This is a genomic window from Mycolicibacterium madagascariense, from assembly GCF_010729665.1.
GTDB classification, from domain to species: domain Bacteria; phylum Actinomycetota; class Actinomycetes; order Mycobacteriales; family Mycobacteriaceae; genus Mycobacterium; species Mycobacterium madagascariense.
In genome coordinates this window covers 2795831-3257203 of sequence record NZ_AP022610.1, presented here as the reverse complement: position 1 = coordinate 3257203, position 461373 = coordinate 2795831, and the positions used below count along the sequence as shown (strand labels likewise).

Here is a 461373-nt window from a genome sequence, read left to right as displayed (position 1 = left end):
CTGCGCGAATTTCCCGAGATCGACCGCGTCGCTTGGTATTCGGTGGCCGAGGCGCGGGTGAAGCTGCTCAAGGGTCAACGGCCGCTGCTCGACGCCCTCATCGCCCATCTCGAAGGCGTTTGACGGGGCGGGTCTCGATCGCGTTGATCGTCAACCTGCGCCCGTGGATGCGCCAGCCCACCGGCGTCTGCTGGTATTCGTCGTCGTAGCGCAGATGCCACACGACGTCGGTGGCGCCGTCGGCGGTCCCCGTGAAGTGGTGGGCGACGCACGTGATGCGGCCGAGGGCATAGCCGGGTTCGGGCCCTTCGGCATACACCTCGCCGACGATCGCGTGCTCGGTGCGCTGTACCGCGCGCAGCGCCGCCATGGCCTCGGCGACCCCGGCCCGCCCCTGCTTGACGATCACCGGCTCCAGGACGTGCGGCGGGTCGGGTAGGCGCAATTCCGCTGTCTCGCTGAACAATTCGACGACGTCCTCGAACCGGCGGTCGTCGACGGCGGCGGCGTAGACGTGCACGAGGTCGGCCACCGCGAGCCGGTCGGTCGCGGGCAGCGTCATGGCAATCCGTTGCTGCGATGGATGTCCAGACGGCACCGCAGTCGACTCTCACCGGTCTGCTGCATGCACACCCGAATTGGCGTCTCCTCGTCGGTCGGCAGCGCTGCCTCGGTCGGGTCGACCGGCACCGTCGGGCTCGGCACCTGCCCTTGGGTCGACGACCAGATGGTCGCGGTGCTGCCCTGCAGCGTCGAGCAGTACGCCGTCGCGCCGGTAGCCGTAACGGCGGTGCTGCCCGCGGGGGTGCATGCCGCGCCGATCACGGCGACGGGTGGGGGCGGCGCGGGGGTCACGGGGTTGGGCGTGGCGGTGGGCGTGGCCGCGTCGGTCGGCGTGGCGACGGCGGACGGCGGCGGGGGCGGCGGTGGCACGGGCGAGGCCGCCGACCGGCTGGTCGTGGGGGGTGCCGGGGTCGCGACGCGTTCGTGGTCGGCGCGCGTCGCCTCGAACACCCCGAACGCGACGGCGACCACCAGCAACAGACCCAGCACCGCCGGGACGAGGACGCCGGCGCGCCGGCGGGAGCGGTCACGCGAGGCCGGGGGAGTCACCGCGGTGGACGGCCGCGTCTCGTCGAGGTCGCCGCCGCCGAGGCGGTGCCGCAGGGCGCGGGCGAAGTCGGTGCACCGCTCGTACCGGTCGCCGGGGTCCTTGGCCAGCGCCTTGGCGAAGACCGGGTCCAGTGCCGCCAGCTCGGGGCGCCGTGCGCCGATCACCGGAGGGGCGGACGACAGATGCTGGCTGATGACGACGGCGGGGTTGGAGTGCGCAAACGGCGGCGCCCCGGTCAGGAGGTGGTACGCCGTCGCCGCCAGCGCGTACTGATTGGCCCGGCCGTCGAGCTGCCCACCCATCAGCTGCTCGGGGGCGGCGTAGGAGAGGGTGCCGACGGTCGTGTTGGTGGCCGTCAACCCGTTGGGATCGTCGACCCAGCGAGCGATGCCGAAGTCTGCCAACAGGATTCGGCTGTCCGTCGCGCCGGGATCGGTCAGCAGGACGTTGGCGGGCTTGACGTCGCGGTGCAGCAGCAGCCGCTGGTGGGCATAGTCCAGTGCGTCGGCGACGGCCGCCACGATGTCGGCGACGTAGGCGCCGGGCAGACCGTCCGGATACCGCTCGCGCAGCAGCGCGCCGGCGTCGGTGCCCTCGACGTAGTCCATGTCGATCCATAGCTGACCGTCGGACTCGCCCCTGTCGTGCACGCCGACGATGTGCGGATTCCACAGGGACGCAGCGATGTCGGCCTCGCGGTTGAACCGCTCGCGGTACTCGGCGTCGGCCGACACCTCGGGCCGCAGGACCTTCAGCGCGTCCCGACGCGGCAACCGCGGATGGTCGACGAGGTACACCTCGCCCATGCCGCCCGAGCCGAGGCGCCGGATCACGGTGTAGCCCGCGAACGTGCTCCCCTCCTCCAACGGCATGGGCAAATGGTAGACGGACGCCGCCGGCTACAGGTCGAGAAGGAGTCCGTCGGCGTCGCCCGCGCGGGAGACGCAGATCAGCATCATGCCCGCGTCGCGTTCGGGGTCGGTGAGCAAGGTGTCGCGGTGGTCGACGGCGCCCGCGAGCACCCGCGTGCGGCACGTCCCGCAGAAGCCTTGCCGGCACGAGTACGGCGCCCGAACCTCCTCGCGGACGAGCGCGGACAGCAGCGTCTCGTCGGCGCCCACCCGCACCGTCCGGCCGCTCGACGCGACGGACACCGAGAAGGCGGTCCCGTCGACGACCGGGGGAGCGGCGAACCGTTCGAAGTGCAGCTCGACGTCGTCGCGCCCGGCCAGCGCCGTGCGCAGGGCCGTCAGCACCGGGGCGGGCCCGCACGCGTACACCGTCGTGCCGCCGGGGCAATCGCCCAGGAGGTCGGCCGCCGTCGGCAGGCCCGACTCGTCGTCGGTGCGGATCTCGATGCGGTCCCCGAACGCCGCCAGCTCGTCGAGGAACGGCAGCGTGTCGCGACGGCGGCCGGTGTACACCATCGACCAGTCCACGCCGAGCCGCTCGGCCTGCGCGAGCATCGGCAGGATGGGCGTGATCCCGATCCCGCCGGCGATGAAGCGGAACCGCTGGGCGGGCGATCCGTAGCCCGGCACCGTCAGCGGGAACGCGTTGCGCGGGCCGCTGGTGGTGATCGAGGCGCCGACGGGCAGATCGTCGTGGACCTCGACCGACCCGCCGCCTCCGGTGGGGATGCGCCGCACCGCGATTCGGTAGGAGTCGACCACGTCCGGGTCACCGCACAGCGAGTACTGCCGCACCCGGCCGCTCGGCAGTTGGACGTCGACGTGGGCGCCGGGGCGCCAGCGCGGCAGCGGACCACCCTGCGGTGCGGCCAGCGTCAGCGCGATCACGTCCTGATCGTGGGCGACGACCCGGCGGTCGGCCACCCGCAGGGTGAAGCGCCGCTCGACCCCCGGTGGCGGGACCGGGTTCCTGACGGCGGCCGACAGCGAGAACAGCCCGCTCAGGACGCTGGCGGCAAACCCGAGGGAGGGATCGTGACGGATGCGTCCCGACGGACTCGGAGGCGCCTCGCGGAAGCGCGCGAACATCACAGGTGTGCCGCGCGGGCCGCGGGCGAACTCGCGAGGTAGGCGACGGCCTGCGCCGTCGAGCCCATCCGCTCCGGTGTGAATCCCGGCCGGAAGTACGTGAACGTGTTGGCGCCGAACAACTTTCGATACTTGGGCAGCAGTCCCAGTTTGGAGTCTCGCATGCGCAGCCGCTGCATGTGGAACCAGCCGAGCGACACGGTGGGGTCGTTCTTCGACAGGTACCACGCCCCGCGCTGGAAGAACGTCGCGATCATCACGACCGCGACCGTCATCGCCCGGATGCGATCGAGATAGCTGTCGTGGAAGTAGTGCGCGACGTCGTGGGCGACCATCCGGTGTTCGACCTCCTCGCTGCCGTGCCAGCGGAACAGGTCGACCATCGTGGGGTCGGCGCCGTGGTCGTCCCACGCGCAGTTGAGGGAGAAGTCACCGAGCACCGCGGTGTAGTGCTCGATCGCGGCGATCAGCCACAGTCGGTCGCACAGGTGGTTCATCCGGCGCTTGGGATCGGTGATCGACGGGTCGGGTGCGAGCACCTTCTCGAAGACGTACTCGATCTGATCGAGGATCGGCGCGACGTCGACGCCGTGGTCGACCATGAACTCGCGCAGCACCTGGTCGTGCACGTCGGCGTGGGTGGCCTCCTGACCGATGAAACCGCGCATGTCCTCGGCGAGCTTGGGGTCCTTCACCATCGGCAGGGCCTCGTCGTAGGCCGCGACGAACCAGCGCTCGGCGGCGGGCAGCACGACGTTGAGCAGGCTGATCATGTTCGAGGCCACCGGATGGTCGGGAATCCAGTGCAGGGGAACGTCGTCCACCCGGAACTGCACCCGGCGAGCCTGGATCTGCACCGGGCCCGGATCGATCTCCGTGTCGAAACGCCGTGGTCGCATGGTCGTCGCCCCCTCGTCGCCGGTCGTCGGGAGAGGAGTCTGCGGGATTTCGCGGCTTAGCTGGGAACGCGGGTACCAGGTAGCTGGGGCCTAGCCGACGGGAACGGGCACCCCGATGGGTCCGCCATAGGTGCCCTGACCTGCGCCGGGGGCCGGTGCCCCCGGGGCGGCGGGCGCACCCGGAGCACCAGGAGCGCTGCCGGTGGCGGCGGTGGCAGGCGCCGAATCGGTGGCGTGGGCCGCGGCGGCCTGGGTGCAGTCGAGGTTCAGCACCATCCGGCCCTGCGACGTGACGCGCTGCTGGCTGACGATGCACTGCGACTGCGGCAGGTCGCTGCCGAACGAGCCGCCGAAGGTCGCCCTGGCGCCCTGGCTCTTCAGGATCTGCACGGCCTTGTAGTACGGCTCCCCGACGACGTTCATCGCGGACGGGCCGGAGTCGGCGGCTGCCACGGCAGACCCGAACAGCGCCGTCGACGCCACGGTCGACGCAATGGCAGCGGGAACGAACAGCCCGGCGGCTGCGAGCCCAAGGATCTTCTTCACGTGCCCTCCGAAAGTCGCGGGTGCAAGGCGAACATAGCGCAATTGCACCTCGCGAGAAACTTCGTTCACTCCCGCGCGGGCGTTACCTGGGTGCGCATGACGTTCGCCAACGCTGCTGCCCGCGGGTCGGTGAAGACGTCCTCCAGCAGCACTTCCCTGCCGTCCGGGCCGGCCAGCTTGACCCTCCAGTTCGGATATTCGTCGGTCGTGCCCGGCTGGTTCTGCGCGCGGACGTCCCCCACGGCGTCGGGCAGCGCGAGCGCCAGCAGCCGCGACGGCGTCCGACCGAGGTAGGCGTACAGCGCGCTGACGATCTGCTCGACGGTCGGGTCGTCGCCGAGCAACCCCTCGGTGCGCAACGCCGCCAGCCAGGCCTCCTGCTCGGCCCTGTCGTGGGCCAGTTCCTCGTCGGCGGGCCGGGTCAGCAGTCCCAACTCCTCGCGGATGCGGACGTGCTCACCGGCCAGGTATCCCGCCGTGGGCGGCAGGTCGTGCGTGGTCACCGACGACAGGCAGTACTCCCGCCAGCGTCGGGCGGGCAGCGGGCCGCCGTCGCCGTCGCGATCGAGCTCGAACCACAGGATCGACGTGCCGAGCAGGCCCCGGTCCCGCAGGTGATCGCGCACCCACGGCTCGACGGTGCCGAGGTCCTCTCCGACGACCACGGCCCCCGCACGCTGGGCCTCCAGCGCCACGATGCCGATCATCGCCTCGTGGTCGTAGCGGACGTACGTGCCCTCCGTCGGCGCGGCACCCCGGGGAATCCACCACAGCCGGAACAGCCCGATGACGTGATCGATGCGCACCCCGCCCGCGTGCCGCAGCACCGCGCCCACCAGCGCGCGGAACGGGTCGTACCCCTGCTCGACGAGCCGGTCGGGGCGCCACGGCGGCTGCGACCAGTCCTGGCCCAGCTGGTTGTAGTCGTCCGGCGGTGCGCCGGCGCTGACGCCGAGGGCCAGGACGTCCTGCAGGGCCCAGGCGTCCGCACCGTTCGGATCGACCCCGACGGCCAGGTCGTGCATGATGCCCAGCGACATCCCGGCCTGGATGGCCGTGGCCTGCGCACCCACGAGCTGGTCGTCGAGCTGCCACTGCAGCCACCGGTGGAAGTCGACGATCTCGGCGCGCTTGGCCGCGAACGCCGCCACGGCCTCGCCGCCGGGGTGATGGAACTCCGCGGGCCAGCGGTGCCAGTCGTCGCCGTACTTCTCGGCCAGCGCGCACCAGGTGGCGAAGTGGTCGAGGGCCACGCCCTCGCGCCTGCGGTACGCCGCGTAGGCGAGGTCGCGCCCGGCCGAGCGAGGGACGCGGAACACCGCCTTGAGCGCCGCGCGCTTGACCTTCCACACCGCGTCGCGGTCGACGAGCGCGGACTTGCGGGCGCGGCTCTGCGCGATCGATCGCGCCTTGCGTAGCTCGCGACGGTTGGCCACGTAGGCGAACTCCGGGATCGCCTCGACGCGGAGGTAGATGGGGTTGACGAAGCGGCGCGACGTGGGCAGGTAGGGAGACGGCTCCATCGGCGCCACCGGCGCCGCCGCATGCAGCGGGTTGACGAGGAGGAAGCCAGCGCCGTGCTGAGCGGCGGACCACACCGCGAGATCGGCCAGATCCGTGAGATCGCCGATGCCGCATGACTTCTCGGAACGGACGCTGTAGAGCTGGGTGGCCAGCCCCCAGGTCCGGCCGCCTCCGAGTGACGCCGGCAGTCCGAGGTAGTCCGGGGCGACGACGAGCGCCGCGGTGGCGTCGACCCCGCCGGCGTCGACGTGCAGCCGGTGATAGCCCGTGGGCAGGTCGGCAGGCACCTCCAAGGTGGCCTCGCCGACGAGGCGGCCGTCGAGGTCGTAGGGCGGTCGGTCGTTGACCAGCTGGCGCAGACCGGTGCGCACGGTGCCGTCCTCGAGACGGATCCAGGCGTCGATGGGCTCGCCGTGGGTCACGTGCACCCAGAAGGGCGTCGCCCGGCCCGACCTCGCGACGACGGTCGGGGTCACGGTGGTCCGCCAGTACGCCCTGTCGTGCGCGAGCAATGCGGCCACCCGGTCGTCCTCGCTGCCCGCCGCCACGCCCAGGGCAGCGAGCACCGCGACCAGCGTGGACTCGGCGACCTCCCGGCGCCCGCCGGTCCAGTCGTCGTAGTCGGTCGCCACGCCATGCCGACGGGCGAGTTCGACCAGCGACGCAGCCAGTTCAGTCATGCCGACGATCTTGCCGTGCGCCGCGGCATGGGGCGAGGGCGCCGGCGGACGGGTCAGTGCGCGGCGCCGACCAGTTCGATGGTCGACACCCCGGCGATGATCAACCCGATGCCGATCAGCATGCGCACGGTCAACGGATCCCCGAACACATAGCGGGCGATCACGGCGACGAGCGCGACACCGCAGGCCGACCACACGCCGTAGGCGATGCCGACCGGCATGCCGAGCCGCAGCGTCAGCCACAGCAGATAGAACGACAGCAGGTAGGCCACGACGATGGGCAGGATCCACCTCCTCCTGCGGAACCCCTCTGACGCGCGCAGGCCCAGCGTCGCGAAGACCTCGACGCCGATCGCGGTCGCCAGCGCCAACCAACTCACGTCAACCAACTCACTGGGTGAGATCCGTTGGCCGCGAACCGAACTCGACGAACAGCACGCCGGCGATGATCAGCCCGATGCCCAGCGCGATCGGCCACGTGAACGGGTCGCCGAAGAGGACCGCGGCGAGCACCGCGGTGAGGGCCGTGCCCGTGGCGCCCCAGATGCCGTAGGTGACGCCGACGGGCATGCCCTCACGCAGGACCATGGTGAGCATCGCGAACGCCATCGCGTACCCGGCCGCCACGACGATCAGCCAGCCGGAGTGGTCCTGCGAGGCGCGCAGGGCCAACGTCGCCGCGACCTCGGTGAGGATCGCCGCCGCGAGGTAGGCCCATCTTCGCACCGGCTCAACCTAGACGAGCCTGACCCGCGCCGAGAGCGTCAGGCCGCGGTCCGCGTGGCGGACGGTTCGTCCGGCCGCGTTCGCTCCCCAACGGCGCGAACACTGGGAAGGTGTCTCTTCGACGTTTGCTGTATCCGCCGGACCTCGCACGGGGCCGACGTGTCGGTGGGCGCGAGTAGCCTGTCCATCACGATGTTCCACCGATGCGCCAAGGAGCTCTCATGACGGATCCTCAGCTCACGCTGATTGCCGTACTGCTCGACCGGTCCGGCTCGATGGAGGCCATCAAGTCCGACACCGAGGGCGGATTCGACGCGTTCGTCCGGGAGCAGCGCACGCAGCCGGGGGAGGCGCGGGTGACGCTGGCGCAATTCGACACGGAGTACGAGGTGGTCTACGCGAACCGCCCGATCGCCGACGTGCCGCCGCTGGTCCTGCAGCCCCGCGGTGGGACGGCTCTACTCGACGGGATCGGTCGTCTCGTCACCGACGTCGGCGCCGAACTCGCCGGCCAGGCCGAGGCGGAGCGGCCCGGTCACGTGATCGTCGTCGTCATGACCGACGGCTACGAGAATTCGAGCCGGGAGTGGACCCTGGAGGCGGTGCGGGCGGTCATCGAGCGTCAGGAACGCGACTACTCCTGGGACTTCGTGTTCCTCGGGGCCAACATCGATGCGGTCGCCGTGGGCCAGGGCCTGGGCTTCGCGGCGGACAGGTCGCTGACGTATGCCGCCACCGACGGCGGGGTGGCGTCGGCGATGGAGTCGACGACCTCGTACGTCTCGCGCAGGAGGGCCGCCCCCGTGGCGGCGTCGGTGCCCGGCTTCTCCGACGCGGACCGGGCCGGGGCGGCGCGGGGAGGCCGCCGATGACGGCGGAGCCGAGTACCGGTCGGTCGCTCGACGCCCCGGTCGTCGACACCGCCTACGGACCCGTCCGGGGCATGGACGACGGAACGGTGAAGTCGTGGCGGGGCGTGCGCTATGCCCGGCCGCCGGTGGGCGAATTGCGCTGGCGCGCACCGCAACCGCCCGAACCCTGGACCGACGTCGCCGACGCCACCCGGGTGGGACCCGCCTGTCCCCAGCCGACCGACCCGCGGATACCGCTGGACCTCGGGGCGCCGCAGGGCGAGGACTCGCTGGTGCTCAACGTGTGGGCGTCGTCGGGCACCGAGCCGGGGGCCGGCAAACCGGTCATGGTGTGGGCGCACGGCGGCGCCTACGTGCTCGGGTCGGCGGCCCAATCGCTGTACCGCGGTCGGGCGCTGGCGCGCGGCGGGGACGCCCTCATCGTGACCGTGAACTACCGCCTCGGCGCGTTCGGCTTCCTGGACCTGTCATCGTTCAGCACCCAGCGGACCCGGTTCGAGAGCAACCTCGGTCTGCGTGACGTGCTGTTCGCGCTCGAGTGGGTGCGCGACAACATCGCGGCCTTCGGCGGAGATCCCGCCCGCGTCACGCTGTTCGGGGAATCCGCGGGCGCCGGAATCGTCACGACGCTGCTCGCCAGCCCCGCTGCCGCCGGCCTGTTCTCGAGCGCGATCGCCCAGAGTTCGCCCGCGACGTCGGTCTACGACGCGCGTCGCTCGGCCGGCATGGCGCGGCAGTACCTCGACACGCTGGGCGTCGGCGTGGACGACGTCGACCGGCTCGCCTCGGCACCGCTGAGCGAGCTGCTGGCGGCATCGAAGCGGTTGTTCGACGAGGTGCCGGTGCGGACGCCCGGCACGCTGGCCTACGCACCCATCGTCGACGGTGACGTGGTGCCGGACTATCCCGTCGCGGTGGCGCGGGCGGGCGGCACCCACCCCGTGCCGCTCATCATCGGCACGAACAAGCACGAGGCGGCGCTGTTCCGCTTCATGAAGTCGCCCCTGATGCCCATCACGCCGATGGCCATCAAGGCCATGTTCGAGGGAATCGCCGCGGAGCAACCCGACCTCCGGTTGCCCAGCGAAGCCCAGCTCGGCTCGGCCTACCGGGGCCGCGGCAAGACGCCCGGCATGGGCGTCGCCCGCGACATCGGCTTCCGGATGCCGACGATTTGGTTCGCCGAGGGCCACGGGGCCGTGGCGCCGGTGTACACCTATCGCTTCGACTGGGCGACGCCGATGTTGCGCCTGCTCCGACTCGGCGCCGCCCATGCAACCGAATTGCCCTACGTGTGGGGCAATCTCGTTGCCGGAAGCAAGGATCCGACGTTCAAGCTGGGTGGGCTCAAGACGGGCACCGCGGTGTCCGAACGCATTCGGGCCCGCTGGCTGGCGTTCGCCGCCACCGGAGAACCCACCGGCCTGACCGGTGAGCCCCGTTGGCGGCCCTACCGCCGCGAGGACCGCGCGACGCTGATGATCGACCGCAGGGACACCGTGGTCGTCGATCCGGACGAGCCGTTGCGCGCCGCGTGGGGGGACGACGTGTTGAGCTTCCGCTGACGGCCCGGCTCTTGGGGTTCGGCGCCCCCGTCCGGCGCTCGACCCGCTGAGTAATGTCGACGCGATGGACACCGTCTTCGATGCCCCCGTCGATCCCGCGTTGGTCAAACGCTCCCTTGCCGGCAGCGCATTCGGCTCGGTGTGGCTCGACGGTGAGCGGCCCGAGTATCCGACCCTGACGCGGCCCGTCAGCTGCGATCTGCTCGTGGTCGGTGGCGGTTATGCCGGACTGTGGACGGCACTGCACGCCGCGCAGCGCCATCCCGACCGGCGCATCGTGCTCATCGATGCGCACCGGATCGGCTGGGCGGCGTCCGGGCGCAACGGCGGCTTCGTCGAAGCCAGCCTGACGCACGGCAGGGAGAACGGAAAGACGCGGTGGCCCAACGAGATCGAGCAGCTCGATGCCATGGGCCTGGAGAACCTGGACGGCATGGAAGCCGAACTCTCGCGGCTCGGGCTCGACGTGCAGTGGCAGCGCACGGGCATGTTGGCCGTCGCGACCGAGCCGCATCAGGTGGGCTGGCTGGAGGAGTCCGCGGCCGAGGGCGACGGCACGTTCCTCGACGAATGCGCCATCCGCGCCGAAGTGCATTCACCGACCTTCCTGGCCGGCCTGCTGCACGCGAACACGTGCGCCATCGTGCACCCCGGCAAGCTGGCGTTCGAGCTGGCGCGCGCCTGCACCGACGCGGGCGTGGTGATCTACGAACACACCAACGCCAGGGCGCTCGACTCGGGCACGGCCTCGATCCAGGTCGACGCCGGGCCGGCGACCATCTCGGCCAAGCAGGTGGTGCTGGCCACCAATGTCTTCCGGCATCTGTTGCGGCGCAACCGTTTTCACACGGTGCCCGTCTACGACTACGTGCTGGCCACCGAGCCGCTGACCGAGGCGCAGGTGCAGAGCATCGGGTGGCGCAACCGGCAGGGCATCGGCGACTCCGCCAACCAGTTCCACTACTACCGGATGACCGAGGACGACAGGATCGTGTTCGGCGGATATGACGCGGTGTACCACTTCGGCCGCCGGGTGGACCCCGCCTACGAGGATCGCGACGAGACCTACCGGCGGCTGGCCGCCCACTTCTTCATCACCTTCCCGCAGTTGGCCGGTGTCCGATTCAGCCACCGCTGGGCCGGTGCGATCGACACGAACACCAGGTTCTGCGCGCACTGGGGACTGGCCCGCGAGGGCCGGGTCGCCTACGTCAACGGGTTCACCGGTCTCGGCGTCGGCGCCGCGCGGTTCGCCTCGGACGTTTGCCTGGATCTGCTGGAGGGGGTGCCGACGCCGCGGACGCAGTTGGAGATGGTGCGCACGAAACCGCTTCCGTTCCCGCCGGAGCCCTTCGCCAGCGCCGGCATCCAGGCGACCAAGTGGTCGCTGGACCGCGCGGATCACGCTGCCGGTCACCGCAACGTGCTGCTGCGGACCCTCGACGCGCTCGGCCTCGGGTTCGATTCGTGAGAGTCGTGTGTGGAGGTCGTGACAACTGGTGCGGGAGAGCTTTGCCGTCGGTACTCTGAGCGTCTCTTTCCACCTAGCGATCGGAGACCACGTTGCGCCGATTGGGTGTGCGCGCGGTCGTGACGATCGGCGCCGCGGCCCTGCTGGCGGCCGCCACCGCCGCGGGTCCGGTCGCCGGTGCGGCTCCCGGCGCGGTGGTCGCCCCCGGGATGGAGATTCGCCAGGACACCACGAAGTGCACGCTCGGCTTCGTCGACGTACAGACCCGCACCGCGTTCACGGCGGGCCACTGCCGCGGTAACGGCGTCGTGGGCGACAAGGACGGCAACGTCGTGGGCCATCAGACGGACTTCCGCGATGACACGCCCAACGGAGCCACCATCTCCACCGACCACATGATCTCGGACTGGGAGACCATCGCCCTGGCGCCCGACGCACAGGTCACCGACGTCCTGCCCGGCGGCCGGGCCCTGGTGTTCGACCCGAGCGTGACGCTGCAGCAGGGGGAGCGCGTCTGCCACTTCGGGGTCGCGACCGGCGAAAGCTGTGGCACTGTGGACGCCGTCAATAACGGCTGGTTCACGATGACGAACGGCGTGGTCAGCCAGAGAGGTGATTCGGGTGGCCCCGTCTACGTGCTCACCGACGACGGTCGCGCCGTCATCGTGGGGATGTTCAACAGCACCTGGGGTCAGTACCCCGCCGCGGTGTCGTGGACGAGCACCGAGACGCAGATCCACCAGGACGTGTACACGCCCGCAGCTGCCACGGTGGCACCCCCGCCGCCTGCGTAGGCAGTGATGCGGTTCCGCGGCGGCCCGGGGTGGACGCCGAAGCGCGTCATGCTCGCGGTGCTGGCGTCGATCGGCATCCTCGCCATGGTCGGCACCATCGTGGTGGGCGTCGCGATGGCCTTTCTGCAGGGTGATGCCGCCCCGGTCGCCCAGCGTGCGACCCCCACGACGCCGGTGACGCGGACGCCCCCGATCATCGGGATCCCGTTGGCGGTGCGGCCCGTCGTGTCGCAGCCGTTGGTCGCCAATCCCGGTGACTGCCCGCCGGTGCCGCCGCCCATGCCGCCGGACGCGCCCGTCAAGGTGTGCGACGTCGACAAGGCCGCGGTGTATCAACTGGGCCCGGTCGCGTTGGCGCTCAACCTGACCGGAGCCACCGAGACCAAGTTGCCGACGAGTGACTTCCACACCGTGCAGATGTCGATGGACCCGGCGTCGAGCGCGGCGTTCGCGCAGTACACCGCGGCGAACATCGGCAAACAGCTCGCCTTCGTCCGCAACGGTGTCGTCCTGGCCGCCCCGGCCATCGGCCAGGCCATCGATGGCCAGTCGATCCAGATCTCCGGGGACCTCAGCGCCGCGACCGCCGCGACGATCACGCAGATGCTGCGTGACGGGTCCTGACGCGGCTAGGGGTCAGACGAGTTCGAACACCGGTATCGACGCCGCCGCCGCGCGGACTTCGTCGTCGGTCGACGTGGGGGTCAGACCCGCGACGTGTCCCTTGACCTCCCAGTACCAGCGGTCGAGGTAGCGCCGGAGCAACGCGGGCTTGTCGTCGTCGGCGACCTCGACGGCGCGCACCTCGTGGCGGCGCCAGCGCGGGCCCAGTTCGACGCGCCCGGCCGCCCGGGTGTTGCGAGCCCACTGCGTGTTGCCCCGCGGGGACACGACGTAGCGGCGCCCGTCGACGGTCATCAGGTTGACGACGACGGTGCGGAGCGTGCCGGTCGTGCGGCCGCGCACGCGCAGGGCGTGCGTGCCGGCGATGCTGATGCCGGCCTCTGCGAGCCAGCGGAAGACCTCGTTGAAAGTCCGTGCCAGGCGGTGGGGTTCGTCGTATCGGGTGGTCATGGGGGTCTCCTTCGGCGGGTATGAAACGAGAGCATTGCTCTCAGAAGAAGCGTGACACGACTGGGGTCGGATTGCAAGAGCATTGCTCTCGTTTCGTGCGAGACTGGGCGCATGGGCAAGCGACAGGACAGCCGAGAGCGCATCGAACGCGAGATCGTCGAGGTCGGCCGCAGGCACCTGGTGACCGACGGCGCGGCCGGACTGTCCCTGCGCGCCATCGCCCGCGACCTCGGGATGGTCTCCTCTGCGGTGTACCGCTACGTCGCCAGCCGCGACGACCTGCTGACGCTGTTGATCGTCGACGCCTACACCGACCTGGCGGACGCCGTCGACGACGCGCGCGCGGCCGGTACCGGCACCTGGCGGGACCGCATCGCCGCGATGGCCAGGGCCGCGCGCGCGTGGGCGATCGCCCATCCCGCCAGTTGGGCCCTGATGTACGGCAGTCCCGTGCCGGGCTATCACGCGCCCGCCGATGCCACCGTCGGTCCCGGCACGCGCGTCATCGCAGCGCTGTTCGCGCTGGTGGCCGAGGGTGTCGCGGCCGGTGACGTGCCCGAGTCCGGACCCGTGCCGACCGCGGCCACCACCGCCGACTTCGACGCCCTGCGAACGGAGTTCGGCTTTCCCGGCGGGGACGCGACGGTGCTGCGGTGCTTTCTGGTGTGGGCGACGCTCGTCGGCGCCATCAGCCTGGAGGTCTTCGGGCAGTACGGCGCGGACACGCTGTCGGATCCCGCCGACGTCTTCGACGGCCAGATCCACCTCGTCCTCGCCGCGCTGACGACGAACTAGAACACGTTCTAGCCAGGGCTGCCCACCGGCGATATCCTCGAGACGATGCTTGACCAGACACCTGTCCAGATCGCTGGGGCGGCGCACGTCCGACCGGATTGCGCCCGCCTCGCCCACGTGATGCGGGAGCACCAGTGCCATCGATGATCCACGTCCCCGAAACCGTTGCCGCACAAGACGTCTCGGACTGGTCGGACGACGTCGACGTCCTCGTCGTCGGATTCGGCATCGCCGGCGGATGTGCCGCGGTCAGTGCCGCCGCCGCGGGCGCCCGCGTCCTGGTGCTCGAACGCGCTGCGGCGGCGGGTGGCACGACCGCCATGGCCGGCGGCCACTTCTATCTCGGTGGAGGTACCGAGGTGCAGCGCGCCACCGGTCACGACGACACCGCCGACGCGATGTACGACTACCTCGTCGCCGTGTCCCGCGAGCCCGAACTCGACAAGATCAGGGCCTACGCGGACGGCAGCGTCGAGCACTTCACCTGGTTGGAGGACCTGGGCTTTCAGTTCGAGCGCAGCTTCTATCCCGGAAAGGTCGTCGTCCCACCGGGAACCGAGGGCCTGTCCTACACGGGCAATGAAAAGGTCTGGCCGTTCTGCAACCAGGCCACCCCGGCGCCACGCGGACACTCCGTGCCCGTGCCCGGTGAGCTCGGCGGTGCCGGGATGGTCATCGACCTGCTGGTCAAGCGCGCCGCCGACCTCGGCGTGAGCGTCCTCTACGAAACCGGGGTCACCAACCTGGTGGTCGAGGACGGTGCCGTGGTCGGCGTTCGGTGGAAGAGGTTCACCGAGACCGGCGCCATCCGCGCGGCGTCCGTCGTCATCGCCGCCGGCGGCTTCGCAATGAATCCCGAGATGGTCGCCGAATACACCCCCGAACTCGGCAAGCCACGCAAGACCAAGCACCACGGGCTGGTCGAGCCCTACATCCTCGGCAACCCCTTCGACGACGGGCTCGGCATCCGCATGGGCGTCTCGGCGGGCGGCGTCGCGAAGAACCTCGACGAGAAGTTCATCACCGCGGCCGCCTACCCGCCCGAGATCCTGCTGACCGGCATCATCGTCAACAAGGACGGGCAGCGGTTCGTCGCCGAGGACTCCTACCACTCGCGGACGTCGGCGTTCGTGCTCGAACAGCCGGAGCAGTCCGCCTACCTGATCGTCGACGAGGCCCACATGGAGATGCCGGCCATGCCGCTGATCAAGTTCCTCGACGGGTTCGAGACCGTCGCGGAGATCGAGCAGACCCTCGGCATCCCATCGGGCAAGCTCGCCGCCACCCTCGACCGCTACAACGAGCACGCCGCGCGGGGGGAGGACCCCGACTTCCACAAGCAGTCCGATTACGTCGAGCCGCAGGACAACGGCCCGTGGGCGGTGTTCGACCTGTCACTGGGCGTCGCGATGTACTCCGGGTTCACGATGGGCGGTCTGGCCGTGACGCTCGACGGTGAGGTCCTGCGCGAGGACGGCAGCGTCGTGCCCGGTTTGTACGCCGCAGGCGCGTGCGCATCCAACATCGCGCAGGACGGCAAGGGCTACGCCAGCGGAACCCAGCTCGGCGAGGGGTCGTTCTTCGGGCGTCGCGCGGGCACGCATGCGGCCACGGCCGCACGCCACTAGACCGGGACGGATTGCTCCCCGACGTTCGTGAGCTGCCACTCGCCGTCGCCGAGCAGTCGCAGTTCCTTGTTGTGGTGCTGCTCGACGGTCTTGCGGTGGCTGACGCTGATCAGGATGGTGTTGGGCAGCTCGGCCCGCACCAGTGAGTAGAGCGTCATTTCCAGGCCCTCGTCCAACGCCGACGTCGCCTCGTCGAGGAACACGGCCTTGGGCTTGGTCAGCAGGATGCGGGCGAACGCGATGCGCTGCTGCTCGCCGGGGGAGAGCACCTTGGCCCAGTCCAGCACCTCGTCGAGGCGATCCTTCAGGTGCGGTAGGGCGACCCGGGTGAGGACGTCGTGCAGCTCGGAATCGGCGAGCGTGCCCTCCTCGCAGGGGTAGGAGACGACCGCGCGCAGATCGCCCAGCGGGACGTAGGGCATCTGCGACAGGAACATCGTCTCGTTCGGCCCGCAGGGTCGGGTCAGGGTGCCCGAGGCGAATGGCCAGAGTTCGGCGAGGCTGCGCAGCAGGGTGGTCTTGCCGCTGCCCGACTTGCCCGTGACGACCATGGTGTCGCCGATCTCCAGCCGCATGTCGAGCGGCTTGACCAGCTGCTTGCCGTCGGGCGTGCGGACCTCGACGTCGTCGAGCTGCACGGTGCCGTCGACGCACGGTGCGGTCGAGACGATCGGCAGGACGCGGCCCTCTTCGTTGGCCACCACCAGGCCGTGCAGACGGATGATGGCCGCGCGGTAGCCGGCGAACTGGTCGTAGGCGTTGCGGAAGAACGACAGCCCGTCCTGGATGCTGCCGAACGCCGACGAGGACTGGGTCATCGCGCCGAGGGTGATCTCACCGGCCAGGAACCGGGGGAACTGCAGCACGTAGGGCAGCGGCACGATGACCTGGCTGAGCGAGAGGTTCCAGCCGTAGAAGCCGATCATCCGGTTGATGTAACGCTTGTAGTTGGCGACGACGGAGGCGAAGCGCGAGCGCAACCCGGTGCGCTCGGCGAGTTCGCCGCGGTAGAAGGCGACGGCCTCCGAGGCGTCCCGCAGGCGCACCAGTGCATACCGGAACGCGGCGTTGGTCTTCTCGTTGTCGAACGCGAACCAGATGATGGGCTTGCCGATCCAGAACGCGATGATCGACGCGAAGACGACGTACCCGAGGCCGATCCAGAACATCGCCCGCGGCAGGGTCACGCCGAACAGGGTCAGCGGACCCGACAGGCTCCACAGGATCCCGACGAAGGCGATCATCGTCACGATCGAACTGATGGCGCCGAAGAGCAGCGTCGAGCCGCTGGTGTTGTTCGGCGTGTTGGGCGTCGGTCCGACGCCCGTGGTGAAGATGTCGATGTCGTACTGGATGCGCTGGTCCGGGTTGTCGATGGTGTCGTCGATGAACCGGGCCCGGTAGTAGGCCTTGCCGTCCAGCCAGTCCCCGGTGAGGCGGTCGGTGAGCCAGGCACGCCACCGCAGGATGAACCGCTGCATGAGGAACAGATCGAGCATCGTGCGCGCGACGTAGACGACGGCCATGATGCTGAACACCGTGATCGACAGCCAGAAGCCGTCCTTGCCGGACTGCTTGATGGCGTCGTCGTTGCCGCCGATTCCCGAGGCCACCACCTGGAAGCTGGTCAGCATGTCGTTGCTCTGATAGCTGAACAGGACGGTCAGCCGCGCGCCGACGATCACCGACAGCAGCAGGCCGGCCAGCCAGAACCACACCTTGATGCTCGAGCGCCCACTGAAGTACGCGCCCGTCACCTTCCAGAACTGCCGACCCCAGCTGGTGAAGAACCGCAGCAGCACGAGGACGATCATGGTGGCGACGGCGGCCATGACCCAGGCCTTCGCGATCCACCACAGCGACGACAGCCACTCGGCGCTCCAGTCCAGCGTCGGGGTGAACTTTTCCATTCCGGCAAGGTACCCCGGGTAACTGGCGGTAGCCGGGTCTAGGGGTCAGCTGTTAGCCGAGGGCTGAACCCGCCCCCGCAGGTCGCCGCGGGGCACGCCGAGCTGCCGGTCATGACGTGCGCGTGGATGCTCGCGGCGGCGTCCGGGCGCCGCGTACCGTGAATGCGTGCCGAAGACGAAAGACCGCTCCGGGCGGCTGAGCAACAGGTTCTGGAAACTGCTCGGTGCCAGCACCGACAAGGATCAGGCCCAGTCGTTGGATTTGGTGAAGACCTCCTCTGAATACGATGAGAAGGCCGCCGACCTCGACGACGAGCAGCTGCGCAAGGCGGCGCAGCTGCTCGACCTCGGTGAGCTCGCCGAGTCGGCCGACATCCCGCAGTTCCTGGCGATCGCCCGGGAGGCGTCCGAACGCTCGACGACGTTGCGGCCGTTCGACGTTCAGCTGCTCGGCGCGTTGCGGATGCTGGCGGGCGACGTCGTGGAGATGGCGACCGGTGAGGGCAAGACGCTCGCCGGTGCGATCGCCGCGGCGGGGTACGCGATCGCCGGGCGCAGCGTCCACGTCATCTCCGTCAACGACTACCTGGCTCGCCGCGACGCCGAGTGGATGGGCCCGCTGCTGGAGGCCATGGGTCTGACGGTCGGCTGGATCACCGCCGAGTCGACCGCCGACGAACGCCGCGCCGCCTACGCCTGCAACGTCACCTACGCCTCGGTCAACGAGATCGGCTTCGACGTGCTGCGCGACCAGCTCGTCACCGACGTCGAGGACCTGGTCTCCCCGGACCCCGACGTCGCGCTGATCGACGAGGCCGACTCGGTGCTCGTCGACGAGGCGCTCGTGCCGCTGGTGCTGGCCGGGACCACCCACCGCGAGCAGCCGCGACTGGAGATCATCCGGATGGTCGGCGAGCTCGTCCCCGGCAAGGACTACGACACCGACGCCGACCGCCGCAACGTCCACCTCACCGACGAGGGCGCCCGCAAGCTCGAGAAGGAACTCGGCGTCGACATCTACTCCGAGGAGTCCGTCAGCACCACGCTGACCGAGATCAACGTCGCGCTGCACGCGCACGTCCTGTTGCAGCGCGACGTGCACTACATCGTCCGCGACGGGCGGGTGCAGCTGATCAACGCCTCCCGCGGCCGGATCGCGCAGCTACAGCGCTGGCCCGACGGGTTGCAGGCCGCGGTCGAGGCCAAGGAGGGCATCGAGACCACCGAGACCGGCGAGGTGCTCGACACCATCACGGTCCAGGCGCTGATCAACCGCTATCCCACGGTGTGCGGGATGACGGGCACGGCGCTCGCCGCCGGTGAACAGCTGCGGCAGTTCTACAAGCTCGGCGTGTCCCCGATTCCACCGAACACGCCCAACGTCCGGGTCGACGAGACCGACCGCGTGTACATCACCGCCGCGGCCAAGATCGACGCCGTCATCGAGCACATCAAGACCATCCACGACACCGGGCAGCCGGTGCTGGTGGGCACCCGCGACGTCGCCGAGTCCGAGGAACTGCACGAACGGCTCGTCAAGGCCGGCGTGCCCGCGGTCGTGCTGAACGCCAAGAACGACGAGGAGGAGGCGCTCGTCATCGCCGAGGCCGGCAAGCTCAAGGCGGTGACCGTCTCGACGCAGATCGCGGGCCGCGGCACCGACATTCGGCTCGGCGGGTCCGACGAGGGCAGCCACGACGAGGTCGCCGAACTCGGGGGGCTGCACGTCATCGGTACCGGCCGCCACCACACCGAGCGGCTGGACAATCAGTTGCGCGGGCGCGCGGGCCGACAGGGTGACCCCGGCTCGTCGGTGTTCTTCTCCAGCTGGGAGGACGACGTGGTCGTCGCTCACCTCGAGCCGGAGAAGCTGCCGATGGCGACCGACGAGGACGGTCGCATCACCAGCGACAAGGCAGCGCAGCTGCTCGAGCATGCCCAACGCGTCGCCGAGGGCCGGTTGCTCGACGTGCACGCCAACACCTGGCGCTACAACCAGCTCGTCGCCCAGCAGCGCGCCATCCTGGTCGAGCGGCGAAACACCTTGCTGCGCACCGCAACCGCGCGCGAGGAGCTGGCCGCCCGGGCGCCGGAGCGCTACGAGGAGCTGGTGAAGGAGATCGGCGAGGAGCGGCTGGAGACGATCAGCCGCCAGATCATGCTGTATCACCTGGACCGCGGCTGGGCCGACCACCAGGCGTACCTGTCGGACATCCGCGAGAGCATCCACCTGCGGGCGCTCGGCAGGCAGAACCCGCTCGACGAGTTCCACCGCCTGGCCGTCGACGCGTTCGCCTCCCTGGCCGCCGACGCCATCGAGGCGGCGCAGCAGACCTTCGAGACCGCCAACGTCGTCGAGGACGAGCAGGGCCTGGACCTGTCCAAACTCGCCCGTCCGACCTCGACGTGGACCTACATGATCCACGACAATCCGCTGGCCGACGACACCATGTCCGCACTGAGCCTGCCCGGGGTGTTCCGCTAGGTTCATCGCATGGAGCCGGAGCCGGGCGATCGTGTGCTGACGATCCCCAACGCGCTCAGCGTGCTGCGGCTCGTCCTCGTCCCGGTCTTCATCTATCTGCTGATGGTGCACGCCGACGGGTGGGCGGTCGGGGTCCTGATGTTCAGCGGGTTCTCCGACTGGGCCGACGGCAAGATCGCCAGGATGGTCGACAACCAGTCCTCGCGGCTGGGCGCGCTCTTGGATCCCGCCGTCGACCGCATCTACATGGTGGTCGTTCCGGTCGCCCTGGCCGTCGTGCACGTCGTGCCCTGGTGGTTCGTCGTGGTGCTGCTGGCCCGCGACGTCGTCCTGGCGCTGACGCTGCCGGTCCTGCGGTCCCGCGGCCTGACCGCGCTGACGGTCACCTACGTCGGCAAGGCCGCGACCTTCGCACTCATGTCGGGTTTTCCGCTCGTCCTGCTCGGCCAGTGGGAGGCGTTGTGGAGCAGGGTGATCCTGGCGATCGGATGGGCGTTCCTGGGGTGGGGGATGGCCATGTATCTGTGGTCGGGCGTCCTCTATCTCCTTCAGGTCCGTCTCGTCGTCGCGCAGCTGCCCCGGCGCACGCCCGGGTAGGGACATGGCTGAGGACGAACGCGCGCTCGGCGGCTACAGCCCGGAGGCCGGACGCAACGCCCACGAAGCGGGCGCGCCGACGCTGATCCCGGTGCCGTCGCTGCTGCGGTCCCTGCTGTCGGAGCACCTCGACCCCGGATACGCCGCGGCCGCCCGGCGGCGGGAGGGCAGCGGCCCCCGGCGCAGGTCGTCCGCGCTGGCCTGGCAGATCGTCGCCGGCCTGCTGGTCGCGACGGTGTTCGCCGCGGCCGCCGCGCAGGCGCAGTCCGTCGCCCCCGCCGCGCAGGACGGCAGGCACGTGCTGGCCGATGGCGTGCGGGCTGCGCAACGCGCCACCAACGACGCCATCGCGCGACGCCGCGACCTCACCGGCCAGGTCGAAGCCGAACGACGCCACCGGCTGGCCGGCGACGAGCAGGGCCGACGGCTGCTGAGCGGCCTCGACGCCGCGGAGTTCACCGCCGCCGAGACCGCGGTCCGCGGCCCTGGTCTGTCGGTCACCGTCACCGAGCCCAGCGGCGCCCGCGATCTGAGCGACGTCTCCAAGCAGCGGGTGCAGGGCAGTCCGCAGGTGATCCTCGACCGCGACCTCCAACTGGTCGTCAACTCCCTGTGGGCCAGTGGCGCCGAGGCGATCGCGGTCGGCGGCGTGCGCATCGGACCGGGTGTCACCGTGCGCCAGGCCGGCGGTCGCCTCCTCGTCGACAACCAACCCATCGCCAACCCCTACGTCGTGCTCGCGGTGGGACCACCGCACGCGATGTCGGACGCGTTCGGCGAGAGCCCGGCCGCCCAGCGCCTGCAGATACTGGAGTCCGCCTACGGGGTGACGGTCGCCGTCGGTCAGGCAGACGCGCTGACGCTGCCCGCCGGTTCGGTGCGGGACGTCCACTTCGCCACGGTGATGGGGCCTCGATGACGACTGGGGGAGTGCGCATGACACCGAACGGAGCGACACGGATCGGAGAGACATGGTCGGAATAGCCGCACTGGTCGTCGGCATCGTGCTGGGCCTGGTGTTCCACCCCAGCGTTCCCGAGGCCATTCAGCCCTACCTCCCGATCGCGGTGGTGGCCGCGCTCGACGCGGTGTTCGGCGGTTTGCGCGCCTACCTGGAGCGCATCTTCGACGCCAAGGTGTTCGTGGTCTCGTTCGTGTTCAACGTGCTCGTCGCCGCGCTCATCGTGTTCGTCGGCGACCAGCTGGGGGTGGGGACGCAGCTGTCCACGGCCATCATCGTCGTGCTCGGCATCAGGATCTTCGGCAACGCCGCCGCACTGCGCCGTCGGCTCTTCGGGGCCTGAGCCGGTGAGCGAGGATCCCGCACCGGCACACGGCAGGCACGAGCTGCCCGACGGCACAGCCCACGTCGGGGGCCGTAGCCGCACGCAGCTCGTCTTCGGCGCGTTGGCCGTCGTGCTGTGCCTGGTGCTGGGTGTGGCCATCGTCACGCAGGTGCGGCAGACCGAGTCCGGCGATTCCCTGGATACGGCCCGGCCCGCCGATCTGCTAGTCCTGCTGGACTCCCTGCAGCAACGCGAGGCCGCGCTCAACACCGAGGTGAGCGATCTGCAGCGCACGCTCGAATCGCTGCAGTCCTCCGGGAGCAACGACGAGGCCGCCATCGAGAACGCCAGGGCCCGGCTGGCGGCCCTGTCGATCCTCATCGGAACGGTCGCGGCGACCGGACCAGGCGTCGCGCTGACCATCACCGACGTCGCTCCCGGCGTGTCGCCCGAGACCATGCTCGACGTGGTCAACGAGCTGCGGGCCGCCGGCGCGGAGGCCATGCAGCTCGGCGGTCCCGGCCAGGCGCCGGTCCGAGTCGGCGTCGACACCTGGGTGGTGGGTCAGCCCGGTGCGCTCGTCGTGGACGGCACCACGCTGAGCCCGCCGTATTCGGTTCTGGCCATTGGTGATTCGGCCACGCTCGCTGCGGCGCTGAACATCCCGGGCGGCGCCGTGGACAGCGTCGAACGGGTGGGCGGCACGATGTCGGTGCAGCAGCAGGGCGTCGTGAACGTGACCGCCTTGCGGCAAGCGAAACCCCGCCAATACGCTCAGCCTGTCAAGTGAGTACGCGACGTCCGCGTCTGCGAAGAATCTAGGAGCCCCGTGAGCGAGATTCCGTCCGATCTCTACTACACCGAGGATCACGAGTGGGTGCGTCGCACCGGTGACGACACGGTTCGCGTCGGCATCACCGACTACGCCCAGGCCGCACTCGGTGACGTGGTCTTCGTCGAGCTCCCCGACGTCGACGCAGCCGTCGACGCGGGCAGCGAGTTCGGGACCGTGGAGTCAACTAAGTCGAACTCGGACCTCTATGCCCCCATCACGGCGAAAGTCGTTGCCGTCAACGGCGACGTGACCGACTCGCCGGAGTTGGTGAACTCCGATCCGTACGGCGCCGGTTGGCTCATCGACCTGCAGCTCGACGCCGCGACGCTGACCGAGGCGCTCGAAGGTCTGCTGGACGCCGACGCCTACGGTGCGACGCTCGACGAATGAGAAATCGGGCCGTGATCCGGTGGTGGTGGGTACGGCGACCACCGGCGCGCGGTACGGTCGTCACGAGACGCATGACGCGGCGGCGTCCCTCTTGAATGTCTCGAGCGGGAGTCGGCGCATCTGCCCACCATTGCCACAGCAGCCAGTGAGGAGCACCGGGTGACGGAGAACGACACCAGTTCGGGAGCTGATCAGTCCGAAGAAGTGACGGTCGAGACCACCTCGGTCTTTCGATCGGACTTCCTCAACGAGTTGGACGCACCGCCAGCAACGGGCAACGACAACGCGGTGTCGGGCGTCGAGGGGCTCCCGGCCGGATCGGCGCTCCTCGTCGTCAAGCGCGGCCCGAACGCGGGGTCGCGGTTCCTGCTGGACCAGGCCAGGACGTCGGCCGGTCGTCATCCCGATAGCGACATCTTCCTCGACGACGTCACGGTCAGCCGCCGGCACGCCGAGTTCCGGCTCGAGACCGGCGAGTTCCAGGTCGTCGACGTCGGCAGCCTCAACGGCACCTACGTCAACCGCGAGCCCGTCGACTCGGCGGTGCTGGCAAACGGCGACGAGGTGCAGATCGGCAAGTTCCGATTGGTCTTCCTGACGGGCCCCAAGGGCGACGACGGCGGTTCACCGAGCTGATGACCGCCCCCGACACCCCTGCGCTCGCCGGGATGTCGATCGGAGCGGTCCTGGACTCGCTACGACCCGACTTTCCGGACGTGACCATCTCCAAGATCCGCTTCCTGGAGGCGGAGGGTCTGGTCACGCCGCAGCGGTCGGGCTCGGGTTATCGACGGTTCACCGCCTACGACTGTGCGCGGCTGCGCTTCATCCTCACCGCGCAGCGGGACCACTATCTGCCGTTGAAGGTCATCAAGGCACAGCTCGACGCGCAACCCGACGGCGAGCTGCCGCCGACGGCATCTGCCTACGGCGTACCGAGATTGGTGCAGGTGTCCGCCGACGACGACGGGGTCGCCGGGTACGACACGGCCGCGGTGGCGCCCGCCCAGGTCCGCCTGAGCCGCGAGGATCTACTGACCCGCTCGGGGGTCGACGAGGAGCTCCTCGGGGCCCTGATCAAGGCCGGCGTCATCACCTCGGGACCGGGCGGCTTCTTCGACGAGCACTCGGTCGTGATCGCGCAGTGCGCGAAGGCGCTGGCCGACTACGGGGTGGAACCCCGACACCTGCGGGCCTTCCGCTCGGCGGCGGACCGGCAGTCGGATCTGATCGCCCAGATCGCCGGGCCCGCGATGAAGGCGGGTGCCCGCGACCGTGCCGACGACATGGCGCGCGAGGTCGCGGCTCTCGCGATCACGTTGCATACCTCGCTCATCAAGTCCGCGGTGCGCGACGTTCTCGATCGCTGAGGATTAGACTTCCCCAAGACGGCTTGCGGCGCGGAGGGCAGACACAGATGGGCGAAGTTCGAGTGATCGGCATTCGCGTTGAACAGCCCCAGAACCAGCCGGTTCTGTTGCTGCGGGAATCCAACGGAGATCGCTACCTACCGATCTGGATCGGTCAGACGGAGGCGCAGGCCATCGCGTTGGAGCAGCAGGGCGTGGAACCCGCGCGGCCGCTCACCCACGATCTGATCCGGGATCTGATTACCGCCCTTGGACATTCGTTGAAGGAAGTGCGCATCGTCGATCTGCAGGAGGGCACCTTCTACGCCGACCTGATCTTCGACCGCGACATCAAGGTCTCGGCACGCCCCTCGGACTCCGTGGCGATCGCGATGCGCGTCGGGGTGCCCATCTACGTCGAGGAGGCCGTGCTCGCGGAGGCGGGGCTGCTGATCCCCGACGAATCTGACGAGGAGACGACGGGCGCGGTCCGCGAGGACGAGGTCGAGAAGTTCAAGGAGTTCCTCGACAGCGTGTCGCCCGACGACTTCAAGGCCACCTGAATTTCAAACGTCACGGATGCATCTCACGCTCTCGACACGCGGAGCGGGTTTCTCCCATCCATGCCGTCGGCAGCCATACTTTCCTCACTACGAAGGCAGTCAGTCCCGAGCTGGGAGCGTATGCTCGACATACTCGAGAGCTCGGAGCAAACGTGTGTGGCCGTCCCCGACGGCCTGTGAACACGGATCCAGTTCGATCGGCGAGAGGATGGCCAGTGGGCGACACGCCACGTCAGGAGCAGTTGGATCTCTTATCCAACGGCACGCCGGAACGCGTGGTGTCGGCAGCGCCGACCGAACCGGTGCAGGCTGGCTTGTTCCCCGATGACTCCGTCCCCGACGAGTTGGTCGGCTACCGCGGACCCAGTGCCTGCCAGATCGCGGGCATCACCTACCGGCAGCTGGACTACTGGGCGCGGACGTCTCTGGTGGTTCCGTCGATCCGCGGGGCGGCAGGCTCCGGCAGCCAGCGGCTGTACTCGTTCAAGGACATTCTGGTCCTGAAGATCGTGAAACGGCTTCTGGACACCGGCATCTCGCTGCACAACATCAGGGTCGCGGTCGATCACCTGCGGCAGCGCGGCGTCAAGGATCTGGCGAACATCACGCTGTTCTCCGACGGCACCACGGTCTACGAGTGCACGTCGGCCGAGGAGGTCGTGGACCTCCTGCAGGGCGGTCAGGGTGTCTTCGGCATCGCCGTCTCGGGCGCCATGCGCGAACTGACCGGCGCCATCGCCGACTTCCCCGGCGAACGCGCCGACGGTGGGGAGTCGATCCCGAGCCCCGAGGACGAACTGGCCTCGCGCCGCAAGACCCGCGACCGCAAGATCGGCTGACCGGGCGCCGTCGTACCCGTTGGGTAGACTCGGACCTGCATCGCCTCTGCGCGGGAGAGTTCCGTGGCCGCCAGCCACGGACGCCGAAGGAGCAACACCTCTCCGTCAACCTCTCAGGCCCCAGGACCGCGTGGAGCCACGGTGCCTCTGGAAAGTGGCGAACACGTTCTTCGCCCGCCCATGGGGAAAGGCACAGCCGGGACGATCCGGTCGCGCTGAATCTCTCAGGCACCCGCGACGGGTCGACGACAGAGGGAGAGGACCGCTAGCGGTTCTGCGCTTCGACGTGTGAGAGGCCCTCTCTTGTCCGGTACTCCTTCCCATCCCCTCGGCGAGCACCACCTGCCGCGCTTCGCCGACCGTCACATCGGCCCCGACCCCGATGCCGTGGCCACGATGCTGGGCGTCATCGGCGTCGAGAACCTCGATCAGTTGGCCGAGAAGGCGCTGCCCGCCGGCATTCTCGACGGGCTGGGCGCCGCGGGCGTCGCTCCCGGGCTGGATCAGCTGCCGCCGCCGGCGTCCGAAGAGCAGTCGCTGGCCGAGTTGCGGGCAATGGCCGATGCCAACACCGTCGCGGTCTCGATGATCGGCCAGGGGTACTTCGACACGCTGACCCCACCGGTGCTGCGCCGCAACATCCTCGAGAACCCCGCCTGGTACACGGCCTACACGCCGTATCAGCCGGAGATCAGCCAGGGCAGGCTCGAGGCGCTGCTGAACTTCCAGACCATGGTCGAAGACCTCACCGGCCTCGAGGTGGCCAACGCCTCGATGCTCGACGAGGGCACCGCCGCGGCCGAGGCCATGACCCTGATGCACCGCGCGGTGAAGGGCTCGGCGAACCAGCTGGCCGTCGACGCCGACGTGTACGCCCAGACCGCGGCCATCATCGAGACGCGCGCCAAGCCGCTCGGCATCGAGATCGTCACCGCCGACCTCCGCGACGGCCTGCCCGACGGCGACTTCTTCGGCGTCATCGTCCAACTGCCCGGCGCCAGCGGATGCGTCAACGACTGGTCGGACCTGATCGCCGCCGCGCACGAGCGTGGCGCGCTCGTCGCGGTGGGCGCCGACCTGCTGGCCGCCACGCTGATCACCCCGCCCGGTGAGATCGGTGCCGACGTCGCGTTCGGTACCACCCAAAGATTCGGCGTGCCAATGGGATTCGGTGGACCGCACGCCGGTTACCTGGCCGTGCACGCCAAGCACGCCCGTCAATTGCCCGGCCGGTTGGTCGGAGTGTCGGTCGACGCCGACGGCTCGGCGGCCTATCGGCTGGCGCTGCAGACCAGGGAGCAGCACATCCGCCGCGACAAGGCGACCAGCAACATCTGCACGGCCCAGGTCCTGCTCGCGGTGATGGCGGCGATGTACGCGAGCTACCACGGCGCCGACGGGCTGACCGCGATCGCCCACGAGGTGCACGGCCACGCGCTCGCCGTGGCCACCGGGCTCTCCGACGCCGGCGTCGAGGTGGTGCACGACGCGTTCTTCGACACCGTGCTGGCCCGGGTGCCGGGGCGCGCCGAGGAGATCCGCGCCGCGGCCAAGGAGCGCGGCATCAACGTCTGGCTGGTCGACGCCGATCACGTGTCGGTGTCGTGCGACCAGGCCACCACGGCCGCCCACGTCGAGGACGTGCTCGCCGCGTTTGGCGCCACCCGCGGTGGCCAGCGCTGGTCGGGTCCCGAGATCGCCACCCGTACGTCGTCGTTCCTCACCCACCCGGCGTTCACGAAGTACCGCACCGAGACCGAGATGATGCGCTACCTGCGGTCGCTGTCGGATCGCGACATCGCGTTGGACCGCAGCATGATTCCGCTCGGATCGTGCACGATGAAGCTCAACGCGGCCGCGGAGATGGAGCCCATCACCTGGCCGGAGTTCGCTCGTCAGCACCCGTTCGCCCCGGCGTCGGACACCCCCGGGCTGCGCCGGCTCATCGCCGACCTCGAGACGTGGCTGACCCAGCTCACCGGGTACGACTCGGTGTCGCTGCAGCCGAACGCCGGCTCGCAGGGGGAGTACGCGGGGCTGTTGGCGATCCAGGCGTACCACCTCAGTCGCGATGACGCGCAACGCAACATCTGCCTGATCCCGTCGAGCGCGCACGGCACCAATGCGGCGTCGGCCGCGCTGGCCGGCATGAAGGTCGTCGTGGTGGCGTGCCGCGACAACGGCGACGTCGACCTCGACGACCTGCGCGCGAAGATCGCCGAGCACGGCGACCGGATCGCCGCGCTGATGATCACCTATCCCTCGACGCACGGCGTGTACGAGCACGACGTCGAGGAGATCTGCGCGGCCGTGCACGACGTCGGCGGCCAGGTCTACGTCGACGGCGCCAACCTCAACGCCCTCGTCGGGTTGGCCAGGCCCGGCCGCTTCGGTGGCGACGTCAGCCACCTGAACCTGCACAAGACGTTCTGCATCCCGCACGGCGGTGGTGGTCCGGGCGTCGGTCCCGTCGCGGTGCGCAGCCATCTCGCGCCGTACCTGCCGGGGCACCCGCTGGCCGACGAGCTCGGCGCCGACTACACCGTGTCGGCCGCGCCGTACGGGTCCGCGTCGATCCTGCCCATCACGTGGGCCTACATCCGCATGATGGGGGCGCCCGGCCTGCGCGCCGCGACGCTGACGGCGATCGCGTCGGCCAACTACGTCGCCCGCCGCCTCGACGAGTACTACCCGGTGCTGTACACGGGCGAGAACGGCATGGTCGCCCACGAGTGCATCCTGGACCTGCGCGGCATCACGAAGGCGACGGGCGTCACCGTCGACGACGTCGCAAAGCGGTTGGCGGACTACGGCTTCCATGCCCCGACGATGAGCTTCCCGGTGGCGGGCACGCTCATGGTCGAGCCCACCGAGAGCGAGAGCCTCGCCGAGGTGGACGCCTTCTGCTCGGCGATGATCGCGATCCGCGCGGAGATCGACCAGGTGGGTTCGGGGGCCTACCCCGTGGACGACAACCCCCTGCGCGGTGCGCCCCACACGGCCGAGTGCCTGCTCGTCGAGGAGTGGAACCACCCCTACACCCGGGAGCAGGCGGCCTACCCGCTGGGCAAGGGCTTCCGGCCCAAGGTGTGGCCGCCGGTGCGCCGCATCGACAGCGCGTACGGCGACCGCAACCTGGTGTGCTCCTGCCCGCCCGTCGAGGCCTTCGCCTAGGGGGTCCCGTCCTCCCCGCGAACAGACGCAAAAGGCCCTTGAATGCCCTAAATAAGGGCCTTTTGCGTCTGCTCGCGCAGGAAAACCTAGCCCAGGGATGACGTCAGGGCGGCGGTGAGGCCGGGCCCCGCCGAGCTGTCGAGGTTCTGGTAGTTGCCACCGGTGGCCTGGGCGACCGCCTCCCACGTGGCGCGGTCGGGGTCGCTGCCGAAGTCGATGACGTTGATCGCGACGGGCTTGGCCTGGTTGAACGTCTGCTTGATGGCGTCCTGCAGGCCGGGGCCGTCCAGCGACTGGTCGGTGTGGGGTCCGGCGGTGATCACCAGCACCGAATTCGGTTGGCCGTCACGGAAATTGGCGACGGCGTCGGGGTAGAGCATCCGCAGTGTCGTGAACGACACGGCCCCGCCATCGCTGGCGACCTGCCCGTCGAGATTGCTACTCAGCGCCGCCGACCGGGGCTGGCCGCCGACCGCGTCACCGAGCGGACCCATGGGGATCTCGGATCGGCCCGCCACCCCGTCGAAGGTCCAGAGCCCGACGGCCGACGTCGGCGCTAGCGCCTGCACCCGCGCATTCAACGCGGCGGTGACGTTGGCGAGCCGGGACTTGCCGCCCTCGTCGGTGGCCATCGACTGGTCCAGCATGACGGTGACGGCGGGGTTCTGGGGCGGGGTGCTGACGAGGTTGGCCAGCGTCGCGCGCAGGCCGTTGTCGCCGACCGACAGCGGTGCGGGCAGTGCCGCGAAGTTCGTCACGTCGCTGGTGGGCATGGTGACGCCCGACGCCCGGAAGCCGGCGTCGGCCAGGTGCTGCAGGGCCTCCGGCTTGCGCAGGAATCGGGCGAATTCGCTGGCGGCGCTGACCTGTTCCTGGCTCAGCCACGGTCCGGACAGCAGCACGGTGGGGTAGTCGGCCACCGCGGGCGGCCCGGGGGGCAGCCACGCCGCCAGCGTGTCCTTGGCGCCCGGCTGCGAGCTCTGCTGAAAGATCTGCTGTTCGGTGGCGACGACGGCGTGCACGTCGGCCGCGGCGGGATCGGCCGCCGTCGTCATCGCGGTCATGGCCGTCGTGGTCTTGGCGTCGGGCAGCTTGGGCTGACCGGCCATCAGCGCGGCGACCGCGTTGGCGCCGGACGTCGCGGGCGCACCCTGCGGGGCCGACGCGGCGGCGACGGCCTCCCCGGCGAGGTACGTGGCGTCGCCGTCGCCGGACAGCGGTAGCGCCAGTTTCAGCGAGCCCCAGCCCGGCAGGTTGAGGCCGTCCAGTGCCGAGGCGTCGGTCTGCAGGCCGGGCAGCGTGCCCCAATTCTCTTGGGACAGCGCGTCCTTGAGTTGCGGACGGACGGCCAGCATCACCGGGGAGGTCACCAGGGAACGGCTGTCGCTGACGGCCTTGTCACCGGAGGCGGCTTCGAGGCGGGCCTCGGAGATCGAACTGCCGGGGATCCACAGTGCGGGGCGGTCGCCGAGGTCGCTCGGCCACTGCCCGCTGAAACCGTTGACCACCTGATCGGAGTCGGCGGACTTCACCCCGACCTTGACGCACTTGTCGCCGACGGGCTCGGCGGACTGGTTGAATTCCTGTGCCAGCGGGGCGATTTGCGCGTCGATCGACGGGTCGACGAGGACGGCCACGGCCACCTCGCCCGACACGCAGCGGGCCGCACCCGCCTGCGAGCGATGCGAGAGGGCGTCGCCGAAGAACCGCCACAGGATGACGGCGCCGACCACGACCACGACGGTGACGAGCGTGGCGATCACGCCGACGCTGATGCCGCGTCGTCCGGGTTGGATCGCGCGGTGGCTGCCGGTCCACTCGCCGCCCTCCCAGTCACCGCCGTGCTGGCGCCCCTGAGTCGGCGGGCGGCCCGGCGGCGGGGGCGAGGACGCGAACGCGTGCGTGGCGGCTTCGCCATCGGGTTCGGCGCCGTGCTCCGGCCCGTAGTCCTCGTCGTCCGCGTAGCCGGCGTCGTACCCGTGCTCGGTGTCGTAACCTTCGTCGGCGTCGTACCCGTGATCGGAGTATCCGCGGTCGGCGTCGTATCCCGCGTCGGCGTCGTACTCGTCGTCGTATCCGTGGTCGTGGTACCCGGCGTCCCCGGGAGGACCGACCTCGGACGACCCGTCTTCCGGGTCGGGAATGCTGTGCCTGCCCATTCCTAACCCCTGTGATCGTTGCGGTGGTTGATCATTCGGCCCCGCGAGAGTCTAGTCACCGCGTGGCGTGGCGCGCCTTGAACTCCCGGCGACGGCGATGCAGGATCGGCTCGGTGTAGCCGTTGGGCTGCCCCGTGCCCGACAGGATCAGCTCCTGCGCGGCCTGGAACGCGATGCTGGCCTCGGGGTCGGGCGCCATCGGCAGGTAGTCGGCGTCCCCGGCGTTCTGCTCGTCGACCACGGCGGCCATCCGGCGCAGGCTGGCCTTGACGTCCTCCTCGGTGATCACCCCGTGCCGCAGCCAGTTGGCCAGCAGCTGGCTCGAGATGCGCAGGGTGGCACGGTCCTCCATAAGGGCCACGTCGTGGATGTCGGGCACCTTCGAGCAGCCGACGCCCGCGTCGATCCACCGGACGACGTAGCCGAGGATCGACTGACAGTTGTTGTCGACCTCCTCGCGAATCTCCTCCGGCGCCCACGCCAGCTCCTTGGCCAGCGGGATGGTCAGCAGCTGGTCGAGGGTGGTCCGTTTCTTGCCCGCCAGTTCCTTCTGCACCTCGAACACGTCCACCTGGTGGTAGTGCATGGCGTGCAGGGTCGCACCGGTCGGCGACGGCACCCACGCCGTGGTGGCGCCCGCCTTGGGCTGACCGATCTTCTGCTCGACCATGTCGGCCATCAGTTCGGTCATGGCCCACATGCCCTTGCCGATCTGCGCCTTGCCCGACAGTCCGGTCGCCAGACCGGTGTCGACGTTGGCGTCCTCATAGGCCTTGATCCAGGGCTGGCTCTTCATCGTGCCCTTGCGGACCATCGGACCGGCCTCCATGGAGGTGTGGATCTCGTCGCCGGTGCGGTCCAGGAAGCCGGTGTTGATGAACACCACGCGGTCGGCGGCGGCCTTGATGCAGGCCTTGAGGTTGACCGTGGTGCGGCGCTCCTCGTCCATGATGCCGACCTTCATGGTCGCCTGCGGCAGGCCGAGCACGTCCTCGACGCGGCTGAACAGCTCGCACGTGAACGCAACTTCGTCGGGTCCGTGCATCTTGGGCTTGACGATGTAGATCGACCCGGTGCGGCTGTTGAGCAGCGGACCGTTCGCCTCGTCGGCCTTGAGGCCGTGCATCGCGATGAGGCCGGTGAACAGCGCGTCCTGAATGCCCTCGGGCACCTCGGAGCCGTCCTCGAAGACGATGGCGTCGTTCGTCATCAGGTGCCCGACGTTGCGCACGAACAGCAGACTGCGGCCGGGCAGCGTCAGTGTCGAGCCGTCGGGTGCGGTGAAGACACGGTCCTCGTTGAGCACCCGGGTGAACGTCGTGCCGCCCTTGCTGACCTCCTCGGTCAGGTCGCCGCGGTTCAGCCCGAGCCAGTTGCGGTAGCCGAGCACCTTGTCGTCGGCGTCGACGGCCGCGACGGAGTCCTCGAAGTCCATGATCGTGGTGACGGCCGACTCCAGCACGACGTCCTTGACGCCCGCCCGATCGGTCTTGCCGACGGGGGAGTCGGGGTCGATGAGGATCTCGACGTGCAGGCCGTGGTGCACCAGCAGGATCGACCACTGCGGCGAGCCGAGCTCACCGGTGTAGCCGGCGAAGGCGTCGGGATCGGCGAGTTCGACGGACCCGTCGGCGAGGGAGACCCGCAGCGTGCCGTCCTCGATGGCGAAGCCGGTGGCGTCGGCCCAGGAGCCCTCCCCCAGCGGCACCGCCTCGTCGAGGAACTTCCGGGCGTAGGCGATGACCCGGTCGCCGCGGACCCGGTTGTACCCGCCGCTGCCCTTCTCGGCGCCGTCGGTCTCGGGGATGACGTCGGTGCCGTAGAGGGCGTCGTAGAGCGAACCCCACCGGGCGTTGGAGGCGTTCAGCGCGAACCGCGCGTTGAGGATCGGCACCACCAGCTGTGGGCCGGCGGTGCTGGTGATCTCGTCGTCGACGCCGGAGGTCGTGATGGAGAAGTCCTCGGGCTCGGGCTCGAGGTAGCCGATCTGGGTGAGGAACTGCTGGTACTCCGCGGCGTCGAAGGGTCCGATGACGCGCTGCCGGTGCCACTTGTCGATCTGCGCCTGCAGGTCGTCACGGCGCGCGAGCAGATCCTGGTTCTTCGGCGCCAGGTCGGTGACCACCTTGTCCACCCCGGCCCAGAAGCTGTCGGCGTCCACCCCGGTACCCGGCAGGGCCTCGTGGGTGATGAAGTCGTGCAGCACGCGGGCCACCCGCAGGTTCCCGACGGTCACGCGATCGGTCATGGTTTCCTCTCCACAGCGTCGATCAAGCCTACCCGTGCGTAGCTCGGCGCCAATGACCGTGGGCGACTCAGCAATCGCGGTCCGATGCCTCCAGCAGCGCATCGCAGCGGTCGAGCAGGGCGACGCGCAGTGGCGTCGCCCGGTCGGCGACGACGCGCTGCCGGCGGACGTACTCGGTGCGGCCCGCGGCGTCCTCGATGCGGATGGGCCCGATGCCGTAGTCGGTCAGGTCGTACGGGCTGGCCTGCATGTCGAGGGCGCGCGCGTCCGCGGCGAGATCGAGGCAGTCCATCAGCAGCTCCGAGCCGACCAGCGGCCCGAGCTTGTAGCACCACTTGTAGAGGTCCATGTTGGCGTGCACGCATCCCGGTTGCTCGCTGGCGACCTGTCGGGACCTGCTGAGCACCTCGGCGTTGCGGGGCACCGCGGGGGCGGTGAAGAACCGATAGGCGTCGAAGTGGCTGCAGCGCAAGGGAATCGACTCGACCACCGTGTCGGTGCCCGCGCCGCCGAGACGCAGCGGCACCTGGCCGTGGCGTACGTCGCTGCTGTGGTAGACCATCGCCCACTCGTGCAGCCCGAAGCAGTTGAGGCGGGCGGGCCGAGAGGCGGTGGCGCGCAGCAGGTCTGCGACGAAGGCCACGGTGTCGATGCGCGAGCGCAGGTGGTCCCGCGTCACCGCCACCGACGCGCCGACCCGGTCGTAGCCGGGGCGGTCCAGGAAGCGGTCTGCGGCCGGGCCGTCGAGGGCCACCCCGTAGCCGGGGTGCCACCGGCGCAGCAGTCGCGGCCGCAGGCTGTAGTAGCTGAATAGGAAGTCCCACACCGGGTGCGCCTCACCGCGCTGCGCCCGGTCCCGGTGCGGGGCGAGGAAGGCGTCCACGCGCCTCAGGTAGCGGGCCTCGCGTTCGAGCCAGGTCGCCTCGTCGAGCGGCTCAGACACGGTGCGTTCCGTCACGCACCGTCCCCACCAGGTCCTCGACGAGGTCCTCCAGCGCGACCATCGCCGTCACGCGGTCCTCGGTGGTGACGAGGGCCAGGTGGCTGTTGTCGCGGCGCAACCGTGACAGCGCGTCGGGCAGCGGCAGCGTCGCGAGCACCCTGGGCAGCGGCCGCACCAGCGACGCGTCGACGACCGCGTCGGGATCGTCGACGAGCGGCAGCACGTCCTTGATGTGCACGTACCCGGTGTAGCGGCCCGCGGCGTCGACGACGGGGAAGCGGGAGTAGCCGGTCTCGGCCAGGGCCTGCTGGATGGCTGCGACGGTCGGCCCTCGGCCGGTTGCGGCGGCGGACACCGCGTGGATCTCGCCGACCGGCACCGCGACGTCGGACACCACGCGGGTGCGGATCTGCAGCGCCCGCGACAGCCGGTTGTGCTCCTCGGGGTCGAGCAGGCCCTCCGACAGCGACTCGGCGATCATCTCCGACAGCTCGATCATCGAGACCGTGTTCTCCAGTTCGTTCCTGGCCTCGACGCCGAACGCCCGCAGCGTCAGCTTGGCGCACCAGTCGTAGAACGCGATGAACGGCTTCGCGATGCGGATCCACAGCAGATACGGCGGGACGAGCAGCATCGCCGCCGACTCGGGACCGGCGATCGCGATGTTCTTCGGCACCATCTCACCGAGCAGCACGTGCAGCACGACGACGACCGTGAGCGCGACGAGGAAGGACACCGTGTGCAGCACGGTGTCGGAGACGCCGAGCAGGTCGAACGGCGTCTGCAGCAGGTGTGCCACCGCGGGTTCGCCGACGCGGCCCAGCAGAATCGAACACACCGTGATGCCGAGCTGGGCGCCCGCCAGCATCAGCGACAGGTTCTGCCCGGCCTGGATGACGGTGACGGCGCTGCGCTTGCCGCTCTCGGCAAGGGCTTCCAGCCGGTCGCGCCGCGCGGAGATGAGCGCGAACTCCGCGGCGACGAAGAAGGCGTTGGTGGCGAGCAGCAGCACGGTGAGCAGCACGCCGAGCAGGTCACTCATGCTCGGTCTCCTCGTCGGGACCGAGTCGGACCAGCGTGATCAGGTCGATGCGGCGGCCGTCCATCCGCTCGACGGTGGCGCGCCAGCGCACCGGCCGGTCGAGCGCCGTGTCGGGATCGAATTCGCTCAGCGTCACCGACTCGCCCTCCTCGGGTATGTGCCCGAGCTCCTGGAGCACCAGGCCGCCGATGGTCTCGTACTCGCCCTCGGGTGCCCGGAACGGCGTCTCGGTGTCGACCTCGTCGATGCGCAGCAGGCCCGACACCTGCCAGCCGTTGCGCATCTCGACGACGTCGGGGGTGGCGTCGTCGTGTTCGTCACGGACGTCGCCGACGATCTCCTCGATCAGGTCCTCGACGGTCACCATGCCGGCGGTCCCGCCGTACTCGTCGACGACGAGCGCGGTCTGCAGACCGTTGGCGCGGATCTGCGTCATCACGGCGTCGCCGTCGAGCGTGGACGGCACCCGCGACACCGGTTGGACGAGCGTCGCCAGCGCAGTGTGCTCGCGACGGTCCCTGGCCACCTCGAAGACCTGTTTGACGTGCACGATCCCGATGGTCTCGTCGAGGTCGCCCTCGACGATGGGGAAACGCGAGAAGCCGGTGTCCATGGCCTTGGCGACGAGGTCGGCGACGGTGTCGTGAGCTTTCAGCGCCTCGATCTTCGAGCGCGGGGTCATCAGCTCCTCGGCGGTCCGCGTGCCGAAGCGCAGCGACCGGTCGACCAGGGTGGCGGTGGCCAGGTCCAGCGAACCGGCCCTGGCCGAGGTGCGGACGAGGGACACCAGCTCCTGCGGGGACCGCGCGGAACGCAGCTCCTCGGCGGGCTCGATGCCCAGGCGCCGCAGAATCCAGTTGGCGGAGCCGTTGGTCATCTTGATCAGCGGCGTGGTGGCCGCGGAGAACAGCAGTTGCGGTCCGGCCACGACGCGGGCGGTCGCCAGCGGCTTGGCGACGGCCAGGTACTGGGCCACCAGCTCGCCGAAGACCATCGACACCGAGGTCGCGATCAGCAGCGCCAGCGCCAGCGCGATGCCGTCGGCGAAGTCGCGCGTCACCGACAGCGCCGCGAAGGCGGGGTGGAACAGCTGCGCGAGCAGCGGTTCGGCGAGGTAGCCGGTGAACAGCGTGGTGATCGAGATGCCGACCTGCGCACCCGACAGCTGAAACGACAGCGTCCGGTGGGCCCGCTGGAGGAGTTTGTCGCGCTGGGCGCCGGAGCGAGCGTTCGCATCGACGGTGCTGCGTTCCAGTGCGGTGAGCGAGAATTCGGCGGCCACGAACAGCGCCGTGCCGACGGTGAGGACGACGAAACCGAGGAGGGCGAGCAGGGTCCAGGTCAGACTCATCGCAGACCCGCATGATGGGCGCCGGGCGGACGACCCGGCTCGCTACTGGAGGGTTCGGCGTCGGACGGCTCCGATGACCGCTCGCTCCCGAGGGCCTCGGAATCGGGGGTCTCGGTGGGTGCCAGCGGCACGTGTTCCCTTTCGATCGGAGACGGGAAGTCTCAATCGTAACCGAGAGCGGCGCACCAGTAGGGTGGCCGCGGCCCGTCACCAGCCGGTGGGTAGCGGATGCCCCTCGGCGAACCCGGCCGCGGACTGCACCCCGAGTACGACCCTGTCGTGCAGTTCGGGCAGCGTCGCCGCGCCGACGTAGGTGCACGTGCTGCGGACCCCGGACGTGATGTGGTCCAGCAGGTCCTCGACGCCGCCGCGGGCGGGATCGAGTCGCATCCGCGACGTGGAGATGCCCTCTTCGAACAGCGCCTTGCGGGCCCGGTCGAAGGGGCTGTCGGCAGACGTGCGGGCGGCCACCGCGCGTTTGGACGCCATGCCGTAACTCTCCTTGTACGGCCGGTCCTCGCGGTCGGTCAGCAGGTCACCCGGGGACTCGTAGGTGCCGGCGAACCAGGAGCCGATCATCACGTTGGCCGCGCCGGCGGCAAGGGCCAGCGCGACGTCGCGGGGGTGGCGCACGCCGCCGTCGGCCCAGACGTGAGAACCGAGTTGCCGTGCGGCAGCGGCACATTCGACGACCGCGGAGAATTGCGGTCGGCCGACGCCGGTCATCATCCGCGTGGTGCACATGGCCCCGGGACCGACGCCCACCTTCACGATCGAGGCGCCCGCGCTGATCAGGTCGCGGGTGCCCTCCGCCGAGACGACGTTGCCCGCGGCCAACGGCATCCCGAGATCGAGGGACGACACCGCCTTGATCGCGTCGAGCATCTTGAGCTGGTGACCGTGGGCGGTGTCGACGACCAGAAGGTCGACCCCGGCCTCCGCCAACGCCGTCGCCTTCGCCGCGACGTCACCGTTGATGCCGACCGCGGCGGCGATGCGGAGCCTGCCCGCGTCGTCGACGGCCGGTGTGTAGATGCCCGCCCTGATGGCGCCCGTGCGCGTCAGCACACCCGCCAGTGCGCCGTCGGGTGCCGTCATCACCGCGACCCCGACGGGGGTGTGCTCGAGCAGGTCGAACACCGCCCGCGGGTCGGTGCCCACCGGGGCGGTGACGAAGTCGGTGGCGGCGACGTCGCGCACACGGGCGAAGCGGTCGACCCCCCGACAGGCGGCCTCGGTGACCAGTCCGATCGGTCGACCCCCGTCGTCGACCACGACGGCCACGCCGTGCGCCCGCTTGTTGATCAGGGCCATGGCGTCGGACACCGAGTCGTCCGGCGCCAGCGTGACGGGGGAGTCGACCACCAGGTCGCGGCTCTTCACGAAGTCGACCATGTCGCGCACCGCGGACGTCGGAAGGTCCTGGGGCAGCACGACGATCCCACCGCGGCGGGCCACCGTCTCGGCCATCCGGCGGCCGGCGACGGCGGTCATGTTGGCCACCACCACCGGGATCGTGGTGCCCGAGCCGTCGACGGTCGACAGATCGACGTCGAACCGGGACGTGACGTCGGAACGCCCCGGCACGACGAAGACGTCGTCGTAGGTCAGGTCGTAGGGCGGGGTGTGCCCGGTCAGGAACCTCACGCAGGCGACTCGCTGCGGTCACCGCTCCACTGGGTGTGGAACTTGGCGTCGTGGTCGGCGTCGATGCGGCCGTAGGTGTGCGCGCCGAAGAAGTCGCGCAGGCCCTGGGTCAGCGCTGCGGGCAACCGCTCGGTGCGCAGGGCGTCGTAGTAGGACAGCGCGGAGGCGAAGCCGGGGATGGGGATGCCGAGCTGCGTGGCGGTGACCACGACGCGGCGCCAGCTGTCGATGCCCGCCTCGACCGCATCGCGGAAGTAGGGCGCGGCGATCAGCGTGGCCAGCTGCGGGTCCTCGTCGTAGGCCTCCTTGATGCGGTTGAGGAACTTCGCGCGGATGATGCAGCCGCCGCGCCAGATGGTGGCCATGTCGCCGAGCGTGATGTCCCAGTCGTACTCGTTGCTGCCAGCCTGAATCTGGTTGAAGCCCTGGGCGTAGGCGATGATCTTCGACGCGTAGAGCGCCTTGCTGACGTCGTCGATGAACCGGGCCTCGTCGGTGGGGTGCTCGCCCAGCTCACCGGAGGCCAGCCCCGTCGTGGCCTTGCGCTGGGCCACCGAACCCGACAGCGCGCGGGCGAACACCGCCTCGGCGATGCCGGTGACGGGGACGCCGAGATCCAGCGCGGATTTGACCGTCCAGCGGCCGGTGCCCTTCTGCTCGGCCTCGTCGAGGATCACGTCGACCAGCGGCTTGCCGGTCTTCTTATCGATCTGCTTGAGCACCTCGGCGGTGATCTCGATCAGGTAGCTGTCCAGATCGCCCTCGTTCCATTCGGCGAAGATGTCGGCGATCTCGGGGGCGGACTTGCCGAGCCCGTCGCGCAGCAGCTGGTAGGCCTCGCCGATCAGCTGCATGTCGGAGTACTCGATGCCGTTGTGCACCATCTTGACGAAGTGCCCGGAGCCGTCGGGACCGATGTGGGTGCAGCAGGGCACGCCGTCGACGTGCGCGGAGATCTCCTCCAGCAGGGGGCCGAGGGATTCATAGGACTCCGCGGGGCCGCCGGGCATGATCGACGGGCCGTTGAGCGCACCCTCCTCGCCGCCGGAGATGCCCGCGCCGACGTAGTGCAGACCGCGCTCGCGGATCGCCTTCTCGCGGCGGATGGTGTCGGTGTAGAGCGAGTTGCCGCCGTCGATGATGATGTCGCCCTCCTCCATCGCGTCGGCGAGCTCCTCGATCACGGCGTCGGTCGGGTCGCCCGCCTTGACCATGATGATGACGCGACGCGGCTTCTCAAGGGCGGCAAGGAATTCCGGAATGGTCTCGCTGCGCACGAACGAGCCCTCGGAGCCGTGGGCCTCCAGCAGGGCGTCGGTCTTGGCGGTCGTGCGGTTGTGCAGCGCCACGGTGTACCCGTGGTGGGCGAAGTTGCGTGCGAGGTTGGAGCCCATCACGGCGAGGCCGGTGACCCCGATCTGCGCCGTTCCGTTGGTTGAGGGGGTTTCCGACGAGCTCACGGGCAGCCTTTCGTGGTGGGTGTCGCGCGGGAGTTCCAAGCGATGAATCTACGCGGTGATCAGTCGGTGCAGCTCGGTGAGCCAGGGCACCGCGAGCGCGACGGTCGGCACGACGAGCACCGCGGCGGCGGTGACGTAGGCCGCGGCCGCGAGCGCAACGCTGTTCGGCTTGCCCGCGAGTCGGCGCACCCGCGTCACGGTGTGCGGTCCGCCTGCGGCGAGCGCGCCGCGGGGAGCCCGGCTCGCCGCGCAGGCGACCAGCGCCCTGGCCAGCGGCGTCGGGCCCGCGGTGCGCACCGCGGCGTCGTCGGCGAGCAGTTCGATGAGCAGGCGCACCGCGTCGAGCGCGTTGGCGCTGCGGACGAAGCGGGGGAATGCGGCGTGCACCGCGGTGAACATTTCCAGCACCAGGTCGTGGCGGGCTCGTAGGTGCGCGTGCTCGTGGCTGAGGATCGCGGCCACCTCGGTGTCCGTCAGCGCGGACAGGGTGCCTTCGCTGACGACGACCCGGCTGCGCACGCCGGGCAGGCAGTATGCGAGCGGCTGCGCGACGTCGAGGATGCGCAGTCCGCTGGAACGCCGCGGCGACGGGTCCTCCCGCACGCGCGGAGCATGGGCGGGCATCGAGCGCCCGAGCAGGTCGACGAGCATCCGGTGGTGGGCCCGCCGCCTGCGGGTGGCGATCGCGACCTGCACGACGGCCACGATCAGTCGCGCGCCGATGAGCAGGGTCAGCGCGAAGACCACGACGTAGAGCAGCCACAGCGGCCAGCCCAGCACCTCGATCTCACTGGTGACCGTGGCCGTCGGGCGACCGTCCGGCCCCGGCACGAAGAGCCTGCTGGCGATGGCGATGCCCGCGCTGAACGCCGAGAGCACGGCGGCTAGGGCGACGGCCTGCCACAGGACGACCGCGGCCCGGGGTGCCCGCTGGGTCCACGTCGCGCGCGCGAGCAGCGCAGGCACTGGCCCGATCAGGAGCAGCGCGACGACGGAGAAGGCCAGCGCGGACACACCGTCAGTGTCCCTCAGGCGGTGCCCGGATTGCTAGCGGATACGCGAGAACCGTCCTTGGCCTCCAGTTCGGCCAGCGCCCGCCGCAGCGCGGCCGCCTCGTCGGCGCCGACGCGCTCGACGAAGTGGACCAGCGCGGCCTCGCGGCTGCCGAAGTCCGAGGCCTGGTCGAGGGCGTCGACCATCAGGCCGGCGACCAGTTCGTCCCTGCCGTGGGTGGGGGCGTAGCGGTGGGCCCGGTCGTCGCGGTGCTGCACGACGAGGTTCTTCTTCGCCAGGCGCTGCAGGACCGTCATGATCGTGGTGTAGGCGAGATCACGCCGCGTCGCGAGTGCTTCGTGCACCTGGCGGACGGTCTGCGGTTCGCGCGATGACCACAGGTGGTCCATCACTTCGCGTTCCAGCTCCCCGAGCCGCGTTTGCTTGGCCATGTTTCGTTCACTCTCCTGAGCAGTGGGATCAGGGTACTACGCGCGTACTACCGTGCGTCGTATCTCAGTTGGACGTGGTCCCGCGTCAACCGTTCCAGGTGTAACCCGACGGTCCCCGGCCTACTTCCTGCCCCGTCAGACCGCCGATTCCCACCTCGTCGTGAGTCCGGTCACACGCAGGTGACCCCTGGTCCGGTACGCCTATAGTAAGGCTAACCTAACTCAGGAGGTGTTGGTGACCGTCTCCGTCGACGACCCGCTGATCGCCAAGATGTCGATCCGCCGCACCCTGCCGGTGCACGAGTCCTGCCGCCGGCTGCGCGAGCTGTATCCGGAGTGCCCGCGCGTCTACGGCGTGGCGGTCATGGGCGACCTGTCGCGACGGCGGTGGTGGCCCCTGGCCGACCTGCTGACCACCGACCGGCTCGATGCGATGTTCGACGCCGCGGTCGCCGAGTCGGACAACCGCGTCGCGATCGCACCGCAGCTGGCCGCCACGCTGGCGCACGTCGTCGTGGGCCGCGTCATTCCCCTGCTCGTCCTGGAGGGGCGCGCCTGGGACACCGGCGTCGAGAACCTCTGGGTGCACGTGGACTCCGAGGGCGCGATCGACTGGGTGGGCGTCGTGGACCCGACGCTGCGGGCGCTGCCCGACGACGGCTACTTCGCCGACGGGGGACCGGATGCGGCCAGGGACCGCATCGTCGCGCTGCCGAACGAGGCCGCGCTGACGACGTGGGTCGCCCACCGCAGTCACCGCGCGCTCGACCCGCTCTTCGCGAGGTTGGCCGCGGTCAGCCGGGGCACGATGTCGGTCGCCTCGATGTGGCACGTCGTCGGCGCCGCGGTCGTGAGCGCCGCGACCCAGGTGCCGCTGCTCGCCGGTGCGAGCGAGGTGACGAGCATGCGCCGCGGGCAGGCCGTCCTCGACGCGCTGATGGGCTTCGGGGCGCCCGTGCGGGGGCGGAGTCGGCCGGGCGCGACGAAGGGCTTGCTTAATTAGGGCAGCCTTGCCTATATTCATGGCACGCCTTCGGGCGTGACGACCACCGGACCGCCGCGGAATCCTGAGGGCTGCAGAGATCCCCGGTCCATTCGAGGATGGGCCCCGTACACCCGTGTACGGGGCCCGTCCGCCTTTGGCAGGGGTGTCGCCGGGCGCGCCCGGCGCGGCGTGTAGACACTTCGATGTGACGACTTGGATGCCGGGTGGCGTGGGCGGCGGATTCGACGACGAGATCGGTCTGACCTACCTCGAGGTGACCCCCGATGGCGCACGGGCCGAACTGCTCATCGGGCCCAGACACCTGCAGCCGCACGGCATCGTGCACGGCGGGGTCTACTGCTCGGTGGTCGAGAGCGTCGCCAGCGTGTCGGCGGCGACCTGGCTGCAGGCCAACGGCGGCGGCAACAAGGTCGTCGGGGTCAACAACAACACCGACTTCCTGCGCGCCATCACCGCGGGCATGGTGACCGCGGTGGCGACGCCGATCCATCGCGGCAGGCGCCAGCAGCTGTGGCTGATCACCATCACCGACACCAACGATCGCACCGTGGCCCGGGGCCAGGTGCGCCTGCAGAACCTGCCGAACGAGGGCTGAGCGCAGGCGCATTCGCACGAACACTGCTGACTGCCGCCGGCCGTGGCAGGATCACGAACCATGCGTCTCTCACCGCACGAGCAGGATCGGCTGCTCATCTCCTACGCGGCCGAGCTCGCCCGTCGCAGGCAGGCGCGTGGCCTGAGGCTGAATCATCCCGAGGCCGTCGCGATCATCACCGACCACCTTCTCGAAGGCGCCCGCGACGGCCGCACCGTCGCCGAGCTGATGAACAGCGGGCGCGAGGTCCTCGGTCGCGGCGACGTCATGGAGGGCGTGCCCGAGATGCTCGACGACGTGCAGGTCGAGGCCACGTTCCCGGACGGCACCAAGCTCGTCACCGTCCACCACCCGATCCCGTGAGCTCGCCGATGATTCCCGGAGAGATCGTCTACGGCGACGGTGACATCGCGATCAACGAGGGCGCGCAGCGGCTCACCCTCGACGTCGTCAACACCGGAGACCGACCCGTGCAGGTCGGCAGCCACGTGCACCTGCCGCAGGCCAACGCCGCGCTGGAGTTCGACCGCGCCGCCGCTCGTGGCCACCGCTTCGACATCCCCGCCGGCACCGCGGTGCGCTTCGAACCCGGTGTCGCGCAACGGGTTTCGCTGGTTCCGCTGCGCGGCACGCGCGAGGTGTACGGATTGTCGCTGAACCCGCCAGGAAGGCTGGACGCCGAGTGACCGAGCTGTCCCGCAGTCGCTATGCCGCGCTGTTCGGTCCGACCACGGGCGACCGGATCCGACTGGCCGACACCGACCTGTTCATCGAGATCACCGAAGACCGCAGCGGCGGACCGGGATTGGCCGGTGACGAAGCCGTCTTCGGCGGCGGCAAGGTGCTGCGCGAGTCGATGGGTCAGTCGCGGGCCACCCGCGCCGACGGCGCCCCCGACACCGTCATCACCGGCGTGGTGATCGTCGACCACTGGGGAATCATCAAGGCCGACGTCGGGATTCGTGACGGCCGGATCACGGCCATCGGCAAGGCGGGCAACCCGGACATCATGTCCGGCGTGCACCCCGATCTGGTCGTGGGGCCCTCGACCGAGGTCATCGCGGGCAACGGCCGCATCCTGACCGCGGGCGCCATCGACTGCCACGTCCACCTCATCTGTCCGCAGATCATGGAGGAGGCCCTCGGCGGCGGCATCACGACGATCGTCGCCGGCGGCACCGGCCCCGCGGAGGGCAGCAAGGCCACCACGGTGACGCCGGGCGCCTGGCACCTCGCGCGCATGCTCGAGGCGGTCGACCACTGGCCGCTCAACGTCCTGCTGCTCGGCAAGGGCAATACGGTCAGCGCCGACGCGATGTGGGAGCAATTGCGCGCCGGCGCAGGCGGATTCAAGCTGCACGAGGACTGGGGGACCACGCCCGCGGCCATCGATGCCTGCCTCACCGTCGCCGACGCGGCGGGTGTCCAGGTCAACCTGCACTCCGACACGCTCAACGAGGCCGGTTTCGTCGAGGACACCCTGGCCGCGATCAACGGTCGGGCGATCCACGCGTACCACACCGAGGGTGCGGGCGGTGGCCATGCGCCGGACATCATCACCGTGGTGTCGCATCCCAACGTGCTGCCCAGTTCGACGAACCCGACGCGCCCGCACACCGTCAACACCCTCGACGAGCACCTCGACATGCTCATGGTGTGCCACCACCTGAACCCCAGTGTTCCCGAGGATCTCGCATTCGCCGAGAGCCGGATCCGGCCGTCGACGATCGCCGCGGAGGACCTGCTGCACGACATCGGTGCGATCTCGATGATCGGCAGTGACGCCCAGGCGATGGGCCGCATCGGCGAGGTGGTGCTGCGCACCTGGCAGACCGCGCACGTGATGAAGAAGCGCCGCGGCGCCCTCGACGGTGACGGCGCGGCCGACAACAACCGGGTCCGCCGCTACGTCGCCAAGTACACGATCTGCCCGGCCGTCGCGCACGGCCTCGACCGCGAGATCGGTTCGGTCGAGGTGGGCAAGCTCGCGGACCTGGTGCTGTGGGAGCCCGCCTTCTTCGGCGTCCGGCCGCACGCCGTCATCAAGGGCGGCATGATCGCGTGGGCGGCGATGGGCGACGCCAACGCCTCGATCCCCACGCCGCAGCCGGTGCTGCCGCGGCCGATGTTCGGTGCGGCCCCTGCCGCCGCGGCGGCCACGTCGGTGCACTTCGTCGCACCGCAGGCCATCGAGGACGGTCTGGCCGAACGGCTCGACGTCCGGCGACGGCTCGTCGCCGTGGGGGACGTCCGCCACGTCGGCAAGGCCCAGATGCCGCTGAACGACGCGCTCCCCAGCATCCAGGTCGACCCCGATACGTTCACGGTGACCATCGACGGCGAGGTCTGGGCCGAGCAACCGGCCGCCGAACTGCCCATGGCGCAGCGCTACTTCCTGTTCTGATGTCCGGTCTCGCCACGCTCCTGGTGCTCTCCGACTCGCGGTTGCCGACCGGGGGACACGTGCACTCCGGCGGGGTCGAGGAAGCCGTGACCAGCGGGTTGGTCGTCGACCTGGTGACGCTGCGCGCGTTCCTGCGGCGGCGGATCAGGACCACCGGACTGGTCACCGCGTCGGTGGCCGCGGCCCTGCACGCGGAGGTGCTCGACGTCGAGGCGGCCGACCTCGAAGTCGATGCCCGCACACCGTCACCCGCGGCGCGGCGCGCCTCCCGAGCCCAGGGCCGCGGACTGGTCCGGCTGGCCCGCAAGGTGTGGCCCGAGCGGGAGTGGGACGCGGTGGGCCCGACGCCGCATCTCGCGGTGGCGGCCGGCGTGGTCGGCGCGGCCAGCGCCCTGCTGCCCGAGCAGACGGCCACCTCGGTGGTGTACACGACCATGACGGGGTCGGCGACGGCCGCCCAGCGTCTGCTCGCGCTCGACCCGGGGGACGTCGCGGCGTTGACGTTCGAACTGTCCACGCTGTGCGACCTGACCGCCGCCGAGGCCGCCAAGGAACTCGCCGATCTCTCCGATCCTCTGCTCGACGTGCTGGCCGAGCGCCACGTCGCGCGCGACCGACCGCTCTTCGCCTCCTGAACCGCGTCATCGTCCCGAAAGGCCCGACATGCCACCACATCTGCTCGACGGCGAGCCGCACACCCACGTCGACCGACCGCGCCGCGTGCGCCAACCAGGGGAGCCGCTGCGCATCGGCATCGGCGGGCCGGTGGGCTCCGGCAAGACCGCGTTGGTGGCCGCGCTGTGCCGTCAGTTGCGCGACGAACTGTCGCTGGCGGTCCTCACCAACGACATCTACACCACCGAGGACGCCGACTTCCTGCGCCGCAACGCGGTGCTGTCCGACGAGCGCATCACCGCGGTGCAGACCGGTGGCTGCCCGCACACCGCGATTCGCGACGACATCACCGCCAACCTCGACGCCATCGACGACCTCATCGCGGGCAACCCGCGGCTGGATCTGATCCTGGTCGAGTCCGGCGGGGACAACCTCACCGCCACGTTCTCGTCGGGCCTGATCGACGTCCAGATCTTCGTCATCGACGTGGCCGGTGGCGACAAGGTGCCCCGCAAGGGCGGGCCCGGGGTCACGTTCTCGGATCTGCTGGTGATCAACAAGACCGACCTCGCGCCGATGGTGGGTGCCGATCTCGACGTCATGCGTCGCGACGCCGCCAAGGTCCGCGGCGAGCGCCCCTTCGTCCTGATCTCCCTGACCCAGGATCCCGCGGCGACCCTGGTGTTGGACTGGGTGCACCAGCAGCTCGCGGTGGCAGTGTAAACGGTTCCGCCGCAATGCTTTCCGATGTCCTGATCGTCGCGTCGCCGCATCGCAGACCTCGCATCGAGTGCGCGGGCGGGGTCGCCGGCCGACAGACCGACGCCGACACCGTGCATCTCGTCTCGGCCGCGGCGACCCCGCTGGGTGGCGACACCATCCGGGTGCGCGTGATCGTCGAATGCGGCGCCACGCTGCGCATCCGCAGTGCGGCCGCGACCATGGTGCTGCCGGGGATCGCCACGTCGGAGTCGCGCTCGCACTGGGACCTTGAGGTCCACGGACGGCTCGACCTCGACCCGCAGCCCACCATCGTCGCGGGCGCGGCGCGGCATGCGACGTCGACCCGGATCACGGTGTCCGACGAGGGCAGCCTGCGTCTGCGCGAACGCGTGCAGATCGGCAGATCTCAAGAGCGCCAGGGCTTTTGGACCGGCTCACTGCACGCCGACGTGGCGGGCAAGCCGCTGCTGCGCCATCGCATCGAACTCGGCGCCGGTTCGGTCACCGACGACGAGGTCGGCGCACCCCTGGCCTGCGTGAGCGAACTGCGCTACCCGCACGCCGACTTCGAGGCGGCAGGCACCCGACTCGCACTGGCCGCCGGCGGGTGCCTGGCGACCTGGCAGGGCCAGCGGCTCTAGCTGGCCGCCTTCTCGGTCTCTCGCACCGAGGCCGCGAGATCCTCCAGCTGCTCGATCCTGGTGCGCGCGTACGCCTGCTGTTCGGTGATGGTGAGCTGCCCGCGGTCGCGACCGAGGAACGTCACCGCCCACGACATCAGCGTCGCGATCTTCGTCTTGAAGCCGACGAGGTAGATCAGGTGCAGACCCAGCCAGGCCAGCCAGGCGATGAACCCGCCGAACTCCAGCTTTCCGACCTGGGCCACCGCGTTGTACTTGGACACCGTGGCCATCGAGCCCTTGTCGAAGTACTTGAACGGCTCGCGCGGCTTGGGAACGTTGCCGTGCGCCCGCGCGGCCACCTCGTTCTGAATGATCTTGGTGACGTACCTGGCGCCCTGGATGGCGCCCTGCGCCATGCCGGGCACCCCCTCGACGTAGGCCATGTCGCCGATGACGAAGACGTCGGGGTGGCCGGGGATCGACAGATCCGGGTTGACCTTCACCCGTCCCGCCCGGTCGATCTCGACGTCGGACTGCTCGGCGAGGTCCCGTCCGAGCGGACTCGCCGACACGCCGGCCGACCACACCTTGCAGGCGGCCTCGATGCGTCGGACGGTGCCGTCCTGGTCCTTGACGGTGATGCCGTTGCGATCCACGTCGGTGACCATCGCGTTCAGCTGGACCTCGACGCCCATCTTCTCCAGCCGCGCCTGCGCCTTGAGCCCCAGCTTCTTGCCCATCGGGGGCAGCACGGCGGGAGCGGCGTCGAGCAGGATCACGTGCGCCTCGGTCGGGTCGATCTGCCGAAAGCTGCCCTTGAGCGTCTGATCGGCCAATTCCTGGATCTGGCCGGCCATCTCGACACCGGTCGGTCCGGCGCCGACGACCACGAAGGTCAGCAGCTTGGAGCGCCGCACCGGGTCGCTGGACCGCTCCGCCTGCTCGAAGGCGCCGAGGATGCGACCACGCAGCTCCAGCGCGTCGTCGATGGTCTTCATGCCCGGGGCGAACTCGGCGAAGTGGTCGTTGCCGAAGTACGACTGCCCGGCGCCCGCGGCGATGATGAGGCTGTCGTACGGGGTCTTGTAGTCGTGGCCGAGCAGCTTCGAGGTGACGGTCTTGCCCGCGAGGTCGACGTGGGTGACGTCACCGAGCAGCACCTGCGCGTTCTCCTGCTTGCGCAGGATCAGCCGGGTGGGCGGGGCGATCTCGCCCTCGGAGATGATCCCGGTGGCCACCTGGTACAGCAGTGGCTGGAACAGGTGGTGCGTCGTGCGGGCGATCAGCTTGACGTCGACGTCGGTCCTCTTGAGGTTCTTGGCGGAGTTCAGTCCGCCGAAACCAGAACCGATGATGACGACCCTATGCCGATCCGATGCCGTAGCTCCGGGATGGCTCATTGCTGCTCCTCGCGTGCGAAAACCTACTCGGTACGATCCCTAGGCTAGTCGGAGGGCTTCCGCACGGCGCGGTGACGTCACCTACGCGGGCAAGTGTTCACCCGGCCAGGTACGGCTTCAGCTTCTCGGCTACCGCAGTGGCATTACCCGGTTGGTAGCCGTTCAAGCTCGTCACCGGGCTGATGATGATTCCGTCGACCCCCGCGTCGAACACCTTGGTCTTGATCTGCTCGGCGATCGACTCCGCACTGCCGAACAGTGCCTGCTGCCGGAAGTCCTCCGGGATGTCGTCGGCGGTCACCTTCTCGTCGATGATGACGATGGCCAGCATGCTGGTCTCCAGCGTGGCCGGATCGCGGCCGACGTCCTCGCAGCGATCCTTGATGACCTGGATCTTGCGGGGCAGTTCGTCGAACCCGGCGATGATGTTGAGATGGTCGAAGTGCTTGACCGCCAACGGAATCGTCTTCTTCTCGCCGCTGCCGCCGATCATCAGCGGGAGGTGGGGGCGGAAGCGGGGCTCCGCCATGGCCTCCTGGGTGCGGTAGTACTTTCCGGTGAAGGTCGGGCGGTCCCCCTTCAGCATCGGCAGGATGATCTGCAGTGCCTCGTCGAGCCGGTTGAACCGGTCGGTGAACGTGCCGAAGTCGAAGCCGAGCGAGTCGTGCTCGAGTTCGAACCAGCCCGTGCCGATGCCGAGGATGGCGCGACCCTGGCTGATGACGTCCAGGGTGGTGATCGCCTTGGCCAGCAGCGTGGGGTTGCGGTAGGTATTGCCGGTGACGAGAGTCCCGAGCTGGACCTTCTCGGTCGACGCGGCGAGCGCGCCCAGCGTGGTGTACGCCTCGAGCATCGGCTGATCGGGGGTGCCGAGACCGGGCAGTTGGTAGAAGTGGTCCATCACGAAGACCGAGTCGAAGCCGGCGGCCTCGGCCTCCTGGGCCTGCGCGATGACGGTGGGGAAGAGTTCCTCGACCCCGGTGCCGTAGGAGAAGTTGGGGATCTGTAGTCCGAGTCGAATCGTCATGGATCAGACCCTAGGCACGCCTAAACGGAACCGGCACCCCGTTTCGCTGTCCGCGAAGCGGGAATATCTGGCGGCCCTAGGCGAACGTCGCGAGCGCGCCGTGGCTGACGTGCAGGGTCTGCCCGGTGATGTGCCGCGCTGCGGGCGTGGTGAGGAACAGCGCCAGCCGGGTGATCTCGGCGGCCACCGACGGTGACGTCCGCGGGATGCCGTCGTACCCCGGCTCGGCGCCGCGGCCCGAGGCCACCGCGTTCATCGTGATGCCCCGGATGCCGAAGTGAGTCGCTTGTCCCGCAGTCCAATTCGACAGCGCCGCCTTGATCGCGGCCTCGGGGCTGCCCTCGGTGGCGTTGTCCGCGACGACGTTGACGATCGAGCCACCCGACCGGAGGTGGTCCCCGAGGATCTGCACGGTCAGCACGGCCGACAGCACCGTCGCGTCCATCGCCGCGCGCCACGCCGCGGCGCGTTCGGTCAGGGTGTGGGTGCGCGGATCGCCCTTGTCGCCGAGGTGGGCGGGCACGTTGACGATGGTGTCGAGGTGATGGGGGAACTGCGCGCGGGCCTGCTCGAGGCTCGCGGCGTCGGTGTTGTCGAAGACGAGGGACTCGACGTCGAGCTCCTTGGCGGCGACCTCGAGATCGTCGCGGCGCGCACCGGCGATCACGACCTGGTGTCCGGCGTCGCGGAAACCCTGGGCGATGGTGCGTCCGAGTTCGGTGTCACCACCGGTGAGCAGCACATCAGTCATCACGACCTCCTCGTGTTCGACGCTGAACCCAGCGAGTCGCCACCTACGTTACTGGACAGTAGCTAGCCGTGGTAACGCGCCACGCGGACTCTTCGGGACACTGTCGCAGGCCTGTCATAGGGTTTCTGACCGTGACGAGAATCCGCGGCCTGGCCTGCGCTGTGTCGGTAATCCTCCTGGCCGCTCTGACCGCGTGCGGGTCGACGTCGTCGAGCGGATCGAGCTCGACCACCGCGCCCGCCGGTGGCTCGCTCACCGTCTACGCGGCGGCCTCGCTGAAGAAGTCGTTCACCGACCTGGGTCAGCAGTTCTCCAAGGACAACCCCGGTTGGAAGGTCGACTTCACCTTCGCGGGCTCCTTGGACCTGGTGACCCAGCTGACGCAGGGCGCGAAGGCCGACGTGTTCGCCTCCGCGGACACCAAGAACATGCACAAGGCCGGCGCGGCGGGGCTGCTGTCGGGCGCCCCGGTGAACTTCGCCTCCAACACGCTGGTCATCGTCACCCCGCCGGGCAACCCGAAGAAGATCGCGTCGTTCGCCGACCTCGCCACACCGGGCCTGGACGTCGTCGTCTGCGCGCCGCAGGTCCCGTGCGGGTCGGCGACCAAGACCGTCGAGCAGGCGACGAAGGTCACGCTCAACCCGGTCAGCGAGGAGTCGCAGGTGACCGACGTGCTGACCAAGGTCACCACCGGTCAGGCCGACGCCGGACTCGTCTACGTCACCGACGCCCTCGGCGCGGCGGGCAAGGTCACCGAGGTCGACTTCCCGGAGTCCGCCGCGGCGGTCAACACCTATCCGATCGCGGTACTCAAGACCACGACCAACGCGGACGAGGCGAAGAAGTTCATCGATCTGGTGACCGGGCCGGCGGGGCAGCAGACGCTGTCGCAGGCGGGCTTCGCCAAGCCTTGACGCGCACGGGCGGCCTGCCGCGCTGGACCCTGGTGCCGGCCGCGGTCGGCGCGCTCTTCGTGGTCTTCCCGCTGGTGGCCATGGCGGTCAAGGTCGAGTGGTCGCAGTTCTGGTCGCTGGTCACCAGCGCGTCGTCGGTCACGGCGTTGCGGCTGAGCCTGCAGACCGCGCTGGCCAGCACGGCGCTGTGCGTCGTGCTGGGGGTGCCGATGGCAATGGTGTTGGCGCGCAGCAGTTCTCGCGTGGTCCGGTGGTTGCGACCGTTGATCCTGCTGCCGCTGGTGCTGCCGCCGGTCGTCGGCGGCATCGCCCTGCTGTACGCGTTCGGACGGCTCGGCCTGCTCGGCAGATACCTCGACGCGGCGGGAATTCAGATCGCGTTCTCCACGACCGCCGTGGTGCTCGCCCAGACGTTCGTGTCGCTGCCCTTCCTCGTCATCGCGCTCGAGGGTGCCGCTCGGACGGTGGGATCGGACTACGAGGTCGTCGCCGCCACCCTGGGCGCGCGACCGAGCGCGGTGTGGTGGCGGGTGACGCTGCCGCTGCTGGCCCCCGGGTTGGCGTCGGGCGCGGTGCTCGCGTTCGCGCGGGCGCTCGGGGAGTTCGGTGCGACGCTGACGTTCGCCGGATCGCGCGAGGGGGTGACCAGGACCCTGCCGCTGGAGATCTATCTGCAGCGCGAGGTCGACGCGGACGCCGCCGTGGCGCTGTCGGTGCTGCTCGTCGGCGTCGCCGCCGTCGTCGTCGTGGGGCTGGGCAGCCGCAGGATCCGGGCGGGTGGGGCCAGTGGCTGGCAGTAGCCGGTGAGCGGTCTCGACCTGCGGGCGGTCGTCGCGCACCGCGACGTGGACGTCGAGTTCAGCGTCGCCGCGGGCGAGGTGCTCGCGGTGCTCGGTCCCAACGGCGCCGGAAAGTCGACCGTGCTGCAGGTCATCGCGGGGCTGGTGCGGCCCGACGGCGGAGCGGTCCGCGTCGGGGATCGCGTGCTCACCGACACCGCCACCGGTGTCGCCGTCGACACCCACGACCGCCGCGTCGGGCTCCTCATGCAGGACGGCCTGCTGTTCCCGCATCTGTCGGCGATCGCCAACGTCGCGTTCGGCGCGCGCAACGGGCGGCGCGCGACGCGCAGGGACGCCCGCGCCGCGGCCACCCACTGGCTCGGCGAGGTCGAGGCCGCCGACCTGGCCGACCGCGCACCGCGCCAACTCTCAGGCGGGCAGGCCCGACGCGTCGCGCTGGCCCGCGCGCTCGCCGCCGAGCCGGACGTGCTGTTGCTCGACGAACCGCTGACCGGGCTGGACGTCGGGGTGGCTAGCGCCATGCGGCGCGTGCTGCGACGCGTCCTGGCGCGCGACGGCCGGTGCTCGGTGCTCGTCACGCACGATCTGCTGGACGTCGTCACGCTCGCCGACCACGTGGTGGTGCTCGAGGCGGGTCGCGTCGTCGAGTCCGGTCGCACGGCCGCGGTGCTGGCGGCCCCGCGCAGTCACTTCGGGGCACGATTCGCCGGGGTGAACCTCGTCAGCGGCCGGGCCGGACCGAACGCGACGTTGGTCACCGATTCGCGGCAGATCTGGCACGGCCGCGAGGCCGCCGACGTCACGCCGGGCGATCCCGTGGTCGCGACGTTCCATCCCTCGGCGGTGGCGGTGTACCGCGACCCGCCGCACGGCAGCCCGCGCAACACCGTCGAGGTGGTCGTCGCCGAGCTCGACGGCCGGGGGCCGGCCATCCGGGTGCGCGCCGAGGACCGCCCCGACGGGTCACCGGGCCTGTCGGCCGACATCACCGCGGAGTCGGCCGCGGAGCTGCGGCTCGGACCCGGCGAGCGCGTCTACTTCGCGGTCAAGGCGCAGGAGGTGACGATTCACGCGGTGCGGTAACGGTCTGAGCGAGCGACACGATCAACCGGGTAGCAGGGTTGCACGGTAGGTGCCGCCAGCAATGGTACGCCCATGTCTCTGTCAGCTGCGTCGTCGTACCAGCAAATATCTAAACTTGCACTCTCGCAGCAATTCACACTTGCGTCACGGCTGTAACACGGTAGTTTCTTCCCCATGCAGCACCCTCCACGAGGCATGCGCCTCCCGAAGGCACTGGCCGCGGCCGCCGTCGCCGGTCTCACCGCCGTGTCGGTGTCCCTCGGCAGCCCGGTCGCCTCCGCCGATCCCGTCCCGCCGGCCCCGGCTCCCGCGCCGACGCCCGCGCCCGCAGACGTCCCCGCTGCCGCCCCGGCGCCCGCGCCCGTCGCGGCCGATCCCGCTGCACCCGCACCACCACCGGCCGATCCGAATGCGCCGCCGCCCGACCCTGCGGCGCCACCTCCGCCGCCCCCGGAGCCGGGCCGCGTCAACAATGCCGCCGGCGGTTTCAGCTACGTCGTCCCGGCGGGCTGGAAGGTCTCCGACAACACCCAGCTGTCCTACGGCCAGGCGCTGCTGACCAAGATCCCCGACCCGGGTGCGCAGCCGCCGTCGGACACCAGCGTGCTGCTGGGCCGCCTCGATCTGAAGCTGTTCGCGGGCTCGGAGAGTGACAACGGCAAGGCCGCGATCCGCCTGGCCTCCGACATGGGCGAGTTCTTCATGCCGTTCGCCGGGACGCGTCAGGACCAGGCCGCCGGGCCGCTCGACGCGGCGGGCATGCCGGGGTCCTACTCGTCCTACGACGTGAAGTTCACCGACGCCACCAAGCCCGACGGCCAGATCTGGGCGGGCGTCGTGGGGCAGGCCGACCCCGACACCGTCCGGCAGCGCAACCCGCAGCGGTGGTTCGTCGTGTGGCTCGGGTCGGCCGGTCACCCGGTGGACAAGGCCGCCGCTACCGCACTGGCGCAGTCGATCCGCCCGTACACGCCGCCGCCACCGCCGCCTGCGCCCGAACCCGACCCGAACGCGCCGCCCCCACCGCCGGGCCGCGCGGGCATCGGCGTTCCGGTGCCGGTGACGGACGCGCCCCCCGGGATGACGCCGGGCGGCTGAGCCGGGCCGTCCCCGCCGGGGGAATGACCTAGGTCGACAGGTGCCAGACCAGCGCGGCGGCGAGTGCGCCGAGGCCGTTCAGCGACCAGTGCAGGGCGATCGGCGCGAGCAGGCTGCCGCTGCGCCTGCGTAGCCACGTGAAGACGAAGCCGGCCGCGCCCGTGGCGATGACCGCCATCACGACGCCGGCGATCATGCCGACGGCACCCGCCCCGAACAGGTCGGTGAATCCGACGTTGCTGCTCGTCAATCCGAACGACGTGGCGATGTGCCACAGGCCGAACAGCAGCGATCCCGCCGCCGCGACGCCGCGGAATCCCCAGGCGCGGTCCAGCGCCCCGTGCAGGACCCCGCGGAACGCCAACTCCTCGGGAATGACGGTCTGCAGCGGAATGATGATCAACGACGCGAGGAGTGCGCCCGACATCGTGGCGTAGTGGTCGTTGAGGAACATCGGCCGCGTCCACGGCAGCAGCGCGCCGACGGCGATGACGGTGGCGACGAGTGCCACCGCGCCGCCCGCGTAGCAGGCGCCGGAACGCCAATGCTCCCGCCCGAGACCGAGTTCGGCCCAACCCAGTCCGCGCGAACGAACCAGCACCACCAGGGCGACGGCAGCCACGGGCACCACGACGACGTTCGCCCACGGCGTGGTGAAGTGGGCGAGGAGGTTGGTCAACGCCAGCACCACGACGACGATGCCGACGTCGGCATAGGTGCGGAAGTGGTGCAGCGCCGATAGCTGGCCGACCAGCGGATGGGTCGGCGCGTCGGTAGCGGAGAGATCGGACATGACCCGGTCGACTATACGTTCGGCCGACGTAGCCGCAGCTCATCGGCGGTGATGCCGAGCTGCCCGCCCCGCCACTCGTCGACGCAAGGCGTTGACCGATACTGGTCGGCATGCTTGACAGGTGTCAGCTCTTGGCGTCGATGCGGGTGCTGGATGCCGGAGGCCCCGCGTCGGACGGGGTGAGCAGGCTCCTCGCCGACCTCGGCGCCGACGTCCTGAAGGTCGAGCCACCCGGCGGTGCCCCGCACCGAACGGCCCGACCCGCCGTCGGGAACGCCTCGGTCGCGTTCGCCCTCGACAACGCCAACAAGCGCAGCATCCTGCTGGACCCCGCCTCTGCCGAGGATCGCGACCGGTTCGTGGCCCTTGCCGGCGAGGCCGACGTCGTGGTGTCGAGCGGGCCGCTCGGTTCCGACGCGTACGGCAGGTCGGCGCGCGGCCTCGCCGACGCGTTCGGTCACCTCGTCGTGGTCGAGGTGACCGACTTCGGCACGGCGGGTCCGCGGGCCGGGTGGCAGGCCACCGATGCGGTGCTCTATGCCATGTCGACGGCGCTGTCGCGCTCGGGTCCCACCGCGGGCCGACCCGTCCTGCCGCCCTACGGCATCGCGTCCGCGACGGCCGCGGTGCAGGCGGCCTGGGTGGCACTCGTCGCCCACTACCACCGATTGCGTTGCGGCAGAGGCGATTACATCGACTTCTCCCGGTTCGAGGCGGTGGTCCAAGCCCTGGACCCGCCGTTCGGATCGGAGGGACAGGCGGCCGTCGGGCAGAAGCCCTCCCACCAGCTGTGGCGCGGCCGCCCCCGCAACCAACAGATCTATCCGACGTTCGCGTGCCGCGACGGCTACGTGCGCATCTGCGTGCTGTCGGCGCGCCAGTGGCGCGGCATGCGGGCCTGGCTGGGCGAACCCGAGCACCTCGCCGACCCCGCGCTGGACACGATCGCCGGCCGATACGGCGCCTCCGAGACGATCAACGCCGCGATCGCCGACCTGTTCGCCGTGCAGACCATGGACGACCTCGTCGCGCAGGGCCAGCGCAGGGGCGTCCCGATCGCGGCCGTGCTGACCCCGGCCGAGGCGCTGGACTCCGATCACTTCCGCGCCGTGGGGGCGCTGACCGAGACGCCCATCGCGCCGGACGTGCCGCTGGCCGTCCCCGCGGGACCGTTCGTGATCGACGGCGTCCGCGCGGGTCTCACCGCCCCGATCGGGTCCCACGACCGCGAGGCCGACTGGTCGGCGCCGCGCGACGTGCGCCCGGCCGACGCCGCACCCGGCGAGCGGCCCTTCGACGGGCTGCGCATCCTCGACCTCGGCGTGATCGTCGCGGGGGGTGAACTCGGTCGGCTGTTCGCCGACCTGGGTGCCGAGGTCGTCAAGGTGGAGAGCGCGGCCCATCCCGACGGGCTGCGGCAGACCCCGCCGGGTCAGCCGATGAGTCGGTCGTGGGCGCTGACCCACCGCAACGAGGTCAGCCTCGGGCTCGATCTGCGCAGCCGCGACGGCGCCGACCTCTTCCGTCGACTGGTGTCGGTCTCCGATGCGGTCTTCGCCAACTTCAAGCCGGGAACCCTTGCCGCCCTTGGCTTCTCCCACGCCGAGCTCCTGAAGTCGAACCCGCGCATCATCCTTGCGGAGAGCAGCGCGTTCGGTGCGACCGGACCGTGGAGCGACCGGATGGGCTACGGGCCGCTGGTGCGTGCCACGACCGGCATCAGCCACCTCTGGACGGCCGAGGACGCCGACGACGGCTTCTTCGACGCGACCACGATCTTCCCCGACCACGTCGTCGCCAGGATCACCGCGATCGCCACCCTCGCGGCGCTGATCGGCGGAGCGAGTCGAGAGGCCGGCGCCCACGTGCACGTCTCGCAGGCCGAGGCGGCCGTCAATCAACTCGCCACGTCCTTCGCCGTCGCCGGGGGACGAGCGGCCGGCGTCGACGTCGTCGCCGACGACGCCGTCCATGCGGTCTGTCCGTGTGCGGGCGACGACGAGTGGTGCGTGATCTCGGTGCGGTCCGAGGACGACCGCGCCGCACTGGCCAAGGTGCTCGACGGTGCCGACCTGCCCACTGCGCGAACCGAATTCGTTCAGGCGGTGTCCGCGTGGACCGCGACGCGGGCCAAGGACGACGTCGTCGCGACGATGCAGGAGGCCGGGCTGCCCGCCGGGCCGATGAACCGTGCGGTGGACGTGCTCGCCGATCCGCAGCTCGTCTTCCGGGGCCTGTACACCGAGATGGCGCACCCCCTGTTTCCGGCGCCGATCACGACCGAGACCCACCCGGCCCCGTTCCGGCACGTCGCCGATGCACCGCTGCGCCCCGCGCCGATGCCGGGTGAGCAGACGCGCGCGATCGCCACGAACGTCCTGGGTCTGCCCGACGACGAGATCGATCGCCTGATCGACGAGGGCGTGCTGTTCGCCTGGGACGGCACGACACGATGACGACAGAGAGGTGGGCCCGTGCCCGTTGATCCGAGAACGCCGGTGCTGGTCGGCTACGGCCAGGTGAATCAGCGTGACAGCGATCCCACCGTCGAACCCGTCGACCTGATGGAGCGGGCGGCGCGGTCCGCCGTCGACGCGCACGTGCTGGAGGCCGTCGACTCGGTGCGCATCGTTAACCTGCTGTCGTGGCACTACCGCAACCCGGGTGCGCTTCTCGCTCAACGGCTTCGAGCGGAACGGGCGGACGCGCGCTACACCAGCATCGGTGGCAACGTCCCGCAGGCCCTGATGAACCAGGCATGCCTCGACATCCAGCGCGGCGATGCGGACGTGGTGTTGATCGCCGGCGCCGAGACGTGGCGCACCCGCACCAAGGTGCGACGGGCCGGGGGCACGCTCGACTACACGAAACAGGACGACTCGGTGCCGCTCCCGCCGGGAGCCGACGAGGACTTTCAGCTGGCCGGCCCGGTCGAGTTGCGCATCCACCTGGACCGGCCGTCCTACGTCTATCCGTTGTTCGAACAGGCGCTGCGCATCTCGGCGGCCGAGAACCCCGACGAGCATCGCCGGCGGATCGGGGAGCTGTGGGCGGGCTTCAGCTCTGTGGCGCAGGGCAACCCGCACGCCTGGAACCGCGAGCCCGTCACCGCGGCGGAGATCTCGGAGCCCAGCCCCGACAACAGGATGATCAGCTGGCCGTACACCAAGCTGATGAACTCCAACAACATGGTCGACCAGGGTGCCGCACTGATCGTGACGTCCGCCGAACGCGCTGCGGCCCTTGGCATCCCGACCGATCGGTGGGTGTTCCCCTACGCCGGGACCGATGCTCACGACACCTATCTCATCGCCGAGCGCGACGCGCTCGACCGCTCACCGGCGATCCGCATCGCCGGCGCCCGCGCCCTCGAGCTGGCGGGCCGGGGAATCGACGACGTCGACTTCGTCGACGTCTACTCGTGCTTCCCCTCGGCCGTCCAGGTCGCGGCCCACGAGCTGGGGCTGCCGCTCGACGGTAGCCGCGCGCTGACCGTCACCGGGGGCCTGACGTTCGCCGGTGGACCGTGGAACGACTACGTGAGCCACTCCATCGCCACCATGGCCGAGCACCTGGTGGCCTCGCCGGGGACGGTCGGCCTCGTCACGGCCAATGGCGGTTACCTGACCAAGCACAGCTTCGGGGTGTACGGCACCGAACCGCCGCGTGGTGAATTCCGTTGGGAGGACGTGCAATCGGTCGTCGACGCCGAACCCACCCGGGTGGCCGAGGACGTCTGGGAGGGTGTCGGGACGGTCGAGTCGTGGACGACGCCGGTCAGTCGCGACGGCGCCGCCGAGAAGGTCTTCCTAGCGGTCCGCACGCCGTCGGACAGCCGGGCGCTGGCGGTCGTCATCGACGCGTCGCAGGCCGAGGCCAGTAGCCGCGAGGACATCGCGGGCGCGAAGGTCCGCGTCGACGGCGACGGGAACGCCTCGCTCCTCTGACTCGAAATCTCGGTGCGCCGGGCGGCGCTGAACGCCGCGGTGCGCTGCACGACGCACGGGTAGAACCGTTGACGGATACATACGGGTGCGCCTATGGTGAGCCACACCACAAATTGAAACGTTTCAATCGTTGGAGGTCGGCACCATGAAGGTAGGAGCACGCTCCACGACCGGATGGCGTGCGACCATCGCCGTCGCGATGTCCAACTACATCGAGGCGGGGTCCATCATCGCGATCGCCACCAGCCTGGCGTTCTGGCAGTCGGCGTTCGGCATCAGCGACTTCGCCGTCGGTCTGCTGGCCGCGTTGAGCGCCAACGCCTTCGGCGCGGCGATCGGTGCCATCCTCGGCGGTCCGCTCTGTGATCGCTTCGGCCGCAAGGCGATCTACACCTACGACCTCCTGGTGTACATGGTCGGCGTGCTGCTGGCCGCCTTCGCCGTGAACTACGCGATGCTGCTGGCGGCCTTCGTCATCACCGGAATCGCCGTCGGCGCAGGCGTTCCCGCGTCCTGGACCTACATCGCCGAACAGGCACCGTCGGGCGGACGGGCCAAGCACGTCGGGACGGCCCAGCTGGCGTGGTCGATCGGGCCGCTGATCGGCTTCGCGCTCGCCGCGGGCCTGGCACCGCTGGGCCTGCTCGGATCGCGGCTGATCTTCCTGCACCTGTTCGTCGTCGCCGCCGTGGTGTGGTGGGTGCGGCAGGGGCTGACGGAGTCGACGATCTGGACCGAGGAGGGTCGGGGCGCGAGCGCCATCGGGGCACGCGGCCTGCGCGGTCTGTTCACCCGCCGGGTCAACGTCACCGCGCTGCTGTTCCTCGGCGGCATCTACCTGTTCTGGAACACCGTCGCCGGGCAGGCGGGCATCTTCATGCCGCGCGTGTACGACACCGCGGGCCTGCACAGCCCCGTCGCACAAGACTTGCTCCAGGTCCTGGTGTGGGGCTGCACGGTGGCCGCGACCTACCTCGGGTTCATGCGCTACGGCGACCGGATGTCACAGCGGCTGCTCTACGTCATCGGCGCGGCACTCGGCATCGCGGGGTGGATCGTGTTGGTGGCCTTCACCGATGGCGGCATGCCCACGATGCTGGCGTTCGCAGTGCTGTGGGGCGTCTCCGCCGGCGTCGGCGCGCAGGCGTTCTACGGTCTCTGGGCGAGCGAGCTGTTCGCCACCCCCTACCGCGCGAGCGCGCAGGGCGTCATGTTCTGCGTCGTGCGCAGCTTCACCGGTCTGCTGAGCTACTTCTTCCCGACGCTGTTGGCCGTCACGGGTCTGACCGGGGTGGGCCTGCTGCTGATCGGTCTGCTGACGGTGGCGTTGATCATCGGTGCGGTGTGGGCGCCCTCGACGCGAGGAAAGACGTTGCAGGAGATCGAACGCGAGCGGTACGGAAGCCGCGGGAGCACGATGAACACGGAGGTGGCGGTATGACGGCGCAGTTGGACGACCTGGCCATCGAATTGCCCTCGTGGGCGTTCGGCAACTCGGGCACCCGGTTCAAGGTGTTCGGCACCCCCGGCACCCCCCGCACCGTCGAGGAGAAGATCGCCGACGCCGCGACCGTGCACCGGTTCACCGGCATGGCGCCGACCGTGGCGCTACACATCCCGTGGGATCGCGTCGACGACTACGCCGCCCTGGGCGCCTTCGCGGCCGAGCACGGCGTGGCGCTGGGCACCATCAACTCCAACACGTTCCAGGACGACGACTACAAGTTCGGCAGTCTGACCCACGTCGACAAGACGGTGCGGCAGAAGGCGATCGACCACCATCTGGCGTGCATCGACATCATGAACCAGACGGGCTCGCGGGATCTGAAGATCTGGCTGGCCGACGGCACCAACTACCCGGGCCAGGGTGACATCCGCGGCAGGCAGGACCGGCTGGCCGAGTCGCTGGCCGCGATCTACCAGCACGTCGGCGACGATCAGCGAATGGTGTTGGAGTACAAGTTCTTCGAGCCCGCGATGTACATGACCGACGTGCCGGACTGGGGGACGTCCTTCGTCCAGGTGAGCGCGCTCGGCGAGCGCGCGAAGGTCTGCCTGGACACCGGGCACCACGCGCCGGGCACGAACATCGAGTTCATCGTCGCCCAGCTGCTGCGGCTGGGCAAGCTCGGTTCGTTCGACTTCAACTCCCGCTTCTACGCCGACGACGACCTGATCGTCGGCGCCGCGGATCCGTTCCAGCTGTTCCGCATCATGTTCGAGGTGATCCGCGGCGGCGGTCTGGAGGGTCGTGGCGAGCGAAGCGACGGGGAAGGAGGGGCAGGCTCCGACCTCGCGCTGATGCTCGACCAGTGCCACAACGTGGAGGCCAAGATTCCCGGCCAGATTCGCTCGGTGCTCAACGTGGCCGAGATGACGGCGCGGGCCCTGCTCGTCGACACCGACGCCCTCGCGGCCGCGCAGGAGGCTGGAGACGTGTTGGGCGCCAACGGAATACTGATGGACGCCTTCTACACCGACGTCCGACCTGCCGTGGCCCGGTGGCGCACCGACCGCGGGCTGCCCGCCGATCCGATGCGGGCGTTCGCCGAATCGGGGTACCAGGACGCCGTCAGCGCAGAGCGCGTCGGCGGTACGCAATCCAGTTGGGGAGCATGAGCATGACCAATTCCACCGTCGCCGATCTGATCGCCCGGTCGAACCGGCTGGGTGCCGATCCCAAGAACACCAATTACGCGGGCGGCAACACCTCGGCCAAGGGCACCGACGTCGATCCGGTCACCGGCGCGCCCGTGGACCTGTTGTGGGTCAAGGGTTCCGGGGGAGACCTCGGCACCCTCACCGAGAACGGACTGGCCGTCCTGCGCCTGGACCGCATGCGCGCACTGGTCGACGTCTATCCCGGTGTCGAGCGCGAGGACGAGATGGTCGCCGCCTTCGACTACTGCCTGCACGGGCGCGGCGGCGCGGCGCCGTCGATCGATACCGCGATGCACGGCCTCGTCGACGCCGCGCACGTCGATCACCTGCATCCCGACTGGGGGATCGCGCTGGCGACCGCGGCCGACGGGGAGGCGTTGACGAAGCAGATCTTCGGCGACCGCGTGGTGTGGGTCCCCTGGCGCAGACCGGGTTTTCAGCTCGGTCTCGACATCGCCGACATCAAACGCCGCAATCCGCAGGCGATCGGCACCATCCTCGGCGGCCACGGCATCACCGCGTGGGGTGACACGTCGGCCGAGGCGGAGGCGCGCTCGCTGGAGATCATCGACACCGTCGCCCGCTACGTCGACGCCCATGGCCGCCCGCAGCCCTTCGGCGCGCCGCTGGACGGGTACGGCGCGCTGCCCGAGCAGCAGCGGCGGGCCAAGGCCGCCCGGCTCGCGCCGTTTCTGCGCGGGTTGGCCTCGACCGACAGGCCGCAGGTCGGCCACTTCACCGACGATCCCCGGGTGCTCGAATTCCTTTCCGCCAGTGAGCATCCCAGGCTCGCCGCGCTGGGGACCAGCTGTCCGGACCACTTCCTGCGGACCAAGGTCAAGCCCCTGGTGCTCGACCTGCCCGCCGACGCATCGGTCGAGGACGCCACGGTCCGACTGGCCGCGCTGCACGAGGCCTACCGTGCCGACTACCGGGCGTACTACGAGCGCCACGCGTCGGCGGACAGTCCGGCGATGCGCGGTGCGGATCCCGCGATCGTGCTGATCCCCGGCGTCGGAATGTTCAGCTACGGCAAGGACAAGCAGACTGCCCGCGTGGCAGGGGAGTTCTACCTCAACGCGATCAACGTGATGCGCGGCGCCGAGGCCATCTCGACCTACGCACCGATCGACGAGGCTGAGAAGTTCCGCATCGAGTACTGGGCGCTGGAGGAGGCGAAGCTCGCGCGGATGCCGAAGCCCAAGCCGCTGGCCACGCGCATCGCGCTGGTCACCGGCGCCGCCTCGGGCATCGGTAGGGCCATCGCCACCCGGCTGGCCGCCGAGGGGGCGTGCGTGGTCATCGCGGATCTCGATGCCGAGAAGGCCGCTGCCGCAGCGGAAGAGATCGGCACCGCCGACGTCGCGATCGGGATCGCCGCCGACGTCACCGACGAGGACGCCGTGCAGGCCGCGGTCGACGCCTGCGTCCTCGCGTTCGGCGGCCTCGACATCGTCGTGAACAACGCCGGTCTCTCGCTGTCGAAGTCGCTGCTCGAGACGACCGCGGCGGACTGGGATCTGCAGCACGACGTGATGGCCCGCGGGTCGTTCCTCGTGTCGAAGGCCGCGGCCCGCGCGCTGATCGACCAGAAGCTCGGCGGCGACGTCATCTACATCTCGTCGAAGAACGCGGTGTTCGCGGGTCCCAACAACATCGCCTACTCCGCGAGCAAGGCCGATCAGGCCCACCAGGTGCGGCTGCTGGCGGCCGAACTCGGCGAGCACGGCATCAAGGTCAACGGCATCAACCCCGACGGCGTGGTCCGCGGCTCCGGCATCTTCGCGGGCGGCTGGGGCGCCAAGCGCGCGGCGGTCTACGGCGTTCCGGAGGAGGAGCTCGGCGCCTACTACGCCCAGCGCACCCTGTTGAAACGCGAAGTGCTGCCGGAGCACATCGCCAACGCCGCGTTCGCGCTGTGCACGTCGGACTTCTCGCACACGACGGGGCTGCACGTGCCGGTGGATGCGGGCGTCGCCGCCGCGTTCCTCCGATGACTGACACCGGGACCTTCGCCGCCATCGACCTCGGCGCGACCAGCGGGCGCGTCATGGTGGCCGAGGTGGGTCCCGGTGTCCTGTCGATGCGCGAGGTGAGCCGCTTCGCCAACGATCCGGTGTACCTCTGGAACGGCACGCGCACCGCGATGCACTGGGACCTTCCCGGGTTGTTCGCCGGCGCGTGTGCGGGCCTGGCCGAGGCGGCCCGCGCGACACCCGGCCTCGTCAGCGTGGGGGTGGACTCCTGGGCCGTGGACTACGGCCTCCTGCGTGACGGCAAACTGCTGGGACTGCCGTACCACTACCGTGACGCCAGATGCGCGGCCGGCGCCGAGGCGGTACACGCCAGGCTGAGCCAGGAGCGGATCTTCGCCCGAAATGGCTTGCAGTTCCTCGACTTCAACACGATGTTCCAGCTCGCCGCCGATGCGGCGGAGGGGATGCTCGACGTTGCCGACCAAGCCCTGCTGATCCCCGACCTGATCGGCTACTGGCTCACGGGCGCGGCGTCGACGGAGCGGACCAACGCGTCCACGACGGGTCTGCTCGGCGTCGACGGTCGCTGGGACGTCGAACTCGAGGCGCTGCTGGGGTTGCCCGCGGGGCTGTTCCCCGGGCTGGCCGACCCCGGTGCGGAACGGGGCCGCGTGCTCCCCGAGCTCGCCGCCCGGGTCGGACTACCGGCCGGGTTGCCCGTCACGACCGTCGCCTCCCACGACACGGCGTCGGCCCTGGTCGCCATCCCGATGGACGCCGGGTCGGCCGCCTACGTCTCCTGCGGCACGTGGGCGTTGGTGGGCGTCGAACTGGACGACCCGGTGCTCAGCGCCGCCGCGCGCACGGCGAACTTCACCAACGAGGTCGGCGCCGACGGTCGAATTCGGTTCCTGCGCAACGTGATGGGACTCTGGATCCTCAGCGAGTCGGTGCGCAGGTGGCAGCGCGACGGATCCCACGTCGACCTGGCGGCGCTGCTGGACCAGGCCGCGGCCTGCCCGCCGACCGCCGAGGTGTTCGACGGCGACGATCCCCGCTTCGTCGAGCCGGGCGACATGCCGGGCCGCATCGGGGCCTGGTACGCCGAGCGCGGGCTGCCGGCGCCGGCGAGCAGACCGGAACTGGTGCGCGCCATCGTGGAGAGCCTCGCGGCCGGGTTCGCCCGGGGCGTCGAGGAATCCGCCGCGCTGTCGGGAATCCCCGTGGAGACCGTGCACCTCGTCGGCGGGGGTGCCAGGAACCGCCTGCTCTGCCAGCTGCTCGCCGACCGCGTGGCCCGACCGGTCATCGCGGGGCCGGTCGAGGCGACGGCGATCGGCAATGTGCTCATCCAGGCGCGCAGCCATGGCTCGTTGCAGGGCGATCTCACCGACCTGCGCGGCACCATGGCTCCTGCGTTGGCAGGGCTACGCTTCGAACCGCGACCTTCTTCACGACGACGAGCTCCGGCCGGAAGGGTCTGACGACATGAACCACAAGACGAAGCGGCGGCTGCCGAGCAGGCACGACCTGGCTCCGCTGATGCAGTTCAAGAAGCCGGAGTTCGACGCCACCACGCGCAGGCTGGACAAGGCGCTGACGATCGAGGACCTGCGCCGCATCGCCAAGCGTCGCACCCCGCGCGCCGCGTTCGACTACACCGACGGCTCGGCGGAGGCCGAACTGTCCATCGCGCGGGCCCGCCAGGCGTTCCTCGACATCGAGTTTCATCCGGCGATCCTGCGGGACGTCTCCAAGGTCCACACCGGGTGGGACGTCCTCGGCGGCCCGGTCAGTCTGCCGTTCGGCATCGCGCCGACGGGGTTCACCCGGATGATGCACACCGAGGGCGAGATCGCCGGAGCCCATGCGGCGGCCAGGGCGGGCATCCCGTTCTCGCTGTCGACGATGGGGACCACCTCGATCGAGGAGGTGAAGGCCGAGAACCCGTTGGGGCGCAACTGGTTTCAGCTCTACATGTGGAAGGACCGGGACCGCTCGATGGCGCTCGTCGAGCGGGCCGTCGCCGCGGGATACGACACGCTGCTCGTGACGGTCGACGTCCCGGTCGCCGGGGCCCGGCTGCGGGACACGCGCAACGGCATGTCGATCCCGCCGGCGCTGACGCTGCGTACCGTGGCCAACGCCCTGCCGCGCCCGCAGTGGTGGATCGACTTCCTGACCACCGAGCCCCTGTCGTTCGCCTCGCTGGACCGTTGGTCGGGCACCGTGGCCGAGTTGCTCGACACGATGTTCGACCCCACGGTGACCTTCGAGGACCTGGCCTGGATCAAGTCGCAGTGGCCGGGCAAGTTCGTGGTCAAGGGCATTCAGACCGTCGCCGATGCCCGCGCCGTCGCCGACCTCGGCGTCGACGGCGTCCTGCTGTCCAATCACGGTGGGCGCCAACTCGATCGGGCACCGATCCCGTTCCACCTGCTGCCCGCCGTGGCCGCCGAGGTCGGCGGCGACGTCGAGATCCTGCTCGACACGGGCATCATGTCCGGCGCCGACGTGGTGGCCGCCATCGCGATGGGGGCGCGGTTCACGCTGATCGGGCGGGCGTATCTATACGGGTTGATGGCAGGTGGCGAGGCGGGTGTCGACCGGGCCATCGAAATCCTGGCCGCGCAGGTCGAGCGCACCATGCGGCTGCTCGGGGTGACCTGTCTGGAGGAGCTGACGCCACACCACGTCACCCAGCTGGTGCGGCTCGCGCCGCGGGCGTCGACCGAGCGGTAGCCCGTGGCGGTCGGAATCCGGGAGGTCGCCGCGGCGGCGGCGGTGTCGGTGGGCACGGTCTCCAACGTGCTGAACGCGCCGGAGCGGGTGGCTCCCGCCACCGTGGCACGGGTGCACGCCGCCATCGCGAAACTGGGCTTCGTGCGCAACGACGCCGCCAGGCAGCTGCGGGCCGGCCAGTCGCGGTGCGTGGGTCTGCTCGTCCTCGACGTCGGCAACCCGTTCTTCACCGACGTCGCCAGGGCCGCCGAACGCCGTGCGGCGCAAGGCAATCTGGTGGTGCTGCTCGGCACCTCGGACGACGATCCCCAACGCGAACGGGCCTACCTCGACGTCTTCGAGGAGCAGCGGGTGTTCGGGCTGTTGATCTCCCCGGTGGGCGAGGACCTGGACCGCGTGCTCGCGCTGCACGCCCGCGGCGTTCCCGTCGTGCTGGTCGACCGCGACGGCGCGGGCACCCCGCTGTCCTCGGTCGCCGTCGACGACGTCGCGGGCGGGCGCCTCGCGGTGGGCCACCTCTGCGAACGCGGTCGCACGCGCATCGCGTTCGTCGGTGGTCCGATGGGCCTGCGCCAGGTATCCGACCGGTTGGCCGGGGCCAGGACCGCGGTCGCGCACGCCCCCGGCGTCACGCTGGACGTCGTCGCCACCGACGAGCCCAGCGTGTTGGCGGGACGGGCGGCGGGGGAGCAGCTGTGCGGCCGTTCGGCGGCACGGCTGCCCGACGCGGTGTTCTGCGCGAACGACCTGCTGGCCATCGGAATGCTGCAGGCGCTGAGCCGGCACGGGGTGCGCGTGCCCGAGGACATCGCGCTGATCGGGTACGACGACATCGACTTCGCGCGGTCCGCGTCGGTGCCGCTGTCGTCGATCCGTCAGCCCAGTGCCGACATCGGGGCGACCGCGATCGAATTGCTGCTCGAGGCCGTCGAGGGGGGCGCCCGCGAGCCCCGTCACGTCGTGTTCGGCCCGCGACTCGTGGCGCGTGCCTCCACGCTCACTTGATCGTGTAGCCGCCGTCGATGACGAGGTCCGCGCCGTTGACCATGGCCGCGGCGTCGGACACCAGATAGACTGCCGCAGCGGCGATTTCGCTCGGGTAGGCGAATCGCCCCGTGGGGATGAGCTTCTTGAGGGCGTCACCCTTGGGGTTGTCCCACGCCGTGATGCCGAGTTCGGTGAGCACCACGGTCGGGGAGATGCTGTTGACCCGCACGCCGCGTCCCGCCCATTCGGTCGCGAGCACCTTCGTGATGCCGACGACGCCGAACTTGGAGGCGCAGTAGGCGACGTGCTCGTCGATGGCCACGCTCGCCGCCTGCGATGCCATGTTGACGATCGCGCCGCGACCGGCCGCCAGCATGTGGCGTCCCACCGTCTGGCACATCAGGAACGTGCCCGTCAGGTTGATGGCGATCGTCGAATCCCAGTCCGACTGCGAAAGCTCCTCCGCGGGTGCGAGTCTCGCGATCCCCGCGCTGTTGACCAGGACGTCGACCTGGCCGTACTCGGCCATCACCGCGTCGACGGCCGCGGTCACCGAGCCGGGATCGGCGACGTTGCAGGCGAAGCCGCGGCTGCCGGGCAGTCCGGCCGCCACCTCGGCGGCGCCCGCCTCGTTCAGGTCGAGCACGGCGATGCGGGCTCCCCGCGCCCACAGCGCGGCCGCGATCGCCGCCCCGATTCCCGACGCCCCGCCCGTCACGAGGGCGACGGCGCCGTCCTGACGAAAGTCGAAGTCGATGGTCTCCGTTGATGATTGGGTCATGCGGATCAGCTCCTCGGTCTCACTTGAGCACTGCGGTGGCGATGTCGATGTCGGTGACGAGCGAGGACACCAGGCCGGACTCGAGCACGGCCCTGGTGGCCGCCGCCTTCTCCTTGCCCGCGGCGATGGCGATGCGCGTCGGGATGGCGCGCAACACGTATTCCTCGATGCCCATCCTGCGTTGGTCGAGGCCGGCGACCCGGTTGCCGTCGGCGTCGAGCAGCAGGGCACACGTCTCGGCGCAGACCCCCGCCTCGGCGAGGGCGCGGGTCTCCTCGGCCGCGAGGGACTCATAGACCTGCGAGGCCCCCGCACTCCACGCCCCGACCGAGACGATCGCGCAGCTGACGCCGGACTGCCGGGCGGTCGTCTCGCGGATCTGCAGGTTGTCCCCGAGGCTCTGGGCGGTGCGGGCGTCGGGGACGACGAGCGGGGCGTACAGCGGCCAGGACTGACCGCCGCTGACCTCGCTGATGCGCCGGACGAGGTCGGTGCCGTTGAAGGTGATGGCACCCGCCATCCCGGTGAGCTGAACGACGTCGCAGCGGGGCAGCGACGTCAGGTACGGCGCGATGTGGGTCAGCGTGCGGCCGCAGTCGACGCCGACGACGTCACCGTCGCGCAGGATCGACTGCAGGAGTTCGGCCATGGCCCTGGCGACGGACTCGACGTGGTCGGCCACGTTCGTCGAATCGGCGGTGACGGCGTAGGCGTGCTCCAGTCCGTACTGCCGTTGCAACGCCGTCGACAGTTCGACGTCGATGGCGCCGGGATTGTGGATCTTGATCTCCACCATGCCCGACTCGAGGGCCTCGTCCAGCATCCTGGCGACCTTGAAGCGCGACAGGCCGAACTCCTCGGCGATCTGGATCCTGGTGCGTCCCTCCAGGTAGTAGCGACGGGCGATGACCGCGCGCTGGAACAGCTCATCGGGCCCCATCGTGGCCTCCCGTCGATCCCGAGCCGCCAGGCTCACCCACCGCTGCACATATGTGCAGCCGCATTGACATGTGAGCATAAGCATTGCATGATCCACGTCACAACGGAACACACACGAGTATCGGGGTTGACAGATGAGCAGTGACGACACCGGCCTGGTCGACCTGGCCGGCGCCGTGCTGTCCCGCGAGTCCGCAGCGCTTGCCGCCCTGGTCGGGACGGTCGAATCGAGCGTCGTCGCCATCGCCCGCCAGATGATCGACGTCACGGGCAAGGTCGTCACGACGGGGTCGGGCACCTCGGGCATCATGGCCGAGCGGCTCGCCCATCTGCTCTCGGTGTGCGGGACGCCGGCGCTGTACCTGCCGTCGATGGACGCGCTGCACGGCGGCATGGGCGCCATCACCCCGTCCGATCTGGTCGTGGCGATCTCCAAGACCGGTCAGTCGCAGGAACTGGTCAACCTCGTCCAGCGGTTGGGGCAGCGCGGCGTCCACGTCGTCGCGGTCACCGAGAGCCCGGAGTCCCCCTTCGCGACCGCCGCGGGCACCGTCGCGCAGCTGCCGCCGACGCCGTCGGACGCCGACCCCGGCGACATGATCGCGATGGCGAGCACCCTGGCGGTCGGAGCGTGGTGCGACGCCGTGGCGGTGGTGACGATGGCGATGCGCGGCCACACCGTCGGCGACGTCATCGACAGCCATCCCGCGGGCGGGGTCGGCGTCCGCCGTCGCAATCCCGGCGACGACGCGGTACCGGTGGTGCGCGGCGCATGACGACATCGGCGGGAGTTCGCACGTCCCTCGTCCCCGCGGTGCTGGGCGTCGACTCGTCGACGCAGTCGTGCAAGGTCGAGATCCGCGACCTCGGCAGCGGTCGGCTGCTCGGCTCGGGGGCGGCACCGCACCCACCCGCGTTCCCGCCGAACAGCGAACAACATCCCCGCGACTGGGTCGAGGCGTTCATCGCGGCGGCCGGCCAGGCGATGGCGCGGTGCGTGGAAACGCCTGACGTGCGGGCGATCTCGGTCGCGGCGCAGTGCCACGGTCTGGTACTCCTCGACGAGCAGGGCGAGGTGCTGCGGGCGGCCAAGCTCTGGAACGACACGACCGGTGCGGCCAACCTGGCCCAGCTCGTCGAACGCATTGGCGCCCGGCGCTGGGTGATGCGCATCGGCACGCTGCCGACCGCCGCGTTCACCATCGCCAAACTGGCGTGGGTCGCCGAGCACGAACCCGGTCTCCTGGACCGCGTCGCGACCGTTCTGCTCCCGCACGACTACCTGACGTACTGGCTCACCGGGGAACGGGTGACCGACCGCTCCGACGCGTCGGGCACCGGCTACTTCGACGCCACCGACGGGCAGTGGATCCCGTCCTACCTCGACCTCGCGGCCGGGGTCAGGGACTGGTCGGCGAAGCTGCCGACGGTCCTCGGGCCCGTCGACGCCGCCGGCACCGTACGAGCCGCTGCCGCAACACGTCTCGGCATCGGAACCGACGTGGTGGTCGGTGCGGGCGGCGGTGACCAGCACGCGGCCTACCTCGGTCTCGGCTTGACCGACGGCGACCAGTACTTCAGCCTCGGCACCTCCGGTGTGGTGGCGACGTCGTCCCGCGGGCCGGTCTTCGACACGACCGGCGCCGTCGACGGCGTCGCGGACATGACGGGCGGCTACCTGCCGCTGATGAGCACGCTCAACGCCGCGCGCGTCGTCGACCGCGCCGCCGTGCTCCTCGGCACCGACCTCGCGGGCATCTCCGAACTGGCGCTCGCGGCGGGTCCCACGCAGGGGCCGGTGCTGGTGCCGTTCCTCGACGGCGAACGCACCCCCGACCGTCCGGACGCCCGCGGGATGTTCGCCGACCTCACCTCGCAGACCACCCGAGAGGAACTCGCGCGCGCCTTCGTGGAGGGCCCGCTGCTGTCGTTGCTCTCGGGCCGGGACAGCCTGCTGGCGTGCGGCGTCGAATTGGGCGGGGCCGCAACGGTGGTCGGTGGGGGAGCGCGATCGCGCGCGACGCTGCAGCTGCTGGCCGACCTCCTCGACGACGAGGTCACCCTGCCCGACGTCGACGAGGCGACCGCGCGCGGCGCCTGCATCCAGGCCGCGGCCGTCGCGGTCCGCGCCGATCGCGCCGGACTGGTCGAGCTCGCCAAGCGCTGGCTGCCCGACGCGCGGATGCGCGTGGCCCCCCGCTCGCACGGCCGGGAGCTGAGCGCCCTGCGGGAGCGGTGGGCGGCGCTGGCGGCGTCGCCGCTGCTCGACGGTGGTGGTCCCCGGTGACCGCGCTCGCGGCGTGGCACGCCGGCTTCGCGGGCCTCGTCGCCGGTTCGGTGTATGCCGCCCCCGACTCGCGGGTGGCGGCGGCGCAGACCCTGGCGGCCAGTGGACTCGACGTCCACGTCGACGTGATGGCCGCGTCCGAGGGCCTGCCCCAGGGCGTGAGTCTGGCTGAGCTGCAGATGATCTCGGCCGTCGTGGACCGCGAGCGGGTCGGCGTGCACCTGATCGGCTCACCCGACTTCGTCGACGCGGTGCTGCCCAAGATCCTGGCGCTACGGCCCGGCGTGGTGTTCCTGCCGTGGCGCGCGTTCACCGGCGAGCGGGTCGAGGCCGTCCACGCTGCGGGCGGCGCCGCCTGGATCGCGGTATGGCGGGAATGGGACGGGCTGGGGGAGCCGCGATGGCCGGCGCACCCCGACGGCGTCCTGGTGATGCTGATCGAGCCGGGCACCCGTGACCGATGCCGACTCGACCGGCTCGGCCTCGTCACCGCGTGCACCGCCATGTTCTCCGAGCTGCCCGTCGCCGTCGACGGCGGCGTCACCGAGGAGATCGCGCCGCTGTGCGCGGCCGCCGGTGTCCACCAGATGATCGTCGGCCGGGCGCTGATGACCTCCGAACGAAGGGAAGCGATGTGAGCACGATGAGGGCCAGCGTGATGACCGGCGTCGGCACGCTGCGCATCGAGGACCGTCCGGTTCCGACGCCAGGTCCGCACGAGGTGCTGGTCGAGGTCGCGGCCGTCGGGGTCTGCGGATCCGACGTGCACTACTACCGCCACGGCCGGATCGGTGACTTCGTCGTCGAGCAGCCCATGATCCTCGGTCACGAACTGTCCGGCCGGATCGCGGCCGTGGGCGATCACGTCGACCCGACGCGGGTCGGGCAGCGCGTCGCCGTCGAGCCGCAGCACCCGTGCCGCCGGTGCAGGCAGTGCATGGCGGGTCGCTACAACCTGTGCCCCTACATGGAGTTCTACGCCACGCCGCCCATCGACGGCGCCTTCTGCCGCTACGTCACCATCGACGCCGAATTCGCCCATCCCGTACCGGATTCGATGTCGGACGAGGCGGCCGCCCTGCTCGAACCGCTGTCGGTGGCCGTGACGACGATGCGCAAGGCACACGTTCAGCCGGGTAGCTCGATCCTCATCGCGGGTGCCGGCCCCATCGGGGTGATCTGCGCTCAGACCGCCCGCGCGTTCGGGGCCGCCAGGATCGTGGTGTCCGACCCCCTGGAGTCGCGCCGCGACGCCGTGCTGCGGTTCGGCGCCACCGAGGTCATCGATCCGATGGTCGACGACGTCGCCGCCCTCGATCCCCAGGTGGACGCCTTCGTCGACGCCAGTGGCGCCGCGCCCGCGGTCGTCAGCGGCATCAAGGCGGTGGGCCCGGCCGGGCACGTCGTCCTGGTGGGCATGGGTTCCGGTGACTTCGCGCTGCCCATCGGCTACATCCAGAACATGGAGATCAACGTCACCGGGGTGTTCCGTTACACCGATACCTGGCCTGCGGCAATACATCTGGTGTCCTCCGGCGCCGTCGACCTCGACGGCATGGTCACCGGTCGCTACGACCTGGAACACGTCGGCGACGCGCTGGACAGCGATACCGACCCGGGCAGCCTCAAGTCGATCGTCGTCCCGAAGTGAAGGAAGGCTCCGCAGTGAAGGAAGGCCCTGCCATGACCACCCGTTCCCCGTTCGACCTCACCGGCCGCACCGCGCTGGTGACCGGCGGCAATCAGGGCCTCGGTCGGGCGTTCGCGTTCGGCCTCGCCGAAGCCGGTGCGACGGTGGCGATCTCGGGCCGCAGCGGCGAACGCAACGAGAAGGTCGTCGCGGAGGCGGCCGCCGCCGGACACCAGATGCACCCGATCACCGCGGACATTACCCGGCAGGCCGACGTCGAGCGCATGACGACCGAGGCCGTCGACGCCCTCGGGCACGTCGACATCCTGGTCAACAACGCGGGCACCTGCTATCACGCCGAGTCGTGGGACGTCACCGAACAGCAGTGGGACGACGTCTTCGACCTCAACGTCAAGGCGCTGTGGGCGTGCTCGCTCGCCGTCGGCGCCCACATGCGCGAGCGCGGCTCGGGATCGGTGGTCAACATCGGCTCGATGTCGGGTCTGATCGTGAACCGGCCGCAGATGCAGCCCGCCTACAACGCCTCCAAGGCGGCGGTGCACCATCTCACGAAATCGCTTGCGGCCGAATGGGCTCCGCTCGGCATCCGGGTCAACGCGGTGGCGCCCGGGTACTGCAAGACCGAGATGGCGCCGGTGGATCGCCCGGATCTCAAGCGGTACTGGATCGACGACGCCCCGCAGCAGCGGTATGCGCTACCCGAGGAGATCGCGCCCAGCGTGGTCTTCCTGGCCTCGGACGCTGCGTCGTTCATCACGGGATCGGTGTTGGTCGCCGACGGGGGGTACACCGCATGGTGAACCCGCCGCAGCCGGGTGCCAACCGCCGCGTCGTCGTCAACGCGATCGACGACGTTCGGTTCGAGACGGTGCCCGAGGCGGCGCCTGCCGCCGGTGAGGTCCGCGTCCGCGGCACCGCGGTCGGCATCTGCGGCTCCGACACGCACGCGGCGTGCGGTCAGCACCCCTTCATCGACCTGCCGTACCGGCCGGGCCACGAGGTCATCGGCATCGTCGACGCGATCGGCGACGGCGTGGCGGACCGCTGGTTGGGCACCCGCGTCGTCGTCGAGCCGAACCTGGCCTGCGGCCACTGCGCGCAGTGCCGCGCGGGGCGCTACAACATCTGCCGGGAGCTTCTGGTACTCGGGTGCCAGACGCCGGGTGGGCTGGCCGACAGCTTCACCGTCGCCGCCGACCGGCTCGTGGCCCTGCATCCCGACCTCGACGACGATCACGCCATCCTCATCGAGCCGCTGGCCACCCCGGTCCACGCCGTGCGGCGGGCCGCCGAGGCGGTCGGAGACCTGCGTGACCGACCGGTCGTCGTCATCGGGGCGGGTCCCATCGGATTGTTCGTCCTGCTGGCCCTGCGCGATGCGGGCGCCCACGTCGTGGTGGCCGACCTGCTGGCGTCCAAGCGCGCGCGGGCCGAACGATTGGGCGCAGCAGGCACTTTCGACCCGACGGCACCCGACGCCGTGGACGCGGCGCTGGCGCTGCTCGGTGGGCCCGCCGCCGTCGTGGTCGACTGCGTCTCCCGCGAGAGTTCGGTCGCCCAGGCCATCGACCTCGTCGACAAGGGTGGGGCCGTCATGATCGTCGGCGTCGCGGCGGGGGCCACCCCCGTGCGGCTCGACCTGATCCAGGATCGCGAGCTGGCGCTGATCGGCAACCTCATGTACGTCCGCGAGGACTATGCGGCCGCGATCGACCTGCTGGCGTCCGGGGTGGTCCCGATCGACGAGATCATCACCGCCCGTTACGACTTCGAGCAGGCCGCCGACGCCTTCACCGCGTCGATGGATCCGGAGAACGTCAAGGTCGTCGTGTCGCTGCAGCCCAGTGATGCGACGGCGGATCTGGTGGGGAGTTCGTCGTGAGTTCAGCCATCCTCGAATGTGCCGACGTCACCAAGAGTTTCGGCGGTGTGCCCGTGCTCAAGGGCATCACGCTCGACCTCGAACCCGGCTCGGTGACCGCACTCGCCGGGGAGAACGGCGCGGGCAAGTCGACGCTGATGAAGATCGTCAGCGGCCAGTACAGCGCCGACGGGGGCTCGGTGTCCGTGCACGGCACGCACCTCGCTCCGGGCAACCCGCGCGACGCCGTGCGGCACGGTGTCGCAATCGTGCCGCAGGAGCTCGCCTCCATCGAGGACATGACGGTCTACGAGAACCTGTTCGTCGGACGGGAACTGACGCGCGGGCCGTTCCTGAATCGGCGGGCGATGATCGCCGAGGCCAAGGAGACGCTGTCGGCCTTCGACGTCGCGATCTCGCCGACGGCCAGGATGGGCAGCCTGCCGGTCGGTCTGCGCCAGATCGTCGAGATCGTCAAGGCCGCCCGCACCGGCGCCCAGGTCGTGATGCTCGACGAACCCACGTCGGCCATCTCCGAGCGCGAGGTCGAGGGGCTCTACGGCATCGTCCGCCGACTGCGTGACCATGGCGTTGCCATGGTGTACACCACGCACAAGATGGCCGAGATCCGTGCCATCGCCGACCGCGTGGTGGTGCTGCGCGACGGCGGCCTCATCCTCGACCGGCCGCTGGCCGAGGTCACCGACGACGACATCGTCACCGCGATGATCGGTCGCGAACTCGACGCACTCTTCCCGAGCCGTGTCGCGCCCAAGGCCGATCCCGTGCTGGAGGTGCGCAACCTCCAGGTCGAGGGCGCGTCGGGACCGGTGTCCTTCGACGTCGCCTCCGGTGAGATCGTCGGGCTCGCAGGCCTCGTCGGCGCGGGGCGCACCGAACTGCTGGAGGCCATCTTCGGCGCCAGGCGCACCGCGTCCGGTGACATCGTGGTGCGCGGCACGCACGTCAAGCGCAACTCGCCGGCAGCCGCGATCACCGAGGGCATGGCCATGGTCCCCGAGGACCGCAAGATCTCCGGTGTCGTGCTGTCGATGAGCGTGCTAGACAACGGTTCTCTGCCACGCCTGTCGTCGTTCAGCGTCGCCGGCTGGCTGCGGAGCAAGGCCCGCACCAAGGCCGTGTCCGACGTGATGTCGTCGGTGCGGTTGCGCAGCAGCGGGATGGGACAGCTCGTCGGCACGCTGTCCGGCGGCAACCAGCAGAAGGTCGTGCTGGCCCGGTGGCTCACCGGTGAGGTCAACGTCCTGCTGCTCGACGAGCCGACGCGTGGCGTGGACGTCGGCGCGCGCAGCGAGATCTACCGCATCATCACCGAATTCGCGCAGGCCGGGATGGCCGTCGTCATGGCGTCCTCCGACATGCCCGAGATCATCGGGCTGTCCCATCGCGCGTTCGTCATGCGCGACGGGGTCTTCGTCGGGGAGCTCGACCGCGCCGCCCTCGACCATCCGTCGGTTCAGGAGTCCGTGTTCCGGATGGCGACCGCGCTCGACGGGCCCACCCGCGATCCCGACCCAGCTCCACCATCAACCCCCACGGCCGACGAGCGGCCTGATTCACCGGAGGCAGCATCGTGACCACCCCACTGGACACCGACGAGACCCCGGACGCCTCGGGCGCGCCGGTCGTCGTCTCGCCCACGACGGGTGAGCCCGTCCGCCTGTTCTCCCGCGAGTGGATCAGCGGTATCGCGCTGCGCTACTCGATGGTCATCATCATGCTGCTGGTCATCGCGTACTTCAGTTACCGCAGTGCGCGCTTCGGCACCGTCGACAACCTGGTGACCATCCTGGTGGCCGCGGCGCCCTTCGCGCTCATCGCGCTCGGCCAGACGCTGGTGGTGCTGACTGGAGGCATCGACCTGTCGGTCGGCAGCGTGATCGCGGTGTCGGCGATGGCCGCCGCCGCCACGGCCAAGGCCAACCCCGGTCAGGTCTGGATGACGGTCCTGGTGGCGATGGTCGTCGGCCTGGCCGTCGGGTCCCTCAACGGAATCATGGTGTCGCGCATCAACGTTCCACCGTTCATCGCGACCCTCGGTACGCTCACGGCCGGCTCGGGCCTGGCCTACGTGATCGGCGGCGGTGCGCCCATCAACGGGTTGCCCGCCGAGTTCGGCTCGATCGCCAACACCAAGATCCTCGGCCTGACGATCCCGGTCCTGGTGATGATCGTCGGCATCGTCGTGCTGGCCATCGTGATGAAGCGGACCACCTACGGCATGCGGGTCTACGCCGTCGGCGGCAACCGCAACGCCGCCGAGATCGCCGGCATCAACGCCAAGAACGTGTTGTTCGGCGTCTACGCGCTGTCCGGTCTGCTGGCCGGCATCTCCGGCGTCATGCTCGCCTCCCGTGTGATCTCGGGTCCGCCCAACCTCGGTCAGGGTTACGAGCTCGATGCCATTGCGGCCGTGGTCATCGGCGGGGCCAGCCTCATGGGCGGCCGCGGCACCATCTGGGGAACGGTGCTGGGCCTGTTCATCATTCAGACGCTGAACAACGGGTTGGACATCCTGGTCGTGCCCGCGTACTGGCAGGACGTCATCAAGGGCGTGCTCATCGTTGCAGCGGTCGCGGTCGACGTCTGGTCGACCAGGCGCCGCACGTGACCAACGAATTTCGTGTCCACAGAACAGAAAGTGAGTGACCGGATGAGACTGACAACGACGTTCGTCGCCATCGCCTCGGCAACCGTGCTGGGGTTGGGACTGACCGCCTGCGGGGCGGGTGACACCGAGTCCCAGAGTGGCAAGACCCGCATCGGCGTCACGGTGTACGACATGAGCTCCTTCATCACCGCGGGCAAGGAGGGCATGGACCAGTACGCGAAGGACAACAATATCGAGCTGCTATGGAACTCCGCCAACGGCGACGTGTCCACCCAGGCCAGCCAGGTCGACTCCCTGATCAACCAGGGTGTCGCGGGCATCATCATCGTGCCGATCCAGGCGGATTCCCTTGGGCCGCAGGTGCAGACGGCCAAGGCAAAGGGCATTCCCCTGGTGGCGGTCAACGCGGCGCTGAACAACAAGGACGTGGCGGGCAACGTGCAGCCCGACGACGTGGCCGCGGGCGCGCAGGAGATGCAGATGATGGCCGACAAGCTCGGCGGCAAGGGCAACATCGTCGTGCTGCAGGGCCCGTTGGGCCAGTCCGGCGAGATCGACCGCACCAAGGGCATCGAGCAGGTGCTGGCCAAGTACCCGAACATCAAGGTACTCGCCAGGGACACCGCGAACTGGAAGCGCGACGAGGCCGTCAACAAGATGAAGAACTGGATCTCCGGCTTCGGCCCGCAGATCGACGCCGTGGTCTCGGAGAACGACGACATGGGACTCGGTGCGCTGCAGGCACTCAAGGAGTCCGGCCGCACGGGGGTGCCGATCGTCGGAATCGACGGCATCGAGGACGGCCTCAACGCGGTGAAGAGCGGCGAGTTCATCGGCACCTCGCTGCAGAACGGCACCGTCGAGCTGTCGGCGGGGCTGGCCGTGACCGACGCGCTGATCAAGAAGCAACAGGTCAACACCGCGCCGGTGTACATCATGCCGGCCATCACGAAGGACAACGTCGACGTCGCCTACCAGCACGTGGTGAGCGACCGGGCCAAGTTCCTCTCCGGTCTCAGCGCGCTGACGGCTGCCAACCTCAAGACCGGTGACATCGCCTACGAGGGCATTCCCGGTCAGAAGCAGCCCTGATTTCCCTTCCCACCAACGTTTTACCCACCACACGAGAAAGTGCGAGATGAATCTGACGACGAAGTTGGGCGCTGTAGCAGCAGCTGGCGCGCTGGTACTTGGATTGACGGCCTGCGGTGCGGGTGACACCGAATCCCAGAGTGGCAAGACCCGAATCGGTGTGACGGTGTACGACATGAGCTCGTTCATCACCGCGGGCAAGGAGGGCATGGAGCAGTACGCCAAGGACAACGACATCGAGCTGGTCTGGAACTCCGCCAACAACGACGTCTCGACCCAGGCGAGCCAGGTCGACTCGTTGATCAACCAGGGCGTGGCGGCGATCATCGTCGTTCCCGCGCAGGCGGATTCACTCGGCCCGCAGATCGCGACGGCCAAGTCGAAGAACATCCCGCTGCTGGCCGTGAACGCGGCGCTCGACAGCAACGACCTCGCGGGCAACGTGCAGCCCGACGACGTGGCCGCGGGCGCCCAGGAGATGCAGATGATGGCCGACAGGCTCGGCGGCAAGGGCAACATCGTCATCCTGCAGGGTCCGCTCGGTGGCTCGGGAGAGATCAACCGCGGCAAGGGAATCGACCAGGTGCTCGCCAAGTACCCGAACATCAAGGTGCTGGCCAAGGACACGGCCAACTGGAAGCGCGACGAAGCGGTCAACAAGACGAAGAACTGGATCTCCAGCTTCGGACCGCAGATCAACGGCGTGGTGTCGCAGAACGACGACATGGGCCTCGGCGCGCTGCAGGCCCTCAAGGAGGCGAACCTCGCCAACGTGCCGATCGTCGGCATCGACGGCATCGAGGACGGGCTGAACGCGGTCAAGAACGGCGAATTCATCGGCACCTCACTGCAGAACGGCACCGTCGAGCTGTCCGCAGGACTCGCCGTGGCCAACGCGCTCGTCAAGAAGCAGGACGTCAACAAGAACCCGGTGTACGTCATGCCCGCCATCACGAAGGACAACGTCGACGTGGCGATCCAGCACGTCGTCACCGACCGGCAGAAGTTCCTCGCCGGGCTCGGTGAGCTGACCGCGCAGAACCTCAAGACGGGCGACATCGCCTACGAGGGCATCCCCGGCCAGAAGCAACCCTAGATCTGCCTGAATGAAACGGGACCGGCCACGTCCCCCGCGGTGGCCGGTCCCGTTTCCCATGGCGATGAGATCGGCGGGAGCGCTACTGCTTGGGCCCGAGCGGCCGCCGCGCGAGCTCCAGCACCTCTTCCGTCGTCAGCGGGCTCTGCGGGTGATACGACAGACACCATGGTGTCGTAATCCGTTGGAAGGCAGTGCCTTCCAGCGCTGCATAGAAGTTGCCGGCGCGCAGTCGGCTGATGTCCGGAACGAATCCGCCCTTGACCCGCGCCATCTCCTTGGCGACGGCGATCTGCACGGGTGCGTTGAGCAACCCGAAGAACTGTGTCGCCGCGTTGCCGGGGATGTTCGGATTCAGGCCGCGCGGCGCCTGGGTGGCGTAGACCAACCCCAGGCCGTACTTGCGGGCCTGCGACGAGAGCGCCAAGGTGCTGCGTGTCGCGACGGTGGTCCGACCCGACGGTGCGAAGTTCTGGGCCTCGTCCATCACCAAGAGGCCGCCGAGCGGGCGGTCACCCGCGGGATGGCGCTTGATCCAGGCGAACAGCGCCATCTGCAGCTGGTTGACGAAGCCTTCGCGCTGGGGCCCGTCGGCCAGTCCGACCATGCTGATCACCGACACCCTGGCGCGGTAACCGGCCGAGGGCGTGAGCAGGGACCCCGGATCCGCGGCAACGCCCTCGCCGCCGAACAGCGGATCGTTCACCATCGCAGCCCGCAGGTTCTGGCTCAGCTCCTCGGCCCGATCCTTGGCGTTGGCGATGACGCTGACCCCGTCGGGCAGGTCGGCCAGCGCGGCGAGGAATCCGGGCAGCGTCGGCTCCGGTCGCCGCCCGTACCACTGCAGGGCCTCCCTGAGTACCGCGCGCGCCTGGTTGGCCTTGGGGGTCTTGCCCGACAGGTGGGCGTGCGGTTCCATTGCGGCGAAGGCGGATTCGACGGCCTCGTTGAACTCGTCATGGTCGTCGACGACGCTGGCGAAGTCGGGCAGCGGTTGGAACGACAGCGGTCGCCCCGCCGAGCGACGGGGTGTCCAGACGACGACCTCGGTGTTGTCCAGATAGTCTGTTGCCAGCGCGGAATCGTCCGGCTGCCAACCGCTCGGGTGTTCGGCCCAGGGCAGGCCGAGTCGCGCCAGATCGTTGTTGGGGTCCAGGACGATGGACGACACGCCGCGCAGGGCACACTCCTCGACGAGGCGCCGGATGAGCACCGTCTTGCCCGAGCCGGAGCCGGCGAAGATGGCCGTATGCTTGCGCAGGGCAAGCAGTTCGACGCTCAATGGTTCACCGGAGGCGTCGTCGATGCCGAGGGGTACCGCGGTGCTGCTGGTCGGTACCTTGGGACGTTCCCTCTTGAGCCGCTTCGCCCACGGTTCCGGCTCTGCCTCCGGCGCTGGATCCGGCCCGAAAGCCGTTGGCGGCGCGGGCATCTCGGGTGGCAGCGGGCCGGCACCCTCGCCGAGTGCCTCGCGCAGGAACGCCAGGCCGTGCGCGGGCTTGCGGGCGACGAGCCACGCAGGGAGTTCGGCATCGTTGTCGTCGATGAGGTCGCGCAGCGCCGACAGGGTGCGCAGGTCGTCATCGGAGAGGGTCAACGTGCGGCCGCCGCCCGCTTCGAAGTCGGCCACCACCTGCGTCGTCTTCGCGCCGCCGGGCCACGGCGTATTGCGCAGCAGGAATACCTGACGCTTGTCGGTGCCCGCACTGAAACCTGCTGCCACACAAGCATTCTTGATTCGGTTCTGCACGGCGATCGCATTCGTGCTGGCGATCGCCCGGAAGGCCCAGTGTCGTTCCTCGTCGGTCTCGGCGTCGAGGGTCTGCCTCAGCCGCCCGTGCAGGCGAACCTGCTTGCCCGGCGGGGGATCGAAGTGAAACGTCTGCTCGACGTCTCCGCGTTCGGCGATCCAGGCATCCAGCGCCGCCGACAGCAGGGCAGGCACGGTGGTGTCCTCGCCTTCGGGATCCAACGCGGCCGAACCGACTGCGCGCCTTCGGTAGTCGGCGAATCGACGGTCGAGGTCGCCGCTGCGGGGAGGCGGTTCATCGGCGGTCCGCGGACCCGGTTCGGCCGGGCTCTTCAGGTGGGCGAGTTCGTGCACGGCGTCGTCGTCGAGGCACCGGCGGACGTGGGCGTCGGCCACTTGAAGGAGTCGACGCGGGGTGTAGTCGGGCGCCTCGTCGAACGCCGACGGCAGGATCGGCCAACTGGGATACGGCGGAGTGAACTCCACCGAGCGGTAACTCGCGGTGAACCGGCGCTCGAGGATCGCCCGACCGGCGGCCGCGCTCGGCAGCCCCTTCAACGGTGACGTCGCCCTGAACCGGTCGGCCACCGATGCCGTCGACCGGGTTCGGATCGACTCCCACACCACGGGTAGGCAGGCGACCACTTCTGCGGTGCGGCGCATCGTTTCTCGGACCGACATCAGCCCGTGGGCGACGTGGTCGAGGTCGCGGTTGTCGGTCACCGCGGAGTCACGACCGGCCGTCGAGGTCGCGGATTGGGCCAGCAGCGTGTCGATCTGGTCGATCGCCATCACCGCGGGCCCGGCGAGGGCGACCAGGCGTGAGATGTCGCGCACGCATTCCTGCGGCGTCAGCGTCGAGACCCCGATGGACCACTGCCGGCGGCCGGTGTCGTCGACGTCCTCGGCCGAGTTCAGGTAGGCCTGCCCGACGTCCTGCACACCGAGATCGGCGGCGCCCAGCAGGGTCAGGGCGCGCAGGGTGTGGTGGGTCTGACGCACCGTCTGGGGTGCCGCCTTGTGCAGCGCATTGACGAAGGCGGTGAGCACCTCGGGGGTCAGTTCGTCCTCACCGGAGACGGCCCGCCGGTCGGCGCGCGACACGTGAGCCACCGACGCCAGTTGCCACAGCAGCTCTTTGAGCTGGGTTTCGCGGACGTGCGCCGGCCTGCCGAGGCTCTCCAGGATGCTGCTGCGCGCCGACTCCCAGAAGCTGGTGGCGTCGAGGAGCTGCAGGAGGAAGAAGAATCCGCCCGCGGCCTGGACCTTCTCGCGCACGACGCCGAGGAGGTGGGTCTTGCCCGATCCCGCCTGCCCGCGGATCACCACGCCGAGCGGGCTCGAATCGGGCTGCCGGTCGGCGTCGGCGAAGGCGTCCATGACCTGTTCGATCGCCTCGTCGTTGACCCCGGACACGTGGAATGCGCCCTGTGCATGCCACAAATCGTCGGCCGACGGCGCGAACGACAGGCGCAGCGACTTGAGGGCCTCGCGTTGCCGGGGATCCATCACGACTCGATCGCCATCAGATGCCGCGCCTGGTTGCCGATGACGACGGCGGCCGCATGGTCCTCCGGGGTGAGCGTCTTCTGGTTCTCCTCGGGGATGAGGGTGACGTCGGGGGCGCGCTGCATGCGCGTCAGCGCCTCGTCGAGTTCGTGTCTGGAGATCTCGGGTAGTTCTGCGCGCAGCCTCACCAGGTCCACCCAACCACCCGATCGCGCGGCCAGCCGGACGTAGGCGGCGCGGACCTGAGCCTCGACGTCGACGTCGACGGTGTCGTCCACGGCGACGAAGACGTCGGCGGGTGCCAGGTCCGACCGATCGAAGTAGCGACGCAGCGCGCGCAGCACGGTGTAGAGCGCTCTGCCCTGGCCCTGCGAGCGAGGGGGGACGTCGGCCCCGATGATGGCCGCGCAGGTCGCCCACCCCCGGTCGGTCAACTCCAGCACCATGGCGCGGTTCTCCGTCGTGACCTCGATCAGCCCCTTTCGCACCAGTTCGTCGCGGTCGCGCTTCCTGAGTTCGGGACCCAGGACCGCGAGTTCGGGGTTGCGCACCGCCCGTGCCTCGGACATCAGCACCAGCAGCACCGCCTGCTGGGTTCCGGTCAGTTCGTCGGGGGCGACGCTCACGGAAGATTCCCTTCGTTGGCTCTCTTCTTGGATAGCAGGCTTTCGATTACGGCGAGCACCCGCAACGGATCGTCGTCGATCTCCTCGTTGGTGAACCGCAGCACGGCGAAGCCGTCGAGGGTCAGGCCGTTGTCGCGCCGACGGTCGGCAGCGTAGTTCAGACTGCCACGGTGTTCGGGTCCGTCGATCTCCACGACGCAGCGTTCGGCGGGCCACATCAGGTCGACGCGGATGGGTGGGGCCAGCGAGTGGCTCGCATACTCCTGATTCCACGTCCGCCCCACCGCCCACTCGCACCGCGCGAGGCGTCGCTCCAGCGCCTGCTCGGTCGCGCTCCCGGGATGCGGTCGACCCGCCAGCGCCGGGTAGTCGAGCACCGGCGGGGGTTCGGCCGAGCCGTTCGCCCTCAGGGCCTCCAGATGGGCCGGCACGGTCACCTGCCACGTCGGGTACCGGTCGACGAGCGGCAGCGCGTCCGGTACGAGCCAGCCGCCGATGCCGTGCTGGGCGAGCCACTCCAACGCCATCGCGATGCGGCCTTGCTCGCGCTCGCCAATGGCCGACGTCGGGGGAGCGACGAGCAATACGACGCCGGCACGCCCATAGCTCTCGGCGATGATCCGGCTCAGCCCCACGGCACGCACGTCGGGCGGAATCCGTCGATCGGGTGAGTGGCCGGACAGCGCCGCCTCGGCCATGTCGGCGAGGAACGGCCCGAAGTGCACGCTGTCGGCGGCCCGCCTATGCGCGAGTTCGCGGACCACGCGGAGGTCGAAGTCACCGCTGGTCTCGATGACGGCGGCGTCGGGGAGCCACGCGGGGTACAGCACGAGCGCCACCGATGCGAGCGCGACCAACGCGTCCTGCACCACGTCGCGCTGCGACGGCCCCTGTCCGTCGACGCAATAGCCGATGACGACCGGTGCACCCGGCGGCAACGGGTCGAGGGCGATCGCGAGCTGCTCGTCGGTCAGCCCTGCGAGCCTGATCACCCGGTCGACGGGGAGGTGCGCCAGCGACAGCGGTTCCCCGCGCGTCACTGCACCCACCACGCCCCCGCTCCGTCGGACGGTCGGCGTCCATTCTGGCCGTCGCGGCGGCCGAGGTTCAACCGGCGACGGCGGTGCGCACGTCGTCGTCGAGGGATGCTCGCACCAGGGCGGCGGCGAGTTCGGCGGTGCCGCCGGTGGCCAGTGCGCCCAGTTCCTGGGAGTCGGTGGGCAAGCCGAGTTGCTGGGCGGCGTCGCGGGCTCGGTCGTCGAAGTACGGTCGCACCCACGTCCAGGTGTCCTGGACCTCGCGCAGGAAGATGTCGGAACCGGTCGCCCCGATGCCCTTGAAGCCCTGCAGGAGCTTGGCTGCCGTGGCGGGGTCACCGTCGGCCGCTTCGGCGAGCGCGCGCAGATCGTCGTCGTAGTCGTCGCCCACCGCCTGGGCCAGCTCGGCCAACCGCGTGGCCGAACTCTCGTCGTAGCGGGTGTAACTTGCGCGCCCGAATGCGTCGATCATGGTGTGACGCTCCGCCTTTCGCACCGCCTCAGGGGTGCGAAGGCCCTCGTGGAACAACTCGCGGGCGGCGGCGACGGCGAGGTTCGCGTCGATGGGCTTGCTGGCAAGCATGCACAGGACGAGGAGCTGGAACAGCGGCATCGGCGTGTCCTTCATGGTGATGCCTGCTTCGTGCGCATAGGTCGTACCGGCCGTGGCCAATAGCCGCTTCACGATCTCGCGCGGGGAGTCTTTCGCCATGGCGGCGTGATACCCGACGCCGCGGTGGCAAAAACCGCTATTTCGGCGGCAGGCTCCTGGCGTAGACGACACCGCGCGTCACCCAGGACTGCAACTGGCGCTTCGTGGCGATCCCCTCGGGTGCCACCCTGACCCAACCGCGAGTCTCGCGCCCCGCCATCACCATTGGCTCGACGTGCTTGCGTGCGAGCAGCGCGGCGGTGTCCTCGGGTGGCACCCGCACCATCAGGCCACCGCGGCCGCTCGCGGCGACGGACATGTTGCCGTTGATCAGGAATGCCAACCCGCCGAACATCCGCTTCTCCTCGGCGTGCTCGGCCGCCACGAGCTCGCGAATGCGGTTGGCGAGGTCCTCGTCGTACGCCATGCGTCGACGCTAGTCCTTGGGCTGCCAGCCAAGGCGAGGTCCGAGCTTCTCGGCCAGATCGGTGATGATCTGCCGGTAGTCGTCCTCCTCGAAGCTGAAGGGCAGTGCGAAGGCGGTCTCGGTGGCCCGCTGGAAGCCGGCGTGGTCGAACAGGTGGTCGGCGAGTTCGTCCGACGTGCCGACGAAGTCGGGGGAGAACAGGATGCCCCGCGCGCCCTGCGGTGACCTGGTGCGGTCGAACCGGCCCGCGGCGTACTCGCGGTAGCGCCGAATCTGGTCGTCGGTCGCCGAGTCCGTCGGAATGACCACCAAACCCTGTGACACCCTTGCGGATTCGGGATGGGGGTGGTTGGCGAGGAAGGCGTCGATGTGCTCGCCCTGAATCGTGGCGAAGTCGTGCGATTCGGTGCCCTCGGTGGTGACGACCGAACTCGTCAGATAGTTGATGCCCTGCCCAGCGGCCCAGATCGCGGACTCCCGGCCCCCGCCGTACCAGACGCGGTCGGCCAGCCCCGGCGAATGCGGCTGGATGCGGTTGGTGAACTGCTCGATGCCGACCGTGCCCTCGAAGTCGCTGACCGGCTCACCACGTAGACAGCGCAGCAGACGCAGCACGCGCTCCTTCGAGAAGTCCTCCAGCGCATGGGTATCGGGATAGAGCGCGGTCTTGTAGTGGTCGTACATCATCGGCGTACCGACCGAGACGCCGGGATTGATCCGTCCGCCGGACAGGATGTCGACGGTCGCCAGGTCTTCGGCCAGCCGGAACGGATTCTCCAGCCCCAGTGGGATCACCGCGGTGCCCAGTTCGATGCGCGACGTGCGCTGGCTGGCGGCCGCCATGATGGCGACCGGTGAGGAGATGCCCGGCTGGAGGTGGCGGTCGCGCAACCACACGCTGTCGAAACCGAGGTGCTCGGCGCGCGTGATGACCTCGAGGGTCTCCTCGATGCCCGGGCCCGGATCGTCGGCGTCGAACCGCCCGATGGTCAGGAAACCGAGCTTGCGCAGGGGCTCGCCGCGTCTGGGCATCTGGTGGTCTCCGCTTCGCTGCTGCTGTCGGGGGCGTCACCCCATGATGACGGCGTGGCGGCGAGTGGTGCCAGCGATGGGGCTGTCTGGTGGTGAGTGCCAGTTGGCGGGCGTCATCAATTGATGACGGTCGTCAACGGATGATGACGGTCCGCAGGCGGGTAGTGCCGGCGCCGCGGGCAGTCTGGAGCCGAGTGCCGGTTGCCGGGCGTCAACAAATGGTGACGGTCGTCAACGAATGGTGACGGTCGTCAACGAATGGTGACGGTCGTCAACGAATGATGACGGTCCGCAGTCGGGTGGCGTCCTGAGAGCGGCGTGCGGTGTCACCCCCACGTCCGATACTGCGCACGTGACGACACCGACGCCCTGGTGGGAGAACGACCCCGAACTGCTAGAGATCCGCCGCCGCATCGCCGAGCAGTTCGGAAGTGACCCGGATGCACACGATTCCGGCACGGCGGGAGGAGGCGACGAACTCGAGGAATTCGACGACCTCGACTTCGCCGACGAGTCCGCCGAGCCGGTCCGACCCGATGCGGTCAGGGCCGACGTGTGGACCGGCCGCTGTCGGCGCGAACTCGGCGACGCCCGCGACGCGCTGAGGAACGCGCGGGAGCGGTACGACGCGGCAGTCGTGGCGGCGCGCACCGCCGGACTCTCCTGGGGTGAGATCGGCATCGTGCTCGGTGTTGCGAGACAGCAACTGCACCGGCGGTTCAGCACACGACAGCGGGGCCGACCGTAGTCGACCCCGCTGCGGATGCGGTCAGGCAGCGACGTGGGCCGCCTCGGACGCCGGCTCCAGGGCCTGCGCGACGATCTCCGCCACGTCGGTCATGGGCTTGACGTCCAGCGCCGCGAGCACCTCGGCCGGCACGTCGTCCAGGTCGGGCTCGTTGCGCTGCGGGATGAAGACCGTCTTCAACCCGTTGCGCTGGGCGGCGAGCAGCTTCTGCTTCACGCCGCCGATCGGCAGCACGCGGCCGTTCAGCGTGACCTCACCGGTCATGCCGACGTCACCCCGGACCTTGCGGCCGGTGGCCATCGACACCAGGGCGGTGACCATCGTGACGCCTGCGGACGGACCGTCCTTGGGCACCGCGCCCGCCGGGAAGTGCACGTGGATCTGGCGGTCCAGCGCCTTGGGGTCGACGCCCAACTGCTCGGCGTGCGCCCGCACGTAGGAGAGCGCGATCTGCGCGGACTCCTTCATGACGTCGCCCAGCTGGCCGGTCAGCTTCAGGCCGGCATCGCCATCGGTCGCGTTCGCCTCGATGAAGAGCACGTCGCCACCGAGGCCCGTGACGGCCAGGCCGGTCGCCACGCCGGGCACGGCGGTGCGTTCCTCGGACTCCGGCGTGAAGCGCGGACGGCCAAGGTAGGCAACGAGATCCGGCTCGTCGATGGTCAGCTTCGACGGATCGGCCGCCAGCTTCGTGGTCGCCTTGCGCAAGGCCTTGGCCAACAGCCGCTCGAACTGGCGCATGCCGGGTTCGCGCGTGTAGTCGGCCGCGATCTTGCGCAGCGCATCGTCGGTGACCTCGACCTCGTCGGTCGTCAACGCCGCGCGCTCGCGCTGCCTCGGCAGCAGGAAGTCGCGCGCGATGGCGACCTTGTCGTCCTCGGTGTAACCGTCGATCTGCACCAGCTCCATGCGGTCCAGCAGTGCCGACGGGATGTTCTCGATGACGTTGGCCGTGGCCAGGAACACCACGTCCGACAGGTCGAGATCCAGGTCGAGGTAGTGATCGCGGAACGTGTGGTTCTGCGCGGGGTCCAGGACCTCGAGCAGCGCCGCACTGGGATCGCCGCGATAGTCCGAACCCACCTTGTCGATCTCGTCGAGCAGCACGACGGGGTTCATCGACCCCGCCTCGCCGATGGCCCGCACCAGGCGGCCGGGCAGCGCGCCGACGTAGGTACGCCGGTGTCCGCGGATCTCGGCCTCGTCGCGCACGCCACCGAGGGCGACGCGAACGAACTTGCGGCCCAACGCCCGTGCCACGCTCTCACCGAGCGAGGTCTTGCCGACGCCGGGAGGGCCGGCCAGCACCATGACGGCACCGGAGCCGCGTCCGCCCACGACCTGGAGCCCGCGCTGCGCCCGGCGGGCCCGCACGGCCAGGTACTCGACGATGCGGTCCTTGACGTCCTCGAGCCCGTGGTGGTCGGCGTCGAGGATGGTCCTGGCGAGCGCCAAGTCGGTGGAGTCCTCGGTCGTGACGTTCCACGGCAGGTCCAGCACGGTGTCGAGCCAGGTGCGGATCCAACCGCCCTCGGGGCTCTGCTCGCTGGAGCGTTCCAGCTTGCCGACCTCGCGCAGCGCAGCCTCACGGACCTTGTCGGGCAGGTCGGCGGCCTCCACGCGGGCGCGGTAGTCGTCGGACCCGTCGGGTTCGCCCTCGCCCAGCTCCTTGCGAATCGCGGCGAGTTGCTGACGCAGCAGGAACTCCTTCTGCGTCTTCTCCATGCCGCTGCGGACGTCATCGGCAATCTTGTCGTTGACCTCGACCTCGGCCAGGTGTTCGGCGGTCCAGTCGATCAACAGCCGGAGCCGACGATCCACGTCCTCGGTCTCCAGCAGCTCGCGCTTCTGCACGTCGGGCAGATAGGACGCGTAGCCGGCGGTGTCGGCCAGCGCCGACGGGTCGGTGATCTTGTTGACCACGTCGACGATCTGCCACGCCTCGCGTCGCTGCAGCATGGCCAGCAACAGCTTCTTGTATTCGGCGGCGAGCGCCTTCGTCTCCTCGGTCGGGTCGACGTCGGCCGTCTCGGTCACCTCCACCCAGAGCGCGGCGCCGGGTCCGGTGGTTCCCGACCCGATGTGCGCACGCTTCTCACCGCGCACCACCGCGGCGGCACCGCCGCCGGGTATGCGCCCCACCTGCACGATCGACGCGATCACGCCGTGGGTGGGGTAGCGATCCTCCAGGCGTGGTGCGATCAGCAGTTTGCCGCTATCGCTCGCCTGCGCAGCGTCGACCGCGGTCCTGGCAGCGTCGTCGAGTTCGATCGGGACGACCATTCCCGGCAGCACGATCGGTTCGCTGACGAACAGCACGGGCACTGCGATGCTTACAGACATTCATCCTCCAAAGTTCAGCCTGATGCGCTCAACTATGGGACGGGGTCGTTTGTTCCCCCGGGTCAGGCCGTGGCTCGCGCGCGGCGCCGCCCGACGACGATGGTCGCCACCACCAGCAGCCCGATCACGGGGAAGGTGATCGCCGAGTTCACGCCGTTGGCGACGTCGACGGAGTAGTGGGCGATGACCACCAGGCGGATGGCGACTTCGAGCAGCAGCCCGATGCCCCACATCGCCGAGAGCTGAACGTGGACGCGGCGGATTGCGCGCGCCTCCGCGGCGTTCGGAACGGCGTCCCCGGGCTTGCGAAACCGGTCGCCGACGACCTGGGTCAGCGGCGTCCCGACGAAGCAGCTGCCCATGAAGATCAGCCCGCCGATGCCGTTGACGAACGTATTGCCCACCAGGATCGACCGTGGGTTGGTGGTGGACAGGCCCACGATCAGGCTCAGGCCGAAGGTCAGCAGCAGGTAGATGGCGAACGGATCGAGCCGACGACTCCTGACCACGCCGTAGACGACTCGGATCCCCGACACGACGGTGGCCGTCAGCAGCGCCGCGTACTCGGAGGCGCCCGCGGCCCGCAATCCGTAGTAGGCGACCAGCGGAGGGGCGACGTCCACGAGCACCGTCTGCAGGACGGGCCGCATCGACCGGCGCGTCGTCTCCGCCGGTTCGGTCACGCGCTCACTGTAGGGCACGGGCGTGGTCGAAGCCCTGCCTCGAAAGCCGTGCCTGGAAGCCGCGAAGGAATAGCCGTGCGCGCTGACCTGTCGTAGCTGTCATGACGGTCACATCCAAGGCAGTGCAGTTCGATTCCTACGGCGACGTCGACGTCCTCGAGGTGCGCGAGGTACCGCGTCCGGTCCCCGGCGCCGGGGAGGTACTCGTTCGGGTGGTGACGGCGGGCATCAATCCGGGCGAGGCGATGATCCGGCGCGGCGCGCTCCACGACCGATGGCCCGCGACGTTCCCGTCGGGCCAGGGCAGTGACTTCGCGGGGGTGGTGGAGGCGCTCGGCGATGGCGTCGATTCCGTCGGCGTCGACTCGTTGGGCGTTGGCGACGAGGTGCTCGGGTTCTCCCTCGACCGGTCGAGTCACGCCGAATTCGTCGCCGTCCCCGCCGAGCAGGTGACCCGCAAGCCGGCGGCCGTGCCGTGGGAGGTGGCGGGCGGTCTCTACATCGCGGGGGCGGCCGCGTACGGCGCCGTGCGCTCGGTGCGTCTGACGGCGACCGACGTGGTGGCGGTCTCGGGCGCGGCGGGTGGCGTCGGCACCATTGCCGTGCAGCTCGCAAGACGAACGGGCGCAACGGTTCTCGGCATCGCGGGGCCGTCGAACGACGAATGGTTGACGGCCCACGGGGTGATTCCGGTCAACTACGGCGACGACCTGGCCGCACGCCTGACGGCCGCCTCGCCCACGGGCCGGGTCGACGCCTTCGTCGACCTGTTCGGCGGCGGTTACGTCGAACTCGCCGTGGAGCAGTTGGGAATCGCTCCAGAGCGGGTCGACACCATCATCGACTTCGCGGCGGTCGAGCGCTTCGGTGTCCAGGCCGAGGGCACGGCCGCCGCGTCGAGCGCCGCGGTGCTCGCGGAGCTGGCCGACCTCGTCGCCGCAGGCGATCTCGACGTCCCGATCGCCGCGGTGTTCCCGCTCGACGACGTCCGGGACGCCTACCGCACCCTGGAGGAACGCCATACCCGGGGGAAGCTGATCCTCCGCATGGGGTGAGACGCCCGACCAAAGAAGGAAGCCTGCCGTCCGGGGGGTGACGGCAGGCTTCCTGGCCTTACTGGTGGTGCCGAGGATCAGGCGGTCGCCTGAGCCCCCAGCGTGTGCTGGACGTCGGGGAGCATCTGCTGCAACTGCTGACCCCAGTAGCCCCAGCTGTGGGTGCCGGTGGCGGGGAAGTTGAACACACCGTTGGTGCCGCCTGCCGCGATGTAGTTGTCGCGGAAGGTCTCGTTGGTGCGCAGCGTGAAGCCCTCGAGGAACTGAGCCGACATCAGGTTGGCGCCGGAGTCACCGGTGTCCAGATCGGACGGCGTACCGGTGCCGCAGTAGATCCAGATGCGAGTGTTGTTGGCCACCAACTGATTGATGTTGACCATCGGGTCGTTGCGCTTCCACGCCGGGTCACTCGACGGACCCCACATGCTCGACGCGTTGTAGCCGCCCGCGTCGTTCATGGCGAGCCCGATCAGCATGGGCCACCAGCCCTCGGACGGGTTCAGGAACCCCGACAGCGACGAGGCGTAGATCCAGTTCTGCGGGTGGTAGATCGCGTAGGTGAGCGCGCTGCCACCGGCCATCGACAGGCCGACGACCGCGTTACCGGTCTGGGACACATCGTAATTGGACTCGAGGTAGGCGGGCAGTTCCTGGTTCAGGAACGTCTCCCACTTGTAGGTGTAGTCCTGGCCGTTGCCCTGCGAGGGCTGGTACCAGTCGGTGTAGAAGCTGGACTGGCCACCGACGGGCATGACCGTCGACAGGCCGGACTGGTAGGTCCACTCGAAGGCGTTGGTGTTGATGTCCCACCCGTTGAAGTCGTCCTGCGCGCGCAGACCGTCGAGCAGGTAGATGGCGTGGGGTCCGCCGCCCTGGAACTGCACCTTGATGTCGCGGTTCATCGCGGCCGAGTGCACCTCGAGATATTCGACCGGAAGGCCTGGCCGGGAGAACGCACCAGCAGTCGCCGACCCCCCGACGAAGCCGATCAACCCGGGCAGGGTGACCGCCGCCAGGAGTCCAACGACCAACCGGCGCAACCCTTTACCACGAATCTTTCTGACCATCTTCATAACGGCAACAGACCGCCTCTCTTTGCGTCCCTATGTGTCCAAGCAATCGCCGTTGCTTTGCGAGCGTTAGTGAATCACGTGGATGTGACTCGCTTCGCCCTCCAACGCGGTATTACGACGTCGCGGTTGGCTAACGATTTCGACTCGGCGCGGAGACCTACCGCGCCCCAACCGCGTGACCTGTGGAAATACCGCGCTGCGTGGGCGTTTCGCCGGGACGCGCTAGTTCAGCAAACGTCAGTCGCCGGCAGCGGCCAGTGCGCGCCGCACGTCGTCGTCGCGTTCTTCGATGGTGCGGCCGATGTCCTGCAGCAGCAGCGGCTTTCGCAGGACCAGCTGCTCCATGTGCTCGCGGTCGACCTGGAGTACGGTGACCTCGTCGACCGCGTACGCGCCGGAGGTCACCGGCTCGCGGGTCAGCGCCGTGGACCCGATGAAGTCGCCCGCGTCGACGGTGCGCACCGGCACCACGGCGCCGTCGACGCGCTTCGCGACCAGCCGCACCCGGCCGTTCACGATGAACGTCATGCGGGTGGGGATCTGGCCGGGCGACTGGATGGTCTCGTCGGCGCCGTAGCGGGTGAGGCGTGCGCCGGCGAGCAGGGTCTCGCGGTCGGAATCGTTGAGCCGCAACGTCGGAGCGACGATCCGCAGCGACCGCTCCACACGCTCCGGGGTGGCGAAGTCGTCCTCCACGCCGCCGAGGCGCAGCCCGGACCGGCGTGCGGCGTACCAGATCCAGCGCAGGAAGGTCGTCTTGGCGAGCGCGGCGTCCGCCGGGCTGCGCAACGGGATCGACGTCTGATACTCACCGGCGCCCGCCACCGCGCTCGTCGGCACCGCACCGGGGCGCAGCTGGGGGAGGTCGGCGGCGACCCGCTCCAGCAGCCGGCAGACGTCGTCGGGCGGGTCGGTCTCCCCGAACTCCGTGGTCACCGACAGCGTGTGCTCGCCCGTGGGGCGACTCAGGTTGGTGAACGATGCGGCGGCCAACACCGAGTTGGGCATGATCTGCAGGCCGCTGCCGGTGTCGATGTGCGTTGCGCGCCAATTGACTTCGACGACGCGGCCGCGCGCCGAGGGCGTATCGACCCAGTCGCCGATGCGGAACGGCTGTTCGAAGAGCAGCAGCAGACCGGAGATGATCTGGCCGACGGAGTTCTGGAGGGTCAGACCGAGCACGATCGACGTGATGCCCAGCGCGGTGAAGAGGCCGCCGACGTTGGCGCCCCAGATGTAGGAGAAGATGATCGCCAGGCCGACGGCGATGACGACGAAGCGCGCGACGTCGAGGAAGATCGACGGAAGTCGGTTGCGCCAACTGCCTTCCGGTGCACCCTGGAAGAACGTCGCGTTGAGTCCCGACAGCACGAGCACCAGGACCACGAAGCCCAGCACGGTCGACACGATGCGCACGGGCGTGGCCTGGGCGGGCACCTCGGTGGCCTTGACGAGCAGCAGGAGCAGGGCCGCCAGCGGCAGCACGTAGTTGCGGATCATCCCGACCGGGCGCGCCAGACCGCTGCTGCGCCGGGTCAGCGCGACACGGAGTTCGGTGAGGGCGACGAGACAGATCGGCAGGCCGATCGCGACGCCGACCGCCCAGTAGAACCACGACGAGTCGACCACCGGGGTCACGATTGACGCTCCACCAGACGCCAGACGGTCTTCGCCTCGCCGTCGACGATCACCTCGCCCGCGGCGGTGAACTGCCGGGTGTCGTGCATGGCGTCGTACACGTCGGCGGTGACGTAGACCCCGGGTTGGGGCGAGCCGCTCTGTACCTGATAGGCCAAGTCGACTGCGCCGCCCCACATGTCGTAGACCAGACTGGCCTTGCCGACGAGCCCGCTGCTGACCCGCCCGGTGTCGATGCCGGCACGCAGTCGCAGGGAGTGCTCGCCCTCGCCGTTGAACCGGTCGACGATGCGATGCATCTCCAAGGCGAAGTCGACGGTCCGCCGGACGTTGTCGATGCGCGGCACGTTCAGGCCGCAGCTGGCCAGGTACCCGTTGTGCAGGGTGCGCACCCGTTCGATGCCGAGGCTCTCCGCGGCCGAATCGAATTGGCGCACCAGCTTGTTCACGATCGCCAGCGACTCATCCGACGTCAGGTTCCGCGACAGCTCGTCGAGTCCGACGACGTCGGCGAAGATGACGGTCACGTCCTGGTGGTCCTGGGCGATGTTCTCCTCGCCGTCGCGGTAGCGCGCGACGACCTGTTCGGGCATGAGCGACAACATGATGCGGTCGTTCTCGCGGCGCTGCTCGTTGAGGAGGTCCTCCTTGATGGCGAGGTTGCGGCTCATGTCGTTGAACGCCACGGTGAGATCGCCGAACTCGTCGCGCGACGTCACGGGAATGGTCGTGCCGTAGTCGCCCGAGCTGATCTGCTGAGCGCCGCTCTCGAGCCGGCGGATCGGGCGGACGAAGAGGCGGGCGAGCAGCATCGCCGCGATGCACACCACGAAGATGATGCCCACGGTGGAGAGCACCAGCCGCCGGGTGAACGCCGACACCGGAGCGAACGCCTCCGACGTGTCGATCTTGGCGACGATTCCCCACCGCAGTCCCGGCAGTTCGGCTGGGGCATAGGCCTGTAGCGTCTCGTGGCCGAGGTAGTCGTTGGCGATCAGCGTTCCGCGCTGCCCCTGCTCGGCACGCTTGGTCGCGTCGTTGGCGACGGGTTGCACCAGCGTCGTGCCGTGCTGGCGGATGGCATCCTGGGCGACGTCCGGCGGGGTGCCCGCGGCGACCGCATCGCGCACGTAGGCCTTCGGATCCTCGGTGAAGAGCCGGGAGTTGGAGCGCATCAGGTCATCCGGCCCGACGAGGTACGTCTCGCCGGTCCGGCCCATGCCGAACTCCTCCCAGCGCCCGTTCATCGTCATCAGCGCGTTGATCTTCGAGATCGGAAACTGCAGTGCGAGAACACCTTCGACGTGGTCCTGCGGCCCGACGGGCGCGACGAACCAGGCCGTCGGCTCGTCGGCGGGCTGATAGTCGCCGAAGTCCGTCAGCCCGACGTAGTCGACGTCGTTGGAGTCGAGGGCCTTCTGGTAGGCGCCGCCGAGGTCGCTGCCCCGGTAGGGTCCGGTCACGACGTTGGTGCCGAGGTCGACACCCCTGTAGGCGGAGTAGACGACGTTGCCCCTGGTGTCGATGAGCAGCGCATCCTCGAAACTGAACCGGGTCACGATTTCGCGGAAGAAGTCGTTGAAGCGGGCGTTGGTGGCCGACCACAGGCTGCCGTCGTGGGCGTCGTCGAAGGCGATGGCCGCCGCCCAATCCGCTTCGGGCTTGCCGTAGTTGCCGAAGGGTGCCGTGTAGTGGGCCTGCAGGTAGCGCGCCGCGGGCGAGGTGGGTAGCAGCGCGCCGACGTCGACGTCCGCTCCGGTCTGCGCCTTCTCGTCGACGGCGAATCGCTTGGTGTAGTAGTCGACGAGCGCGTTCTGCTCGGCCGCGTCGATCGACGCATCCCCGAGTTGGTCGAAGCCCGCGGTGAAGCCCTCGATGGCCTGCGTCGCCGTCGACCCGTGGGAGTACACCACCAGCGAATTCTTCAGATCGGCGATGCCCACCTGCAGCTGGCGGCTCTGCGACTGCCGGATCTCGGTCAACCGGTCGAACACCGAGGCGCGCAACGACGTACGCCCGGACTGGTACCCGATCGCGCCGACGACCGCCGCCGACAGGATGCTGGTGAGCAGCAACATGACCAGCAGCTTGGACTGGATGCTGACCCGCGACAGCGGCCGACGTCGACGCCGCTCGACCGGTGCGGCCGATGGCGCTGGTGCGGCCGGTGCCGGCGGGCCGACCGGTGCTGCCGGGGCGGCCTTCTGCGATGTCGTCGTCATGGGATGGACAGATTAGCTCGCAAACCGTCCTGAGCGGCCCGGTCGGAGAAATGTCGGCGCACTCGACACGCGCTCCACCGTCGGGCACGGTGGGGTGATGGCCGATGCCCACGATCTGCAGAGGTTCGTCGACGCGCAGGACCGCGGCGGGACCTATGACGCCGCCGTGGCCGAGTTGCGCTCCGGACGCAAACGCTCCCACTGGATGTGGTTCGTCTTCCCGCAGCTTCGCGGTCTGGGTCGAACCGAGACGGCCACCTATTACGGCATCGGATCGCGCGACGAGGCGGTGGCCTACCTCGCGCACGACGTGCTCGGACCGCGACTGCGTCGCTGCGCTCAGTTGGTGGCATCGTCGGGCGCCCCGACGGCCGAGCAGCTGATGGGCCACGTCGACGGGCTGAAGCTCAGGTCGTCGATGACGCTGTTCGCCGAAGCGGCCGGGGACGTCGGGGATGCCGGTGACTTCGTCGCGGTGCTCGAGAAGTACTACGGCGGCGAACCGGACCCCATGACGCTGAGGCTCCTCGGGTCCGGCTAGATCGCGACGATGGCCCAGCCGTGGGGTTCGACGTCGAGGCGGTCGATGCCGCGTTCGGCGGGGGCGCCCGACCCCGCGACGATCGTGCCGGCGTCGATGCCCAACTCGGCCAACGACATTCGCAGGGGCGCGTCGTCGACGTTGAGCGCCACCAGGAGCGCCCCCTGCTCCGAGCCGACCCGGTAGACGTACTGGCGGTTGTCCAGATGCAGTGCCGAGGTCGTGGCGGTGTGCAGCCAGGGGTGGCGTCGCCGCAGCCCGATCAGGTGCTGATGCAGCCGGAAGGCGTCGTGGCCGAGGTGCTCGGCTTCGGTGGGTGCGACGGGGAATTCGGGGCGCACGGCATCGTCGCCGCCGACGCGTTCCTCCTTGACGCCGCGGTAGGCCCATTCGTCGCCGGCGTACACGCTGGGCGTCCCGCCGATCGTGAGCACGAGCGCCAGCGCATGCCCGACGTGGCGCTCGTCGTCCAACCGACTCGCGATGCGCGTGACGTCGTGGTTGCCCACGAAGGTCATCGGGACGAACGCGTCGAGGAATTCGCCGTGCCGCGACAGCGCATGGTCGAGCTCGTGGAAGTTGCCGTCGTTGAGGCTGCTCCAGATCGCCTTCCACAGCTCGTACTGGGTCACCGAGTCGACCGTCGACGCCGCCACGGTCGCGACGTAGTCGCCGTGGATGACCTCGCCGACGAACCATGCGTCGGGAAATTCGTGGCGCACCCGGGGGAGCACCTCCGCCCAGAAGCGGTCCGGCACCGCGTAGGCGGCGTCGAGGCGCCATCCGTCGGCGCCGCGGCGCAGCCAGTGCAGCATGACGTCGACGACGTAGTCGACGACGGCGGGGTGGCGATGGTTAAGCGCGATGAGCCCGTCGTGGCCCTCGAAGGTGGCAAACCCGTTGCGGCCCTTGCGGAACCAGCTGTCGTCGCCACCGGCGAGCGCCTCCCGGTAGCGGCCGAACTCCGTGCCGACGTGGTTGAAGACCCCGTCGAGCAGGACCCGCAGACCGCGCGACCGCGCTTCGGCGATCAGGTGGTCGAAGTCGGCGTCGTCACCGAGGCGCGGATCGATGGCGTAGTGGTCGACGGTGTCGTAGCCGTGGGTCTGGGACGCGAACAGCGGACCGACCGCGATCCCCGAGGCGCCGAGTTCGAGGGCGTGGTCGAACCAGGCCGCGATCCTGCGTAGCCGGTGCTCGTCGGGCGACGGTGGGGGGTCGGCGGGGAAGGCACCGACGAAGCCGAGGGGGTAGAGCTGCCACCAGATCGCGTGCTCGACCCACGCCGGATCGCTCATGGGCGGAACGCCGCTTCGTAGAGTGCCATCATCTCGTCGGCCAGTTCCGGGGCGGGCCCGTCGACCGGGGTAGCCGGGGCGATCGTCGAGACCGCAAGGGGCGCAACGGGAGTGGGGACGGAGCCCCACGTCTGCAGCCACGCGACGAGCTGAGCGCTGGACGCCGCGTAGACGATGCGGCCAAGTCCCACCCAGGCGTGCGCGGCCGCGCACATCGGGCAGTGCTCACCGGAGGTGTAGACCGTGGCGCGGGAGCGCTGGTCGGGGGTCAGGTGCGCGGCGGACCAGCGGGCGATCTCGAACTCCGGGTGGCGGGTCGCGTCGCCGTCCCCGATCCGGTTGCGGTCCTCGATGCGGACGACCCCGTCGGCATCGACGAGCAGCGACCCGAAGGGCTCGTCGCCGGCCTGGTGCGCCTGCCTGGCCAGCTCCACGCACCGGTGGAGGTGACCGAGGTCGTCATCGCTGATCGCCACAGCCGGAGTGTACGCAGGCGCACGACGCCAGGATGGGCACGTCCGCCCGCGCGCTCGCCGACGCGAGTTGCGCCGCGACCCCGGCGGCCTCGTCCGTGCGGCCCAGCCGCGTCAGGCAGTCGTGGTACCCGCGCAGGCTCCACACGTTCCCGGGGTGTTGGCAGCAGCGTGCGAGCGTCGGGTCCAGACCGAGATCCGCGGCGTACACGGTGGCGGCCTCGGCGACGTGTCCCTGTTCGAGCAGCAGGGCGCCGTAGGCGTGCCGCGCCGGCTGCATCCAGCCCCACGGCTCGTCGTACGGCAGCGCGTCGTCCAGCGCGACGGCACGTCGCAGATGTTCGAACGCCTCGTCGAAATGGCCCTGGCGGTAGGCGATCTCGCCGTCCAGCATGGCCGCGGCGACGGCGAGGATGTCACGCGCGGTGTTGTTGAACAGGTAGCGGCTGTCCGGGATCGCGGCGTAGGCGGCGGCGAACGCCTCCCGTTCGGCGAGGGCCTCGGGCACGCGGCCGGTGACCGCGTACCCGATGCCGCGACCGTAGTGGACGGTCGCGGCGGTGGTGCAGTACAGCCCGGCGTCGGCGGGAACGGGTTCGGCGATCACGTCGTCCCAGCGGCCGAACCGGATCAGCACGTGCACCCGCAGCGGGACGAACGCCTCCAGCCAGTCGGCCATGGGCGGCGACGCGATGGACAGCAGTTCCGGGGTCAGCTGCCCGGCCAGCTCGTCGGCCGCCCGGAGCGCCGTCGCGAACTGACCGTCGAACATCGCCGAGTACACGACGAAGTGGAGATCGTGGGCGCGGTACAGCGAGTAGAAGTTGAGCGGTCCGGCATGGTCGACGAAGCGGCGATCCGCTTGCACGGCAGCGGTATTCGCGACGATGGAGCTGCCGTAGTCACCGCACAGCACGTCGATGTGGCTCGGCATGTGCTGCAGGTGCCCGGCGTCGGGGACCAGCCCGCGCAACAGGTCGGCTGCGGGCAGCGCGGCTTCGGGGCGCGTCGACATCTCCATGGCGTGCAGGTACAGGTGCAGGACGCCGGGGTGGCGACGACCCGCCTCCGTCGTCAGGGCCCGCTCGAGGAGCGCGGTGGCCTGCAGCACGCGCGACCCGGGTGCCGGCTCACCGGTCCTGGTGTCCCACAGCGCCCACGCCGAGACGTTCAGCAGCGCGTCCGCCGCCAGGGCCACGACGTCGACGTCGTCCGGGTAGGCCTGCGCCAGCGCGGCCATGGCGTCGGCGTAGGCGGCGTGGCCCGCGGTCAAGGCGTCGACGTCGTCGGGATCGTCGGTGGGGAAGCGCGCGACGAGCGCCTCGACGAGGCCGCGCTCGACCGCGCTGGCGCGGCCGTGGCGGGCGCGCTCGAGTTCGCGTCGCGCGGTGGCCAGCGACACGGCCAGGTCGGTCGGATCGAAGGCCTCCCAGGCCTTGTTGTAGTTCGGCCCGATGGCGTAGGCGATGCCCCAGCGGGCCAGGGCGAAGTCGGGATCGAGGTCGAGCGCCCGCTCGAAGCAGCGGATCGACTCCTCGTGGTTGAACGCATAGGCCCAGACCAAGCCGCGGTCGAACCACAGCTGGGCCTGGGCCGAGGGCGTGTCAGTCGACCGGTGATGGGATCCGAGGTCGTAGTACGGATCCGTGGCGCTCGGCCCCGACGCGGTAGCGGTCATGGCTGGCACGATAATTCGTCCACGCCTTCGGGGCGAGCACTGCGATCACCGCGAGCGTCAATCCGGTGGCGCCCCAAATGGCCAGGGTGACAACCGGTGTCAGGGCCCCGTGGCCACCGAAGTAGGAGATGCTGCGCAGCAGTGCCACACCGGAGCCCTGCGGCACGATGCCGTTGAAGGTCCGGTAGAAACCGGTCAGCAGGGGCAGGCCGACGGGGCCGGCGGCCGCAGCGTTGCCGACGATGATCAGGAACAGCGTCACCAACCCCGACGCGATGGGCCCGAACGCCGCGGCGACACCGGTGACGGCGCCCGCGACGCCGAGGGCGTAGAGCCACAGCGCGCCGAACACCTGCCAGGTGTGACCGGTCAGCGCCCCGAGGATGGCGTCGACGTAGATCGTGACGCCGCCGGCCAGCAGGGCGGAGTACGCGGCCAGGCTCAGGGTGCGCAGCGCCAGCGTCGACAACCGGCGCACGCTGCCCATCATGAAGCCGAACACCGAGGCGCCCAGCGTGGCGCCGATCGACAGGAAGATCACGGCGTAGAACTCGACGGTGCCCTGCGGATCGGCGGCGGTCGTGGGCGCCACGTCCTGGACGACCGGCGTCAGGCCCGCCTTGGCGGCGACCGCACGGCCGACGCTCTCGGCGGCGTTGGCGACGCTGCGGCCACCGCCCCCGGCGACGTAGATCGCGAGCTGCCCCGGCTGGCCGACGACGAAGCCGGCGTCGGCCGAGCGGTCGTACACCCGGTCCCGCGCGGCGGCGGCGTCGGCGACCTCGGTCACCGACAGCTGGGACTGACCGCGCATGCCCTCGACGAGCTGCGGCGGTCCGGCGACCGCGACGTCGAGGTGGTGCAGCGTGGGCTTGGCGAACGCGCCGCTGTAGCTGGCGATCATGGCGACGACGAACACGGTCAGGGCCGCCATGGTCAGCACCATCTTGTGGACGTCGCCGCGCGACACCCGTCGATTGGCGAGGTCGCCGACGTGCGGCAGGTGGTGTTCGTGGGGGACTTCGTGCTTACCCATGGTGGTGCCTTTCTTGACGGGTCGTGGTCAGGCCGAGCAGCGCGTCGACGGTGTCCAGGGCGGCGGTCACCCGGCCGCGGAGGTCGGTGGCGTCGGGGTCCTCCATCCAGGACCGGAGCACCTCCTGGAAGCCGCCGACGAGGAAGCGGCTGACGGCCTCGGGCGCGATGTCGGCGATGGGGCCGACGACGGGCATGCCGTGGGCGGCGATCTCGTCGCACGCGGGCCGCAGTTCGTCGCGGAAGGCGGTGACCACCCGCTGGGTGACGGCGCTCGGCACGACGTTGCGGTACATCTCGCGGTGCTCGGCGGCGAACGCGAACAGCGCGACGATCCGCGCCCTGGCGTCACCGCGAATGTCGGCGGCGGCGGCGGAGAAGGCCACGGCGAACGCCGTCGCGACCGCGTCGTCGCGATCGGTGAAGTGGCGGTAGAAGACCTGCCTGCTCACCCCGGCGCGAGCAACGAGGTCACCGACGGTGATCTCGTCGACGGGCCGCTCGTGTGCCAGCGCGAACGCCGCGTCGCGCAACAGGGTGCGGACGCGTTCGGCGCGGGGGTCCGCGCTGTGGGTGCGACTGGGCATGCACTGAGCGTAGATCACTTCGTGGACAACTGACTACGAAAAGGTAGGTTAACTAAGACACTGATCGGCGCAGGTGTGACGCGGAACTCGCGGGCGTACTACCGTGACGGCCATGATCCGATGCGTCCGGCTGTGGACCGGACAGGAGGGCTCCTCACACGTCGAGATCGGCCGGCTGGACATGAGCAGCGGCCGCAACGACGACCTGGTGTCCGGCGCGATGTCGGCCACCCACGTGACGGTCGAGGAGACCGCGGGCGGCGGCTCGCTGGCGTGGCATACGGCGCCGGTCCGTCAACTCGTGGTGACGCTGGCGGGCACGCTGGTGTTCACCACGCGCGACGGGGAGGAATTCACGCTGCACCCCGGGGACGTGTTGCTCGCCGAGGACACCGAGGGCTCCGGCCATCAGTGGCGGCTCGAGGGCTCCGACCCGTGGCGGCGGATGTACGTCGTGCTCGCCCCCGCCACCACCGTCCCCTTCATCCGCGACTGACGTCCCCCGGCGAGCAGACGTGAATGGCCCTCAATGGGGGCAATTCAGGGCCTTTTCCGTCTGCTCGCGGGGAGAACCTAGTGGCCCGCCACGACGCCCAATTAGTGGCCCGCCACGATGTCGGACTCGTCCACGACGACCGGTTCCTTGGCGCCCGGCAGGAACGAATACAGCACGCACACCACGCCGAAGAACAAATAGCCCAGGGCGACACCGGGATTCGCGGCCCACTGCACCTGCGGCGCATGGATCAGGCCGATGAACGCCAGCACCGCACCGACCGCCGACGCGATGGCGGCGTACATGAACTGCTTCTCCAGCACGAAGGTGACCATGGTGCCGAGGATCAACCCGACGAGCACCGCGCCCTCGCCGAGGGTCTGCAGGCCGTGGTACACCACGCCCGCCCCGTTGAGCGCATCCATGCCGACCTTGGTGGCCGACGTGCCCGCGGCGTTGAGCGCGTTGTCGATCAGCCCGCTGGCCCACTGCGCGAGGTTCGGCAGGATGGCCGCCACCACGGCGACGGCGTGCAGGCGCGGGACGGCCTGGAACGCCTGGGCGCCGATCAGCAGGCCGATGTACAGCAGGATGGGCACGATCGCGGGTACCGGCAGCAGCGCGTCGAGCACGCCGAAAAGCCCGAGGAAGCACAAGATTCCGATGACGACGCCGCTGGCGAGTGAGTAGCTGGCCCGTCCGCCCGCGTCCTTCCATCCGGGGTGGCCGATGTACACCGCCGGGGGAAACGGCGACCCGAAGGCCGAACCGATGCAGGCGCCCGCGCCATCGGCGAGCAGCACGCTGCGCAGGTTGTAGTCGTCACCGGCGGCCGCGGCGCTCTCCACGTTGCTCATGGCCTCGGTGAAGTTGTAGACGCCCAGCGGGATCGCAGTGCCCAGCAGGGGAGCCAGGTGCGACAACCCGGAGAGCAGCATCCCGACGCGCAGGTCGGGCACGCCAATGGCGATGTCGGAGAACGCCTTTCCCACGTCGGGGGCGGACATGTACCCGCCGATCCAGCCGATCGCGGTGCCGATCAGCAGTGCGGCCAGCCCGACCGGAATGCCGAACGGCAGACGCACGTCGGTGAAGAAGCCGATCAGGATGATCGCCAGCACGGGCAGGCCGATCCACGCGGCCTCCCACATCTGGGCGGCCGGGCGCATCGAGATGAACGTCAGCGAGATGCCGGCGAGCGTGCCGAGCATCGCGGCCCGCGGCGTGAGCTTGCGAACGTAGGGCCCGACGAACGCGCCGATCATCACGATGACGCCGATCATGAACGCCCACGCCAACCCGGCCTGCCAGGCCTGCATGGCGTCCTTCGTGTTCAGGTACACCGGCAGCATCACCACGAACACGACGATGAACATGTGCGGCATGCTTGGTCCGTACGGCAGGGCCGTGACGTCGCTGCGATCGTCACGGCGCGCGAGGCGCCGGGCCAGGAACGTGTAGTAGACGTTGCCGAGGACGAGCGCCACGCCGAGGGCGGGCAGCACGGTGCCGAGCACGTCGGTCGCAGGCACCTTGACGACGCCGATCATCAAGCCCGTCAGGGTCAGGACGTTGACGAGGATGTTGAACCCGAGGCCGAAGAACGCGTTGGTGTCACCACGCGTCCACCAGGGGATCGAGCCGGAGGGCTTGGCCCGGGGTGGATCGGACGGCGTCTCGGTGACGTCGGTCGACATGGCGATCTCCTCTACACCTGGGACAGGGGCGTGCCGAGAGCCGCGAGGGCGGGGATCACGGCGGCGCTGTCGGCGACCCAGCCGAAGATGCCGCCCTGGGCCTTGATCATCTCCAGGCCGATCCGCTGGAAGTCCGGGAAATAAGAACCGACGCAATCGGATACGACGAGGCACTCATAACCGCGGTCGTTGGCCTCCCGCGTCGTGGTGTGGACGCACACCTCGGTGGTGACGCCGGTGACGAGCAGCTGGGTGATGCCCGCCCCGGTGAGGACGTCCTGCAGTTCGGTCGCGTAGAAGGCGCCCTTGCCGGGCTTGTCGATCACCACTTCGCCGGGCGCAGGCGCGAGTTCGTCGACGATGTCGTGGCCGTACTCGCCGCGGATGAGGATGCGGCCGTACTTGCCGGGGTCGCCGATCCGCTGTGACGGTGCGCCGCGGTTCAGCTTCGCCGGTGGGCAGTCCGACAGGTCGGGCCGATGCCCCTCCCTGGTGTGGATCACCATGATTCCGGCGTCGCGCGCGGCGGCGATCAGTGCCGCGAGCGGCGGTACGACCTTCAGCAGTTGGTCGACGTCGTTGCCGAGGCTCTCGCCGAATCCGCCGGGCAGGATGAAGTCGCGCTGCATGTCGATGACGATGAGGGCGGTCTTGCCGGGGACGAGCCGAAACGGGGTCGGCTCCGCGGGTACCTCGTGCGATGTGGTCATGCCTTCTCCAGGGATGCGGTGGCGACGAGCGGCGCGGCGGCGTCGCTGACCCGGGTGCGGGGTTCGTCGAGGATCGTGGCGGCCAGTTCGAGCACCGTGTCGTCGGTCAGCGCGGGGCCGAGAAGCATTGCGCTGCAGGGCCTTCCGTCAGAGGTGGTGCCGAGCGGCACTGCGACGCCGAGCAGGTCGAGGAGGTTGCCGAAGTGGGTGTAGTGGCCGAGGACCGTATTGCACTCGATGGGCTTGGCCAGTACCTCGTCGACGGTGAACGTGGTGCCGATCGTCGGGACGACGAGTACGTCCACGTCGGCCCACAGCCGGCCGACCTCGGCCTTCAGCTCCTGCAGGCGCTGCAGCGCGGCGAACGCGTCGACGGCGGTGTAGCGCTGCCCGCTGCGCAGGATCTCCCGGACCACCGGGTGGATCGAATCGGGTCGAGCGGCAAGGAAGTCGCCGAACTCGACCAGTCGTTCGGCGACCCACGGCCCCTGGTACAGCAGCGCCCCGGCGGCCAGGAACGGCGCGAGGGACACCTCGGTGACGTCGCCGTACCCGGCGAGCCGCTCGCGAAAGTTCAGGTGGGCCAGGCGCATCGCGTCGTCGCCGAAGAAGTCGAGGTCGCCGACCGGCGGCAGGCCGACCCGGATGGGGCCGCCGCGGTGGCGGGGACCGCGGTCGCGTGACCAGGGGTCGCCGTCGTCGCGGCCGATCATGACGTCCATGACGCGATCGACGTCGTCGATCGACCCCGCCATGACGCTGAGGCAGTCCAGCGACTTGCAGGCGGGCACCAACCCCACGGTGCTGATGAGTCCGCGCGACGGTTTGTAGCCGATGACGCCGTTGAGCGCGGCGGGCACGCGGCCGGACCCCGCCGTGTCGGTGGCGACGGCGAACGGGACCTGCCCCAGCGCGACGGCGAGGGCCGACCCGGAACTCGAACCGCCCGAGATCATGTCGCCGCCGTAGACGCTGCGCGGCACGGTGTACGGCGTCCTGGTGCCGTTCAGGCCGGTGGCGAACTGGTCGAGGTTGGTCTTGCCGACGTAGAGCGCACCCGCGTCGAGCAGTCGCCGGACGGCGGGGGCGGTCGCGGTGGCGACATAGGAGTAGTCCGGACAGGACAGTGTGGTCGGCACGCCCTCGACGTCGATGCTGTCCTTGACGCCGAAGGGCACGCCGTAGAGCGGCAGGGTCCGAGCGCCCGGCCGCTGCTCGATCGCGGCCGCCGCGGCGAGCAGGTCCTCGCGCGGCACCGTCGACAGCCAGGTGCCGTCGTCCCCGCGGGCCGCGATGGCGTCGGCGACCCTGGTCGCGGTCTTGGTGGGGGAACCCGTGCCGCCGGCGTGCGAGGCCAGCACCTCGGAGACTGAAGGTCCGATGGACGGTCCCTGTGCGTCACGAGCCATGAGAATCGATTGTCGCCACGATGATGGCGATCGCAGTACGGCCGTGTATCGATCGTGTTAGCCGCTCGTGGCGGGGGAGCTACGCGGGGGTCGTCAGCCACCGCTCGAGCCAGCCGTGGAGCCGACGCACGTCTCCCGAGGGACCGGCCGCGGCGAGGTAGCCGTCGGGGCGGACCAGGAGCCAGCCCGGTGGTGCGGCGACGGCCGCGGGGAGGTCGACGGTCCGCACCCCGACGACGTCGGCCCAGGGTCCGACGGCGTTCGCGATCCGTCGGGCCTCGTCGGGGGTCGGGCCCGAGACGAGGAGCGTGGGCGCCGCGGTGTCGAGGAGGTCGTAGAGCCTGCCGCCGCCGGCGAGCTCGGCGTCGGGCACGCGATCACCGGCCCGCAGCCCGCCGAGTCGGCCGCCGCCGCTGGCCAGGGGAGCGCGGCGGTAGGACGCCGACAGCTGGCCCAGCCGCGGTGCCGCCTTGCCCTGCACTCGGGCGCTGGCGAGCACGAGGGGCGCCACCCGGGTCAGCACCGCGTGGGCCAGGAGATTGGTCGAGTTGAAGACCCTGGTGGCCCGTTCGGTCATCGCGACCAGCTGCCGGATCACCGGAAGCCGATCGGACTCATAGGTGTCGAGCAGCTCGGGTCTGGCGGTGCCGCGCAGGACCATCGCGAGCTTCCACGACAGGTTGACCATGTCCTGGATGCCGGCGTTCATGCCCTGTCCGCCCGCCGGGCTGTGCACGTGGGCCGAGTCCCCACCGAAGAACACCCGGCCGTGGCGCAGCGTCTCCAGGTGGCGACTGTTGATGCGGAAGCGCGAACTCCAATCGAGCTCGCACAGCCGGACCGGTCTGCCCACCGCGCGGTCGAAGAGCGCCTGGACGTCGTCGAGCGTGGGCTCGTCGCGGTCCCCGGTGAGGCCGTCCGGGTCGGTCGCCATGAGCCGGAATCGCTTGTCGCCCAACGGAAACACCGCCAGGAAGCCGCGGGTCGCCAGGAAGATCGACAGCTGGTCCTCGGCGAGGTCGCCGTGGAGCCGAACGTCGCCGAGCACGTACTGCTGCGGCAGCGACCGACCGGTGAAGGGCAGGCCCAGGTGCTTGCGGATGGGGCTGTGCGAGCCGTCGGCGGCGATGACGTAGGACGCGTCGACGGTCTCGGTGGCGCCGTCGCGGGCGGTCAGGACGACGGCGACGGAGTCGCAGCGCTCGGTGAGCGTGGTGAATCGGATGCCGCGCTCGACCTTGACGCCCTGGCGACCGAGCTGCTCGGCGAGTACGCGTTCGGTCTCGGATTGAGCCAGCAGTAGGATGTAGTCGAATTGGCTTGGCATGCCGGTGAATTCGATGCTCGCGAGGCGGTGGCCCGCCGCGTGCAGGGCCGTGCGGCTGGCCCGGTTCCCCAGCGCGACCAGTTCGTCGCCGACGCCACGGGGCCTGAGCAGTTCGAGGGTGCGGGCCTGCACGCCCAGCGCGCGCGACGTGGTCGACGGCTCGAGGGCCGCGTCGACGATGCGCACCGCGATGCCCAGTCGGGACAGTTCGAGCGCCGCGGTCAGGCCCGTGGGCCCGGCGCCGACGACGAGAACGGGGAGGTCGTCCCGGGCGTACTCCATGGCGGCTCCTCTGATCGGCTATGTCAACACTTGGTGACTTACACCGTAGGCGGCCCGCCTCCCGGCTGTCAACGGTTGGTGACATAGGCTCGGGTCATGCCGACGACCCGGGCCCGCAATGCGCGCGAGACGCGTGCCGACATCCTGGCCGCGGCCAGGACCCGCTTCGGCGCCGACGGCTTCGAGCGCACGACGCTGCGCGCGGTCGCCGCGGACGTGGGCGTCGACCCGGCTCTGGTCATCCGCTACTTCGGCAGCAAACAGGACCTGTTCGCCGCCGCCGCCGAGTTCACCCTCGACCTCCCGGAGCTCGCCGGCGTCGCCCCCGCCGACCTGGCTGCCGTGCTGCTGCCGAGGTTCTTCGCGGTGTGGGAGGGCGACACGACGTTCGTCGCACTCCTGCGGGCGGCCATGACGAGCGCCACCGCCGCAGAGACCATGCGCCAGGTGTTCGCGACGCAGGTCGCGCCGGTGCTGTTCGCCGTGACGCCCGATCACGCCATGCAGCGCGCCGGCCTGATGGGCTCGTTCATCATCGGTCTCGCCACCACCCGCTACGTCCTGCGCAACCCGGCCGTCGCCGATCTCAGCTACGACGAGCTGGTCCGCTGGGCGGGCCCGGTCATTCAGCAGTTGCTGGTCGGACCCGCGCCGACGGCCTAGCGGCAACTCGACACCGACGGTAGAACGTGTTCTAGTGCAAGGGTGCTCGACTTTCCCGTGGAAGACCTCAGCGCCGAGGACGTCGCACGGCTGCGCGGCATCTACGAACCGCTGACGCGGTCGGTCCGCGAACTGATCGACGCCACCATCCGGACCGAGGCGGGCGAGGACGCCGTCGCCGCCGCGCGACGCGAGATCGAGGCCGCCACCGCGCGACTGCGCAGCCGCCAGCTCGACGGCGCCTTCGGCGTCCGCCACGGCAGCGAGGGCGACGCCATGCCGTGGGGCAACGTCGTGATCGGCGTCCGCAACCCGGTGGCGCCCCCGCTGACCTTCACGAAGACCCCGGATGGGTTGGTGCGTGCGGACTTTCACCTCGGCGCGGCCTATGAGGGGCCACCCGGGCACGTCCACGGGGGCGTCGCAGCCCTCATCCTGGACCACGCGCTCGGCGAGGTGGCCAGCAGTTCGGCCAGTCCCCGACTCACCGGCACCATCACGCTGCGGTACCGGCGCATCACGCCGCTGGGCGCCCTGCACGTCGAGGCCTCGATGGTCCGCACCGAGGGCGTCAAGGCATACGCCGCCGGACACCTGGCCGACGCCGAGGGCGTCACCGTCGAGGCCGAGGGCGTCTTCATCCAACCGCGGTGGGCGCGCGACTGACGTCGTCGCGTCTCAGTCGGTGATGCCGATGAGGCTCTTGGTGATGTCGCCGATCTCGGCCACCAGGACGCGGCTGGCGGTGTCGTCGGGACCGAGTTGGCGGGCCGCCTCGCGGATGCGCTGTTCGGCCGCGGCGACCCGGTCGCCGTCGATGCGCCACGGCGCGCCGGGCGAGGTGGGCCCACCGCAGAGGGCGTCGGCGTATTCGTCGACGGCCACGACGAAGTCGCCGCTCAACGCCGGTGACGGCTCGGGGGGCAGGCTGGCCTCCAACGCCGCGCAGGACGTCGTGACCGCATTCAGCGCCGTGCGATAGGTCTTGAGCCAGCGGCGCAGCTCCCCGGAGTCCGACAGCGTCGCGCCTGCCGCCGCCTCGAAGGCGGCCCTGGCCCGAAAGGCCCGCTCCCACGCGGCGGCCAGCGCCTCCCCGGGGCTGTCGAGGCCGTGCACGAAGGCCTTGACCACGGTCGCGGCGTACTCGATCTCGGTCTTGAGCAGTTCGCCGGCGCGCTGCCGGAGTCGGACCATGGAGTCGTCCGGGAGGGCGGCGTGGACGAGCAGCGCCAGCGCCCCACCGATGAGGACCGCGATCAGGCGATCGGTCATGGAGCCCCCGCTCGCACCTCCCGACACGTCGATCAGGAACACCGCGGCGGCCGTCAGCGCCGCGCTCTGCACCACGTATCCGGACGTCGACGTCGCGTACCCGACCAGGAGGACCGCCACGACGAACACCGCGGCGAGTAGCCCGGTGGGGTGCACGACCGCGGTGACGACCGACGCCGCGACGATGCCGACCGCGGTGCCGCCGATCCGGCCCACGCAGCGGGTGTAGGTGTGCGCGGTCTCGGGTCGCAACGCCATGAGCGCGGTGAGCGCGATCCAGTACCCGTGCGGGACGTCGGCGAAGCGTTCGATGCCCACCCCGGCGCCGACGGCGGTGGCCAACCGGACGGCGTGCCGCAGGATCGGCGACTCGCGGGTGAGGTGCCCGCCGATGGCGGCGGTCGCGGCGGGGACCGTCGACGTCACGCCGAAGCGCAGCGCGACCGCCTCGCGCAGCTGCTGGGACAGGCGGTGGGCGAGCGTGACGTTCGCGACGTCGACGGTGCCCGCCGCGGCGTCGACCGACTGCAACCCGTCGTTGGCGCGCTGCTTGGCGGCGCGGCCGCGACCGGCCACCGCCGTGAGTACCGACGCGGCGGCCCGCAGGACCTCGGTCACCCCCGCGTCGCCGGGGGCGCGTCCCGCCAGTGCGGTCAGGGTGACCGAAATGCGTTGGGGCAGTGCATACCAGGCCCGGTAGGCGACGGGGCGGTGACGCACCTGCCGGTCGGTCTGCGCGACGGCGTCGCGCAACCAGGTCAGCGGCCGCGGGTCCACCCCGGTCTGGTGATCGGCCGCGAGATTCGCGGCGTCGGTGCCGAGCGACGAGTAGGCCCGCGTCAGCGCGTCGCGCTGCATCCGCCACCGGCGTCGCGGCCATAGGCCGATCAGCGCCGCCTGCACCAGACCGCCGAAGATGGCGAGCAGCGTCGCCCCGGCGACGGAACCGAGGGTGGGGGCTACGGGCGGTGCGGTGACGAGCAAGGCGCCGCCGGCCGTGGCGATCAACCCGGCCCTGGCGCTGACCCCCCACTGCACGCCCGCCAGGAAGCACCACGCCGCGGCCACCAGGACGAACAGCACGCCGCTCGAGGACGTCGCGGTGCCCAGCAGGACCGCGGCACCCATCTCGAAGGACGTCGCGGTGACCACGGCCAGCGGGCCGCGGGGACTGTCCTGCAGCGCGGTCACGCCGGCGATGACCGCCGACCCGGCGGCAGCCGTCGCCGCGCCTGCCGCACCCCAGGTCAGACCGGCGCCCGCCGCGACCATGACGCCGAGCAGACTGCGCCCCACCGCACCCAGATCAGGCGTGGCGAGCCGCAGCGGTAAACCCTTCATCGCATGACCATCACAACTCGTCAAAACCTACCGAATCGTCGGCCCATCGTGGGTGATGCGACTGGGCGCGGCGGTACGTTCACGAGGTGGAGAAGGTCATCATCACCCTGCGGGGGCCGGCCGGCGACGACGCGTGGCCGACGAGGGTCCGCACCGAGATCGCCGATGACCTGCTGGCACTGGGGGCGCCGGGTCTCGCGGTCAACGTGCGCGACGCCGCGGTCGACGGCTCGCTGATGACGTTGACGACGATGAACCCGCCCGTCGTCGGCTTCGTCGGCATCTGGACGCCGCAGTCCTACGGCCCGCACGTGCTCGGTGCCCTAAAGCGTCTGGAGGGTGAGTTCGCCCGCGTCGACGCCTATGTGGTGACCGAGTCCGTGCCGCTGGCGCCCCCGCCGACCGCACCGGGCACCCGCACGCCGGGGTTCGCGAACGTGGCGCTGCTGCGGCGACCCCCCGAGCTCGACGAGCCCACGTGGTTCGCGCGCTGGCACGTCGACCACACCCCGGTCGCCATCGCGACCCAGTCCACGTTCGGCTACGTCCAGAACGCGGTCGTGCGGGCGCTCACCCCGGAGGCGCCGGCGCTCGCCGCCATCGTCGAGGAACTCTTCCCCATCGAGGCGACCCGAGACCTGCACGCGTTCTTCGGCGCCGCCGACGACGCCGACCTGAGCGCGCGGATGAACCGCATGGTGGCCAGCACGTCCACCTTCGGTGCCGATCGCAACGTCGACACCGTTCCGACCAGTCGGTACGTCCTGCGCACGCCGTTCGCCGCGGAGGCGACACCGTCGCGCTGACGGAGCCCGGTCGCACGTACTCGAACGGTTGACGAATACGCTGCCGCCGTGCTGGTGGAGATCGACGACGCCGATGGCGTGCGCACCCTGACGCTCAACCGTCCCGAGGCCCTGAACGCCTTCAACGAGGCGCTCTACGACGCCACCACGGTCGCGTTGCGCGCCGCCGACGACGACCCCGCCGTCGCGGTCGTCGTGCTGACCGGCAGCGGCAGGGCCTTCAGCGCCGGCAACGACCTGCTCGAGATGCAGGCCAGGATCACCGACCCGAACTTCGAGTCGGGCGAGTACGGCTTCCCCGGCATGATCGAGACGCTGACGGCGCTCCGCAAACCCCTGATCCTGGCCGTCAACGGTCTCGGGGTGGGCATCGGGGCGACGATCCTCGGGTACGCCGATCTGGTCTTCATGTCGACGACGGCCCGGCTGAAGTGCCCCTTCACCAGCCTCGGGGTGGCCCCAGAGGCGGCCTCGTCCTACCTGCTTCCGCAACTGGTGGGACGGCAGAACGCCGCCTGGATGCTGCTCTCCTCGGAATGGATCGACGCGCAGGAGGCGCAGCGGATGGGGTTCGCGTGGAAGGTGTGCGAGCCCGACGACCTGCTGCCCGAGGCGATGCGGCACGCGAAAGTGCTTGCCTCCCGCCCGGTTTCGAGTCTGATGGCCGTCAAGCAGACCATGGTGGAACCGACTCGCGCCGAGATCGCGGCCGCCGCGGCACGCGAGTACGCGCAGTTCGCCGAGTTGCTCGGGGGAGTAGCCAATGCCGACGCCCTGGCCGCGTTCGCCGACCGGCGGGAGGCGTCCGGCTAGCTCGCCGCGTGCACCGGACACTGCGGCGCCAGCGCCGCCTCGATGAGGGCGCGGACCGTGCGCCTGCAGCGTCCGCAGTCCAAGCCCGCGCCACAGGCGTCGGCGATCTGCCGGGAGGTGGTGGCCCCCGAGGCGACGAGATCGGTGACGGACTTGCTGGTCACGCCGGTGCAGAGGCAGACGAACATGCGCGGTTCAGTCCTTCGTCGACGTCGGTGCGCCGCATGCCGCGGCGGCGTGGCGATCAGATAAGTGAAGCGTACCCTTAGTTAGGACAGCCAGTCCATCCTCTCGGCGACATTCGTGGGTCTTCGGACGCCGGCGCCGAGCCGGGACACGGCCGCGCGTCGGTCGGAGATCGCCCCTCGCGGACCGGTGGGTGCACTAGGTTGGGTGGGCGCGACAGCCCAGCCCGTCCGGTGAAACAGGAGCAACCGATGCAAGGCGATCCCGACGTCCTCAAACTGCTCAACGAGCAGTTGACGAGCGAACTCACCGCGATCAATCAGTACTTCCTGCACTCCAAGATGCAGGAGAACTGGGGCTTCACCGAACTCGCCGCCTACACCCGCAAGGAGGCGTTCGAGGAGATGGTGCATGCCGAGCGCATCACCGATCGGATCCTGCTGCTCGACGGGCTGCCGAACTACCAGCGGCTGTTCTCCCTGCGGATCGGGCAGACGCTGCGCGAGCAGTTCGAGGCCGACCTCACCATCGAGTACGACGTCATGGCGCGGCTCAAGCCCGGGGTCGTCATGTGCCGCGAGAAGCAGGACTCGACGAGCGCGATCCTGCTCGAGGAGATCCTCGCCGACGAGGAGCACCACATCGACTACCTCGAGACCCAGCTGCAGCTGATGGACACACTCGGGGTGGAGCTCTACTCGGCGCAGTGCGTGGCCCGCCCGCCGCACGTCGGCAACGGATAGCCCTAACTAGAACGCGTTCCAGAAACCCGCCGTCGAGCGTACGATGCGGCGATGAGCAGAATCGGAGACTTCGCCGACGACGACGTTGCCGCCTGGGTGACGAAGTCACCCGACATCGGCGTCCCGATAGCCAACTTCGCGAATGCGGTCTACACCAAGAATCGGCTGCCGCTGCGGACCCGCGAACTGGCCCGCATGGTCATCGCCCTGGACAACGAGTGCATCGTCTGCCAGAACACCAGGGACTCCGACGGCGTCGCCGCGGGGGTCGACGAGGACCTCTACGACCACGCCGCGCAGTGGCAGACCTGGCCCGGGTACAGCCCGCAGGAGCGCATCGCCGCCGAGTTCGCCGCCCGGTTCGCCCGCGATCACACCGCGCTGCGCGACGACGAGGACTTCTGGCGGCGTGCCCACGAGCAGTTCGACGCCGAGGTGCTGACCGACCTCGCGCTGTCGTGTGCGCTGTGGCTGGGCATGGGCCGCATGCTGCGCACCCTGGACATCGGGCAGGCCTGCACCATCACGCTGTGATCCTCGGGTCCCACCCCGCGGCGCGGCCACGTGCAGAATGAGCCCATGGCAGCCACACCACTCGCCTCCGCGGCCATCGCGCGGCTCGAGTCAGAAGGAGTCGTCAGCGTCGTCGGCACGGTCGTCAACCCGGCGGGTCTGATCCACGCCAAGACCGTGCCGGTCCGACGGATCGGCGGGTTCGCCGACCCCGGCCTGGGGGCCAGCCCCGTCTGGCACGTCTTCGCGATCGACCAGGCCGGCGTCGTGGTGGGCGGTGACATCGGGGTCGTCGGCGACCGCCGGATTCGGCTCGACCTCGACGCGCTGACCATCCTCGGCGACGGGTTGGCCTGGGCCCCCGGCTCGTTCTTCCAGCAGGACGGGTCACCCGACCCGTTCTGCAGCAGGGGGACGCTGGCGCGCATCGAGGAGCGACTGGCCCGGGCCGGTTTCTCGGCCCTCATCGGCCACGAGATGGAGTTCGTCCTCGTCGGGCCGGATGGCTCCCGCTTGCCCGCGCACCTGTGGGCGCAATACGGCCTCGCCGGGGTGCTGGAGTACGAGGGCTTCGTCAAGGACGTGACGGTCGCGGCGACGACGGCCGGGGTCGCCATCGAGCAGTTCCACCCCGAATACGGCGCCAACCAGTTCGAGATCTCCCTGGCCCCGCGGTCGCCGGTCACCGCGGCCGACCACCTGACCCTGCTGCGGATCATCGTCGGGCGGGCGGCCCGCCGCTACGGCCTGCGGGTCAGCATGTCCCCGGTGCCCTTCGCCGGGGCCGTGGGATCCGGTGCGCACCAACACTTCTCGCTCGAGCACTCCGGCGTCCCGCTGTTCTCCGGAGGGCGGGGCGTACACGGCACGAGGCCGGCGGGGGAGGCGGCGATCGCGGGCGTGCTCAACGGTCTACCGGAGGCCCAGGGCGCGCTGTGCGGGTCGATCCTGTCCGGGCTGCGCCTGCAGCCGAGCAGCTGGTCGGGTGCGCGGGTGTGCTGGGGCACCGAGAACCGCGAGGCGGCCGTCCGGTTCCTCGAGGGTGGTCCCGGCAATCCCCACGGCGCCAACGTCGAGGTCAAGGTCATCGATCCGTCGGCCAATCCGTACTTCGCCTCGGCGGCGATCCTGGGCCTGGCGCTCGACGGCATCGAACGCGAACTGCCCCTGCCCGAGGAGACGACGGTCGACCCCGCGACGCTCACCGAACAGGAGCTCGATGCCGCGGGGATCGTGCTGCTGTCGAACTCCCAGCCGCCCACGATCGACGCATTCGCCGAATCCGCGCTGCTGCGAAGCATTCTCGGCGATTCGGCGGTGGAGGCCATCGCGGCCGTCCGGCGCTACGAGCACCAGAACTTCGGCGACCTGACCCCCGAGGAGCTCGCCGACCGGTTCCGGCTCGCCTGGAGCGTGTGACGGGCGGCTAGACCAGACCCGTCGCGTCGAAGATCCACGACATGTCCGCCGACATTAGGTCGTCCATCCAACTGGCCGGCGCGAAGTTCTGCAGGGCGGCCATGTCCCAGTAGTCCTTCCACACGGTGACCTTGCCGTCGCGCACCTCGTGGACGCTGACGAACTTCAGCGTCGCGGTCTCACCGGTCGTCCACTGCCACGTCTCGGAGTGCTCGTACATGACGTGGCTGCCGTCGCTGAGGAGCAGCCCGTCGTGGTTCTCGTAGGCGGCCAGCGGTGCGATGCCGATCCTCAGCCGCTTGACGACGTCCCGGGGTCCGCGGGCCGCCAACGTCGGTCCGGTGGGGACGTCGAGGTAGATGCACTCCGGCGCGAGGAACGTCGCGACCTCGTCCCAGTCGCGGGCCGACAGCGCCTTCCACAGTCCGCGAACCGTATCCTCAACCGACACTGGACAACTCGTCTTCCTGGCGGGGGATGGCGGGAGACCGATGCGCGGCGCGCAGGAACCGGCCGGTCCTGCGACGCCCGACCAGATCGGTGGGCCGGCCGTCGAGGAACACCGCGCGGCCGCCGACGAACACGGCCGTGACCGTCTCGTCGTTGCGGTTGACCATCCGCGACAGCCCGCCGTACTGCGCGACGGGCTCCTCGGCGTAGGCGTCGAGTCGATCGTCGAGCCGCCGTGGGTCGACGATCACGACGTCGGCGCGGTCGCCGAGGCGAAGGTGCCCGGCGTCGAGGCGGTACCAGTCGGCCAGCTCCCCGGTGAGGCGGTGCACGGCGTGCTCGATGGTCATGAACGGACGGCCGGCGGCCTCGGCGTCGCGCACGTGGCGTAGCAGTCGCAACCCCATGTTGTAGAACGCCATGTTGCGCAGGTGGGCGCCCGCGTCGGAGAAGCCCATCTGCACGCCCGGGTCACGGGCCAACTGCCGCAACACCTCTGGCCGGTGATTGGAGATCGTCGTGCGCCATCGCAGCGCGGTGCCGTGTGCGACCACCAGGTCGAGGAACGCGTCGACGGGATGCAGCCCACCGCGGTCGGCGCCGACTTGACCGAAGGACTTGCCGACGACGCCGGCGTCCGGACACGCGACGATCTCGGCATCGAAGAAGTCGCGGTGCCACACCCGCACGCCGAACCTGCTCTCGTAGTCCTTGCGGAACCGGCGGCGGTAGTCCTCGTCGCGCATCATCTCGTTGCGGGCGACCTCGTCGCGCAGGTGCAATGCCGCTGCGCCAGAGCCGAATTCCTCGAAGATCACCAGATCGATGCCGTCGGCGTAGACCTCGAACGGCACGGGCAGGTGCTGCCACCGGAAGTCGCCGCCGAGCCGGTTGACCAGTCGCGCCACCGGGCCGAGCACCTTCACGGCGTAGGGGTTGGCCTTGACGTCGGCCGCCGAGAGCAGGCTGGTCTTGAGCGGGTTGCGGAACACGCCGAGCGACTGCGCGAGCTGCGACACCAGATTGAGCGGGCTCTCGATGTCGGGACCGGACTGCAGGACGCGTCCCCTCCTGCGCAGCAACGACTTCAGCCGACGTTGCTCCCGGGCCTTGGCATAGGTCGACGGCAGGGTGCGCGACCGGCAGACGTCGCCGTCGAGTTTGTCGAACAGCAGTTGCATCGAGGACATTCCGACGAATCCCGCCCTGAGTGCCTCGGTCAGCATGCGCTCCATCTCGGCCTGCTCACCGCGGGTGGGACGTTCGCTGCGGCGGGTGGCGCGGTCCAGGCCCATGACCGCGGTGCGCATGTCCGAGTGTCCGATGAAGGCAGCCAGGTTCGGCCCGAGCGGCATCCGCTCCAGCGCGTCGACGTACTCCTCGCAGCTGCTCCACGTCTTGTGCCCGTCGACCGCGGCAATGACGTGGTCGCGGGGGATGGCCTCCACGCGTCCGAACAGGTCGCCGGCCTCGGTGCCGTCGACGTGGATCGTCGAGAGCGAGCAGGAGCCGAGCATGACGGTGGTGACTCCGTGCCGCAGCGATTCGGTCAGTGCCGGACCGCCGAGCACCTCGACGTCGTAGTGGGTGTGGATGTCCAGCAGGCCGGGCAGCACCCACTGGCCGGTCGCGTCGATGACGTGGGGGCAGTCGGTCGCGTCCAGGTCCGCGGCCGAGATCGCCGCGACGTGACCGTCGCGGATGCCGATGGTGCGCACCGCCGACGCCGCTCCGGTGCCGTCGAACCAGCGCCCGTTCGCAATGATGGTGTCGTAGGTCACTCCGTCATAGAACAGCGGCCGCATAGCCGTGTCAACGATTCCGTGAACACTTTTTCAAAGATGTCTACTGCTCGGCCCAGGCGTCCGGCGTCCGGCCGTCCACGTCGGTGAAGCCGTAGACACGTGCGAGATCGACCGAGCTCACCGACCGCTGGTTCCAGCGCGCACGATCGGGGTCGGCGGCGATCGCCGCCACGCCTCGGCCCACGAAGCGCGGGCTCTCGGACGCGAGGAACGCGGCGGGCGCGGTCGGTGCGCCGCCGGCGCGCTCCGGTCGCAGGGCCTCGCGCCAGCCGTCTGCGGTCACGGCGTAGGTGTCGAGCATCATCTCCGAGCGCAGCCAACCCGGGGTGACGGACACCGCCGTGCCCCCGTACGGCGCGAGGTCGTGTCCCTGGCTGAACGCGATCCGGTTCACCGCCACCTTCGCCAGGTCGTAGAAGGCTGACACCCGGTAGTGCCGCGCGTTGAACTCGGCCGTGCCGTCGGTGACCTCGACGAGCAGTCCGCCTGGGCGCGTGATGAGCAACGGCAGCAAGCAGTGCGACGTGATCAGGTGGGTGTCGACGCCGAGCCGCAGGATGCGCAGCCCGTCGTCCAGGTCGTGTTCCCACAGCGGCCGGTTCCAGGTCGAGGGCGGGCCCTTGAGCAGCTCGGCCCCCCAGACGTCGTTGACGAGGACGTCGATGCCGCCGTAGTCGTGCCGCAGCCGATCGGCCAGGGCACGCACCTGCCCGACGTCGAGATGATCGGTCGGCACGGCGACGCCGACGCCGCCGAGGTCGTCGACGAGTTCGGCTGTCTCCTCGATGGTTTCGGGTCGGTCGTAGTCCGAGTCGAGGTGCACCGCCGAGCTGGTCCGGCCGGTGCACACGACCGTGGCACCCGCCTCGCCGAGGGCTTCGGCGATGCCGCGGCCGGCTCCCCGGGTCGCCCCCGCCACCACGGCGACACGGCCTGCCAGGGCGCGGGGACCCGTCGGTGCGGACATGTCGTGAAGTATTCGCCGTCGACGGCATCTGCCGTCACGAGTTCGGCATCCCGGGGCATACTCGGCGGGGTGACCCCACTGCAGCGCTACATCGCCGAAGAGATCGCGACCGACCACGTCGAGGGACTGATGTCCCGGCGTGAGGCCATGCGCCGACTGGCCCTCATCGGAGTCGGCGCCACGGCGGCCAGCGCCCTGATCGCCGCGTGCAGCGACTCGTCGAAGCCGGCGAACGGCACGCCGACGGCCAGCGCACCGGCGACGTCCACCGGGGCCGCGACCGAGAAGGCGCTCCCGCCGGGCATCGAGAACGCGCTGCAGACCGAGCCGATCACGTGGCCCGGACCGCGCGGTGACCTGCAGGCGGCGTGGGCCGCGGCGACCGAGCCGAAGGGAGCCGTGCTGGTCCTGCACGAGAACAAGGGCCTCACCGACTGGGTGCGTTCGGTGGCGGGGCGGTTCGCCGGCATCGGGTATTCCAGCCTGGCCATCGACCTGCTCTCGGGCGAGGGCGGTACGGCGAAGTTCACGGACCCTGCGCAAGCGACGGCCGCGCTCAGCAAGATCTCGCCGGAGGACTTCCTCGCCGACATGAAGTCCGGTGTCGAGGAGCTGCAGCGCCGAACGCCGGGGGTCAAGGCGGCCGCCGTCGGATTCTGCATGGGCGGCGGCCTCGTCTGGCAGCTGCTCGCGTCGGGTGAACCCCAACTCGCGGCCGCCGTGCCCTTCTACGGCCCGCTGCCCGACGGCGCCGACTTCAGCGGCTCGAAGGACGTTGCGGTGCTGGCGTTCTACGGATCCGAGGACGCCCGCGTCACCGGTACCAAGGACGCCGCGCAGCAGGCGCTCGACAGGGCCGGGGTGGTCAACCAGCTCGTCGTCGAGCAGGGGGCGAATCACGCGTTCTTCAACGACACCGGTGACCGCTACGACCCGACCGCCGCCACCGACGCGTGGGACAAGACCCAGGCGTGGCTCACCAAGTACGTCGGATAGCCGCTGTTCACGCCGCGTTCGGATGGTCCTACCCGTGGTTCTCCCGACGGTCGTGCCACCCCGCTTCGATGAATCATGCGGGTCGTCCAGGTAGCCAACTTCTACGGGCCACGTTCGGGCGGATTGCGCACGGCGGTCGACCGGCTCGGGGCCGAGTACTGCGCCCGCGGTCACGACGTCGTCCTGGTGGTGCCGGGCCCCGTCGCGTCGCAGCGGCTGATGAGGTCGGGCGTACGCCGAATCTCGTTGCCGGCCAGGCAGATTCCCTACACCGGCGGCTACCGCGCCGTGCTCCCGGGGGCGGTCGTCGAGGTGCTCGACGAGTTGCGGCCCGACGCCATCGAGGTGTCGGATCGCCTGACGCTGCGCTCGCTGGGTCCGTGGGCTCGTCGACGCGGCGTCGTCAGCGTCATGATCTCCCACGAGCGACTGGATCGTCTGGTCGGCCAGGTGCTCCCGGGGCCCGCGGCGCGGGTCGTCGCGAACGCCGCCAACCGGAGGACGGCTGCGACCTACGACGTGGTGGTCTGCACGACGGCGTTCGCCCGCGAGGAGTTCGACCGCATCGCCGCCGACAACGTGGTGACGGTCCCGCTCGGCGTCGACCTCGAGCAGTTCCACCCCAGCCGACGGTCGGCCGACCTCAGGAGCAGGTGGGCCGCACCCGAGCAGACGCTGCTGGTGCACTGCGGCAGGCTGTCGGTCGAGAAGCATGCCCATCGCAGCATCGATACCGTTGCGGCGCTTCGTGATTCGGGTATCGACGCCCGCCTGGTCATGGTCGGGGAGGGGCCGCTGCGGGCCAAGCTGGAACGCCATGCCGCCGGGCTGCCCGTCGCGTTCACGGGCTTCGTCGGATGCCGCGACACCGTCGCCGCCATCCTGGCCTCGGCCGACGTCGCGTTGGCGCCGGGCCCGCACGAGACCTTCGGGTTGGCCGCGCTCGAGGCGCTGGCCTGCGGCACGCCCGCCGTCGCCTCGAGGACGTCGGCGCTGGCCGAGATCCTCACCGCGGGCAGCGGCGCCTCCGCCGCCAACCATCCCGAAGCCCTCGCCGCGGCGGTGGCCGGCGTCATCAGCCGACCGGAGTCCTCGCGACGCGACGGTGCCCGGCGTCGGGCCGAGCAGTTCTCCTGGCCGTCGTCAGCGGCGGGCATGCTGACCGCGCTGGGTGCGGGGTGAGCGGCACGCCGGAGCGCTAAATTGACCGGATGGGCGCTCCCACCCCAGGTGCCACCGACTTCGATCGCGCCAGGACGCTGTGGTTCGCGCTGCTGCTGACCCTGACCAATGGATTCATGGACGCGCACACCTTCCTCGTCCGCGGCGGAGTCTTCGCCAACGTCCAGACTGGCAACGTCATCTTCTTCGCCATCGACGTCTCGGGACGCCAGGTGCACGCCGCGCTGGCACACGTGTGGCCCATCCTTGCGTTCATGGTGGGCATCGCCCTGGCCGCGCACATCAAGTCCGGACGGGTCGACCACGTCGTCGCCTACCCGCTGCGCTGGACGATGACCGTGCAGGTAGCGGCACTGGTGGTGATCGGCTTCGTTCCCGTCACCGTCGCCCACACCTACGTCACGGTGCCGATCGCCTTCCTCGCCGCCGTGCAGATGGGCCTGTTCCGCAACATCGGCGACCTGGCGTACCTGCCCGTCGCCACGACCGGCAACCTCATGCGGTTCATCGAGTCCGGGTACGACGGCGTCGTGGAGCGCAGCGCGCAGGCCCGCCGGGCCTCGGGCATCTATGGCGCGCTGATCGTCGCGTTCGCCGGGGGCGCGTTGATGGGTGCGTTCGCCAGCCGCATGTGGGGTGCGCACGCCATCTGGGTGGCGGCGGGCGTCCTCGCCGCCACCCTCGTCCTGTTCATCGTCGACGAGCGCGTGCTGCGCTGACCGCGGCGGTTTGATCGGAGGCCATTCCGGGCACCCGCCGAACCAGCCGGTGCGTCAATTTCGGCGCTCCCCGCAGCGAAGGAGCTCGACATGAATTCCCACACCATCGTCCTGATCGTGGTGGCCGTCGTGGTCGTCCTCCTGGTGATTCTCGGCGCGGCATTCCTGGCCCGCAGCGCCCGGGAGAAGAAGCGGCGCGCCGAGGCCGACCGCATTCGTGAGGAGGCGCGCGAGGAGAGCAGTCGGGTGCAGAAGCGCGAGGCCATCGCCGCCGAGACGGAGGCCAGGGCCCGGGCCGCCGCCGCGGAGGCCGAGGCCAAGGCCGCCGAGGCCGCCCGCCTAGCCGACCGGGCCGCCTCGCACCGGTCCGAGGCCGCCTCGTCGCGCGAACAACTGGATGCGAAGTGGCAGCAGGCCGATTCGCTCGATCCGCGACGCAAGGACGATCCCGAGGCCGCCTACGAGATGGCCAAGAAGGACGATCGCGAGCGCACCGACGTCGAGGACACCGGACACGAGCACGAGGACCGGGCCGTCACCTAGCGGCCGTCAGCGCGGCGGAGTCCACGCGACCGGTAGGCGTTTGATGCCGTGGATGAAGGCCGATTGCAGTCGCGCCGGCTCGGCCTCGGCGGCGACGTCCGGGATCCTCTGGTGCAGTTCCTCGAATGCGACGGTGATCTCGCGCCGGGCGAGGTTCGCGCCGAGACAGAAGTGCGCACCGCCGCCGCCGAAGCCGACGTGCGGGTTCGGGTGACGACGCACGTCGAAGCGCCACGGATCGGCGAACGTGGCGTCATCCCGGTTGGCCGACCCGTACCACAGCGAAACCTTGTCTCCGGCAGCCAGATTGGTGCCCGCGAGCTCGGTGTCGACGGTGACCGTCCTGCGCATGTACGCCACCGGTGAGGCCCATCGCACGATCTCCTCGACCGCAGTCGGCGCGATGCCGTCGTAGTCGCTCCACCAGTCGTCGCGCTGTTCGGGGTGCCGGCTCAGTGCGAGGACGCCGTGGCTGATCGCGTTGCGCGTCGTCTCGTTGCCTGCCACCACCAGCAGGATGAAGAACGACGCGATCTCGGCCGACGTCAGCCGTTGGCCGTCGACCTCGGCCGCCACCAGGCTCGTGGTCAGGTCGTCGCCCGGGTGGGCCCGCCGGTGGTCGGCCAGCTCCGCCGCATACGCCCCGATGTCCATGGCCACGTGGACGAACTCGTCGAAGTCGGCCGTGATCTCCGGGTCCCCGAAGCCGAGGATGACGTTGGTCCAGTGGAACACCTTCTGGTGGTCCTCCTCGGGAATGCCCATCATGTCGCAAATGACCTGCAGCGGAAGGGGACCGGCGAGGGCGGCGACGAGATCGGCGCGGCCGTCGCGATGGTCGGCGACCATCGCCTCGACGAGCCGGCGCGCGCGGTCGCGGACCGAACCCTCGATGCGCGCCAGCACGCGCGGCGTGAACGCGCTCCTGACGATGTTGCGCAGCCGGGCGTGCCGCGGATCGTCCATCGCGATCATCGATCCGAAGTACTCCGCCAGCTCCGGGGTCTGATCCCCGATGACGATTCCCCCCGCCGAGCTGAAGATCTCGGGATGCCTGCTGGCGTGGTGGACGTCTGCGTAGCGGGTCACCGCCCAGTGCCCCCGGCCCTGCGCGAACCCGTCCTGCACGAACTCGGGTTGCCGGGACACCGGCGCCTCGCGGCGAAGGGTGGCGAACGCACCGTCGCGCACGTCGTCGTCGAGCGCCCAGAAATCCCAAGACCCCAGATTCACCTCGGCCAGTGGCACGTGCGGCGGCGGCGTGCCGTTGATCCGCGGCGCGATCACGGCCTGGCCTCGTGGTCGGGCCTGCCGTGGGTCCGCCGCCGCTCCTTCATCGTGGCCTCGAACACGTGGCGCTCACCTGCCTGCAACTCCTCGCGCACTCGTCGGTCCTGCTGCCGGAACTCCGTCCAGTAGCCGTCGTCGAACTCCTCGACGATCTGGAACGTCCAGCGGCCGTAGAGCACGTTGCGGCCGACCAGTTCGGTCTCCAGGCGGTCAGCCTGCGCCGCGTGACCCGCCTTGCGCAACGCCTCGCAGGCATCTCCGAGCGCCAGATCGGCACCACCCATGAGCTGATGGAACGAGTAGAGGTGCCCGCGGGCGCGCTCGACGTACTCCAACGCCTCGGACACCTTTCCGACCGCGGCGATGGTGTCGTCGTCGAGGTCGGCGGGTCGGCGGTCGAGAGGAGCGGCGTCGTGGTTCATGACACGCCCTTACCCGGCCGACCAACCACCCAACCGCCGCCGCGGTTTCGACGATGGGCTGCGCGCGGCGGTTTCGACGTGGTAGCACCTAGGCGTGCGAAACCCACATGCGGGACAACCGTTTACGACCTCCGACGCCGAGATCGCCGACGCCCTGCTCGACACGAGCATCCCGACGCTGCTGCTGTCGCTGGTGCACATGTCGGGGGACCCCCAGCTCATCAGGGGCGCACTCAAGCCGGCGGGACTGTTCCTCAACGAGGTGCAGGGCTACATGTCCGAGGAGGACAAGGCGGCGGCGCGCGCGCTGGCGCTGACGGTGATCGCCGACTACCGCGACCGCGGCTGTCCCGAACCCGAGCCGATCGACGGCGCTCTGCTGAAGGAGATGATGGAGTGGCTCGTCTGCGAGCCCGTGCCCGACGAGTACGTGCCGCTGCTGCTCGAGGAGATGGAACTCGACGGCAGGGACGGCCGGGCGGTGCTCCCCACCGCCGGGGGCGCCCACGAGGACTTCCCGGTGGTCGTCATCGGATGCGGTGAATCCGGTCTGCTCGCGGGCATCCGGCTGAAGGAGGCCGGCATCCCGTTCACCATCGTCGAGAAGAACGCCGGACCCGGCGGCACCTGGTACCAGAACACCTACCCCGGAGCGCGCGTCGACGTCGGAAATCACTTCTACTGCTACAGCTTCGAGCCCACCGACCAGTGGACGCACTACTTCGCCGAACAGCCCGAGCTGCAGGCCTACTTCCAGCGCGTCATGGACGAGCGCGGGGTCGGGCCGCACGTGCGATGGGGCACCGAGGTGACCGACGCCGCCTGGGACGACGACACCGCGACGTGGACGGTCCGCACGCGCGACGGCAGCGGCGCCGTCGACACCCTCGTCGCCCGCGCCGTCATCAGCGCCGTCGGTCAACTCGACCGACCCCGGCTGCCGACGATACCGGGTCGAGAGACGTTCCGCGGCAATGCTTTTCACTCCGCGCGGTGGGATCACTCGGTGGACCTGAGTGGCCGGCGCGTCGCGCTGATCGGTGCGGGCGCCAGCGGCTTCCAGATCGCCCCGGCGATCGCCGAGGACGTCGGCCACCTCACCGTCTTCCAGCGCACCGCCCAGTGGATGTTCCCCAACCCCAACTACCGTCTGCCGGTCGGGCCGGGAGTGCGGTGGGCGCTGCGACACCTGCCGTTCTACGGTCGGTGGTACCGCTTCCTGCTGTTCTGGCCGGGCTGCGACAAGGGTTTGGCGGCGGCGCGCGTCGACCCCGACTACCCCGATCGGCAGCGCGCGGTGAGCGAGGTCAACGACCTCGCCAGGATCGTGTTCACCGAGTGGATCACCAGCCAGGTGGGCGACGACCGCGAACTCGCCGCCAAGGTGGTACCCGACTATCCGGCGACCGGCAAGCGCACGCTGCAGGACGACGGCAGCTGGCTGCGGACCCTGACCCGTGACGACGTCGACCTGGTCCGCACCCCGATCGAGCGCATCGAGGCCGACGCCGTCGTGACGGCCGACGGAGTGCGACACGAGGTCGACGTAATCGTCTACGCCACCGGTTTTCACGCCAACGAGATGCTGCTGCCCATGACGATCACCGGTCGCGACGGCCGGGATCTGCGCGCGACGTGGGGCCAACGTCCGACGGCCTACCTCGGCATCACGGTGGCCGGGTTCCCGAACTTCTTCTGCATGTACGGACCCGGCACCAACCTGGCCAGCGGGGGCAGCCTGATCTTCCACTCCGAATGCCAAATGCGGTACATCGCACAGTGTTTGGACCTGTTGACGGCTGACGGTCGGCGGTCGATGGAGCCGCGACAGGAGACGGTCGACCAGTGGGTGCGACGCAGCCAGGACGAGATGGCCACCCTGGTGTGGTCGCAACCGTCGATCGAGCATTCGTTCTACAAGAACGACTTCGGCGAGGTCTACTCGTTGAGCCCGTGGCGGTTGGTCGACTACTGGTCGTGGACGAGGACGGTCGATCCGGAGGACTTCACGTTCGGGTGAGGAATTGGTGCCGATGGGTGTCCGGGATAGGCGTTAGCATCGAACGTATGTGCGAAGACCTGTCCGAAGCGGCGCTGGTGGAGCGCATCGCGGCGCTGGAGGTCTCCAAGTCCGCCGCGGCGGCCGAGCAGGCCGAGTTGACCATGGCATTGGATGCGGCGCGCCGCGCTCGCGAGGCCGCTGCCGGGGTGCCCGCGTCCCAGCGGGGCAAGGGCCTGGCCAGTGAAGTGGCATTGGCGCGCAAGGATTCCCCGAACCGCGGCGGACGCCACCTTGGCTTCGCCCGCGCCCTGGTGTACGAGATGCCCCACACCCTGGCCGCGCTGAAGGCCGGGGCGCTCTCGGAATGGCGGGCGACGCTGATCGTGCGCGAATCGGCGTGCCTGTCGGTAGAGGACCGCGCCCGGTTGGACGAACGGATGTGCGCCGACCAAAACGCCCTGGAAGGCAAGGGCGACAAGCGCATCGAAGCCGACGCCAAGGCCATCGCCTACCGCCTGGACCCCCAGGCGATCGTGGACCGCGCGGTACGCGCACCAGCGCAACGCTCGGTGTGGATCCGCCCGGCCCCGGACGCGATGACCTACGTGACCGCACTGCTACCGATGCCCCAGGGTGTCGCGGTCTACGCCGCGCTGCGCCGCACCGCCGACACCTGCGGGGACGGCCGCGGCCGCGGACAGGTCATGGCCGACACCCTCGTCGAACGCATCACCGGGCGCCCCGCCGACGTCGCGGTCCCGGTCGCCGTCGAATTGGTGATCACCGACGAGACGCTGCTGGGCGGGGACCCCACCCCGGGGCGGATCCCCGGCTACGGCCCGATCCCGGCCGCGGTGGCCTGCCGCCTGGCCGCCGACGCCGCTGCCGACGCGCGTTCCAAGGCCACCGTGCGCCGCCTCTACCGCCACCCCACCTCCGGGGCGTTGGTGGCCATGGAGTCCCGGGCGCGGCGCTTCCCCGCGGGCATGGCGCGCTTCATCGCGGTGCGCGACGACACGTGTCGCACCCCGTATTGCGACGCCCCGATCCGTCACACCGATCACGCCACCCCCCACGCCGCGGGCGGGGCGACGAGCTTGCGCAACGGGCTCGGGGAATGCGAGGCCTGCAACTACGCCAAGGAAGCCCCCGGCTGGCGGGTACGCACCTTCTGCGACCACCAGGGCCGCCACACCGCCGAATTCACCACCCCCACCGGCGCCACCCATCACTCCACCGCCCCACCCCTGCTCGGTGACCTGGTCCCCCTCAAGGCCAGCGGCATCGAAATCCACCTCAGCGACCTCCTCGCCGCCTGAGGGGCGCAAGGCTGCCTCAGTCGCCTTGGGCTTCGACGACGGCCTTGATGCGCTCGAGGGTCTTGCGCATGTCGCGGGTGTTTCGCCGCCTGCGCAACTGGCCGCCGAAGATGCCGAAGAGGGTTGTCGTCAGACCCCCGGGCATCCGGAACGACTCGGTGACGTCGGTGCCGCCGTCCACCGGAGTGAAGCGGTAGTGCCACGTGTTGACGGGGCGACCCCCGAGGAGGACCTCGAAGCCGAACTCCCTACCGGGCTCACACGCCGTCACGCGGCAGGTCGTCCAGTAGACGGGCCCGATCTCGTTGCGGCGCACGTGGCCGCGGAACGTCGCGCCCAGCGCAGGTCCGGTCGCGCCGTCGAGCCACTCCGCGTCGAACGTCTCGGGCGAGAACTTCCCGGTGTTGCGAACGTCGGCGACGAGGTCCCAGATCTGCTCTGCGGGTGCGGCCATCGTCACGGTCACTGCTGCGTGCACGGGAACCTGCCTTCGTCACGAGGTCTGGCCGGAGATCTAGCCCAACGTATACACGTTCTTCGGGGTGACGATTGAGGTAATCGCGGTGGCCAGCGTCGTGCCCACGTCGCTGCCGTCGTCGGGCTGATCGGCATTGGCCAGGACGACCAACGTCGTCTCTCGCTCGCCTGGCGACCGGGTGCCACCATGGGCGGGTGACCGACTGGGATGGCGAAGCCTACGCGCGGCGCAGCGAGTTGCAGCGCGCCATGATCGACGAGGCGATGTCCGGTCTGACGTTCCGCGCCACCGACCGCGTCCTCGACATCGGTTGCGGCGACGGCTTTCTCATCGCCGCGATCGCCCGGCTGGCCCCCGACGGACTGGTCGTCGGCGCCGACCCGTCACGCCGCATGGTGGCCGCCGCGGACGCGTCGGTCGCGTCCCGCCGGTCGGGGCCGCGGTTCGTCATCGCCGACGCCCGTGCACTGCCCTTCGACGGCGGCTGCTTCGACGCCGTCGTGTCGTTCAACGCGCTGCACTGGGTGCCGCAGCAGGACGTGGCGCTGCGTCAAATCGCCGCGGTACTCAGGCCGGGCGGCTCGGTCACGGTGCAGCTGGTGTGCGCCGGACCCCGCCGGAGCCTGGAGGACGTCACGATGGACGCGACCCGGGCGCCGCGCTGGGCGTCGTGGTTCGACGGCTTCACCGCGCCCTTCGTCCACCCCGATCCGCACGCCTTCGCCGACCTGGCGCGGGCCGCGGGGCTGGCGGTCGACGACGTCACCGTCGCCGACAGGCAATGGGACTTCGGTTCGCGCGAGGCGTTCACGCAGTGGTCGGCGATGGGGTCGACGGCGTGGACGGACCGGTTGCCCGAGGACCGCCGCGCCGCGTTCGTGAACGAGCAGATCGACGGCTACGAGCCGCTGGCCGGCGCGCCCGGACTGTTCCGCTTCATGCAGATGCGGGCGCGGCTGCACCGCGAGCAGACTGGGTGACATGAAGATTCGCTTCGGCGTCGGCCTCGGCGCGGGCCCAGAGTCCCGCCCCGCCGAACTCGCGGGCATCGTCGACCGGCTCGAGGCCGCGGGCATCGACTCGCTGTGGTTCTCCGAACTGGTCTACACCGACGCCGTCGACCCCTTCGTCGGCATGGCCTACGCCCTGGCCCGCACCAGCAAGCTCAAGGTCGGCACGTCGGTGGTGATCCTGCCCGGGCGCCACCCCGTCCTGGTCGCCAAGCAGCTCGCGTCGCTGGCCGCGCTCGCACCCAAGCGGGTGTTGCCGGTGTTCGGCCTCCGCTCGGCCATCCCCGCCGAGCGTGACGTGTTCCTGGTCCCCGACGGTCAGCGCGCGGCACTGTTCGACGAGGCCCTGCAACTGCTCAGGGTGGCGTTGTCGGCCGACGGTGCCGACTTCTCCGGTGAGTTCTTCACGGCATCGTCGATCTCGGTCGGCCCGCAGCTGGACCGTCCGCTGGACATCTGGCTCGGAGGCTCGGCGCCCGCCGGTCTTCGCCGCATCGGCAGGCTCGCCGACGGGTGGCTCGGCAGTTTCCTGACCCCCGACGAGGCGCGCCGCGGGCGGGAGCTCATCGAGGCGTCCGCCGCGGAGGCGGGCCGGGAGGTCGAACCCGACCACTACGGCGTCAACGTGGCCATCGCCGAGAACGGCGTGCCCGAGGGGGCGCTCGCGGCGATGCGCCGGCGTCGCCCCGACGTCGACCCGACCTTGCTGGTCGCCGACGGCTGGCCGGCGCTGCACCGGATGATCGACGGTTACCTGGCCGCCGGGCTGACCAAGTTCGTGATCCGGCCGATCGGCGGAGTCGGGATCGACGAGTTCATCGACCGCTTCAGCGTCGAGCTACTGCCGCGGGAGAACTGACGGGTGTGACGTCGCGACCGTGTCCTTCCGGTAGTCTGCGGTCGTCGCGGGCGGCTCTTCAGGACGAGGAGCTACCGACTCCAACTCACCTAGACGCCGAAGGCTGAACTTTGCCAGACACACCAAGCAAGGCCCAGGGTCTCGAGCCGCACTTCGATGACGTGCAGGCCCACTACGACCTGTCGGACGACTTCTTCCGGCTGTTCCTGGACCCCACCCAGACCTACAGCTGCGCCTACTTCGAGCGCGACGACATGACGCTGGAGGAAGCGCAGATCGCGAAGATCGACCTGTCGCTCGGCAAGCTGGGGCTCACATCAGGAATGACCCTGCTCGACGTCGGCTGCGGTTGGGGCGCCGTCGTCAAGCGGGCCGTCGAGCAACATGACGTCAACGTCATCGGCCTCACGCTCAGCAAGAACCAGCAGGCCCACGTCGAGCGACTGCTCGCCGCGACCGACAGTCCGCGGAGCAAAGAGGTCCGGCTCCAGGGTTGGGAGCAGTTCGACGGCAAGGTCGACCGCATCGTGTCGATCGGCGCGTTCGAGCACTTCGGGCGCGACCGCTACGACGACTTCTTCAAGATGGCCTACGCCGCGCTGCCCGACGACGGCGTGATGATGCTGCACACGATCATCAAGCCCAGCGACGAGGAATTCCGCGAACGCGGGCTGCCCCTGACGATGAACAAGATCAGGTTCTTCAAGTTCATCATGGACGAGATCTTCCCCGGCGGTGATCTCCCGCAGGTGGTCGCGGTCGAAAAGCACGCCATGGCAGCAGGTTTCAAGCTCACGAAGGTCCAGCCGCTGCGGCTGCACTACGCCCGCACCCTGCAGATCTGGGCGGCCGCCCTCGAGGCGCACCGCGACGAGGCCATCGCGATCCAGTCGCAGGAGGTCTACGACCGGTACATGCGCTACCTCACCGGCTGCGCGGAACTGTTCGCCGAGGGGTACACCGACATCGCGCAGTTCACGCTCGAGAAGGGCTGACGGCTACGCCGGCGGTCGCCGTCCCGGAGGTCCCATCTCGCCTCCGGCGGCGTCGCGGCGCCGGGCCGCCATGCCGGCCAGTGCCTCGAACACCACGCGGTGCGCGGCGTTGACCGTCAGCTCGGCGTGGTCGTAGGCGGGGGAGACCTCGACGACGTCGACGCCGGCCACGTCGTGCTCGTAGCAGAGCTGACGCACCATCCGTAGCAGGTCGACGCTGGTGATGCCGCCCGGCTCGGGGGTGCCCGTGCCCGGCGCGTGCGCGGGATCCAGCACGTCGATGTCGACCGACAGGTAGAGCTTGTCCGCCTTGGCCAATGCCTCGCCGACCGCGTCGACCATGACGGCCTTGAAGCCGCGCTCCCAGATCTCCTGCATGGTGTGCCACACCATGCCCTGCTCCTGCATCCACTCGAACGTGTCCTGGGGCGGCCAGTAGCCGCGCAGTCCCACCTGGACGAAGTGCGTGCCGGGCACGGCGCCGGACTCGATCAGTCGGCGCATCGGCGTGCCGTGGCTGGCCAGGTTGCCGTCGATGATGTCGGCGGTGTCGGCGTGGGCGTCGAAGTGCACGATGCCGACGTTGCCGTACCCGTGCACGTCGGCGACGGCGGTCGCCGACGGCCACGTGATGGAGTGGTCCCCGCCGAGCACCACGGGGACGATGCCCCGCGACGCCACCGCGTGCACCCGCTCCTTGATGTTCTGGTGGGACACCTCGGTCATGCCGTGCGGGCAGAACGCATCACCGAAGTCGACGACCTCCAGCCAGTCGAAGATCTCCAGGCCGAGGTCCATGTGATAGGTCCCGGGCTCGTACGCGGTGGCGCGGATCGCCCGGGGCCCGAAGCGCGCGCCCGGTCGGTTGGTGGTCGCGACGTCGAAGGGCGCCCCCACGATCGCCACGTCGGGACGCCACGATTCGAGCTGCTCGACCTCGGTCAGGAACGGCCGGTGCCCGAAGGTCGCGAGACCCGAGTACGGCAGGTCGATCTGCTCGGCCATTCCCGGGGGAAGTTCGCGGCGCGGCCCCTGGTCCCCAGCCGAATGGGAGTGGTCGTGACTCATGGGGTGACAGTACAAGCACGGCTTAGGATCTGGCGTCATGTCACTGATCAGCGTCGGCGAGATCCAGGCGGCGGCGCAACGGATCCGCCCGTACGTCCTGTGCACCCCGCTGATTCCGGCGCCATGGGGTGATCGGGACCGCCCGCTGTTCCTCAAGCCGGAGGGTCTGCAGTCCGTCGGCGCCTTCAAGGTCCGCGGCGCGTTCAACGCGATCGGCCGCCTCGACGCCGCGACCCGCGCCAGGGGAGTCGTCGCCTACTCGAGTGGGAATCACGCCCAGGCCGTCGCCTGCGCCGCGGCCAGGTTCGGCATCGTCGCCCACATCGTGATGCCAAGGGAGACACCGCAGGTCAAGATCGAGGCGACCCGCGCGCACGGTGCCGAGGTCGTGCTCTGCGAGCCCGGTCGGCGCGAGGCGGTGGCCGCGGAGGTGGTGGAGCGGACCGGGGGAGTGCTCATCCCGCCGTTCGACCACCCCGACGTGATCGCCGGCCAGGGCACGATCGGGCTGGAGATCGCCGAGGATCTGCCCGAGGTCGCCAGCGTCATCGTCCCGGTCAGCGGCGGCGGCTTGGCATCGGGGATCGGCACGGCCATCCGGGCCCTCGCTCCCGCCGCCACGGTGTTCGGGGCCGAGCCGGAACTGGCCGCCGACACCGCCGCGAGCCTGGCCGCCGGACACCGCGTCGACTGGTCGATCGAGGATCGCAACCGCACCATTGCCGACGGGCTCCGGTCGCAGCCCTCCGCCCTGACCTTCGCGCATCTTCGGCAGGTGCTGGATGGCGTGATCACCGTGTCGGAGAACGAGATTCGCGACGCCGTGCGCGAGATCGCGCTGCGCGCCAACCTGGTGGCCGAGCCCAGCGGCGCGGTCGCGCTGGCCGCCTACCGCCGGGGTGCCACCCCGCCGGGGCCGACGGTGGTGATCGTGTCCGGTGGCAACGTCGAACTAGGCATGCTCGCGCAAATCCTCACCGGCTGAACCGGACTACCAGGTCAGCAGCAGCGGCGTGGAGACCTCACACCGGTCGCGCGCCGAATGGGCCCAGGCGTCCTGCATGGCGACGGCCTTCAGCAACCGGCGTCGACCGGTCCAGCCGCATGAGCACCACGCCGTCGCGTTCCCGAACCCGAGCACGTGCACCGAGACGATGCCGCGGGGGAGATCGACCTGAACCGGCGCTGCCGGCCGTGGGCTCAGATGAAGTGCGGTCATGACCCCTCCTTCGCGAACGGCATCGTCGCCGCCACGGACGTAGCTATCAGCTAATTGGGAGGATCATTACTCAGCCGCAGGTCCGATTGGGTGGAGGAACGGTCACGACTCGACCACGGTCCCCGGGAACGGGCGCTTCCCCGCGCCCCGGCGCGCTGTGGATCGGGCGAACGGGTAGTGTCCCCGGCAATGGTCCTCCACGCTGGTGCTGCCCGAGCGTGGCCGCCTCGTGAATCCACTGGGGTACACGTAGACGCGGTCCTCGGGTTGTCGATGTCCCCCACGTCCGTCGGTCTCGTGCTCGTCGAAGGCCAGGACGCCGATGGCGCGACGATGGATCGCGACTCGTTCCTGGTCTCCGACGACGGGCAGCCGTCGCAACAGGCGACCGCAGCCGTCCTGCGCACCGAGGCGATGGCCGCCAACCGCGGGTTGCGGTTGCACTCGATCGGTGTCACCTGGAGCGAGGACGCCGACCTCGACGCCTCGATGCTGATGGAGTCGCTGTCCGAGTCCGGTTTCGACAACGTCGTGGCGATCCGGATGCCCGAGGCCACCGAGGCCCTAGCCCGCGGCGTCGCGGAGGTCCTCGGGTACGCGACGACCGCCGTGTGCCTCGTGGAGCCCCAGTCGGCGATCTCGCTCATCGTCAACACCAGCGACGGCGCCGTGCAGACGGCCTTCAACCACGCGATCGACTCCGACGAAGACCTCATCAGCTGGCTGAGCGCGGTGTTCACGCGCGCCGACTGGGCGCCGGAGGCGTTGGTCGTCGTCGGCTCGGCCGGTGACTTCGAACCCCTGATGCACCGCCTCGAGGACGCGCTGTCGGTTCCGGTGTACGCGCCGGAGGAGGCCAAGCTGGCACTCGCCCGCGGAGCCGCCCTGGCCTCGGCGCAGAGCACGGAGCTCCCCCTGGAGTTCCTCGACGAGGGCCTGCGGCACGACGCGTTCGTCGTGCCCGCGCGCGTCGGAGACCTGGGCCGCCACCGCACCGACCGTCGCCGCGCCCAGTACCGCCGCTCGCTGTCGACCGTCGGGCCCGCCGCGATGCTGGCCACCGGGGTCGTGACGTTCGTCGTCTCGGCGTCGATCGCGATCAGTCTGCAGCTGTCCCCGGCCCGGCCCGCGCCGCCGAGCAGTCCCACGCCGGCCGCCAAGGTCGAAACGGACGAGGCGCCCGCGGCGGCGCCCGTACTGCCGCCACCGGCTGCCGTCCCTCCCGCTCCCGTCGTCGAGGCCGTGCCGCCGCCCGAGGCCCCGCCCTCGGTGAACGAGGACCCGCCGGTCGCCGTCGTCGACACCCCCGCCGAGGCGCCGGTCACCGACCAGGCCCCGGCCGCGGTGCCGGATGCACCACCCGCGCAGTCCGTCGACCCCGTGCCGGCGCAGACCGTCGACCCCGCGCTCGCCCCGCCGACGGACCCGGCACTCGCACCGCCGGTCGCCGGACCGCCGCCCGTCCCGCCCGTGACGGGTGGACCGATGATGCTCGACCCCAACACCCAGGTCCCGGCGCAGAAGCCCGGGCTGTGGACGCGGATCAAAGAGCGGCTCTCGGGTACCGGCTAGTTGGCCCCACCCGCGCCCGCGCACCGCGCCGGCCTCCGCCTGACCCTGCGCATCGCACTCGTCCTCGCCGTCGCGGCCGCGCTGCTCTCCGTGCACCTGACGTCGAGGTACGGCGTCGCCTGGCGGCTGGTCACGTTCACCTACCAGGCCAACGTCCTCGCGGCGCTCTACTACGCGTGGACGCTGCTCGCCCCCCGTTCGGATGAGCGCACCGGGCTGCGCGGTGCGGTCGTGCTGTACGTCGTCGTCGCGGGGGTGGTCTGGAATCTCCTGCTGACCGGGCACAGCATGGGGTACACGCCCGCCAATGTGCTTCTGCACGTGGTGGTTCCGATCCTCGCCCTCGCCGACTGGCTGCTGATCGGGCGCGGCGCAGGCGTCCCGAGGTGGTGGCAGCCGTTCGCGTGGCTCGGCTACCCGGCCATCTATCTGGTGGGTGCGCTGGTGATCCTCAACCGTGCGGGCCGGCGCGCGCCGTACTACTTCCTCGATCCCGACAGCGTCGGCATCGGCGCGGTCGTCGGCAACGTCGCTCTGCTGGCGCTGGGGTTCCTCGGGCTGGGTTACCTGTTGCTGGCAGTGGCCGGTCGGCGGTCGGCTAACGCTTAGCGGCCGCAAACCGAACTACTATTGAGGCTCAGTCGAATCCCGGAGGTTGGTCAGTTGCGTACAGGCTTGCGACAAGTGTTGTCAGTGGCGGGGATTGCGACCCTGCTGCTGAGCGGTTCTGCGGCGACCAGCCTTGCGGCTGCACCCGCTGCGGCAGTCGTCGCGAACGTTTCACCATCGCCGGGTCAGGTCGTCGGCGTGGCCATGCCCATCACGGTGACGTTCGCCGAGCCCGTCGCCGACCGCGCCGCGGCCGAGCGCAGCTTCGCGATCTCGGCCCCCAGGGCGCCCCAGGGCAACTTCGTCTGGCTGAAGAACGACGTCGTGCAGTGGAACCCCAGCAGCTACTGGCCCGCCCACTCGGACATCTCGGTCTCGATGGAGGGCTTCAAGACCGACTTCCACACCGGCGCCCAGACCGTCGGGGTGGCCGACGTGAACGCACACACGTTCACCGTGAGCATCGACGGCCAGGTGGCGCGCACCATGCCCGCCTCGATGGGCAAGCCCAAGCACCCCACGCCGATCGGGTCGTTCACCGCGCTGGAGAAGCAGTCCCCGGTCGTCATGGACTCGCGCACCATCGGCATCCCGCTGAGCGATCCCGAGGGCTACAAGCTCACCGTGTACGACGCGGTCCGGGTCACCTGGGGCGGTGTGTACGTGCACGCCGCTCCGTGGTCGGTGGCGCAGCAGGGCAACTCCAACGTCAGCCACGGCTGCATCAACCTCAGCACCGACAACGCGTCCTGGTACTACAACCAGGTCAACGTCGGCGACCCGATCATCGTCCAGGCGTAGCCGCGCCCGTGTAGTCGACCTGCCAGTGCTTGATGCCGTTGAGCCATCCCGAGCGCAGCCGCTCCGGCCTGGCCAATGACGTCAGGTTGGGCATCGCGTCGGCGATCGCGTTGAACATCAGGTCGATGGTCATCCTGGCCAGGTTCGCACCGATGCAGAAGTGCGCGCCGGTGCCGCCGAAGCCGACGTGCGGGTTGGGGTCGCGCAGGATGTCGAAGGTGTACGGGTCGGTGAAGACGTCCTCGTCGAAGTTGGCCGAGCGGTAGAACATCACCACCCGCTGGCCCTTCTTGATCGGGACGCCGGACAGTTCGGTGTCGACGAGTGCGGTGCGCTGAAACGACGTCACGGGGGTGGCCCAGCGGACGATCTCGTCGGCGGCGGTCGCCGGGCGTTCCCGCTTGAACAGCTCCCACTGATCGGGGTGGTCGGTGAACGCCATCATGCCCTGGGTGATCGAGTTGCGGGTGGTCTCGTTCCCGGCCACCGCGAGCAGGATCACGAAGAAGCCCAGTTCGTCGTCGGACAGCTTGTGACCGTCGACGTCGGCGTGGACCAGCTTGGTGACCAGGTCGTCGCCGGGGTGGGCGGTCCGCTCGGCGGCCATCTGCATGCCGTAGGTGATCAGCTCGACCGACGCGCTCATCGCGTCGTTGTTCTCGAACTCCGGGTCCATGTCGCCGACCATCTGATTGGACCAGTGGAACAGCTTCATGCGGTCCTCCTGGGGCACGCCCATCAACCCGGCGATGGCCTGCAGGGGCAGCTCACAGGACACCTGCTCGACGAAGTCGCCCGTGCCCCGCGCGGCCGCCTCGGCGACGATCTGGCGGGCGCGTTCGGTGAGATCGGCGCGCAGCTGTTCGACCGCGCGCGGGGTGAACGCGCGGGACACGATCTTGCGCAGATGGGTGTGGTGCGGCGCGTCCATGTTGAGCAGGACGAACTTGCCGGTCTCGATCTGGGTGGCCACGGTGCCGTCCTTGTACCGGGGCAGCGCCGTCTTCTCCAGGCTGGAGAACACGTCGCTGCGCCGCGACACCTCCTTGACGTCCCTGTGCTTGGTGACGACCCAGTAGCCGCCGTCGCCGAAGCCCCCGACGTCCGCGGGCTGTTCGTTCCACCAGATGGGGGCGACCCGGCGCATCTCGGCGAGTTCCTCGACCGGTAGTCGCTCGGCGTAGATGTCGGGATCGGTGAAGTCGAAGCCGGCGGGAAGTTGGGGGCTGGTGGCGGTCGTCGCCATGGTGGACCCTCCTCGAGATGACACGCTCTAGTCGGATAGGGCATTGCTACACCAGAGTTCGCAGGCGTCGCGGCGGGTTCTGCAAAGTCACTAGTAGAACGTGTTCTCGCGTCCATGAGAATGTCGTTAATCACCCGTGTAGGGATTGCGCGGTAACGAAACAGGCCTGATTCTTGATGGACCCATGAGCAACAACAGTCTCTGAAGCAACAGGAGAGGGGTCGTTCGTGAAGTCGAGGAACACCGTCACGATGGCCACGGTGTTGGCGGGATGCGCATCGGGCGTGCTGCTGGCGTTCGCCACCGCGTCGCCCGCGGGCGCCGATCCGGTGGCTCCGGTGCCCGCCCCGGCGCCGCCCATCCCGGCTCCGGCCCCAGCTCCCGCGCCCCCGGCCCCCGCGCCGGCCCCGGCTCCCGGGATCGCCCAGCCGGTCGATCAGCAGGCCGCCGGGCCCGACGTCGTCATCCCGCCGCCGAACGGCATACCGCACCTCGCGAGCCCGGACGCACTGCCGCCGGGGTCGACGATGGACCCCAACGCGGCGCCGAGCGATTCACCCGACGTCAGCTACCTGAAGAACCTGTGGGATGCGGTGCAGAACCACGAGATCAGCGGCAAGGAAGCCTTGATCATGGGACTCGCGCAGCGCGGCATGAGCACCCCCATGCCCGATCAGGCGCCCGGCCCCAACGTGCCGCGCTCGCCGGGGGACGCGCCGCCGCCCCCCGCCCCGATGGGACCGCCGCCACTGCTGCCGCCCGCACCGGCGCCCGACCCCGCGGCCCCGCCGGCCCCGTGAGTCAGGCGTCGACTACCAGACGCGCACGTAGTCGATGAGCATGTCGGCCGGGTAGGTGCCCGGTCCGGGATCGCCACCACCGGAGCCGGCCACCGCCAGGTCCAGCACCGGAAACAGTTGATAGCCAGGCGTATTGAACTGCCAGTCGGGCAACGCGTTCGCCGGAACGTTGAAGTACGGCTGCGCGCCGTCGGTGTAGTCCTTCCAGAACCGCATGCCCGCGTCGTCCCACTGCACCCGCCAGGTGTGCCACGCGCTGTCCGGGTAGATCGTCTGGCTGACGTGCTCACCGCCGTTCAGCTTCGCGTGCACCGCCGTGCCCGCCGCCCACTTGCCGTTGCCGTACCACTCCATGATGTCGACTTCGCCGCCGTTGACCGGGCTGTTGTTGGCCAGGTACCACGCCGGCCACGCTCCGGGCGTCAGGCAGTTCAGCTTGATCCGCGCCTCCCAGTTGTGCCCGATGCCGCCGCGGTAGGTGCCGAAGACCTTGCCGCTGTAGTAGGTGTCGCCGTCCTTGGCCGCGTGGAAGACGAGGTTGGACTTGCCGTCGACGAACACGTTCCTGCGGTCGTCGCGGTACTGACCGACGTTCTGGGGCAACTCCCAGAACGTCGGGTCCTCCATGGTCTCGCGGGCCTGGGCGACCTCCCACTTGGTGGGATCGGGCGCCGAACCGGCCGGGCCGTCGAACTCGTCGGCGAACAGGTACTGCCCGCCGGGGGGTGGTGCGGCCGGCGGGGGAGCGTCGAGGGGCACCGGGGTGGCGGCCGCGTGGGGAACGGCGGCGGCGGCGCCCAGCAGGCCGATCCCGGTCATCAAGATCATGCTGCGTCGATCCATGTCAGGCATGACCCCATGTAAGCCGCAACGTCAGGCCGGGTGCAAATCAGACGCCGGCGGCCTCGTTGAGTGCGTTGAGCGCTCCGGTGGCCTCCAGGTACTCCTGAACCCACCGCTCGATCACGGCCGACGTCTTCTCCACCTTGGTGAACTGACCGACCACCTGACCGACGGGATTGAAGGCGACGTCCACGGTCTCGTTGGGGTACTTGTGGGTCGCCGCGACTGCGAGACCGGACACCATGAACTGCAGCGGCATGCCGAGCGCCTTGGGGTTGTCCGGGTTCTCCCACGCGTCGGTCCAGTCGTTGCGCAGCATGCGCGCGGGCTTGCCCGTGAACGAGCGGCTGCGCACGGTGTCGCGGCTGCCCGCCTTGACGTAGGCGGCCTGCTGCACGGGGGTGTTCTCGGCCTCCTCGACCATCAGCCACTGCGAACCGGTCCAGGCCCCCTGGGTGCCCAGCGCGAGGGCCGCCGCGATCTGCTGACCGCTGCCGATGCCACCGGCGGCCAGCACCGGTACCGGGGCCACCTCCTTGACGACCTGGGGCCACAGCACGATCGAGCCGATCTCACCAGAGTGCCCGCCCGCCTCGCCGCCCTGGGCGATGATGACGTCGACGCCGGCGTCGGCGTGCTTGCGCGCCTGGCTGGGAGACCCGCAGAGCGCGGCCACCCTGCGGCCCTCGGCGTGGATGTGGTCGATCATGTCGCGCGGCGGCGTGCCGAGGGCGTTGGCGATCAGCGTCATCTTCGGATGCTTGAGGGCGATCTCGACCTGCGGGGTGGCAGTCGCCTCGGTCCAGCCCAGCAGCTGCAGGGTGCTCTCGTTGTCCTCGGCGGTGAGCGGCACGCCGTGGTCGGTCAGCACCTTCTTCGCGAAGTCGAGGTGCTCCTGGGGGACCATGTCGACCAGCATCTTGGCCAGTTCGTCGGCGGACAGGTTCGCGTCCATGCCCTCGTACTTGTTGGGAATCACGATGTCGACGCCGTAGGTGTGGTCACCGATGTGGTCGTCGATCCAGTTGAGCTCGACCTCGAGCTGCTCGGGGGTGAAGCCGACCGCGCCGAGGACGCCGAATCCGCCGGCCTTGCTGACGGCGACGACGACGTCGCGGCAGTGCGTGAACGCGAAGATCGGGAACTCGATGCCGAGCTGGTCGCAGAGGGGGGTGTGCATCCTGGTGGCTCCTCGAGGTGGCACGGGCGGACGGGACTAGAAATTGGAACGTGTTCTAGTTTAGTACCTCGGCGCAAGGCGCCGTCACCGAAGGGCCGGGCGGGCTCTCACCGATCTCCGGCGAGGCGCCGCAGCAGCCCACCGGGGCCGCGACGCGCCTGGCCCGCACTGACCCGCAGCACCGGCCACCCCTGGCGCTCGGCCTCGGCCGCCAGTCCCGCCCGGGGATTCACCGGCCGCGGATGACCGACCACCCGCATCAGCGCCGCATCCTCGTCGCCGTCGGCGTAGAAGTAGCTCTCGGTGAGGTCGACCCCGTGCTCGGCGGCGAATCGCCCCACGGCCGCGGCCTTGCCGGCACCCCACACCACGGGGGTGACGACCCCGCCGGTCAGTCGGCCCCCGGCGTCGACCTCGAAGTGGTTGCAGATGACGTCGTGGATGCCGAGGAAGCGGGCGACGGGTTCGGCGTGGATCGCCAGCGCCGACGAGCTCATCACCACGCTGTGGCCCCGGTCCTGGTGCGCGCGCACGACGTCCTGCATCTGCGCGAACACCCGCGTCTCGATGTGGCGCCGGAACAGGTACTCGCCGATGTCCTCCAACTCCGCGAGCGCGTCGCCGCGCAGATAACCCGCGGCCCGCACGACGAGGCGCTCGAACTCCATGCGTCCCAGCCGGTATCGCAGCGACGCCTCCAGTACCCCGAGCACCTCGCCGAGGCTGGCCTTGCGGGTCTGGATGCGGTGTCCGGCGTGGACCGTTGCGGTGAAACCCGAGACCAGCGTGCCGTCGAGGTCGAAGAACGCACCGACGCGCGCGCCGGTGGGGCCCGACGACACGTCGTCGAGATGATTGGCCAGCGTCGCCTGCGTGATCATCGAGCTCCTGCTTCAGACGTAACGCGGCGACTGCGCCCCCACGATTCCATTCCAACACCACTTTGCCTGAACTGCTGGTGCGCGTTGTTACCGTCAGATGACGCCGAGTTGCCGAGAAAGCGCGCCTGAGGGGCGCGACGTCACATTCATCGGATAGGTTCGACGGCGGCGGTTTCGAATTCGCGCACGGTTCAGCCGGAGCCCGCACGAACGAGAATCACGGCGACGCGCATTGTCTAATGCGGTTGGACACGGAAGACGGGCCTTGAACGAACAACGGGAATCGACCGATGGCACCCCTGCGGCATCCGGATCGACCTGCGAAGTAAGCGAACGGTGGGTCGAGCAGATCGTGGTCGTCGCGGCCTCTGGCGTCGTCGACATGATCACGGCCCCACGCCTGGAGGATGCGATCATGGCCGCGCTGGGCAAGTCGCCCGCCGGCCTCGTCGTCGACCTCACCGACGTGGAGTTCCTCGCCTCGGCCGGCATGGGCGTGCTGGTTGCGGCACACGACGCGGCCCCCGAGGGGATCGGCATCCACATCGTCGCCGAGGGTCCCGCGACCAGCCGGCCGCTCAAGCTCGTCGGCATCGCCGACATCGTGCCTCTGCACGCCACCCTCGACGAGGCGCTGGGCTCCTTCTCCGCCTGACGCGCATAGTCGACCCGCTCGCGGGGTACTTCTGGCACGTCATGATCGATTCCATGCCCAAGGCCGCCACCACCCACGCCGAGCGCTTCGAGCGCATCGGCGTCCGGGCGGATCCTCGGCTGGCCACCCAGACTCGTGACGAGTTCGGCTGGTGGGTGCAACGCACGTTCGACCTCGACGCGGATCGCGTCGGGGACCTCCTGCTCGCGACGTACGAGGCGATGGCGAACTCCGCCGAGTTCGCCTACCTGAGCGCGGGTGCGACCGGCACGATGGACCTCACGGCCTCCTACGACCCCGTCGAGTCGACGCTGTCGGTCACGATCTCCGATCGCGGCCAGTGGCGCACCGCGGCGCCGGCGCCCGGCGACCGCAGGCGCGGCCGCGGCATCGGCCTCATGACCGCTCTCGCGGACCACGCCTCCATCCAGACGTCGCTGAACGGGACGACCGTGCGGCTGTCGTGGGGCGGAGTGCACCGCCGCTAGACCGCACCCGCGGTGCCCGGCCCGTCACCAGGGGCAGGTCCAGCGTGGTGCGGATGCCGGGCTGCGCGGCGACGACGTCGGGTATCGCGTTCACGATGCGCCCCGCCGCCGCGAGGATGGCGGCGTAGTTGTGATCGCCGTGGCGGCTGGTGGGGGAGACGTCCATGACGTAGGACGGTTCGCCGGTGATCTCCACCCGGTAGGAACCCCCGGGCTGCGCGGGCTGCGCCCAGTCGGGCCGAAGATCCTCGCGCAGGCGGGTGACGTGCTCGACCACGATCACCGGGTGGCCGCCCACCAGGCCCTCGATCTGGAAGCGCAGGGCGGCGACGGTGCCCTTGCCGATCGTGCCGACGGCGACGTCGAAGTCTTCCGGTGCCGGTTCCTGCTCGACCGAGTCCCTGATCTCGTCGACCTCCACGCCGAGACCGGCCGCGAGCTGCCGGATCGCGGTGCCCCAGGCGATGCTCAGGACACCGGGCTGGAACAGGATGGGTAATTCGCCGATCGGGTTGCCGAAGCCCATCACGTCGAACATGACCGTCGCCCCGTCGTAGGTGGCGTAGTCGGCGATCTCCATGGTGCGGATCTGCTGAATGCTCTGACAGGTGCCCGCCAGCGCGAGCGGCAGCAGATCGGTGGCGAAACCGGGATCGACGCCGGTGATGAACACACTCGAATTGCCTTGTCGCGCAGCCTCTTCGACCCGCTGGATGTACTTGTCGGGGATCACCTGCCACGGGTACTGCAGCACCCCGGGCGCCGAGCCCACGACGTCGATGGCCGCGGCCAGGAACAGCCGGACGTCGGCCATCGCCTCGGGCAACCGGACGTCGCCCATCGCGCAGTAGACGACGCAGTCCGGCGCCGCGGCCACGACGGCGTCGAGTTCGCCGGTGGCCAGGATGCCGGTCGTGACGTCGAGGCCGGCCAGCACGCCGGCGTCCCGGCCCACCTTGGCCTCGGAGGACACCCAGACGGCGACGAGGTCGAAGCGGTCGTCGTGGATCAATTGCTTGAGCGCCAGGCTGCCGCAGTTGCCGGTGCCGACCAGCGCGACGCGTATCGCCATGTCCGGTGTCTCCTCGGGGTCGTGTCGTGGCGGGTGCTGGCGAGAAGTATGCGGGCGGCCACCGCGAATTGGAACACGTTCTAGTCAAAATGGGCTATGCGGTAACCTGACCGGTCATGGGACGCGTGGACGGAAAAGTTGCACTGATCAGCGGCGGGGCGCGCGGAATGGGCGCCGCTCACGCCCGCATGCTGGTTGCCGAGGGGGCCCGGGTGGTCATCGGCGACATCCTCGACGACGAGGGCAAGGCGCTGGCCGAGGAGATCGGTGACGCGGCGCGCTACGTCCACCTCGACGTCACCGAGGCCGACCAGTGGGACGCCGCCGTCGCCACCGCGGTCGGCGACTTCGGCGCACTGAACGTCCTGGTCAACAACGCCGGCATCGTCGCCCTCGGCAAGATCGGCAGCTTCGACATGGCGAAGTGGCAGAAGGTCATAGACGTCAACCTCACCGGCACGTTCCTCGGCATGCAGGCCTCCGTCGAGGCCATGAAGGCGGCCGGCGGCGGGTCGATCATCAACGTCTCCTCGATCGAGGGCCTGCGCGGCGCGGCCATGGTCCACCCCTACGTCGCCACGAAGTGGGCCGTGCGAGGGCTGGCCAAGTCCGCCGCCATCGAGCTCGGCAAGCACAAGATCCGGATCAACTCACTGCACCCCGGGTTCATTCGCACACCCATGACCAAGCACTTCCCCGACGACATGGTCACGGCTCCGCTGGGCCGCCCGGGCGAGGTGGACGAGGTCGCCACGTTCGTGGTGTTCCTGGCCAGCGATGAATCGTCGTTCGCCACGGGCAGCGAGTTCGTCGTCGACGGCGGTCTGGTCACCGACGTGCCGCACAAGGACTTGTTCTAGGCGAGCGTGCCCGCCTGCCCGACGGCAGGCACAATGAAGGCTCCCCGTCGACCCCGTCGCTACGCTTGCCCCCCGGCAGCGTCTCGCCGTGACGCACGCCCATGCCCGGAGGGAGTAGCACTATCGCGCCCGAGATGCGCCAAACCGCCGTCCTGGGCCTCGTGGTTCTCCTGCTCCTGCTGTCGTTCAGTGCCGGTGACGTTCCCACGTTCGCCCGGCCCGAACCCGCGGCGCAGGAGGTCCAGCTCGACACCGGCTGGCAGCTGGCGTCCGCACGCGAGGTCACCGCGGGCGGCGCGGACATCTCCCAGGCGACCTACCGCGGGCCGCACTGGCACACCGTCAAGAAGATGCCGTCCTCGGTGCTGCAGGCGCTCGAGGACGACGGCACCTACCCCAATCTCTACTACGGCAAGAACCTCCTCCAGGAGGTGCCGCAGGACCTGTGGAAGCAGGACTGGTGGTACCGCACGACGTTCGTCGCCCCGGCCGGTCACACCACCTACCAGCTGAACTTCCCCGGCATCAACTACCGCGCCGAGATCTGGCTCAACGGGCACCGCCTCGCCGACGCCACGCAGATCGTCGGCATGTACGTCGACCACGATCTCGACGTCACGCCGTGGATCCGGCCCGGCGGCGCCAACACCCTCGCCGTCAAGGTGACGCCCGAGCGGGCACTGCAGGACGTCGACGGCGTCGAGCTCGCCGACAGCTGGTTCGACTGGATCAACTGGAACTATCTCGGCTATCAGGGACCCGGCAAGAACCCCGGCAACGGCAACTCCTTCGTCGCCGACCGCAACGCCGGGATCCTCAAGCCGGTGACGCTGCGGATGTCGGGGGCCGTCGCGATCTCCTCGGCGACCGTGAACACCGAACTGCCCCTGCCGAAGACCGACTCGGCGCGCCTGTCGGTGTTCACCACCGTGCGCAACTTCTCCGCGCGCCGCGTGGAGGGCGTCCTGCGCGCCACCATCAGCCGGCGGGGGAAGGCGGACGTGCGCGTCGAGCAGCGGGTCGGCCTGGCCCCCGGCGAGCAGCGCGACGTCGGGTTCAGCCCCGACGACTTCGCCCAGCTGACGCTCGCCCATCCCGACCTGTGGTGGCCCTACACCATGGGCGCACCCGACATGTACGACCTGCACCTGGAGTTCCGCCAGTTCGGCAGCGCAATCGACGAGACCCACCAGCGCTTCGGCGTGCGCACCATCACCCAGGCCCGCGATGACGACGAGCGCTTCCCCGAGCTGGGCTCCGGCGGCAGCTTCTACCTGCAGGTCAACGGCCGCGACTTCCTGGTCCGCGGTGCCACCTACACCCCCGACCTGCTCTACGACTACGACCTCGACCGCCAGCGCGCCATCCTGTCCTACGCGCGCGACCTCGGACTGAACATGCTGCGGCTGGAGTCCAAGATCCCCGACGAGAGCTTCGCCGAGGCCGCCGACGAGCTCGGCATTCCGCTGATGGTCGGCTGGATGTGCTGCAACCAGTGGGAGAAGTGGCCGCAGTGGAACGCCGAGGACAACCGCGTCGCCCGCGACAGCCTGCGCTCGCAGATCACGATGCTGCGCTCGCACCCGTCGGCGTTCGTGTGGGCCAACGGCAGCGATGGCCGCCCGCCGCAGCAGGTGCGCGACGACTACCACCAGATCCTGCGCGACCTGCACTGGCAGAACGCCGTCGTCGACACGGTGTCGTCCTACGCGATCGACGCCTCCGGCCAGCGGCTCTGGGACGGCATCCAGATGGCCGGTCCCTACACCTGGCGGCCACCGACGTACTGGTTCAGCGGGCGCTACCGCGCGGCCCGGGGAGCGTCGGCCGAACAGGGCGACAACGAGCACATTCCGCCATTCGCGAGCCTGCAGGAGTTCATCCCGCCCGACAAGCTGTGGCCCATCAACGACTACTGGACCTTCCACGCGGGATCCAATCCCGGCAACTCGGCGCTCGCCAGCATCCAGCTCGCGATCAACCGACGGTACGGCCCGTCGAGCAATGCCTACGACTTCGCCCGCAAGGCCCAGCTCGCGCACTACGAGTCGACCCGCGCACAGTTCGAGTCCTATGCCGCGCTGGGGTGGGCGGGGCACAAGATGACCATCTACTGGATGCTCAACAGCCACTGGCCGTCGTTCTTCGGCAACGTCTTCGACTACTACCTGCGGCCGGGGGGCGCCTACTACGGCGCCAAGGCGGGCCTGCGGCCGCTGTCGGCGGTCTTCGACTCCTACGCGACGGGCGATCACGGCCAGGCGACGGTGACGCTGGTCAACCAGCGACCCGAGGCCGTTGCCGGGGCCCGCGTGCGGGTCAGGGTGTACGACCTGAACGGTCGGGTCCGCGACGACCGGACCAGCGCGCCGTTGAACGTGCCCTCGGGCGGGACCGCGGCGGCCCTCGTGCTGCCACGGGAGGCGCGCGACTCACGGGTGTTCTTCGTCCGCTGCGAGGTCCTCGACGCGGCGGGCAAGGTCGTCGACGAGAACGTCTACTGGCAGTCGCAGCGCAACGACGACGTGGGAAACCCCAACGCGGACTTCGCCTTCGAGCTCCGGCAGGAGAGCTGGGCCGACATGACCCCGCTGAACACGATGCCGCGGGCCGCGCTCGACGTCTCCGCCACCCGCTCGCTGGCGGCCGACGGCAACGGCGCCGTCACGATCCACCTGCACAACCCGGGCGGGCAGGTCGCGTTCTTCGAGCGCGCCGAGGTGACGTCGACCCGCGACGGCGACGAGATCCTGCCGATGGAGTACGACGACAACTACGTGACGGTGTTCCCCGGCGAGACGGTCGACGTGCGGGCGTCGATGCCCGGCCGCGCCGTGTCGGCCGACTGGGTCCGCGTCACCGGGTACAACAGCCCACCGGTCGTGGTGCCGGTCGGCCCGTCGGCTGCCGATCCCGTCAAGTAGCCGGGCGGCGTGCGCAGCCACCACGCGGTACCGACCAGCACCGCCGCGAAGGCGATCAGATAGGCCGCGGGAATCACGACGGCCCAGCCACCGCCCCAGCGGAACGCCAGCAACCCGGTCTCCGGCGTATCGCCGGCGACCCGCACGACCCAGCCGGCGAACACGGCCCAGAGCGCCCACAGCGCCGCCATCGAGAAGCCGCCGCCGCGGGCGTAGGCGCGGTGGCCGAGGTGAATCAGCAAGGGCGTTAACCACACCCAGTGGTGGCTCCAGCTGAACGGTGACAGGGCGGCGGACGCCATCCCCGCGATCGCCAGGGCGAGCACCCGCTGATCGCGGCGCCACGCCAGCACCGCCACGGCGAGTGCGGCGACGGCCAGCGCGGCGGTTGCGACGACGGTCGGCGCCCCGGTCACGTGCAGCCGGACGAACAGACCCTTCAGGCTGGTGTTCGCCATGGGGTCGCTGGTGATGCGGGCGACGTCGTCGAATCCGCCGCGCAACCAGAAGTAAGTCGAATCCCGCGGGAGGACGACCCATCCGAGTGCGACCGTGGCGGCCAGCGTCAGCGTCGCCACCACGGCGGGCCGTCGCCGCCCGGTCAGGAACAGGAAGACGATGAACAGCGCGGGGGTGAGCTTGATGCCCGCCACCACCCCGATGCCGACGCCCGCCCAGCGCCGCGTGTCGGGACCGAGCAGGTCGGCCACCACCACGGCCAGGATGACCAGGTTGACCTGTCCGAGTTGCAACGACAGCCGCACCGGCTCCAACCAGCACACCAGGGCCATCAGCAGCGCCGTCAGCCGCCACGCTCCGGTGGCCGCGGTCATCCCCAGCCGCCGCAGACAGCGGTGCACGACGTACCCCACCAGCAGCAGGTTGCCGATCAGCCCCAGCACCTGGGTGGCCACGGTGCCCAGCACCGTCAGCGGCAGCGAGCACAGCGCCGCGAACGGCGTGTAGTCGAAGAGCAGGGTCCTCGGGTTGCCCGTCAGCCCGATCGAGTAGAGGTCGCGACCCGAGACGACCCGCAGCGCCCCGAAACGGTAGACCTGCAGATCGACCTGGCTGGCGAGGGCCGGCCACCGCACGTACGCCACGGCGTAGGCGAGCACGGCCGCCACGCACAGCACCGCCACCGGCACCGTCCTGACGAACTTCGCATCCGACACCGCTGAGAAGTTACCGACTCGACCGCGGAGCCGTCCCGAAGGCCGGGGTGGCCGCGCGCGGCCGAACCCGTACCGGGAGGATGTGGCCATGGCCCCCACCGAGAGGACACCGCGATGAGCACGCCGGACCTGCGGTCAGAGCTCGCAGAAACCACCGCAGCCGCGGGCTGGAGCCGCCGCATCGACGACCGGGTGGACGTCTACCTGCGTGGATTGACGCGAGTGCGGGTGATCTGGCAGGGCAACGACATGATCAGCGGGGGATCGCGCTACCAGGAGGACATCCTCGAGACGTACTCGCGCGACCTCGACACCGTGAAGGGCTGGCTCAGCAGGTAGCCGCCGGGGTCGTAGTGTCTTACCCCGTGAGTGCCCGTGCGGGAATCGTCGTCACCGGAACCGAAGTACTGACCGGACGCGTCCAGGACCGCAACGGTCCATGGCTCGCCGACCGGTTGCTGGAGCTGGGGGTGGAGCTCGCTCACATCACCATCTGCGGGGACCGGCCCTCCGACATCGAGGCGCAGCTGCGCTTTCTGGCCGGCGAGGGTGTCGACCTCATCGTCACCAGCGGTGGGCTCGGCCCGACGGCCGATGACGTGACGGTCGCGACGGTCGCCGAGTTCAGCGGCCGCGAACTGATCCTGGACGACGCGCTCGAGGCCACCATCGCCGACATCCTCCGCCGTCTGATGGGCCGTTCCGGCGTCGGCGAGGTCGACTTCGACGCCGTGCTGGCGGCCAACCGCAAGCAGGCGATGGTCCCGCAGGGCGCCGAGATCCTCTCACCGGTCGGCACCGCGCCGGGCGTGGTCGTGCCGGGCACGCCGACCATCGTCGTGCTGCCCGGTCCGCCGCGTGAACTACAGCCCATGTGGGACAAGGCAATTCGCACCGACGGTGTGCAGCAGGCGATCGCCGGGCGCACCGAGTACCGGCAGGCCACCATCCGCATGTTCGGGCTGCCCGAGTCCGGTCTCGCTGAGACGCTGCGGGACGGCGAGCAGAGCATCGCCGACTTCGACCGTCTCGAGATCACCACCTGCCTGCGCCGCGGCGAGCTCGAGATCGTCACGCGCTACGAGCCCGACGCCGCGCCCGTCTACGACGCCCTGCTCGCGCTGCTGCAGACGCGCCACGGCCGGGAGATCTTCTCCACCGACGGCGCCCTGGTCGACGACCAGGTCGCCGAGCTGCTGGCGGGCCGCACCATCGCCACCGCCGAATCCTGCACCGCGGGCCTGGTGGCCGCGCGGCTGACCGACCGGCCCGGGTCGTCGGCCTACGTCGCCGGGGGCGTGGTCAGCTACTCCAACGAGGCGAAGTCGGCGTTACTCGGGGTGGACCCCCGGCTCATCGCCGAGCACGGCGCGGTGTCCGAGCCCGTGGCCGAGGCCATGGCCATGGGTGCCCTTCGGCGCTTCGAGGCCGACACCGCGATCTCCACGACCGGGATCGCGGGTCCCGGCGGTGGCAGCGCCGAGAAGCCGGTGGGCACCGTGTGCTTCAGCGTGCAGTTGGCCGACGGCCGGTCGACGACCACGACCCTGGTGCTTCCGGGCAACCGGTCCGACGTCAGGGAGCGGTCCACGACCGTGGCGATGCACCTGCTGCGGCGCCTGCTGAGCACCCCGGCAGGGGTGGGCCACGCGTGAGGATCCTGTTCGACGACGCGGACATGGACGCCCAGCTGAGCCGCACCCTCATCGCCGTCTCCGCGGAGGCCGCCGACCTCGGCGAGGTGTTCGCCACCGCGGCGCGGGTCACCGAGGGGGACTACGACTCGTGGTTCACCGAGTGGTCGGCGACCGCGGAGGTGGCCCAGTCCCTGGCCGAGGACGCCGTGCGCGGCGGGCACGACGTGACGGCGCGCAAGGCGTTCCTGCGGGCGTCGGAGTACTGGCGGCAGGCGTTCTTCTTCCTGCGCCACGACCTCGACGACGCACGGCTGCAGCGCGCGTGGCGTCGGCACCGCGAGACGTTCCGCGCGGCACTGCCGCTGCTGGACTGCCACGCGGTGATCGCCGAGATCCCGTACGACGGCGTCACCATGACGGGGTATCTGTTTCGGCCCGCGGACGCCGACACCCCGCGGCCGACCATTCTGGCGCCGTGCGGCATGGACTCGACGGCCGAGGCGGGGTACGTCGCCACCGGATACATGGCGCTGCCCCGGGGGTACAACTTCTTCGTCTTCGAGGGGCCGGGCCAGGGCGGCACGCTGTTCGAGCACCGCCGCACCTTCCGGCCCGACTTCGAGGTGCCGTTCGGCGAGGCCTTCACCTGGCTACTGGACCAGGACGGCGTCCACCCCCACGCGGTGATCGTGATGGGCCGCTCCTTCGGGGGGTACCTCGGTCCGCGCGCGGCGGCCTGCGAGTCGCGGGTCGCCGCCCTGGTCGCCGATCCGGGTCAGTACGACTTCGCTTCGCGCATCGGAACTTTCGCCTCGAGTCTGGGCTTCGCGGCGGAGGAGGACTTCCTGTCCCGGCTGCTCGCGGCCGACGAGGACCTCGACGCGCGCCTGCAGAACCTGCTGAGCGGGTCACGCAACGTGGAGTGGTACGGCTCGCGGATGGCCGCCATGGGCGCCAAGACGGTGGGCGACTTCCTGCGCAAGCAGCTGCAGTTCTCACTGCGGGACGTCGCCGCCGACATCCGCTGTCCGACGCTGCTCACCGAGGGCGAGGGTGACTTCGCCGCCCAGGGCGAGCTGCTGTTCGAGCACCTGACGTGCGAGCGCAGGCTGACGACGTTCAGCGCGGCGGAGGGCGCGGGCGGCCACTGCGAGGGTCTGGGCAGCACGCTGTTCGAGGGCTACGCATTCGACTGGATCGACCGCATCCTGGGGCGCGCGGCGGCCCCGGCGCCCGTGAACTAGGGGTGGACTAGGGGCCGGTCGGGTCCTGGTCGAGGTCGTCCCACAGCGCCATCAGCTTCTCCAGGATCTCCTGCGCGTAGCCGAGGCCGGCGAGGTGGCTCTCCCCGGGCAACGGGTACAGCTCGGCGTCGGGAAGCAGCGCGACGACGTGCTCGCCGTGCGCGAACGGGATGATGTGGTCCTTGTCGCCGTGCCACCACCGCACCGGGACCTTGACCTCGTCGAGCCGGAAGCCCCAATCCCTGGCGAAGACGACGACGTCGGCGAACGGCGCGGACATCTGCTTGCGGCTGCCGTTGAGCAGGTCGTCGAGGAACATGGCCTTGAATTCCGGACGGGCCAGCAGGCGCCGGTCCCCGATCGGCGACACCCGCCCGTACATGTCGACGGCCCGTTCGCCGAGCGGTTTGACGAGCCGGATCAGCCCGACCGCCGCCAACCGCAGCGGCCAGCCGATGATCGGCATGAAGGGCGCGACGAAGGAGCCGAGGGACATCAGTCCTCCGCCGATGCCCTCGGGACCGATCGTCGGGGCGACGCCACCGAGCACGCCCGCCACGACGACGCGGTCCGGCATGGCCGCCGCGCAGGCGAGCGCATAGGGGCCGCCACCGGAGAGCCCGATGACCGCCATCTGACCGACGCCCAGGACGTCGGCGATCGTGCCGAGGTCCTCGGCGAACGCCAGCACGTTCGGGTACTGGAACGGCGTCGACGAGCCGATGCCCGGACGGTCGACCCCGATCAGCCGGATGTGGTGGCGCTCGGCGTACTGGCGGGCCTCGACCGGGATCTGGCGCCGGGCGCCCGGGGTGCCGTGCAGCCAGAAGACGGCCCGGCCCTGCGGGTCGCCGAACTCGGCGAAGCCGATCTGACGGTCCTCCCCGACGGCGATGTTGCCCTCCAGGCGGGGACGTGCGATGGGCATGACCATGACGTGAGTGTGCCATGCGGGTTTCGCGCATAAGTCGCGGTTGCCCGCGAGACCTGCGCCCGGCGCGTCAGCCGACCCAGCCGACGGGACGCCGCTGCGACCACGGCGTGGCCGTCTCGAGCTGGGCGGCCAGCTGCAGCAGGATGCCCTCGTCCTGGGCCATCAGTTGCACGCCGATCGGCAGCCCCGTCGCGGTGACGCCCAGCGGCAGCGAGATCGCCGCCCAGCCGGTGACGTTGGCCATCGTCGTCCACCCCGTCGTGGCGAACTCCACGTCGAAGAACGCGCGGGTGGTGCCGCGCGGCTGGTTCAGCGATCCGTAGGGCGGCGGGGGAGTCAGCAGCGTCGGCACCAGCAGCACGTCGTGGCCGGACATGCCTGCGGCGAAGCGGCGGGTCTGGGCGTGCACCGCGCCGATCGCCTCGGCGTACGCCACGCCGGTCGTCTCGAATCCCTCGCGCATCATCACCCAGCTGCTGGGTTCGAAGTCGTCCTCCTCGGGCTCGCGGCCGAGGACCGATCTGCCGAAGGCATGCAGCTGGGCATTGCTGACGGTATGCAGGACGGCGATGGCGTCGGCGACGACATCCGGGTCGAAAGTCGGTGCGCCCGAATCGATTCGGTGGCCGAGCCCGTCGAGGGTGTGGGCCACCGCGTCGACCGCGGCGACCACCTCGGGGTGCGTGGGCGGACCCGGGAACGGTGACTGCGTCGTGGTCAGGATCCGGGTCGCCGCGGGCGGCTCGGCGATCGCGGCGAGGAACGGCGTCGGTGGCGCAGGCACGGCGTAAGGGTCACCGACGGCCGAGCCGGCGATGACGTCGAGCAGGGCGGCGCTGTCGCGCACGGTGCGCGTCAGCGCATGACCGTTGACGAGACCCTCCATGCCCTGGCCGCCGTCGGGTGCGAACGAGCTGCGCCCGCGCCGCGGCTTGAGGCCCACCAACCCGCAGCAGGCGGCGGGCACGCGGATCGAACCGGTGCCGTCACCCCCGGACGCCGCGGGCACCACCCCGGCCGCCACCGCCGCGGCAGAACCGCCGCTCGAGCCGCCGGGCGTCACGTCCGGCGCCCACGGGTTGACCGTCGGTCCGAACAGGAACGGCTCGGTGGTGCAGTGATTGCCCCACTCGGGGGTGTTGGTCTTGCCGAACACCACCAGCCCCGCATCCAGATACTGCTGCACCACCCAGGACGTCTCGGGGGCGACGTAGTCGCGCAGCGCGCGCGAACCCATGGCCTCGGGGGTCCCGGCGAGCGACGCGCCGAGGTCCTTCAGCAGGAACGGGACCCCGGCCAGGGGACCCGCGTCGCCGGCGCGAAGAGCGCCGGATTGGTCGAGCGCGGCGGCCTGCTCGCGCCCGCGGTCGAGCAGATCGGTGATGACCGCGTTCAACGGGCGGGCCGCCTCGAGCCGGATGATCGCCGCCTCGAGCAGGTCGACGGCGCTCAGTTCACCCGACGCGGCGAGCGCGGCCTGACCGAGGGCGTCGACGGAGGCGAGTTCGCGTGCCTGGGAAGTGTCCATTGGCTCGGATCTTGGAGGGTGGCCCGACGTTCGGCAAGTCGGCCGGGCCTCAGGTGGCGTCGTCGGCCGTCTCGGCGCGCCGGTTCGCCACCCGGGTCGTGTAGAGGCTGGCCACCGTCGTGACGACCAGCACGAGGACGATCACGCCGAGGCTCAGCAGCGTCGGGATCTCCGGCACGGGCACGTGCTGGCCGCCGTTGATGAACGGCACCTCGTTCTGGTGCAGGGCGTGCAGCACCAGCTTCACGCCGATGAACGCCAGGATGAACGCCAGCCCCTTGGACAGGTAGACCAGCCGCTTGAGCAGGTCGCCGAGCAGGAAGTAGAGCTGGCGCAGCCCCATCAGCGCGAAGACGTTCGCCGTGAACACCAGGTACGGCTCCTGGGTCAGCCCGTAGATCGCCGGGATCGAGTCGAGCGCGAAGAGCAGGTCGGTCGTGCCCAACGCGACGATGACGAGGAACATCGGCGTCATCGCCCTGGCGCCGTTCTCCGCGATCCAAAGCTTGAGGCCGTCCCACCTGTCGGTCAGCGTGAGGTGGTTGCGGGCGAATTTCACGACGGCGTTCTCGGCGTCGTCGTCGTGGTCGTTGTCACGCGCCAACGTGATCGCGGTGTAGACGAGGAACGCGCCGAAGACGTAGAACACCCAGGAGAACTGCTCGATCGCCACCGCGCCGAGCGCAATGAAGACGCCGCGGAAGATCAGCGCGAGGATGATGCCAACCAGCAACGCCTCCTGCTGATACTTCTTCGGCACGTTGAAGCTCGCCATGATGATCAGGAAGATGAACAGGTTGTCGATCGACAGGCTGTACTCGGTCAGCCAGCCGGCGAAGAACTCGACGCCGTACTGGCTGCCGTGCGAGAACCACACCCAGACGCCGAACGCCACGGCCAGGCCGACGTAGACCGACAGGGCGATCGCGCACTCGCGGATCGACGGTTCGTGGGGTCGGCGCGCGATGACGACGATGTCGAACAGGAGAACGGCGATCGTCACGGCGAGGGTGACGATCCATTCGAGTTGGGTGACCTGCATGGGGGGACTGCCTCCGGACGTCGAGAAACGGCCGAGGTCTCTGCCACCGCACTGATGCGGTCCACGGCACCGGCTGCTCAACTGTGGGCAACGTGATGACGACGCCGTGGCGTAAGGAATACTCCCCTCGCCCACCAGTGTGTCAGACGAACGTTCGGGCGGGGAAGTCGGCATCGCCGGTTAGGCTCCGACCGTGCGCCTGGATCTGCTCAGCCCCAGCATCGAGATCGGCCTGGTGACCACCAACCTCGAGGCGATGGTCGAGTTCTACGAGGGCTTCCTCGGGCTCGAGCACCAGGGTGACATCGCCTTCGCCGACGGCTCGCAACGCCGGTACGCCCTGGGGTCCGCCGTCCTCAAGCTGGTCACCTACGACACCCCACCCGCCTTGGGTCCGACGCCCGGTGGCGGCCGGGCGCAGGCGGGGTTGCGCTACGTCACCATCGGCGTGCAGAACCTGCGCGAGGTCGCGGCCGACGTCGAAGCCGCGGGCTACGCCGTGGTCGAGCCGCCCACCGAGTTCGCGCCGGTGCCCGGGATGGGCTGGATGTTCATCGCCGATCCCGACGGCAATGCGATCGAGCTGTTCGGCACGCTCTGACCGGGCACGTGGTCTTGGGTAGGTGGGTCTTGGGTACGTGGTCTCGGGGAGGATGATCGCGGGCGCAGGCGTCATCATTCGATGACGCATCCGTGGCCGATACGCCCTCCGGAGGCAACCCTCGACGGAACCTCGACCGCACCGCGACCACACCGCAGGTGAGCCCCTAGGCCGGCACCACGACGACCAGCGCGTTGCCCGAGCGCTCGACCCGCATGCCCGCCCGCCGGGCCAGCGCGGCCACCGCGGCGGCGTCCGACGGCTCGGACCGGCTGCTCGCCAGCACCCTGGCCAGCCTGCCCTTGTGGGCCTTGTTGAAGTGGCTGACCACCGCGCGCGTGCCGTCGGGCCGCTCGGCCACGACGTCGACGTCGACCGCGCCGGGCAGCCGGCCCAGCGCGGCGTAGGACCCGGACCTGAGGTCGACGACCAGCTCGTCGGCCGCCAGGCGGGCGAGCACCGGTTCGAGGACGGGACGCCAGCGCGCCGCCATCGTCGGGCGGCCCGGCAGCTTCGAGCCCGCCGACAGCCGGTAGGCCGGGATGGCGTCGTCGGCGCGCAGCAGCCCGAACAGCGCCGAGCCGACCGCCAGCCGTGACCGTGCGCGGGCGGCCGCCGCCCCGGACAGCGAGCCGACGTCGAGCGCGTCGTACAGCACGCCGGTGTAGCGGTCGATCGCCGCCATGGTGGGTGACGACGTCAGGGCGGCGTTGCGGTCGATCTCGCCGTCCTGTGCGGCGGAGATGCCGAGTGCGCGCCGGGCCGCGGGCCGGTCGGCGGCCAGCGCCACCAGCTCGTCGAGCAGCGCCGCGCGCACGTCCCCGAGCTCGGGGAAGGACAGGGCGGACGGCGCCAGCGGAGGCCCGTCGCCACCGTCGCGCTTGGTCTCCGACGGCGGCAGCAGCACGATCACGGCGACGAGGTTAGCCGTAGGCCAGCAGCAGGGGGACGTGCTGCTCGGCGGTGGTCAGCGAGCCGTGGTGGCCGAGCAGGCCCGACTCGAGCGGTTCGGCCGTGCGCCGGACCATGACGGCGCGGTCCCGGCCTGCGGCGACCACGTCACCGATGCGCTCCCGCACGCCGTCGGCGACGGTAGGGCCGAACCATCCCGCCGCGATGGCCTCGTCGCGCGGGACCACCCACGCCCGGTCGCCGAGGGTCTCCCGCCAGGCGGCGAGGACGGCGTCGAGGGCGCCGTCGTCGACGTAGACGTGGCGGGCCCGCGCCTCGCCGCCGAGGGCCGCCACGCCGTCGAGGAGCGTCGCGTCGGCGTCGAGGTCCACCCGGTCGGCGTCGGTCACGCCCACCATGCCGTGGTCGGCGACGACGGCGAGCAGGGCGCCCGGGGGCAGGTCCTCGAGCACCGAGGCGACCAACCGGTCGACCTGGCGCAGCTGCAGTCGCCACGGCAGCGACCCCGGCCCGTGCAGGTGACCGATCAGGTCGAGGTCGCCGTGATAGCCGTAGCAGAACCCGCGGTCGGCGATCACCTGGCGGACGCCTGCGGCGAGGTCGCCGAGGCCGTGCACCCCGATGTAGCGGGCGCCCCGCAGCACCGCGCGGGTCAGGCCGGAACCGGCGAACTGCGCGGAGGACACCACGCTCACCGCGAACCCTGCCCCGGCCGCGCGCTCGAAGACCGTCGGGCGGGGCTGGACGTTCTCGGGGGCCACCGCGTCGCGCAGATCCTCACCCCGCGGATGGGGCCGCCACTGCAGGGCATTGATCACGCCGGTGCCCGGCAGCCGGAAGGTGTACCCGACCATGCCGTGTGCGCCGCTCGCGACGCCGGTGCCGATGGCGGCCAATCCGGCGGCGGTCGTCGCGGGGAAGCCGACGCCGAGCGTGCGCCCGCGGAGCTCGGCCAGCACGGGCGCATCGTGACGAAAGGCGTCGAGCAGCTCGGCGCCGAGCCCGTCGACGAGCAGCACGCAGGCACCGGACAGGCCGTCGCGCAACGGGATTCGAGGCTCGAAGCCGGGCACGCCCATGGCGGCCAGCACCGAGGGCGTGACGTCGGCGAGGTGGGGGACGTCGGGGTCGGGACGCGGGAGCTCCACGTCTGCAGAGCCTGCCACAGCGCGGGCAGCCGGCTAGCGGGTCACCCGGCGACGATCGAGGTGCCCTGCACGGCAATCGGTTTCGCGGCCAGCGGCGCCTTGGCCGGGCCCTTGACGACGCTGCCGTCGAGGTCGAACTCGCTGTCGTGGCAGGGGCAGATGATCTTGCCGTCGGTGACGGCGTTGACGTTGCACCCGCGGTGCGGGCAGACCGGTGAGAAACCCTTGAACACCCCGGCCGTCGGCTGGGTGATCACGGTGTCCGCCACGATCACGCCCGACCCGACGGGCACGTCGGAGGTCTTGGTGAGCACGGAACCGGACGGGGAGGCAGTGGAGGCCGGGGCCGACGTCGAGCTCGCGGACGGCGTCTGTGCGGAGCTTCCGCAGCCGGCCGCGGTGACGGCGACCGCGCCGATTCCCGCTCCGACGATGACGGTTCTGCGGGGCGGACGGGTGACTTCGGGCATGGGAATCCTCGCGGTCGGGGGCCGGCTGCCGAACGTACGGGGACACGTCACATCCAGCAACTGCACAGCGTTGCGGACCCGTGCGCGCTCCGGCGGCGCTGTTACCCTGCCATGAGCCGGTGCCTGGTCGCTGACCGCACGGCCGGCGGACGCAACGGCGCGGTATCCGCGCGAAGAGAATGGCCCCCGTTACGGAAAGAGTGTCGTGCGCAGCGGAGAGATCAAGGCCCTGTCCGGGCTGCGCATCGTCGCCGCACTCTGGGTGGTCCTGTTCCACTTCCGTCCGCTGCTGCAGATGGCGTCCCCGCCGCTGTACGACTCGTTCAAGCCGATCCTGGACTGCGGCGCACAGGGCGTCGACCTGTTCTTCATCCTCAGCGGGTTCGTGCTGACGTGGAACTACCTGGACCGGATGGGCAATGCCTTCTCGGTCAGGGCCACACTGCACTTCCTGTGGCTGCGGCTGGCCAGGGTGTGGCCGCTGTACGTCGTGACGATGCATCTGGCGGCGCTGTGGATCGTGTTCACCCTCAACGTCGGCGACTTCCCCTCGCCCCAGGCCGATTCGCTGACGGCGATCAACTACCTCCGCCAGCTGGCCATGGTGCAGCTGTGGTTCCAGCCGTTCTTCGACTTCTCCAGCTGGGACGGGCCTGCCTGGTCGATCAGCGCCGAGTGGCTGGCGTACCTGCTGTTCGGGCTGCTGGTGCTGGTGGTGTTCCGGATCGAGCGGGCGACCAGGGCGCGGGGACTGCTCCTGCTGGCGTTCGCTGCGACCCTGCCCCCGCTGCTGCTGCTGGTCGGCTCCGGCGGACAGTTCTACACGCCGTGGAGTTGGCTGCCGCGCATCGTGCTGCAGTTCACCGCGGGCGCGCTGGCCTGTGCGGCCGTACGCAAGCTGCGGCCCACCGACCGCGCCCGTCGCGGCGCCGGGTACGCCTCGATCGCGCTGATCGCCGTCACCGTGGGCGCCCTGTACTGGTTCGACGGGCACCCGGTGCCCACCATCCGCGACGACTTCGGCCTCGTCGACGTTTTCTTCATGCCGGTGGTCGTGACCCTCGCGATCGGTATCGGCACCCTGCCCGCGCTGTTGTCCACCCGGTTGCTGGTCTACGGCGGGCAGGTGTCGTTCGGGCTGTACATGGTCCACGAGCTGGTGCACACCGCGTGGCTGTGGATCATGGCGCAGTACCGCATCGAGATGGTGCCGAGCATCTCGGCCAAGCTGATCTTCGCCGGCCTGATCCTGGTGTCGATCGTGTTGGCAATACTGATGTTTCACTTCGTCGAGGAGCCCGCCAGGATGTGGATGCGCCGCATGGTCGGTGAACGCAAGCCGCCCGTCGACCTGGACCACACCACGCCGCACGAGTCCGGCCAGGGCGCCCGACCCGACGGAACGCCGACCCCGCTGCACGCGCCGGTGGGGGCGCGGCCCGAAAGCCTTCGCGTGCGAGCCGGTTGATGAGCCGGCTCTGCACCTTCGTCCTCTCGGTCGCCCTGTTCCTCGGCCTTGTGCTGCAGGTACCGCAGGCCCGGGTCCCGTCCTATGACACCGCGAGCGCGCCCGCCGTCCGCGTCGCCGTGGTCGGGGACTCCTACACCAACGGCACCGCCATCGGCGGCCAAGGCCCCAACGCCTGGCCCGTCCGAGCCTGGAAGACGCTGAACCGCCAGGGCCTCAACGTCGTCGCCGACGTCGCGGCCGAGGGACGGGCCGGCTACGGCGTGCGGGGCGACCAGGGCAACCTGTTCGGGGACTTGACGGCGCGGGCGGTGAAGCCCGACGACGTGTTGGTCGTGTTCTACGGTTCGCGCAACGACCAGGGCGTCGACCCCGTCACGCTGGGCGGTGAGATCGGCGGCGCGCTGGCGCTGGCCCACGCCATCGCCCCCGACGCGAAGCTCCTGGTGATCGGGCCGCCGTGGCCCACCGCCAACGTGCCGCCCAGCATCTACTCGATCCGCGACGTGCTGTCGGCGCAGGCGCTGCTGGCGGGCGCCACGTTCTTCGACCCGATCGCCGCGGGCTGGTTCGTCGACCGGCCCGACCTCATCGGCCGCGACGGGGTGCACCCCACCAACGCCGGACACGTCTACATGGCCGACAAGATCGCCCCGCTGATCGGCGCTCAGCTGCCCCGCCGGGTCTGACGCTGCGGCGCTACTTGGTGCCGAAGATGCGGTCTCCGGCGTCGCCGAGCCCGGGCAGGATGTAGCCGTGCTCGTCGAGCTGGCGGTCGACGGCGGCGGTGTAGATGGGCACGTCGGGATGCGCCTCCCGCATGGCGGCCACCCCCTCCGGGCACGTGAGCAGGCAGACGAACTTGATCGACTTGGGCCCGCACTCCTTGAGCCGGTCCACCGCCGCGACGGCGGAATTGCCGGTCGCCAGCATGGGGTCGACGATCACGACGTCGCGCTCGTGCAGATCGCCGGGCATCTTGAAGTAGTACTCGACGGCGACGAGGGTCTTGGGGTCGCGGTACAGACCGATGTGGCCGACCCGCGCGCTCGGCACCACGTCGAGCATGCCGTCGAGGATGCCGGTGCCCGCCCGCAGGATCGAGACGAACACCAGCTTCTTGCCGTCGATCATGCGGCCGGTCATGGTCTCCAGTGGCGTCTCGATCTCGACGTCGTGCAGCGGCACGTCGCGCAACACCTCATAGGCCACCAACGCGGCGATCTCGTTGACCAGTTGGCGAAAGGTCTTGGTGGAGGACTCCTTTCGCCGCAGCAGGGTCATCTTGTGCGCCACCAGGGGGTGGTCGATCAGATGGAGCGTGTCGGTCTGACTCATGCGCATCCTCTCAGAAGACGGTGCCGTCGCTGACGATGACGAACGGCGGCAGGCCGTCCCGAAGACGTTGCGCCAGAACGCGACCCGCGGCCCAGGTGCCACCTTCGAGCACGCACGCCAGCGGCAGCCGCGCGGCGTCGACCCCCAGTGCCGCGCGGACGCGCGGTGCCAGTTCGTCGAGCAGCGCCACGGTCAGCGCGCGCCACTCGACGACCAGCTCGTCGTGCACCGCCCAGGGCTGCCTGACCCATCCGGGGTCGCGCATCCGCAGCACACCGGTGTCCAGGAGCAGGCCGCCGTTGCGGTATTCGGGGAGCGCGGTGAGGGCGTCGAGGTCCGTCACGCGGACGCCACCCCAGGCGAACGGTTCGAGCAGGGAGTAGGTCAGCCACTGCGACAGCTTGTGGAAGGGCATCCAGCCGTGCGAGGCGCCCCGACCCGGCACCGCGGGGTGGGGCCAGCAGTCACCGAGCCTGTGGTCGCCGATCACGTTGTCCGCCAACCAGATTCCCGACAGCGATCCCAGCAGTTCGGAGAGGATGTCGTGCGCGGTGACCGTCGCCGGGCCTTCGGCGGGAAGCAGACGGTCGAACAGTCCGCCGGGCCGTCCCAGCGGCCCGAACGTCTCGGGCTGAGCGGCCAGCGCGGCGCCGAGCCGGTGCAGCAGGCGGACCCGGCCCTCGATGCCGACCAGGGGATTGTCCGGCCCCGCCTGGAACGCGCCGGCGAGATCCTCGGCGGTGACGGCCGCCAGACCCGCGGCGTCGACGCGTAGGGGAGCGCCCCGGTCGCCAGAGAAGACGCCGTCCATGAATGCGTTGAACGACGCCACGCCGAGGCCCTCGGAGCGGGTGAACCGCTGTCCGCTGGCGGCCTCGTCGTAGGCCCAGTCGGGTCCGGCGCCGGCGTCGAGCAGCACGCTGACCACGGTGAGGTCGATCATCGCGCGGGCCCGTGCCGCCGCGTCGAGGGTGGCCAGCCGGGCGTCCAACTCCGCCTTGCGGTCGACGCCGCCGGCCTCGAAGTGGCGCCAGCGGCTGTGGAACGGGATGTCGAGGGCGGGGTAGCGCGAGCGCGTGACGTCGACGACCTCGGCGACCGCGACGGGCAGCGACGCGTCGTCGACCTCGAACCAGGTCGAGTGCCCCGCGCGGGCCCGATCCAAGAGGTGGACCGCGCGCTCGCGGATGGCGCCGGTGGTCCGCAGCAGTGCGACCGCGCCGTCAGCCGGGTCGGGGTGCGGCTGCGGGGAGGTGCGCAGGCTCATCCGCCCAACCCGCGGCCCTTCGTCCGTTTCAGGTCGTCGGCATCCGGAACGGGGCCGGGGGTGAAGTATCCGGCGGCCATCTTGGCGTCGATCTCGACGCGGGCGTCCGCGGGCACCAGCTCTTCGGGGATGTTGACCCGTTCGCCGACCTCGATGCCCGAGCCGGTGATGGCGTCGTACTTCATGTTGCTCATCGACACCAGCCGGTGGATCTTGCGAACGCCGAGCCAGTGCAGCACGTCGGGCATCAACTCTTGAAAGCGCATGTCCTGAACGCCCGCAACGCATTCCGTGCGGGCGAAGTACTGGTCGGCGGTGTCGCCGCCGACCTGACGCTTGCGCGCGTTGTACACCAGGAACTTCGTCACCTCGCCGAGGGCGCGACCCTCCTTGCGCGAGTAGGCGACCAGCCCCACGCCGCCGCGCTGCGCGCCGAGGATGCATTCCTCGATGGCGTGCGTGAGATACGGCCTGCACGTACAGATGTCGGAACCGAACACGTCGGAGCCGTTGCACTCGTCGTGCACGCGGGCGGTCAGCTCGACCGACGGGTCGGCGAGGTCACGGGCGTCGCCGAACACGTAGACGGTCTGACCGCCGATCGGGGGGAGGAACACCTCGAGATCGGAGCGCGTGACGAGTTCGGGGTACATGCCACCGGTCTCCTCGAACAGCACCCGGCGCAGATCGGTTTCGCTGCAACCGAATCGCTGCGCGACGCCGGGTAGGTACCAGACCGGTTCGATGGCGGCCTTGGTGACCAGTGCGGCACCGGTGGGCAGCAGCACCCGGCCGTCGGGGACGAGCCGCCCGGTGCGCACGGCGTCGACGACCTCGGGCAGGATCACGTGCGCCTTGGTGACGGCGATCGTCGGGCGCATGTCGTGGCCCGCGGCGAGCTCGTCGGCGAACACCTCGGCGACCATCGCACCCCAGGGATCGAGGCTGACGATCGTGCCCGGTTCGCTCCACTGCGGGTAGGGCCCGATGACGTCCGTCGGCGCGGTGTCGGTGAGGTCGGCCTTGTGCTCCCGCGACAGCGCACCCGCCGCGACGGCGAGTGCCCGGTACACGCCGTAGGACCCGCTGTGCGTGCCGATCACGTTGCGGTGGGCCCGCTTCGTGGTGGTGCCGATCACCGGTCCGCGTTCGGTGGCCGTCGAGGCGCCCCAACGGATCTGCAGCGCGCCGACGCCGCCGGCGTGCGACGTCAGTCGAATGTGACCGGCGCCCGCCTTGGACGCCGCGGGCACGGGCGCTGCCACGGGTTCGCTACTGGTTTCAGCAACCATCATGCTCCTCGTTCGTCGAGCGCCGACCCCCAGAAGGCGCCAGCTTAGCGACTCGGTCTGAACACCGCCCTGCGACGACGTGTCCGCCAGCGGCTACGCCGTGCCGGGCGGAGCCGGGGTCCGGCGGTGCACCGACACCGCGTAGTCGCCGCCCGCGTAGGGGTCGCGTTCCCACGTCGCCCACCGGTGCGCGAGCTGCAACCCGGCCGCGGCGGCCAGCCGGTCGTAGTCCGCGAGCGTCAGCCGGCCCGGTCGCAGCGAGAAGCCCGCCACCAGGAGCCCGGTGGGGGACAGCCGCCCGGCCAGGCGGGCCAGCACGTCGCCCTCGGTGCCGGGGGCGAGGAAGATCATCACGTTGCCGGCCAGCAGGACGACGTCGAAGACCTCCTCGACGTGCGTGCCGACGTCCGCCAGGTCGGCGAGCACCCAGGTGACGGCGGTGTCCTTCGCCATGGCGACGTCGAGCATCGCGGCGTCGGCGTCGATGCCCACGACCGAATGCCCGCGACGGGCCAGTTCGATGGCGACCCGGCCGGTGCCACAACCGGCGTCCAGGACGTGCCGGCCATCGCGTCGGCCGAGCAGTTCCGCCACGAGGTCGGCCTCGCCGTGCACGCTCGCACCGGAGGCGGCGAGTGTCGCCCAGCGGGCGTCGTAGTCCGTGCCGCGCGGCACGTCGGCGTCCTGCCATCGAGTAGCCATCGACACCATCATCGCAAGACGGGAACACCCCGCGAACCGGGTGGTTCGCGGGGTGCTTCCCTCGGGCTGCAGAGGTGGCTAGAACTTCTCGAGGTCGAAGCGGTCGTTGTTCATGACCTTGACCCACGCCGCGACGAAGTCCTCCACGAACTTCTCCTTGGAGTCGTCCTGGGCGTAGACCTCGGACAGTGCCCGCAGCACGGAGTGCGAGCCGAACACCAGGTCGTTGGCCGTGGCCGTCCACTTGATCTCGCCGGTGGCCCGGTCGCGGCCCTCGTAGACGTTCTCACCGGTCGTCGCCGACCTCCACTCCGTGCCCATGTCGAGCAGGTTCACGAAGAAGTCGTTGGTGAGCACGCCCGGCGTCTCGGTGAACACGCCGTGCTTGGTGCCGCCGTGGTTGACGTTCAGCGCCCGCAGGCCACCGATCACCGCGGTCAGCTCCGGTGCCGTCAGATCCAGGAAGTAGGCCCGCTCGAGCAGCATCTGCTCCAGCGGCGCCTTCTCACCGGGTCGCACGTAGTTGCGGAATCCGTCGGCGCGGGGTTCGAGGACCGCGAAGGACTCGACGTCGGTCTCGGCCTGCGTCGCATCGGTGCGTCCCGGCGCGAAGTGCACCGAGATGTCGAAACCGCCGTCCTTGGCGGCCTTCTCGACCGCCGCGGACCCGGCCAGCACGATGAGGTCGGCCAGCGAGACCTTCTTGGTGCCCGCCGCGTTGAACTCCTGCTGGATGCCTTCGAGCACCGGCAGCACCCGGTTCAACTCGGACGGCTCGTTGACCTCCCAGTGACGCTGCGGTTCCAGCGCCAACCGGGCGCCGTTCGCGCCACCGCGCTTGTCGGTGCTGCGGAAGCTCGCCGCGGCCGACCACGCCGTCTTGACCAACTGCGGGACGGACAGCCCGGAGTCGAGCACCTTGCCCTTCAGCGACGCGATGTCGTCCTCGTCGATCAGCTCGTGGTCGACGGCGGGCACCGGGTCCTGCCAGATCTGCGGCTCGGGAACCCACGGACCGAGGTAGCGGGAGACCGGGCCCATGTCGCGGTGCAGCAGCTTGTACCAGGCCCTGGCGAACGCGTCGTTCATCTCCTCGGGGTGGTCGAGCCACCGCCGGGTGATGCGCCCGTAGATCGGGTCGACGCGCATCGACACGTCGGTCACCAGCATCGTCGGCTTGCGGGGCGGTCCGCCGAACGGGTCGGGGATGGTCGCCTCGGCGTCCTTGGCCTCGAACTGCCACGCGCCGGCGGGGCTCTTGGTCAGCTCCCACTCGTTGCCGTAGAGCAGTTCCAGGTAGCCGTTGCTCCACTGCGTCGGCGTCTGGGTCCACACCACCTCCAGACCGCTGGTGATGGTGTCGCCGGCATTGCCGGAGCCGAAGGGGCACTTCCAGCCCAGGCCCTGCTGCTCGATGGGGGCGCCCTCGGGCTCGGGACCGACCGCGTCGGCGCTCGCGCCGTGGGTCTTGCCGAGGGTGTGGCCACCGACGATCAGCGCGGCGGTCTCCTCGTCGTTCATCGCCATCCGGCCGAACGTCTCACGGATGTCGTGCGCGGCGGCCAGCGGGTCCGGCTTGCCTTCGGGCCCTTCGGGATTGACGTAGATCAGACCCATCGTGGTGGCGCCGAACGGTTCGGCCAGGGTGCGGTCGCTGTCGTTGGTGCCGCCATAGCGCTTGTCGGTGCCCATCCAGGTGTCCTCTTCGCCGAAGAGGATCTCCTCGGGCTCCCAGATGTCCTCGCGGCCGAAGCCGAAGCCGAACGTCTTGAACCCGGCGGACTCGAGTGCGCAGTTGCCGGCGAAGACCAGGAGGTCGGCCCACGAGATCTTGCTGCCGTACTTCTGCTTGATCGGCCATAGCAGCCGGCGCGCCTTGTCCAGGTTCGCGTTGTCGGGCCAGCTGTTGAGCGGGGCGAACCGCTGGCTGCCCTGTCCGCCGCCGCCGCGGCCGTCGAAGATGCGGTAGGTGCCCGCGGCGTGCCAGCTCATCCGGATGAACAGGCCGGCGTAGCTGCCGTAGTCGGCGGGCCACCAGTCCTGCGACGACGTCATGAGCGCGACGACGTCGTTGCGCAGCGCCTCCACGTCGAGCTTGGCGAATTCCTTGGCGTAGTCGAAGTCCTCACCGAACGGGTTGGCCTTCGAGGACTGCCGGTGCAGCTTGGAGACGTCGATCTGCTCGGGCCACCAGTCCTGGTTCTTCAGCGGACCGTGCGCCTTGGGCTTGGGCGACTCGATCGCCGGATTCTCGCTCTCGCTCTTGCTGGCGGTCGGCTCCTCCGGGTACGGGGGGCGGCTGTGGGAGGTATCAGATGACACAACATTCCTTTCGAGAGAGGTGAAACGGGCTGTGACACAACGGGTTCAGGAACTTCGTGCGGTGGAGCCGCCGGCGGCGCACTGGGCACACACGCCCCAGTAGATGACTTCGGCCTCGTCGATGGTGAAGCCTTGCAGCAGCCCGTCGGCGTCGGAGGGGGTCAGACAGGGTGCCTCGCCGACGGCGCAGTCGACGTCGTCGATGACGCCACACGACCGGCAGACCACGTGGTGGTGATTGTCGCCGACCCGGGACTCGTAGCGGGCGACCGAGCCGGACGGCTGGATCCGGCGCACCAACCCGACGGCGGTCAGGGCCGCCAGGACGTCGTAGACCGTCTGGCGGGAGACCTCGGGTAGCTCTTCGCGCACCGACTCGAAGATGGTCTCGGTGTCGGAGTGCGGGTGCTCTGAGACGGACTCGAGCACCGCGACCCGCGGACGCGTCACGCGGAGGTCAGCCAGGCGCAGCTGCTCCGGGTAATTCGACTGCTGGGCCACGTGAACCACTATGCCGCCCTTTTCTGGAATCAGTCAAGAGTTGGTGCGCACCCGGCGTGTTCGACGCGGCGATGCCGGGGCTAGCTTGGGAGCCGATGAAGGCTCTCATCGATTTCGACGCCGCGCCGGTCTTCGGCATCCCCACGCGCGACGGGTCGGGCGTGCGGGAGGGCATGCTGCTCGAGGGCCCGCAGAGCTGGGGGGAGTTCAGCCCGCCCCACGACGCCGACGACGCGGTCGCCGTGCGGTGGCTGACCGCCGCGATGGAGGGCGGCACCGTGGGCTGGCCGGACCCGCGACGGGGTCGCATCCCCATCGCGGTCACCGTCGCCGCCGTGGACCCCGTCGCGGCCCACCGCATCGTCGTCGACTCGGGGTGCCGCACCGCCGCCGTGGAGGTCGGCCTGCGTCCCGACACGCTATCCGCGGACGTCGACCGCGTGGCAGCGGTCCGCGACGCGCTCGGTCCCGACGGTCGCATGCGTTGTCGCGCAACCGAACTCGTAGATTCCTCGGCGGCGCGCTCGATCGCGGCGCTGACCCGGGCCGCGGGCGCGCTCGAGTTCGTCGAGCTGGACTGCCCCACCGCCGCCGACGTCGCCGCCCTGCGCGCCGCGGTGGACGTTCCGATCGCCGGGGACGTGCGGTGGGCCCAGATGGTCGACGTCGTCGTGCTGCGGAGCGGGCCGCTGGGGGGCGTGCGGCGCGCGCTGCGGTTGGCCGAGCTCGGCGAGCGTCCGTGCGTGGTGTCCTCGGCGCGGGAGACCAGCGTCGGCGCCGCTGCCGACCTCGCGTTGGCCGGAGCGCTGCCCGAGCTGCCGTTCGCCTGTGCGCTGGGCACCGCGACGTTGACCGGCGACGTGGTGTCCCCGCAACGCGCCCTGGTGCCCGTGGACGGCTATCTGCCGGTCGCACCGATGTCCGCCGCGCCCGATCCTCTGCTGCTGCAGCGCTACGCCCTCGCCGACGAACGGGTCGACTGGTGGCGCCGGCGGCTGCGGTCGGCGTACTCGGCCGCCTGAGCCGGCGTCACAGGTGGTTGTCGACGATCCACTGGGCGGCCTTCTTCACCAGTCCGGACTGCGGGTAGCTCACGTGGGAGTTGAAGTTCTGGCCCAGCGAGCAGATCGGGTCGGCGGTGTTGCACATGTCCGCGGTCTTGGGCCCGTAGAGGGGACTGAGCGTGGTGAGCGGTTGCCCAAGGCGCGCTGAGGGATTGCCGAAGACGGCCACGGCGCTGATGTGGTCGGCCATCGCAGGAGGCAGCGGGTCGCTGAACCCGAGACCGGCGATCGGCGAGGTGGTGACGACGTCGACGACCGCGGCGCCCTGCGAGTAGCCGCCGAGCACGATCTTGGTCTTGGGGCAGTCCTTCGCGGTCGCCTGGATGTGGGCGCTGGCGTCGTTGGCGCCGTTGGCGACGGCCAGGAAGTCGTACGACGCCGGGTACTGCACGGCGTAGGAGCGGATCGACTTGCCCTTGTCCAACGCCTTCAAGGAGTCGACCAGCGCCTGGCCGACGGCGCCGATACCGGGCGGCTCGTCGGTGCCGCGCGCGAACACCACCTCGATGTCGGGGCAGTCGGCCGCGACGGCGACCGGCGCGGCCACGAGGGGGAGCGCCGCGACGACGAGGACCGCCAGCGTGCCGATCAGCGCACGCGCGATCCGCTGAACCCTCGCGGTGACGTGCACGTCTGCTCCTCGTTCGAAGACTGGTGATCGATGGTCCCCACTCGGTACCCAATTATCACTTCCGTCACTCGGGTAACAGGGGGTGCGCGGACCAGGGTTGCCAGATCGTTAGCTTTGGCAGGACGTAAGTCATCAGCTGTTGACACGGTGGGTGGGGTGGCCTAGCGTGACAAGTCATCAGCCGCTGACTTGGTCCCGACACGCGCTTCGACGGGGAGGCCGTGAACCCACCGGCCGCGGGTGTCGTATCCCTATCAGGAGGTGCCATGAGTGTGATCGCCGCTGTACGAGGAGAACTCCCACCCAACCGCTACACGCAGGCGGAGGTGACGGAGGCGCTGTTGTCCATCCCGGGCTACGCGCAATACGCCGAGCCCATCAGAAAGCTGCATCGCAGCGCCAAGGTCGACTCCCGGCACATGGTGCTGTCGCTGGAGCAGTACGCCGAACTCGACGACTTCGGCCGGGCCAACGACGTCTTCATCGAGCACGCCGTCGAGCTGGGCTGCGCAGCCGTGCTGGGGGCGCTCGAGGACGCGGGTCTTCGACCGAGCGACGTCGACGTCATCTACTCCACGACGGTGACCGGCTTGGCGGTGCCTACGCTCGAGGCCCGCATCGCCGCCCGCATCGGTCTTCGTCCCGACGTCCGCCGGGTGCCGATGTTCGGCCTCGGCTGCGTCGCGGGCGCGGCCGGGGTGGCGCGACTCAACGACTACCTGCGCGGTGCGCCCGACGACGTCGCGGTGCTGGTGGCCGTCGAGCTGTGCTCCCTGGTGCCCAAGCGCAATCCGTCGATGGCGACCGTCGTGGGCAGCAGCCTGTTCGGCGACGGTGCGGCCGCCGTCGTCGCCGTCGGCGATCGCCGCGCACAGGCGATCGGCGCGTCGGGTCCCGACGTGCTCGACTCCCGCAGCCACCTGTACCCGGACTCGCAGCGCACCATGGGATGGGACATCGACGGCAGCGGGTTCCGGCTGGTGCTCTCACCCGACGTCCCCAAGGTGGTCGAGCAGTACCTCGGCGACGACGTGACGAACTTCCTTGCCGCCCATGGCTCTTCGATCGCGGAGGTCGGGACCTGGGTCAGCCATCCCGGCGGTCCGAAGGTGATCGAGGCGATCACCGCGACGCTGGGCCTGTCCGACGACGCGCTCGAGCTGACCTGGCGGTCGCTGGCCGAGGTCGGCAACCTGTCGTCGGCCTCGGTGCTGCACGTGCTGCGCGACACCATCGCCAAGCGACCGGAACCGGGCACGTCGGGGTTGATGATGGCGATGGGCCCGGGCTTCTGCTCCGAGCTCGTGCTGCTGCGGTGGCGGTGACCGACATGCTCTGGTATCTGCTGCTGATCGGCGCCGTGGTGGTGGAGCGCGTCGCGGAACTGGTCGTGTCGCAACGTCATCTGGCCTGGAGCCGCGAGCGGGGTGGCACCGAGTTCGGGGCCGGCCACTATCCCGCGATGGTGGTGCTGCACGTCGGACTGCTGGTGGGCTGCGTGGTGGAGCCGCTGGTCGCGGACCGGCCGTTCCTCCCGGCACTCGGCTGGCCGATGCTGGCCCTCGTGGTCGCCGCCCAGGTGCTGCGGTGGTGGTGCATCACAACGCTTGGCCCGCAATGGAATACGCGGGTGGTGATCATCCCCGGCGCGTCGCGCGTGGTGGGTGGACCGTATCGGTGGATCCCGCATCCGAACTACGTGGCGGTCGTGGTGGAGGGTGTCGCGCTGCCGCTGGTGCACACCGCGTGGGTGACCGCGCTGGTGTTCACCGCTCTCAATGCGCTGTTGTTGCGCACCAGGATCGGCGTCGAGAACGATGCGCTCGCGAGCCTGAGGTGATCGACCTCCTGGTGGTCGGTGGCGGCCCCGCCGGGCTGGCCACCGCGCTCTACGCCCGACGGGCGGGCCTCGACGTCACCGTCGTCGAGCGCCGCCACGGTGCCATCGACAAGGCCTGCGGGGAGGGCATGATGCCCCACACCCTGGCGCACCTCGACACCCTCGGGGTGGCGCCGGAGGGCAGACCCTTGCGCGGCATCCGCTACCTGGATGGCGCCCGACGCGTGGAGGCCCCGTTCCGCGCCGGCGCCGGCCTCGGCGTGCGTCGCACGGTCCTCAGTACGGCGCTGCAGAAGGCTGCCGACGAGGCGGGCGTGCGCGTCGTCGAGGCCACTGTCGGCCGCGTGCAGCAGGACGCGTCGTCGGTCCGCACGGGCGGACTGCAGGCTCGCTACCTCGCGGCGGCCGACGGCCTGCACTCGCCGATCCGGCGTTCGCTGGGTCTGGAAAGGCCGGGCCGAGGCCCGCGCCGGTGGGGCATTCGCCGCCACGTCCAGATCGCCCCGTGGACGGATTCGGTGGAGGTGCACTGGGCGCCCGGTGCCGAGGCCTACGTCACGCCCGTCGCCGAGGACTGCGTCGGCATCGCGATCCTCGGTTCCACCCGCGGCGGCTTCGACCGTCACCTCGAGGAGTTCCCCGAACTGGCAGCCCGGGTGCACGGTCACGCGCACGGCCAGGACCGCGCCGCGGGCCCGTTGCGGCAGAACGTCAGCAGCCGGACCGCGGGGCGCGTGCTCTTGGTCGGTGACGCAGCGGGTTACGTCGACGCACTGACCGGGGAGGGCATGGGCCTGGCGTTCGGCGCCGCGGAGCTGCTCGTCGACTCCATCGTCACCGGACGGCCCGGGGACTACGACCGCCGGTGGCGCCGGGCCACCCGCAGGTATCGCCTCCTCACCGCGGGTCTGGTGCGGGCCGGTGCCCACGCCGGGTTGCGGGCCCGGATCGTGCCTGCGGCAACGGTTCTGCCGGGTGTGTTCGCTGCGGCGGTCAATCAGCTCGCGTACTGAGCAGCCGACCCACCCCCGGCGCGACGCAACCGTCCCCACCTTGGCAGACTGTGGCCATGGCACAGATAACCCTGCGTGGAAATCCCATCAACACCGTCGGCGAGCTTCCCGCCGTCGGATCGCCTGCCCCGGCGTTCACCCTCACCGGTACCGACCTCGGCACCGTCACCAGTGAGGACTACCGCGGAAAGGCCTTGCTGCTCAACATCTTTCCCTCGGTGGACACGCCGGTGTGCGCGACGAGCGTGCGTACCTTCAACGAGCGCGTCGCCGACAGCGGTGTCGCGGTGCTGTGCGTGTCGAACGATCTGCCGTTCGCGCAGAACCGGTTCTGCGGCGCCGAGGGCATCGACAACGTCAAGCCGGCGTCGGCCTTCCGCGACACCTTCGGCGCGGACTACGGCATCACCATCACCGACGGCCCGATGGCCGGGCTGCTGGGCCGCGCCGTCGTCGTCATCGGCACCGACGGCAACGTCGCCTACTCCGAGCTGGTTCCCGAGATCGCCGAGGAGCCGGACTACGACGCCGCGCTCGCCGCGCTGCGCTAACCGCTAGGCCGACGCGCCGGCGAGGGCCTTGCGGTCCTCGTCGGCGAACGTCTCCTCGAGGTGCAGCGGCGAGTAGTCCAGGTCGATCTCCTCGACCGCCCTGCCCCTGGCGCTGCCGATGGTGCCGAAGCGCCGCATGCCCTTGTCGGAGGCGTACTGCATGAACTCGTCCATCTCGAGGCCGAACGGGATCTCGTCGTAGAGCGCGAACCCCTCCTGCGTGTTGCTCAGCGCCAGCGGGATCAGGTCGTTCATGCGCGTCTCGAACACCGCCCAGTTGGCGTCGTCGGCCGCCACGTGCCGCCGGCAGGTGAACGTGCCCCACGCCATGTGGCGGCGTTCGTCGTCACCGATGCGGCGCACCAGCTCCTGCATGCCGGGCAGGATGTCGCGGCTCACGCAAATCTTGTGCCACGCATAGTATCCCGTGAGCGCCATCATGCCCTCGATGACGTGGTTGTACGTCGCCGACGCGGCGACCTGGGCCGCCGGCGACGGGTCGGTCGTCAGCCGCTCGAGCGACTCGGGTAGCTCCTCGTAGAAGATCTGGCGGTAGGCGGGCAGGTCGTCGAGGTAGTGGTGCAGGTCCTCGGTGACCCCCACGGCGTCGAGCCACAGGCGGAACACCTGGGTGTGCTTGGCCTCCTCGAACGCGAATTGGGTCAGGTACATCTCGTCGCCCAGGCGCCCCTCGGCCCGCATCGCCGACATGAACGGCTGGATGTCCTCGGTGACCGCCTCCTCACCGGCGATGAACTCGGCGCACAGCCGGGTCGCCCAGTCGCGCTCGACCTCCGTCAGCGACTGCCAATCCTCGCGGTCCCTGCTGAAGTCGATGTCGGCGGGATCCCAGAACTTCGCGTTCCCGCCGGCAAAGAGCTTCAGCGGCAAGCTATTCCAGTTGAGTCCACCCTGCCGAAGCGATCCGAGCCCGGTGCGTGTCATGGTGCCGTCCTCCTGCGGTGACGTCGGTGACGGGCCCGTCGGGCCCCTACCCCCATCGTGCTCCGCGACGGTGTCGGCGGGGACCGGAATCGGCGATCCGGTCGCGGCCTCAGACCGGCCACGCCTCGCGACGGTGGGCCGCGTCGAAGAACATCCACTCGTAGCGCGACGTCGTGACGAAGTGCGCCCGGGCGGAGGCCTCCTGCGCCGGGCTGAGCGTGGCCCCGAGGCGGTCGGTCAGGTCGAGCACCTGGCCGACGGTGGCCGCGAAGTCCTCCCCGCCGTAGCTGTCGATCCACCGCTGAAACCGCGGATCGGGCGACCCCTCGGCGAGCAGCGCGGCACCGACCCTGGCGTAGATCCAGTAGCAGGGCAGGACCGCGGCCAACCCGTCGGCGAAGCTGCCGGCGAGCGTCGTGGCCAGCAGGTAGCTGCAGTAGGCCTGCGTCGTGGGGGCGACCGGGGTGGCGTCGACCGCGCCGGGGTCCAGGCCGAGGGCGGGCAGCAGCGATCCGTGCAGGGCGAGTTCGACGTCGTACACCTCGGCCGCGTGCCGGGCGAACATCGCGGTGTCCGCCAGCGTGGGCGCCTTGGCGCCGACGATCGCCAGCGCCCGGGCGTAGTCGCGGAGGTAGTGGACGTCCTGGGCGACGTAGTGCGCGAAGACCTCGGGTTCGAGGCTGCCGTCGGTCAGCCCGGTCACGAACGGATGCTCGAGGATCGCCGCGAAGATCGTCTCGACGTCGTCCCACAACCGAGCCGACCAGGTTCCCGAGCGTGCGTCCATGGCCATGCAACCTACCGGTCGGCGGGCGTCACCGTTCGGTCACGGTATGGCGGCTCATTGGCGTTGAGCCACGCGGCAATTGGGATTGCGGGCATCCCGAGCGGTAGAAGTGACGTGTTCGATCGAAGAGAGAGGGATGGACGATGCGACGCATCTACGCCGTGATGATCAGCCTGGCTTTGCTGGCGGTGACGCCGGGCGTGGCCAACGCCGATCCGTTCACGCGGCCGGCGCGCAACCAGCAGGCCATCGACTTCGTGATCTCGCGCGCGCTGTCCCAGCGCGGTGTTCCGTTCTCCTACGGCGGCGGTGACGCCAACGGCCCCAGCCTCGGCAGCGGTGCGACGAATGACGACCTCACCACCGAGCAGCGCGCCAACGTGCCGGGCACCGACCCGGCCACCGGTTTCGGCACCGTCCCCGGTGCGCCCCTGCTCGGTGTGCTGCCGGCGCCGGCGCCGGCGCCCCGCGTCGTCGGGTTCGACGCCTCGGGCCTCATCGTCTACGCCTTCGCGGGCGCCGGCATCAAGATGCCGCGCTCGTCGGGCGACCAGTACCGGGCGGCCCAGAAGATCGCCCCCAGCCAGGCCCTGCCTGGCGACCTGATCTTCTACGGCCCGGACGGCGCGCAGAGCGTCGCACTGTTCCTCGGCAACGGGCAGATGCTGGAGGCGACCGACCCGGTCGTGAAGGTTTCGCCGGTGCGCACCAACGGCATGACGCCCTACCTCGGCCGCATCATCGCCTGACCAGCAATGGCCGACCTGCTGAACCGCCAGATCGTCCTGCGACGGCGACCGACGGGTCTGGTTCGGCCCGACGACACCGAACTCGTCGTCACGCCGGCGCCCCGGCCCGGTGACGGCGAGGCGCTGGTGCGGACGACCTACGTCGGCATCGATGCCGCGGCCAGGACCTGGCTCGACGATCAGCCGGGATACCTGCCGCCCGTCGGACTCGGCGAGGTCGTCAGGGCGGCGGGCATCGGCGAGGTCGTGGAGTCCCGGTGCCCCGCCTACGCCGTCGGCGACGTGGTCACCACGCTGTCCGGGTTCCAGGAGTACGTCATCGTCCGCGACGACCTGTTCTGCACGCCCGTGACCGGAATGGCCGAGATCGACCAGCCCGCGGTCATGTCCATCTACGGCCCGACCGGGGCCACCGCCTACTTCGGGATGAACGACGTCGGGCGGCCGCAGGCGGGGGAGACCGTCGTGGTCTCGGCCGCCGCGGGTGCGACCGGTTCGGTGGCGGGTCAGATCGCGAAGATCGCCGGTGCCAGGGTGGTGGGCATCGCCGGCGGGCCGGACAAGTGCCGCGCCGTGGTCGAGGACTTCGGGTTCGACGCGTGCATCGACTACCGGGAGGGCGACGTGGGCGCCGCGCTCAAGGCCCACTGCCCGCGCGGGGTCGACGTGTACTTCGACAACGTCGGCGGTCCGATCCTCGACGCCGTGCTGGGGCGGCTGGCGTCCAAAGCCAGGGTCGTGCTGTGCGGCGTCATCTCCAGCTACCTGACCGGTGAGCATCCCGGGCCGGCCAACTACGTCAACCTGCTCGCCAGGACCGCCACGATGCAGGGGTTCAACGCCCTCGACGAGTGGGGTCGGTTCGACGAGGCCTTCGCCGCGCTGCGGGCCTGGGAGGCGCGCGGTCTGCTGGTGCACCGCGAGACGATCTATGACGGAATCGAATCGTGCGTCGATGCGCTCAACGGCCTGTTCACGGGGGCCAACATCGGCAAGATGCTCGTCAGGATCGCGGCGCCGAGCTCTGGCTGAACGGCCGTGATCCGTTGCGCCGCATAGACTGCCGACATGGCTCGCGGTGCTCGGCAGGACTTCGTCGCTCCCACCGGTCTGCTGCGGATCGAGGATTGTCTCGATGCCGAGGGCAACGTCGAGATGCCCCCGGACGTCACGCTGTCGTCGCTGATCGACCGCAACATCACCTTCGTCGGCGACGCGGTCGCCTACCGCTATCTGGACTACGCCGGCGCCGACGACGGCCGGGTCGTCGAGCTGACGTGGGCCCAGCTCGGCGTCCGGATGCGGGCCATCGGCGCACGCCTGCAGCAGCTGGTGTCCCGCGGTGATCGCGTGGCGATCCTCGCGCCGCAGGGCCTCGACTACGTCGCGGCCTTCTACGCCGCCATCCGGACGGGCACCGTTGCCGTGCCGCTTTTCGCGCCGGAGTTGCCCGGTCACGCCGAGCGGCTCGACACCGCGTTGCGCGACTCCCGGCCCGCCGTCGTGCTGGTGACCGCGGCGGCCACCGAGGCGGTCGAGGCCTTCCTGGACACCCTGCCCCCCGAGCTGCGCCCGCGCCTCCTCGTCGTCGACGACATCCCGGATGCCGCGCACGTCGACTTCGTTCCCGTCGAGGTCGACGTCGACGACGTCTCGCACCTGCAGTACACCTCGGGGTCGACCCGTCCGCCCGTCGGCGTCGAGATCACCCACCGGGCGGTCGGGACCAACCTGATCCAGATGATCCTCTCCATCGACCTGTTGGACCGAAACACCCACGGCGTCAGCTGGTTACCGCTCTACCACGACATGGGGCTGTCGATGATCGGCTTTCCCGCGGTGTACGGCGGCCACTCCACGCTGATGTCGCCGACGGCGTTCATCCGCCGTCCGGAACGCTGGATCCGCGCGCTGTCAGAGGGCTCGAGCCACGGTCGCGTCGTCACGGCCGCCCCGAACTTCGCCTACGAGTGGACGGCGCAGCGGGGACGTCCGGCGCCGGGGGCCGACGTCGACCTGAGCCACGTGGTGCTCATCATCGGGTCGGAGCCGGTCAGCGTCGAGGCCATCACCGCCTTCCACGAGGCCTTCGCGCCGTACGGTTTGCCCGCGACCGCGATCAAGCCCTCCTACGGCATCGCCGAGGCCACGCTGTTCGTCGCGACCACCGCGCCGACGGCGGCGCCCGCGGTGACGTACTTCGACCGCGACGAGCTCGCCGCCGGGCGGGCGGTTCCCGTCCCGGCCGACGCCCCGGGCGCGGTGGCGCAGGTCTCCTCCGGTCAGGTCGCACGCAGCCTGTGGGCCGCGGTCGTAGATCCCGACACCGGCGACGAGCTTCCCGACGGCCGGGTGGGGGAGATGTGGTTGCACGGCGACAACGTCGGGCGCGGTTACTGGGGGCAGCCCGAGGAGACCGCCCGCACGTTCGGCGCCACGCTGCGGTCCCGACTGACCGACGGCAGCCATGCGGCCGGTCCACCGATCGACGGAAGATGGCTGCGCACAGGCGATCTCGGGGTCTACCTCGACGGCGAGCTATACGTCACCGGCCGCATCGTCGACCGCATCGAGGTGGACGGCCGCCACGTCTACCCGCAGGACGTGGAGGCGACGACCGCCGATGCCTCACCCGCCGTACGACGGGGATACGTGGCAGCCTTCACCATTCCCGCGCCCGATGGCCGCGACGTTGGCGGCGAACGGCTGGTGATCATCGCCGAGCGGGCGGCCCGCTCGCACCGCGGTGACCCCGCGGCCGCGCTGGCGGCGATCAGGACGGCCGTGGCCGAGCGGCACGCGCTGGCGGTGCACGACGTGCGTCTGCTCCCCGCGGGCGCCATTCCGCGGACCACCAGCGGCAAGCTCGCGCGCCGGGCCTGTCGCGCGCAATACCTTGCCGGCCAATGGGATTGACCCGTCAGCCCAGCAGCTTCATCTCGACCAGGCGCTGCGGCAGGGTGTCGACGAGGTCGGCGAGGACGGCTGGCTCGTCCTGCATCGTGGCCGACAGGGCGGTCAGCAGCGCATCGCGATCGCGGCTGCCGTCCAGCAGCGGTACCAGGTGGCCATCGACCGGTGACAACTCCACCGTCTCGTGCCAGACGTTGAACGTGCGGGCTGCGCCATCCCGCTCGCGGGTCAGCTCCGCCATCCGGCGCACGCGCTCGTCGAGTCGAAAAGCGCCAGAAGCGCTTTCGGGTATCACCGGAGTCAGCCGGAAATTGGCCACGCCCTGCGTGATCAACACCCCCACCAGGTTGTCGAGGTGGCCCGCGAGTTGGTCGCTGGGAGTCAGTCCGGCGGACACCAGCCGCCCGTGCACGGCGTCGAACAGCTCCTGTCGCGACAGGGTCCAGGGCCAACGCGCACTGAACGCGTCCATCGCGGCCTTGACCCCGGGATCATTCGTGAACAAGGTCGCATCGGAGACGACGTACTCCTGACGCGAATGGTCGAGCACCGTCGGCTCGGCGGCCGGCGGCACCCACGCCGCCACGTGAAGAGGCCGGTACCGGCCGGGGTCCGGCTGATGGCTGATGCGTGGCGTGGCGTCGGCGTGGACGAACAGCGTCTCCCGGAACATGCGGTTGAGGACGAAGTCGAGGTACTGCTCGATCAGGACCTGAACGCCGCCGCACTTGGCGTCGAGGAAGTCCTTCACCGTGGGACCGAAGTTGCCGGGGAACATGGTCTCGACGTGGGCCTCCGCCAGGTACGTCAGACCGTGCGCGCCCGCTCGGCCGATCATCTCGTAGAAGTAGCACGGGGCGTTGAACGCGGCCAGCTCGTCGTGCAGGAGGTAGGAGTCGGCGAACCCGAGGGCGTGGTCCTTGGCGACGGCGACGACCTTGGCCAGCACGCTGTCCGCGGGCGCCGCGGCTTCGAGGAAGTCGGCCATCGCGCGGGCCTCGCGGGCCTTGTCCTGCGGGGTGGTGTGCGCCCCGCTGGCGAGCAGCATGGCGTCGCGCAGGGTCTCCTTGGACTTCCAGCCCGGGTAGGTGTTGTAGCTGACGTAGGCGACACCAGTGGGCGTCAGCGTCGAGCGGATGGCCGCGAGGAGCGCGTCCTGCACCTGCGGCGGCACCCAGCTGTAGACACCGTGGGCGATGACGAAGTCGAACCGACCGAGCGCCGCGAGATCGAGCCGTGCGACGTCACCGGCGATGAGCTCGAGGTTGTCGACACCGACGGCGCGGGCCTGGGTCCGGCCCTGCTCGATCTGCACCTCTGACAGATCGATCCCGACCACCCGGGCCTGCGGATGCGTCGCGGCGAAGGGGATGAGGTTTCCCCCGGCGGCACAACCGATCTCGAGGACGCGCGCACGGGCGACCTCGGGTGCGGGCAGTCCGAACAGGTGCGCGATCGCCGCAAGCTTGCCCGGCGCCGACTGCGGAAATGAATTCGAGGTGTACGGCGTCTTGTCGTAGTCCGAACGCAGGGCGTCGACTGCGTTCGTCTGATCCGCTCGCTGAATCAACGTCTGCCCCTTGATCGTTCACCAGACCGCTCTGGCCCCCGTCATTCGATCACAGCATGGCGGGGGGAACGTCACATGGGTCGATCAGATTTGTCCGTGCCGGGGCGGTTCGGTGCCCGACAGCGCGTACCGGCCGAGGTGCTGCACCTTCCACCGGGTCGCGTCGTGCAGGGTGTGGGTGCGGGCATCGCGCCAGTGCCGGGACAGGTTTGCGGCCGCCGATGCGCTGCGGGTGCCGCCGAGTTCGAAGAGCGCGTTGGCCGCCTCCAGGGCCGCCCGCACCGCGGCGACCTTCGCGATCGCCACCGCGACCGAAGCTCGTGCCGCCGTGTCCGCGGTCAGGTCGGCGCGCGCGGCGTCCACCCGCGCGGCGGCCTCGGCGAGCAGGGCCTGGGCTCCGCGCACCGTGACCAGCAGCTCACCGGCCACCTGGATCAGGGTCGGGTCCTCGGCCGCGCTCGCCACGCCCGCCTCGAAGTGGGGCCTGGCCTTGGCGGCCTGCCGGACGCCCTCGGCGAATGCGCCCGTCGCGATGCCGACGTCGATCGCGGCGTGCAGCAGTTGGGCGTTGGCGCCGTAGACGGTGGGGCCGGCGAAGATCGGGGTGAACGGCACGACGTGCGCGGCAGGCACCCGCACGTCCTGCAGGGTGACGGTGCCGGACGCCGTGGTGCGCTGCCCCATGCCGTCCCAGTCGTCGACGATCTCGAGGCCGTCGACGTCGCGCGGCACGAAGGCCACCGCCTTGGGGGTGGCCGCGGTAGGAGTGGTCCCCGAGCCGTCCGACAGGGACGCGCGGACGATCACCCAGTCCGCGAACAACGCTCCCGTGCAATAGAACTTGCGACCGGACAGGACGAAGTCGCCCGTGGCGTCCGGGGTCAGGGTGGTGGCGTCCACGTCGACCGGGTGCGGTCCCCGTTCGGTCTGGGCGTTGGCGAAGAGCGCGCCCTGGCACACCAAGCCGTAGAAGAAGGAGCGCTGCCCGGGGGTGCCCTGCAGCCGCAGAGCCTCCAGAAAGGTGAAGTGCGACTGGGGAATCTGCGCCAGCGATGGGTCGGCGTCGGCCAGCACGCGGAACACCTCGGCCACCACGGTCGCGGGCGCGTCGACGCCGCCGTGCTCGCGGGGGACGGTCAGCGCCAGCAGCCCGGACTCCTTGAGCGCCTTCACCTGGTCGTGGGGAAGCTCGCGGGCCGCGTCCCTGGCGCCGGCCTGCGCACCGACGTCCTCGGCGAGTCGTTGCGCCACCGCCACGGCCGCGGCGGTGGCGATCACCGCGCGGAGCCGACGAACGGAATCGACGCGGGCGCCGCGTCGAGGCGTCCGGCGTCGAAGAGGCCGCGCTCGCGCAGGATCGGCACGACGCCCTCGCCGAACCAGAACAGCTCCTCGAGGTGGGGATAGCCGGAGAAGATGAACTCGTCGATCCCGACCTCGGCGTACTCGGCGATGCGGTCGGCGACGTCGGTGTGGCTGCCGACCAGGGCGGTGCCCGCCCCGCCGCGCACGAGTCCGACACCGGCCCACAGGTTGGGCGCAACCTCGAGACTGCGCGCATTGCTCCAGGAGCCGTCGGCCCGGTTCGCCTCGTGCAGGGCGCGCATCCGCCGCTGTCCCTCGGACTGGCTGCGGCTCAGCCCCGCCTGGGCCGCCGCGACGGTGTCCTCGTCGAGCGCGCCGATGAGCCTGTCGGCCTGCGCCCACGCCTCGTCGGTGGTGTCGCGCGAGATGGTGTGCAGGCGAATGCCGAAACGGACGGTGCGGCCCTCGTCGGCAGCTTCCTTGCGGATCCACTCGACCTTCTCGCGCACGGCCTCCGGGGGTTCGCCCCAGGTGAGGTACACGTCGGCGTGGCGCGCCGCGACGGGGCCGGCGGCGGCCGAGCTGCCGCCGAAGTACAACGGCGGCACGGGGTTCGGCAGCGTCGCCAGCGACGCCTCCTCGACCGTGATGTGCGTGCCGTCCTTCGTGACGGTCTCGCCGGCCCACAGGCGGCGCACGACGTCGAGGAACTCGTCGCACCTCTCGTAGCGGGCGTCCTTGTCCAGATGGTCGCCGAAGGCGCGCTGCTCGTGGGCTTCACCCCCGACGACGACGTTGAGCAGGATGCGGCCCGGCGCGTGCCGCGCGAAGGTGGCCGCCATCTGTGCCGACAGGGTCGGGCTGACCAGACCGGGACGGAACGCGACGAGGAAGGCCAGCGAGGTGGTTTCGCGCGCGAGCAGAGCCGCGGTGACGAAGGCGTCCTCGCACCACGCGCCGGTCGGTATCAGAGCGCCGGTGAACCCGAACGTCTCGGCGGCCCTGACGATCGAGGCGAGGTAGTCGATGGAGGCGTCGCGGTCGCTGTGCGCGGCGCCGGCCGGGGTGCCGTGGCCGCCACCCACGATGTGGCGGCTGTCGCCGTAGGTGGGCAGGAACCAATGGAGTTTCACGGTCACGTGCTGTCGCTCCTATCTGGTGGCCGTCGGCTGCGAGGCTACCGAAGCCGGGCTCGACGGCACGGTGGATGGCCGCTCGATGATGGTCGACGACGGACCGCCGACCCGGTACCGCGCACCGCGGTGTTCCTCCGGCAGCCGGTCGCCGCGTCCGAAGAGCTTGTGGCGCAACGATCCTGGCGCATACTCGGCCTGGTAGGCACCACGCGCGGTCAGCACCGGCACGACGTGGTCGATGAAGTCGGCGAAGGTGCCGGGGGTGACGGCGTACGCCAGGTTGAACCCGTCGACGTCGGTCTCGTCGACCCACTCCTGCAGGACGTCGGCCACGCGTTCGCCGGAGCCGACGACGAGCGGTCCGATGCCGCCGATCGTGCCCCAGTCGGCGATGTCCCGCACGGCCCACTCGCCGCCGTCGGGGTCGGCGGACTGGAACGCCCTGACCGCGGAGAGGATGGCGTTCGAGTCCACGTTGCCGATCGGTTCGTCGAGTCCGTAGCGGGCGAGGTCGACGCCCATCCAGCCGGACATGAACACCAGCGCTCCCTCGGGGTCACCGTAGGACAGGTAGTCGGCGTGCTTGGCGCGCGCCTCGTCGTCGGTGGCCGCGGTGATGACCGTGGTGAGGTTGAAGATCTTGGCGGCGTACGGATCTCGGCCCGCCAGTTCGAGCTCGCGGCGGATGGTGGACACCGTCTCGGCCAGGATGGCCTTCGTGGGGGCGGCGGTGAAGATGGCCTCGGCGTTCTCGGCGGCGAACCGCACCCCGCGCGGGGACGCTCCGGCCTGGAAGATCACCGGGGTGCGCTGCGGTGACGGCTCGGACAGATGGATCCCCGGCACGGTGAAATGCGTTCCGGCATGGCCGATGTGGTGCACCTTGGCGGGGTCGGTGAAGACGCCGCGCTCGCGGTCGCGGATGACCGCGTCGTCTTCCCAGGACCCTTCCCACAGCTTGTAGAGCACCTCGAGGTACTCGTCGGCGTGATCGTAGCGGGCGTCGTGGGCGGGCTGGTCGGTCTGACCCATGTTGCGCGCGGCCGCGGGCAGGTAGCCGGTCACGACGTTCCAGCCGACCCGGCCGTTGGTGAGGTGGTCGAGTGTGGAGATGCGGCGGGCGAACGGATACGGATGCTCGAATCCGGTGCCGGTCGTGATGCCGAAGCCGAGGTGCTCGGTCACCAGTGCCATCGCGGACACCAGCAGCAGGGGATCGTTGACGGGTACCTGAGCCGCCTGCCGGATGGCGGCTTCGTCGCTGGCGCCGTACACGTCGTAGGTGCCGAGGACGTCGGCGATGAACAGGCCGTCGAAGCGCCCGCGCTCGAGCAACGTCGCCAGCTCGACCCAGTAGGACAGCGTCCGGTAGCGGGCGGACTGATCCTCGGGGTGGCGCCAGAGGCCGGGGGATTGGTGGGCGACGCAATTCATGTCGAAGGCGTTGACGCGGATCGTTCGGGTCACTGCCGGAAGTCTTGCCGCCCCGTCGCCGCGGGTCACCGCTTTGCGTCAGCGCGATTCGAACCGAGAACGCCAAAGGGGCGGTGAACCGTCGTGCGGTCCACCGCCCCCGTTGGGCGATGTTCGATCGTCGTCAGATGCGGGCTGCTAGACGCAGAACGGTCCCAGGCAGACGCCGCCGTTGGGCTCCCAGCCGCCGTTCCAGCCACCGGGGAACGGTCCGCCGCCGTAGCCACCGTAGTAAGGCGGCGGGGGCGGGGGAGGCGGGCCCCAACCGACGGGTCCGGGACCACCCCAGCCGGGTCCACCCGGATGCGGGTGACCCCAGTCGACGGGGATGGGAGCCTGGCCGGGAGCGGCGCTGGCGATCCCCGTGCTGAGGCCGAGTGCGCCGGCGGCCAGGCCACCGGCGATTGCCACGCTGGCCAAGAGCTTTGCAGGTTTCATGTCTCTCATCGTCCTTTCGTATCGGACGGCAGGCCACCTGTCGTCGGAGATACCGTCATTGGCTGGCTCGGGGTCGATCCAGTCGCTGACATGAGAACTATATTGGTTAGCGAAATTAAGTAGCAGCTGTGTAAGACCTCAGCATCGGCTATTCATCGGAGCCCCCGGCGACGGCCTCAGTCCCGCGGAACCGCCGCTCGGCGCGTCCGTGCAGGTGGCGGCGGTGGCGCGGGGGTCACCGAGGGGGCCTTCACCAGGGTGTCGGTGGTGCCGACCAGGTGTTGCAGCATGGTGTCGGCGGCCTGCGTCGGCTCCCGTGCGCGAATGGCCTCGAAGATGAGCTCGTGCTGGGCGAGTGACTTCGCGGGCTGCCCGCTCCTGGTCAGCGACGTCTCCGACGTGCGGTCGAGTGACTCCCGCAGGCCGGAGAGCAACCGGATCAGGATCGGATTGTGCGAGGCCTGGGCCACTCCGAGATGAAACTGCCGGTCGCCGTCGAGACCGGGCTCGCCCTCGGCGATCTCGGCGCCCATGGTCTTGAGGGCGCGCTTGAGCTTGCGTAGATCGCCTGCCGTGGCGCGCGTCGCCGCCAGCCGCGCGCACTGGGTCTCCAACGCTTGGCGGGTCTCCCAGATGTAGGGATGGTCGATGTGGGTCTCGACGAGTTCGGCGGCCAGGGTGTCGATCAGGTCCTCCGGACGCCGCAGCAGATAGATGCCGTCGCCGTGCCGGACCTCCACCATGCCCTGGATCCGCAGGGCGGTGATGGCCTCCCTGATCGAGGAGCGCCCCACCGAGAGTTGTTGTGCCAGTTCGCGTTCGGTCATCAATCGAGCCCCCGGCTGCAGGCCGTTGACGTCCACGAACTCGCGCAGTCGCTCGCCCACCTGCTCGTAGAGCGGTCGCCGATCCACGGGCCGCATCTGCGGCCTCTGGTCCGCGGTCGCCACGCGTTGCTCCTCCGGCTCGTAGAGAATTGACTCGCTGGCAGTGACCTGGTGGTCTGACCGCCATCTTGCCAGACGTCGGGGTCGCGGACGGGTCAGTCCGAGGGGCGTCCGCCCTCGATGAAGGCGACCGTCGGCCACCGCGTTCGGTCGACGGTCGTGTGGAAGACGTCCGGACGGCTGTAGTGGCCCGTGGGGTCGAAGGTCGACCGCTCGGCGGCGACGGCGGCCAGGTCGAGGTCCGCCACGAGGAGGCCTTCCCGCCCGCAGACCGGGTCGATGATCCACGCGCCGTCGGGGCCCGCGATGGCCGAGCCGCCGTTGAACGGCATCTCGGTCGACGCGGCGCGCAACTCCTCGGCGAGCGGAAAGTCGTCCGGAATGTCGCTGCGCGCGATGATTCCGCCCACCGCCAGGCTGAAGACCCGGCCCTCCTTGGCGATGAATCTGGTGATGTCCGAGGTCAATTCGTGCGAACCCGGCCACGCGCCGACGTGGAGGTGCTCGCCTTGCGCGTAGAGCGCCTGGCGGGCCTGCGGCATCCAGTTCTCCCAGCAGTTCAGTGCGCCGATGCGGGCCGCTCCGACGGGGTGCACCCGCAGCCCGGCGCCGTCGCCGTTGCCCCAGACCAGTCGCTCGTCGTAGGTCGGGACCAGCTTGCGGTGATGGCCGACCAGGCCCGCCGACGGATCGATGGTCAGGAGTGACGCGTACGCCGTCCCGCCCACCCTCTCCGTGACACCGACGACCAGCTCCACGCCGCAGTCGTGCGACAGCTCTTCGAGCCTGCGGTGCTCGCTGCCGCCGATCTCCACCGCATTGGCGAGATAGTAGGCGTAGCACGCCTTTTGGGTGGGCTCGTCGAAGCGTGCGCCGTTCGTGCGCGGCAGCCAGAACGGATATCCCGACAGGTAGGTCTCCGGGAACGCGACGACCCGGCACCCCGCGCCGGCCGCCACTTCGGTCGCGGCGACCACCCGGTCCATCCGGGCGTCCACGTCCAACCACGGGCCGCCGAGTTGCGCGGCCGCGACGGTCAACCGCTGGGTGGGATCGAGATGCGGCAGTCGGTGTTCGGCGATCACGCCGACGGTGAACGGCGCGGAGACGTTCACGTCAGTAGACCTCGAAGTACTCGCGCTGCTCCCAGTCGGTGACGGCGGCATGAAACCGGCTGACCTCGTGTCGCTTGATCATGCTGAGGTAGTCGACGAACGCATCGCCGAACTCCCGCCGGAACAGCGCGCTGTCGGAGAAGTGCTCGATCGCGGCCTCGAGACTGTGCGGCAGCGTCGGCGCATCGACGAGGTACGGCTCGTCGGCCGAGGGCCCCGGATCGACCTGCCGGCGCAGACCGTCGCGGCCCGCCGCGATCTGAGACGCCAGATAGAGGTAGGGATTCGCGGCCGGCTCGCCGACCCGGTTCTCGAGATCGGTGTTGGCGTCACCGCGGGCGCCGGCGACGCGGATCATCGCTCCGCGGTTCTCCTCGGCCCACGCCACCCGATCCGGGGCGAAGGAGTCGGGCCGAAAACGCTTGTAGCCGTTGATCGTCGGATTCGTCAGCACGGAACTGGCGAAGGCGTGTTCGAGCAGCCCGCCCATGTAGTGCTTGGCGGTGTCGGACAGCAGCTCCCCATCGGCTCCGGCGAAGCAGTTGACCTCCTGCGCACTGCTCAGCGATTGGTGCAGGTGCCAGCCACTGGAGAACGCGTTCGCCAGCGCGGGGCGGGACATGAAGGTGGCGTGGTAGCCGTGGCGACGGCACAGCTGTTTGATCGCGCTGCGCACCAGGATGGTGCAGTCCGCCGCCCCGAGGCCGGGCAGCGGCTCGAAGGTGAACTCGCACTGACCCGGGCCCCACTCGTCCTCGACCGTCGACAGGGGCAGACCGAGGGCGACGACGTTGTCCCGCAGGATGCTCAGGATGCCGTCGATCTCGTCACCGCGGTTCTCGGTGAGGTACTGAAAGCCGTGCGAGACCGCCATGACCTCGGGCGGGGTCGGCGGATGACCGGAGTCCTCGAAGGACAGCTTCGGATCCACCAGCCGGGTGACGTAGAACTCCAACTCGACGCCCGCGACGTAGCCGTAGCCGTCGCCCTCGAGCGCGTCGAGTTGGGCCTGAAGGACGCCGCGGGTGTCGAAGGGCACCCTCTCGCCGGTGCGGTAGTGCAGGTTGGACAGGATCCAGCCGGTCCTGTCCAGCCACGGCAGGATCGTGAACGTGCCGGGGTCGGGGACCAGCACGCCGTCCGGCAGGCCCGTCATCCGGGGGTCGCCGAGTGCATTCGCGCCGAAGGGCGGGACCACCGGGTTGTTGGTCGTGTCGAAGATCAGCGTTGCGGTCTGAAAGTCCTTGCCGTTCTTCATGACCGAGACGAAGTGGTCGACCTCCAGGGTCTTGCCGCGCAGTATTCCGTGCTGATCGCCCCAGCTGATCCTGACCTGGCGCAGGTCTCGTTCGCGCACCTGCGCGATGACCTCGTCCGCAGCGTCGCGTTGTGCTGGCGACCACAGCTGATGGCGTTCGATGAACGGTGTGCTCAACACGGCTCCCTGAGTGTCGGTGACCTGGTGGTCTGACCAATGTAACCCACCACCGTCTCGGTCGCATGACGTTCCTGGTCTCCGGGGCGATGCCAATCCACTTGCGCCGAGCGCTTTCCCAGGGCCCGCACGAACCCGTGGCGTCATTTCGATCAGGTCGATTCATAGCCTGTGCGGTCGCTGCCAGCAGACCTATCGTCGTGACGTCTGAACCCCAGGCGCCATGGCCGAGCGCGCCTCGAGACACCCCGACCGCGTTGGCGAACGACCGCGAGTGCACGCGAACGTTCACCCTGCGAGGAATCGAGTACCCATGATCGAGATCGAGAACCTGACGAAACGGTTCGGTGACCGCACCGTCCTCGACGACGTCTCCCTGTCGGTGGCGGGCGGCGAGATCCTCGCCGTCGTGGGTGCCAGCGGAGCGGGGAAGACCACGCTGTCACGGTGCGTCAGCTTCCTGGAGCGGCCCACCAGCGGCACGGTGCGGGTCGACGGCAAGGACTTCACCAGGCTCGAGGGCGCCGAGCTGTTGGCCGCGCGCCGCAGCGTCGGCGTCATCTTCCAGACCGCGCCGCTGCTGCGCCGCCGGACCGTCGCCCAGAACGTGGCGCTCCCGCTGGAGTACCTGGGCGCGACCGACGCCTCCGTGCAGCGGCGGGTGGCCTCGCTGCTGGACCGGGTCGGGCTCGCCGACCGCCGCGACGACCTGCCCCGTCAGCTCTCCGGAGGGCAGCGGCAGCGGGTCGGCATCGCCCGTGCGCTGGCCCTGGGACCGTCCTACCTGCTGTCCGACGAGGCCACCTCGGGCCTGGACCCCGCCACCACGAAGGCAATCCTCAAGCTGCTCAGCCATCTTCGCGACGAACTGGGCCTCGCGATCATCCTGATCACCCACGAGATGGAGGTCGTCAGGGAGATCGCCGACTCGGTCGCCCGCATCGACGGCGGCCGCATCGTCGAAGCCGGCCCCGTCGGCGACGTCATCCTCGACCCGTCCTCCGCGCTGGCCCGCGAGCTGCTTCCGGACCGGCCGCGCGCACCGTTCCACGGCGCTGGCGAGATCTGGGAGGTGTCCTACGCGTCCCGCGAGGTGCCGCTGGACTGGCTCACGTCGATTCACACGGTGCCCGGCATCGCGAACACGTCGGTGAGCGTGCTGAGTGCGAGCGTCGAGGCCATTCGCGGGGTCGCGGTCGGACGCGCGGTGCTCGCGATCTCCCCGGGGGCGCCGGCCGGGTTCGACCGCCATCTCCGGGATCGCGGCCTGCATGCGACGACGTCGCCCGCCACGTCCGAGGGAGCGGCCGCGTGATCCTCGCTGCCGCAGAGGACTTCAGCACGCCGTGGCGCGAGGTGCCCGATCTGCTGCTGCCCGCCTACGGCCAGACCTGGGTGATGGTCGGCGTCACCATGGCCCTCGTCCTGATCATCGGAACGCCCGTCGGCATCACCCTGCACAACACCTCGGTGCTGGGCCTGTATCCCGACCCGCGAGTGTTCCTGGTGCTCAACACGATCGTCAACATCGGGCGCTCGCTGCCGTTCCTGATCTTGATGACGGCGATCATCCCGGTCACCAGGTTCCTGGTCGGCACCACCATCGGCATCTCCGCGGCGATCGTGCCCATGACGACGGCGGGCGTGCCGTTCTTCGCGCGCCTGGTGCAGAACGCCCTGCGCGACGTGCGGTCCGACGTCATCGACATGGGTCAGGTGTCCGGTGGCACCAGTCTGCAGGTGATCCGCACGGTGCAACTGTCGGAGGCGCTACCGGCGTTGGCCGGAGCCTTGACGGTCAACGTGATCGCCATGATCGAGTACTCCGCGATCGCCGGCTCGATCGGCGCCGGTGGTGTCGGCAATCTCGCCATCACCTACGGCTACAACCGGTTCGACCACAACATCATGATCGCCACGGTCATCGCGCTGATCGTCACGATCCAGATCGTCCAATTCGCCGGTGACCGCCTGGTCAAGGCACTCACCCGTTGACCCACCCCGAGAGCAAGGACCCCCCGTGACCGACCTGACCAATCCGCCCACCGACGACGTCATCGAACTCAAGACGAAGAAGCGGTGGCCTCGGGGCGCCAAGATCGCCGCCGCCGTGGTGCTCGTCGCCGCGATCGCCGGCGGCGTCACCTACGCCAAGGTGTCCCACGAGGACAAGCCCTTCGGCACCACCCTCACGGTGGCGACCTGGAGCACCGACGTCGCGGCCGAGCGGCTGCTGAAGTTCGTCAACGATCAGGTGGCCCCCGCGCACGGCGTCACGATCGATCCGGTCAAGATCGACAACATCATCGAGATCAACCGCGCCGTCGACGCAGGCACCATCGCAGGCAACTTCTTCGAGCACCAGCCCTTCCTCAACGACGCGATCGCGGCCAACGGGTTCAAGCTCACCCTCGCCGCGCCGACCTTCACCTGGGATCAGGCGACCTATTCGGACAAGTACCGGAGTTGGGCTCAGGTACCCGACGGTGCGAAGATCGCGCTGCGCGACGATCCCGCCGGCCAAGCCATCGCGCTGCTGGACCTGGCGTATGACAAGCAGATCACCCTCAAGCCGGGCAAGGACACCCTCGCCGGTCTTCCGCAGTTGTCCGACATCGCGACGAACCCGAAGGGCTACCGGTTCGTCCAGGTGCCGATCGGTCAGCTGGCGCGCAGTCTGCCCGACGTGGACGCCATCGTCGTGCACATCTCCGACGTGTACTCCGCGGGCCTCACCGAGAATCAGATCATCGCGCGCGAACCCGCCCCGAAGGGCAGTGAGGGCGGCCTCGTCGTCAGCGACCGCCATCTCGCAGATCCCAACGTGCAGAAGCTGATCGAGACCTTCAAGGACCCCAAGATCGCGCAGTTCCTCAAGACCACGGACGATCAGTTGATCCGCAACACGCTCGGTCCGCTGACGTGAGCCGAAAGCCGTTGTACTACAGCGCCTTCGTGATGAACACCGCATCGCACGTCCTGCACGGGCTGTGGCGGGCACCCGAAGCGCACAACCACCGGTTCAACTCGCTGCGGCATTGGACCTCGGTGGCCGCCGAGGTCGACGCGGCGGGTTATGACCTCATCTTCTTCGCCGACGTGTTCGGACTGCGGGCGCCGTGGAACGGCAACTGGCGCAAGGCGGTCGAGGGCGGCATCCAGATCCCCGTCAACGATCCCTCGGTGCTCGCCTCCGCGCTGGCGGCGGCGACGCAGCACCTCGGCATCGTGTTCACCAGCTCGATCGTGCAGGACCACCCGTTCAACTTCGCCCGCCGGATGTCGTCGCTGGACCACTACACCGACGGCCGCCTCGGCTGGAACATCGTGACGAGCTTCAACGCCAACGTGTTTCGCAGCTTCGGCCACGAGGGGACGCTCGACCACGACCAGCGCTACGAGTGGGCCTACGAGTACGTCGACGCCGCCTACAAGCTGTGGGAGGGCTCCTGGGACGACGGCGGTCTGGTGCAGGACAAGGAGTCCGGGATCCACGCCGATCCGTCGAAGATCCACAAGATCAACCACGTCGGGGCCCGGTACTCGGTGGAGGGCCCGCACTTCGTCGCCCCGTCGCCGCAGCGCTCGCCCGTGCTCTTTCAGGCGGGGTCTTCGCCTGCGGGACAACTGTTCTCGGCGCGCAACGCCGAGGGTGTCTACATCAGCAGCCCGAGCCCGGCCGACGCGTACGCGTTGACCACCGAGACCCGAGCGCTGGCCGCCGAGAACGGCCGCGATCCCGGGGACGTCACCTTCGCCCAGGGCCTGTCCTTCATCATCGGTGACACCCATGCCGAGGCCGTGCGGCGCAACGACGAACTGAAGCGCTATCTCGATCTGGAGGGCATTGCGCTGCACGCCCTCGGCGACGCGGGCATCGACGCGGGCAGCCTGCCGCTGGACACCCCGATCAGCGCGCTCGGCGAGTTCACCGGCGTCAAGAGTTATCTTCGGTGGGCGGCCGAGGTCTCGGGCCACGAGGAGCCGACGATCCGTGACATGGCGTGGGTGATGGAGGGCGCCAACCGCGTCGTAGGCACCGCCGAGGAGATCGCGGACCGCCTCGAGGAGTGGCGCGAAGCCGGTGTCGACGGCATCAACGTCTACCACGCCACCGTGCCGGGATCGTTCCGAGAGGTCGCCGACCGACTGTTCCCGACGCTGCGCGAGCGTGGTCTGATCGCGACCGACAAGTCAGGAACGTTGCGGCACAAGCTCTTCGGACGTGGTGACCGTCTGCCCGATTCTCACCCCGCCGCGGCCCATCGCGGCGCGTTCGCCGACAACGACCTTCTCAACGGGGTCGAACGGGTGAGTACCGTCGGCTGAACTCAGCCCTGGCTCTGCTGCAGGCCGATGCAGGTGCCGATGTGCTCGGGCGTGCAGGGGATGCCGTTGACGGTGCCGAACCCGTTGGGGTTGTTCACGACGACCGCACCCGGCGCGCTCGCCTGCGGGGGCACCACGACGCCGGGAGCGCCGAAGCCGCCCGCCTGGCCCTGCACGCACACACCGTCGAACTTCGTGGGCACCGTGCCGTAGGGGCAGTCCTTCGCGGAGGCCGGCGAGGCGGCGACCAATGGCGCTGCGGCGAACGCGGCTGCACAGCCGACGACCAGGATCCCGCGCTTCAGGTTGATCATGTTGCTCCAAACGACTCGTCCGACCGGGGTCAGCTTAGCCGGTGCGGGGCGCAGACGGGGCGTCACGGCACGACTGAGGGTCCTTCGACCTGCCTCGGCGAGGCGTTTAGGTCAGGCACAATCGGTGGGGTGACCACACCGCCCCGGGGACCGCGACGGCCGGGCGAACCGATTCGCCCGGACGCCACGACACGGCGGATTCCGCGCCAGCGCCCACCCGATCCGCCGACGCAGCGGATCCGGGCCGCCCAGAGCCCGGCCGACACGGGCGCCACCGAGCGGATCGCCGTGCCGCAGCGTTCGCTCGGGCCGATGCCCGGACCCCTGCCGCAGGCCGCACCCCCGAATGCCTCGCCCCCACCGGCAGTGCGCACCCGCAATCGGGCGTGGCTGCGGCAGCCGCGGTCGCTCGCGCTGATCGCCCTGATCGTGGTGGCGGCGATCGTCGGCGGGCTCGCCGGGGCCGAGCTGTACGCCAGGCACCGCGCCGACAGCCTGCTCGTCGCGGTCGCCGAATGCGTGGTCAAGGACGGCGCGACGGTGTCGTTCGGCGTCAACCCGCCGTTCCTGTGGCAGCACGTGACGGGCCACTACACCAACATTTCGGTCGTCACTGCCGGGCATCAGGTGCAGGACGCCAAGGGCATGACGGCCGACGTCACGGTGTCCGACGTGCGCCTGCAGGGCTCGGCGAACTCCAAGGGCACGATCGGTGCGCTCGACGCGACGCTGACGTGGACGGCGGCGGGCATCAAGGACACGGTCGCGGCCAACCTGCCCGGCGTCGGCAACCTCGTCACGGGCGTCACCACCGACCCGGCGGCGGGCACGCTGAACCTGGAGGCGGGCAGCATCACCGTCTCCGCCAAGCCCGTCGTGACCAATGGCGATCTGGCGCTGCAGGTGCAATCCGTGACGGGTCCGCTGGCCCAGGACACGGTGCAGACGGCGCTCAACGGGCTGACCGACAAGCTCAATGCGCAGTACCCCCTGGGGATTCACGCCGACAGCGTCGAGGTCACCGCCGACGGCGTCGTCGGCACGTTCTCCACCAGGGACGCATCGATCCCGACCGCCGATTCGAACGCCTGCTTCGCCCGGCTGTGACGTCGGGCCGTCCCGCCGCTCCGGCGCCGGGGCGGGGCGGCTCAGAATGGACGCCATGGAGTCGACCCGCGTGGACCGCTGGCTGTGGGCGGTCCGGCTGACGAAGACCCGGCCCGACGCGGCCGCCGCGTGCCGCGGGGGTCACGTGCGGATCAACGACCGACCGGCGAAGCCGTCGGCGACGGTGGCGCCCGGCGACCGCGTCCACGCCCGGCTGGGGGACCGGACGCGCATCGTCGAGGTCCTACGGGTGATCCCCAAGCGCGTGGGTGCGTCCGACGCGGTCAGCTGCTTCATCGACCACAGTCCGGCGCAGGCTCCCGTGGCATCGGTGCCGGTGGCCGTGCGCGACCGGGGCGCCGGTCGGCCCACGAAACGCGACCGTCGGGCGCTGGACCGGTGGCGCGACGGCCGGGCCTGACGCCGCGCCACATCACGATCACGGGTCACGTCGAAACGATCTATGGGACGATGGGCACGCGCTGCGGGCCGGTCGACGGTTGGCCGAACGCGGGCGCCAGCAGAGAGGACGACCGGGTTACATGACCGAAGGACAGCGCGTACCAGCCGTCACCGCCGCGAAGCTCCTGTTCGCGGGCGCCATCGTCGCCGGCGGTGCGCTGGGCATGGCAGGCCAGGCCGGTGCCGATCCCATGACGCCGTACCAGCCGCCCGTGCCCGGTGCCCCCGACGGTCCGCCACCGCCCGCGGCGCCGGACGCTGCGGCCGCGGACGCTCCAGCGCCTCCGCCACCGCCGGGACCGCCGCCGGTCCCCGAGATCCCCAACCCGCAGTACGGCTCCGGCAACGGGCCGCTGGGCTTCCTCCGCGACGCCTACCACCAGGCCAAGGACCCCTTCGGCTCGGCCGATTCGCCCGACGGCATGCCGCCCGCCGCCGAGCCGCCGCCCGGCGCAGGCCCGCCGCCGCCGCTGCCCCCGGGATTTCATTCGGTGAACTACCCCCAGAGTGACACCGTGGCGCCCGCGACCGGCCCCAAGACCGGTGGACCTGCTCTGCCGCCCGGGTACTACCCGCTCAACGGGCCGCCTCCGCCGGGATATGACGCCGCCGCACCGGGAGCCCCCGACGCGGGCGCACCGGCTGCGCCCGCGGCCGGTCCGGCCCCGGTGGTCCCTCCCGGCTACTACCCGATGAACGCCCCGGCCGCCCCGGCCGCCCCGGCCGCTCCACCCGCCCCACCCGCTCAGTAGTCAGTTGGGCGCCGAGGCGAAGACGTCGCCACGGCACCCGACGCCGACGAGCGTGACGGCGAACAGGATGGCGGATGCCATCACGACGGCGGAGATCCCCGCGTGCTGGTACACCAGTCCGCCGACGACGGATCCCGACAGGATGCCGATCTGGAAGGCCGTCACGTACAGGGCCGACCCCTGCTCGGCATCCCCGGTGGAATTGCGGATCGCCGCCGACTGCAGCATCGGGGGCAGCGCGGCTGCCGACGCGCCCCAGAGCAGGATCGCGCAGGCGCCCAGCACCGCGGCGAGTACGCCGACGCCCGCCGCGGCGCAGGCGACGAGCACCCCGAACGCCAGGCACAGCGTGCCGAGGCTGCCCGCGACCGCGACGTGCAGCCGATGGTCGATCGCCCGGGCCAGCAGCGCCATCGCGGTCAGACCGCACACCCCGTAGCCGATCAGCAACCAGGCCGACCGGGCGGGATCGACGCCGACGACGTCGCGCACGATCGGTACGATGAACGTGAAGGACGCGAAGTGCGCGGTGACGCCGACCAACGTCAGACCGCACAGCACGAGCAACCGGCCGTTGGGCCGCAGCGATCGTCGTGACACGGCGGTCGGTTCGTCGACGGGGCCATCCTCGACCGGCATCGGCGGCAGCACGATCAGCGCCAGCACGGTGATGACGGCCGCGGCGATCGCGAGCAGGGCCACCGTCGGGCGCCAGCCCCACAGCGCGCTCATCGACGCCGTCAGCGGGTTGCCCACGATCAGCGCGGCGGAGGTTCCCACGTACACGGCCGTGGCGGCCCGTCCGGCGTGCGACTTCGGCACCAGGCGTACGCCGATGGGCACGATGATCGCCCACATCAGTCCGTGGGTGACCGCGCACAGCACCCGGCTGGCTGCCAGCGTGCCGAGCCCGGGCGCCAGCGCCGAGAATGCTTGCGAGAGCGTCAAACTCAGCAGCGTCGCCACGAACACCCGCCGTCGCGGCCAGCTCCTGGTCCACCGCACCAGCGGGACCGTCACCAGGACGCTGATGAAGGCGTATGCGGCGGTGAGCATTCCGACGTGGGCCTCACTGACGTGCAGGTCCGCTGCGATGGCGGGCATGGCGCCGATCGGCGCCATTTCGGCCACGGCGTACACGTAGGCCGCGATCGACAGCACGGCCAGCTGCGCGACGACCTGGGGGGTCCATCGGTAGGAGACGCCGGGCGCGGCGCCGTCGGCCATCGTCAGCGACACGACGGCGTCACGTCCAAGGCGGCGTACACCTCATCGGACAGCGCCACCGACCGCGGATCGGCATTGGCCTTGGTCGCGTCGAACCGGTTCATCACGTAGGCGTATCCGATGCGGTGCTCGAGGTCGACGAACGCATACGAGCCACCGGAGCCGCCGTGCCCGAAGATTCCGGTATTGGGACCCGCGACGCCACGCTGGTTGAGCATGTAGCCCAGACCCCAGCCGTGGTCGGCGACGCGCGGGCCGAGCACGACGTCGGTCGCCAGCCCGCCCTGCGAGACGCGACAGAGATCCATCAGTTCGCGGCTGACGAGCTTCTCCTGGGCCATCGCGTGGTAGAAGGTGGCCATGCCCAGTGCCGAGACGTGCGCGTTGGTGGCGGGGAATTCGGCTGTGCGCCAACGGTCTATGGACTCCGAGCCAAGCTCGTCGTCGGGTATGAAGCCCATGGCCACGGCCAGGCCCGCCTTGCCGTGATCGGCGAGGGAGGTGGGTTGCTCCGGGGCGCCCCCGGCGGCCAGCACGTCGCGGATGTGGGGCTTGTCGACCATCACCGCGCAGCGGTCGTGGTCACGCGACGGCAACCCGATGTGCAGGTCGGCCGCGAGGGGAGTGGCGATCTCCTCCCGCAGGAACGTCCCCAGGGTGCGACCCGTGATGCGCCGGACGAGCTCGCCGAGGATGAATCCGAAGCTCACCATGTGGTAGCCCTGCGCGGTGTCGGGCGGCCACCACGGCGCCGCCGCCGCCAGCTCGGCGCAGACCGCATCCCAGTCCAGGACGTCGGCGGCCCGCATGCGCCGCGCCGGGCCGATGACACCGGAGCGGTGCGACAGCACCATGGCCACCGTGATCGAATCCTTGCCCGCTTGGGCGAACTCCGGCCAGTAGGTCGCGACGGGGGCGTTGAGGTCGATCTGTCCGCGTTCGGCCAACAGGTGGATGCACGTGCTCGTCAGCCCCTTGGATCCGGAGTAGACGCTCGCCAGCGTGTCGCGCTGCCACGGGAGCCCGCTGTCGGCGTCCCGGCAGCCGCCCCACAGGTCGACCACGAGTTCGCCGTCGACCCAGGCCGCAACTGCTGCCCCGACCTCGCCGCGTTCGGCGAAGTTGCGTTCGAATTGTCTACGTACGGAATCGAACTCGGGTGCACAGTGCCCACTGATCAGAACGTCGACCGGAGTCGTCGACGACTCCGATGAGGTTCCCATCAGATACATCACTCCATTGGACCGGCCAGTGCCACCAACGGTAGTCCCGAATGTCGAATCGGTTCGTCGACGCGATCAAATCGTGACGAAGGGTTAGACGTCCTCCGAGAAGTCGGCGGTGATCCACCGGTCGGGCCGGACCGTGTACAGCACGCTCGGCGCATCGCCCATGCCGTCGACGAAGGCGCGGCCGCCCTCCTCGCCCAGGTAGCGAATGGCGATGTCTTCGCGGACGTCGCGTGGCGCGGGGTTGGCGGTGTCGACGACCGTGCCCTCGACCACGACGTACTGGTAGGGCGGCTCCTCGCGCTGCACGACGAGCGTCACGACGCCGGCCCGTTCGATCAGGTTTGCCTTGCGCGAGCCTGCGCCCGTGTTGATCAGGATGTTGCCGCCCGGCGTGTACCCGTACCAGATCGGCACGCTGGCCGGCGGTCGGCCGCCCGTCGCCTCCACCGAGAGCACCGCGACGTGCAGATCTGCCAGGAACTTCTCACGATCGGACTCGCTGAAGTGATTCATGTCATCGCCAACCGTCCGCTCAAGCGGGGTATTCCGGCGCCCCGCGAACTTGACGCCGCGTCAAATTAAGTCGACCCTACGTCGAGTAAGCCGTTTGGTCGTCGATCTCAGCTCTGGAGCAACCATGAAGACCTTCCTCGTCACCGGTGTCAGCACGGGCTTGGGCCGAGCCTTCGCACGAGGCGCGTTGGACGCCGGCCACCAGGTGGTCGGCACCGTGCGCAGGGCGGAAGACCTCGCGCCGTTCGAGGCCCTGGCACCAGGCCGCGCCCATGCCCGCAGGCTCGACGTCACCGACGACGCCGCGGTCGTCCGCACCGTCGCCGACGTCGAGTCCACCGTCGGCGCCATCGACGTCGTCATCGCGAACGCGGGATACGGCGTCGAGGGCATCTTCGAGGAGACGCCGCTCGCCGAGCTGCGGGCACAGTTCGCCACCAACGTGTTCGGCGTCGCGGCGACCCTGCAGGCCGCGCTGCCCTACCTGCGCAGGCGACGGGCCGGCCATCTGATGGCCGTGACGTCGATGGGCGGTCTGATGGCGGTCCCCGGCATGTCGGCCTACTGCGCCAGCAAGTTCGCCGTGGAGGGCCTGCTGGAGAGCCTGCGCAAGGAGGTCGCGTCCTTCGGGATTCACGTCACCGCCATCGAGCCGGGGTCGTTCCGCACCGATTGGGCCGGGCGCTCGATGACGCGCGCCGAGCGCACCATCGCCGACTACGACGAGCTGTTCGATCCGATCCGGGCCGCCCGCGTCGAGGCCAGCGGCCGCCAACTGGGCAACCCCGTAAAGGCCGCCGAGGCGGTCCTGGCCATCCTCGACGAACCCGCACCGCCGGCCCACCTGGTCCTCGGCTCGGATGCGCTCCGGTTGATCGGCGCTGCGAGGGACGCGGTCGACGAGGACATCCGGCGCTGGGAAAGCCTCTCGCGCAGTACGGATTTCGCCGATGGCGCGCAGCTGGCGTCCACGTAGGGCCGGTGGGCTAGGGTCGTCACGGTGACCAAGTCGTGGCCGTCGCGCAGGACGGCGCCCGCCGTGCGCAAGGGCGACCTGCGCGAGCGCGAGATCCTCGATGCCGCCGAACGCCTCCTCGGCACCCACGGCTACGCCCAGATGACGGTCGGCGACATCGCCGCGGAGGCCGGCATGACCCGCGGAGCGCTGTACTTCTACTTCGCGTCCAAGCAGGACGTGCTGACGGCACTGGTGGCGCGCACGGTGCAGGCACTGCAGGAGAAGTCGGGCGCGGCCGTCGCCAACACCGCACCGGTCGCGGAGGTCGTCTCCGCCACGCTGGAGCGCACCGCGGAGTTGTGGCGGCAGCACGGCGTGGTCATGCGTGCGGCCGTGGACCTCGGATCCTCGGTCCCCGAGATCGACGAGCTGTGGACGGGCACCGCCGAGGTGTTCGCCGACGCCATCGCCGCCATCCTCGGGCGCAGCGGGGTGCCCATGGGAGACGGCCCCGACGACGCCGCCGCGCTGGGCCGCGTGCTGTGCTGGATGATCGAACGCAGCTTCTACCGGGCGTCGAAGGTCTCGATCGCCGAACTCGACGCCGCCACGCTCACCTGCCGAGCGGTATGGATGCGCGTCGCGCAGTCGCCCTGATCGACTCAGTCGGTGGTGGTCCAGGGCGTGCGGGCGAACACCTCTTCGACCATCGGGCGGAAGAATTCCAGTGGGCGATGCTCGTACTGCGCGTCGAAGCAGTTCTGGTCGTATCGCTCGCAGAACTGCACGCAGTCGTCGAACCACCGGTGGCCCCGGTACTTCTCCCTGGCATCCCGATCACCACCCATGTGCGGCGCATAGTAGAACTGCTGAAAGTCCGGATGCACCTTGACGATCCACGCGAGCCGCTCCGGCACGTAGGGCGCGATCACGGCCGAGGCGAACAACCCGTGGGCGTGCGGGGCGAAGGTGTCGCCGACGTCGTGCAGCAGTGCCGCGACGACGTAGTCGACGGGCTGCCGGTCGTCGTAGGCCCGACTGGCCGACTGCAGCGAATGCGCCAGCCGGCTGATGGGGTAGGCCTGCTGGCCCTCGGCGAGCGCCTCGACCAGTCCGAGGACGCGGGGCACGAGCCCGGCATTGTTGGCTTCCTCGGCGCGCTCGATGAGGGCATAGTCCTCCGCGGTGCCCTCGTCCATCGTGCGGTAGGTGGCACGGGTCGGCGTACTCATGGCGGTTCCTCTCGATGCGGTCGTGTTCCAACGTAGCGACCTCGTGTTTCCGCCGCGTGTCGGGCATCCGAGCGCGCGCCAGGTCGTCGGTGGCCGACGCGGGTTGCTCGTTCGATGTGGTTGCGCGGCAACGACACTGGCTCGGCCTCGGCACGTAGAAATTTGGTATCCGTCGTCGGAGCCGTCGAGGACGGCGATCGTGCGGCTGCAGGCGTCTGGTGAGGGTGACCGTCGAGCTCGATGGCGTTGGCCGTGAACGTCTTTCGCGCACCATCACCTGGCGGGGTGCGCCCGACCCCCGAGGAGTGCAACCAGTTCGGCCCATTGGCTGCGTTCGATCATCGCGGGCCCTACCCTAGACGTCCCGGGTCTGCTGCCGCTCCCGGTACGTACCGAAGGGTGATGTTGCAATGACGAGCCGAGCTCCTGGCACCGACCACTCCGACACGGGTGCACCCGACGGTGGGCTCGGTACCAGCCTCAAGCCTCGACACATCACGATGATCTCGATCGCGGGAGTCATCGGCGCGGGGTTGTTCGTTGGCTCGGCGAACGCCATCAAGGAGGCGGGCCCGGCCGTCCTCATCTCGTACTTCCTGGCGGGCACGCTGGTGGTGCTGGTGATGCGCATGCTGGGGGAGATGGCGACCGCGAACCCGGACACCGGGTCGTTCTCGGTCTACTCCCATCGTGCGCTCGGCGGCTGGGCGGGGTTCTCGGTGGGGTGGCTGTACTGGTGGTTCTGGGTGCTGGTCATCCCCGTCGAGGCGACGGCCGCCGCGTCGATCCTGGCCGACCTGGTCGGCGGTCCACAGTGGGTCTGGGCGCTGGCGGTGACGCTCTTGCTCACGGTCACCAACCTCATCAGCGTCGGCAACTACGGCGAATTCGAGTTCTGGTTCGCCTTGATCAAGGTCGTCGCCATCATCGTGTTCATCGGCATCGGGGCCGCCGCGATCTTCGGCATCATTCCGGATTCGAAGGTCAGCGGCATCGACTCGCTGTGGCAGCCAGACGGTTTCATGCCCCACGGTTTCGGCGCCGTGATCGCCGGCATGCTGGTCACGATGTTCTCCTTCATGGGGACCGAGATCGTCACGATCGCCGCCGCGGAGTCACCGGACCCCACCGCCGGCATCAGCAAGGCCGTGAATTCGGTCATCTGGCGCATCTCGATCTTCTACATCGGGTCCATCTTCGTGGTCGTCGCGCTGATGCCCTACAACGAACTCGCGGACGGCTCCTACCAGTCGACGCTCGAGGCGATCGGCATCCCCGGATCCAAGATCATCATGGACGTGGTCATCCTGACCGCGGTGGCGTCCTGCCTGAACTCGGCGCTGTACACCGCGTCGCGGATGTTGTTCTCCCTCGGCGATCGTCACGACGCCCCAGGGGTCGTGCGGCGGCTGACGGGCAACGGCGTGCCGTGGGTCGCGGTCCTCGCGTCGATGGTGGTGGGATTCCTTGCGGTCGTCGGCAACTACCTCCTGCCGGAGAAGATCTTCGCCTACCTGCTGGCGACGAGCGGTGCCGTCGCGCTGTTCGTCTATCTCGCGATCGCGGTCAGCCAGTTCGTCCTCGGCCGCTCGATGCGATCGGCGGGGGAGCAGGCGCCGGTCAGGATGTGGCTATTCCCCTACCTCACCGTGGGGGTGATCGTGGCGATCATCGCGGTGCTGGTCCTCATGGCCTTCGACCCGAACCAGCAGCAGGCGATCTTCCTGTCGTTGATCTCGGCGGCGATCATCGTGGCGGCGTCGGTGATCGTGCACCGGCGTCCCGCGCATCGCCGCAGGGACGCGCAGGTCTAGCGGCATGACCACGCAGCGCACCCACGACATCGGTGGGGTCCCAAGGAGCCGCATCGTGGCGGCGTCGATGATCGGGACGACGATCGAGTTCTACGACTTCTACGCTTACGGCACCGCTGCGGTGGCCGTCTTCCCGCAGCTGTTCTATCCCAAGGGCGATCCCACGGCGGCGCTGCTCGCGTCGCTGGCGACGTTTGGTCTGGCGTTCGCAGCCCGCCCGCTGGGCTCAATCCTGTTCGGCCACTTCGGTGATCGCGTCGGGCGCAAGGCCACCCTCGTCGCGTCACTACTGCTGATGGGCATCGCCACGGTCTTGATCGGCGCGCTGCCGACGTACCAGCAGGTCGGCATCGTGGCGCCCACGTTGCTCGCGGTGATGCGGTTCAGTCAGGGCCTCGCCCTCGGCGGAGAATGGAGCGGCGCAGCCCTTCTCGCGACCGAGACGGCTCAGCCGCGCAAACGGGCGTGGGCGGCGATGTGGCCGCAATTGGGCGCTCCGTTCGGCTTCCTGCTCGCCAATGGTGTGTTCCTGGTGCTGGTGCTCTGCCTCGGCACGGCACCGGGTGGTGCGTTCCTGACGTGGGGGTGGCGGGTGCCGTTCCTCCTGAGTTCGGTGCTGGTCGTGGTCGGCCTCTACGTGCGGCTGCGGCTGACCGAGACGCCGGTCTTCGCCCGCGCCGTCGAACGCGGCGAACGCGTGAAGGCGCCGCTCGTCGAGGTCGTCCGCGGCAGTTGGCGCCAGCTGGTGATCGGCACTCTGGTGATGCTGGCGACCTACACGCTGTTCTACGTGGTCACCACCTGGGCGCTGGCATTCGGCATCGGCAAACCGCCCCCGGCAGGCACCGGACTGGGCTTCGCCTACGTCGACTTCCTCGAACTGCAGTTGATCGCGGTCGTGTTCCTGGCCGCCACGGTGCCGGTCGCCGGGTTGCTCGCCGATCGGTTCGGCCGTCGCCCGACGCTGCTCGTGGTCACCGTCGGGATCATCGCCTACGGCGGTCTGTTCGGCGTGCTGCTCACCCCCGGCGCGACGTCGACGGCGTCGGTGCTGCTGTTTCTCGTCCTGGGCATGACCCTGATGGGCCTGACCTTCGGACCGATGAGTGCCGTTCTGCCAGAACTGTTTCCGACGAACGTCCGCTACACGGGATCCGGCATCGCCTACAACGCGGCGAGCATCCTCGGCGCCGCCGTCGCACCCTTCATCGCCACCTGGCTCGCCACGAATTACGGCGTCGGTTGGGTGGGGCTCTACCTGTCGGTCGCGGCCGCCCTGAGCCTCGCCGCGATCTGGGTGATGCGCGAGACGCGTGACGTCCCCCTCGACGACGACGTCCGCACCGGACGCGTGGAGGCGGCCGCGGTCGACGGCCCGCCCCGCTGACCGACGCGCCGGGGTCTCACGCCTTGCTCGCCACGTACACGGCCTGACCAGGAATGCGGAGGATGCGCGTCCGGCGGGGTGGGCCGAACCCGGCGTCGCGCAGCCAGCCCCTCAGCCGATCCGGGGTGTGGACCTGCGACCCCGAGCTGAGGTACATGAACAATCCGAGGACGTTGGCCTGAGCCGACGCCCGTCGGCTCGGTTCGGCGAAGGCGTCCATCACCGCCAGCGTGCCGCCGGGCGCCAACGCGTCGTGCATCTTGGCGAACAGGGCCACGGTCTGCTCGGCGGTCAGGTGGTGCAGAAGGTTGAAACAGAGCACCGCGTCGTAGCCGCTGCCCAGCCCGTCGGTCGTGACGTCGAGGTCCCGGTGCTCGACTCGATGGGACATCCCCGCGCGGGCGATGATCTCGCGCCCTATCGTCGCGCTGCCCGGCAGGTCGACGACGGTGGCGCTCAGCTGCGGATGGCGTCGACACAGCTGCGCCGAGTACCAGCCGTGCCCGCCACCGACGTCGAGCAGTGATCGCGAATGAGCCGGCAGGCGAAGCTTCTTCGCCACCTCGTCGGCGCTGAGCCGGGCGAGCTCCAGCTGCCCGCAGATGTAGCGCCGCCAGTAGGGGTCATCCGGTGGCGCGTCGTGATGTCCGGCGGGTTGGCCGCTGCGGGTCACGTCCTCGAGGCCCGACCACCAGTCCCAGTAGTCCGACGTGCCCGCCACGTACTCGGCCACCGCGAGGGCCGACCCGGGATCCAGCCAGCGTCGCGAGGATCGGGTCAGCCGGTAGCGTCCCCCGCGGACGGTGACGTGGCCGCCCGACCGCAAGCAGTCCAGCAGGAGCCGCGTCGGGACCGGGTCGAGACTCAGGTCGGCCGCGAGTTCGGCCGCGGTCGACGGCTGCTCGGCCAGTCGGGCGGTGATGCCCGTGCGCACCCCGGCGATGAGGATCGCCGACAGCGCCATGCCACCCCATGCCTCACCTGCTGCGGTCGGCACGATGCCGGTACGCAGCGCGAGCCACTCGACGGGGTTGGCGCCTCGCAGGGCGAGTCTCACTTTTGCGACCTCCCGTACGGGGCATTCAGCACGACGTCAACGTTTCACGTCGCGCTTACCCGTTGCCAAGGTGAGCAAGCGCCCAACCGAGGGGAAACCGAGGATCCGGTGTCACACTCCCCGACGTCGAACGTCGCCGCCCGCGTCCGAGCTCTGCTGGTCGCCGGTCATCTGGTGCCGTCGCTGGCCATCTCGGCTCTGGTCACCGCCTTGGCGGTGCAGGCCGCGCCCCACGGAATCGGTCGGCTCCTCGCCGGACCCGCCATGCTGGTGGGCCAGCTGTCGATCGGTTGGTCCAACGACGTGTGGGATGCGTCGCGCGACGCCGCGGCGGGTCGGACGGACAAGCCGGTCGCCACCGGAGCGATCAGCGCACGGACGGTGATGGTCGCGGCCTGGGTCGCGCTAGTGGTGGCCCTGGGCATGGCGTGGGCGATCAGCGTGTCGACCGCGGTTCTGCTGGCCGTCATCATCGGCGCAGCGTGGGCCTACAACCTCGGGGTGAAGTCGACGTGGGCGTCCGGGCTGGCGTACGTGGTCGGGTTCGGCCCCATTCCGGCCTATGCGGCCAGCACCCTGCCGGGTCAACCCATGCCACCGTGGTCGGTGACCGTGGGTGCGGCCCTGGTCGGGCTCGGCGGCCACTTCACCGACGTGCTTCCCGACCTCGTCGCCGACCGCGCCACCGGCGTCGCCGGCTTGCCCCAGCGCGTCGCTGCCCGCTGGGGTCCCGGTGCGGTGCGCACGGTTGCGCTGGTGCTCCTGCTGTCGGCGTCGGTGCTGTTGGTCGTGGCGTCCGGCCGCCGCTGGGTGGCGCTCATCGGGCTGGCGCCCGCCGCACTGCTCGCGGTGGTCGGTGCCCGTGGTTCCGGACGGCTGCCGTTCGCTGCGGCCTTCGGCATCGCGGCCGTCGACGTCGTGGTGCTGGCCGTGGGCGGCTACCGCCCGTAGGGCCGGCCGATCGGGACCAGAATCACGACGGCTCGTCGCCGTCGGCGTCGTGGCCCGCGGCCAGGTGGCGAAGGACTCGCTCGTTGAGCGCGGCCAGCGTGTCGAGCTCGTCGGGGGAGAACAGGTCGATGAAGTCGCGTCGGACGTCCTCGACGTGGCGTGGCGCGGCCCGCTCGATGGCGGCACGACCGGCGCGCAGCAGGTGGACCACGGTGCTGCGGGCGTCGTCGGGATTGGGCTCGCGGTCAATCAGCCCTTCCTTCTGCATGCGTCGGAGCTGATGGGAGAGGCGGCTCTTCTCCCAACCCAGCGCGAGGCACAGGTCGCGGGCGGGCATGCGACCCCCGTCGGACGACGTGAGCGCCGCCAGGACTTCGTAGTCGGCGCCCGAGAGGCCCGACCGCTGCAGGCCTCGGTTGAGGTGGACGTCGAGCCGATGGTGGGCGTGCATGAACGCCCGCCAGGCGCGGTCCTCGCGCGCGTTCAGCCACTTGGGTTTCATCGACGTCGATGCTACCGCGTTTGGTTGACGCCTCACCAATAAGATGCTTATGGTTGACGAGTCAACTTTTACTCGAGATGGGACGTACGCGATGAGCAGCATCAGCATCATCGGCCTGGGAAACATGGCCAAGGCGTTGGCCGACAGGTCACTCGCCGGCGGCAACTCCGTCGAGGTCATCGGCCGCGACTCCGCCAGGGCCGCGGAGTTCGCCGCCGCGCTGGACGGCGCCACCGTGGGGTCGGCAGGCGCCGCCCCGGTCGGGGACATCGTCGTCCTCGCGGTGCCCTACGCCAGCGCGACGGCGGTCGTGGCCGAGTACGGAGATGCCCTCGACGGCAAGGTCCTCGTCGACATCAGCAATCCCGTGAACCCGGACATGACCGGGTTCGTCACCCCCGAGGGCAGTTCCGGCGCGCAGGAGATCGCCAGGGCCGCTCCCGCGGGCGCACACGTCGTCAAGGCGTTCAACACCCTGTTCGCGAACGTCGTGCTGGCCGATTCCGCCAAGGATCGCCCGATCGACGTCTTCATCGCCGGCGACGACGCGCAGGCCAAGGCGCGGGTGTCGACGTGGGTTCAAAGCCTCGGCCTACGCCCGCAGGACGCCGGACCACTGCATATGGCGAGGGCGCTGGAGGACGCGGGCCTGCTGGAGATGGGCCTGGCCAACCATTCCATCAAGCACACCAACTTCTCACTCGGCGTCAACCTCCTCTAAGTGCGTCCCCAAACGAAAAGGATTGCAGCATGCGCGTATTCGTCACTGGCGGGACCGGCCACACCGGTTCGTACATCGTCCCCGAACTGATCGCGGCGGGGCACCACGTCACCGCTCTGGCCCGGTCGGACACGGCCGCGGCGACCCTGTCCGCTCTCGGTGCAGAGGTACGACGCGGCGATCTCGAGGACGTCGATGGGCTCAAGGAGGCGGCCGCGGACTCCGACGGCGTCGTGCACGTCGCGCACCGACAGGACCTCCTGCCCTCCGGCGGGATGGACGCCGTGGCCGCGGCGGAACTACCGATCATGCTGGCCTATGGCGAGGCGCTGGAGGGAACCGGCAAGCCGTTGGTCGCTGCGGGCAGCATCGGCTCTCCCGGACACCTGGGCAGGCCGGCCACCGAGGACGACCCCGCTGCGCCCAGTAGGGATGAGGACACCGGCACACTCCGAGCCCGCAACGTCGTGGAACGGGCCGTGATCGGCCTCGCCGAGAGGGGAGTGCGATCGTCGATCGTGCGGCTACCGCTCATTGCCCACGGCAGGACCGATACCGCAGGATTCCTTCCGGGATTGATTGCTCTCGCCCGGCAGAAGGGATTCGTCGGATATCCCGGTGACGGCACGAACGCGTGGAATGCCGTGCACGTCGGCGACGTCGCAGCGGTGTTCCGGTTGGCGCTGGAGCAGGGTCCGGCCGGGAGGTATTGGCATGCGGTCCAGGAGGGGAGCATCCCGTTCCGCGACATCGCGGAGGCAATCGCCACACGTCTCGAGCTGCCTGCGGTGAGCATCCCCATGGACGTGATGGTCATGCCGGGCTACTACGGCTCGCTCACCAGTCTGGTGTCGATGGACCTCCCGACGACGAGTGAGGTCACGCGGGACACCCTGGGCTGGAACCCCTTTCATCCCACGCTGTTCGACGATCTGGACGACGGCCACTACTTCGCCGGCGGCTGACGCGCAACACCGACATGCCGTTGGCAAGGGGGGCCCTGGCGGTACCTCCATCGCCAGGGTCTCCTTTCCGCCGAGCGGGCCGCTTACGTTTCTCACCGGGGGCCGACGGCCTCGAACGATCAACGAGAGAGGCGGCACGTGACAGCAAGCCCATTCGCCACGCACGCGGAACTGTTCGACCTGAGCGGCAAGCGCGGTCTGGTGACCGGCGGCACCAGGGGCATCGGAATGATGATCGCGCGGGGACTCCTCCAAGCGGGCGCGGACGTCGTCATCAGCTCGCGTGACGCGTCGGCATGCGCCCGGGCGCAAAAACGGCTCTCCGCATTCGGCCACGTCGAGGCCATCCCCGCGGATCTGTCCCGACACGAGGAATGCGACCGGCTCGCCGACCTCGTCACCGCTCGCTCCGGGACTCTGGACATCCTCGTCAACAATGCCGGCGCCATGTGGGACGAACCGTTGGCCACGTTCCCGGACGCTGCCTGGGACACCGTCGTCGACATCAATCTGAAGTCGCCGTTCTGGTTGACACAGGCTCTCCTGCCGGCACTTCGGGTGGCGGGGACCGCCGATGATCCCGCGCGGATCGTCAACATCGGCAGCATCGCTGCCATCCACATTCCCAACCGACCCAACTACTCGTACTCCAGCAGCAAGGCCGCGCTGCATCAATTGACCAGAGTGCTGGCCAAAGAGCTTGGCCCGCAACACATCACGGTCAACGCCGTGGCACCGGGGCCGTTCCCCTCGACGATGATGGCCGCCACGCTCGACGAATTCGGCGACGTGATCGCGGCGTCGGCCCCGCTGCGCCGAATCGGTCGCGACGACGACATGGCAGGCGTGGCGGTCTTCCTCGCCAGCCGGGCGGGTGCGTATCTGACGGGCACCGTCATTCCCGTCGACGGAGGGATCGCCACCACCGCGTAACGCGCCGACCTACGGTGGACGGATGGAGGCCACGCGCGAGCTGCGCACCGAGATTCGTGAATTCCTGAGGTCGCGCCGCGCCCGCATCGCCCCGGAGCGCGCCGGCCTGCCCGCCTACGGTGGCAGGCGGCGGGTCGCAGGTCTGCGCCGAGAAGAGGTGGCGCTGCTGGCGGGGGTGTCCGTCGAGTACTACGTGCGCATCGAGCGCGGCGGCCTGGGCGGCGCGTCCGACGGCGTGCTCGACGCACTCGCGAGCGCACTGCAGCTCGACGACGCCGAGCGCGATCATCTATTCCATCTGGCCCGCCAGTGCGGGTCACCCGGTGCGCGGCGGACCCGTCAACCTTTGATGACGGTGCGTCCGGCGCTGCAGGAGCTGCTCGACGCCATCACCACGGCGCCGGCCTGGATCCGCAACGCGCGCCACGACGTACTCGCGATGAATCACCTTGGGCGCGCACTGTATTCACCGGTGCTCGCCGATCCGAGACGGCCGGCGAACACGGCGCGTTTCGTGTACCTGCATCCCCGGGAGGCCGAGGCATTCTTCGTCGACTACGACCACGCGGTGCGAAACGCGGCCGCCATGCTGCGCATGGAGATGGGGCGCAATCCCCGCGACGAGCACCTCATCGCCCTCGTCGACGAATTGTCTACGGGGAGTGAGGTGTTCCGCCGCCAGTGGGCGTCGCAGGACGTACGGCTGCACGGACACGGGAGCAAGCGGGTGCACCATCCGGTGGTGGGCAGGCTGGACCTCAACTTCGAGTCCCTCGATCTGCCCTCGGACCCCGGCCTGCAGTTGAACGTCTACACCGTTCCCTCGGGAAGTCGCGCCGCCGACGGTCTGGCCCTGCTCGCGTCGTGGGCCGAGCTTCGCGTCGCCGGCGGGTGATGGGCCGGGGTTCCGCGTCGCCCCCCGGTGTCGTGGCGGTCTCGATCGCGCAAAGGATCTGCGACCCATCCGCGCCGTGCGGGCCGACGGCGACCGCGCGGGCCTAGTGTCGGCTGCCGTGGCCGTACTGGAGGAATGCGCGAGGCGTCGCAGGGTCGTGGTCCACCTGCTGGTGGCCTGGGTTGTCGCCGTGGCAGCGGGTCTGACGATCACGCCGGTGGCGCACGCGGCGGTCGTCGGGGCGCGCCTGTCGGTGTCATCGACGTGGCAGACCGGTTTCATCGCGCACTTCACCATCGTCAACGCGAGCGCCGTGCCGATGACGGATTGGCGGCTCGACTTCGACCTGCCCGCCGGTGAATCGGTGTCGCATACGTGGAGCAGCACCCTCGTGCAGTACGGCACGCACTACGTCCTGACCCCCGCCACGTGGAACCGCATCATCGCACCGGGCGGATCGGCGACCGGCGGAATGCGGGGCGTCCTGAGCGGTTCCTACACGCCGCCGTCGAACTGCGTCCTGAACGGGCAAATTCCCTGCAGCTAGTGGCCGTGGCGACCGATCCCGACCAGGCGAGCCGTGCCGCCAAGATTTGACCTGCACGACGGCTAGCCGCGAGGGTGGGCCCATGAGGACAATGGACTTCCGTCATACGGCAGGTGTCGGCATCGCCGTCGTCGCGCTCATCACCGCGGGATGCGGCAACGGCGCGAGCGTCGACGCATCGGCGCCATCGGTGGCGCTCGTCGTCACCTCCGAGACGCCGGCTCCACCCGCGGACGTGAAGCTCATCGGCGAGAGAGACGTCGAAGTGACCCTGACCGGTCCGATCGCCGCCAAGTACGCGTCGGCCAGCGATAGTCAGCGACAGGCTCTCGGCAAACCACTGACGGGTGACCGCAACGCGGGAACGCGAGACAGCGGGCTGGTATTCCAGCAGTTCCAGGGTGGGGTCATCACCGCCAAGAACGCCGACGCGGGTACGCCGGGCTACATCACCTGGGGCAAGATCCGGCAGGCCTGGAATGTCCCGCGCGACCCGCAGGGCGTGCCCGCGGTCACCGGAGAGAACGGCTCGGTGGGTCCGCTGGGCGCACCCACCAGCGACGAGGACGCCGTCGGCGATCTCCTCGTCACGACCTTCGATCACGGGAAGATCGAGTACGACCCGAAGACCGATCAGGTGACGGTGACGGTCGACGGCAAGGTCGTCCCCGCTGGGCTCTAGTCCGTTTCATCGAGAGTCGTTAAGCGGCAAGGGTTTCGACGGCGCTACGTCAACGGTGAGCGTCGCCGGGCAGCAGGCCCGAGCCCAGGACGACGGTGACCTCATCGGTGACGGAAATGCGTTGATTGGTCAGGGGGTTGGTGCCCAAGACCCGATCCTTCATCTCGGGCGGAGACGGCAGCGACACCTTCTGGAACCGTTGGAAGCCCGCGGCGGTGAGCCTGCGGACGGCGTCGTCGTAGGTCAGGGAGGACACGTCGGGGACGGCGATCCCCGTCGGGTTCGTCGACGGACTCGGGCTGACGATCGGTTCCGGACGGGTCGATGCGTCCGGGGCGGACGCGCCACGGTCGTCGCGGTGCATGACGTCGACCGCCAAGGTGCCTGCCACCGTCAGGACGACGAGCACGCCGATGACGGCCAGCCACCGCCTGATCGACGGGGTCGCCTCCGCGTCGTCTCCTGCCTGCGACGTCGACACGTCGTCGGTGGGCGGGTCGTCGTCGGCGGCGTCGAACCGGTCCGATGCCGTTCTGCCGCCGCCGTCAGCGGCGTGCGGGGTCAGCCCGCGTTGCCACCGCACCAGGTCCGCGCGCATGTCCCCGGCGGTCTGATAGCGGTTGTCGGGGTTCTTGGCCATTGCCGTCAGCACGACCGCATCGAGACTTGCCGGAATGGCGCCGTCACGCATCGAGGGCGGCACCGGCTCTCGGCCCACGTGTTGATAGGCGACCGCTACGGCCGTGTCTCCGACGAAAGGTGTTGTGCCCGTCAGTAATTCATAGAACACGCAGCCCAGGGCGTAGACGTCGGCGCGGGCGTCCACGCGGTCACCGCGGGCCTGCTCCGGTGACAGGTAGTGGGCCGTACCGATGACCGCCCCGGTCTGGGTGACGCTGTGGGCGCTGTCGGCGATGGCCTTTGCGATACCGAAGTCCACCACCTTCACCGCGCCACCGGGCCCCACCATGACGTTCGCCGGCTTGACGTCGCGGTGGACGATTCCGCGCTGGTGGCTGAAGTTCAGCGCCGCGCAGACCTCGGCCACCACGTCGACGGCGCGGCGCACCGTCAGTGGTCCCCGGGTGGAGAGGAGATCCCGCAACGTCAGACCGTCGACGTACTCCATGACGATGTAGGGCTGGGAGCCGGTGGGACCGTCGACCTCACCGGTGTCGTAGATCGCGGCGATGGCGGGGTGATTCAACGCAGCGGCGTGTTGCGCTTCGCGCCGGAACCGGGCGTTGACGCTCGGGTCGGTGGCGAGGTCGGCGCGCAAGAGCTTGACGGCGACGTCGCGCTGCAACCGCACGTCGCGAGCCAGGTGCACTTCCGACATGCCGCCGATGCCCAGCAGCTCACCGAGCTCGTAGCGCCCCGACAGGCGTTGCTGGGGAGTCACGGCGACGTTCCCGGCCTCGCGTGCCACGCCGCGTTCCGAGCCCGGCGCGCGTTACCGGGGCGCATGACGATGGCCACCGGCTGATCGTGGCACGTTTGTGCCGCTCAAGAGTGCCGTGCGGAGATAGTCGGTCGGTTTGGTGGCCGCCTCGGCGCCGACGACGAGTGCCCAGCGCACGTGAAATGCAGTAGTCCTCGACGCTAGATCGAGGAAATTGCAGTAGTGGGATCAGCCATGGCTTCGGCCAGCCCACCCGTCTAGCGATCTAGAGTCGTGGCCGTGTTCACCTGGCTCATCCCCTTCATCGTCGTGGCGGTGGTCGCCATCGCGGTCACCGCCAAACTCCTCGTCCGCCGGCGGGCTCCCCAAGGGGGATGGTTCACCGACTTGACGCGCAGCGCCGGGTCGCTGTCGGTGATCGGCATGATGTTCGCCGTGATGCTTGCGTTCGTCATCCTCTTCGCGCTGCAGAGCTTTCAGCGTGCCCGCGAAGGCGCCAGCATGGAGGCCGTCGCCGTCAACGAGCTGAACTCGGTCGCCAGGATCCTGCCCGCTCCGGCTGGCGACCGCCTCAGAGGCGACCTGGCCTGTTACGGGCGAGCCGTCATCAATGCCGAATGGCCCGCGATGCGCGATGGCCGAAGCAGCGATCTCAGCGAGGTTTGGGTGGACAGGCTGCATGGCGACTTCGCCAGCACGGCGCCGCGGGACTCGCGTGAGGACGCGGCGTATGGCCAGTGGTTCGACCAGGAGGCGCAACGGCGCGACGGGCGGCGGGAGCGCCTCGCCGAGGCGGCGCCCACCCTTCCCGCTCCGTTGTGGTTCGCCCTGGGCATCGGCGCCACCCTCACGCTCACCTACATGGTGGTGCAGGCCGACCCGCGCGAGAACCGCTTCATCCAAGCCTTGCCGATCGCGTGTGTGTCGGCCCTGATGACGGCGGGTCTGCTCGTCGTGTTCTTCCTCGACCATCCGTATGCGGGCGAGCACGGCAGTATCGGGCCGACCGAGATGACCCGCACGCTCGACCACGTCGCAGCGGGCATCGCTGTTCCGTGCGACGAAGACGGCAATCCACGCTAATCGCTTGCGCCACAATATCGTTCGCCTCGAATGGCGTGCGGATGGACCCCGCTACGGGCCGTTGATGTAGGCGGCGAGGCAACCCGGGTGATGCCGACAGGCGATGATCGCGTTGGCGTCGGGGGCAGACCCGCGGACTCGGTTGACGGGACCCGGAATGGAGCAGCTGCTGGCGTACGGGTTGAGGACGGTGACGCCGCCGTAGCAGCCGCTCGCCTGAGCTGACGCGCTAGTGGACACGAGCATGGCCATCGGCGCGACCGTCACGGCAAGTGCGGCCGCAGCGGCGACGGTCAGGCGCGCAAGGCGAGGTGATCGCATGTCAATGCCAACTGCATTGATGATCTATGCATTCCGAGGCGTGTGCACCGACCACCCTTACGTGTTCCTGACACGCGGCCCCATCGGGCGAAACGAACGCAGCCGCCTCGCATGGGCGAGGCGGCTGCGGCCGTCGAGCAGGGGTTACAGCGGGATCCAGATTCCGAAGAAGTAAAAGCCCCAGGCGTTGTAGCCGGGGTCGAACACGGGGGTCTCGTCGTAGCCGAAGTAGTTCACCGGCCCGTAGTTCCAGAACCCACCGGGAGGCGGCAGGGGGCGATCCCAGCCGGCCCGCGGGGGTGCTCCCCAGCCCCAGGGAGCGGGTCCGTCACCCCAGGGGGCGCCGCGGAAGCCGCTGAAGGCGTCGGGCGGACGTGGTCCCCAGTCGTGGCCGTCGGGTCCGCGGGTGTTGCCGGGTCCGCCGGGTCCGCGGAAGTCGCCGGGTCCGCCCGGGCCGCCGGGGCCGTGGTCGTCACCGGGGCCACCGGGTCCACCGGGGCCGTGGTCGTCACCGGGTCCACCGGGCCCGCCAGGTCCGCGGAAGTCGCCGGGTCCACCCGGGCCGCCGGGACCACCGGGGCCGCCGGGACCACCCGGTCCGCCGGGTCCACGGAAGTCACCGGGTCCGCCGGGACCGCCTGGACCGCCTGGCCCGCCGGGTGCCTGCGGGCCGCCGCCGGGACCGCCCGGTCCGCCGGGTGCCTGCGGGCCGCCGCCGGGACCGCCTGGACCGCCGGGGCCACCCGGCCCAGGTCCGCCCGCACAGAACGGAGGCTGGCAACCGCCGCCCCCACCGGGTGCCGCGAGTGCGACCCCCGAGCTTCCGGCAACCAATGTCAGCCCAATCGCGCCAGCAAAGGTTGCCCCTGCCACTGCCTTCTTGAAGTTCATCGTCGTTGCTCCTTCGTCCGGAGTAGTTGCTCCGAGTCAGTCAACCCACAGGAAGTGCACACCCAATCGACGGGTTTCTCCTGGGCTGGACTGCCCCACTTCACGGTGTCAGGGATTCCCTACGCGGACAACCCTGCTCCCGACATGTCTGTCGCCGGGAGAACGATCTTCGTTACCCGTCGCCACATTCCGACACACGATGGCGGTTCGCGCGGGCCGCTGCGGTGCCACGTTCGACCGGCGCTTCGCTGCGCGCGCGAGTACGACGAGCATCTGGATCGCGGCGCCGACGGGCGGGGAGCTTCCCATTTGCGGCACCGTCGAAAAGCGGTGTGTGCGGCCGCGGTGATTCAGGTCGACTTCATCCCGCGACGGGAATTTCAGCAACGTGGCGCACCGGTGCGTTCCGGCGCGCCCGCCCGTGGCTCGGATGACGGGCTCAGTCCCGGAAGGTCACCGCCGAGCCGCGGCGACGAGCGGTAGGACATGCGCTCCGAACAGGTCGATCTGCTGCTCTTCGCATCCGCTGATCGGCTGGAGCACGACGTGGTCGGCCCCGCTGTCCTCGAGCCGTCGCAGCGCCTCGACACAGCTCCGCCCCGACACGCTGAGGAAGAAGCGTCGACGCAGACCCGTGTCAACGCGCGCTTATCACTCTTCGTCGGTTCGTCGTGGACGCCACGACAACGACTGACTTGACTGGAGGGGCAGGGACATACGCCACCCCTTCACGGAGGTCATCATGCAGTTGCGCAATCGCTTCACCGAACGATTCGGCATCCGTCACCCGATCGTGCTGGCGCCCATGGACTACGTCGCTGACTGGCGACTGGCCAGTGCGGTCGCCGACGCCGGGGGACTGGGAATACTAGGCGGTGGTTACGGCGACCGGGCGTGGCTGCGGGAGCAGTTCGCCCACGATCCGTCGAAGCGACTCGGCGTCGGATTCATCACCTGGTCGATGGCCCAGCAGCCCGGGTTGCTCGAGATGGTCGTCGAGCAGCGTCCGGCCAACGTCTTCCTCTCGTTCAGCGACCCCGCCCCACACGCGCCCGCCGTGGTGGCCGCCGGCCTTCCGCTGATCTGTCAGGTGCACGACGTCGAGCAGGCCCGTCGTGCGATCGACGTCGGCGCCTGCGCCATCGCCGCGCAGGGCGGCGAGGGCGGTGGTCACGGGACGGGTACCCGCTCGACCTTCACCCTGGTGCCGGAGATCGCAGACCTGTTGCGCGACCACGCCCCAGAGGTCATGTTGCTGGCCGCCGGGGGAGTGGCGGACGGCCGTGGTCTGGCGGCGGCGTTGGCACTCGGCGCCGACGGCGTCGTCGTGGGGACGCGGTTCTGGGCCGCCAGCGAGGCGGCGATCGCCAAGTCCGCGCAAGCCCGCGCACTACAGGCCAGCGGCGACGACACCCTCCGACAGAGCGCATTCGACGTCGTCCGCGAGAGGTCATGGCCCAGCGGGTACACGGGCCGTGTCCTGCGCAACGCGTTCACCGACCACTGGCACGGCGATGAGGCGGGTCTGCGCGCCGACCTGCGGGCCCAGCGACGCGTCTTCGACGCCGCGGTCGAAGACGAGGACTATCGGCTGGCCAACGTCATCGTCGGTGAATCCATCGGCCTCGTCGACACCGTCGACGGCGCGGCCGCCATCATCGACGACATGGTCGCCTCGGCGAGCTCGATCCTCGCTGGGGGATCGTCCGTATCGTCCTCTGCGGGAACGTCGTTCGCGTCACCCGGCCGATGACACGGAGAGCGCGCTCCGGACCGCCGACGGTCGAGGCGAACCCACCCGGGGGCGGGGCGAGTCGCGCACCCGACGATCGGTGAACGGCACGCAGGCGGTGACCTAGGCTCGCAGGCATGGAACTGCGGCAGCTGCGCTACTTCGTCGCCGTCGCCGAGGAGTTGCACTTCGGTCGTGCGGCGGAGCGGCTGCACATCTCCGCACCGGCACTGTCCCAACAAGTCATCGCCCTCGAACGGGACGTGGGCGTCGAGCTGCTGATCCGTGACCGGCGGGGTGTGCGGCTGACCGCGGCTGGGCGCACGCTGCTGGACGACGCGCGCCACATCGTCGGGCTCGCCGAGTCGGCGCGTGACCGCGTGCGTCAGACCGCCACCCTGAGCGCGCCTCTGCGATTGGGTTACGTGAGCTGGTTACCCAACGACGTGGCTGCCGTCGTCGGCCCCACGGTCCCGGTTCGCGTGGACGAATGGGTGTTGCCGTCGCACTCACAGGCCGATCGGGTGGCGGAGGGGACCCTCGACCTCGCCGTGACCTGGATCGGCGCCACCGCTGCCGCACGGCGAAAACTGGACGCGCACTTGCTGTTCGCCGAGCCGCTTCGTGCCGTCGTGCCGGGGACGACGTCGGACGAACCGGTCAGCGCCCAGAACGTGACGGTGCTGGTGGATGCCGACGAGTCGGCCTGGTCGTCGTGGAACCGCTTCGTCGAGGAGTTCGCCACGCACACTGGCGCCCGGGTCCGCCGGATCGACGACGGGGGCATCACCGGTGAGGCGTTCTTCGGCCACGTGCGGAAGGCTCGTGCGGCGGTTCTCGCCTCGCCCAAACGCCACACGGCGGCCATTCCACCGACGCTGGGCGTGCGCCCCGTGGACCCCGTCCCGATGTGGACGTGGTCGCTGGTGCACCGCGCCGACGACGACCGGCCTGCGGTCGCGCACGTCGTGCGTGCGCTGCGCGAGCACGCCCGCAGCGCTGGATGGATCGTTCCTCCGCCGCCCCACTGGTGGGTACCGTCGGACGACCCGCACCGCGCCGCCCTCGCCGAGGCCGAAATCCCCCGTCCGCGGTCCTGAGTCGTTTCCGGTCTCGTCGAAAGGCACGGCGACGCAATCGATCACAGACGGTGGCGCGTACGTGGCCTCAGCGGGGTGGGATGCACGGCGGCCAGTAGGCCCGTCAACTCGCGGATCTCGATCGCGTCGATGGCGTCCACGGCGGCGATGATGTCCTCGCGCAGCGGCTCCTCGCAGAACGGCTCGGCGAGCCAGTGAAACTTCTCGACCACCCGGTCCCACGACATCGGCCGTGTGGGGGAACCCTCGAAATCTGCCTGCTCGCAACTGAAGACACCACGCGTGTGTGTCGTGACGTGCACCCTGACGGCGGTGCGCTCGGGATAGGCGGCGGTCAGGTCGTCGGCCGCCGTGACGTGAACGCGTTTCACGAGCTCCTGGACGTCATCGCGGCGCACGCGCTCGGTCTCCAACTGCGCGGGCCCGACCGCACCGTCGAGCAGCGCCACCGCAACCAGATACTTGACGTTGTAGTCGGCCTGCTCCTTCGTCCACGCGCGTGACTTGTCCCCGTAGGACCCGCCGCCGGCGAAGTCGTACGCACCTTGGAACACGTGGAGTGCGACGTCTTCGACGTCGGCACCCGTCAGGCCTTCCTGCTCCCGAATGCGCAGTGTCGCGTCGATGAGCGCCTGGCCGTGAATCAACGAGCAGTACTGCTTGAGGTAGGTCTGCTCGACTGCGACCAGAGCGCGATCGCTCGTGCGAAAGTCGATGTCCTGACCGAGCATTCGAACGAGACCAAAGGGCCCATCGAAGACCGCCTTGGGGCCGGTGATTCCGCGGGCGGCGAGGAAGCTCACGTACACCGCCCGCATCGCCGTGATGGCCGGTGACAGGCCCTTCCAGTTGGCCACCGGCTCGGCGTGCACCGCGGCCAGCGACACGTTGTCCACGGTGGCGGCGGCGATCGCATCGGCCGTCGCCGCGGCGTCGAGGCCGAGCAGTCGTGCCGACCCCGCGCTCACCGACATCGCCAGCTGCAGCGCGTGATTGAAGCCCTTGGCCATCAGCGGCACCTGAGCACTGAACCGGCACTGAATCTCATAGGCCACGGCCAGCGCGAGCAGGAAGTCGGATCCGGTCGCGCCGGTGTGCTCTGCCACGGCGAGCACGGCGCCGACGTTGTCCGCCGGATGGCACAGTCCGCCCGGGGTGAGATAGGTGTCGAGCAGATCCGGGTAGCGCACCAGCACCGTGTTGAAGAACGCAGCTTGGTCGACCGACAGCCGGTCCCCACCCACGGCGGTCGCCGACGCCGGGCCACTGACCTGCACGGCGTGGGCACGGATGGCGTCGATGGGCTCGCCGTCGAGTGCTCCGATGGCGCAGGCGATGCTGTCGAGGACGTTGCGCCGCAACGTCTTCGACGGGCCCGGTGCCAGATCGGCCCGTTCGGCGGCGACGGTGAAGGCCGCCAGGTCGTCGACGACGTAGCGCGTCTCATCGGTCATTCGGATCTCCCGTCGTCGTCATCGACGTCGACTCAACCCCGGTCGGCCGACGGCGTCCAGGTCGCAATTCCTATCTGTCTGAGGAATCGGTTCACGGTGCCGCTGCGGGACCGAGCGTGGCCAGCTCCTCGTCCCGCAGCCACGTGCGGATCGCCTCGACGTGTGCCGCCTTCCGTTCCAGGGGTAACCAATGTCCGGCGGGCATCGAGACGACGGTGAGGTCAGCGCAAGCGGCCCGCATGGGATCGCCCTGCCGGTTGCCGGTGATGCTGCAGATCTGGTCGTAGTCCCCGTTGACGAACAGCACCGGCTGTGACAGCCGGCCATCGTCGGGGGCCGAGCGGGCATGGGCCAGGTTGGCGTCGTCGTTGAGGTACCACGCGCAGCTGGGACCAAAGCCGTTGGTGCGCAACGACTCGACGAGGACGTCGAAGTCCGCCGGCGGCCACAGTGCGGGATCGGGCTGAGTGGCCGGGGCGCGATGTGCCGAACCGAAGCGGCCGCCGTGACGGGAGACCAGGGCGTTGGGTGACACCTCTCCGGCACTGGCGGGATCGCCAGGTCGAAAGATCGAAGCCAGTGATGCGGCCACGTCCGCGTCGAGATCGGCCACGGCCGAGTCGAAGTGCGTCGTGTAGTAGCGGTAGTAGTCCCACTGGCCGTCGGGGTAAGCGTCGACCGGATAGATCGTTCGATCGACGAGCGGCACCACCGTCTGCAGGGCGTGCCCGCCGGGCTGGTATGCCAGCGAGGTCAGCACCACGCCGCGGCTTCGGCCGGGTTCGTGGGCGGCCAGGCTGGCGACCACGACGCTGCCCCAGTCGTGGCCCACCCAGATCGCGGGTGCGCCGCCCAGGTGATCGTGCAACTCGACCATGTCCGCGACGACCTCCTCGATCGTGTACGCCGCGATGTCCGTCGGAACCGAGGAGCCCCCGTAGCCGCGCAGGTCGGGGGCAACGCAGTGCCATCCGTCGGCGGCGAACGCGGTCATCTGGGCCCGCCACATCAGGGCGATGCTCGGCCACCCGTGGACGAAGATCATCAGGGGCCCATCGGGCGGCCCGCTGTGCAGGTAGTGAGTTCGATGGCGGCGGGTGCCGACGGTCTGCGAGCCCAATGACGGGGTCGAGCCCTCAATGGTGCTGTCCGACAATGATGTTGACCGTCTCACTACGCAACCCCCAAAAGCCATGATCTTTGCTTTTCATCGTAATCGGGGAGTCGCTCGAAAAGCAAAGATCTTTGCGTATGATGTCGGGTCGTGGTGACTGATCGTGAGACCGGCGGGCGGGCGGCACGGGTGTTGGCGGCCATCCACTCCTCGGTCGGCGAACTGGTCGGCGAGGGGGCTGCCAAGCTCACCTTTCCCGTCATCGCCGAACGGGCCGGCGTCAACCCCACGACGCTGTACCGGCGCTGGGACGGCGTGAACGCGCTTCTCGAAGAGGTCGCGGTGGCGGTGCTGACGCGCGACGGTGCCGTGCCACCGGACTGCGGATCGCTGGAGGCCGACCTCACCGAGTGGGCCGTGCTCATCGCGCGTGACATCACCCGGCCCGAGCGGACCCGGTATCTGCGCGCCATGGTGTCGGCCCGAACCGCGGCGACCGTTCGCTGCCCGGTCATGGAGGCGCGGCAGGAGCAAGCATCGGAGATGGTCGACCGGGCCCGCGCACGCGGCGAGAGGACGCCGACGGTTCGACAGGTCCTCGATCACGTCATCTCACCGCTCTACCATCACGTCGCCTTCGCCCTCGACGTCACCGACGACCATCCGCGGCAGCTGGTTCGCGACGTGATGTCGATGGCCCGCTGAGCGAGTGTCAGTCCAACGAGGCCACTAGGTGTCGTGCGCCTCGCCAATGGCCAAGCTGCAGAACGACGTTCGAAAGTTCTCGGTGACGCTGGTCACCAGCTCCTCGTCGCCGGTGCCGGATCGGCGTCAGTCGACGGCGGGTAGTTGGCCGGTCGTCGCGACCGCCTCGGCGATGTCGACGACTTTCTGGTTGAGCCGTTGCGAGGTGTCGACGAGCGCGTCGAACGCCTCTTGGGCGCGCCAGCCGCGGGTGGCCATCAGGATGCCCTTGGCCTGACCGATCAGATCCCGGCTGGCGACGACGCGCTGCAATTGCTCGGCGCGTTGGGCCTGGGCGAGCGCCAATGCGGCGTGGGTGGCGTAGAGCCCGGCGAGCTGGGTCGCCGACGGGCTGAACGCCGCGACGGTGGGGGAGTACAGGCTCAGCGAGCCCACCCGGCGCTGGTCGACCCACAGCGGCACGCACAGCATCGACGACACCCCCACCTCTTCGGCGAGGGCGGTGAAGTCCGGCCAGCGGTCGTCGTGTCGGGTGTCGGTGATCTCGATGGTGGTCTGTTCGCGGGAGGCGTCGATGCACGGTCCGACGCCGGTGCGCTTCTGCAACTCGTCCAGCGGAGGCGGGGTACTGCCCAACACGGCCTGGGGAATGAACTTCCCCTTCTCGAACAGGTTGAGCCCGGCGGCCTGCGCACCGTCGATGAGCCCCACCGCGGCGGCCAGCACGGCGACGAGGGTCGCATCGAGGCCGGCGTCGTCGGCGATGTGGAGCGCGCGACTGAGCTGGCCCAGGCTGCTCCACGTTTCCTCCGGCAGATCCCCCAAGCCTTCGGCCACGTCGTGCATCAGGGAGGTCACCGTAGAGGTCCGGTCGTCCAGGCCGGTAACGAGAGGTCCGGGTTCAGGCGTGATCAGCGACACCCGTCGATTCAACCAGCTTCGACGATCCGGCACCCGCCGGGTGCGAATGCGCCGAATTGGCGGTGTTTACCGCGGATCGGGTCGGGTATGACTCGCCCCACGGAATTCGTTGGCGCCCCCAGCCCCGAGGACGACGAGGACCGACTGCGCGTCATCACCACCCACTCCCGCGTGAATGGGTCGTCGACGTCGCGCTCGTCAATGGTTGTCACGTCCTTGGAGGATCCATGCCCGCAACGCCCAAGCCCGATCAGACCGCGCCCACGCCGGCGAGCCCCACCGGCGTCACGAACGACGCCGCCGCCGACCACGGCGATCCGCGAGCGCAGTCGGGGAGCTACCTGACCACCGCGCAGGGATTGCGGTTGCCCGACACCGACCACTCCCTCAAGGCCGGCCCGCGCGGGCCCAGCTTGCTGGAGGACTTTCACCTGCGAGAGAAGATCACCCACTTCGATCACGAGCGCATTCCGGAGCGGGTGGTGCATGCCCGCGGCGCCGCCGCTCACGGCGTGTTCGAGTCCTACGGCACCGCCGCCTCGGTGACCAAGGCCGCGTTCCTGGGCGAGAAGGGCACGACCACCGACGTCTTCTGCCGATTCTCGACGGTGCTCGGGTCGCGCGGTTCGGCGGACTCGGTGCGCGACACCCGCGGTTTCGCGGTGAAGTTCTACACCGACCAGGGCACCTTTGATCTGGTGGGCAACAACATTCCGGTCTTCTTCATTCAGGACGGCATCAAGTTCCCCGACCTGATCCACGCCGCCAAACCCCAACCCGACCGCGAGATTCCGCAAGCCCAGTCGGCGCACGACACCTTCTGGGACTTCGTCTCCCTGCACACCGAGGCCACCCACCACGTGCTGTGGAACATGAGTGATCGCGGCATCCCGCGCTCCTACCGCACCATGGAAGGCTTTGGGGTACATACCTTCCGGCTGGTCAACGAGGCCGGCGAGACCAGTCTGGTGAAGTTCCACTGGAAGCCCGTCGCGGGCGTGCACTCCCTGGTGTGGGAGGAAGCGCAAATCGCCGCCGGCGTCGACCCGGACTTCCATCGTCGCGACATGGCCGACGGCATCGAAGCGGGCGCCTTCCTGGAATACGAACTGGGCATCCAGGTGATGCCCGACGACGGTACCGAGACCTTCGAGGGCATCGACCTGCTCGACGCCACCAAACTCGTTCCCGAGGAACTGTGCCCGGTGCAGGTGATCGGCAAGCTCACGCTCAACCGCAATCCCACCAACTACTTCGCCGAGACCGAACAGGTGGCCTTCCACACCGGCAATCTGGTTCCGGGCATCGAACCGACCAACGACCCGCTGATGCAGACGCGGCTCTTCTCCTATCTCGACACCCAGCTCACCCGACTCGGCGGCCCCAACTTCACCCAGTTGCCCATCAACGCCCCGCGCTGCCCGGTCAACGACATGCTGCGAGATGGCATGCATCAGACGGCGATTCACACCGGCACCGCGGCGTATCGGCCCAACTCCATCGACGACGATCAGCCGCTGCCCGCCGACGAGGCCCACGGCGGGTACGTCCAGACGCCGCGGCTCATCGAGGGGAACGCGGTGCGCGCCAACCCCGTCTCGTTCGAGGACCACTTCTCCCAGGCCACCATGTTCTACCGCAGCCTCAGCGCGTTGGAGCAGGCCCACGTGGTGGAGGCCTTCACCTTCGAGTTGGGCAAGGTCTACGAGAAGGCCATCAAGGAGCGCCAGCTGCAGGTGCTGGCCCATGTCGACACCGATCTCTGCGCCCAGGTCGCCGCCGGCCTCGGCCTGCCCGCGCCCAAGGGGCAGCCCGCCGCCGACGTCACCGTCTCCCCGGCTCTGGTGCAGATGCTGGCCGCACCGGGCCCGGTCGACGGCCGCAAGGTCGGCATCGTCGCCGACGCCGGCTCCGACCTCGCCGGTATCGAGAAGATGGTCAAAACCCTTGCGGCGCTGAAGGTCACGAGCTTCATCATCGCACCCGTCGGCGGTGAGCTGAAGGCCGGCCGCAAGAAGGTCACCGTGGACCGCACCCTCGCCACGGCCCGCTCCATCGAATTCGATGCGCTGGTCGTCGCCGACGGCACCACCCCCACCCGCGACGTCAAACTCGTCGTGTTGCTGCAGGAGGCGTTCCGACACTGCAAGGCGATTGCTGCCTGGGGCGACGGCGCTGCCATCCTGGCGTCCGCGGGCATCACTGCCGAGGACCCCGGCGTCGCGCTCTCCGACGGCGTCGACAAGACCTTCACCACCACGTTGGTCACCGCGCTCGGCATGCACCGCGCGTGGGATCGAGCACCGATGGTGATGGCCTCCATGGTTCCCTCTGCCGCGGGGTAGGGGGGCGGGGTCGGTGCGGGGGCCCGGGCCGGGACGGTCGACGTGTAGCGTCGACCCGAACCGAGTGAGCCCGGACCCCTGCCGCCTCGGTCCCGTCGCGACGTGCGCGAGACCTTGCGCAGAGGGGCACCCACCCGTGAGTACCGACCCGCCCGTGCGTCCGGCCCATGATCCCGCCACCGAGCAGGCCATCTCCGATGCGGTGGCGCGGATCATCGCGACCCGCGGTCCGCTCGAACAGGTCAAGGGGATGCTGATGGTCATCTACGGCATCGACGAGCACGCAGCGTTCGAGATGCTGCGGTCACAGGCCCGACGGACGAGCACCAACATCCACGTCGTCGTCGCGCAGTTCCGTGCCGACGTCGCCGAGGTCAACGACCGTGACTACATTCCCGAACAACCGGTGTTCGACGAGATGCTGACGACCGGCCACGAACGCATCCGACGCCCGGAGACGGACGGCGTCGCCCACGAAGTCTCGTAGCCGACCGCGGGCCGCGGCGAGCTCGCGCGGGGTCAGCCCGCGAGGGCCTGCAGGGCCGCGGCGCGAGTGGGATACAGGGCGATGGTGTCGTCGATGCCGGTGATCTGAAGCGGGCGGCTGGTGGTCGGGCCGTCGGCGGCCACCACCATCGTGGTGTCGGGTCCCGCCGCGGCGTGGGCGTCGAGGAGGACCTGCAAGCCCATCGAGGCCAAGAACTCCAGTTCGGTCAGATCGACGATGAGTGCGCGGGGGTGCTCGGCCACCGCGGCGAGGAGTCGGGTGCCGAGCGTGGCGGCGGTCAGCATGTCCACCGAGCCCTTGACGTGCACCACGGTCACCCCCTCCACGTCGAGAACCGTCACCTCGATGCCCGCGCCGTCATTCGTCACTGCCGCTCCGTCCACGCCTCGGCGAACTGCCGTAGCCACACCACACCACATCCATTCTTCGGTCTCGTTCGCCGGGGCGGCGTAGTCCACGCCGTCACGCCGCCTTGGCACGAGAGGCGCTCCCGCGCCATCGCTGCGCTCCGGGGACCCGACCGTCCTGGGCACGCGTCCTGGTCAGGTGCGCCTGCAGCGCGGTGGTGGCGGCATGCGGAACGGTCAGCGACAACACCGTGATGATCGCGACGGCGGTGAGGGGGATGCGGTGCTGGGTCAGCACCATCGTCGCCGCGATCAGCACCACCAGCGACGGCACCGCCGTGCGCACCAGGTAACGCGCCGCCGCGTGGCGAAGCGTCAGGCCGTGCCGCCGGGCGACGTTCGTCAGCGTGGGCAGGACCTGGCGCGTGCAATGCCACAGCGCGTAGTAGGCGGCGAACGCCAGCAACGGGGGCAGCGCGACGAAGACCGCGAGCACCGCGAGCGGTTCGCCGCAGGACAGCCAGTCGCGCCGACGAGCCGCAGCGACGACGAGAGCGGCCGCCGCCAGCCCCGCGGCGGGAACGCCGGCCCGCGCCGCGGTGACGAGGGTGTGCCCGTGCCCCGCGGAGAGGGCGTCGAGCAGGCTGACGAGGGGCGGTCCGTGCAGTGCCACCGGCACGGCGACCGGGATGAGTCCACCGGCGATCGCGGTCAAGATGCGCAGGTACGGGGACGGTGCTGCGGCGGCGTCGCTGACCCCGAAGTGGACGGCGGCGATCAGCAGTAGCGCCAGCACGGTGGCGGTGGGCCACTGCGTCCACGCGGCGACCGCCGCGCCGGCCGCTCCGGCGTAGGCGGCCATCCCGGCGAGCCACCGGATCGTCGACGCACCGCGCAACGCCTCGGTGTCCACGTCGGCGGCGCCGTGCGGCAAGCCGAGTACCAGGGCGGTGACGACCAGGACCTGGCCCACCTGCCGAGACGTCCCCGCGGACACGATCGGGGCGGCCGCGAGGTAGCCGGCGGTCACGCCGAACATCGCCAGCACGGTCGCCAGGCGAACCGCGTGGCCCGACACCGCGGAGACGTCCCCGCGGTGTCGGGCCCCGGTGGGGGCCCGCGCGAGCGCTGCCACGCCGGCCACCGGTCGGGTCACGGCTGCGTCGGCGCCGGCGGGACGCTGAGCAGCTCGCCGGAGATCCACACCTCGGATGCCATGGTGTCGGGGACGGCCGCGGCGATCCGGTGCGGTGTCGATGCGGCGTGCTCGGCGTCGTGAGCCGTGCGCAGCTTCGCGGTGCGGTGGATCAGCAGCCCGAAACCCGCCTTGGCGGCGATGTCGGCGATCGTGAACGTCAGCTGCTCGGCGGTCGCCCAACCGGGGTTGTCCGCCCCGGCCCACCACGGCACCAGGTAGGCCAGCGGGTACGCCAGGAACACGGTGAATAGCAGGATGAGCGCAGCCCGGTAGCTCTTCGACGAGGCCGGCGACAGTGCTGCCGTGCTGGCGCGGTAGGCCCTGGCGGCGACGACGTAGAGCACGACGAAGAACGCGGTGCTGATGGCGCCCCACACCCACATGGCGGCGTTCACCCCACGCAGGGCGTCCTGACCGAAGATCACCCCGAGGAAGCCGGTGACGATCATCAACGCAGCGGACACGACGGCCGCCGTGCGCCACCGAATCGTTTGCGCTCGCGTCAACGCGGCGACGGCGAGCAGCTCGACGGTCAGTAGCGGAACGGTGACCGACCAGTCCATGTAGCGCAGCTCGGTGATGACCGCGGCGCGCGCCGGCGCATAGTGCAGACCATCGGGGGTAGGCGAGAAGTTGGTGACCCACTCGATGATGAGCACGGCGTAGGCGGCGGTCGCGACCCAGCAGATGCACGTGCTGGCGATCGCCGACGCGCGGTAGGCCTTCGACACCTCCGAGGCCGTCTTCACGCCGTAGAGACCCGCGGCGAACAGCGCGAACGCCGCCACCACGAACGCATACAGGAGCAGTAGGTAGGCGGTGTTCGAGTAGGTCGTCGTGGCGCTGAACTCAGCCGCCAAGACCGTTGATGTCACGGGTGTTCCCTTCAGGTCGTCCACAGAAAACTGCAGATAGCAATGATTGCAATATGCATGCAAAGGTAGCGCGGTGACGGTGGGACGGCAAGGGGAACAATGGGGCCGATGAATGACGCCTTCGTGACCGAACCCCCCGCGGACGCAGATTTGCTGCGGGTGGCTTCGGCGTTCCAGGACGCCGTGGGGCGGGCCGGGGACCGGCTCGACGCCACGATCAGCCCCAGCCAGCTGCGGGTGCTCGACCTCGTCGGTCACGACGGGGCGTGGTCGGTGTCCGGCGTCGCCGAGGTGGTCGGGCTGTCCCCGTCGACGATCAGCCGGGCCGTCGACCGATTGGTGGCCGCGGGGTACGTCAGTCGCGAACGCGCCGATCAGGACCGTCGCGAAGTGAGTCTGGGGTTGACCCGGCGGGGGCGGGAGCTGCTCGACCGCTGGGACACCGCCCGACTGCAGACGTTGACGCCCATCTGGGACACCGCCACCGCCGAGGACCGGGCGGCGCTGACCCGGGCGGTGCATGCGATCGCCGCGGCGGCGTCGGGCACCCGGCCGGCCGCGTCGTCGGGCGGCGGCTCCGGGCCCACCCAACCTTCCGGGCATGCGCTGCGGGAACTGATTCGCGCCGTGACCGGTGCCCCCGCCGACGCGGTGTGCTCCCTGGTGGTCGAGACCGCAGCTGCGGCGCTGCCCGAGGAGGGGGTGGCGGTCGACGCGGTGACGCTGAGTCTGCTCAGCGTCGATGGGCGCCGGCTCGTCACGGTCGCGGCGTGGCCGCACACCACCGAGGGCAATGCACCGGTGTCGGTCGATCGCAGCGCTGCGGGGGAGTCGCTGCGCGGCGAGCGGACGATCCTGGCGCCCGACGCCGCTGGCACGTGGGCGCATCTCCCGGTCATCACGCCCGGTGCGGTGCTGGGCGTGCTGTCGGTGCAGCTGCCCGGCGACCCGGCGGCGGACGGGCCGCTCCTGCAGGGGTTGCGAGACTACGCCGACGCGGTGGCCCTGATCCTGCCCGGCGCCAGTGCCGCCAGTCTGCAGACCACGATGGCCACCCGCACCCGGGACTGGACCGTCGCCGCGGAGATGCAGACCCGTCAGCTGTCAGCCGGGCGGCTGCATGCCCACGGCGTCCACGTCGCCGCTCGCCTGGAACCCATGCACGACAGCTGCTCGGACAGCTACGACATGGAGGTCGTCAGCCCCACCATCGTCGACATCGCCGTGCTCGACTGCCGCAAATCCGACCGCGACTTCGCCAGCGTCACCGGCTTCGCCGCCGCCGCGATCCGCCAGGCCCGCCGCACCACCACCACGCTGACCGACCAGGCCCACCTCGCCGACCAGGCGCTGTGGGGCCACTTCAAGGGGCGCGCCACGGTCGACGTCCTCCTGATGCGCATCACGACCACCCCGTGGTCGGTCGAGGTGCTGACCACCTCTGACTTCACGGTGCTGCGCGCACGCGACGGCCACCTCGACGACGTCCACCTGTCGCCGCATTCGCCCCTGGGTCACCAGGAGGACTCGACCTTCGACATCACCAGGATCCCCGTCGAGCGTGGCGACCGGATGTTCATCCTCGGAGACGGTTTTCGGCACGGCACCGGCCGGACCGACGACAACCCCCTGCGCCAGCATCTGGACCGCATCACCCGCCACAGCACCACCAACACCCCGGACGAGACCACCCGCCGGGTGCTGGCCGACCTCCTCGACGAATGGGGTCCTACCGGGCCGTTGGACGACACCACCATCGTCTGCATCGACACCAGTACGTAGCTACTCGGGCGGGACCGGTGCCCGCCGGCCATCGATCAGGTCAACCAGGGCATCCAAACCGGACGGGAGGAACCCGCGGTCACGGTGGGGTCAGCCGAACTCGTCGGTCGATGATGGCGCGGGCGATGTCGGTGGGGCTGCTGCTGGTCGCGTAGGCGTGCGCGCGCAATCGCACCAGAGCTTCTTCCGCGTCGACGTCGAGCTGTGCCATGACCATTCCGGTGGCTTGCGCAATGTCGGTGCGCGCCAACAGATGTAGCTCGGTCCAGGCTTCGGTGTCGGGATCGGCGGCGGCCGCCCGCAGGTGCTCGTCGAGCAGGCTCAGCAGTGGTAGCCGGGCGAGGTCGGCGGCGAGCCTGCTCAGGGCCAGCGCCTCCTCGGTGAGGGTGCCCGGGGTGTCGAGGAAGACGTTGAACGCGCCGACGCCCTCGCCGGCGACCATGACGGGAATGGCGGTGACCGCGCGAATGTCGTGCGCCAGCATCACCGGGCGATACAGCGCCCACCGAGTGTCCGCGGGGTCGTCCAGGTCGGGGATGACGATGGGTGCGCGGTCGGCCACCGCGCTCAGACACGGCCCCTCGCCGACGGTGAACTGCACCTCGTCGTAGAGGCGTGCGGCGGGACTGCTCGCCCCCAGCGTTGCCAGGTTGGCGCCGTTGGACACCAGGGAAATGGCGGTGGCGTGGACGTCGAGCAGGGTGACGCACGTGCTGCAGATCTTGTCGGCCGCAGCGACGCCCTGCAACGCACCGACCGAAGCCAGGAGTTGCTCGCCCTGTGTCACCGGCGGTGTCGCCGGACGCCGCGAGCGCGTCGTGCTGATGTACGGAGGTGGCGCCGCATGGGGCCCGCCGTTCCCGACCGGGGCATTTGCGGGCCGTTTCGCTCAACCGCGACTTGGCACAGCCTCGATCACCGAAACATACACCTCTGCGCAGCCAATGATCGGGTAACGACCGCATCTAGGCAGGTGCGCCAGCCTGTTCACCGGACGTCGCGAGCGCGATGGTCGCCTGACTCTCCGTCATCGGCCGGCCGAGCAGAAACCCTTGCGCGAGGTCACATCCGCACTCCCGCAGGGTCGCCAACTGTTCGGGTGTCTCGACACCTTCACCGACGACGACCAACCCGAAGGCTCGAGCGAGCATCACGATCGCGGTGAGGATGGCGGTGGCGCGGGGGTCGGGAAGGTCCGCGATGTAGGACTTGTCGATCTTGAAGCACTCGAAGACCGGGTACCGATTCAGGTACGCGATCGAACTGTATCCGCTGCCGAGGTCGTCGAGCGCCAGTCCAATTCCCATGTCGTGCAACGCAGTCAAGGTGCCCGACACGCGATCGTTGTCGGAGAGCGACACGGTTTCGGTGATCTCGAGCCCCAGTGCGGCGGGTTCGAGCCCCGTCCACCTCAGGACGCCGGCGACCTTGTCCACGAATGCGGTGTCGCGCAGTTGCATGGCGCTGACGTTGACGCGGATGCCGACGTCGGTGAACCTGCGCCAGGATGCGGCCTGCAGGCATGCGGTGCGTAGCGCCCATTCGCCGAGACCGCCTACGAGACCGGTTCTTTCGGCCACGGCCACGAATTCGGTGGGGTCGATGACGCCCAGGCTGGGATGTCGCCAGCGGGCCAGGGCCTCCATCGCGACGACCCTGCCCGTCGCGATGTCCACGATGGGCTGATACAGCAAATTGAGCTCACCCTCGCCGAGGGCCGCGCGCAGGTCCACCGACAGGCGCCGCGTCCGGTCGGCGTCATAGAGGTCGCCGTGGTCGAAGACCGCACTTCCGCCGTGGCCGATGTCCTTGGCGCGGTACATCGCAAGATCGGCCTGATGGATCAGTTCCTGGCGGGTCGAGGTCGCGGTGGACATCGCGATGCCGATACTGGCGCTGAGCGGCAGAGGTTCGGTTCCCAGCGGTTGCGGGCGGTTGACCGCAAAGGTCAAATTGTCCGCCAAGCGTTGTGCGTGCTCGATGCCGTCGACGTCTTCGCAGACGATCAGGAACTCGTCACCGCCGATGCGGGCGACGGTGTCGCCGTCCCGCGATGCGGCGGCGAGGCGGTGGGCGACGCGCACCAGCGCACGGTCACCCGCTTCGTGCCCGAGGCTGTCGTTGATGATCTTGAAGTCGTCGACGTCGAGCAGGAGTATCGCCACCGACGATCCGTCGTCCCTGGCGCGGGCGAGGGCCTCGTCGATGCGCTGGTAGGCCTGCGTGCGGTTGGCCAGGTTGGTCAGGGGATCGCGCAGACTGCGCGCGTGCAACTGCTCGTCGAGATCGACGCGCCGGATGGCCGCCGAGAGCACGCCGGTGACCGTCTGCAGGAAGGACAGCTCGCGCGCGCTGTAGACCCGATTGTGGTTGCTGTGCACCGACAGCACGCCCCACGGACCCGACTCGCCGCCGGGGATGGGTACGCCGACGCCGCTGCGGAAGCCGAAGGAGGCCATCGCCGCGGTGGAGAATCGCGTCTCCTCGTCCCGGTCGTAGCAGAGCACGACCTCGTCGACCATCATCGTGTAACCCATCAGCGACTTGTCCCGGGCGGGCATCGTCGGCAGCCGCGGGGGCTGACCGGTGAACCCGACGACGGCGATCTCGTCGTCGTCGCCGGCGATGGGGCGGGTGATCATGCAGCGGTCGACGCCCATCAGCGTCGAGGCTGCGGTGGTCGCCGAGTCGAGGAGCTGATCGATGTCGCCGTCGAGCGCGAGCCTGCTCAAGTTGGCGATCGCCTGCTGTTCGGCCGCCCGGTAGGTCGACGTCTCGACGGCGCTCTGCCACCCGTCGTCGTGCGCACCGCGGACGTCGCGAGCCAGCCACACGGTGACGTTGCCTCGCCCACCGGAGCGGGGCACGACGAAGGACGTCGTCCGCACCGGGATGGGCACGTCGGTGGCGACGTTCTCGATCTCGGCGGGGCCGTGCCATCGCCCCGTCGCGGAATGGGCAAGGGGACACGGGCCGTCGACGGTCGCGTGCGCGCAGCCGAAGAGTTCGTCGATCGTCATGGCGGGGTCGGAGGGGAGGCCCGTCAACCCGATCAGCGCGAGGCCGGTTCGATTGAGGTAGAAGACCCGTCCGCCGTCGTCGGCAAGCGCGATCAGGTCGGGTGACTCGTCGAGCACCGCGCGCAGGACGTCGGTGTCGTCGAGTACGTCCCGCACCGGCCCCTCCGATTCTGCGCTGGCCAGACGTTGCTGGAAATGTCTTCGCAGGCGCTGGCGGTGGACCCGAGGTCCAGCGGAAGGATAACAGGACGTCACCTGTCGCGACACCCGTTGAACAGGGCGGTAACAACATCGGTCGCACGCTGCGGGAACGCGCCGAGGCGCCCCGCTCGCGATCCGACAACCCGGCCGCCGGATTCCGAAGGTTTGCCATCGATGACGCACGCTGGCAGCTGGGTCGTCATGGCGGCAGCCGTGGCGAGGATCGCGCGGCGGGCGGCGCGGCCCTTCCCCGTCGGTGTATGGGTGCTAGAGGGAGGCTGCGACGGCGCGCCCAGCGATGCGTCCACTGAAGATGCAGCCACCCAGGAACGTGCCCTCCAGCGCGTTGTAGCCGTGCACGCCACCACCGCCGAATCCGGCGACCTCTCCGGCGGCGTAGAGGCCGTCGATCGGCTGACCCTGAGCATTCAGTGCCCGGGAGGACAGGTCGGTTTGGATGCCGCCCAACGTCTTTCGGGTCAGGACGTGCATCTTGACGCCGATCAGCGGTCCGGCGTCGGGGTCGAGGATGCGGTGCGGCGCCGCGCAGCGTCCGATCCGGTCACCAAGGAAGCGCCGCGCGTTGCGGATGCCCTGGATCTGCGCGTCCTTGGAGAACGGGTTCGCCATCTGAAGGTCGCGGGACTCGATCTGGGCGCGGATGGCGGCGGGATCCAACAGCGGTTCATCGGTGAGCTTGTTCATCCGGGCCACGAGGTCCTCGAGGTCGCCGGAGACCACGAAGTCGGCGCCGCGTTGTTTGAAGGCCTCCACCGGGGTGGGTGCACCACTGCCGAGGACGCGTTCTCTGAGGAACAGCTTCTTGTCGCGGTTGGTGATGTCGGGGTTCTGCTCCGACCCCGAGAGGGCGAACTCCTTGCCGATCATCTTCTGGGTGAGGATGAACCAGGAATGGTCGTACTGCTGGATGTCCGGGGTGGTGCGAAGGTACTTCAGGGTGCCGCGCGTGTCGTAGCCGGGCAGGAAGGGCGCCGGGAGGCGTCGCCCGAGCGCGTCGAACCACATCGACGACGGGCCGGGCAGCACGCGGATGGCGTGCTGGGGCCAGATCGGGTTCCAATTCTGGATTCCTTCGGTGTAGTGCCACATGCGATCCTCGTTGACCAGCCGCACCCCAGCGGCCGCGGCGATGCCCAGCATGCGGCCGTCGACGTGGGCGGGTACGCCGGTGATCATCGACCGCGGTGCGGTGCCCATCTCCCTGGGCCAGTTGCGCCGGACGATCTCGTGGTTGCCGCCGATGCCACCGGTGGTGACGATGACCGCCTGGGCGCTGAATTCGAACTCCCCGATGGCGTCGCGGTTGGACGGGGCGCCACGGACCGCGTCGTCGGGTGCCAGCACCGTGCCGCGAACCCCGGTCGCGACGCCGCTGGTGATGACGAGGTCGTCGACCTGGTGGCGATGCTGGAAGGTCACCGCGCCGCGCTTCTCGGCCTCCAGCGCCGAGTCCACGAACGGTGCCACCACCCCGGTGCCGGTGCCCCAGGCGACGTGGAAGCGGGGCACCGAGTTGCCGTGCCCGTTGGCGCGCAGATCCCCGCGCTCGGCCCATCCGACGGTCGGCAGGAACGAGATGCCGTGGCGGGTGAGGTAGTCGCGTTTGTCGCCGGCGGCGAACTCGACGTAGGCCCGCGCCCACTTGGCGGCCCAGAAGTCCTGGTCGTCGAGGCGGTCGAAGTGGGCGCTGCCCTGCCAGTCGTTCCACGCCAGTTCGAAGGAGTCCTTCACCCCGGAGCGTCGCTGTTCGGGGCTGCCGACCAGGAAGATGCCGCCGAAGGACCAGAACGCTTGCCCGCCCAGGTTGGCGCGGTTCTCCTGGTCGACGACCAGCACCTTTATGCCGCGCTGGGTGAGTTCGTGGGTGGCGACCAGGCCGGCCAATCCTGCGCCAACGACGATGACGTCTGCGTCCATCGGTGATACTCCTGAGCGGTGGAGAACGAGTGTGCATCCGATACTGTAATGCATCGGATGCGAATAAGGATCGGATTGTGGTGGACATGACGGCATCGTCGGCGACGACGGGATCATCGGCGCTCGGACCCGCCGGAGGACGGGCACCCCGGGTGACGAAGCGCCGGGCGCAGACCCGCGCCAAGTTGTTGGCGGCGGCGTTTCGAGTCTTCGCCGACAAGGGGTTCGGCATGGTGCGCATCGACGACGTGTGCTCAGCCGCGGGGTACACCCGCGGGGCGTTCTACTCCCAATTCGACAGTCTCGACGAGCTGTTCTTCACGCTGTACGACGAACGCGCCGAGGTCATCGCCGGCCAGGTCTCCGAGGCACTGCTCGACAGCACCGCCGACGTGTCGTCGGCCATCGAACGCGTCACCGAGACCCTGCTCCTGGATCGCGACTGGCTGCTCGTCAAGACCGACTTCCTCCTGTACGCGGCCCGCCACCCCGACACCGCCGAGCGGCTCGCCGCCCACCGTTCCCGGCTGCGGGACGCCGTCGAGCACCGTTTGAACGCGGTCAGCGATCAACTCGCGTTGCCGGCGCCCCTGCGGGACACCGCGGATGCCGCCCGGGCCGTCGTGGCCGCCTACGACGGCGTCGCCGCCCAACTCCTTCTCGACGGCGACCTCGCCGCGGCGCGGGCGTGGCTGACGCAACTGCTGGCGGCACTGCTCAACCGCTGACGCCCCGTGGGCAGTCAGTCCGCCCCGGGCAGGGGTATGCCCTCGCTGGCGGCGAATCCGGCTTCGTCGTTGGTCGCCAGCCCGATGGAGACGACCGCACGATCGAACAACGCGTCGGCGAGGTAGGCCAGCCCCACCGCCCATCGGTTGGCCGCGCGGGGGATCGCATAGAGGTGATAGGCGCGGGTGACGAACTTGGCGGGGAAGCCCGACAGGTGCACGTTGAGTGGGTTGGCGACGGCATGGTGGGGTCCGAGGTCGACGACGAGTCCCATGTCGTGGTGCTTGTACGGCTTGGGGACGCCGTACCCCAGGCTCGCGGCGACGTTGTGCGCCAACGTCTTTCCCTGACGGGTCGCGTGCTGCGCGGTGGGCTGGGTGATCTGGCCGGGCCGTGTGAGGTCGGGTACCGCGGCGGCGTCGCCGGCGGCGAACACCCCGGGTCGTCCGGCCACCTCGAGGTCGGCTCCCACCTTCAGTCGTCCCTTCTCCATCGGCAGCCCGAGCGTCTCGACCAGCGGCGCGCCGGTCACCCCGGTCACCCACGCGACGGTGTGCGTGTCGATCCGCGAGTCGTCACTGAGGATGACGTGATCGGCCCGAACCTCCTTCAGCGTGAGGCCGAGTCGGACGTCGATGCCGCGCGAGCGCAGTACCCGGTTCGCCGCGGCGCCGAGCCGTTCACCGACTTCCGGCATCACCTGCTTGGCCACGTCGAGGAGGACGAAGCGGGCGGCCTCCGGGGCGAAGCCGAGCTGCTCGGCGGCGGCGTCGGCCAGGGCCCGCAGTTGCAGCGCCAGTTCGGTTCCCGAGTAGGAGGCCCCCACGACGACAACCGTTCGCCGCGCCGCCTGTCGCACCGGGTCGCCGTCGTCGTTGGCGAGTTCGAGTTGTCCGAGGAAGTGGTCGCGGAGATAGAGCGCCTCGGCCGTCGACTTGAGTCCCCGGGCGTGCACCGCGAGGCCAGGGATGTCGAACAGCCGCGTGACCGATCCCGGGGTGAGCACCAACCTGTCCCACGACAGGGTGTGTACGTCGTCGTCTGGATCGCGGTAGCGCACCTGCCGGCCCTCGAAGTCGACGGATTCGACGCGGCCCTTCACCGTGCGCACGCCCTTGAGCGTGGTGCTGAGGGGAATGGCGACGAAGCGGGCGTCGACGACGCCCCCGGCCACGTCGGGCAGCAGTGGCGTGTAGAGCATGTAGTCGACGGGCGAGACGATCGTGATCGTGACCGACGGATCGCGGCGCAGCGTGCGGGCGAGGCGGCGGGCGCATTCGAAGCCCGTGAATCCGCTGCCCACGATGACCACCGAGGTCACGGGGTCGCCCCCTCGCCCGAGCTGATTCCACTCGGTGGAGCCGGCGGGGCGGCGGGGCGCCAGGCCGGTCGGGAACTCGGGCTCGGCATGTCGAAGGTCCTTCCGCTGGGCGTCGCCGCGGGGGCGATGCGACGAGCGGGCGACGCTGCCCGGCGCATTGATTAGCCACTGGGGCCTCGGCTAAACGCCACACCGCGCGGTGTCTGCCGAGATCGTCGAGTTGCCATGGCAGACAACGACATTGAGAGTTCAGCGGTGGGGCCGGCCGGTGGCGTCATCGAGGTGCGTGGCGTCGGCCACCGTGGCCGGTGGCGGATCGGGGGTCCAGGCGGGCAGCGGAATTCGCGGCACCCCGGGCGTCCCGAGCTGGCCGGAGAGCCAGGGCAGCGCGGTGGCGAAGGCGTTGGCCGCGAACGGCCAGTCGTGGCGGCCAGGCTGCGTGACGACCGCGCACTGGATGCCGTGCGCCCGGCCGAGGCTGCACAGCGAACGGGCCGCGGTGTCCTGTCCCTCCGGATTGCCCAGGGGGTCGGCCTGCCCGGGTACGCCGGCGATGGCGAACAGCCCCGACACCCCGTCGTAGCGGCCGTGGGTGGTGATGACCGTCGCGGGGTCGAACTGCGCCCAGGCGCTGGTGTCGCCGTTGAACAGCGTGGCGATCGTCTGGGCCTTGCTGCCCGAGTTGGGACCGCGATCGCCGGCGATGTCCACGAAGGCACTGAACATCTCGGGATGTCGGACGCTGAGGTCGATGGCGCAGGTGCCCCCCATGGACCAGCCCGCGATGCCCCAGTTGGACCGGTCGGCGCTGACGCCGAAGTTGGACACCATGAAGGGGACGACGTCCCTCGTCAGGTGCAACGCCGCATTGCCCCGTCGGCCGTTGACGCATTCGGTGTCGTTGCGGAACGCCCCGGTGGGATCGACGAAGACGAGCACCGGAGCGTGGCCGGCGTGGTCGGCGGCGAAGGCGTCGGTGGTCGCGACGGCATTGCCGGCGCGGAGCCAGTCGGCGGGGGTGTTGAGTTCGGCGCCGATCATCATCACCACCGGCAGTCGGGGTGGCGGGTTGCTGGCGAACCAGGCGGGCGGCAGGTAGACCAGCTCGCGGCGGTGCGCGAAGTGCGAGGCGTCGGCGGCGATGGTGACCGGGACGACCACGCCTCGCCGGGGATGGACGTGCGTCATCTGCATCGCGGTGACGGTGATGCGATCGGTCTGGTCGGGCAGCGGACCCGCGGTGAATTGGTTCCACGCGCTGTGCACGGTGGGGAAGTACCCGACCCATTGATTGAGCGCCAGTGCGCAGCCCAGCAGACACAGCGGAATGGCCGCAATCGACAGGCCCCGACGCCACCAGCGCGTCCGACGCCAGCCCAGCACGACGACGGCCGACGTTACACCGGTCAGGGCCGTCCAGATCCACAGCATCCGCGGCGCGGGGTCACCCGCGACGCCCAACGAGCCGAGGTACCGGTGAACCGCCACCGCGACCCCGACCCCGAACAGCGCGGCCACCGGAACCCAGACCGCCCGCCATCGAGGCGTCCGCCAGCCGACCGCGCCGCACAGCGCGGCAGCGGCCAGCAGCTGCGCGGTCGTGGGCAGCCATCCGTGCGTCAGGGGCAGCAGGCCGAGGTGATGGCGCAGGAGGAGCGCTTCACTGACCTCCACGGTCGAATGCCTCAAGCGGTCGTCCTGAACGTTGGAATGGCGGCGGGGCGACCGGGTGGGACGACGTCGTCGTCGTCGGGCCGGCCCGCCAAGTCGATGTGCATTCTGCACGACTCATCTCGTGAAAGGGGGTGCGGCAGGCGCGAACTCGTCGTGTCTGAGATGGTGCAGTCGTCGTGCTGGGAATGTGCTGGCAGTGCGTGGGGGTGCCGTCGTCGGTCGCGCTCACACCGGGGTGACGCGGTCGGCGCTGCGAGGCATCGACTCGGCGCGCCGGGCGATGGCCTCCTCGACACCGGCGGCGGCGGCGTCGAGCTGGCGTCTCTCGGTGTCGTCGAAGTCGCTGCGTCGCACCACCCGTCGGGTGCGCTCGAGCTGATCCCGGATCATCGCATGGTCGTCGACGTGCCAGCTGAGTTCCGCGAGCAGCCGGAACAAGCGTGTCATGACCTGTGAATCCGTCGCGCCGTAGCGGCGCGGTTGACTTATCGCCACGTCGAGGATCTCGTCGAGCCCGGGCCGGCGCAGGAACCCCCGCACCACGTCGCCGCCGTCACGCAGCACGACCGGTCGCAGATCGCGCCGGGCCAGCTGGCACAGGATCGCCGAAATGTGACCCAGGGCGTGCACCGCGGTCGTCGGGTCGTTGATCCCCGGTGACAAGGCCTTGTTCGCGACGTCGGTGAGTTGACGCAGTCCGTAGCCCACGTCCTGGGCCGCGGTGCGTTCGTACCCGATGCCGATGGCACTCCGGACGGCGGCCTGCAGGCGTTCGATGGCCGGGGCGTCGAGGTCACCTCGGACGCTCCAGGCCGCACCGATGGGGACGCCCTCCACGAGCGAGTCGCCGGGGTGCGGGTCGATGACGAGACATGCTCCGACTTCCCTTGCAGCCGAACACAGTCGGGCATCGTCGATGCGGGTCATGAACCCCGAGGACGGCGCCACCAGGACCGCCGCGTGTGGTGGCGGGCTGGGCATCCCCGGTTGAGGTCGGGCGTCGGCGAGCGGGGCGGTGGCGCTGCGCAACGTGGCGTTGGCGTCGTCGTGCACCTCGCGCAACATCGTCTCCACCCGAATCTGGCGGGCGAGATGGGCGAGGAACAACACCAATCCCAGAACGCTCACCAAGCCGAGCAGGAACGCGAACGTCACGGAGATGCGCGGGACGAAACCGACGCCCGTGTCGGCGCTGCGGATGGCCCGCAACACGGTCAGCGAGTAGGTGAACGTCGACAGAAACACCGCAAGGGTGGCTTGAACGAAGACGTCGCTGGTGAACGTGCGCAGCAGCCGCGGCGAGAACTGGCTGCTGGCCAGCTGCAGGGTGACGACCGTCAGCGAGAACGTCAGCGACGTCACGGTGATGAGCGAACTCGAGATGGCGTCCAGCAGGGTCCGTGCCGCGCCGGCGTCGCCTCCGAACAGGACGGTCGACGCCCACGACGGCAGTCGATCGTCCACCTGTGCGTCGAGGTGGGGCAGTGCCACCGCTGCGACGGCGGCGAGCACGATGCCCGCGACGGGCAGCGGCCACAGCTGCGTGCGCACCGTGTCACGCACGGAGGCAAGGATGGGACTCACCGTTGTTTTCTCCTGACGTCGGCCTCCATGACTGTCCACCCTGAGGGCGAACAGGGGCAAACCGACTACCTCGCCCCTCGCGGAGTCCGGCGCGCACCCGCCCGCCAACTCGGTCGAGATTGGTTCGGAGACAGTGTCATTCGAAGGATCGGTGAGGCGTGACGTTCAGGGACGAGGTTCGACGACGGGTGGCTGCTCGGTGAAGATCGACACCGACCCCTTCGCCTCGTAGAGCGCCAGACGCACCGGCGCGGGGCTGTGATGGCCATGTCGGCGAAGGATGCCGTCGAGGTCCGCGCGCGTGATGCCGGCGCGCCGCAGATTGCGGGCATTGGGCGTTCCGTCGTGGATCAGCACCAGCAGTGGGGGATCGATGAGGCGGCGGAGGGGCTCGATGAATCGCAGCCGCGCAATCACCCCGTGTGCACCGATGAGCGTGAGCAACGCCGCCGCCCCGGTCAGCCACGCGGTGTCCGACGCCGTCGAGACGCGACCCACGATGGCGCCGACCGCCACCGCCGTCACCCAGTCGAACGGGGTGAACTCGGCGATGGTCCGACGCTGCGCGACGCGAAAGGCCAGAGCGGCGGTGAGGAACAGGGCCACGGCCTTGACCGCGGCGCACAGCGGGTGCTGCCAGCCGTCGAACATCTCGTGGCCGAGCAGCGTCGCGGTGGACACCTGGGTCACCGGCGCGCCGCGGCGACGCCCGCCATTCCGGCAGCGGCCGCACCCGTCACCACGAGGGCACGGGCGTGGCTGCGCAGCCACCACGCCGGACTGACGGCCAGTGACTGCGCGTCGAATTCGCCGTGAGCGCCGTGGTCGGCCCCTGGCTCGTCGTCGAGCGGTGTGAAGAGATTGCCGTCGCGATGGCCGGTTCGATCGTCGGTCTGTTGGGAGGAGACACCCGTGCGGGCCAGGTAGCGGTCGAGCAGCGCCGGCATCACGCGTTGGCCGAGGATGGTGGCGACCGTGCTCGCCCCGACCCAATACTGTTTGTGCCGTGGATGATCGGCGGCGTACCGTACCGCCCTGGCCGCGATCTCCGGTTGATAGACGGGCGCCACCGGCCGCGGGTGGCGCGGCAAGCGTGAACGCACCCAAGAGAACTGGGGGGTGTTGACCCCCGGCATCTGTACGACGGTGACGTGCACGTCGCTGTGGTCGTGCATGAGCTCGGTCCGCAGCGACTCAGTGAAGCCGTTCACGGCGTGCTTGGCGCCGCAGTACGCGGATTGCAAGGGGACCGAACGCATTCCGAGTGCCGATCCGACCTGGACGATGGTCCCGCGGTTGCGCGGCTTCATCCGGTGCAGCGCCGCCATGGTGCCGTGGACGAAGCCCAGATAGCTGACCTCCGTCGCCCGTCGGAATTCGTCTGCTTCGATGTCCTCGAAGTTCGCGAACACGGTGGCGAACGCGGCGTTGACCCAGACGTCGATCGGGCCGAATTCGTCCTCGACGCGGGTCGCGGCCGCGTCGACCTGGTCGAAGTCGGTGACGTCGGCGTGGACGGCGAGCGGGGTACCCCCACGTCGGGTCACGTCGGACGCGGCCGCGTCCACTCCCGCACGGCCCCTGGCGATCAGCGCGACTCTGTCTCCCGTGCCGGCGAATTCGCGCGCCACGGCCCGGCCGATGCCGGCGCTGGCGCCGGTCACCACCACGACCCTTCCTTGGTTCGTCATCTCGAGCTCTCCTTCTTCATCGGGTGGTTCGGTGCGATGACGGCGTCGTCATCACGAGGCGGGGATCAACGGTTACCTGCTCGGGAGAGCAGGCCGGGTCCGGCGGGCACGTGCGACAGCACCAGCACGGCCAGCTGGTCGCGCACGGTGCGTCGATCGGGTGGCGTTGCGCTGGACGGGGCCAGGTCGTGGTGTCCCGCGGCCGCCCAGAGCGCGGCCATCGCGGCGTCGGTCAGTCCCGCCCGGGCACGGTGGCGATCGGCGACGGCCAGACCGAGCGCGGTCAGCGCGTGCACGGCGTCGACCCACACCCCCATGGCCAACACCTCGGCACTGGGTCTGACGCCCGAGGACAGGGCCTGGACGAGGTGGCGGGCGCCGAGGATGCGGGTGACGATGCGGCTCTTGCGGTCGACGTGCAGCCCGTGGACGGTGCCGAGAACGGCGTCGGGGCTGATGAGCAGAGCTGCTCCCCAGCCGCCGCGGACGGCTTCGATGCGCCGGGATCGGCGATGGTCGGTGGGCATGGTTCTCCGTTCTCACCCGTCGGTGATCTGCTGGCGCGCAGCGCCTTCGGTGTCAGGACGCCCGGGCATGTCGCGTCATCGCATCGGCGGCGCGGGCAGCCAGCGCCATGATGGTCAGGGCGGGATTGGCCGCGCCCTGGGTGGGTAGCACGCTTCCGTCCACGACGTAGAGCCCGTCCATGCCGTGGACCCGGTGCTCGGCGTCGACGACGCCGTCCTCCGGTCGCGTTGCCATGCGCGCCCCGCCGACCAGGTGGGCGTAGCGCTCGATGGTCATGACCTCGTCGGCCCCGGCGGCCCGCAGCAGGTCGGACATGACCTCGGTGGCGGCGGAGATGAGCCGCCGGTCGTTGTCGCACTGCGAGTAGGCGAAGTGCGCCACGGGCAGGCCGTGGCGATCGGTCTCGTCGGCCAGTGTGACGCGGTTGTCGGGTTGGGGCAGGAGCTCGCACAATGCGCCGAGCGTGGCCCAGTGCACGTAGTCGCGCATGTACTCGCGCAGCGTCATACCCCAATGACCCTGGGCGGCAACGTGTTCGGCCCACGTGATCGGCAGCGGGCCGACGGTCTGGATGGAGAAGCCGCGACGGTAGTCCTTGGTGGGATCGGTCTCGTAGAACTGCTCGCTGCTCACCTCGGGCGGCGGCGACTTGTACATCCGGATCTCCTCGGCGAACCGTCCGGCCACCTGCGGAGCACCCTGCACCATGAGGTAGCGGCCCACGTTGTCGTGGTCGTTGCCCAACCCCTGGGGATAGCGGTCGGTGGCCGAGAGCAGCAGCAGCCGAGGCGTTTCGATCGAATAGCCGGCGACCACCACGGACCGGGCGCGCTGGCGGTGGACGTTGCCGGCGTGCAGGTACTCCACGCCAGTGGCCCGCCCGGCGCGATCGTCGACGAGGATGCGGCTGACGTGGCTGTCGGGTCGGATCTCGGCGCCATGGGCCAGGGCGTCGGGAACGTGCGTGATCAACGGACTGGCCTTGGCGTTGACCTTGCACCCCTGGATGCAGAAGCCTCGGTAGATGCAGTGCGGCCGGTTGCCGAAGCGCCCGTTGGGAATGGCGACCGGCCCGACGCGCATCTGCACGCCCATGGCCTCGGCGCCCCGCAGGGCGATCAGACCGTTGCCGCCGATCGGGTGGGGACTGTGCGGGTAGCGGTGCGGGTCGCCCCACGGCCAATCCTGGCCTGCCACCGGCAGTTCGGCCTCGATCTGCTCGTAGTAGGGCCGCAGGTCGTCATAGCCGAGCGGCCAGTCGACCCCGACGCCGTCGGTGGTGGCCGTCCGGAAGTCCGAGGGATGGAACCGCGGCGTGTACCCGGCATAGTGCACCATCGAGCCACCGACACCACGGCCGGAGTTGTTGGAGCCCAGGGGAACTGGATCCTGGCCGCCGATCTGACGGGGTTCGGTCCAGTAGAGCCCGTGTGATCCGCGTTCGTCACTGACCCAGTCGGTGTCGGGGTCCCAGAACGGGCCGGCGTCGAGGAGCACCACGCTCCACCCGGCGCGGGCCAGGCGCTGACCGAGCGTGGCGCCGCCCGCCCCGGCGCCGACGATCACGACGTCGACCTCGTCGTCGGAGTCGTAGCGGCGCATGTCGCGTCGCAGTCGATGATTGGTGCGCGAGCCATCGTTGGGGATCAGCCACGCCGACTCGTTGCGCGCCCGGACCGGGCCCAGCTCACTCACCGGCTCGCCCGTTTCGCAGGTCGTCGTCGGCGCGCCTGGCCCGCTCCACGCGCTGTGCGAACGGGACGGGATCGTCGTTGCGGTGGTCGGCGACCTCGTGGTGCTCGCGGGCGTCGATGCCGGAATTGAGGTAGCCGCGGGGATAGGCCGGACCGGGGAACCCCATCTCGTTCCAGGCCCAGGGGTGGGAGTAGAACGCCGTGCAGGCATAGCGCGTCCACAGGCTCCACACCCGCTTGGCCAGCCATTCGTGCCAGTGGTCGCCGGCGTCGGCCAGGTCTTGGACGTCCTGGACGAGCCGTGCCTGGTTCGCTCGGGACAATTCGGCGAAGCCGCGGCCGTGCCGGCGCCGGGCGTCGTCGTCGAGCGCGGCCAACGTCTCGTGCCACGCGCGGCCGTCCTCGGGCATGCCGTCGTAGTGCCAACCGTCGGTCTCGCCGCGGGTCAGTCGCTCGTCGATGAGTGCCAGGACGGGGACGCGAGGGTCCTCGTCCTGACCGAGGAGCAGGTCGAGCATCGGTGCGGCGACGCCCACCTCGGCCGGGGTGAAGAAGGACAGCATGCCGGGCAGCGCGAGCCGGGCCAGGACGACGCCCGCGGTGACGTCGTCCCACTGGTGGGCCTGATCCAGCACGTCGAAGCCGGGGAAGCGACCGCGATGCTGAGGGGTGATGGCGCGCTGGGTGCGGGGACGGAACGGCATCGGCCTCAATTCCCTTCGCCGGGAAGGGTTTCGCGGCGGAGCAGCGCCGCGAGCAGGCCCATGCCGCCGACCAGGGACGCGAGCAGCGGCGCGAACGCGGGCGGCCCCGACTCCATGTTGTACTTCGTCAAGCCCCCTGGCCGCTGCCGGATGCCGCGGACGTGCAGGTAGGCCCCCTGGATGCCGTTGACGACGATCAGGATGCTGGCGGCGGGCAGGACCGTCCGCGCCGCCCGGCGCGAGAAGAACCCCGCCACGCCTGCGGGAATCGCGGTGGGCACGACGACGATCGGCCAGTACATCATCTTGTTGCCGAAGCTGGCGCCGTCATGGGACAGGTAGATCTCGGCGGTGGTGATCGCGGCGCCTGCCGCGGTGAGCGCCGACATGGACCGTTCGAAGCGGCCGGTGCGAATGGCATGCAGCGCAGACCGGATGAGTTTCACGAATCGTTCTCCTTCTCCCTGGGCAGGGATTGCTGCGTCGTGGTCGTGGTCGTGGTCGTTCGGTCGTGGACGCCGCTGGTCGGTGGGAGACCAAGGCGCAGTGAGCTTTCGATGAGCAGGGCGTGCACGAACGCCTGCGGTAGGTTGCCCCGCATCTGTCGTTGCTCGACGTCGTACTCCTCGCTGAAGATCCCCGGTGGCCCGCATGCGGCGCGGCTGCGTTCGAAGAATCTCGCCGCGGCCACCGGGTCGCCCTGCTGCTGCAGGGTCATCGCCGTCCAGAAGCCGCACAGGACGAAGGCCCCCTCGGCGGCGGCCAGCGGTCGGTCGTCGTGGCGAAAGCGGTACACGTAGCCGTCCTGCTCGAGCTCGGAGCGGACCGCGTTCAGGGTCGCGACGGTGCGCGGGTCGGTGGGCAACACGGCGCCGCGCAGGGCGGGCACCAGCAGAGCGGCGTCGATGCGCTGGTCGTCGGCGGCGCGTTGCCACCGACCGGTTCCGTGCACGCCGTCGGCGGTAGCGGTCGCCATGATGCGGTCGGCCAGGGCATTCCAGCCGGGGGTGTCGCCGCCGGGCACCTGCGCGGCGGCGCGCAGCCCGGCCACGCAGGTCAACCGCGAGTGCGTCCAGTGCCGAGGGTCGAGTTCCCAGATGCCCGCGTCGGGCTCCGTCCACCGGGTCGCGATGGCGTCGGCCGCCGCGATCAGTCCGCGGTGGGCGTCGTCGGTGAGTCGGTCGTGTCGGGCCGCTGCGGCATACAGCAGCAGTGCCTCGCCGAAGGCGTCGAGCTGGAATTGGCGGTTCGCATGGTTGCCGACGAGGTCGGTTCCACCGGGGTAGCCGGGCAATGCCAGCCGCAGCTGATCGGGGACGGCCTTGCCCTCGACCGTGTAGGCCGGTTTCAACTCGGGTCCATCGTCGAGGAGTCGCTCGGTCACGAAGGCGACCGCATCGTCGAGCAGCGGATGCGGACCGTCGAGGGCGACGGCCTGGCCCGCGTAGCACTGGTCACGGATCCACACGTAGCGGTAGTCGTAGTTGCGGCCCTGCTCGGCGCGTTCGGGCAGGCTCGTGGTCGCCGCGGCGACCATGCCGCCCCCGGCACTCGTCAGCCCGCGCAACACGGCGTAGGAATGCCGCGCGTCGCGCACCGCGATGCTGTCCGAGAACGCCGGAACCGCTGCGCGCCAGGCGTTCTCGGTGCGCTGCCAGAGGACGTCGGGGTGGAGGAGCGGATCGCCGCCGGCGCCGGTGGACACGTCGAGGACGATGTCGAGATGGCCGCCTTCGGCGACGTGCAACTCCGCTCGCAGCGTCGCGTCGTGGTCCTCGGTGCGAGCGCGCGGGACTCCGTCCAGGCACACGTGCAGGGCTCCCGCGCGGGCGTGCCAGCGCCCGTGGTCGTCGAGGGCGAGGCGTCCGGTCGGGTCGCCTCCGTGGTCGGCCGGCAGGGCGAACGTCAGGTCCGCGTGGGCGTCACCGCGTACCGCCAGCAGTCGGCGCACCAGGATGGCCCGGCGGGCGTCACCGGGAAACGTCAGCGCCTCGCGACACTCGACGATGCCGTCGGTGGTCACCCAGCGCGAGCGCCAGATCAGGCTGCCGTCCTCGTAGTGCCCACCCCAGACGAAGCGTCCGCGCGGGGTGATGGCGAACATGCTGCGGCCACCGATCAGCGAGGCAAACAGTGCGTCGTCGTGCCAACGCGGTGCGCACAGCCAGGCGATGTCGCCGCGGGGTCCGATGAGCGCCCCGCGCTCCCCGTCGGCCAGCAGCGCGTACTCCCGCAGCACGTGCGGTTGTGGGATGCCGATCGTCACGACTGCCCGCCCTGCGCCGAGGCGTCGGCTTCGCCATCCTGGGTGCGGCCGGTGTGAACCCAGGCCGGACCTTCGATGTGGTTGGGTATCAACCACATTCCGATGCCGAGGTTGACGCAGAAGAAGGCGGCGTAGAGCACCGCGGCGCCCGGCGTGAATCCCATGGGACCGGGATCGTGGTGCGTCGCGGCGACCGCGCTCGTGACGACCATGATGAGGGCGGCGATTCCCACCGCCACGCTGAACGCCTTGGCGAGTCCGCGGTGCAGCGTGGCCGCGGCGGCGCAGATGCCGACGACGACCATGGTCCAGCAGAACGCCGTCGTCAGCTCGAGGCCCAGGGCCGCTACGCCGATGCCGTGAAACGCCGTGTCGTGTAGGCAGATCAAGCCGGCTGCGCCGATGACGAGCGCTGCGGCCGCCTGCGCCCCCAACACCAGTCGCGCTCCGCGCCAGTGCGAGGGGTTCAGGTTGACTCGTCGCAGATCGGACTCACCGTAGGGCACCGGTCCTCGAGTGTCCTTGGCCATTGCGGGCACCTTCCCCTCGTCGTGACATCGGATCGACTGACGGCGCCGGCATCGATTGACGTTCTATTTGCAATACTTCCACATTGGATGACGTGACACATGAAAAGAAACTGAGAGTATGGCGATGGCGGTGGCAGGGCACCGGGGGTAGGCTCCGGGCCAAATGAGCAAAAAAGCGGCGGTGACGTCCAAGGGTGCCGGCGGCACGACGCCCGGTGACGACTACGGAGTCGAACTGGAAAGCGCCACAAGGGGTTTGCTCGCGCTCAACGTGGTCGTGCTGGAACAGATGGAGAAGCGCGTCGGCTTGGCCCCACTGCGGGCGTTGCAGGCGTTGGACCGCTTGGGGCCCTGTCTGGTGACCGAATTGGGACAGGCGCTGGAGATGGTGCCGAGCAGCACCAGCAGGCTCAGTGACCGGCTCGCCGAGGCCGGACTGATCACGCGACGGGTGGCTCCGCACAATCGGCGGGCCACCGTGTTGGAGCTCACCGACGCCGGGCGCGCCGTCTTGGACGACCTCGTGCAGCATCGGGTCGACGTGTTCCGACACGTGTCGGCCACCATGAGCGCGAGCAATCGCGCGGCGCTGCTCCGAGGCGCGGCCGCGTTCACCGCGGCCTATCACCAGCTCGTCGATCACCCCGCCCGCGAGGGTTCCGACAGCCGGTAGGTCAGGTGTCGGAGTCGCTCGCTGCCGAGGAGTCGGGGCCGAGCCGAGCCAGGACCGACTCGTAGGTGACCCACCCCACCAGCGCCGTCCCGTCGTCGCTCAGCACCGGAAGCCCGGTGCCGCCGTGCCCGCGCAGCGCGCCGAGGACGTCGGATGCCGTCGCGTCGGCTGCCACGGCCGTGGGTCGGCCGACCAGCGGCCCCACGTTCTCCGGCGAGGCCGGGTCGTCGAGGGCTTCGGCGACGTCCTGCGCCGACACGCAGCCGAGGTAGCGGCCCTCGTCGACCACCGGCAGCATGCCGAACTGGGCCGTCGTCAGCGCCGCCGCGGCGTCGCGCAGTGACGTTCGCTGGACCAGCGGGGCGGGGGCGGGGACGGCCACGTCCGCAGCGGTGAACGTCATGCGTTCCGACGGTGGACGGTCCAGGTCGACGCCCCGTCGCCAGAGCTTGGCGGTGTAGATGGTGTCCTTAGACAGCAGGTGGCTCGTTCCGGCCGCCATGACGACTGCTGCCATGAGCGGCAGGATGATCGAATACTCTCCGGTCAGTTCGAACAGGATGACGACGGCCGTGATGGGAGCCCGGGTCGCGCCGCCGAGTGCGGCGCCCATGCCGATCAGGCCGTAGGCCCCGGCGGACCCGGTGACGCCGGGGAAGAGGTCGTGTGCGACGACGCCGAACGCGGTCCCGGCCATCGCCCCGATGAACAGCGTCGGGGCGAATACGCCGCCGGATCCGCCGATCCCGATGGTCAGGCTGGTCGCGATCATCTTGCCAACCATGAGAAGCAGCAGCATGCCGACGACGTAGCGGCCCCGAACGGCGTTCTCCAGCACCGGGTACCCCACGCCGTACATCTGCGGCAGCACGAGCAGGACGGCACCGAGTGCCAGGCCACCGACCGCGGGCCGCGCCCACTCCGGTCCCCGCCACAGCCAGTCGCAGGCGTCCTCGATCAGGTACAGAATCTTCGAGAACGCTACTCCGACAACGCCTACCGCGATACCGAGCGTCACGTAGAGCAGGTACTCGACCGGTGTGTGGATGTCGAAGGTGGGCAGGGAGAGGAAGGGATGGTCCCCGAGCATCGCCCGCCCGACGACGTCGGCGGTGACACTGGCCAGCACGACCGCACCGAAGGACTCGGCTGCGAAGTCACGCAGGATCAACTCCATCGCGAAGAACGGCCCCGCCAGCGGCGCATTGAAGGTCGCCGAGATGCCCGCAGCCGCACCGCACGCGACGAGCAACCGCACCCGCGGCGTGTTGAGCCGCAGCACCTGGGCGATCGTCGAGCCGGCGGCCGACCCGATCTGCACGATTGGACCCTCGCGGCCGACCGAGCCACCGCCGCCGATGCACAGCGCCGACGCGAGCGCTTTGACGAGACTCACCTGTGGCGCGATCCGACCGCCGCGGTGACTGACCGCGTACATCACCTCGGGGACGCCGTGCCCGCGAGCCTCCGGCGCGAAGCGGTAGACGATCGGCCCATACACCGCGCCGGCGAGCACGGGCGCCAGGAGCAGGAACCAGACCCCCAGCCACGGCACGTGGGTGCTGGCGACCCTGCCCAGCCCGGAGTAGTCGTCGTACCCGGTGAACATCCTGGTGAACAGCGTGATCAAGAGACGAAAGCCGACCGCCCCGAGTCCGGTGAGCGCGCCCACGGCCACCGCGAGCGGCACCAGGGCCGCGGGGCTGTCGCGCAGCCATCGCCCAATGTCGGCACGCTGGACCACGGGGATGCGGCGGGCGCTGATCCATGCGGTCATCATTGCAGTATGCAATAGTTGCAGTACATTCGGTAATTCAGGGGTCGCCCGTCGTCGAGAAATGGATGTCTTCGTTGCGTGACAGTGGGATTCGATGGTGGCCTCTGGGAACCGTCATCGCGTGTGCGACGACGGCCGTGGTAGCCGGGGGCTGTGCCGGTCCGATGCCGGGTTACCCGGCGCCCGCGACGTCGTCGTCGGCGGGTTCGGACGCTCCTGCGGCGGCGGCCGCGGGTGGTGCGCCCACTCGGATGACGGCGCGCGACGTCGTCGACGCCCTCGACCGCGACGGTCTTGCCGTACCCCATCCTCTCGATACCACGGCCCAGGAATGCCCGGCGGCGGGATGCGTGCAGTCGATCGTCACGGACACGTTGCGGGTCAAGTCCTTTCCGTCCACGGCAGCGGCCCGGACGTACGCCCAGCAGAATGGGTTGGATCAGGTCCAGACCATCGTCGTGCGATTCGCCCCGCCGGTGCCCAAGGCCGACCAAGACCGCTACTGGGCACAGATCCAGGCGATGGTGCGCTGAGACGACAGTGGCGAACTAGTCTGCGCGGCAGAACAATTGGTTCAGTCGCGCGCTGTGTTCGGACTCGGCGAGGATGACGACCACGTCGCCGGCCTGCAACTCGGTGTCGGCGCGCACGGGGACCAGGCCGCTGGCCCGCACCACGATGCTGACCCAGACGTCACCGGCGACGTCGCCGAGCGACTCGACCGTCATGCCGTCCGCGGCGGATCCGGCGGCGACGGTGAGGCGCTGCACGCCGTGCGGTTCGTCACGCAGTCGCACGCCGACGGCCCAGGGTTCGGGTTCGGTCGTGCGCATCGGCAACCGGAGCAGCCGCGCGACCATGGGCACGCTGCCGCCCTGCACCAACACCGAGAACGTCACGACCACGACGACGATGCCGTAGAGGCGTTCGGCCTGTGGCACCCCGGCGGTGCGCAGCAGCTCACCGAGCAGGATGGGCACGGCGCCCTTGAGCCCTGCGAACAGGATGAACGCACGCTCGTTGCGTCGCAGGCGCACCGGTATCAGGCAGATGCCCACGCCCAGTGGCCGGATGACGACGGTGAGCGCGACACCGAGCAGCAGTCCGGGAATCCAGACGTCCGGACGGCCGAGCACGTGCAGATCGACGGTCAGGCCCAGGACGCCGAACGCCACGATCTCGGCCAGGCCGGCCAGCGCGGCGTGAAAACGCGCGACCTCCTGCCGGTACGGCACCCGCGCGTCGCCCACCACGATGCCGGCGACGAACACGGCCAGGAAACCCGAGCCGTGTGCCAGCGTGGTCACGCCGTAGAGCATCAACGCGACGGCCAGGGTCCGCAGTGGGTAGAGCCCCTCGCTGGGAAGCGGCACCCGGCGGACGAAGATCAGCAGCGCCCGGCCGCCGACGAGTCCGATCACCGCGCCGATCACCATCTGCAGGCAGAACGTCACGCCGACGTTGGCGAAACCGGCGATACTCACCGCACCCGCGGCGAGCAGGCTCGACATCAGGGCGATGCCGACGGGGTCGTTGGCGCCGGATTCACCCTCCAGGATGGTGCCGCTGCGTCCGGCGATCTCCCGTCGGCCCAGCACGGAGAACACCACGGCGGGGTCGGTCGGGGCGACGGCGGTGGCCACCAGCGCGGCCAGATACCAGTCGATGCCGAAGGCCACGTGCAGCAGCACCGCCGACGCCGCCGCGGTGAGGAAGGTGCCCACGACACCCGTCGAGACGATCGGGCCCGCGGCCGCACGGAATCGCGGCCAGCCGATGTGCATGCCACCGTCGAACAGCACCAGGATCAGCGCGACGGTGATGATCCGTTCCACCACGTGCTCCGGCGGTGCCTGCAGAGCGGTCAGCGCGTTGGCGGCCACCGCGCCACCGGCGAGCACCAGCAGGGGAGTGGGGATCTTCAGTCGTTCGGTGAGACGGTTCGCCATCAGCGCGACGAGTCCTACGGCGCTGGCGCACAGTATGAGGAGGGCGTAGCGCGCCGTGTCGTCGATGGCGGCAACTCCTTTCGGTCCCTCGCGTGATGCTCCCGTTCGAGGCACGGCGGTACGTCGAAGTTACCCCGGTGAGGGTCGGCCGACGCAGGATCGTCACGATCAACGCGGAGGTCGCGTCGCGGGCGAACTGGTGTGCCCCATGCGGAAACGATTGTCGGACAGGGGAGTAGGGCGTCAGCCGGACCGGCCTCTCGAGATGTCGTCATCGCCATTAGGGTGCTGGATCTGCGGGCGCCCAATCGTCATGACGTGCACCGGCCAAGTCTCAACCGTGGGAGATCGTCGACGTGCTGGCCTCGGCAGGTCTGCAGATCGAACGGCGGTGACCCGGCGCCCCACCGCCGCATCTCCCGAATCGCCAGCGCCTCAACGTGGAATGCGGCTCCGTCGTAAATCGTCGGCTTTCAGCGTCAAATCCGTCGCCGCCTCACGGAGCGGGGGCCTCGACGTCGCGGCGAGTCCGAGCCGCTGCAGTAGTGGCACGATCGACAGACGAATGTTGCGGCGCAGCAGTTCCCTTCGGCTGCGAGCGATCACCGACGAGTCGGTCCGCAGGGCGAGGTCTTGGTTCTTCTCGACGTAGCGGCGCATCCTGCGCTCGTAGGCCTCGAACGCGGCGCGCGGGTGCTGGTGGCGGACGAGTTCACTCGCCAGCACGTACGCGCCCGCGATCGCGATGCTGGTGCCCTGGCCGGACAGGAACGCCGGCGCGTAGGCCGCGTCACCGACCAGTGCGACGCGGTCAGCACTCCATCGGTCCATCCGGATCTGGCTGACGGTGTCGAAGTACACGTCCCCGGCGTCGGTCAGTGTGTCGATGACATCGGCTGTGCGCCAACGGTCTTCGGCGAAGGCGGTTCGGATCGACGCGGCGGCGGTCGCCCGGTCGCGCGTGTCCACCGAGCCCGGGTCGTCGTGGACGAAGGCCAGGAACGCGCGAGCCGGTGCGTGTTCGGTGGGTCGTTCGACGACGACGGTCCGTCCGGCGTGGGAGTACATGAACCCGTCGCCTGGTGCGAAGCTGCCGGCCGGTAGGTCCCAGATGGCGGCCAGCGGCCCGAGGTGCCGGATGAAGTGCTGCTCGGCACCAAAGGCGAGGCGACGCACGTTGGAGTGGATGCCGTCGGCTCCGATCACGACGTCGAACGACTGCGGCGCGCGGACCGCGAATGTGACGTTCACCCCGGCGTCGGTCTGCTCGATGCCGGTGATCGAGTCCCCGAAGACGTAGGTCACCCGGTCGGCGGCGGCTTCGTACAGGATCCTTCCGAGGTCTCCCCGGGAGATCTCGACGTCGCCGGCGGTCGTGTCGTTGAGCAGCTCGCCGAAGTCCAACGTGGTCAACCGACGGCCTCCTGGCGTGAGCAGGGCGATCGGAGCGTGGCGGTACCGTGCGGCTGCGAGCGCGTCCTGCAGGCCCATCCGCCGGATGACGTCCACAGCCGTCCCGCGCACGTCGACGGGGTATCCGCTGGTGCGCAGGCGCTCGGCCCGTTCGACGACGGTCACGTCCCAGCCGGCCTCTGCGAGCCAGAAGGCCAGGACCGGGCCGGCGATGCTTGCGCCGGAGACCAGGGCGCTGCGAGGGGGCATCGACGTTCTCCTTTAGCATTAGATACACATATGTTGCTTATCGACCCGAAGGTAGCAGCGTACGATAAGCTACGCAAGTGATCTCTAAGACGCCCCACGTGTCGCGTCGGCGCGGCGCCGCCCTGGAGTCCGCGATCCTCGACGCGGCATGGGATCAGCTGCTCGAGGCCGGTTACGACAAGTTCACGATCGATGCCGTCGCGAGCCGGTCGGAGACGGCCCGTTCGGTGCTCTACCGACGGTGGCCGTCGCGAATCGATCTGTTGGAGGCCACGATTCGGCACCGCGGTCACGTCGACGAGATCGAGGCCCCAGACACCGGCAGCCTCCGCGACGACGTGCTCGCCGTCCTGCACGAGGTGAACGACCGGAGGTCGGGATTCATCGGGCTATTCACCGTCCGGCTGGGTGCGTACTTCGATCAGGAGGGCGGCACCCCGGCGCGGTTTCGCCGTCTGTTCCTCCCCGAGGGCCGCTCGCTGATGGACGTGATCGTCGAACGTGCCGTCGCCCGAGGCGAACTCGGGCCGAACCCGCTACCGGACCGCATCAAGGCGCTGCCCAGCGACTTGCTCCGCCACGACCTCTTCATGTCCATGCGACCCGCATCCCCGGAGACGATCGCCGAGATCGTCGACGTCGTCTTCCTGCCCTTGGCGACGAGCCTGGCGTCCCACACCGGTGACTCCTAGAGGCTGGTCACCACTATGCCGGCGAAGGCGACGATCGCCCCGACGACGCGCGCGTGGCCCAGTGGTTCGCGGTAGAGCATCCGACCGAGGAACGCGGCGATGACGATGCCGATTTCGCGTGTCGCCGCCACGGTTCCGGTGGCCTCGGGGGACCGCGCCTGCGCCCAGATCACTGCGGCGTAGGCGACGAGGGATACCAGTCCGCTGGTCAGCCCGACGCGAAGGTAGGGGCGCGCTCTGTCCCAGAGGCGGCGGGGCGGAATCACCGCGCCGAGGAAGGCGAGGATGAGCGGGCCTTGCAGGAGGAACATCCAGCCGACGTAGCCAGCGACGCTGTCGCTGTAGCGGACCCCCACGGCGTCGATCACGGTGTAGGCGGCGATGCACGACCCGGTGGCGATCGCCGCCAGCGTGGCGGAGCGCGACGGCCGGCCGGCCCCCGGAGGTCTGGCGACGGCGACCATCGCGATGCCGGAGCAGAGCAGCACGATGCCGGCCCATTGGTGCGCGGCAGGGTGCTCGCCGAGAACGGCCACGGAGTACGCAGTGACCACCACCGGTGCCACTGCACGCGCGACGGGGTAGGCGACGCCGAAGTCGCCGAGTCGATAGCTGCGCATCAGCAGCGCCGTATAGACCAGGTGCATGAGCGCAGACCCCACGATGAAGGGCCACGCCCCGCGCCGCGGAGCCACGGCGAACACGGCGACCGGAGCTGCCGCCAGCGTGTAGGCCCCGGCGATGGTGAGTTGCGCAGCGAGTCTGTCGGTGATCGCATGCGCCGCGACGTTCCATCCTGCGTGCAGGACACCCGCGAGAACGACGACCACGAGGACGCCGACCGAGATGCCTGCGGTGGGCAGGTGGGCGGCAGATTCGATGACGGACAAAACCGGGCTCCTTGCCTCCGTCGTCGTACGTCCAGGACGCATGACGACACTCGAACAGTGAGCCCTCTAGGTTTTTGTCCTTTGGGTGTGGATGGCAACGCCTTTCGGCGCGACCACCTGGCGACGCTCGGACCAGACCGCCAATGGCTTGACGCGGAACCCTAGACGCACGGATCGCCACCGACGATAGCGCCTCGGGTGTCACCGCTCGCGCGGTGGGTCCTACTCAATCACACTGCGTTGACGCGCAAGCGATCACGAGCTGAGCGGAACGGCGAGGACGTTTCCACCCTCGATCTGGTCGGCGTCCCTCTCGACGATGGCCTTGACCTTGTCGGTCGGCATGGCGACGGCGAGCGCCCAGTAGTAGATGATCAGGCTGAACACCGCCACGATGACGAGATCGGACCATTCGCCGAAGATGAAACCGTCGAATACCGGATGTGTTCCCACGCCGTAATTGCCGTAGTGGCTGATGATCGTCATGCCGATCAGCCAGGGGAATATCCAGTAGCCATGGCGCAGCATGTCGTTGGTGTAGGTGTGCTTGATGGCCGCTCCGACGATGAACAGCACGGCGCCGAGCACTAGGGCGATGTCGAGCTTCCAATCGATGTCGTAACCGCCCCAGTACAGCAGTAGATTCGCCGAGATGAAGGCGATGGGCAGCAGCACACTGGGCAACGGCATGCGGTAGCTGCGCGGCCGATCTCCGTCACGTCTACGCAAGGCGGCCAACGCAATTGGAGCGAATGCGTACATGATGGCAGTGGCACCGGTGACGACGGCGACCAGCTTGCTCCAGCTCGGGAACGGCCCGAAACACAACCAGCCGATGACCGCCGAGACGATGATGGACCACACCGGAACACCACGCTTATCGGTGCTGGCGAGGCGGGTCGGCAGCTCGGGCAGCTCGCCGAGCGCATAGGACAGCCGTGCGGTAGTGCCGATGTAGACGATGCCCGTGCCCGACGGGGAGACGACCGCATCGATGATCAGGATGACGGCCAGCCAGCCGGCGCCCACGGCGATCGCCAGGGTGTACCAGGCGCCATAGCTCGAATGGGCGCCGCCAGTCCCCAGCGGCTGAGCCCAGCCGCCCTTCACGTCATCGGGTTTGACGGCGAAGATGAACGCTGCCTGCAGCGCGATGTAGAGCAGGGCACCGATGATCATCGCGGTGATGATCGCGCGCGACATGTCCTTCTGGGGATTCTTGGCTTCGCCCGCTAGCTGGACGGCCTGTTCGAAGCCCTGCAGGGCGAACACCACGCCGAGAGGCAGTGCGGCGAACACGCCGTGGAAACCGAACGGCATGAAGCTGCCGCCCGCGGTGAAGTTGCTGGGGTGAAACGACAGGTACGCGATGACGACGATTGCTAGCAGCGGTACCGCGGTCTTCCAGATCACGACGAGCCCATTGCTTTCGGACATGAACTTGGCCCCCGCCAGATTCATCCCGGTGAAGAGGATCATCAAGATCGTGGCCACGATGAGGCCGTTGAGGTTCAACAACCCGGTGTCGCTGTTGAGCATGTTGAAGTGCTGATTGACCCACCCCACGCTGTTCACATAGGTGATGGCTCCGAGGATTTCGATCGGTGCGATCGCAACGGCCTGCAGCCACGACGCCCACGCGGCGACGAATCCGCTGAAGGCGCCATGCGAGTAGTACGGAAATCGCCCAGAGCCGCCGGCGACCGGGTAGGCGCCGCCCAGCTCGGCGAAGACGAGTGCGAGGACGATCAACATCGCCGCCGCCAAGACCCACGACAGGATGGCCGCCGGACCCGCGGATTGCGTGGCGCTCAAGGCGCTCAGCAGCCAGCCGGAGCCGATGATGGATCCCAGCGACACGAACATCAGCCCCCAGAAGCCGACCGACCGCTGCAACCCGGGGCTGGCCTGTGTCACGCCTGTCTCTACCGTCATCGCCGTCACTCCTCGTCACGAGCCCACGTGCATGGGCGCACAACGCTAAACAGCTCGGGTTACGTCCAATTCACCGCGGTGTAACCCCCGTGATGTGTCCACCCGACAGCGCGCCGATCGACCCGAAGGCGTGGTCGGCGTGCGACGAAAAGCGTTGCACGGTAACGGTACTCCGCACCGTGCACGTGGCAGCAGGGTTGGGAGGGCAATGTGCGCACGACGGATATTCAGAGCGCAACGACAGCGTATTGACAGCAGACTTGCGGCCTCCGTTAATCGCGATGAAATCTAGGTGTGGGCGCTGGCATCGCTACCGAGGGCCTTCGAATTCGAGGTATCGCGAAATCTGCCAGTTGACCCCTCCCGTCGCATATTGCTTGCGGGTGACGACGTAGTCGAAGTGCAGTCGCGAATACTCGACCATCTTGTGGGCCACCGGAAGACGGTCGTCTTCGAACGCGTTCATCGCGGTGCCCAGGTCCGAGGACGATGATGCGAGATGACGAGCGAGCGTCTGGCCGTCGATGAGTGCCTGATTGGCGCCCTGGGCCATGCCCGGGTACATCGGATGAGCCGAGTCGCCGATGAGCACGGCGCGGCCGTCGGTCCAGCGGGGCAGATGGTTTCGCAAGTGGACGACCTCGCGACCCATCACACTGCCCGGCTCGCTGACGTCGAGAATCCGTGGCACCGGAGTGTTGGTCCACCCTCCGCACGACGCGCGGAAGGCGTCGAACGTCGCGAGACCGTCGAGACTGCCGTACCAATACGCATGGGTCTGGTCGATCGGGATCCAGCCCACGTGGCCATTCGGGCCGAAGACGTCGGCCTGGACAGTGGTCGGCACACCGGCGCTGGCGCAGTCGAAGACGCCCCGCCAGCGGAAGATCCCCTCGTTGGTGAACACCTGCGGTTCGCCGAACATGTGGTTGCGGATCTTGGAGCCCACGCCGTCGGTGCCCAGCAGCACGTCGCCCGTGGCGTGGTCCCCCTCGGCGAAGAACACCGTGATGTCGCGATCGGTCTGTTCGTAGCGCTCCGCGGTGCGCTCGTAGACGATCTCGTCGTCGTCGAAGCCAGCTGCGAGCAGCGCGTTGAGCCGCACCCGCCGTGCCCCGGTGATCGGTGCGCCGAGTTCCTCGCTCCACACGCTCACGTCGACCTCCGATGTCTGGGCACCGTCGCTGTCCAGCGTCCACCACCGGTCGATCGTCGCCGCGTTGGCGAGGTAGTTCGCACCGAGCCCAAGGCCCTGCAGGACCCGAACACCGTTCGGCCAAATGTTGAGACCCACACCGGCGGTGCGTAATTCGGGATCCTTTTCGAAGATGCGGACGGTCCACCCCTCCTTCTTGAGGTGCAGGGCAGAAGACAACCCGGCGATTCCACCGCCACAGATGAGTGCCACGGGCATTGATGGGAACCTCTCTAAAAGGTGAATTCAGTCGGGGATGTACGACGCAGTCGTCACGCCCGGACCCGGTCGTCCGACACCGCTGCTCACCATCTCAGTAACCCCTGTCGGGGTCGACGACGTTGCGGAATGGCATTCCCGCACACAGGCGTTCGAGATTGTCCACGAACACGTCCACCTGCCGATCGCCCAGGAGTTGTGAAGCGTGTGAGTCGTGCGGGTACACCAAGGCGCCCGGCGTCGTCCAGAGCGGATCGTCGGCCGGAAGCGGCTCGGTGACGTGACAGTCGACGAGCGCACCGCGCAGGTGGCCGCTGTCGAGGGCCGCAGTGAGGGCGGATGCATCGTGGATGGCGCCGCGGGCGACATTGGCGAACCAGCCCCCTGGTTTGAGGGCCGCGAGGGCACGCGCATCGATCAGACCCCTGGTGAGCGGCGTCAGTGGCGCGGCGATCACGAGGTAGTCAGACACGGCGAGGACGTCGTGGAGCGCTTCGGTGCGGACGACCTCGTCGAAACCGTCGACGACGTTGCCACGCCGGTTGATTCCGATGGTCTTGATGCCCAGCGCCCGGGCGATCCGCGCGGTCTGCGAGCCGATGCTCCCCGTACCCAGAATGGACATCACCGATCCCGCCACTTCACGGGCCGGTTCTGCCGCCCAGATCTTGGCGGCGTGGTTGTCCCAGCGCGTGCGCAGCATCTTGGCGTCCGCCAGGATCGCGGCGATCACGGTCTCGGCGACGGCATTGGCCGCCACCCCGGACGCGTTGGCCAGAGTCACGCCGTCCGGGACGATGGACGTCAGATGTTCGGCGCCCGCGCTCATCGACTGGATCAGACGCAACTGTGGGTTGAGGAGTTGCTCGTATCCCTTGAGGGTGAGGATGCCCTGCTCCGATTCACCGGATGTGACCGTGCCGCTGGTCTCGATCAAGATGGCGTGGGGAGGGCGCTCGGGTCCCTGGCCGGCGTTCAGACGAGACACCGGGACGTGCTCGAGCCACACGTCCGCGTCGACGTCGAGAATTCTGCGGCGTTGAGGTTCGGTCAGCCACAGACCCTCATCCGGGTCGGCGGCGCCTTGTACCGCCTTGGGCAACCCGGCTACTACGACGTTGAGTGACACGTGCTTCAGTCCCCTTCGATCTCGATGATGGGTGGGCCGGTAGGGGAGGGGCCGCCGTCGTTGCGCTACCCGGGGACGGGGTTCGCCCCAGTCCGGTCAGCGTGCCGCCCCGAGGGTCAGTCCGCAGGACGGCATCGGTCGCCGGCGCGGCCCAAATGCGTTGCCCTTCTTGCGGATGCCTGCGCGGCCTCGAGTCAATGGCGTCGGACGCGAGATGCGAATGGGATCACCATCCAAGGGTCACCGCGACCATCTCCTGACGAGGGCACACGCTACGACGCTATTGCCGAAGCATTTCGGGCTCCGTGCGTGCTCGTTACCGTCTGATTGCGTCACCCTGTGTCTCAGCTGCCAGGCGGGGAGACGACGCACCGGTCCCATCCTCGGAGCCAGCAGTAACAGCAGCGAAACGTGGGCACGCTGGAATACGTCGCGAGCCCAGCGTCCGTCGTCACCGTTGCGGCCGGGCCCGACGACAGGAGGTCGATCGCAGTGACGAATTTCGTCTTCGTGCACGGGTCCTTTCACGGCGGATGGTGTTGGAACACGCTGATGCCGTGGCTGCAGCGCCAGGGGCACGTCGTTCACGCGCCCAACCTGCCCGCAAGTGGTGGCGATCCGAGCCCCATCGAGAACGCGGACCTCCTGGCCTATTCGACGCGCATCGCCGACGTGGTCGACGGCATCGCGGGTTCCGTCGTGCTCGTGGGCCACAGCATGGGAGGCATCGTCGCGTCGCAGGTGTGTGAGCACCGCCCCGACAAGCTTGCCGCGGCAATCTACGTCAACGGGCTGCTGCTGAGGGACGGGGAGAGTCTGGCCAGCTTCTTGACGGCGAACGAGGCGCTCGAGGTCGATGACCTGGTGCTGAAGAACATGAGACTGTCGGCGGACGGCGAGACGGCCACCTTCCCGCAGGAGAAGGCAGCCGACGTGTTCTACAACGCGTGCACGCCGGCCGACGCCGACTGGGCCAAGCGTCAGCTCACGGCGCAACGCACGAAGGTCTACTCCGACACCCTCCGGCTGACACCGCAGCGCTATGGCACGGTCAAGCGGTTCTACGTGAAGGGATTGCGGGACAACGCCGTACCGCTGATCTATCAAGACACCATGCTGCAGAATACGTTCTGCGATGGGGTGTACACCCTGGATGCCGACCACTCGCCATTCCTCTCGGCGCCCGGCGAACTGTCGGAGATCCTGCTGACGATCGCAGGACTCGTGGACTGACGTGCTCTGCGCGGCCGATGGGAAGGCAACGCCGAGGGCCTGGAGCGCTCGATCGCCGCCGGTCACCGCGCACGGCTCGTCGCGGCCACTCCCGGAGCCTTTGAAGTGGTCGCTATTCGGTTGCAGCAGTAGAGTTTTGGCATGCCCGGGGGATCGGTGAGCCACACGTGGCACATGGCCGCCCGCGTTCTACCCGCAGTGGTGCTCATTGCCTTCGGATTGCTCGCCCCGGCCGGTCACGGACCGCGGCAGTGGGCGGGGCCCGTGGCGCCGCAACCGTTCGAAACCGTGCTGCTCGATGCGCCGAACCCATTGTCCGGCACGACCTTCTACGTCGACGGGGCGACGTCGGCAGCCGCAGCTGCCGAGCAATCGAGTCCGCCGAGTCCCGAGCTGACACGACTCGCGCAGACACCACAGGTGTGGTGGATCGGTGACGATCTGAGCACCGACGCCGTGGCCGACCGGGTACGGGCGTACATCGCAGCGGCGGCGACCCTGGGCGCCCTGCCGATGCTGGCGACGTATTCACTTCCCCACCGTGACTGCGGTGGCTTCTCCTCGGGAGGCTTCGGCACGGGCGGCGAGTATCGGGATTGGATCGATCAGCTCGCGGCGGGGATCGGCACGGCGCGGGTGGTCATCGTGTTGGAACCCGACGGACTGAGTGCTGCAGACTGTCTCTCGGGGCAAGCGCGGCAGGAGCGATTCGATCTCCTGCGGTATGCCGTGACCGCCGTGACCGCCGACCCCAACGCCACCGTGTACGTCGACGGCGGCCACTCGCGTTGGCTCGCACCCGAAGAACTCGCCCGGCGGCTCGAGGAGGTCGGGGTCGATCGAGCCAGGGGATTTGCGCTCAACACGGCGAACTTCTTCTCCACGGAGGAGGAAATTCGCTACGGCGAAGAGGTGTCGAACCTGACCAACGGCGCGCACTACGTGATCGACACGTCGCGAAACGGTGCCGGCCCCGCCCCCGCGGGTCCCTTGAACTGGTGCAACCCACCGGGTCGCGCCATCGGCACGGCGCCGACCACGTCGACCGCGGGTGCGCACGCCGACGCCTACCTGTGGATCAAGCATCCGGGGGAGTCGGATGGGGAGTGCGGCAGAGGCGACCCGACGTCGGGTCACTTCATGGCGCAGTACGCCATTGACCTCGTCCGCGGTGCCGGACCCTAGACCGGGCACGACGACGCGACGCTCTCACGCGCTCGCTGGTAGCCGGCGATGACCTTCGGCACCATCGCCGACGCGGCGAATCTGCGCGCTCGGATTCGGCCTGCCGCACCGTAGATGCGTCGTAGCAGAGGATCTCCGACGACGCTGTCGAGTGCTTCGGCCAGTGCCGCAGGATCACCTGGCGTGACCACCAGCCCGGTGCGATGATGCGCGACGACCTCTGGCAACGCGCCGACACGTGTCACGACGACGGGAGTCCCCGCGGCCATGGCTTCGATCGGCACCAGTCCGAGCGGTTCTTGCCAGCGCGACGGCGCCACCGCGACGGCGGCGGCGGCGTAACTTGCCATGATGTCGCGGTGCGGCACCCCCGTGCGCACGATGATGGGACGCTCGGTGGTACCCGTCAGGTCCGGGGTGTCCGAGCGGACTGCGCCGATCATCACGAGGGGCGCGGCGATCCGCATCCGGCGGTGGGCGTCAGCCAACAGGGTGACACCCTTGTGCTCGCCGAGCGCACCCACGAAGAGCACGAACGGTGTCGTTGGCAGGAAGTCGGGCCGGTGGTCGTCGTCCTCGGGAACGGGGTCGAAGACGTCGTCGGGGACGAAGGATGGCAACTGGCAGATCCGTTGGGACGAGACCCCGTCGAGACTGGCATGGCGTACCGCGGAGCTGATCGGCATGAACATCGCGACGCGGTCCAGCCGGCCCAGGCTATGACGCACGCCAATGGCCAGGGCCGGCCCCTTGATGGGACCGTAGAAGTTCGTGGCGCAACCGAGGCACCGCGACGGTCGGGGTCCGGCGCACGTCGCGTCGAGTCGTTCGCGGGGGATCATCGTCTTCTTGGCGCAGACCAGGCCGTAGTCATGCAACGTCGCCACGAGTGCGGTCGTCGTCGGAAGTCGCAGCGACAGACAGGAATTCAGTATCCAGCCATGGGCGTGCACGATGTCGGGACGAACTTCGGCGACGAGATCCTCGAGACGGCGGACCAGCAACGGGTCCGGACACGTCGGATGAAAGAAGTGGTTCGGGTCGTTCGCGAACCGGCGGAGGTGGCGGGTGTATCCGTCGAGCCGCCGCACGTCGACCCCGTCCTCGTGCTCACGAGCCGGCGCATCGGGGCGGCTCAGTGTCGCGACCGTGGTCGGATGGCCACGCTGGACGAGTTCCCTGGCGAGTAGTTGAACGACGCGTTCCAGTCCGCCGGTGGCCGGCGGATAACCGTCGCTGACCTGAAGGACTCTCAATGGTCAGCACTCTGCGTGACGACGGGCAGGAGGTCGGGTGATTCGGAGAGGTCGATGCCGTGGGGGGCTCCCACGATCCGGCGCCAGGCGAAGACCACCCACACGGCGCCGAGGCTCTGGCTCACCAGCCAGCACAGCCCGGCCCCCACGATTCCGGTGTGCGGCAACACGAACCACGCCGACCCGACGCATGCGATGAGCATTCCCCCGTTGAGCAGCAGGGCCATTCGCATCCGCCCAGTGACCCTGAGCACCGCGACGGCGACGTTGGTGATGGCGTCGGGCACGGCCGACACCGTGAGCAGAAGCAGCAGGGAGAGGCCGTGGTCGACGTAGTCACGTCCGAACAGGGCCAAGATGAGGTGACCGCCGAGCAGATAGACCACGACGGGACCGGCCAGCAGCGCGGTGACTATCACGAGACATCTACGCGCCAGTGGCCGAATCGACCGCTGATCTGCCGCACCTTCGACGAAGAGTGCGGCCGAGACGGCCGGGCTGATGATGAAGAAGACCGATCCGAGCATCCACGTGATGTAGAAGTACGCGGTGGCCGTCGCTGACAGCCGGGCATAGACCACGACTGGCAGCAGGTAGCCCGCGAGCATCGCGAAGACCGTGATGAGGTGCTGTCCCATCACTGAGGACGCCATCTCGCGAAGGTGCGACGTCAGATGGGTGAAACTCGGCACCAGCGAGTGTCCTTCGCGCGCGCCGAAGGTCATGACGACCCACAGCAGCGAGAGCCCCGCGGCGATCGTCCACGCCAGCAGGATGGAATCGGCGCCGCTGAGGAACGAGACCGGGATGAGAATCAGGGGAATTCGGACGCCGCACGCGACGATGTTGCGGGCCAGCAGGACAGTTCCGCGATGCTCGGAAACGGCGAGGTAGTCGAACACCAGGCCGACGGCGATGAAGATGCAGGCCAAGACGAACATGGCGGCGCCCGTGGGAGTTTCGAGTTGCGGCAGAGTGGCAGAGGCAACGCCCAGCACGCCGACCACCACTGCGCTGCCGATCCCTGCCGTGACGACTGAGACCACGATGGCCGCGGTCACCCGCTGGCGCCATTCGGCCGCGTCCCGACAGCGCGGCAACCATTCGACGAGTGCCGCCGCCGCACCGACGCTGGCGAGGAGGACCGTGGCGTTGATGGCACTCGTCGTGGCGGCAGCGGTGCCGTTGACGTCCCTGTCGAAGCAATGCGCGGCGATCATCCAGAAGGCGTAGCCGAGCAGGGACGTCAGCAGGGTGCTGGCCATGATCGCGACGCTGTTTCGCATCATCGGGTCGACGGCGGCTCGACGCGCCTTCCCAGCGACACCCGCGAGCAACCCAGTGGATCGTTGACCCGTCATTTCTCGACCTCCACGAACGTGCTGACATGACCGGGCGCGGGCAGCGCAACTCCGTCTGGTGCGGTGGGCACCACGGTGAGCTCGACCAGATACCTGCCCGGGCGACTCGGGGCCGTGAACGTCACTGCCCCGCTGATCGTTCCGATGGGAGCTTCGGTGGTATCGACCGCGACGGCATCGGTGGCGACGCCGTCGACGGCCAGCCGGATGCTGGTCAACGTCGGGGAGGGTCGGCAGCCGAATCCTCGCAGGGCCCAGTTGAGCCGCACCGGCCGCGCGGGCGCCACGAGCGGCACCTCTCCGGCATAGGGCTTGCTGTCGGTGAATGCCAAAGTGGTGTAACGCTCTACGGGGACAACCGTCATCGTCGACGCCACGTAGGCTGCGGCGCCGAGCACCACGACGGAGACGCCTATCCCCGCACCGCGAGTGGCGGCCAGCCACGTCGCGCGGGGCGTTGTCCTGCGTGGGTTCGTCGACCGAAGCACGCCATCGGTCGTGATGAGCACCAGACCCATCGCACCGACCGCCAGGGTCAGGTTGCGCGGTGCCAGTGGCACTGCGATGGCGTCGAGGGACAGGGCCGCGCCCAGCCACACGAGGAGTCCGAGGAGTACCGAAAGAGGCAGTCGTAGGGCGGGATCGCGGAGGTGCCCACCGGGGTCACCCAAGAAGAGGCGCACCAGCGCGGCACCCGGAATGAACGACAACGCGGCGACGGCGGGGAAGCGAACGGCAGCGGGGGCTTGCAGGGCGACGACGAGAACGGCCGCACCGAAGACGGCGTTCACCACGATGAATGAGATGCCGGGGGAAGGGATTCGACGCAGTGCGATGGCGGTGGACTTCACGAGGCCTGTCATGGGCGACTATCCCCGTTCCCTGGCGATCGCACCGAGATCGAGCCGATACACCCGAAGATGTTCTGTCGACATGACCCGCCAAGCCCACGGCACGTGATCCAGGCGGGTGAGATTCGCCATCGGAGTCGCGTGCCCGAGCAGCGGATCGTTCTGTCCGAAGTTGTGGCCGTTGAACGGCGCCTCCTGAGCCATCCGGATGTCGACGACGAGGTAGTCGTAGTCGGAATACGTCAACATGCGTGCCAGTTCGGGTGATGGGTCGGCGTCGCGCTGCGTCAGGTCCCACGCCGGAAAGCCCACTGAGGGCGCGGCGACCACCAAGCCACCGTAGGCCGCCAACTCAAGTGCCGTGTAGGCATCCGTCACGACGCGGGATCTACCGACGATCTTGCCCAGTTCTTCGGCAACGGAACGGGTTTCAGCACTTGCCGAGTTGGTGTCGGTCCCCCAGCGGAACGGACCGGGAAAGCGGTAGGGATCGTTCAGCCCACCGCCGACGTTGCCGATGACGAGCGTGACGAGCAGCGTCATCTGGAGGGGAGCGGCGAGACTTCGGCCTGCCCAATGCGGGCGGTCGGAGGGCCAGTGCACCGCGACCAGCGCGACGACCAGCGCGACACCGACGTAGGTGAAGCCCCAGGAACGGCGTGCGCCCTCCGCCCCGGACGGCGCGAGGATGAAGGGCAGCGAGACGAAGTATCCGCAGCCGAACACGATCATGCCCCACGTCGGCGAATCCAGGGTGATGGGCGTACGACGGATCAATGCCGCAGCAGCGATGAAGCAGCAGAGGACCACGACGGGAGCGGCCGCGGTGAGGAGGCGTTCCCACTCCGGCTCGACGTTGGCGGCGAGCAATTGGCGACCACCCTGACCGCTGTTCTGCGACATCGACTTCAATTGCCCGACAGCCGAACCCAGGTAGGGCGACAGGTAATCCAGTGTTGGCCTGGCGCATGTCATGACCCAGGCGACGGCGATGACCGTCGTGCAGACCAGGGTGACCCACCACGGTCGCATCGTGTCCGGGGCGGCGACGTCGGGTGGTTGACGGCGACGTCCGAGCCGGGCACGGACGACGCCGGTCGCGGTGACGACGAGCAACGCGACGATGAGGAAGATCGTGGTCAAGTGGTGGGTGACCACGCAGGCGGCCCCCGCCAGGACCGCTGCCGTCGAGTAGGCGCGGCGCGTGCGCGCTGAGTCTGCGCGCTTGGCAAGCGTGGTGAGAGCCAGGGCCCAGAGGAAGAAGTTCACCGCCAGGCTCTCGTAGGCGTACTGGGTGTCGAAGTAGATTGCCGACGGGTTGATTCCGTAGACCGCGGCTGCTACCGCCCCGGCGCGCGGCGACGACAGCAGGGCGTCGCCGAGGACGTAGACGCCGAACAGGCCGAGAACGTGCAGCGCGATGACGACGAGCAGGCCCGCAGACCACGGTGACAAGCCTCCGAATGATTCGGTGGTGGTGGTCAATGCCGATGTGCCAGGGAAGAACTCGACGATCGGGATGGTGGCATTGGGTTGAAACAGCCGTCCGGACGACGTGACGTCGACCGCTTCGCGCCAGTGCGCGTACTCGTCGTGGTAGAGCGGGCCGGTCGGGTTGCGCAGGATCTTCGGCATCAGCGTGACGACGCCGAACAGCGCCAGTGCCAGGAAGCGTGTGGTGGGCCGCGTGTTAGATGCCGTGAGCCTGGCGACGACCGGCAGGAGGGCGGTGAGCAGGCCCGCCCAGAAGACGAGGTAGTACAGCTCGGCGGGACGACCCTGCGACGAAAAGCGGTAGGACAGCCCGATGACGAGGCTTCCGACGGCCGCGGAGGCGACGAGCATGGGTGAACCCAGGATCGCGGATGGCACCCGCGGGCCTTGACGGCCGACGGCCGCGGACTCGGCCGTGGCGGCGTCGTCCCCGACGATGACGTCGGGGTCCTGGCGGGCCAGTGTCGCGGTCACCGGGGCGCTCCCACGAGACCATCGATCGCCGCGACGACCGGGCTCCAGGAATGGGGATCTTCGAAGCGCTGCCCGCTGCGCCCGACGATGCCGAGCAGGGCCGTGCGCAAGCCGTCCACGTCCCCCGGCGGCAGCACGACGGCGCCGGCGTAGTCGCGGACCGCTTCGATCAGCCCGCCGACCGCATACAGAATGACGAAGATGCCGTTGTTCATGGCGATCTGCAGGGGTCCGCTCGCCGATCCGCGGCGGTAGGGCAGCACCAGGACGTCGGCGTTGGCGAAGTAATCGGCAGCTTCGCGATCGTCGACGTAGCGGTTCTCGAACCGAATCCGATGGCGGTGCGGACTCGCCGCGATCGCTTCCGCGGGTGCCGTCCAGCCCTCCCAGGTCTCACCGACGACGTCGAGTTCGAACAACTCGGCCTCAGCGGGCGTCATCGCATCGAACGCTCTGATGAGGTCCTCGACGCCCTTGTATGGCCTGATCAAACCAAAGGACAGCACCTGTATCGGACGAGAGCCGTCGCACCGGCGTCGACTGGCGGCGCCCGGGTTGCGGGTGACGTGGTCGTAGGGTCCGTGCGGGGCCACCGCGGTCGCCAGTCGGTCGATCTCGCGACGGCCGAAGACGGACGTGAAGACGTCGAGGTCATGGTGCGTGTGGAAGAGGGCTCCCGTCGCGCGACGGACCAGTCTCGGCAGGTAGCGCTTGCAATAGGCGGCCACCAGCGCGACATTCGCCTCGCCCGTGTCCTGCACCTCGTGGAACTCGATCAGGACCGGTATCCCGGCTTCGGCGGCCAACCGCGTCAACGCCAGGTAGGTGTGCAGCGTCGCCGCGGTCCACCACTGCAGCACGATCACGTCGGGGCGCTCTGCGGCGACCGCCCGCCGCACGCGGGCGAGTGCGTTCCCCCAATACCAGTCGACGGTGCCGACCTGGTGAATCCTCGGGTCATAGCGCAACGACGTGAGGTCCTCGCCCACCCGGCGCCAGCCGGGATACAGCCGGGTCGGAATCAGCCGATCGAGTAGGACGAGGGAGACGTCGTGGTCCTCTGCAAGCGCATTGGCCAGCTGACAGGTGTAGACCGACAGACCGCTGAGGAATCGAAACCCTGGTCCCACGAGCATGATTCGCCGGGCAGGACCGCAGGGCTCACCAGGGTCGGCCAGCTGTCCGCCCGCCGGCACGACCCTAGGTCGCGGCATCGAGCATCTCCCAGTCCGGTTCGTCGTCGAGGTGAAGGGATCGGCTGGGTGGGGCGGCGACCAGCGTGATCCGGGCCTGGCCGAAGGGACCCGACGGCAGGGGTGCGACCTTGCGCATCCGCACCGACATCAGGATGCGCAGGCATGACAGGCCGTCGAGCCAGCTGATCTTCTTGCCCTGATCCAGAGTTCGACCGTTGTAGGTGATCGGCACCTCGTAGGGGCGGATGCCGGCGCGCAGCATCATCGCCGTCAGCTCCGTGTCGAGACCAAACCCTTGCTGGACGAGGGCAAGGCAGCGAAAGTGTTCCAGTGGAACGAGTTTCAGGCAGGTATGCATGTCGGTCAGGCACGAATCGAACACCAGGTTGGCGGCCGCGGTGGTCAACCGACCGCCCATGGCGAACCGGTAGGACGGGAACCTCGTCTTGAAGCCGAACACCCGGGCGCCGAACACGTGATCGGCCACCCCTGCGATGACGGGTTCCAGTAGGGCGGGGATGTCCCCGGGCGAGTACTCGAGATCGGCATCGAGGATCAACACGTGGGTTCCCGTGGCCTTGCGAACGCCGGTGAGCACGGCCGCACCCTTTCCTCGATTGACGGGGTGGCACAGCACGGTCACCCCGCTGTCGACGTAGGAACGCAGCAGGCGGGCGGTCTGGTCGGTGCTTCCGTCGTCGACCACGATCAACTCCACGGGGCACGGGTACTCGACGGCGAGCACCCGTTCGACCGCGTTCGCGATCGTCGCCGCCTCGTTGAAGACCGGCATCACGATGGACAGTTCGATCATCGAGCTGCTCCCACGACGAGCCCCGTCTCGTTGGTGCGGCGGTTCGGGTGGTCAGCGGTGTCGCGAATCGTCATTGGGCCCCCAGGTCGAGCAGTCGCGAAGTGTTCGGATCGCTGTCGATGGACAACTCCACGAAGTTTGCCTTTGAGACGGTAGCACCGTTCGGCCGTTTTGCCTCTCCGGGAATTATAGGTACTTTCCAGCGATGCCAAACAATTGTTTGCCATGGCCGATCGTGCGTGGTGTTCGAGGCGACGTCACCGAGCGGTGGGAGGCCATTCGACGGCTTTGCAAGGTCCATCTCGATTGCCTCTAATTCGCCGAACCGAGCCGGCGCAGAATGCGCATCGGCTGCTTCGAAGCGCGCCGGCAGAGGTCAGGCCCACGCCAGGAAACGCCTCTGAACAGTAACTTCACCGTGGTGGAAAGCGTCACAACCGGTGTCCTTCGAACGACTGACACGCCGCGTCGTCGAAAGCATCAATTCCACTGCGAGTCGCGCTAAAACCGGTCTACGGATTGTGCGATGTGACGCTCGGACTTATCGTCTTCGCACATGTTCCCCAATTGGCCTTGATGAAACGGATGCGGACGAATGCGTGAGCCGAGCGATCGTTATCCAGTCCTGCGGGCGGAGGAAGATGTCCTCCGTCGCTAGTTGCTATCGACGTATCCGCAAAGCTGTGGGCACATCCCATCTGGTGCGTGCCCTGGCCCTTGTCGTGGTCGCTGCCGTGGCGTGGTCGACCGCGTGGGCGATCTGGTCCGCGACGGCGACGGCGTCCGATCGTGACGAGCCCACCTACCTCGTCGCGATCGGCGACTCCTACCCCGCCGGCTACCGGCCCAATGGCGCCGGACCGGGATCGACGTCCCATGACGCCTTCGTCTATCTGGTTCAGGACCGACTCGCCCAGAAGCAGGGCCGCTGGACGACGGTGAACTTCGCGTGCTCCGGTGAGACCGCCTACGCGATGACCTTCGACCGGGGCTGCCTGCCCAATGCCCAAGCGCCCGGCGGAGTCTCCTACCCGAACGATCCGCAGTCGGTGGCCGCCACCGACTTCATCGCCGCGCACCGGAGCCGAATCGGCTTGGTCACCGTCACCATGGGCGGAAACGACGTCATGAGATGTCTCGGCGAGGACGATGCTGCGCGGGCGCAGCGCTGCGCGGAAGCCGAAGTGCCGCGGGTCGTCCTCAGCCTGGACTTCCTGCTGTCCCGAATACGAGCCATCGCCGGGCCGCGCGTACCGATCGTGGGAATCTCGTACCTGAACGTCTTCGTCGCCGATCGACTCGATGGGGATCGCAACGGAGATCGACGGGCCGACTTCTCCTCGGCGATGTTCGACAACTACCTCAATCCCGCTCTGCGAGAGACGTATTCAAAATACGGCGCGTCCTTCGTCGACACCAATGCGCTGGCAGGTGGCGACCTGCCGACGACGGAGAAGGTGGACCTGCCCGAGCATGGCACCGTGACGGCGGCCATCGGGCGCGTCTGTGCCCTCAGTTATTACTGCGCGCAACGGGACCCGCATCCCAACCCCGCCGGCCACGCGCTGATCGCCCATGAGATCGAAAGGTTGATCGGCTCGTGAGGGAACGTGCGTCGATCGGACGAGACGATGCCACCGCGGATGCCATCACGTTGGTGACGCCAGGTTTTCGAGCAGTCCGCGGTGGATTGGAAGCGCATGTCTCAGCGCTGACGAAACAGCTCGCGGGTCAGGGACTCAGGGTGGTCGTCCTGACTGCGCGACGCGGCATCACGCGAAGCACGGTCGAGCGCCATGACGACTGCTGGGTCGTCACCTATCCGGCGTGGTCGGTCAGTTCGATGTCGATCTCGCCCCGTCTGGTGTTGGCGGCCATCCGGACTAGACGCAGCGACCGGTTGATGCACGTCCACGGTTATCACTCGACGACGGCACTGGCGCTCCTCGGCAGACGCGCCCCGACCGTCTTCACTCCGCACTACCACGGCAGGCACGGTCACTCGTGGATGGCTGATCTGCTGCACGTTCCCCATTACCGGTTGAGTAGGTGGCTGCTTCGAAGGCCCGCTGCCATCATCTGCGTCTCGGAGGCAGAACGACGGGCACTGATCGCCGACTTTCCCGACGTCGCGGACAGAATCAGCGTCATTCCCAACGGAATCGACGCGGCGGCGATCCGCCGCGCCCACCCACTGCCCGAGCAGCCGCCGACGATTCTCTGCGTCGGGCGTCTCGAGCCGTACAAGCGGATCGATGCCGTGCTGCGCGCATTCTGCGACGTGCCGGCGCCCGCTCAACTGGTGATCGTCGGCGACGGAAGTCAGCGTGACGAATTGTGCCGATTGGCAATCGCATTGGGGCTCGCCGAGCGCGTGCACGTGGTGGGCGGCCTCGACGACGCCGCTCTGCATCGGTGGTTGCGCACTGCCAGGGTGTTCGTGTCCATGTCCGAGCGCGAGGCATTCGGGATGGCCCCGGTCGAGGCCGCCTGCGGCGGCGCCCGAATCATCCTGAGCGACATACCGGCTCATCGGGAAATCGCCGACGAGTTCCTTCGTCAGTGTGTCACCGTCATGACCGACCATTCGACGGCGGCGCTCGCCGCGGAGATCCGGCGACAACTCGCCGCTCCGAGGTCGAAGGGGTGTCAGGCACCCGACTGGCGAGACATCGCCACCCGAACCGTCGGCGTCTATCGGACGTCGGGCGTGGAACTGGTCACGCCAAGGGGGGCCAACGGGCACCGCTTATCAGCCCAGTCACTTCTATTCGAGGGGTTAGGAACATGAGCAATTCACCGACGACGGGTCGCGGCAGTCGAACCAGCTATTTGGACCGCACCTGGCTGAACCACTGGACGGTGCTCCTGCTGACACCGATCGCGGCACCCGACATCGCGGACCTGCGCGCGAAGATGGTCGACTTCATGGCGTCCGATCCCAGCCACCCGCTGTGCTGCACCCTCGAGAACGCCGGCACGCGCTGGCGTCCCGTCGCGGCCGCCGATCGGGTGCGGCACGTGAGGGAGACGATCGTCCCGGGTGGACCCTTCTATCTCGACGATCCGTACACCTACCTGGACGAACACCGCCCGAGCCCCGATTCGACGGCGCCGTTCAAGGTCATGGTGGGGGCCGATTCCATGACCTTCTACTTCGCGCACGCGTGTGGCGACGCCGCGGTGTTTTCCCCGTTCGCCGTGCTGATGTCGCTCGGCGACGTCGAGGGACTGCGGTCGCTCAGGGCCGACGGTGGCCTCGCCGTGGCGACCAAGATCCTCCTCAAGGAGGCGCCCAAGCACGGGGGAGAGTGGTGGAGCCACCTGCGGTCGACCGCCAGCACCCCCGTGCCCGCGACGACGGTGTCCCCGCCGGCGCGCGTGTACCCGCCCACCACGACCGCAGCGGGCACCTTGCTCAAGGCAGCGGAGTTCAACGAATTCAAGGCGTGGCGCAAGGCGGCGTGTCCCGATCTCCCCACCACGGCGCTGATGGCCTCGGCGGCGTACTTGGCCCTGTCCGCTGAGGGAGTCCCGTTGAACGACAAGGGCTTCTTCACCCTCGTCGACCTTCGACGGCATCTTCCGAAGAAACAGTCGCTCCGACCGGGCAACTTCGCGAAGAGTGCCTACATTCCGGCGGACATGGCCGATCCGGCCGCCGTCGGCGCAGGTTTGAAGCACCTGGTGGCAACAGCGCGAGCAGTGCCGGCGCTGTTCTCGGGGGCATTGGGCACCGCGTTGCGTCGGTCGGCGTCGCCTGGCTCGGCGACCCAGGAGGCGCTGACGATGACGTTCAACTCCATGATGCGCAACCCTGGCGTCGAACACATTCCCTGGGCCGACCCGGCCGAGGCCATGTACATCACGATGGCCTATCCCGTCGGATCCGACGGCATCAGTGTGTCTGCGTGCGCAGTGGAGGGCCGAGTGTCGTTCTCGGCCTCATTCGACCCGAACAGGGTCGACGGTCACGCCGTCATGCGAGGACTCGAGCGCCTCCACGACATACCGGCGCTCCTGCAATCGCAGGCGCCGGATGCGGCTGGCGAGCCACTGCCATCCGCCGCGGTCGAGCTGATCTCGACACCCACCGTGGGCAACGCTGCCCGGTAACCAGACGACATTCACGCAGAAAGAGGAAACGTCATGTCACACAATCACGTCGGCGTCGAGGGACTGGGCTTGGTCACCGGTTACGGATGGGGTCGCGAGGTCTTCTGGGAGGGCATGTGCAGCGGCAAGTCGGCGGCTCGCCTCGTCGGCGGATTCGGGCCCGACGGAACGGACTCGGTCTGGCTCGCCAGGATTCCGGAAGGTGGCGTCCCGACGGACGGCGACGGGTTGTTCGGCAGAGCCTTCCTGAGCGCGGGCCGCGAAGCGGTGACCGATGCCCTCTCGCGCGGCTGGGTACCCGGCGAGCGGGTGGGAGTCATCTACGCGGGGTGCTTCAACGACATGTACATCTGGCGGGAGATCAGCCGCGGCGATGCCACTCGGTCACGCGACTTCGTGCGCGCCTTTCCGTCGACACCGACCGCAATGTTCACGAAGGAGTTCGACTTTCACGGCCCGTCGCTCCAGATCTCGGCGACCTGTTCGTCGGCCAACAATGCGATGCTGACGGCGAAGCAGTGGCTCGACGTCGGGTGGGCCGACGACGTCGTCGTCGTCGCCTGCGACCTATCGTTCACTCCCGAGGTGGTCGCGGGGTTCGCGGGAATGCGCGCCGCGGTCGTCGACGTCGAACCGCAGGATGCGTGCCGGCCCTTTCAGGAGGGTGGCCGCGGATTCCCGCCAGGGGAGGCCGCGGTCGCGTTCGTCGTATCGTCGCGGTCCCACGACCCCTATGCCCGGTTGCTCGGTGGCGCCATGACGAGCGATGGTCATCATGCCACGGGGATGGAGCCCTCGCACTCGCAGGTAATCCGTTGCGTCAGAGACGCTTTGGTCGACGCCGGGGTGAGCCCCGGCGACGTCGGCTACCTCAATGCGCATGGCACCGGCACCGAGCAGTGCAACGACGCCGAGGTGGCCTTCCTCGACGCCGTCTTCGCCGACCAACAGCCCTGGGTGTATGCCCTCAAGCCGCTCATTGGACACTGCCTGGCCAGTGCAGGAGCAGTCGAACTCGCTGCGGGGGTATTGGCCTACGAACGCGGTGTCATCCCGGCGTCTCCGATAGTGAGTGCCGCACACCCGCGATTGCTCGACGGCATGACCGCGTTCACGGGCGGCGTGACGCTCAAGACTTCGATGGGCATGGGCGGCTACAACTCCGCGCTGCTCGTCGCCGCACCGGCTGCAGCGTGAATGTTCACCCTGCAGGGCCGGGTGCGTCACTCTCGAGCGCAACGGATCTCCGCTGATTCAGCCGTGCGTGGCGAAGGCGAAGGCGAGGTGGGTTTTCACGCGACGGTCGACATGCTGTGCGTCGGCGTCGACCCGTCGGTGTTGGCCGTCGCGGTCTCGGGCGCCGAGGCCGACATGGACGTGCTCGTCGTCGACTGTCGGGAGGGCGATTTCGAGGCGACCGCGGTCCGGTCGACGCCTCCCACGTCGTGGGCCGACGACATGAGTCGTGCCTGGAACGCAGACGGGCTGTCGCGCGAGACGGTGGCCTACCTTGCCAGTCTCACCGAAGGCGTCGGAAGCCAACGAAGTTCGCCGGCCAGTGCAGTCACGCTTCGTCAGCTCGACGAAGGCGCACATCGCTTCTCGACGTCGAAACGTGCGTCGGGAAGGGTGGCGCCGTTCTACGGTCACCAGCTGATCGAATGGAACCGGGCGTGTCTCGGATCGCACTACGGCGTGCTCTACAGCAGGACCAGCGTTCCCGGCGCCAGGGAGATCGTGCAGCGTTCCGGTGAGCGGCTCGAAGTCACCATGGTCGGCGCTGCGCCGTCGCCACCGACGTCGGCTCCGCTGTCGGCCTGGCTGGTGGACCGTGCGGGTGACCTCGGCGTCAGGGTGATGAGTTCAGGACCGTTGCGCCGCTTGATGTTCGAGGACGGTGTCGTCATCGGCGCCGTATTCGGCAGCACGTCGAGCAGACTGGCCATTCGCGCCAACCACGGGGTCGCGATGTCGACCACCGCTCATGGCGGTGACGACCGCGCCTTGACGGCGGCCTGGTATTCGACCGGTGCCCAGCTCGGCGTCGTCAGTGCTGCCGCAAGCCGGTTCGGCCGACTGGAGTTGGTCATGGACCACGCGCAGCCGGCGTCGCCGACGTTGCGAAGCCAACGGCGCACGGGCCGAACGTCATCGGTGCGGGGCAATACCCCCCGATGACCCACGGCCCGTCGAGCGTTCACAGGTCGTCGAGAAAGATGATCCCATCCTGAATCGCCCGCGCGACCAACGCAGACTTCGTGGGTGCGGCGCGACCAACGGCGGCGTACTTCGCCCGGACCCGCTGCAAGTGGGTTCGCACCGTCGTCGGGGAGATGTCGAGTTTCTGACCGACGAGGTCCTTGCTCTCCGTTTGGAACCACGCGATGAGCACTTCCTTCTCCCGCGGTGCCAGCTTGGGTCTGCCGACACTGCGGTCGTGGTAGATCGCCTTGGCCATCCGCGGTCCGACGTAGGGCTCGTTGTCTAGTGCGGCACGAACGGCGTCGATCAAGTGGGACTTGCCCTCCATCTTCACGATGAACGTGACTGCCCCCAGCTCCAGGCTCTGCAGGATCACCTCGTCTCCGGCGAGATGCGAGTAGACGATGACGCGGTGGCCCATCGCCACGACCTTCCCGAGGCCGTAGAAGTCCGGTCGGTGCTGCCGCTGCTCGAGGTCGAAGATGACCACCCCGGGCGGACGCTCAGCGCACGCGGCCAGGAATTCGTTCGTGGAACAGAAGCCAGGGTGCAGCGGGATGGGCGGATTCGCCTCCTGGCACCAGATCTTCACCGCCAACTGGATGGCGTCGTGATCGTCGATGACGGTCACGGACGCTATTCGTGAGCCCCCACTCTGGCCCGTTTGGTCTGCCACGTCGCCCCCCGATTTCCATTCACCCCGCCCGCAGTGTGAGCCACATCGTGTCCTCCGCGACGAGGACGTCCGACCGCCCCTCCGGCCTCCCGAAGTCGACCCCGGGCGGGCGCACGACGTCGCACACCACGCTCACGTCGACCTCGGCCTGTGCCCCGGTGAGTACCACTCGGGCCCATGAGACGGCGTGTTCCAAGGCCACGGCGACCTGATCGAGCACCTGGTCGGCAGTGTCCGACGACAGTGTCGGCAAGTCCCCGTCGACGTGCGCGGTGACCGTGACCCCGCGTCGCGCAGCGTCGTCGATGAGTGATTGCACGCGTTCCGCCAGGAGCGCGGCGTGTGGCGTGGGCTCGTCGAAGAGGGTGCGAAGCCGCTCGCATTCCGCTCGGCTGCGACGCCTGAACTCATCGGTGATCGGCCCGCCGCGGGAGAGGGTTCGCAAGAGCGGGATGAGTCGGTCCACGGTGTCGGAGTAGCGGCGAATGCACTCGGCCTGCATGGCTGCGTCGATGGCCTCCTTGGTGTCGACCCGAAGGCGTGCCAGATCCTCCTTGCGGGCAAGACGTAGAGCATCCCGTATCGAACCGCTCAGGACGCACAACGCGACCTGCGGAATGAAGAAGGCGATCGCGGCGACGCCGAGATAGACGACCATGTGTACGGCAGGATCCCTGTGCAGGTCGATCGTCGCCGGGATCACCCACGCCGTCAAAAGCAGCGCAAGGCTACGGGCCAAGGGCACGTGGACGAGAAATGGCAAGAGGCAGAAGCTGATTGCACCGATGGACCAGTAGGCCTTGGTGAGGAGTTCGGAGTCGGCCAGTGCCGCATGCTGTGCTGCCGAGATGCCGACGAGTGCGGCGGTGATGACCCAGACCGTCCACCTGGCCTCGCGAAGACGGCTCGGTGCCGCAGTGGACGTACACACTGCGGCGGCGACCGCCAAACCGACCTCCAACCACAGTTGGTGGCCGCTCAGCGGGCCGCGGAGGAGGGCGACGCTGAGCAGAACGATTCCCGTGGTGATGAGCCACAGGCGATATGCCGCCGCCACGCCGTGAACGAATGATTCGGTGTCGTCGTGGCAGTCGTGCGGGTCCGGGAGTCCCGGTTCGTCGTGCCACCGAAGCTCGACGACGGTGCCCTGGCCGGGAATCGATCGGATGCGAGCATCGCCACCGGCACGACGCATCCTGGCCACGATCGACTCGTTGATCCCGTGTCCGTGGGATTGACTCGACGTGAAACCGCAACCGTCGTCGGCAATCTCGAGCCGGTGTGCGCCTGCGTAGATGGTGACGGAGGTGGCGTGCGCGTGGCGGTCCACGTTGTTCATGACCTCTCGGCTCGCGGCGCAGATCGCCCGGGCAAGCTCGCCGTCCAACCAGAGGTGGTCCAGGCCGGTGAGCTCGGCGGGACAATCCAAGAAGCGAGCTTCGTCGCGCAGGAGTGGCACGACGTCGATGGGCGCGGAGGGATCCGTGATGGGAGTGGCCTCCAGCAGCGTCAGGTCGCGAGCGGCCTGCGCCGCCAGTCGGTCGACGGGCGCACGTGCCTCCGTCCCCGCCAGCAGAAGGGTCGCCGCCGCAGTGTCGTGCAACAGCGCGAGCTGTTCGCGGTCGGCCTTGCGACGTGCCTCGGCGACGCCGTTGGCGATTTCGGCCTCCAATCGCAACAGGTGTGCGTGGTCGGCGGTGTTGGCAACCCACCTGATGGCTTCTCGCAGGGCCGTCGCCGTCAGCCACCCGCACAGGATCGGGACCAGTTCGTTGGCCAATGCCATGGGATGCCAACCCGCGGACGCCGATGACCCCACTGCGTAGGCGCCGACTTCCAGAAGCAAGGCGGCCAGGGACCATCCGACCGGAAGCTGGACTCCAAGGGATGCCAGACAGACGCCGACCACGGCTTGCGCCACGCTGACGGGGTGAGTGACGTGGGCGTCCACGGCCACCAAGGGCAGGACCGCGCCAACCGCGGCGGTGCACAGCGCATCCCCCACGAGGGCGACCGCCGACGACGATCTAGTGGCCAAGCGATAGATCGCCCACAGCGCGAGGCCCACGAGCAGAGCCCTACCGCCCACCCCGGTGGTGTTCGGGCCGAGCGTCGAGACCGCGGCCGCCATCAGAAACGCGCACTGGCGCGCCACCGTCGAAATCCGCGCCACTTCCAAGCACAGGTGTCGCCGGGAGGTTCTGGCCGGAATCATCGGATCGGCTCGGTCGTCGTCTAGGCCGTGGGAGAACGCAGGCGTTGAAACAGGCTTGGCATGCGGGAAGACTAACCCCTGCGCGCAGCTTCAGCAACGAGAGCGAAGTCATCGAGAGTAGTACCTGCGCTGGCGTCAAAAACGTGCTTTACTTGCAATTTCATAGTTTACCGGTTCGTAGCATTACACATCCAAATGTTAATTAAGCGAACTATTGGCAGGGAGCGAACAAATTCCTGGCGCCTCACGCGGCGACCTGGTTCGGCGACGGCAGGGTGGCCCCTCCACGTCGCCCATCCGGGCATGATTGCGTGGGGCCGACCCGTCCTGCGGCGCCGGTCACGGTTTCAGCTGCCAATGCCCTCCGAGCGTGAGCTGACCCGATTGCTGCGCTCGTCACCGCCACCAAGGAGGGCATGAGGGCCTGGCAGGGTGACGCCTGCTGCCCGACCCCATCGACGACGAGAACTGTTGCAGCACAACGATATTGACGACGCTAGTGAATGCCCGTCGTCCGAAATCGGCTGCGGTACGTGCTCGGTGACACCCCGAGCGCACGTCTGAAGGTGCGTCGCATGGTGTCCGCGGAGCCAAAACCGGCGCGTCGTGCCACGGCTTCCTGCCCCTGGTCACCGGTCGCGAGCAGCACCTTCGCCGCCTCGAGGCGCGCTTGCTCGACGTAGCGCGCCGGGGTCATCCCGACCTGGACCCGGAACATGCGGACGAGGTGCCGTTCGCTGATCGAGGCCCGGTGGGCCAGCGCCGCGACGGAGTGGTCGGCACCCGGATCGGCGATGATCGCGTCGAGGATCTCGCGCAGCCCACCCGAGACGGGGAGTTGCGACTCGGTCCACACGCTGAACTGCGTCTGACCGCCCGGCCGTTGCAGGAACACCACCATCCATCGGGCCACCCGCCGGGCCACGTCAGTGCCGTAGTCGCTCTCCACCATGGCCAGACCGAGGTCGATGCCCGCGGTGATACCGGCTCCGGTGATGAATGGACCGTCTTGGACGAACAGAGCATCCGGCACGACCTCGACCTCGGGGTAGACCCGAGACAGTTCCTGGCAGTGCGCCCAGTGCGTGGTCGCACGCCGGCCGTCGAGCAAGCCGAGCGCGGCAAGGACGAACGCGCCGGTGCACACCGAGGCGACCCGGCGCGCCCGCGGCGCCAGTTCGCCCACCATCTCGAGTGCCGTCGCCACGTGGTCCGGCGTCTGTTCCTCGGGGATGTCGTGGGCGCCGGGGGTGAAGCAGAAGTCGGGCGGCACCCCTCCCGGCACGATCAACGTGTCGAACCGGTCCGGCGCCGCCGCGAGCGACTCGTGCACGTTGAGCGAGACGAACGACGTCGTCTCCACGGCCTTGCCGGTCGCGGACACCAGAAGGATCTCGTAGCGTGCTCCGAAATCGTTTGCGCGAGCGAAGATCTCGAGCGGTGCAGCGACGTCCTGCAGCGTGACCTTGTCATATAGGGCGAATACGACGGTCTTGGTCGACGTCGATTCATCGATGGACACCAGGGCGGTCCTCCCGTGAGGGTTGAGCCTCGTCAGTGTGAGGGCCCGCCCGCAGCGACGGCAACGCGAGCGGGGTCGACGTCCGGAATCACCCGATTCGTGTCCGGACTCGCCGGGCAGAGCAACCCTTGCGTAACGCTGGCGAAACGTCGGCAGCTCAGGCTCTATGCATGGATTCACGGACGGCCTCGACGCTGAGCATCGGCGTGCTTGGCGGCCTCGCCGTCGCACTCACCGCAGACGTCATCACGGTACCCATCTGGGTGGTGTTCCTCGCGTGGGCGTCGTTCTTCTTCGTCGGCGGCGGGGCCGTCGGCTGGATCAGATCGGTGTCGTCGAACCTCGTCGGGGTGGTGATCGCGACGGCCAGTCTGTTCGCAGCCCACCTGATGGGTGGCGGCCTGCTGGTCACCGCCATCGCCGTGGGAGTGGGCAGCGCGGTCATGGTGCAGGCGTCGTGGGTGCCGCTGCTGGCGACCACCCCGGCCGTCGTCATCGGCTTTGCGTCCACGGTCTCGACGGTCGCCGGGCGGGGCCCCGACGTCACCGTCACCACCATGTCGAACCCCGGCCTGGTCGCCGCGGTGGCCTGCGTCTTGGGAGCGTCCTTCGGCCTGCTCTCCGAATACCTCGCGACGGCCATGACGAAGCACGACGCCACGAGCCCGGCCACCCCGCCCATCGAAGGAAGCCCCGCATGAAACTGCAGCACTATCTCGGTGGTCTCGAGGGCCTGCCGGAGGATCTGTCGCTGGAAAAGCGTGTGTTCGTGGAGGATTGGGAGAAGCGCATCTTCGGCATCCACGTGGCGATGATGGGGCTGTCGAACCACCTGGGCGCGGCGCTGCCGACCTACCCGATCGACGAGGTGCCCACGGCCTTCAAGGACGAATGGACCTGGGCTGACCTACGCACCGGCGCCGAGGCGATGAATCCCTTCGACTACTTCAAGTTTCGCTACTACGAGAAGTGGTTGGGCGGCATCACCCAGTTCTTCCTCGACAAGGGCTACGTGACCGAGGAGGAACTCGCCGCCAAGGTCGCAGAACTCGCACCGCCCACCGCCGAACCCGTGGAGGCCATCGACGAGCAGGTCATCGCGTACCTGCGCAAGGGCGACAGTCCCCGGCGCGACGTCGCGCATCCGAAGTACCCCGTCGGATCGACGGTGCGGATCACCAACGTCGCCGCCGACGCCCACAGTCGGCTGCCGGGTTATCTCCGTGGTCGGACCGGGACCGTGGAGCGCGTCTTCGAGGGCGACTACGCCTACTTCACCCACACCGGTGACGGCATCGGCGACCCGATGCCGATCTACGTCGTCGAATTCGACCCGGCGGAGGTCTGGGGGCCGCGCGCCGAAGCCGGCCCGGAAACGCTGTACGCGGAGCTCTTCGAAGCGTATTTGGCACCCATCAAGGAGGATTCGTGACCGACCAGTTCGCCTACCCGCCCGACCGTGAAGAGGCCAGCGCCAAGAAGGTCGCCGCACTGGAGGCCCTGCTCATCGAGAAGGGTGTCATCACCGCGCAGACCGTGGACAAGGTGCTGGCGTACTTCGAGACCGAGATGACCCCGCTCAACGGCAAGAAGATCGTCGTAAAGGCTTGGACCGACCCGGCTTTCGCCGAGAAGGTCGTCCTGGACACCCCCGCGGCGATCGCCGAACTCGACTTGCCCGACGGCATGGCCGGCGCCGAGGGGGAGCACCTGCAGGCGGTTGCCAATACCTCCGGGGTGCACAACCTCGTGATCTGCACGCTGTGCTCCTGCTTCCCGTGGCCCGTCCTCGGACTGCCGCCCTACTGGTACAAGGATCCGACCTTCCGTTCACGTGCCGCGCGCGAACCCCGCAAGGTGCTCGCCGAGGTCGGGGTCGACCTGCCCCCCGACACCGAGATCAAGGTGTGGGACTCCAGTGGGCACTCGCGGTGGTTCGTCATCCCCGAAAGGCCCGCCGGCACAGAGGATTTCACCGACGAGATGCTCATGGACCTGGTGACCACCGAAGCCATGATCGGCGTCGCATTGGCAGGGCCGGCGTCATGAAACTGCACGACACCTGCACCACCGATCAGGCGGCGCCTCAGTTCGACCACGAATGGCAGCGCCGGGCCTTCGGATTGGCACTCGCGCTCTCGGAGTTCCGGCATTACGACTGGAGCGAATTCCAGCAGGGCCTGATTGCGACGATTCAAAAGTGGGAGGGGACGCCCGAAGCCGAGCGAGGGCAATGGGAGTACTACGACCACTGGGTCGCGACGCTCGACGAACTCATCGAACGCCATGAACTGCTGACCGCTCCGGTACTGACCGACGCCAACGACCACGCGGTTGCCCACGACCACTAGGACCGACGGGTCGAACCCCGCCACCGCAGCCTCCCTGTGATGGAGCCGACAGATGCTTGGACGGCGCCTTCCAGCGTCCGGCGACGAATGACGGTCATGAGCAACATCCATGATGCAAAGAACGATCCGGAGGGCTCCAGCGTCGGACCCGTCGCAGGAGCGTCATTGAAGGACCGCAGCCGATGGCCAGGGTTCGTGGCGATTGCGGTCGGTGTATTCGCCGTGGCCATGGCCGCTGCGGCCTTCGCCGTTGGCAACGCCAGCGCGGGTGTTCTGGGGCTGATCATCGCCGTCGTCGGCGTGGGTGGGGGAGTCGGGTGGTTGGTCGTCAGCCACCGGCGCCTGAGCCACCAGCTCGGCCAGGGGACCCCGGAACGTCCCGAAGACGCGGGACCGATCGCCTGATCGAGCCGGCCTGACACGCTCACCGCGCGAGGCGCGGAAACCGTCGAGACCCATGAACAGCGTCCGAAGCTACGGTGAGAATCATGGACACTGAGACGGTCTGGCAGCCGAACAACGGACCGCGCCGATGACCAAGCACATCGGCATCGTGCTGTTCACCGATGTCGAGGAGCTCGACGCGATCGGCCCATGGGAAGTGTTGTCCGCGTGGACGCAACGATTTCCAGAGGACGGGTACGCGATCACGTGCCTATCCCGCTCAGGCGGACTAGTGCGCTGCGCGAAGGGACTGGTCATACAAGCCCAGCACTCCTTCGACGACGCTCCACCGCTCGACGTGCTGATCTATCCCGGCGGCCAGGGCACACGCCCGCAACTCCACGATGACGGCCAATTGGATTGGCTGCGCCGCCAGCGCGCCGCCGTCCCACTGATGACGAGCGTGTGCACGGGTTCGCTCGTCTATGCCGCCGCCGGACTACTCGCGCACCGTCCTGCCACCACGCACTGGGCCTCCCTGGACCTGCTCGCCGAGCTGGACCCCACCATCGACGTGCGGCGCGACGAGCGGTTCGTCGATGACGGCGACACGATCACCGCCTCAGGAGTGTCCGCCGGCATCGACATGGCCCTACACCTCATCGTCCGACTCGCCGGCCCCGACCGCGCCCGTCACATCCGGCGCTACATCCAATACGAACCCGCACCGCCGGTATGAGCCACGGCGCACCTCAGATGAACCGAGCCTCGTGAATCGTCTCGAGCGCAACTTGGGCATCGACGACTCGTCGTCGGCCAGGCACTCTTGACACTCGTGACCGTCTTGATGCAGCGCCAAATCTGGTTTGGTGAATCACCGCGTTGGCACGACGGGCGGCTCTGGTTCTCCGATTGGGGCGCGCATCAGGTGATCGCCGTCGATCCCGGCGGGGCACCCGAAGTCGTGGTCGAGGTCGAGTCGTTCCCGATGTGCATCGACTTCCTGCCCGACGGACGGCTCCTCGTCGTCGACTCGGCGCGACGTCGCCTCCTTCGTCGCGAACCCGACGGCTCGATGGTCGTGCACGCCGACCTGGAGTCGATCTCGGACAAGCCGTGGAACGACATCGTGGTCGATGCGCACGGCAACGCCTACGTGAACACCATCGGCTTCGACTTCCCCGGCGGTCAACCCGCACCGGGATCCATCGCGCTGGTCTCCGTGGACGGAAGCGTGCAATCAGTTGCCGGGGATCTCGCGTTCCCCAACGGCATGGCGATCACCGACGACGACGCCACGCTCATCGTGGCCGAGTCTCACGCCAACCGGCTCACCGCGTACGACATCGACGACGACGGACACCTCACGGGCCGGCGCACCTGGGCCGACACCCCCGGTGACCACCCCGACGGCATCTGCCTGGACACCGACGGCGCCCTTTGGTACGCCGACGTCGCCAACCGGCACTGCGTTCGCCTCCGCGAGGGCGGTGACGTCCTCGACGTCGTCGAGCTGGACCGGGGCGCCTTCGCGTGCGCGCTCAGTCGCGGTGATCACCCACCCCATCTGTATGTCACTGCCCAACAGTGGGGCGGCCCGACGCCACCGCGAGAGCCGACCGGGCACATCGCCGTATTCCCCGCGCCCGCCTCGGGCGCCGGCCGACCCTAGGCGCTCGGGGGGCCGGCGAGGAGGTCGTACGACGGTGTCACCGTCGGGCATCCCAGCCGTCCCGCCGAGATCAACATCGCCGCGCACATCAACAAGAAGGGCATCACGCTGCGCGGCATCTTCGGCCGGCGGCTTTGGGAGACCAGGGAACAGACGACCCTGCTGCTGGAGGCCGGCCGCCTCGACCTGGCCTTCTCTAGACTGCGGCGACTTCGAAGTCGATCTGGCCGACCGATGTCGGATGCCGGTCAGCGCAGCGCTTCGAGTTCGTCGGCGAAGCGTTCGAGCGCGGCGGCGAAGACCTTGGCGTCCGACGTCGGCCATGTCGACAGCATCTCGTCGACGATCGCGCCGAGTGACCGTCGCATGTCCGCCACCGTCTCACATCCAGCGCGGGTCAGGGCCAACCGCGTGCCCCGCGCGTCGGAGTCGTCGACGGAACGCTCGACGAGTCCTGCCTCCACCAGTCGGGTGACGTAGCGGGTCGTCGCGCTGCGGTCGACTCCGATTACGGCGGCAAGACGGGTCGCCGTGGTCGGGCCCATCCGGTCGATGCCGGACAGCACCGGGTACAGCGAGACGTCGACGCCTTCGACGCCGTCGACGATTCGTTGATACAGGTGCTGGCGCGTACTGCGTTGTAGGAGCCGCCCGAGTTGGGTGGCGATCCGGTCTCCGGGGGACGATGCGGCCACCGCGACAGGGTACGTGCTTTTTGCACGCAGGGCGGCTAGATTCGAGAATGCGTGTCAAATGCACGCACAACGGAAGGGATTCCATGAGGCCGACACTGGCACTGTGCCCACAGGACGTGCTACGCGACGACCAGGACGAAACCATCCTCGGCGGGGTAGAGGTGCGTAAGGGTACCGTCGCTGCTTTCGTCGCGAATGCGAAACTACTGCAATCGGTTTCGCCTACGGACCCGGACTACGAGATGATTCGCCAGCAGCTGCGCGAGCTGGCGCCCGCCGTCCGTGCCGTCGGTCTGCTCGAGATCTTTTCGCCGCGGTCGGCCGAGATCGATGACATCTTCACCGAAGTGACGTAGCCACCATGCCTAAGCGCCGACCTCGCTTCTTATGTGAGCGCGGTCCGCTGCCTAGGTGAACGGGGCAGGATCGAGGAATCGTCGCAGCACGTTCTCCGTGATGCGCGAGACGTTGTTGTCGTAGTCGTTGGACGACAGACTTCCAGCCCAGGCGATCGACCCGACGGAGAACACCGCGCCTGCATCTGGTGTCTCCATGAAGACGATGTCGGCTCTGGCATTGGGGTTTTCGTCGGCGCCCAACGCGGGACCCGTCTCCAAGAATTCCTCGGGCACGAGGTAGTAGGCGTTGGTGTGTCGCTCGGAGGAGGCCAGTAGATGGGCATTGGGTGGAGTGCCGAGCTCGGCGCCCGAACGGTCCAATTCGAGGCCTGCCGCGCCGCCGCCGATCAGTCCGAAGTCGCCGATCAGCTCGTCGTCACCGACGCCGGCGAAGACGAACGCCATCTCCGGGGCGAAGCTGTCCGGCTGACGACGGTAGTAGGACGACACATCGAAACCTTGGCAGGAGAACCCCACTCCCACCAGCTGCTGCGGTGCCCGTCCCTGGCGCAACCACAAGCCGCCGTAGCGGCCGTCGAAGTTCTGGTAGTACTCACCGGGGTTCGCCGCCCAGGCTCGCACGCCGGTCTCCGCACGCCGCAACTCGATGATGCCCGGGCATTGCGGGTGATAGGCGATGCGCCAATAGAACCCGTCACCGCCGAGGTACATCAGCCTGCCGCCACGGTGGGTGTAGGAGTGGTACGCATCCCACATCTCGGTGGAGGTGTACTCCGGATGTGACCCGGTCAGCACCACCGAGTACGGCTCCAGCAGTGAGTAACCGGCGTGATGGAGCTCCTCGTCGGTATAGACGTCCACCCCAATGTCCCTGGCGCGCAACCAATCTACGATGTGCGTGTCGGCGTTGAATTGCCACAGCTTCGACGATCCGAATCCACCGAGAAGGCACTGCACCTTCGGCCGCATCTGCAGCAGCGGCCGCAGCCGCGACGAGTAGCAGATCCCGCTGCCATCGGAGTGCTCGTCGTAGAGCGAGCCGCCGTATTCCCAGTGCTCGTTGAGGAACAGATCGGGGGGAGTGAGGACGTTCAGGATGTTGTTGAGCAGTTCGCCATTGCCGCCGTCGGTGCCGAGATGGTCGTTCCCGTAGGCCAGGTAGCTCGCGGTGGGAAGGACCAGAGCAGTCCGAAGTTCCTTCCCGGGGGCGGGTCCGACGGTGAACGGGATGTATTCCTCGGCGTCGTCGCTGCGCAATCGGGCTGCGTAGAGACCGCTGGTCATCGTCTCTGGCACCGTCAGCGCGAAGTCGGTGCTCCAGCCGGCGTCGTAGAGGTCGTCATCGTGGAAGTGGATGGCGCCCCATTGGCCGGGGTCCTGCTTGTAGTCCATCTGCTCGCCGGTCCAGTTCCACCCGGTCATCGCGCGAGCGGGAAAGTTGACGACGGTGCCGTGCAGGCCGTTGGGCGAAACGTCCACGGCCACTTGGGATGCCATGTCCACGCTGAAGTCCCAGTTGCCCACGACGTCGAGACGTTCGGCATCACGCCAGACCCGCGGATTGTCGATCTTGCCGTTGAACACCGCTGCCGGACCGTCGAAGGCGGCGAAGCGAAGCGGAACGTCGGCCTGGGTCGGTACGTACCCCAGTCGAGCTTCGACGGTGCCGGCGTCGTCGATGCCCGGCACCGGATCCAGTGGCACTTGAAAGACGGTCGCCACACCGGTCGCGGCGTCCACGCTCGCACCTACCCGGTACCAGCGCCTGACCTGCATGGGCTTGCCCACCGAGACGGTCTGATGTCGTTGTCCGTCAGCGGTCTTCAACGCGATGGTACCGGCGCCGTCGACCACCAGGGCGAAACCGGCCGAACCGGACCACTTGGTGATCAGTCCCTGTTCACCCTTGTCAGGTGTCGTCGGCCACACGTAGGCCTGCAGGGTAAAACTCGACAACGACTGCAGCACAGTATCATTCGGTACTTCGACGTAGGAGCCGGCGGCGATGTCCTGCGTCCGACCCGGATGGACCCCGTTGGCCGGGGTCTCGACGACGTGCTCCCTGAACCCAGGGCCCTCGGGGTTCGTGTCGCCGCAGAAGATTCGGACGATGTCGGCGCGGTACTCCGACGACGAACAATTGACCTTGAAGCCAATCGTCTCACCGGGGCGGCAGTACAACAGATCGCTGTAGCCGGTGAGTGTCACCACGAGGCGCCGTCGAGCACGAGGTCCTGGCCGACGTGTTCCCTCCAGCGCAGGGCGAACACCTCCCGCTCCGCGGTGAGCAGGTCGGTGAAGACGGTGTCGAGGACGATGGGCGCCTGGCCGCGGATTCCGCTCAGCCGGGCCAACTGCCAGCATTGGTGCGGCGTGACCTCGATCAAGACGTACTTGCCCGCCAGCGGCTCGCCGCGCAGGACGTTGAGCACCCGTTGCAACCCGGGGCTGTGCAGACCCACGGGCTTGGCCATGAATTCTCGAGCATGAACTAGGTCGCCAACCGGATCGATGCGATACGAGGACTTCGTCATCGACGCCATCGTAGGACGCGCGCCGCCGACTCGCGCCCCGTGCGACGACGGTGCCGCCGGCATCCATCGGGGACTTTCGGGGAGATACCTCTCAATCGGCTACGGATTCTCTTGGAGAAGCGGTGTCCAGGCGTGCGCAGATCGGCAGGGGGTAAGTGCGTCCAGGTAAGCGTGGTCGCCGAGTGATGTCGGCGACCGGTGTCGAAGATGGGATTGAGCACGATGGTGGTATTGCGGCGAGAACTGGTGATGTGCGCGGCGGCTGCCGTGACGGTGATTTCGTGCCTTGCCGGGTGTAGTTCGGGTCCGACGACTGCGTCGTCGAGTACGACCTCGCTGACCCCGGGTCCGACGACGTCGCTGCAGGCCGTTCCGCCGGTCACTCCCACGCCGACGGAGGGTGCGGGCGGCAACGGTGATGCCGGCAGCGGTGGTGGTGGCGACGGTGGTAGCGGCAGCAACGGCGGTGGCCACCATTAGGAGTGCGAAAGTCGTTGACCTGTAACGAACTTTTGCATCTCGGGCGGGTGCGATCGTCGTCGAATTGGCGCTGATCGCGAACTGTCCACTCTTGAATGACCCGGTGATGACTTCCGCGCGCGGCCAACGAAGGCGATCGGCCAGTCGTATTGGGCCGCTTGGGGATTACCGCCGAGCGCCTGCGGGGCTGGACGACGCATGTCGGCGTTCTTCTGCGACTCGATGATGGCGATTCGACATCGCGAGGTCCGTGGTTCGCTATTCCACGATCTGTGGCCGAGTGGCAGGCTGCACGTATGCATGTGACGACTGGTGTGCGTGACCCTGGGGTGAGTTTCCCTCTTTCCGAGGTGGTGGACGACGGCGACGAGCGGCGGCGGGCCAATCGCGCTATTGCCGTGAGCGCTCTCGGGTTGGCCGTCACCGGTGTGGTGGAGCTGGTGATCGCGTTGCTGTCGGGTTCGGTGGCGTTGTTGGGGGACGCGTTGCACAACCTGTCGGACGTGTCGACCAGTGTGTTGGTGTTCATCGGTTTTCGTGCGTCGCGCAAAGCGCCGACGGAACGGTATTCCTATGGGTTCGAACGTGCCGAGGACTTGGCCGGGGTTGGTGTCGCACTGGTCATTTGGGCCAGCGCCATGGTGGCCGGGTTCGAGAGCGTGTCGAAGCTGCTGCGGCATGGGTCGACCGCACACGTCGGGTGGGGGATCGCAGCAGCGGTAATCGGTATCGCCGGCAATCAGTTGGTGGCTCGATACAAACTCGCGGTGGGGCAGCGGATTCAGTCGGCGACGATGATCGCCGACGCGAAGCATTCTTGGTTGGATGCTCTGTCGTCAGGTGGCGCGCTCATCGGTCTGCTCGGTGTGGCGCTGGGGTGGTCATGGGCTGACGCGGTAGCCGGATTGGTGGTGACCGGCTTCATTTGTCACGTGGGCTGGGAGGTGTCCTCCGACATCGGGCACCGGCTCCTCGATGGGGTGGATCCGGCGGTGTTGGCCACCGCCGAGCAAGTAGCCGAAGAGACCCCGGGCGTGGTGCATGCGCACGCACGGGCCAGATGGTCGGGACGGACGTTGCGTGTCGAGGTGGAAGCCTGGGTGGATCAGGACACCACCGTGGCTGCCGCCGATCACTTGGGCCGGACGGTGGCCGTGCGTCTGGCTCCACGGTTGCCGGAGATGCGCAGTTTCACGTGGTCGGCCCGCGGTGCCGAACCGGTGGCCTGACGGCGTTAAGTTCTGTGCGGCTGGGGCGGGCTCCGAGCCTTCGGCCGTGTGCGCGAATAGGCGCACGGCCGAGCCACATTTGGCCCGGCCGTGCGCTTCACGCGAGAGTCTTAGGACTCCTGCGCCGCCTTCTGACGCGCTTCCTGGGTCTTGGCTTCGGCGCGAGCCTTCTCGGCCTCGGCTTCCTTCTTTGCGACGTCCTTCTCGGCCTCGGCCTTGTCTACCTGAGCCTTGCCCTGCTCCTGGAGACGATCGTTGCCGATCAGAATGCCGATGACCTGCTTGGCGAGACCCACGCTGCCGTCAACGAGGGCCCGCAGAGCCGCGATGGGTCCGCTGGTGCTGTCCGCCATGTCAATCCTTCCGTTGCGTGCACCGCGTAGATCCTCTTGAAGCCCGTGGCGGTGCACTTCCGTCGGTATGGGCCTGATGAAGGTCTTCCCGTTGGCGCTAGCAAAAGTACGCAGGTGTTAGCAGGATCACCGAAATTCGTGGGTGCTCGGTCGTGTGTCGTGAACGTCGCGTCCCACGAGCCGAGATTCGAGCCGTCCACGTTCCCTGGACGAAAGTCGGTCCGGACGCCGACGGGCCCGTTCACTCCGCGATGTCGACCGCATAAGGCGGCCCCAGGAATCGACGCACCATTCGTGCCTCGGCGTCGGCGTCTTTGAGCGGCCAATGCCACAGGGCTAGGAAGGTTCGCACCAACCATTGCGCGGCAAGGGGATTGGGTGTGTCGAGCCCGATCATCTCGTCGGCGAAACGCGTCACGATGGGTGAATCGGCAAGCCACTCCTCACCGGGTGATGGGGCCAGCGAGCGGATGACCTTGGCGAGCGGATCGGCGCGCAGACGCTGTAGGGCAACCACGGTGGCGGTGACCACGCGCTCTGGGCCGGTCAGCCCGGCGATGGCTTCGCGAACGGAGGCGAGGATGCGCTCTGCCTGTCTTCTCAGCACGACGTCTCGGATGGCGGTCTTGCCTCCTGCGTGGCGGTAGATGGTCGCTGGTGAGCAGTGAACCCTGGCAGCTAGGACGTCGATGCTGAACGCGTCCCATCCGTGACGGATCAGCAGCTCGTCGGCTGCTGCGTAGATGCGTTCGGCGGCCTCACGGTGTCGGTCCGGCCCCACCAGCCAGTCGCTCGTCACCATCGCTCCCACGTTCCCTCGTCGGGCGAACCCATGACCGATGTTTATCACGCTGAGAAGAATGCTCGCTGAATTCTCAGCGAAGGCGCTGGTCGTTCCTCGCGTCTGAGAAATCCTTCCGCCGCACCGCCACCCGGTCGGTCTCGTGTTTGCCATACGCCGTTGACGAGGGCATATGGAGAGTCCACCCTGATCGCATGACGCTGCTGGGCGACGCCGCCGACTTCTTCGACGATGACGTCCTACAGGACCCGTACGCCCTCTATGACCGGATGCGCGACCAGGCGCCGGTTCACCGCATCGGTGACTCCGTGTTCTTCGCGGTGTGTGGCTGGGACGCCGTCACCGAGGCCGTCGGTCGTGTCGAGGACTTTTCGTCCAACCTGACCGCGACGATGGTGTATCGCGACGGAACCGTCACCCCGTTCGACATGGGTCCTCTGGGCGCCCCGCACCATGCGCTGGCCACCGCCGACGACCCACTGCACGACGTGCACCGAAAGCTCCTGGTACCCCACCTCAGCGCCAGACGGATCCGAGTCATCGAGGAGTTCGCCGAAACCACGGCGATCGGTCTGTGGTCCGGAGGCGTGATCGACGGTCACGTCGAATGGATGAGTGCGATCGCCAACCGACTCCCGATGATGGTGGTTGCCCGACTACTGGGACTGCCCGAGGACGACGTCGACAGGCTGATCCGGCTGGGCTATGCCACCACGACATTGCTCGACGGCGTCGTCAGCCCAGCCCAGCTCGAAGCCGCGGGTGTAGCCGCGATGGAGCTCTCCGGTTACGTGATGGAGCACTTCGCGAGCGCCGGCGCCGCTGGCGCGCCGGGCCTCATCGGCGACCTGGCTGCCCGCTACGCCTGCGGTGAGGTGGAGCAATTCGCGGCGCTGGCGATCATGCTCACCTTGTTCAGCGCAGCGGGGGAGTCCACGGCGTCCTTGCTGGGCAGCGCAGCATGGATTCTGGCGACTCGTCCCGAGATACAGGAGGCGGTCCGTACGCGTCCCGAGCTGCTGGGTGCGTTCATCGAGGAGACGCTGCGGTACGAGTCGCCGTTTCGTGGCCACTACCGCCACGTCGTCAGGGACACCACACTCGGCGGAGTGACGTTGGCGGCCGGTTCCCGCCTGCTGCTGATGTGGGGGGCAGCCAACCGTGATCCTGCTAAGTTCAACCAGCCCAATGAGTTTCGGCTCGACCGCGGCGACGCCAAGGGACACGTCACCTTCGGCAGGGGAGCCCACTTCTGCGTCGGCGCCGCACTGGCACGTTTGGAAGCCCAGATCGTGTTGCGGGTCCTGTTGCAGCAGACCACTTGGATCCAGGCCGCCGACGTGGGGCAGTGGCTCCCCAGTATCCTCGTCCGCCGGCTCGATCGGCTGAACCTGGCCGTCGCGTGACCGGCCAAGCGAGGTCGATCGCCTGCTAGACACTCACTTTGCCGCGATCGTCAGTTCGTCCGATCCGCGAACCCGGCAGGTAGATCGCTTGGGGCGGCGGCGATGGCCGTCTCGTCATCGGGGCCCACGTTCTCGATGAAGGTGATGACGGCGAACTCGGGCACTACATAGATCGGGTAGGTGGGGCCCGCGTCACGGTAGGCGCGCATCTGGTCGATGTGATCATTCTGGAAGAGAACGGTTTTCGAGCCGTCTTGTTCGATCCACTGCGGGAAGAAGATGGTGCCGTGCAGACGGCGGGCGATGGGCATGATGTTCAGCGCGACGCTGGTGCCGGTGGGTTCGTTCCACGACAGCTTGTAATCGTCACCGGACAATTGGACGAGATCGACGGTCTCGTCCTTCACCCACCGTCCGCCGACCATCCCCGTATGAATTCGGTAGTCGATGGTGGTCGCGTTCTTCACGTACAACTCGTACTGCCAGCCATTGGCATAGGTGTAGATGAAGCGACGACCGATGATCCCAGACAGGTCTTGCGGCGGAATGGAGGTTGCGTTCGAGGGGGAGGCGCTCATGCTCTAGATATTGCCACAAAATAGTTTTGTGGCAATAGTATGCAATGCTTCTGTCATGCCGACCGTTGCCGCGGAGACCTTGAGTCATCTGATCGGTCCGTTACGCCGCGCCCTGCTCCGTGCCACGCTGCGTTTCGACGGGTTGCCGGACATACCCGACGCCCAGGTCGAACTGCTGCGGGCGATGTCGGCCAAGCCGTCCGCCACACCTGGGCAACTCGCCGACGAACTGGGCCTGGCCCGCTCGACCGTCAGCAACCTCATCAAGGCACTGACCGCAGCGGGCCTGGCGACGCGCACGCTCGGTCACACCGATGCCCGCAACGTCGAAGTCGAACCCACCGCACAGGCGCGCACCCTGCTCAAGCGCTACGACCGAGCCAGCTCGGAACTCCTCGACCGCGCACTGCAGCACCTGAGCGCTGACGACCGCAGGCGCATCGACGCCGCCATGCCGGCGCTCGGCAGATTGCGTCGGGTGCTGGAAGATTCCACGCTGCGCTGAATGCAGAGACCTATTGGGAAACCGTCGACTCGCAGACGGACACTGAAGGCGTTGCCGCACAACGGATTCTGCGCTGTCGCGCGATAGGTATTCGGTCTCGGCGGAGATGGTGCTCGCGCATGGCCAACCCCCGGCGTCGACGTCGACGCCGCGGGTTCGGGTCCGCAATCAGTGATACGTGATGGATCCATCCGCTGGCAGCAGCGGGGCTGAGGGCGTGGGGCTGGGGGGCAGGTACGGCGATTGGGCCGTTGCGTCTGGCGCGGTTGCCGTCAACGGCGACGGCGCGTAGGGCGACGGCGCGTAGGGGGGCCCCGAGGGCGAAGGACCATACGGCGAGGGCGCCAAGGGCGCGGAACCGTACGGCGACGGGGTCGACGGATACGTCGATGCCCGCGCTCCGACGAGTTTGCTGACGACGAAGCTCGCCGCCTGGTCGGTGTAGTCGGGGACGTATCCCTGGGTGTGTCCTTGCCAGTCGTTACCGGGACCGGCATGACAGATCGGGTCGGCTGGGTTGCACAGGTCGAGCGCCTTCGCGCCGAGCAGCGCGCTGCTCGAGGAGATCGGTTTATTGGTGCGGTCGGCCACGTTGCCGAAGGTGACGACTGCGGCGACGTTGTCGGCGTAGGTGGCGGGCAGCGAGGTGCCTCGCAGCAGGCCGTCCACCGAGACCCCGGTGACGATGTCCATGACCGAAGCGCCTTGGGAGTACCCACCCAGCACCAGCGGTGTGTTCGGACATTTTCCGGCCATCGACTTCACTTGCGAGACAGCGTCTTCCGAGCCATCGTCAGTGTGCAGCTGGAACAGGCTCGCCTTGTAGTTCACCGGGTAGGCGTCGATGTTCATGCCGGTCTGCTGGCGCAGGGAGTCGACGAGAGCCTGACCTACCCGCCCCAGGCCGGCTGGCTCGTCGGTGCCCCGCGCGAAGATCACCTCTGCGTCGGGGCAGTCGTCGGCGAGCGCCACCGGCAGAGGGGATGTGATCGCGACCGGGACCGCCCACAGGACGACGGCCGCCACGGCGGCGCCGCCTCGAGCTAGAGGACCTCCGGCCCAATTCGCCGCCCGGCCTGACCTGTGGGGGTTGCTCACACCGGGGATACTACCGAGAAGCCACGGGCCGGAGGGCTGATGTGACTAGATCACGCGTTAACTGACGAACCCGTCAGCGTTCCACGGCGGTTGGCCATGCTGCCAGGAGTGCGCAGACGGCGTGTGTGTCTACTGCTCGTCCTTCATCTCGGGACGGCGGTGCCACTAAGGATCTCCTTGCGGTAGAGCAACGCCCGGACGACGATTGAGCAACGTTGGGCGTAGGTGGTGTCGGGCCTGGAGTGGTAGGTGACCCTCATGGTCCTGATGCGGTGCGTGTCGGACGCCGGATAGTCGCCGGGGGCAAGCTGCGGCCCCGTCGATGCTCCCGGCGGAACGGGCCGGGAAGGCCGAATACTCAACTGCCACAATGCCTTCACCACCAATAAGCCCCAGCTTCCAGCGCAGTATAAGACTGATTGCAAATATTTTGTAAACCGGTTCGACTCCCGGCAGCGGGCCGAAAAGACGTCACATTTCGGGGCGGAGACGTGACGTTGGGCGTACTCGTTTGTGCGCTACAGTCACCCCGGCGTCACCACTCAGCAAATTTGGGTCACGTCTATGGGCTGCAGCGATCTTCTAGCTCGAATCCCCCTCAGCAGGGGCAGCGAGTCTTGATGAGTTCGGTGAGCACTGGTGGTGGGGCAGGGGGCTGGACACGGCTCGCTGATCAATGAACGTATGACGGGTGAGGGGAATCTTCTGATGGCGGCTAGGCATCGCAAGGACACGCGGCGCAGCGACGGTGGGGTCGGTCGGGTGTTGCCAGTGTCCGGCTGGTTGACTGCCGGCGCGGTCGGCGTCGGGGTGGGCGCAGCGGTGCTCGCCGGTGCGGGCGCGGCCCAGGCTGACACCACCCATTCCGATTCGAGTTCATCCTCCACGACGCATGCGGGCGATTCGGGTGGGTCCGCGGGCACCGGCAGCGGTGCGTCGTCGAAGGGTCCGACGACGTCGAAGGGTGCCGCGCCGTCGGCGGCCGGATCGTCGAGTACGTCGCACACCTCGAGTGGGGTGTCCTCATCAGGCGCTGCGACCGTGAGCACCGCCGCCGGCGGTAGCGGCACCTCGTCCTCTTCACCCTCTTCGGCGTCGTCAGTGTCGTCGCCGCAGTCGTCTGCAACGGATGCATCGGGGGTGTCGGCCTCGACTGGCGCCGGGCAGGCCGGCACCTCGGCGCGTACCGGGTCACGCTCGGCCGCCCACACCACCGGGTCGGCGCCATCCACGGCGGCAAGATCCACTATGCAAGCCGCCAACAGGTCACCATCGGCTCACATCAGTGAGGCGACCGCCCCGCACGACAGCACCCCGTCGACCGAAACGGCATCGGCGACGAAGACGGCGGTGTCGAGCACCCTCCACGAGGTGCCAACGATCGCGTCGTCGACGCTCCCGCAGAGCGCGGTGGCCACTGGCGCCGTCGTGGCGCCGGCGCGCCTTGCCGTCACGGCGGTCACTCCGGCCGCGGCCCCGCCGGATCTGGGGACGGTGCTCAATCAGGTGCTGGCGTTGTTCGTCAGCAACGGCACCGCCACCCACCCGAATGCGGGTCTGCTGTTGGGCACCGGGTACAGCTACACCGCCACGTCCTGCAGCAGCGGCGCGGCGTGCCGTGGCGGCAACGGCGGCCTGCTGCTGGGCATCGGGGGCGCCGGTTTCGACGGCGGCAACGGTGGGGCGGTCGGGTTCCTTGGCAACGGCGGCAACGGCGGGGCCGGGGTGAACGGCATCAACGGCGGCGCCGGGGGTGCGGGCGGCAACGGGGGCCTGTTCATCGGGGCCGGTGGTGCCGGCGGTGCGGGCGTCAATGGTCTTAGTGGCGCGAATGGCACGACTGCGGGGCAGTCCGGTGCCAGCGGATCGGCGGGTGGTCGGGGCGGGGCTGGCGGCAGCGGCGGCCTGCTGATCGGATTTGGCGGCAGCGGCGGCGCTGGCGGGGCCGGTGGTGCTGGCGGCAATGGCGCGGTCGGCGCCCAAGGCTTGTCGGCCACCACGGCAGGAGCCACCGGTGGTGTCGGTATGGCGGGTGGATCCGGCGGTACGGGTGGGGTCGGCGGGGACGCCGGCGCGGCAGGTCGTGCCGGACTGTTCGGGACCGCCGGGACGTCAGGAGTGAATGGAACCGGTGGCCGCGGTGGCAACGCAGGCATGGGCGGAACCGGTGGCCGCGGCGCGGACGGCGCCGTCGGCACGGACGGCGCGGACGCAACCACGGCCGGCGCTAGTGGAGGTGCGGGCAGCGCCGGACAGGCCGGCGGCACCGGCGGCGTCGGTGGCGCGGCGGGTCTGGCCGGCATCGGGGGCGCATCGGGCAGCGGAGGCACCGGTGGCGGGGGCGGCGCCAATGGTGCCGGCGCGGTGCAGGGTGTCGGCGGTGCCGGTGGTGATGGTGGCCGCGGTGGCACCGGTGGACGCGGCGCCGCTGGTGTCACCGGCGCAGCAGGGCCGGACCCCGGCGCCAACGGCGGGACCGGCGGCACTGGCGGCAGCGGCGGCACCGGAGGGGCGGGCGGCAACGCCGGTGCCGGCGGCGCGGGCTCCACGATCGGCGCAGCTGGGGTCAACGGCTCGGGAGGCACCGGTGGTGACGCCGCTGACGGCGGAACCGGTGGCCGCGGTGCGGATGGCGCGACCGGTGCCGACGGGACCGATGGTGTGACCTCCGGCGCCGATGGCGGCGCAGGCACCGCCGGTGGGATAGGCGGCACCGGCGGAACGGGCGGCGCGGCCGGTCTGGCGGGTGTCGGAGGCAGCGCAGGGACCGGCGGTACCGGTGGAAAGTCCGGCGCCGACGGCGCCGCGGCCATCCAGGGTGCGGGCGGGGCGGGCGGCAACGGCGGGGTCGGTGGTCGCGGCGGCAACGGCGCCACGGGTGCGGCGGGTGCGGCGGGTGCCACCTATCCGGGGGTCGGTGGCGGCGGGTATGTCGGGGGTGACGGGCAGGTCGGCGGCAACGGCGGCGCCGGAGGCGCGGGCGGTAACGCTGGCAGCGGTGGTGCGGGCTCCACCCTCGGCGCCACCGGGGTCAACGGCGACGGCGGCACCGGCGGTAACGCCGGCGACGGCGGTGTCGGTGGGCGCGGCGGTAACGGCAATGACGGTCACGACGGCGCCAGCGGTGTCGCGATCGGCGAATACGGCGGTGCGGGCCTCTCCGGTGGCAACGGTGGCATGGGTGGCACCGGCGGGGCGGCCGGTCTGGCCGGCGTCGGGGGTGCGGCGGGCACCGGCGGCACTGGTGGGGTCAGCGGCGCTGAGGGCACCGCCGGGATACAGGGTGTTGGCGGGGCCGGCGGCGACGGGGGCCGCGGCGGCGTGGGCGGCAACGGCGCGGCCGGCACGGACGGTGCGGCGGCTACGACCCCGGGAGCCAACGGTAGGTCCGGGCAGGCCGGTGGTAGCGGTGGCGCCGGAGGCGCGGGCGGCAACGCCGGCGGCGGCGGTGCGGGCTCCACGACCGGGGCCACCGGAACCAACGGCGACGGCGGCAACGGCGGCAATGCTGGCGGCGGCGGGAACGGTGGCCGCGGCGCCGACGGCATCGACGGTACGGATGGGCCGAACGCGACCACGGCCGGTGGCACCGGCGGCGACGGCACCGCAGGCGGCAACGGCGGCGCCGGCGGTGCCGGAGGCGCGGCCGGTCTGGCCGGTGTCGGGGGTGCCGTCGGGACCGGAGGCAGCGGTGGGGTCACCGGCGCCGACGGTGCCGCCGCGATCCAGGGTGTTGGCGGGGCGGGCGGTGACGGAGGTCGCGGCGGTAACGGCGGTAACGGCGCCCCCGGTGCGGCGGGCGCGGCGGGTGCGGCCGCTGCGGTAGGCGCGGCGAATTCCACCCCCGGGGCCAACGGGCAGGCCGGGCAGACCGGCGGCAGCGGCGGCGCCGGGGGCGCGGGTGGCAACGCCGGCGCCGGTGGTGCGGGCTCCACGACCGGGGCCACCGGAACCAACGGCGACGGCGGCAACGGCGGGAACGCCGCCGACGGCGGCACTGGTGGGCATGGTGCCGACGGCGTCGACGGCGCGTTCGGGGGCAACGCGTACACGATCGGTGGCAGCGGTCAGGACGGCACCGCAGGCGGCAACGGCGGAACCGGGGAGTCGGCGGTGCCGGGCGGTGAGGACCGGCGCCGACGCGATCCAGGGTGTCGGTGGGGCAGGCGGTGACGGTGGCCGCGGCGGTGACGGCGGCAACGGCGCCACCGGTGGGGCGGGTGTGAACGGTTCATCGACGGGGGGTACCGGTGGGACCGGGCGGACCGGAGGCAGCGGCGGCGCCGGAGGCGCCGGCGGGAACGCAGGCGCCGGTGGTGCGGGCTCCACGATCGGCGCTGCCGGAACCAACGGTGACGGTGGCGATGGCGGTGACGCCGCTGACGGCGGCACCGGTGGCCGCGGTGCCAACGGCGCTGACGGCGCTGACGGGGAAGACGGGGCTACGCCCGGCGCCGACGGTAGTGCGGGCAGCGCTGGTGGCAACGGCAGCAATGGCGGAACCGGCGGCGCGGCGGGTCTTGCCGGTACCGGCGGCGCGGCGGGGATCGGCGGCACCGGTGGCCATGACGGGACCGCTGGCCAGGCGGCCAATCAAGGCAATGGCGGTGCTGGCGGTGATGGCGGCCGTGGCGGCAACGGCGCCACCGGCGCCACCGGCACGACCGGCGCCACCGGTGCGGGGATCGACGCCGCGGGCAACGGCGCGAACGGCGCCACCGGTGGTGCGGGCGGTTCCGGCGGCATCGGTGGGGCCGGTGGCAACGCCGGACGCGGCGGCACCGGCACCGTCACCGGGCTGAGCGGCGCCAACGGTGACGGCGGCAACGGCGGAAACGCCGCCGACGGGGGGGTCGGCGGAACTGGCGCCACCGGCGCGGCCGGGATGAACGGACTCGACGGCGGCGCCCCGGGTGAATCCGGCACAGCTGGCGGCACCGGAAGTAATGGGGGGGACGGCGGCGATGGTGGCGCGGCCGGCACCGCCGGCGCGGGTGGTCTCGCCGGCACCGGGGGCACCGGCGGCAGCGATGGCGCCACCGGTGCAAGTGCGAACCAAGGCGCCGGAGGCATGGGCGGCGTCGGCGGAGTGGGTGGACGTGGTGGTGACGGCGCCCAGGGCGTGACGGGCAGCACCGGCGGCGATGCGACGACCGCTGGTGGCGCAGGCGCCGACGGCGGGACCGGCGGGATCGGTGGCTCAGGAGGCGCGGGCGGTACCGGTGGTGACGGCGGGCGCGGTGGCAGTGGTTCGATTACCGGCGCCAGCGGACGCAACGGGGACGGCGGGGCCGGCGGCAACGCTGGTGCGGGCGGCACCGGCGGCAGCGGTGGCAACGGAAGAGCCGGCATCGACGGCACCACCGGCATCGGCGCCGGCGGTGCCGGCACCGCCGGCGGCAGCGGCGGCTCCGGTGGCGATGGCGGCGCTGGTGGCGCGGCCGGCATCGCCGGCGTTGGTGGTGCGGCCGGCAGCGGCGGGTCCGGCGGCATTCAGGGGGCAGCCGGTGCCAGCTCTACCCAAGGCGTGGGTGGCGTGGGCGGCAACGGTGCCGCCGGCGGTCGCGGCGGCACCGGCGCCGACGGCGCCCCCGGCACGAACGGCGCCTCCCGATTCGTCCCGTTCGACGGCACCTTCACCGGCGCAGCCGGAACTGCAGGCGGCGCCGGCGGCACCGGCGGCCAGGGCGGCACCGGCGGTAACGCCGGGCACGGCGGCACCGGCTCGACCATGGGCGCCACCGGCCTCGACGGTGCCGGCGGCACCGGTGGCAAAGGCGGCGCAGGCGGCACAGGGGGCGACGGAGGTCAGATACTCCGTGATCCGAGTCACCCCATCCAGAGAACTCTGGACGTCACCGGCGGCCACGGTGGAAGCGGTGGCAACGGCGGGAACGGTGGACTTGGTGGCCAGCCCGGCACCGGCGGATCAGTGGCGGCCGCGACTGCCGGCGCGAACGGCGCTGGAGGTGACGGCGGCGCCGGCGGCAACGGTGCCAGCACCCACCTCCCTGAATTCGCAAATTCACTCGAAACGGGTACCGGTGGCGCTGGTGGGGACGGCGGTAACGGGGGCAACGGCGCCACCGTGGGCAACGGCGGCGCTGGTGGCGCCGGTGGCACCAGCGATGTGAACGTCGAGACCTTTCCGTCCAACTACAATCTGTATGGAGGCCACGGCGGCGGCGGTGGCATGGGAACAACGGGAGGCGACGGCGGTTCGGGCGGGCAAGTCACCGTGTCGGGTACCCGCTTGAATGAAGGCATTGGGGGCACCGGCGGCGCCGGTGGCACCGGACTGGCCCAGGGCGGTGACGGCGGCGACGGCGGCGATGTCGTAGGCCGCGTCTCCCTTCTCGCAGTAGGCGGCGACGGCGGCAACGGCGGCAACGCGACACTTCCCGGCAGCGCCGGCGGCAACGGGGGCAACGGGGGCGACATATCAGATTACCTAGGTGGGGGTGGGGCAGGCGGCGTGGGCGGTGTCGGGACGGCGGGAAGCGGCCGCAACGGCGTCCACGGCCAAACACGTCAAGACCTCTAGAGGTCTAGACGTCTCGGCCCGTAACGCGGGAGCGCCAAATGACGGACGTGGTTGCGGAGAAAAAGATTGGCTCCGGGGCAACGGTGTCAGTTGGCCGGTCTACATCACTTGTGGGCGTCCCGGACCGGTGCCCGGCGCCCGGGATGACACACCTGGTTCGCAACGGCTGCGGCTCTACCACACCAAGGAAAGCGGATTTGCCGGGGTATCACCGGTCTCGTTGCCGGCACACCGGCAATACTGCACGGCGATATCGTGTTGACCGGGGCCCCCACGATCCGGCCCGGGTGGTCGCCGGGCCGGCCGAGGGTGGCGTGGGTAGTGGCCGTCGCAGCGTGGGGGCGACCCGCAACGGATGTATATCGCCTAGTCCATCTTCGTCACCGTGACGAAAGGATGATCTCGAAGGCGGAGGCAACCCCGGGGACATGGTGATTGGGCCGACGGTCGCAAGCGGTTCTGCACAACGGCCGGCCGCTCGACCGATCGTCGCTGGGCAGCACGGGTTGTCCGACGACCAATGAATGCAATGGACCTCGTCGCGCCGTTAACCGACGCCAGTGGCCCATGCGAATAACCAACTTACGAACTGACATAATGTCGCTTATCGGCATTCTTTCTTATCGTCACAGTCGCTGGTTGAATACTTGTGAGGAACTGCTTTCCCGTCTAACTTGCAGCTTCGGCCGCTCCCGTCTTGGGGTTGTGCTGGCGATTCTCTAAGTGAATGCAACGTACCGTTGCATTCAGGTTGGTCGACCGCGTCCCGTGCGCCCCTGATCGTCCCGCATTGAGTCAAGCGCCCAAGGCTCAGCCTCTAAGTGTTTATTCGTCACAGTGACGTAATAACCTGTGCCGCAGGCCGTGGGTGTTTCCCGGCTACCGACCCGGGAATCACCTCACCGCCGGCCACGTCCGGCTCCGCCTCAAGACCCTCGGATTCCCCTCGCTCTCTACACGCATCGGGACCTGGCAGACATCACCCAGATCACCCCGCCCCCGGTCCTGGCCGACGCCCTCGGCTGCAACCCGCAAACTGCGATCCGCCACGACCGCCGCGGCTCCGGCCAATACGGCGCCTACGTGGCCGACCGCATCCACGCGGACACGTAACACCAAGAATGCCCGGGGCAGTGAACACCTCGATCAACGTCACCCCATTAGATGCAGCAGTTGGGATCCAACGCTACGCACAACGCCTGTAGTGCGTCTGGGCGGACGCGGTGAAACACGTTCATGCCGCGCCGATCCGAGACCACCAGCCCGGCCCTGCGCAGCTGGGTCAGGTGGTGACTGACCGTGGACTCGGTCAAGCCCAGCACGGCGGCCAACTCCCCGGAGTTCTCCTCGCCGGCGGCGGAACTGAACAGATACGACACGATCTTGACTCGCGCCGGATCGGCCAGTGCCTTGAGGCGCAGCGCGATCTGCAACGCATCATCGTCACTCATCGGACCCGAGGCCACCGGAGCGCAGCATACCGGTGCTGAGGTGTCGATCACGGGTAACGCCTTGGGCATGCAATCACCCTGCCACAGACATTGACATATATCAAAGAGGTAAGCCATGATGGCGACGCCACAGAGTTCGATATATGTCTCACAACTTGGAGGACGTCTCATGTCACGTGTTCAGCTCGCCCTCAACGTCGACGACCTCGACGCGGCGATCACGTTCTACTCCAAGCTCTTTGGCGCCGAGCCGGCCAAGCGCAAACCCGGGTATGCGAACTTCGCGATCACCGAGCCACCGCTGAAGCTGGTGCTGCTGGAGAACCCTGGCCGGGGCGGCACCCTGAACCACCTCGGGGTGGAGGTCGACTCCAGCGACACCGTGTACGCCGAGATCGCTCGGCTGACCGAGGCCGGCGTGTTCACCGACGAGGAGATTGGCACCACGTGTTGCTTCGCCACCCAGGACAAGGTCTGGGTGACCGGGCCCGGCGGTGAGCGCTGGGAGGTCTACACCGTGCTGGCCGACTCCGAGACCTTTGGCACCAGCCCTCAACACGGCGACGCCGCCAACCGTGGCGGCGGGGTGTGCTGCGACGGCGCCAGCCAGGACCCCATGGCGGCGCCCACGGTGTCGTGCTGCTGACCGCCCATTCGTCGACCCGAGCTGGAGAATCCGATGACCAATAGGACAGCCAACGACGAATCCTCCGCTCCAGCACGACTTTCCACCCTCGACCGCCTGTTGCCAGTTTGGATCGGGGTGGCCATGGCCGCTGGGCTGCTGCTGGGCCGGCTGATCCCCGGGCTGAACACCGCCCTGGACGACGTGCAGGTCGACGGAATCTCCCTGCCCATCGCGCTAGGTCTGCTGATCATGATGTATCCGGTGCTGGCCAAGGTTCGCTACGACCGCCTCGACACCGTCGCCTCCGATCGCCGCCTCCTGCTCAGCTCCCTGCTGCTCAACTGGGTGTTCGGCCCAGCGCTGATGTTCGCCCTGGCCTGGCTGCTGCTGCCCGATCTGCCCGAATACCGCACCGGACTGATCATCGTCGGGCTGGCCCGCTGCATCGCCATGGTCATCATCTGGAACGACTTGGCCTGCGGTGACCGCGAAGCCGCCGCCGTCCTGGTGGCACTGAACTCGATCTTCCAGGTCGTCATGTTCGCCGTGCTGGGATGGTTCTACCTCTCGGTGCTGCCCGGCTGGCTGGGCTTACCCCCAACCAGCATCACCACCTCGCCCTGGCAGATCGCCAAATCGGTGCTCATCTTCCTGGGCATCCCCCTGGCCGCGGGATACCTCTCCCGAGGGCTCGGGGAGCGCGCGAAGGGCCGCGATTGGTACGAAGCGCGATTCCTGCCCCGCATCGGGCCGTGGGCGCTCTACGGGCTGCTGTTCATCATCGTCGTGCTGTTCGCCCTACAGGGCGACCAGATCAGCCACAAACCACTTGACGTCGTTCGCATCGCGCTGCCCCTGCTGGCCTACTTCGCCATCATGTGGGGCGGCGGTTACCTGTTGGGGGCAGTCCTGCACCTGGGCTATCAACGCACCACCACCCTGGCATTCACCGCCGCTGGCAACAACTTCGAACTCGCCATCGCCGTGGCGATCGCCACCTACGGCGCCACCTCCGGCCAAGCCCTGGCCGGCGTCGTCGGTCCACTCATCGAAGTCCCGGTCCTCGTCGCACTCGTCTACGTCTCCCTGGCCCTGCGCCACCGCTTCCCCGACGCAGTCACCGCGCCATCTGGAGTCACCGCCGATCCAGGAGCCACGCGTGACCGATAGCCTCCCCGCCCAACCCGCCCCACCCACCGTGCTATTCGTCTGCGTCAGCAATGCCGGGAAATCCGTGATGGCACAGGGCCTCATGCGTCATGCCGCCCAAGGGCGCGTCAACACGCTTTCGGCGGGAACCCATGCCAGGACCACCTCAGTCAATAGCATCTCCGCACAAGCGCTCGCCGAACTCGGCATCGACATCAGCGACCACACGCCCACTCAGCTCACCGCCGCCCTAATCGACGCCGCTGATCTGATAGTCGTCCTCGGAACCCAAGCTCACCTCAACCCGACCACCACGCCAATTGAGATCTGGGAAACCGACGAACCATCGCTGCGCGGGATCGACGGCATCGAACGCATGCGCCTCATCCGCGACGACATCAACGCCCGAGTCAACGACCTCACCGACCGCCTCACCCACCAACAGAATCAGACGGCCCCGGGGCATAAACCGGAAACGCACTCGACACAAAGTGATACGTGACCATGCCAGTAAACCAGTGTGAGTTGCATCTGATGAAATGCTCGCACCACGGGACGACTGGCTGATCGACACGACTCCGCGCAGTCGCCCGGCGCCTTTTCACGATGCAGCAGGTATCCGCCTAAGGCGCACTGTTGGACGACTCGCACCTTCTTCGCGCGCGTCGGTACCAATAACAACTGCGAGTGCCAACAACATGGAGAAGCAACCCGGGGCGCCCGCAGTCAAGCCTGTCTTCGCGCTCACTGGGCCAATTTGCGGCAGCGGTCCGCGGTCGCGAGACCCCCGTGTGAGTGGCCCTATTCGTCACTGTGACGTTACTGCGGTGGACGACGTCGAATACCAACTCTTTACACGCAGCAAACGTTCGACGTCATCGACGGTCGCCGGAGGTTGATTTACAAAATATTTGCAGTGCGTTCCTACTCTGAGGACTCGAACCCCCGCGCGCGATCGACGACCGGTCGTGACAGTGACGCTCGCTGCTGACACACCGCGCGATCCCACCGGACAGGGGGCGCGTGACGAGACTGGGACGGAAACACGGTGATCACCACCCATCGAGGGCAACCGACGGCGACGTGGTACCCGGGAACTAATCGTGAGCCCGGGCCAACGATTCGTCGTCTGCGGTGTGGTGCGCAAATCACCGTCGCTTCGGCGTAGCCATGCACCGCGCTGTCGGAAGGCCCCGGCCGGAGCTCGATACCCGGTCGACGGCTTCGCAGCCACAGACGAATGACCATGCGACAGAAGCGGAACGACCGTGTTTCGCTATCAGACGACGAAGGACTCCGAGGACAGACGATGGCCGGGCGACACCGCAGGGATAGTCAGCACAGCAAACGCGCAGCCGCACGTGAAGGTGGTCGGGTGCTGCCGGTGTCGGGCTGGTTGACTGCCGGGGCGTTCAGCGTCGGGGTCGGGGCGGCACTGCTCTCCGGCGCCGCCGTGGCCCAGGCCGACACCACCCATTCCGAGGCGAGTTCCTCGGCCACGCATGCCGGCGATTCGGGTGAGTCCGTAGGCAAGGGCAGCAGTACGTCGTCGAAGGGTTCGACGTCAACCAAGGATTCGCTAGCGGGGTCCACCGCAGCTGGTACGTCGGGCACGTCGAGCGGGATATCTTTGTCTGGGGCTACCTCCAAGAGGCCCGCCACCGGTCCCAGCGGCACCTCCGCGTCGTCGTCGACCGGCGCGGCGGGAGCGTCGACCAAGAATGGCACCGGGCACCCCACCACGGCAGGCCGTGCGGATGGGAACGGTAAGCACGGCACCGACACGGGCACCAGCGCCGTCTCCAATACTGCTGGCCGCCAGGATGACACCGGGAGCCCCGGAGCCGGCCACCAATCAACGGCAGGCGGAGCCGGGAAGACCACCGCTGCCGCAACAGTCACGCGGGCGACCAGTTCGGGCCCCGCGGCGTCGACGTCACCCAGCGCAGTGGACTCGTCCACCGTAAAGTCGGTAGCGACGAAATCCGCTGTTTCCCAACATGATTCAGCGATCACGACCACCACCGCTAGCGTTGTTGCCGCGGCACCGCGGATCAACGTCGCGTCGCTCGCCACGCAGCCGCCGGCCGCCGCACCGAACTTGGGCGACTTCGTCAACGACGTGCTGACGCTGTTCATCGGCAACGGCACCGCCGCGCACCCCGACGCCGGGTTGCTGCTGGGAACCGGCTACAGCTACACCGCTGCGACCTGCGTGGGTGGCGCGGCGTGCCGAGGCGGTAACGGTGGGTTATTGCTGGGTGTGGGCGGTAGCGGCTTCAATGGCGGCAACGGCGGCGCGGTCGGAATCATTGGCACCGGCGGTGCCGGCGGCGCCGGCGTACTGGGCATCGACGGCGGTGCCGGGGGGCGTGGCGCCAACGGTGGCCTCTTCTTGGGCAACGGCGGCGCTGGCGGGGCCGGAGCCAATGGCAGCACCGGCGCCGACGGCGTGAGCGAGGGTCAATCCGGTGCCGGCGGGTCTGCAGGCGGCAAGGGCGGCGCCGGCGGCCGGGGCGGTCTGCTGATCGGTAACGGCGGTGCGGGTGGATCCGGGGGTGACGGCGGAGCCGGTGGCAGCGGCATGGCCGGTACCCAGGGTTTGGCAGCCAAAGAGGCTGGCGGTGCTGGCGGCGACGGCATGGCTGGTGGATCCGGCGGCAGCGGTGGAACTGGCGGTGACGCGGGCGCTGGTGGCGGTGCGGGATTGTTCGGCAAGTCCGGGATGGCCGGGGTGAACGGTTCCGGCGGTCACGGGGGGAACGCCGCCAATGGCGGGGCCGGCGCCAACGGCGCTGACGGTGCCGACGGCGCCGCTGGCTTGGCGGCCCCACCCTCCGGTGGGAACGGCGGCGACGGAACCAACGGTCAGGCCGGCGGCAACGGCGGAAACGGCGGCGCTGCAGGCACTTCAGGCGCTGGCGGCGCAGCGGGTACGGGCGGCACCGGCGGCCAAGCCGGTACTGACGGCCTGTCCGCGGTGCGAGGTGTCGGCGGCAACGGCGGAAACGGCGGCAAAGGCGGAAACGGTGCCAACGGCGCCCGCGGATCCGCGGGCGCCAACGCCGCGAACCCTGGCGGAGCGGGTGGCGACGGTACCTCCGGTGGAAACGGCGGTGGTGGCGGCAACGGCGGCAACGCCGGGACGGGCGGCGCAGGCTCAGTCAACGGCGTCAACGGCACCAACGGTGACGGTGGAAATGCCGGCAACGGCGCCGACGGCGGCAACGGCGGAAACGGTGCGGCCGGCGCCAACGGCGCCAACGGCAGCACCCCCGGTGCCAACGGCGCCAAGGGACAAGTCGGCGGTGCGGGAGGTAACGGAGGCCGCGGAGGCGCAGCCGGCACCGCCGGTTCGGCTGGCACCGGAGGAACCGGCGGTGTGAGGGGTACCGCCGGGACCGACGGCGCGGGCGGGAACGCGGGCAACGGCGCCGCAGGCGGAAACGGCGGAAACGGCGCTACTGGAGATACCGGGACACCCGGAGTCGGCCTCGGCGGGGCCGCTGGCATCGGGAACTTCGGCGGACTCGGCGGCAATGGCGGAGCTGGTGGCAACGCCGGAATCATTGGTGCGGCGGGCGGCGGTACCGCCGCCGCCGGGAAAGCCGGAGCCAACGGGGACGGCGGCAAGGGCGGTAACGGAGGCGACGGCGGCACGGGCGGCACCGGCGCTGCCGGTAAACCAGGCGTCAACGCCGATGCCGCTGGCGGTAACGGCGGAGCCGGTCTGGACGGCGGCCCGGGCGGTCGCGGCGGCGACGGCGGCTTGGCAGGCGATGGTGGTGCGGCGGGGACGGGTGGCACCGGTGGTCAAGGCGGCGTCGCCGGCACCCGTGGCAACGGTGGCGCCGGCGGTACCGGTGGCAACGGTGGCGCTGGCGGCAACGGTGCAGCGGGCGTCAATGGCGTCGATGGCGCCACCGGGCTCGTCGGCGGGACCGGTGGCAACGGTGGTAATGGTGCCAGCGGTGGCAACGGGGGTAACGGTGGCAACGGCGGCAGTGGCGGCGACGGCGGAACGGGCCTCGTCGACGGCGCGTCTGGCGCCAACGGCAGCGGGGGCCGCGGCGGCAACGGCGCCACCGGCGGCAACGGTGGTACCGGCGGTGCAGGCAACGGCGTCAACGAAGTGAAGCGCAGGACGACGGTGCGCGGCGGCGATGGCGGACTCGGCGGCACCGGGGGCACCGGGGGCATCCGTGGCAACGGCGGTAGCGCTGGGTCCGGTGGTGCCAGCGGCACCGGCACCAAGGGCGCGGACGGCGCGAACGGTGCGGGCGGAAACGGCGGTAACGGCGGAATGGGGGGCAGCGCCTCGGTCCGGGGCGCTTCCTCGGCCGCCACGGGCGGCAACGGCGGCAGGGGCGGCAACGGCGGCCGCGGCGGGGGTGCCGGCGCGAGCAACGGCACCGGCGGTGCAGGTGGCGCCGGCGGCAACGGCAAGGCCACCCTGGCCAGCACTGGCATCGGCGGTGACGGCGGCGCCGGGGGCGCTCCCGGCGGACTCGGCGGTCCCGGTGGGATCGGAACCGACCGAAACGGCAAGCCGGGCGTCAACGGCTGAGCACCGTGCGGTGGGCCACGGGCACGACGGGTCCGGGGCCGCGTGCCCGATGGCCGATTACGTCGAAGCCGCGCAGACCCGCAGTACGACGAAACCGATTCGACGAGTTACCGGTGCTTTCCAGAGTGGTTGTCCAACTTCGCCTTTCGAGGCGGTGTTTTCTGCTCGGTGACGAGTACCTCTCCCCCACGCCGCGGTCCCGTTCGTGGCGCGGCGGCCGTTCCCGCCGCGCGCTGTCGCTAAGACCATCGTCGTCCCGGGGGCCGCAGGCTAACGCCGGAACATCGCGGCCAACGCGGCCAGGTCAACGCCCAACAGGATCAGCGCGCCTAGCGGGACGAGAAAACCCCAACGACGCTTGGCGAAAAAGAATGATCCGATGACCGTTAGCCCCGCCACCGCCGGCGGGCCGTAGAACAGCACCGCATATAGCGACCGGGCGCTCATGTCCGGACATCCCGGGCCACTGCACCCAGCAGTACTCATCGCCGCGCCAAGGGCGAACAGCATCACAAATACTGCTGCCACGACCGTCAGCACGGCCAGCAGCCACGTCGGCCATCGCCGGCCCGCGCGGCGTTCTCCGCCGGCGACGTGTTCTGGCGCGTTACCCACTGGTGGGCTCATCTCGATGCCCGGTGTCGAGTCGTACTGGACACATGGACGTCGCGACGGCGTTCGCGGCGAGAAGGCGGCGGCTGATCTTCGGCTGGTGTCGCGAACGTCGATCGACGATCGAATTCATTATCTCGACACCCCGCTAGCAACGCGGTCAGCGATCATGTGCCGGGGCCGGACTGATCGAGGACCCATGGACGCGTCCCGAACGTTCGCTCGATGGTGCGTCAACGACCGCCGCCGTACGCGAACTCCGCGCGCGAATTCCACCGGTGGCTCCGACTCGCCAAATCGCCACTGCCACATCAGGTTGTCGGTAGCACGACAGTGGACACCGACCCACCTTAACGACGGATTGCAAATATTTTGTAAAGCTGCGCGGGTGGCCCGATTGACAACTCCTCTTCCTCGACGAGACATTGACGCCGCCGCCCATTCGTGCGTTACTGTCACCTCAGCGGGGTCGCTCAGCAAAGCGCGGCCGCGACTGTAGGTTTCCTGATGCACGGGTGTTCGCCCGCATTTCCTCTTCACGAAAGCTGGTCTCATGCAGGTTGCTAGCGTGTCCGGACGCGCCGCGACGTCGTCGACGGTGTTGGTCGCTGCGGCAGTGCTCTCGGTCGGAGCCCTCGGTATCTCACCGACGCCGACTCCGCACCGGTTGGCCGCCCAACTGACCTCGGCCACCCAATCGGCGGCCAGCACGGTGCGGCAAGCCGAGACCGCCCTGCGCGACAGCCTCGAGGCAACCGGGCCGACCGTCGCCAGCCTGTTGGCGACGTCTCCGACCTTGCTCTCCACGACCTCGGTGCATCAGCTGGCGGCCGTGGCGACGTCCCCCACCGCCATCACACCCCTGATCGCAGTCGATGCGACCCTCTCACTCCCCACCTTGAACCCGGCTGACTACGCGGCGGTGGTTACGGCAGTGGACGAATTGATCGGCCGGATCATTCAGTCGTTCGCGAACAACACGCTCTCCGCCGTCGCTACGGCATACGGCAACCTCCTGAAAGGTAACGTCAACGGCGCCTTCGCGAGCCTCGAGGGCCTCATCATCAACCCCCTCGTCGACTACGGAAAGTCAGACGTCACAGACAAAGCCGCCGCGGCGATCGCGCGCTACATACCGCTCAGTCCCCTGGCCAACGCAGTGAGAGCCGCACCGAGAATCATCAACACGCAGGGACTCCGCGTTCGCGACGTCTACGTCTCCGCCCGGACCAGTCTGGTGAATGCCGTGCAAGGAGTCATCTCCTCATTGGGGACATTGAACCCCGTCGCGGTCGCCAGTGCGGTCGCCGCCGGTATTGGCAACGTCCTCCAAACCGCCGTCACCAACACCTTCGGCCAAAACGGCGGATTCGCCATCGCTCGCGACTTCGTCACCAGCCTCGTCCAAGCGGCCTTCCCTGACGAAGCCACCATTTCCAGCACCGTCACAGCGACCGTCGCACCGACGACTCGAGCCTCGTCGACCACCACGTCCGTTCAGTCCGCCACCGGCATCACGCAGTCGAGCCCGTCCATCTCCGCCGCCTCGACCCACGAGAAGTCGACGACGACTGACGGCACCTCGCTTGCACGGAAATCGTCGACTTCGACTGCAGGCGTGGCAGAGTCGAGCGCGTCGGCAGCCTCCAAGGTCTCTGCAAAGACCGCGACCACCGACTCGACGACGGTGAGCAGCGACGCCCCCGCACACCATGCCGCCGACGAGACCACACTTGACGCCGAGACGGCATCGACCAAGACCGTGGACGTCACCTCGGGCAACAAGGTGCAACCGAAGACCACCGCCGGTGCTTCGGCGACGTCGTCGAACACGTCGGTCAAGGAGCCCGCCGCCGCATCAACCGCCAACGACTCCCCTACCGCTGCGAAGACGGATCCAGATGGCAGCGCCCACAAGGCGGCGTCGACGTCGGCTGGTTCCTGACATCGCCACGACAGGTGATGTCGGGCAGTAACGCCACTCAAAATCAGCGCAATGCCCGCCGCTGGCTTCGCGATCGCAATCGCAATCGCGCCCTCGCGGTGGAGAGTTCGTGCAATTGAATGGGTAAAGCCTGACGTGAACCCCGAATAGACACCGACCGCACAGGATCGAGCGTTGCGTTAGGCGCGGGCGATCCACGCGAAGTCACGATTCTCGTCCGGCTGGACCCCGACGGTGAGAAATTCCCTCGGGCCGGCATCAGGCCCGCGACGCGCGAACTGTGCCGAAGTCAACGTCAAAGACGCTGTGAGGCAAATCGTTCGGCCTTGAGGTCGGCGGGTGCGGCTGTTATTGGGTCATGGCCCAGGCCGCGATCGCCGCCGTCAATGCCGACAGGCTTTTGGCCATGTCAGCTACGCCCAACGACTGGCGGGCCGGGCCCGCAATGCGGACCGGCCCGTTCAAGCGTCTGTGGTTGGTCAGAGGACGTTGTAGGTGTAGGGCGGCAGCCACCCGGGCTCGTCGGGCAGCACCGTATCGTCCGTCACCGGATAGGCCTCCTGGTTATAGACGGTTTCCGGATGAAACTTGCCCCCACTGCAGCTGCCATCGGACGTGCAACTCTGTGGGTCGGTGTGCGCCACATCGTATACGGTGCGGATGCGCTGCCAGCTTCCGTCGGCCTGCCTGGGGCCGTCGCACACCTTGCGGCGGCCAGCCCAGGCCCAACTCCAGTGGATGACTTCGCAACCCATGGTGGGGCCGGCGGTGGGGCCGGGATCGGCATGACCGACCGCCGGGGCACCCACGGCGATCGACGCCACGGCAGCGGTGAACAGGACGGTGCCGCCGGCGAGGCGGCGCATGCGCTGTGTGGTGGTGTTGGTCATCGTGGTTGCCCTTCCGTTGTTTGCTCGTCGGCGTGATGCGCAGATGCTGCCGGCGGCGGATGCAGCGTGCTGCGATCCGTCGGCGGCGTCTGTCCCGCGATCGGACACGGCACGGGATGAAACATCCGTCCCCCGATCAGGGGACACCTCGATGCAGTCACGCGCCGTGGCATCCCGTCCCTAGAGTAGAAACGCACTGCAAATATTTTGTAAATCAGGCAGCGGCGGTCTTGCCCCTGGTCAGCCTGTCTTTACGTGTACTGCGCCAACGGTCCGGGGTCGCGAATAGCTACTGGCTCGTGGAATACGAATACGGCACAGGGCGGACCAACTAGCGAAAATGGGCCGACGCCAGAACCGTCCGCGGGGTGCCGCCTGGGTCCTGCCCGACGGGCCGTCGAGTTACCACCTCATCGATCAGCTGCGTGGCAGCTAGCAACTAGGCCCCCCGATCGCCAGGCGGTTCCGTCGATCATTGTGACGGGCCGCCGAATTACCGACGAGCCGGCGATGTCGAATGGCGGGAACACCTCTCGCAGTCCCCTAGTTCAGGTGCGTCCGCCCGAGACGGCGCCGGAAGAGATCGCCGACATGGCGACGTCCACGGCGTCACGCGCCCGTCGCGGATCGGCCAACGCGCGGTCGTACACGTGCAGCCCCTGCAGCGTGACCACCACGAACCGGGCAAGTCGACGGGGCGAGGATCCAGCGGGGATCTCTCCACCCGATCGGGCCCGGGTAAACGCTTGGCGCAGCACGTCTTCCACATGGTTGATCTGACCGGTCACGATGTCCATCGTCGCGGGATCGTTGGTGCGTTCGGTGATCGCGTTGACGATGAGGCAGCCGTGGGGATCGCCGGCGGTGGGATTGGCCGTGTCGAGCATGAGCCGCCGAATGCGGGGCAGCACCGGCGTCGTCGGGTTCTCGAGCAGCTCGGACAGGTAGTCGCGGCGCTGCTCGCAGTAGCGCGTCAGCGCACGCCGCCACAGCTGTTCCTTGTCGCCATAGGTCGCGTAGAGACTGCCGCGGTTGAGCCCCAGTCCCTCGACGAGATCTTGAATGCTGACGGCGTCACAGCCCTCGCGCCAAAACAGCTCGAGTGCCTCCTCGACCTTCTCCTCCGGATCGAACGTCTTGCCACGCGGCATCTCTTCACTCTACTCGCAGTTTGAACGATCAGTCCAATTACGGTACGTTACTAACCGATCGTTCCAAAAAATCGATGTGGCGCTCATGACGTAAAACGCGTTCCTGCAGAGAGGTTCACATGATCACCGTCAACGATCCCGGATGGGTGAAGCAATGACATTCGACGACGCCCGGCGGCACTCGACAAGCCCGCGACGAATTGGTCGCAGCCGCACCCGTGATTCGCACGCCTCGGCGGCTGGTGGCCGACATGGCCGATGAGACCTTCGCCGGCAAGACCGCGCTGGTGACCGGGGCTGGCCGCGGCATCGGACGGGCTGTGGCGTTGGGCTTGGCCTCCGCGGGCGCTGAATTGGCACTGCTTGCCCGCTCGCAGCCCGAGCTCGACGAGGTCGCAGAGCGTGGTAGAGCACGCGGTGCCCGAGTGGTGGTCGTGCCCACCGACCTCGCCGACCCGTCAGCTCTGCGGGATGCCATCCAGCACGTTCAGAACGAATGCGCTGCGATCGACATCCTGATCAACAACGCTGCGACGGTGCAGCCGATGGGACCCACCGTGAACGTCGACGTCGACGAGTGGGCATCGGCGATCGCGGTCAACGTGGTCGGCCCCGCCACCCTGACGCTGACGCTGTTGCCTGGCATGTGCGACCGACGGTGGGGCCGGATCGTCAACGTGTCGGCCAGAGCGGCGGTGGCGCCGTCGCAACTCCTCGGCGGCAATGCCTACACCAGTTCCAAGGCGGCGTTGGAGGCGCACACGTTGAACTTGGCGGCTGAAGTCGCCGACACGGGGGTGACGGTCAACGTCTTTCGGCCGGGGATCGTCGACACCGCCATCCACGACTGGGTCCGCAGTCAACCCGAAGAGCGCATCGGTGCCGCGATCCGCAACCAGTTCGTCCACTTCCGTGACGCGGGCATGTTGATCAGCCCCGAACAGTCCGCCGCCGCGCTGCTGGCCCGGCTCGGCGGCGACGGGACCGGACAGATCTGGGACGTCAACGACGACACGCCACGGCGCTGACCACCGGGTCCCAGCGGTGTCGGCAACGCCACCGCCCAATTCCCGTGAAATCGTCACGATGACGAATAACCCTGTGACGCTTACGCATTGGTGATCGCAACGAATACGCGGCGCGCACCACCAAACATTCGGTGGACGCCCCCGCTGCGAACGTCCATCGTGGAGGACGAACCAACGAAGGGACCAACTCCATGACCACCCAGATTTCCGCAGCACGACTCGGCGGCAAGGTCGCCCTGATCACCGGGGGCAGCCGAGGCATCGGTGCGGCCGTCACCCGTCGACTGGCCGCCGAGGGTGCAGCCGTCGCCATAAACTACCGCTCCGACGCCGAGGCGGCCCAGGCGCTGGTCGACGAGATCGCCGGCGGCGGTGGCCGGGCGGTGGCGCTTCCTGCCGACGTCAGCGATCCGGCACAGTCGCGGTCGGTCGTCGGCGACGTGGTCGACCAGTTCGGCGCACTTCACCTGTTGGCGAGCAACGCCGGTATCGAACACTTCGGGCCGTTGGCGTCGCTGACGATGGACGACTTCGACCGAATCTTCCACACCAACGTCGCGGGTCAACTCTTCGTGACCCAGGCAGCGGTGGCGGCGATGACGGACGGCGGCCGCATCGTGTTGACGTCGTCGATCAGCGCCCGCATTGCGGTGCACCATCACACGCTGTACGGAGCGAGCAAGGCCGCGGTCAATGCCATGGTGCTGAATCTCGCTCCCGAACTGGCCGAAGCCGGCATTGCGATCAATGCCATCGCACCTGGCGGTACTGCGACCGACATGGCTGCCGAACACGCCAAGAGTTACACCCATCCGGAGCTGGCGGACGTCGACCCCGACAAGGTAATGAAGAGCATGAATTCGCTTCGCCGCCTTGCTGATCCACAGGAGATCGCCGCCGCCGTAGCGTTTCTCCTGTCCGAGGACGCGTCCTACCTCACCGGGTCGGTACTCGACGCCAGCGGTGGGTGGATCTAGACCGGATCGAGGCGAAAGACGGGGCAACGGCCCGCCAACGCCTCGAATTCGTCAGCACTCCCCTGCGTGACGAGGCCGGACCGCTTGTAGAAGCCGACCCCTTGCGGCAACTTCGTCGGGAGCGCGCGCAGCACCGGGCGCGCGTCCTCGGCGGAGAGTTCGACGATGGAGACCCGATGAGAGGAACGCCCGCGGGTCAGCGTGCCCGCGCCTGCAGCCCGCGCGTTGAGGGCCCAGTCCGCCTTCGGGTAGCCCGCGACGGTGAAGAGCTGGCCGTCGACCTCGAACGGCGTGACGGGGGTGGGACGTGCCCGGCCCGACGTCCGGCCGGGCACCGTCAGCACGCGGACGGGTCCGGTGGGAATGCCCAACTTCTGGATGGCCATGTTAACCTTGTTCACCGGCTTGAGCCACCATGGCGGTGTTGGTTCGGACATCGGTCGTCTCCTATGAGTTGCGTGGATTACTTCGCGACGAGCACTTGGCCTTCGAGTCCGTCGGGATCGCGGAAGAACACGCTGCGGACGCTGCCGAAGTCGTTGACCTCGCCGTCACTGGCACCGTGGTCTCCTCCCTCGGTCCTTCGATCATGACCGCGCGGCCGTGAAAGCTCTGCGTCCCTTCTGCCGCCAAGACGACGGTGCCCCATCGGCCGCAGAAAGGAAAGGGGTCGTGCCGCTGCCCGTAGGTCGACGCGGCCATCAGAACGCTCGTCTATTACGTGATCGTGACGACCGTACGCCCGACGTCGACCCGTGCCCGGCCGCACGACCGTGAAAAGCATTGCGCTACAACATATTGAGTCAAGAAGCGTACCAACGGCGCGGACGTCGGGACTGATTCACCAGCCGCGTCTCCGCCGTTTGGCGGGCCAATAGCGGGGGAAAGCCGCGATTGCTCATCGCCGAACGAAGTGGAGCAGACCCCGATGATCGATACCGACTCTCGCCTCACCGCCCACACCCATCGCAGGATTGCGCTGCGTCGATGGTCCGCCATCGCAGCGATGAGCGCTGCCCTGGCGGCCGCTCCCCTGCTGGCGGCCTGCGGATCGAATTCCGGTGGCGGATCGACGAGTACGTCGACCACACCCAGCACCTCGACTTCGACGAGCGTGCCGGCGACCACCACGGGCGGGGCCGCTCCTGCGACCACGGCCGGCACGGCCACCCCCGCGCCGGGAGCGGGCGGTGGGTCCGGCGCCCCGGCCCCAGGGGCCAACGGTGGCGCCGTCGGCCCCACCGGTCCTGGCGCCCCGCCCGGGGACACGGACACGACTCGACCCAAGGCTCCCGGCGGCTCCGGTGGGACCGGCGGCAGCGGCAGCTCCGGTGGCGCCAGCGGTCCAGCCGGTCCCACGGGTTCCAGTGGTGGCAGCGGGTCGAGCGGCTCCGGAGGTACCGGTGGCGGCGGGGCCGGCGTATCCGGGGGCGCCGCCGTCGGAGGCTGACGGCCCGCCGCGCTGAGGCCCCTTACTCGGGCGGTCCGGATGCCACGATCTGCGCGGCGACGTCGACCAGGCGAGTGTTGGTGTCCTGAGAGAGCTTCTTGAGCAGTTCGAAGGCGCGCACGGCGTCGACGCGGAAGCGTTCCATGATCATGCCCTTGGCCTGGCCGATGGCGTCCCGACTCGCCAGCGCGGACTGGAACTGCGCTTCGCGGTCCTGAGCGATCAACACGATCGCCGCATGGGTCGCCAGCATGGCGCCGATGGCCTGGGCATCGGAGTCGAAGGCATTCGGTCGCGAGCTGAACAGATTCAACGCGCCCCGGCAGGTGGGCTGTTTCTGATGCGTGTAGAGCTGGAAGGACAGCACACTGTGCACTCCGGCCTCCACGGCCGCCGTGGCGAATCTCGGCCAGCGTTCGTCGTCTCGGAGGTCGTTCGACAACGCCATGGTGTCGCCGACCGCCGCATCGATGCAGGGACCTTCGCCGTGACGGTGTTGGATGCCGTCGAGTTCGGCGGCGACCGGCGACGTGGTGGCCACCGAGCGGAACTTCTCGGCGTGCTCGATGAGGAGCACATCGCAACTGTCGACTGCATCGATGAGATTCACTGCAGCAGTGGTGATTCCATAGAGAATCTCATCGACGTTGGTGGGGTGGGCGAACCGGTGGGTGAGGTCGGTCATCGCGTCACGCAGGGTTTTGGCGTACTCCGTGTCCGGCACGATGGGGGCCTTTCGAGACCAGGCTCAGACGGGTGTCCCGCGACCGACCCTTGCGGTCGGAAGGCTGGAGACTCAACGCTTCCCGCGAGCGCACGACGTACGGCACCGTGCCGTCCTGGCGAAACAGAACTTACTACTTCTGTGCGCCCAGGTTGCCGCAGCCCATGGCAAACGCGATGATTCCCGCATCGGCTCGACGTCACCGGGTGTGGGAAGACCGTGAGCGGGTAATGGCACGGGAGTTGCTCCAGACCCTGGCACCGTGACGACACGCATGGGACGAGGGGCGCAATGTCGATTGAACTGCCCAGGGCGGGAGTCGCTCCGTCGCACGAGTTGCCCGAGGATGCTCGCGCGGTGGAGGCTGCCGTCCGCGGCGACGGGTTGGCCGCCGCGTTCCAACCCATCGTGACACTCGGCGATGGCGCGACAGTGGGATTCGAGGCGCTGGCGCGCTGGCCGGCGTTCGAGGGCCTCAGCCCGCCGATGGTGTTCGAGCGCGCCAGAGCCAGCAACCAGCTCGACGAGTTGGACGCGCTGTGCATCGACGCCGCCATCACCCAGGCCCTCGATCATGGTCTGGGCCGAAAAGCCTTGCTGTGCATCAACTGTGAGCCGACGAGCGGCACTGCGTCCGCGGCGCGCAGTGCCGTCCTGGAACGCGGGCAGCGGGAACTACAGGTGATGTTCGAGCTGACCGAGCGCAGCCTGCTCACCCATCCGCATCTGCTGCTGCAGAAGGTCGCCTCGTTGCGTGACGCGGGTTTCGCCATCGCTCTGGACGACGTGGGAACCCATCCCGACTCGATGGCACTGCTCGACGTCGTCTCCCCCGACGTCGTGAAGCTGGATCTCGGCCTGGTGCAGTCCCAACCCGACGACGACCAGGCCAGGACGCTCTCGGCGGTGCTGGCCCACCACGAACGCACCGGTGCGGTGATCCTGGCGGAGGGCATCGAGACCGACGAGCATCTCGAACAGGCACTCGCCGTCGGCGCGACGCTGGGGCAGGGCTACAAGTTCGGCCGACCCGGCCTGATGAGCGACCACCCGGCGGCGGCGGGCTGGTCGCCACCTCCGTCGAGGAGGGAGCGACCCGGCCTCGCGTCGGGGTCGCCGTTCGACCTGATCGGGGATCACGCCCCGCTGCGGACCGGCAGGAAGCAGACCCTGACGGCGTTCTCCCGTCACATCGAAAGCCAGGCCCGCAACGCCGCCGACCCACCCATCCTGCTCACCGCGCTGCAGCGCGCCAAGCGGTTCACCGGGCGGACCCGCCGCGACTACCTCGACTTCGCGACCCGCTCCCCCCTCGTCGCCGTGTTCGCCGAGAACCTGCCGACCGATCTGGGACCTGGGGTGCGGCAGGTCTGCCTGGCCGCCGACGATGCGCTGGCCGCCGAGTGGACGGTCGTGGCCCTCGGCCCGCACACCGCGGCCGCGCTGATCGCCCGCGAGCACCCCGACAACGCCCTCCGCGGCCGCAGCGACGCGGACCGCCGGTTCGACTTCATCATCACCTATGACCGCTCGCTGGTAACCGCCGCTGCGTGCAACCTCCTTGATCGCATCCTCTGACCACCGGCTGGCCGAGGGAACGAAGCATGAACGCGCCGTACGAGCTCGACGCCGTCGTCACCGCGGCGGCAGCCAAGTTGATGGCGGCCACCGTTGGAACCGCCGTACAGATCAGCCGTGACGTGTTGGCCGACCTCGTCGCCCACCTCGACGTCGACGTCAGCTTCCTGCGCTACAACGACCACGGCATCGGCGCGTCGAGGCTCGTCGCCGAATGGCCGCCGCGATCCGCCGTGCCCCAACCGGATCCGCTGGCGCTGGTCTACTTCGCCGACGATCCCGTGTTCGCGCAGTGCGAGCACGGCAAGACCCCCGCCGTCTTCGGTCCCGAGCCGGCCAATGCCGACTACCAACGATTGATCGAGGCGGGCAGCAGCGTCCACGCCAGTTCGATGGCGGCGGTCCCGCTCGTATCCGGCGAAATCACTACCGGCACACTGGGATTCGTCAAGTTTGGCGATCGGCGGTGGCGACGCGAGGAGTTGAACGCCCTGCAGGCCATTGCCTCGCTGTTCGCTCAGGTGCAGGCCCGCATCGCGGCCGAGGAACAGCTCCGCTACCTCGCTCACCACGACGAGCTGACCGGATTGCACAACCGTCGCGGTCTCCTGGCGCACCTGTCCGAGCGCCGTCGGCAGCACGAACGCATCGTGGTCCTGTTCCTCGACCTCGACCGGCTGAAGAACGTCAACGACGATCTGGGCCATGCCGCGGGCGACGACGTCATCCGCGCCACCGCGGGCAGGTTGCACCAGGCGCTGCACCCCGACGACGTGCTGGCCCGCCTCGGCGGGGACGAGTTCGTGGCGTCCCTCATCACGCCCCTCGACGAGGCCGAGATCGCCTCGCTCACCGCGCGGGTGCACGCGTGCCTGGCCGAGTCCCTTCAGGTGGGGTCCGCCAGGCTGAGCATCGGGGCCAGTATCGGCGTCGTCATCGTCGGCCCCGACGATCCTCGCGACCCGGCGCGCATCCTGCGCGACGCCGACACCGCGATGTACGCCGCGAAGAACGACGGTGGCGGGAGGACCCACTACGTCGCCACGCCCGAGGCCGATTGCTCCCCCGTCGGCTCGCGACCGGAGCCGAGCGACGCGGCGGCGGTGATCCAGCAGGCGATCGGCGTCCTGCGGGCCCAGACCGGGGTGGCCACCGACGACGCCCTGCAGGTGCTCGAGCGGATGAGTCACGACGACGGCACCGAGCTCGCCGAGGTCGCCGGCCAGGTGGTGGACCGCGCCGTCGAACGTGCCGGCGGCATCGCGACCCCCGACCCGTAGCAAGGCCGCTCGCCCGTCGGCGCCGACGTGACGCGATCGACACCAGAGCTTCACCTCCGAGACGGCTCGGCGGACCCCCGAAACGCGGGGGCTTGGGTAGCCTCGACGCAAGGCCCGACCGCAGCAGCGGCGGCCCTGCCGACGGCAACGGCTCAACCTCGACAGCGGAGATGTCCTGAACGAGCACGGATCGGTCCCATGAGCGGCGCAGTCGCGCGTTCGACCAACGTCGAATCGACGGTCGACGACGACCCGCCAGCTATCCTGCGTGGCGACGACGACCTCCCGCAGGTGCTGGCCGACACCGTCACCGACTTCTTCCATGCCCCGCGCGCCAGGGGGCTCATCCACGTGGTGTGCGCGGTGATGGCGATCGTCGCCGGCGCCGTCCTGGTGCCGGTCGCCTGGTTGACCGCCTCGCCGAAGGCGGGTCTGGCAACCCTCGTCTACACGACCACGATCGTCGGCATGTTCAGCGTGAGCGCGGTCTACCACCGGGTGCGGTGGCGGAGTCTGGCGACCCGCAAGTGGATGAAGCGCGCCGATCACTCCATGATCTTCGTCTTCATCGCGGGCAGCTACACGCCGTTCGCGGTGCTGGCGATGCCGCCGCACACCGCCACCCTGGTGCTGACGATCGTCTACTGCGGGGCCGCCGCAGGTGTCGCGCTGAAGATGTTCTGGCCGTCCTCACCGAGGTGGGTCGGCGTCCCGCTGTACCTGGTGCTCGGCTACGCCGCGATCTGGTTCGCGCCCGTGCTGCTGGCCGGCGGCGGTCCGAGCGTGGTGGCGTTGCTGGTGGCCGGCGGCGTGCTCTACAACATCGGCGCCGTGCTCTACGGAGTGCGCTGGCCGAACCCGTGGCCTCAGACGTTCGGGTACCACGAGTTCTTCCACGCGTTCACCGCGGCGGCGGCCATCTGCCACTACGCCGCGATCTGGCTCCTCATCGTGTAGCGGGCGCGGCTACTTCAGCGGCAGGCCGGTGATCGCCCGGGCCATCACCAGACGCTGAATCTCGCTGGTGCCCTCGAAGATCGTGAAGATCTTGGCGTCACGGTGCATGCGCTCGACGGGATAGTCGCGCGTGTACCCGTTGCCGCCGAGGATCTGGATGGCCTCGTCGGTGACGTACACGGCGGTCTCGCTGGCGACGAGCTTCGCCATCGACCCCTCGGCGTTGGTGAACGGCAGGTTGTTGCGGGCCATCCACCCGGCCCGCCACACCAGCAGCCGGGACGCGTCGATGCGGGCCTTCATGTCGGCCAGCTTGAAGGCGACCGCCTGGAAGTCACCGATCTTGCGGCCGAACTGCTCCCGTTGCTGGGCGTAGTCCAGTGCGTACTCGTATGCCGCACGGGACACCCCGAGCGCCATCGCGCCGACCGTGGGGCGGGTCCTCTCGAAGGTCTTCATGGCCGCCTGGCCCGCCGAGCTCCGGCCCTCGCGCGCCTTGGCGATGCGCTCCTCGAACTTCTCCCTGCCGCCGATGATGAGGTTGCCGGGAATACGGACGTCGTCGAGTACGACCTCGGCGGTGTGCGATGCGCGGATGCCGTGCTTGGTGAACTTCTGACCCTGACTGAAGCCCTTGGTCCCCGGCGGGATGATGAACGTCGCCTGGCCGCGCGAGCCGAGGTCCGGGTGGACCGAGGCCACCACGATGTGCACGTTGGCGATGCCGCCGTTGGTGGCCCACGTCTTGGTTCCGTTGATCACCCATTCGTCGGTGGCCTCGTCGTAACGCGCGCGGGTGATGATCGCCGCGACGTCGGAGCCCGCCCCGGGTTCCGACGAGCAGAACGACGCCAACTGCGGCTCGGCGATCGAACCGAACATCTGCGGCAGCCACTCCCCGAGCTGCTCGGGTGTTCCGTTGGCGGCCAGCGACGCGGCGGCCAGACCCGTGCCCAGGATCGACAGCGCGATGCCGGCGTCACCCCAGAACAATTCCTCGAACACCGTCAGCATGCCGAGGCCCGTCGGCTCGGCCGCCTGCGTCGCGAACAGATCCACCGAGTAGAGCCCCACCTTGGCGGCTTCCTGGATGATCGGCCACGGCGTTTCCTCACGCTCGTCCCATTCCGCGGCGGCCGGTCGGACGACCTGTTCAGCGAAGTCGTGGACCCAGTCGCGGACCTCGATCACGTCCTCGGACAGTTCCAGTGAAAACGTCATGGCGAGAGGTCCTTTCGGCGGATTCCATCCGCGCGTCGGTGGCCGCGCGACGCGCACGTAGGCAACGACGTCGCTCTTCGGTGAACAACTGTACGCAGCCTCCGCCGTGCCGTCGAAGCGAGCCCCTGAGGAATGGACCACAATCCGAGGGATGACGACCGTTGAACCCTTCCGCATCGACGTGCCCGACGACGTTCTCGACGACCTGCGGCGCAGGCTGCACGCCACCCGCTGGCCGGAGCCCGAGTCCGTCGCAGCCGCGGCCGCCGGCAACCTCGACTGGAGTCAGGGCATCCCCCTGGCCTACACCCGAGAGCTCGCCGACTACTGGGCCAACGAGTACGACTGGCGCACGCGGGAGGCGGCGTTGAACCAGTTCGACCAGTACGTCACCGAGATCGACGGCCTGCCAATTCACTTCGTGCATCAACGATCTCGCCACCAGGACGCGTTCCCGTTGGTCATCACCCATGGCTGGCCGGGGTCGATCGTCGAGTTCCAGCAGGTCATCGGCCCGCTCACCGATCCCACCGCCCACGGCGGGAGTGCGCAGGACGCGTTCCACGTGGTGTGTCCGTCGTTGCCCGGATACGGCTTCTCGGGCAAGCCCGCCGAGACGGGCTGGAACACGAACCGGATCGCCAGGGCGTGGGACACGCTCATGGTGCGGCTCGGCTACGACCGTTACGGCGCGCAGGGCGGTGACTGGGGCGCGGCGGTGACCACCGACATCGGCCGAAACGTCGGCAGCTGCGTGGGGATTCATACGAACATGCCAACGGCGTCGCCGCCGCCCGGTGCGGCCGAGAATCCCAGCGACGAGGAGAAGGAGGCGCTGGCGGCGATGAAGTACTACCGCAACGTGGACTCCGGCTACTTCAAGGAACAGGCCACCCGCCCGCAGACCGTCGGTTACGGACTGGTCGATTCGCCTGTCGCACAACTCGCGTGGATCGTCGAGAAGTTCTGGTCGTGGACCGACTGCGACGGCCATCCGGAGAACGCGCTCAGTCGCGACGCCATGCTCGACGACGTAATGCTGTACTGGGTGACCGGGACCGGTGCGTCCTCGGCGCGGCTGTACTGGGAATCCCGGGCGGCCAGAGGATCGGGCGGGCGCGTCGAACTGCCGACCGGCATCGCATCGTTCCCCAAGGAGATCACCCGTCCCCCGCGGGCGTGGTGCGAGCCGAATTACCACATCACCCACTGGACGACGATGCCGCGCGGGGGCCACTTCGCGGCCTTCGAACAGCCCGAGCTCTTCGTGGAGGACGTTCGACGTTTCTTCGCCACGGTCCGTTGACCGCAATGCTCTACGGAGGGGTCAATTTCGTGCCAGACTGCTAGCTCCACGAGCCGCGTGGGCGGCTCGCCGTGCGTCGAAGGGGACGGCATGACTCCTTCGCCCTTGCGCATCGCCGCGGGTGCGTCCCTCGTCGCGGGCGGCCTCGTACTCTCGGCGGGCGCCGCCGCCCTGGCGGATTCGACGCCCGGTCCGACGGGGTCGGGACACGGCGCCACCGCCGCCGCGCCGGGCGCCGACCGGGCGGCATCACCCGGAGTCAGCAGTCATCCGACGGCACCGAGCGTGCCCCGCGGCGCGGCCGGGCACCGTTCCGCTCCGACGGCCACCGCCCCGCCGCCGGGTCGGACGACGACGACGGCAATCGTGCAGCGCCGCATGGCGACCGAGGACGTCTCCCCCGCCGCCGACGCCAGTACCGACGCCGACCCGGGGGCCGAGGCGGAGCCCTCGGCCGCATCCAGCGCGGCGACCCGGACCGCCCAGTCGACCGTCGACCAGGCGCCGATCACCGCCACGCAGGATGCCGGGACCTCCGCGTCCGACGCGACGACGGCGGCTGCGACCCCCTCGGCCGAGGACCCGGCGCCGACGTCGGATCAGGGCGAGCCGCCGGCAGCCGCGTCGGTCGCACCGCCGACCACGGTCGCGTCGGCGCCACCCGCCCAGACCGAGGGCGCCACGGACTACCCGACCGCACCGCAGGCCGATCCCGTGTCACCACCCGACCCCACGGTTGGTGACCAGGAGGTCGTCGTGACCGCCCCGCCCAGCCCCGTCGTCGAGCCGCCGCCGCCGCCGACGACGGTCGACGTCGCCGCACCGGCCCCCGCCGTCGAGCCGCCGCACGGCCGGCCCGGCGGCAACGTCCTGTCGCCGTTGCAGGTGATCCGCCTGCTCACCGGTGCGTCGTGGTCCTCCGCGACGGGCGGCGGAAGCGCAGCGGCCACGGCCCGCACCGCCGACGCGCCATCGCTGCTGACCGTGTCGCCGTCCCGGTGGACCGACACCGCACCCACGGCACGGGAATCCGGGCCGGCGCAGGCCCCCTCCGCGACCGACGCGACGCTGCCCAAGCAGCTGCGGGTCTTCTTCCACACCTACGGTCACCTCGTCATCGCGGCGTCCCTGACGGCCGTCGCGGCAGCCGCGCTGCCCGGCGTCGTCGGCATGGTGCTGCCGGCCCTGGCCGGAGTGCGCATCGGACGTCGACAGGCCAAGGCCGCCAGGGCGATTCGCGCCTCCGGGCTCGCACGCTTCGCGGGCTCGGGACCTCTTGGCATCGTCGCGTCGGGCTCGAGTGTCGTATACCGCCCCCGTCCGGGCGAGCCCGCCACCAGCCGCACGTGCGAACGCGTCGCCTGACACCGCCGAGATCGCTCAGCCCGTGGGTATCTCGTCCAGCCGGAACAGATGCCACTGCCACGGCCCCAGCTCCACGAACAGTCCATCGGCGAGGTCGTCGCCGGACCGGACCACGCTGAGCCCGGTGGTGGGGTCGGTCAGCCGGTGGGTGCGGCCGCGGACGTCGGTCAGGGGCACGCGGGTCAGGGCCCGGGCGGGCGTCGGGCCGAGGTTGACGACGACCAGCCAGCGCGCGTCACCCTGCCAGCACCACGCCACGAGGCGAGCCCAGGAGTCGTCGCCCGGCCACCCCGACGTCTGACACGGACGCCAGGTGCCGGTGCGAAAGGTGTCGTCGCGCAACGCATCCAACAGCGACCGGTGGAACGCGGCCAGTTCGGCGTCGACGTCCTCGTGCGGTCCGCGCCGCAGGAACACCGGCACCCGCACCTTCGCCCCGTCGAGCTGGCCCCCGTGCATCAGCCGCGCTCCCGTCTGGGTGAGCGTCGCCACCGTCGCGGCCTTCTCCCTCGCGGCGTCGAACACCGCGGCCGCACGGGGCTCGTCGTGGTTCTCGACGAACCGGACGAGGCGGTCCTGGAAGGCGGGATCGGCCGCGAGGTGCGCGCGGATGCCGGCGACGTCACCGTCGACGAGGCGGTCGTAGAGCCGCTTGTCGTAACAGAAGTCGAAGCCCTGGTCCTGCAGGAGTGCCTCCATGTCCCAGTAGGCCTCGGCGAGGAACGTGAATTCCGGGTGGGTGCGGTGCACCGCATCGATCGTGGCGGGCCAGTACTCGGCGTCGGGCGGCTCCCCGACGCGCTCTCCCCACGTCCGCGCGAAGACGTCGTTCACGACCAGCATCGCCATGTCGCACCGGACACCGTCGCACTGGTCAGCGATGTCGCGCAGGACGTCGACCACCGCTGCGCGCAGACCAGGATCGAATGCGTTGAGCTGCACCACGTCTCGCCACGCGGGAAAGTAGGGGTCGCGACCGTTGGCCAGTATGCGGCCGCCGACGTCGGTGAACGACTCGGGATCGTGGTCGACGTCGGCGGCGCTGCCCCGTACGAAGTACTCGGGATGGGTCGAGGTCCACTCATGGTCCGGCGCAACGTGATTGGGGACGAAGTCGAGCAGCAGCGCAATGCCCCTGGCGGCCAGCGCCGACCGGGCGACCGCCAGGCCGGCCCGTCCGCCGAGCTCCGGTGCGACGTCGTAGGCCCGGATGCAGTAGGCGGAGCCGATCACGTCCTCAGGCGCGTAGTCCGGCAGAGCCGCCCGGAAGGAGTCGACGAGCTCGCGATCGGCCAGCGCCACCGACACCCCGGCCGGGCTGCGCGTCCACACGCCCATCAGCCACACCGCGTCGAACCCGAGGTCGGCGATCGCGTCCCAGTCCGCCGCGGGCACCGTCGACAGGTTCACCGGCCGTCCGGTGCGAGAGCTCAGATCCGACAGCCACACCCAGGTGTCGAGCTCGTAGACGAACGGGTGGCGGGCGAAAGCCCACCGCCGCGGCGTGGACGCTGTGGAACGTGCCATCCGGTGACCGTAGCGGCCGGTCGCTCACAGCGTGGTCGGCTACCGTCGAAGGGGTTCCAGGCCCATGACGCCAATCTTCGGGGGTGCGGTGACCCTTCCCGTGCACACGGTCGCAGCCGTGACCGGTCAGCCCATCGCGCGCGTCGACGGCCACCTCAAGGTGACCGGAGCGGCGCGCTATGCCTCGGACAACCTGACCGTGCAGGACCCGGGACCCCACCTGCTGCACGCGGCGTTGGTGTGCAGCACCATCTCCCGCGGGACCGTCACGGCGATCGACGCCGCCGCCGCCCGCCGCGAGCCCGGCGTCGTCGAGGTGTTCGACCGGTTCCCCGGGCTGCACCTGCCGTTCGACGCGGGGGCCGTGGCCTTCTTCGGGCAACCGGTCGCGGTCGTCGTCGCCGACTCGATGGAGGCCGCCGCGCACGGGGCGGCGCTGGTCTCCGTGCGCTACGCCCCGGCGCCGAACGTGACGGACATCGACTCGCCGCAGGCGGTGGCACACCCCGGTGAGCATCAGCCCGACTACGCGCGGGGCGATCCGGACCGGGCGCTGGCGGCGGCGTCGGTGGTCTCGGATCTGACCTTCTCGATCATCCGCTACAACCACAACCCCATGGAGCTGCCGGCGACGGTGGCGAGCTGGCAGGGTGACCGGCTCACCGTGTGGGACAAGGCGCAGGGCGTCAACTCGGCTCAGGAGGCCTACGCCACGGCGTTCGGGATACCCGAGGATCACGTGCGGGTGCTGTCCCCGTTCATCGGCGGGGCGTTCGGCAGCGCGGGCAGCACCTGGCCGCACCAGCTGCTGACCGCGTTCGCCGCCAAGGCGCTGAACCGCCCCGTCAAGCTCGTCATGACCCGCCAGCAGGCCTACCAGGGAATCGGCTACCGACCGACGAGCCGACAGCGATTGGCGGTCGGCGCCAACCGCGACGGCACGGTGACCGCGATCGTCCACGAAGGACGCACGGAGTCCGCGCGCTACGCCTCGTTCGAGGACAGCATCACCGGCCCGGCGAAGTTCCTCTACGCCAGCCCCAACATGCGTTCCACCTACCGGGTGGTCCCCCTCGACGTCAACGTCGGATGTCCGATGCGCGGCCCCGGCGCCACCCCGGGTGCCTTCGTCCTGGAGTCCGGCATCGACGACCTCGCTCACCGGCTGGCGCTGGATCCCATCGAGCTGCGGCTGCGCAACGAGCCGACCCACGACCAGACCACCGGCCTGCCGTTCTCCACCCGCCGACTGCGCGACTGTCTCGTGCAGGGTGCGCAGTCGTTCGGATGGGATCGGCGCAATCCCACGCCGCGCTCGGTGCGCGACGGGCACGAGCTGGTGGGCATCGGCATGGCGGCGGCCGGGTACCGCGTCAACCGCAGTCAGTGCGAGGCCCTGGTGCGCATCAACGGCGACGGCACCGCCGACGCCTGCAGCGCGACGGGCGACATGGGCCCCGGCACCTACACGTCGATGTCGCAGGTCGCCGCCGACGCCCTGGGCATCCCCCTGCCGCGCGTCAGGTTCGCCCTCGGCGACAGCCAATTCCCCACCGCGCCATCGCATTCGGGTTCACGGACCATGGTCAGCGTCGGATCGGCCGTGGCACTGGCGGCAAACCAGTTGCGCGACAAGCTGATTCGCACCGCGGTCGTCGATCCCGCCTCACCCCTGCACGGCGTGTCGCCGCAGGACGTCTCGGTCGCCGACGGCCGGATGTTCGCGGCGAGGAATCCGGCGACGGGTGAGACGTATCAGGACCTGTTGGGCCGCAAGGGGTGGCAGAGCCAGGAGGCCAGGGCGACCTACACCCCCGACGACGCCGACACGCGGTTCTCGATGTACGCCTACGGCGCGGTGTTCGCCGAGGTCGGCGTCGACGAGGACCTGGGCATGGTCCGGGTGCGGCGCGTCTTCGGCTGTTACGACGGCGGCCGCATCATCAACCCGAGGCTGGCGCACAGCCAGGCGATCGGCGCCATGGTGATGGGCGTCGGCATGGCACTCCTCGAGGGCACCCAGATCGATCACCGCGACGGCAGGATCGTCAACGCGAATCTGTCCGACTACCTGGTGCCGGTGAACGCCGACATCCCCGCCCTCGATGCGACGTTCCTGCCCGGTGAGGACCAGGCGGCTGATCCGTTGGGCGTCAAGGGCCTTGGCGAACTGGTCATCGTGGCGGTGCCGCCGGCGATCGGCAACGCCGTCTTCAACGCGACGGGCAGGCGCGTCACCGACCTTCCGATCACCCTGGACAGGCTGCTCTAGGGCGTCGCCCGCCTAGCGGTTCAGCCACCAGATGCGGCTCGACAGGGCCGTCGCGAAGGTGCACCAGATCGGGTAGGGCCACAACGCGTTCGCCGATGGGCCCTTCGCGCGGACGGCCCGCCTGGTGAGGTCGGTGCTGCTGACGGCCAGCGCTCCCGCCACGACGGCCGACGCTCCGAGCTTGCGCTGGTTGAAGAAGAACCACGTCCAACTCCCGTTGAGGAGCAGGTTGAGCGCGAGCAACAGCGAAAACGTCCGGGCCCCTTCACGATCGCCGCGCGCCGACAGCTCGTCGATGGTCGCCGCGGACACGCCGGCGATGTCGGCGTACAGCAGAGGCCACACGATCGGAAAGGCTTGCCGCGGCGGCTGAAAGCTGGGCTTGCGGAGATTGGCGTACCAGTCCGACTGGACGGCAGGCCCGCTCGCGAGACCACCGACGACGGCGGTGGCCGCGGCGGCGGCACCGGTCTTCAGCACTGTCGATGCGCGCATTCGCACTCCTCTTCGAGTCGGTTCACCGCGGCGACCGCGGGGCGATCGCCTCGAGGGTAGCTCCGCGCTCGCGAGGAAGGGCCGGGCGGTCGCCTCGGGGAGCCGAGGCGACCGCCCTGCACCGATGGGGTTACAGCGGGACCCAGATTCCGAAGAAGTAGAAGCCCCAGGCGTTGTAGCCGGGGTCGAACACGGGGGTCTCGTCGTAGCCGAAGTAGTTCACCGGCCCGTAGTTCCAGAACCCACCGGGAGGCGGCAGGGGGCGATCCCAGCCGGCCCGCGGGGGTGCTCCCCAGCCCCAGGGAGCGGGTCCGTCACCCCAGGGGGCGCCGCGGAAGCCGCTGAAGGCGTCGGGCGGACGTGGTCCCCAGTCGCGGCCGTCGGGTCCGCGGGTGTTGCTGGGTCCGCCGGGACCACGGAAGTCACCGGGACCACCAGGACCACGGAAGTCGCCGGGCCCGCCGGGTCCGCGATCACCCGGGCCGCCGGGCCCGCGATCGTCGCCCGGACCACCGGGTCCGCCAGGGCCGCGGAAGTCACCGGGTCCACCGGGACCGCCGGGTCCACCTGGGCCGCCGGGGCCGCGGAAGTCGCCGGGGCCACCCGGACCGCCGGGGCCACCCGGACCGCCGGGTCCACGATCACCCGGGCCGCCGGGTCCGCCGGGGCCGCGGAAGTCGCCGGGGCCACCCGGACCGCCGGGGCCACCGCGACCCGGTCCTCCGCCGGGGCCACCACCTGGGCCACCGCCCGGACCACCGCAGATGGGCGGCACGCAGCCGCCACCGCCGCCGCCGGGTGCGGCGTATGCCACGCCGGTCCCGCCGGCCAGGAGGGCCAGGCCCAGCCCACCCGTCAGCGCGGCACCCGCGAGCGCATTCTTCAGGTTCATCGTCCTACTCCTATCCTCCGGAGCAATCACTCCGATTCACCCCGACGAGGCGACACTAGATAGGTTGCCTATGAACCAATCGAGGTGATCCTAAGCGTGAGCTGTGCAGAGCACGGAATCGTTCCCGACGAGGGCCTGAGCAGGTCGTCCGGTGGTGCGAGACCCGCGGATTCACCGGCCAGCAACCTCCTGGGCGAGGGATTCCTTCGTCGAGACGAGATTTCGACGCGGAATCGCTTGCGAAGGCACCCAAGATCGGCGATGGTTTAGCGACAGCGCACGGGCTGAGTCGGGTCATCTCGTCGAGGGGATCAGTTCGCGCCAATCATCGGGAGGTTCGTCCTGAGCGGCACAGACAGCACCGCCGTCGACAGCGCGACGGGTCGTGAACCGGCGACGCGCGGCGCGGCCCAGCAGCCGGTCATCGAGATCGACCACGTGACGAAGCGGTTCGACGACTACGTCGCGGTGGCCGATGCCGACTTCTCCATCGCATCCGGGGAGTTCTTCTCGATGCTGGGCCCATCGGGCTGCGGGAAGACGACCACCCTGCGAATGATCGCCGGATTCGAGACGCCCACCGAGGGTGCCATCCGCCTCGAGGGCGTCGACGTGTCGACGGTCCCGCCCCACAAGCGCAACGTCAACACCGTGTTCCAGCACTACGCCCTCTTCCCGCACATGACCGTGTGGGACAACGTGGCCTACGGCCCGCGCAGTCTCAAGCACGGCAAGGCCGAGGTGAAGCGCCGCGTCGACGAGATGCTGGAGGTCGTCCGCCTCACCGACTTCGCCAAGCGCAAGCCGTCGCAGCTGTCCGGCGGTCAACAGCAGCGGGTCGCGCTGGCCCGGGCGCTCGTCAACTACCCCAGCGCACTGCTGCTCGACGAGCCACTGGGTGCGTTGGACCTCAAGCTGCGGCACGTCATGCAGTTCGAGCTCAAGCGCATTCAACGCGAGGTCGGCATCACGTTCGTCTACGTGACGCATGACCAGGAGGAAGCCCTGACGATGAGTGACCGCATCGCGGTCATGAACGCGGGCAACGTCGAGCAAATCGGATCGCCCACCGAGATCTACGACCGGCCCAACACGGTCTTCGTCGCCAGCTTCATCGGCCAGGCCAATCTGTGGCACGGCCAGCAGCAGGGCAGTGACGGCGACTACGCCCGGCTCTCGGTACTGGGCACCACGCTGCGCGCCCGGCCGGGTGACACCACCATCGAGACGGGCGGCCAGGCCACCCTCATGGTGCGTCCCGAACGCGTGCGGGTCTCGATGGAGCGGCCGAGCGGCGACGTCGCGACGGTCTCGGCGACGGTCACCGACCTCGTCTTCCAGGGTCCGGTGGTCCGGCTGCAGCTCGCCGCCGTCGACGGCTCCCCGATCCTCGCCCACGTGGGTCCCGAACAGGATCTCCCGCTGCTGCGACCCGGCGACCCGGTGCACGTGAGCTGGACTCCCGACGCGTCGCTGATCCTTCCGGCCGCCGACATCCCGACGACCGAGGACCTGGAGGAGATGCTCGACGACTCCTGAGCACCGCGTCGAGCACGTGCCGTCCACTTACCCCCTCCCCCAGACCTCGTGAAAGGCATGACCATGGCCTCCTCGATCGACCCCTTCTCGAAGCTCGACGCCACCCCCACCAATCGCCGCCGCTTCCTCGGCGGCGGCGCCGCGGCCGCCGCGGCCCTGGTGCTGGGCCCGTCGTTCCTCGCCGCGTGCGGCTCGAGCAGTACCACCGCGAGCAGCTCGTCCTCCACACCGCCCGACGACGGGGCGCCGGCCACCGGCAACCTGCGGATCTCGAACTGGCCGTTGTACATGGCCGACGGTTTCGTCGCGGCGTTCCAAGCCGCGACCAAGCTGACCGTGGACTACAAGGAGGACTTCAACGACAACGAGGAGTGGTTCGCCAAGAACAAGGAGCCGTTGTCGCGCAAGCAGGACATCGGGGCGGACCTCGTCGTGCCGACCCAGTTCATGGCGCTGCGGCTCAAGCAATTGGGCTGGCTCAACGAGATCAGCGACACCCGGGTGCCCAACAAGAAGAACCTGCGCCCCGACCTGCTGAACAATCCGGACGATCCGGGGCGCAAGTTCATTGCGCCCTACATGTCGGGCATGACCGGGCTGGCCTACAACAGGAAGCTCGCCGGCCGCGACATCACCAAGGTCGAGGACCTGTGGGACCCGAAGTTCAAGGGCAAGGTCAGCCTCCTCTCCGACACGCAGGACGGGCTGGGCATGGTCATGCTGTCGCAGGGCAGTTCGATCGAGAAGCCCGACATCGGGGGTCTCCAGAAGGCCGTCGACACGGTCAAGGAACAGAAGGACAAGGGTCAGATCCGGCGTTTCACCGGCAACGACTACACCGACGATCTCGCGGCGGGCAACGTCATCGTCGCCCAGGCGTACTCGGGTGACGTCGTGCAGCTCCAGGCCGACAATCCGGACCTCGCGTTCGTGGTGCCGGAGGGCGGCGGCACGTGGTTCGTCGACACCCAGGTCATTCCGTACACCACCCAGAATCAGCATGCGGCCGAGGCGTGGATCAACTACGTCTACGACCGGCCGAACTACGCCAAGCTGATCGCGAAGACCCAGTACGTGCCGGTGCTCGCCGACATGACCGACGAGCTGAACAAGATCAACCCCAAGCTGTCGGCCAATCCGCTCATCGTGCCTCCCAAGGACTACACCGACAAGCTGCACACCTGGGCGGCGCTCACCGACGAGCAGACCCAGCAATTCAACACGGCGTACGCCGCCGTCACCGGCAGCTAGCGGGCTCGCCCATGGCAGGCGCCGCCAGCAGTAACCGCCAGCGCAGCAGGATCGCGCCCTACCTGATGATCCTGCCCGCGCTGGCGTACCTCCTGATCTTCTTCGTCGTCCCGTTCTGGTCGCTGTTCCGCACCTCGCTCTCGACGATGGGCGGCTCGATCTACTTGCCGCAGTTGACGTTTGCGTGGGACTTCGGCAACTACGGTCACGCGCTGTCGACGTACCAGGACCAGATCCTGCGGTCGCTGCTGTACGCCTTCACGGCCACGGTGGTCTCGCTGGTGATCTCCTACCCGTTGGCCTACGTCATCGCCTTCAAGTCGGGCCGGTACAAGAACCTGCTGCTGGGTCTGGTCGTGCTGCCGTTCTTCGTCACGTTCCTGGTGCGGACGCTGGCGTGGAAGACGATCCTCGCCGACGACGGCGTCGTGGTGCACACTCTCGGCGCGATCGGGCTGCTGCCGTCCGATGGTCGGCTGCTGTCTACCAGCTGGGCCGTCATCGGCGGGCTGATCTACAACTCGATGACGTTCATGATCCTGCCGCTGTACGTGAGCCTGGAGAAGATCGATCCGCGCCTGCTCGAGGCATCGCGGGACCTGTACTCGTCGGGCCCGCGCGCGTTCGGGAAAGTCGTACTGCCACTGTCCATTCCGGGTGTCCTGGCGGGCAGTCTGCTGGTCTTCATCCCCGCCATGGGCGACTTCATCAACGCCGACTACCTCGGCAGCACGCAGACCACCATGATCGGCAACGTGATTCAGAAGCAGTTCCTGGTCGTGAAGGACTATCCGGGAGCGGCGGCGCTGAGCTTCCTGCTGATGGCGATGATCCTCGTCGGCGTGCTGTCCTACACGCGGGCTCTCGGGACGGAGGACCTGGTATGACGATTCAGGAGGGCGCCGCGATCGTCGACGCCATCGACGGTCCACCCGCTCGAACCAGGCGCTCGATCCGGGGATCGGGCCGGTTCGGCGACGTCGTGCTCAGGGTGATCGCCGCGCTCGTACTGCTCTACATCTTCCTGCCCATCTTCGTGATCGTGCTGTTCTCGTTCAACAAGCCTGCGGGCAAGTTCAACTACACGTGGCAGGGCTTCACCCTCGACAACTGGGCCGACCCCTTCAAGTATCCGGCGCTGGCCCAGGCGTTGAAGATGAGCGTCGAGGTCGCGGCGCTGTCCACGCTGATCGCCGTGGTGCTGGGCACCCTGCTCGCCATTGCCCTGGTGCGTCAGCGCTTTCGCGGCAACAAGGCCGTCGAGACCTTCCTGGTGCTGCCCCTGACGGCGCCGGAGGTGGTGATGGGCGCCTCGCTGTTGACGTTGTTCCTCGACCTGGGTTGGGCGACCGGCTTCACGACGATCCTCATCGCTCACGTCGCCTTCGAGATCAGCTTCGTCGCGATGACGGTGCGGGCGCGGGTCCGCGGTTTCGACTGGACCCTGGAGGATGCGTCGATGGATCTGGGCGCCAGCCCCGCCCGGACGTTCTTCCGCGTGACGCTGCCGCTGATCGTTCCGGGGATCGTGGCGGCGGCGATGCTGTCGTTCGCGCTCTCGCTCGACGACTTCATCGTCACCTACTTCGTCAGCGGTTCGACGGTGACCTATCCACTGTTCGTGAATGCGGCCGTCAAGGCAGCCGTGCCGCCGCAGATCGACGTGCTTGCGACGGCCATCCTGGTGATCAGCCTGGTGCTACTGGCCGTCGGAACGCTGTACCGCCGCAAGCGCGTCGTCGTCTAACCGGCCGGCGCGAGCACGACCGCCGAGTTCTGGCCGCCCATGCCGAGCGACGTCTTGAGGGTGATCCCGGCGTCCATGGGAGTCGGGCCGTCCAGCAGTCTGTCATGTCCCGGTGCGACGGTGGGCGGTGCCGGGATCACGCCGTGCACGTAACCCATTGCCGCAGCGGCTAGTTCGACCGCCGCGGCGGCGCCCTGGCAGTGCCCGGTCAACGGTTTGACCGAGTAGATCTGCGGTCGGCCGTCGAAGATCTCGTCGAGGATGCCCGCCTCGGCCGTGTCGCACTGCTGGGTGCCGGGACCGTGTGCGTTGACGTACCGGACGTCGGCCGCGTCGACCCCCGACGTGTGCAGGGCCTCCCGGACGCACCCGTCGACGTGGGTGCGGGCGGGGTCGACCGACGTCACGTGGAACGCGTCGTGGGTCATCGCGCCACCCAGCAGCCTGGTGTAGGCGGCGTCGCCGCGCGCGGACAGCACGAAGCTCACCGACGCCTCCCCCACGGCGAAGCCCCGGCTGCCCTCCTGGAAGGGGCGGCAGGCGTCGAGGGGCTCGGCGTCGACCACGGCCACCCCCAGCTTGACGAAGTGTTCGACGTTCTCCGGAGTGAGCGACAGATCGGTCGCGATGAACACGACGTCGTCGACGATGCCCGCGTCCAGCCACATCTTCGCGGTGATCAACCCGGCGTTGCCCGACGCGCACATCGCCGAGACGTTCATGGCGGGGCCGTGAAAGTCGTTCTCCTGCATCAACATCGAGACAGGCGTCGACGGCATCAGGGCGAGATAGTCGCGCACCTTGCGCTGTCCGCCCTCGGCGACGTAGAACTGCCGCCACTCCTCGGACTCCGGCAGCACCACGGCATGCACCAACCCGACACGGCCGCCGGGCGTCCAGCCGCGGTCCCTGGCGTCGGTCATGGCTTCGCGTGCGGCGTACCGCATGGCGCGCGCCGACCGGCTGGCACCGTCACGCGCATCACCGCCCGCGGGTACGCGCGCCAGCCACGCGCCGTCACCGCCGGCGCCGTACCCCTCGAATAGTGCCGCGGCGGGCTTGCTGCTGAGCAGTCCGTCCCAGAGCGCCCCCGCGCCCCAGCCGTATCCCGTGACCGCACCGATGCCGATGATGTTCGTGGCGGTGTCATGCATGCTCGAGTCTCCCTTCGACGTGAGCGCGTCCAAGGCGGACGTCGCTACCACTGATTAACCGCTTGGCGACGGGTATTGACCAGTTGGACTAATCACCGGTCCCACCTGTTCTTCGCCAGCGCCGGTGTTAACGTGACCCGGGGCAGGACGAATGCGGTGGGATGTGGTGTGACGACAGCTCGAGACGACGGTGACCACGCGTCCGCGCCCGTCGAAACCCCGGATCAGCGCTACCGCAAACTGCTGGAGCACAGCCCCGACGCGATCTGCGTGCATCAGATGGGTCGCGTCGTCTACGTCAACGCCGCTGCCGTTCGGTGGATGCGCGCCACGTCCGCCGAGCAGCTGGTCGGACAGATGATCACGCAGTTCGTCCATGCGGATTCCGTGCCGCCCATGCTCAACCGCATCTCCGCGCTCCGGGAGCCGGGCGACGTGTCCGAGCCGTCGGAGGCCGTCATGCTGCGCTTCGACGCCACCACGCTCGACGTCGAGGCCGTGTCCGTGCTGAGCACTTGGAACGACGTGCCCGCCTTCCAGGTGATCTTTCGCGACCTGACCGCGCAGAAGGCCGCCCAGTCGGCCGTGCGGTACCAGGCCGCGCTGGTCGACCACGTCAGCGACGCGATCATCGCTACCACCGCCACCGGCGTGGTCACCAGTTGGAACCCGGCGGCCGAATGCATCTACGGCCGCGCCGCGGAGCGCGTCCTGCACCAACCGGTCAGCGAGGCCGTCGGCGCCGAATTGGACCCGCGCAAGATCATCGCCGCGGGGGGCACCGTCAGCGCGACGCACTACACGCCCCGCGGGGAGGCCCTGGCCATCCGCGTCTCGGCCGCCTCCATGGACGACGGGTTCGTGCTGCTGTGCTCGGATCAGACCGCCCTGCGGCGGGCCGAACGGCATTTCGAGGCGGTGGTCGCCACGCTCGACGAGGCGGTGCTGGTGCTCAGCCACACGGGTCGAATCCTGTCGACGAACCCGGAGGCGGAGCGGATGCTCGGCCCCTTGCCCGATGGTGCAGCGGGTTACGGCGACCTGGTCGGCCGCTGGATGAGCCTGCGCGACACCGTCGTGTACGACGATGCAGGCCACCCGCTCGAACCCGGGGCGCGACCGGTCCTGCACACTCTCGAGACCGGGGCGCCCTACGAGGGCGAGATGTTCGCACGCGAACGCACGGACGGCACGGGCCGCTGGCTGTCGGTGAACGCCCGCCGGCTCAACCCGGACGAGGGTGAGCGCTCGGCCGTGCTGGTGTGCTTCAGGGACATCACCGCGACCCGGTCGGCCGCCGAACGGCTGGTCCACGAGGCGACGCACGACTCGCTGACCGGGCTGCCCAACCGCGCGCACCTGGTGGCGACGGCCAAGCGGCTGCGGGCCGAGGGGAGCCTGGCCGCGTTGTTCTTCATCGACCTCGACGACCTCAAGAGCGTCAACGACTCCCTCGGCCACGACGCGGGCGATGCCGTCATCACCGCTGCCGCCCAACGCATTCGGGCTGCCGTGCGCCGAGACGACGTGGTGTGTCGACTCGCCGGCGACGAATTCGTGGTGCTGTTGGTGGGGTCGGCCCGGCACGCCGAACGTCATGATCTGACCCAGCGCATCGCCAGGGTGTTCGTCGAACCCATCGCCGTGGCAGGGGGTTCGGTGAAGATCGGCGCCAGCGTGGGTGCGGTCGAGGTCAGACCCGACGACGAGCGGGACGCCGCCACCCTGCTGCGCGAGGCCGACCGCGCCATGTACGCGGCGAAGGCCACCGGGCGGCGCACGGTGGTGCAGTCGGCCAAGCCCTGACGCATGGCGTGAGGTCAGCTCGCAGCGCTCTCAAGCAGCAGTGGCGTCCCGGTCCTCGTCGTCGTCGAGGCCGAAGCTCGCCAACGTGCGTGCGGCTCTTGCCATTTCGGTTTCGATGGCCTCGATCTGTGCGGGCTCGCCGTGGTCGGTGAACGTGTGCCGGTCCCACCACATCATCTTGGTCTGATACCGCTCGTCGGGGTACGGCGTCGCGGGGATGGGGGCGACCACCCCGCCGGAGGACCGCCACTGCTCGAGGATGTGCGCTGCCGACGTCGCCATGCAGAACTCGATGCCCAGCAGTTCCATGGCGTGAAAGCCGCTGCGCGCGATCATCTTCGCCCTGTTCTCGTTGCGCGAACCGCGGCTGGACAGCCAGGCCGCCTTCATCTCGAGGATGCCGAACGGGATGCGTTCGGAGATCATGGCGTGCACGGCGTCCTCGCCCGGCCTGCCGTGCCACTCGACCACGGCGTGCGACTCCTCGGGTGACCGCAGCGGGCCCTTGGCCCTGACTCCGCCGATCACGCGACCGTCGACGTCGGTCAGCGCCCAGAACAGCGTGGTGTCGTCAGCGCACCGGGCCACGTCTGCGTCGAGGGCGTCCCCGACTCCGAACCGGGCGTAACTCTTGACCGCACCGGTGTGGTACTCGGCGAACAACTCCGGTGCGGTGTGGGGGTCGGCAATGGTCATCGCGCACTCCCCTAGCGGATCCCACCAGGAGATGACTCCTCCGAGTCGGGTGGGGGTGAGGGTCGTGAGTTCGACGGTCGTCATGGCTCCCTTTCATGGCTGTCCGAGCTCTCTAAGCAATATAATACCTTTGGTATAAACAATGTCTAACCAGGAAATTGTGTCGCCATTTTGACGCATAGCAAATTATTTGCGACTGGCTGGTAGGTTTCTTTGCGGAGCCCGCAGCGCCATCTCGGCGGGCGGCATGGCCGGCAACGGTGCCGACGGGCGGTGGCAGCGCACGCGGCCTAGCGCAGCATCGAACCTCTTTATGCAGGCCCGAGTCTCGTCAGCGCCGCCTCAGCGGCCGTGTGGTCGCGCCGCCGGGTGGGATCACCGTCGATGATCATCGTTTGCCGGACTCATTCCGAATGATGTTTCGGGAACGGCATTTTCGTAGCTGCCCGCGAGGCGGTCGGTAGCTCGATACGCGACACGCCGGGCGGTCAGTTAACCGCGACGAGAGCCGGCGTCCGGGTGCCGGTGCGCGCGGCGCCGATCCCCGCGACGACGACGAGGCAGATGCCGACCAGCCCGGTCGGACCGGGGCGCTGCGCCAGCATCACGTATCCGACGAGCATCGCGAGGGCGGGCTCGAGGCTCATCAGCGTTCCGAAGGACGCGGTCGTCAGCCTGCGCAGAGCAAGCAGCTCCAGGGTGAAGGGGACGACGGGAAGCAGGATGGCCAGGCCCACCCCGACGAGCAGGATCTCCGGTGTGATGCGCGGTATCACCCAGTGCCCCACGGCCACCGTCGAGACCACGGCCGCGACCCCCATCGACACGGCCAGCCCGTTGACCCCCTCGACGCCGTCGCCGACCCGCTGGGTCAACAGGATGTACGCCGCCCAGCACACCGCGGCGGCCAGGGCACACGCGACGCCGACCGGGTCGATGGCACCCTCCCACGGCCGGGTGAGCAGCAGAACGCCGAGGGCTGCGACGCCCGGCCAGGCCAGGCGGTGCCTGCCCTCACCGCGGCAGACCGCGACGCCGAGGGGCCCGAGGAACTCCAGCGCGCTCGCCGTGCCGAGGGGAATCCGGCCGATGGCCGCCATGAACGACAGCGTGACGGTTGCGGTGACGACGCCGAGGACGACGCAGGTCAGCAGGGTGGTCTTGGTGAACGCCGATCGACGGGGGCGCACCACGATCACGAGCAACACGCCGGCCCAGGTCAGCCGCAGCCAGGCGGCGCCCTCCACGCCGATGCGATCGATCAGGCCGATCGCCACGACCAGGCCCACCTGCACGCAGGTCATCGACCCCAGGGCCATGAGGACGCCGGTGCGCGCGTGGTGAACGGTCATGCCGGTATTGAAGGCGATGACGACCGTTCGGGTCCACGTGATATTCGCGGACATACCGTTCACGATTCGTGAACGGTCAGGCTCCGGCCGGGTTCACCCGTTGCGACGGCCTTCGGCGGCTTCCACCGTGGCCAGCTCGGTGAGACCGCTGATCGTCAGCACCGGAATCAGCAGCGGCTTGACGATGAGCCGGATGTGATCGGCCTTGTCGAACAGCACGTTGATGCCCCCGCTGTCCAGGTAGTCGACGGCACTGAGGTCGACGGTCACCTGCGCGCCGCTGCTTCCGGCGATGGCGTCGTCGAGTGCGCTGGCGAAGGTATGGACGTTGCTCAGGTCGATCTCGCCGGTGGCGACGACGGCCACGGTCCCACCGTCTCGGCGGTTGACGTCGATGGTCAACGGTGTCGTCATGGCGCGATCCTGGAGTACATGTGAACGGTGGTGCCGTTCGCGTCGGGAACGATGGACACGTCCTGCATGAGGGCCTTCATCAGTGTGACACCGCGACCGCGGGTGATGTCGACGTCTGGGCGAGGCGTCTTCCAGACACCGGTGTCCACCACGGTGACGAGCACGCGGTCGGCGAGCGCGGTGGCCCGCAGGGTGACGGTGCCTCCCGGCGAGTTGCGGTGTCCGTGCTCGATGGCGTTGGCGACCGCCTCCCCCGTGGCGATCAGGACGTCCTGCACCTGATCGGCCTTCATGTCGGCCCGCGTCAACCACGTGCGCAGCGCCGTGCGGGTGCCGGCGAGCTCGTCGACACTGGCGGGAAAGTCGAGGTGCAATGGCGTCGGCTGGCGGTACAGCAGCAGCGCGACGTCGTCCTGATACCCGCCCTCCGGGGTCAGCCGCGACAGGATGTCGCTGGCCAACTCGTCGAGGTCGAGCGCGCTGCCCTCGCGCACCAGATCGGTGGCCCGCGCGATGCCGAAGTCCAGTGGTTGCCTGCGGCGCTCCACCAGGCCGTCGGTGTAGAGCAGCAGCGTGGCGCGCGGCGGCAGGACGGTCTGGGATTCCGGCCGAAACCGATTGGGCCGCAAGCCCAGTGGGATCGCCCGGCCGTCTTCGAGGGTCGTCGCCGTGCGGTCGCCGTGGACGAGGACCGGCGGTGGGTGACCGGCGCTGGAGTACGTCAGCTCGCCGGTACCGGTGTCGAGCACCGCGCAGAAGGCCGTCGTGCACACCGCGCCGGGTAGCCGTGCGGCGAACCGGTCCAGCGCGGCGAGCGCGGCACTGGGACTGGGTTGTTCGAGCAGCAGTGCCCGGCAGGCGCTGCGCAGTTGGCCCATCACCGTCGCCGCGGCCAGGCCGTGTCCCACGCAGTCCCCGACGATGAGCGCGATGCGGCCGTCGTCGAGCTCGACGACGTCGTACCAGTCACCGCCGACCTGCAGCGGACTGGACGCGGGCGCGTAGCGCACCGCGAATCCGGCGGGCAGGTCCGCAGGCCCGAGGATGGCATGCTGCAGCGCCAGCGCCGTCTCGCGCTGCTGGTCGAGCTGCTGGACGCGGTGCAGACCCTGCCCGAGCCGACCCGCCAGCATCACCAGCAGAGTCTGATCCTCGGCGGTGAAGTGTCGTCGTTCGGACAAGTCCACCCTGAGCACCAGCACGCCGTGTGGATGTTGCAGCGCGATCCCGGCGGAACCCGGGGCGGAGGCGTCCACTACGAGCAGGTCGCCGTCGCGCAACGTCTCGATCGCGGATCGCGTCTGCGGTGGCAACTCCGTCCACTGTGGTGCGCCCGTCCCGACGCCGACCACCCGCGGGGCGTCGGAACCCATGGGTGTCGGCGCCCCGGCCATCGGGAACGTGACGGCCAGGACCCGGTCGGTCCGCCACAGCTCGTGCAGCCGCCCGGCCGCCGACAGCACCGCCTCGTCCACGGTATCTGCTTGGGCCAGAACCTGATTCAACGCCGCCAACGCCGTCTGACGCTGTACGACGTAGTGCTCGGCGGTGACGTCCCTGAAGGTGCCCACCATGACGCGACGCCCGGTGTCGGGGTCCTCGGCGTGGTTGAAGGTGAAGGTGACCCAGAGCCGGTGCCCGTCGCGGTGGGTGACGGGAACGGTGAACGTCCCCTGCTCTTGATCGAGCAGGCCGGCGAAGGACTCGGCGACCTGCTCGTAGGCCTCGGGGTCGGACTCCGCGTCGGGGAACCAGGGGTGGGGCGGCTCGTAGGGCAACCCGTCGGCCCCGTAGCCGAGCACGTCGGCGAACGCCGCATTGGTCTCGATGACCGCGCCCCGGTCGTCGCAGACGAAGAACGCCTCCTGCAGGGAGTCGATGAGCGCGGTGCGCCAGCGGGCGTGGTGGTTGCGCAACCGCGACAGTTCGACGTTGGCGCGGACGCGGGCGAGCAACTCGGCCGCGGCGAACGGCTTGACCAGGTAGTCGTCGGCACCGGCGTGCAGCCCCTCGATGGAGGCCTCCTGCCCGGCTCGCGCCGACAGCAGCAGGACGGGCACCACCGCGGTGCGCGGATCGGCGCGCAGCCTGGCGACGAGCTCGAGGCCGTCGAGCCGGGGCATCATCACGTCGCTGACGACCAGGTCGGGCAGGTGCGCCCGCACTCCCTCCAGGGCCTGCTGCCCGTCGCCGACGGCCTCGACGTCGTACCCCGACGCCTCCAGCAGTCGGACCAGGTACTCGCGCATGTCGGTGTTGTCGTCGGCGACCAGCACGCGGGCCCGTGGTCCCGAGACGGGCGCGGGTGCGGCCACGCTGCCGACGTCGGTCGACCCGGAGATCGATTCGTCGGTGGTCGGCCCCTCGGACGGCAGCCATCGCAGCGCCTCCTGGACGTACGGGTCGGCCGTCGCGGAGCCGGTGCGGGTCGGCCCCTCCGCCAGGTTCTCCGGTCGAAGGTGGGCAGAGCCGAACGGCAGGCGGATGTCGAAGGTCGTGCCCGCACCCGGCGTGCTGGTGGCGCTGATGGTGCCGCCGTGCAGTTCGACGAGCTCCTTGACCAACGCCAGACCGATCCCGCTGCCCTCGTTGGACCGGGCGCGCGCGGTCTCGATGCGGTGGAAGCGCTCGAACAGCCGGGGCATCTCGTCGGGGGCGACGCCGATGCCGGTGTCGGCCACCGTGACGACGGCCTCGCCTCCCTCGCTCGTCACCCGCACCGTGATGGCGCCGTCGAACGTGAACTTCAGAGCGTTCGACAGGAGGTTGAGGACGACCTTCTCCCACATGTCGCGGTCGACGTAGACGGGGTTCTCCAGCGGTTCGGCGTCGACCACGAGGTCCAGGCCGGCCCGGTCGACGGCCGAGCGGAAGACGCTGGCGAGTTCGGCCGTCACGGCCGCGAGATCGACCGGTTCGTACCGGGCCTGCATGCGGCCCGCCTCGATGCGGGAGAAGTCCAGGAGCGTATTGACCAGTTTCGCCAGCCGCAGGCCGTTGCGATGGACGACGTCCAGCTCGTGGCGGGCCGCGTCGTCGATGCCCCCGGCGCGCGCCCGCAGATCCGCCACCGGGCCGAGGATCAGGGTCAGTGGCGTGCGGAATTCGTGGCTGATGTTGGAGAAGAAGGTGGTCTTGGCGCGGTCCAGCTCGGCGAGATCCTCGGCGCGGCGCTGTTCGGCCCGGTAGCTGCGCGCGCTGCCCACCTCGGCGGCGACGTGCGCGGCGATCAGTTCGACGAACCCGCGGTAGCCGTCGTCGAGGGGCCGGTAGCGGTTGAGCGCGGCGACCAGGAAACCCAGCGGAGCGGCGCCCTGCTGTTGCAGCGGCACCACCAGCGCGTGGGTCGGCGGTGCCGGCCAGGCGCCGGTCGGCAGGTCGGCGTAGGGGTCACCCGTCAGCTCGACGAGCACCGCGTCGCCACGTCTCGATGCCTCGTGCGGCCATACGCCGGGCGCGTCCGCGGGCAACTCGGCCGGCGCCACGGGGTGCCCGGCGGTGATGCCGCTGGTGGCCACCAGCCGCGCGGACCCGTCGTCGTCGAACAGGTAGGTCAGGGTGAACGGCAGGTCGTTCAGGTTGTGCTCGAGTTGGCGCGCCGCGGAGTCCAGCATCTCTGCCTCCGAGGGGCGCACGCTGGGGTCGGAGCCCAGTTCGCGCAGCGTCGTCATGCGTCGACCGCTGATCACCCGCTCGGTGTCTTCGCTTACGACACAGAGGATTCCGACGACCGTGCCGTCGTCGTCGCGCAGCGGGCTGTAGGAGAACGTGTGATAGGACTCCTCGGAATACCCGGACCGCTCCAAGAACAGCAGCAGCGCTTCGTCCCACGTCGCCTGGCCGGTGGACAGCACGCGATCGATCCGCGGTCCGATGTCGTCCCAGATCTCGGCCCACACCTCGCTCGCCGGCCGGCCCAGCGCCCACGGATACTTCGCCGCCAGCGTGTCCCGGCGATACGCCGCATTGCAGAAGAAGGTGAGCTCGGGCCCCCACGCCATCCACATCGAGAACCGCGTCGACAGCAGGATGCTGACCGCGGTCTGCAGGCTCTGCGGCCACTGGTCCGGATTGCCGAGCGGCGTTGCCGCCCAATCGACCTGGGCCAGATCCCCGCCGATCTGGGGATCAGCGTCGAAGACGCCGTCGTGGGACTCGTGCCGCCCAGCGCTCACGCAATCCAGCCCTCTCGTACGACGACGTCCCGGCGACCGGGGAGACCGCCCCCCTCGCCACCAGCGAAGGTACCCCGATCATGCCCCCTCGACACCGCCCTTGACCGAGACCGACCCCAGGCGGGCCCCGCGGGGTACCCCGACGACAATGCGTGCGTGGACACCCGCCGACTCCTGCTGCTGCTCGCGCTGTCGCGTCTCGGCTCGATGCGAGCGGTCGCCGAAGCGCACCACCTGACCACCTCGACGGTGTCCCAGCAGATCGCCGCGCTGGCGAAGGACGTCGGCGTCGACCTGATCGAGCCGCAGGGCAGACGGGTGCGGTTGACTCCGGCGGGTCGCCGGCTGGCCGATCACGCGGTGACGATCCTGGCGGCGGTGGACACCGCGCGTCTCGACCTCGACCCCGAGGCCGAACCCGCGGGCACGCTTCGGGTGGGCGGGTTTTCGACGGGCATTCGCGTGTCGCTGCTCCCGATACTGGCGGAGTTGGCCCGGACTCACCCGGCCGTGCGCGTCATCGTCAGCGAGTACGAACCGATCGAGGCCTTCGCGCTGCTCGCCGACGACGATCTGGATCTCGTGCTGGCCTACGACTACAACTTGGCTCCGGCGAGTCCCGGCCCGGTCCTGGAGGCCACGCCGCTGTGGTCGACCCCGTGGGGGCTCGGCGTCCCCGCCGCCGACTCCGACGGGCCCGCCGACGTCTCGAGGTACGCCGGGCATGACTGGATCGTCAACTCGCGCAACACCGCCGACGAACGTGCCGTGCGAACACTGGGTGCGCTCAACGGCTTTCAGCCCCGCATCGCCCACCAGATCGACAGCCTGGAGTTGGTCGAGGACCTGATCGCGGCCGGGTACGGGGTGGGTCTGCTCCCCCTGCACCGACCCCGTAGCGCCGGGGTCGAGGTCGTCGCGCTCCAGGATCCCGGCGTGGTGCTTACGGCGTATGCGGTCACCAGGATCGGCCGGTCGACGTGGTCGCCGCTGCGGGCGGTGACCGACCGGCTGCGACCGGCCAATGGTGTTGTCGCCGAGGTGAAGTGGCCGCGACCCGTGGCCAGGCCCTAGGCGCCCGACGCGCGCTGACCCAGGGTCAGCGACTGCGCCGCCGAGTACCGCTCGAGGACCGCGGGCGTCGGCTCGGCGGTGAACGATGCCGTCACGTCGACCTCCCACGGGGGTGGGGCATCGGAGCCCGACAGGACCCAGGCGGCCTGACGCGCCGCACCGCGGGCCACGTACTCCCCCGGCGCGGGAACGTGCACGGGCATGCCGAGAATCGCGGGCGCGATGCGGCGTACGGCCTCCGAGCGGGCACCTCCGCCGACCATGATCACCCGTTCGACGTCGACGCCCTGGCGGGAGATCGCCCCGATGCAGAACTGGATCGAGGCCAGCAGCCCCTCGACGGCGGCGCGAGCGACGTTGGCGGGAACGAGGTTTCGGGTGGTGACGCCGTGCAGCGCCCCCGCGGCGTCGGGCAGGTTCGGGGAGCGTTCGCCGTCGAAGTAGGGCACCAGCACGAGTCCCTCCGAGCCCGCGGGTGCGGACAGCGCCAGCCGGTCGAACTCGTCGAAGTCGACTCCCAGCATCGTGGCGACCGCGGCGAGCACGGGCGCGCCGTTGAGCGTGCACACCAGGGGCAACTGACGCCCGGTGGCGTCGGCGAATCCGGCGACGAGGCCCTCCGGATCGTGGGCGGCGGCGTCGCCGACGGCGCTGACCACCCCCGAGGTGCCCAGCGAGACGACGCAGTCACCGCGGCCGACCCCGAGTCCCAGCGCGGCGGCCGCGTTGTCGCCGGCTCCGGCGCCGAGCACCGCGCCGGCGGTGGTCCGCCCCGCCGAGTCGTTCGGCCCTAGGACGGTGGGGACGGCGGGCTGGCGGCCGCGCATCGCGAGTCGCAGCAGGTCCGGCTGATAGGTGCCGTCCGCGGCGGCGAAGTACCCGGTGCCGCTGGCGTCGCTGCGGTCGGTGCGGATGTCGGCGACGTCTGTCGATCCGGTGAGCCGCCACGTCAACCAGTCGTGCGGCAGACACACGGCGGCGGTCGCGTCGGCGTTCTTGGGTTCGTGGTCGGCCAACCAGCGCAGTTTGGTCGCCGTGATGGACGCGACGGGCACCACGCCGATGCGCTCGGCCCACTCGCCGGGCCCGCCGAGTTCGTCGACGAGCGCGTCGGCCGCGGCGCCGGATCGCGTGTCGTTCCACAGCAGGGCATCCCGCACGACGTTGCCCGCCGTGTCGAGGCAGACCATGCCGTGCTGCTGGGCGCCGACCGCGACCGCCTCGACGTCGTCCAGACCGCCCGCGGCCGTGGACGCGTCGGCGAGGGCGGCCCACCAGCGCGCCGGGTCGACCTCGGTGCCCGCGGGATGCGGCGCGGATCCCGAGCGCACGACCTCGCCGGTGTGGGCGTCGCAGATCACGACCTTGCAGGACTGCGTGGACGAATCGACTCCCGCAACGAGGGCCACGACGACCTCCTTCGACAATGGAAACCCCCACCCTAACGGCGGTTGAAAGGACGCTGGGAACGCGGGCGAAGAGCGGGTTTGCATCCGGGCCCGCCGGGGAAACCCCGCCGCATGTTGATCCGTCGAATCGCGCGTCCCATGCTGGCCACCACGTTCATCACCCGCGGTGTAGAGGCACTGCGCAGCCCCAAGCCCGCCGCTGACGCCGCCCGCCCGACCCTCGAGGGGCTGAGCAAGCTCCCCGACCCCGTCGGCCCGAACGTTCCCACCGACGCCGAGACCGTCGCGAAGATCACCGCCGGCGTTCAGATCGGCGCCGGCCTGCTGCTGGCCAGCGGTAAGCTGCCCCGCCTCTCGTCGGCGGCCCTCGCCGTCAGCGTCGTGCCGGGAAGCCTTGGTGGACATGCCTTTTGGAATGAGACGGATCCCGCCCGCAAGGCCGCCGAGCGGCGGGCGCTGTTCGCCGACGTCGGCCTCATCGGCGGGCTGATCATCGCGTCGGTCGACACCGAGGGCCGGCCGTCGCTCGGCTGGCGCGGTCGTCGGGCCGCGCGGAAGCTGAGCGAGTCCGTGACGGGCGTGCTGCCGTCGAGTTCCGGCGGCGCGCTGATCGACGCCGAACTGGTCGACAAGATCGGCGACGGACTGCACAGCGGGCTGCACGTGGCCCGCGAGCGCGGCGCGGAGTTGGCCGACGTCGCGCAGAAGCGCGGTGCGGAGCTGGCCGACGTCGCGCAGAAGCGCGGTGCCGAGCTGGCCGACGTGGCCTACGAGCGAGGTAGCGAACTCGCCGACGTGGCCCGCGACCGTGCACCCAAGATCGCCAAGGCCGCCCGCAAGCGCGGCGCCGCCCTCGCCGAGGTCACCCAGGATCGCAGCGCCGAGTTGGCCGAGGTCGCCCAGAAGCGCAGCTCCAAGCTGGTCGACGCCGCCCGCGACAAGGCGCCCGAACTCGCGAGCGCGGCTCGTGACCGCGGGGCCGAGCTCGCCGACCGTGCCCGCGATCGCGGCAACGAACTCGCCGAGTTGGCCCAGGACCGTGGCGCGGATCTGGCGAAGGTCGGGCGCAAGCAGGCCAAGCAGGCCCGCAAGGACGTGAAGAAGGCGCGCAAGGAACTCGAGAAGCGCGTCGGCTGACGCTGTGCCGCCGCCGGTGGATCGCGTCGCGGCCACCGGCGGCGGCCACCGCTCCCCCTGCGTGTCAGACCACCAGGTCGAGGAGCAGGACGACGGCCAGGCCGCTGACCGACAGCACGGTCTCCATGATCGACCACGTCTTGATCGTCTGCCCCACCGTGAGCCGGAAGTACTGATTCACCAACCAGAACCCGGCGTCGTTGACGTGGGAGAAGAACAGCGAACCCGCGCCGACCGCGAGGACGGCGAGTGACACCTGGGTGCTGGGCAATCCGGCAACCAGCGGGACGACCAGCGACGACGCCGTGATGGTCGCGACGGTTGCCGAGCCCGTGGCCAGGCGGATCAGCACCGCGATGACCCAGGCCAGCACGAGCACCGAGACGTGCGCACCCTCCGCCCAGCGGGCCAGCAGCGTGCCGATGCCGGTGTCGACCAGTACCTGCTTGAAGCCGCCGCCCGCGGCCACGATCAGGATGATGCTCGCGACCGGCGGTAGACCGGACTCGATGCACGCCGTGATCTCGCGGCGGTCCATCCCCGCGCCCCTGCCCAGGGTGAACATGCCGACGACGACCGCGATCAGCAGCGCGACCAGTGGCGTGCCCAGGGTGTCGAGGACCTGGCGCACGGGGTGGGTCTTGGCGCTGAGGAGCACGTCCACGACGGCCTTGCCGAGCATCAGCACGACCGGCAGCAGGATGCTGAACAGCGTGATGCCGAACGAGGGGCGGCGCCGCTGCTCCCCGTCGGCGAGCCGGTCGGCGTTGAAGGTGTCCGGTGCGTCGACCACCACCCAGCGTCCGGCCACCCGGCCGTAGAGCGGGCCGGCCAGCAGGATCGTCGGGACGGCGACCACCACGCCGAGCGCCAGCGTGATGCCGAGGTCGGCGTGGAGCAGGCCGATGGCCGTCAGTGGACCCGGGTGCGGCGGCACGAATCCGTGCATGGCGGACAGTCCGGCCAGGGCCGGGATTCCGACGGTCACCAGCGACTGTTGCGACCGGCGCGACACCAGGTAGATGACGGGCATCAGCAGCACGAGACCGATCTCGAAGAACATCGGCAGCCCGATGATGGCTCCCACCAACGCCATTGCCCACGGCAGCATCCGCGGTGAGGAGTGCCCGATGATGGTGTCGACGATCTGGTCCGCCCCGCCGGAGTCGGCGAGGAGCTTGGCGAACATGGCGCCCAGCGCGATCAGGGTGCCGACGCTGGCGGCGGTATCGCCGAATCCCTTTGCGAACGAGGACAATACGGCCTGGACGTCCTGACCCGCCACGATGCCGACCACGAGGGCACCGAAGATGAGGGACAGGAACGGATGCAGCTTGACCACCGTGATGAGCACGACGATGACCGCGATGCCCGCCAGGAAGGCGAGCAGCAACTGCCCACCGGAGGCCACCGGCTCGGTCAGCTTCGGGGCGTCGTCGGCGAGCACGGTGAGGCCGGCGGTCACGACGATTCCTGCCCGGTGCGTGCGAGGTATTCCTCGATGATGGAGTCGATGCCCTGATCGACGTCGATGGCGACGCCGGCCTCGTCGTCGTCGAGGGGTTCCAGTGTCTGGAACTGCGAGGCCAGCAGCGACGGGGGCATGAAGTGGCCGGGCCGGCTCGCCTGCCTGCGGCCGATCACCTCCGGGGTGCCCGCCAGGTGCAGGAAGACCACGTCGGGACAGTGCGAGCGCAATTGGTCACGGTAGGCGCGCTTGAGCGCCGAGCAGCTCATGACGCCGCCCTCGCGATGGTCGGCGAGCCAGCGGCCGATCACGTCGAGCCACGGTCGGCGGTCCTCGTCGGTGAGCGCATGGCCCGCCGTCATCTTCGCGATGTTCGCGGCGGGGTGCAGGTCGTCGGCGTCCGCGAACGGGACGCGCAAGCGTTGGGCGAGCGCTGCCCCGACGGTCGACTTCCCCGAACCCGAGACGCCCATGACCACGATCGGTGACGCCACTGCCCGACCCTCCCCCATTGCTCGTGTTTGGCATCACACAGCGTGCCGTAATGATCTGATTATTGCAATCGAATGGCGGAAAAAGCTTGTCTTACTCCCGCCAGTGGACGCTATGACAAGATGTATGCCGTGATCGTGCCCTCGCCTGTCAGCGCGTTGCACGACAACGTCCTGATGGGTCTGGGCGCCGAGATCGCCTCGGGGGTGTTGCCCGCGGGCGGGGTGATCAACCTCGAACGCGTCGGGGCGCAATACGGCGTCTCGCGCAGCGTGGCACGCGAAGCCGTCCGGGTGCTCGAATCGATGGGCCTGGTCGCCTCGCGCCGCCGGGTCGGCATCACCATTCAACCGGTCGACCGGTGGAACGTGTTCGACCCCAGGGTGATTCGGTGGCGCATGGAATCCGGTGACCGTGCCGCGCAACTGATGTCACTGTCCGAGCTGCGCCGGGGTTTCGAGCCTGCGGCGGCCGCGCTGGCCGCCCGTCGCGCCGATCCGCATCAGTGCCGGATCATGGCGGCCGCGGTCTCCGACATGGTGATGCATGGACGCGCGGGTGATCTGGAGTCATATCTGTTGGCCGACAAGGTGTTTCATCGAACACTTCTCGAGGCCAGCGGTAATGAGATGTTCCGCGCGCTCAACGGCGTCGTGGCCGAGGTGCTGACCGGACGCACCCACCACGGCATGATGCCTCGGACGCCGAATCCCGAGGCCATCGCCCTGCACGACGAGGTCGCCCGTGCCATCCGGCTGCGGGACGAGGAGGCGGCGGAGCGCGCGATGCGGGCCATCATCGACGAAGCGGTCAGCGACGTCAGTTCGACGGAGGAGGCACGATGAGCAGGACACCGACGACGGCTCGCCGATTGTTCGACCGGTTCGAACCCGTACACGCGCTCACCTACTTCGCACCGGAATCGCGTCAGGCGTTCGACGAGTTGGGATTTCGGGGCTACTGGATGGGCTACTTCGGCGGTCGCGCCGCCCCGCTCGGCACGGTGGGGGCCGATGTCGTCGCCGCGCTCTTCTACAACTTCGCGCCCGGCCACGTCGCCAGGGCCCTGCCCGACGCGTGGGAGCATGCCGGCCCGGCCGCCGCGCTGCGGGCGCGCGAGTCGGCCGCGGTAGCTGCGCTGCGTCGTTGTGGGGTGACCGACGACGACGCCGTGCGCACGGCCGCCGACCTGCTCGGCAAGGCGGCCGCCGCGGCGCCGCTCGACGGGCGGGCGCTCTACGCGGCGAACCGCGCCCTGCCCTGGCCCGACGAGCCCGTCGCGCGACTCTGGCACGCTGCCACCCTGCTTCGCGAACACCGCGGGGACACGCACGTCGCCGTCCTCGTCGCCCACGGCGTCGGCGGCCGCGAATCCAACGTCCTGCATGCGGCGGCCGATCGCGTGCCCAAGGACTTCATCGTGCGCAGCCGACAGTACGACGACGCCGAGTGGAGCTCGTGCTCGCAGCGGCTCGCCGCCATGGGATTGCTCGACGACGGTGGCGCACTGACGGATTCGGGCCGCGCGTTCAAGCAGCACCTCGAAGACACGACCGACGCGATGTCGCTGTCGGCGTTCGACGCCCTGAGCGACCGCGAGCTCGAGCTGCTCTTCGCCACGCTCACGCCCATCACCAGGGCCGTGATCGCCGGCGGCGACGTCCCCGCCGCGACCCCGATGGGCCTACGCCGCGACGACCTCGACGACGACCGCGCTCATCTGGACTGACGCGGCTCAGGTCGCGCCATTGCGGTTCCATTCGATCCAGCCGACGCCGGTGCGGCCGTCGGTCGTGGTCACCGTGGCCCAGGCGCGCGGAAAGCTGCTGACCCTACCGTCGTCCGACGACAGCAGCACGGGGGCGTGCCCGCGCACGTCGATGGTCGCGGTGAGGCCGCCCGGCTCGAGGTCGAGCGTGGTGGCGAGCGGCAGCCCGTCGGCGCCGAAGGTCTCCGTCGCGACGACGGTCTGCAGCTCCACCAGCTGCCCGTCGCGCTGGACGTAGCCCGCCGCCATCCGGGGCGCACCGGGGATGCGCAGATCGAGGCCGTGGACGTGGGTGCCGTCGTCGAGATGCAGTGCGCTCCAGACCCAGTCCATCCCCCACCAGTCCCGCGCCGCCCAGGAGTGATCGCGCTGGCCTGCGACGTCGGTCAGGGCGAACGCATGGCCGTCGGTGGTCACCGTGCCCGACACCGTGCACGGGATCTCGTACCGCGTCGACAGGCGGTACCGATACGGGACCCCCGCGGTGGTCCACACCAGGTCCAGCTCCAGGTCGACGGGCCGGCCGGGCGCGCCGTGCAGCAGGCCCGCCGGATCGTCGTAGGCCAGCCCGCGGCCACGCAGCGACACCCGGTAGGACTGCAGCGGCGCGGTGGCGTCGAGCCGCAGGTCGACCTCGTCGGTGCGGACGCGGGTGTGATCGGTCGGCAGGGGCGCGGCGAAGTCCAGCACGGCGACGGTGGGCAGGCCGGGCCCGCACAGGAGGGCGTTGATCCAGGCACGTCCCTGATTGGGGAGCAGCCCGAGGCGCAGCCAGCCGCCGACGTTCTGGCCGGGGTCGGCGAAGTCGAAGTACCAGCTCTCGCTCCACAGCGCCTCATCGGTCGGCTCGTGCGGGCCTTCGTCGACTACGTTGGGCCGCAACGGTTCCGGTGTGGCGGGCGGCGGCAGGATCGACAGCGCGTCCAGGTCGATGACGTGGCTGCAGTGCCTGGCGATCATCGTCATGAACATCCGGTCCCCACGCTCGGTGCGCTCCACGAGCATGGGCGAGACGATCGACATCATCACCCCGAAGAAGCTGGCGTGGCGGACGCCGTCGCGGACGTCGTCGAGGGTGAGCGGGGCGTCGGGGCCGAGGGCGTCGTGGTACGCGCGCAGCAGCTCGTCGCCGTGCGCGCGGCGCTGCTCGACGGGCAGTGCGCAGCCGAGGAAGTAGGCCACGTCGGTGAGCGCAGGTCCCCACGTCACGGTCTGCCAGTCCACGACCGTCAGCGGGCGGTCGGCGCCGTCCTCGCCGAAGAGCAGGTTGTCCAAGCGGTAGTCGCCGTGCACCAGTCCCTGCGGTCGTCCGTCGGCCGCCTGGGCGAGGCCGTAGGCGTCGAACGACGCGACCAGCCGTTCGCACACGTCGCGGTGTTCGGGGGCGATGGCGTCTCCGTAGCGCTCACTGAACCCGACATGGAGGGCCGCGAAGAGGCCCTGACTGAGCGGGGATTCGCGGTTGAGCCAGTCGGCGCCCGCCAGCGCGGCATTGCCGAGCAGCGGCCCGTGCACGCGGCCGAGCTGGGTCAGCGCCAGCGTCGCCTGGGCGATCGAGGCCCCGGCGATCTCGTCGCCGACGGCGGCGGGCGCGGCGTCGCCCAGCAGCAGATCGAACGCGCCGGTGGCCGGATCGTAGGCGGCGTGGTGGCACGGTGAGAGCGGCCCGTCCAGTGTGGGTGCGACGTCGGTGTAGAACCGGACCTCGCGCTCGTAGAGGCCCATCGCCAGCCCGGTCTGCCTGCTGCTCGCATCGGCCGCGGCGACCTTGAGGACGACCGACGCGGGCCCGTGCTCGCCGTCGGCGTAGGTCAGCGCGACGCGGTAGCACTCGCTCATCTGCCCGGTGCCGATGCGTTCGGTCGAGAACGCGCCGACGCGGCCCGCACCGAGCGCCTCGGTCAGCCACTCCGTGGTGAGGTCGTCGGGGCGCTGCACGAGGGGCGGGTTCACGAGGGTCGACTCTCGGCGTGGCAGACGTCCGAGACGGTGGGGGGCACGTCGAGGGCCGGGTTGCGGTCGAAGAAGCCAAAGGGCTTGAGCCAGAACGACACGACGTCGACCGGCATCACGGGCCAGTCCTCCGGGCGGGTGATGTGATGCAGCCCGAAGACGTACCAGAGCACGACGTCGGTGTCGTCGATGGACCGGTTCGCGGTGGTCCACTGCCCGAGACCCGTGTCGCTCTCCGACTGGTTCACGAATTCCCCCGCCGGCCAACGTTCGGCGGCCGAGTTCGGCGTGACCCACAGGGTGTGACCAATGACGTTGGCGCGCTTGAGCACTGGTGACTCCGGATCGAACATCGGCGGGATGGCACCGCCGGGCACCAGCTTGTAGGCGGGATGGGTGCCCAGACCGTTGACGACGTTGGTGTTGACCACCTTCCACCCACGCTGGGTGCTGAAGTCGACGTCCTGCTTGCCCTCGCTCTCGGTGCGCAGCGGAACGTTCCTGGTGACCACCGAGAGGCCGTACGGATTCTGGGGTCCCATCGGCTCGGCGTAGGACTCCGACATGACGACCGTGTTGTCCCTGCCGTCGACGTCCATGTCGAGGCGCGCGACCAGGAAGTGTTGATGGAAGGGCGCATACGTCCGCTCGTCGACGAGCGTGCCGTTGGGGTGCGGGGCGCCCGGTGCCAACGGCGTGGTGACCATGATGCCGGTGGCCCTGACCTCGCATTCGATGTTGCCGTCCTGGTAGAGCCGCCAGTAGACGAGGTACTCGTAGTTCGCGACCGTCACGTGGAACGAGATGGTGAGGCGGCGCATGCGCCGCACCTCGGCGCCCGCATCGTGGTCGACGTGCTTCCACAGCACGGCGCCGTCCTCCTCGTGGATGCAGATCGCGTTGACGATGGTGATCGGCTCCCCCGCGCTGTCGTGGATCACGGCGTCCAAATAACGGATTTCGCCGAGGCAGTCGCATCCCAGCTCGAGTGACGTCGTCATGAAGCCGAGACCCCACTCGCCGATGTCGAACGCGGTGCGGCGGTAGTGATCCACCGACGAGTCGCGGTAGGGCACGATCATCTCGGCGAACGACATGCGGTGCGCCACCGACCGGACGCGGCCCCCATCGCGGTAGCCCACCGTGTGCAGCGTCATGCCCTCCCGGTAGTTGAAGCCGATGCGCAGCGACCAGTTCTGCCATTGCAGGAGGTTGCCGTCGAGCGTGAAGGACGGACCGTCGGGCTGGGTGACGAACAGCGGCGTGAGCGGTTCGCGGGTCGACGCCGCGCGGATGCGCTCCGGAACATGCGAGGGCACGTATTCGCCCATGACAATTGGGGTTTCGACGCCGCCGTCGTCCTCGACCCGCAGCAGCTCCATGGTGTTCAGATCGACGATGCAGTGCAGTCCGCTGATCAGGTGCGCATACGGGTTGGCGCCGGGGGCCTCCTTGCGCCAGGTGTCCGACCAGCCCAGTCTGCGATCGCGGTATTCCGGCGGCGCGACCGCGGCCCCGAAGGTCCAGGTGTCCATGAAGACGTTGGCGAGGTCGGTGATGCCGCGGCGGGCGAGCGCGGCGATGACGTCGGGATGGGCGCGCAACATCTCGTCGCACTCGGTGAACTCGTCGACGGTGAAGTTGGCCTGCACGCCGGGCACGTGCTCGAAGGTCTCCACGCGGTCGGCGCCGAGCGCGACCACGCTGCGGTAGGTGGCGTTGGCGGAGCGATTCAGGCAGATGGCCTTGGCGCGGCGCTCGGGCACCGTCCCCTCGGCCTCGAACGCCGCGAGTTCGTCCTTGCTCGGCTCGACGAGTTCGACGGAGGCGATCCGCCATCCGAGCTCGGACGTCGCCGTCGGCGTCGCACTGACCTGCCGCTCGCGCCGCAACAGTGCAGCGACAGCGCGGAATTCGTCGGCCGAGAGCGGATCCAGGGGGTGCGTCACGCCTTCACTGGATCACATCGCTGCTGGCCCCGCAGCGAGAATGGCTCAGTGCGTGGCGAGCGTGAAACCCTCCCACGCCGTTCTGCGCTCGGCGTCGGGGTCGTACTCCACGCGCGAGCGTCGGTCGAAGACCATGACGGCCCGGTCGCGTCCGTACTCCGGCCAGCCGTCGCCGGGAACCCCCGTACGGCTGAATGCCCGCCACCTGTTCTGCACGTCGTTGCTCACCCGCCGGGCGGAGCGGCGGTCGGCGGCCGCGGTCATCAGCGAACCGAACCGCGTGCGGTAGACGTCGAAGACCGCGAACAGCTCGGTGGCGTGCGTGGCACCCAGACCCGACCAGTGGAACGTGCGCGGTGCGTAGTCGTAGCGGTAGACGAACGTCGGGGCGTGCCTGCCGTGCGCGGACGCGATCTGCCACGCGGCGGTCCCGAACGCGAAGTCGCCGCCGAGCCGCACGCACGCGCTGGGGCTGGGATAGCCGGGGTAGGCCTTCGTGATCCGCTCGCGGGACTCGACGTCGGAGTCGGCGAGCAACATGTCGATGGCGGGCTCGGTCATCGGCAGCAACTGCAGGAACCGGGTGAACAGCCGGCCCTCGTCGGCGTTGGTGCCCACGATCAGCGGCACCCGGTGGGCGGTACCGTCCGCCATGGCCCGCACCGGATCGGTCGGCAGGTACTCGGTGTCGTAGGTCGGGCCGACGACGAACGCGCCGCGCATCTCCTTCATGCCGTGCCGCATCACCCGATTCAGCGCGGTGACCAACTCCGAGGGCCGCGCCGCCATCGCGGCCGCGGCGCCGTCGGACCGGTCGACCCCGAGGGCCTCGACGAAGTCGTCGGCGAATGCTGCCGCGACGTCGGGCGGCCCCGCCATGCCGCTGGCCGGACTCTCCGAAATCGCTTGCGCGAAGAGCCCTTTGGCGGCCGGGGTGGCGAGCAGCGTCGCCACGGCGTGCGCGCCCGCGCTCTCGCCGAAGATGGTGACGTTGTCCGGATCGCCACCGAAGACCGCGGCGTTGTCCCTGACCCAGCGCAATGCCATGACCAGGTCGCGGAGGAACAGGTTGTCCTCGATCGGGTGCTCGCGCGTGCTCAGCGAGGAGAGGTCCATGCAGCCGAGCGCACCCAGGCGGTAGTTCACCGAGACGTAGACGCAGCCGCGCCGCGCCAGGGCGGCACCGTCGTAGATCGGGGTGGCCGAGCTGCCGAGGATGTAGCCGCCGCCGTGGATGAAGAACATGACCGGAAGTGGTCCGTCGGTCGCGCCGACGGTCTCGGGGGCCACCACGTTCAGGGTCAGACAGTCCTCACTCATCGGCTGGAACTTGCCGACGCCGGTCATCGTGTACTTGCGGTCCTGTGGCGCGCAGTAGGTGTACCCATGGCAGTAGCGCACGCCCGGCCACGGCTCGACGGGTCGAGGCGCCCGCAGGCGCAGCGGACCGACCGGAGGGCTGGCAAACGGAATCGAACGCCAGCGGTGCACGCCGTCGGAGGTGAACCCCTCGATGACGCCGCTGTCGATGGTGACGCGAATGGTGCGTTCGTGCATCACCCGACGTTAGCGAACCCGGCCGCGGAAGACGCGGCGGACGGGCCGCCCGCTAACCTGGTGCCCATGCGACTCGTCCCGGTCATCGCCGCGTCGGCGCTGGTGGCGGCCTGTTCGAGCGGCACGGTCGGATCGCCCGTGTCGTCGCCCACGTCATCGCCCACGTCGAGCGCGCCGACCAGTTCGGCGCCCACCGGTTCTCCGACGTCGACCTCGCCGAAGCCGGCGCCGACCGCGGCGCCCGCCGCAGGGGCCGGCATCGCCGCCGTCATCGCGTGGATCGAGGCGGGCACACCCGCCGATCCCGCCGGCTTCCACACGATGACCAGGGACGGCGAAGCCACGTCGCTCGGGGACGGCGTCGCCTTCACGACGGCGGGGACGGCCGCGAACTGCGTCACAAACCAGTACCAGGACGGTGCGCTCGCCTGCCTGCTCAAGCTCACCAACCCGCCACCGCGCCCCGCCGACGCCGAAGGCGAATGGAAGGGCAACTGGGTCGACTTCCCGGGAACCACCGTCGACGTCGGGTCGGTGCACGGTGATCCCGGGCCGTTCGGCAACGGCACGGGCGCGGAGTTGCCCGCGGGCCGGACGTTGGCGTTCGGCGACTACCGGTGCCGGGCCGATGCCGTCGCCGGGCTGTTCTGCGTCGACTACGCCCACCAGTCGGCGGTAGCGATGAACGCTTCCGGTGTCACGGGATTCGGCTGCCTCCAGACGGTGTCCCCGCCCGCCGGCATCGGTCGGCGACTGAGCTGCTGAGCCGCCCCGCGCGCTCATTCCGGCCGGGTGTTCGCGGTGACGATCTCCTGCGCCACCGTCGCGAGCACGTCGACGACTGCGCCGACGGCGGGTCGCGCGGTCGCGCCGGCCCGGGTGACGGCTTCGATGCGACGGGCGACGCGGATTCCCTCGAGGGGTCGGCGGACCAAAGCCCGCGTCGCGAGCACGTAGCGCGGCATCAGCGCCACGCCCACACCCGCCATGACCAGTTCCTCGGTCACCCGAAAGTCGTTGACGCGCTGCACGACTCGCGGTTGCACCCCCGAGATGGTGGCCAGCGAGCGCAACACGTCGTCGACCATCAGACCGCCCTCGACGCTGATCCACGGTTCGTCGGCGAGTTCGGCGAGGGGCACCCGGGTGCGCCGCGCCAGCCGATGACGGGGCGGCAGCACGACTTCCAGCGGTTCCCGGAGCAGCGGGGTGGAGTCGATGCGAGGACCCCACGGCGCGGCGTCACGCTCGTCTCGATGGACGACGACGACGTCGAAGTCCGCGAGCTGGGCCGGCGCACTCGCCGCGGGCAGGTCGACGTCGCGCCCGAGCACGTCGACGCCGACGGCCGCGGCTCGAGTGATGAGCGCTGCCAACAACATTGCCGCGCCGGAGGGGAACATGGCGACCCGCACGACCCCGAGCGGTGTGGTGCGCAGTGCGTCCATGTCCGCCTGCGCGCGGTCCAGTGCGGCGAGCACCTCGTCGGCCCGCGCGACCAGCACCCGGCCGGCGTCGGTGAGCCGCAACCGGCGCCCGGCGGGTTCCAGGAGCGGCACGCCTGCCTCGCGTTGCAGGATCTTGAGCTGCTGGGACACCGCCGAGGGCGTGAGCGACATCGCGTCGGCGGCGGCATGGACCGTGCCGCGCTCGGCCAGTTCGCGCAACAGGCGCAGCCGCGAGGCATCCATGTAGCAAAACTACACGTTGCCGTCGAAAAGTCTCGCTTGTCCTACCGGATCGATCCTGCCGATCATGGTGTCGCCGCGGCACCCGCCGCCGCCCGGCCGTCGAGGTGGCCGGCTCCGTGCCGATCGAGAGGGGCGCCACTGGTGCACCGTCCGCTCCGTTCCCCCGTGGATCTCGCGCTCCTGGCCGTCGCCGTCGGGTGGGGATCGAGCTATCTCGCCGCCAAGGAGCTCATCACCCCGGACGGCGTGTTCGCGTTCCTCGTGCTCAGATTCGCCGTTGCCGCACTGGGTTTGGCCGTCGTGCTAGCACCGCGGCTGCGGCACCTCAGTGGTTCCGAGGTGGCCGTGGGCACGCTGTGTGGGCTCCTTCTCAGCGTCGTGTTCACCCTCGAGACGTTCGGTGTCGTCGGGACGTCGGCCTCCAATGCGGGGCTCATCATCTCCCTGACGATCGTCATGACGCCGCTGTGCGAGCACTGGATCCGGCGCACGCACCTCCCATCGGCGTGCTACGGCGCGGCCGTCGTCGCGGTGGCGGGAGTCGGCCTGCTGACTCAGGCCGGTGGATTCGCCATGCCGAACGTCGGCGATCTGTGGATCCTGTTCGCCGCCGCGGCGCGCGCGGTCCACGTGACCGTCCTCGCGCGGCTCTCGGCGGGACGCACCTTCGACTCCGGCCGCGTCACCCTCGTCCAGCTGTGTACTGGACTGGTGGTGTTCGCGACGCTGTCGCCGTTCACCGGGCGCGGCGTCGGTGCCGTCGCAGCTCACCTGACCACGCGGTCATGGCTCCTCGTCGGCTACCTCGCGCTGGTCTGCACGGTGTTCGCCTTCGTCGTGCAGACGTGGGCCGTGCGGCGCACCTCGCCGGCGCGGGTGAGCCTGCTGCTGGGCACCGAACCGCTGTGCGCCGCGGCGTTCGGGGTGCTGCTCGCCGGAGATCCCGTCACCGCCGTCGGGGTCAGCGGGGCAGCACTCATCCTGCTGGGCACCCACTGGGGCCGCGTCGCCGACGCACGCCGAGGGCTCGACTCTGTGCTGAGGGCGGAGTCGAGCCACGGCCTCTCGCACTTCCGCGCCATGGACGCAGAGTCGAGACACGCGAGCGGATGACGGGATTCGAACCCGTGTAAACGGCTTTGCAGGCCGGTGCCTAGCCACTCAGCCACACCCGCGTCGACGTTGACGATGCCACCGCGCCACCGCCCAGCCCACCCTTTCGCTCGGTGTGATCGCTTGCGACCGGCGTGGGCAGAGTCCGTGTGGAACGTCCCGAGATCCACCGCCGAGCGCGACGTCCGCGATACCTTGTCCGCATGATCGCGTGGTTGGCCGACCCTCCGTTCTTCGGCGGACCCGGCCAAGGCGTCCGCCAGCTCGTCGAACTGTTCACGGCGTTCGGGCTGACCGCCCTGATCGGTCTCGAGCGCGAGATCCAGGGCAAGAGCGCGGGCCTGCGAACCCAGACCATCGTCGGCCTCGCCGCGGCGTTGATCCTCTTGGTGAGCAAGTACGGATTCTCCGACGTGCTGGTGCAGGGGCTCGTCGTCGTCGACCCGTCTCGCGTGGCGGCCCAAATCGTCTCCGGCATCGGCTTTCTCGGCGCGGGCATCATCATCTTCCGCCGCGGCTCGGTACACGGTCTGACGACCGCAGCGGCGGTCTGGGAATCAGCCGCGATTGGCATGGCCGCCGGCTCGGGCCTGCTGCTGCTGGCGTGCGTGGTGACCGCGATGCACTTCCTCATCATTCTGGGGTTCATGCCGCTGGCGAAGCGGCTGGCATCGCGGCTCAGCGGATCCATCCGCGTCCACGTCACCTATGCCGACGACCGCGAGGTACTGGCGGCGGTGTTGCAGGCCTGCGACCGGCGCGACTGGCAGCTCGCGGAGCTGGAGGCAGACCCCGCCGGCGGAGCGTTCCTGACGTTGTCCGGCAACGGTATTCGCCAGGCGCCGTCCGCGCTGGCACGCATCGACGGGGTGACCGCGGTACGCCAGATCGACGACGATCCCGACTAGCCGACGCCCGAGCGCGCCGTGCGGTCCCTGCTGGCGCGGTAGGAGGCGACGCCGCCGAGGGCAGCAAGGACGGCCATGGTGGCGAACAGCCAGTGCGCGGCGGTCGCATCACCGCGCTCGGTCAGGTTGACGACGACGCCGGCCACCCCCGCGCCGAACGCGCCGCACATCAGCTGCACGGTATTGATCGCCGCGGACGCGGTGCGGCCCTCGGCCGGGCTACTCCCGCTGCCCATCGCCCAGGCCGACAAATGGGGCCACGCCGCGCCGACACCGGTGCCGGTGACGATCAGCGCTCCCACCCACACCGCCACGACGACGCCCGGCGCGTCGACGACCTGGGTCAGCGCCGCCACTGCCAGTCCGGTCGCCATGACCAGGGGCGCGGCGGTGACGACCCGCACGATGGTCGCCGTGCGGGTCAGCGAGGCGCTGGTGATCTCGCTGATCGTCCACCCGACCGCGACGGAGACGCCCAGGAACCCGGCGGCGACGGGCGCCAGATGGGCCAACCGTTGCCCGAAGAGGGGCACGTACATGTCGGCCATCGTCGCGGCCATCAGCACGCCGAGGGTCAGATAGATCCACTTGAGCGGGCCGGGGCGAAAGGCCGTGGGCGGCAGCACGGATGCTTCGGTGCGTCGGTCCACGACGAGGAACAGCGCCACCAGTGCCACCCCGGCGACCAGGAGCACCGCCGTCGTCACGACGTCGTGGACGACGCCGGCCACGCTGATCGCCAACGCCGCGGCGCCGAGCAGCAGCAGCGACCACACCGGGATGCGGTCGGCCTGCCGCCGGTCGCCGGACTCCCGTGCCGGCAGCGCGAACGGCACCAGCAGCGCCATGGCCGCGGTCAGGATGGCTAGAGCGCTGAATGCCCAACGCCACGAACCGAATTGGGCGAACAGTCCCCCGGCGGCCGGCCCCACCAGCGTGCCCACCCCCCACATCGCCGACACCAGCGCCGACGCCCTCGTCCACAACGATTGCGGCAGAGCGGCATTGATGACGGCGTAGCCCAACCCGGCCAGCAGACCGCCCGCGGCCCCCTGCACCACGCGACCGACGAGCAGGAACTCCATGCTCGGCGCCACCGCGCACGTCGCGCTGCCCACGCCGAACACGACCAGCCCCGAGACGTAGGCCCAGCGCGGCCCGAGCTTGGTCAACACCGGGCCCACCGTCGTGGCGGCCACCACCGACGCGACCAGATAGACCGTCGTCACCCAGGCGTAGAGTCGTTGACCGCCGATCTCGGTGACGGCGCTGGGCAGCAGGCTGATGGTCAGGAAGTCGTTGGTGGCATACAGCGCCACCCCACCGGCGAGCACCGTCGAGGCACCCAGATTCCGCGGGCCGAGGAGTTCACGCCATCCGCCCTTGGCGGAGCGCTGCGTCTGCGTCACGACGGCCACCGTAGAAGCTCAACCACGGTTGAGATCAAGCCATGGGGCCCCGGCCTCACTTGAGGCCGGCAGCATCCATGCCGCGCAATTCCTTCTTCAGGTCGTGGATCTCGTCGCGAATGCGACCGGCCAGCTCGAACTGCAGATCCCGCGCGGCCGCCATCATCTGGGCCGTGAGGTCCTTGATCAGGTCGGCCAGCTCGGCACGCGGCATGTTCGAGGTGTCGCGCCCCTCGATGATCCCGGCGCTGACCGCACGTCCCGGCTCGCCCTGCGCCCGCCGGCCCCGTGATGCGTTGCGGCCCGATCCGCCGACGTCGACGGTGGCGTCGGTGTCGTCGGCCTCGCGGTAGACCTGGTCGAGGATGTCGGCGATCTTCTTGCGCAGGGGCTGAGGATCCACACCGTGGGCCTCGTTGTAGGCGATCTGCTTCGCCCGTCGGCGTTCGGTCTCGTCGATCGCCTCGCGCATGGAGTCGGTGATCTTGTCGGCGTACATGTGCACTTCGCCGGACACGTTGCGGGCGGCACGGCCGATCGTCTGGATCAAGCTCCTCGCCGACCGCAGGAATCCTTCCTTGTCGGCGTCGAGGATCGCCACCAAGGAGACCTCCGGCAGGTCGAGACCCTCTCGCAGGAGGTTGATGCCGACGAGCACGTCGTACTCGCCGAGCCGCAGCTGCCGCAGCAGCTCGACGCGGCGCAGCGTGTCGACCTCGGAGTGCAGGTACCGCACCCTGATGCCGAGCTCGAGCAGGTAGTCGGTGAGGTCTTCGGCCATCTTCTTGGTCAGCGTCGTCACCAGGACGCGTTCGTCGAGCTCGGTGCGCTTGCGGATCTCGCCGATCAGGTCGTCGATCTGGCCCTTCGTCGGCTTCACCACGATGTGCGGGTCCACCAGCCCGGTCGGGCGGATGACCTGCTCCACGAACTCGCCGGCGGACTGGCTGAGCTCGTAGGGACCGGGCGTCGCCGACAGGTAGACCGTCTGCCCGACGCGGCTCGCGAACTCCTCCCACGTCAACGGCCGGTTGTCCACCGCCGAGGGCAGCCGGAAGCCGAAGTCGACGAGGTTGCGCTTGCGGGACATGTCGCCCTCGTACATGCCACCGATCTGAGGCACGGTGACGTGCGACTCGTCGATGACCATCAGGAAGTCCTCGGGGAAGAAGTCGAGCAGGGTCGCGGGCGCGGTACCCGGCCCACGACCGTCGATGTGCCGCGAGTAGTTCTCGATGCCCGAGCAGAACCCGACCTGCTTCATCATCTCGACGTCGTAGTTGGTGCGCATCCGAAGTCGTTGCGCCTCAAGCAGTTTGCCCTGACCCTCGAGCTCGGCGAGACGTTCCTCCAGCTCCCGCTCGATGCTGGCGATCGCCTGGGCCATCCGCTCGGGCCCGGCGACGTAGTGGGTCGCGGGGAAGACCCGCAGCGAGTCGACCTTGCGAATGACGTCACCCGTGAGCGGGTGCATGTAGTAGAGCGCCTCGATCTCGTCGCCGAAGAACTCGATGCGCACCGCGAGCTCCTCGTAGCTGGGGATGATCTCGACGGTGTCACCGCGAACGCGGAACGTGCCACGGGTGAACGACATGTCGTTGCGGGTGTACTGCACGTCGACGAGCAGTCGCAGCAGGGCGTCCCTGGGCACCTCGTCCCCGACGGTCAACTCGACGGAGCGGTCCAGGTAGGACTGCGGGGTGCCGAGGCCGTAGATGCACGACACCGAGGCCACCACCACGACGTCGCGACGCGACAGCAGGTTGGCCGTCGCCGAGTGCCTGAGCCGTTCGACGTCGTCGTTGACCGAGCTGTCCTTCTCGATGTAGGTGTCGGTCTGGGCGATGTACGCCTCGGGTTGGTAGTAGTCGTAGTACGAGACGAAGTACTCGACGGCGTTGTTGGGCAGCATCTCTCGCAGCTCGTTGGCGAGCTGCGCGGCCAGCGTCTTGTTCGGCGCCATCACCAGCGTGGGACGCTGGAGCCGTTCGATGAGCCACGCGGTGGTCGCGGACTTGCCGGTGCCCGTGGCGCCGAGCAGGACGACGTCGCGCTCCCCCGCGTTGATGCGGCGCTCCAGCTCCGCGATGGCCGCGGGCTGGTCACCGGCCGGCGAGTGCTCGCTGACGACCCGGAACTCGCCGCCTGCGCGCACGACGTCGTCGACCGCGCGGTACTCGGAGTGCGCGACGACGGGATACTCGGTAGCGAAAGCCATGTTCACCAGGTTAGAACCAACCACCGACAACTTCTCTTCCCCAGCACCCTCCGCGCTCTAGGCTGGCGGCATCCACCCACCGAAACGCGAGGTCTTCGACGTCGACGCCCGCACGAACACCGACCCCAAGGGCATCGTGCGGGCCGTCGAGGTGTACCTGGAGAAGCCGTGGGGCCTCTACCTGGCCAGGCCGACGCCGGGCCGCGACCAGTTCCACTATCTGGAGTCGTGGCTGCTGCCGTCGCTCGGGTTACGGGTGACGATCTTCCACTTCAACCCTGGCTACGAGCGCGAGCAGGACTACTACCTCGACGTCGTCCGCGTGACCGTCGACGGCCGCGTCTGGCACGCCGAGGACCTCTATCTGGACCTGGTCCTGCGGACCGGTTCGCCGCCATCGCTCATCGACGTCGACGAACTGTTCGACGCGGTTCGGGAGGGCCTGGTGACGTCGGCGACCGCGGTCGAAGCCGTCCAGACCGCGGTCACCGCCATCGACGGTCTGGCCCGCCACGCGTACGACCTCGACCGCTGGCTGGCGACCCACGAAATGGCCCTCACCTGGCGGGCAGCGTAGTGTCCGTGGTCATGAGCTTGACTAAGTGTGGGTTGCTGACGGGCGCAGCAGCGACCGTCGTGCTGCTCAGCGCGCAGGTCTTTCCCTCGGTCGCACACGGCGACGCGGGCACTCCCCAGGGGCCCGACGCGACCGCGCAGGCGGCCGACACGCCTCCGCCGTCGCCGACCGCCGACCTCGGACCGGGTCCCTACAACGTGACCTATCGCGCGCGCGTGGACGGGGTCTCGCGGGGTGCGACCATCAGCTACGCGATCGCCGACAATCAGGTCAACACCGCCACCCCGACGATGGTGCCCGGCCGCACCTTCGAGGCCACCGGCGTCGTGACCCAGACGCGCGACGCGGGCATGCAGGTGTCGATCCAGTGGCCCTACTCCGCGAGCCTGCACTGCGAAATCCTGGTCGACGACCAGATCATCGCCGAGGCCGACCAGTTCGTGGCCCCCCGGTTGACGCCGCAGCACGACGATCCCGGCTACGGAGTCCTCAGCTGCGGAACGGTCACCAACTTCCCCGTCGGCAACACCGCCCCCACCGACCCGACCCCGCCGGACACGCCGTCGGACCCCGCGCCACCGGCGCCAGCGGCCTGACGCTAGGCGCGCCAGTTCGACTCGACGGCCCACTGCCACGCCCGGCGGTAGGCGTCGGCGAACCACGGTTCCTTCGCGACGGCGTACTCCCCCGCGGTCTCGTGACCCTCGTCGGCTACCGCGCGCTTCGTCGCGAGGTACTCCGCGCGTGCGTCGGCATCGGCCGTCAGCCAGTCGACGAACAGGAGGGCGAACTGCTGGCCGGGCCAGCCGTCGACCCGCAGGTGGACGTTCGTCGGTCGGCCGGGGTCGGCGGAGGCATGAAATCGCTTGTGCCACAACGATTCGTCCTCGGTGTGCGCGACGTCCGAGGTGATGTCGGGAACCAGGGGGTAGCCGGCGGCCAGCAGCGCGTCGGCCAATTCGTCGGCGACGTCCAGTGACGCGACGGTGACCTGGACGTCGATGACGTCCTTGGCGTCGAGTCCGGGCACCGCGGTGGAGCCGACGTGGTCGACCCGGATCGCCCGGTGCCCGCAGGTCGTCCGCAACCGGGCCAGGATGCGGGCGGCCTGATCGGCCCAGGACGGGTCGGCGGCCACCAGGCGCGGGGCCACCTGCGCGGGCCGGCCGCACTGCACGTTATGGGCGAAGGGCAGGATGCGCTCGGTCCACAGCGCGCGGGCGCGGTCGGCGAGTTCTGTTGGCGTGCCGGTGTTCTCGAGCCAGACGTCGGCCACCCGGCGGCGCTGTTCCTCGCTGGCCTGGGCGGCGATCCTGGCCCGCGCATCGGCCTCGGGCATGCCCCGCTGTCCGGTCAGGCGCGCCACCCGCGTCTCCTCGTCGGCGTGGACGACGATCACCAGCGGGAACATGGGAGCCATCTGCGACTCCACCAGCAGGGGAATGTCCTCGACGATGACCGCGTCCTGCGGCGCCGCCTCGATCAGCTCGGCCCGCCGCTTCCCGACCAGCGGATGCACGATCCCGTTCAGGGTTGCGCGCTTCTCGTCGTCGCTGAACGCCACCGCCGCCAGCGCGGGCCGGTTCAGCGCGCCGTCGGGCAGCAGGATCTCCGATCCGAAGGCCTCGACGAGCGCGGCCAGGCCCTCGGTGCCGGGCTGCACGACCTCGCGGGAGATGACGTCGCCGTCGACGATCACCCCGCCGAGTTCGTCGAACGTCGAGGACACCGTTGACTTTCCGGCGCCGATACCGCCGGTCAACCCGATACGAAGCACGGCACCAGTGTGTCAGGGGCCGCATACGGCGAACGCCCCGGCTCGCGATGAGCCGGGGCGTTCGGTCGCGAACTTAGGCGTTGCCTGCGAGCTTCTCCCGCAGCGCGGCCAGCTGAGCGTCACTGGCGAGCGTTCCGCCGGTGGAGGGCTCACCCGAGCTGGACGACGTCGAGGAACCGTTGGCGGTGGCGGGCCGGCTGGCTGCCTCCGCATCGGCCGCCGCGAACTTCTCCATCTGCGCGGTGTGCATCTTGTGGCGACGCTCGGCCTCGGCGTACCGGGCCTCCCATTCGTCACGCTGCTTCTCGAAACCCTCGAGCCACTCGTTGGTCTCCGAGTCGAAGCCCTCGGGGAAGATGTAGTTGCCCGCCTCGTCGTAGCTGTCGGCCATGCCGTACTTCGACGGGTCGAACTCCTCGGTGTAGTCCTCGTTGGCCTGCTTGAGGCTCAGCGAGATGCGACGACGATCGAGATCGATGTCGATGACCTTGACCATGGCGTCGTCGCCGACCTGGACCACCTGGTCCGGGACCTCGACGTGGCGCTCGGACAGCTCCGAGATGTGCACCAGGCCCTCGATGCCCTCCTCGACGCGGACGAACGCACCGAACGGCACCAGCTTGGTGACCTTGCCGGGCACGATCTGGCCGATCGCGTGGGTACGCGCGAAGTGGCGCCACGGATCTTCCTGAGTTGCCTTGAGCGACAACGAAACCCGCTCGCGGTCCATGTCGACGTCGAGCACCTCGACGGTGACCTCGTCGCCCACCTGCACGACCTCGGAGGGGTGATCGATGTGCTTCCACGACAGCTCGGAGACGTGCACCAGGCCGTCGACGCCGCCCAGGTCCACGAACGCGCCGAAGTTGACGATCGAGGAGACGACGCCCTTGCGGACCGCGCCCTTCTGCAGCTGGTTCAGGAACTCGCTGCGCACCTCGGACTGCGTCTGCTCGAGCCAGGCGCGGCGCGAGAGCACTACGTTGTTGCGGTTCTTGTCGAGCTCGATGATCTTGGCTTCGATCTCCTTGCCGATGTACGGCTGCAGATCGCGCACGCGACGCATCTCGACCAGCGATGCGGGCAGGAAGCCGCGCAGGCCGATGTCGAGGATGAGACCACCCTTGACGACCTCGATGACGGTGCCCTTGACGGCCTCGTCCTTCTCCTTGAGCTCCTCGATCGTGCCCCAGGCGCGCTCGTACTGAGCGCGCTTCTTGGACAGGATCAGACGACCTTCTTTGTCCTCCTTGGTGAGGACCAGTGCTTCGACCTCGTCACCGACGGACACCACCTCTGAGGGGTCGACGTCGTGCTTGATGGAGAGTTCGCGGGAGGGAATGACACCCTCGGTCTTGTAACCGATGTCGAGCAGAACTTCGTCACGGTCGACCTTGACGATGGTGCCTTCGACGATGTCGCCATCGTTGAAGTACTTGATGGTCTTGTCGATCGCGGCGAGGAAGTCCTCGGCAGAGCCAATGTCGTTGATGGCTACTTGCGGCGAGGTGATGGACGGACTTGGCATGTGGTGGGTGGCTCCGGACAGGTTGAATCGTAGGGACAATTGATGTGGTGAGTACTGGTGCTATGCGCAATCGCGCGCACACGGGTACCCGTTGAGACTACTCGACGGTGTCCACGCTGGACAAACTCGGCCTGCCCCAGACGCTACGCTGCCCCCGTGCCGAACCCCTTCACGCCGCGACCGCTGCCGAGGAAGGTGCGCAAGGTCGGGGCGCCGCTGGGCGTCATCATCGCGATGGGGGTCGTCGCCGCGCTAGCGGTGATCCTGCTGACGGCCGTCAACCCCGTCGGGACCTCGATCGGGTTCGTGCTGGCCACGGCAGCCGTGGCGGTCGTGCTGATGGCCTACCTCTGGTTGGATCGCTTCGAGCCCGAGCCGACCCGGCTCTTGCTGCTGGCCTTCGGCTGGGGTGCCTCGGTCGCCGTGGTGGTCTCAGTGGCCCTGGAACTCGCGTTCGGCAAGCTCCTGGCCACCGGGCAGGCGGCGACGGATGACTTCGTCGCGATCACCATCGTCGCGCCGCTCGTCGAGGAGGCCGCCAAGGGCGCATTCCTACTGATCATGCTGACCGGGCGGCGCCGCAACGAAGTCAACTCGCTGACCGACTGCCTGGTCTACGCGGGCATCACCGCCGCCGGATTCGCCTGGTTCGAGAACATCGGCTACATCGGCGGCGGTGAATCCCTGGGCGGCTCGCTGGCCACGGCGGGCCTGCGACTGGTCATGGGCCCGTTCGCCCATCCCCTCTTCACCACCGCCACCGCGATCGGCGTGTACTTCGCCTCGCAGCGCCGCGGCACGTTCGGCAAGGTCGGGTGCGTCCTGCTCGGCTACGCCGGCGCGGTGCTGCTGCACGCGCTGTGGAACGGTTCGTCGTTCTTCGGCATCGAGGCCTACCTGCTCGTCTACTTCCTGTGGATGGTGCCGGTGTTCGCGCTGGCGATCGTGCTGGCCGTCACGTCGCGGCGCCGGGAGCAGAGGGTGGTCGCCGCGAAGTTGCCGGGCATGGTCGCCGCCGGTGTGGTCACGCCGAACGAGGCCACGTGGCTGGGGTCGCTCCGCGAGCGTCGACGCGCGATCGACGAGGTCGCCCGGTTCGCGGGCAAGCCGGCCGCCAAGGGCGTCAGACACTTTGCGCTGCAGGTCGTGGAATTGGCGTTCGTCCGCGACCGCATCGACCGCGGCGCCCACGACGAGCGCCTGCGCGCGCTGCTGACCGAGGAGACCTACGGCGTGTATGCCGCGCGGGCGTCCGCCCCGGTGTTGCAGTACTTCGGCGCGTACCGGGCGCCCGCCCGCTAGTGCGCCGCAGCGTCCCAGCTGCGGCCGTACCCCACCGAGACCTCCAGGGGCACGTCGAGCGGATAGGCGCCGCCCATCTTGTCGCGGACCAGTGCGTCGAGGGCCTCGCGTTCGCCGTCGGCCACCTCGAACAGCAATTCGTCGTGCACCTGCAGCAGCATGCGCGACTGCAAGCCCGCCTCGCGGATGGCGGTCTCGGTGTCGATCATCGCGACCTTGATGATGTCGGCGGCACTGCCCTGGATCGGGGCGTTCAGCGCGGCCCGCTCCGCTGCCTCCCTGACGTTGCGATTGCTGCTGTCCAACTCCGGTAGGTAGCGCCGCCTGCCGAGCACGGTCGAGGTGTACCCGTCCTTGCGCGCCTGGTCGACGACCGACTGCAGGTAGTCGCGGACTCCGCCGAACCGCGCGAAGTAGGCGTCCATCTGCAGCTTGGCCTCCTCGGTGGAGATCTTCAGCTGCGCGGCCAGGCCGTAGGCGCTGAGCCCGTACGCCAGACCGTAGGACATGGCCTTGACCCGGCGCCGCAGTTCGGCCGTCACCTCGTCGATCGGCACGCCGAATGCCCGGGAGGCCACGAACGAGTGCAGGTCCTCGCCGGTGTTGAACGCCTCGATGAGCCCGTCGTCCTTCGACAGGTGCGCCATGATCCGCATCTCGATCTGGCTGTAGTCCGCCGTCATCAGCTCGGCGTAACCGCTCCCCACCACGAAGCCCTCGCGGATCTGGCGGCCCGCCTCGGTGCGGATCGGGATGTTCTGCAGGTTGGGTTCGGTGGAGGACAGCCGACCCGTCGCCGCGATCGTCTGATTGAACGTCGTGTGGATTCGTCCGTCCGAGCCCACGGCGTTCAGGAGCCCGTCGACGGTCACCTTGAGCCGGGTGGCATCGCGGTGGGCCAGCAGATGCTGCAGGAACGGGTGTCCGGTCTTGTCGAACAGACCCTGCAGCGCATCCGCGTCGGTTGTGTAGCCGGTCTTCGTGCGCTTGGTCTTCGGCATCTCGAGCTCGTCGAACAGCACCACCTGCAGCTGCTTGGGAGACCCGAGGTTGATCTGCTTGCCGATGACCTCGTAGGCCGCCTCCGCGGCGTCGCGGATGAGGTTCGCGAACTGGCTCTGCAACTGACCGAGCAGGTCGAGGTCCACGGCGATGCCCGTCGCCTCGAGCTTGGCGAGCACCCGCTGCACGGGCAGCTCCATCTGGCTCAGCAGCGCCGTGGAGTCGATCCTCGCCAGCTCCTCGTCGAGGGCGTCGGCGAGGTCGGCGACTGCGGAGGCTCGCAGCAGCAGCGTCTGCACGGCCTGGTCGTCGACGCCGCTGTTGTCATCGAGTAGCGAAAGTTGTTGCTGCTCGGGGTTTTCCGCGCGCAGCTCCCGTTTGAGGTAGCGCACCGCGAGATCGTCGAGGGCAAAGCTGCGCTGCCCGGGTCGCACCAAATAGGCCGCCAGCGCGGTGTCGGAGGTGACGCCCGCCAGCGTCCAGCCCCTGCCCTCGAGGTCGTGCATCGCGAGCTTCGCCTCGTGCAGCGACTTCGGTGCGTCCTCGTCGGCCAGCCAGGCCATCAGGGCCGCCTCGTCCTCCTGGCCCAGCGTCGTGGTGTCGAGATAGCAGCCCTCGCCGTCGGCCGACACGATGGCCAGCGCCGTGGCGTCGGAGTCGAACGCCAGATGGGTGCCGACGACGGCCAGCCCGGTGCGCTTTCCGGTGGCATGCTCGGCGAGCCACGCGGCGAGCTGGCCGGGCTCCAGCACCCCGCCCTTCACGTCGAAGCCCTGCTCCACCTCGGGGTCTGCCGACGCCAGCGTCTCGAATAGGCGGTCGCGCAGCACGCGGAACTCGAGGTCGTCGAAGAGCCGGTGGATCTGGTCGCGGTCCCACGGCATCATCCGCAGCGTGTCCGGCGTCTGGGCCAGGGGCACGTCCTTGACCAGTTCGGTCAGGTCGCGGTTGAGGATGACGTGAGACAGGTTGGCGCGCAACGCCTCTCCGACCTTGCCCTTCACGGTGTCGACCTTCTCGACGAGGGCCTGCAGCGACCCGTATTCGACGATCCACTTCGACGCCGTCTTCTCCCCCACGCCCGGGATGCCGGGCAGATTGTCACTGGGGTCACCGCGCAGCGCGGCGAAGTCCGGGTACTGCGTCGGCGTCAGGCCGTACTTCTCCACGACCGCATCGGGGGTGAACCGCGTCAGCTCCGACACTCCCTTGCGCGGGTACAGCACGGTCACGTCGGGGCTGACCAGTTGCAGCGCGTCGCGGTCGCCGGTGACGACGAGGACGCGGTAGCCCTCGTGCTCGGCCTGCGTGGCCAGCGTGGCGATGATGTCGTCGGCTTCGAAGCCCGGCTCGGCCAGGGCGGTGATGCCCAGTGCGACCAGCACCTCCTTGGTGATGTCGATCTGGCCGCGGAACTCGTCGGGGGTGGCCGACCGGCCCGCCTTGTACTCCGGGTACTTCTCGGACCGGAAGGTCTGCCGCGACACGTCGAACGCCGCGGCGATGTGCGTGGGTTGCTCGTCGCGCAGCAGGTTGATCAACATCGCCGTGAAGCCGTAGACCGCGTTCGTGGTCAACCCGCCCTGGGTCTTGAAGTTCTCCGCGGGCAGCGCGTAGAAGGCGCGAAACGCCAGCGAATTGCCGTCCAACAGCATCAGTGTGGGCTTGGTGTCGGTCTTGGCTGGGCTCACGCCCTCACTCTATTCACCCCCGCCGACAGCCAGGACCCGCCATCGAAACTGCAACACGTTGCAGTTTCGTCGCTCGAATCGTTTACGCTGGCCGCGTGCCAGGAACAACCGACGCCCAAGCGCCACTACCGGCCATCGACGGGTGGTTCGCCCTCGACGACGCGGGACGACCGCACCTGCTCGCCGGCAAATGCACGACGTGCGGCACGTACGTGTTCCCGCCGCGAAGCACCAACTGTCCCAACCCCGCCTGCGACGGCGACGACCTCGAGCAGGTCGCGATGTCGCGGCGCGGCACCCTGTGGAGCTACACCGAGAACCAGTACGCGCCACCGCCGCCGTATCCGGCCCCCGATCCGTTCGAACCGTTCGCGGTGGCCGCGGTCGAGCTCGCCGACGAGGGCATCATCGTGCTGGGCAAGGTCGTCGAAGGCACCCTGGCCGCCGACCTGAGGGTCGGCATGGAGATGGAGCTGACGACCATGCCGCTCTACACCGACGAGGACGGCTTCGTCCGTACCGTGCACGCCTGGAGGATCGCCTCGTGAGCACCGCCGAGACATCCCCGGAGCCGCTCTACATCCTGGGCGCCGGCATGCACCCCTGGGGCAAGTGGGGCCGTGACTTCACCGAGTACGGCGTCGTCGCGGCGCGCGCCGCGCTGGCGGAGGCCGGCCTTGACTGGCGCCAGATCCAGCTCGTCGCCGGCGCCGACACGATCCGCAACGGCTACCCGGGCTTCGTCGCGGGTGGCACCTTCGCCCAGAAGCTGGGATGGAACGGCGTGCCGGTCAGTTCCAGCTACGCCGCTTGTGCCTCGGGGTCGCAGGCGCTGCAGAGCGCTCGCGCACAGATCCTGGCGGGGTTCTGCGACGTCGCCCTCGTGATCGGCGCCGACACGACGCCGAAGGGCTTCTTCGCCCCCGTCGGTGGCGAACGCCGCAACGACCCCGACTGGCAGCGGTTCCACCTCATCGGCGCGACCAACCCGGTGTACTTCGCGATGCTGGCGCGCCGCCGGATGGACCTCTACGGCGCCACTCTCGAAGACTTCGCCCAGGTCAAGGTGAAGAACGCTCAGCACGGCCTGCAGAACCCGAACGCGCGCTTCCGCAAGGACGTGACCACCGCCGACGTGCTGGCCTCCCCCGTGGTCTCCGATCCGCTGCGGCTGCTCGACATCTGCGCGACCTCCGACGGCGCCGCGGCCCTGATCGTCGCGTCGAAGTCGTTCGCGGAGAAGCACCTTGGGTCCGTCAAGGGCGTGCCGTCGGTCCGCGCGGTGTCGACGGTGACCCCGCGCTACCCGCAGCATCTGCCCGAACTACCCGACATCGCCACCGATTCGACCGCGGTCGTCCCCGCGCCCGACCGGGTGTTCAAGGACCAGATCCTCGATGCGGCGTACGCCGAGGCGGGCATCGGACCCGACGACCTCAGCCTGGCCGAGGTCTACGACCTGTCGACCGCGCTGGAGCTGGACTGGTACGAGCACCTGGGCCTGTGCGCCAAGGGCGAGGCCGAGTCACTGCTGCGCAGTGGCGCCACCACGATCGGCGGCCGCATTCCGGTCAACCCCTCCGGCGGGCTGGCGTGCTTCGGGGAGGCCATCCCCGCGCAGGCGATCGCGCAGGTGTGCGAGCTCACCTGGCAGCTGAAGGGACAGGCCACCGGCCGACAGGTCGAGGGCGCGACCGTCGGCATCACCGCCAATCAGGGACTGTTCGGCCACGGTTCGTCGGTGATCGTCGCCCGCTGAGTTTCTCTGCCGAGCAGACGCAAAGGGCCCCCATTTGGGTGTTTTCAGGGCCCTTTGCGTCTGCTCGCGGGGAGGAACGGTCAGGCGACGCCGAGGTAGGCGGCGCGAATGCCGTCGTCCGCCAACAACTCTCGCGCGTTTCCCGACCGGGTGACCGCCCCGGTCTCGAGGATGTAGGCACGGTCGGAGCGGCTCAGCGCCTGCTGCGCGTTCTGCTCCACCAGCAGCACCGTGGTGCCCGTCTCGTTGATCTCGGAGATGATCTTGAAGATCTGCGAGATGACCATCGGCGCCAAGCCCATCGACGGCTCGTCGAGCAGCAGCACCTTGGGCCGGGCCATCAGCGCCCGGCCGATCGCGAGCATCTGCTGCTCGCCGCCGGACAGCGTGCCGCCGACCTGGGTGCGCCGCTCGGCGAGCCGCGGGAACGTCTCCAACACCCAGTCGAAGCGTTCGCGGTGTTCGGCCCGGCTCGCGAACTTCCGTCCGTAGCAACCCATTTCGAGGTTCTCCGAGACGGTCATCCCGGGAAAGACGCCGCGTCCCTCCGGTGCCTGGATGAGGCCGTCGGACACCCGGTTGTGGGGCTTGACCCTCGTCACGTCCCGACCGTCGAACCAGACCGATCCCGAGGTCAGCGGTCGCAGACCGGAGATGGCGCGCATCATGGTCGTCTTGCCCGCGCCGTTGGACCCCAGCAGCGTGACGAGTTCGCCCTCGCGCACGACCAGTGAAACCCCGTGCAGCGCTTGGATTCTGCCGTAGTGCACCACCACGTCGCGGACTTCGAGCAGCACCGGCCGCGGGTCGGCGTCCGGGGTCGGGGTCGGCTCAGAGCTCGTCATCGGGCACTCCCAGGTAGGCGGCGATCACCGCGGGGTCCTCGCGGATCTCGGCGGGCAGCCCGTCGGCGATCTTGCGACCGAACTCCAGGACGACGATCCGGTCGGTCACACCCATCACCAGACGCATGTCGTGCTCGATCAGCAGCACGGTGTAGCCGTCGTCGCGGATGGCCCGAATCAGCTCGATGAGTGCGGACTTCTCACTGGGATTGAATCCGGCGGCAGGCTCGTCGAGGCAGAGCAGCTTGGGCTCGGTCGCCAGCGCTCTGGCGATCTCCAGTCGACGCTGATCGCCGTAGGGTAGGTTCTTCGCCTTCTCGTCGGCCCGTTCGGCGATGCCGACGAATTGCAGGAGGGCGGCGGCCTTCTCGATCGCCGAATTCTCCTCACGACGGTGTCGCGGCGTCCGGAACAGCGCGCCCGGCACGGACGTCGAGTGGCGGGCGTCGGTGCCGACGACGACGTTCTCCAGTGCGGTCATCTCGCCCCACAACCGGATGTTCTGGAACGTCCGGGCAATGCCGCGGCGGGTGATCTCGTGGCGTTTGACCTTGCCGAGGGGGGCGCCGTCGAACACGACCGTGCCCGAGGTCGGGCGGTACACCCCGGTGATGGCGTTGAAGCAGGTCGTCTTACCCGCCCCGTTCGGGCCGATCAGCCCGAGGATCTCACCACGCCTGATGTCGAAGGTCACCGCGTCCAGAGCGGTCAGGCCACCGAACTTGACCGTGAGATCCTTTGTCGCCAGCAGGGTTTCACCCTCGGCGGCCCGTACGTCGCGATGCAGGGCGGCGAGCTCTTCGTCGATCACCGGCTCGGTCATGCGGCCGCCTTCGAATCGTCGGCCTTGCGCAACAGGTTTCGCGCACTACTCGCGTACGCCAGCAGTTGCTGCCGCACCGGGAACAGTCCCTGCGGACGGAAGATCATCAGCACCACCAGGGCCAGTCCGAAGAAGAGGTACTTCAGGTCGCCGAGGTTGACGCCGAACAGGTGCACGCCCAGCAGGCGGTTGGGCAGGTAGACGATGATGAACGCACCGAAGATGACGCCCAGCTTGTTGCCCTGTCCGCCGAGGACGACCGCGACGAGGAAGAGCATCGAGTTGATGATGTTGAAGTTGGTCGGGGCCACGTACTGCACCTGACCGGCGTACAGCGCGCCGGACAGTCCGCCGATGCCGGCGCCGATGACGAAGGCCCACAGTTTGAAGCGGAAGGTGTTGACGCCCATCACCTCCGCGGCGTCCTCGTCTTCCCTGATCGCCACCCACGCGCGGCCCACCCGGCTGCGTTCGAGGTTGCCGACCAGCAGCAGGATGCCGATCATCAGCAGCAGGCCGAGCCAGAACCACCACGTGCCGTAGTTGGCGTGACCGGTGGAGTTGCCGCTGGAGAAGACGCCGTTCGCGAGTCGCTCGCTCTCCCCCACCCGCGGGTAGGCGATCTCGTTCAGTCCGCGCGAACCATTGGTGATGTCGGAGAGGTTGTCGGCGAGCAGGCGGATGATCTCGCCGAAGCCCAGCGTGACGATGGCCAGGTAGTCACCGCGCAGGCGCAGCGTCGGGATGCCGAGGACGAGCCCGGCCAACGCCGTCACGGCCATCGCCAACGGCACGCACGCGAGCCACGCCCAGTCCCTGCCCAGAAAGCCGTTGGGCGCCATCTTGTTCCACGGACTGTCCGGACTGGTGAGCAGTGCCACCGTGTACGCGCCGACGGCGTAGAAGCCGACGTACCCGAGGTCGAGCAGACCCGCCTGCCCCACCACCACGTTGAGTCCGATGGCGATGATCGCGATCATCACGAACGCGGCCATCGTGCCACCGAAGCTGATGCCGGGGGTGTCGACGAATCCCGGTGTGTAGAGCGGCAACAACGCCAGCAGCCCGAAGCCGACGACGCCGAAGATCCACTTCTGCGGTCGGGACAGCCCCGCCCACCACGCGCGCAGCCCGTCACCGGGAGCCAGCAGGCGCTGCGCCGCCGTGGTCTTCCGTTCCGCCTGATGACTCATGCGCGCGCCTTCCCGAGGCTCTCACCGAGGATTCCGGTGGGTCGCACCAGCAGCACCAACACCAGCAGGACGAACGCGACCACGTCGCGCCACTGCGTACCGAACAGGGCTTGGCCGTAGTTCTCCATGATGCCGAGGATCAGACCGCCCAGGAGCGCACCGCGGAGGTTGCCGATGCCGCCGAGGACGGCCGCGGAGAACGCCTTGATACCGAGCAGGAAGCCGCCGGAGTAGATGATGCCCTGCGGCACCTTGAGCGTGTACAGCAGCGCCGCGGCACCCGCCAGCAGCCCACCGATGAGGAAGGTCGTCATGATGATGCGCTCGCGCGAGACGCCCATCAGCGTCGCCGTCGTCGAATCCTGGGCGACGGCACGGATGCCGCGTCCGAACTTGGTGCGGTTGATCGCGATGTCGGTCAGCAGCGCCAGCACCAGGGCGGCCGCGACGATCACCAGCGTCACGTTGGTCACCGTGGCCCCGAAGACGGTGAACTGAGTCTTGGGCTGCACCAGGATGATTGGCTGCTGGGCGTTGGAACCGCCGTAGCCAGTGATGATGTGCGGCAGGATGAAGTGCACGAATTCCTGCAGCACGAACGACATTCCGATGGCGGTGATGAGGAACGTCAGCGGCCGCGCGTTGCGGCGCCGCAGCGGCCGGTAGGCGATGAACTCCAAACCGACTGCGGCCGAACCCGATACGAGCATCGCGAACACCATGGCGATGGCCAGGTAGACGATGGTCAGCAGCACGCCCTTGTTGTAGGCGTTGCCGTTGGGCGTGAAACCCAGGATGAGGTCGAGGCACAGGTAGGCGCCGAACATTCCGAGCATGAAGATCTCGGAGTGCGCGAAGTTGATCAGCCGCAGGACACCGAACACCAGCGTGTAACCGACGGCCACCAACGCGTAGATGGCGCCCCACGACAAGCCATCGATCGTCAGCTGCCAGAACCCGTTGATCAGGCCGTCGACGTTGAAGTTGATGTTGGCGGCCAATAACACTGGCGGCGGCTCCTCGGTGGATGACGGAGACGAGGCGCGCCCATAGCCCTGCGGCTGCGGACGCGCCTCGTTCCAGCGGGTTACTGAACCTTGAACATCCAAATCAGGTTGGTCGTCAGCTCACCGGTGGGCGTCCACTGGTAATTGCGGGCGACGCCTTGACCGTTGTAGTTCTTCACGTAGTCCAGCAGGGCCGGCCGGGTGATGGCCCCCGAATCGATGCCCTTCAGCATGATCGTGCCGAGGTCGTAGCCCTCGGTGCTGTAGGTGCCCGGGTCCTGATTGAACTTCTTGGTGTACTCGTCGGCGAAGCTGCCGGTGGCCGGGCCGCACGGGCAGGACAGCAGCGCGCCCTTGGACGCCTCCCCTGCCTGCTTCACGAATTCCGGATCCTTGGTGCCGTCGGCGCTGAGGAAGGTCGCCGTGACACCGCCGTCGCGCAGCTGCTGCACGAAGGGCGCGGCCTCGGAGTAGTAACCGCTGTAGAAGACCGCGTCCGGAGCGGCGCCCTTGACCTGGGTCACCGCGGCCGAGAAGTCCTTGTCGCCCTTCTTGACCTGGATGTTGCACGACGAATCGGCAACGGGCCCGAGGGTTTGTCGGATCGGCGTCGCCAATCCGAGGCCGTAGTCGGTGCTGTCGTCGACCACGCACACCTTCTTGAACTTCAGGGTGTTCTTCATGTAGTTGGCGACCGAGGGCCCCTGCACGCCGTCGTTGGCGAGGCCGCGGAAGAAGGTCTTCCAGCCGTTCTGGCTCAGCGTCGGGTTCGTCGCCGAGGCCGTGGCCGCGACCAGGCCGGCCTGGTCGAACACGGTGCCCGTCGCCTTCGTCTCACCGGAGAACGCCGGTCCGACCAAGCCGATCGTGTACTGGTCGTCGACGATCTGCGGGGCGATGGCGGTGGCCTTCTGCGGGTCGCCCTCGGTGTCGAACGGCTTGAGTTGAACCTGGCAGCCCGGGTTGGCGGCGTTGTGCTTGTCGATCGCCAACTGGACGCCGTTCTTGATGTTGATGCCCAACGCGGCGTCGGGACCGGTGAGCGCCCCCGCCATGGCGATCGACACGGGCGGGCAGGTCGCCTTCCCGTCGCCGGTCGGATCGGCCGGGGTCGTTCCCGCGGCCGCCTTCACCTCGGCGCCGTTCTCGTCGATCTGCACCTGCTGGACGATCTTCAGATTGGCCTGCGACGAGTTCTGGTCGGGGGCGGACTGGCTGCAGCCGGCGATGCCGAACACGAGCAAGCCCGTGCCCCCGAGAACCAATGCACTACGTGCCATGCGAGCGCGCACGTTTCACCTCCGAGTCGACGTTGTCATTGGCATCGGCGACGCTGATCACGCCGCCTCGGACGCCGATGCTTCGGGTAGAACATAGCCAACACATCGCGCCGGTGCGTCATGTTCATTGAACGTGTCCTGAGCGTCGGCTGTGTGACCGGCCCAAACGGCTGTTCTGGAAACGCATTCGTTACGGGTCGGGTGTGCCCAGGGTTTCGAGGACGACTTCTGCGACCCGCCTCATGGTGGTGCGACGGTCCATCGCCGCGCGCTGAATCCACTTGAAGGCCTCGGGTTCGGTCATCTTCTGCTTCGATTGCAGCAGACCCTTCGCGCGCTCGACGAGCTTGCGCGTCTCGAGCCGATCCGACAGGGAGGCGACCTCCTCCTCCAGCGCCGCGACTTCTCCGAACCGACTGACCGCCAATTCGATTGCCGGCACGAGATCGGTGATCGAGAAGGGCTTGACGAGATAGGCCATCGCACCGGCGTCGCGGGCCTTCTCGACCAATTCGCGTTGCGAGAACGCCGTGAGGATGAGGATCGGCGCGATGCGCTTGGTGGCGATCTCGGAGGCTGCGTCGATGCCGTCGCGCCGCGGCATCTTCACGTCCATGATCACCAGGTCGGGTCGCAGACTCTCGGCGAGCTCGACCGCCTCCTGCCCGTCGCCGGCCTCGCCCACCACGTCATAGCCCTCCTCGCGGAGCATCTCGGCGAGATCCATGCGGATGAGTGCTTCGTCCTCGGCGATGAGGACACGGTGCGGCTTGGTTGCCTCCGTGGGTGACCCGGTCATTGGCACATTGTCCCGTGAGCGGCCGAAAACAGCGACCGCGGGGGCGTGACGTCACCCCTCGCCCATCCTCTATGGTGGGAATCCGCATCGCGTCGGCCCTCGTATCCCAATTGGCAGAGGAAACGGATTCAAAACCCGTGCAGTGTGAGTTCGAGTCTCACCGAGGGCACCAGAGAACGGCAGTCCCTTCTCCTCTTACCCTTCTCCCCTTAGCCCTGACTCTCCTGTAGGGCGATGCACTTTCCGATCTTCTGCGGTGTGCACGGGACGCCGTCGACCGAGCTCAGGCCATTGGGGTTGAGGAAGACGTTGGAGGGTGGTTGGGCCACCTGGGGTGGGGCTGCCACGGAGCCGCCACCACTGGCCTCCGAGCACACCCCGGCGAAGCTGCTGGGCATGGTGCCGTTGGGGCATTCCGTGGCGGCTGCCGGTGCTGCTGCGGCCAGGGGTAGGGCCGCGAATGCTGCGGCACATCCGAACGTTGCGAACGCGTGCGTGAGATTGACCATGGGACGGCTTCCCGCTCGTTGAGTGACTGAGACGTCGGCTCGTCCGGTTCCAGAGCGAATGAGTCGCGTTACCACGACGTTACGCCTGGTTCCGCCATGCTCGCCGTGGTCATTCTCATGGCGTCGACGGGTTTGAGACACCCCCGCGACGGAGAGTGCCCGTTCGACGCGCGGCGGTGGGTCTTCGACGCGAACGGCTTGCGGCGCAACCATATTGGTCGCGCAACGATGAGGTCCCCCAACCTGGTGGCTGGGGGACCTCGTCGGCACGGCGGATCAGTGCGCGGCGGCGCTCAGTTCCTTGTGGTGCGTGCCCTTCGTCGACGCGGTGTCGCCGCCCTTGTCGGCGGCGTGGCGGCCGGCCGTCGACCCGTTGTCCGCGCCCTTCGTCGCAGCGCCATCCTTGTCACCCTTGCCGCTCTTCGGCTTGTCGGTGGTGCCGGACGTGCCGGTGGCGCCGGACGTCGCCGTGTCGCCGGTCTTGGTCGTGCCGGTCTTGGTGGTGCCGCTGGCCTTGGTGGTGCCTCCGGCCTTGGTCCCGGACTCGTTCGCGCCGTCGGCCGGCTTGGTGTCGGCCGGCTTGGTGTCGGCGGGCTTGGTGTCGGCCGGCTTGGTGTCGGTGGCACCCGACGTCGTGCCGGCCGACGACGCGCTGCCGGCGGGGGTCGTGCTCTCCTTGGCCGGGGTGGTCGAGTCGTCCTTGGTGCTCGCCGTCGCAGTGGTGTCCGCCGCGGCGGCGTCCGAGGTCGTCGCGTCCGTGGTGGCGGGAGTGGACGTCGCGGTCGCGCCGACCGCCGTGGCGTCGACGACGGCGACCGCGGCGTCGCTGACGTCGGGGGTCGTGGTCGACGCAGCGGTCTTCGTGGTCGTGGCGGCCGCGGTCGACGACTGCTCGTCGGTGGTCGCGTCGGTGCCCTTGTCGGTGGCAGCCGTCAGACCGGCCTTGACCTGGTTGAGCGTGTCGCTGCTGGTGAGCTGCTCGGAGGCGGCGTCGCGGATGGCGTCCGCCGCCGCGGGCTCCACGGCGAGCTTGGCCGCGGCGAGCTGGGGTGCCGCCGCCTGCTGCGACATCCCCCAGTTGGCCAGGGCCTGGGCGAACGCGTTCAGGTAGGCCTTCACCACGGCCTGGAAGAACGCGGCCACGGCCTCGGCGAACGCCTTGCCGGGGTCCACCGGGTTGGTGGGGTTGGTCGGACCGGTGGGGTCGGTCGGCGGCGTCGTCGGCGTGTGCGCGGCGATGAAGTCCTTGATGATCTGCTGGACGGGCTTGGCGGACCAGTCGATCCGGAAGATGCCGAACGTGCCCTCCGGGTCGGCGGCGCCCGCCGGCCGGTCCTGCGTGGTGTAGATGAACGACGGCCCGGCGTAGGACAGCTTGGACCACGCGTTCAAGAAGTCGGAGACGAATTGCGCCTGTTGCGCCTCGCCGCCGATCGCCGAGGGCAGCCCGTACTCGGTGGCCCAGATGCGCAGATTGCTGTCACCGTTGTCGATCATCAGCTGCCGGATGGCGATCAGCTGCTCGAGCGGCGTGTTCGGGATGCCGGACTGCTCGGAGAACGGGGTGGTGAAGTGGTACGGGTGGAATGACAGCGCGTCGAAGTAGCCCTCGGCGCCGTCGGCATAGAGATTCTTGATGAAGGTGACGGGGTTGATGGTGATGTTGCCGAAGTCGACCACCGACCCGACGACGCCGCCGACGACCTGGGCGTTGGGGTCGGCCGCCTTGATGGCGGTGTAGCCCGCCTTGAGCAGGGCGGTGTACGCCGCGGCCGCGTCACCGGCGGTCTGGAAGTACTGCGCGCTGTTCGGCTCGTTCCAGATCTCGTAGGCCGAGATCTTGCCGGCATACCGGGTGGCCGCGAGCTTGGCGAAGTCCGCGTACTGCGACGGATCGGCCGGTGCACCGCTAATGGGCAGGGTGCCGGACTGGGTGGCGTAGTAGGGAGTGGAGTTCAGCACGCCGAGTACCGCCATGTTGCGCGAGGCGGCGGCGTTGACGATCGCGTCGACCTTGGACCAGTCGTACACGCCGGGCATCGGCTCGACGCCCGCCCACGGCACGAGGACGCGGATGGTGTTGACGCCAGTCGCCTGCAGCTCGTCCAGAGTCTTGTCGATGTCGGCCTGCGACTTGCCGTAGAGGTCACCGTCGGAGATGCCGACGGTCGACGACGACGTATCGATTGCTGCCGTCTCCATCACGTCATACGTCACGACCCGATGCGAGGGTTCGAGCAAAGCTCCACCACGCGCGCCGAGGATGGCTACCGGAGCAACGGCAAGCACCGTCATGATTGCGTAGCGTCGCTTGAGGCGCGTCTTGTTGGAGCCCATCGTCGTGTCCATTCTGTTGGCGTCGCCGGAGATCGCGGCGCGTTGCGATCAAATTAACCCATGCGGCGGATACGGGCACAACCAATTCTGAAATGAATTTTCGAAACAGCTGTGAACGTTGCCACGACCGGTTGTCCCAGTTTTGGGAATCATACTTTTCAGATCAAATTTCGATACCGAGTGTGTGAATACAGCAAAACATTCCATGGCAATTTATTTGGTGTGGAGATGGCATTTGGCACGCAGTTGCGTTGAAAGCGGCTGCGCTGCAACCTATTCGACGTGGCACCGCGCGTCGACTTGACACTCGTCAGCTAGCGGCATGCGCGAAGGTAACTTTCTGGCAACGGACGTGATCTCACGCGTCGAGATTGGTGTTATCGAGTTTGCCCCTGGTGACTGAGGCGGGTCACAGCTGAGCCGTCGCGGTCGCGAGGCGAGATGATTCACACATGGTTCTGCCAGCCGTTCACAGGGGCGCCGCCGAGGCCCCATCCGGTGCCGTCCCCGCCACGCTGGCGGCCGGTCCTACGCGGCAGCGAGCCGGTTCGCCGCCCGCCCGCAAACCACGGCTGGCCGAGGTGGGGCGATTCGAGCAAAGCAACAAACTGGTCTCTGTCTGATTTTGACGCGTCGGTCTAATTAGCTAAGTTGTCGCTCCGAGGGTGCCGCGGGGTGTGCGGACGCCCGCGTCGGCGCGATGCCGACCACGAGACGCCCTCCGAGCCATCGAGAGCCTCGAGGGCTCGCCGTCGCTGCACGCCACGACACTGACGAAGGAGGGCCCAGGAGCGCGAAGGAGGGCCCAGGAACGCTGGAGACGGCCACCCCGCCGGGTCGACGGGTATGTGGAGTCGGCAGACGGCCGACGACGCTCGGCCGTCTCACGGTCGGTGTGGGTCAGGCGGCCGGCGGCCTCCTACATCACCTTGGACAGGAAGGCCTTCGTACGGTCGTGCTGGGGGTTGCTCAGGACCTCTCGCGGGTTGCCGCGTTCGACGATGACGCCGGCGTCCATGAACACCAGTTGGTCGGCGACCTCCCGGGCGAAACCCATTTCGTGGGTCACCACGACCATCGTCATGCCCTCGCTGGCGAGCTTCTTCATCACGCCGAGGACCTCACCGACCAGTTCGGGGTCAAGAGCCGAGGTGGGCTCGTCGAACAGCATCAGCTTCGGATTCATGGCCAGGGCTCGCGCGATCGCGACCCGCTGCTGCTGTCCGCCGGACAGCTGGGCCGGGTAGGCGGTCGCCTTGTCGGACAGTCCGACCTGATTCAGCAGATCCTTGGCGCGTTCGATGGCCTCGGCCTTCTTGACGCCCTTGACCTGCATCGGCGCCTCGATGATGTTGGCGAGGGCGTTGCGGTGGGGGAAGAGATTGAAGTGCTGGAACACCATGCCGATGTCGCGACGTTGCTTGGCGGCTTCCCTCGGGGGCATCTCGTAGAGCTTGCCGCCGCGTTCGTGGTAGCCGATCAGTTCGCCGTCGACGTAGAGCCGGCCTCCGTTGACCTGTTCGAGGTGGTTGATGCAGCGCAGGAACGTCGACTTGCCCGAGCCCGAGGGGCCGACGAGCACCAGCACCTGTCCGCGGCCGATCTCCAGGGTGACGCCCTTGAGCACCTTGAGTGCACCGAAGTTCTTGCAGACGCCCTCGGCCTTCACCATCGGCGTATCGGCCGCGTCCGCGGTCGTCGTCACGTGTGCCCCACCTCGCCGAGGGTCTGCGCTTCGGCCAGCGCCTCGAGCTGCTTGGTGGTCAGCTTGCGCGACACCCCGCGCGAGAAGTACCGCTCCAGGTAGTACTGCCCCACCATCAACACGCTGGTGATCAGCAGGTACCAGCCGGCCGCGACGAGGAGCAGCGGGATCGGCTGGAACAGGACCGCCGAGATGTCGCGCTGACGCCCGAACAGGTCGAACGTGTAGGGCACCGCGGCCACCAGGGACGTGGTCTTGAGCTGACCGATGAACTCGTTGCCCGTCGGCGGGATGATGACGCGCATCGCCTGCGGTAACACGGTGCGCCGCATGGTCATCAGCCACGACATGCCCAGTGCGGTGGAGGCCTCGGCCTGACCCTCCGGCACCGACGTGATGCCCGCCCTGATGATCTCGGCGAGGTACGCGGCCTCGTTGAGCCCCAGCCCGACGACCGCGAGCAGGAAGTACAGCGAGAGGTTTTGGATGTTGACGGTGAAGAACGTTGGGCCGAAAGGGATTCCGAGCTGAATGTTCTTGTAGATCGTCGGGAACAGGCCCCAGAACACCAGCTGAACGAACACCGGCGTGCCGCGGAAGATCCACAGGTACACCCAGGCCACCGACCGCAACACCGGGTTGGGCGATAGCCGCATCACCGCCAGGATGACCGCCAGCACGATCGCCAGGATCATCGACAGCACCGTCAGCTCCAGCGTCACCCATACGCCCGAGACGATCCGCTCGTCCAGGATGTACTTGCCGAAGGTGTCCCAGCCGTAGGCGTCGTTGGTCGCCGCGCCGTAGAGGAACAGCGCGAGCAGCACGACGATGACGACCGCCGCCACCCACCGCCATGGGTGCCGCAACGGAACGGCATCGATGGCGGCGGGAGAGCCGTCGGGCTCCACGTGGCTGCGAACGTCGACGCTCATGGAACGGCGGTCAGCTGGTCGCGCCGTTGATGACCGGCTTGTCGATCATGCCCGCCTCGACACCCCAGTTGGTGGCGATGGTCTTGTAGTCCCCGGTGTCGATGAGGTGCTGCAACGCCTTCTGCAGGGACGCCGCCAGCGGCGAGCCCTTGGCGACCGGCCAGCCGTAGGGCGCCGAGTCGAACGTCTGCCCGGCCTGCTCGAGCTTGCCGTTGCTCTGCTTGATCGCATATAGGGTCACCGGCGAATCCGCCGACATGGCATCGGCCTGGCCGAGCACGACGGCGTTGGTCGCCTGGTCCTGCCCGTCGAACTTCACGATGTCGATGGCGGGCTTGCCTGCCGCGACGCACGCCTTGCTCTTGGCGGGCAGTTCGTCGGTCTCCTGGGTGGTGGTGGCCTGGACCGCGACCTTCTTGCCGCACGCGTTGTTGGGGTCGATGTCGGAACCCTTCGGCTTTGCCCACAGGGAGCCGGCGGAGAAGTAGGTGACGAAGTCGACGGTCTGCTCGCGTTCCTTGGTGTCGGTGAACGACGACATGCCGACGTTGAAGGTGCCGCCCTGAATGGACGGGATGATCTTGGCGAAGTCCGCCTCGCGGTAGTCCGCCGTCAGGCCGAGGGTCGAGGCGATGGCGTTCATCAGGTCGACGTCGAAGCCGACGATCTTGCCGCTGGAATCCTTGAACTCGTTCGGGGTGTAGGGCACGTTCACGCCGACGATGAGCTTGCCCGACGACTTGATCTCCTCGGGAACGGTATTGGCGATGTCGTCGACCTTGGCGGCCTTCGCCGCGGTGGTCTGCGTCGTGGGACCCGCGGTGTCGGTGTTCTTCGTACAGCCCGACAGCACCAGCACGCCCGACACCGCGATCACGGCAGCCCCGCGCCACCAGCGTGCGCCCGCTCGACGGTCTTGCATTCCAGCTACCACGTTGTCTCTTCCTTCTGCATCGGGTCGCCTTCATTCATCACGAGGCAACGACGTGAGAACACTAGCGGGGTGGCTGCGCTCTAGTAGGTGAAACCTAATGCCGGCCGTCGTTCTGCGCTGGCCGAGGAAGGGAGCTTTGACTCCCCCGTCATTCCGGTTCTGCCGTAATGATTGCTGTGCCACAATTTTTTTCATGACCACCCCCACGCCTCCCAGCATGCTGCCGCACCTGTGGAAGACGGCAGCCGTCTCCGGCCTGTTGGCCATCGCCCTGGGCATCGCCGTCGTGGCGTGGCCGGGCATCTCGATTGCGGTCGCCGCCATCTTCTTTGGCGCCGGCCTCCTGGTGAACGGCATCCAGCAGGTCGTCTTCGCGTTCAGCCTGCACGTCTCGGCGGGCGGTCGGGTGCTGCTGTTCATCAGCGGCGCGGCGGCGCTGATCCTGGCGATCATGGCCTTCCGCCATCTGTACGACGCCGTGCTGCTGCTGGCCATCTGGATCGGCATCGGCTTCATCTTCCGCGGCGTGGCGACGACGGTGTCCGCGATCAGCGATCCCACGCTGCCGGGGCGGGGCTGGAACGCGTTCGTCGGCGTCATCAGTCTGGTGGCCGGGGTGGTCGTGCTGGCGTCGCCGTTCGCGTCGATCGCGACGCTGGCCCTCGTCGTCGGGATCTGGCTCATCGTCATCGGCGTCACCGAGGTCGTCTCGGCGTTCGCGATCCGCAGGGCCACCGGCGCCCATCCCGGCCCGGCGCCCGACGCCGCGGAGCCGCCGACGACGCAGGACGCGTCCGCCTGAGGCCCGTGGGCCGGTTAGTGCACTAAGTCACCACATCGCGGTTGCACAGACCCTGGGCTGCGCGGACTTCAACTACTACACTCTGTCGTAGAGATGTTCCGGCCAGCCCCCCAGGGGAGATGATGCAATGAACGCCCTCGACGTATCGCGATGGCAGTTCGGGATCACGACCGTCTACCACTTCCTCTTCGTGCCGCTGACGATCGGGCTGGCCCCGCTGATCGCCGTCATGCAGACCGTGTGGACGGTGACGGGCAACCACGCGTGGTACCGCATGACGAAGTTCTTCGGGAAGCTGTTCCTCATCAACTTCGCCCTCGGCGTGGCGACCGGCATCGTGCAGGAATTCCAGTTCGGGATGAACTGGAGCGAGTACTCCCGCTTCGTGGGCGACGTCTTCGGCGCACCGCTGGCCATGGAGGGGCTCGTCGCCTTCTTCTTCGAATCCACGTTCATCGGGCTGTGGATCTTCGGGTGGACCCGGCTGCCGAAGGTGGTGCATCTCGTCTGCATCTGGGTCGTCGCCGTCGCGGTCAACGCCTCGGCGTTCTTCATCATCGCCGCCAACTCGTGGATGCAGCACCCCGTCGGCGCTCGGTTCGACCCGCAGACGGGACGGGCCGAACTGACGAGCATCGTCGCGCTGTTCACGAACAACACTGCGGTGGCGGCGTTTTCGCACGCGGTGTTCGGCGCGTTCCTCACCGCGGGCACCTTCGTCGCGGCGGTTTGCGCGTGGTGGTTGGTGCGCGCGTCGGCCACCCACGAGGCGCGCACCATCTACCGGCCCGCCACGATCCTCGGCGCGCTGGTGGCACTGGCCGCGGCTGGCGGGCTGTTCCTCACCGGCGATACGCAGGGCAAGCTGATGTTCCAGCAGCAGCCGATGAAGATGGCGTCGGCGGAATCGCTGTGTCACACCGAGACCGATCCGAACTTCTCCATCCTCACCGTCGGCACCCACAACAACTGCGACGCCGTCGACCACCTCATCGAGGTGCCCTACGTCCTGCCCTTCCTCGCCGAGGGCCGCTTCGACGGCGTGACACTCGCCGGCGTGAAGGACCTGCAGTCCTCCTACGAGCTGAAGTACGGCCCCGGCGATTACCGGCCCAACCTGTTCGTCACCTACTGGTCCTTCCGCGCCATGATCGGATTGCTCAGCGTCCCAGCGCTGTTCGCGGTGCTGGCCCTCTGGCTGACGCGGGGCGGGCGCATCCCGGACCAACGCTGGTTCGGTCGGCTGGCGCTGCTGACACTGCCGACCCCGTTCCTCGCCAACAGCGCGGGCTGGGTGTTCACCGAGATGGGCAGGCAGCCGTGGGTGGTGGCCCCCAACCCGACCGGTGACCGGATGATCCATCTGACGGTGAATGCCGGGGTGTCGGGGCACTCCGCCGCGCTCGTCATGGTCTCCCTGGCCGTGTTCGCGACGCTCTACGCCGCGCTGGCAGGCGTGTGGTTCTTCCTGATTCGGCGCTACGTCGTCGAGGGCCCGCTGGAGCACGACGCCGAACCCGCGCCGCCCACCCCACCGGGGGACGACGCCGTCGCACCATTGTCGTTCGCCTACTGAGGAGGCCGAAATGGGTCTGCAGGACTTCTGGTTCGTCGCCCTCGGAGGGCTCTTCCTCGGCTTCCTCGTGCTCGAGGGTTTCGACTTCGGGGTGGGAATGTTGATGGCGCCCTTGGGCCGTCGTGCGCCGGCGGGTCAGCGCGAGCGGCACCGCCGCGCCGTGCTCAACACCATCGGACCGGTGTGGGACGGCAACGAGGTATGGCTGATCACCGCGGGCGGAGCCATGTTCGCCGCGTTTCCGGAGATGTACGCCACCGTCTTCTCCGGGCTGTACCTGCCGCTGCTCGTCATCCTGGTGGCGATGATCGGGCGCATCTGTGCCATCGAGTGGCGCGGCAAGATCGACGATCCCGCTTGGCGGTCCTGGGCCGACGCCGCGATCGCGGTCGGGTCGTGGGTGCCCGCCGTGCTGTGGGGCGTGACGTTCGCGGCCCTCGTGCACGGGCTGCCGGTCAACGCGCACAAGCAGATCGAGCTGTCCGCCGGCGACCTCCTGGACGGCTACGTGCTGCTGGGCGGCCTGGCCACCGCGGGCCTGTTCGCCTTCCACGGGGCGGTGTTCATCGCCCTGAAGACCGAGGGCGTCGTGCGCGACGACGCCGTCCGGTTCGCCAGCCGGCTGGCGCTTCCGGTGACCGTCGTCGTCGCCGGATTCGGCACGTGGACGCAACTCGCCCACGGCAAGGACTGGACGTGGTGGGTGCTCGGCGTCGCGATCGTCGCGCAGGCGTCGGCCGCGGCGGCGGTGTGGGGACGGATCGGCGACGGCATCACGTTCGCCTGCACGTCGGCCGTCGTCGCGGCGGCGGTGGTCCTGCTGTTCGGCGCGCTGTACCCGAACCTGGTGCCCTCCACGCTGAACCCGAACTGGAGCCTGACGATCCACGACGCGTCGTCCTCGCCGTACACCCTGAGGATCATGACGTGGGCCGCGCTGATCTTCGCGCCGTTGGTGATGTGCTACCAGGGCTGGACGTATTGGGTTTTCCGGCAACGCATTTCGGCCGATCGCATACCGGCCCCCGTCGGCTTGTCACCGAGATGATGCGCCGCCACCTGGTCGCGTCGGCCGGCTGCGGCGTGGTGATCACCGGCACCGCCATCGCGGGGGCGGTCGTGGTGGCCCACCTGGTGGCGGGCATCGTGACCGACCCTCGCGCGCGCACGGTCGAGCACTGGTCGACGGCGCTGGGCGTCCTGGCGGTGCTGTGGACCGTTCGCGCGCTGGCGCAGTGGCAGCAGGCCAGGCTCAGCCAGGGCGAAGCGACCGCCGCGATCGCCGACCTCGACCACCGCCTGCTGACCACGGTCACCGCGCTGGCCCCGCACGACGTCGACGCGTTGCGCGACGAGACCGCCGTGGTGGTGACGCGGGGCCTGGACGGCCTGCGGCCCTACTACACCCGCTACCTGCCGGCGGCCGTCCAGGCTGCGGTCCTGACCCCCGCCGCCCTCGTCACCATGGCGTGCTATGACCTGCAGGCGGCGGTCATCGTCGTGCTGGCGCTGCCGCTGGTTCCCGTGTTCATGGTGCTCATCGGTCTCCTCACCGCCGATCGCTCGGCGGCGGCTCTGACGGCCATGACCACCCTGCAGTCGCGGCTGCTGGACTTGATCTCCGGCCTACCCACCCTGCGCGGCCTCGGCCGCGCCGCCGGTCCCGAGCGCCGCGTCGCCGAACTCGCTGCCGCACATCGCCGTTCGACGATGGCCACCCTGCGGATCACCTTCCTGTCGTCGCTGGTGCTCGAACTGCTCGCCACGCTCGGAGTCGCACTGGTGGCCGTCAGCGTCGGGCTGCGCCTGGTGTCCGGGCACGTCGACCTGGCCGCCGCCCTGACCGCCCTGCTGTTGGCTCCGGAGGTCTTCTGGCCGCTGCGCCGCGTCGGCGCGGAGTTCCATGCCGCCCAGGACGGCAGGACCGCCCGCGCGGCGGCCGAGGCACTGCTCGCCAATTCCGCTGCACGCGTCGGCGGTACCGCCCGAGCGGTGGGCCCGTGCGTCGACCTCGAGGACGTCACCGTCAGCGGCCGCGACGGCGACGCCCCGCACCGGCTGACCGCGCGCGTCGAGGCGGGCTCCGTCACCGTCCTAACCGGACCGAACGGTTCGGGCAAGTCCACCGCGATCCACGTCATCCTCGGTCTAATCACCCCGACGTCGGGGCGGGTGACGGTCGGCGGCGTGGACGCCGGGAACGTCGATCTCCGCCAGTGGTGGGACTCGATCGGGTGGCTCCCCCAGCGACCCGCCCTCGTGGCGGGGACGGTACGTGCGAACCTCGAACTCTTCGGTGCCCTGCCCGATCTCGGGACCGCTTGTCGCCGAGCGGGTTTCGACGAGGTGCTGGCCACCCTGCCGGACGGGTTGGACACCGTCGTCGGTCGCGACGGCGCCGGTCTGTCGCTCGGTCAGCGGCAGCGACTGGCGCTCGCCAGAACGCTCGGCTCCGGACGGCCGATCCTGCTACTCGACGAGCCGACCGCCCACCTGGACGCCGCACTCGAGGCCCGCGTCCTGCACTCGATCCGCGAGATCGCCGGTGAAGGGGCTGCCGTCCTCGTGGTAGGCCACCGCGCCGCCGTGCGCGCCATCGGTGACCACGTCGTCGCGGTCGGGGGTGAGCTCCCTGTTCCGCACTGATCCGCTGTTCGCCGGACTCGCGCTGCTGCGGCCCCGTCTGCCGCGGCTCGCGATGGCCGTCGGGTTCGGTGCGCTGTCCCTGGGCTGTGCCCTGGCGCTGGCGGCCGTGTCGGCGTGGCTCATCACCAGGGCCTGGCAGATGCCGCCGATCCTTGATCTCGCCGTCGCGGTGGTCGCCGTGCGCGCCCTCGGCATCTCGCGCGGCATCCTTGGCTACTGCGAGCGACTCGCGTCGCACGACGTCGCGCTGCGGGCCGCGGGCACAGCGCGCGTGAGCGTCTATCGGGCGCTGGCCGGCGGCCCCGCCGACACCGTGCTGCGACTGACGCAGGGCGACATCGCATCCCGCGTCGGCGCCTCGGTCGACGACGTGGCCGACGTGCTGGTGCGCGCCGTCGTGCCGATCGCCGTGGCCAGCATCCTGTCGACGGCCGCGGTGCTCGTCGTCGCGGTCATCTCACCCGTGGCGGGGCTCATCCTCCTGGTGTGCCTGCTGCTCGCCGGCGGGCTGGCCCCCTGGCTGGCCGCGCGGGCAGCCACGGCTGCCGAAGCCGTTGCGGTGCAACACCACTCCGATCGGGACACCGCAGTGCTGCTGGCACTGGACCATGCGCCCGAACTCAGGGTCGCCGGACGGCTCGACGCGGTCATCGCCGAAGCGGGCCGCCGCCAGCAGAAGTGGGGTGCTGCCGCCGACCGCGCCGCGATCCCCGCCGCGTTCGGTGCTGCCGCACCGGTGGCCGCGATGGGCGCGTGCGTCGTCGGCGTCCTCGTCGTCGCCGTCACCTTCGCGGCCACGCTGGCCCCCACCACCCTCGCGATCCTCGCGCTGCTCCCGCTGTCGGCGTTCGAGTCGACGGCCGCCCTGCCCGCGGCCGCCATCCAGCTCACCCGCGGCCGCCTTGCCGCCGCCCGCCTGCACGACCTGATCGCACCCGCTCCCCCGGCCCGCCGGCGACCGCCGATCCGGCCGCCCGACGTGCACCCCGGCGACCGGCTGGCCGTCCTCGGGCCGAGTGGATGCGGCAAGACCACCGCGCTGATGGCCATCGCCGCGCAGCACGAAAACCCCACGGCCGCAGCCTTCTTCCCCGAGGATGGCCATCTGTTCGACACGACCGTGCGGGACAACCTGCTGGTGGCCCGCGGTGACGCCACCGACGGTGAGGTGACCGCCGCGCTGGACGCCGTCGGCCTGCACGACTGGTGGCGCGGCCTGCCCGACGGTCTGTCCACCATCCTCACCGGCGGTGCGGCCGCCCTGTCGGCGGGACAGCGCCGGCGGCTCCTGCTGGCCAGGGCGCTCGTCTGCGACCTGCCGATCGTGCTGCTCGACGAACCCACCGAGCACCTCGACGCCGACGACTCCGACCGGCTGCTGCGCGAGGTGCTGGACCCGGATGGCCTGTTCGGGCCGGGCCGCACCGTCGTCGTCGCCACCCATCACCTGCCGCGCGGCGTGACGTGTCCCGTGCTCTACCCTCGGCAGTCATGACCGGCGCCAGGAACGGAACGGGCACGGCTGCGCTGGCGGTCGCCGTGGCGGGCCTCGCGCTGTGCTGGTCGGTGGTCGGCGGCCTGGCGTGCGGCGTCGTCGCGGTCGTGCTGGGCGCGCTCGGACGCGGCCGCGCGGCGCGCGGTGAGGCCGACAACGGACCCATCGCGATGGCCGGCATCGGACTCGGCGTGGTGGCGGTCCTCGCGTCGGTCGCGTTCGTCGTCGTCTGGGCCGTCTCGTGGCGTGACGCCGGGGGCAGCCAGTACGTGGACTGCGCCATGCGGGCCGGTAACGACCAGAAGGCCGTTCAGACCTGTACCGACAACTGGCTCAACCGGATTCGCGGGGAGATGGGCGTCAGCCCGATGACCCGGGGAAGTACTTGACGACCCCTTCCTGGACCACCGTGGCCAGGATCTGACCGTCGCGATCGAAGAAGTGCCCGGTTCCCAGACCGCGGGATTCCGCGGCCACCGGCGACGACGTGGAGTAGAGCACCCACTCGTCGAAGCGCACCGGACGGTGAAACCACACCGTGTGGTTCATCGAGGCGGCGAAGATGCGGTCGTGTCCCCACGACAGACCGTGGGTCGTGATGATCGAGTCGAGCACCGTCGTGTCCGAGGCGTACACCAGCGCCGCGGCATGGATCACCGGATCGTCGGGCATGGCGCCCTTCGTCGTGAGCCAGACGCGGTTGTGCGCGAGGCGGTCGCCCTTGTCCCGCATCACCCAGGCAGGGTCGTTGGTGTAGCGCCACTCGATGGGCTTGAGCGCCGCGACGAACAGCGGGACCGTCTCCTCGTAGCCGACCAGGAGGTCCTCGATGCTCGGCACCGTCGACGGGTCGGCCACCCGAGGCGCCGGCACCCCGTGTTCGAGACCGCGGCCGCCGGCCATGTGCGCCACCAGCGCCGAAGCGAGTAGGACGTCGCCCTGCATCACGTCGACCCGCCGATTCGCGAAGCGCCGCTCGTCACGCAGTCGCACCACCCGGAACTCGAGGTCCTGGCGTGGATCGCCGCCGGCGATGAAGTGCACCGACAAGGTGCTCGGTGGCAGCTCGTGGCGCAGCGTGCGACTGGCGGCCACGAACGCCTGGGCCATCATCTGCCCACCGAACGTGCGCATCGGGTTCTTGCTCGGATGCGACCCGAGAAAGGTGTCGTCGTCGACGCGACGAAGTTCGAGTACTCCCAGCAGCTCTTCCAGATCTGAGGTCACTGCTGGTCGTCTCTCCTAGTGGTCGTCCTCGCCGATCCGGTGGACGTGGATCAGGTTGGTCGAGCCTACTGTGCCCGGAGGTGCGCCAGCGACGATGACCACGAGGTCGCCGCGCTTGTACCGACCCAGCGCCAGCAACGATTCGTCGACCTGACGGATCATCCCGTCGGTGGTCTCCATGTGCGGAACGATGAAGGTCTCGGTACCCCAGGTGAGCGCCAGCTGGCTGCGGACCTCGGGCAGCGGTGTGAACGCCAGCAGCGGCAGCGGGGTATGCAGCCGCGCCAGCCGCTTGAGGGTGTCGCCGGACTGTGTGAACGCCACCAGTGCCTTGGCGTCCAGCCGCTCGCCGATGTCGCGCGCCGCGTAGGAGATGACGCCACGCTTGGTGCGCGGCACGTGGGCCAGCGGCGGTGCGGCAGTGGAGTTCTCCTCGACGGCGTTGACGATGCGGGCCATCGTCTTGACCGCCTCCAACGGGTACTTGCCCACCGAGGTCTCCCCCGACAGCATGACCGCGTCGGCACCGTCGAGCACGGCGTTGGCGACGTCGGACGCCTCCGCGCGCGTCGGCCGGGAGTTCTCGATCATCGACTCCAGCATCTGGGTGGCGACGATGACGGGTTTGGCGTTCTCCCTTGCCATTTGGATGGCGCGCTTCTGCACCAGCGGCACCTCCTCGAGCGGCAGCTCGACGCCGAGGTCGCCACGGGCGACCATGATGGCGTCGAACGCGAGCACGATCGCCTCGAGGTTCTCCACCGCCTCGGGCTTCTCCAGCTTGGCGATGACGGGGACCCGACGGCCCATCTCGTCCATCACCTCGTGCACCAGTTCGATGTCGGCGGGCGAGCGCACGAACGACAGTGCGACCAGGTCCACGCCGAGGGCCAGGGCGAACTTGAGGTCCTCGATGTCCTTCTCCGACAGCGCGGGGACCGACACGTTCATCCCGGGCAGGGAAAGCCCCTTGTTGTTGCTGACCTTGCCACCCTCGGTGACGATGCAGACCACGTCGTTGCCGTCGACCTCGTGCACCGTCAGGCCGATGTTCCCGTCGTCGACGAGCAGGCGGTCGCCCACGGCGGCGTCTCTGGCGAGTTCCTTGTAGGTCGTGGACACCCGGTCGTGGGTGCCCTCCACGTCGTCGACGGTGATCCGCACGATCTCCCCGGCCTGCCAGACGGTCGGCCCGTCGGCGAAGCGGCCGAGCCGGATCTTGGGTCCCTGGAGGTCGGCCAGGATGCCGACCGCCCGACCCGTGGTGTCCGACGCCGCGCGCACGCGTTTGTAGGCGATCTCGTGGTCGGCGTGATCGCCGTGGCTGAAGTTCAGCCTCGCGACGTCCATGCCCACTTCGACCAGGGACTTGATCTGCTCGTCTGACGACGTCGCCGGTCCCAACGTACAGACGATCTTTCCGCGTCTAGTCACGTTGACTCAGCATAGTCGTGATCGATTCAGATGACGATTCAGACGGCCGCGAGCGGAAGCGCACCGGGCCTGACCGGCGCGGGAAGATCCGACTCGCCCATCAGGAACGCGTCGACGGCGTGGGCCGCGCTGCGTCCCTCCGCGATCGCCCAGACGATGAGCGATGCGCCGCGGTGGGCGTCACCACAGACGAAGACACCCGGCGCGTCGGTCTGCCAGTCCGACCCGCAGGGCAGCGCACCCCGCTTGTTCAGCTGCAGTCCGAGACCGTCGAGCAGCGGCATGTGCTCGACGCCTTCGAAGCCGATCGCCAGCAGGGCCAGCTCGCACGGAATCTCGATCTCGTCGCCCACCGGCGTGATGCGGCGACGGCCCTCCTCGTCGCGCTCCACCTTCACCTCGGCGATGACCATGGCCTTGACGTGACCGGTCTCGTCGCCGACGAAGCGCTGCACCGCCACCTCGTATCGGCGGGCGCCACCCTCGGCGTGGGCGGGCGACGTCCGCAGCACCAGCGGCCAGGTGGGCCACGGTGACCGCGTGTCGTCCCGCTGCCCGGGCGGCTCGGGGTTGTAGTCCAGCTGGGTCACCGATGCCGCGCCCTGACGATGGGCGGTGCCCAGGCAGTCCGCGCCGGTGTCACCGCCGCCGATGATCACGACGTGCTTGCCGGCCGCGCTGATCGGCGACGGACCGTCGCCCTCGCACTCCTTGTTGGCGGGCACCAGGTGCTCCATCGCCAGGTGCACGCCGACGAGGTCGCGACCCTCCACCTGATTGTCGCGCGAGCGCAGCGCGCCGACGGCGAGCACCACCGCGTCGTGCTGGCGGCGCAGCTGCTCGACGGTCAGATCGACGCCCACCTCGCAGTCGGTGACGAAACGCGTTCCCTCGGCCCGCATTTGGGCCAGCCGCTGGTCGAGCGTCGCCTTCTCCAGCTTGTACTCCGGGATGCCGTAGCGCATGAGACCGCCGATCCGGTCGTCCCGTTCGTAGACGGTCACGTTGTGGCCGGCCCTGGTGAGCTGTTGGGCCGCAGCGAGTCCGGCGGGTCCAGAACCCACGACCGCGACGCCCCGGCCGGTCGAGATGGCGGCCGGCTGCGGCTCGATCGTGCCGTCCATCCACGCCGTGTCGACGATCGACTGTTCGATGCGCTTGATGGTGACCGCCCCGCCGGTCTCGCTCTCGGCGATCGACAGGACGCACGCCGCCTCGCACGGCGCGGGACACAACCGCCCGGTGAACTCCGGGAAGTTGTTGGTGGCGTGCAGCCGGTCGCTGGCCGCATCCCACCGGCCGCGGCGGACGAGGTCGTTCCACTCGGGAATGAGGTTCCCCAGCGGACACCCCGCAGTACCGGAGTGGCAGAACGGAATACCGCAGTCCATGCACCGTCGGGCCTGCTGGGACACCTCCCCGGCGCGCTGGTGCGGATCCTGGCGCTCGTAGACCTCGCGCCAGTCCCCCACTCGTTCGTCGACGGGCCGCTTGGCCGCCTCGACCTTGGCAACCTTCAAAAATCCGGTCGGGTCAGCCACGGGTCGCCTCCATGATCGCGGTGTCCACGTCGCGTCCCTCGGCCTTGGCCATGCGCGTGGCGTGCAGCACCTTCTCGTAGTCGATCGGCATGATCTTGGTGAATTGCGCACTGCGCCTTGGCCAGTCGGAGAGCAGCGACCGGGCGACGGTGCTGCCCGTGTACCGCGCGTGCTGTTCGACCACCTGGTGCAGCCAGCTCAGGTCCTCGGCCTCCAGGCGCTGCAGGCGGACCATGTCGGGGTTGACCTTGGCCGGGTCGAGGCCCAGCACGTAGGCGATTCCACCGGACATGCCGGCGGCCATGTTGCGTCCGACGGGTCCCAGCACCACGACGCGCCCACCCGTCATGTACTCACACGCATGATCGCCCACGCCCTCGACGACGGCCAGCGCGCCGGAGTTGCGCGCCCCGAACCGCTCCCCGACCCTGCCGCGCAGGAAGACCTCGCCGGACGTCGCCCCGAAGAGCAGGGTGTTGCCCGCGATGACGTTGTCCTCGGGCAGGAAGAGCACGTCGTCGTCGGGCTTGACGATCACCCGTCCGCCCGAGAGTCCCTTGCCGACGTAGTCGTTGGCGTCGCCGATGAGCTCGATGGTGATGCCCGGCGGCAGGAACGCCCCGACCGACTGACCCGCCGAACCGGTGAGTACCAGGTGGATGGTGCCGTCGGGCAGGCCCTGCGCGCCGTAGCGGCGGGTCACCTCCGAGCCCAGCAGGGTGCCGACCGTACGGTTCACGTTGCGCACGGGCAGCTCGAGGCGCACCGGGTGCGCATCCTCGAGTGCGCCTTCGGCGAGCGCGATGATGGTCTGGTCCAGCGCCTGTTCGAGCGCGTGCTCCTGGTCGCGGAGCTTGCGGCGCTGCGTCAGCTTCGCCCCGTGGGCGTCCGTCGGCTGCGCGAAGATCGGGCTCAGGTCCAGACCCCGGCTCTTCCAGTGCGCCACCCCGGGGGCCGTGTCGAGCATCTCGACCCGCCCGATGGCCTCGTCGACACTGCGGAAACCCAGCTGCGCCAAGTACCTTCTAACGTCCTCGGCGATGAACGTGAAGAAGTTCTCGACGAATTCGGGCTTGCCGTTGAAGCGGGCCCGCAGCTCCGGGTTCTGCGTGGCGACGCCGACCGGACAGGTGTCGAGGTGACACACCCTCATCATGATGCAACCCGCGACCACCAGCGGAGCCGTCGCGAAGCCGTACTCCTCGGCGCCGAGCAGCATGGCCACCATGACGTCGCGGGCCGTGCGCATGCCGCCGTCGCACTGCACGGTGATCCTGTCGCGAAGACCGTTGAGCACCAGCGTCTGCTGGGTGTCGGCCAGCCCGATCTCCCACGGCGCCCCGGCGTGCTTGAGCGACGTCAGCGGAGCCGCACCCGTCCCGCCGTCGTACCCCGAGATCAGCACGACGTCGGCGTGGGCCTTGGAGACCCCTGCCGCGACGGTGCCCACGCCCACCGAGCTGACCAGCTTGACGTGAATCCTGGCCTGGGAGTTGGCGTTCTTCAGGTCGTGGATCAGCTGAGCCAGGTCTTCGATCGAGTAGATGTCGTGATGCGGCGGTGGCGAGATGAGCCCGACGCCGGGCGTCGAGTGCCGCGTCTTGGCGATGTTGGGGTACACCTTGTATCCCGGGAGTTGGCCGCCCTCACCGGGTTTCGCGCCCTGCGCCATCTTGATCTGGATGTCCGACGCATTGACGAGGTAGTCGCTCGTCACGCCGAAACGGCCCGAGGCCACCTGCTTGACCGCACTGCGCCGGCGCGGGTCGTAGAGCCGGTCTTGATCTTCTCCGCCCTCGCCGCTGTTGGACCGTCCGCCCAGCGCGTTCATGGCGATCGCCATGGTCTCGTGGGCCTCCGCGGAGATCGACCCGTAGCTCATGGCACCGGTGTTGAAGCGCGTCACGATCGACTCGGCGGGCTCGACCTCGTCCAGCGGCACGGGTTCGCGGCCGCCCGAGGCGAATTCGAAGAGCCCGCGCAGCGCGCCACCCTCACGGACCAACCGGTTCACTTCGTCGGAGTACTGCTGGAACACCTCGTACCTGCCGGTGCGCGTCGAATGCTGAAGCAGGAAAACGACTTCGGGGGTGAACAGGTGCAGCTCGCCCTCACGGCGGAACGCGTACTCGCCGCCGACCTCCAGACGCCGGTGCACCCGCTCGGTCGGATTCTCCGGGTACGCCCGCCGGTGCCGGAGCTTGACCTCCTCGGCGAGGACGTCGAGACCGACGCCGCCGAGCTGCGTGGGGGTCCCGGTCAGGTATTCGTCGACGACGTCGCGATTCAGACCGATGGCCTCGAAGGCCTGGGCGCCGGTGTAGGACGCCACCGTCGAGATGCCCATCTTGCTCATGACCTTCATGACGCCCTTGCCGAGCGCCTTGAGGTAGTTGCGCACCGCCGTCGACGGTTCGACGCCCGTCAGCTCACCCTCGCGGATGAGGTCCTCGATGGACTCGAAGGCCAGATACGGGTTGACCGCGGCCGCGCCGAAGCCGATCAGCATCGCGATGTGGTGGACCTCGCGGGCGTCGCCGCTCTCGACGACCAGCGCCACGGTCGTGCGCTCCTTGGTGCGCACCAGGTGGTGGTGCACCGCCGACACCGCCAGCAGTGACGGAATCGGCGCCTTGGTGTGGTCGGAGTCCCGGTCGGAGATGACCAGCGTCCGATAGCCCTTGGCGATGGCCTCACTCGCGCGCACGCGCAGATCCTCCAGCGCATCGGCCAGACCCTCACCACCGCGCTCGACGTCGTAGAGCGCGCGCAGCACCTTCGTCTTGAGGCCCGGTTGCTCGCCGTCGGCGTTGATGTGGACGATCTTGTTGAGCTCGTCGTTGTCGAGCACCGGCCACTTCAGCACGATCTGTCGACAGGAGGCCGCGGTCGGCTCCAGCAGGTTGTGCTCGGGGCCCATCACCCGCGCCATCGAGGTGACCACCTCTTCGCGGATGGCGTCCAGCGGTGGGTTCGTCACCTGAGCGAACAGTTCGACGAAGTAGTCGTAGAGCAGCCGCGAGCGTTGCGAGAGCACCGCGGCCGGGGTGTCGGTACCCATCGAGCCCAGCGGTTCGGCACCCGATGCGGCCATGGGCGTCAACATGATTCGCAGGTCTTCCTCGGTGTAGCCGAAGGAGATCTGGCGCCGCACGACGGAGTCGTGGTTGGGCGATACCCGCGTGCGCTCGGGGAGGGTGGCCAGGTCGAGGAGGCCGGAATGCAGCCATTCGTCGTAGGATTCGGCCGCCGCGAGCTCGCCCTTGATCTCGTCGTCGGAGACGATGCGACCCGCGGCGGTGTCGATGAGGAACATCTTGCCCGGCTCGAGACGGCCCCTGGCCACGATCTCGGCAGCCGGCACGTCGAGCACGCCGCTCTCGCTGGCGAGGATGACTCGGTCGTCGATGGTGCGCCACCAGCGACCCGGACGTAATCCGTTGCGGTCCAACACCGCACCCACCACGGTCCCGTCGGTGAACGTCACGCACGCGGGCCCGTCCCACGGCTCCATGAGCGAGGCGTGAAACTGCCAGAACGCGCGTCGACGGGGATCCATGTCGGCGTTGTTCTCCCACGCCTCTGGGATCATCATCAGCACGGCGTGGGGCAGGCTGCGGCCGCCGAGGTGCAGCAGTTCGAGCACCTGGTCGAACGACGCGGAGTCCGACGCGTCGGCGGTGCAGATCGGCGAGAGTCGCGCGAGGTCACCCGGAATCTGCGCGCTTGCCAGCATCGCCTCCCGGGCGTGCATGCGGTTGCGGTTGCCGCGCACGGTGTTGATCTCGCCGTTGTGGGCGACGAAGCGGAAGGGATGCGCCAGCGGCCACGACGGGAAGGTGTTGGTGGAGAAGCGGCTGTGGACGATCGCGATGGCACTCGTGCAGCGCTCGTCGCGCAGGTCTGAAAAGAACCGCGGCAGTTGCATCGTGGTGAGCATGCCCTTGTAGGCGATGGTCCGGCTCGACAGCGATGCGAAGTACACCTCGCCCTGCTCGGCGAGCTTGCGCACCGGATAGACCCGCCGGTCGAGGTCGATGCCGCCGGACCTACTGCCATTGCGCTCGGGCGCGGCGAGGAACAACTGCGCCATGTGGGGCATGCATCCCAGTGCGGTCATGCCGATGCCCGCGCCGTCCGGGTCCACCGGCACCTCGCGCCAGCCGAGCACTTCCATACCCTCGCCGACGGCGATGGACTCGATGCGTTCGCGGGCCGCGGCCCTGGCGACGGGGTCCTGCGGCAGGAAGCAGATACCGGCGGCGAACGTGTTGGCGCCCAACGCCGTTGGCTGAGGCAGCTCGAAGTCGACGACCTCGCGCAGCAGTTCGACGGGCAGCTGCAGCAGGATGCCCGCGCCGTCACCACTGTTGGCTTCGGCCCCGGCCGCACCGCGATGTTCGAGGTGTTCCAACGCCGTGAGGCCGTCGGCGACGATCGCATGGGAGCGACGCCCCTTGATGTCGGTCACCATGGCGACGCCACAGGAGTCCGCTTCGTGCTCGGGGTCGTAGAGACCTTGAGCCTCGGGCATGGCCGAAAACAGCACTCGGAGCACCTCCGCAGTCTGGAGAATTTCGCGTCCGGGACTGCGGCGGCCCGAGAGGCGAGTGTATCAGCGGACCGGTGGGCCTACCCGCCGATAAGCGTCGGGACCAGCGGGAACCCCGGGAGATTGCGGACCACGGTCCACGCGACGGCCGCAAGCACGACGGTCACGATCGCGGCCCGTGGCATCAGCGGTCGGCGCCGGCCCGCCCTGACGACGAGCCACGCGGCCAGCAGAGGCAGACCGACCAGAAGGAACACGTTGTCGGTGATGGCGGCGGCGAAGTCACCGTGGAGGAGGTCATGGGTCATCCGCAGACCGCCGCACCCCGGGCAGTTCCATCCCGTCAGGAGGTGGAACGGGCACGGCGGAAAGCCGAATCCCGGGGCGTGCGGGTCACGCACCCCGACGTAGGCGAGGGCACCGCCGAGGACTCCCGCCGTACCGAGGGTGGCCCAGCGGGAGGTGGTGGGGTGACCGGATTGCATCGTGCGATCCAGCATGCCAGGAACGCCCGCTGTCAGCGGCGTTGCCACCAGCGTCGACGCGATGGCGTGAACGTGCTCGTGCTCGCCGACGGGGTTGGGGTCGTGGTCGACGGTTGCGCGTTCACCTCGTCGGCCAGGTCCTCCGCTGCGGCAGCACCCTCGACGGCGGACTCGTGGGCCTCCGGCGCACGGTCCTCGGCCTCGGTGGCGGCGTCGCCTTCGACGGAACCCATGCCGGCCTCGTCGGCGGCGGAGTCCGCGGTCGCCTTCGGTTCGTCGGTGGCCGAGTCGCCGGCGGCGGCGAATTCCTCAGCCTCGGCGATGTACTCCGACGGCGCGTTCTTGACCTGGTCGATGAGGTCCACGTTCTCGGCAGCGGCCTCGGACTTGGGTTCGTCGGGTTCCCTGGCGTCCTCGTTGGGTTCGTCGGCGACCTGGTCCTTGAGCTCTTCCGCGTCGGCGGCTCCTGCGACCGCGGCTTCGTGGGCGTCGGGCGCCCGGTCCTCAGCCTCGGCGGCCGCGTCGCCTTCAACGGCCCCCATCCCCGCTTCGCGTTCCTCGGGCTCGTCCTCGGACTTGGTTTCGTCCTCGTCGGGCTCGGCCGCGACCTGGTCCTTGAGCTCTTCTGCTTCGGCGGCGCCCTCGATCGCAGCTTCATGCGCGTCGGGGGCGCGGTCCTCGGCTTCAGCGGCAGCGTCGCCCTCGACGGCACCCATGCCCGCTTCGCGTTCCTCGGGCTCGTCCGACGTGGGCTCGTCGGGTTCGGAGTCGACCTGGTCCTTGAGTTCTTCCGCTTCGGCGGCGCCTGCGACCGCAGCTTCATGGGCGTCGGGCGCACGGTCCTCGGCTTCAGTGGCCGCGTCGCCTTCGACGGTCCCCATGCCCGCTTCGCGTTCCTCAGGCTCGGTCTCGTCCTCGGACTTGGTTTCGGCCTCGTCGGGTTCGGCCGCGACCTTGTCGGCCAGGTCCTCCGCTTCGGCGGCGCCCTCGATCGCAGCTTCATGCGCGTCGGGAGCGCGGTCCTCTGCTTCAGCGGCCGCGTCGCCCTCGACGGCACCCATGCCGGCCTCGCGTTCCTCGGGCTCGGTCTCGTCCTCGGGCTCGGTGTCGGCCTCGTCGGGTTCATCGGCGACCTGGTCGGCCAGCCCCTCGGCCACGGCGGCGCCCGCGACCGCGGCTTCATGCGCGTCGGGAGCGCGGTCCTCGGCCTCGGCGGCCGCGTCGCCCTCAACGGCACCCATGCCCGCTTCACGTTCCTCGGGCTCGGCGTGCTCCTCGTCGGCGGCATCGCCGGCGGCGGCGAATGCCTCGGCCTCCGCGATGTCCTCCGACGGCGCGTTCTCCACCTGATCGATCAGATCCTCGTTCTCGGCAGCTGCCTCGGAATGCGTGTCGTGATCGCCGGAATCGGTAGCCGGTTCCGTCGACCCGCCCGAGCCCGTGGACGTGGTGCTAGCGGCACGGTCCTCGTCGCCGGCGACCTTCGCGGCGGCGACGACGCCCGACGTGGCAGCGACGGCCACCAGGCCTTCACCGATCTCGTCGACCAGCGACTCGTCGGTGGGCTTGCCCCGCAGGCTTTCCGGCGCTTCCCGGCCCTTCGTGGCGGCCATCACGTAGATCACCGCGCCGATGAACACGAACGTCGAGGTGAAGGAGTTCACCCGGATGCCGGCGATGAGCGTCGCGGTGTCGCTGCGCATGAGCTCGACCCAGAACCTGCCGACGCAGTAGCCAGCGACGTACAGCGCGAACAACCGACCGTGGCCGAGCTGGAAGCGCCGGTCGGCCCACAGCAGCAGCGCGAAGATGAGCAGGTTCCACAGCAGCTCGTACAGGAAGGTGGGGTGGACGACCGCGTACACCTGACCCGTCGACACGCCGTCGAGCGAGTGCGGGCTGACGACGCCGGTGGGATCCAACCGGTCATAGATCGTCAGACCCCACGGCAGATCGGTCGCGCGACCGTACAGCTCCTGGTTGAAGTAGTTGCCGAGGCGGCCGATGGCCTGGGCCAGGATGATGCCGGGTGCGATCGCGTCGCCGAAGGCGGGCAGCGGGATGCCGCGGCGGCGGCAGGCGATCCATGCCCCGACGCCACCGAGCGCGACCGCGCCCCAGATGCCCAGGCCGCCGTCCCAAATGCGCAGCGCCGCAAGGAATCCCGCGCCGTCGGCACCAAAGTACTTCTGCCAGTCGGTCATCAGGTGGTAGAGCCGGCCACCGATCAGGCCGAACGGCACCGCCCACAGGGCGACGTCGTAGATCACGCCGCGCTCGCCCCCGCGGGCCTCCCATCGGCGGTCACCGATGACCAATGCCGCCACGATGCCGACGATGATGCACAGCGCATAGGCGCGGATCGGCACGGGGCCGAGGTGCCACACCCCCTGGGACGGACTGGGAATGTAGGCCAAAACCGTTGTCGTCACGCTGAAATCCTCTGTCGCACGCCCTCGGCGAGTTCCTCGGTCAGGGCCCGCACGGCGGGGAGTCCGTCGCTCAGCGCCGTCACCAGGGCTGAGCCGACGATGACGCCGTCGGCGTAGGAACCGATCTGTGCCGCTTGCTCACGCGACCGTACCCCGAGCCCGACACCGACCGGGATGTCCGACACCTCGCGGACCCGACGAACCAGCTCCGGAGCCATGTCCGACACCGCATCTCGCGCACCGGTGACGCCCATCGTCGAGGCGGCGTAGACGAATCCGCGCGAGGCCTGTGTCGTCGCTGCCAGTCGCTCGTGCGTCGAGGATGGGGCGACGAGGAAGATCCGGTCCAAGCCGTGGGCGTCGGACACCTCGATCCACTCCTCGGCCTCGTCGGGAATGAGGTCGGGCGTGATCAGCCCGAGGCCCCCTGCGGAGGCGAGATCGCGGGCGAACGCGTCGATCCCCCACCGCAGCACGGGATTCCAGTAGGTCATCACGACCGCGTTGCCGCCGGCTCCGCTGATCGCCTCGACGGCGGCCAGGGCGTCGCGCACCCGCACGCCGCCGCGCAACGCCACCTCGGTGGCGGCCGCGATGGTCGGACCGTCCATCCCGGGGTCGGAGTAGGCGACGCCGACTTCGATGACATCACAACCACTTTCGACCATCGCCGTCATGGCCGAGATCGACGCCTCGACGTCGGGGAAGCCCGTCGGGAGGTACCCGATGAGTGCCGCACGATTCTCGGCGCGGCAGGAGGAGAAGACGTCAGCCAAGCCGTTGGCGGTCATCGAGGGGGCTCCTCGTCGTCGAACAGGCCGAACCACTTGGCCGCGGTCTCGACGTCCTTGTCGCCGCGGCCCGACAGGTTCACCAGGATGATCGAGCCGGGACCGAGTTCGCGTCCGAGCTTGAGCGTGCCCGCGATGGCATGGGCGGACTCGATGGCCGGGATGATGCCCTCGGTCCTGGACAGCAGCGCGAAGGCGTCCATGGCCTCGGCGTCGGTGATCGGGAGGTACTCGGCGCGGCCGCGGTCCTTGAGGAATGCGTGTTCCGGCCCGACCCCCGGATAGTCCAGACCCGCTGAGATGGAATGCGATTCGATGGTCTGGCCGTCCTCGTCCTGAAGCAGATAGGAGAACGAGCCCTGGAACGCACCCGGCGCGCCGCCGGTGAAGGTCGCCGCGTGGCGACCGGTCTCGACCCCGTCGCCGGCCGCCTCGTAACCGACGAGGCGGACGTCGGGATCGTCGATGAAGGCGTGGAAGACGCCGATCGCATTCGAGCCGCCGCCGATGCACGCCGTCACCGCGTCGGGCAGCCGACCCGCCTGCGCGAGGATCTGAGCCCGGGCCTCCAGGCCGATGACGCGCTGGAAGTCGCGGACCATGGTCGGGAACGGATGCGGACCCGCCGCGGTGCCGAAGCTGTAGTACGTGTCGTCAGCGTGGGCGACCCAGTCGCGGAACGTCTCGTTGATGGCGTCCTTCAACGACTTCGAGCCCGACTCGACCGAGATGACCGTGGCTCCCAGCAGTCGCATGCGGGCGACGTTCAGGGCCTGCCTGGCGACGTCCACCGAGCCCATGTAGATCACGCACGTCAGGCCCAGCAGCGCGCACGCGGTCGCGGTGGCCACCCCGTGCTGGCCCGCGCCGGTCTCGGCGATGACGCGGGTCTTGCCCATCTGCTTGGCCAGCAGTCCCTGACCGAGCGCGTTGTTGATCTTGTGAGAACCCGTGTGGTTGAGGTCTTCTCGCTTCAGGAACACCCGGGCACCGCCGGCGTGCTCGCTCAGACGGGCAGCCTCGTAGAGCGGGGACGGCCGGCCGGTGTAATGCTGCTGCAGCCTGTCGAGTTCGTCGAGGAAGGTCTGGTCGGTCCTGGCCTTCTCATACGCCGCGGTGACCTCCTCGATCACGGCCATGAGCGCCTCGGGGACGAGGCGTCCGCCGTACGGACCGAAATGACCCTTGACGTCGGGGTCGTGCGTCGATGGTTCGGCGACGGCTGCGCTGGAACGCGGCAGCTCGGAACCTGCGAGATCGCCCACTATCTCAGCGCGAGGGTTTCGGGCAGGACGGATGCGTTCCTGCGGTGACGAGATCGGCGACGGCGGTGCGCGGATCGCCACTGGTGACCAGACCCTCGCCGACGAGGACGGCGTCGGCGCCCGCTCCGGCGTAGGCGAGGAGGTCCGCGGTCCCGCGCACTCCCGATTCGGCGATGCGGATGACGCTGGACGGCAGTCCCGGCGCGATGCGCGCGAAGCAGTCGCGATCGACCTCGAGGGTCTTCAGATCGCGTGCGTTGACGCCGATCACGCGGGCTCCGGCTTGCAACGCACGGTCGGCTTCCTCCTCGGTGTGCACCTCGACGAGGGCCGTCATGCCGAGCGACTCGGTGCGGTCGATCATCGATGCCAGGGCGGGCTGCGCCAGGGCCGCGACGATCAGCAGCAGCATGTCGGCGCCGTGGGCGCGGGCCTCGTGGATCTGGTACGGGCCCACGATGAAGTCCTTGCGCAGCACCGGGATCCTCACCGCGGCGCGCACGGCGTCGAGATCATCGAGCGATCCGTGGAAGCGGCGCTCCTCGGTCAGGACGCTGATCACCCTGGCGCCGCCGTCCTCGTAGGCGCGGGCGAGCTTGGCCGGGTCGGAGATGTTGGCGAGCGCGCCGCGCGAGGGACTGGCCCGCTTGACCTCGGCGATGACGCCGATGCCGTCGGCGCGCAGAGCGGCCAGCACGTCGAGGGCGGGGCGAGCGTCCTTGGCCTTCTGCTTGACGTCGCCCAAGCTGACCACGGCCTCGCGAGCGGCAACGTCGGCCCGGACTCCCTCGATGATGGAGTCGAGCACATTCCCCGCACTCATCAGCCGCCGCTTCCCTTCATGCCACCCGGAAGACCCCAGATGCTCTATCCGGTGAAAGGGTAGTCGCCAATCCCGCACCGGCCGTCACCGCCCCTCGTTGTCCGGACCGGTCGGGTCGCGTCCCTCGTCGAGCGCATCCCAGATCATTCGCTCGGACATTCCGTCCCCGGCCTTCTCCTGCCGAGCGGCCTCCCGCTTGGCCGCCGGTGCCAGATACTTTCCCGGCGTCGTCGCCCCCCGTGCGCCGGCCGAGGCCGCCGAGCGCACCAGCAGCACCGCACCCGCCAGCGCGCCGACGGCGCCGATCAGCACGAGGACGGCGCCGCCGTAGTGCCGCTGCGCCCTGAGCAACGCGGTCACGGGGATTTGCGCCAACTCCACGGCCCGCGGCGCGACGTCGCGGGTCATCCAGAAGCCGATGCCGACGTAGCCCATTCCGAACGTGGCGACCGCCACCAGCGACGCGATGAGTCGCAGCACCCAGCCACGCACGGCCAGCGCCGCCACGGCGGCGGCAAGCGCGACGAGCGCCAGCGGCACCAGCGGGGTCGACCACGTCGCACCGTTGAGCGTCGTCATCCTCGGCCGTCCGAGACCGTCGGAGGAGGTCACGTCGACCCACGGCAGGCGCGATGCCGCCCACAGCGCCAGCGCCGAGAGCACCAGCAGTACCTGCGCGACACGGGTCACGGCTGCGCCAGCGTCGCTGCGGCCGCGATCGCGTTGAGCACGGCCTTGGCCTTGTTCGACGCCTCGGTGTACTCGTAGGGACCGTTGGAGTCGGCGACCACGCCCCCGCCCGCCTGCACGTAGGCCGTGCCGTTGCGGACGAGCGCGGTGCGGATGGCGATCGCGAAGTCGGCGTTGCCCGCGAAGTCCAGGTAGCCCAGCACGCCGCCGTAGAGACCGCGGCGGGTCTTCTCGACCTCTTCGATGAGCTGCATCGCCCGCACCTTCGGAGCTCCGGACAGGGTGCCCGCGGGAAAGCACGCCGTCACGGCGTCGAGTGCGGTCTTGCCCTCGGCCAGGTGGCCGGTCACCGTCGACACCAGGTGCATGACGTGGCTGTAGCGCTCGATGTGGCTGTAGTCCTCGACGCGAACGGTGCCGGGTATGCACACCCGGCCCAGATCGTTGCGGCCGAGATCGACCAGCATGAGGTGCTCGGCGCGTTCCTTCTCGTCGCTCAGGAGCTCCTTTTCGAGCAGGAGGTCCTCCTCCTCGTCGGCCCCGCGCCAACGGGTGCCGGCGATCGGATGAGTCGTCGCCTTGCCGTCGCTGACGGTGACGAGCGCCTCGGGGCTCGAGCCGACGATCGAGAAGTCAAGTCCCCCAATTTCATTCGGCACGTTGAGCAGATACATGTAGGGGCTGGGGTTGGTGACCCGCAGCATGCGGTAGACGTCGATCGGGTCGGCTGAGGTGTCCATCTCGAAGCGTTGCGACGGCACCACCTGGAAGGCCTCCCCTGCCGCGATGTCGCCGACGAGCTTGTCCACGATGGCCGTGTACTCCTCGACGGTGCGCTGAGCGCGGTGCTCGGGGGCGGGTCTGCTGAACGTCGCGACCGCCGAGGGCAACGGCTCACCGAGCGCGGCGGTCATCACCTCGAGCCGGGCGAGGGCGTCGTCGTAGGCCTCGTCGACGTGCTCGTCGGTGCCGTTCCAGTTCACCGCGTTGGCGATGAGGGTGATGGTGCCCTCGTGGTGGTCGACCGCGGCGATGTCGGTGGCGAGCAGCAGCAGCATGTCGGGCAGCTGCAGGTCGTCCACGGCCAGCTCGGGCAGGCGTTCCAGCCTGCGGACCATGTCGTAGGCGAAGAAGCCCACCAGGCCGCTCGACAGCGGCGGCAACCCGGGCAGCGTCGCGGTCTCCAGGACGCTCAGCGTGGCGCGCACCGCCTCCAGCGGATCGCCGCCACTGGGCGCGCCCTGCGGCGTGACGCCCAGCCACACGGCGTCGTCGCCGCGGACCGTCAACGCCGAGGGGGCGCCCGCCCCAATGAACGACCATCGCGACCACGACCGCCCGTTCTCCGCCGACTCGAGCAGGAACGTGCCCGGGCGGTTGGCGGCGAGCTTTCGATACGCCGAGAGCGGCGTCTCGCTGTCCGCGAGCACCTTTCGGGTCACCGGGACGACGCGGTGCTCGGCGGCCAGCGCCCGGAAGTCCTCGCGGGAGGTGGTGTTGGCGGTGGTGTGCACGGGTCGATCCTCCCAGACCCCCGTCGCGTAGCGTGACACCCATGAAGAAGGGCGACCGGGTCGACGATTTCGAACTGCCGGACCAGACCGGCACCGTCCGCAGCCTGACGAGCCTGCTTGCCGACGGCCCGGTCGTGCTGTTCTTCTATCCGGCAGCGATGACCCCCGGCTGCACCAAGGAGGCCTGCCACTTTCGCGATCTCGCCTCGGAGTTCGCCGCCGTCGGGGCCCATCGCGTCGGCATCTCCACCGATGCCGTGCAGAAGCAGGCCACGTTCGCCGACCAGCAGCAGTTCGACTACCCGCTGCTGTCGGACGTCGACGGCACCGTGGCGGCCCAGTTCGGCGTCAAGCGCGGGCTACTCGGCAAGCTGATGCCCGTCAAGCGCGTCACGTTCGTCATCGACACCGACCGCACCGTGCTCGACGTCATCGCCAGCGAGATCAGCATGGACAGCCACGCCGACAAGGCGCTCGCGACACTGCGATCCCGGTGAAACCCGTTCTGCAGCTTGCCGACGTGACCTTCCGGCGCGACGGCAAGCAGATCATCGACGGCATCTCGCTGACCGTGAACGAAGGCGAGCACTGGGCGCTGCTGGGACCCAACGGGGCGGGCAAGAGCACACTGCTCGGCTTCTGCGGCGCGGTCACGTTTCCCACCTCCGGCAGCGTCCGGGTACTGGGTGAACAGATGGGACGGACCGACCTGGCGACCCTGCGGCGGTCCATCGGTCACGTCAACCCGCGTCACCGGCTGCAGCACCCGCGCACCGTGCGCGAGGTCGTCTTCACCGGCATCACCGGCACCAACGACCTCCCGCTTCGTTGGACGCCGACCGCCGACGACGTCGCCCGGGCCGACGCCATGATCGACACGGTCGGTCTGCGCCGCATCGCCGACAGCACGTGGCCGACCCTGTCGCAGGGCGAGCGCGGCCGCACGCTGATCGCGCGCGCACTCATCGCGGGCCCGCGGCTCCTGCTCCTCGACGAGCCGTCGACCGGGCTCGACGTGGCGGCGCGCGAACAACTCCTGGAGACGATCGACTCCCTCGGCGAGGCACATCCCGACGTCGCGTCCATCCTCGTCACCCACCATCTCGAGGAACTGCCGAGCACCACCACGCACGCACTGCTGATCGCCGAGGGCCGCACCGTGGCCAGTGGCACCGCACTCGCCACCGTCACCACGGACAACGTGACGGCGGCGTTCTCGCACCCCGTGCATGTGGGGTACGACGACGGCCGCTGGACGGCGCGGGCCAAGGCGACCCGGATGGAGGTTTGACGATGGCCGGTCCCCACGCCTACAGCTACCGCGTCGCCGACGGCAGCGGGCTCCCCCACGACCCGCTCAACGCCATCGTTGGACCGCGCCCCATCGGATGGATCTCCACGGTCAGCGCCACGGGTGCGCGCAACCTGGCGCCCTACAGCTTCTTCAACGCGTTCAACTATCACCCGCCGATCATCGGGTTCTCGTCGGTGGGCTGGAAGGACTCCGTCGCCAACGCCGAGGCCACCGGTCAGTTCGTCTGGAACCTGGCCACCCGCGCCATCGCCGAGAAGATGAACGAGACCTCGGCGTCCCTACCCGCCGACGGTGACGAGTTCGTCCGCGGCGGCCTGACGCCGGTGCCCTCGATCGCGGTGACGCCGCCGCGGGTGCTCGAGAGCCCGGTCAACTTCGAATGCCAACTGACACAGCTCATTCAGCTGCGCGACGCGAACGGCCAGGACGTCGAGAGCTGGCTGGTGCTCGGTGAGGTGATCGCCGTGCACATCGACGAGCACCTGTTGGTCGACGGGGTGTACGACACGGCGGCCGCCCATCCGATTCTGCGCGCGGGAGGGCCCGCCGACTACGCCGAGATCGTGCCCGACGCCATGTTCGCGATGGAACGGCCCGACGACAGCGGCTAGCTTCGGTCCCGCGAACAGCCGCAAAGGTGCTCTTTACCGCGGCGTGTCGCGCACATTGGCGTCTGCTCGCGGGGGTGGCGCGCGGGATGGCTCGCCCGGGAATGGCCCGCGGGTCAGGTCTCGGGCGTCAGGAGTTGGTCGGCGTCGAAGCACGTGTGCTCGCCGGTGTGGCAGGCCGCTCCGACCTGGTCGACCTCCAGCAGCACGGTGTCGCCATCGCAGTCCAGCCGCACCGAATGCACGTACTGAGTGTGTCCCGACGTCTCGCCCTTGACCCACTGCTGCCCACGCGAGCGCGAGAAGTAGGTGGCCTTGCGCGTGGCGAGCGTCTGCGCCAGCGCGTCGTCGTCCATCCACGCGACCATGAGCACCTGGCCAGTCCCCCGCTCCTGCGCCACCGCCGCGACCAGACCGTCGGCGTTGCGCTTGAGTCGGCGGGCGATGGCGTCGTCGAGTGTCATCGCACCACGATTCCTTCCCTGGCCATCGCGGCCTTCACCTGGCCGATGGTCAGTTCCTTGAAGTGAAAGATGGTGGCCGCCAACACCGCATCGGCCCCGGCCTGCACCGCGGGCGCGAAGTGCTCGACGGCCCCGGCCCCTCCGCTGGCGATCACCGGAACCGTCACCGCCTCGCGCACCGCGTGCAGCATCGGCAGGTCGAAGCCGGCCTTCGTGCCGTCGGCGTCCATGGAGTTCAGCAGGATCTCGCCGACCCCGAGATCGGCGCCGCGGCGGGCCCACTCGACCGCGTCGATGCCCGTGCCGCGCCTACCGCCGTGCGTGGTGACCTCCCAGCCCGACCCCGTGGGCTGAGACCCGGCCGGCACCGTGCGGGCGTCGACCGACAGCACGATGCACTGCGACCCGAACTGGCGGGACAGCTCGGCGAGCAGCTCGGGCCGCGCAATCGCGGCGGTGTTCACCGAGACCTTGTCGGCGCCGGCCCGCAGCAGGGTGTCGACGTCGGCAACCGAGCGGACGCCGCCACCGACCGTCAGCGGGATGAATACTTGCTCGGCCGTCCTGCGGACCACGTCGAGCATCGTCGAGCGACCCGCCGACGACGCGGTCACGTCGAGGAACGTCAGCTCGTCGGCGCCCTCGGCGTCGTACACGGCCGCCAACTCGACGGGATCGCCTGCGTCCCTGAGGTTCTCGAAGTTGACGCCCTTGACGACGCGACCGTCGTCGACGTCGAGACAGGGGATGACCCGTACCGCGACGTCCATCAGAACTCCCCCGGGACGCCGAGATCGAGTGCCAAGTCGAGGATTTCGGCGTGCACGCTGGGCGCCCCGGCCAATGCGGAGCGCGACGTCGGCGTCCAATCCGCGCCTGCCAGATCGGTCACGACGCCGCCCGCCGCGCGGACGAGCGCCACGCCCGCGGCGTGATCCCACACGTGGTGGCCGAAGCTGATCGCACCGCCCAGCACGCCGGCACCGGTGTAGGCGAGGTCGATGCCCGTCGAGCCGTGCATGCGGACCCGGGAGCACCGGCGGCTCAGCTGCTCGAGGGTGGCCATCCGGTACCGGCCCGGGAACTCGCCGCGCGAGTCGACGTTGAAGGTGCCCATGCCGATGATCGAGTCACGCAGCTCGGCGGCCTTCAGCGGCGGTTGGGCAATTCCGTTGGCGTACACCGGGCCTCCGAGCACCGCGGTGTACCGCACGTCGGTGAACGGCAGCCAGGTCAGCCCGGCGACGGGGACGCCGTCGCGCAGCAGCCCCAGCAGCATGGCCGCGGTCGGCAGCCCGGCCGCATAGTTGAACGTGCCGTCGATGGGGTCGAGGATCCACACCAGCGGCGAGTCGATGGGCGCGCCGCCGAACTCCTCGCCGTGCACCCCGATGCCCGTCTCCTCCTGAAGCGCCCGCACCACCTGCCGCTCGATGGCGAGGTCGACCTCGGTCGCGAAGTCGTTGCCCTTCTTGGCCACCGCCGACTGGGCGCGATGGCCGGCGACGAACGGCTCGGCGGCGGCGTCGAGGATCACGGCGGCCGCGGCGACGAGCCCCGCGAGATCCGCGTCGTCCAGCGCCATCGCGATCTACCGACTCACCGCGGCGAGGGCCTCGGGGAGAGTGAACCGCCCGGCGTAGAGCGCCTTTCCGACGATGGCACCCTCGACGCCGACTCCGGTCAGCGTCGCGATCGCGCGCAGATCGTCCAGGCTCGACACGCCACCGGAGGCGATCACCGGCGCGTCGGTGCGGTCGGCGACCCCGGCCAGCAGTTCGAGGTTCGGACCGTTGAGCGTGCCGTCCTTGGTGACGTCGGTGACCACGAATCGCGAGCAGCCCTCGGCGTCGAGACGTTCCAGCACGGGCCAGAGGTCACCGCCGTCGGTCTCCCAACCGCGGCCGCGCAGCCGGTACTGACCGGCCTCCAGCTTGACGTCGAGTCCGACGGCGACCTTGTCGCCGTGCTCGGCGATCATGCGTGCACACCAGACCGGATTCTCCAGCGCGGCGGTGCCCAAATTGACTCTCGCACAACCGGTTTCCAGGGCGGCAAGGAGCGACTCGTCGTCACGGATGCCGCCGGACAGCTCGACGGCGACGTCGAGCTTGCCGGTCACCTCGGCGAGCAGCTCACGATTGGATCCGCGGCCGAATGCCGCGTCGAGGTCGACGAGGTGAATCCACTCGGCGCCGTCGTTCTGCCAGGCCATGGCGGCGTCGAGCGCCGAACCGTAGTCGGTCTCGCTGCCCGCCACGCCCTGAACCAGGCGGACCGCCTTGCCGTCGACCACGTCGACCGCAGGCAGCAGAATCAAACGCTCGCCACTCACTACGTAAGCCCCTCGACCCAATTCTCGAGCAGCGTCGCGCCGGCGTCGCCGCTCTTCTCCGGATGAAACTGGGTGGCGCTCAACGCGCCATCCTCGACTGCGGCCAGGAACGGTACGTGGTGCGTCGCCCACGTCAGCTTCGCATCGTCTGCGCCCTCCCACTGCTGGGCGGCGTAGGAGTGCACGAAGTAGAAGCGGGTGTCCGGGTCCAGGCCGCGCAAGAGCGTACTTCCCGGCGCCGCGTCGACGACGTTCCACCCCATGTGTGGGATCACCGGGGCCTCGAGCCGCACGACCGATCCGGGCCACTGGCCGCATCCCACGCTCTCGACGCCGAACTCCACCCCGCGACTGAACAGGATCTGCATGCCGACGCAGATGCCCAGCACGGGATGGTCCTTCGCGAGCCGGTCGGCGACGATCTTCTCCCCACCCACCGCCCGCAGGCCCGCCATGCACGCCTCGTAGGCACCGACGCCCGGCACGACCAGACCATCGGCAGCGGCCGCCGCATCCGGGTCGGCGGTCACCTCGACGTCGGCGCCGACCCGCTCCAGGGCGCGTTGAGCCGAGCGGAGGTTGCCCGAACCATAGTCGAGGACAACGACTTTCGTCGTCACAAACTACCCTTCGTCGACGGCACGCCCGATACTCGCGGATCGGGCTCGACGGCGTGGCGCAGCGCGCGCGCCACGGCCTTGAACTCGGCCTCGGTGATGTGGTGCGGGTCGCGACCGTAGAGGGTGCGCACGTGCAGCGCGATGCGGGCGTTGTAGGCCAGCGACTCGAAGACGTGCCGGTTGATGACGGTGTGGTACGGGGCGCTCGACCCGGCGATCGTGAAGTGCACCATGTAGTCCGGCTCGCCGGTGTGCACGAAGTACGGCCGCCCCGACACGTCGACGGCCGCGTGCGCGAGCGTCTCGTCCATCGGGATGTAGGCGTCCCCGAAGCGGCGGATGCCGCGCTTGTCGCCGAGCGCCTGACCGAGGGCCTGGCCCAGCACGATGGCGGTGTCCTCGACGGTGTGGTGACCCTCGATCTCGACGTCGCCCTCGGCGTGCACGGTGAGGTCGAAGCTCGCGTGGCTGCCGAGCGAGGTCAGCATGTGGTCGAAGAACGGGACGCCGGTGCTGACGTCGGTCCGGCCGGTGCCGTCGAGATCGATCTCGACGACGATGTCGGACTCCTTGGTCTTGCGCTCGATGCGCGCGCGCCGGGGGGCCGGGGTGGTCATGACGCTCCTACTGGGCTGGAATCCGTCGAGCGGAGTTCGGTTTCGGCGACGACGGCGCTCGCGTCGAGCAACACGTCGTTCTCGTCGGCGAGGCCGATGGTGGCACGCAGGTGACCAGGGATGCCGACGTCCCTGATCAGGACGCCCTGATCCAGGTAGCGCTGCCACGCCCGCGGGGCGTCGGAGAACCCACCGAACAGCACGAAGTTGGCATCGCTCGGTACGACCTCAAAACCCATGTCCGACAAGGCCTTCGACACCCGTTCGCGCTCGGCGACGAGCCGGGCGACGCTGCCGAGGGTGTCGTCGGCGTGCCGCAGCGCCGCGCGGGCCGCGGCCTGGGTGAGTACCGACAGGTGGTACGGCAGCCGGACCAGCAGGAGGGCGTCGACCATCGCGGGGTCCGCCGCCAGGTAGCCGAGCCTGCCACCGGCGAAGGCGAAGGCCTTGCTCATGGTGCGGCTGACGACGAGCTTGGCCGGATAGTCCGCCAGCAGCTGCACCGCGCTGGGCTCGGCGGAGAACTCGGCGTACGCCTCGTCGACGATCACGATGCCCGGCGCGGCGTCCAGCAGCCGACGCAGTTCCGCCAGCGAAATGCTTTGCCCCGATGGGTTGTTGGGGCTGGTGGCGAAGACGACGTCCGGTCGGCGCTCGGTGATCGCGGCGACGGCGGCGTCGACGTCGAGTGCGAAGTCACCGGCGCGCCGGGCCTCCAGCCACTCGGTCTGCGTGCCGTCGGAGATGATCGGGTGCATCGAGTAGGACGGAACGAACCCGAGGGCGCTGCGGCCGGGCCCACCGAACGCCTGCAGCAGCTGCTGCAGGATCTCGTTGGAGCCGTTGGCCGCCCACAGGTTTCGCGCGGTGAGCGTGACACCCGTGCGCCGCGTCAGATATGCCGCGAGGTCCGCGCGCAGGGCCATCGCGTCGCGATCGGGATAGCGGTGCAGGTCCGAGGCCGCGTCGCGCACCGAGGCGGCGACGTCGTCGACGAGGGCCTGGGTCGGCGGGTGCGGGTTCTCATTCGTGTTGAGCCGCACCGGAACCGACAGCTGCGGCGCTCCGTAGGGCGACTTGCCCCGCAGGTTGTCGCGCAGCGGCAGGTCGTCGAGGGAGATCTGGTGTGTGTCGCTCACTTCTGCCCACCGTTTCCCCGGTCGCTGGGCTCCTGCCCTTCGAAGCGGCGCCGGACGGCCTCGCCGTGGGCGGGCAGGTTCTCGGCGTTGGCCAGGGTGATCACGTAGCCGGACACGTCCTTCAAGGCCGCCTCCGAGTAGTCGACGACGTGGATGCCGCGCAGGAACGTCTGCACGGACAGCCCACTGGAGTGCCGCGCGCACCCCGCGGTCGGCAGCACGTGGTTGGAGCCCGCGCAGTAGTCCCCCAGGCTGACCGGTGACCACGGCCCGACGAAGACGGCACCCGCCGAACGCACCCGTCCCGCGACCGCCGACGCGTCGACGGTCTGGATCTCGAGATGCTCGGCGGCGTAGGCGTTCACCGTCCGCAGGCCCGCGTCGACGTCGTCGACGAGCACGATCGCCGACTGCCTCCCGGTCAGCGCGGCGGTCACCCGCTCGCGGTGCACGGTCGTCCGGAGTTGGGCGGCCACCTCGACGTCGGTGGCGTCGGCGAGTTCGACGCTCGTGGTGACGAGGACCGAGGCCGCCATCTCGTCGTGTTCGGCCTGGCTGATGAGGTCGGCGGCGATGTGCACCGGGTCGGCGGAGTGATCGGCCAGGATGGCGATTTCGGTCGGGCCGGCCTCGGAGTCGATGCCGACCCGGGAGCGGCAGATCCGCTTCGCCGCGGTCACGTAGACGTTGCCGGGGCCGGTGATCATGTCGACCGGGGCGAGTTCGGCACCGTCGGTGTCGGTGCCGCCGTGGGCCAGCAGGGCAACGCCCTGCGCCCCGCCGACCGCCCATACCTCGGTCACCCCGAGCAGGCGGGCGGCGGCCAGGATCGTCGGGTGCGGCCATCCGCCGAAGTCCGCCTGCGGCGGGCTGGCGACCACCAGACCGTCGACGCCGGCAATCTGCGCGGGCACCACGTTCATGACGACGCTCGACGGGTAGACGGCGTTGCCACCGGGGACGTAGAGGCCCACCCGCTCGACCGGCACCCACCGCTCGGTCACCGTCGCACCGGGGGCCAGCGTCGTGGTGGTGGAGGTGCGCTGCTGGTCGGCGTGGACGGCCCGCGCCCGCTCGATCGACACCTCGAGGGCATCGCGCACGTCGCGGTGGAGTTCGGCGAGCGCGTCGTCGAGGCGGGCCTGCGGCACCCTGACCGTTGCCGGTCGCACGCCGTCGAAGGTCTGGCCGTACTCCAGGGCCGCCTCGGCGCCCCGCTCGATCACGGCGTCGACGATGGGACGCACGGTGGGCACCACGGCGTCCACGTCGACTCCGCCGCGCGGCAGCACGGCGCGAAGCCGGGCCGCGGAGAGATGCTCGCCCCGCAGGTCGATGCGGGCCATCGGCACGGTCGCGTCACTCACGCCGTCTATTGTCCCAGAGCAGCACAAATCAGAATCCGGGAGCCGCCATGTCACCGTCAACACCGAGGAATGAACACCCCAATCACGCCCCGGGGGTGCCCATGCTGATTCCGGTATGGCTCGAACGGTTTCAGATCAAGTACGTCAACCCGCTGCTGCGTCCGCTGTCCAAGCGCATGCCCGGCTTCGCGGTGATCCGCCACCGCGGCCGTACCTCCGGCACGCAGTACGAGACCATCGTGACGGCCTACCGCAAAGGCGACCTGCTGGCGATCGGACTGCTGCACGGCAAGACGAACTGGGTGAAGAACGTCCTCGCCGCGGGTGAGGCGGACATTCACGTCGGCCATGAGGATCTGCACCTGGTCAATCCGCGGGTCCTGCCGGCGGGAACGGTCGATGAAACGCTCCCCCGGATCCCCCGCATGCTCGCCAAACGGCAGGGCACGTTCGTCGCCGACGTGTCCTAACGTACGCCGAACGGAAGTTTTGGCAAACTTCCCCGTTCGGAGGTAAACGCGTGTTTACTGGTCTTTCCGCTGTGGTACTAGCGGTTGGCCAAGTCCAGTCGAACGCGTCGGGAGATCTCCGGGAATGACCACCAAGCAGCACAAGACCTTGTTGACGACTGCCTGCGCGGCCGCCGTGCTGGCCGGCGCGGTGGGCGCCGCACCGTCCGACGAGCGGGCGAACATCCCGTCCGCCGGTCAGCAGCAGGCCCCCGCGCCCCGGTACTTCTCCCCGGCGCTGGCCGCCATCGTGCTGCCGAACATCCCCACGACGTCGGGGCCCACCGGCACGGACACCTCCACGACCGGCACCGCCCCCGCGCTGCAGGGGACGCCGACCGGGAGCACGCCGACGGGGGTTACGCCGACCGGCACCAGCTCCGTCACGGCCTTGGCCGCTGCCACGTCGAGCGGCAACAAGTTCAGCCCGGCGCTGCTCCTCGTGACCCCGAGCGTCACGACGGGTGGGAATGCCTCCAGCGGTCTGGCGGCCCTGCCCCCGGGCACGCCCGGCCCGATGATCGGCCAGTTCATCAGCGTGTTCATCAGCAACGGCGCGCCTGGCCACAACGCCGGCCTGCTGATCGGCAACGGCGGCGACGGGTTGCTGCCCGGCCAGGACGGCGGCAACGGCGGGATCCTGTTCGGCAACGGTGGCAACGGCGCCGCCGGAGCCCGCGGCGGCAACGGTGGCAACGGTGGCAACGCCGGCCTCTTCGGCAATGGCGGCAACGGCGGAGCGGGATCGCTCGACATCACCGGGGTCGGTCCCGTCACCGGTGGCAACGGCGGCAACGGTGGTAGCGGCGGCGTCGTCGCGGGCAACGGCGGACGCGGTGGCGACGGCGGCGTGGCCGCCACCCTGACCGGCAGTGCCACCGGCGGGAACGGTGGCGCGGGCGGCCGCGGCGGATCGGTGGCCGGCAACGGCGGCGACGGCGGCACGGGCGGTCTCGCCAACACCCCCGACCAGGCGGCGACCGGCGGTGCCGGCGGTACCGGAGGCGACTCGGGTGCCACCGGCGCCGCGGGCCACGGCGGCACCGGTGGCGACGCGACGGGGACTCAGGGAGCCACCGCCCACGGCGGCACCGGCGGAACCGGTGGCACCGGGGTCGCGGCGGGCACCCCCGGCGCGGGCGGCAACGGCGGCAAGGCCACCTCGGCCACGGGCTCGGCGACCGGCGGCGCGGGCGGTACGGGTGGTGCCGCCGCGACCGGCAAGGGTGGCACGGGCGGGTCGGGTGGCAGCGCGACGTCGTCGGGCGGCACGTCCACCGGCGGCAAGGGCGGCGCCGGTGGTGCGGGAAACCCCAAGGGCGACAAGGGTTCCGACGGCTGATCGACCGACAGGAGGTATCAGCCGCGCCGGGCGGCCCGTTCGGCGAATGTGAATTGACGCCACTAGATGACGGCGACTGGCGGGCTCAAGTGATCGCTGCAACACCTGATTTGTTGAGAGGTGTTGTTCGATGGCTTTTCGTGCTCGGGGTAGCAAAGCGCCGGAGTCGGCTCGTGGGGAGTTCTTGAGGGCGCTGAGGTTGGGGCTGTCGCAGTCGGCGGCTGCGACGGTGGCCGGGGTGTCGCATCAAACCGGTTCGAAATGGGCCGCAGAGGCGGGGGTCGCAGCCGATACGAGGCATCGGGGGATTCGGTACCCGGCAGCGGTGCGGGAGGTGTTCTGGGCGGCGATGCGCGGCGGGGCCGACGTCACGCAGGCCGCGGTGGCCGCGGGCGTGTCGGAGATCGCCGGTGCGGCCTGGGTCAAACAGGCTGGTTACGTGCCCAGAACCGCTGCTCCAGCTCGTGCCCTCGGCGCCGTCGATCGCTCGCCACGGCAGCGTGCGCCGCTGTCGTTTCTGGAGCGTTGCCGCCTGGAAGACCTGCTGGAGACCGGTTGCACCGCAGTCCGCGCTGCTGAACTGCTCGCCCGTCACCACAGCACGGTCCGCCGCGAGATCGCCAAGGGACTGACCTCGTCGGGGTATCGCGCCCGCGTCGGCCAGGACGTCGCCGAGGTCAATCGTCGCCGTCCGAAGGTGCGCAAGCTCGAAGGCGATCCTGTCGTGTTGGCCGAGGTTCTGAAAGGGTTGAGGTCGCGGCACAGTCCCGAGCAGATCGCGGGCCGGCTGCGGGTGGACTTCCCCGAGGATCCGGAGATGTGGGTGTCACACGAGACGATCTATCAGGCGCTGTACGTGCAGCCACGCGGGGAGTTGGCCAGGTTGGTCAAGGACGCGTTGCGAACCGGGCGCACTCGCCGAAAGGCGCAGGGCCGCAACACCTCCGGTGTAGGCAAGCTCAAGGGCATGGTCAACGTCAGCGAACGACCCGCCGAAGCCGACGACCGCGCGATCCCGGGCCATTGGGAGGGCGATCTCATCCTGGGTGCCACCGCGACGAACTCCGCGATCGGCACCATGGTGGAGCGCACCACCGGGTTCGTCATGCTGCTGCACCTGCGCGGCGACCGCACCGCGGCCACCCTGGCCGAGGCGATGACGACGAGGATCCCCGAGATCCCCGAGGTGCTGCGCCGCTCACTGGCCTGGGATCAGGGCAGTGAGATGGCGTTGCACACCACGATCACCGAGGCCACCGGACTGCCGATCTACTTCTGCGACCCGCACAGCCCCTGGCAGCGCGGCACCAACGAAAACACCAACGGCCTACTCCGCCAATACTTCCCCAAAGGCACCGACCTGTCGTTCTACGGACCCGGCTGGCTCGACGAAGTCGCCGCCGAACTCAACGCCCGACCCCGCAAACGCCTCGGCTTCCGCACCCCCGCCGAAGAACTCGACCGGTTACTCTCAGACCCGTCCACATTCGTTGCAGCGACCGCCTGAATCCAAGACTTCACCTAGACGCTCAAGTGAAGTCTGGGCACGCGGTTGACTTCACTTAGATGCTTAAGTGAAGTCTCGACGCGAGGTTGACTTCACTTGGCGAGCTATGACGCCCGTAGGAGCCCGCACCCGGAACGGGTCGGCACCCCCGGCCTACGTCTCCAAAGGGGTTGTCCCGCAGTCGGTTTCACACGTCGAGGCCGACGTCGAGCACCCGCACCGAATGGGTGAGCGCGCCGACGGCCAGATAGTCGACGCCGGTGCCTGCGTAGGCGGCGGCATTCTCCAGCGACAGGTTGCCCGAGGACTCCAGCGCGACGTGCCCGGCCCGGGCGGCTCGGCGCTGCACCGCCATCTGCGTCATCCAGACGGGGAAGTTGTCGAGCAGGATCAACGGCGCGACACCCAGGTCCTCGCCGAGGATCTCGTCGAGTTGCTCGAGGGAATCCACCTCGACTTCGACCGGTACGTCGGGTGCGGTCTCCCGCACCGCCCGCAGCGCCGCGACCACCGACCCGGCCGCCGCCACGTGGTTGTCCTTGATGAGCGCGGCATCGCCGAGCCCCATGCGGTGGTTCACCCCACCCCCGACGCGCACCGCGTACTTCTGCAGCATCCGTAGCCCGGGAAGGGTCTTGCGGGTGTCGCGGATCTTGGCGTCGCTGCCCTGCACCGCCTCGACCCAGGCCGCGGTCGTGCTCGCGATGCCCGACAGGTGGCACACCAGGTTCAGCATGGTGCGTTCGGCGGTCAGCAAGCCCCGCGTGGGCGCCTCGAGCACCAGCAGCGACTCCCCGGGCTCGATGCGGGTGCCGTCCTTGACCCGAGACACGACGCGGTAGGAGTCCGGGCCGATGACCTCGTCGAGCACCAGCAGCGCGACGTCGACGCCCGCGGCGACGCCCGGCTGGCGGGTCACTATCGAGGCCGTCGTGGTGGCGTCGGCGGGCACCGTCGCCACCGACGTGACGTCGGGCCCGTAGCGCAGATCCTCGTCGAGACCCCGGCGGACCACGGCCCGCGCGTCGTCGCGTTCGTCGACGGTGAGTTCCATCAGCAGCACGCCTGCGCGGGAGCGGTGATCGTCGCGACGCCCGCGGCGTCCAGTCGCACGACGGTGCTCATCGCGCGGGACGGATCGGGGTGTGGGTGATCGGCGCGATGATGGCTGCCCCTGGACTCGGGTCGGTCCAGTGCCGCCGCTACGACGGCCGTCGCCGCGGCAGTCAGGGCGGCGTCCTCGACGGCTGCCCGCCCGGTGAGGTCGCGGGGACGGGCGGTGTCGAGCAGATCGCGCACCTGCGCCAGACCGGCGGCGTCGCGCACCACCGAGGCGTGCCGTGTCATGGCGCGCTGCAATTCGGACCGGTCGAGCGTCCTTCGGCGGACGGGGTCGACGACCGCGCGGGGCGCGGGGGCGTCCGCGGCGTGCGCGACGGCGGCCAGCCCGGCGCGGCGGCCGACGACCAGACCCTCGAGCAGGCTGTTGGACGCCAACCGGTTCGCGCCGTGCATTCCGGTGCGGGCCACCTCCCCGGCGGCGAACAGCCCCGGCAGTTCGGTACGCCCGTCCACGTCGGTGACGACGCCGCCGCAGCTGTAGTGGGCGCCGGGCACCACCGGGATCGGGGTGCGGGTGGCGTCGATGCCGGCCGCCAGACAGGCCGCGGCGACGGTGGGGAACCGTCGGGCGAAGTCCTCGACGCCTCGCGCGTCGAGGTAGACGCAGGCGTCCCCCGTCGTGGCGAGGCGCCGGTCGATGGCTGCGGCCACCACGTCGCGCGGCGCCAGGTCACCCATCGGGTGCACGCCCGCCGTCACCGACTCGCCGCGGGCGTCGACGAGGATCGCGCCCTCGCCGCGCAGGGCCTCGGTGATCAGTGGGCGCCGCCCGCCTGCCCTGCCGTCGAACAGCATGGTCGGGTGGAACTGGACGAACTCGAGGTCGGCCACGGGTAGCCCGGCCCACAGCGCCAGCGCGACGCCGTCACCCGTGGAGCCCTCGGGGTTCGTCGTCGCCGAGAACAGGTGACCGAGGCCCCCGGTGGCCAGGATCACCGAGGGTGCATGGATGACGCCGAGCCCGTCCTCGTTGCGCACCAGCACGCCGGTGACGGCCGTGTCGTCCCGAAGTACTTGCAGCGCAACGTGATCGCGCCGGACGTCGAGATGCGCGGCGGCGTGGTCGAGCGCACGCTGCACCTCGGCGCCGGTCGCGTCGCCGCCGGCGTGGATGATGCGCCGCCGGGAGTGGCCGCCCTCGCGGGTCAGGGACCACCGTCCGGGTGCGGCCTCGTCGAACCGTGCGCCGTCGTCGACCAGCCCGGTGATCGCGGCGTAGCCGTCGGCGACGATCGACGTCACTGCGTCGGCGTCGCACAGGCCACCGCCCGCGGCGAGGGTGTCGGCGACGTGCGCCGCGATGGAGTCGTCGGTGCGCGGCAGGACCACCGCGATGCCGCCCTGGGCATAGAACGTGGCCGTCGCCCCCTCCCTCTGGACGGCCTTGCTCAGCACCACGACGCGGCGACCGCGGCGGTGGGCGGCGAGTGCCGCGGCCAGGCCGGCGACACCGGTCCCGACGACGACGACGTCGGCCCGTTGCTGCCAGTGGCCGACCCCGCCGCAGGAGGGCGTCATTCCCCGCCGCCAGGCTGGCCGATCTCGATCATGCGCTGCACGCTGCGACGGGCGGCGGCCGCGACGTCGGCGTCGACGTGCACCTCGTCGGCGCCCTCGACGAGGCAGCGCAGGAGCGCCGCGGGGGAGATCATCTTCATGTAGCGGCAGGATGCCCGGTCGTTGACCGCGCGGAAGTCGACCTCGGGTGCCGCCCGGCGAAGCTGATGCAGCATGCCGATCTCGGTGGCGACGAGTACCTGGCGCGCCCTGGTCTCGCGTGCCGCGTCGAGCATGCCGCCGGTGGACAGGATCTTCACCCGGTCGTCGGGGAACGCGCCCTCGCCGGCCAGATACAGCGCCGAGGTGGCGCAGCCGCATTCGGGGTGGACGAACAGCTCGGCGTCGGGGTGCGCGGTGGCCTGCGCGGCCAGCTCGTCGCCGTTGATGCCGGCGTGCACGTGGCACTCCCCGGCCCAGACGTGCAGGTTCGTGCGGCCCGTCACGCGGCGGACGTGGGCACCCAGGAACTGGTCGGGGCAGAACAGCACCTCGCGGTCCTCGGGGATGGAGGCCACGACCTCGACGGCGTTGGACGACGTGCAGCAGACGTCGGTGAGCGCCTTCACCGCGGCGGTCGTGTTGACGTAGGACACGACGACGGCGTCGGGGTGCTCGGCCTTCCAGGCGCGCAGCTCGTCGGCGGTGATCGAGTCGGCCAGCGAACAGCCGGCCCGCTGGTCGGGGATCAGCACGGTCTTCTCGGGGCTGAGGATCTTCGCGGTCTCGGCCATGAAGTGGACCCCGCAGAACACGATGGTGTCCTCGGATGCCTCGGCGGCGATCCGGGACAGTGCCAGCGAGTCACCGACGTGATCGGCCACGTCCTGGATGGCGGGCAGCTGGTAGTTGTGCGCGAGCAACGTCGCGTTGCGCAGCTCGGCGAGCCGGCGCACCTCTGCCGCCCAGTCCTGGTCACCGTCGATCCCGGCGTAGCCGGCGGGGCCGTTGGTGATCCGCGCGGCCAGATCGCCGCTCGTCGTGGTGAGGTCCACTACCGTCATGGTCGTCTCCTTTGATCCCGACGGGGTTTTCGACTTATGATCGAAAACATGCCTGATACTAGCACTGCGCACGAAGTCCTCGCCGTCGTGTTTCAGGTTCGCCAGCTCTCCTCCCGAAACCCGCAGCTCAGCGTGCTGCTCTGGGAACGGGCCATGGACCCTCAGCGCGGTGCGTGGTCACTGCCCGGCGGCCGGCTCCGGCACGACGAGGACCTGACGACCTCGGTGCGCCGCCAGCTCGCCGAGAAGGTGGACCTGCGCGAACTCCTGCATCTCGAGCAACTGGCCGTCTTCAGCGATCCCCACCGCGTGCCCGGCCCGCGCACGATCGCCTCGACCTTCCTGGGGCTGGTGCCCTCCCCCGCCACCCCCGAGCTACCCCCCGACACCCGCTGGCATCCGGTCGCCGAGCTGCCGCCGATGGCCTTCGACCACGGCCCCATGATCACCAACGCCCACGCCAGGCTGATCGCCAAGCTGTCCTACACCAACATCGGATTCGCGCTCGCACCAAGGGAATTCGCGGTCTCGACGCTCAAGGACGTCTACGACGCGGCGCTCGGCTACCAGGTCGACGCCACCAACCTGCAACGCGTGCTGGCCCGCCGCGGCGTGATCACGCCCACCGGAACCACCGCGAAGTCGGGCCGCAGCGGCGGTCGGCCGGCCGCGCTGTTCCGCTTCACCGAGGCCCGCTACCGCGTCACCGACGAGTTCGCCGCCCTGCGGCCGCCGACCTGACCGAGGCCCCCGATTGGGATTCGAGCCCGGCCTGTGGACACAATGGTTCGATGGACTCTGGCAACGCCGCCGTCTCGACCGGTGCCGAATGGATCGGTCGGGCTCCCCACGAGGAGCTGGACCGCACGTCGCGGCCGGTGCTGCCCCGCCACGATCCCTTCCACGTCCCGCCGCCCGGGTTCGAGCACGCGCGCCCCGGCACGGTGTTGCGCTCGCGCGACGTGGAGCTCGCCTTCCTCGGCCGCGTCCCCCAGAAGCTGACGGCAACCCAGCTGCTGTACCGCTCGACCGATCTCAACGGGCAGCCGATGGGCGCCGTCACGACCGTCATCGTGCCCCCGGACCGGGCCGGCGGCAGCCGGGGTCCGATCCTGTCGTATCAGTGTGCGATCGACGCGGTCGCCAGTCGTTGCTTCCCGTCCTACGCGTTGCGCCGGGGCGCGAAGGCCATCGGTGCGCTGGCCCAGTTCGAGTTCCTGCTGATCTCCGCCGCGCTCGCCGAGGGCTGGGCCGTCTCCGTGCCCGATCACGAAGGGCCGCAAGGGATCTGGGGTGCGCCGTACGAGCCCGGCTACCACGTCCTCGACGGCCTGCGCGCCGCGCTCAACTACGAACCGCTGAACCTGTCGACGGACGCCCCGATCGGGCTGTGGGGCTATTCCGGCGGCGGCCTCGCCAGTGCGTGGGCCACCGAGGTGTACGCCGACTACGCGCCGGAACTCCATCTCGTCGGCGCGGTCCTCGGGTCGCCGGTCGGCGATCTCGGCCACACCTTCCGCCGGCTCAACGGCTCGTTCTTCTCCGGGTTGCCCGCCCTGGTGGTCGCCGCGCTGTCGCACGTCTACCCCGATCTGGACCGCGTCATCAGCCAGCACGTCACGCCGGAGGGCAAGGCGATGCTGGCCGAGATCCAGGATCTGACGACCGCGCACGCCGTGCTCAAGCTAATCCGCAAGGACATGGGCACGATGGTCGACGAGCCGCTGGAGAACATCCTGCGCACCCCCGAGGTGCAGCACGTGTTCGACAGCATCAAGCTCGGCACCGCGGCTCCGAGCATTCCCGTGCTGATCGTGCAGGCCGTGTACGACGAGCTCATCTCCGTCGCCGACATCGACGCGCTCGCGGAGACCTATTCGGCGGGCGGCACGGACGTCACCTATCACCGCGACCTCCTAAGCGAGCATCTGCTGCTGCACCCGCTGTCGGCGCCGATGACGCTGCGCTGGCTGCGCGACCGTTTCGCGGGCAAGCCGCCGTCGAGCAAGCGGTCGCGGACCAAGTGGCCGACGATGCTGAACCCGTCGACCTACCGGGGCATGCTGCGGCTCGGTCTGATCAGTGCGCGGGTGATGACGGGTCGACGGCTGGACCGGCGACCGCTGTCGGCTCTGGATAGGTGATCGGCGGCCACGCGCCGAGGTCGTCGCGCTTGGTGGACAGCGCGCAGATCGCGTAGACCAGGGCCGCGATCCCCGCGGGCACGATGAGCGACGCGGCGATCTGCAGCGGGGTGTGGCCGAAGAAGACCGCGGGCGCCTCGTGGGTGTAGGACACCCGGTGCTGGGGCGAGATCGGGGCTCCCGCGACGTTCACCGCGCCGTACCGCCAGTGCGCCAGGGCGGCACCGACACCGGCGGCCGCTCCCGCCGCGGCCAGGGCGCCGAGGGACAGCGCGCCGACCATGACCGGTCCGCGGTGGGCCCGCCACTGCCACGTCGCGACGGCCGCGGACACCGCCAGCACGAACAGCAGACCCGTCATGAGGAAGGCGCCGAGGAAGACGAAGTCCGAATCGTCGCCGAGGTAGCCCTGCACCCGCTCGCCGCTCTTGGTCAGCGCCACGACGACCTGGATCGGCGGCGCCAGCCACGCCCAGACCACGCCGAGGAGTGCGCCCAGCAGGGCCAACCCGACGACGACGCGAATCGCCGCCTGCCGCAACGAGAGTCGCGGCGCCTCGATGTCAGCGGCGGGTGCGGAGGGCGCGTGCGGAAGGCTCATCGCTGGGGTTCCTGATCGGTGGAGTCCCGCTCGCCATGGCGCGAGCACCGCGCCGACCAACCGTCGGGGCGCACCTGGACGATCATGCGCCGGCCGCATTCGCCGCAGAAGCGCGGCGGCTCCAGCCCGAGTGCGGCCGCGGCCGGGACGGCGGTGCCCGCGGGCTCGCCGGTGTAGACGTTGAAGGGGGGCGTCATCGTCAGATGCTGGCGTTCAACGCCTTGATCGGCATCTGCAGATCGTCGAGCAGTTCGAGATCGGACTCCGCGGGCCGCCCGAGCGTGGTCAGGTAGTTGCCCACGATGACGGCGTTGATGCCGCCCAGGATGCCCTGCTTCGCACCGAGGTCGCCCAGGGTGATCTCGCGACCGCCCGCGAAGCGAAGCATCGTGCGCGGCAACGCAAGTCGGAATGCGGCGACGGCCTTGAGCGCCTCGGTGGCGGGCAGCACCTCGAGGTCGCCGAACGGCGTTCCCGGCCGCGGGTTGAGGAAGTTGAGAGGTACCTCGTGCGGGTTCAGTTCGGCCAGGTTGGCGGCGAACTCGGCGCGCTGCTCGAGCGACTCACCCATGCCCAGGATGCCGCCGCAGCACACCTCCATGCCCGCCTCGCGCACCATCTCCAGGGTGCCCCAGCGCTCCTCCCACGTGTGGGTCGTCACGACGTTGGTGAAGAACGAGCGCGCGGTCTCCAGGTTGTGGTTGTAGCGGTGCACGCCCATCTCGGCGAGCCGGTCGACCTGCTCCTGGGTCAGCATCCCCAGCGAGCACGCGATCTGGATGTCGACCTCGTTGCGGATGGCCTCGATGCCCGCGGCGACCTGGGCGAGCAGACGTTCGTCCGGTCCGCGGACGGCCGCCACGATGCAGAACTCGGTGGCGCCGGACTTGGCGGTCTGCTTGGCCGCCTCGACCAGGCTGGGGATGTCGAGCCACGCGCTGCGGACCGGCGACGCGAACAGCCCGGACTGCGAGCAGAAGTGACAGTCCTCCGGGCAACCGCCGGTCTTGAGGCTGATGATGCCCTCGACCTCCACCTCGGGGCCGCACCACTTCATCCGGACCTCGTGGGCCAGCGCCAGCAGGTCCTCGAGACGGTCGTCGGGCAGCTGCAGCACCTGCAGGATCTGATCCTGGGCGAGGCCTTCGCCGCGCTCGAGCACCTGCTCCCTGGCCAGACCCAACACGTCCACCGTCGCCTGCGTCACTCGGACTCCTCCTGCACTGAGAACTTGAACGGTGTTTAGGCTACAGGGGTGCATCAGGCCCGCCGCCACGCCCGCGCAGATGTGATCGACATGGCCGCCCAGCTCCTCGACGAGTACGGGATGGCCGATCTGACCATGCGGCGGCTCGCCCGCGAGCTCGGCGTCACCCCCGGCGCGCTGTACTGGCACTTCGCCGACAAGCAGGCACTGCTGGGCGCGGTGGCGGACCGCCTGCTCGGGCCCGCGCTGACCGGCGTGCCGCCCGGCCCGTGGCAGGCCCGCGTGCACGCCATCTGTGGCGGACTGCGCAACGCCCTGCTGTCGTCGACCGACGGCGCCGAACTCGTCTCCGCGAGCTTCGCGGCGGGCCGGTCCGAACGGATGACGGCGATCCTCGACGCGTTGACCGACGCCGCGGTCGCCGCGGGTCTGCATCCGGCCAACGCCGATCTGGCTGCGCGATCGGTGCTCTACTACGTGCTCGGCTTCACCGCCGACGAGCAGTCCCGGCTGCAGTGGGATGCCGCCGGCGCCCTGTCGCAGGAGCAGTCGGTGATGTCCACGAACCCCAACCGCCGCTTCGCCTTCGGCCTCGGGCTGCTCGTCGACGGCATGGTCGCCCACCGACACCGGCCCTCAGCCGATGACGGTGTCGACCCTGGCGTCGCCGTCCCAGCGCCGTAGGCCGGTGAACGCGCCGGCGACGTCGTCGGATCCGAGGACCTCGAGCGCGGCGGGCAGATCGGCCGGAGCGAGCCGGCGGCACAGCGTGACGTGCGGCGTCCACTGCCCGGGCCGGGCGTGCGGAAAGGGACCGTCGGCGACGTGCGGCGCACAGAGCGCGTCGACGGACTCGTGCAACCTCAGCAGGCCCGCCGCCGGGACGATGAGCCGGACCAGGGTGAGCGCCGTGCGCCCGAACACCAGCGGCGCGCCGATCACGCACTTCAGCGGGAGCTGCCTGGCCGGCTCCCAGAGTCCCGCGTCGGCGGCGGGGTCGATCCGGCCCGCGACGGTCAGCGTGACGTGCGGACGGTTGGTCGGCGAGCGGTGCCGCGCCTGGCTCGGCAGGTCCGCAGCGACGAGCGCTGCCCACTCGCGCCGGATGGCGGCATCGGAGTCCTCGTCGAACAGCAACTCCACGGAATGGGCGGCCATGGTCTAGAGACTCTGCACCCATCCCGCGTCGAACGCCTCGGCGCTGACCGCGGCGAAGCGCTCGGCCGGGGAGTCGCCGAGGCCGGCGGGCAGGACCCCGCGCACCGGCGCGATCTGCTCGAGCGCCTCGCGGTTGGACGTCTCCGCGGGGCCCGGCTCGGCGGGCCAGCTGCCCACCACCAGTCCGGCACACGAAAGACCATGTGCGGCAAGTGATTCCACGGTCAGCGCCGCATGGTTGAGGGTGCCGAGTCCGGCCCTGACGACGACGAGCACGGCCGCGTCCAGGGCCTGGGCCAGGTCGCGCAGCGTCGTGGCGTCCGCGCCGATCTCGACGAGCAGACCGCCCGCGCCCTCGACGAGGGTCAGCCGGCCCGGCCGGTCGACCCCGCGCACCAGCGCGAGCAGGTCGTCGCGGGTCGGCAGTGGCAAACCCGCCCGTGCGGCGGCGGCGACCGGTGCGAGCGGCTCGGGGTAGCGCCATCCGGGCGCCAGCGTCTCGACGCCCGCCAGGCGGGACACCTCGGCGAGGTCGTCGTCACCGTCGATCTCGCCGGTCTGCACGGGCTTGCACACCGCGACGTCGCGGCCGATCACGCGAGCGTGGCAGGCCAGTGCCGCGGTGGCGACGGTCTTGCCGACGCCGGTGTCGGTGCCGGTGACGACGAGGACGCTCACGCGGTGGCCGCGGCGAGCACGTCGATCAGGACGCGGCGCGCGTCGTCGAGGTCGTCGGCCGTCAGCGAGGCCCGCGCGGTGAGCCGCAACCGCGAGGTGCCCTCCGGGACCGTCGGCGGGCGGAAGCAGCCCACCCGCACGCCACGCTCCAGGCAGTCCGCCGCCGCGCGCAACGCCACCTCCGGCTCCCCGAGCACGACCGAGACCACCGCCGACGGCGGCACCTCGGTCACCCCGCAGGCCTCGGCGAGCGCAGCCGCCGCCGCGAGCACCGCACCCGCGCGCCACGGCTCGTCGATCAGCACCTCCAGCGCCGCGAGCGCCGACCCCACGGCCGCGGGCGCGATGCCGGTGTCGAAGATGAACGGGCGGGCGGCGTCGATCAGATGGGCCCGCACGGCGGCCGGTCCGAGGACGACGCCGCCCTGGCTGCCCAGGGCCTTCGACAGCGTCGTCGTCACGATGACGTCCGGCGCCCCGGCCAGGCCGACCTCGGCGACCAGTCCCCGACCGCCGTCACCCCTGACCCCGAGCCCATGGGCCTCGTCGACGATCAGCAGGGCGCCGTGCCGACGGCACACCGCGTGCAGTTCCGACAGCGGCGCCATGACGCCGTCGGCGCTGAACACCGAGTCGGTCACCACCACGGCGCGACTCTCGGTGCGTTCGCCGAGCGCGGCGTCCACGGCGCCGACGTCGCGGTGCGGCGTCACCGCCACCCGCGCCCGCGACAGCCGGCAGGCGTCGACGAGCGAGGCGTGGCTCAGGGCGTCGGACACCACCAGGGCGCCGGGGCCCGACAGCGCCACCACCGCTCCGAGGTTCGCGGTGTAGCCGGAGGAGAACACCAGCGCCGACTCGGCGCCGACGAAGCCGGCCAGCGCGGTCTCGAACGACTCGTGCAGCGTGGTGTTGCCGGTGACCAGTCGCGACCCCGTCGAACCCGCACCCCAGGTGCGCAGCGCGCGGATGCCGCCCTCGACGACGTGCGGGTGGCGCGAGAGACCGAGGTAGTCGTTGGAGGCCAGGTCGAGTTCGGGGAGACGGTCCTCGGCGGGCGCCCTGGCGCGCAGGGACCGTCGCAGGCCGGCGGTGCGGCGTTGCTGCTCGACCTCGTCGAGCCAGGCCAGCGGGGAGATCGATGCGCGCGTCACGTGCCACCTTCCAACGCCCCGTACCCGACTTGAACGCCGTTCAGGTTAGCGCACGCGCGACGCCGACCATCGCCGAGCCGATGCACGCCACCTCCTCGGGCGTGCACACGTAGGGCGGCATCGCATAGACCAGGTTGCGGAAGGGGCGCAGCCACACCCCGTGCCGCAGCGCGGCCGCCGTCGCGACCCCCATGTCGACCGGCTGCGTCATCTCCACGACGCCGATGGCGCCGAGCACGCGCACGTCGGCGACGTTGGCGAGCTCTCTGGCCGGGGCGAGGGCGGCCACCAACCCCGACTCGATCTCGCGCACCCGCGAGCGCCAGTCCTGACCGAGCAACAACTCCACCGACGCCACCGACACCGCGCACGCGAGCGCGTTGGCCATGAACGTCGGGCCGTGCATGAGCGCCCCCGGGTCTCCGGTGCTGATGGTCCGCGCGACGTCGCCGGTGCACAGCGTTGCCGCCAGGGTCAGGTAGCCGCCGGTGAGCGCCTTGCCGACGCACATCACGTCGGGACGCACCCCGGCGTGGTCGGCGGCGAACAGTTCCCCGGTCCTGCCGAACCCCGTGGCGATCTCGTCGAAGACGAGCAGCACGTCGTGGCGGGTGCAGGCGGCGCGGAGGTCGACCAGATGGCGCGGGTCGTGGAAGCGCATCCCGCCCGCGCCCTGGACCACGGGTTCGACGATGACGGCCGCGACCTGGTCGGCGTGTTCGGCCAACTGCGCCTCGAAGGCGGCGGAGTAGGCGGGGTCGTAGGCGTTGGGGACCTGGGGCGCGAACACCTGCGGCATCAGGACGTCGGTCCAGATCGCATGCATGCCGCCCTCGGGATCGCACACGCTCATCGGGGTGAAGGTGTCGCCGTGGTAGCCGCCGCGCCACGTCATCAACCGGTGCTTGCCGGGCTTGCCGTGGCTGCGCTGATACTGCAGCGCCATCTTCGCGGCGACCTCGACGGCGACCGATCCCGAGTCGCTGAAGAAGACCGTGTCCAGGCCGTCGGGCGTGATCGCCACCAGCAACTCGGCCAGGCGGGCGGCGGGTTCGTGGGTCAGACCACCGAACATCACGTGGTTCATCGTGGCGAGCTGGCGGGTGATGGCGGCGTCCAGCACCGGGTGGCCGTGGCCGTGGATCGCGGTCCACCAGGAGCTCATCGCGTCGAGCACCTCGATCGGCTCGCCGTCGTCGATCACCGTCAGCGAGGCGCCGTGCGCACCCACCGCCACCACCGGGGGCAACGCATCGGCGGCGATCCGGCTGTAGGGATGCCACACGTGCGCGGCATCGATGGCGCTGATCTGACCGGGTGTCAAGGGCGGCATTCGCACCATGCTTCCCCGAGCCGGGCGCTCCTGACAAAACGCCCGTTTGCAGCCGCGTTCGGTAGATTGTCCGACGACCATGTTGACCCTCTCCCCCGCCCGGGCGGCGTCCGCCGCGCCATCCGGTTCTCCACAGCGCGCCGTGATGGGCACCCGGACGTCCGGGTTCTACCGCCACGATCTGGATGGGCTGCGCGGCATCGCCATTGCGCTCGTCGCGATGTTCCACATCTGGTTCGGCAGGGTGTCCGGTGGCGTCGACGTGTTCCTGGCGCTGTCGGGTTTCTTCTTCGGCGGCCGGTTGCTGCGCACCGCGTTGGACCCGGGTTCCTCGCTGTCGCCGGTGCCCGAGGTGAAGCGCCTGATCCGGCGGTTGCTGCCGGCGCTGGTGGTGGTGTTGGCCGCGTCGACGGTGCTGACGATCCTGATCCAGCCCGTCACGCGCTGGGAGGCCTTCGCCGACCAGACCCTGGCCAGTCTCGGCTACTACCAGAACTGGGAACTGGCCGTGACGGCGTCGAACTACCTGCGCGCGGGCGAGGCGGTCAGCCCGCTGCAGCACATCTGGTCGATGTCGGTGCAGGGGCAGTTCTACATCGCACTGCTCGCCGTGGTCTACGGGTTCGCCCTGCTATTCCGCAAGCGGTTGCGCTCGCACACCAGGCTGGCGCTGATCGTGTTGCTGAGCGCGCTCAGCGTCGCATCGTTCTGGTACGCCATCGTCTCGCACGACGCCGACCAGTCCACGGCCTACTACGACAGCTTCGCGCGCGCCTGGGAACTGCTGGTGGGTGCCCTCGTCGGTGCGGTGGTCCCCCACGTGCGGTGGCCGTCGTGGCTGCGTTCGACCGCGGCCGCGGTGGCGCTCGTCGCGATCCTGTCCTGCGGGGCGTTCATCGACGGCGTCAAGGAGTTCCCCGGTCCGTGGGCGCTGGTGCCGGTCGGAGCGACGGTGCTGTTCATCCTCAGCGGCGCCAACCGGATGGCCGACCCGCACCTCGCTGCCGACGGCCGCCTCCCCGCCGCGAGCCGTCTGCTGGCCACCGCGCCGTTCGTCGCCCTCGGGTCGATGGCCTACTCGCTGTACCTGTGGCACTGGCCGCTGCTGATCTTCTGGCTCTCCTATTCGGGCCACAACCACGCCGACGTCGTCGAGGGCGCCCTCATCATCCTCGTCTCGGGGGTGCTGGCATGGCTGACGACCAGGTTCGTCGAGGAGCCCCTGCGGCTACGCAAGTCGGAGCCGGCCGCGCCAATCGCCGGGGCCCCGCTGCGCACCCGGCGCCGATGGCCGACCCTCGTCATGGGCACGATCGTGACGCTGCTCGCGGTCGCGCTGACGGCGACGTCGTTCACGTGGCGCGAGCACATGGACACCCAGCGCGCCAACGGCAAGGAACTGGCCGGGCTCTCACCGCGGGACTACCCGGGCGCCCGCGCCCTCATCGACCACGTGCGCGTGCCCAAGCTGCCGATGCGGCCCACCGTCCTGGAGGCCAAGGACGACGTCCCCATCTCGACGAAGCAGGGCTGCATCAGCGACTTCTCCAACGTCGACGTCATCAACTGCACCTACGGGGATCCGACGGCCACCCGCACCATCGCCGTGGCGGGCGGGTCGCACGCCGAGCACTGGATCACCGCGCTGGACATCCTCGGCCGCCTGCACCACGTGAAGATCGTCACCTACCTCAAGATGGGCTGTCCGCTGACCACGGAGCAGAACCCGTTGGTGATGGGCGACAACCGGCCCTACCCGAACTGCCGGGAGTGGAACGAGAAGGTGATGCCACGCCTCATCGCCGACCACCCCGACTACGTCTTCACCACGTCCACCCGGCCCTGGAACATCAAGGACGGCGACGTGATGCCTGGCTTCTACATCGGCATCTGGCAGCAGTTGGCCGCGGCGGGCATCCCGGTACTGGCCATGCGCGACACCCCGTGGCTGGTCCGCGACGGTCAGCCGTTCTTCCCGGCCGACTGCCTGGCCGACGGCGGGGACGCCACTTCGTGCGGCATCGCCCGCTCCAAGGTACTGTCCGACCGCAACCCCACTCTCGACTTCGTCAAGCAGTTCCCGCTGCTGAAGCCGCTCGACATGAGTGCCGCGGTGTGCCGTCCGGACTACTGTCGCGCTGTGGAGGGAAACGTGTTGGTGTATCACGACTCTCACCACATCTCCGCGACCTACATGCGAACCATGACCCCAGAGTTGGGGCGCCAGATCGCGGCCGCCACCGGCTGGTGGTGACCTCGCGTACGTGAGGAGCAAATGACTGTGGTCTCCGCGATCTGGCCGGGTGCCGCCTATCCCCTCGGGGCTGCGTACGACGGTGCGGGAACGAACTTCTCGCTGTTCTCCGAGGTCGCCGAGAAGGTCGAACTGTGCCTGATCGGCAAGGACGGCCGCGAGGAGCGCATCAACCTCGACGAGGTGGACGGCTACGTCTGGCACGCCTACCTGCCGACGATCTCCCCCGGGCAGCGCTACGGCTTCCGGGTGTACGGGCCGTGGGCACCGAGGGACGGACATCGCTGCGACCCCTCCAAGCTCCTGCTGGATCCCTACGGCAAGTCGTTCCACGGCGACTTCGACTTCACCCAGGCGCTGTACTCCTATGACCTGACGGCCAAGGACCTCGCCTCGGGCGGTACCCCGCCCAGGGTGGACTCGCTGGGCCACACGATGACCAGCGTCGTCATCAACCCATACTTCAACTGGGGCTCCGACCGCGCCCCCGCCACGCCGTACCACGAGACGGTCATCTACGAGGCGCACGTCAAGGGCATGACCCAGACCCATCCCGGCGTGCCGGCAGAGCAGCGCGGCACCTACGCGGGGCTGTGCCATCCGGTCATCATCGAGCACCTCAAGTCACTCAACGTCACGGCGATCGAGTTGATGCCGGTGCACCAGTTCATGCACGACCACCGGCTGCTGGACCTGGGTCTGCGAAACTACTGGGGCTACAACACCTTTGGCTTCTTCGCCCCGCACCACCAGTACGCGGCCAATCAGACCGCGGGCGGTGCGGTCGCCGAGTTCAAGAACATGGTCCGGTCCTTCCACGCGGCGGGCATCGAGGTCATCCTCGACGTCGTCTACAACCACACCGCCGAGGGCAACCACCTCGGCCCGACGATCAACTTCCGCGGCATCGACAACGCGGGCTACTACCGGCTGCTCGACGGTGATCTGCGGCTGTACAAGGACTTCACCGGCACCGGCAACAGCCTCAACGTGCGCCACCCCCACTCGCTTCAGCTCATCATGGACTCGCTGCGGTACTGGGTGATGGACATGCACGTCGACGGGTTCCGCTTCGACCTGGCCTCGACACTCGCCCGCGAGTTCTACGACGTCGACCGGCTGTCGGCGTTCTTCGACCTCGTGCAGCAGGACCCGGTGATCAGTCAGGTCAAGCTCATCGCCGAGCCGTGGGACATCGGCGAGGGCGGATATCAGGTGGGGAACTTCCCTGGTTTGTGGACGGAGTGGAACGGGCAATACCGCGACACTGTGCGCGACTACTGGCGGGGAGAACCCGCAACCCTCAACGAGTTCGCCTCCCGACTGACCGGTTCCTCCGACCTCTACGAGGCGACCGGTCGGCGTCCGAGTGCGAGCATCAACTTCGTCACCGCCCACGACGGCTTCACACTCGCGGATCTGGTGTCCTACAACGAGAAGCACAACGAGGCCAACGGCGAACACAACCGTGACGGCGAGAGCCACAACCGGTCGTGGAACTGCGGGGTGGAGGGACCCACCGACGACCCGGCCATCCTGGAACTGCGCGGTCGGCAGATGCGCAACATGCTGGCCACGATGATGGTCAGTCAGGGCACGCCGATGATCAGCCATGGCGACGAGATCGGCCGCACGCAGGGCGGCAACAACAACGTGTACTGCCAGGACTCCGAGATCGCCTGGATGGACTGGTCGCTGTGCGAGACCAACGCCGATCTGATGACCTTCGCGCGCACGGTGACCACGCTGCGCAAGAACCACCCGGTGTTTCGCCGTCGGCGGTTCTTCGACGGCAAGCTCATCCGCAGCGGCGACGAAGAGATCCGCGACATCGCGTGGCTGACCTCGGCGGGCAAGCCGATGACGCCCGCCGACTGGAACGCGGGCTTCAAGTGCGTGGCCGTGTTCCTCAACGGCGAGGCGATTCCCGCGCCCGACGCCCGTGGCGAGCGCGTCGTCGACGACACCTTCCTGCTGTGCTTCAACGCCCACTCCAAACCCGTCGAATTCACCGCCGCCGAAGGCGATTACGCCGCTCAGTGGTCCGCCGAAGTCGATTCGGCCGTGCCGACCGGCACCAGCGTCCTGGTGGTGAAGGCGGGCGACGTCTTCACCGTGCAGGGTCGTTCCCTCCTCGTGCTTCGGAAGACGGCCTGACATGACACCCGTTCTCTCGACCTACCGGCTGCAGATGCGCGGCGCCGCCAGCGGGCAGGCCTTCACCTTGGCCGATGCCGCAGAGCAGCTCGATTACCTTCAGGCACTTGGGGTTTCGCACGTCTACCTCTCGCCGATCTTCACCGCCAGCCGCGGTTCCACCCACGGGTACGACGTCACCGACCCCACGACGGTCTCGGCCGAGCTCGGCGGGCCCGAGGGGTTCGCCGAACTCTCGCACGCCATCCACGAGCGCGGCATGGGGCTCGTCGTCGACATCGTCCCCAATCACCTCGGCGTCGACGACCCGACGCAGAACGCGTGGTGGTGGGATCTGCTCGCCCACGGTCGCGATTCGCAGTACGCGGCGTACTTCGACGTCGACTGGACGCTGGACCCGCAGGGCAAGATCGTGCTGCCCGTCCTCGGCGACGACGGCGACCTCGACGATCTCGACGTCGACGGTGACGTCCTGCGGCTCGGGGACCGCACCTGGCCGATCGCGCCGGGCACGGGCAGCGGCACCGCCGCCGAGGTGTACCAGCGGCAGAACTACGCACTGATCGGCTGGAAGCACAACGTGTGCGGCTACCGTCGCTTCTTCTCCATCACGTCGCTGGCCGGTCTCCGCCAGGAGGATCGCGCCGTCTTCGACGCCACCCACGTGGAGGTCAAGCGGTGGTTCACCGAGGGTCTCGTCGACGGTCTGCGCATCGACCATCCGGACGGATTGTCCGATCCCGCAGGCTATCTCGAGTGGCTGCGCGAGCTCACCGGACCCGACGCCTGGATCGTGATCGAGAAGATCCTCGCCCCCGACGAGGCGCTGGAGCCGACTCTGCCGGTCGCGGGCACCACCGGGTACGACGCCCTGCGCGAGATCGGCGGCCTGCTCGTCGATCCGGCCGCGGCCGGTGAGGGAGAACCGCTGGACGAGGTGACGGCTCAGCTGAAGATCGTCACGGCCACCACCACGCTGTCCAGCGAGTTGGCCCGGGTGCACCGCGCGATCGTGGCCGCCGTCGGCGCCGACCATCCGCAGGTGCCCGACGCGGTCGCCGCTCTACTCTCGCACATCGGCGTCTACCGCTCCGACTACCGCGGGCTCGCGGCGATCATGCCCGCGGCGCTGGCCGAAACCGCCTCCGCCCGACCGGACTTGAACGAGCCGCTGCTGCTCGTCGCCGCCGCGCTCGACCACCTCGAGCCGGCCACCCGCATCCAACAGCTGTGCGGCGCGGTCACCGCGAAGTCCGTCGAGGACTGCCTGTTCTACCGCGACGCCCGGCTGGTGTCGCTCAACGAGGTGGGCGGCGAGCCGGACCGCTTCGGGGTGTCGGCCGCCGAGTTCCACTACGACTCCGCCCAGCGCGCCCGGTACTGGCCGTCGGCCATGGTCACGCTCTCGACCCATGACACCAAGCGCAGCGAGGACGTCCGGGCGCGCATCGGCGTGCTGTCCCAGGTGCATTCGCTGTGGCAGGAGCTCATCGGGAAGTGGTTGGACGCCGCGGCGCCGCCGGACGGGCCGACCGCACTCTTCCTGCTGCAGAACGTCTTCGGCGTATGGCCCGCCCACGGTGGGGTCGGTGACGAGCTGCGGTCCCGGCTGCACGACTACACCGAGAAGGCCATCAGGGAGTCGGGTCTGCACACCACGTGGAACGATCCGGACGAGGCGTTCGAGAGCGCGGTCCATGCCTGGCTCGACGACGTGATCGACGGACCCGTCGGTGTCGAGATGTCCAGTCTCGTCGCGCAATTGGACGAGCACGCGCGCAACGACTCGCAGGTGCAGAAGCTGCTGTCGCTCACCGTGCCCGGCGTCCCCGACGTCTACCAGGGCACCGAACTGTGGGACGACAGCCTCGTCGACCCGGACAACCGCCGTCCCGTCGACTACGGTCTGCGACGTCGGGCGCTGTCCGACGCCGACGACGCGAAGATCCGGCTCGTCACGGCCGCCCTGCACTCGCGGTCCGACCGGCCGCAGACCTACCTGCACGGCGGGTACGCACCCGTCCTGGCCGACGGCGCCGCCGCCGCGCACCTCGTCGCCTTCCTGCGCGGGGACGACGTGCTGGTCGCCGTGCGGCGCTGGACCGTCACTCTGAGCGAAACCGGTTGGGGCGACACCTCATTGCCCCTACCCGACGGCGAGTGGGTCGACCGGGTGACCGGCCGTACCTTCAGCGGGCGCGCCGACGCCGCCGAGTTGTTCACCGACCTGCCCGCCACACTCTTGGAGCGCACCCGTGCCTGATCATGAATTCGCCGTCTGGGCACCGATTCCCGAACGGGTTCAGGTCGACGTCGACGGCACCCTGCACCCGATGACCCGCGACTCCGACGGCTGGTGGCGTGCCGTCGTGGACGCGCACGTCGACAGCCGCTACGGGTTCGTCCTCGACGACGACCCGACCGTGCTACCGGATCCGCGTTCGCCACGGCAGCCCGACGGCGTCCACGAGCGCTCGCAGCTGTGGGACCCGTCGACCGTGGCGTGGTCGGACACGGCGTGGCAGGGGCGCTCCGTCGAGGGCGGCGTGATCTACGAGCTGCACGTCGGCACGTTCACACCGACGGGCACGCTGGACTCGGCGATCGAGAAGCTCGACTACCTCGTCGACGTCGGCGTCGACTTCGTGGAACTGATGCCGCTCAACGCCTTTGGCGGCACCCACGGCTGGGGTTACGACGGCGTGCTCTGGTACGCCGTCCACGAGGCGTACGGCGGCCCCGACGCGCTGGTGCGATTCGTGACCGCCTGCCACGAGCGCGGTCTCGGCGTCCTCATCGATGCGGTGTTCAACCACCTCGGGCCGTCGGGCAACTACCTGCCGAGGTACGGGCCCTACCTGACCGAGTCGAACACCGGCTGGGGGCAGGGCGTCAACGTCTCCGAGGCGGGGGCCGACGAAGTGCGCCGCTACATCCTGGACTGCGCGCTGCGCTGGATGCGGGACTTCCACGTCGACGGTCTGCGCCTGGACGCCGTGCACGCGCTCGCCGACCGCACGGCCATCCACATCCTCGAGGAGATGTCGGCCGAAACCGACGCTCTCGCCGAGCAATTGGGGCGTCCGCTGTCGCTCATCGCCGAGAGCGACCTCAACGACCCAAGGCTCATCACGCCACGCGATCGCGGTGGGTACGGCTTGACCGCCCAGTGGGACGACGACATCCACCACGCCATCCACACCGCGGTGTCCGGCGAACGCCAGGGTTACTACTCGGACTTCGGCTCGCTGGAGTCGCTCGCGAAGACGTTGCGGCACGGCTTCTTTCACGCCGCCACCTATTCGTCGTTCCGGCACCGGCGGCACGGCAGGCCGCTGGACACGGCGACCATCCCGGCCACCCGACTCCTGGCGTACACCTCCGATCACGACCAGGTCGGCAACCGGGCCGTCGGAGACCGCCCCTCGCAGAACCTCGACTTCGGTCAGCTCGCGGTGAAGGCCGCCCTGGTGCTCGCCTCGCCCTACACCGCCATGCTGTTCATGGGCGAGGAGTGGGGGTCCTCGAGCCCGTTCCAGTTCTTCACGTCCCATCCGGAGCCCGAATTGGCCAAGGCCACGGCCGAGGGGCGCAAGGCCGAGTTCTCCTCGCACGGCTGGGATGCCGACGACATTCCCGACCCGCAGGACCCCGAGACCTTTGCCCGCTCGAAGCTGAAGTGGGACGAGGTGGACACCGGTGAGCACGGGCGGCTCGGCGCGCTGTACCGCCAGCTCATCGCCCTGCGGCACGACGAGCCGGACTTCGCCGACCCCTGGCTCGACCACCTCCGGATCGACTACGACGAGGACCGGCGGTGGATCACGCTCTACCGCGGCGCCTTCGCCGTCGCCTGCAACCTCGGCACCGATCCGGTGACCGTGCCGGTCACCGGCGAGGTGGTGCTGGCGTCGACCGAACCCACGGTGGGCGAACACACTACGCTGCCGGGACACTCGTTCGCGATCGTGCGCACCGGCTGATCCACAGGCCGCGCGGCTGTGGATGAATTCCGCGCGGAATCCCGTAGTCGTCCATGCTCGGTGCCATGACGACTCGAGACATCCCGCCCGCCGACACGGCCACCGACCCCATCGGCTCCACGGCGGATCTGCGGCAGCGGTGGCGAGCGCTGATGGGTCCGGGCGGCTTCGGCGAACGGTTGCTTCGCTTCGTCTTCGTGGGACCGGACCGGCGCATGCTGAAGATCCTCAGCGACGTGCCCGTCGACAGGTACCCGCAGCCGGGCCTGGTGCGGAATCTGATGGTGGCGCTGCGCGAGATCCTCGACGCCCGCGAGGGACACACCGTCGCGCTGCTACTGACGCGGCCGGGCGAGGGCGCCGTCTGCCCGTCGGACCGGCGCTGGGCGCAGCTGCTGACCGAGATCGCCGCCGAGTTCGGCGTGCCGATCGAGCCGGTGTGCCTGGCGACCGACGACCGGCTGCTGATCCTGGAATCGGGCTCAGGTCAGGTAGCGGTAGGCCGGTGAGCCCGGCTCGAGCGCCTCGACGTGCATGTCGGACAACCGCATTCGCGCGAGCAGCCCGTCGTAGTCCTTGGCCGAGCTCAGTTCGACGCCGACGAGCGCCTCCCCCGTCTCGCGGTTGTTGCGCTTGACGTACTCGAAGAGCGTGACGTCGTCACCCGGTCCGAGCACCTCGTCGAGGAAGCGCCGCAGGGCGCCGGGCTCCTGCGGGAAGTCGACGAGGAAGTAGTGCTTGAGGCCGAGGTGCACCAGCGAGCGCTCCAGCACCTCGTTGTAGCGGGAGACGTCGTTGTTGCCGCCGGAGATGAGGCAGACCACGGTCGACCCCGGTTCGACCGAACCGTCCGACACCGCCTCCATCAGCCCGGCGACCGAGAGCGCACCCGCGGGCTCGGCGATGATCCCCTCGTTCTGATAGAGGTCGAGCATCGCGGTGCAGACCGCACCCTCGTCGACGGCGGTGAGGGAGACCATGTCCCCCGCCGCGGACAGCACGGCGTAGGGCAGCGCACCCGCGCGGGCGACCGCCGCGCCGTCGACGAATTGGTCCACGTGCTCCAGGGTGACCGGCTCACCGGTGGCCAGGGCCGCGACCATCGCCGCGGCGCCCGCCGGTTCGACGCCGAGCACCGACGTCGTGGTGGTGCGCTCGGCCAGGTAGGTGGTGATGCCGCTGATGCAGCCGCCGCCCCCGACCGGGACGATGACGAGGTCGGGCTCTGCCTCGAGCTGTTCGAGGATCTCGACGGCGATCGTGCCCTGGCCGGCCATGGTGCGCAGGTCGTCGTAGGGCGGGACGAGGGTGGCGCCCGTTTGCGCGACGTCCTCGGCGGCGGCCGCGGCCGCCAGGTCATAGGTCGCGCCGCCGACGATCAGCTCGATGAACTCGCCGCCGTGGTAGCGAATCCGGTCACGCTTCTGCTTGGGCGTCTTGGCGGGGACGTAGACGCGTCCGTGGATGCCCATCGAGCGGCACGCCAGCGCGAACCCCTGCGCGTGGTTGCCCGCCGACGAGCAGACGACGCCGGCCGCGATCTCGGCGGGCGTCAGCTGCATGAGCAGGTTGTAGGCGCCGCGCAGCTTGTAGCTGCGGACGGCCTGCAGGTCCTCGCGCTTGAGGTAGACCTGCAGACCCGTGATCGCCGACAGCCGGTCGCTGTACTGCAGCGGACTGACCGAGACGACGCCCGAAATTCGCTGAGCGGCCTCGTCGATGTCCGAGGCGCACAGCGGCGCGGGACGGCGAGAGGTCTGACTCAGTTCGGCGGACACCGGTCAATCGTGCCACTCCCTCCTCCCGTGGCAAAAAGCACGGACGGCCGGTCCGCGTCCATGACCCGAAATCGGTGTTTCGGGTACCCGAAATCACGGTTACGAGTTATCGTCGTGTCATGACGATAGCCACCGAAGTGCAGATCGCCGGGGTGCCGTGGCCGGTCTACAAGCTGCTGGCACTGGCGATCGGAGCCCTGGTCCTGGTGGTGGTCGGACTGATCACGACGAGCCTGGCCCCCGCGGTACTCGCGGGCTCGGCGGCGGCGGCGGTCACGTGGCTGGCCCTGTCGATCGTCGGCTCCCGGGCCGCCTGACCGCCCGGGGGCCCCGTCCCGTTCAGCCCCCGAGGCAGCCGGGACCGAGCAACGCCTTGAGATCCCCCATCAGTGCCGAGGACGGCGTCACCCGCAACCCCTGATCGAGTTCGAGGGTCGTGATGCGGTCACCGCTGATCAACCGCAGCCGCACCTGTGACGTGCCGGGGTGGTTGGCGAGCACCTGCTTGAGGGCGCCGACCTTCTCGACCGTGCACTGCCGGGTGGGCAGGCTGACCGCCACCGGCCGATCGGCCTGGGCGTTGGTGAAGTCCGGCACGATGAGATCGTTGGCGATCAGCGAGAGCCGGTCGTCGCGGGAGTTCACCTTTCCGCTGACGATCACCACGGTGTCGTCGGCGATGTCGGCGCCGAACGTCGAATAGGTGTGCGGGAAGAACATCACCTCGATGCCGCCGGTGAGATCCTCCAATTGTGCTGACGCCCAGGGCATTCCGTTCTTGTTCACCCTGCGGTTGACCGACGCCAGGATGCCCCCGACGCGCACCTGGGCCTCGTTGGCGACGTCGCCGTCCAGGATCGCGGGGATGGCGGTGTCGACCTGGCTGGCCAGCAGGTGCGCCACGCCGTCGAGCGGATGCCCGGACACGTAGAGCCCCAACATCTCTCGCTCGAGGGCCAGCTTGTGCTTGTCCTCCCACTCCTCGTCGGGCACCTTGATCGCGAAGACGGCGTCCGTCGCCGTATCGGCCCCGCCGAAGAGGTCGAACTGACCCATCGCCTCGGCCTTCTTCGTCCCGAGCACCGAGTCGACGGCATCGGTGTGGATGAGGAACAGGCCCTTGCGGGAGTGGCCGAGCGAGTCGAAGGCCCCGGCCTTGATCAGCGATTCCGTCACCTTCTTGTTGCACGCGGTGACCTCGATCTTGTTGAGGTAGTCGGAGAAGTCGGTGTACTTGCCCTTGTCGTTGCGGGTGGCGATCAGCGACGCCACGACGTTGGCGCCGACGTTGCGCACGGCGCCGAGTCCGAAGCGGATGTCCACGCCCACCGAGGCGAAGTTGAGCTCGGACTCGTTGACGTCGGGCGGCAGCACCGTGATGCCGAGCCTGCGGCAGTCGGCGAGATACACCGCGGCCTTGTCCTTGTCGTCGCCGACCGAGGTGAGCAGGCCCGCCATGTACTCGGCGGGGAAGTTCGCCTTGAGGTACGCCGTCCAGTAGGAGACCAGCCCGTAGCCGGCCGCGTGGGACTTGTTGAACGCATACCCGGCGAACGGAAGGATGGTGTCCCACAACGCCTTCACCGCGGCCTCGGAGAACCCGTTGGCGGTCATGCCCTCGCGGAAGCCCTTGTACTCCGCCTCGAGCACCTCGAGCTTCTTCTTGCCCATGGCCTTGCGCAGCGCGTCGGCCTTGCCCATCGAGTAGCCCGCGACCTTCTGGGCGATGAACATGATCTGCTCTTGGTAGACGATCAGGCCGTAGGTTTCCGAGAGGATCTCCCGCAGCGGTTCCTCCAGCTCGGGATGGATCGGCTTGATGGCCTGCCGACCGTTCTTGCGGTCGGCGTAGTCGTTGTGGGCGTTCATGCCCATCGGGCCGGGGCGGTACAGCGCGAGCACCGCGACGATGTCGTTGAACTCGGTGGGCTGCATGCGGCGCAGCAGATCGCGCATCGGGCCACCGTCGAGCTGGAACACACCGAGGGTGTCACCGCGGCCCAGCAGTTCATAGGCCCTGGGGTCGTCGAGGTTGAGCGACTCCAGGTCGACGTCGATGCCGCGGTTGGCGCGGATGTTCTCGATGCAGTCGCCGATGATCGTCAGGTTGCGCAGGCCGAGGAAGTCCATCTTCAGCAGGCCGATGGCCTCGCACGACGGGTAGTCCCAGCCGCTGATGACCGCGCCGTCCTGCGGCCGCTTCCACAGCGGGATCGCCTCGATGAGCGGCTCGGAGCTCATGATGACCGCGCACGCGTGCACGCCGGCGTTGCGCACCAGCCCCTCCAGCCCGCGCGCGGTCTCGTAGATCGCCCGGACGTCGGGGTCGGTGTCGAGCAGGCTGCGGACCTCGGCGGCCTCCTTGTACCGCTCGTGGGTGGGGTCGGTGATCCCCGAGAGCGGAATGTCCTTGGCCATGATCGGCGGCGGCAGCGCCTTGGTGATCCGGTCGGCGATCGCGAAGCCCGGCTGGCCGTAGTTGACCCGAGCCGAATCCTTCAGTGCCGCCTTGGTCTTGATGGTGCCGAACGTGATGACCTGGGCCACCCGGTCGCTGCCCCAGCGGTTGGCGGCGTAGCGCAGCATCTCCCCGCGGCGACGATCGTCGAAGTCGATGTCGATGTCGGGTGCCGACGGCCGTTCGGGGTTGAGGAACCGCTCGAAGAGCAGGCCGTGCGGGATCGGGTCGATGTTGGTGATGCCCATCGCGTAGGCCACCAGCGACCCCGCCGCCGAACCACGGCCGGGGCCGACGCGGATGTCGACGGACTTCGCGTAGTTGATGAGGTCGGCCACGATGAGGAAGTACGACGGAAAGCCCTTGTCGCAGATGACCTTGATCTCGTATTCGGCGCGCTCGACGTAGTCGCGCCCGACGGCTCCCGGAAATCGGCGCTCCAGGCCGGCCATCACCTCGTGATGCAGCCACGACGCTTGGTCGTGTCCCTCGGGTACCGGGAAGATCGGCATCCGGTCCTTCGGCGCCCACACGTCGGTGTACGGCTGGACGCGTTCGGCGATCAGCAGCGTCGAGTCGCAGGCCCCGGGGACCTGGTCGTCCCATAGCGCCCGCATCTCCGCGGCGGACTTCAGGTAGTAGCCGTCACCGTCGAACTTGAAGCGGGTGGGATCCGACAGCGTCTTGCCGGTCTGCACGCACAGCAGCGCCTCGTGGTTGCGCGAGGCGTCGCGGGTGACGTAGTGGCAGTCGTTGGTGGCCAGCGGCGGGATGTTCAGCTTGCGGCCGACCTCGAGCAGACCCTCGCGGACCCGGCGCTCGATGTCGAGACCGTGGTCCATGAGCTCGAGGAAGAAGTTCTCCGGCCCGAAGATCTCGCGCCACTTGGCCGCCGCGGCCACCGCCTCGTCGACGTGACCCAGCCGCAGCCTGGTCTGGACCTCACCGGACGGGCAGCCGGTGGTCGCGATGATGCCCTCGGCGTGTTCGGCGATGATCTCGGCGTCCATCCGGGACCACTTGCCGAGCTGGCCCTCGAAGGACGCCAGCGACGACAGCTTGAACAGGTTGCGCAGCCCGGTCGCGTTCTCCGCGACCATCGTCATGTGCGTGTAGGCGCCGCTGCCGGAGACGTCGTCGGACTTCTGGCTGGGGTCACCCCACAGCACGCGCTTGGTGTCGAAGCGCGACGCGGGCGCGATGTACGCCTCGACGCCGATGATCGGCTTGATGCCCACATCGATTGCCGCGTGGTAGAACTCGCTGGCCCCGAACATGTTGCCGTGGTCGGTCATGCCGATTGCGGGCATCTCCAACCGCGCGGCTTCGGCGAACATGGGCTTGACCTTCGCGGCACCGTCCAGCATCGAGTATTCGGTGTGGTTGTGCAGGTGCACGAACGACGTGCCGGCGCGGGGAGCGGACGAATCAGCCATAGGGCCGACAGTCTATTGCCGACCTCCGACGACGCTCGGCGTGTCGCCTTCCGTGTCGCGCAGGGGGGTCGGCGTCGCCGCGTGCGTCGGCAGACCGTGGGCCAGCAGCGCGTGCAGCTGAGCGGTGATCGGCGTCAGGTCGGCGGCGTCCCCGACGAAGCCGGCGTAGAAGCTGACGCCCCACAGCATCGCGCCGAGCATCTCCGCGACCGGGCCGACGTCGACGTCCTCGGCGAGCTCGCCGCGGTCCCTGGCCTCGGTGACGAGCGTGGTCAGGACGTCCTGCAGGGCCAACCCACCGAGGGCCCGCAGTTCCGGGATCCTGACCGATTCCAGTCCGGCGCTCACCAGGAAGGCCACCTGGGAGCGATCGAGCAGATCGGTGTCCTGGAACGCCTCCAGCAGCGCGGTGAACTGTTCGACCAGGGTCGCCCGGCGCCGCGCCCTGTCGACGAAGGTGGCCACCGCGTCGCGGGCCTCGGCCACCAGCGTCAGGTAGATCTCCTCGCGGGTGGCGAAGTAGTAGTGCAGCGTGGGACGGCTCAGATCGGCGGCGACGGCGATCGCCTGGAAGGTCGCGGCCTGGTAGCCGCGTTCGTTGATCACCTGGCGCGAGGCCCGCAGGATGCGGTTGCGGGTCTCGGCCGAATCGGAGTTGACGGGGCGCCCGCGACGCCGCGCGACCACCACCGGCGGATCATCGCACTGCACCATGCTGGCAAACCGTATTCCATAGCTGGAACCTGGTCAATCGCTGATTGCCCGCAAAGTTCTTGGCGTTCGACGCCGGGCCGGTGGCCCGGGTGTCGACGAGATCGCCGCGCGGGCTGTCCGGTCCGTCTCCGGCGGCCGCGGCGCGACGCCTGCTCGGGACCGGCGTCGGCATCGTGCCCGGGTGGACGCGGTCGGCGGCTGCCGTGGTGGGCTCGGCCGGGCAGCGCGCTCGCGTGCTCGTGCGGTGACCGGGCCCCCGCGCGACGGGCCCGTGGCGGCGACCCCGCGCCCACGACGGTCCGACCGTCGCCACGCCGTGGCAAGACGAATCAGCGTGTCGTAGCCGGTCCGAATGTTTCGCCGGGCAACAATCTTGAAACGTCGGCGTCAAGCGGCTGCACCCGTCACCGGGACGGCGTACCCGGCCCGGCCATTTCGACGTCGTCGGAGACCGTCGGCGTCGACGACGTGCGGATCGACCCGACCGTCAGGACGACGAGAGCGACCCAGATCAGGGCGAACCCGGCCCAGCGGGCGACGGGCATCGGTTCGTGTCCGACGAGGACGCCCCAGGCCATCTGCAACGCGGGATTCAGGTAGAACAGCAGCCCCATCGTGATCAACGGCAAGCGCTGTGCGCCCGCGGCGAACAGCAGCAGCGGCACCGCGGTGACCGGACCCGCCAGCATCAGCAACACCGCGTGCCAGGAGCCGTGCCCCGTGACGTGGCCATGACCGGTCACCTGCAGTGCGACGAGGTAGCCGGCCGCGAACGGCAGCGCCAGGAACGTCTCCACCGCGACGCTGACCCGCGGATCGGCCGTCACCACCTTCTTGACCAGACCGTACAGCGCGAACGACACGGCGAGTCCGACGGCGACGTAGGGCGGCGCGCCCACCTCGACGGTCAGCATCACCACCGCGACGACCGCGAGCGCCAGGGCGATCAGCTGCCAGCGGCCGATGCGTTCGCGGAAGACGAGGACACCGAGCGCCACCGTCACCAGGGGGTTGGCGAAGTATCCGAGGGCGGCGTCGACCACGTGTCCGTTGGTCGCCGCCCAGATGTAGATCCCCCAGTTGATCGAGATCAGGGCCGACGAGGCCACCAGCAGAAGCCAGGTGCGGCCGGAGAGCCTGCGCAGATCACCGATCCGACGCGCGACGAGCAGCACGACGATCAGGCACGCGGCACTCCACACGATGCGGTGCGCGAGTACCTCGAGCGCGCCGGCGGGCAGCAGCAGGGGGAAGAACCCCGGGGACAACCCCCACCAGACGTACGCGCCGATGCCGAACGCGACACCGGCGCGACGTCGCTGCGCGGCGTCGGAGCGGGTCGTCACGTGTCGTGGTGGCGCAGGACGTCGAGCGCGTGTCGGAGGTCGGCCGGGTAGGGGCTGGTGATCTCGATGCGTCGGCCGTCGGCGGGATGCGCGAACGCGAGCGAGCGTGCGTGCAGCCATTGGCGTTCCAGCCCGAGGCGCTTCGCCAGCGTCGGGTCGGCACCGTAGGTCAGATCCCCGCAGCAGGGGTGGTGCAGAGCCGAGAAGTGGACCCGGATCTGGTGGGTGCGGCCGGTCTCGAGGTGGACGTCGAGCAGGCTGGCCGCGACGAAGGCCTCCACGGTGTCGTAGTGGGTGACGCTGTGCCTGCCGCCCTCGCTGACGGCGAACTTCCAGTCGCTGCTGCGGTGCCGGGCGATGGGCGCGTCGATGGTGCCGCTCGACGGATCGGGGTGGCCCTGCACCAGCGCGTGATAGCGCTTGTCGACGGTGCGCTCCTTGAACGCCCGCTTGAGCACCGTGTACGCGTGCTCGGACAGCGCCACCACCATCACGCCGGACGTGCCGACGTCGAGGCGCTGCACGATGCCCTTGCGTTCGGGGACGCCCGAGGTGGTGATCCGGAAGCCTGCGGCGGCCAGCCCGCCCAGCACCGTCGGACCGGACCATCCGACCGACGCGTGGGCGGCCACGCCGGCGGGCTTGTCGACGGCGACGATGTCGTCGTCGGCGTAGAGGATGTCCATGCCCTCGATGTCGATCGGCGGATTGTCAAGTGGCGCAGGCGCTTCCGGGAGACGGACTTCGAGCCACGCCCCGGCGACGAGGCGGTCGGACTTGCCGACCGGGGCGCCGTCGAGGTCGACGCCGCCGTCCTCCGCGATGACGGCCGCCGCGGTCCTGGACAGCCCGAGCAGCCGTGCCAGCCCGGCGTCCACCCGCATGCCCTCCAGGCCCTCCGGCACCGGCATCGACCGGGTGGTCATCCCTCGCGCTCGGCGTCGGCCTCGGGGGCGTCCGTCGCGGCGACGTCCGTGGCGTCGGGGTCGCTGGGCTCGGTGACCGCCGCCGCGGGCTCGGCCGCCCGCTCCGGCCGGCGCCTGCCCTCGGTGTCGAAGTCGTAGCCGAACAACGACAGTGCCACCAGCAGGATCGCACCGCCGACGACGGCCGGGTCGGCGACGTTGAACACCGGCCACCACCCGATCGACAGGAAGTCGACGACGTGGCCGCGCAGGGGTCCCGGCGCCCGGAAGAACCGGTCGACGAGGTTGCCGAGCGCCCCGCCGAGGATCATGCCCAGCCCGAGGGCCCACCACGGCGAGACCAGGCGCCGCCCCATCCAGATGATGCCCACCACGACGCCGGAGGCGACCAGCGTCAGTATCCAGGTGTAGCTGGTGCCCATCGAGAACGCGGCGCCGGAGTTGCGCACCAACGTCCACGTCACCGTGTCGCCGATGATCGACACCGGCTGGCGGGGGGTCAGGAGCCGCACCGCGAGGACCTTGGTCACCACGTCGAGGAACAGGACCACCCCGGCGACCGAGAGCAACAGGCGCAGCCGGCGCCGCCGCGGCGCAGGCGCAACGGTGTCGTCGCCCGCCGTCACGGGCTCGGCCGGTCCCGCTGATTCTTCCGTCACGCGACCATCATCCCAAAGCCCCGATGGTGAATGATCGCCGCATGAACGAAGCGCCCGGGCCGGGTGACGCTCCGCGCAGGCGCGTCGTCCTCGTCACCACCGGCGGCACCATCGCGACGAGCGTCGACGCCGACGGCGTGGCCCGGCCGACGCACTCCGGCAGCGCGCTCGCCCAGGGCCTGCCCACCGTCGTCGCGCTCGACGTCGTCGACCTGCTCGCGGCGGACAGCTCCGAGCTGCAGCCGTCGGACTGGGACCGGATCGGTGCGGAGGTCGCGGCGGCGGTCCGCGGTGGGGCCGACGGGGTGGTCGTCACCCACGGCACGGACACGATGGAGGAGACGGCGCTGTGGCTGGACCTCACCTATGACGGCGACGTTCCCGTCGTACTCACCGGGGCGATGCGCAGCGCCGACGCGCCCGACGCCGACGGTCCGGCCAACCTGGCGGCCGCCGTCGCCCTGGCCGGGAATCGGGAGAGCCGCGGGCTGGGCGTCGCGGTCACCCTCTCCGGAACCGTGTGGCAACCGTTGGGGCTCACCAAGACCGGATCCGGTTTCGTGGGGACCGTGATGGCGCCGACCGCGCGGGAGCGCACCTACTTCGGTGCGCTGCGCGCAGCCGCGGCGCCGCGGGTCGACGTCGTCGCCGTGTACGCGGGCAGCGATGCGGTGGCGCTCGACGCCTGCGTGGCGGCGGGCGCGCGGGGCCTCGTGCTGGCGGCGCTGGGTTCGGGCAATGCGGGCGCCGCGGTGATCGACGGCGTGCACCGGGCCCGTCGGGCGGGCGTCGAGGTGGTGGTCTCGACGCGCGTGCCGGGAGCGCGGGTCACGGTCGGCTACGGCCCCGGCCGGATGCTGGTCGACGCCGGCGCCGTGGTGGCACCGAGCCTGCCCGCCCCGCAGGCCCGCGTGCTGCTGATGGCCGCGTTGGCCGCGGGGCGCTCAGTGCGCGACGTCTTCGCCGTCCTCGGCTGAGGGGGCCGCCGAGAACGCGGTGGCCGTCATCCCCGCGACGAACTCCGGCCAGTCCAGGCTGTCGACCGGGTTCGCCCGCGTGACCTCCGGACTGTCGTGGGCGAGGGTGTGGGCCTGGCCCGGCCCGGTGGCGCGGGTCTCGAAGCGCACGGTCATCACGCCGTGGCCCGCGCCCTGCACCCAGCCGTGCCCGAACCGGGTGTGCCGGACGTCGTCGCCGATGCGCCACGCCACCGGGGCTGCGGTCTCGGCCATCGTGCGGGGTGACTCGGCCTGCTGGGCGTCCGACGCGTCGAGGGTCTGGTCCAGGTCGGGGAACAGCGATTCCTGCAGGACGTCGGACAGGCCCGAGAAGCCGACGCCGACGAGGCGCACGGGGCCGATCTCGCGCGGGTCGAGCAGCAACCGGCGGGCGGTGCCGATGAGCGTCGCGGCGTCGGCGGTCGCATACGGCAGCGTCGCCGACCGCGTCACGGTCGACATGTCGGACTTCTTGAGCTTGACCGTCACCGTGCGGGCCCCGCGGCCGTCGCGCAGCAGCCGCTGGTGGGCGTGGTCGCCGATCGGACCGACCGCGTCGCGGAGCTGGTCGAGCGTGACGAGGTCCGCCGCGAACGTCGACTCGGCGCTGATCTGCTTGGACTCCGCCCGCTCGGCGACCGGCCGGTCGTCGATGCCGCGGGCCAGCAGGTGCAGGGCGGGCCCGACCGTCGCGCCGAGGACGTCGGCCACCTCGGAGTCGGTGAGCGCCGCCAGCGCGCCGACGGTGCCGATGCCGAGGCGGTGCAACCGCTCCTCGGCCACCGGCCCGATCCCCCACAGTCGCCGGACGGGCAGCCCGGCGAGCAGCGCACGTTCCTCCTCGCGGCCGACGACGCGCACGCCGTCCGGCTTGGCCAGCCCCGACGCGATCTTCGCCAGCTGTTTGCCCGAACCGGCGCCGACGGATGCGGTCAACCCGGTCGTGGCGAGAATGTCGCGGCGCAGGTCCTCGCAGAACCGCACGACCGTGTCGGCGTCCGCGCCCGCCAATTCCGCGGGCTCGCCAAATGCCTCGTCGAACGATAGCTGCTCGAGAATTGGCACCACCGCTCTGACGGTGTCGAGCACCCGGGCGCTGGCCACGCCGTAGACCACGCCGCGCGGCGGCAGCACCACCGCGGACGTGCCGACCAGCCGACGGGCCTGGTGCATCGGCATCGCCGATCGGGCGCCGAAGACCCGCGCCTGATAGCTGGCTCCCGCGACGACGCCCCGCCCACCGAGACCGCCTACCAGCACCGGCCGTCCGCGCAGGGTGGGGCGGGTCAGCTGTTCGACGGAGGCGAAGAACGCGTCCATGTCGAAGTGCAGGACCCAGCGTTGCCCCATGGACTACTTGTACGTCACCGCGGCGACGATGGTCATGAGCGGCCCCGGCGCCGTGGCCTGCAGGTGTCGCACGCGGGTGCGGAATTTCGCGAAGACGGCGAAAAAAACTATTTGCCGCATCACCGTTCGAGAGTGCCCGAGCCGCGATGATTGTCTACACTCGTCGAGAATTCGTTCTCGCGGCCACGTTCATTGGGGAAATTCATGACTTTGAAGCACGCACTGCTGACGGCGGCAGCCGGCTCAGCTCTCGCGCTCGCGCCGCTGGCCCTGACGACCGTCGCGATGCCGGCCGTCGGTCATGCCGACAAGCAGCCCAAGTGCGACGAGGCCGCCGTCGCCGATCCCGCCCAGCCCGCGCCGGCCCCCGCCTGCAACCAGCCCGCGCCGCAGGCCCAGGGTCAGGGGCAGACCCTGAACTGCCCCGACGGCACGATCGTCGACACGAAGTACGGCAAGTGCGTCAGCCTGACCGACGGCATCGCCAAGCAGCTGCGGGCCCTGCCCGCGCCTCCCGGACTGCAGGGCTTCGGCAATGCTGCGGGCGGCGGAGGGGGCATCGGCGGATTCAACGGAATCCCGTCGCTGGGCACGATCAACCTGCCCAGCGTCGTCCTGCCCAGCCTGGGCCTGGGCCTCGTGCCCGACATCAACCTGAACCTGCAGCCCAAGTTCTGACCGCTCCCCAGTCCTAGAGGACCCCGAAGACCCGACTTCGTGCCGCGTTCGATCGAGCTGACCGCTGCGTCGCCCCACCCACTGGCCGACATCCGGCGTGCCTTCGACGACGAGGCGTACTGGCAGTCGCGGTTGACCGCATTCGAGGGCGGCTCCCCCACCCTCGACTCGCTGAGCACCGACGCGTCGGGCCGGACCTCGGTGACGATGACGATGCGGTTCGGCGGGGACCAGCTTCCCGACCCCCTGCGGCGCCTGCGGCTCGGCTCGCTCGAAGTCGTCCAGAGCGAGCAGTGGGACGCCGTCGACGCCGGTGTGCTGCGTGGCGCGATCGACGTCGACGCCCGCCGCACGCCCATGTCGGGCCGCGGCTCGGTCCACCTGACCCCCGCGGGCTCGGGCACCACGCTCGCGGGCCATGCCACCGTCGAGGTCAACGTCCCGCTCATCGGGGGCGCGATCTCGAAGTTCATCGCGGGGCTGTTGGCCAACGGGATCGTCGACATCGTCCGCGTCACCGACTCGTGGCTGGCCGAAAACCCATGAGCCAAAACACTTTCCGAGAGCACCGGGCGCCGGGGGCCGACCCCATACGATGAGCCCCGTGGACAACACGCTCGCCTACATCGACCAGGGCTCGTTCCTCGCCCTGCGGGCCCTTGGGCGCGGTCCGCTCATCCAGTTCACCTGGGTCTACGACCGGCCGATCGACCTCGACGGGCTGCGCCGTCTGCACGCCAACCTGGGCCACGGCCTGCTCGGCCGGTGCATCGAGCGCTCCGCGGTGCCGTTCGGCCGTGACCGCTGGGTCAGTTCGTCCGGTCCGGCCTACCTCGAGCTGGCGGCGCGGGACCGACCCCGGGCCGACGTGTGGACGTGGGCCGACGAGCGCGTGCGCCTCCCGCTCGACCCGCAGCACGGGCCGCCGTGGCGGCTGGGCGTGCAGCCGCTGGAGGGTGGCGGCGCGGCGGTGACCCTCGTCGTGTCGCACTCGGTCGGCGACGCGAAGGCCATCATCGACGCCCTGGTCGACGCCGTCACCGGGGTCCGGCGCGATCTCGGATATCCGCCCCCGGGACGGCGGACGCGGCGCCAGGCCGTGCGCGAGGACGCCGCGCGGGCGGTGCGCGACCTCCCCGAGATGGCCAGGGCCGTCGTCTCCGCGGTCAAGGTGGCCCGCAGCGAGAGCGAGGGGCTGTCCACGTCGGTCAAGTCCGGCGGCAAGAAGCGCGCCAAGGTCGACGCCACCGAGGTGGTCGTGCCCAACGCGACGGTGTTCTTCGACCTCGAGCACTGGGACGAGCGGGCGAGAAGCCTTGGCGGCAGCAGTAATTCGCTGTTCCTCGGCCTGGGGGCCCGACTCGGTCAGATCCTCGGCCGGGTCGACGACGACGGTTTCGTCCTGGCCTCGCTGCCGGTCAGCGAGCGCCACGACGGCGACACCAGGGCGAACGCCCTGACCGCCGCGACGGTCAGGGTCGACCCCAACCGCGTCGTGCACGATCTGTCCGCCGTGCGCAGTGATCTGAAGACGGCGCTGACGGCCCTGGCCGACACCCCCAACGAACTGTTGGGCCCGCTGGCCCTGGTGCCGCTCACCCCCGCCTTCCTGGTCCGGCGGCTGGAGGGAATGGTGCAGCAGGTCGGCAACCCGATCGGATGCTCGAACCTCGGCGAGCTGCCGCCGGAGCTCAACCGTCCCGACGGCACGGACGCCGCGCGGCTCGCCATCCGGATGATGGAGCCGCAGATCACCACGACGGTGCTCGAGCGGATGGGCGGCATGCTGTTCCTCGGCTCCGGCCGCATCGACGGGCGGATCTTCGTCACCATCGCGGGCTGGATCGTCGGTGGCACGAATACCCATGCTGCCCTGAAGGATTCGTTCCGTCGGGCGCTGTCGGACATGGGATTGTCGGGCGACGTCGAATGAGCAGGGACGTTCCGATCTCCTCCGACGGCATCCGGCTCGGTCAGTTCCTGAAGTTTGCCGGCATGATCGACAGCGGTGCGGACGCCAAGGGCGTCATCGCCGACGGACGGGTGACGGTGAACGACGAGGTCGAGACGCGGCGGGGTCGTCAGCTGCATCACGGCGACACGGTGGCGTTCGACGATCAGGTCGCGCGCGTCACCGCCGACGACGACGCCGTCACGCCCGACTGATCGCCACCCGCACGCCGTCGCCGATCTCGACGGCATCGGCATGATCGCCGAACGCGAAGTCGACGGCCAGGATCTCGTTCGCGATCAGCTGCGCGTGGGCGCTCGCCCAGTCCTGCCGTGGCGGCGGCACCGACATCGTCACGCTGATCCTGTCGGACACGTCCAACCCGGTCGACTTGCGCAGATCCTGGAGTTCGCGGACGCGGTCCTTGGCCCACCCCTCGGCCTCCAGCTCGGGTGTCACGGTGCCATCGAGCACGACCAGCCCTGCGCCGCTGGGCAATTCGGCGGTCCACTCCGGTTCGGCCGCGACGAGTTTGGCGCTGTACTCACCGGGCTGCAGCACCGCGGGCCCCGCGGTCAGCGTGCCGTCGTCGTTGAGGACGCCCTCGCCGGCCTTGACGGCCTTGATGGCCGCCTGCACGTCCCTGCCGAGCCGGGGCCCGGCGACCTTGGCGTTGACCGTCAGGTCGAAGCGGCCGTAGGCGTCGATGTCGTCGGTCAGCTCCACGGCCTTGACGTTGAGCTCGTCGGCGATCAGATCGACGAACGGCCGCAGGACCTCCGGCTGCTCGACCGCCACGGTGAGCTTGGGCAACGGCAGCCGCACGCGCAGCTTCTTGGCCTTGCGCACCGACGACGCCACGGAGCAGACGTCGCGGACCTGGTCCATCGCCGCGACGAGTCCGGGGTCGGCGGGCAGTTCGCGGGCCTCCGGCCAATTGGTCAGGTGCACCGACCGCTCGCCGGTCACCCCGCGCCAGATCACCTCGGAGATCAGGGGCAGCAGCGGCGCGGCGAGCCGGCCCGTCACCTCGAGCACGGTGTGCAGGGTGTCGATCGCGTCGCGATCCTCGTTCCAGAACCGCGAACGCGACCGGCGCACATACCAATTCGTCAATGCCTCGGTGAATTGGCGCAGCTGCTCGCAGGCCAGCGAGATGTCGCAGACGTCGAGGGACGCGGTGAGCTCGTCGCGCAGCGCCGCCAGCTTGGCCAGGACGTAACGGTCCAGCACGTGACTCGAATCGGTGCGCCAGGTGCCCTTCTGCGGGGCGTAGAGCGCGAGGAACGAATACGCGTTCCAGAACGGCAGCAGCACCTGACGCACGCCGTCGCGGATGCCCTGCTCGGTCACCACGAGGTTGCCGCCGCGCAGGATCGGCGACGCCATCAGGAACCAGCGCATCGCGTCGGACCCGTCCCGGTCGAACACCTCGCTGACGTCGGGATAGTTGCGCAGCGACTTGCTCATCTTCTGGCCGTCGCTGCCGAGCACGATGCCGTGGGACACGCACGTGCGGAACGCCGGCCGGTCGAACAGTGCCGTCGCGAGGACGTGCAACAGGTAGAACCAGCCGCGGGTCTGGCCGATGTACTCCACGATGAAGTCGGCCGGGTTGTGGTGGGCGAACCAGTCGACGTTCTCGAACGGGTAGTGCACCTGCGCGTAGGGCATCGAACCGGAGTCGAACCACACGTCGAACACGTCGGGGATGCGTCGCATGGTCGACTGCCCGGTCGGGTCGTCGGGGTTGGGCCGCGTCAGCTCGTCGACGTAGGGCCGGTGCAGATCCGTCGGGCGCACGCCGAAGTCACGCTCCAGCTCGTCGAGACTGCCGTAGACGTCGATCCGCGGGTAGCGCGGATCGTCGGACTTCCACACCGGAATCGGGCTGCCCCAGTAGCGATTTCGTGACACCGACCAGTCCCTGGCGTTGGCGAGCCACTTGCCGAACTGGCCGTCCTTGACGTGCTCGGGGTACCAGGTGATCTGCTGGTTGAGGTCGACCATCCGGTCGCGGAAGTCGGTGACCTTGATGAACCACGACGACACCGCGCGGTAGATCAACGGGTTCCGGCACCGCCAGCAGTGCGGGTAGGAGTGGTCGTAGGTCTCGTGGCGCAGCAGGACCGCCCCGTTCGCCGCGGCAGGCCCGGATTGATTCTTCAGGTCGCGGATGATGTTCGGGTTGGCGGCGAAGACCTGCTGACCCTCGTAGTCGGGCACCGTCGCGTCGAACCGGCCCTTGGAGTCGACCGGGGTGACCGCCACGATGTCCGCGGCGTCGCACGTGGCCTTGTCGTCCTCGCCGTAGGCGGGCGCCATGTGCACGATGCCGGTGCCGTCCTCGGTGGTGACGAAGTCACCGGGCAGCACGCGAAAGGCGTTGGCGGAGTCCATGAAGTACGGAAGGGGCGGCAGGTACGACAAGCCGAGCAGGTCCCGGCCGCGGTAGGAGCCGAGCACTGCCGGCTCCTCGCCGAGTTCCCGCGCGTAGGCGGCCAGCCGCGCCTCGGCGAGGACGTACCGCCTGCCATCGGCACCCTCGATCTGAACGTAGGTGACGTCGGGATTGACCGCGACGGCCTGATTGGACGGCAGCGTCCACGGCGTCGTCGTCCACACCAGGAGGTACGCACCGGCCAACTCGCCCTCGGTGACGACCTCGAACCCGACCGTCAGGGCGGGGTCCTGCCGGTTCTGGTAGACGTCGTCGTCCATCCGCAGCTCGTGGCTGGACAGCGGGGTCTCGTCGTTCCAGCAGTAGGGCAGGACCCGATTGCCCTCGTAGGCCAGGCCCTTGTCCCACAGCTGCTTGAACGCCCAGAGCACGGACTCCATGAAGCTCGGATCCAGGGTCTTGTAGTCGTGGTCGAAGTCGACCCACCGGGCCTGACGCGTGACGTAGGCGCGCCACTCCTCGGTGTACTTCAGCACCGAGGCACGGCACGCCGCGTTGAACGCGTCGATGCCCATCGCCTCGATCTGCGACTTCTCGGTGATGCCGAGCTGGCGTTGCACCTCGAGTTCGGCGGGCAGCCCGTGGGTGTCCCAGCCGAACCGCCGCTCCACCTTGAAACCGCGCATGGTCTGGTAGCGCGGGACGATGTCCTTGACGTAGCCGGTCAGCAGGTGACCGTAGTGCGGCAGCCCGTTGGCGAACGGCGGGCCGTCGTAGAAGACGTACTCCTCGGCACCGTCGCGTTGGTCGATGCTGGCGCGGAACGTTCCGTCGCGCTCCCAGTAGTCGAGGACCTCGAGTTCGAGGTCGGGGAAGCGCGGCGATCCGCTCGCCGGCTTGGGGTAGGCCGTCACGTCTGTCCCGTCTCCTGTGCCCTGGTTCGTCAGGCACGGGGACGACGGTCGCGCTCGGGCGCGAGCACCGCGGTACCACCCCGCTTGCGCACCGGGGTGCGCCGCTCGAATCGGGCGATCACGGGCCCACCCGTCCGGTTCTACTGAGCTCGCCCCGACGACGGTCGGGGTGGCCGTTCTTCCGAAGGCTCCCCGGTGATGGCCGGATCGACGCCTGTGGGCGCGAGTCTACTAGTGGGCCAGCGCCAGTTCCTGCGTGGCATGGACCGGCGGGGTCGCCTCGGACGTCAGCTCGATCAGCGCCAAGGGGAACTGCTCGGAGAGTTCGCGAACGGTGTACGGCTCGAAGCTGCGGGCGTCGAACCACCAGTCCAGGGCCAGCACGTCACCGTCGCGGTAGGCGCGCAGTTCCAGGACGTGGCCGAGGTGCGGCTGGGTCGCCGCGGTGGGTCCGCCGGCGAACAGCACGCTCGACACGGGCTGCGACCGCGGATCGGCGGGCACGCCGCGGATGAGGTGACGCACGGTCAGCGAGTCCAGCGCGCGGTGCACGCCCACCAGCATCTTGTCGGCGTCGAGCACGTCGGGTGACGCGCACGCCAGCTCCACCCGGTGCAGGCTGGCGCCGTACCCGAGCACGTCGACGTCGATGGAGCCGCCGCCGATCGTTCGCTCGACGGCCCGGCCGAGGGCGGCCAGCAGGATCTCGTCCCCGCTGAGCTCGAGGGCGCCGGCGGCGCCATCCAGCTCCATGGTCAAGAGTTCGGACAGCGGTGCCGCCACCAGGTGCAGGTCGGTCGCCTCAGGAGCGCCCTCGACGTCGTAATCAGTCAGCTGCATGTTTGCGCGCGTCATGTGAAGGAGATTACACGACTGTCCCAATTGTGGGACACATCTGCCAAAACCGTGACGACCGTGTCAATTTGGAGGACTCTGTCCGATTTGCGGCCCGCACTGCCCAAATGAGGGAAGACCAGCTAAGCTACCTCCCGTGCCACGGACAGACGAGAACGGCAGGCAGCTCAAGACCCTGCTCGACTACCTCCTCGATGGCGAGGTCGACGCCAAGGCGATCTACGACGCGCTCGGGACGTCGAGCAGCACCTACTACCGCCGCATCAAGGAAGCCGACTACCCCAACGCCGAGGAAATGCGCCTCGTGGCCGACCGCTTCAACCTCAGCTACCCCGACCTTCAGGTCAGATTCGGTCTGATGAGTCGCGAGGAGGTCTGGAGCTACGTGGAGTCGGCGCCCGTCTCGGTCGCGACCATCGCCGAGCCGGTCGTCGAACGACGGACCGCGGTGCACCGCCCGCGGCTGCGCGACCTCACGCCGCGCAGCGACGCTCCCCCGCTTTAATCAGAAGTATCTGCTGACGGAATAGTCTCGAAGGCGACATCTCATGGGTTTGGCAGTCCTCATCACCATCACGCTGCTGTGCATCGGGTGGAGCCTGTGGATTCGCCGTGTCACCTGGTCCTGCCGGTGGGAATTCGCGGCGACGCTCAACATCGCACTGCAGGGCGCGACGGTGTTCATGATGTCGCCGTTCGCCTCGGAGACGCTCGGCCACTGGCTGCACGGGCTCACGGGCATGTGGAACCTCGAGGACTACATCGGCCACGACATGTACGTCGTGGCGGCGTCGGCCATCGTCTACAACTCACTTGGCCGGCTTCAGGACGACCACGCGATGCAGACCACGTTCAAGCAGTACGTCGAACGCCCGGCGACGCTGTGCATCCCCCTGCTGCTGGCCACGTTCTCCCTGGGCAACGGCGCGGCCGTCTACAACGCCGACTTCTTCGAGGTCCGCACCGACTTCTGGCTCGGCGCCTACTGGATCCTGCTGTGCGGCACCCTGGTCTACCTCCTCGGCTACGGCTCGCGCGCGCTGCTGGTGCTGCGCAAGGATCCGCGCTCGCGCACCGTCGCCAACATCTACCTGGCCGCCTCGGTCAGCGGGATGCTCGCGTGCTCGGTGCGCATCGTCACCGTCTTGGTTCCGTCGCTGCAGCCGATCGAGAACGGCACACTGGTGTGGGTCTTCGCCTGCATGTGCGGTGCCGGGTTCGCGCTGACGTCCGCCTACTCGTGGCGCATCAAGACGAAGTGGTTCAACCCGGTGAGCCGGTGAGCGACCGACGTCGCTGAGACCACTCGCACCGCCGGTGCGCACCGGGCGGTCTCAAGGTGAACCACCACCGCGTCGGGCTACTCCTGACGGAACGGCCCGGTCTCCGCGGCCGAACCACGTATTGGCCCGCTGAGCGGTGTGATCTTTCCCGCATGACCGGGCACGCGCGGCTCACCGGTAGTTCGATGGTGAACTAACATTCATTTGCTAGCCTGCACTGGCCGCCAGCGGCGCGCCCGGGTGCGGACGAAGTAGCTGACAGACTGTGCCATAGTCGTTCTCGCTACATTTCGCATTGCGTGGTCGCGTTCCCTAAGCTCGACACGACGTCTCGTTCCGCTGCAGAGAGGCTTTGCCAATGCTCGACTCGTCGATACCCGCGATCCTTCGCGAGCGAGCCAGCCTGCAGCCGAACGACCCCGCATTCACCTTCATCGACTACGACGTCTCCTGGGATGGCGTGGAGGAGACGCTGACGTGGTCGCAGTTGCAGCAGCGCGTGGTGTCCCTGGCCGCCGCGATCCGCGAGCACGCCGACATCGGTGACCGCGCCGTCATCCTGGCTCCGCAGAGCATGTCCTACATCCTGGGCTTCCTGGCGTCGTTCGAGGCCAACGTCATCGCGGTGCCGCTGTCCACGCCGACGACCGGAGCCCACGACGAGCGTGTCTCGGCGGTGCTGCGCGACGCGCGTCCCACCGTGGTCCTGACGACCGCGAACACCGCAGCCGACGTCGCCCCCTACGCGACCGCGCAGGAGGGTGAGGCCGCCCCCGCCGTGCTCGTCATCGACGAGCTGGACCTCACCGTCCGCCGCCGGTCGACGGCCCGTCGCGAAACCCCACCGGAGACCGCGTACCTGCAGTACACCTCGGGCTCGACCCGCACCCCCGCCGGCGTGATGGTGTCCCAGCGCAACCTCTTCGCCAACTTCGAACAGCAGGTCGCGTCCCTGCTGACCGAGTACGGCAAGGTGGCGCCCCCCGGGACGACCACGGTGTCGTGGCTGCCCTTCTATCACGACATGGGGCTCATCCTCGGCATCTGCGCACCCATCCTGGGCGGCTGGCATTCGGTCCTGATGAGCCCGATCGCCTTCCTGCAGCGGCCGGCCAGGTGGCTGCAGCAACTGGGACTGCGGACGAAGGCCCTCACCGCCGCCCCGAACTTCGCCCTCGACCTCGCGGCCGCGCGCTCCAGCGACGACGACCTCGCGGGAATCGATCTCGGTGACATCCTGGCCATCATCTGCGGAGCCGAACGCGTGCAACCCGTTTCGGTCAAGCGCTTCACGCAGCGGCTGGCCCGGTTCAACTTTCAGGGCAAGGCGATCCGCCCGTCGTTCGGACTGGCCGAGGCCACGCTGTTCGTCGCGACCCGCGAGGCCGGCGAACCGCCGTCGGTCGTCGTCTTCGACACCGAGAAGATCACCGCGGGCGTGGCCAAGCGCAGCACCACGGGGACTTCGCTCATCAGCTACGGCATGCCCGAGTCGCCACTGGTGCGCATCGTCGATCACGACACGAGCCAGGAGGCGCCCGCCGGGACGATCGGCGAGATCTGGGTGCACGGCGACAACGTCTGCGAGGGCTACTGGAACAAGCCCGAGGAGACCGAGAGCACCTTCCGCGGCGTGCTCGCAACCGCCGACGATGACATTCCAACCGAAAGATGGCTTCGCACAGGCGATCTGGGGTTCTTCTCCGACGGTGAACTGTTCATCGTCGGCCGCATCAAGGATCTCCTGATCGTC

General features: G+C 69.4%; 416 protein-coding genes, 2 tRNA genes, 2 pseudogenes and 2 riboswitches (2 of these 422 only partly in view). Of the genes and pseudogenes, 204 read left to right on the top strand and 216 right to left on the bottom strand.

Annotated features, from left to right (window positions below; genetic code table 11):
- Positions 1-123: the final stretch of an NUDIX hydrolase gene (locus G6N60_RS15255; protein WP_163738750.1), read on the top strand. The gene continues 345 nt to the left of window position 1, outside the view; only the last 123 of its 468 coding nucleotides appear in the window; its start codon lies off the left edge, out of view; it ends in the stop codon at positions 121-123.
- Here the strand turns inward: G6N60_RS15255 and G6N60_RS15250 are convergent.
- The 8 genes from G6N60_RS15250 to G6N60_RS15215 all read right to left on the bottom strand — a co-directional run bounded on the left by G6N60_RS15250 (position 98) and on the right by G6N60_RS15215 (position 7489).
- Positions 98-562, bottom strand: a complete 465-nt coding sequence (locus G6N60_RS15250; protein WP_163738747.1) for a nuclear transport factor 2 family protein — start codon at positions 560-562, stop codon at positions 98-100. The genes G6N60_RS15255 and G6N60_RS15250 overlap by 26 nt on opposite strands.
- A complete protein-coding gene (locus tag G6N60_RS15245; RefSeq protein ID WP_163738744.1) occupies positions 559-1986 on the bottom strand; it encodes a serine/threonine-protein kinase in 1428 nt (475 codons plus the stop codon). Before G6N60_RS15245 ends, G6N60_RS15250 begins: the two co-directional genes overlap by 4 nt.
- Before the next feature lie 27 nt (positions 1987-2013).
- The gene (locus G6N60_RS15240; protein ID WP_163738741.1) at positions 2014-3114 is read right to left on the bottom strand and encodes a PDR/VanB family oxidoreductase; all 1101 of its coding nucleotides are present in this window, start codon (positions 3112-3114) and stop codon (positions 2014-2016) included.
- Positions 3114-4013, bottom strand: coding sequence for a metal-dependent hydrolase (locus tag G6N60_RS15235; protein ID WP_163738738.1), 900 nt, complete (start codon positions 4011-4013; stop codon positions 3114-3116). The genes G6N60_RS15240 and G6N60_RS15235 overlap by 1 nt, the downstream gene beginning before the upstream one ends.
- A 90-nt stretch (positions 4014-4103) precedes the next feature.
- Positions 4104-4559, bottom strand: a complete 456-nt coding sequence (locus G6N60_RS15230) for a hypothetical protein (RefSeq protein WP_163738736.1) — start codon at positions 4557-4559, stop codon at positions 4104-4106.
- Positions 4560-4624: 65 nt separating this feature from the next.
- The gene (malQ, locus tag G6N60_RS15225) at positions 4625-6763 is read right to left on the bottom strand and encodes a 4-alpha-glucanotransferase (RefSeq protein ID WP_163738733.1); all 2139 of its coding nucleotides are present in this window, start codon (positions 6761-6763) and stop codon (positions 4625-4627) included.
- Between the two features lie 53 nt (positions 6764-6816).
- On the bottom strand, positions 6817-7143 hold the full coding sequence (locus G6N60_RS15220) for a DMT family transporter (protein ID WP_163738730.1): 327 nt from the start codon (positions 7141-7143) through the stop codon (positions 6817-6819).
- Positions 7144-7153: 10 nt separating this feature from the next.
- Positions 7154-7489: a DMT family transporter gene (locus tag G6N60_RS15215; RefSeq protein ID WP_163738726.1), complete on the bottom strand. Its 336-nt coding sequence runs from the start codon at positions 7487-7489 to the stop codon at positions 7154-7156.
- Positions 7490-7710: 221 nt separating this feature from the next.
- Between G6N60_RS15215 and G6N60_RS15210 the strand changes: the two genes are divergently transcribed.
- The 5 genes from G6N60_RS15210 to G6N60_RS15190 all read left to right on the top strand — a co-directional run bounded on the left by G6N60_RS15210 (position 7711) and on the right by G6N60_RS15190 (position 12815).
- Complete coding sequence (locus G6N60_RS15210; RefSeq protein WP_179969698.1) at positions 7711-8361, top strand: vWA domain-containing protein; 651 nt, start codon at positions 7711-7713, stop codon at positions 8359-8361.
- Entirely contained in the window at positions 8358-9926 is a 1569-nt protein-coding gene (locus G6N60_RS15205; RefSeq protein ID WP_163738723.1) for a carboxylesterase/lipase family protein, read from the top strand. The genes G6N60_RS15210 and G6N60_RS15205 overlap by 4 nt, the downstream gene beginning before the upstream one ends.
- 64 nt (positions 9927-9990) lie before the next feature.
- Positions 9991-11397 carry an NAD(P)/FAD-dependent oxidoreductase gene (locus tag G6N60_RS15200; RefSeq protein WP_163738720.1) on the top strand — a complete coding sequence of 469 codons (1407 nt, stop codon included), beginning with the start codon at positions 9991-9993 and terminating at the stop codon, positions 11395-11397.
- A gap of 92 nt (positions 11398-11489) precedes the next feature.
- Positions 11490-12191 (top strand): Rv1815 family serine proteinase, encoded by a 702-nt coding sequence (locus G6N60_RS15195; protein WP_443678361.1) that lies wholly within the window; start codon positions 11490-11492, stop codon positions 12189-12191.
- Positions 12192-12197: 6 nt separating this feature from the next.
- Positions 12198-12815: a SecDF P1 head subdomain-containing protein gene (locus G6N60_RS15190; RefSeq protein WP_163738717.1), complete on the top strand. Its 618-nt coding sequence runs from the start codon at positions 12198-12200 to the stop codon at positions 12813-12815.
- A 12-nt stretch (positions 12816-12827) separates the two neighbouring features.
- On the opposite strand, the gene G6N60_RS15185 is transcribed toward G6N60_RS15190, so the two are convergent.
- Positions 12828-13265 carry a nitroreductase/quinone reductase family protein gene (locus tag G6N60_RS15185; protein WP_163738714.1) on the bottom strand — a complete coding sequence of 146 codons (438 nt, stop codon included), beginning with the start codon at positions 13263-13265 and terminating at the stop codon, positions 12828-12830.
- Between the two features lie 111 nt (positions 13266-13376).
- Between G6N60_RS15185 and G6N60_RS15180 the strand changes: the two genes are divergently transcribed.
- Together G6N60_RS15180 and G6N60_RS15175 are read left to right on the top strand one after the other, a co-directional pair.
- Positions 13377-14060: a TetR/AcrR family transcriptional regulator gene (locus G6N60_RS15180; protein WP_163738711.1), complete on the top strand. Its 684-nt coding sequence runs from the start codon at positions 13377-13379 to the stop codon at positions 14058-14060.
- Positions 14061-14203: 143 nt separating this feature from the next.
- Positions 14204-15688, top strand: coding sequence for an FAD-binding protein (locus tag G6N60_RS15175; RefSeq protein WP_163743993.1), 1485 nt, complete (start codon positions 14204-14206; stop codon positions 15686-15688).
- Here the strand turns inward: G6N60_RS15175 and G6N60_RS15170 are convergent.
- The gene (locus G6N60_RS15170) at positions 15685-17598 is read right to left on the bottom strand and encodes an ABC transporter ATP-binding protein/permease (protein ID WP_163738709.1); all 1914 of its coding nucleotides are present in this window, start codon (positions 17596-17598) and stop codon (positions 15685-15687) included. The two genes, G6N60_RS15175 and G6N60_RS15170, sit on opposite strands and share 4 nt — an antisense overlap.
- 166 nt (positions 17599-17764) lie before the next feature.
- On the opposite strand from G6N60_RS15170, the gene secA2 reads away from it, so the two are divergent.
- The 11 genes from secA2 to gcvP all read left to right on the top strand — a co-directional run bounded on the left by secA2 (position 17765) and on the right by gcvP (position 29116).
- Complete coding sequence (gene secA2 / locus G6N60_RS15165) at positions 17765-20083, top strand: accessory Sec system translocase SecA2 (RefSeq protein WP_163738706.1); 2319 nt, start codon at positions 17765-17767, stop codon at positions 20081-20083.
- Between the two features lie 9 nt (positions 20084-20092).
- On the top strand, positions 20093-20680 hold the full coding sequence (locus tag G6N60_RS15160; protein ID WP_163738703.1) for a CDP-alcohol phosphatidyltransferase family protein: 588 nt from the start codon (positions 20093-20095) through the stop codon (positions 20678-20680).
- Positions 20681-20684: 4 nt separating this feature from the next.
- Positions 20685-21599 (top strand): DUF881 domain-containing protein, encoded by a 915-nt coding sequence (locus tag G6N60_RS15155; protein WP_163738700.1) that lies wholly within the window; start codon positions 20685-20687, stop codon positions 21597-21599.
- A gap of 52 nt (positions 21600-21651) precedes the next feature.
- The gene (locus G6N60_RS15150) at positions 21652-21984 is read left to right on the top strand and encodes a small basic family protein (RefSeq protein WP_163738697.1); all 333 of its coding nucleotides are present in this window, start codon (positions 21652-21654) and stop codon (positions 21982-21984) included.
- A 4-nt stretch (positions 21985-21988) separates the two neighbouring features.
- Positions 21989-22756: a DUF881 domain-containing protein gene (locus tag G6N60_RS15145; protein ID WP_163738693.1), complete on the top strand. Its 768-nt coding sequence runs from the start codon at positions 21989-21991 to the stop codon at positions 22754-22756.
- Positions 22757-22795: 39 nt separating this feature from the next.
- Positions 22796-23191 carry a glycine cleavage system protein GcvH gene (gcvH, locus tag G6N60_RS15140; RefSeq protein WP_163738690.1) on the top strand — a complete coding sequence of 132 codons (396 nt, stop codon included), beginning with the start codon at positions 22796-22798 and terminating at the stop codon, positions 23189-23191.
- A gap of 159 nt (positions 23192-23350) precedes the next feature.
- Entirely contained in the window at positions 23351-23827 is a 477-nt protein-coding gene (garA, locus tag G6N60_RS15135) for a glycogen accumulation regulator GarA (RefSeq protein ID WP_163738687.1), read from the top strand.
- Positions 23827-24561, top strand: coding sequence for a transcriptional regulator FtsR (ftsR, locus tag G6N60_RS15130; RefSeq protein WP_163738684.1), 735 nt, complete (start codon positions 23827-23829; stop codon positions 24559-24561). Before garA ends, ftsR begins: the two co-directional genes overlap by 1 nt.
- A 47-nt stretch (positions 24562-24608) precedes the next feature.
- On the top strand, positions 24609-25103 hold the full coding sequence (locus G6N60_RS15125) for a bifunctional nuclease family protein (RefSeq protein WP_163738681.1): 495 nt from the start codon (positions 24609-24611) through the stop codon (positions 25101-25103).
- 215 nt (positions 25104-25318) lie between these two features.
- Complete coding sequence (locus tag G6N60_RS15120) at positions 25319-25942, top strand: MerR family transcriptional regulator (protein WP_163738678.1); 624 nt, start codon at positions 25319-25321, stop codon at positions 25940-25942.
- Between the two features lie 41 nt (positions 25943-25983).
- A riboswitch (glycine riboswitch) is annotated at positions 25984-26081 on the top strand.
- Positions 26082-26204, top strand: a riboswitch (glycine riboswitch). It begins immediately after the preceding riboswitch.
- A 41-nt stretch (positions 26205-26245) separates the two neighbouring features.
- Positions 26246-29116: an aminomethyl-transferring glycine dehydrogenase gene (gene gcvP / locus G6N60_RS15115; protein WP_163738675.1), complete on the top strand. Its 2871-nt coding sequence runs from the start codon at positions 26246-26248 to the stop codon at positions 29114-29116.
- An 86-nt stretch (positions 29117-29202) separates the two neighbouring features.
- Here the strand turns inward: gcvP and G6N60_RS15110 are convergent, their stop codons facing one another.
- The 9 genes from G6N60_RS15110 to G6N60_RS15070 all read right to left on the bottom strand — a co-directional run bounded on the left by G6N60_RS15110 (position 29203) and on the right by G6N60_RS15070 (position 41411).
- Entirely contained in the window at positions 29203-31275 is a 2073-nt protein-coding gene (locus G6N60_RS15110; RefSeq protein ID WP_163738672.1) for a substrate-binding domain-containing protein, read from the bottom strand.
- A gap of 55 nt (positions 31276-31330) precedes the next feature.
- The gene (locus tag G6N60_RS15105; protein ID WP_163738668.1) at positions 31331-33523 is read right to left on the bottom strand and encodes a malate synthase G; all 2193 of its coding nucleotides are present in this window, start codon (positions 33521-33523) and stop codon (positions 31331-31333) included.
- A 67-nt stretch (positions 33524-33590) separates the two neighbouring features.
- Positions 33591-34466 carry a 3-methyladenine DNA glycosylase gene (locus G6N60_RS15100; RefSeq protein ID WP_163738665.1) on the bottom strand — a complete coding sequence of 292 codons (876 nt, stop codon included), beginning with the start codon at positions 34464-34466 and terminating at the stop codon, positions 33591-33593.
- Positions 34459-35508 (bottom strand): hemolysin family protein, encoded by a 1050-nt coding sequence (locus G6N60_RS15095; RefSeq protein WP_163738662.1) that lies wholly within the window; start codon positions 35506-35508, stop codon positions 34459-34461. Before G6N60_RS15095 ends, G6N60_RS15100 begins: the two co-directional genes overlap by 8 nt.
- On the bottom strand, positions 35501-36859 hold the full coding sequence (locus G6N60_RS15090) for a hemolysin family protein (protein ID WP_163738659.1): 1359 nt from the start codon (positions 36857-36859) through the stop codon (positions 35501-35503). Before G6N60_RS15090 ends, G6N60_RS15095 begins: the two co-directional genes overlap by 8 nt.
- A gap of 207 nt (positions 36860-37066) precedes the next feature.
- The gene (locus G6N60_RS15085) at positions 37067-38506 is read right to left on the bottom strand and encodes a GuaB1 family IMP dehydrogenase-related protein (RefSeq protein ID WP_163738656.1); all 1440 of its coding nucleotides are present in this window, start codon (positions 38504-38506) and stop codon (positions 37067-37069) included.
- Entirely contained in the window at positions 38503-39966 is a 1464-nt protein-coding gene (gene gndA, locus G6N60_RS15080; protein ID WP_163738653.1) for an NADP-dependent phosphogluconate dehydrogenase, read from the bottom strand. Before gndA ends, G6N60_RS15085 begins: the two co-directional genes overlap by 4 nt.
- Positions 39967-40014: 48 nt before the next feature.
- Entirely contained in the window at positions 40015-40980 is a 966-nt protein-coding gene (locus G6N60_RS15075) for a M56 family metallopeptidase (protein ID WP_163738651.1), read from the bottom strand.
- Positions 40981-40994: 14 nt separating this feature from the next.
- A complete protein-coding gene (locus G6N60_RS15070) occupies positions 40995-41411 on the bottom strand; it encodes a BlaI/MecI/CopY family transcriptional regulator (RefSeq protein ID WP_163738649.1) in 417 nt (138 codons plus the stop codon).
- Between the two features lie 235 nt (positions 41412-41646).
- On the opposite strand from G6N60_RS15070, the gene G6N60_RS15065 reads away from it, so the two are divergent.
- The 8 genes from G6N60_RS15065 (at position 41647) to G6N60_RS15030 (ending at position 47395) form a co-directional block, all read left to right on the top strand.
- Positions 41647-42414: an iron reductase gene (locus G6N60_RS15065; RefSeq protein WP_163738646.1), complete on the top strand. Its 768-nt coding sequence runs from the start codon at positions 41647-41649 to the stop codon at positions 42412-42414.
- Between the two features lie 199 nt (positions 42415-42613).
- Positions 42614-43012, top strand: coding sequence for a PaaI family thioesterase (locus G6N60_RS15060; protein WP_276028300.1), 399 nt, complete (start codon positions 42614-42616; stop codon positions 43010-43012).
- Positions 43013-43072: 60 nt separating this feature from the next.
- On the top strand, positions 43073-43375 hold the full coding sequence (locus G6N60_RS15055; RefSeq protein ID WP_163738638.1) for an urease subunit gamma: 303 nt from the start codon (positions 43073-43075) through the stop codon (positions 43373-43375).
- Positions 43376-43383: 8 nt separating this feature from the next.
- Positions 43384-43698: an urease subunit beta gene (locus tag G6N60_RS15050; protein WP_163743991.1), complete on the top strand. Its 315-nt coding sequence runs from the start codon at positions 43384-43386 to the stop codon at positions 43696-43698.
- Positions 43695-45416: an urease subunit alpha gene (locus tag G6N60_RS15045; RefSeq protein ID WP_163738635.1), complete on the top strand. Its 1722-nt coding sequence runs from the start codon at positions 43695-43697 to the stop codon at positions 45414-45416. Before G6N60_RS15050 ends, G6N60_RS15045 begins: the two co-directional genes overlap by 4 nt.
- Positions 45416-46051: an urease accessory protein UreF gene (locus G6N60_RS15040; RefSeq protein ID WP_163738632.1), complete on the top strand. Its 636-nt coding sequence runs from the start codon at positions 45416-45418 to the stop codon at positions 46049-46051. The genes G6N60_RS15045 and G6N60_RS15040 overlap by 1 nt, the downstream gene beginning before the upstream one ends.
- Before the next feature lie 28 nt (positions 46052-46079).
- Positions 46080-46754, top strand: coding sequence for an urease accessory protein UreG (gene ureG, locus G6N60_RS15035; RefSeq protein WP_163738629.1), 675 nt, complete (start codon positions 46080-46082; stop codon positions 46752-46754).
- Between the two features lie 14 nt (positions 46755-46768).
- On the top strand, positions 46769-47395 hold the full coding sequence (locus G6N60_RS15030) for an urease accessory protein UreD (protein ID WP_163738626.1): 627 nt from the start codon (positions 46769-46771) through the stop codon (positions 47393-47395).
- Here G6N60_RS15030 and G6N60_RS15025 read toward each other — a convergent pair.
- The 3 genes from G6N60_RS15025 to G6N60_RS15015 form a co-directional block, all read right to left on the bottom strand.
- Positions 47392-48777: a type II NADH:quinone oxidoreductase Ndh gene (locus G6N60_RS15025; protein WP_163738623.1), complete on the bottom strand. Its 1386-nt coding sequence runs from the start codon at positions 48775-48777 to the stop codon at positions 47392-47394. The genes G6N60_RS15030 and G6N60_RS15025 overlap by 4 nt on opposite strands.
- A 97-nt stretch (positions 48778-48874) precedes the next feature.
- Positions 48875-49804 (bottom strand): LLM class F420-dependent oxidoreductase, encoded by a 930-nt coding sequence (locus tag G6N60_RS15020; protein WP_163738620.1) that lies wholly within the window; start codon positions 49802-49804, stop codon positions 48875-48877.
- A gap of 76 nt (positions 49805-49880) precedes the next feature.
- Complete coding sequence (locus G6N60_RS15015; RefSeq protein WP_163738616.1) at positions 49881-50555, bottom strand: SDR family oxidoreductase; 675 nt, start codon at positions 50553-50555, stop codon at positions 49881-49883.
- Between the two features lie 131 nt (positions 50556-50686).
- Here G6N60_RS15015 and modA point away from each other — a divergent pair, with 131 nt between their 5' ends.
- The 4 genes from modA to G6N60_RS14995 all read left to right on the top strand — a co-directional run bounded on the left by modA (position 50687) and on the right by G6N60_RS14995 (position 54456).
- Positions 50687-51472, top strand: a complete 786-nt coding sequence (modA, locus tag G6N60_RS15010; protein WP_163738613.1) for a molybdate ABC transporter substrate-binding protein — start codon at positions 50687-50689, stop codon at positions 51470-51472.
- On the top strand, positions 51469-52272 hold the full coding sequence (locus tag G6N60_RS15005; RefSeq protein WP_163738610.1) for an ABC transporter permease: 804 nt from the start codon (positions 51469-51471) through the stop codon (positions 52270-52272). The genes modA and G6N60_RS15005 overlap by 4 nt, the downstream gene beginning before the upstream one ends.
- Before the next feature lie 3 nt (positions 52273-52275).
- Complete coding sequence (locus tag G6N60_RS15000; protein WP_163738607.1) at positions 52276-53358, top strand: sulfate/molybdate ABC transporter ATP-binding protein; 1083 nt, start codon at positions 52276-52278, stop codon at positions 53356-53358.
- A gap of 174 nt (positions 53359-53532) precedes the next feature.
- Entirely contained in the window at positions 53533-54456 is a 924-nt protein-coding gene (locus G6N60_RS14995; protein ID WP_163738605.1) for an APA family fibronectin-binding glycoprotein, read from the top strand.
- Between the two features lie 28 nt (positions 54457-54484).
- Here the strand turns inward: G6N60_RS14995 and G6N60_RS14990 are convergent, their stop codons facing one another.
- Entirely contained in the window at positions 54485-55249 is a 765-nt protein-coding gene (locus tag G6N60_RS14990; protein WP_163738603.1) for a CPBP family intramembrane glutamic endopeptidase, read from the bottom strand.
- A gap of 110 nt (positions 55250-55359) precedes the next feature.
- Here G6N60_RS14990 and G6N60_RS14985 point away from each other — a divergent pair, with 110 nt between their 5' ends.
- The 8 genes from G6N60_RS14985 to G6N60_RS14950 all read left to right on the top strand — a co-directional run bounded on the left by G6N60_RS14985 (position 55360) and on the right by G6N60_RS14950 (position 67580).
- Positions 55360-57705 (top strand): CaiB/BaiF CoA-transferase family protein, encoded by a 2346-nt coding sequence (locus G6N60_RS14985; protein WP_163738601.1) that lies wholly within the window; start codon positions 55360-55362, stop codon positions 57703-57705.
- An 18-nt stretch (positions 57706-57723) separates the two neighbouring features.
- Entirely contained in the window at positions 57724-59196 is a 1473-nt protein-coding gene (locus G6N60_RS14980) for an acetyl-CoA acetyltransferase (protein ID WP_163738598.1), read from the top strand.
- Between the two features lie 145 nt (positions 59197-59341).
- Positions 59342-60637: an MFS transporter gene (locus G6N60_RS14975; RefSeq protein WP_163738596.1), complete on the top strand. Its 1296-nt coding sequence runs from the start codon at positions 59342-59344 to the stop codon at positions 60635-60637.
- The gene (rhaI, locus tag G6N60_RS14970) at positions 60634-61815 is read left to right on the top strand and encodes an L-rhamnose isomerase (RefSeq protein WP_163738594.1); all 1182 of its coding nucleotides are present in this window, start codon (positions 60634-60636) and stop codon (positions 61813-61815) included. The genes G6N60_RS14975 and rhaI overlap by 4 nt, the downstream gene beginning before the upstream one ends.
- 2 nt (positions 61816-61817) lie before the next feature.
- Positions 61818-63854 (top strand): bifunctional aldolase/short-chain dehydrogenase, encoded by a 2037-nt coding sequence (locus G6N60_RS14965; RefSeq protein ID WP_163738592.1) that lies wholly within the window; start codon positions 61818-61820, stop codon positions 63852-63854.
- A complete protein-coding gene (locus G6N60_RS14960; RefSeq protein WP_163738590.1) occupies positions 63851-65317 on the top strand; it encodes a rhamnulokinase in 1467 nt (488 codons plus the stop codon). The genes G6N60_RS14965 and G6N60_RS14960 overlap by 4 nt, the downstream gene beginning before the upstream one ends.
- A 4-nt stretch (positions 65318-65321) precedes the next feature.
- Complete coding sequence (locus G6N60_RS14955) at positions 65322-66575, top strand: alpha-hydroxy acid oxidase (RefSeq protein ID WP_163738589.1); 1254 nt, start codon at positions 65322-65324, stop codon at positions 66573-66575.
- Between the two features lie 3 nt (positions 66576-66578).
- Entirely contained in the window at positions 66579-67580 is a 1002-nt protein-coding gene (locus tag G6N60_RS14950; protein ID WP_163738587.1) for a LacI family DNA-binding transcriptional regulator, read from the top strand.
- Here G6N60_RS14950 and G6N60_RS14945 read toward each other — a convergent pair.
- The gene (locus tag G6N60_RS14945; RefSeq protein WP_163738585.1) at positions 67573-68343 is read right to left on the bottom strand and encodes a GolD/DthD family dehydrogenase; all 771 of its coding nucleotides are present in this window, start codon (positions 68341-68343) and stop codon (positions 67573-67575) included. The two genes, G6N60_RS14950 and G6N60_RS14945, sit on opposite strands and share 8 nt — an antisense overlap.
- Positions 68344-68362: 19 nt before the next feature.
- Entirely contained in the window at positions 68363-69283 is a 921-nt protein-coding gene (locus tag G6N60_RS14940) for a sugar-binding transcriptional regulator (protein WP_163738583.1), read from the bottom strand.
- Between the two features lie 133 nt (positions 69284-69416).
- Here G6N60_RS14940 and G6N60_RS14935 point away from each other — a divergent pair, with 133 nt between their 5' ends.
- From G6N60_RS14935 to G6N60_RS14890, 10 genes are read left to right on the top strand one after another with little or no spacing between them, the layout of a single operon-like run.
- On the top strand, positions 69417-70058 hold the full coding sequence (locus G6N60_RS14935) for an SIS domain-containing protein (protein WP_163738582.1): 642 nt from the start codon (positions 69417-69419) through the stop codon (positions 70056-70058).
- Positions 70055-71569 carry a xylulokinase gene (xylB, locus tag G6N60_RS14930; protein ID WP_163738579.1) on the top strand — a complete coding sequence of 505 codons (1515 nt, stop codon included), beginning with the start codon at positions 70055-70057 and terminating at the stop codon, positions 71567-71569. The genes G6N60_RS14935 and xylB overlap by 4 nt, the downstream gene beginning before the upstream one ends.
- A complete protein-coding gene (locus G6N60_RS14925; protein ID WP_163738577.1) occupies positions 71566-72207 on the top strand; it encodes a beta/alpha barrel domain-containing protein in 642 nt (213 codons plus the stop codon). Before xylB ends, G6N60_RS14925 begins: the two co-directional genes overlap by 4 nt.
- Positions 72208-72212: 5 nt before the next feature.
- A complete protein-coding gene (locus G6N60_RS14920) occupies positions 72213-73220 on the top strand; it encodes an NAD(P)-dependent alcohol dehydrogenase (RefSeq protein ID WP_163743989.1) in 1008 nt (335 codons plus the stop codon).
- A gap of 32 nt (positions 73221-73252) precedes the next feature.
- The gene (locus G6N60_RS14915; RefSeq protein ID WP_163738575.1) at positions 73253-74020 is read left to right on the top strand and encodes an SDR family NAD(P)-dependent oxidoreductase; all 768 of its coding nucleotides are present in this window, start codon (positions 73253-73255) and stop codon (positions 74018-74020) included.
- Positions 74014-75102 carry a zinc-dependent alcohol dehydrogenase gene (locus tag G6N60_RS14910; protein WP_163738573.1) on the top strand — a complete coding sequence of 363 codons (1089 nt, stop codon included), beginning with the start codon at positions 74014-74016 and terminating at the stop codon, positions 75100-75102. The genes G6N60_RS14915 and G6N60_RS14910 overlap by 7 nt, the downstream gene beginning before the upstream one ends.
- Positions 75099-76679, top strand: a complete 1581-nt coding sequence (locus tag G6N60_RS14905) for a sugar ABC transporter ATP-binding protein (RefSeq protein ID WP_163738571.1) — start codon at positions 75099-75101, stop codon at positions 76677-76679. The genes G6N60_RS14910 and G6N60_RS14905 overlap by 4 nt, the downstream gene beginning before the upstream one ends.
- Positions 76676-77713 (top strand): ABC transporter permease, encoded by a 1038-nt coding sequence (locus G6N60_RS14900; protein ID WP_163738568.1) that lies wholly within the window; start codon positions 76676-76678, stop codon positions 77711-77713. Before G6N60_RS14905 ends, G6N60_RS14900 begins: the two co-directional genes overlap by 4 nt.
- Positions 77714-77755: 42 nt before the next feature.
- On the top strand, positions 77756-78805 hold the full coding sequence (locus tag G6N60_RS14895) for a substrate-binding domain-containing protein (RefSeq protein ID WP_163738566.1): 1050 nt from the start codon (positions 77756-77758) through the stop codon (positions 78803-78805).
- Between the two features lie 46 nt (positions 78806-78851).
- Entirely contained in the window at positions 78852-79901 is a 1050-nt protein-coding gene (locus G6N60_RS14890) for a substrate-binding domain-containing protein (RefSeq protein ID WP_163738563.1), read from the top strand.
- An 82-nt stretch (positions 79902-79983) separates the two neighbouring features.
- Here the strand turns inward: G6N60_RS14890 and G6N60_RS14885 are convergent, their stop codons facing one another.
- From G6N60_RS14885 to G6N60_RS14860, 6 genes are all read right to left on the bottom strand, one after another.
- The gene (locus tag G6N60_RS14885) at positions 79984-83160 is read right to left on the bottom strand and encodes a helicase HerA domain-containing protein (protein ID WP_163738560.1); all 3177 of its coding nucleotides are present in this window, start codon (positions 83158-83160) and stop codon (positions 79984-79986) included.
- Positions 83160-83786, bottom strand: a complete 627-nt coding sequence (locus tag G6N60_RS14880; RefSeq protein WP_170312564.1) for a hypothetical protein — start codon at positions 83784-83786, stop codon at positions 83160-83162. The genes G6N60_RS14885 and G6N60_RS14880 overlap by 1 nt, the downstream gene beginning before the upstream one ends.
- Complete coding sequence (locus tag G6N60_RS14875) at positions 83783-84826, bottom strand: endonuclease domain-containing protein (protein ID WP_246240705.1); 1044 nt, start codon at positions 84824-84826, stop codon at positions 83783-83785. The genes G6N60_RS14880 and G6N60_RS14875 overlap by 4 nt, the downstream gene beginning before the upstream one ends.
- Positions 84827-84893: 67 nt before the next feature.
- Entirely contained in the window at positions 84894-85535 is a 642-nt protein-coding gene (locus tag G6N60_RS14870; RefSeq protein WP_163738556.1) for an endonuclease, read from the bottom strand.
- A 37-nt stretch (positions 85536-85572) separates the two neighbouring features.
- Positions 85573-85902, bottom strand: coding sequence for a TfoX/Sxy family protein (locus tag G6N60_RS14865; protein WP_163738553.1), 330 nt, complete (start codon positions 85900-85902; stop codon positions 85573-85575).
- A gap of 9 nt (positions 85903-85911) precedes the next feature.
- On the bottom strand, positions 85912-86934 hold the full coding sequence (locus tag G6N60_RS14860; RefSeq protein ID WP_163738550.1) for an LLM class flavin-dependent oxidoreductase: 1023 nt from the start codon (positions 86932-86934) through the stop codon (positions 85912-85914).
- Between the two features lie 352 nt (positions 86935-87286).
- Here G6N60_RS14860 and G6N60_RS14855 point away from each other — a divergent pair, with 352 nt between their 5' ends.
- A complete protein-coding gene (locus G6N60_RS14855; RefSeq protein ID WP_163738548.1) occupies positions 87287-87682 on the top strand; it encodes a hypothetical protein in 396 nt (131 codons plus the stop codon).
- A 21-nt stretch (positions 87683-87703) separates the two neighbouring features.
- Here the strand turns inward: G6N60_RS14855 and lon are convergent, their stop codons facing one another.
- Positions 87704-90025 (bottom strand): endopeptidase La, encoded by a 2322-nt coding sequence (gene lon / locus G6N60_RS14850; RefSeq protein WP_163738545.1) that lies wholly within the window; start codon positions 90023-90025, stop codon positions 87704-87706.
- A gap of 62 nt (positions 90026-90087) precedes the next feature.
- Positions 90088-90708, bottom strand: coding sequence for a VC0807 family protein (locus tag G6N60_RS14845; protein WP_163738543.1), 621 nt, complete (start codon positions 90706-90708; stop codon positions 90088-90090).
- A 101-nt stretch (positions 90709-90809) separates the two neighbouring features.
- Here G6N60_RS14845 and G6N60_RS14840 point away from each other — a divergent pair, with 101 nt between their 5' ends.
- Positions 90810-91763 carry an NADP-dependent oxidoreductase gene (locus G6N60_RS14840; RefSeq protein ID WP_163738539.1) on the top strand — a complete coding sequence of 318 codons (954 nt, stop codon included), beginning with the start codon at positions 90810-90812 and terminating at the stop codon, positions 91761-91763.
- A gap of 77 nt (positions 91764-91840) precedes the next feature.
- Here the strand turns inward: G6N60_RS14840 and G6N60_RS14835 are convergent, their stop codons facing one another.
- The 3 genes from G6N60_RS14835 to G6N60_RS14825 all read right to left on the bottom strand — a co-directional run bounded on the left by G6N60_RS14835 (position 91841) and on the right by G6N60_RS14825 (position 96696).
- On the bottom strand, positions 91841-92836 hold the full coding sequence (locus G6N60_RS14835; RefSeq protein WP_163738536.1) for an esterase family protein: 996 nt from the start codon (positions 92834-92836) through the stop codon (positions 91841-91843).
- A 237-nt stretch (positions 92837-93073) separates the two neighbouring features.
- Positions 93074-94474: a mechanosensitive ion channel domain-containing protein gene (locus G6N60_RS14830; protein ID WP_163738533.1), complete on the bottom strand. Its 1401-nt coding sequence runs from the start codon at positions 94472-94474 to the stop codon at positions 93074-93076.
- Complete coding sequence (locus tag G6N60_RS14825; RefSeq protein ID WP_179969697.1) at positions 94471-96696, bottom strand: adenylate/guanylate cyclase domain-containing protein; 2226 nt, start codon at positions 96694-96696, stop codon at positions 94471-94473. Before G6N60_RS14825 ends, G6N60_RS14830 begins: the two co-directional genes overlap by 4 nt.
- A 97-nt stretch (positions 96697-96793) precedes the next feature.
- Between G6N60_RS14825 and G6N60_RS14820 the strand changes: the two genes are divergently transcribed.
- Complete coding sequence (locus G6N60_RS14820; RefSeq protein WP_163738530.1) at positions 96794-97237, top strand: DUF1810 domain-containing protein; 444 nt, start codon at positions 96794-96796, stop codon at positions 97235-97237.
- Here the strand turns inward: G6N60_RS14820 and G6N60_RS14815 are convergent.
- The 5 genes from G6N60_RS14815 to G6N60_RS14795 are packed head-to-tail and all read right to left on the bottom strand — an operon-like array spanning position 97234 to position 102308.
- Positions 97234-98535 (bottom strand): alpha-amylase family protein, encoded by a 1302-nt coding sequence (locus tag G6N60_RS14815; protein ID WP_163738527.1) that lies wholly within the window; start codon positions 98533-98535, stop codon positions 97234-97236. The two genes, G6N60_RS14820 and G6N60_RS14815, sit on opposite strands and share 4 nt — an antisense overlap.
- Positions 98532-99011 carry a nucleoside deaminase gene (locus tag G6N60_RS14810; RefSeq protein WP_163738523.1) on the bottom strand — a complete coding sequence of 160 codons (480 nt, stop codon included), beginning with the start codon at positions 99009-99011 and terminating at the stop codon, positions 98532-98534. Before G6N60_RS14810 ends, G6N60_RS14815 begins: the two co-directional genes overlap by 4 nt.
- The gene (locus G6N60_RS14805) at positions 98995-100686 is read right to left on the bottom strand and encodes a tetratricopeptide repeat protein (RefSeq protein WP_163738520.1); all 1692 of its coding nucleotides are present in this window, start codon (positions 100684-100686) and stop codon (positions 98995-98997) included. The genes G6N60_RS14810 and G6N60_RS14805 overlap by 17 nt, the downstream gene beginning before the upstream one ends.
- Positions 100613-101722, bottom strand: a complete 1110-nt coding sequence (locus G6N60_RS14800) for a DUF3533 domain-containing protein (RefSeq protein WP_170312563.1) — start codon at positions 101720-101722, stop codon at positions 100613-100615. Before G6N60_RS14800 ends, G6N60_RS14805 begins: the two co-directional genes overlap by 74 nt.
- Entirely contained in the window at positions 101715-102308 is a 594-nt protein-coding gene (locus tag G6N60_RS14795) for a TetR/AcrR family transcriptional regulator (RefSeq protein ID WP_163738518.1), read from the bottom strand. Before G6N60_RS14795 ends, G6N60_RS14800 begins: the two co-directional genes overlap by 8 nt.
- 112 nt (positions 102309-102420) lie before the next feature.
- Between G6N60_RS14795 and G6N60_RS14790 the strand changes: the two genes are divergently transcribed.
- The gene (locus G6N60_RS14790) at positions 102421-102804 is read left to right on the top strand and encodes a cupin domain-containing protein (protein WP_163738515.1); all 384 of its coding nucleotides are present in this window, start codon (positions 102421-102423) and stop codon (positions 102802-102804) included.
- A gap of 101 nt (positions 102805-102905) precedes the next feature.
- Here G6N60_RS14790 and G6N60_RS14785 read toward each other — a convergent pair whose 3' ends face one another.
- The 4 genes from G6N60_RS14785 to G6N60_RS14770 form a co-directional block, all read right to left on the bottom strand.
- Positions 102906-104501: a SulP family inorganic anion transporter gene (locus tag G6N60_RS14785; protein ID WP_163738512.1), complete on the bottom strand. Its 1596-nt coding sequence runs from the start codon at positions 104499-104501 to the stop codon at positions 102906-102908.
- Positions 104502-104512: 11 nt separating this feature from the next.
- Positions 104513-105211, bottom strand: coding sequence for a cysteine hydrolase family protein (locus G6N60_RS14780; RefSeq protein WP_163738509.1), 699 nt, complete (start codon positions 105209-105211; stop codon positions 104513-104515).
- A complete protein-coding gene (locus G6N60_RS14775; RefSeq protein ID WP_163738506.1) occupies positions 105208-106620 on the bottom strand; it encodes an allophanate hydrolase in 1413 nt (470 codons plus the stop codon). The genes G6N60_RS14780 and G6N60_RS14775 overlap by 4 nt, the downstream gene beginning before the upstream one ends.
- Positions 106621-106699: 79 nt before the next feature.
- The gene (locus tag G6N60_RS14770; protein ID WP_163738503.1) at positions 106700-108229 is read right to left on the bottom strand and encodes an FAD-dependent monooxygenase; all 1530 of its coding nucleotides are present in this window, start codon (positions 108227-108229) and stop codon (positions 106700-106702) included.
- Positions 108230-108325: 96 nt separating this feature from the next.
- Here G6N60_RS14770 and G6N60_RS14765 point away from each other — a divergent pair, with 96 nt between their 5' ends.
- Both G6N60_RS14765 and G6N60_RS14760 read left to right on the top strand, forming a co-directional pair.
- A complete protein-coding gene (locus tag G6N60_RS14765; RefSeq protein ID WP_163738501.1) occupies positions 108326-108892 on the top strand; it encodes a TetR/AcrR family transcriptional regulator in 567 nt (188 codons plus the stop codon).
- Between the two features lie 42 nt (positions 108893-108934).
- Complete coding sequence (locus G6N60_RS14760) at positions 108935-109558, top strand: PaaI family thioesterase (protein ID WP_163738498.1); 624 nt, start codon at positions 108935-108937, stop codon at positions 109556-109558.
- A gap of 12 nt (positions 109559-109570) precedes the next feature.
- Here the strand turns inward: G6N60_RS14760 and G6N60_RS14755 are convergent, their stop codons facing one another.
- Positions 109571-111505 (bottom strand): FUSC family protein, encoded by a 1935-nt coding sequence (locus tag G6N60_RS14755; protein ID WP_163738495.1) that lies wholly within the window; start codon positions 111503-111505, stop codon positions 109571-109573.
- Between the two features lie 86 nt (positions 111506-111591).
- On the opposite strand from G6N60_RS14755, the gene G6N60_RS14750 reads away from it, so the two are divergent.
- Both G6N60_RS14750 and G6N60_RS14745 read left to right on the top strand, forming a co-directional pair.
- Complete coding sequence (locus G6N60_RS14750; protein WP_163738492.1) at positions 111592-112311, top strand: EthD domain-containing protein; 720 nt, start codon at positions 111592-111594, stop codon at positions 112309-112311.
- A gap of 48 nt (positions 112312-112359) precedes the next feature.
- Positions 112360-113124 carry an enoyl-CoA hydratase/isomerase family protein gene (locus G6N60_RS14745; RefSeq protein ID WP_163738489.1) on the top strand — a complete coding sequence of 255 codons (765 nt, stop codon included), beginning with the start codon at positions 112360-112362 and terminating at the stop codon, positions 113122-113124.
- Here the strand turns inward: G6N60_RS14745 and G6N60_RS14740 are convergent.
- Positions 113121-113312, bottom strand: a complete 192-nt coding sequence (locus G6N60_RS14740; protein ID WP_163738486.1) for a (2Fe-2S)-binding protein — start codon at positions 113310-113312, stop codon at positions 113121-113123. The genes G6N60_RS14745 and G6N60_RS14740 overlap by 4 nt on opposite strands.
- Positions 113313-113561: 249 nt before the next feature.
- Between G6N60_RS14740 and bfr the strand changes: the two genes are divergently transcribed.
- From bfr to G6N60_RS14725, 3 genes are read left to right on the top strand one after another with little or no spacing between them, the layout of a single operon-like run.
- Positions 113562-114053, top strand: a complete 492-nt coding sequence (bfr, locus tag G6N60_RS14735; RefSeq protein ID WP_163738483.1) for a bacterioferritin — start codon at positions 113562-113564, stop codon at positions 114051-114053.
- A gap of 51 nt (positions 114054-114104) precedes the next feature.
- A complete protein-coding gene (locus G6N60_RS14730; RefSeq protein WP_163738480.1) occupies positions 114105-114587 on the top strand; it encodes a carboxymuconolactone decarboxylase family protein in 483 nt (160 codons plus the stop codon).
- A gap of 45 nt (positions 114588-114632) precedes the next feature.
- Entirely contained in the window at positions 114633-115985 is a 1353-nt protein-coding gene (locus tag G6N60_RS14725) for a type I glutamate--ammonia ligase (protein WP_163738477.1), read from the top strand.
- Between the two features lie 7 nt (positions 115986-115992).
- Here G6N60_RS14725 and G6N60_RS14720 read toward each other — a convergent pair whose 3' ends face one another.
- Genes G6N60_RS14720 through G6N60_RS14710 form a run of 3 tightly spaced genes read right to left on the bottom strand, consistent with a single transcriptional unit; the run spans position 115993 to position 119207 of the window.
- Complete coding sequence (locus G6N60_RS14720) at positions 115993-116436, bottom strand: nuclear transport factor 2 family protein (protein WP_163738474.1); 444 nt, start codon at positions 116434-116436, stop codon at positions 115993-115995.
- Positions 116426-118240, bottom strand: coding sequence for an N-acyl-D-amino-acid deacylase family protein (locus G6N60_RS14715; RefSeq protein ID WP_163738471.1), 1815 nt, complete (start codon positions 118238-118240; stop codon positions 116426-116428). The genes G6N60_RS14720 and G6N60_RS14715 overlap by 11 nt, the downstream gene beginning before the upstream one ends.
- Positions 118241-118280: 40 nt before the next feature.
- Positions 118281-119207 (bottom strand): SDR family oxidoreductase, encoded by a 927-nt coding sequence (locus G6N60_RS14710; protein WP_163738468.1) that lies wholly within the window; start codon positions 119205-119207, stop codon positions 118281-118283.
- Positions 119208-119276: 69 nt separating this feature from the next.
- On the opposite strand from G6N60_RS14710, the gene G6N60_RS14705 reads away from it, so the two are divergent.
- The 4 genes from G6N60_RS14705 (at position 119277) to G6N60_RS14690 (ending at position 122647) form a co-directional block, all read left to right on the top strand.
- Positions 119277-120203: a dienelactone hydrolase family protein gene (locus tag G6N60_RS14705; protein WP_163738465.1), complete on the top strand. Its 927-nt coding sequence runs from the start codon at positions 119277-119279 to the stop codon at positions 120201-120203.
- Positions 120204-120278: 75 nt separating this feature from the next.
- Positions 120279-121385: a glycosyltransferase gene (locus G6N60_RS14700; protein ID WP_163738462.1), complete on the top strand. Its 1107-nt coding sequence runs from the start codon at positions 120279-120281 to the stop codon at positions 121383-121385.
- A gap of 29 nt (positions 121386-121414) precedes the next feature.
- The gene (locus G6N60_RS14695) at positions 121415-122104 is read left to right on the top strand and encodes a YoaK family protein (protein ID WP_163738458.1); all 690 of its coding nucleotides are present in this window, start codon (positions 121415-121417) and stop codon (positions 122102-122104) included.
- A 90-nt stretch (positions 122105-122194) separates the two neighbouring features.
- The gene (locus tag G6N60_RS14690) at positions 122195-122647 is read left to right on the top strand and encodes a hypothetical protein (protein WP_179969696.1); all 453 of its coding nucleotides are present in this window, start codon (positions 122195-122197) and stop codon (positions 122645-122647) included.
- 6 nt (positions 122648-122653) lie between these two features.
- On the opposite strand, the gene G6N60_RS14685 is transcribed toward G6N60_RS14690, so the two are convergent.
- Both G6N60_RS14685 and G6N60_RS14680 read right to left on the bottom strand, forming a co-directional pair.
- Positions 122654-123934, bottom strand: coding sequence for a cytochrome P450 (locus G6N60_RS14685; protein WP_163738455.1), 1281 nt, complete (start codon positions 123932-123934; stop codon positions 122654-122656).
- Positions 123931-124359, bottom strand: a complete 429-nt coding sequence (locus G6N60_RS14680) for a hypothetical protein (RefSeq protein ID WP_163738451.1) — start codon at positions 124357-124359, stop codon at positions 123931-123933. Before G6N60_RS14680 ends, G6N60_RS14685 begins: the two co-directional genes overlap by 4 nt.
- 94 nt (positions 124360-124453) lie before the next feature.
- Here G6N60_RS14680 and G6N60_RS14675 point away from each other — a divergent pair, with 94 nt between their 5' ends.
- Together G6N60_RS14675 and G6N60_RS14670 are read left to right on the top strand one after the other, a co-directional pair.
- Entirely contained in the window at positions 124454-126379 is a 1926-nt protein-coding gene (locus G6N60_RS14675) for a flavin-containing monooxygenase (protein ID WP_163738449.1), read from the top strand.
- Positions 126380-126426: 47 nt separating this feature from the next.
- Positions 126427-127680 (top strand): 13E12 repeat family protein, encoded by a 1254-nt coding sequence (locus G6N60_RS14670; RefSeq protein WP_163738446.1) that lies wholly within the window; start codon positions 126427-126429, stop codon positions 127678-127680.
- A gap of 16 nt (positions 127681-127696) precedes the next feature.
- Here G6N60_RS14670 and G6N60_RS14665 read toward each other — a convergent pair whose 3' ends face one another.
- The gene (locus tag G6N60_RS14665; protein WP_163738443.1) at positions 127697-128158 is read right to left on the bottom strand and encodes an SRPBCC family protein; all 462 of its coding nucleotides are present in this window, start codon (positions 128156-128158) and stop codon (positions 127697-127699) included.
- 194 nt (positions 128159-128352) lie between these two features.
- Here G6N60_RS14665 and G6N60_RS14660 point away from each other — a divergent pair, with 194 nt between their 5' ends.
- The 3 genes from G6N60_RS14660 to G6N60_RS14650 all read left to right on the top strand — a co-directional run bounded on the left by G6N60_RS14660 (position 128353) and on the right by G6N60_RS14650 (position 131022).
- Positions 128353-129138, top strand: a complete 786-nt coding sequence (locus tag G6N60_RS14660) for a class I SAM-dependent methyltransferase (protein WP_163738440.1) — start codon at positions 128353-128355, stop codon at positions 129136-129138.
- A 1-nt stretch (position 129139) separates the two neighbouring features.
- The gene (locus G6N60_RS14655; protein WP_163738435.1) at positions 129140-130027 is read left to right on the top strand and encodes a TIGR03854 family LLM class F420-dependent oxidoreductase; all 888 of its coding nucleotides are present in this window, start codon (positions 129140-129142) and stop codon (positions 130025-130027) included.
- 110 nt (positions 130028-130137) lie between these two features.
- Positions 130138-131022 carry a cyclopropane mycolic acid synthase family methyltransferase gene (locus G6N60_RS14650; protein WP_163738432.1) on the top strand — a complete coding sequence of 295 codons (885 nt, stop codon included), beginning with the start codon at positions 130138-130140 and terminating at the stop codon, positions 131020-131022.
- Between the two features lie 3 nt (positions 131023-131025).
- Here G6N60_RS14650 and speB read toward each other — a convergent pair whose 3' ends face one another.
- Positions 131026-132090 (bottom strand): agmatinase, encoded by a 1065-nt coding sequence (gene speB / locus G6N60_RS14645; RefSeq protein WP_372510934.1) that lies wholly within the window; start codon positions 132088-132090, stop codon positions 131026-131028.
- Between the two features lie 37 nt (positions 132091-132127).
- On the opposite strand from speB, the gene G6N60_RS14640 reads away from it, so the two are divergent.
- Positions 132128-133075: a threonine ammonia-lyase gene (locus tag G6N60_RS14640; protein ID WP_163738429.1), complete on the top strand. Its 948-nt coding sequence runs from the start codon at positions 132128-132130 to the stop codon at positions 133073-133075.
- A gap of 6 nt (positions 133076-133081) precedes the next feature.
- Here the strand turns inward: G6N60_RS14640 and G6N60_RS14635 are convergent, their stop codons facing one another.
- Complete coding sequence (locus G6N60_RS14635) at positions 133082-133309, bottom strand: hypothetical protein (RefSeq protein WP_163738426.1); 228 nt, start codon at positions 133307-133309, stop codon at positions 133082-133084.
- A gap of 189 nt (positions 133310-133498) precedes the next feature.
- Between G6N60_RS14635 and G6N60_RS28920 the strand changes: the two genes are divergently transcribed.
- The 3 genes from G6N60_RS28920 (at position 133499) to G6N60_RS14620 (ending at position 136291) form a co-directional block, all read left to right on the top strand.
- On the top strand, positions 133499-134881 hold the full coding sequence (locus tag G6N60_RS28920) for a DUF7159 family protein (RefSeq protein ID WP_443678353.1): 1383 nt from the start codon (positions 133499-133501) through the stop codon (positions 134879-134881).
- On the top strand, positions 134882-135490 hold the full coding sequence (locus G6N60_RS14625) for a Pr6Pr family membrane protein (RefSeq protein ID WP_163738419.1): 609 nt from the start codon (positions 134882-134884) through the stop codon (positions 135488-135490).
- A 75-nt stretch (positions 135491-135565) separates the two neighbouring features.
- Positions 135566-136291, top strand: coding sequence for a L,D-transpeptidase (locus G6N60_RS14620; RefSeq protein WP_163738416.1), 726 nt, complete (start codon positions 135566-135568; stop codon positions 136289-136291).
- Here the strand turns inward: G6N60_RS14620 and G6N60_RS14615 are convergent.
- Positions 136275-137537: a cytochrome P450 gene (locus G6N60_RS14615; RefSeq protein WP_163738413.1), complete on the bottom strand. Its 1263-nt coding sequence runs from the start codon at positions 137535-137537 to the stop codon at positions 136275-136277. The genes G6N60_RS14620 and G6N60_RS14615 overlap by 17 nt on opposite strands.
- Before the next feature lie 227 nt (positions 137538-137764).
- On the opposite strand from G6N60_RS14615, the gene G6N60_RS14610 reads away from it, so the two are divergent.
- Positions 137765-138337, top strand: coding sequence for a hypothetical protein (locus G6N60_RS14610; protein WP_170312562.1), 573 nt, complete (start codon positions 137765-137767; stop codon positions 138335-138337).
- 12 nt (positions 138338-138349) lie between these two features.
- Here the strand turns inward: G6N60_RS14610 and G6N60_RS14605 are convergent, their stop codons facing one another.
- From G6N60_RS14605 to G6N60_RS14595, 3 genes are all read right to left on the bottom strand, one after another.
- On the bottom strand, positions 138350-139189 hold the full coding sequence (locus G6N60_RS14605; RefSeq protein WP_163738410.1) for a glycoside hydrolase family 16 protein: 840 nt from the start codon (positions 139187-139189) through the stop codon (positions 138350-138352).
- Between the two features lie 37 nt (positions 139190-139226).
- Complete coding sequence (locus tag G6N60_RS14600) at positions 139227-140360, bottom strand: nitronate monooxygenase (protein WP_163738408.1); 1134 nt, start codon at positions 140358-140360, stop codon at positions 139227-139229.
- A 107-nt stretch (positions 140361-140467) separates the two neighbouring features.
- Positions 140468-141241, bottom strand: coding sequence for an HAD family hydrolase (locus tag G6N60_RS14595; RefSeq protein ID WP_163738405.1), 774 nt, complete (start codon positions 141239-141241; stop codon positions 140468-140470).
- 265 nt (positions 141242-141506) lie between these two features.
- Between G6N60_RS14595 and G6N60_RS14590 the strand changes: the two genes are divergently transcribed.
- Positions 141507-141896, top strand: coding sequence for an STAS domain-containing protein (locus tag G6N60_RS14590; protein ID WP_163738399.1), 390 nt, complete (start codon positions 141507-141509; stop codon positions 141894-141896).
- A gap of 53 nt (positions 141897-141949) precedes the next feature.
- A complete protein-coding gene (locus G6N60_RS14585; protein WP_246240702.1) occupies positions 141950-142384 on the top strand; it encodes an ATP-binding protein in 435 nt (144 codons plus the stop codon).
- On the opposite strand, the gene G6N60_RS14580 is transcribed toward G6N60_RS14585, so the two are convergent.
- Positions 142293-143456, bottom strand: a complete 1164-nt coding sequence (locus tag G6N60_RS14580; RefSeq protein WP_220100365.1) for an NAD(P)H-dependent amine dehydrogenase family protein — start codon at positions 143454-143456, stop codon at positions 142293-142295. The genes G6N60_RS14585 and G6N60_RS14580 overlap by 92 nt on opposite strands.
- A gap of 116 nt (positions 143457-143572) precedes the next feature.
- On the opposite strand from G6N60_RS14580, the gene G6N60_RS14575 reads away from it, so the two are divergent.
- Entirely contained in the window at positions 143573-144316 is a 744-nt protein-coding gene (locus tag G6N60_RS14575; protein ID WP_163738393.1) for a glucose 1-dehydrogenase, read from the top strand.
- A gap of 134 nt (positions 144317-144450) precedes the next feature.
- Entirely contained in the window at positions 144451-147240 is a 2790-nt protein-coding gene (locus G6N60_RS14570) for a glycosyl hydrolase 2 galactose-binding domain-containing protein (RefSeq protein ID WP_163738389.1), read from the top strand.
- A gap of 290 nt (positions 147241-147530) precedes the next feature.
- On the opposite strand, the pseudogene G6N60_RS28590 reads toward G6N60_RS14570, so the two are convergent.
- Positions 147531-148505, bottom strand: a pseudogene (locus tag G6N60_RS28590) (glycosyltransferase family 87 protein); the annotation flags it as partial.
- 24 nt (positions 148506-148529) lie between these two features.
- Between G6N60_RS28590 and G6N60_RS14560 the strand changes: the two are divergent.
- From G6N60_RS14560 to G6N60_RS14550, 3 genes are read left to right on the top strand one after another with little or no spacing between them, the layout of a single operon-like run.
- Positions 148530-148754, top strand: a complete 225-nt coding sequence (locus tag G6N60_RS14560) for a hypothetical protein (protein ID WP_163738382.1) — start codon at positions 148530-148532, stop codon at positions 148752-148754.
- 26 nt (positions 148755-148780) lie between these two features.
- Entirely contained in the window at positions 148781-150070 is a 1290-nt protein-coding gene (locus G6N60_RS14555; RefSeq protein ID WP_163738378.1) for a competence/damage-inducible protein A, read from the top strand.
- Positions 150067-151296: an alpha/beta hydrolase family protein gene (locus G6N60_RS14550; RefSeq protein ID WP_163738373.1), complete on the top strand. Its 1230-nt coding sequence runs from the start codon at positions 150067-150069 to the stop codon at positions 151294-151296. Before G6N60_RS14555 ends, G6N60_RS14550 begins: the two co-directional genes overlap by 4 nt.
- Positions 151297-151303: 7 nt before the next feature.
- Here G6N60_RS14550 and G6N60_RS14545 read toward each other — a convergent pair whose 3' ends face one another.
- From G6N60_RS14545 to G6N60_RS14535, 3 genes are all read right to left on the bottom strand, one after another.
- On the bottom strand, positions 151304-152230 hold the full coding sequence (locus G6N60_RS14545; protein ID WP_163738371.1) for an alpha/beta fold hydrolase: 927 nt from the start codon (positions 152228-152230) through the stop codon (positions 151304-151306).
- Positions 152231-152297: 67 nt separating this feature from the next.
- Entirely contained in the window at positions 152298-153758 is a 1461-nt protein-coding gene (locus tag G6N60_RS14540) for an amidase (protein ID WP_163738368.1), read from the bottom strand.
- 49 nt (positions 153759-153807) lie between these two features.
- Positions 153808-154800, bottom strand: coding sequence for a TerC family protein (locus tag G6N60_RS14535; protein ID WP_163738365.1), 993 nt, complete (start codon positions 154798-154800; stop codon positions 153808-153810).
- Between the two features lie 193 nt (positions 154801-154993).
- On the opposite strand from G6N60_RS14535, the gene G6N60_RS14530 reads away from it, so the two are divergent.
- Positions 154994-155401 carry a VOC family protein gene (locus G6N60_RS14530; protein ID WP_163738363.1) on the top strand — a complete coding sequence of 136 codons (408 nt, stop codon included), beginning with the start codon at positions 154994-154996 and terminating at the stop codon, positions 155399-155401.
- A 166-nt stretch (positions 155402-155567) separates the two neighbouring features.
- On the opposite strand, the gene yaaA is transcribed toward G6N60_RS14530, so the two are convergent.
- Genes yaaA through G6N60_RS14515 form a run of 3 tightly spaced genes read right to left on the bottom strand, consistent with a single transcriptional unit; the run spans position 155568 to position 157931 of the window.
- Positions 155568-156314 carry a peroxide stress protein YaaA gene (gene yaaA / locus G6N60_RS14525; protein WP_163738361.1) on the bottom strand — a complete coding sequence of 249 codons (747 nt, stop codon included), beginning with the start codon at positions 156312-156314 and terminating at the stop codon, positions 155568-155570.
- 10 nt (positions 156315-156324) lie between these two features.
- Complete coding sequence (locus G6N60_RS14520; RefSeq protein ID WP_163738358.1) at positions 156325-157461, bottom strand: alkaline phosphatase family protein; 1137 nt, start codon at positions 157459-157461, stop codon at positions 156325-156327.
- Between the two features lie 41 nt (positions 157462-157502).
- Positions 157503-157931 carry a Rieske (2Fe-2S) protein gene (locus tag G6N60_RS14515; protein ID WP_163738355.1) on the bottom strand — a complete coding sequence of 143 codons (429 nt, stop codon included), beginning with the start codon at positions 157929-157931 and terminating at the stop codon, positions 157503-157505.
- Positions 157932-158136: 205 nt separating this feature from the next.
- Here G6N60_RS14515 and G6N60_RS14510 point away from each other — a divergent pair, with 205 nt between their 5' ends.
- Positions 158137-159399: an acyltransferase family protein gene (locus G6N60_RS14510; RefSeq protein WP_163738351.1), complete on the top strand. Its 1263-nt coding sequence runs from the start codon at positions 158137-158139 to the stop codon at positions 159397-159399.
- Complete coding sequence (locus G6N60_RS14505; RefSeq protein ID WP_163738347.1) at positions 159399-160088, top strand: Rv0518 family GDSL lipase; 690 nt, start codon at positions 159399-159401, stop codon at positions 160086-160088. The genes G6N60_RS14510 and G6N60_RS14505 overlap by 1 nt, the downstream gene beginning before the upstream one ends.
- Before the next feature lie 10 nt (positions 160089-160098).
- Here G6N60_RS14505 and upp read toward each other — a convergent pair whose 3' ends face one another.
- The 6 genes from upp to G6N60_RS14475 all read right to left on the bottom strand — a co-directional run bounded on the left by upp (position 160099) and on the right by G6N60_RS14475 (position 166821).
- A complete protein-coding gene (gene upp / locus G6N60_RS14500; protein WP_163738344.1) occupies positions 160099-160737 on the bottom strand; it encodes a uracil phosphoribosyltransferase in 639 nt (212 codons plus the stop codon).
- Positions 160738-160747: 10 nt separating this feature from the next.
- Positions 160748-162004: a URC4/urg3 family protein gene (locus G6N60_RS14495; RefSeq protein WP_163738340.1), complete on the bottom strand. Its 1257-nt coding sequence runs from the start codon at positions 162002-162004 to the stop codon at positions 160748-160750.
- On the bottom strand, positions 162001-163299 hold the full coding sequence (locus G6N60_RS14490; RefSeq protein WP_372510933.1) for a GTP cyclohydrolase II: 1299 nt from the start codon (positions 163297-163299) through the stop codon (positions 162001-162003). Before G6N60_RS14490 ends, G6N60_RS14495 begins: the two co-directional genes overlap by 4 nt.
- Positions 163300-163389: 90 nt before the next feature.
- Positions 163390-163998 carry a class I SAM-dependent methyltransferase gene (locus G6N60_RS14485; protein ID WP_163738337.1) on the bottom strand — a complete coding sequence of 203 codons (609 nt, stop codon included), beginning with the start codon at positions 163996-163998 and terminating at the stop codon, positions 163390-163392.
- Between the two features lie 78 nt (positions 163999-164076).
- Positions 164077-166320 (bottom strand): catalase/peroxidase HPI, encoded by a 2244-nt coding sequence (katG, locus tag G6N60_RS14480; RefSeq protein ID WP_163738334.1) that lies wholly within the window; start codon positions 166318-166320, stop codon positions 164077-164079.
- A gap of 45 nt (positions 166321-166365) precedes the next feature.
- Positions 166366-166821: a Fur family transcriptional regulator gene (locus G6N60_RS14475; protein WP_163738331.1), complete on the bottom strand. Its 456-nt coding sequence runs from the start codon at positions 166819-166821 to the stop codon at positions 166366-166368.
- 95 nt (positions 166822-166916) lie between these two features.
- On the opposite strand from G6N60_RS14475, the gene G6N60_RS14470 reads away from it, so the two are divergent.
- Positions 166917-167843 carry an enolase C-terminal domain-like protein gene (locus tag G6N60_RS14470; protein ID WP_163738328.1) on the top strand — a complete coding sequence of 309 codons (927 nt, stop codon included), beginning with the start codon at positions 166917-166919 and terminating at the stop codon, positions 167841-167843.
- A 7-nt stretch (positions 167844-167850) separates the two neighbouring features.
- On the opposite strand, the gene G6N60_RS14465 is transcribed toward G6N60_RS14470, so the two are convergent.
- The gene (locus tag G6N60_RS14465; protein ID WP_372510932.1) at positions 167851-168516 is read right to left on the bottom strand and encodes a cutinase family protein; all 666 of its coding nucleotides are present in this window, start codon (positions 168514-168516) and stop codon (positions 167851-167853) included.
- 266 nt (positions 168517-168782) lie between these two features.
- Between G6N60_RS14465 and G6N60_RS14460 the strand changes: the two genes are divergently transcribed.
- The 4 genes from G6N60_RS14460 to tpx are packed head-to-tail and all read left to right on the top strand — an operon-like array spanning position 168783 to position 171920.
- Entirely contained in the window at positions 168783-169841 is a 1059-nt protein-coding gene (locus tag G6N60_RS14460) for a type III polyketide synthase (protein ID WP_163738325.1), read from the top strand.
- Between the two features lie 5 nt (positions 169842-169846).
- Complete coding sequence (locus tag G6N60_RS14455; protein ID WP_163743970.1) at positions 169847-170356, top strand: isoprenylcysteine carboxyl methyltransferase family protein; 510 nt, start codon at positions 169847-169849, stop codon at positions 170354-170356.
- Positions 170353-171369 (top strand): NAD(P)/FAD-dependent oxidoreductase, encoded by a 1017-nt coding sequence (locus G6N60_RS14450; protein WP_163738322.1) that lies wholly within the window; start codon positions 170353-170355, stop codon positions 171367-171369. Before G6N60_RS14455 ends, G6N60_RS14450 begins: the two co-directional genes overlap by 4 nt.
- Positions 171370-171425: 56 nt before the next feature.
- Positions 171426-171920, top strand: a complete 495-nt coding sequence (tpx, locus tag G6N60_RS14445) for a thiol peroxidase (protein ID WP_163738319.1) — start codon at positions 171426-171428, stop codon at positions 171918-171920.
- Between the two features lie 3 nt (positions 171921-171923).
- Here tpx and G6N60_RS14440 read toward each other — a convergent pair whose 3' ends face one another.
- Together G6N60_RS14440 and tenA are read right to left on the bottom strand one after the other, a co-directional pair.
- A complete protein-coding gene (locus G6N60_RS14440) occupies positions 171924-172865 on the bottom strand; it encodes a R2-like ligand-binding oxidase (RefSeq protein ID WP_163738316.1) in 942 nt (313 codons plus the stop codon).
- A 109-nt stretch (positions 172866-172974) separates the two neighbouring features.
- Positions 172975-173658 (bottom strand): thiaminase II, encoded by a 684-nt coding sequence (gene tenA, locus G6N60_RS14435; protein WP_372510931.1) that lies wholly within the window; start codon positions 173656-173658, stop codon positions 172975-172977.
- A 137-nt stretch (positions 173659-173795) separates the two neighbouring features.
- Here tenA and ripD point away from each other — a divergent pair, with 137 nt between their 5' ends.
- From ripD to G6N60_RS14420, 3 genes are read left to right on the top strand one after another with little or no spacing between them, the layout of a single operon-like run.
- Complete coding sequence (gene ripD / locus G6N60_RS14430) at positions 173796-174401, top strand: NlpC/P60 family peptidoglycan-binding protein RipD (RefSeq protein WP_163738310.1); 606 nt, start codon at positions 173796-173798, stop codon at positions 174399-174401.
- 6 nt (positions 174402-174407) lie between these two features.
- Entirely contained in the window at positions 174408-175433 is a 1026-nt protein-coding gene (locus G6N60_RS14425) for an NADP-dependent oxidoreductase (RefSeq protein WP_163738306.1), read from the top strand.
- Positions 175434-175469: 36 nt separating this feature from the next.
- A complete protein-coding gene (locus G6N60_RS14420) occupies positions 175470-177317 on the top strand; it encodes a fatty acyl-AMP ligase (protein WP_163738303.1) in 1848 nt (615 codons plus the stop codon).
- A gap of 4 nt (positions 177318-177321) precedes the next feature.
- Here the strand turns inward: G6N60_RS14420 and G6N60_RS14415 are convergent, their stop codons facing one another.
- The 8 genes from G6N60_RS14415 to G6N60_RS14380 form a co-directional block, all read right to left on the bottom strand.
- Positions 177322-178884 carry a class I SAM-dependent methyltransferase gene (locus G6N60_RS14415; protein ID WP_163738300.1) on the bottom strand — a complete coding sequence of 521 codons (1563 nt, stop codon included), beginning with the start codon at positions 178882-178884 and terminating at the stop codon, positions 177322-177324.
- Positions 178885-178968: 84 nt separating this feature from the next.
- A complete protein-coding gene (locus tag G6N60_RS14410; RefSeq protein WP_163738297.1) occupies positions 178969-180162 on the bottom strand; it encodes an SfnB family sulfur acquisition oxidoreductase in 1194 nt (397 codons plus the stop codon).
- Positions 180159-181328 carry an LLM class flavin-dependent oxidoreductase gene (locus G6N60_RS14405; protein ID WP_163738294.1) on the bottom strand — a complete coding sequence of 390 codons (1170 nt, stop codon included), beginning with the start codon at positions 181326-181328 and terminating at the stop codon, positions 180159-180161. Before G6N60_RS14405 ends, G6N60_RS14410 begins: the two co-directional genes overlap by 4 nt.
- Positions 181329-181340: 12 nt before the next feature.
- On the bottom strand, positions 181341-182792 hold the full coding sequence (locus G6N60_RS14400) for an LLM class flavin-dependent oxidoreductase (protein ID WP_163738291.1): 1452 nt from the start codon (positions 182790-182792) through the stop codon (positions 181341-181343).
- Positions 182793-182936: 144 nt separating this feature from the next.
- Positions 182937-183236, bottom strand: coding sequence for a hypothetical protein (locus tag G6N60_RS14395; protein ID WP_163730770.1), 300 nt, complete (start codon positions 183234-183236; stop codon positions 182937-182939).
- A gap of 176 nt (positions 183237-183412) precedes the next feature.
- Positions 183413-184186, bottom strand: a complete 774-nt coding sequence (locus G6N60_RS14390) for a FadR/GntR family transcriptional regulator (protein ID WP_246240699.1) — start codon at positions 184184-184186, stop codon at positions 183413-183415.
- Positions 184187-184278: 92 nt separating this feature from the next.
- Positions 184279-185298 carry a carbon-nitrogen hydrolase family protein gene (locus tag G6N60_RS14385; protein WP_246240697.1) on the bottom strand — a complete coding sequence of 340 codons (1020 nt, stop codon included), beginning with the start codon at positions 185296-185298 and terminating at the stop codon, positions 184279-184281.
- A 1-nt stretch (position 185299) separates the two neighbouring features.
- Positions 185300-186736: a glutamine synthetase family protein gene (locus tag G6N60_RS14380; protein WP_246240694.1), complete on the bottom strand. Its 1437-nt coding sequence runs from the start codon at positions 186734-186736 to the stop codon at positions 185300-185302.
- A gap of 310 nt (positions 186737-187046) precedes the next feature.
- On the opposite strand from G6N60_RS14380, the gene G6N60_RS14375 reads away from it, so the two are divergent.
- Genes G6N60_RS14375 through G6N60_RS14360 form a run of 4 tightly spaced genes read left to right on the top strand, consistent with a single transcriptional unit; the run spans position 187047 to position 191062 of the window.
- On the top strand, positions 187047-188048 hold the full coding sequence (locus G6N60_RS14375) for a methionine ABC transporter ATP-binding protein (protein ID WP_163738281.1): 1002 nt from the start codon (positions 187047-187049) through the stop codon (positions 188046-188048).
- Positions 188045-188728 (top strand): methionine ABC transporter permease, encoded by a 684-nt coding sequence (locus tag G6N60_RS14370; protein ID WP_163738277.1) that lies wholly within the window; start codon positions 188045-188047, stop codon positions 188726-188728. Before G6N60_RS14375 ends, G6N60_RS14370 begins: the two co-directional genes overlap by 4 nt.
- Positions 188729-188753: 25 nt before the next feature.
- On the top strand, positions 188754-189659 hold the full coding sequence (locus G6N60_RS14365; protein WP_163738274.1) for a MetQ/NlpA family ABC transporter substrate-binding protein: 906 nt from the start codon (positions 188754-188756) through the stop codon (positions 189657-189659).
- Positions 189656-191062, top strand: a complete 1407-nt coding sequence (locus G6N60_RS14360) for an NtaA/DmoA family FMN-dependent monooxygenase (protein WP_246240692.1) — start codon at positions 189656-189658, stop codon at positions 191060-191062. Before G6N60_RS14365 ends, G6N60_RS14360 begins: the two co-directional genes overlap by 4 nt.
- A gap of 2 nt (positions 191063-191064) precedes the next feature.
- Here G6N60_RS14360 and G6N60_RS14355 read toward each other — a convergent pair whose 3' ends face one another.
- Positions 191065-191376, bottom strand: a complete 312-nt coding sequence (locus tag G6N60_RS14355; RefSeq protein WP_163738271.1) for a hypothetical protein — start codon at positions 191374-191376, stop codon at positions 191065-191067.
- 129 nt (positions 191377-191505) lie between these two features.
- Here G6N60_RS14355 and G6N60_RS14350 point away from each other — a divergent pair, with 129 nt between their 5' ends.
- The 3 genes from G6N60_RS14350 to G6N60_RS14340 all read left to right on the top strand — a co-directional run bounded on the left by G6N60_RS14350 (position 191506) and on the right by G6N60_RS14340 (position 193697).
- On the top strand, positions 191506-192483 hold the full coding sequence (locus G6N60_RS14350; protein WP_246240689.1) for an LmeA family phospholipid-binding protein: 978 nt from the start codon (positions 191506-191508) through the stop codon (positions 192481-192483).
- A 55-nt stretch (positions 192484-192538) separates the two neighbouring features.
- Positions 192539-192904 carry an Hsp15 family ribosome-associated heat shock protein gene (locus tag G6N60_RS14345; protein ID WP_163738268.1) on the top strand — a complete coding sequence of 122 codons (366 nt, stop codon included), beginning with the start codon at positions 192539-192541 and terminating at the stop codon, positions 192902-192904.
- Between the two features lie 121 nt (positions 192905-193025).
- On the top strand, positions 193026-193697 hold the full coding sequence (locus G6N60_RS14340) for a hypothetical protein (RefSeq protein ID WP_179969694.1): 672 nt from the start codon (positions 193026-193028) through the stop codon (positions 193695-193697).
- Here the strand turns inward: G6N60_RS14340 and G6N60_RS14335 are convergent, their stop codons facing one another.
- The 3 genes from G6N60_RS14335 to G6N60_RS14325 all read right to left on the bottom strand — a co-directional run bounded on the left by G6N60_RS14335 (position 193698) and on the right by G6N60_RS14325 (position 196669).
- Complete coding sequence (locus G6N60_RS14335) at positions 193698-194936, bottom strand: MFS transporter (protein ID WP_281355705.1); 1239 nt, start codon at positions 194934-194936, stop codon at positions 193698-193700.
- Complete coding sequence (locus tag G6N60_RS14330) at positions 194927-196147, bottom strand: serine hydrolase domain-containing protein (RefSeq protein ID WP_163738265.1); 1221 nt, start codon at positions 196145-196147, stop codon at positions 194927-194929. The genes G6N60_RS14335 and G6N60_RS14330 overlap by 10 nt, the downstream gene beginning before the upstream one ends.
- Positions 196148-196240: 93 nt before the next feature.
- Positions 196241-196669, bottom strand: a complete 429-nt coding sequence (locus tag G6N60_RS14325) for a pyridoxamine 5'-phosphate oxidase family protein (protein ID WP_163738262.1) — start codon at positions 196667-196669, stop codon at positions 196241-196243.
- 124 nt (positions 196670-196793) lie between these two features.
- Between G6N60_RS14325 and G6N60_RS14320 the strand changes: the two genes are divergently transcribed.
- Both G6N60_RS14320 and G6N60_RS14315 read left to right on the top strand, forming a co-directional pair.
- Positions 196794-197645: an oxidoreductase gene (locus G6N60_RS14320; protein ID WP_163738259.1), complete on the top strand. Its 852-nt coding sequence runs from the start codon at positions 196794-196796 to the stop codon at positions 197643-197645.
- Positions 197646-197669: 24 nt separating this feature from the next.
- On the top strand, positions 197670-198284 hold the full coding sequence (locus G6N60_RS14315) for a TetR/AcrR family transcriptional regulator (protein WP_163738256.1): 615 nt from the start codon (positions 197670-197672) through the stop codon (positions 198282-198284).
- A gap of 5 nt (positions 198285-198289) precedes the next feature.
- Here the strand turns inward: G6N60_RS14315 and G6N60_RS14310 are convergent, their stop codons facing one another.
- Complete coding sequence (locus G6N60_RS14310) at positions 198290-198859, bottom strand: HD domain-containing protein (protein ID WP_163738252.1); 570 nt, start codon at positions 198857-198859, stop codon at positions 198290-198292.
- Between the two features lie 410 nt (positions 198860-199269).
- On the opposite strand from G6N60_RS14310, the gene G6N60_RS14305 reads away from it, so the two are divergent.
- Positions 199270-200673: an amino acid permease gene (locus G6N60_RS14305; RefSeq protein WP_163738249.1), complete on the top strand. Its 1404-nt coding sequence runs from the start codon at positions 199270-199272 to the stop codon at positions 200671-200673.
- 4 nt (positions 200674-200677) lie between these two features.
- The gene (locus G6N60_RS14300) at positions 200678-202060 is read left to right on the top strand and encodes an MFS transporter (protein ID WP_163738246.1); all 1383 of its coding nucleotides are present in this window, start codon (positions 200678-200680) and stop codon (positions 202058-202060) included.
- Between the two features lie 16 nt (positions 202061-202076).
- Here the strand turns inward: G6N60_RS14300 and G6N60_RS14295 are convergent, their stop codons facing one another.
- Positions 202077-203117 (bottom strand): class I SAM-dependent methyltransferase, encoded by a 1041-nt coding sequence (locus G6N60_RS14295; RefSeq protein ID WP_163738242.1) that lies wholly within the window; start codon positions 203115-203117, stop codon positions 202077-202079.
- A gap of 108 nt (positions 203118-203225) precedes the next feature.
- On the opposite strand from G6N60_RS14295, the gene G6N60_RS14290 reads away from it, so the two are divergent.
- Entirely contained in the window at positions 203226-204068 is an 843-nt protein-coding gene (locus tag G6N60_RS14290) for a UbiA family prenyltransferase (protein ID WP_163738239.1), read from the top strand.
- A 22-nt stretch (positions 204069-204090) separates the two neighbouring features.
- Here the strand turns inward: G6N60_RS14290 and G6N60_RS14285 are convergent, their stop codons facing one another.
- Entirely contained in the window at positions 204091-204570 is a 480-nt protein-coding gene (locus G6N60_RS14285; protein ID WP_163738235.1) for a MarR family winged helix-turn-helix transcriptional regulator, read from the bottom strand.
- Positions 204571-204661: 91 nt separating this feature from the next.
- Here G6N60_RS14285 and G6N60_RS14280 point away from each other — a divergent pair, with 91 nt between their 5' ends.
- The 6 genes from G6N60_RS14280 to G6N60_RS14255 all read left to right on the top strand — a co-directional run bounded on the left by G6N60_RS14280 (position 204662) and on the right by G6N60_RS14255 (position 209313).
- Positions 204662-205291 (top strand): NADPH-dependent F420 reductase, encoded by a 630-nt coding sequence (locus G6N60_RS14280; RefSeq protein WP_163738232.1) that lies wholly within the window; start codon positions 204662-204664, stop codon positions 205289-205291.
- A gap of 29 nt (positions 205292-205320) precedes the next feature.
- The gene (locus G6N60_RS14275) at positions 205321-206256 is read left to right on the top strand and encodes an SDR family oxidoreductase (RefSeq protein WP_163738229.1); all 936 of its coding nucleotides are present in this window, start codon (positions 205321-205323) and stop codon (positions 206254-206256) included.
- A 138-nt stretch (positions 206257-206394) separates the two neighbouring features.
- The gene (locus tag G6N60_RS14270; protein ID WP_163738226.1) at positions 206395-207189 is read left to right on the top strand and encodes an SDR family oxidoreductase; all 795 of its coding nucleotides are present in this window, start codon (positions 206395-206397) and stop codon (positions 207187-207189) included.
- Positions 207190-207211: 22 nt separating this feature from the next.
- Positions 207212-208084, top strand: coding sequence for a helix-turn-helix transcriptional regulator (locus G6N60_RS14265; protein ID WP_163738223.1), 873 nt, complete (start codon positions 207212-207214; stop codon positions 208082-208084).
- Between the two features lie 157 nt (positions 208085-208241).
- Positions 208242-208631, top strand: coding sequence for a cellulose-binding domain-containing protein (locus G6N60_RS14260; RefSeq protein WP_281355798.1), 390 nt, complete (start codon positions 208242-208244; stop codon positions 208629-208631).
- Between the two features lie 82 nt (positions 208632-208713).
- Positions 208714-209313, top strand: a complete 600-nt coding sequence (locus G6N60_RS14255) for an LGFP repeat-containing protein (protein ID WP_163738217.1) — start codon at positions 208714-208716, stop codon at positions 209311-209313.
- Between the two features lie 79 nt (positions 209314-209392).
- Here G6N60_RS14255 and pknB read toward each other — a convergent pair.
- Positions 209393-210715: pseudogene (gene pknB / locus G6N60_RS14250) on the bottom strand (Stk1 family PASTA domain-containing Ser/Thr kinase); the annotation flags it as partial.
- 309 nt (positions 210716-211024) lie between these two features.
- Here pknB and G6N60_RS14245 point away from each other — a divergent pair.
- On the top strand, positions 211025-211798 hold the full coding sequence (locus tag G6N60_RS14245) for a bestrophin-like domain (protein WP_246240685.1): 774 nt from the start codon (positions 211025-211027) through the stop codon (positions 211796-211798).
- A gap of 51 nt (positions 211799-211849) precedes the next feature.
- Here G6N60_RS14245 and G6N60_RS14240 read toward each other — a convergent pair whose 3' ends face one another.
- Together G6N60_RS14240 and G6N60_RS14235 are read right to left on the bottom strand one after the other, a co-directional pair.
- Positions 211850-212119 (bottom strand): hypothetical protein, encoded by a 270-nt coding sequence (locus G6N60_RS14240; RefSeq protein WP_163738211.1) that lies wholly within the window; start codon positions 212117-212119, stop codon positions 211850-211852.
- Positions 212120-212263: 144 nt separating this feature from the next.
- On the bottom strand, positions 212264-213010 hold the full coding sequence (locus tag G6N60_RS14235) for a chitin-binding protein (protein ID WP_163738208.1): 747 nt from the start codon (positions 213008-213010) through the stop codon (positions 212264-212266).
- 742 nt (positions 213011-213752) lie between these two features.
- Between G6N60_RS14235 and G6N60_RS14230 the strand changes: the two genes are divergently transcribed.
- Both G6N60_RS14230 and G6N60_RS28915 read left to right on the top strand, forming a co-directional pair.
- Positions 213753-214763 carry an NAD(P)H-dependent flavin oxidoreductase gene (locus G6N60_RS14230; RefSeq protein WP_163738204.1) on the top strand — a complete coding sequence of 337 codons (1011 nt, stop codon included), beginning with the start codon at positions 213753-213755 and terminating at the stop codon, positions 214761-214763.
- A 116-nt stretch (positions 214764-214879) separates the two neighbouring features.
- On the top strand, positions 214880-215842 hold the full coding sequence (locus tag G6N60_RS28915; RefSeq protein ID WP_163738201.1) for a LysR family transcriptional regulator: 963 nt from the start codon (positions 214880-214882) through the stop codon (positions 215840-215842).
- A 41-nt stretch (positions 215843-215883) separates the two neighbouring features.
- Here the strand turns inward: G6N60_RS28915 and G6N60_RS14220 are convergent, their stop codons facing one another.
- Both G6N60_RS14220 and G6N60_RS14215 read right to left on the bottom strand, forming a co-directional pair.
- The gene (locus G6N60_RS14220) at positions 215884-217296 is read right to left on the bottom strand and encodes an MmgE/PrpD family protein (RefSeq protein WP_163738199.1); all 1413 of its coding nucleotides are present in this window, start codon (positions 217294-217296) and stop codon (positions 215884-215886) included.
- Between the two features lie 91 nt (positions 217297-217387).
- Complete coding sequence (locus G6N60_RS14215; RefSeq protein WP_197746941.1) at positions 217388-218341, bottom strand: alpha/beta hydrolase; 954 nt, start codon at positions 218339-218341, stop codon at positions 217388-217390.
- Between the two features lie 219 nt (positions 218342-218560).
- Between G6N60_RS14215 and G6N60_RS14210 the strand changes: the two genes are divergently transcribed.
- Positions 218561-219115 carry a TetR/AcrR family transcriptional regulator gene (locus tag G6N60_RS14210; protein WP_246240682.1) on the top strand — a complete coding sequence of 185 codons (555 nt, stop codon included), beginning with the start codon at positions 218561-218563 and terminating at the stop codon, positions 219113-219115.
- Between the two features lie 126 nt (positions 219116-219241).
- Here G6N60_RS14210 and G6N60_RS14205 read toward each other — a convergent pair whose 3' ends face one another.
- Positions 219242-219973, bottom strand: coding sequence for a GAF and ANTAR domain-containing protein (locus G6N60_RS14205; protein ID WP_163738193.1), 732 nt, complete (start codon positions 219971-219973; stop codon positions 219242-219244).
- 290 nt (positions 219974-220263) lie between these two features.
- Here G6N60_RS14205 and G6N60_RS14200 point away from each other — a divergent pair, with 290 nt between their 5' ends.
- Together G6N60_RS14200 and G6N60_RS14195 are read left to right on the top strand one after the other, a co-directional pair.
- Positions 220264-222381, top strand: coding sequence for a catalase (locus tag G6N60_RS14200; protein WP_163738191.1), 2118 nt, complete (start codon positions 220264-220266; stop codon positions 222379-222381).
- Between the two features lie 136 nt (positions 222382-222517).
- Positions 222518-222868: an ANTAR domain-containing protein gene (locus G6N60_RS14195; RefSeq protein WP_163738189.1), complete on the top strand. Its 351-nt coding sequence runs from the start codon at positions 222518-222520 to the stop codon at positions 222866-222868.
- A gap of 32 nt (positions 222869-222900) precedes the next feature.
- Here the strand turns inward: G6N60_RS14195 and G6N60_RS14190 are convergent, their stop codons facing one another.
- The 3 genes from G6N60_RS14190 to G6N60_RS14180 form a co-directional block, all read right to left on the bottom strand.
- Complete coding sequence (locus G6N60_RS14190) at positions 222901-223257, bottom strand: STAS domain-containing protein (protein WP_163738187.1); 357 nt, start codon at positions 223255-223257, stop codon at positions 222901-222903.
- Between the two features lie 94 nt (positions 223258-223351).
- Positions 223352-224392: a Brp/Blh family beta-carotene 15,15'-dioxygenase gene (locus G6N60_RS14185; RefSeq protein ID WP_220100364.1), complete on the bottom strand. Its 1041-nt coding sequence runs from the start codon at positions 224390-224392 to the stop codon at positions 223352-223354.
- A complete protein-coding gene (locus G6N60_RS14180; RefSeq protein ID WP_163738183.1) occupies positions 224389-225309 on the bottom strand; it encodes a bacteriorhodopsin in 921 nt (306 codons plus the stop codon). Before G6N60_RS14180 ends, G6N60_RS14185 begins: the two co-directional genes overlap by 4 nt.
- 108 nt (positions 225310-225417) lie before the next feature.
- Here G6N60_RS14180 and G6N60_RS14175 point away from each other — a divergent pair, with 108 nt between their 5' ends.
- Positions 225418-227091 carry a MarR family transcriptional regulator gene (locus tag G6N60_RS14175; protein ID WP_163738180.1) on the top strand — a complete coding sequence of 558 codons (1674 nt, stop codon included), beginning with the start codon at positions 225418-225420 and terminating at the stop codon, positions 227089-227091.
- Between the two features lie 79 nt (positions 227092-227170).
- Here G6N60_RS14175 and G6N60_RS14170 read toward each other — a convergent pair whose 3' ends face one another.
- The 3 genes from G6N60_RS14170 to G6N60_RS14160 all read right to left on the bottom strand — a co-directional run bounded on the left by G6N60_RS14170 (position 227171) and on the right by G6N60_RS14160 (position 232250).
- Complete coding sequence (locus G6N60_RS14170; RefSeq protein WP_163738177.1) at positions 227171-227878, bottom strand: GAF and ANTAR domain-containing protein; 708 nt, start codon at positions 227876-227878, stop codon at positions 227171-227173.
- Between the two features lie 178 nt (positions 227879-228056).
- Positions 228057-230267: an EAL domain-containing protein gene (locus G6N60_RS14165; protein ID WP_163738174.1), complete on the bottom strand. Its 2211-nt coding sequence runs from the start codon at positions 230265-230267 to the stop codon at positions 228057-228059.
- Positions 230268-230579: 312 nt separating this feature from the next.
- Positions 230580-232250: an FAD-binding dehydrogenase gene (locus tag G6N60_RS14160; RefSeq protein WP_163738172.1), complete on the bottom strand. Its 1671-nt coding sequence runs from the start codon at positions 232248-232250 to the stop codon at positions 230580-230582.
- An 86-nt stretch (positions 232251-232336) separates the two neighbouring features.
- Between G6N60_RS14160 and G6N60_RS14155 the strand changes: the two genes are divergently transcribed.
- Positions 232337-232978 (top strand): TetR/AcrR family transcriptional regulator, encoded by a 642-nt coding sequence (locus tag G6N60_RS14155; RefSeq protein ID WP_163738170.1) that lies wholly within the window; start codon positions 232337-232339, stop codon positions 232976-232978.
- Positions 232979-232992: 14 nt separating this feature from the next.
- Here G6N60_RS14155 and G6N60_RS14150 read toward each other — a convergent pair whose 3' ends face one another.
- The 11 genes from G6N60_RS14150 to G6N60_RS14100 form a co-directional block, all read right to left on the bottom strand.
- On the bottom strand, positions 232993-234300 hold the full coding sequence (locus tag G6N60_RS14150) for an NAD(P)/FAD-dependent oxidoreductase (RefSeq protein WP_163738168.1): 1308 nt from the start codon (positions 234298-234300) through the stop codon (positions 232993-232995).
- Positions 234301-234549: 249 nt separating this feature from the next.
- The gene (locus G6N60_RS14145; RefSeq protein ID WP_179969790.1) at positions 234550-235950 is read right to left on the bottom strand and encodes an alpha/beta hydrolase; all 1401 of its coding nucleotides are present in this window, start codon (positions 235948-235950) and stop codon (positions 234550-234552) included.
- A gap of 249 nt (positions 235951-236199) precedes the next feature.
- Positions 236200-237537: a DUF2254 domain-containing protein gene (locus G6N60_RS14140; RefSeq protein WP_197746940.1), complete on the bottom strand. Its 1338-nt coding sequence runs from the start codon at positions 237535-237537 to the stop codon at positions 236200-236202.
- Between the two features lie 186 nt (positions 237538-237723).
- On the bottom strand, positions 237724-238248 hold the full coding sequence (locus tag G6N60_RS14135; protein WP_246240677.1) for a DUF421 domain-containing protein: 525 nt from the start codon (positions 238246-238248) through the stop codon (positions 237724-237726).
- Positions 238245-239249 carry an SDR family oxidoreductase gene (locus tag G6N60_RS14130; protein ID WP_163738164.1) on the bottom strand — a complete coding sequence of 335 codons (1005 nt, stop codon included), beginning with the start codon at positions 239247-239249 and terminating at the stop codon, positions 238245-238247. Before G6N60_RS14130 ends, G6N60_RS14135 begins: the two co-directional genes overlap by 4 nt.
- Positions 239250-239314: 65 nt before the next feature.
- Positions 239315-239776: a hypothetical protein gene (locus G6N60_RS14125; RefSeq protein WP_163738160.1), complete on the bottom strand. Its 462-nt coding sequence runs from the start codon at positions 239774-239776 to the stop codon at positions 239315-239317.
- A gap of 52 nt (positions 239777-239828) precedes the next feature.
- Positions 239829-241379 carry a GMC family oxidoreductase gene (locus G6N60_RS14120; protein WP_163743952.1) on the bottom strand — a complete coding sequence of 517 codons (1551 nt, stop codon included), beginning with the start codon at positions 241377-241379 and terminating at the stop codon, positions 239829-239831.
- Positions 241380-241464: 85 nt separating this feature from the next.
- The gene (locus G6N60_RS14115) at positions 241465-242175 is read right to left on the bottom strand and encodes a gluconate 2-dehydrogenase subunit 3 family protein (protein WP_163738158.1); all 711 of its coding nucleotides are present in this window, start codon (positions 242173-242175) and stop codon (positions 241465-241467) included.
- A 5-nt stretch (positions 242176-242180) separates the two neighbouring features.
- Positions 242181-242621 (bottom strand): hypothetical protein, encoded by a 441-nt coding sequence (locus tag G6N60_RS14110; protein WP_163738152.1) that lies wholly within the window; start codon positions 242619-242621, stop codon positions 242181-242183.
- Positions 242618-244441: a glycoside hydrolase family 15 protein gene (locus G6N60_RS14105; RefSeq protein WP_163738148.1), complete on the bottom strand. Its 1824-nt coding sequence runs from the start codon at positions 244439-244441 to the stop codon at positions 242618-242620. Before G6N60_RS14105 ends, G6N60_RS14110 begins: the two co-directional genes overlap by 4 nt.
- Entirely contained in the window at positions 244438-244971 is a 534-nt protein-coding gene (locus tag G6N60_RS14100) for a hypothetical protein (protein WP_163738145.1), read from the bottom strand. The genes G6N60_RS14105 and G6N60_RS14100 overlap by 4 nt, the downstream gene beginning before the upstream one ends.
- Positions 244972-245134: 163 nt before the next feature.
- On the opposite strand from G6N60_RS14100, the gene G6N60_RS14095 reads away from it, so the two are divergent.
- Positions 245135-245644, top strand: coding sequence for a MarR family winged helix-turn-helix transcriptional regulator (locus G6N60_RS14095; protein ID WP_163738144.1), 510 nt, complete (start codon positions 245135-245137; stop codon positions 245642-245644).
- 1 nt (position 245645) lies between these two features.
- Here the strand turns inward: G6N60_RS14095 and G6N60_RS14090 are convergent, their stop codons facing one another.
- On the bottom strand, positions 245646-247421 hold the full coding sequence (locus tag G6N60_RS14090) for a chloride channel protein (protein WP_179969693.1): 1776 nt from the start codon (positions 247419-247421) through the stop codon (positions 245646-245648).
- Positions 247422-247585: 164 nt separating this feature from the next.
- Here G6N60_RS14090 and G6N60_RS14085 point away from each other — a divergent pair, with 164 nt between their 5' ends.
- Positions 247586-247954, top strand: coding sequence for a hypothetical protein (locus G6N60_RS14085; RefSeq protein ID WP_163738141.1), 369 nt, complete (start codon positions 247586-247588; stop codon positions 247952-247954).
- A gap of 15 nt (positions 247955-247969) precedes the next feature.
- Here G6N60_RS14085 and G6N60_RS14080 read toward each other — a convergent pair whose 3' ends face one another.
- Both G6N60_RS14080 and G6N60_RS14075 read right to left on the bottom strand, forming a co-directional pair.
- The gene (locus G6N60_RS14080) at positions 247970-249370 is read right to left on the bottom strand and encodes a cation:proton antiporter domain-containing protein (RefSeq protein WP_246240675.1); all 1401 of its coding nucleotides are present in this window, start codon (positions 249368-249370) and stop codon (positions 247970-247972) included.
- A gap of 435 nt (positions 249371-249805) precedes the next feature.
- Positions 249806-251032: an FAD-dependent monooxygenase gene (locus tag G6N60_RS14075; RefSeq protein WP_163738138.1), complete on the bottom strand. Its 1227-nt coding sequence runs from the start codon at positions 251030-251032 to the stop codon at positions 249806-249808.
- 77 nt (positions 251033-251109) lie between these two features.
- Here G6N60_RS14075 and G6N60_RS14070 point away from each other — a divergent pair, with 77 nt between their 5' ends.
- Positions 251110-251724, top strand: coding sequence for a TetR/AcrR family transcriptional regulator (locus G6N60_RS14070; RefSeq protein WP_246240672.1), 615 nt, complete (start codon positions 251110-251112; stop codon positions 251722-251724).
- Here the strand turns inward: G6N60_RS14070 and G6N60_RS14065 are convergent.
- The 4 genes from G6N60_RS14065 to G6N60_RS14050 all read right to left on the bottom strand — a co-directional run bounded on the left by G6N60_RS14065 (position 251721) and on the right by G6N60_RS14050 (position 257092).
- Positions 251721-252614 (bottom strand): EamA family transporter, encoded by an 894-nt coding sequence (locus G6N60_RS14065; protein WP_163738134.1) that lies wholly within the window; start codon positions 252612-252614, stop codon positions 251721-251723. The genes G6N60_RS14070 and G6N60_RS14065 overlap by 4 nt on opposite strands.
- A 255-nt stretch (positions 252615-252869) precedes the next feature.
- Positions 252870-254549: an APC family permease gene (locus tag G6N60_RS14060; protein WP_197746939.1), complete on the bottom strand. Its 1680-nt coding sequence runs from the start codon at positions 254547-254549 to the stop codon at positions 252870-252872.
- A gap of 310 nt (positions 254550-254859) precedes the next feature.
- Positions 254860-255963: an FAD-dependent oxidoreductase gene (locus G6N60_RS14055; protein ID WP_163738132.1), complete on the bottom strand. Its 1104-nt coding sequence runs from the start codon at positions 255961-255963 to the stop codon at positions 254860-254862.
- Positions 255964-256057: 94 nt separating this feature from the next.
- Positions 256058-257092, bottom strand: coding sequence for a D-2-hydroxyacid dehydrogenase (locus G6N60_RS14050; protein WP_163738128.1), 1035 nt, complete (start codon positions 257090-257092; stop codon positions 256058-256060).
- Between the two features lie 492 nt (positions 257093-257584).
- Between G6N60_RS14050 and G6N60_RS14045 the strand changes: the two genes are divergently transcribed.
- Both G6N60_RS14045 and G6N60_RS14040 read left to right on the top strand, forming a co-directional pair.
- Positions 257585-258325, top strand: a complete 741-nt coding sequence (locus tag G6N60_RS14045) for an alpha/beta fold hydrolase (RefSeq protein WP_163738125.1) — start codon at positions 257585-257587, stop codon at positions 258323-258325.
- 141 nt (positions 258326-258466) lie between these two features.
- Positions 258467-259510, top strand: coding sequence for a glycoside hydrolase family 6 protein (locus tag G6N60_RS14040; RefSeq protein WP_246240669.1), 1044 nt, complete (start codon positions 258467-258469; stop codon positions 259508-259510).
- Here G6N60_RS14040 and G6N60_RS14035 read toward each other — a convergent pair.
- From G6N60_RS14035 to G6N60_RS14010, 6 genes are all read right to left on the bottom strand, one after another.
- Positions 259507-260766, bottom strand: coding sequence for a glycosyltransferase family 4 protein (locus G6N60_RS14035; RefSeq protein ID WP_163738123.1), 1260 nt, complete (start codon positions 260764-260766; stop codon positions 259507-259509). The two genes, G6N60_RS14040 and G6N60_RS14035, sit on opposite strands and share 4 nt — an antisense overlap.
- Complete coding sequence (locus G6N60_RS14030) at positions 260763-262031, bottom strand: lipopolysaccharide biosynthesis protein (protein ID WP_163738121.1); 1269 nt, start codon at positions 262029-262031, stop codon at positions 260763-260765. Before G6N60_RS14030 ends, G6N60_RS14035 begins: the two co-directional genes overlap by 4 nt.
- Positions 262032-262123: 92 nt before the next feature.
- Positions 262124-262990: a hypothetical protein gene (locus G6N60_RS14025; RefSeq protein WP_163738119.1), complete on the bottom strand. Its 867-nt coding sequence runs from the start codon at positions 262988-262990 to the stop codon at positions 262124-262126.
- Positions 262991-262996: 6 nt separating this feature from the next.
- Positions 262997-264946, bottom strand: coding sequence for a putative glycosyltransferase family protein (locus G6N60_RS14020; protein WP_163738117.1), 1950 nt, complete (start codon positions 264944-264946; stop codon positions 262997-262999).
- Complete coding sequence (locus G6N60_RS14015; RefSeq protein ID WP_163738115.1) at positions 264943-266082, bottom strand: glycosyltransferase; 1140 nt, start codon at positions 266080-266082, stop codon at positions 264943-264945. The genes G6N60_RS14020 and G6N60_RS14015 overlap by 4 nt, the downstream gene beginning before the upstream one ends.
- A 64-nt stretch (positions 266083-266146) precedes the next feature.
- The gene (locus G6N60_RS14010) at positions 266147-266956 is read right to left on the bottom strand and encodes a glycosyltransferase family 2 protein (protein WP_163738113.1); all 810 of its coding nucleotides are present in this window, start codon (positions 266954-266956) and stop codon (positions 266147-266149) included.
- 683 nt (positions 266957-267639) lie between these two features.
- On the opposite strand from G6N60_RS14010, the gene G6N60_RS14005 reads away from it, so the two are divergent.
- The 5 genes from G6N60_RS14005 to G6N60_RS13985 all read left to right on the top strand — a co-directional run bounded on the left by G6N60_RS14005 (position 267640) and on the right by G6N60_RS13985 (position 273250).
- Positions 267640-268560, top strand: coding sequence for an SGNH/GDSL hydrolase family protein (locus tag G6N60_RS14005; protein WP_163738109.1), 921 nt, complete (start codon positions 267640-267642; stop codon positions 268558-268560).
- The gene (locus G6N60_RS14000) at positions 268557-269747 is read left to right on the top strand and encodes a glycosyltransferase family 4 protein (RefSeq protein WP_163738106.1); all 1191 of its coding nucleotides are present in this window, start codon (positions 268557-268559) and stop codon (positions 269745-269747) included. Before G6N60_RS14005 ends, G6N60_RS14000 begins: the two co-directional genes overlap by 4 nt.
- The gene (locus G6N60_RS13995; RefSeq protein ID WP_163738102.1) at positions 269744-271072 is read left to right on the top strand and encodes a hypothetical protein; all 1329 of its coding nucleotides are present in this window, start codon (positions 269744-269746) and stop codon (positions 271070-271072) included. Before G6N60_RS14000 ends, G6N60_RS13995 begins: the two co-directional genes overlap by 4 nt.
- Positions 271073-271105: 33 nt before the next feature.
- Positions 271106-272269: a beta-ketoacyl-[acyl-carrier-protein] synthase family protein gene (locus G6N60_RS13990; RefSeq protein ID WP_163738099.1), complete on the top strand. Its 1164-nt coding sequence runs from the start codon at positions 271106-271108 to the stop codon at positions 272267-272269.
- A gap of 87 nt (positions 272270-272356) precedes the next feature.
- On the top strand, positions 272357-273250 hold the full coding sequence (locus G6N60_RS13985; protein ID WP_163738096.1) for an FAD-binding protein: 894 nt from the start codon (positions 272357-272359) through the stop codon (positions 273248-273250).
- Between the two features lie 19 nt (positions 273251-273269).
- Here the strand turns inward: G6N60_RS13985 and G6N60_RS13980 are convergent, their stop codons facing one another.
- From G6N60_RS13980 to G6N60_RS13970, 3 genes are all read right to left on the bottom strand, one after another.
- Complete coding sequence (locus G6N60_RS13980) at positions 273270-273905, bottom strand: LuxR C-terminal-related transcriptional regulator (protein WP_246240662.1); 636 nt, start codon at positions 273903-273905, stop codon at positions 273270-273272.
- A gap of 64 nt (positions 273906-273969) precedes the next feature.
- On the bottom strand, positions 273970-276105 hold the full coding sequence (locus G6N60_RS13975; RefSeq protein ID WP_163738093.1) for a sensor histidine kinase: 2136 nt from the start codon (positions 276103-276105) through the stop codon (positions 273970-273972).
- A gap of 556 nt (positions 276106-276661) precedes the next feature.
- Entirely contained in the window at positions 276662-277687 is a 1026-nt protein-coding gene (locus tag G6N60_RS13970; protein ID WP_246240659.1) for a GlxA family transcriptional regulator, read from the bottom strand.
- Between the two features lie 170 nt (positions 277688-277857).
- On the opposite strand from G6N60_RS13970, the gene G6N60_RS13965 reads away from it, so the two are divergent.
- From G6N60_RS13965 to G6N60_RS13935, 7 genes are all read left to right on the top strand, one after another.
- Positions 277858-278388 carry a DUF1097 domain-containing protein gene (locus G6N60_RS13965; RefSeq protein ID WP_163738090.1) on the top strand — a complete coding sequence of 177 codons (531 nt, stop codon included), beginning with the start codon at positions 277858-277860 and terminating at the stop codon, positions 278386-278388.
- Entirely contained in the window at positions 278385-279119 is a 735-nt protein-coding gene (nthB, locus tag G6N60_RS13960; protein ID WP_163738087.1) for a nitrile hydratase subunit beta, read from the top strand. The genes G6N60_RS13965 and nthB overlap by 4 nt, the downstream gene beginning before the upstream one ends.
- A complete protein-coding gene (gene nthA, locus G6N60_RS13955; RefSeq protein WP_163738084.1) occupies positions 279116-279736 on the top strand; it encodes a nitrile hydratase subunit alpha in 621 nt (206 codons plus the stop codon). Before nthB ends, nthA begins: the two co-directional genes overlap by 4 nt.
- On the top strand, positions 279733-280038 hold the full coding sequence (locus tag G6N60_RS13950; RefSeq protein ID WP_163738081.1) for a nitrile hydratase accessory protein: 306 nt from the start codon (positions 279733-279735) through the stop codon (positions 280036-280038). Before nthA ends, G6N60_RS13950 begins: the two co-directional genes overlap by 4 nt.
- A gap of 96 nt (positions 280039-280134) precedes the next feature.
- Positions 280135-280443, top strand: a complete 309-nt coding sequence (locus G6N60_RS13945; RefSeq protein WP_163738077.1) for a hypothetical protein — start codon at positions 280135-280137, stop codon at positions 280441-280443.
- A 127-nt stretch (positions 280444-280570) separates the two neighbouring features.
- A complete protein-coding gene (locus G6N60_RS13940; protein ID WP_163738073.1) occupies positions 280571-281161 on the top strand; it encodes a DJ-1/PfpI family protein in 591 nt (196 codons plus the stop codon).
- Between the two features lie 96 nt (positions 281162-281257).
- Positions 281258-282094 carry an SMP-30/gluconolactonase/LRE family protein gene (locus tag G6N60_RS13935; RefSeq protein ID WP_246240656.1) on the top strand — a complete coding sequence of 279 codons (837 nt, stop codon included), beginning with the start codon at positions 281258-281260 and terminating at the stop codon, positions 282092-282094.
- Positions 282095-282342: 248 nt separating this feature from the next.
- Here the strand turns inward: G6N60_RS13935 and G6N60_RS13925 are convergent, their stop codons facing one another.
- A complete protein-coding gene (locus G6N60_RS13925; protein ID WP_163738070.1) occupies positions 282343-282789 on the bottom strand; it encodes a MarR family winged helix-turn-helix transcriptional regulator in 447 nt (148 codons plus the stop codon).
- 83 nt (positions 282790-282872) lie between these two features.
- On the opposite strand from G6N60_RS13925, the gene G6N60_RS13920 reads away from it, so the two are divergent.
- The gene (locus G6N60_RS13920; protein ID WP_163738067.1) at positions 282873-283145 is read left to right on the top strand and encodes a hypothetical protein; all 273 of its coding nucleotides are present in this window, start codon (positions 282873-282875) and stop codon (positions 283143-283145) included.
- A gap of 51 nt (positions 283146-283196) precedes the next feature.
- On the opposite strand, the gene G6N60_RS13915 is transcribed toward G6N60_RS13920, so the two are convergent.
- Together G6N60_RS13915 and G6N60_RS13910 are read right to left on the bottom strand one after the other, a co-directional pair.
- A complete protein-coding gene (locus G6N60_RS13915; RefSeq protein ID WP_163738065.1) occupies positions 283197-285359 on the bottom strand; it encodes a N,N-dimethylformamidase beta subunit family domain-containing protein in 2163 nt (720 codons plus the stop codon).
- A complete protein-coding gene (locus G6N60_RS13910) occupies positions 285353-285622 on the bottom strand; it encodes a N,N-dimethylformamidase alpha subunit family protein (RefSeq protein ID WP_197746938.1) in 270 nt (89 codons plus the stop codon). The genes G6N60_RS13915 and G6N60_RS13910 overlap by 7 nt, the downstream gene beginning before the upstream one ends.
- 267 nt (positions 285623-285889) lie before the next feature.
- Here G6N60_RS13910 and G6N60_RS13905 point away from each other — a divergent pair, with 267 nt between their 5' ends.
- Both G6N60_RS13905 and G6N60_RS13900 read left to right on the top strand, forming a co-directional pair.
- On the top strand, positions 285890-286162 hold the full coding sequence (locus G6N60_RS13905; RefSeq protein WP_163738059.1) for a hypothetical protein: 273 nt from the start codon (positions 285890-285892) through the stop codon (positions 286160-286162).
- Between the two features lie 296 nt (positions 286163-286458).
- On the top strand, positions 286459-287391 hold the full coding sequence (locus G6N60_RS13900; RefSeq protein ID WP_163743933.1) for a cation diffusion facilitator family transporter: 933 nt from the start codon (positions 286459-286461) through the stop codon (positions 287389-287391).
- A gap of 110 nt (positions 287392-287501) precedes the next feature.
- On the opposite strand, the gene mbp1 is transcribed toward G6N60_RS13900, so the two are convergent.
- Positions 287502-287744, bottom strand: coding sequence for a microaggregate-binding protein 1 (gene mbp1 / locus G6N60_RS13895; RefSeq protein WP_163738056.1), 243 nt, complete (start codon positions 287742-287744; stop codon positions 287502-287504).
- 241 nt (positions 287745-287985) lie between these two features.
- Positions 287986-288546 (bottom strand): TetR/AcrR family transcriptional regulator, encoded by a 561-nt coding sequence (locus tag G6N60_RS13890; RefSeq protein WP_163738053.1) that lies wholly within the window; start codon positions 288544-288546, stop codon positions 287986-287988.
- Between the two features lie 194 nt (positions 288547-288740).
- Here G6N60_RS13890 and G6N60_RS13885 point away from each other — a divergent pair, with 194 nt between their 5' ends.
- Positions 288741-289952 (top strand): cytochrome P450, encoded by a 1212-nt coding sequence (locus G6N60_RS13885; RefSeq protein WP_163738050.1) that lies wholly within the window; start codon positions 288741-288743, stop codon positions 289950-289952.
- Between the two features lie 50 nt (positions 289953-290002).
- Here G6N60_RS13885 and G6N60_RS13880 read toward each other — a convergent pair whose 3' ends face one another.
- On the bottom strand, positions 290003-290530 hold the full coding sequence (locus G6N60_RS13880; protein WP_163738047.1) for a phenolic acid decarboxylase: 528 nt from the start codon (positions 290528-290530) through the stop codon (positions 290003-290005).
- Positions 290531-290585: 55 nt separating this feature from the next.
- Here G6N60_RS13880 and G6N60_RS13875 point away from each other — a divergent pair, with 55 nt between their 5' ends.
- The gene (locus tag G6N60_RS13875) at positions 290586-291035 is read left to right on the top strand and encodes a MarR family winged helix-turn-helix transcriptional regulator (protein ID WP_163738044.1); all 450 of its coding nucleotides are present in this window, start codon (positions 290586-290588) and stop codon (positions 291033-291035) included.
- Positions 291036-291203: 168 nt separating this feature from the next.
- Here the strand turns inward: G6N60_RS13875 and G6N60_RS13870 are convergent, their stop codons facing one another.
- The gene (locus tag G6N60_RS13870) at positions 291204-292061 is read right to left on the bottom strand and encodes a cutinase family protein (RefSeq protein WP_163738041.1); all 858 of its coding nucleotides are present in this window, start codon (positions 292059-292061) and stop codon (positions 291204-291206) included.
- Between the two features lie 614 nt (positions 292062-292675).
- Positions 292676-293380 (bottom strand): hypothetical protein, encoded by a 705-nt coding sequence (locus G6N60_RS13865; protein WP_163738037.1) that lies wholly within the window; start codon positions 293378-293380, stop codon positions 292676-292678.
- Positions 293381-293483: 103 nt separating this feature from the next.
- On the opposite strand from G6N60_RS13865, the gene G6N60_RS28295 reads away from it, so the two are divergent.
- Positions 293484-296306 carry a PE family protein gene (locus G6N60_RS28295; RefSeq protein ID WP_179969691.1) on the top strand — a complete coding sequence of 941 codons (2823 nt, stop codon included), beginning with the start codon at positions 293484-293486 and terminating at the stop codon, positions 296304-296306.
- Positions 296257-298677, top strand: a complete 2421-nt coding sequence (locus G6N60_RS13855) for a PE family protein (protein ID WP_163738034.1) — start codon at positions 296257-296259, stop codon at positions 298675-298677. The genes G6N60_RS28295 and G6N60_RS13855 overlap by 50 nt, the downstream gene beginning before the upstream one ends.
- A 1160-nt stretch (positions 298678-299837) precedes the next feature.
- On the opposite strand, the gene G6N60_RS13850 is transcribed toward G6N60_RS13855, so the two are convergent.
- Complete coding sequence (locus tag G6N60_RS13850) at positions 299838-300197, bottom strand: Rv2640c family ArsR-like transcriptional regulator (RefSeq protein ID WP_163738031.1); 360 nt, start codon at positions 300195-300197, stop codon at positions 299838-299840.
- A 100-nt stretch (positions 300198-300297) separates the two neighbouring features.
- On the opposite strand from G6N60_RS13850, the gene G6N60_RS13845 reads away from it, so the two are divergent.
- From G6N60_RS13845 to G6N60_RS13835, 3 genes are read left to right on the top strand one after another with little or no spacing between them, the layout of a single operon-like run.
- Positions 300298-300774, top strand: a complete 477-nt coding sequence (locus G6N60_RS13845) for an ArsI/CadI family heavy metal resistance metalloenzyme (RefSeq protein WP_163738029.1) — start codon at positions 300298-300300, stop codon at positions 300772-300774.
- A gap of 33 nt (positions 300775-300807) precedes the next feature.
- On the top strand, positions 300808-301926 hold the full coding sequence (gene arsB, locus G6N60_RS13840; protein WP_163738027.1) for an ACR3 family arsenite efflux transporter: 1119 nt from the start codon (positions 300808-300810) through the stop codon (positions 301924-301926).
- Positions 301916-302407, top strand: coding sequence for an arsenate-mycothiol transferase ArsC (locus G6N60_RS13835; protein ID WP_263992056.1), 492 nt, complete (start codon positions 301916-301918; stop codon positions 302405-302407). Before arsB ends, G6N60_RS13835 begins: the two co-directional genes overlap by 11 nt.
- Positions 302408-303240: 833 nt before the next feature.
- On the opposite strand, the gene G6N60_RS28580 is transcribed toward G6N60_RS13835, so the two are convergent.
- Positions 303241-304044: a hypothetical protein gene (locus G6N60_RS28580; RefSeq protein ID WP_163738024.1), complete on the bottom strand. Its 804-nt coding sequence runs from the start codon at positions 304042-304044 to the stop codon at positions 303241-303243.
- Between G6N60_RS28580 and G6N60_RS28910 the strand changes: the two genes are divergently transcribed.
- Complete coding sequence (locus G6N60_RS28910) at positions 304028-306472, top strand: PE family protein (RefSeq protein WP_281355703.1); 2445 nt, start codon at positions 304028-304030, stop codon at positions 306470-306472. The genes G6N60_RS28580 and G6N60_RS28910 overlap by 17 nt on opposite strands.
- 270 nt (positions 306473-306742) lie before the next feature.
- On the opposite strand, the gene G6N60_RS13820 is transcribed toward G6N60_RS28910, so the two are convergent.
- Complete coding sequence (locus G6N60_RS13820) at positions 306743-307087, bottom strand: hypothetical protein (protein WP_163738021.1); 345 nt, start codon at positions 307085-307087, stop codon at positions 306743-306745.
- A gap of 664 nt (positions 307088-307751) precedes the next feature.
- Between G6N60_RS13820 and G6N60_RS13815 the strand changes: the two genes are divergently transcribed.
- Positions 307752-309029, top strand: coding sequence for a hypothetical protein (locus G6N60_RS13815; RefSeq protein ID WP_163738019.1), 1278 nt, complete (start codon positions 307752-307754; stop codon positions 309027-309029).
- Positions 309030-309508: 479 nt separating this feature from the next.
- Here the strand turns inward: G6N60_RS13815 and G6N60_RS13810 are convergent, their stop codons facing one another.
- Together G6N60_RS13810 and G6N60_RS13805 are read right to left on the bottom strand one after the other, a co-directional pair.
- Complete coding sequence (locus G6N60_RS13810) at positions 309509-309919, bottom strand: CDGP domain-containing protein (protein ID WP_246240650.1); 411 nt, start codon at positions 309917-309919, stop codon at positions 309509-309511.
- Between the two features lie 548 nt (positions 309920-310467).
- Positions 310468-311070: a TetR/AcrR family transcriptional regulator gene (locus tag G6N60_RS13805; protein ID WP_163738017.1), complete on the bottom strand. Its 603-nt coding sequence runs from the start codon at positions 311068-311070 to the stop codon at positions 310468-310470.
- Positions 311071-311321: 251 nt separating this feature from the next.
- On the opposite strand from G6N60_RS13805, the gene G6N60_RS13800 reads away from it, so the two are divergent.
- Both G6N60_RS13800 and G6N60_RS13795 read left to right on the top strand, forming a co-directional pair.
- On the top strand, positions 311322-312098 hold the full coding sequence (locus G6N60_RS13800; protein WP_163738015.1) for an SDR family NAD(P)-dependent oxidoreductase: 777 nt from the start codon (positions 311322-311324) through the stop codon (positions 312096-312098).
- 191 nt (positions 312099-312289) lie between these two features.
- The gene (locus G6N60_RS13795; protein ID WP_163738013.1) at positions 312290-313075 is read left to right on the top strand and encodes an SDR family NAD(P)-dependent oxidoreductase; all 786 of its coding nucleotides are present in this window, start codon (positions 312290-312292) and stop codon (positions 313073-313075) included.
- Here the strand turns inward: G6N60_RS13795 and G6N60_RS13790 are convergent.
- Positions 313072-313512, bottom strand: a complete 441-nt coding sequence (locus G6N60_RS13790) for a nitroreductase/quinone reductase family protein (protein ID WP_163738011.1) — start codon at positions 313510-313512, stop codon at positions 313072-313074. The two genes, G6N60_RS13795 and G6N60_RS13790, sit on opposite strands and share 4 nt — an antisense overlap.
- Before the next feature lie 491 nt (positions 313513-314003).
- Here G6N60_RS13790 and G6N60_RS13780 point away from each other — a divergent pair, with 491 nt between their 5' ends.
- A complete protein-coding gene (locus tag G6N60_RS13780; protein ID WP_163738008.1) occupies positions 314004-314525 on the top strand; it encodes a hypothetical protein in 522 nt (173 codons plus the stop codon).
- 22 nt (positions 314526-314547) lie between these two features.
- Here the strand turns inward: G6N60_RS13780 and G6N60_RS13775 are convergent, their stop codons facing one another.
- The gene (locus tag G6N60_RS13775; protein ID WP_246240648.1) at positions 314548-315249 is read right to left on the bottom strand and encodes a GAF and ANTAR domain-containing protein; all 702 of its coding nucleotides are present in this window, start codon (positions 315247-315249) and stop codon (positions 314548-314550) included.
- Positions 315250-315540: 291 nt separating this feature from the next.
- On the opposite strand from G6N60_RS13775, the gene G6N60_RS13770 reads away from it, so the two are divergent.
- The 3 genes from G6N60_RS13770 to trhA all read left to right on the top strand — a co-directional run bounded on the left by G6N60_RS13770 (position 315541) and on the right by trhA (position 319064).
- Entirely contained in the window at positions 315541-316827 is a 1287-nt protein-coding gene (locus G6N60_RS13770) for a sensor domain-containing phosphodiesterase (protein ID WP_163738005.1), read from the top strand.
- A 26-nt stretch (positions 316828-316853) separates the two neighbouring features.
- The gene (locus tag G6N60_RS13765; RefSeq protein WP_163738002.1) at positions 316854-318107 is read left to right on the top strand and encodes a diguanylate cyclase domain-containing protein; all 1254 of its coding nucleotides are present in this window, start codon (positions 316854-316856) and stop codon (positions 318105-318107) included.
- 198 nt (positions 318108-318305) lie between these two features.
- The gene (gene trhA / locus G6N60_RS13760; RefSeq protein WP_163737990.1) at positions 318306-319064 is read left to right on the top strand and encodes a PAQR family membrane homeostasis protein TrhA; all 759 of its coding nucleotides are present in this window, start codon (positions 318306-318308) and stop codon (positions 319062-319064) included.
- 9 nt (positions 319065-319073) lie between these two features.
- Here the strand turns inward: trhA and G6N60_RS13755 are convergent, their stop codons facing one another.
- The gene (locus tag G6N60_RS13755; protein WP_163737988.1) at positions 319074-320285 is read right to left on the bottom strand and encodes an acyl-CoA dehydrogenase family protein; all 1212 of its coding nucleotides are present in this window, start codon (positions 320283-320285) and stop codon (positions 319074-319076) included.
- Positions 320286-320436: 151 nt separating this feature from the next.
- On the opposite strand from G6N60_RS13755, the gene G6N60_RS13750 reads away from it, so the two are divergent.
- Together G6N60_RS13750 and G6N60_RS13745 are read left to right on the top strand one after the other, a co-directional pair.
- The gene (locus G6N60_RS13750; protein ID WP_163737986.1) at positions 320437-321591 is read left to right on the top strand and encodes an epoxide hydrolase family protein; all 1155 of its coding nucleotides are present in this window, start codon (positions 320437-320439) and stop codon (positions 321589-321591) included.
- Positions 321592-321681: 90 nt separating this feature from the next.
- A complete protein-coding gene (locus G6N60_RS13745) occupies positions 321682-322956 on the top strand; it encodes a hypothetical protein (RefSeq protein WP_163737984.1) in 1275 nt (424 codons plus the stop codon).
- Between the two features lie 15 nt (positions 322957-322971).
- Here the strand turns inward: G6N60_RS13745 and G6N60_RS13740 are convergent, their stop codons facing one another.
- Complete coding sequence (locus G6N60_RS13740) at positions 322972-324483, bottom strand: alpha-amylase family glycosyl hydrolase (RefSeq protein ID WP_163737974.1); 1512 nt, start codon at positions 324481-324483, stop codon at positions 322972-322974.
- Between the two features lie 88 nt (positions 324484-324571).
- Between G6N60_RS13740 and G6N60_RS13735 the strand changes: the two genes are divergently transcribed.
- Complete coding sequence (locus tag G6N60_RS13735; protein WP_372510923.1) at positions 324572-326755, top strand: xanthine dehydrogenase family protein molybdopterin-binding subunit; 2184 nt, start codon at positions 324572-324574, stop codon at positions 326753-326755.
- A 12-nt stretch (positions 326756-326767) separates the two neighbouring features.
- On the opposite strand, the gene G6N60_RS13730 is transcribed toward G6N60_RS13735, so the two are convergent.
- Both G6N60_RS13730 and G6N60_RS13725 read right to left on the bottom strand, forming a co-directional pair.
- A complete protein-coding gene (locus G6N60_RS13730; RefSeq protein ID WP_163737968.1) occupies positions 326768-327250 on the bottom strand; it encodes a TspO/MBR family protein in 483 nt (160 codons plus the stop codon).
- Between the two features lie 130 nt (positions 327251-327380).
- On the bottom strand, positions 327381-328142 hold the full coding sequence (locus G6N60_RS13725) for a chitin-binding protein (RefSeq protein WP_170312560.1): 762 nt from the start codon (positions 328140-328142) through the stop codon (positions 327381-327383).
- A 438-nt stretch (positions 328143-328580) separates the two neighbouring features.
- On the opposite strand from G6N60_RS13725, the gene G6N60_RS13720 reads away from it, so the two are divergent.
- From G6N60_RS13720 to G6N60_RS13705, 4 genes are all read left to right on the top strand, one after another.
- A complete protein-coding gene (locus G6N60_RS13720) occupies positions 328581-329681 on the top strand; it encodes an ABC transporter ATP-binding protein (protein WP_163737964.1) in 1101 nt (366 codons plus the stop codon).
- A gap of 63 nt (positions 329682-329744) precedes the next feature.
- Positions 329745-330932: a polyamine ABC transporter substrate-binding protein gene (locus G6N60_RS13715; protein WP_163737961.1), complete on the top strand. Its 1188-nt coding sequence runs from the start codon at positions 329745-329747 to the stop codon at positions 330930-330932.
- 11 nt (positions 330933-330943) lie between these two features.
- Entirely contained in the window at positions 330944-331819 is an 876-nt protein-coding gene (locus G6N60_RS13710; protein WP_163737958.1) for an ABC transporter permease, read from the top strand.
- Positions 331816-332679 carry an ABC transporter permease gene (locus tag G6N60_RS13705; RefSeq protein ID WP_163737955.1) on the top strand — a complete coding sequence of 288 codons (864 nt, stop codon included), beginning with the start codon at positions 331816-331818 and terminating at the stop codon, positions 332677-332679. The genes G6N60_RS13710 and G6N60_RS13705 overlap by 4 nt, the downstream gene beginning before the upstream one ends.
- Here the strand turns inward: G6N60_RS13705 and G6N60_RS13700 are convergent.
- Positions 332676-333833, bottom strand: a complete 1158-nt coding sequence (locus G6N60_RS13700; protein ID WP_163737952.1) for a beta-ketoacyl synthase N-terminal-like domain-containing protein — start codon at positions 333831-333833, stop codon at positions 332676-332678. The two genes, G6N60_RS13705 and G6N60_RS13700, sit on opposite strands and share 4 nt — an antisense overlap.
- A 168-nt stretch (positions 333834-334001) precedes the next feature.
- On the opposite strand from G6N60_RS13700, the gene G6N60_RS13695 reads away from it, so the two are divergent.
- Complete coding sequence (locus tag G6N60_RS13695) at positions 334002-335639, top strand: sensor domain-containing protein (protein WP_246240644.1); 1638 nt, start codon at positions 334002-334004, stop codon at positions 335637-335639.
- A 30-nt stretch (positions 335640-335669) separates the two neighbouring features.
- On the opposite strand, the gene G6N60_RS13690 is transcribed toward G6N60_RS13695, so the two are convergent.
- The 4 genes from G6N60_RS13690 to G6N60_RS13675 form a co-directional block, all read right to left on the bottom strand.
- Entirely contained in the window at positions 335670-336419 is a 750-nt protein-coding gene (locus tag G6N60_RS13690; RefSeq protein WP_163737949.1) for a hypothetical protein, read from the bottom strand.
- 404 nt (positions 336420-336823) lie between these two features.
- Positions 336824-337687, bottom strand: coding sequence for an EamA family transporter (locus G6N60_RS13685; RefSeq protein ID WP_163737948.1), 864 nt, complete (start codon positions 337685-337687; stop codon positions 336824-336826).
- A gap of 93 nt (positions 337688-337780) precedes the next feature.
- Positions 337781-338101 (bottom strand): STAS domain-containing protein, encoded by a 321-nt coding sequence (locus tag G6N60_RS13680; protein WP_163737946.1) that lies wholly within the window; start codon positions 338099-338101, stop codon positions 337781-337783.
- Positions 338098-342276, bottom strand: coding sequence for a SpoIIE family protein phosphatase (locus G6N60_RS13675; protein ID WP_179969690.1), 4179 nt, complete (start codon positions 342274-342276; stop codon positions 338098-338100). Before G6N60_RS13675 ends, G6N60_RS13680 begins: the two co-directional genes overlap by 4 nt.
- 156 nt (positions 342277-342432) lie before the next feature.
- Between G6N60_RS13675 and G6N60_RS13670 the strand changes: the two genes are divergently transcribed.
- Positions 342433-343350 (top strand): LysR family transcriptional regulator, encoded by a 918-nt coding sequence (locus G6N60_RS13670; RefSeq protein ID WP_163737942.1) that lies wholly within the window; start codon positions 342433-342435, stop codon positions 343348-343350.
- Here the strand turns inward: G6N60_RS13670 and G6N60_RS13665 are convergent.
- Positions 343347-344759: an FGGY family carbohydrate kinase gene (locus G6N60_RS13665; protein ID WP_163737939.1), complete on the bottom strand. Its 1413-nt coding sequence runs from the start codon at positions 344757-344759 to the stop codon at positions 343347-343349. The two genes, G6N60_RS13670 and G6N60_RS13665, sit on opposite strands and share 4 nt — an antisense overlap.
- A gap of 111 nt (positions 344760-344870) precedes the next feature.
- Between G6N60_RS13665 and G6N60_RS13660 the strand changes: the two genes are divergently transcribed.
- The gene (locus tag G6N60_RS13660) at positions 344871-345896 is read left to right on the top strand and encodes a DoxX family membrane protein (RefSeq protein WP_163737936.1); all 1026 of its coding nucleotides are present in this window, start codon (positions 344871-344873) and stop codon (positions 345894-345896) included.
- A gap of 64 nt (positions 345897-345960) precedes the next feature.
- Here G6N60_RS13660 and G6N60_RS13655 read toward each other — a convergent pair whose 3' ends face one another.
- On the bottom strand, positions 345961-347361 hold the full coding sequence (locus G6N60_RS13655) for a GntP family permease (RefSeq protein WP_163737933.1): 1401 nt from the start codon (positions 347359-347361) through the stop codon (positions 345961-345963).
- Positions 347358-347858, bottom strand: a complete 501-nt coding sequence (locus G6N60_RS13650; RefSeq protein WP_163737931.1) for a gluconokinase — start codon at positions 347856-347858, stop codon at positions 347358-347360. The genes G6N60_RS13655 and G6N60_RS13650 overlap by 4 nt, the downstream gene beginning before the upstream one ends.
- 120 nt (positions 347859-347978) lie before the next feature.
- On the opposite strand from G6N60_RS13650, the gene G6N60_RS13645 reads away from it, so the two are divergent.
- Entirely contained in the window at positions 347979-348701 is a 723-nt protein-coding gene (locus G6N60_RS13645) for a FadR/GntR family transcriptional regulator (protein WP_163737927.1), read from the top strand.
- Positions 348698-349585 (top strand): SCO6745 family protein, encoded by an 888-nt coding sequence (locus G6N60_RS13640; protein WP_163737924.1) that lies wholly within the window; start codon positions 348698-348700, stop codon positions 349583-349585. The genes G6N60_RS13645 and G6N60_RS13640 overlap by 4 nt, the downstream gene beginning before the upstream one ends.
- 6 nt (positions 349586-349591) lie before the next feature.
- Here the strand turns inward: G6N60_RS13640 and G6N60_RS13635 are convergent, their stop codons facing one another.
- Genes G6N60_RS13635 through G6N60_RS13625 form a run of 3 tightly spaced genes read right to left on the bottom strand, consistent with a single transcriptional unit; the run spans position 349592 to position 355083 of the window.
- Positions 349592-351577 carry a DUF7064 domain-containing protein gene (locus tag G6N60_RS13635; protein ID WP_163737922.1) on the bottom strand — a complete coding sequence of 662 codons (1986 nt, stop codon included), beginning with the start codon at positions 351575-351577 and terminating at the stop codon, positions 349592-349594.
- Complete coding sequence (locus tag G6N60_RS13630; RefSeq protein ID WP_163737919.1) at positions 351574-353526, bottom strand: primary-amine oxidase; 1953 nt, start codon at positions 353524-353526, stop codon at positions 351574-351576. The genes G6N60_RS13635 and G6N60_RS13630 overlap by 4 nt, the downstream gene beginning before the upstream one ends.
- A 45-nt stretch (positions 353527-353571) precedes the next feature.
- Positions 353572-355083 carry a carboxylesterase/lipase family protein gene (locus G6N60_RS13625; RefSeq protein WP_163737915.1) on the bottom strand — a complete coding sequence of 504 codons (1512 nt, stop codon included), beginning with the start codon at positions 355081-355083 and terminating at the stop codon, positions 353572-353574.
- Between the two features lie 66 nt (positions 355084-355149).
- Here G6N60_RS13625 and G6N60_RS13620 point away from each other — a divergent pair, with 66 nt between their 5' ends.
- Positions 355150-355848 (top strand): hypothetical protein, encoded by a 699-nt coding sequence (locus G6N60_RS13620; protein ID WP_163737912.1) that lies wholly within the window; start codon positions 355150-355152, stop codon positions 355846-355848.
- 14 nt (positions 355849-355862) lie between these two features.
- Here the strand turns inward: G6N60_RS13620 and G6N60_RS13615 are convergent, their stop codons facing one another.
- Entirely contained in the window at positions 355863-356774 is a 912-nt protein-coding gene (locus G6N60_RS13615) for a LysR family transcriptional regulator (protein ID WP_163737908.1), read from the bottom strand.
- A gap of 165 nt (positions 356775-356939) precedes the next feature.
- Here G6N60_RS13615 and G6N60_RS13610 point away from each other — a divergent pair, with 165 nt between their 5' ends.
- Positions 356940-357887 (top strand): DMT family transporter, encoded by a 948-nt coding sequence (locus G6N60_RS13610; RefSeq protein WP_197746937.1) that lies wholly within the window; start codon positions 356940-356942, stop codon positions 357885-357887.
- Here the strand turns inward: G6N60_RS13610 and G6N60_RS13605 are convergent.
- A tRNA-Cys gene (locus G6N60_RS13605) sits at positions 357879-357949 on the bottom strand. The two genes, G6N60_RS13610 and G6N60_RS13605, sit on opposite strands and share 9 nt — an antisense overlap.
- A gap of 141 nt (positions 357950-358090) precedes the next feature.
- Here G6N60_RS13605 and G6N60_RS13600 point away from each other — a divergent pair.
- Positions 358091-358795 (top strand): MgtC/SapB family protein, encoded by a 705-nt coding sequence (locus G6N60_RS13600; protein WP_163737902.1) that lies wholly within the window; start codon positions 358091-358093, stop codon positions 358793-358795.
- On the opposite strand, the gene G6N60_RS13595 is transcribed toward G6N60_RS13600, so the two are convergent.
- Together G6N60_RS13595 and uvrB are read right to left on the bottom strand one after the other, a co-directional pair.
- Positions 358792-360204: an MFS transporter gene (locus G6N60_RS13595; RefSeq protein WP_163737899.1), complete on the bottom strand. Its 1413-nt coding sequence runs from the start codon at positions 360202-360204 to the stop codon at positions 358792-358794. The genes G6N60_RS13600 and G6N60_RS13595 overlap by 4 nt on opposite strands.
- A 55-nt stretch (positions 360205-360259) precedes the next feature.
- Positions 360260-362422 carry an excinuclease ABC subunit UvrB gene (uvrB, locus tag G6N60_RS13590; protein WP_163737896.1) on the bottom strand — a complete coding sequence of 721 codons (2163 nt, stop codon included), beginning with the start codon at positions 362420-362422 and terminating at the stop codon, positions 360260-360262.
- A 70-nt stretch (positions 362423-362492) separates the two neighbouring features.
- On the opposite strand from uvrB, the gene G6N60_RS13585 reads away from it, so the two are divergent.
- Together G6N60_RS13585 and G6N60_RS13580 are read left to right on the top strand one after the other, a co-directional pair.
- The gene (locus G6N60_RS13585; protein WP_163743919.1) at positions 362493-362999 is read left to right on the top strand and encodes a ribonuclease FAU-1 family protein; all 507 of its coding nucleotides are present in this window, start codon (positions 362493-362495) and stop codon (positions 362997-362999) included.
- Between the two features lie 11 nt (positions 363000-363010).
- A complete protein-coding gene (locus tag G6N60_RS13580) occupies positions 363011-363595 on the top strand; it encodes a hypothetical protein (protein WP_163737893.1) in 585 nt (194 codons plus the stop codon).
- Between the two features lie 2 nt (positions 363596-363597).
- On the opposite strand, the gene coaE is transcribed toward G6N60_RS13580, so the two are convergent.
- Positions 363598-364776 (bottom strand): dephospho-CoA kinase, encoded by a 1179-nt coding sequence (gene coaE / locus G6N60_RS13575; RefSeq protein WP_163737891.1) that lies wholly within the window; start codon positions 364774-364776, stop codon positions 363598-363600.
- 73 nt (positions 364777-364849) lie between these two features.
- A complete protein-coding gene (rpsA, locus tag G6N60_RS13570) occupies positions 364850-366304 on the bottom strand; it encodes a 30S ribosomal protein S1 (RefSeq protein ID WP_163737888.1) in 1455 nt (484 codons plus the stop codon).
- Positions 366305-366460: 156 nt separating this feature from the next.
- Here rpsA and G6N60_RS13565 point away from each other — a divergent pair, with 156 nt between their 5' ends.
- Positions 366461-367606, top strand: coding sequence for a PrsW family intramembrane metalloprotease (locus G6N60_RS13565; RefSeq protein WP_246240641.1), 1146 nt, complete (start codon positions 366461-366463; stop codon positions 367604-367606).
- Here the strand turns inward: G6N60_RS13565 and polA are convergent.
- Positions 367603-370263: a DNA polymerase I gene (polA, locus tag G6N60_RS13560; RefSeq protein ID WP_163743916.1), complete on the bottom strand. Its 2661-nt coding sequence runs from the start codon at positions 370261-370263 to the stop codon at positions 367603-367605. The genes G6N60_RS13565 and polA overlap by 4 nt on opposite strands.
- 131 nt (positions 370264-370394) lie before the next feature.
- Here polA and G6N60_RS13555 point away from each other — a divergent pair, with 131 nt between their 5' ends.
- Positions 370395-370847 (top strand): Zn-ribbon domain-containing OB-fold protein, encoded by a 453-nt coding sequence (locus tag G6N60_RS13555; protein ID WP_163737884.1) that lies wholly within the window; start codon positions 370395-370397, stop codon positions 370845-370847.
- On the top strand, positions 370844-372058 hold the full coding sequence (locus tag G6N60_RS13550; RefSeq protein WP_372510966.1) for a lipid-transfer protein: 1215 nt from the start codon (positions 370844-370846) through the stop codon (positions 372056-372058). The genes G6N60_RS13555 and G6N60_RS13550 overlap by 4 nt, the downstream gene beginning before the upstream one ends.
- An 80-nt stretch (positions 372059-372138) precedes the next feature.
- On the opposite strand, the gene G6N60_RS13545 is transcribed toward G6N60_RS13550, so the two are convergent.
- The 6 genes from G6N60_RS13545 to G6N60_RS13520 all read right to left on the bottom strand — a co-directional run bounded on the left by G6N60_RS13545 (position 372139) and on the right by G6N60_RS13520 (position 378005).
- Positions 372139-372903 carry an ABC transporter ATP-binding protein gene (locus tag G6N60_RS13545; RefSeq protein ID WP_163737881.1) on the bottom strand — a complete coding sequence of 255 codons (765 nt, stop codon included), beginning with the start codon at positions 372901-372903 and terminating at the stop codon, positions 372139-372141.
- Positions 372890-373726 (bottom strand): ABC transporter ATP-binding protein, encoded by an 837-nt coding sequence (locus G6N60_RS13540; RefSeq protein WP_276027881.1) that lies wholly within the window; start codon positions 373724-373726, stop codon positions 372890-372892. The genes G6N60_RS13545 and G6N60_RS13540 overlap by 14 nt, the downstream gene beginning before the upstream one ends.
- The gene (locus G6N60_RS13535; protein WP_163737878.1) at positions 373723-374919 is read right to left on the bottom strand and encodes a branched-chain amino acid ABC transporter permease; all 1197 of its coding nucleotides are present in this window, start codon (positions 374917-374919) and stop codon (positions 373723-373725) included. Before G6N60_RS13535 ends, G6N60_RS13540 begins: the two co-directional genes overlap by 4 nt.
- The gene (locus G6N60_RS13530) at positions 374916-375926 is read right to left on the bottom strand and encodes a branched-chain amino acid ABC transporter permease (RefSeq protein ID WP_163737875.1); all 1011 of its coding nucleotides are present in this window, start codon (positions 375924-375926) and stop codon (positions 374916-374918) included. The genes G6N60_RS13535 and G6N60_RS13530 overlap by 4 nt, the downstream gene beginning before the upstream one ends.
- Positions 375927-376006: 80 nt before the next feature.
- Complete coding sequence (locus G6N60_RS13525; protein ID WP_163737872.1) at positions 376007-377218, bottom strand: branched-chain amino acid ABC transporter substrate-binding protein; 1212 nt, start codon at positions 377216-377218, stop codon at positions 376007-376009.
- Positions 377219-377396: 178 nt separating this feature from the next.
- Positions 377397-378005: a two-component system response regulator PdtaR gene (locus tag G6N60_RS13520; RefSeq protein ID WP_163737869.1), complete on the bottom strand. Its 609-nt coding sequence runs from the start codon at positions 378003-378005 to the stop codon at positions 377397-377399.
- A gap of 95 nt (positions 378006-378100) precedes the next feature.
- Between G6N60_RS13520 and G6N60_RS13515 the strand changes: the two genes are divergently transcribed.
- Positions 378101-378177, top strand: a tRNA-Leu gene (locus G6N60_RS13515).
- 37 nt (positions 378178-378214) lie between these two features.
- On the opposite strand, the gene G6N60_RS13510 is transcribed toward G6N60_RS13515, so the two are convergent.
- The 5 genes from G6N60_RS13510 to G6N60_RS13490 form a co-directional block, all read right to left on the bottom strand.
- On the bottom strand, positions 378215-378514 hold the full coding sequence (locus G6N60_RS13510; RefSeq protein WP_246240639.1) for a hypothetical protein: 300 nt from the start codon (positions 378512-378514) through the stop codon (positions 378215-378217).
- A 276-nt stretch (positions 378515-378790) separates the two neighbouring features.
- Entirely contained in the window at positions 378791-380731 is a 1941-nt protein-coding gene (locus G6N60_RS13505) for a cellulase family glycosylhydrolase (protein ID WP_163737867.1), read from the bottom strand.
- Between the two features lie 1039 nt (positions 380732-381770).
- A complete protein-coding gene (locus tag G6N60_RS13500) occupies positions 381771-382523 on the bottom strand; it encodes an amino acid ABC transporter ATP-binding protein (RefSeq protein WP_163743907.1) in 753 nt (250 codons plus the stop codon).
- Positions 382524-382552: 29 nt separating this feature from the next.
- Positions 382553-383491 carry an amino acid ABC transporter permease gene (locus tag G6N60_RS13495; protein WP_163737864.1) on the bottom strand — a complete coding sequence of 313 codons (939 nt, stop codon included), beginning with the start codon at positions 383489-383491 and terminating at the stop codon, positions 382553-382555.
- 10 nt (positions 383492-383501) lie between these two features.
- The gene (locus G6N60_RS13490; protein WP_163737861.1) at positions 383502-384413 is read right to left on the bottom strand and encodes an ABC transporter substrate-binding protein; all 912 of its coding nucleotides are present in this window, start codon (positions 384411-384413) and stop codon (positions 383502-383504) included.
- 205 nt (positions 384414-384618) lie between these two features.
- Between G6N60_RS13490 and G6N60_RS13485 the strand changes: the two genes are divergently transcribed.
- From G6N60_RS13485 to G6N60_RS13460, 6 genes are all read left to right on the top strand, one after another.
- Positions 384619-385227 (top strand): HdeD family acid-resistance protein, encoded by a 609-nt coding sequence (locus G6N60_RS13485; protein ID WP_163737858.1) that lies wholly within the window; start codon positions 384619-384621, stop codon positions 385225-385227.
- Positions 385228-385354: 127 nt separating this feature from the next.
- Positions 385355-386803 (top strand): cytochrome ubiquinol oxidase subunit I, encoded by a 1449-nt coding sequence (locus G6N60_RS13480; protein ID WP_163737855.1) that lies wholly within the window; start codon positions 385355-385357, stop codon positions 386801-386803.
- Positions 386804-386813: 10 nt separating this feature from the next.
- A complete protein-coding gene (gene cydB, locus G6N60_RS13475; protein ID WP_163737852.1) occupies positions 386814-387851 on the top strand; it encodes a cytochrome d ubiquinol oxidase subunit II in 1038 nt (345 codons plus the stop codon).
- Complete coding sequence (cydD, locus tag G6N60_RS13470; protein WP_163743903.1) at positions 387851-389449, top strand: thiol reductant ABC exporter subunit CydD; 1599 nt, start codon at positions 387851-387853, stop codon at positions 389447-389449. Before cydB ends, cydD begins: the two co-directional genes overlap by 1 nt.
- Positions 389450-389501: 52 nt before the next feature.
- On the top strand, positions 389502-390944 hold the full coding sequence (locus G6N60_RS13465; protein ID WP_179969788.1) for an ATP-binding cassette domain-containing protein: 1443 nt from the start codon (positions 389502-389504) through the stop codon (positions 390942-390944).
- Positions 390941-391333 carry a DUF4190 domain-containing protein gene (locus tag G6N60_RS13460; RefSeq protein WP_163737849.1) on the top strand — a complete coding sequence of 131 codons (393 nt, stop codon included), beginning with the start codon at positions 390941-390943 and terminating at the stop codon, positions 391331-391333. Before G6N60_RS13465 ends, G6N60_RS13460 begins: the two co-directional genes overlap by 4 nt.
- On the opposite strand, the gene G6N60_RS13455 is transcribed toward G6N60_RS13460, so the two are convergent.
- The 11 genes from G6N60_RS13455 to G6N60_RS13405 all read right to left on the bottom strand — a co-directional run bounded on the left by G6N60_RS13455 (position 391305) and on the right by G6N60_RS13405 (position 407698).
- Positions 391305-392171, bottom strand: a complete 867-nt coding sequence (locus G6N60_RS13455) for an acyl-CoA thioesterase II (protein WP_246240637.1) — start codon at positions 392169-392171, stop codon at positions 391305-391307. The two genes, G6N60_RS13460 and G6N60_RS13455, sit on opposite strands and share 29 nt — an antisense overlap.
- A 15-nt stretch (positions 392172-392186) precedes the next feature.
- On the bottom strand, positions 392187-393605 hold the full coding sequence (gene pyk, locus G6N60_RS13450; RefSeq protein WP_163737846.1) for a pyruvate kinase: 1419 nt from the start codon (positions 393603-393605) through the stop codon (positions 392187-392189).
- A gap of 38 nt (positions 393606-393643) precedes the next feature.
- Positions 393644-395146: a glutamate synthase subunit beta gene (locus G6N60_RS13445; protein ID WP_163737842.1), complete on the bottom strand. Its 1503-nt coding sequence runs from the start codon at positions 395144-395146 to the stop codon at positions 393644-393646.
- Positions 395139-399695 (bottom strand): glutamate synthase large subunit, encoded by a 4557-nt coding sequence (gene gltB / locus G6N60_RS13440; protein WP_163737838.1) that lies wholly within the window; start codon positions 399693-399695, stop codon positions 395139-395141. Before gltB ends, G6N60_RS13445 begins: the two co-directional genes overlap by 8 nt.
- 83 nt (positions 399696-399778) lie before the next feature.
- On the bottom strand, positions 399779-400183 hold the full coding sequence (locus G6N60_RS13435) for a DUF2752 domain-containing protein (protein WP_163737835.1): 405 nt from the start codon (positions 400181-400183) through the stop codon (positions 399779-399781).
- Between the two features lie 32 nt (positions 400184-400215).
- Positions 400216-402615 (bottom strand): prolipoprotein diacylglyceryl transferase, encoded by a 2400-nt coding sequence (gene lgt / locus G6N60_RS13430; RefSeq protein WP_163737832.1) that lies wholly within the window; start codon positions 402613-402615, stop codon positions 400216-400218.
- Positions 402612-403406 carry a tryptophan synthase subunit alpha gene (trpA, locus tag G6N60_RS13425; RefSeq protein WP_163737830.1) on the bottom strand — a complete coding sequence of 265 codons (795 nt, stop codon included), beginning with the start codon at positions 403404-403406 and terminating at the stop codon, positions 402612-402614. The genes lgt and trpA overlap by 4 nt, the downstream gene beginning before the upstream one ends.
- Entirely contained in the window at positions 403403-404671 is a 1269-nt protein-coding gene (trpB, locus tag G6N60_RS13420; RefSeq protein WP_163737827.1) for a tryptophan synthase subunit beta, read from the bottom strand. Before trpB ends, trpA begins: the two co-directional genes overlap by 4 nt.
- 4 nt (positions 404672-404675) lie before the next feature.
- Positions 404676-405494, bottom strand: a complete 819-nt coding sequence (gene trpC, locus G6N60_RS13415) for an indole-3-glycerol phosphate synthase TrpC (protein WP_163737823.1) — start codon at positions 405492-405494, stop codon at positions 404676-404678.
- 84 nt (positions 405495-405578) lie between these two features.
- Positions 405579-406184, bottom strand: coding sequence for a TIGR02234 family membrane protein (locus tag G6N60_RS13410; protein ID WP_163737820.1), 606 nt, complete (start codon positions 406182-406184; stop codon positions 405579-405581).
- Positions 406181-407698, bottom strand: a complete 1518-nt coding sequence (locus G6N60_RS13405) for an anthranilate synthase component I (RefSeq protein ID WP_163737817.1) — start codon at positions 407696-407698, stop codon at positions 406181-406183. The genes G6N60_RS13410 and G6N60_RS13405 overlap by 4 nt, the downstream gene beginning before the upstream one ends.
- A 41-nt stretch (positions 407699-407739) precedes the next feature.
- On the opposite strand from G6N60_RS13405, the gene G6N60_RS13400 reads away from it, so the two are divergent.
- From G6N60_RS13400 to G6N60_RS13390, 3 genes are read left to right on the top strand one after another with little or no spacing between them, the layout of a single operon-like run.
- Positions 407740-408195 carry a peroxiredoxin gene (locus G6N60_RS13400; protein ID WP_163737814.1) on the top strand — a complete coding sequence of 152 codons (456 nt, stop codon included), beginning with the start codon at positions 407740-407742 and terminating at the stop codon, positions 408193-408195.
- Positions 408192-408989: an ABC transporter ATP-binding protein gene (locus tag G6N60_RS13395; protein WP_163737811.1), complete on the top strand. Its 798-nt coding sequence runs from the start codon at positions 408192-408194 to the stop codon at positions 408987-408989. The genes G6N60_RS13400 and G6N60_RS13395 overlap by 4 nt, the downstream gene beginning before the upstream one ends.
- Before the next feature lie 2 nt (positions 408990-408991).
- On the top strand, positions 408992-409624 hold the full coding sequence (locus G6N60_RS13390) for a flavin reductase family protein (protein WP_163737808.1): 633 nt from the start codon (positions 408992-408994) through the stop codon (positions 409622-409624).
- Positions 409625-409737: 113 nt separating this feature from the next.
- On the opposite strand, the gene hisI is transcribed toward G6N60_RS13390, so the two are convergent.
- Genes hisI through hisD form a run of 8 tightly spaced genes read right to left on the bottom strand, consistent with a single transcriptional unit; the run spans position 409738 to position 416142 of the window.
- A complete protein-coding gene (gene hisI / locus G6N60_RS13385) occupies positions 409738-410085 on the bottom strand; it encodes a phosphoribosyl-AMP cyclohydrolase (RefSeq protein WP_163737803.1) in 348 nt (115 codons plus the stop codon).
- Positions 410082-410855 carry an imidazole glycerol phosphate synthase subunit HisF gene (gene hisF, locus G6N60_RS13380; protein ID WP_163737800.1) on the bottom strand — a complete coding sequence of 258 codons (774 nt, stop codon included), beginning with the start codon at positions 410853-410855 and terminating at the stop codon, positions 410082-410084. The genes hisI and hisF overlap by 4 nt, the downstream gene beginning before the upstream one ends.
- Positions 410855-411670 carry an inositol monophosphatase family protein gene (locus tag G6N60_RS13375; RefSeq protein ID WP_163737796.1) on the bottom strand — a complete coding sequence of 272 codons (816 nt, stop codon included), beginning with the start codon at positions 411668-411670 and terminating at the stop codon, positions 410855-410857. Before G6N60_RS13375 ends, hisF begins: the two co-directional genes overlap by 1 nt.
- A gap of 6 nt (positions 411671-411676) precedes the next feature.
- Positions 411677-412420, bottom strand: a complete 744-nt coding sequence (gene priA / locus G6N60_RS13370; RefSeq protein ID WP_179969688.1) for a bifunctional 1-(5-phosphoribosyl)-5-((5-phosphoribosylamino)methylideneamino)imidazole-4-carboxamide isomerase/phosphoribosylanthranilate isomerase PriA — start codon at positions 412418-412420, stop codon at positions 411677-411679.
- Positions 412420-413040 (bottom strand): imidazole glycerol phosphate synthase subunit HisH, encoded by a 621-nt coding sequence (gene hisH, locus G6N60_RS13365; protein WP_163737793.1) that lies wholly within the window; start codon positions 413038-413040, stop codon positions 412420-412422. The genes priA and hisH overlap by 1 nt, the downstream gene beginning before the upstream one ends.
- Positions 413037-413657: an imidazoleglycerol-phosphate dehydratase HisB gene (gene hisB / locus G6N60_RS13360; protein ID WP_163737790.1), complete on the bottom strand. Its 621-nt coding sequence runs from the start codon at positions 413655-413657 to the stop codon at positions 413037-413039. The genes hisH and hisB overlap by 4 nt, the downstream gene beginning before the upstream one ends.
- A complete protein-coding gene (locus G6N60_RS13355) occupies positions 413654-414796 on the bottom strand; it encodes a histidinol-phosphate transaminase (protein ID WP_163737787.1) in 1143 nt (380 codons plus the stop codon). Before G6N60_RS13355 ends, hisB begins: the two co-directional genes overlap by 4 nt.
- The gene (hisD, locus tag G6N60_RS13350; RefSeq protein WP_163743897.1) at positions 414793-416142 is read right to left on the bottom strand and encodes a histidinol dehydrogenase; all 1350 of its coding nucleotides are present in this window, start codon (positions 416140-416142) and stop codon (positions 414793-414795) included. Before hisD ends, G6N60_RS13355 begins: the two co-directional genes overlap by 4 nt.
- Positions 416143-416264: 122 nt before the next feature.
- Between hisD and G6N60_RS13345 the strand changes: the two genes are divergently transcribed.
- From G6N60_RS13345 to G6N60_RS13335, 3 genes are all read left to right on the top strand, one after another.
- Positions 416265-416633 carry a nitroreductase family deazaflavin-dependent oxidoreductase gene (locus tag G6N60_RS13345; RefSeq protein WP_163737783.1) on the top strand — a complete coding sequence of 123 codons (369 nt, stop codon included), beginning with the start codon at positions 416265-416267 and terminating at the stop codon, positions 416631-416633.
- A 124-nt stretch (positions 416634-416757) separates the two neighbouring features.
- Entirely contained in the window at positions 416758-418014 is a 1257-nt protein-coding gene (locus tag G6N60_RS28905) for a hypothetical protein (RefSeq protein WP_163737779.1), read from the top strand.
- A 349-nt stretch (positions 418015-418363) separates the two neighbouring features.
- The gene (locus tag G6N60_RS13335; RefSeq protein WP_443678359.1) at positions 418364-419521 is read left to right on the top strand and encodes an IS30 family transposase; all 1158 of its coding nucleotides are present in this window, start codon (positions 418364-418366) and stop codon (positions 419519-419521) included.
- A 187-nt stretch (positions 419522-419708) separates the two neighbouring features.
- On the opposite strand, the gene nadC is transcribed toward G6N60_RS13335, so the two are convergent.
- Genes nadC through nadA form a run of 3 tightly spaced genes read right to left on the bottom strand, consistent with a single transcriptional unit; the run spans position 419709 to position 423204 of the window.
- A complete protein-coding gene (nadC, locus tag G6N60_RS13330; RefSeq protein ID WP_163737773.1) occupies positions 419709-420575 on the bottom strand; it encodes a carboxylating nicotinate-nucleotide diphosphorylase in 867 nt (288 codons plus the stop codon).
- Positions 420575-422161 carry an L-aspartate oxidase gene (locus G6N60_RS13325; RefSeq protein ID WP_163737770.1) on the bottom strand — a complete coding sequence of 529 codons (1587 nt, stop codon included), beginning with the start codon at positions 422159-422161 and terminating at the stop codon, positions 420575-420577. The genes nadC and G6N60_RS13325 overlap by 1 nt, the downstream gene beginning before the upstream one ends.
- Positions 422158-423204 (bottom strand): quinolinate synthase NadA, encoded by a 1047-nt coding sequence (nadA, locus tag G6N60_RS13320; protein ID WP_163737767.1) that lies wholly within the window; start codon positions 423202-423204, stop codon positions 422158-422160. Before nadA ends, G6N60_RS13325 begins: the two co-directional genes overlap by 4 nt.
- A gap of 48 nt (positions 423205-423252) precedes the next feature.
- On the opposite strand from nadA, the gene G6N60_RS13315 reads away from it, so the two are divergent.
- Both G6N60_RS13315 and G6N60_RS13310 read left to right on the top strand, forming a co-directional pair.
- Complete coding sequence (locus G6N60_RS13315; RefSeq protein WP_163737762.1) at positions 423253-423945, top strand: NUDIX hydrolase; 693 nt, start codon at positions 423253-423255, stop codon at positions 423943-423945.
- A 50-nt stretch (positions 423946-423995) separates the two neighbouring features.
- Complete coding sequence (locus G6N60_RS13310; protein WP_163737759.1) at positions 423996-425348, top strand: lipase family protein; 1353 nt, start codon at positions 423996-423998, stop codon at positions 425346-425348.
- On the opposite strand, the gene G6N60_RS13305 is transcribed toward G6N60_RS13310, so the two are convergent.
- The 3 genes from G6N60_RS13305 to bioB are packed head-to-tail and all read right to left on the bottom strand — an operon-like array spanning position 425284 to position 427210.
- Entirely contained in the window at positions 425284-425949 is a 666-nt protein-coding gene (locus G6N60_RS13305) for a DUF2567 domain-containing protein (protein ID WP_163737756.1), read from the bottom strand. The two genes, G6N60_RS13310 and G6N60_RS13305, sit on opposite strands and share 65 nt — an antisense overlap.
- Positions 425946-426146, bottom strand: coding sequence for a biotin synthase auxiliary protein BsaP (gene bsaP / locus G6N60_RS13300; protein ID WP_163737753.1), 201 nt, complete (start codon positions 426144-426146; stop codon positions 425946-425948). Before bsaP ends, G6N60_RS13305 begins: the two co-directional genes overlap by 4 nt.
- A 2-nt stretch (positions 426147-426148) precedes the next feature.
- Positions 426149-427210: a biotin synthase BioB gene (bioB, locus tag G6N60_RS13295; protein WP_246240630.1), complete on the bottom strand. Its 1062-nt coding sequence runs from the start codon at positions 427208-427210 to the stop codon at positions 426149-426151.
- A gap of 36 nt (positions 427211-427246) precedes the next feature.
- On the opposite strand from bioB, the gene G6N60_RS13290 reads away from it, so the two are divergent.
- A complete protein-coding gene (locus G6N60_RS13290; protein WP_163743894.1) occupies positions 427247-427840 on the top strand; it encodes a TetR family transcriptional regulator in 594 nt (197 codons plus the stop codon).
- Here the strand turns inward: G6N60_RS13290 and G6N60_RS13285 are convergent.
- The 4 genes from G6N60_RS13285 to G6N60_RS13270 are packed head-to-tail and all read right to left on the bottom strand — an operon-like array spanning position 427793 to position 431479.
- A complete protein-coding gene (locus G6N60_RS13285; protein ID WP_163737747.1) occupies positions 427793-428314 on the bottom strand; it encodes a 2'-5' RNA ligase family protein in 522 nt (173 codons plus the stop codon). The two genes, G6N60_RS13290 and G6N60_RS13285, sit on opposite strands and share 48 nt — an antisense overlap.
- A 3-nt stretch (positions 428315-428317) precedes the next feature.
- A complete protein-coding gene (gene bioD / locus G6N60_RS13280; protein WP_163737744.1) occupies positions 428318-428992 on the bottom strand; it encodes a dethiobiotin synthase in 675 nt (224 codons plus the stop codon).
- Positions 428989-430146, bottom strand: a complete 1158-nt coding sequence (locus G6N60_RS13275; protein ID WP_163737741.1) for an 8-amino-7-oxononanoate synthase — start codon at positions 430144-430146, stop codon at positions 428989-428991. Before G6N60_RS13275 ends, bioD begins: the two co-directional genes overlap by 4 nt.
- A gap of 40 nt (positions 430147-430186) precedes the next feature.
- Entirely contained in the window at positions 430187-431479 is a 1293-nt protein-coding gene (locus G6N60_RS13270; RefSeq protein ID WP_163737737.1) for an adenosylmethionine--8-amino-7-oxononanoate transaminase, read from the bottom strand.
- A gap of 79 nt (positions 431480-431558) precedes the next feature.
- On the opposite strand from G6N60_RS13270, the gene G6N60_RS13265 reads away from it, so the two are divergent.
- The 5 genes from G6N60_RS13265 to G6N60_RS13245 all read left to right on the top strand — a co-directional run bounded on the left by G6N60_RS13265 (position 431559) and on the right by G6N60_RS13245 (position 440382).
- Entirely contained in the window at positions 431559-433733 is a 2175-nt protein-coding gene (locus G6N60_RS13265) for an acetyltransferase SucT (protein WP_163737735.1), read from the top strand.
- 21 nt (positions 433734-433754) lie between these two features.
- Positions 433755-435890, top strand: coding sequence for a glycogen debranching protein GlgX (glgX, locus tag G6N60_RS13260; RefSeq protein ID WP_163737732.1), 2136 nt, complete (start codon positions 433755-433757; stop codon positions 435888-435890).
- 1 nt (position 435891) lies between these two features.
- Positions 435892-438153 (top strand): malto-oligosyltrehalose synthase, encoded by a 2262-nt coding sequence (treY, locus tag G6N60_RS13255; RefSeq protein WP_163737729.1) that lies wholly within the window; start codon positions 435892-435894, stop codon positions 438151-438153.
- The gene (gene treZ, locus G6N60_RS13250) at positions 438146-439873 is read left to right on the top strand and encodes a malto-oligosyltrehalose trehalohydrolase (protein WP_163737725.1); all 1728 of its coding nucleotides are present in this window, start codon (positions 438146-438148) and stop codon (positions 439871-439873) included. The genes treY and treZ overlap by 8 nt, the downstream gene beginning before the upstream one ends.
- Before the next feature lie 65 nt (positions 439874-439938).
- Positions 439939-440382, top strand: coding sequence for a hypothetical protein (locus G6N60_RS13245; RefSeq protein ID WP_163737722.1), 444 nt, complete (start codon positions 439939-439941; stop codon positions 440380-440382).
- On the opposite strand, the gene ilvA is transcribed toward G6N60_RS13245, so the two are convergent.
- Positions 440356-441651, bottom strand: coding sequence for a threonine ammonia-lyase IlvA (gene ilvA / locus G6N60_RS13240; protein WP_163737718.1), 1296 nt, complete (start codon positions 441649-441651; stop codon positions 440356-440358). The two genes, G6N60_RS13245 and ilvA, sit on opposite strands and share 27 nt — an antisense overlap.
- Positions 441652-441770: 119 nt before the next feature.
- Between ilvA and G6N60_RS13235 the strand changes: the two genes are divergently transcribed.
- The gene (locus tag G6N60_RS13235; RefSeq protein ID WP_163737716.1) at positions 441771-441968 is read left to right on the top strand and encodes a hypothetical protein; all 198 of its coding nucleotides are present in this window, start codon (positions 441771-441773) and stop codon (positions 441966-441968) included.
- A gap of 22 nt (positions 441969-441990) precedes the next feature.
- On the opposite strand, the gene dnaE is transcribed toward G6N60_RS13235, so the two are convergent.
- Together dnaE and G6N60_RS13225 are read right to left on the bottom strand one after the other, a co-directional pair.
- Positions 441991-445545 carry a DNA polymerase III subunit alpha gene (gene dnaE, locus G6N60_RS13230; protein ID WP_163737713.1) on the bottom strand — a complete coding sequence of 1185 codons (3555 nt, stop codon included), beginning with the start codon at positions 445543-445545 and terminating at the stop codon, positions 441991-441993.
- A gap of 12 nt (positions 445546-445557) precedes the next feature.
- Positions 445558-446259, bottom strand: coding sequence for a TetR/AcrR family transcriptional regulator (locus G6N60_RS13225; protein ID WP_163737710.1), 702 nt, complete (start codon positions 446257-446259; stop codon positions 445558-445560).
- A 44-nt stretch (positions 446260-446303) separates the two neighbouring features.
- On the opposite strand from G6N60_RS13225, the gene G6N60_RS13220 reads away from it, so the two are divergent.
- Positions 446304-446507 (top strand): hypothetical protein, encoded by a 204-nt coding sequence (locus G6N60_RS13220; protein WP_163737708.1) that lies wholly within the window; start codon positions 446304-446306, stop codon positions 446505-446507.
- Between the two features lie 156 nt (positions 446508-446663).
- Here the strand turns inward: G6N60_RS13220 and rarD are convergent, their stop codons facing one another.
- Genes rarD through lspA form a run of 3 tightly spaced genes read right to left on the bottom strand, consistent with a single transcriptional unit; the run spans position 446664 to position 449190 of the window.
- Positions 446664-447605: an EamA family transporter RarD gene (gene rarD / locus G6N60_RS13215; protein WP_170312535.1), complete on the bottom strand. Its 942-nt coding sequence runs from the start codon at positions 447603-447605 to the stop codon at positions 446664-446666.
- Positions 447602-448531, bottom strand: a complete 930-nt coding sequence (locus tag G6N60_RS13210) for an RluA family pseudouridine synthase (RefSeq protein WP_163737699.1) — start codon at positions 448529-448531, stop codon at positions 447602-447604. Before G6N60_RS13210 ends, rarD begins: the two co-directional genes overlap by 4 nt.
- Positions 448528-449190 carry a signal peptidase II gene (gene lspA, locus G6N60_RS13205; RefSeq protein WP_163737696.1) on the bottom strand — a complete coding sequence of 221 codons (663 nt, stop codon included), beginning with the start codon at positions 449188-449190 and terminating at the stop codon, positions 448528-448530. Before lspA ends, G6N60_RS13210 begins: the two co-directional genes overlap by 4 nt.
- 41 nt (positions 449191-449231) lie before the next feature.
- Here lspA and G6N60_RS13200 point away from each other — a divergent pair, with 41 nt between their 5' ends.
- Entirely contained in the window at positions 449232-450167 is a 936-nt protein-coding gene (locus tag G6N60_RS13200; RefSeq protein WP_163737693.1) for an asparaginase, read from the top strand.
- Here G6N60_RS13200 and G6N60_RS13195 read toward each other — a convergent pair.
- On the bottom strand, positions 450135-451538 hold the full coding sequence (locus tag G6N60_RS13195) for a DNA polymerase IV (RefSeq protein ID WP_163737690.1): 1404 nt from the start codon (positions 451536-451538) through the stop codon (positions 450135-450137). The two genes, G6N60_RS13200 and G6N60_RS13195, sit on opposite strands and share 33 nt — an antisense overlap.
- A gap of 204 nt (positions 451539-451742) precedes the next feature.
- On the opposite strand from G6N60_RS13195, the gene G6N60_RS13190 reads away from it, so the two are divergent.
- Genes G6N60_RS13190 through G6N60_RS13175 form a run of 4 tightly spaced genes read left to right on the top strand, consistent with a single transcriptional unit; the run spans position 451743 to position 454382 of the window.
- Positions 451743-452216, top strand: a complete 474-nt coding sequence (locus G6N60_RS13190) for a hypothetical protein (RefSeq protein ID WP_163737687.1) — start codon at positions 451743-451745, stop codon at positions 452214-452216.
- A 39-nt stretch (positions 452217-452255) separates the two neighbouring features.
- Positions 452256-452762, top strand: a complete 507-nt coding sequence (locus G6N60_RS13185) for a DUF2505 domain-containing protein (RefSeq protein WP_163737684.1) — start codon at positions 452256-452258, stop codon at positions 452760-452762.
- Between the two features lie 49 nt (positions 452763-452811).
- Positions 452812-454149 carry a hypothetical protein gene (locus G6N60_RS13180; RefSeq protein WP_163737680.1) on the top strand — a complete coding sequence of 446 codons (1338 nt, stop codon included), beginning with the start codon at positions 452812-452814 and terminating at the stop codon, positions 454147-454149.
- Positions 454146-454382, top strand: a complete 237-nt coding sequence (locus G6N60_RS13175) for an RNA-binding S4 domain-containing protein (protein WP_163737675.1) — start codon at positions 454146-454148, stop codon at positions 454380-454382. The genes G6N60_RS13180 and G6N60_RS13175 overlap by 4 nt, the downstream gene beginning before the upstream one ends.
- Here G6N60_RS13175 and ileS read toward each other — a convergent pair.
- Positions 454369-457482 carry an isoleucine--tRNA ligase gene (gene ileS / locus G6N60_RS13170; RefSeq protein WP_163737671.1) on the bottom strand — a complete coding sequence of 1038 codons (3114 nt, stop codon included), beginning with the start codon at positions 457480-457482 and terminating at the stop codon, positions 454369-454371. The genes G6N60_RS13175 and ileS overlap by 14 nt on opposite strands.
- Positions 457483-457713: 231 nt before the next feature.
- On the bottom strand, positions 457714-458337 hold the full coding sequence (locus G6N60_RS13165; RefSeq protein WP_163737668.1) for a hypothetical protein: 624 nt from the start codon (positions 458335-458337) through the stop codon (positions 457714-457716).
- A gap of 136 nt (positions 458338-458473) precedes the next feature.
- Here G6N60_RS13165 and G6N60_RS13160 point away from each other — a divergent pair, with 136 nt between their 5' ends.
- The 3 genes from G6N60_RS13160 to G6N60_RS13150 all read left to right on the top strand — a co-directional run.
- Positions 458474-458842: an XRE family transcriptional regulator gene (locus G6N60_RS13160; protein ID WP_163737666.1), complete on the top strand. Its 369-nt coding sequence runs from the start codon at positions 458474-458476 to the stop codon at positions 458840-458842.
- 43 nt (positions 458843-458885) lie between these two features.
- Positions 458886-459620, top strand: a complete 735-nt coding sequence (locus G6N60_RS13155) for a hypothetical protein (RefSeq protein ID WP_163737662.1) — start codon at positions 458886-458888, stop codon at positions 459618-459620.
- A 358-nt stretch (positions 459621-459978) separates the two neighbouring features.
- Positions 459979-461373, top strand: the 5' portion of a protein-coding gene (locus G6N60_RS13150) for an AMP-binding protein (RefSeq protein WP_163737659.1). 336 nt of this gene lie beyond the right edge of the window; only the first 1395 of its 1731 coding nucleotides appear in the window; it begins with the start codon at positions 459979-459981; its stop codon lies beyond the right edge, outside the window.

What these genes read in the sequence shown, in the direction of transcription:
- G6N60_RS13945 (WP_163738077.1), top strand. Translation starts at nt 280,135, where the DNA reads ATGAGCAACATCCATGATGCAAAGAACGATCCGGAGGGCTCCAGCGTC.
- G6N60_RS14490 (WP_372510933.1), bottom strand. Translation starts at nt 163,299, where the DNA reads ATGATGGTTGCTGAAACCAGTAGCGAACCCGTGGCAGCGCCCGTGCCC.
- G6N60_RS13995 (WP_163738102.1), top strand. Translation starts at nt 269,744, where the DNA reads ATGAGCAATTCACCGACGACGGGTCGCGGCAGTCGAACCAGCTATTTG.
- G6N60_RS15070 (WP_163738649.1), bottom strand. Translation starts at nt 41,411, where the DNA reads ATGGCCAAGCAAACGCGGCTCGGGGAGCTGGAACGCGAAGTGATGGAC.
- G6N60_RS14030 (WP_163738121.1), bottom strand. Translation starts at nt 262,031, where the DNA reads ATGGCCAGCACCCTGCTGACGTCCCTGCTCGGCTACGCCTTCTGGATG.
- G6N60_RS14010 (WP_163738113.1), bottom strand. Translation starts at nt 266,956, where the DNA reads ATGATCGAACTGTCCATCGTGATGCCGGTCTTCAACGAGGCGGCGACG.
- G6N60_RS13940 (WP_163738073.1), top strand. Translation starts at nt 280,571, where the DNA reads ATGACCAAGCACATCGGCATCGTGCTGTTCACCGATGTCGAGGAGCTC.
- G6N60_RS14860 (WP_163738550.1), bottom strand. Translation starts at nt 86,934, where the DNA reads ATGCCCAGACGCGGCGAGCCCCTGCGCAAGCTCGGTTTCCTGACCATC.
- nadA (WP_163737767.1), bottom strand. Translation starts at nt 423,204, where the DNA reads ATGACGGTAGTGGACCTCACCACGACGAGCGGCGATCTGGCCGCGCGG.
- G6N60_RS14815 (WP_163738527.1), bottom strand. Translation starts at nt 98,535, where the DNA reads ATGAGCGATCCGGCGTGGGTCGAGCACGCGATCTGGTGGCAGCTCTAC.
- lon (WP_163738545.1), bottom strand. Translation starts at nt 90,025, where the DNA reads ATGTCTGTAAGCATCGCAGTGCCCGTGCTGTTCGTCAGCGAACCGATC.
- cydB (WP_163737852.1), top strand. Translation starts at nt 386,814, where the DNA reads ATGGGTCTGCAGGACTTCTGGTTCGTCGCCCTCGGAGGGCTCTTCCTC.
- G6N60_RS14100 (WP_163738145.1), bottom strand. Translation starts at nt 244,971, where the DNA reads ATGGCCAAGGACACTCGAGGACCGGTGCCCTACGGTGAGTCCGATCTG.
- dnaE (WP_163737713.1), bottom strand. Translation starts at nt 445,545, where the DNA reads ATGGCTGATTCGTCCGCTCCCCGCGCCGGCACGTCGTTCGTGCACCTG.
- G6N60_RS15155 (WP_163738700.1), top strand. Translation starts at nt 20,685, where the DNA reads ATGGCTGAGGACGAACGCGCGCTCGGCGGCTACAGCCCGGAGGCCGGA.
- G6N60_RS15150 (WP_163738697.1), top strand. Translation starts at nt 21,652, where the DNA reads ATGGTCGGAATAGCCGCACTGGTCGTCGGCATCGTGCTGGGCCTGGTG.
- G6N60_RS14535 (WP_163738365.1), bottom strand. Translation starts at nt 154,800, where the DNA reads ATGCAGGTCACCCAACTCGAATGGATCGTCACCCTCGCCGTGACGATC.
- G6N60_RS14130 (WP_163738164.1), bottom strand. Translation starts at nt 239,249, where the DNA reads ATGACGAACCAAGGAAGGGTCGTGGTGGTGACCGGCGCCAGCGCCGGC.
- G6N60_RS14265 (WP_163738223.1), top strand. Translation starts at nt 207,212, where the DNA reads ATGGAGGCCACGCGCGAGCTGCGCACCGAGATTCGTGAATTCCTGAGG.
- G6N60_RS13645 (WP_163737927.1), top strand. Translation starts at nt 347,979, where the DNA reads ATGTATGCCGTGATCGTGCCCTCGCCTGTCAGCGCGTTGCACGACAAC.
- G6N60_RS13850 (WP_163738031.1), bottom strand. Translation starts at nt 300,197, where the DNA reads ATGCCCAAGGCGTTACCCGTGATCGACACCTCAGCACCGGTATGCTGC.
- G6N60_RS14840 (WP_163738539.1), top strand. Translation starts at nt 90,810, where the DNA reads ATGACGGTCACATCCAAGGCAGTGCAGTTCGATTCCTACGGCGACGTC.
- G6N60_RS13700 (WP_163737952.1), bottom strand. Translation starts at nt 333,833, where the DNA reads ATGCATGACACCGCCACGAACATCATCGGCATCGGTGCGGTCACGGGA.
- G6N60_RS13435 (WP_163737835.1), bottom strand. Translation starts at nt 400,183, where the DNA reads ATGCAATCCGGTCACCCCACCACCTCCCGCTGGGCCACCCTCGGTACG.
- G6N60_RS13660 (WP_163737936.1), top strand. Translation starts at nt 344,871, where the DNA reads ATGTTGATCCGTCGAATCGCGCGTCCCATGCTGGCCACCACGTTCATC.
- G6N60_RS13885 (WP_163738050.1), top strand. Translation starts at nt 288,741, where the DNA reads ATGACGCTGCTGGGCGACGCCGCCGACTTCTTCGACGATGACGTCCTA.
- G6N60_RS14965 (WP_163738592.1), top strand. Translation starts at nt 61,818, where the DNA reads ATGACCAATTCCACCGTCGCCGATCTGATCGCCCGGTCGAACCGGCTG.
- G6N60_RS15185 (WP_163738714.1), bottom strand. Translation starts at nt 13,265, where the DNA reads ATGACCACCCGATACGACGAACCCCACCGCCTGGCACGGACTTTCAAC.
- G6N60_RS14095 (WP_163738144.1), top strand. Translation starts at nt 245,135, where the DNA reads ATGAGCAAAAAAGCGGCGGTGACGTCCAAGGGTGCCGGCGGCACGACG.
- G6N60_RS14340 (WP_179969694.1), top strand. Translation starts at nt 193,026, where the DNA reads ATGACCGAAGGACAGCGCGTACCAGCCGTCACCGCCGCGAAGCTCCTG.
- G6N60_RS13740 (WP_163737974.1), bottom strand. Translation starts at nt 324,483, where the DNA reads ATGGCACGTTCCACAGCGTCCACGCCGCGGCGGTGGGCTTTCGCCCGC.
- G6N60_RS15175 (WP_163743993.1), top strand. Translation starts at nt 14,204, where the DNA reads ATGATCCACGTCCCCGAAACCGTTGCCGCACAAGACGTCTCGGACTGG.
- G6N60_RS13400 (WP_163737814.1), top strand. Translation starts at nt 407,740, where the DNA reads ATGAAGAAGGGCGACCGGGTCGACGATTTCGAACTGCCGGACCAGACC.
- G6N60_RS14375 (WP_163738281.1), top strand. Translation starts at nt 187,047, where the DNA reads ATGATCGAGATCGAGAACCTGACGAAACGGTTCGGTGACCGCACCGTC.
- G6N60_RS14560 (WP_163738382.1), top strand. Translation starts at nt 148,530, where the DNA reads ATGAGCACGCCGGACCTGCGGTCAGAGCTCGCAGAAACCACCGCAGCC.
- G6N60_RS14025 (WP_163738119.1), bottom strand. Translation starts at nt 262,990, where the DNA reads ATGACAGGCCTCGTGAAGTCCACCGCCATCGCACTGCGTCGAATCCCT.
- uvrB (WP_163737896.1), bottom strand. Translation starts at nt 362,422, where the DNA reads ATGGCTTTCGCTACCGAGTATCCCGTCGTCGCGCACTCCGAGTACCGC.
- ftsR (WP_163738684.1), top strand. Translation starts at nt 23,827, where the DNA reads ATGACCGCCCCCGACACCCCTGCGCTCGCCGGGATGTCGATCGGAGCG.
- G6N60_RS13325 (WP_163737770.1), bottom strand. Translation starts at nt 422,161, where the DNA reads ATGACGCCCTCCTGCGGCGGGGTCGGCCACTGGCAGCAACGGGCCGAC.
- G6N60_RS13310 (WP_163737759.1), top strand. Translation starts at nt 423,996, where the DNA reads ATGGACTCTGGCAACGCCGCCGTCTCGACCGGTGCCGAATGGATCGGT.
- G6N60_RS14115 (WP_163738158.1), bottom strand. Translation starts at nt 242,175, where the DNA reads ATGCCGTTCCGTCCCCGCACCCAGCGCGCCATCACCCCTCAGCATCGC.
- G6N60_RS13805 (WP_163738017.1), bottom strand. Translation starts at nt 311,070, where the DNA reads ATGCCGCGTGGCAAGACGTTCGATCCGGAGGAGAAGGTCGAGGAGGCA.
- G6N60_RS13770 (WP_163738005.1), top strand. Translation starts at nt 315,541, where the DNA reads ATGTCGATTGAACTGCCCAGGGCGGGAGTCGCTCCGTCGCACGAGTTG.
- G6N60_RS13510 (WP_246240639.1), bottom strand. Translation starts at nt 378,514, where the DNA reads ATGGTCAATCTCACGCACGCGTTCGCAACGTTCGGATGTGCCGCAGCA.
- G6N60_RS14990 (WP_163738603.1), bottom strand. Translation starts at nt 55,249, where the DNA reads ATGTCCGATCTCTCCGCTACCGACGCGCCGACCCATCCGCTGGTCGGC.
- G6N60_RS14975 (WP_163738596.1), top strand. Translation starts at nt 59,342, where the DNA reads ATGAAGGTAGGAGCACGCTCCACGACCGGATGGCGTGCGACCATCGCC.
- G6N60_RS14715 (WP_163738471.1), bottom strand. Translation starts at nt 118,240, where the DNA reads ATGCGGCCGCTGTTCTATGACGGAGTGACCTACGACACCATCATTGCG.
- G6N60_RS14725 (WP_163738477.1), top strand. Translation starts at nt 114,633, where the DNA reads ATGGCAGCCACACCACTCGCCTCCGCGGCCATCGCGCGGCTCGAGTCA.
- G6N60_RS14770 (WP_163738503.1), bottom strand. Translation starts at nt 108,229, where the DNA reads ATGGAGTACGCCCGGGACGACCTCCCCGTTCTCGTCGTCGGCGCCGGG.
- bsaP (WP_163737753.1), bottom strand. Translation starts at nt 426,146, where the DNA reads ATGACGCCCCCCTTCAACGTCTACACCGGCGAGCCCGCGGGCACCGCC.
- G6N60_RS14505 (WP_163738347.1), top strand. Translation starts at nt 159,399, where the DNA reads ATGAGCCGGCTCTGCACCTTCGTCCTCTCGGTCGCCCTGTTCCTCGGC.
- G6N60_RS14615 (WP_163738413.1), bottom strand. Translation starts at nt 137,537, where the DNA reads ATGGCGACGACCGCCACCAGCCCCCAACTTCCCGCCGGCTTCGACTTC.
- hisI (WP_163737803.1), bottom strand. Translation starts at nt 410,085, where the DNA reads ATGACACTCGACGACGCCATCGCCCGCCGACTCAAGCGCAACGCCGAC.
- G6N60_RS15015 (WP_163738616.1), bottom strand. Translation starts at nt 50,555, where the DNA reads ATGACTGATGTGCTGCTCACCGGTGGTGACACCGAACTCGGACGCACC.
- G6N60_RS14690 (WP_179969696.1), top strand. Translation starts at nt 122,195, where the DNA reads ATGAATTCCCACACCATCGTCCTGATCGTGGTGGCCGTCGTGGTCGTC.
- G6N60_RS14775 (WP_163738506.1), bottom strand. Translation starts at nt 106,620, where the DNA reads ATGGCTCGTGACGCACAGGGACCGTCCATCGGACCTTCAGTCTCCGAG.
- G6N60_RS14890 (WP_163738563.1), top strand. Translation starts at nt 78,852, where the DNA reads ATGAATCTGACGACGAAGTTGGGCGCTGTAGCAGCAGCTGGCGCGCTG.
- G6N60_RS13545 (WP_163737881.1), bottom strand. Translation starts at nt 372,903, where the DNA reads ATGACGAGCTCTGAGCCGACCCCGACCCCGGACGCCGACCCGCGGCCG.
- G6N60_RS14995 (WP_163738605.1), top strand. Translation starts at nt 53,533, where the DNA reads ATGCAGCACCCTCCACGAGGCATGCGCCTCCCGAAGGCACTGGCCGCG.
- G6N60_RS13685 (WP_163737948.1), bottom strand. Translation starts at nt 337,687, where the DNA reads ATGACCGTTCACCACGCGCGCACCGGCGTCCTCATGGCCCTGGGGTCG.
- G6N60_RS13900 (WP_163743933.1), top strand. Translation starts at nt 286,459, where the DNA reads ATGCATGTGACGACTGGTGTGCGTGACCCTGGGGTGAGTTTCCCTCTT.
- G6N60_RS28915 (WP_163738201.1), top strand. Translation starts at nt 214,880, where the DNA reads ATGGAACTGCGGCAGCTGCGCTACTTCGTCGCCGTCGCCGAGGAGTTG.
- G6N60_RS13210 (WP_163737699.1), bottom strand. Translation starts at nt 448,531, where the DNA reads ATGACCACCCGGTCGATGCCGGTGCCGGAGGGCCTGGAGGGCATGCGG.
- G6N60_RS13715 (WP_163737961.1), top strand. Translation starts at nt 329,745, where the DNA reads ATGGCCTCCTCGATCGACCCCTTCTCGAAGCTCGACGCCACCCCCACC.
- G6N60_RS15040 (WP_163738632.1), top strand. Translation starts at nt 45,416, where the DNA reads ATGTCCGGTCTCGCCACGCTCCTGGTGCTCTCCGACTCGCGGTTGCCG.
- G6N60_RS13810 (WP_246240650.1), bottom strand. Translation starts at nt 309,919, where the DNA reads ATGACCAACACCACCACACAGCGCATGCGCCGCCTCGCCGGCGGCACC.
- G6N60_RS14470 (WP_163738328.1), top strand. Translation starts at nt 166,917, where the DNA reads ATGAAGGCTCTCATCGATTTCGACGCCGCGCCGGTCTTCGGCATCCCC.
- G6N60_RS13345 (WP_163737783.1), top strand. Translation starts at nt 416,265, where the DNA reads ATGCTGATTCCGGTATGGCTCGAACGGTTTCAGATCAAGTACGTCAAC.
- G6N60_RS13495 (WP_163737864.1), bottom strand. Translation starts at nt 383,491, where the DNA reads ATGAGCGTCGACGTTCGCAGCCACGTGGAGCCCGACGGCTCTCCCGCC.
- G6N60_RS15025 (WP_163738623.1), bottom strand. Translation starts at nt 48,777, where the DNA reads ATGAGCCATCCCGGAGCTACGGCATCGGATCGGCATAGGGTCGTCATC.
- G6N60_RS13265 (WP_163737735.1), top strand. Translation starts at nt 431,559, where the DNA reads ATGTTGACCCTCTCCCCCGCCCGGGCGGCGTCCGCCGCGCCATCCGGT.
- G6N60_RS14310 (WP_163738252.1), bottom strand. Translation starts at nt 198,859, where the DNA reads ATGAGTACGCCGACCCGTGCCACCTACCGCACGATGGACGAGGGCACC.
- G6N60_RS13235 (WP_163737716.1), top strand. Translation starts at nt 441,771, where the DNA reads ATGACGATAGCCACCGAAGTGCAGATCGCCGGGGTGCCGTGGCCGGTC.
- G6N60_RS14575 (WP_163738393.1), top strand. Translation starts at nt 143,573, where the DNA reads ATGGGACGCGTGGACGGAAAAGTTGCACTGATCAGCGGCGGGGCGCGC.
- G6N60_RS15030 (WP_163738626.1), top strand. Translation starts at nt 46,769, where the DNA reads ATGCTTTCCGATGTCCTGATCGTCGCGTCGCCGCATCGCAGACCTCGC.
- G6N60_RS14730 (WP_163738480.1), top strand. Translation starts at nt 114,105, where the DNA reads ATGAGCAGAATCGGAGACTTCGCCGACGACGACGTTGCCGCCTGGGTG.
- G6N60_RS14635 (WP_163738426.1), bottom strand. Translation starts at nt 133,309, where the DNA reads ATGACCGCACTTCATCTGAGCCCACGGCCGGCAGCGCCGGTTCAGGTC.
- hisB (WP_163737790.1), bottom strand. Translation starts at nt 413,657, where the DNA reads ATGACCACCCCGGCCCCCCGGCGCGCGCGCATCGAGCGCAAGACCAAG.
- G6N60_RS13795 (WP_163738013.1), top strand. Translation starts at nt 312,290, where the DNA reads ATGACCACCCAGATTTCCGCAGCACGACTCGGCGGCAAGGTCGCCCTG.
- G6N60_RS14175 (WP_163738180.1), top strand. Translation starts at nt 225,418, where the DNA reads ATGAATGACGCCTTCGTGACCGAACCCCCCGCGGACGCAGATTTGCTG.
- G6N60_RS13910 (WP_197746938.1), bottom strand. Translation starts at nt 285,622, where the DNA reads ATGGCCAAGCCCGTGGGTCTGCACAGCCCCGGGTTGCAACGGGTGCTC.
- cydD (WP_163743903.1), top strand. Translation starts at nt 387,851, where the DNA reads ATGCGCCGCCACCTGGTCGCGTCGGCCGGCTGCGGCGTGGTGATCACC.
- ureG (WP_163738629.1), top strand. Translation starts at nt 46,080, where the DNA reads ATGCCACCACATCTGCTCGACGGCGAGCCGCACACCCACGTCGACCGA.
- G6N60_RS15110 (WP_163738672.1), bottom strand. Translation starts at nt 31,275, where the DNA reads ATGGGCAGGCACAGCATTCCCGACCCGGAAGACGGGTCGTCCGAGGTC.
- G6N60_RS13690 (WP_163737949.1), bottom strand. Translation starts at nt 336,419, where the DNA reads ATGACGACCGTCGAACTCACGACCCTCACCCCCACCCGACTCGGAGGA.
- G6N60_RS14040 (WP_246240669.1), top strand. Translation starts at nt 258,467, where the DNA reads ATGCCCGGGGGATCGGTGAGCCACACGTGGCACATGGCCGCCCGCGTT.
- G6N60_RS14835 (WP_163738536.1), bottom strand. Translation starts at nt 92,836, where the DNA reads ATGAAGATGGTCAGAAAGATTCGTGGTAAAGGGTTGCGCCGGTTGGTC.
- G6N60_RS14695 (WP_163738458.1), top strand. Translation starts at nt 121,415, where the DNA reads ATGGGCGCTCCCACCCCAGGTGCCACCGACTTCGATCGCGCCAGGACG.
- G6N60_RS14255 (WP_163738217.1), top strand. Translation starts at nt 208,714, where the DNA reads ATGAGGACAATGGACTTCCGTCATACGGCAGGTGTCGGCATCGCCGTC.
- G6N60_RS14540 (WP_163738368.1), bottom strand. Translation starts at nt 153,758, where the DNA reads ATGGACACTTCCCAGGCACGCGAACTCGCCTCCGTCGACGCCCTCGGT.
- upp (WP_163738344.1), bottom strand. Translation starts at nt 160,737, where the DNA reads ATGAGTCAGACCGACACGCTCCATCTGATCGACCACCCCCTGGTGGCG.
- G6N60_RS13465 (WP_179969788.1), top strand. Translation starts at nt 389,502, where the DNA reads ATGGCCGTCGGGTTCGGTGCGCTGTCCCTGGGCTGTGCCCTGGCGCTG.
- arsB (WP_163738027.1), top strand. Translation starts at nt 300,808, where the DNA reads ATGACCAATAGGACAGCCAACGACGAATCCTCCGCTCCAGCACGACTT.
- G6N60_RS13880 (WP_163738047.1), bottom strand. Translation starts at nt 290,530, where the DNA reads ATGAGCGCCTCCCCCTCGAACGCAACCTCCATTCCGCCGCAAGACCTG.
- ripD (WP_163738310.1), top strand. Translation starts at nt 173,796, where the DNA reads ATGCGACGCATCTACGCCGTGATGATCAGCCTGGCTTTGCTGGCGGTG.
- G6N60_RS13640 (WP_163737924.1), top strand. Translation starts at nt 348,698, where the DNA reads ATGAGCAGGACACCGACGACGGCTCGCCGATTGTTCGACCGGTTCGAA.
- G6N60_RS13195 (WP_163737690.1), bottom strand. Translation starts at nt 451,538, where the DNA reads ATGGGGCAACGCTGGGTCCTGCACTTCGACATGGACGCGTTCTTCGCC.
- G6N60_RS14235 (WP_163738208.1), bottom strand. Translation starts at nt 213,010, where the DNA reads ATGAACTTCAAGAAGGCAGTGGCAGGGGCAACCTTTGCTGGCGCGATT.
- G6N60_RS28905 (WP_163737779.1), top strand. Translation starts at nt 416,758, where the DNA reads ATGACCACCAAGCAGCACAAGACCTTGTTGACGACTGCCTGCGCGGCC.
- G6N60_RS14325 (WP_163738262.1), bottom strand. Translation starts at nt 196,669, where the DNA reads ATGAATCACTTCAGCGAGTCCGATCGTGAGAAGTTCCTGGCAGATCTG.
- G6N60_RS13755 (WP_163737988.1), bottom strand. Translation starts at nt 320,285, where the DNA reads ATGACGTTTTCACTGGAACTGTCCGAGGACGTGATCGAGGTCCGCGAC.
- G6N60_RS14075 (WP_163738138.1), bottom strand. Translation starts at nt 251,032, where the DNA reads ATGCCCCCTCGCAGCGCCCTGGTCTCCGGCGCAAGCATCGCCGGCCCG.
- G6N60_RS14420 (WP_163738303.1), top strand. Translation starts at nt 175,470, where the DNA reads ATGGCTCGCGGTGCTCGGCAGGACTTCGTCGCTCCCACCGGTCTGCTG.
- G6N60_RS14495 (WP_163738340.1), bottom strand. Translation starts at nt 162,004, where the DNA reads ATGAGCCTGCGCACCTCCCCGCAGCCGCACCCCGACCCGGCTGACGGC.
- hisD (WP_163743897.1), bottom strand. Translation starts at nt 416,142, where the DNA reads ATGGCCCGCATCGACCTGCGGGGCGAGCATCTCTCCGCGGCCCGGCTT.
- G6N60_RS14895 (WP_163738566.1), top strand. Translation starts at nt 77,756, where the DNA reads ATGAGACTGACAACGACGTTCGTCGCCATCGCCTCGGCAACCGTGCTG.
- rhaI (WP_163738594.1), top strand. Translation starts at nt 60,634, where the DNA reads ATGACGGCGCAGTTGGACGACCTGGCCATCGAATTGCCCTCGTGGGCG.
- bfr (WP_163738483.1), top strand. Translation starts at nt 113,562, where the DNA reads ATGCAAGGCGATCCCGACGTCCTCAAACTGCTCAACGAGCAGTTGACG.
- G6N60_RS14935 (WP_163738582.1), top strand. Translation starts at nt 69,417, where the DNA reads ATGAGCAGTGACGACACCGGCCTGGTCGACCTGGCCGGCGCCGTGCTG.
- G6N60_RS14740 (WP_163738486.1), bottom strand. Translation starts at nt 113,312, where the DNA reads ATGTTCGTCTGCCTCTGCACCGGCGTGACCAGCAAGTCCGTCACCGAT.
- G6N60_RS13520 (WP_163737869.1), bottom strand. Translation starts at nt 378,005, where the DNA reads ATGACCGGGTCACCCACGGAGGCAACCAAGCCGCACCGTGTCCTCATC.
- G6N60_RS14820 (WP_163738530.1), top strand. Translation starts at nt 96,794, where the DNA reads ATGGCCGATGCCCACGATCTGCAGAGGTTCGTCGACGCGCAGGACCGC.
- G6N60_RS13540 (WP_276027881.1), bottom strand. Translation starts at nt 373,726, where the DNA reads ATGACCGAGCCGGTGATCGACGAAGAGCTCGCCGCCCTGCATCGCGAC.
- G6N60_RS13875 (WP_163738044.1), top strand. Translation starts at nt 290,586, where the DNA reads ATGCCGACCGTTGCCGCGGAGACCTTGAGTCATCTGATCGGTCCGTTA.
- G6N60_RS14920 (WP_163743989.1), top strand. Translation starts at nt 72,213, where the DNA reads ATGAGGGCCAGCGTGATGACCGGCGTCGGCACGCTGCGCATCGAGGAC.
- G6N60_RS14600 (WP_163738408.1), bottom strand. Translation starts at nt 140,360, where the DNA reads ATGCACACCCCCCTCTGCGACCAGCTCGGCATCGAGTTCCCGATCTTC.
- G6N60_RS13990 (WP_163738099.1), top strand. Translation starts at nt 271,106, where the DNA reads ATGTCACACAATCACGTCGGCGTCGAGGGACTGGGCTTGGTCACCGGT.
- G6N60_RS13745 (WP_163737984.1), top strand. Translation starts at nt 321,682, where the DNA reads ATGACTCCTTCGCCCTTGCGCATCGCCGCGGGTGCGTCCCTCGTCGCG.
- G6N60_RS13765 (WP_163738002.1), top strand. Translation starts at nt 316,854, where the DNA reads ATGAACGCGCCGTACGAGCTCGACGCCGTCGTCACCGCGGCGGCAGCC.
- G6N60_RS14765 (WP_163738501.1), top strand. Translation starts at nt 108,326, where the DNA reads ATGCCGACGACCCGGGCCCGCAATGCGCGCGAGACGCGTGCCGACATC.
- G6N60_RS14440 (WP_163738316.1), bottom strand. Translation starts at nt 172,865, where the DNA reads ATGACACGCACCGGGCTCGGATCGCTTCGGCAGGGTGGACTCAACTGG.
- G6N60_RS15090 (WP_163738659.1), bottom strand. Translation starts at nt 36,859, where the DNA reads ATGAGTCTGACCTGGACCCTGCTCGCCCTCCTCGGTTTCGTCGTCCTC.
- G6N60_RS14865 (WP_163738553.1), bottom strand. Translation starts at nt 85,902, where the DNA reads ATGGCGTACGACGAGGACCTCGCCAACCGCATTCGCGAGCTCGTGGCG.
- hisF (WP_163737800.1), bottom strand. Translation starts at nt 410,855, where the DNA reads ATGGACGTCGCGGTACGGGTCATCCCCTGTCTCGACGTCGACGACGGT.
- G6N60_RS13190 (WP_163737687.1), top strand. Translation starts at nt 451,743, where the DNA reads ATGACTTTGAAGCACGCACTGCTGACGGCGGCAGCCGGCTCAGCTCTC.
- trpC (WP_163737823.1), bottom strand. Translation starts at nt 405,494, where the DNA reads ATGAGTGCGGGGAATGTGCTCGACTCCATCATCGAGGGAGTCCGGGCC.
- mbp1 (WP_163738056.1), bottom strand. Translation starts at nt 287,744, where the DNA reads ATGGCGGACAGCACCAGCGGACCCATCGCGGCTCTGCGGGCCCTCGTT.
- G6N60_RS14280 (WP_163738232.1), top strand. Translation starts at nt 204,662, where the DNA reads ATGAGCAGCATCAGCATCATCGGCCTGGGAAACATGGCCAAGGCGTTG.
- G6N60_RS14910 (WP_163738573.1), top strand. Translation starts at nt 74,014, where the DNA reads ATGGTGAACCCGCCGCAGCCGGGTGCCAACCGCCGCGTCGTCGTCAAC.
- G6N60_RS14355 (WP_163738271.1), bottom strand. Translation starts at nt 191,376, where the DNA reads ATGATCAACCTGAAGCGCGGGATCCTGGTCGTCGGCTGTGCAGCCGCG.
- G6N60_RS13480 (WP_163737855.1), top strand. Translation starts at nt 385,355, where the DNA reads ATGAACGCCCTCGACGTATCGCGATGGCAGTTCGGGATCACGACCGTC.
- G6N60_RS14155 (WP_163738170.1), top strand. Translation starts at nt 232,337, where the DNA reads ATGACGGCATCGTCGGCGACGACGGGATCATCGGCGCTCGGACCCGCC.
- G6N60_RS15125 (WP_163738681.1), top strand. Translation starts at nt 24,609, where the DNA reads ATGGGCGAAGTTCGAGTGATCGGCATTCGCGTTGAACAGCCCCAGAAC.
- bioB (WP_246240630.1), bottom strand. Translation starts at nt 427,210, where the DNA reads ATGCACCCCTGTAGCCTAAACACCGTTCAAGTTCTCAGTGCAGGAGGA.
- G6N60_RS13625 (WP_163737915.1), bottom strand. Translation starts at nt 355,083, where the DNA reads ATGCACGAACGCACCATTCGCGTCACCATCGACAGCGGCGTCATCGAG.
- G6N60_RS14120 (WP_163743952.1), bottom strand. Translation starts at nt 241,379, where the DNA reads ATGCGCCGCTACGACTCCGACGACGAGGTCGACGTCGTGATCGTCGGC.
- G6N60_RS13305 (WP_163737756.1), bottom strand. Translation starts at nt 425,949, where the DNA reads ATGAGCCTTCCGCACGCGCCCTCCGCACCCGCCGCTGACATCGAGGCG.
- G6N60_RS13890 (WP_163738053.1), bottom strand. Translation starts at nt 288,546, where the DNA reads ATGGTGACGAGCGACTGGCTGGTGGGGCCGGACCGACACCGTGAGGCC.
- G6N60_RS14870 (WP_163738556.1), bottom strand. Translation starts at nt 85,535, where the DNA reads ATGGCGAAAGACTCCCCGCGCGAGATCGTGAAGCGGCTATTGGCCACG.
- G6N60_RS14655 (WP_163738435.1), top strand. Translation starts at nt 129,140, where the DNA reads ATGAAGATTCGCTTCGGCGTCGGCCTCGGCGCGGGCCCAGAGTCCCGC.
- G6N60_RS14785 (WP_163738512.1), bottom strand. Translation starts at nt 104,501, where the DNA reads ATGTCGACCGACGTCACCGAGACGCCGTCCGATCCACCCCGGGCCAAG.
- G6N60_RS14080 (WP_246240675.1), bottom strand. Translation starts at nt 249,370, where the DNA reads ATGGCGAACCGTCTCACCGAACGACTGAAGATCCCCACTCCCCTGCTG.
- G6N60_RS13180 (WP_163737680.1), top strand. Translation starts at nt 452,812, where the DNA reads ATGAGCCCCGTGGACAACACGCTCGCCTACATCGACCAGGGCTCGTTC.
- treY (WP_163737729.1), top strand. Translation starts at nt 435,892, where the DNA reads ATGACACCCGTTCTCTCGACCTACCGGCTGCAGATGCGCGGCGCCGCC.
- G6N60_RS14755 (WP_163738495.1), bottom strand. Translation starts at nt 111,505, where the DNA reads ATGAAGGGTTTACCGCTGCGGCTCGCCACGCCTGATCTGGGTGCGGTG.
- G6N60_RS14605 (WP_163738410.1), bottom strand. Translation starts at nt 139,189, where the DNA reads ATGCCTGACATGGATCGACGCAGCATGATCTTGATGACCGGGATCGGC.
- G6N60_RS14515 (WP_163738355.1), bottom strand. Translation starts at nt 157,931, where the DNA reads ATGCCCGAAGTCACCCGTCCGCCCCGCAGAACCGTCATCGTCGGAGCG.
- G6N60_RS13725 (WP_170312560.1), bottom strand. Translation starts at nt 328,142, where the DNA reads ATGAACCTGAAGAATGCGCTCGCGGGTGCCGCGCTGACGGGTGGGCTG.
- G6N60_RS14885 (WP_163738560.1), bottom strand. Translation starts at nt 83,160, where the DNA reads ATGGATCCCCGGCAACGCGAGGCCCTCAAGTCGCTGCGCCTGTCGTTC.
- G6N60_RS13680 (WP_163737946.1), bottom strand. Translation starts at nt 338,101, where the DNA reads ATGACGACACCGTTGACCATCGACGTCAACCGCCGAGACGGTGGGACC.
- G6N60_RS14160 (WP_163738172.1), bottom strand. Translation starts at nt 232,250, where the DNA reads ATGGACGCAGACGTCATCGTCGTTGGCGCAGGATTGGCCGGCCTGGTC.
- G6N60_RS14940 (WP_163738583.1), bottom strand. Translation starts at nt 69,283, where the DNA reads ATGGGGCCCGATGAGCTGTTCCAGCGCGCGGTCATCGCCCGTCGCTAC.
- tpx (WP_163738319.1), top strand. Translation starts at nt 171,426, where the DNA reads ATGGCACAGATAACCCTGCGTGGAAATCCCATCAACACCGTCGGCGAG.
- G6N60_RS14790 (WP_163738515.1), top strand. Translation starts at nt 102,421, where the DNA reads ATGATCCGATGCGTCCGGCTGTGGACCGGACAGGAGGGCTCCTCACAC.
- G6N60_RS14320 (WP_163738259.1), top strand. Translation starts at nt 196,794, where the DNA reads ATGAAGACCTTCCTCGTCACCGGTGTCAGCACGGGCTTGGGCCGAGCC.
- G6N60_RS14285 (WP_163738235.1), bottom strand. Translation starts at nt 204,570, where the DNA reads ATGAAACCCAAGTGGCTGAACGCGCGCGAGGACCGCGCCTGGCGGGCG.
- malQ (WP_163738733.1), bottom strand. Translation starts at nt 6,763, where the DNA reads ATGACTGAACTGGCTGCGTCGCTGGTCGAACTCGCCCGTCGGCATGGC.
- G6N60_RS13290 (WP_163743894.1), top strand. Translation starts at nt 427,247, where the DNA reads ATGGCCGCCCAGCTCCTCGACGAGTACGGGATGGCCGATCTGACCATG.
- G6N60_RS14960 (WP_163738590.1), top strand. Translation starts at nt 63,851, where the DNA reads ATGACTGACACCGGGACCTTCGCCGCCATCGACCTCGGCGCGACCAGC.
- G6N60_RS14670 (WP_163738446.1), top strand. Translation starts at nt 126,427, where the DNA reads ATGTGCGAAGACCTGTCCGAAGCGGCGCTGGTGGAGCGCATCGCGGCG.
- G6N60_RS15095 (WP_163738662.1), bottom strand. Translation starts at nt 35,508, where the DNA reads ATGAGTGACCTGCTCGGCGTGCTGCTCACCGTGCTGCTGCTCGCCACC.
- G6N60_RS13800 (WP_163738015.1), top strand. Translation starts at nt 311,322, where the DNA reads ATGGCCGATGAGACCTTCGCCGGCAAGACCGCGCTGGTGACCGGGGCT.
- G6N60_RS14570 (WP_163738389.1), top strand. Translation starts at nt 144,451, where the DNA reads ATGCGCCAAACCGCCGTCCTGGGCCTCGTGGTTCTCCTGCTCCTGCTG.
- nthB (WP_163738087.1), top strand. Translation starts at nt 278,385, where the DNA reads ATGAAACTGCAGCACTATCTCGGTGGTCTCGAGGGCCTGCCGGAGGAT.
- G6N60_RS13845 (WP_163738029.1), top strand. Translation starts at nt 300,298, where the DNA reads ATGTCACGTGTTCAGCTCGCCCTCAACGTCGACGACCTCGACGCGGCG.
- G6N60_RS13535 (WP_163737878.1), bottom strand. Translation starts at nt 374,919, where the DNA reads ATGAGTCATCAGGCGGAACGGAAGACCACGGCGGCGCAGCGCCTGCTG.
- G6N60_RS15245 (WP_163738744.1), bottom strand. Translation starts at nt 1,986, where the DNA reads ATGCCGTTGGAGGAGGGGAGCACGTTCGCGGGCTACACCGTGATCCGG.
- G6N60_RS15055 (WP_163738638.1), top strand. Translation starts at nt 43,073, where the DNA reads ATGCGTCTCTCACCGCACGAGCAGGATCGGCTGCTCATCTCCTACGCG.
- G6N60_RS14780 (WP_163738509.1), bottom strand. Translation starts at nt 105,211, where the DNA reads ATGACCACATCGCACGAGGTACCCGCGGAGCCGACCCCGTTTCGGCTC.
- G6N60_RS14230 (WP_163738204.1), top strand. Translation starts at nt 213,753, where the DNA reads ATGCAGTTGCGCAATCGCTTCACCGAACGATTCGGCATCCGTCACCCG.
- G6N60_RS15200 (WP_163738720.1), top strand. Translation starts at nt 9,991, where the DNA reads ATGGACACCGTCTTCGATGCCCCCGTCGATCCCGCGTTGGTCAAACGC.
- trpA (WP_163737830.1), bottom strand. Translation starts at nt 403,406, where the DNA reads ATGACCGCCAACGGCTTGGCTGACGTCTTCTCCTCCTGCCGCGCCGAG.
- G6N60_RS13270 (WP_163737737.1), bottom strand. Translation starts at nt 431,479, where the DNA reads ATGCCGCCCTTGACACCCGGTCAGATCAGCGCCATCGATGCCGCGCAC.
- G6N60_RS14945 (WP_163738585.1), bottom strand. Translation starts at nt 68,343, where the DNA reads ATGACCCAATCATCAACGGAGACCATCGACTTCGACTTTCGTCAGGAC.
- G6N60_RS14710 (WP_163738468.1), bottom strand. Translation starts at nt 119,207, where the DNA reads ATGTCCGCACCGACGGGTCCCCGCGCCCTGGCAGGCCGTGTCGCCGTG.
- G6N60_RS14055 (WP_163738132.1), bottom strand. Translation starts at nt 255,963, where the DNA reads ATGCCCGTGGCACTCATCTGTGGCGGTGGAATCGCCGGGTTGTCTTCT.
- G6N60_RS15105 (WP_163738668.1), bottom strand. Translation starts at nt 33,523, where the DNA reads ATGACCGATCGCGTGACCGTCGGGAACCTGCGGGTGGCCCGCGTGCTG.
- speB (WP_372510934.1), bottom strand. Translation starts at nt 132,090, where the DNA reads ATGAGTCACGACCACTCCCATTCGGCTGGGGACCAGGGGCCGCGCCGC.
- G6N60_RS14125 (WP_163738160.1), bottom strand. Translation starts at nt 239,776, where the DNA reads ATGCCCACCGACCATCGCCGATCCCGGCGCATCGAAGCCGTCCGCGGC.
- G6N60_RS14425 (WP_163738306.1), top strand. Translation starts at nt 174,408, where the DNA reads ATGGCCGACCTGCTGAACCGCCAGATCGTCCTGCGACGGCGACCGACG.
- G6N60_RS14305 (WP_163738249.1), top strand. Translation starts at nt 199,270, where the DNA reads ATGACGAGCCGAGCTCCTGGCACCGACCACTCCGACACGGGTGCACCC.
- G6N60_RS15180 (WP_163738711.1), top strand. Translation starts at nt 13,377, where the DNA reads ATGGGCAAGCGACAGGACAGCCGAGAGCGCATCGAACGCGAGATCGTC.
- G6N60_RS13490 (WP_163737861.1), bottom strand. Translation starts at nt 384,413, where the DNA reads ATGCAAGACCGTCGAGCGGGCGCACGCTGGTGGCGCGGGGCTGCCGTG.
- G6N60_RS13165 (WP_163737668.1), bottom strand. Translation starts at nt 458,337, where the DNA reads ATGACGCGCGCAAACATGCAGCTGACTGATTACGACGTCGAGGGCGCT.
- G6N60_RS14455 (WP_163743970.1), top strand. Translation starts at nt 169,847, where the DNA reads ATGCTCTGGTATCTGCTGCTGATCGGCGCCGTGGTGGTGGAGCGCGTC.
- G6N60_RS13580 (WP_163737893.1), top strand. Translation starts at nt 363,011, where the DNA reads ATGAGCTTGACTAAGTGTGGGTTGCTGACGGGCGCAGCAGCGACCGTC.
- G6N60_RS15170 (WP_163738709.1), bottom strand. Translation starts at nt 17,598, where the DNA reads ATGGAAAAGTTCACCCCGACGCTGGACTGGAGCGCCGAGTGGCTGTCG.
- G6N60_RS28920 (WP_443678353.1), top strand. Translation starts at nt 133,499, where the DNA reads ATGGTCCTCCACGCTGGTGCTGCCCGAGCGTGGCCGCCTCGTGAATCC.
- G6N60_RS15240 (WP_163738741.1), bottom strand. Translation starts at nt 3,114, where the DNA reads ATGTTCGCGCGCTTCCGCGAGGCGCCTCCGAGTCCGTCGGGACGCATC.
- G6N60_RS14545 (WP_163738371.1), bottom strand. Translation starts at nt 152,230, where the DNA reads ATGGTCATGCCCATCGCACGTCCCCGCCTGGAGGGCAACATCGCCGTC.
- G6N60_RS14585 (WP_246240702.1), top strand. Translation starts at nt 141,950, where the DNA reads ATGCCCAAGGCCGCCACCACCCACGCCGAGCGCTTCGAGCGCATCGGC.
- G6N60_RS13620 (WP_163737912.1), top strand. Translation starts at nt 355,150, where the DNA reads ATGCGACTCGTCCCGGTCATCGCCGCGTCGGCGCTGGTGGCGGCCTGT.
- G6N60_RS14640 (WP_163738429.1), top strand. Translation starts at nt 132,128, where the DNA reads ATGTCACTGATCAGCGTCGGCGAGATCCAGGCGGCGGCGCAACGGATC.
- G6N60_RS13285 (WP_163737747.1), bottom strand. Translation starts at nt 428,314, where the DNA reads ATGGCCGCCCATTCCGTGGAGTTGCTGTTCGACGAGGACTCCGATGCC.
- G6N60_RS15210 (WP_179969698.1), top strand. Translation starts at nt 7,711, where the DNA reads ATGACGGATCCTCAGCTCACGCTGATTGCCGTACTGCTCGACCGGTCC.
- G6N60_RS13375 (WP_163737796.1), bottom strand. Translation starts at nt 411,670, where the DNA reads ATGGCGCTGGACGACGCGGATCTCGCGGGGCTCGTCGCCGCGGCCGCC.
- G6N60_RS13500 (WP_163743907.1), bottom strand. Translation starts at nt 382,523, where the DNA reads ATGGTGAAGGCCGAGGGCGTCTGCAAGAACTTCGGTGCACTCAAGGTG.
- G6N60_RS15190 (WP_163738717.1), top strand. Translation starts at nt 12,198, where the DNA reads ATGCGGTTCCGCGGCGGCCCGGGGTGGACGCCGAAGCGCGTCATGCTC.
- G6N60_RS14825 (WP_179969697.1), bottom strand. Translation starts at nt 96,696, where the DNA reads ATGACGACGACATCGCAGAAGGCCGCCCCGGCAGCACCGGTCGGCCCG.
- G6N60_RS13200 (WP_163737693.1), top strand. Translation starts at nt 449,232, where the DNA reads ATGAACGAAGCGCCCGGGCCGGGTGACGCTCCGCGCAGGCGCGTCGTC.
- G6N60_RS13905 (WP_163738059.1), top strand. Translation starts at nt 285,890, where the DNA reads ATGGGATTGAGCACGATGGTGGTATTGCGGCGAGAACTGGTGATGTGC.
- G6N60_RS14395 (WP_163730770.1), bottom strand. Translation starts at nt 183,236, where the DNA reads ATGAAACCTGCAAAGCTCTTGGCCAGCGTGGCAATCGCCGGTGGCCTG.
- G6N60_RS14330 (WP_163738265.1), bottom strand. Translation starts at nt 196,147, where the DNA reads ATGGGAACCTCATCGGAGTCGTCGACGACTCCGGTCGACGTTCTGATC.
- G6N60_RS15205 (WP_163738723.1), top strand. Translation starts at nt 8,358, where the DNA reads ATGACGGCGGAGCCGAGTACCGGTCGGTCGCTCGACGCCCCGGTCGTC.
- G6N60_RS13315 (WP_163737762.1), top strand. Translation starts at nt 423,253, where the DNA reads ATGCCTGATACTAGCACTGCGCACGAAGTCCTCGCCGTCGTGTTTCAG.
- G6N60_RS15235 (WP_163738738.1), bottom strand. Translation starts at nt 4,013, where the DNA reads ATGCGACCACGGCGTTTCGACACGGAGATCGATCCGGGCCCGGTGCAG.
- G6N60_RS13780 (WP_163738008.1), top strand. Translation starts at nt 314,004, where the DNA reads ATGATCGATACCGACTCTCGCCTCACCGCCCACACCCATCGCAGGATT.
- glgX (WP_163737732.1), top strand. Translation starts at nt 433,755, where the DNA reads ATGACTGTGGTCTCCGCGATCTGGCCGGGTGCCGCCTATCCCCTCGGG.
- G6N60_RS14485 (WP_163738337.1), bottom strand. Translation starts at nt 163,998, where the DNA reads ATGGCTACTCGATGGCAGGACGCCGACGTGCCGCGCGGCACGGACTAC.
- G6N60_RS13155 (WP_163737662.1), top strand. Translation starts at nt 458,886, where the DNA reads ATGGGTTTGGCAGTCCTCATCACCATCACGCTGCTGTGCATCGGGTGG.
- G6N60_RS14215 (WP_197746941.1), bottom strand. Translation starts at nt 218,341, where the DNA reads ATGATCTTCGTCCACGGGTGGCCGAGCATCGCCCTGATGTGGCGGGCC.
- G6N60_RS13710 (WP_163737958.1), top strand. Translation starts at nt 330,944, where the DNA reads ATGGCAGGCGCCGCCAGCAGTAACCGCCAGCGCAGCAGGATCGCGCCC.
- G6N60_RS14240 (WP_163738211.1), bottom strand. Translation starts at nt 212,119, where the DNA reads ATGCGATCACCTCGCCTTGCGCGCCTGACCGTCGCCGCTGCGGCCGCA.
- G6N60_RS13245 (WP_163737722.1), top strand. Translation starts at nt 439,939, where the DNA reads ATGACGACTCGAGACATCCCGCCCGCCGACACGGCCACCGACCCCATC.
- G6N60_RS14700 (WP_163738462.1), top strand. Translation starts at nt 120,279, where the DNA reads ATGCGGGTCGTCCAGGTAGCCAACTTCTACGGGCCACGTTCGGGCGGA.
- G6N60_RS14220 (WP_163738199.1), bottom strand. Translation starts at nt 217,296, where the DNA reads ATGACCGATGAGACGCGCTACGTCGTCGACGACCTGGCGGCCTTCACC.
- G6N60_RS28580 (WP_163738024.1), bottom strand. Translation starts at nt 304,044, where the DNA reads ATGAACAGCGTCAGCACGTCGTTGACGAAGTCGCCCAAGTTCGGTGCG.
- G6N60_RS15020 (WP_163738620.1), bottom strand. Translation starts at nt 49,804, where the DNA reads ATGACGATTCGACTCGGACTACAGATCCCCAACTTCTCCTACGGCACC.
- G6N60_RS14795 (WP_163738518.1), bottom strand. Translation starts at nt 102,308, where the DNA reads ATGCCCAGTCGCACCCACAGCGCGGACCCCCGCGCCGAACGCGTCCGC.
- G6N60_RS14275 (WP_163738229.1), top strand. Translation starts at nt 205,321, where the DNA reads ATGCGCGTATTCGTCACTGGCGGGACCGGCCACACCGGTTCGTACATC.
- G6N60_RS14460 (WP_163738325.1), top strand. Translation starts at nt 168,783, where the DNA reads ATGAGTGTGATCGCCGCTGTACGAGGAGAACTCCCACCCAACCGCTAC.
- xylB (WP_163738579.1), top strand. Translation starts at nt 70,055, where the DNA reads ATGACGACATCGGCGGGAGTTCGCACGTCCCTCGTCCCCGCGGTGCTG.
- G6N60_RS13965 (WP_163738090.1), top strand. Translation starts at nt 277,858, where the DNA reads ATGGATTCACGGACGGCCTCGACGCTGAGCATCGGCGTGCTTGGCGGC.
- G6N60_RS13175 (WP_163737675.1), top strand. Translation starts at nt 454,146, where the DNA reads ATGAGCAGGGACGTTCCGATCTCCTCCGACGGCATCCGGCTCGGTCAG.
- G6N60_RS13730 (WP_163737968.1), bottom strand. Translation starts at nt 327,250, where the DNA reads ATGCGCGCATCGACAGTGCTGAAGACCGGTGCCGCCGCCGCGGCCACC.
- G6N60_RS13790 (WP_163738011.1), bottom strand. Translation starts at nt 313,512, where the DNA reads ATGTCCGAACCAACACCGCCATGGTGGCTCAAGCCGGTGAACAAGGTT.
- G6N60_RS15060 (WP_276028300.1), top strand. Translation starts at nt 42,614, where the DNA reads ATGCCGGGTGGCGTGGGCGGCGGATTCGACGACGAGATCGGTCTGACC.
- G6N60_RS13920 (WP_163738067.1), top strand. Translation starts at nt 282,873, where the DNA reads ATGAGGCCGACACTGGCACTGTGCCCACAGGACGTGCTACGCGACGAC.
- G6N60_RS14345 (WP_163738268.1), top strand. Translation starts at nt 192,539, where the DNA reads ATGGAGTCGACCCGCGTGGACCGCTGGCTGTGGGCGGTCCGGCTGACG.
- G6N60_RS14200 (WP_163738191.1), top strand. Translation starts at nt 220,264, where the DNA reads ATGCCCGCAACGCCCAAGCCCGATCAGACCGCGCCCACGCCGGCGAGC.
- G6N60_RS13485 (WP_163737858.1), top strand. Translation starts at nt 384,619, where the DNA reads ATGACCACCCCCACGCCTCCCAGCATGCTGCCGCACCTGTGGAAGACG.
- G6N60_RS14015 (WP_163738115.1), bottom strand. Translation starts at nt 266,082, where the DNA reads ATGCTCGTGGGACCAGGGTTTCGATTCCTCAGCGGTCTGTCGGTCTAC.
- G6N60_RS14805 (WP_163738520.1), bottom strand. Translation starts at nt 100,686, where the DNA reads ATGACCGCTACCGCGTCGGGGCCGAGCGCCACGGATCCGTACTACGAC.
- G6N60_RS13335 (WP_443678359.1), top strand. Translation starts at nt 418,364, where the DNA reads ATGCGCGGCGGGGCCGACGTCACGCAGGCCGCGGTGGCCGCGGGCGTG.
- G6N60_RS14800 (WP_170312563.1), bottom strand. Translation starts at nt 101,722, where the DNA reads ATGGGTAAGCACGAAGTCCCCCACGAACACCACCTGCCGCACGTCGGC.
- G6N60_RS13615 (WP_163737908.1), bottom strand. Translation starts at nt 356,774, where the DNA reads ATGGATGCCTCGCGGCTGCGCCTGTTGCGCGAACTGGCCGAGCGCGGC.
- G6N60_RS14580 (WP_220100365.1), bottom strand. Translation starts at nt 143,456, where the DNA reads ATGGCGATACGCGTCGCGCTGGTCGGCACCGGCAACTGCGGCAGCCTG.
- G6N60_RS13600 (WP_163737902.1), top strand. Translation starts at nt 358,091, where the DNA reads ATGATCGCGTGGTTGGCCGACCCTCCGTTCTTCGGCGGACCCGGCCAA.
- trhA (WP_163737990.1), top strand. Translation starts at nt 318,306, where the DNA reads ATGAGCGGCGCAGTCGCGCGTTCGACCAACGTCGAATCGACGGTCGAC.
- G6N60_RS13950 (WP_163738081.1), top strand. Translation starts at nt 279,733, where the DNA reads ATGAAACTGCACGACACCTGCACCACCGATCAGGCGGCGCCTCAGTTC.
- G6N60_RS14915 (WP_163738575.1), top strand. Translation starts at nt 73,253, where the DNA reads ATGACCACCCGTTCCCCGTTCGACCTCACCGGCCGCACCGCGCTGGTG.
- G6N60_RS15050 (WP_163743991.1), top strand. Translation starts at nt 43,384, where the DNA reads ATGATTCCCGGAGAGATCGTCTACGGCGACGGTGACATCGCGATCAAC.
- G6N60_RS13460 (WP_163737849.1), top strand. Translation starts at nt 390,941, where the DNA reads ATGACCGGCGCCAGGAACGGAACGGGCACGGCTGCGCTGGCGGTCGCC.
- tenA (WP_372510931.1), bottom strand. Translation starts at nt 173,658, where the DNA reads ATGGCCATGGACGCACGCTCGGGAACCTGGTCGGCTCGGTTGTGGGAC.
- rpsA (WP_163737888.1), bottom strand. Translation starts at nt 366,304, where the DNA reads ATGCCAAGTCCGTCCATCACCTCGCCGCAAGTAGCCATCAACGACATT.
- G6N60_RS15160 (WP_163738703.1), top strand. Translation starts at nt 20,093, where the DNA reads ATGGAGCCGGAGCCGGGCGATCGTGTGCTGACGATCCCCAACGCGCTC.
- G6N60_RS14300 (WP_163738246.1), top strand. Translation starts at nt 200,678, where the DNA reads ATGACCACGCAGCGCACCCACGACATCGGTGGGGTCCCAAGGAGCCGC.
- G6N60_RS14680 (WP_163738451.1), bottom strand. Translation starts at nt 124,359, where the DNA reads ATGAACCACGACGCCGCTCCTCTCGACCGCCGACCCGCCGACCTCGAC.
- G6N60_RS15250 (WP_163738747.1), bottom strand. Translation starts at nt 562, where the DNA reads ATGACGCTGCCCGCGACCGACCGGCTCGCGGTGGCCGACCTCGTGCAC.
- polA (WP_163743916.1), bottom strand. Translation starts at nt 370,263, where the DNA reads ATGCTGTTGGACGGCAATTCGCTGGCGTTTCGCGCCTTCTACGCGCTG.
- G6N60_RS13390 (WP_163737808.1), top strand. Translation starts at nt 408,992, where the DNA reads ATGGCCGGTCCCCACGCCTACAGCTACCGCGTCGCCGACGGCAGCGGG.
- nadC (WP_163737773.1), bottom strand. Translation starts at nt 420,575, where the DNA reads ATGGAACTCACCGTCGACGAACGCGACGACGCGCGGGCCGTGGTCCGC.
- G6N60_RS14955 (WP_163738589.1), top strand. Translation starts at nt 65,322, where the DNA reads ATGAACCACAAGACGAAGCGGCGGCTGCCGAGCAGGCACGACCTGGCT.
- G6N60_RS14090 (WP_179969693.1), bottom strand. Translation starts at nt 247,421, where the DNA reads ATGACCGCATGGATCAGCGCCCGCCGCATCCCCGTGGTCCAGCGTGCC.
- G6N60_RS13705 (WP_163737955.1), top strand. Translation starts at nt 331,816, where the DNA reads ATGACGATTCAGGAGGGCGCCGCGATCGTCGACGCCATCGACGGTCCA.
- G6N60_RS14060 (WP_197746939.1), bottom strand. Translation starts at nt 254,549, where the DNA reads ATGACGGTAGAGACAGGCGTGACACAGGCCAGCCCCGGGTTGCAGCGG.
- G6N60_RS13750 (WP_163737986.1), top strand. Translation starts at nt 320,437, where the DNA reads ATGACGACCGTTGAACCCTTCCGCATCGACGTGCCCGACGACGTTCTC.
- G6N60_RS14985 (WP_163738601.1), top strand. Translation starts at nt 55,360, where the DNA reads ATGCTTGACAGGTGTCAGCTCTTGGCGTCGATGCGGGTGCTGGATGCC.
- G6N60_RS13225 (WP_163737710.1), bottom strand. Translation starts at nt 446,259, where the DNA reads ATGGTGCAGTGCGATGATCCGCCGGTGGTGGTCGCGCGGCGTCGCGGG.
- G6N60_RS14595 (WP_163738405.1), bottom strand. Translation starts at nt 141,241, where the DNA reads ATGATCACGCAGGCGACGCTGGCCAATCATCTCGACGACGTGTCGTCG.
- G6N60_RS14085 (WP_163738141.1), top strand. Translation starts at nt 247,586, where the DNA reads ATGCCGGGTTACCCGGCGCCCGCGACGTCGTCGTCGGCGGGTTCGGAC.